The 461,373-nt window shown below is 74.2% G+C and carries 342 protein-coding genes and 5 pseudogenes (2 of these 347 cut by a window edge); 172 read left to right on the forward strand and 175 right to left on the reverse strand.

Going from position 1 to position 461,373, the window contains the following annotated elements:
* Positions 1–22, forward strand: the 3' end of a protein-coding gene (locus EKG83_RS15925; protein WP_084716409.1) for a cytochrome P450. 1,205 nt of this gene lie to the left of the window's left edge; the window shows 22 of its 1,227 coding nt (coding positions 1,206–1,227); its start codon lies off the left edge, out of view; it ends in the stop codon at positions 20–22.
* Positions 23–104: 82 nt separating this feature from the next.
* On the opposite strand, the gene EKG83_RS15930 is transcribed toward EKG83_RS15925, so the two are convergent.
* The 5 genes from EKG83_RS15930 to EKG83_RS15950 are packed head-to-tail and all read right to left on the reverse strand — an operon-like array spanning position 105 to position 19,342.
* Positions 105–983: a 3-hydroxybutyryl-CoA dehydrogenase gene (locus EKG83_RS15930; protein WP_051765874.1), complete on the reverse strand. Its 879-nt coding sequence runs from the start codon at positions 981–983 to the stop codon at positions 105–107.
* Positions 980–1,990: a 3-oxoacyl-ACP synthase III family protein gene (locus tag EKG83_RS15935; protein ID WP_033431235.1), complete on the reverse strand. Its 1,011-nt coding sequence runs from the start codon at positions 1,988–1,990 to the stop codon at positions 980–982. The genes EKG83_RS15930 and EKG83_RS15935 overlap by 4 nt, the downstream gene beginning before the upstream one ends.
* Positions 1,987–3,333, reverse strand: a complete 1,347-nt coding sequence (ccrA, locus tag EKG83_RS15940; RefSeq protein WP_033431234.1) for a crotonyl-CoA carboxylase/reductase — start codon at positions 3,331–3,333, stop codon at positions 1,987–1,989. The genes EKG83_RS15935 and ccrA overlap by 4 nt, the downstream gene beginning before the upstream one ends.
* Entirely contained in the window at positions 3,330–7,544 is a 4,215-nt protein-coding gene (locus EKG83_RS15945; protein WP_211269103.1) for a type I polyketide synthase, read from the reverse strand. The genes ccrA and EKG83_RS15945 overlap by 4 nt, the downstream gene beginning before the upstream one ends.
* On the reverse strand, positions 7,541–19,342 hold the full coding sequence (locus tag EKG83_RS15950; RefSeq protein WP_033431233.1) for a type I polyketide synthase: 11,802 nt from the start codon (positions 19,340–19,342) through the stop codon (positions 7,541–7,543). The genes EKG83_RS15945 and EKG83_RS15950 overlap by 4 nt, the downstream gene beginning before the upstream one ends.
* A 308-nt stretch (positions 19,343–19,650) precedes the next feature.
* On the opposite strand from EKG83_RS15950, the gene EKG83_RS15955 reads away from it, so the two are divergent.
* From EKG83_RS15955 to EKG83_RS15990, 8 genes are read left to right on the forward strand one after another with little or no spacing between them, the layout of a single operon-like run.
* Complete coding sequence (locus tag EKG83_RS15955; protein WP_033431232.1) at positions 19,651–20,178, forward strand: pyridoxamine 5'-phosphate oxidase family protein; 528 nt, start codon at positions 19,651–19,653, stop codon at positions 20,176–20,178.
* A gap of 53 nt (positions 20,179–20,231) precedes the next feature.
* Positions 20,232–33,110, forward strand: a complete 12,879-nt coding sequence (locus EKG83_RS15960) for a type I polyketide synthase (protein WP_033431231.1) — start codon at positions 20,232–20,234, stop codon at positions 33,108–33,110.
* 11 nt (positions 33,111–33,121) lie between these two features.
* Positions 33,122–51,400 (forward strand): type I polyketide synthase, encoded by an 18,279-nt coding sequence (locus tag EKG83_RS15965; protein ID WP_228122634.1) that lies wholly within the window; start codon positions 33,122–33,124, stop codon positions 51,398–51,400.
* A 58-nt stretch (positions 51,401–51,458) separates the two neighbouring features.
* Positions 51,459–52,712, forward strand: a complete 1,254-nt coding sequence (locus EKG83_RS15970; RefSeq protein WP_033431229.1) for a cytochrome P450 family protein — start codon at positions 51,459–51,461, stop codon at positions 52,710–52,712.
* A 31-nt stretch (positions 52,713–52,743) separates the two neighbouring features.
* Complete coding sequence (locus tag EKG83_RS15975) at positions 52,744–53,103, forward strand: nuclear transport factor 2 family protein (RefSeq protein WP_033431228.1); 360 nt, start codon at positions 52,744–52,746, stop codon at positions 53,101–53,103.
* Positions 53,104–53,131: 28 nt separating this feature from the next.
* Positions 53,132–53,554, forward strand: coding sequence for an allene oxide cyclase barrel-like domain-containing protein (locus EKG83_RS15980; RefSeq protein WP_033431227.1), 423 nt, complete (start codon positions 53,132–53,134; stop codon positions 53,552–53,554).
* A 56-nt stretch (positions 53,555–53,610) separates the two neighbouring features.
* A complete protein-coding gene (locus EKG83_RS15985) occupies positions 53,611–54,456 on the forward strand; it encodes a mycofactocin-coupled SDR family oxidoreductase (RefSeq protein ID WP_051765824.1) in 846 nt (281 codons plus the stop codon).
* A gap of 16 nt (positions 54,457–54,472) precedes the next feature.
* Complete coding sequence (locus EKG83_RS15990) at positions 54,473–54,958, forward strand: nuclear transport factor 2 family protein (protein WP_211269102.1); 486 nt, start codon at positions 54,473–54,475, stop codon at positions 54,956–54,958.
* Positions 54,959–55,152: 194 nt separating this feature from the next.
* Here the strand turns inward: EKG83_RS15990 and EKG83_RS15995 are convergent, their stop codons facing one another.
* Positions 55,153–56,001, reverse strand: coding sequence for a helix-turn-helix domain-containing GNAT family N-acetyltransferase (locus tag EKG83_RS15995; RefSeq protein WP_033431225.1), 849 nt, complete (start codon positions 55,999–56,001; stop codon positions 55,153–55,155).
* A 98-nt stretch (positions 56,002–56,099) separates the two neighbouring features.
* On the opposite strand from EKG83_RS15995, the gene EKG83_RS16000 reads away from it, so the two are divergent.
* The gene (locus EKG83_RS16000) at positions 56,100–57,440 is read left to right on the forward strand and encodes an FAD-dependent oxidoreductase (RefSeq protein WP_033431224.1); all 1,341 of its coding nucleotides are present in this window, start codon (positions 56,100–56,102) and stop codon (positions 57,438–57,440) included.
* Positions 57,441–57,542: 102 nt separating this feature from the next.
* On the opposite strand, the gene EKG83_RS16005 is transcribed toward EKG83_RS16000, so the two are convergent.
* The 5 genes from EKG83_RS16005 to EKG83_RS16025 form a co-directional block, all read right to left on the reverse strand.
* On the reverse strand, positions 57,543–58,016 hold the full coding sequence (locus EKG83_RS16005; protein ID WP_051765822.1) for an arsenate reductase ArsC: 474 nt from the start codon (positions 58,014–58,016) through the stop codon (positions 57,543–57,545).
* A 48-nt stretch (positions 58,017–58,064) separates the two neighbouring features.
* Complete coding sequence (locus EKG83_RS16010; protein WP_033431223.1) at positions 58,065–58,739, reverse strand: arsenate reductase/protein-tyrosine-phosphatase family protein; 675 nt, start codon at positions 58,737–58,739, stop codon at positions 58,065–58,067.
* A gap of 84 nt (positions 58,740–58,823) precedes the next feature.
* Positions 58,824–60,032, reverse strand: a complete 1,209-nt coding sequence (locus EKG83_RS16015) for a serine/threonine-protein kinase (protein WP_051765820.1) — start codon at positions 60,030–60,032, stop codon at positions 58,824–58,826.
* A gap of 240 nt (positions 60,033–60,272) precedes the next feature.
* On the reverse strand, positions 60,273–61,316 hold the full coding sequence (locus tag EKG83_RS16020; protein ID WP_228122635.1) for a hypothetical protein: 1,044 nt from the start codon (positions 61,314–61,316) through the stop codon (positions 60,273–60,275).
* Positions 61,317–61,327: 11 nt separating this feature from the next.
* Positions 61,328–61,882 carry an RNA polymerase sigma factor gene (locus EKG83_RS16025; RefSeq protein WP_033431221.1) on the reverse strand — a complete coding sequence of 185 codons (555 nt, stop codon included), beginning with the start codon at positions 61,880–61,882 and terminating at the stop codon, positions 61,328–61,330.
* Between the two features lie 237 nt (positions 61,883–62,119).
* Here EKG83_RS16025 and EKG83_RS16030 point away from each other — a divergent pair, with 237 nt between their 5' ends.
* Entirely contained in the window at positions 62,120–62,515 is a 396-nt protein-coding gene (locus EKG83_RS16030) for a hypothetical protein (protein WP_033431220.1), read from the forward strand.
* A gap of 397 nt (positions 62,516–62,912) precedes the next feature.
* Here the strand turns inward: EKG83_RS16030 and EKG83_RS16035 are convergent, their stop codons facing one another.
* Positions 62,913–63,647 carry a class I SAM-dependent methyltransferase gene (locus EKG83_RS16035; RefSeq protein ID WP_033431219.1) on the reverse strand — a complete coding sequence of 245 codons (735 nt, stop codon included), beginning with the start codon at positions 63,645–63,647 and terminating at the stop codon, positions 62,913–62,915.
* The gene (locus EKG83_RS16040) at positions 63,644–64,864 is read right to left on the reverse strand and encodes a riboflavin synthase (protein WP_033431218.1); all 1,221 of its coding nucleotides are present in this window, start codon (positions 64,862–64,864) and stop codon (positions 63,644–63,646) included. The genes EKG83_RS16035 and EKG83_RS16040 overlap by 4 nt, the downstream gene beginning before the upstream one ends.
* A 500-nt stretch (positions 64,865–65,364) precedes the next feature.
* Here EKG83_RS16040 and EKG83_RS16045 point away from each other — a divergent pair, with 500 nt between their 5' ends.
* Complete coding sequence (locus EKG83_RS16045) at positions 65,365–68,064, forward strand: hypothetical protein (protein ID WP_228122636.1); 2,700 nt, start codon at positions 65,365–65,367, stop codon at positions 68,062–68,064.
* Positions 68,065–68,106: 42 nt separating this feature from the next.
* Here EKG83_RS16045 and EKG83_RS16050 read toward each other — a convergent pair whose 3' ends face one another.
* The gene (locus EKG83_RS16050) at positions 68,107–68,985 is read right to left on the reverse strand and encodes a helix-turn-helix transcriptional regulator (RefSeq protein ID WP_033431031.1); all 879 of its coding nucleotides are present in this window, start codon (positions 68,983–68,985) and stop codon (positions 68,107–68,109) included.
* 125 nt (positions 68,986–69,110) lie between these two features.
* Between EKG83_RS16050 and EKG83_RS16055 the strand changes: the two genes are divergently transcribed.
* Positions 69,111–70,016: an oxidoreductase gene (locus EKG83_RS16055; protein ID WP_033431030.1), complete on the forward strand. Its 906-nt coding sequence runs from the start codon at positions 69,111–69,113 to the stop codon at positions 70,014–70,016.
* A gap of 189 nt (positions 70,017–70,205) precedes the next feature.
* Positions 70,206–70,787, forward strand: a complete 582-nt coding sequence (locus EKG83_RS16060; RefSeq protein WP_153278152.1) for a hypothetical protein — start codon at positions 70,206–70,208, stop codon at positions 70,785–70,787.
* 388 nt (positions 70,788–71,175) lie between these two features.
* Here EKG83_RS16060 and lanKC read toward each other — a convergent pair whose 3' ends face one another.
* Positions 71,176–73,821 (reverse strand): class III lanthionine synthetase LanKC, encoded by a 2,646-nt coding sequence (lanKC, locus tag EKG83_RS16065; protein ID WP_084716383.1) that lies wholly within the window; start codon positions 73,819–73,821, stop codon positions 71,176–71,178.
* 685 nt (positions 73,822–74,506) lie between these two features.
* Between lanKC and EKG83_RS16070 the strand changes: the two genes are divergently transcribed.
* From EKG83_RS16070 to EKG83_RS16080, 3 genes are all read left to right on the forward strand, one after another.
* The gene (locus EKG83_RS16070) at positions 74,507–75,022 is read left to right on the forward strand and encodes a hypothetical protein (protein WP_033431028.1); all 516 of its coding nucleotides are present in this window, start codon (positions 74,507–74,509) and stop codon (positions 75,020–75,022) included.
* Positions 75,023–75,109: 87 nt separating this feature from the next.
* A complete protein-coding gene (locus tag EKG83_RS16075; protein ID WP_194283025.1) occupies positions 75,110–75,580 on the forward strand; it encodes a helix-turn-helix domain-containing protein in 471 nt (156 codons plus the stop codon).
* 50 nt (positions 75,581–75,630) lie between these two features.
* The gene (locus tag EKG83_RS16080) at positions 75,631–75,873 is read left to right on the forward strand and encodes a hypothetical protein (RefSeq protein WP_051765732.1); all 243 of its coding nucleotides are present in this window, start codon (positions 75,631–75,633) and stop codon (positions 75,871–75,873) included.
* Positions 75,874–75,886: 13 nt separating this feature from the next.
* Here EKG83_RS16080 and EKG83_RS16085 read toward each other — a convergent pair whose 3' ends face one another.
* The gene (locus EKG83_RS16085; RefSeq protein ID WP_033431027.1) at positions 75,887–78,856 is read right to left on the reverse strand and encodes an ATP-binding protein; all 2,970 of its coding nucleotides are present in this window, start codon (positions 78,854–78,856) and stop codon (positions 75,887–75,889) included.
* A 404-nt stretch (positions 78,857–79,260) separates the two neighbouring features.
* On the opposite strand from EKG83_RS16085, the gene EKG83_RS16090 reads away from it, so the two are divergent.
* Positions 79,261–79,455, forward strand: a complete 195-nt coding sequence (locus EKG83_RS16090; protein WP_153278153.1) for a hypothetical protein — start codon at positions 79,261–79,263, stop codon at positions 79,453–79,455.
* Between the two features lie 349 nt (positions 79,456–79,804).
* Here EKG83_RS16090 and EKG83_RS16095 read toward each other — a convergent pair whose 3' ends face one another.
* Positions 79,805–80,485, reverse strand: coding sequence for a nitroreductase (locus tag EKG83_RS16095; RefSeq protein ID WP_033431025.1), 681 nt, complete (start codon positions 80,483–80,485; stop codon positions 79,805–79,807).
* Positions 80,486–80,573: 88 nt separating this feature from the next.
* Between EKG83_RS16095 and EKG83_RS16100 the strand changes: the two genes are divergently transcribed.
* The gene (locus EKG83_RS16100) at positions 80,574–81,173 is read left to right on the forward strand and encodes a TetR/AcrR family transcriptional regulator (RefSeq protein WP_033431024.1); all 600 of its coding nucleotides are present in this window, start codon (positions 80,574–80,576) and stop codon (positions 81,171–81,173) included.
* Between the two features lie 15 nt (positions 81,174–81,188).
* Here the strand turns inward: EKG83_RS16100 and EKG83_RS16105 are convergent, their stop codons facing one another.
* The 4 genes from EKG83_RS16105 to EKG83_RS16120 form a co-directional block, all read right to left on the reverse strand.
* Positions 81,189–81,818, reverse strand: coding sequence for a response regulator (locus EKG83_RS16105; RefSeq protein ID WP_033431023.1), 630 nt, complete (start codon positions 81,816–81,818; stop codon positions 81,189–81,191).
* Positions 81,815–83,095 (reverse strand): sensor histidine kinase, encoded by a 1,281-nt coding sequence (locus EKG83_RS16110; RefSeq protein WP_033431022.1) that lies wholly within the window; start codon positions 83,093–83,095, stop codon positions 81,815–81,817. Before EKG83_RS16110 ends, EKG83_RS16105 begins: the two co-directional genes overlap by 4 nt.
* A gap of 3 nt (positions 83,096–83,098) precedes the next feature.
* Positions 83,099–83,839 (reverse strand): ABC transporter permease, encoded by a 741-nt coding sequence (locus tag EKG83_RS16115; RefSeq protein WP_033431021.1) that lies wholly within the window; start codon positions 83,837–83,839, stop codon positions 83,099–83,101.
* Between the two features lie 70 nt (positions 83,840–83,909).
* The gene (locus EKG83_RS16120; RefSeq protein WP_033431020.1) at positions 83,910–84,818 is read right to left on the reverse strand and encodes an ABC transporter ATP-binding protein; all 909 of its coding nucleotides are present in this window, start codon (positions 84,816–84,818) and stop codon (positions 83,910–83,912) included.
* A gap of 291 nt (positions 84,819–85,109) precedes the next feature.
* On the opposite strand from EKG83_RS16120, the gene EKG83_RS47840 reads away from it, so the two are divergent.
* From EKG83_RS47840 to EKG83_RS16135, 3 genes are all read left to right on the forward strand, one after another.
* Positions 85,110–85,295, forward strand: coding sequence for a hypothetical protein (locus EKG83_RS47840; RefSeq protein ID WP_033431019.1), 186 nt, complete (start codon positions 85,110–85,112; stop codon positions 85,293–85,295).
* A gap of 120 nt (positions 85,296–85,415) precedes the next feature.
* Positions 85,416–86,837, forward strand: a complete 1,422-nt coding sequence (locus EKG83_RS16130) for an ABC transporter substrate-binding protein (protein ID WP_033431018.1) — start codon at positions 85,416–85,418, stop codon at positions 86,835–86,837.
* Positions 86,834–88,843 (forward strand): ABC transporter permease, encoded by a 2,010-nt coding sequence (locus tag EKG83_RS16135; protein WP_033431017.1) that lies wholly within the window; start codon positions 86,834–86,836, stop codon positions 88,841–88,843. Before EKG83_RS16130 ends, EKG83_RS16135 begins: the two co-directional genes overlap by 4 nt.
* A 270-nt stretch (positions 88,844–89,113) precedes the next feature.
* On the opposite strand, the gene EKG83_RS16140 is transcribed toward EKG83_RS16135, so the two are convergent.
* The 12 genes from EKG83_RS16140 to EKG83_RS16195 all read right to left on the reverse strand — a co-directional run bounded on the left by EKG83_RS16140 (position 89,114) and on the right by EKG83_RS16195 (position 101,350).
* Positions 89,114–90,433 carry a GAF domain-containing protein gene (locus EKG83_RS16140; protein ID WP_051765730.1) on the reverse strand — a complete coding sequence of 440 codons (1,320 nt, stop codon included), beginning with the start codon at positions 90,431–90,433 and terminating at the stop codon, positions 89,114–89,116.
* A gap of 109 nt (positions 90,434–90,542) precedes the next feature.
* Complete coding sequence (locus tag EKG83_RS16145) at positions 90,543–91,736, reverse strand: NAD(P)/FAD-dependent oxidoreductase (protein WP_084716382.1); 1,194 nt, start codon at positions 91,734–91,736, stop codon at positions 90,543–90,545.
* Positions 91,729–91,923 carry a ferredoxin gene (locus EKG83_RS16150; RefSeq protein ID WP_033431016.1) on the reverse strand — a complete coding sequence of 65 codons (195 nt, stop codon included), beginning with the start codon at positions 91,921–91,923 and terminating at the stop codon, positions 91,729–91,731. The genes EKG83_RS16145 and EKG83_RS16150 overlap by 8 nt, the downstream gene beginning before the upstream one ends.
* 25 nt (positions 91,924–91,948) lie before the next feature.
* Complete coding sequence (locus EKG83_RS16155; RefSeq protein ID WP_033431085.1) at positions 91,949–93,154, reverse strand: cytochrome P450; 1,206 nt, start codon at positions 93,152–93,154, stop codon at positions 91,949–91,951.
* A 43-nt stretch (positions 93,155–93,197) separates the two neighbouring features.
* Positions 93,198–93,737, reverse strand: coding sequence for a diaminobutyrate acetyltransferase (ectA, locus tag EKG83_RS16160; RefSeq protein WP_051765727.1), 540 nt, complete (start codon positions 93,735–93,737; stop codon positions 93,198–93,200).
* An 11-nt stretch (positions 93,738–93,748) separates the two neighbouring features.
* Positions 93,749–95,011: a diaminobutyrate--2-oxoglutarate transaminase gene (gene ectB / locus EKG83_RS16165; protein ID WP_033431015.1), complete on the reverse strand. Its 1,263-nt coding sequence runs from the start codon at positions 95,009–95,011 to the stop codon at positions 93,749–93,751.
* Positions 95,008–95,274 carry an acyl carrier protein gene (locus EKG83_RS16170; RefSeq protein ID WP_033431014.1) on the reverse strand — a complete coding sequence of 89 codons (267 nt, stop codon included), beginning with the start codon at positions 95,272–95,274 and terminating at the stop codon, positions 95,008–95,010. Before EKG83_RS16170 ends, ectB begins: the two co-directional genes overlap by 4 nt.
* Positions 95,275–95,308: 34 nt before the next feature.
* Positions 95,309–96,844, reverse strand: a complete 1,536-nt coding sequence (locus EKG83_RS16175; RefSeq protein ID WP_051765725.1) for a class I adenylate-forming enzyme family protein — start codon at positions 96,842–96,844, stop codon at positions 95,309–95,311.
* On the reverse strand, positions 96,844–97,743 hold the full coding sequence (locus EKG83_RS16180; protein WP_033431013.1) for a holo-ACP synthase: 900 nt from the start codon (positions 97,741–97,743) through the stop codon (positions 96,844–96,846). Before EKG83_RS16180 ends, EKG83_RS16175 begins: the two co-directional genes overlap by 1 nt.
* A complete protein-coding gene (locus EKG83_RS16185; RefSeq protein ID WP_033431012.1) occupies positions 97,740–99,026 on the reverse strand; it encodes a type III PLP-dependent enzyme domain-containing protein in 1,287 nt (428 codons plus the stop codon). Before EKG83_RS16185 ends, EKG83_RS16180 begins: the two co-directional genes overlap by 4 nt.
* Positions 99,027–99,116: 90 nt before the next feature.
* Positions 99,117–100,340 (reverse strand): aspartate kinase, encoded by a 1,224-nt coding sequence (locus tag EKG83_RS16190; protein WP_033431011.1) that lies wholly within the window; start codon positions 100,338–100,340, stop codon positions 99,117–99,119.
* Positions 100,341–100,519: 179 nt separating this feature from the next.
* Positions 100,520–101,350, reverse strand: coding sequence for a ParB/RepB/Spo0J family partition protein (locus EKG83_RS16195; RefSeq protein WP_051765723.1), 831 nt, complete (start codon positions 101,348–101,350; stop codon positions 100,520–100,522).
* 666 nt (positions 101,351–102,016) lie between these two features.
* On the opposite strand from EKG83_RS16195, the gene EKG83_RS16200 reads away from it, so the two are divergent.
* Positions 102,017–102,640 (forward strand): LysE family translocator, encoded by a 624-nt coding sequence (locus EKG83_RS16200; protein WP_033431010.1) that lies wholly within the window; start codon positions 102,017–102,019, stop codon positions 102,638–102,640.
* 114 nt (positions 102,641–102,754) lie between these two features.
* Positions 102,755–103,429, forward strand: a complete 675-nt coding sequence (locus tag EKG83_RS16205; RefSeq protein ID WP_033431009.1) for a flavodoxin family protein — start codon at positions 102,755–102,757, stop codon at positions 103,427–103,429.
* Here the strand turns inward: EKG83_RS16205 and EKG83_RS16210 are convergent.
* The 7 genes from EKG83_RS16210 to EKG83_RS16240 form a co-directional block, all read right to left on the reverse strand.
* A complete protein-coding gene (locus tag EKG83_RS16210) occupies positions 103,378–103,905 on the reverse strand; it encodes a hypothetical protein (protein WP_033431008.1) in 528 nt (175 codons plus the stop codon). The genes EKG83_RS16205 and EKG83_RS16210 overlap by 52 nt on opposite strands.
* Positions 103,895–104,287 (reverse strand): carboxymuconolactone decarboxylase family protein, encoded by a 393-nt coding sequence (locus EKG83_RS16215; protein WP_051765721.1) that lies wholly within the window; start codon positions 104,285–104,287, stop codon positions 103,895–103,897. The genes EKG83_RS16210 and EKG83_RS16215 overlap by 11 nt, the downstream gene beginning before the upstream one ends.
* An 82-nt stretch (positions 104,288–104,369) precedes the next feature.
* On the reverse strand, positions 104,370–104,882 hold the full coding sequence (locus EKG83_RS16220; protein WP_051765719.1) for an aromatic-ring-hydroxylating dioxygenase subunit beta: 513 nt from the start codon (positions 104,880–104,882) through the stop codon (positions 104,370–104,372).
* Positions 104,879–106,195, reverse strand: coding sequence for an aromatic ring-hydroxylating oxygenase subunit alpha (locus EKG83_RS16225; protein WP_033431007.1), 1,317 nt, complete (start codon positions 106,193–106,195; stop codon positions 104,879–104,881). Before EKG83_RS16225 ends, EKG83_RS16220 begins: the two co-directional genes overlap by 4 nt.
* Positions 106,195–107,361 (reverse strand): glycosyltransferase, encoded by a 1,167-nt coding sequence (locus EKG83_RS16230; RefSeq protein WP_033431006.1) that lies wholly within the window; start codon positions 107,359–107,361, stop codon positions 106,195–106,197. Before EKG83_RS16230 ends, EKG83_RS16225 begins: the two co-directional genes overlap by 1 nt.
* An 847-nt stretch (positions 107,362–108,208) precedes the next feature.
* Complete coding sequence (locus EKG83_RS16235) at positions 108,209–108,604, reverse strand: hypothetical protein (protein ID WP_153278155.1); 396 nt, start codon at positions 108,602–108,604, stop codon at positions 108,209–108,211.
* Positions 108,605–108,848: 244 nt separating this feature from the next.
* The gene (locus EKG83_RS16240; RefSeq protein ID WP_033431005.1) at positions 108,849–111,590 is read right to left on the reverse strand and encodes an AfsR/SARP family transcriptional regulator; all 2,742 of its coding nucleotides are present in this window, start codon (positions 111,588–111,590) and stop codon (positions 108,849–108,851) included.
* Between the two features lie 283 nt (positions 111,591–111,873).
* On the opposite strand from EKG83_RS16240, the gene EKG83_RS16245 reads away from it, so the two are divergent.
* Both EKG83_RS16245 and EKG83_RS16250 read left to right on the forward strand, forming a co-directional pair.
* A complete protein-coding gene (locus EKG83_RS16245; RefSeq protein WP_228122637.1) occupies positions 111,874–113,133 on the forward strand; it encodes a right-handed parallel beta-helix repeat-containing protein in 1,260 nt (419 codons plus the stop codon).
* 49 nt (positions 113,134–113,182) lie between these two features.
* Positions 113,183–114,109 carry a helix-turn-helix domain-containing protein gene (locus tag EKG83_RS16250; protein ID WP_033431003.1) on the forward strand — a complete coding sequence of 309 codons (927 nt, stop codon included), beginning with the start codon at positions 113,183–113,185 and terminating at the stop codon, positions 114,107–114,109.
* Between the two features lie 306 nt (positions 114,110–114,415).
* Here EKG83_RS16250 and EKG83_RS16255 read toward each other — a convergent pair whose 3' ends face one another.
* Positions 114,416–114,766, reverse strand: a complete 351-nt coding sequence (locus tag EKG83_RS16255) for a hypothetical protein (RefSeq protein WP_033431002.1) — start codon at positions 114,764–114,766, stop codon at positions 114,416–114,418.
* 216 nt (positions 114,767–114,982) lie between these two features.
* On the opposite strand from EKG83_RS16255, the gene EKG83_RS16260 reads away from it, so the two are divergent.
* The 12 genes from EKG83_RS16260 to EKG83_RS16315 all read left to right on the forward strand — a co-directional run bounded on the left by EKG83_RS16260 (position 114,983) and on the right by EKG83_RS16315 (position 129,134).
* On the forward strand, positions 114,983–116,116 hold the full coding sequence (locus EKG83_RS16260; RefSeq protein WP_153278156.1) for a hypothetical protein: 1,134 nt from the start codon (positions 114,983–114,985) through the stop codon (positions 116,114–116,116).
* A gap of 324 nt (positions 116,117–116,440) precedes the next feature.
* Positions 116,441–117,511 (forward strand): aspartate-semialdehyde dehydrogenase, encoded by a 1,071-nt coding sequence (locus tag EKG83_RS16265; protein ID WP_033431000.1) that lies wholly within the window; start codon positions 116,441–116,443, stop codon positions 117,509–117,511.
* A 582-nt stretch (positions 117,512–118,093) separates the two neighbouring features.
* Complete coding sequence (locus tag EKG83_RS16270; protein WP_051765714.1) at positions 118,094–119,083, forward strand: hypothetical protein; 990 nt, start codon at positions 118,094–118,096, stop codon at positions 119,081–119,083.
* 268 nt (positions 119,084–119,351) lie between these two features.
* Entirely contained in the window at positions 119,352–120,782 is a 1,431-nt protein-coding gene (locus tag EKG83_RS16275) for an aspartate aminotransferase family protein (protein ID WP_033430998.1), read from the forward strand.
* Positions 120,779–121,882: an NAD-dependent epimerase/dehydratase family protein gene (locus EKG83_RS16280; protein WP_211269086.1), complete on the forward strand. Its 1,104-nt coding sequence runs from the start codon at positions 120,779–120,781 to the stop codon at positions 121,880–121,882. Before EKG83_RS16275 ends, EKG83_RS16280 begins: the two co-directional genes overlap by 4 nt.
* Positions 121,883–121,972: 90 nt before the next feature.
* Positions 121,973–123,151, forward strand: coding sequence for an endonuclease/exonuclease/phosphatase family protein (locus tag EKG83_RS16285; protein ID WP_051765712.1), 1,179 nt, complete (start codon positions 121,973–121,975; stop codon positions 123,149–123,151).
* A 140-nt stretch (positions 123,152–123,291) separates the two neighbouring features.
* Positions 123,292–124,428, forward strand: a complete 1,137-nt coding sequence (locus EKG83_RS16290) for a glycosyltransferase family 4 protein (RefSeq protein ID WP_033430997.1) — start codon at positions 123,292–123,294, stop codon at positions 124,426–124,428.
* Complete coding sequence (locus EKG83_RS16295; protein WP_153278158.1) at positions 124,425–125,417, forward strand: UbiA prenyltransferase family protein; 993 nt, start codon at positions 124,425–124,427, stop codon at positions 125,415–125,417. Before EKG83_RS16290 ends, EKG83_RS16295 begins: the two co-directional genes overlap by 4 nt.
* 10 nt (positions 125,418–125,427) lie before the next feature.
* Complete coding sequence (locus EKG83_RS16300; RefSeq protein ID WP_153278159.1) at positions 125,428–126,450, forward strand: glycosyltransferase family 2 protein; 1,023 nt, start codon at positions 125,428–125,430, stop codon at positions 126,448–126,450.
* Positions 126,447–127,427 carry a lysylphosphatidylglycerol synthase domain-containing protein gene (locus EKG83_RS16305; RefSeq protein ID WP_051765709.1) on the forward strand — a complete coding sequence of 327 codons (981 nt, stop codon included), beginning with the start codon at positions 126,447–126,449 and terminating at the stop codon, positions 127,425–127,427. The genes EKG83_RS16300 and EKG83_RS16305 overlap by 4 nt, the downstream gene beginning before the upstream one ends.
* Before the next feature lie 26 nt (positions 127,428–127,453).
* Complete coding sequence (locus tag EKG83_RS16310) at positions 127,454–128,434, forward strand: aldo/keto reductase (RefSeq protein WP_051765707.1); 981 nt, start codon at positions 127,454–127,456, stop codon at positions 128,432–128,434.
* 133 nt (positions 128,435–128,567) lie between these two features.
* A complete protein-coding gene (locus EKG83_RS16315) occupies positions 128,568–129,134 on the forward strand; it encodes a dihydrofolate reductase family protein (protein WP_033430996.1) in 567 nt (188 codons plus the stop codon).
* 54 nt (positions 129,135–129,188) lie between these two features.
* Here the strand turns inward: EKG83_RS16315 and EKG83_RS16320 are convergent, their stop codons facing one another.
* Together EKG83_RS16320 and EKG83_RS16325 are read right to left on the reverse strand one after the other, a co-directional pair.
* Complete coding sequence (locus EKG83_RS16320; protein WP_033431071.1) at positions 129,189–130,301, reverse strand: BMP family lipoprotein; 1,113 nt, start codon at positions 130,299–130,301, stop codon at positions 129,189–129,191.
* A 202-nt stretch (positions 130,302–130,503) separates the two neighbouring features.
* Positions 130,504–131,751 carry an alpha/beta hydrolase gene (locus tag EKG83_RS16325; protein WP_194283026.1) on the reverse strand — a complete coding sequence of 416 codons (1,248 nt, stop codon included), beginning with the start codon at positions 131,749–131,751 and terminating at the stop codon, positions 130,504–130,506.
* Positions 131,752–132,174: 423 nt separating this feature from the next.
* Here EKG83_RS16325 and EKG83_RS16330 point away from each other — a divergent pair, with 423 nt between their 5' ends.
* Complete coding sequence (locus tag EKG83_RS16330; protein WP_051765705.1) at positions 132,175–133,482, forward strand: helix-turn-helix transcriptional regulator; 1,308 nt, start codon at positions 132,175–132,177, stop codon at positions 133,480–133,482.
* A gap of 48 nt (positions 133,483–133,530) precedes the next feature.
* Here EKG83_RS16330 and EKG83_RS16335 read toward each other — a convergent pair whose 3' ends face one another.
* The 8 genes from EKG83_RS16335 to EKG83_RS16370 all read right to left on the reverse strand — a co-directional run bounded on the left by EKG83_RS16335 (position 133,531) and on the right by EKG83_RS16370 (position 142,509).
* Positions 133,531–135,180 carry an FAD-binding oxidoreductase gene (locus EKG83_RS16335; protein WP_033430994.1) on the reverse strand — a complete coding sequence of 550 codons (1,650 nt, stop codon included), beginning with the start codon at positions 135,178–135,180 and terminating at the stop codon, positions 133,531–133,533.
* Positions 135,181–135,358: 178 nt separating this feature from the next.
* Positions 135,359–137,281 carry a flavin-containing monooxygenase gene (locus EKG83_RS16340; RefSeq protein ID WP_033430993.1) on the reverse strand — a complete coding sequence of 641 codons (1,923 nt, stop codon included), beginning with the start codon at positions 137,279–137,281 and terminating at the stop codon, positions 135,359–135,361.
* A 64-nt stretch (positions 137,282–137,345) separates the two neighbouring features.
* Positions 137,346–137,864 carry a flavin reductase family protein gene (locus EKG83_RS16345; protein WP_228122638.1) on the reverse strand — a complete coding sequence of 173 codons (519 nt, stop codon included), beginning with the start codon at positions 137,862–137,864 and terminating at the stop codon, positions 137,346–137,348.
* On the reverse strand, positions 137,852–138,772 hold the full coding sequence (locus EKG83_RS16350) for an MBL fold metallo-hydrolase (protein WP_153278160.1): 921 nt from the start codon (positions 138,770–138,772) through the stop codon (positions 137,852–137,854). The genes EKG83_RS16345 and EKG83_RS16350 overlap by 13 nt, the downstream gene beginning before the upstream one ends.
* Positions 138,769–139,716, reverse strand: a complete 948-nt coding sequence (locus tag EKG83_RS16355; protein WP_033430992.1) for an aromatase/cyclase — start codon at positions 139,714–139,716, stop codon at positions 138,769–138,771. Before EKG83_RS16355 ends, EKG83_RS16350 begins: the two co-directional genes overlap by 4 nt.
* Positions 139,713–139,970, reverse strand: coding sequence for an acyl carrier protein (locus EKG83_RS16360; protein WP_033430991.1), 258 nt, complete (start codon positions 139,968–139,970; stop codon positions 139,713–139,715). The genes EKG83_RS16355 and EKG83_RS16360 overlap by 4 nt, the downstream gene beginning before the upstream one ends.
* Entirely contained in the window at positions 139,967–141,244 is a 1,278-nt protein-coding gene (locus EKG83_RS16365; protein WP_051765703.1) for a ketosynthase chain-length factor, read from the reverse strand. Before EKG83_RS16365 ends, EKG83_RS16360 begins: the two co-directional genes overlap by 4 nt.
* Positions 141,241–142,509 (reverse strand): beta-ketoacyl-[acyl-carrier-protein] synthase family protein, encoded by a 1,269-nt coding sequence (locus tag EKG83_RS16370; RefSeq protein ID WP_033430990.1) that lies wholly within the window; start codon positions 142,507–142,509, stop codon positions 141,241–141,243. Before EKG83_RS16370 ends, EKG83_RS16365 begins: the two co-directional genes overlap by 4 nt.
* A gap of 273 nt (positions 142,510–142,782) precedes the next feature.
* On the opposite strand from EKG83_RS16370, the gene EKG83_RS16375 reads away from it, so the two are divergent.
* Genes EKG83_RS16375 through EKG83_RS16400 form a run of 6 tightly spaced genes read left to right on the forward strand, consistent with a single transcriptional unit; the run spans position 142,783 to position 149,515 of the window.
* Positions 142,783–143,934 carry an acyl-CoA dehydrogenase family protein gene (locus EKG83_RS16375; RefSeq protein WP_033430989.1) on the forward strand — a complete coding sequence of 384 codons (1,152 nt, stop codon included), beginning with the start codon at positions 142,783–142,785 and terminating at the stop codon, positions 143,932–143,934.
* A 28-nt stretch (positions 143,935–143,962) separates the two neighbouring features.
* Positions 143,963–145,663 carry an acetyl-CoA carboxylase carboxyl transferase subunit gene (locus tag EKG83_RS16380; RefSeq protein ID WP_051765701.1) on the forward strand — a complete coding sequence of 567 codons (1,701 nt, stop codon included), beginning with the start codon at positions 143,963–143,965 and terminating at the stop codon, positions 145,661–145,663.
* 10 nt (positions 145,664–145,673) lie between these two features.
* Positions 145,674–147,032: an acetyl-CoA carboxylase biotin carboxylase subunit gene (locus EKG83_RS16385; protein ID WP_033430988.1), complete on the forward strand. Its 1,359-nt coding sequence runs from the start codon at positions 145,674–145,676 to the stop codon at positions 147,030–147,032.
* A 22-nt stretch (positions 147,033–147,054) separates the two neighbouring features.
* Positions 147,055–148,140 (forward strand): DUF6081 family protein, encoded by a 1,086-nt coding sequence (locus tag EKG83_RS16390; RefSeq protein ID WP_153278161.1) that lies wholly within the window; start codon positions 147,055–147,057, stop codon positions 148,138–148,140.
* Positions 148,137–148,568, forward strand: a complete 432-nt coding sequence (locus EKG83_RS16395) for a lipocalin-like domain-containing protein (RefSeq protein WP_211269084.1) — start codon at positions 148,137–148,139, stop codon at positions 148,566–148,568. The genes EKG83_RS16390 and EKG83_RS16395 overlap by 4 nt, the downstream gene beginning before the upstream one ends.
* On the forward strand, positions 148,565–149,515 hold the full coding sequence (locus EKG83_RS16400; RefSeq protein ID WP_033430987.1) for an alpha/beta hydrolase: 951 nt from the start codon (positions 148,565–148,567) through the stop codon (positions 149,513–149,515). Before EKG83_RS16395 ends, EKG83_RS16400 begins: the two co-directional genes overlap by 4 nt.
* 338 nt (positions 149,516–149,853) lie before the next feature.
* Here EKG83_RS16400 and EKG83_RS16405 read toward each other — a convergent pair whose 3' ends face one another.
* Complete coding sequence (locus tag EKG83_RS16405) at positions 149,854–150,447, reverse strand: flavodoxin family protein (protein WP_033431063.1); 594 nt, start codon at positions 150,445–150,447, stop codon at positions 149,854–149,856.
* 475 nt (positions 150,448–150,922) lie between these two features.
* Here EKG83_RS16405 and EKG83_RS16410 point away from each other — a divergent pair.
* A pseudogene (locus EKG83_RS16410) lies at positions 150,923–151,594 on the forward strand (AfsR/SARP family transcriptional regulator); the annotation flags it as partial.
* 159 nt (positions 151,595–151,753) lie between these two features.
* Here EKG83_RS16410 and EKG83_RS16415 read toward each other — a convergent pair.
* Both EKG83_RS16415 and EKG83_RS16420 read right to left on the reverse strand, forming a co-directional pair.
* Complete coding sequence (locus EKG83_RS16415; protein ID WP_033430986.1) at positions 151,754–152,299, reverse strand: acetyl-CoA carboxylase biotin carboxyl carrier protein; 546 nt, start codon at positions 152,297–152,299, stop codon at positions 151,754–151,756.
* A 31-nt stretch (positions 152,300–152,330) separates the two neighbouring features.
* On the reverse strand, positions 152,331–153,116 hold the full coding sequence (locus tag EKG83_RS16420) for an SDR family NAD(P)-dependent oxidoreductase (protein WP_033430985.1): 786 nt from the start codon (positions 153,114–153,116) through the stop codon (positions 152,331–152,333).
* Between the two features lie 178 nt (positions 153,117–153,294).
* On the opposite strand from EKG83_RS16420, the gene EKG83_RS16425 reads away from it, so the two are divergent.
* Entirely contained in the window at positions 153,295–153,729 is a 435-nt protein-coding gene (locus tag EKG83_RS16425; RefSeq protein ID WP_170191832.1) for a nuclear transport factor 2 family protein, read from the forward strand.
* Positions 153,730–153,819: 90 nt separating this feature from the next.
* On the opposite strand, the gene EKG83_RS16430 is transcribed toward EKG83_RS16425, so the two are convergent.
* The 7 genes from EKG83_RS16430 to EKG83_RS16460 form a co-directional block, all read right to left on the reverse strand.
* Complete coding sequence (locus EKG83_RS16430) at positions 153,820–154,239, reverse strand: nuclear transport factor 2 family protein (protein WP_033430984.1); 420 nt, start codon at positions 154,237–154,239, stop codon at positions 153,820–153,822.
* Between the two features lie 143 nt (positions 154,240–154,382).
* Positions 154,383–154,814 carry a cellulose binding domain-containing protein gene (locus tag EKG83_RS16435; protein ID WP_037330469.1) on the reverse strand — a complete coding sequence of 144 codons (432 nt, stop codon included), beginning with the start codon at positions 154,812–154,814 and terminating at the stop codon, positions 154,383–154,385.
* Positions 154,815–155,104: 290 nt separating this feature from the next.
* Positions 155,105–157,246, reverse strand: a complete 2,142-nt coding sequence (locus tag EKG83_RS16440; protein WP_051765695.1) for an ATP-binding protein — start codon at positions 157,244–157,246, stop codon at positions 155,105–155,107.
* A gap of 351 nt (positions 157,247–157,597) precedes the next feature.
* The gene (locus EKG83_RS16445; protein WP_033430982.1) at positions 157,598–157,903 is read right to left on the reverse strand and encodes a hypothetical protein; all 306 of its coding nucleotides are present in this window, start codon (positions 157,901–157,903) and stop codon (positions 157,598–157,600) included.
* Between the two features lie 80 nt (positions 157,904–157,983).
* Positions 157,984–158,313, reverse strand: a complete 330-nt coding sequence (locus EKG83_RS16450) for a PadR family transcriptional regulator (RefSeq protein WP_228122639.1) — start codon at positions 158,311–158,313, stop codon at positions 157,984–157,986.
* Positions 158,314–158,545: 232 nt separating this feature from the next.
* A complete protein-coding gene (locus EKG83_RS16455; protein ID WP_033430980.1) occupies positions 158,546–159,295 on the reverse strand; it encodes an SDR family oxidoreductase in 750 nt (249 codons plus the stop codon).
* A gap of 79 nt (positions 159,296–159,374) precedes the next feature.
* Positions 159,375–161,024, reverse strand: coding sequence for an EAL domain-containing protein (locus EKG83_RS16460; RefSeq protein WP_033430979.1), 1,650 nt, complete (start codon positions 161,022–161,024; stop codon positions 159,375–159,377).
* A 262-nt stretch (positions 161,025–161,286) separates the two neighbouring features.
* On the opposite strand from EKG83_RS16460, the gene EKG83_RS16465 reads away from it, so the two are divergent.
* The 3 genes from EKG83_RS16465 to EKG83_RS16475 all read left to right on the forward strand — a co-directional run bounded on the left by EKG83_RS16465 (position 161,287) and on the right by EKG83_RS16475 (position 168,271).
* Complete coding sequence (locus EKG83_RS16465; protein ID WP_033431059.1) at positions 161,287–161,790, forward strand: SigE family RNA polymerase sigma factor; 504 nt, start codon at positions 161,287–161,289, stop codon at positions 161,788–161,790.
* Positions 161,787–162,854: a hypothetical protein gene (locus EKG83_RS16470; RefSeq protein WP_033430978.1), complete on the forward strand. Its 1,068-nt coding sequence runs from the start codon at positions 161,787–161,789 to the stop codon at positions 162,852–162,854. Before EKG83_RS16465 ends, EKG83_RS16470 begins: the two co-directional genes overlap by 4 nt.
* Positions 162,855–163,141: 287 nt before the next feature.
* Positions 163,142–168,271: an AAA domain-containing protein gene (locus EKG83_RS16475; RefSeq protein WP_051765693.1), complete on the forward strand. Its 5,130-nt coding sequence runs from the start codon at positions 163,142–163,144 to the stop codon at positions 168,269–168,271.
* A 77-nt stretch (positions 168,272–168,348) separates the two neighbouring features.
* Here EKG83_RS16475 and EKG83_RS16480 read toward each other — a convergent pair whose 3' ends face one another.
* Entirely contained in the window at positions 168,349–169,095 is a 747-nt protein-coding gene (locus EKG83_RS16480) for a DeoR/GlpR family DNA-binding transcription regulator (protein ID WP_033430977.1), read from the reverse strand.
* Between the two features lie 49 nt (positions 169,096–169,144).
* Between EKG83_RS16480 and EKG83_RS16485 the strand changes: the two genes are divergently transcribed.
* Positions 169,145–169,507 carry a DUF4406 domain-containing protein gene (locus tag EKG83_RS16485; protein WP_228122640.1) on the forward strand — a complete coding sequence of 121 codons (363 nt, stop codon included), beginning with the start codon at positions 169,145–169,147 and terminating at the stop codon, positions 169,505–169,507.
* On the opposite strand, the pseudogene EKG83_RS49985 reads toward EKG83_RS16485, so the two are convergent.
* From EKG83_RS49985 to EKG83_RS16520, 7 genes and pseudogenes are all read right to left on the reverse strand, one after another.
* A pseudogene (locus EKG83_RS49985) lies at positions 169,507–169,751 on the reverse strand (hypothetical protein); the annotation flags it as partial. The gene EKG83_RS16485 and the pseudogene EKG83_RS49985 overlap by 1 nt on opposite strands.
* 98 nt (positions 169,752–169,849) lie before the next feature.
* The gene (locus tag EKG83_RS16495; protein ID WP_033430976.1) at positions 169,850–170,635 is read right to left on the reverse strand and encodes a hypothetical protein; all 786 of its coding nucleotides are present in this window, start codon (positions 170,633–170,635) and stop codon (positions 169,850–169,852) included.
* Positions 170,632–171,123 (reverse strand): SigE family RNA polymerase sigma factor, encoded by a 492-nt coding sequence (locus EKG83_RS16500; RefSeq protein ID WP_033430975.1) that lies wholly within the window; start codon positions 171,121–171,123, stop codon positions 170,632–170,634. The genes EKG83_RS16495 and EKG83_RS16500 overlap by 4 nt, the downstream gene beginning before the upstream one ends.
* A 112-nt stretch (positions 171,124–171,235) precedes the next feature.
* Positions 171,236–172,315 carry a M20 family metallopeptidase gene (locus EKG83_RS16505; protein WP_051765691.1) on the reverse strand — a complete coding sequence of 360 codons (1,080 nt, stop codon included), beginning with the start codon at positions 172,313–172,315 and terminating at the stop codon, positions 171,236–171,238.
* An 84-nt stretch (positions 172,316–172,399) separates the two neighbouring features.
* A complete protein-coding gene (locus EKG83_RS16510) occupies positions 172,400–172,888 on the reverse strand; it encodes a cellulose binding domain-containing protein (protein WP_033430973.1) in 489 nt (162 codons plus the stop codon).
* Between the two features lie 77 nt (positions 172,889–172,965).
* On the reverse strand, positions 172,966–173,427 hold the full coding sequence (locus tag EKG83_RS16515; RefSeq protein WP_051765689.1) for a YybH family protein: 462 nt from the start codon (positions 173,425–173,427) through the stop codon (positions 172,966–172,968).
* Positions 173,428–173,470: 43 nt separating this feature from the next.
* Positions 173,471–174,328 carry a helix-turn-helix transcriptional regulator gene (locus EKG83_RS16520; protein ID WP_033430972.1) on the reverse strand — a complete coding sequence of 286 codons (858 nt, stop codon included), beginning with the start codon at positions 174,326–174,328 and terminating at the stop codon, positions 173,471–173,473.
* 101 nt (positions 174,329–174,429) lie between these two features.
* Between EKG83_RS16520 and EKG83_RS16525 the strand changes: the two genes are divergently transcribed.
* Positions 174,430–175,212: an SDR family oxidoreductase gene (locus EKG83_RS16525; protein ID WP_033430971.1), complete on the forward strand. Its 783-nt coding sequence runs from the start codon at positions 174,430–174,432 to the stop codon at positions 175,210–175,212.
* Between the two features lie 79 nt (positions 175,213–175,291).
* On the opposite strand, the gene EKG83_RS49025 is transcribed toward EKG83_RS16525, so the two are convergent.
* Positions 175,292–175,414 (reverse strand): hypothetical protein, encoded by a 123-nt coding sequence (locus EKG83_RS49025; protein ID WP_265590337.1) that lies wholly within the window; start codon positions 175,412–175,414, stop codon positions 175,292–175,294.
* Complete coding sequence (locus EKG83_RS16530) at positions 175,411–175,950, reverse strand: DUF488 domain-containing protein (RefSeq protein WP_033430970.1); 540 nt, start codon at positions 175,948–175,950, stop codon at positions 175,411–175,413. Before EKG83_RS16530 ends, EKG83_RS49025 begins: the two co-directional genes overlap by 4 nt.
* A 115-nt stretch (positions 175,951–176,065) precedes the next feature.
* Between EKG83_RS16530 and EKG83_RS16535 the strand changes: the two genes are divergently transcribed.
* A complete protein-coding gene (locus EKG83_RS16535; RefSeq protein ID WP_033430969.1) occupies positions 176,066–176,449 on the forward strand; it encodes a hypothetical protein in 384 nt (127 codons plus the stop codon).
* Positions 176,450–176,524: 75 nt separating this feature from the next.
* A complete protein-coding gene (locus EKG83_RS16540) occupies positions 176,525–176,689 on the forward strand; it encodes a hypothetical protein (protein WP_153278162.1) in 165 nt (54 codons plus the stop codon).
* A gap of 52 nt (positions 176,690–176,741) precedes the next feature.
* Here the strand turns inward: EKG83_RS16540 and EKG83_RS16545 are convergent, their stop codons facing one another.
* Both EKG83_RS16545 and EKG83_RS16550 read right to left on the reverse strand, forming a co-directional pair.
* Positions 176,742–177,398 carry a response regulator gene (locus EKG83_RS16545; RefSeq protein WP_033430968.1) on the reverse strand — a complete coding sequence of 219 codons (657 nt, stop codon included), beginning with the start codon at positions 177,396–177,398 and terminating at the stop codon, positions 176,742–176,744.
* Positions 177,399–177,400: 2 nt separating this feature from the next.
* On the reverse strand, positions 177,401–178,354 hold the full coding sequence (locus tag EKG83_RS16550; protein WP_033430967.1) for a HAMP domain-containing sensor histidine kinase: 954 nt from the start codon (positions 178,352–178,354) through the stop codon (positions 177,401–177,403).
* Between the two features lie 274 nt (positions 178,355–178,628).
* Here EKG83_RS16550 and EKG83_RS16555 point away from each other — a divergent pair, with 274 nt between their 5' ends.
* From EKG83_RS16555 to mnhG, 9 genes are all read left to right on the forward strand, one after another.
* On the forward strand, positions 178,629–179,087 hold the full coding sequence (locus EKG83_RS16555; RefSeq protein ID WP_033431055.1) for a CBS domain-containing protein: 459 nt from the start codon (positions 178,629–178,631) through the stop codon (positions 179,085–179,087).
* Positions 179,088–179,263: 176 nt separating this feature from the next.
* The gene (locus EKG83_RS16560) at positions 179,264–180,550 is read left to right on the forward strand and encodes an ArsB/NhaD family transporter (RefSeq protein WP_033430966.1); all 1,287 of its coding nucleotides are present in this window, start codon (positions 179,264–179,266) and stop codon (positions 180,548–180,550) included.
* Between the two features lie 194 nt (positions 180,551–180,744).
* A complete protein-coding gene (gene mbhE, locus EKG83_RS16565; RefSeq protein ID WP_084716376.1) occupies positions 180,745–183,024 on the forward strand; it encodes a hydrogen gas-evolving membrane-bound hydrogenase subunit E in 2,280 nt (759 codons plus the stop codon).
* Positions 183,021–183,488 (forward strand): MnhB domain-containing protein, encoded by a 468-nt coding sequence (locus EKG83_RS16570; protein ID WP_051765748.1) that lies wholly within the window; start codon positions 183,021–183,023, stop codon positions 183,486–183,488. Before mbhE ends, EKG83_RS16570 begins: the two co-directional genes overlap by 4 nt.
* Entirely contained in the window at positions 183,485–183,916 is a 432-nt protein-coding gene (locus EKG83_RS16575) for an NADH-quinone oxidoreductase subunit K (RefSeq protein ID WP_051765685.1), read from the forward strand. Before EKG83_RS16570 ends, EKG83_RS16575 begins: the two co-directional genes overlap by 4 nt.
* Positions 183,916–185,289 carry a complex I subunit 5 family protein gene (locus EKG83_RS16580; RefSeq protein WP_033430965.1) on the forward strand — a complete coding sequence of 458 codons (1,374 nt, stop codon included), beginning with the start codon at positions 183,916–183,918 and terminating at the stop codon, positions 185,287–185,289. The genes EKG83_RS16575 and EKG83_RS16580 overlap by 1 nt, the downstream gene beginning before the upstream one ends.
* A 13-nt stretch (positions 185,290–185,302) precedes the next feature.
* Positions 185,303–185,797 carry a Na+/H+ antiporter subunit E gene (locus EKG83_RS16585; RefSeq protein ID WP_033430964.1) on the forward strand — a complete coding sequence of 165 codons (495 nt, stop codon included), beginning with the start codon at positions 185,303–185,305 and terminating at the stop codon, positions 185,795–185,797.
* A gap of 6 nt (positions 185,798–185,803) precedes the next feature.
* Complete coding sequence (locus tag EKG83_RS16590) at positions 185,804–186,073, forward strand: monovalent cation/H+ antiporter complex subunit F (RefSeq protein WP_033430963.1); 270 nt, start codon at positions 185,804–185,806, stop codon at positions 186,071–186,073.
* Entirely contained in the window at positions 186,070–186,399 is a 330-nt protein-coding gene (gene mnhG / locus EKG83_RS16595) for a monovalent cation/H(+) antiporter subunit G (protein WP_051765683.1), read from the forward strand. Before EKG83_RS16590 ends, mnhG begins: the two co-directional genes overlap by 4 nt.
* Before the next feature lie 12 nt (positions 186,400–186,411).
* Here mnhG and EKG83_RS16600 read toward each other — a convergent pair whose 3' ends face one another.
* The 3 genes from EKG83_RS16600 to EKG83_RS16610 form a co-directional block, all read right to left on the reverse strand.
* The gene (locus EKG83_RS16600) at positions 186,412–186,684 is read right to left on the reverse strand and encodes a DUF3040 domain-containing protein (RefSeq protein WP_170191831.1); all 273 of its coding nucleotides are present in this window, start codon (positions 186,682–186,684) and stop codon (positions 186,412–186,414) included.
* A 256-nt stretch (positions 186,685–186,940) separates the two neighbouring features.
* Complete coding sequence (locus EKG83_RS16605; protein WP_033430961.1) at positions 186,941–188,200, reverse strand: hypothetical protein; 1,260 nt, start codon at positions 188,198–188,200, stop codon at positions 186,941–186,943.
* A gap of 177 nt (positions 188,201–188,377) precedes the next feature.
* Entirely contained in the window at positions 188,378–188,800 is a 423-nt protein-coding gene (locus EKG83_RS16610) for a hypothetical protein (protein ID WP_033430960.1), read from the reverse strand.
* Positions 188,801–189,053: 253 nt separating this feature from the next.
* Here EKG83_RS16610 and EKG83_RS16615 point away from each other — a divergent pair, with 253 nt between their 5' ends.
* On the forward strand, positions 189,054–192,887 hold the full coding sequence (locus EKG83_RS16615; protein ID WP_051765681.1) for an nSTAND1 domain-containing NTPase: 3,834 nt from the start codon (positions 189,054–189,056) through the stop codon (positions 192,885–192,887).
* 74 nt (positions 192,888–192,961) lie between these two features.
* Here the strand turns inward: EKG83_RS16615 and EKG83_RS16620 are convergent, their stop codons facing one another.
* A complete protein-coding gene (locus tag EKG83_RS16620) occupies positions 192,962–194,053 on the reverse strand; it encodes an aminotransferase class V-fold PLP-dependent enzyme (protein ID WP_194283027.1) in 1,092 nt (363 codons plus the stop codon).
* Positions 194,054–194,541: 488 nt separating this feature from the next.
* Here EKG83_RS16620 and EKG83_RS16625 point away from each other — a divergent pair, with 488 nt between their 5' ends.
* Together EKG83_RS16625 and EKG83_RS16630 are read left to right on the forward strand one after the other, a co-directional pair.
* Positions 194,542–195,765 carry an MFS transporter gene (locus EKG83_RS16625; protein WP_063741329.1) on the forward strand — a complete coding sequence of 408 codons (1,224 nt, stop codon included), beginning with the start codon at positions 194,542–194,544 and terminating at the stop codon, positions 195,763–195,765.
* Between the two features lie 59 nt (positions 195,766–195,824).
* Complete coding sequence (locus tag EKG83_RS16630) at positions 195,825–196,784, forward strand: LysR family transcriptional regulator (RefSeq protein WP_033430959.1); 960 nt, start codon at positions 195,825–195,827, stop codon at positions 196,782–196,784.
* A gap of 97 nt (positions 196,785–196,881) precedes the next feature.
* Here the strand turns inward: EKG83_RS16630 and EKG83_RS16635 are convergent, their stop codons facing one another.
* The gene (locus EKG83_RS16635) at positions 196,882–197,616 is read right to left on the reverse strand and encodes an oxidoreductase (RefSeq protein ID WP_228122641.1); all 735 of its coding nucleotides are present in this window, start codon (positions 197,614–197,616) and stop codon (positions 196,882–196,884) included.
* 493 nt (positions 197,617–198,109) lie between these two features.
* Between EKG83_RS16635 and EKG83_RS16640 the strand changes: the two genes are divergently transcribed.
* Positions 198,110–199,645 carry an alpha-L-arabinofuranosidase B gene (locus tag EKG83_RS16640; RefSeq protein WP_033430957.1) on the forward strand — a complete coding sequence of 512 codons (1,536 nt, stop codon included), beginning with the start codon at positions 198,110–198,112 and terminating at the stop codon, positions 199,643–199,645.
* Between the two features lie 66 nt (positions 199,646–199,711).
* On the opposite strand, the gene EKG83_RS16645 is transcribed toward EKG83_RS16640, so the two are convergent.
* The 3 genes from EKG83_RS16645 to EKG83_RS16655 form a co-directional block, all read right to left on the reverse strand.
* Positions 199,712–200,569 (reverse strand): GDSL-type esterase/lipase family protein, encoded by an 858-nt coding sequence (locus tag EKG83_RS16645; RefSeq protein ID WP_084716372.1) that lies wholly within the window; start codon positions 200,567–200,569, stop codon positions 199,712–199,714.
* A 240-nt stretch (positions 200,570–200,809) separates the two neighbouring features.
* Positions 200,810–201,982, reverse strand: coding sequence for an SGNH/GDSL hydrolase family protein (locus tag EKG83_RS16650; protein WP_228122642.1), 1,173 nt, complete (start codon positions 201,980–201,982; stop codon positions 200,810–200,812).
* Positions 201,983–202,192: 210 nt separating this feature from the next.
* Positions 202,193–202,960 (reverse strand): GAF and ANTAR domain-containing protein, encoded by a 768-nt coding sequence (locus tag EKG83_RS16655; protein ID WP_051765678.1) that lies wholly within the window; start codon positions 202,958–202,960, stop codon positions 202,193–202,195.
* 469 nt (positions 202,961–203,429) lie between these two features.
* On the opposite strand from EKG83_RS16655, the gene EKG83_RS16660 reads away from it, so the two are divergent.
* Positions 203,430–203,702, forward strand: coding sequence for a GlsB/YeaQ/YmgE family stress response membrane protein (locus tag EKG83_RS16660; protein WP_153278166.1), 273 nt, complete (start codon positions 203,430–203,432; stop codon positions 203,700–203,702).
* Positions 203,703–203,737: 35 nt separating this feature from the next.
* Here EKG83_RS16660 and EKG83_RS16665 read toward each other — a convergent pair whose 3' ends face one another.
* Positions 203,738–204,985: an RNA polymerase sigma factor gene (locus EKG83_RS16665; protein WP_033430956.1), complete on the reverse strand. Its 1,248-nt coding sequence runs from the start codon at positions 204,983–204,985 to the stop codon at positions 203,738–203,740.
* Positions 204,982–205,353 carry a YciI family protein gene (locus EKG83_RS16670; RefSeq protein ID WP_033430955.1) on the reverse strand — a complete coding sequence of 124 codons (372 nt, stop codon included), beginning with the start codon at positions 205,351–205,353 and terminating at the stop codon, positions 204,982–204,984. The genes EKG83_RS16665 and EKG83_RS16670 overlap by 4 nt, the downstream gene beginning before the upstream one ends.
* 181 nt (positions 205,354–205,534) lie before the next feature.
* Here EKG83_RS16670 and EKG83_RS49630 point away from each other — a divergent pair.
* From EKG83_RS49630 to EKG83_RS16685, 4 genes and pseudogenes are all read left to right on the forward strand, one after another.
* Positions 205,535–205,759 (forward strand): annotated as a pseudogene (locus EKG83_RS49630) (MFS transporter); the annotation flags it as partial.
* Between the two features lie 1,135 nt (positions 205,760–206,894).
* The gene (locus tag EKG83_RS16675) at positions 206,895–207,251 is read left to right on the forward strand and encodes a MerR family transcriptional regulator (RefSeq protein ID WP_033430953.1); all 357 of its coding nucleotides are present in this window, start codon (positions 206,895–206,897) and stop codon (positions 207,249–207,251) included.
* A 347-nt stretch (positions 207,252–207,598) separates the two neighbouring features.
* Positions 207,599–208,459 (forward strand): hypothetical protein, encoded by an 861-nt coding sequence (locus EKG83_RS16680; RefSeq protein ID WP_033430952.1) that lies wholly within the window; start codon positions 207,599–207,601, stop codon positions 208,457–208,459.
* 63 nt (positions 208,460–208,522) lie between these two features.
* Positions 208,523–209,659 carry an ROK family transcriptional regulator gene (locus EKG83_RS16685; RefSeq protein WP_228122643.1) on the forward strand — a complete coding sequence of 379 codons (1,137 nt, stop codon included), beginning with the start codon at positions 208,523–208,525 and terminating at the stop codon, positions 209,657–209,659.
* A gap of 17 nt (positions 209,660–209,676) precedes the next feature.
* Here EKG83_RS16685 and EKG83_RS16690 read toward each other — a convergent pair whose 3' ends face one another.
* Together EKG83_RS16690 and EKG83_RS16695 are read right to left on the reverse strand one after the other, a co-directional pair.
* Positions 209,677–211,794: an alpha-galactosidase gene (locus tag EKG83_RS16690; RefSeq protein WP_033430951.1), complete on the reverse strand. Its 2,118-nt coding sequence runs from the start codon at positions 211,792–211,794 to the stop codon at positions 209,677–209,679.
* Between the two features lie 77 nt (positions 211,795–211,871).
* The gene (locus tag EKG83_RS16695; RefSeq protein ID WP_033430950.1) at positions 211,872–212,894 is read right to left on the reverse strand and encodes an LLM class flavin-dependent oxidoreductase; all 1,023 of its coding nucleotides are present in this window, start codon (positions 212,892–212,894) and stop codon (positions 211,872–211,874) included.
* 215 nt (positions 212,895–213,109) lie between these two features.
* Here EKG83_RS16695 and EKG83_RS16700 point away from each other — a divergent pair, with 215 nt between their 5' ends.
* Both EKG83_RS16700 and katG read left to right on the forward strand, forming a co-directional pair.
* Positions 213,110–213,556: a Fur family transcriptional regulator gene (locus EKG83_RS16700; RefSeq protein WP_033431043.1), complete on the forward strand. Its 447-nt coding sequence runs from the start codon at positions 213,110–213,112 to the stop codon at positions 213,554–213,556.
* On the forward strand, positions 213,557–215,833 hold the full coding sequence (katG, locus tag EKG83_RS16705) for a catalase/peroxidase HPI (RefSeq protein ID WP_033430949.1): 2,277 nt from the start codon (positions 213,557–213,559) through the stop codon (positions 215,831–215,833).
* A 361-nt stretch (positions 215,834–216,194) separates the two neighbouring features.
* On the opposite strand, the gene EKG83_RS16710 is transcribed toward katG, so the two are convergent.
* The gene (locus EKG83_RS16710; RefSeq protein WP_033431042.1) at positions 216,195–216,890 is read right to left on the reverse strand and encodes a methyltransferase domain-containing protein; all 696 of its coding nucleotides are present in this window, start codon (positions 216,888–216,890) and stop codon (positions 216,195–216,197) included.
* A 28-nt stretch (positions 216,891–216,918) separates the two neighbouring features.
* Between EKG83_RS16710 and EKG83_RS16715 the strand changes: the two genes are divergently transcribed.
* From EKG83_RS16715 to EKG83_RS16755, 9 genes are all read left to right on the forward strand, one after another.
* On the forward strand, positions 216,919–217,320 hold the full coding sequence (locus tag EKG83_RS16715; protein ID WP_211269082.1) for a MerR family transcriptional regulator: 402 nt from the start codon (positions 216,919–216,921) through the stop codon (positions 217,318–217,320).
* 267 nt (positions 217,321–217,587) lie between these two features.
* Complete coding sequence (locus EKG83_RS49405; RefSeq protein WP_033430947.1) at positions 217,588–217,821, forward strand: hypothetical protein; 234 nt, start codon at positions 217,588–217,590, stop codon at positions 217,819–217,821.
* Positions 217,822–217,915: 94 nt separating this feature from the next.
* Positions 217,916–218,899 (forward strand): sensor histidine kinase, encoded by a 984-nt coding sequence (locus tag EKG83_RS49410; RefSeq protein ID WP_033431041.1) that lies wholly within the window; start codon positions 217,916–217,918, stop codon positions 218,897–218,899.
* Entirely contained in the window at positions 218,899–219,555 is a 657-nt protein-coding gene (locus tag EKG83_RS16730) for a response regulator (protein ID WP_153278167.1), read from the forward strand. Before EKG83_RS49410 ends, EKG83_RS16730 begins: the two co-directional genes overlap by 1 nt.
* 51 nt (positions 219,556–219,606) lie before the next feature.
* Positions 219,607–221,013 (forward strand): carboxylesterase/lipase family protein, encoded by a 1,407-nt coding sequence (locus tag EKG83_RS16735; protein ID WP_084716370.1) that lies wholly within the window; start codon positions 219,607–219,609, stop codon positions 221,011–221,013.
* A gap of 155 nt (positions 221,014–221,168) precedes the next feature.
* Entirely contained in the window at positions 221,169–222,650 is a 1,482-nt protein-coding gene (cysS, locus tag EKG83_RS16740; protein WP_033431038.1) for a cysteine--tRNA ligase, read from the forward strand.
* A 124-nt stretch (positions 222,651–222,774) separates the two neighbouring features.
* Positions 222,775–224,052 carry a sensor histidine kinase gene (locus tag EKG83_RS47855; RefSeq protein WP_228122644.1) on the forward strand — a complete coding sequence of 426 codons (1,278 nt, stop codon included), beginning with the start codon at positions 222,775–222,777 and terminating at the stop codon, positions 224,050–224,052.
* Positions 224,045–225,145, forward strand: coding sequence for a hypothetical protein (locus tag EKG83_RS16750; RefSeq protein ID WP_153278169.1), 1,101 nt, complete (start codon positions 224,045–224,047; stop codon positions 225,143–225,145). Before EKG83_RS47855 ends, EKG83_RS16750 begins: the two co-directional genes overlap by 8 nt.
* Entirely contained in the window at positions 225,127–225,783 is a 657-nt protein-coding gene (locus EKG83_RS16755) for a response regulator transcription factor (RefSeq protein WP_033430945.1), read from the forward strand. The genes EKG83_RS16750 and EKG83_RS16755 overlap by 19 nt, the downstream gene beginning before the upstream one ends.
* Before the next feature lie 49 nt (positions 225,784–225,832).
* On the opposite strand, the gene EKG83_RS16760 is transcribed toward EKG83_RS16755, so the two are convergent.
* Together EKG83_RS16760 and EKG83_RS16765 are read right to left on the reverse strand one after the other, a co-directional pair.
* Entirely contained in the window at positions 225,833–226,990 is a 1,158-nt protein-coding gene (locus EKG83_RS16760) for a hypothetical protein (protein ID WP_033430944.1), read from the reverse strand.
* A gap of 74 nt (positions 226,991–227,064) precedes the next feature.
* Positions 227,065–228,852: an amidase domain-containing protein gene (locus EKG83_RS16765; RefSeq protein ID WP_153278170.1), complete on the reverse strand. Its 1,788-nt coding sequence runs from the start codon at positions 228,850–228,852 to the stop codon at positions 227,065–227,067.
* A gap of 423 nt (positions 228,853–229,275) precedes the next feature.
* Here EKG83_RS16765 and EKG83_RS16770 point away from each other — a divergent pair, with 423 nt between their 5' ends.
* From EKG83_RS16770 to EKG83_RS16790, 5 genes are all read left to right on the forward strand, one after another.
* Positions 229,276–230,901 carry a peptide ABC transporter substrate-binding protein gene (locus EKG83_RS16770; protein ID WP_033430942.1) on the forward strand — a complete coding sequence of 542 codons (1,626 nt, stop codon included), beginning with the start codon at positions 229,276–229,278 and terminating at the stop codon, positions 230,899–230,901.
* A 67-nt stretch (positions 230,902–230,968) separates the two neighbouring features.
* Positions 230,969–231,892, forward strand: a complete 924-nt coding sequence (locus EKG83_RS16775; protein WP_033430941.1) for an ABC transporter permease — start codon at positions 230,969–230,971, stop codon at positions 231,890–231,892.
* Positions 231,885–232,784 carry an ABC transporter permease gene (locus tag EKG83_RS16780; protein WP_033430940.1) on the forward strand — a complete coding sequence of 300 codons (900 nt, stop codon included), beginning with the start codon at positions 231,885–231,887 and terminating at the stop codon, positions 232,782–232,784. Before EKG83_RS16775 ends, EKG83_RS16780 begins: the two co-directional genes overlap by 8 nt.
* An 8-nt stretch (positions 232,785–232,792) precedes the next feature.
* Entirely contained in the window at positions 232,793–233,767 is a 975-nt protein-coding gene (locus EKG83_RS16785) for an ABC transporter ATP-binding protein (RefSeq protein WP_228122645.1), read from the forward strand.
* Positions 233,760–234,752 carry an ABC transporter ATP-binding protein gene (locus EKG83_RS16790; RefSeq protein WP_033430938.1) on the forward strand — a complete coding sequence of 331 codons (993 nt, stop codon included), beginning with the start codon at positions 233,760–233,762 and terminating at the stop codon, positions 234,750–234,752. Before EKG83_RS16785 ends, EKG83_RS16790 begins: the two co-directional genes overlap by 8 nt.
* A gap of 127 nt (positions 234,753–234,879) precedes the next feature.
* Here EKG83_RS16790 and EKG83_RS16795 read toward each other — a convergent pair whose 3' ends face one another.
* The gene (locus EKG83_RS16795) at positions 234,880–236,085 is read right to left on the reverse strand and encodes a glycosyltransferase (protein ID WP_033430937.1); all 1,206 of its coding nucleotides are present in this window, start codon (positions 236,083–236,085) and stop codon (positions 234,880–234,882) included.
* 606 nt (positions 236,086–236,691) lie between these two features.
* Here EKG83_RS16795 and EKG83_RS16800 point away from each other — a divergent pair.
* From EKG83_RS16800 to EKG83_RS16810, 3 genes are read left to right on the forward strand one after another with little or no spacing between them, the layout of a single operon-like run.
* Entirely contained in the window at positions 236,692–237,600 is a 909-nt protein-coding gene (locus EKG83_RS16800) for a glycosyltransferase (protein WP_033430935.1), read from the forward strand.
* Positions 237,601–239,499: an ABC transporter ATP-binding protein gene (locus EKG83_RS16805; RefSeq protein WP_084716369.1), complete on the forward strand. Its 1,899-nt coding sequence runs from the start codon at positions 237,601–237,603 to the stop codon at positions 239,497–239,499.
* Entirely contained in the window at positions 239,496–241,280 is a 1,785-nt protein-coding gene (locus tag EKG83_RS16810; protein WP_033430934.1) for an ATP-binding cassette domain-containing protein, read from the forward strand. The genes EKG83_RS16805 and EKG83_RS16810 overlap by 4 nt, the downstream gene beginning before the upstream one ends.
* A gap of 12 nt (positions 241,281–241,292) precedes the next feature.
* On the opposite strand, the gene EKG83_RS16815 is transcribed toward EKG83_RS16810, so the two are convergent.
* Both EKG83_RS16815 and EKG83_RS16820 read right to left on the reverse strand, forming a co-directional pair.
* Positions 241,293–241,883 carry an NADPH-dependent F420 reductase gene (locus tag EKG83_RS16815; protein WP_153278171.1) on the reverse strand — a complete coding sequence of 197 codons (591 nt, stop codon included), beginning with the start codon at positions 241,881–241,883 and terminating at the stop codon, positions 241,293–241,295.
* Between the two features lie 32 nt (positions 241,884–241,915).
* Complete coding sequence (locus EKG83_RS16820; RefSeq protein WP_033430933.1) at positions 241,916–242,707, reverse strand: inositol monophosphatase family protein; 792 nt, start codon at positions 242,705–242,707, stop codon at positions 241,916–241,918.
* A 119-nt stretch (positions 242,708–242,826) separates the two neighbouring features.
* Between EKG83_RS16820 and EKG83_RS16825 the strand changes: the two genes are divergently transcribed.
* Positions 242,827–243,732 (forward strand): LysR family transcriptional regulator, encoded by a 906-nt coding sequence (locus tag EKG83_RS16825; RefSeq protein WP_033430932.1) that lies wholly within the window; start codon positions 242,827–242,829, stop codon positions 243,730–243,732.
* A gap of 57 nt (positions 243,733–243,789) precedes the next feature.
* Here the strand turns inward: EKG83_RS16825 and EKG83_RS16830 are convergent, their stop codons facing one another.
* Positions 243,790–244,848 carry a hypothetical protein gene (locus EKG83_RS16830; RefSeq protein ID WP_051765672.1) on the reverse strand — a complete coding sequence of 353 codons (1,059 nt, stop codon included), beginning with the start codon at positions 244,846–244,848 and terminating at the stop codon, positions 243,790–243,792.
* A gap of 292 nt (positions 244,849–245,140) precedes the next feature.
* On the opposite strand from EKG83_RS16830, the gene EKG83_RS16835 reads away from it, so the two are divergent.
* The 8 genes from EKG83_RS16835 to EKG83_RS16870 all read left to right on the forward strand — a co-directional run bounded on the left by EKG83_RS16835 (position 245,141) and on the right by EKG83_RS16870 (position 261,152).
* Positions 245,141–247,879, forward strand: a complete 2,739-nt coding sequence (locus EKG83_RS16835; RefSeq protein WP_228122646.1) for an ABC transporter substrate-binding protein — start codon at positions 245,141–245,143, stop codon at positions 247,877–247,879.
* Positions 247,880–247,943: 64 nt separating this feature from the next.
* Complete coding sequence (locus EKG83_RS16840) at positions 247,944–249,479, forward strand: PucR family transcriptional regulator (protein WP_033431033.1); 1,536 nt, start codon at positions 247,944–247,946, stop codon at positions 249,477–249,479.
* 126 nt (positions 249,480–249,605) lie between these two features.
* Positions 249,606–250,859, forward strand: coding sequence for an NAD(P)/FAD-dependent oxidoreductase (locus EKG83_RS16845; RefSeq protein ID WP_033431032.1), 1,254 nt, complete (start codon positions 249,606–249,608; stop codon positions 250,857–250,859).
* 183 nt (positions 250,860–251,042) lie between these two features.
* Positions 251,043–251,519 (forward strand): GreA/GreB family elongation factor, encoded by a 477-nt coding sequence (locus EKG83_RS16850; RefSeq protein ID WP_033430930.1) that lies wholly within the window; start codon positions 251,043–251,045, stop codon positions 251,517–251,519.
* 228 nt (positions 251,520–251,747) lie between these two features.
* Positions 251,748–254,153, forward strand: coding sequence for a DUF4082 domain-containing protein (locus EKG83_RS16855; protein ID WP_153278172.1), 2,406 nt, complete (start codon positions 251,748–251,750; stop codon positions 254,151–254,153).
* A gap of 146 nt (positions 254,154–254,299) precedes the next feature.
* Complete coding sequence (locus EKG83_RS16860; RefSeq protein WP_153278173.1) at positions 254,300–254,446, forward strand: hypothetical protein; 147 nt, start codon at positions 254,300–254,302, stop codon at positions 254,444–254,446.
* A 31-nt stretch (positions 254,447–254,477) separates the two neighbouring features.
* A complete protein-coding gene (locus tag EKG83_RS16865; RefSeq protein WP_033434082.1) occupies positions 254,478–258,104 on the forward strand; it encodes an nSTAND1 domain-containing NTPase in 3,627 nt (1,208 codons plus the stop codon).
* A gap of 153 nt (positions 258,105–258,257) precedes the next feature.
* A complete protein-coding gene (locus EKG83_RS16870; RefSeq protein ID WP_063741437.1) occupies positions 258,258–261,152 on the forward strand; it encodes a tetratricopeptide repeat protein in 2,895 nt (964 codons plus the stop codon).
* On the opposite strand, the gene EKG83_RS16875 is transcribed toward EKG83_RS16870, so the two are convergent.
* Entirely contained in the window at positions 261,112–261,753 is a 642-nt protein-coding gene (locus tag EKG83_RS16875) for a GntR family transcriptional regulator (protein ID WP_211269214.1), read from the reverse strand. The genes EKG83_RS16870 and EKG83_RS16875 overlap by 41 nt on opposite strands.
* Positions 261,754–261,872: 119 nt before the next feature.
* Here EKG83_RS16875 and EKG83_RS16880 point away from each other — a divergent pair, with 119 nt between their 5' ends.
* Positions 261,873–262,406, forward strand: coding sequence for a YbhB/YbcL family Raf kinase inhibitor-like protein (locus EKG83_RS16880; protein WP_033434044.1), 534 nt, complete (start codon positions 261,873–261,875; stop codon positions 262,404–262,406).
* Positions 262,407–262,464: 58 nt separating this feature from the next.
* Here the strand turns inward: EKG83_RS16880 and EKG83_RS16885 are convergent, their stop codons facing one another.
* Complete coding sequence (locus EKG83_RS16885) at positions 262,465–263,016, reverse strand: CbrC family protein (RefSeq protein ID WP_033434043.1); 552 nt, start codon at positions 263,014–263,016, stop codon at positions 262,465–262,467.
* A 327-nt stretch (positions 263,017–263,343) separates the two neighbouring features.
* Here EKG83_RS16885 and EKG83_RS16890 point away from each other — a divergent pair, with 327 nt between their 5' ends.
* Positions 263,344–263,598 carry a CGNR zinc finger domain-containing protein gene (locus tag EKG83_RS16890; RefSeq protein ID WP_084716939.1) on the forward strand — a complete coding sequence of 85 codons (255 nt, stop codon included), beginning with the start codon at positions 263,344–263,346 and terminating at the stop codon, positions 263,596–263,598.
* On the opposite strand, the gene EKG83_RS16895 is transcribed toward EKG83_RS16890, so the two are convergent.
* From EKG83_RS16895 to EKG83_RS16930, 8 genes are all read right to left on the reverse strand, one after another.
* Positions 263,550–263,987: a cupin domain-containing protein gene (locus EKG83_RS16895; RefSeq protein WP_033434042.1), complete on the reverse strand. Its 438-nt coding sequence runs from the start codon at positions 263,985–263,987 to the stop codon at positions 263,550–263,552. The genes EKG83_RS16890 and EKG83_RS16895 overlap by 49 nt on opposite strands.
* Positions 263,988–264,322: 335 nt before the next feature.
* A complete protein-coding gene (locus tag EKG83_RS16900; protein ID WP_033434041.1) occupies positions 264,323–265,603 on the reverse strand; it encodes a condensation domain-containing protein in 1,281 nt (426 codons plus the stop codon).
* A 29-nt stretch (positions 265,604–265,632) separates the two neighbouring features.
* A complete protein-coding gene (locus tag EKG83_RS46895) occupies positions 265,633–265,878 on the reverse strand; it encodes a phosphopantetheine-binding protein (RefSeq protein WP_033434040.1) in 246 nt (81 codons plus the stop codon).
* A gap of 56 nt (positions 265,879–265,934) precedes the next feature.
* Positions 265,935–266,810, reverse strand: coding sequence for an aminoglycoside phosphotransferase family protein (locus tag EKG83_RS16910; protein WP_033434080.1), 876 nt, complete (start codon positions 266,808–266,810; stop codon positions 265,935–265,937).
* Between the two features lie 31 nt (positions 266,811–266,841).
* The gene (locus tag EKG83_RS16915; RefSeq protein ID WP_228122647.1) at positions 266,842–268,686 is read right to left on the reverse strand and encodes an ATP-binding cassette domain-containing protein; all 1,845 of its coding nucleotides are present in this window, start codon (positions 268,684–268,686) and stop codon (positions 266,842–266,844) included.
* On the reverse strand, positions 268,683–270,557 hold the full coding sequence (locus tag EKG83_RS16920; RefSeq protein WP_033434039.1) for an ABC transporter ATP-binding protein: 1,875 nt from the start codon (positions 270,555–270,557) through the stop codon (positions 268,683–268,685). Before EKG83_RS16920 ends, EKG83_RS16915 begins: the two co-directional genes overlap by 4 nt.
* Positions 270,550–271,470, reverse strand: a complete 921-nt coding sequence (locus EKG83_RS16925) for a hypothetical protein (protein ID WP_033434038.1) — start codon at positions 271,468–271,470, stop codon at positions 270,550–270,552. The genes EKG83_RS16920 and EKG83_RS16925 overlap by 8 nt, the downstream gene beginning before the upstream one ends.
* Positions 271,471–271,480: 10 nt before the next feature.
* The gene (locus EKG83_RS16930) at positions 271,481–273,811 is read right to left on the reverse strand and encodes an AMP-binding protein (RefSeq protein ID WP_033434037.1); all 2,331 of its coding nucleotides are present in this window, start codon (positions 273,809–273,811) and stop codon (positions 271,481–271,483) included.
* Between the two features lie 779 nt (positions 273,812–274,590).
* Here EKG83_RS16930 and EKG83_RS16935 point away from each other — a divergent pair.
* The 6 genes from EKG83_RS16935 (at position 274,591) to EKG83_RS16960 (ending at position 284,688) form a co-directional block, all read left to right on the forward strand.
* On the forward strand, positions 274,591–277,032 hold the full coding sequence (locus tag EKG83_RS16935; protein WP_084716937.1) for a glycoside hydrolase family 3 N-terminal domain-containing protein: 2,442 nt from the start codon (positions 274,591–274,593) through the stop codon (positions 277,030–277,032).
* A 41-nt stretch (positions 277,033–277,073) separates the two neighbouring features.
* A complete protein-coding gene (locus tag EKG83_RS16940) occupies positions 277,074–279,011 on the forward strand; it encodes an aminotransferase class I/II-fold pyridoxal phosphate-dependent enzyme (RefSeq protein ID WP_153278174.1) in 1,938 nt (645 codons plus the stop codon).
* A 54-nt stretch (positions 279,012–279,065) separates the two neighbouring features.
* A complete protein-coding gene (locus EKG83_RS16945; RefSeq protein ID WP_228122648.1) occupies positions 279,066–281,045 on the forward strand; it encodes a carbamoyltransferase family protein in 1,980 nt (659 codons plus the stop codon).
* 75 nt (positions 281,046–281,120) lie between these two features.
* A complete protein-coding gene (locus EKG83_RS16950; protein ID WP_084716936.1) occupies positions 281,121–282,434 on the forward strand; it encodes a DegT/DnrJ/EryC1/StrS family aminotransferase in 1,314 nt (437 codons plus the stop codon).
* Positions 282,431–283,495, forward strand: a complete 1,065-nt coding sequence (locus EKG83_RS16955; protein ID WP_033434034.1) for an Ldh family oxidoreductase — start codon at positions 282,431–282,433, stop codon at positions 283,493–283,495. Before EKG83_RS16950 ends, EKG83_RS16955 begins: the two co-directional genes overlap by 4 nt.
* Positions 283,492–284,688 carry a Gfo/Idh/MocA family protein gene (locus EKG83_RS16960; RefSeq protein ID WP_051766623.1) on the forward strand — a complete coding sequence of 399 codons (1,197 nt, stop codon included), beginning with the start codon at positions 283,492–283,494 and terminating at the stop codon, positions 284,686–284,688. Before EKG83_RS16955 ends, EKG83_RS16960 begins: the two co-directional genes overlap by 4 nt.
* Before the next feature lie 55 nt (positions 284,689–284,743).
* Here the strand turns inward: EKG83_RS16960 and EKG83_RS16965 are convergent, their stop codons facing one another.
* The 9 genes from EKG83_RS16965 to EKG83_RS17005 all read right to left on the reverse strand — a co-directional run bounded on the left by EKG83_RS16965 (position 284,744) and on the right by EKG83_RS17005 (position 293,511).
* Positions 284,744–285,892 (reverse strand): magnesium and cobalt transport protein CorA, encoded by a 1,149-nt coding sequence (locus tag EKG83_RS16965; RefSeq protein ID WP_084716934.1) that lies wholly within the window; start codon positions 285,890–285,892, stop codon positions 284,744–284,746.
* 546 nt (positions 285,893–286,438) lie between these two features.
* Complete coding sequence (locus EKG83_RS16970) at positions 286,439–287,098, reverse strand: hypothetical protein (RefSeq protein ID WP_153278175.1); 660 nt, start codon at positions 287,096–287,098, stop codon at positions 286,439–286,441.
* A gap of 130 nt (positions 287,099–287,228) precedes the next feature.
* Positions 287,229–288,317, reverse strand: a complete 1,089-nt coding sequence (locus tag EKG83_RS16975) for a cytochrome P450 family protein (protein WP_407690762.1) — start codon at positions 288,315–288,317, stop codon at positions 287,229–287,231.
* Complete coding sequence (locus tag EKG83_RS16980; RefSeq protein ID WP_228122649.1) at positions 288,314–289,756, reverse strand: cytochrome P450; 1,443 nt, start codon at positions 289,754–289,756, stop codon at positions 288,314–288,316. The genes EKG83_RS16975 and EKG83_RS16980 overlap by 4 nt, the downstream gene beginning before the upstream one ends.
* Complete coding sequence (locus EKG83_RS16985) at positions 289,753–290,349, reverse strand: GTP-binding protein (RefSeq protein WP_033434032.1); 597 nt, start codon at positions 290,347–290,349, stop codon at positions 289,753–289,755. The genes EKG83_RS16980 and EKG83_RS16985 overlap by 4 nt, the downstream gene beginning before the upstream one ends.
* Positions 290,327–290,680 carry a DUF742 domain-containing protein gene (locus tag EKG83_RS16990; RefSeq protein ID WP_033434031.1) on the reverse strand — a complete coding sequence of 118 codons (354 nt, stop codon included), beginning with the start codon at positions 290,678–290,680 and terminating at the stop codon, positions 290,327–290,329. The genes EKG83_RS16985 and EKG83_RS16990 overlap by 23 nt, the downstream gene beginning before the upstream one ends.
* Positions 290,677–291,075 (reverse strand): roadblock/LC7 domain-containing protein, encoded by a 399-nt coding sequence (locus tag EKG83_RS16995; RefSeq protein ID WP_033434030.1) that lies wholly within the window; start codon positions 291,073–291,075, stop codon positions 290,677–290,679. Before EKG83_RS16995 ends, EKG83_RS16990 begins: the two co-directional genes overlap by 4 nt.
* On the reverse strand, positions 291,072–292,322 hold the full coding sequence (locus EKG83_RS17000) for an ATP-binding protein (protein WP_033434029.1): 1,251 nt from the start codon (positions 292,320–292,322) through the stop codon (positions 291,072–291,074). Before EKG83_RS17000 ends, EKG83_RS16995 begins: the two co-directional genes overlap by 4 nt.
* Positions 292,323–292,839: 517 nt before the next feature.
* Positions 292,840–293,511 carry an AIM24 family protein gene (locus tag EKG83_RS17005; RefSeq protein ID WP_033434028.1) on the reverse strand — a complete coding sequence of 224 codons (672 nt, stop codon included), beginning with the start codon at positions 293,509–293,511 and terminating at the stop codon, positions 292,840–292,842.
* Between the two features lie 287 nt (positions 293,512–293,798).
* Between EKG83_RS17005 and EKG83_RS17010 the strand changes: the two genes are divergently transcribed.
* Both EKG83_RS17010 and EKG83_RS17015 read left to right on the forward strand, forming a co-directional pair.
* Positions 293,799–296,399: a glycosyltransferase gene (locus EKG83_RS17010; RefSeq protein ID WP_228122650.1), complete on the forward strand. Its 2,601-nt coding sequence runs from the start codon at positions 293,799–293,801 to the stop codon at positions 296,397–296,399.
* The gene (locus EKG83_RS17015; protein WP_033434027.1) at positions 296,399–297,850 is read left to right on the forward strand and encodes a radical SAM protein; all 1,452 of its coding nucleotides are present in this window, start codon (positions 296,399–296,401) and stop codon (positions 297,848–297,850) included. Before EKG83_RS17010 ends, EKG83_RS17015 begins: the two co-directional genes overlap by 1 nt.
* 13 nt (positions 297,851–297,863) lie before the next feature.
* Here the strand turns inward: EKG83_RS17015 and EKG83_RS17020 are convergent, their stop codons facing one another.
* The 3 genes from EKG83_RS17020 to EKG83_RS17030 are packed head-to-tail and all read right to left on the reverse strand — an operon-like array spanning position 297,864 to position 300,264.
* On the reverse strand, positions 297,864–298,187 hold the full coding sequence (locus tag EKG83_RS17020; RefSeq protein ID WP_051766622.1) for an STAS domain-containing protein: 324 nt from the start codon (positions 298,185–298,187) through the stop codon (positions 297,864–297,866).
* Positions 298,175–299,449 (reverse strand): PP2C family protein-serine/threonine phosphatase, encoded by a 1,275-nt coding sequence (locus tag EKG83_RS17025; protein WP_153278176.1) that lies wholly within the window; start codon positions 299,447–299,449, stop codon positions 298,175–298,177. Before EKG83_RS17025 ends, EKG83_RS17020 begins: the two co-directional genes overlap by 13 nt.
* Positions 299,449–300,264: an alpha/beta fold hydrolase gene (locus EKG83_RS17030; protein ID WP_033434026.1), complete on the reverse strand. Its 816-nt coding sequence runs from the start codon at positions 300,262–300,264 to the stop codon at positions 299,449–299,451. The genes EKG83_RS17025 and EKG83_RS17030 overlap by 1 nt, the downstream gene beginning before the upstream one ends.
* A 208-nt stretch (positions 300,265–300,472) precedes the next feature.
* Between EKG83_RS17030 and EKG83_RS17035 the strand changes: the two genes are divergently transcribed.
* The 6 genes from EKG83_RS17035 (at position 300,473) to EKG83_RS17060 (ending at position 306,916) form a co-directional block, all read left to right on the forward strand.
* Positions 300,473–301,564, forward strand: a complete 1,092-nt coding sequence (locus EKG83_RS17035) for a GDSL-type esterase/lipase family protein (RefSeq protein WP_033434025.1) — start codon at positions 300,473–300,475, stop codon at positions 301,562–301,564.
* A 142-nt stretch (positions 301,565–301,706) separates the two neighbouring features.
* Positions 301,707–301,862, forward strand: coding sequence for a hypothetical protein (locus EKG83_RS17040; RefSeq protein WP_153278177.1), 156 nt, complete (start codon positions 301,707–301,709; stop codon positions 301,860–301,862).
* 68 nt (positions 301,863–301,930) lie between these two features.
* A complete protein-coding gene (locus tag EKG83_RS17045) occupies positions 301,931–303,169 on the forward strand; it encodes a WD40 repeat domain-containing protein (RefSeq protein WP_211269211.1) in 1,239 nt (412 codons plus the stop codon).
* Positions 303,170–303,359: 190 nt separating this feature from the next.
* Positions 303,360–304,784 (forward strand): rifampin monooxygenase, encoded by a 1,425-nt coding sequence (gene rox, locus EKG83_RS17050; protein ID WP_033434023.1) that lies wholly within the window; start codon positions 303,360–303,362, stop codon positions 304,782–304,784.
* Between the two features lie 93 nt (positions 304,785–304,877).
* The gene (locus tag EKG83_RS17055; RefSeq protein WP_033434022.1) at positions 304,878–306,308 is read left to right on the forward strand and encodes an FAD-dependent monooxygenase; all 1,431 of its coding nucleotides are present in this window, start codon (positions 304,878–304,880) and stop codon (positions 306,306–306,308) included.
* A complete protein-coding gene (locus EKG83_RS17060) occupies positions 306,305–306,916 on the forward strand; it encodes a TetR/AcrR family transcriptional regulator C-terminal domain-containing protein (protein WP_033434021.1) in 612 nt (203 codons plus the stop codon). Before EKG83_RS17055 ends, EKG83_RS17060 begins: the two co-directional genes overlap by 4 nt.
* A 116-nt stretch (positions 306,917–307,032) precedes the next feature.
* Here EKG83_RS17060 and EKG83_RS17065 read toward each other — a convergent pair whose 3' ends face one another.
* Complete coding sequence (locus EKG83_RS17065; RefSeq protein WP_033434020.1) at positions 307,033–307,254, reverse strand: hypothetical protein; 222 nt, start codon at positions 307,252–307,254, stop codon at positions 307,033–307,035.
* Between the two features lie 204 nt (positions 307,255–307,458).
* On the opposite strand from EKG83_RS17065, the gene EKG83_RS17070 reads away from it, so the two are divergent.
* Positions 307,459–308,688, forward strand: coding sequence for a glycosyltransferase 87 family protein (locus EKG83_RS17070; RefSeq protein ID WP_084716943.1), 1,230 nt, complete (start codon positions 307,459–307,461; stop codon positions 308,686–308,688).
* On the opposite strand, the gene EKG83_RS17075 is transcribed toward EKG83_RS17070, so the two are convergent.
* Positions 308,633–309,256 (reverse strand): superoxide dismutase, encoded by a 624-nt coding sequence (locus tag EKG83_RS17075; RefSeq protein WP_033434019.1) that lies wholly within the window; start codon positions 309,254–309,256, stop codon positions 308,633–308,635. The two genes, EKG83_RS17070 and EKG83_RS17075, sit on opposite strands and share 56 nt — an antisense overlap.
* 141 nt (positions 309,257–309,397) lie before the next feature.
* On the opposite strand from EKG83_RS17075, the gene EKG83_RS17080 reads away from it, so the two are divergent.
* Positions 309,398–310,114, forward strand: coding sequence for a zf-HC2 domain-containing protein (locus EKG83_RS17080; RefSeq protein ID WP_153278178.1), 717 nt, complete (start codon positions 309,398–309,400; stop codon positions 310,112–310,114).
* Between the two features lie 151 nt (positions 310,115–310,265).
* Here EKG83_RS17080 and EKG83_RS17085 read toward each other — a convergent pair whose 3' ends face one another.
* A complete protein-coding gene (locus tag EKG83_RS17085) occupies positions 310,266–311,369 on the reverse strand; it encodes a cysteine synthase family protein (RefSeq protein WP_051766620.1) in 1,104 nt (367 codons plus the stop codon).
* A 162-nt stretch (positions 311,370–311,531) separates the two neighbouring features.
* The gene (locus EKG83_RS17090) at positions 311,532–312,227 is read right to left on the reverse strand and encodes a DJ-1/PfpI family protein (protein ID WP_033434018.1); all 696 of its coding nucleotides are present in this window, start codon (positions 312,225–312,227) and stop codon (positions 311,532–311,534) included.
* Positions 312,228–312,365: 138 nt separating this feature from the next.
* On the opposite strand from EKG83_RS17090, the gene EKG83_RS17095 reads away from it, so the two are divergent.
* Positions 312,366–315,536, forward strand: a complete 3,171-nt coding sequence (locus EKG83_RS17095) for an ATP-binding protein (RefSeq protein ID WP_033434017.1) — start codon at positions 312,366–312,368, stop codon at positions 315,534–315,536.
* Here the strand turns inward: EKG83_RS17095 and EKG83_RS17100 are convergent.
* A complete protein-coding gene (locus tag EKG83_RS17100) occupies positions 315,512–316,261 on the reverse strand; it encodes an ABC transporter permease (RefSeq protein WP_051766628.1) in 750 nt (249 codons plus the stop codon). The genes EKG83_RS17095 and EKG83_RS17100 overlap by 25 nt on opposite strands.
* 38 nt (positions 316,262–316,299) lie before the next feature.
* Entirely contained in the window at positions 316,300–317,295 is a 996-nt protein-coding gene (locus EKG83_RS17105) for a daunorubicin resistance protein DrrA family ABC transporter ATP-binding protein (protein WP_033434066.1), read from the reverse strand.
* Positions 317,296–317,600: 305 nt separating this feature from the next.
* Between EKG83_RS17105 and EKG83_RS17110 the strand changes: the two genes are divergently transcribed.
* The gene (locus tag EKG83_RS17110; protein ID WP_033434065.1) at positions 317,601–318,449 is read left to right on the forward strand and encodes an NAD(P)H-binding protein; all 849 of its coding nucleotides are present in this window, start codon (positions 317,601–317,603) and stop codon (positions 318,447–318,449) included.
* Positions 318,450–318,616: 167 nt separating this feature from the next.
* Here EKG83_RS17110 and EKG83_RS17115 read toward each other — a convergent pair whose 3' ends face one another.
* The 3 genes from EKG83_RS17115 to EKG83_RS17125 all read right to left on the reverse strand — a co-directional run bounded on the left by EKG83_RS17115 (position 318,617) and on the right by EKG83_RS17125 (position 323,428).
* Complete coding sequence (locus tag EKG83_RS17115; protein WP_033434015.1) at positions 318,617–320,566, reverse strand: hypothetical protein; 1,950 nt, start codon at positions 320,564–320,566, stop codon at positions 318,617–318,619.
* A 1-nt stretch (position 320,567) separates the two neighbouring features.
* The gene (locus EKG83_RS17120) at positions 320,568–321,428 is read right to left on the reverse strand and encodes an SGNH/GDSL hydrolase family protein (RefSeq protein WP_033434014.1); all 861 of its coding nucleotides are present in this window, start codon (positions 321,426–321,428) and stop codon (positions 320,568–320,570) included.
* A gap of 149 nt (positions 321,429–321,577) precedes the next feature.
* Entirely contained in the window at positions 321,578–323,428 is a 1,851-nt protein-coding gene (locus EKG83_RS17125) for a PIG-L family deacetylase (protein WP_084716931.1), read from the reverse strand.
* A 383-nt stretch (positions 323,429–323,811) separates the two neighbouring features.
* Here EKG83_RS17125 and EKG83_RS17130 point away from each other — a divergent pair, with 383 nt between their 5' ends.
* A complete protein-coding gene (locus EKG83_RS17130) occupies positions 323,812–325,065 on the forward strand; it encodes an SGNH/GDSL hydrolase family protein (RefSeq protein WP_033434064.1) in 1,254 nt (417 codons plus the stop codon).
* A gap of 39 nt (positions 325,066–325,104) precedes the next feature.
* Here EKG83_RS17130 and EKG83_RS17135 read toward each other — a convergent pair whose 3' ends face one another.
* The 4 genes from EKG83_RS17135 to asnB form a co-directional block, all read right to left on the reverse strand.
* Positions 325,105–325,848: a thaumatin family protein gene (locus EKG83_RS17135; RefSeq protein WP_033434011.1), complete on the reverse strand. Its 744-nt coding sequence runs from the start codon at positions 325,846–325,848 to the stop codon at positions 325,105–325,107.
* A gap of 17 nt (positions 325,849–325,865) precedes the next feature.
* Positions 325,866–326,690, reverse strand: coding sequence for a glycoside hydrolase family protein (locus tag EKG83_RS17140; RefSeq protein WP_033434010.1), 825 nt, complete (start codon positions 326,688–326,690; stop codon positions 325,866–325,868).
* Positions 326,691–326,832: 142 nt separating this feature from the next.
* On the reverse strand, positions 326,833–327,075 hold the full coding sequence (locus EKG83_RS17145) for an SHOCT domain-containing protein (protein ID WP_084716930.1): 243 nt from the start codon (positions 327,073–327,075) through the stop codon (positions 326,833–326,835).
* Positions 327,076–327,159: 84 nt separating this feature from the next.
* On the reverse strand, positions 327,160–328,995 hold the full coding sequence (gene asnB, locus EKG83_RS17150) for an asparagine synthase (glutamine-hydrolyzing) (protein WP_033434008.1): 1,836 nt from the start codon (positions 328,993–328,995) through the stop codon (positions 327,160–327,162).
* 226 nt (positions 328,996–329,221) lie between these two features.
* Here asnB and EKG83_RS17155 point away from each other — a divergent pair, with 226 nt between their 5' ends.
* From EKG83_RS17155 to EKG83_RS17175, 5 genes and pseudogenes are all read left to right on the forward strand, one after another.
* The gene (locus EKG83_RS17155; RefSeq protein WP_170191926.1) at positions 329,222–330,157 is read left to right on the forward strand and encodes a diiron oxygenase; all 936 of its coding nucleotides are present in this window, start codon (positions 329,222–329,224) and stop codon (positions 330,155–330,157) included.
* On the forward strand, positions 330,154–330,585 hold the full coding sequence (locus EKG83_RS17160; protein ID WP_033434007.1) for a hypothetical protein: 432 nt from the start codon (positions 330,154–330,156) through the stop codon (positions 330,583–330,585). The genes EKG83_RS17155 and EKG83_RS17160 overlap by 4 nt, the downstream gene beginning before the upstream one ends.
* 75 nt (positions 330,586–330,660) lie before the next feature.
* Positions 330,661–347,076 (forward strand): type I polyketide synthase, encoded by a 16,416-nt coding sequence (locus tag EKG83_RS17165; protein WP_194283028.1) that lies wholly within the window; start codon positions 330,661–330,663, stop codon positions 347,074–347,076.
* A gap of 28 nt (positions 347,077–347,104) precedes the next feature.
* Positions 347,105–358,960: pseudogene (locus EKG83_RS47860) on the forward strand (SDR family NAD(P)-dependent oxidoreductase); the annotation flags it as partial.
* Positions 358,961–359,276: 316 nt separating this feature from the next.
* Positions 359,277–360,527 carry an activator-dependent family glycosyltransferase gene (locus tag EKG83_RS17175; protein WP_033434006.1) on the forward strand — a complete coding sequence of 417 codons (1,251 nt, stop codon included), beginning with the start codon at positions 359,277–359,279 and terminating at the stop codon, positions 360,525–360,527.
* Between the two features lie 719 nt (positions 360,528–361,246).
* Here EKG83_RS17175 and EKG83_RS17180 read toward each other — a convergent pair.
* From EKG83_RS17180 to EKG83_RS17190, 3 genes are all read right to left on the reverse strand, one after another.
* The gene (locus EKG83_RS17180; protein ID WP_033434005.1) at positions 361,247–361,864 is read right to left on the reverse strand and encodes a GAF domain-containing protein; all 618 of its coding nucleotides are present in this window, start codon (positions 361,862–361,864) and stop codon (positions 361,247–361,249) included.
* Between the two features lie 186 nt (positions 361,865–362,050).
* A complete protein-coding gene (locus EKG83_RS17185; RefSeq protein ID WP_033434004.1) occupies positions 362,051–363,130 on the reverse strand; it encodes a nucleotide disphospho-sugar-binding domain-containing protein in 1,080 nt (359 codons plus the stop codon).
* Between the two features lie 48 nt (positions 363,131–363,178).
* Positions 363,179–363,496, reverse strand: coding sequence for a DUF6223 family protein (locus EKG83_RS17190; RefSeq protein ID WP_033434003.1), 318 nt, complete (start codon positions 363,494–363,496; stop codon positions 363,179–363,181).
* A 187-nt stretch (positions 363,497–363,683) separates the two neighbouring features.
* On the opposite strand from EKG83_RS17190, the gene EKG83_RS17195 reads away from it, so the two are divergent.
* The 3 genes from EKG83_RS17195 (at position 363,684) to EKG83_RS17205 (ending at position 366,111) form a co-directional block, all read left to right on the forward strand.
* Positions 363,684–364,787 carry a sensor histidine kinase gene (locus tag EKG83_RS17195; RefSeq protein WP_033434002.1) on the forward strand — a complete coding sequence of 368 codons (1,104 nt, stop codon included), beginning with the start codon at positions 363,684–363,686 and terminating at the stop codon, positions 364,785–364,787.
* Positions 364,784–365,446, forward strand: a complete 663-nt coding sequence (locus EKG83_RS17200; RefSeq protein ID WP_033434001.1) for a response regulator — start codon at positions 364,784–364,786, stop codon at positions 365,444–365,446. Before EKG83_RS17195 ends, EKG83_RS17200 begins: the two co-directional genes overlap by 4 nt.
* A 227-nt stretch (positions 365,447–365,673) precedes the next feature.
* Positions 365,674–366,111 (forward strand): calcium-binding protein, encoded by a 438-nt coding sequence (locus tag EKG83_RS17205; protein WP_153278179.1) that lies wholly within the window; start codon positions 365,674–365,676, stop codon positions 366,109–366,111.
* On the opposite strand, the gene EKG83_RS17210 is transcribed toward EKG83_RS17205, so the two are convergent.
* Entirely contained in the window at positions 366,048–369,383 is a 3,336-nt protein-coding gene (locus tag EKG83_RS17210) for a BTAD domain-containing putative transcriptional regulator (protein ID WP_153278180.1), read from the reverse strand. The two genes, EKG83_RS17205 and EKG83_RS17210, sit on opposite strands and share 64 nt — an antisense overlap.
* 218 nt (positions 369,384–369,601) lie before the next feature.
* On the opposite strand from EKG83_RS17210, the gene helR reads away from it, so the two are divergent.
* On the forward strand, positions 369,602–371,785 hold the full coding sequence (helR, locus tag EKG83_RS17215) for an RNA polymerase recycling motor ATPase HelR (RefSeq protein ID WP_194283030.1): 2,184 nt from the start codon (positions 369,602–369,604) through the stop codon (positions 371,783–371,785).
* Between the two features lie 27 nt (positions 371,786–371,812).
* Here helR and EKG83_RS46920 read toward each other — a convergent pair whose 3' ends face one another.
* On the reverse strand, positions 371,813–372,010 hold the full coding sequence (locus tag EKG83_RS46920) for a hypothetical protein (RefSeq protein ID WP_170191922.1): 198 nt from the start codon (positions 372,008–372,010) through the stop codon (positions 371,813–371,815).
* Between the two features lie 446 nt (positions 372,011–372,456).
* On the opposite strand from EKG83_RS46920, the gene EKG83_RS47865 reads away from it, so the two are divergent.
* Complete coding sequence (locus EKG83_RS47865) at positions 372,457–372,795, forward strand: substrate-binding domain-containing protein (protein WP_248782439.1); 339 nt, start codon at positions 372,457–372,459, stop codon at positions 372,793–372,795.
* Between the two features lie 44 nt (positions 372,796–372,839).
* Here EKG83_RS47865 and EKG83_RS17225 read toward each other — a convergent pair whose 3' ends face one another.
* Positions 372,840–373,589: an AfsR/SARP family transcriptional regulator gene (locus EKG83_RS17225; RefSeq protein ID WP_084716927.1), complete on the reverse strand. Its 750-nt coding sequence runs from the start codon at positions 373,587–373,589 to the stop codon at positions 372,840–372,842.
* 172 nt (positions 373,590–373,761) lie between these two features.
* Here EKG83_RS17225 and EKG83_RS17230 point away from each other — a divergent pair, with 172 nt between their 5' ends.
* Positions 373,762–377,406, forward strand: coding sequence for an nSTAND1 domain-containing NTPase (locus tag EKG83_RS17230; protein WP_051766613.1), 3,645 nt, complete (start codon positions 373,762–373,764; stop codon positions 377,404–377,406).
* A gap of 28 nt (positions 377,407–377,434) precedes the next feature.
* Here EKG83_RS17230 and EKG83_RS17235 read toward each other — a convergent pair whose 3' ends face one another.
* A complete protein-coding gene (locus EKG83_RS17235) occupies positions 377,435–377,884 on the reverse strand; it encodes a VOC family protein (RefSeq protein WP_153278181.1) in 450 nt (149 codons plus the stop codon).
* Between the two features lie 50 nt (positions 377,885–377,934).
* Between EKG83_RS17235 and EKG83_RS17240 the strand changes: the two genes are divergently transcribed.
* Positions 377,935–378,861, forward strand: a complete 927-nt coding sequence (locus EKG83_RS17240) for a nitrilase-related carbon-nitrogen hydrolase (protein ID WP_033434060.1) — start codon at positions 377,935–377,937, stop codon at positions 378,859–378,861.
* Positions 378,862–378,887: 26 nt separating this feature from the next.
* On the forward strand, positions 378,888–379,370 hold the full coding sequence (rraA, locus tag EKG83_RS17245; protein WP_033433995.1) for a ribonuclease E activity regulator RraA: 483 nt from the start codon (positions 378,888–378,890) through the stop codon (positions 379,368–379,370).
* 46 nt (positions 379,371–379,416) lie between these two features.
* Here the strand turns inward: rraA and EKG83_RS17250 are convergent, their stop codons facing one another.
* The 5 genes from EKG83_RS17250 to EKG83_RS17270 form a co-directional block, all read right to left on the reverse strand.
* Positions 379,417–380,721 (reverse strand): pectate lyase, encoded by a 1,305-nt coding sequence (locus EKG83_RS17250; RefSeq protein ID WP_033433994.1) that lies wholly within the window; start codon positions 380,719–380,721, stop codon positions 379,417–379,419.
* 29 nt (positions 380,722–380,750) lie between these two features.
* Complete coding sequence (locus EKG83_RS17255; RefSeq protein WP_033433993.1) at positions 380,751–381,938, reverse strand: right-handed parallel beta-helix repeat-containing protein; 1,188 nt, start codon at positions 381,936–381,938, stop codon at positions 380,751–380,753.
* 241 nt (positions 381,939–382,179) lie between these two features.
* Positions 382,180–383,538 carry a permease prefix domain 1-containing protein gene (locus EKG83_RS17260; RefSeq protein ID WP_033433992.1) on the reverse strand — a complete coding sequence of 453 codons (1,359 nt, stop codon included), beginning with the start codon at positions 383,536–383,538 and terminating at the stop codon, positions 382,180–382,182.
* Positions 383,535–383,909, reverse strand: coding sequence for a PadR family transcriptional regulator (locus tag EKG83_RS17265; protein WP_033433991.1), 375 nt, complete (start codon positions 383,907–383,909; stop codon positions 383,535–383,537). Before EKG83_RS17265 ends, EKG83_RS17260 begins: the two co-directional genes overlap by 4 nt.
* 65 nt (positions 383,910–383,974) lie before the next feature.
* Positions 383,975–384,874: an SDR family oxidoreductase gene (locus EKG83_RS17270; RefSeq protein WP_033433990.1), complete on the reverse strand. Its 900-nt coding sequence runs from the start codon at positions 384,872–384,874 to the stop codon at positions 383,975–383,977.
* A gap of 81 nt (positions 384,875–384,955) precedes the next feature.
* On the opposite strand from EKG83_RS17270, the gene EKG83_RS17275 reads away from it, so the two are divergent.
* Complete coding sequence (locus tag EKG83_RS17275; protein ID WP_033433989.1) at positions 384,956–385,510, forward strand: TetR family transcriptional regulator; 555 nt, start codon at positions 384,956–384,958, stop codon at positions 385,508–385,510.
* A 6-nt stretch (positions 385,511–385,516) separates the two neighbouring features.
* Here EKG83_RS17275 and EKG83_RS17280 read toward each other — a convergent pair whose 3' ends face one another.
* A complete protein-coding gene (locus tag EKG83_RS17280; RefSeq protein WP_033434059.1) occupies positions 385,517–386,584 on the reverse strand; it encodes a winged helix DNA-binding domain-containing protein in 1,068 nt (355 codons plus the stop codon).
* On the reverse strand, positions 386,581–387,138 hold the full coding sequence (locus tag EKG83_RS17285) for a DinB family protein (RefSeq protein ID WP_033433988.1): 558 nt from the start codon (positions 387,136–387,138) through the stop codon (positions 386,581–386,583). The genes EKG83_RS17280 and EKG83_RS17285 overlap by 4 nt, the downstream gene beginning before the upstream one ends.
* A gap of 62 nt (positions 387,139–387,200) precedes the next feature.
* Here EKG83_RS17285 and EKG83_RS17290 point away from each other — a divergent pair, with 62 nt between their 5' ends.
* A complete protein-coding gene (locus EKG83_RS17290; RefSeq protein ID WP_033434058.1) occupies positions 387,201–388,151 on the forward strand; it encodes a helix-turn-helix transcriptional regulator in 951 nt (316 codons plus the stop codon).
* 7 nt (positions 388,152–388,158) lie between these two features.
* On the opposite strand, the gene EKG83_RS17295 is transcribed toward EKG83_RS17290, so the two are convergent.
* Entirely contained in the window at positions 388,159–388,422 is a 264-nt protein-coding gene (locus EKG83_RS17295) for a zinc-ribbon domain-containing protein (protein ID WP_033433987.1), read from the reverse strand.
* Between the two features lie 123 nt (positions 388,423–388,545).
* Between EKG83_RS17295 and EKG83_RS17300 the strand changes: the two genes are divergently transcribed.
* Positions 388,546–388,911, forward strand: a complete 366-nt coding sequence (locus tag EKG83_RS17300) for an STAS domain-containing protein (protein ID WP_051766612.1) — start codon at positions 388,546–388,548, stop codon at positions 388,909–388,911.
* A gap of 90 nt (positions 388,912–389,001) precedes the next feature.
* Here EKG83_RS17300 and EKG83_RS17305 read toward each other — a convergent pair whose 3' ends face one another.
* Positions 389,002–389,820 (reverse strand): NAD(P)H-binding protein, encoded by an 819-nt coding sequence (locus EKG83_RS17305; RefSeq protein WP_033433986.1) that lies wholly within the window; start codon positions 389,818–389,820, stop codon positions 389,002–389,004.
* Between the two features lie 90 nt (positions 389,821–389,910).
* Between EKG83_RS17305 and EKG83_RS17310 the strand changes: the two genes are divergently transcribed.
* Both EKG83_RS17310 and EKG83_RS17315 read left to right on the forward strand, forming a co-directional pair.
* Entirely contained in the window at positions 389,911–390,297 is a 387-nt protein-coding gene (locus EKG83_RS17310) for a winged helix-turn-helix transcriptional regulator (protein WP_033434056.1), read from the forward strand.
* 124 nt (positions 390,298–390,421) lie between these two features.
* Entirely contained in the window at positions 390,422–391,639 is a 1,218-nt protein-coding gene (locus EKG83_RS17315; protein ID WP_051766611.1) for an erythromycin esterase family protein, read from the forward strand.
* A gap of 4 nt (positions 391,640–391,643) precedes the next feature.
* Here EKG83_RS17315 and EKG83_RS17320 read toward each other — a convergent pair whose 3' ends face one another.
* Positions 391,644–392,513 carry a LysR family transcriptional regulator gene (locus tag EKG83_RS17320; RefSeq protein ID WP_033433985.1) on the reverse strand — a complete coding sequence of 290 codons (870 nt, stop codon included), beginning with the start codon at positions 392,511–392,513 and terminating at the stop codon, positions 391,644–391,646.
* Between the two features lie 94 nt (positions 392,514–392,607).
* On the opposite strand from EKG83_RS17320, the gene EKG83_RS17325 reads away from it, so the two are divergent.
* Positions 392,608–393,528, forward strand: a complete 921-nt coding sequence (locus EKG83_RS17325) for a DMT family transporter (RefSeq protein WP_063741436.1) — start codon at positions 392,608–392,610, stop codon at positions 393,526–393,528.
* Here the strand turns inward: EKG83_RS17325 and EKG83_RS17330 are convergent.
* Both EKG83_RS17330 and EKG83_RS17335 read right to left on the reverse strand, forming a co-directional pair.
* Positions 393,461–394,366: an RNA polymerase sigma-70 factor gene (locus EKG83_RS17330; RefSeq protein WP_033434053.1), complete on the reverse strand. Its 906-nt coding sequence runs from the start codon at positions 394,364–394,366 to the stop codon at positions 393,461–393,463. The two genes, EKG83_RS17325 and EKG83_RS17330, sit on opposite strands and share 68 nt — an antisense overlap.
* Before the next feature lie 256 nt (positions 394,367–394,622).
* Positions 394,623–395,540 carry a TauD/TfdA dioxygenase family protein gene (locus EKG83_RS17335; RefSeq protein ID WP_033433984.1) on the reverse strand — a complete coding sequence of 306 codons (918 nt, stop codon included), beginning with the start codon at positions 395,538–395,540 and terminating at the stop codon, positions 394,623–394,625.
* Between the two features lie 252 nt (positions 395,541–395,792).
* Here EKG83_RS17335 and EKG83_RS49635 point away from each other — a divergent pair, with 252 nt between their 5' ends.
* From EKG83_RS49635 to EKG83_RS17370, 8 genes are all read left to right on the forward strand, one after another.
* Positions 395,793–395,876 (forward strand): putative leader peptide, encoded by an 84-nt coding sequence (locus EKG83_RS49635; protein ID WP_407690781.1) that lies wholly within the window; start codon positions 395,793–395,795, stop codon positions 395,874–395,876.
* A 70-nt stretch (positions 395,877–395,946) separates the two neighbouring features.
* On the forward strand, positions 395,947–396,954 hold the full coding sequence (locus EKG83_RS17340; protein ID WP_033433983.1) for an ABC transporter substrate-binding protein: 1,008 nt from the start codon (positions 395,947–395,949) through the stop codon (positions 396,952–396,954).
* Positions 396,951–397,772 (forward strand): ABC transporter ATP-binding protein, encoded by an 822-nt coding sequence (locus tag EKG83_RS17345; protein ID WP_033433982.1) that lies wholly within the window; start codon positions 396,951–396,953, stop codon positions 397,770–397,772. The genes EKG83_RS17340 and EKG83_RS17345 overlap by 4 nt, the downstream gene beginning before the upstream one ends.
* Positions 397,769–398,623 (forward strand): ABC transporter permease, encoded by an 855-nt coding sequence (locus EKG83_RS17350; RefSeq protein ID WP_084716925.1) that lies wholly within the window; start codon positions 397,769–397,771, stop codon positions 398,621–398,623. Before EKG83_RS17345 ends, EKG83_RS17350 begins: the two co-directional genes overlap by 4 nt.
* A gap of 33 nt (positions 398,624–398,656) precedes the next feature.
* Positions 398,657–400,225, forward strand: coding sequence for an FAD-dependent oxidoreductase (locus EKG83_RS17355; RefSeq protein WP_033433981.1), 1,569 nt, complete (start codon positions 398,657–398,659; stop codon positions 400,223–400,225).
* Positions 400,222–400,575 carry a 4Fe-4S dicluster domain-containing protein gene (locus tag EKG83_RS17360; RefSeq protein WP_033433980.1) on the forward strand — a complete coding sequence of 118 codons (354 nt, stop codon included), beginning with the start codon at positions 400,222–400,224 and terminating at the stop codon, positions 400,573–400,575. Before EKG83_RS17355 ends, EKG83_RS17360 begins: the two co-directional genes overlap by 4 nt.
* Positions 400,572–401,762, forward strand: coding sequence for an ROK family protein (locus EKG83_RS17365; RefSeq protein ID WP_051766608.1), 1,191 nt, complete (start codon positions 400,572–400,574; stop codon positions 401,760–401,762). Before EKG83_RS17360 ends, EKG83_RS17365 begins: the two co-directional genes overlap by 4 nt.
* A 2-nt stretch (positions 401,763–401,764) precedes the next feature.
* Positions 401,765–403,096, forward strand: a complete 1,332-nt coding sequence (locus tag EKG83_RS17370) for an LLM class flavin-dependent oxidoreductase (RefSeq protein WP_265590338.1) — start codon at positions 401,765–401,767, stop codon at positions 403,094–403,096.
* A 42-nt stretch (positions 403,097–403,138) separates the two neighbouring features.
* Here the strand turns inward: EKG83_RS17370 and EKG83_RS17375 are convergent, their stop codons facing one another.
* The 3 genes from EKG83_RS17375 to EKG83_RS17385 form a co-directional block, all read right to left on the reverse strand.
* Positions 403,139–404,740: an alpha/beta hydrolase gene (locus tag EKG83_RS17375; RefSeq protein WP_153278182.1), complete on the reverse strand. Its 1,602-nt coding sequence runs from the start codon at positions 404,738–404,740 to the stop codon at positions 403,139–403,141.
* A gap of 353 nt (positions 404,741–405,093) precedes the next feature.
* Positions 405,094–405,840, reverse strand: a complete 747-nt coding sequence (locus EKG83_RS17380) for an endonuclease/exonuclease/phosphatase family protein (protein ID WP_033433979.1) — start codon at positions 405,838–405,840, stop codon at positions 405,094–405,096.
* 52 nt (positions 405,841–405,892) lie between these two features.
* Entirely contained in the window at positions 405,893–407,110 is a 1,218-nt protein-coding gene (locus EKG83_RS17385; protein ID WP_194283031.1) for an MFS transporter, read from the reverse strand.
* Between the two features lie 239 nt (positions 407,111–407,349).
* On the opposite strand from EKG83_RS17385, the gene EKG83_RS17390 reads away from it, so the two are divergent.
* A complete protein-coding gene (locus EKG83_RS17390) occupies positions 407,350–410,457 on the forward strand; it encodes an amidohydrolase family protein (protein ID WP_051766606.1) in 3,108 nt (1,035 codons plus the stop codon).
* A 96-nt stretch (positions 410,458–410,553) separates the two neighbouring features.
* Here EKG83_RS17390 and EKG83_RS17395 read toward each other — a convergent pair whose 3' ends face one another.
* Complete coding sequence (locus EKG83_RS17395; RefSeq protein WP_033433978.1) at positions 410,554–411,375, reverse strand: SDR family NAD(P)-dependent oxidoreductase; 822 nt, start codon at positions 411,373–411,375, stop codon at positions 410,554–410,556.
* 254 nt (positions 411,376–411,629) lie between these two features.
* Between EKG83_RS17395 and EKG83_RS17400 the strand changes: the two are divergent.
* A pseudogene (locus EKG83_RS17400) lies at positions 411,630–411,800 on the forward strand (Atu4866 domain-containing protein); the annotation flags it as partial.
* 74 nt (positions 411,801–411,874) lie between these two features.
* Here EKG83_RS17400 and EKG83_RS17405 read toward each other — a convergent pair.
* From EKG83_RS17405 to EKG83_RS17420, 4 genes are all read right to left on the reverse strand, one after another.
* On the reverse strand, positions 411,875–414,265 hold the full coding sequence (locus tag EKG83_RS17405) for an ATP-binding cassette domain-containing protein (protein WP_033433977.1): 2,391 nt from the start codon (positions 414,263–414,265) through the stop codon (positions 411,875–411,877).
* Between the two features lie 51 nt (positions 414,266–414,316).
* Positions 414,317–414,727: a VOC family protein gene (locus tag EKG83_RS17410; RefSeq protein ID WP_033434046.1), complete on the reverse strand. Its 411-nt coding sequence runs from the start codon at positions 414,725–414,727 to the stop codon at positions 414,317–414,319.
* Positions 414,728–414,732: 5 nt separating this feature from the next.
* Complete coding sequence (locus EKG83_RS17415) at positions 414,733–415,170, reverse strand: helix-turn-helix transcriptional regulator (protein ID WP_228122652.1); 438 nt, start codon at positions 415,168–415,170, stop codon at positions 414,733–414,735.
* 78 nt (positions 415,171–415,248) lie between these two features.
* A complete protein-coding gene (locus EKG83_RS17420) occupies positions 415,249–415,767 on the reverse strand; it encodes a hypothetical protein (protein WP_051767107.1) in 519 nt (172 codons plus the stop codon).
* Positions 415,768–416,401: 634 nt separating this feature from the next.
* Between EKG83_RS17420 and EKG83_RS17425 the strand changes: the two genes are divergently transcribed.
* Positions 416,402–416,833 (forward strand): tyrosinase family oxidase copper chaperone, encoded by a 432-nt coding sequence (locus tag EKG83_RS17425; RefSeq protein ID WP_033433705.1) that lies wholly within the window; start codon positions 416,402–416,404, stop codon positions 416,831–416,833.
* 10 nt (positions 416,834–416,843) lie between these two features.
* The gene (locus EKG83_RS17430) at positions 416,844–417,665 is read left to right on the forward strand and encodes a tyrosinase family protein (RefSeq protein WP_033433706.1); all 822 of its coding nucleotides are present in this window, start codon (positions 416,844–416,846) and stop codon (positions 417,663–417,665) included.
* Between the two features lie 5 nt (positions 417,666–417,670).
* Here EKG83_RS17430 and EKG83_RS17435 read toward each other — a convergent pair whose 3' ends face one another.
* Positions 417,671–418,738 carry an FAD-dependent oxidoreductase gene (locus EKG83_RS17435; RefSeq protein ID WP_033433707.1) on the reverse strand — a complete coding sequence of 356 codons (1,068 nt, stop codon included), beginning with the start codon at positions 418,736–418,738 and terminating at the stop codon, positions 417,671–417,673.
* 132 nt (positions 418,739–418,870) lie between these two features.
* Here EKG83_RS17435 and EKG83_RS17440 point away from each other — a divergent pair, with 132 nt between their 5' ends.
* The 7 genes from EKG83_RS17440 (at position 418,871) to EKG83_RS17470 (ending at position 424,209) form a co-directional block, all read left to right on the forward strand.
* Positions 418,871–419,011, forward strand: coding sequence for a hypothetical protein (locus tag EKG83_RS17440; protein WP_153278184.1), 141 nt, complete (start codon positions 418,871–418,873; stop codon positions 419,009–419,011).
* Between the two features lie 166 nt (positions 419,012–419,177).
* On the forward strand, positions 419,178–419,384 hold the full coding sequence (locus EKG83_RS17445) for a heavy-metal-associated domain-containing protein (RefSeq protein ID WP_033433708.1): 207 nt from the start codon (positions 419,178–419,180) through the stop codon (positions 419,382–419,384).
* A 48-nt stretch (positions 419,385–419,432) separates the two neighbouring features.
* Positions 419,433–420,389: a hypothetical protein gene (locus EKG83_RS17450; RefSeq protein WP_033433709.1), complete on the forward strand. Its 957-nt coding sequence runs from the start codon at positions 419,433–419,435 to the stop codon at positions 420,387–420,389.
* Entirely contained in the window at positions 420,382–422,664 is a 2,283-nt protein-coding gene (locus EKG83_RS17455; RefSeq protein WP_051766539.1) for a heavy metal translocating P-type ATPase, read from the forward strand. The genes EKG83_RS17450 and EKG83_RS17455 overlap by 8 nt, the downstream gene beginning before the upstream one ends.
* 353 nt (positions 422,665–423,017) lie before the next feature.
* Positions 423,018–423,725 (forward strand): hypothetical protein, encoded by a 708-nt coding sequence (locus tag EKG83_RS17460; protein ID WP_084716875.1) that lies wholly within the window; start codon positions 423,018–423,020, stop codon positions 423,723–423,725.
* On the forward strand, positions 423,698–423,988 hold the full coding sequence (locus tag EKG83_RS17465) for a hypothetical protein (RefSeq protein WP_033433711.1): 291 nt from the start codon (positions 423,698–423,700) through the stop codon (positions 423,986–423,988). Before EKG83_RS17460 ends, EKG83_RS17465 begins: the two co-directional genes overlap by 28 nt.
* The gene (locus tag EKG83_RS17470; protein WP_153278185.1) at positions 423,970–424,209 is read left to right on the forward strand and encodes a hypothetical protein; all 240 of its coding nucleotides are present in this window, start codon (positions 423,970–423,972) and stop codon (positions 424,207–424,209) included. The genes EKG83_RS17465 and EKG83_RS17470 overlap by 19 nt, the downstream gene beginning before the upstream one ends.
* Positions 424,210–424,284: 75 nt before the next feature.
* Here EKG83_RS17470 and rpsR read toward each other — a convergent pair whose 3' ends face one another.
* Genes rpsR through rpmB form a run of 4 tightly spaced genes read right to left on the reverse strand, consistent with a single transcriptional unit; the run spans position 424,285 to position 425,232 of the window.
* Positions 424,285–424,518 carry a 30S ribosomal protein S18 gene (gene rpsR / locus EKG83_RS17475; protein ID WP_033433713.1) on the reverse strand — a complete coding sequence of 78 codons (234 nt, stop codon included), beginning with the start codon at positions 424,516–424,518 and terminating at the stop codon, positions 424,285–424,287.
* Between the two features lie 9 nt (positions 424,519–424,527).
* Positions 424,528–424,824 (reverse strand): 30S ribosomal protein S14, encoded by a 297-nt coding sequence (gene rpsN / locus EKG83_RS17480; protein WP_033433714.1) that lies wholly within the window; start codon positions 424,822–424,824, stop codon positions 424,528–424,530.
* 1 nt (position 424,825) lies between these two features.
* Positions 424,826–424,993 carry a 50S ribosomal protein L33 gene (gene rpmG, locus EKG83_RS17485; RefSeq protein ID WP_033433715.1) on the reverse strand — a complete coding sequence of 56 codons (168 nt, stop codon included), beginning with the start codon at positions 424,991–424,993 and terminating at the stop codon, positions 424,826–424,828.
* Positions 424,993–425,232, reverse strand: coding sequence for a 50S ribosomal protein L28 (gene rpmB, locus EKG83_RS17490; protein WP_033433716.1), 240 nt, complete (start codon positions 425,230–425,232; stop codon positions 424,993–424,995). The genes rpmG and rpmB overlap by 1 nt, the downstream gene beginning before the upstream one ends.
* 51 nt (positions 425,233–425,283) lie before the next feature.
* On the opposite strand from rpmB, the gene mrf reads away from it, so the two are divergent.
* The 5 genes from mrf to EKG83_RS17515 all read left to right on the forward strand — a co-directional run bounded on the left by mrf (position 425,284) and on the right by EKG83_RS17515 (position 428,080).
* The gene (gene mrf, locus EKG83_RS17495; protein WP_033433717.1) at positions 425,284–426,378 is read left to right on the forward strand and encodes a ribosome hibernation factor-recruiting GTPase MRF; all 1,095 of its coding nucleotides are present in this window, start codon (positions 425,284–425,286) and stop codon (positions 426,376–426,378) included.
* Positions 426,375–426,626, forward strand: a complete 252-nt coding sequence (locus tag EKG83_RS17500; RefSeq protein WP_033433718.1) for a type B 50S ribosomal protein L31 — start codon at positions 426,375–426,377, stop codon at positions 426,624–426,626. The genes mrf and EKG83_RS17500 overlap by 4 nt, the downstream gene beginning before the upstream one ends.
* A gap of 1 nt (position 426,627) precedes the next feature.
* A complete protein-coding gene (gene rpmF / locus EKG83_RS17505) occupies positions 426,628–426,789 on the forward strand; it encodes a 50S ribosomal protein L32 (protein ID WP_033433719.1) in 162 nt (53 codons plus the stop codon).
* 173 nt (positions 426,790–426,962) lie between these two features.
* Complete coding sequence (locus EKG83_RS17510; RefSeq protein WP_051766540.1) at positions 426,963–427,511, forward strand: EF-hand domain-containing protein; 549 nt, start codon at positions 426,963–426,965, stop codon at positions 427,509–427,511.
* Positions 427,512–427,609: 98 nt separating this feature from the next.
* Positions 427,610–428,080, forward strand: a complete 471-nt coding sequence (locus tag EKG83_RS17515; protein WP_033433720.1) for a nitroreductase family deazaflavin-dependent oxidoreductase — start codon at positions 427,610–427,612, stop codon at positions 428,078–428,080.
* 127 nt (positions 428,081–428,207) lie between these two features.
* Here EKG83_RS17515 and EKG83_RS17520 read toward each other — a convergent pair whose 3' ends face one another.
* The 4 genes from EKG83_RS17520 to EKG83_RS17535 are packed head-to-tail and all read right to left on the reverse strand — an operon-like array spanning position 428,208 to position 431,521.
* Positions 428,208–428,882, reverse strand: a complete 675-nt coding sequence (locus EKG83_RS17520) for a hypothetical protein (protein ID WP_033433721.1) — start codon at positions 428,880–428,882, stop codon at positions 428,208–428,210.
* Between the two features lie 15 nt (positions 428,883–428,897).
* Positions 428,898–429,710, reverse strand: coding sequence for a MerR family transcriptional regulator (locus EKG83_RS17525; protein WP_033433722.1), 813 nt, complete (start codon positions 429,708–429,710; stop codon positions 428,898–428,900).
* A complete protein-coding gene (locus EKG83_RS17530) occupies positions 429,694–430,218 on the reverse strand; it encodes a VOC family protein (RefSeq protein ID WP_033433723.1) in 525 nt (174 codons plus the stop codon). Before EKG83_RS17530 ends, EKG83_RS17525 begins: the two co-directional genes overlap by 17 nt.
* A 34-nt stretch (positions 430,219–430,252) precedes the next feature.
* Positions 430,253–431,521, reverse strand: a complete 1,269-nt coding sequence (locus EKG83_RS17535; RefSeq protein WP_051766541.1) for a cytochrome P450 — start codon at positions 431,519–431,521, stop codon at positions 430,253–430,255.
* A gap of 388 nt (positions 431,522–431,909) precedes the next feature.
* On the opposite strand from EKG83_RS17535, the gene EKG83_RS17540 reads away from it, so the two are divergent.
* The 3 genes from EKG83_RS17540 (at position 431,910) to EKG83_RS17550 (ending at position 435,070) form a co-directional block, all read left to right on the forward strand.
* On the forward strand, positions 431,910–432,659 hold the full coding sequence (locus EKG83_RS17540; protein ID WP_084716876.1) for a GH12 family glycosyl hydrolase domain-containing protein: 750 nt from the start codon (positions 431,910–431,912) through the stop codon (positions 432,657–432,659).
* Between the two features lie 652 nt (positions 432,660–433,311).
* Positions 433,312–433,524 carry a hypothetical protein gene (locus EKG83_RS17545; RefSeq protein WP_033433724.1) on the forward strand — a complete coding sequence of 71 codons (213 nt, stop codon included), beginning with the start codon at positions 433,312–433,314 and terminating at the stop codon, positions 433,522–433,524.
* A gap of 88 nt (positions 433,525–433,612) precedes the next feature.
* Positions 433,613–435,070, forward strand: coding sequence for a protein adenylyltransferase SelO (locus tag EKG83_RS17550; RefSeq protein WP_033433725.1), 1,458 nt, complete (start codon positions 433,613–433,615; stop codon positions 435,068–435,070).
* A 46-nt stretch (positions 435,071–435,116) separates the two neighbouring features.
* On the opposite strand, the gene EKG83_RS17555 is transcribed toward EKG83_RS17550, so the two are convergent.
* From EKG83_RS17555 to EKG83_RS17580, 6 genes are all read right to left on the reverse strand, one after another.
* On the reverse strand, positions 435,117–437,216 hold the full coding sequence (locus EKG83_RS17555; protein WP_033433726.1) for a CotH kinase family protein: 2,100 nt from the start codon (positions 437,214–437,216) through the stop codon (positions 435,117–435,119).
* A complete protein-coding gene (locus EKG83_RS17560; protein ID WP_228122653.1) occupies positions 437,207–438,046 on the reverse strand; it encodes a polyphosphate polymerase domain-containing protein in 840 nt (279 codons plus the stop codon). The genes EKG83_RS17555 and EKG83_RS17560 overlap by 10 nt, the downstream gene beginning before the upstream one ends.
* Positions 438,043–438,645, reverse strand: a complete 603-nt coding sequence (locus EKG83_RS17565) for a DUF4956 domain-containing protein (protein ID WP_033433727.1) — start codon at positions 438,643–438,645, stop codon at positions 438,043–438,045. Before EKG83_RS17565 ends, EKG83_RS17560 begins: the two co-directional genes overlap by 4 nt.
* A 1,017-nt stretch (positions 438,646–439,662) precedes the next feature.
* The gene (locus EKG83_RS17570) at positions 439,663–442,536 is read right to left on the reverse strand and encodes a M36 family metallopeptidase (RefSeq protein ID WP_033433728.1); all 2,874 of its coding nucleotides are present in this window, start codon (positions 442,534–442,536) and stop codon (positions 439,663–439,665) included.
* Between the two features lie 149 nt (positions 442,537–442,685).
* Positions 442,686–443,165, reverse strand: a complete 480-nt coding sequence (locus tag EKG83_RS17575; protein WP_033433758.1) for a GNAT family N-acetyltransferase — start codon at positions 443,163–443,165, stop codon at positions 442,686–442,688.
* Between the two features lie 25 nt (positions 443,166–443,190).
* Complete coding sequence (locus EKG83_RS17580) at positions 443,191–444,126, reverse strand: helix-turn-helix transcriptional regulator (RefSeq protein WP_033433729.1); 936 nt, start codon at positions 444,124–444,126, stop codon at positions 443,191–443,193.
* Between the two features lie 63 nt (positions 444,127–444,189).
* On the opposite strand from EKG83_RS17580, the gene EKG83_RS17585 reads away from it, so the two are divergent.
* Positions 444,190–444,588 (forward strand): RidA family protein, encoded by a 399-nt coding sequence (locus tag EKG83_RS17585; protein ID WP_033433759.1) that lies wholly within the window; start codon positions 444,190–444,192, stop codon positions 444,586–444,588.
* Positions 444,585–445,004, forward strand: a complete 420-nt coding sequence (locus EKG83_RS17590; RefSeq protein ID WP_033433730.1) for an SRPBCC domain-containing protein — start codon at positions 444,585–444,587, stop codon at positions 445,002–445,004. The genes EKG83_RS17585 and EKG83_RS17590 overlap by 4 nt, the downstream gene beginning before the upstream one ends.
* 12 nt (positions 445,005–445,016) lie before the next feature.
* On the opposite strand, the gene EKG83_RS17595 is transcribed toward EKG83_RS17590, so the two are convergent.
* The gene (locus EKG83_RS17595) at positions 445,017–445,904 is read right to left on the reverse strand and encodes a GDSL-type esterase/lipase family protein (RefSeq protein WP_033433731.1); all 888 of its coding nucleotides are present in this window, start codon (positions 445,902–445,904) and stop codon (positions 445,017–445,019) included.
* A gap of 141 nt (positions 445,905–446,045) precedes the next feature.
* Here EKG83_RS17595 and EKG83_RS17600 point away from each other — a divergent pair, with 141 nt between their 5' ends.
* Positions 446,046–455,423 carry an RHS repeat-associated core domain-containing protein gene (locus EKG83_RS17600; protein WP_051766543.1) on the forward strand — a complete coding sequence of 3,126 codons (9,378 nt, stop codon included), beginning with the start codon at positions 446,046–446,048 and terminating at the stop codon, positions 455,421–455,423.
* Between the two features lie 39 nt (positions 455,424–455,462).
* Here EKG83_RS17600 and EKG83_RS17605 read toward each other — a convergent pair whose 3' ends face one another.
* The 3 genes from EKG83_RS17605 to EKG83_RS17615 form a co-directional block, all read right to left on the reverse strand.
* Entirely contained in the window at positions 455,463–455,882 is a 420-nt protein-coding gene (locus EKG83_RS17605) for a CBS domain-containing protein (RefSeq protein WP_033433732.1), read from the reverse strand.
* A 66-nt stretch (positions 455,883–455,948) separates the two neighbouring features.
* Positions 455,949–456,821, reverse strand: a complete 873-nt coding sequence (locus EKG83_RS17610; protein WP_033433733.1) for a Vgb family protein — start codon at positions 456,819–456,821, stop codon at positions 455,949–455,951.
* A 25-nt stretch (positions 456,822–456,846) separates the two neighbouring features.
* Positions 456,847–458,139, reverse strand: coding sequence for a serine/threonine-protein kinase (locus EKG83_RS17615; protein ID WP_051766544.1), 1,293 nt, complete (start codon positions 458,137–458,139; stop codon positions 456,847–456,849).
* A gap of 469 nt (positions 458,140–458,608) precedes the next feature.
* On the opposite strand from EKG83_RS17615, the gene EKG83_RS17620 reads away from it, so the two are divergent.
* Positions 458,609–459,691, forward strand: coding sequence for a GDSL-type esterase/lipase family protein (locus tag EKG83_RS17620; protein WP_228122654.1), 1,083 nt, complete (start codon positions 458,609–458,611; stop codon positions 459,689–459,691).
* Between the two features lie 6 nt (positions 459,692–459,697).
* Here EKG83_RS17620 and EKG83_RS17625 read toward each other — a convergent pair whose 3' ends face one another.
* Positions 459,698–460,081, reverse strand: coding sequence for an STAS domain-containing protein (locus tag EKG83_RS17625; protein ID WP_051766545.1), 384 nt, complete (start codon positions 460,079–460,081; stop codon positions 459,698–459,700).
* Positions 460,082–460,122: 41 nt separating this feature from the next.
* Positions 460,123–460,587: an ATP-binding protein gene (locus EKG83_RS17630; RefSeq protein WP_170191918.1), complete on the reverse strand. Its 465-nt coding sequence runs from the start codon at positions 460,585–460,587 to the stop codon at positions 460,123–460,125.
* A 275-nt stretch (positions 460,588–460,862) separates the two neighbouring features.
* Here EKG83_RS17630 and EKG83_RS17635 point away from each other — a divergent pair, with 275 nt between their 5' ends.
* Positions 460,863–461,373: the 5' portion of a GNAT family N-acetyltransferase gene (locus tag EKG83_RS17635; protein ID WP_033433734.1), read on the forward strand. It continues 23 nt past the right edge of the window; the window shows 511 of its 534 coding nt (coding positions 1–511); the start codon lies at positions 460,863–460,865; the stop codon falls past the right edge of the window.

Raw genomic sequence — 461,373 nt, forward strand, 5'->3', positions numbered from 1 at the left:
GGTCCCGATCACGGCGGCGTGACCGGTCTCCGGATCGGGTGCGGCGGCTGACGCGAAGGCCGACGGGCAACGACGCTCGTCGGCCTTCGCGGCGGTGGTGGGGATCAGCCGGCTCGCCGGGCGGCGGGGGAGTAGTCGTGGAAGCCCCGGCCGCTCTTGCGGCCCAGGAAACCGCCCTCGATCATGCGCAGCAGCAGGGTGGGTGGCGCGTACTGGGGGTCCTTGAGCTCGTCGTACATCGACTGGCCGACCGAGGCGATGATGTCCAGGCCGATCAGGTCGATGAGGCCCAGGGGCCCGAGCGGGTGGCCGCAGCCGAGGACCATGGCGCGGTCGATGTCGGCGGCGGAGGCGACGCCCGCCTCCAGCATGCGCACGGCGGAGACCAGGTAGGGGATGAGCAGGGAGTTGACCACGAACCCGGGGCGGTCGGTGGACAGCACGACCTGCTTGCCGAGCACGTCGGTGACGAAGGAGCTGGTGGTGGCCAGGGTCTGCCCGCTGGTGCGCAGCGACGGGGTGACCTCGACCAGGCCCATGACCGGCACCGGGTTGAACAGGTGCACGCCGACGACCCGGCCGGGGTCGCCGGTGACCATGGCCAGCTTCATGATCGGGATGGACGAGGTGTTGGAGGCGAGCACCGCCCCGGGCTCGGTCACGACGGCGTCCAGCTCCTCGAACAGGCGCTGCTTGACGGCCAGGTCCTCGGCGACGGACTCCAGGATGAACCGGCAGTCGCGCAGGTCCTCCAGCTCCTCGGAGAAGGTGATCCGGGCGATGGCCCCGTCGCGGTCCGCCGGGCTGATCTTCTCCTTGCGCACCAGGCGTTCCAGCGACCCGGTCAGCCGTTCCCGACCCCGGCGCGCGGCGTCGGCGTTGCGCACGACGACCCGCACGGGCAGCCCGGCCAGGGCGCACACCTCGGCGAAGCCGCCGCCCATGGCCCCGCAGCCGATGACGCCGACGCGCTCCACGCTCATCGCGCACCCCCGGCCCCGGACCACCGGATCACGCAGTGGCCCGTGGACATGCCGCCGCCGAAGGCCGACAGCACGAGCAGGTCGTCCGGCCGGACCCGGCCGGACTTGACGATGTGGTCCAGGGCCACCGGGACCGAGGCGCTGCCGACGTTGCCGTACTGCTCCACGGTCTTGGCGGTGTGCGCCCTGGTGAGTCCACAGCGGACCACCAGCTCGTCCAGCAGCACGCCGTTGGCCTGGTGCGGCACGAAGAAGTCGACCTGGTCGGCGCCCAGCGACACCGAGGTCAGCAGCTTGTCGATGGCCGGCGGCACGTTGTCGAAGACGAAGTCCCGCACGCCGCGGCCCTGCATGGTGAAGAAGTGGCCGCCGTCGGCGAGGGTCCGGGCCGAGGTGGGTACCCGGCTGCCGCCGGCGTTGACCTTGATCAGGTCCTGGTGCTCGCCGTTGGTGCCCAGGTCGATGTCGAGGATGCCGCGGCCCTCGGGCACCTCGCCGACCACGGCCGCCCCGGCCCCGTCGCCGAGCAGCACGCAGGTGCGCCGGTCGTCGAAGTCCAGGATCCGCGAGTACAGGTCGGCCGCCACGACCAGCACCCGGGCGCCGGGGTGGGTGGCGACCAGGCCGCGGGCCAGCTCCAGGCCGTAGACGAAGCCGGCGCAGACGGTGTTGATGTCCAGGCACGCCGCGTTCCGGGCGCCGATCAGCTGCTGCACGAGGCCGGCGGTGGGCGGCTGGGGGAAGTCGCCGGTGGACGTCGACACGATCAGGTAGTCGACGCGGTCGACCGGCAGGCCCGCGTGCTCCAGGGCGGCCCGGGCGGCGCCGGCGGCGAGGTCCGAGGTGGCCTCGTCCTCGGCGGCCCAGCGGCGGGTGCTGATGGCGGTCTTGCGCAGGATCCACTCGGCGGTGGCGTCCGGCGTCATGGCGGCGACCTCCTCGTTGGTCACCACCCGCTCCGGCAGGTACGACCCGGTGCCCAGCAGCCCGATGGCGCGCGTGCTCATCGGGTTCCCCCGGCGAGGTTCATCAGCGGGGCGAGCCGGTCGGCCCCGAGCCGCGCCCGCAGTTCCGGGTCGGTGACGCCGAGCCCGGCCCGCGGCGCCTGGCACAGCACGGCGACCTTGCCGAGGTGCCCGTTGGTCTGCACGAGCCGGGCGGCCTCGCCGATCTCGGCGAGCGGGTAGACCGCCGACATCGTGGACCTGATCCGGCCGGAGCTGATGAGGTCACCGCACTCGAACTGCTCCCGCATGTTGGCCGCGTGGCTGCCGATGACCCGCTTGAGCCGCATCCACAGGTACCGGTTGTCGTAGACGTGCTGGTAGCCGCTGCTCGACCCGCAGGTGACGACCACGCCGCCGCGGGCGGCCACGAACAGGGAGACGCCGAAGGTGGCGCGGCCGACGTGCTCGAACACGATGTCGGGGTCGCGGCCGGCCCGCTCGCGGATGAGCGAGCCCAGCCGCTTGCCGATGGCCACCACCTCGGCCGGGTCGTCGGAGGGGTCGCCGCGCATCCCGAACTCGTTGCGGTCGATGACGATGTCGCAGCCCAGGGCCCGGGCCGCGGCGGCCTTCTCGGGGGAGCTGACGATGCCGACCGGGGTCGCGCCGCCGTTCCTGGCGAACTGCACGGCGTAGCCGCCGAGGCCGCCGGCCGCGCCCCAGACCAGCACCACGTCGCCCTGCTTGAGCCGGGCGCCGTTGCGGCCGACCAGCATGCGGTAGGCGGTGCCCGCGCACAGCGGGTTGACCGCGGCCTCCTCCCAGCTCAGGTGGGCCGGCTTGGGGATCAGCTGGCTGGCCCGGGCCACCGCGTAGTCGGCCAGGGCGCCGAAGTTGGTCTCGTACCCCCAGGCGCGCTGGTCCTCGCCGAGCATGCCGTCGCCGTGGGTGGCGGGCTCCTGGTCGTCCACCTGGATCGGGCTGACCACCACGTGGTCGCCGACGCGCCAGCGGCGCACGCCCGACCCGGCCCGGACGACCACGCCGGCGCAGTCCGAGCCGACCACGTGGTGGGGCTGGTCGTGGCGCGCGGCCCAGCCGCCCTGGCGGGCGAACTGCTTGAGGAACCTGAAGGTCGGCAGCGGCTCGAACATGGCCGACCAGACGGTGTTGTAGTTGACGGCGCTGGCCATCACCGCGATCAGCACCTCGTCCGGCGCCAGCTCGGGCATGGGCACGTCGCCGACCCGCAGCGACTTCCGCACGTCCCTGTCCTGCACGCCGAGGAAGAGGTCGGTGTCCTCGACGCTGAGGTGCGCCGCCCGGTAGGACCCGGGTACCGGCGCCCGCAGCAACTCCTCGGGCGTCCCGCCGCCGAGCACGGTCTCCGCCAGTGTCGTCATCGTCGCTCCCCGGAACTCACGTCCGTCGAAGGGTGGTGGAAGTGCCCAGGCCGCCCAGCCAGCCAGCCGGTGATCGCCGAGGCGGTGCTCGCGGCGTGTTCGTCGATCATGCTCAGGTGCGTGCCGGGCACGTCGACGGCGTCGTGGTCGGGACCCCAGTGGGCCTGCCAGTGCCCGCCCGTGCCGGGCCGGCCGCCCATCCGCTCGGCGGCGCGCAGCAGCAGTGTCGGCGTGCCGCCGATCTCGATGGGTGCCCAGTCGTCGAACAGCCGCAGGTGGTGCGCCATCGCGGACAGCTCGGCGCCGCGCAGCGGCTGCGCCGCGGTCCACTCGGCGTAGGCGTCGCCGAGCAGGTCGAACTGGATCTCGGCCAGCCCCGTGCTGCCGGGCACGTGGCTGTCCAGCAGCACCAATGACTCCGGTGCGGTGCCCAGGTCCTTGAGCCGGGCGGCCGCCGCGTGCGCGATCCAGCCGCCGGAGGAGTAGCCGACGAGGACGTACGGTCCGGTCACGCTGCCGCGGACCGCCTCGGCGACCGCGGCCACCAGGTCGGTCCTGGTCGGGGGCAGGGGCTCGTGGTCGGCGTAGCCGGTCAACGGCAGCACGGCCATGTTGTGCGTCGTGCGCAGCGCGTCGGCGATCCGCGCGTACTGGTAGACGTTGCTGGGCGCGACCACGGACGGGATGCAGACCAGGGTCGGGCCCGCGAGCCCCCGGGAGAAGCTGACCGGCGCCCGCATCGGCAGTGCGCCGGTACCCACGCGCAGCCGGGCGGCGACGGCCAGCAGCTCCAACCCGTCCCGCACCCGGCCCTGCGCGCAGGCTTGGGCGAACAGCGCCGGCAGCGGTTCGGGCGCGGGTGGCGCCGCCGGAGACGGACCTGCCGGAGACGGACCTGCCGGAGACGGACCCGCCGGAGACGGACCCGCCGGAGACGGACCCGCCGGAGACGGACCCGCCGGTGTGGCGGCGGGGGCGGCCGGGGGTGGTTCGAGGTCGTCGAGCGCGGCGAAGCGGTCGGCCAGGTACGTGGCGACCGCGTACGGCGTCGGCCGGTCGACCACCAGGGTGCGGGGCAGTTCCAGACCGGTGACGGCCCCCAGCCGCTCGGTCATCCAGGCCGCGGTCAGCGAGTCGAAGCCCAGCTCGGCGAAGCCCCGCTGGGCGTCCACGTCGTCGAGCGCGTCGTAGCCCATCAGCTGCGCCACCTGGCCGCGCACCTCGGCGAGCAGGACCTCCGCCCACTCCCGGCGCGGGCGATCGGCCAACCTGCCGCGCACGGACGGCGCCTCCGGGGTCGCCTCGGCCGGCACGGCGTCCGGCGGCGGGGCGCCCGTCCCGCCGACGACGCCCTGGTGGGCCAGCAGGCTCGCGCCCGGCGGCAGGTGGTCGACCAGCCAGTAGCGGCGGCGCTGGAAGGCGTACGTGGGCAGGTCGAGCTGGGCCGCGCCGGTGCCCGCGTACACCGCGCGCCAGTCGACCGGCACACCGCGGGCGAACAGGGCGGCCACCGCGTCCATCAGCGCGGCCGGCTCGGCCCGGCCCCGGCGCAGCGCCGGCACGAAGGCCCGCTCCGGGACGTCCGGACCGGCCGGCGGCAGGCAGTCCCGGCCGAGGGCGGTGAGGACCCCGCCCGGCCCCAGCTCCAGGAAGGTGGTGACACCGGCCTCGCCCAGGCGCACGACACCGTCCCGGAACCGCACCGCCGCACGGGCCTGGGCGACCCAGTAGTCCGCCGAGCGCATCCGCTCGCCCCGGTCCGCGTCGCCCGGTGCGAGCGGCACGACCGGGATGCGCGGCGCGGCGAACGACAGGCCCTCGATCGCCGACCGGAAGTCGGCCAGGATCGGGTCGATCCGCGGTGAGTGGAAGGCGTGGCTCACCCGCAGCTCGCGCGAGCGGAAACCCTTGTCGGCCAACCTCTCCACCAGTGCGGTGAGCGTCTCCCGGTCACCGGAGAGCACCACCGAGGCGGGGCCGTTCACCGCGGCCACGGACACGAGGCCGTCCGACTCGTCCAGCACCGGCAGGACGTCTTCCTCGGCCGCGCGCACCGCGACCATGGCGCCGCCGGGTGCCATGCCCTGCATGAGCCGTGCCCGGGCGGCGACCAACGCGCAAGCGTCCTCAAGGGACAGCATCCCGGCCACGTGCGCGGCGGTGACCTCGCCGATGGAGTGCCCCGCGACGAAATCCGGGCGCACACCCCAGGACTCGACCAGCCGGAACAGGGCCGTCTCGACGGCGAAGAGGGCCGGCTGGGCGAACCCGGTGCGGTCGAGCAGGCCCGGCGCGTCGTCCTCGGCGAAGGTCAGCTCGCGCAGCGAACGGCCGATCGGGCCGTCCAGGTGCGCGCAGACGGCGTCGAACGCCTCGGCGAAGGCGGGGTGCTCCGCGTACAGCTCACGGCCCATGCCCGGCGTCTGCGCCCCCTGGCCGGTGAACAGGAAGGCCAGCCGCCCGCGCGCGGTGGCGCCGGTCGTGACGGCGGCGTCCGGGGTGCCCCGGGCGAGCGCGCCGAGCCCGGCGAGCAGGCCGTCCCGGTCGGCGGCCACGACCACGCCGCGGTGCTCCAGGGCGGCGCGCGTGGTGGCCAGCGAATATCCGACGTCGACGGGGTCGGCGGGCTCGGCCCGGCCCGCCAGGAAAGCGGCCAGCCGCGCGGCCTGGGCGCGCACGGCGGCCGCGGTGCGGCCGGAGACCGGCCAGGGGACGGCCGCGAGCGCGCGGTGCGCGACGCCGTCGCCCTCCCGCCCGGTGCCCTCCTCGGGCACCGCCTCCAGGATGGCGTGCGCGTTGGTGCCGCCGATGCCGAAGGCGGAGACGGCGGCCCGCCGGGGCCGGTCCTCCGTCTCCGGCCACGGTCGCGGCTCGTGCAGGAGTTCGACGTCGCCGGCCGTCCAGTCGACCTCGGTGGACGGCGGGTCGGCGTGCAGCGTCGGTGCCAGCACGCCGTGCCGCAGCGACATCACCGTCTTGATCAGGCCGCCCACCCCGGCGGCGGACTGGCTGTGGCCCAGGTTGGACTTCAGCGAGCCCAGGAACAGCGGACGACCGGGCCGCCTGTTCCGCCCGTACGTGGCCAGCAGCGCCTGGGCCTCGATCGGGTCGCCCAGCGTCGTGCCGGTGCCGTGCGCCTCGACGGCGTCGACGTCGGCCGACGTGAGCCCGGCCGCGGCCAGCGCGCGCCGGATCACCCGCTGCTGGGACGGGCCGCTCGGCGCGGTCAGCCCGTTCGACGCCCCGTCCTGGTTGATCGCCGAGCCGCGCACCACCGCCAGGACCGGGTGCCCGTGGCGGCGGGCGTCGGAAAGCCGCTCGACCACGACCATGCCGACGCCCTCGGCCCAGGACGTGCCGTCCGCGGCATCGCCGAAGGACTTGCACCGGCCGTCCGGGGCGAGCCCGCGCTGGATGCTGAACTCGACGAACGAGCCCGGCGTGACCAGCACGGAAACGCCGCCGACCAGGGCGAGCGAGCAGTCCCCGGCGCGCAGCGCCCCCGCCGCGAGGTGCAGGGCGGTCAGCGAGGAGGAACAACCGGTGTCGACGGTCACCGCCGGCCCCTCCAGCCCCAGGAGGTAGGAGATCCTGCCGGAGATGATGGCTCCGGCCAGGCCGCCGAGCAGGAGCCCCTCGAACCCGGTCGGGTAGCGCGCCAGCAGGGCGGCGTAGTCCGTCACGCTCGGGCCCACGAACACGCCGGTCGCGCTGCCGTGCAGCGAGTGCGGATCGATCCGGGCCCTTTCGAGGGCCTGCCACGACGTCTCCAGCAGCAGTCGCTGCTGCGGGTCCATGGCGATGGCCTCGCGGGGCGAGATGCCCCAGAACCCGGCGTCGAAGTCCGCGATGTCGGGCAGGAAGCCGCCCTGCCGGGTGGAGCTGGTGCCCGGGCGGTCCGGGTCGGGGTCGTAGAGCGCGTCCAGGTCCCAACCCCGGTCGTCCGGGAACGGGGTGATCGCGTCCCGCCCGGTGACCGCCAGCTCCCAGAGGTCCTCCGGTGAGCGCACGCCACCCGGGTAGCGGCAGGCCATGCCGATGATCGCGATCGGCTCGTTGACCCGCCGCTCCAGCTCCTCCGACCGCTCGCGGGCCTGCATGAGGTCCGCCGTGACCACCTTCAGGTAACGCCGTAGCTTGTCCTCGTTGTCCATCTGCTCCTCGACCTCCCACCGACGCGACAGCACGTTCACCGCGGGTGCGCGGGTCACTCGTCCTGGTGGCCGAGCTGCGTGTTGATGAAGCTGAACAGTTCGTCGTCGGAGGCCGCGGTCAGCATCGCCACGTCGCCCCCGGCGTCCGCGGCCCGCGCCGGGCCCGAGAGCCGGCTGAGCAGCTTCCGCGCCCGGCCGACGAGCACGTCGCGCACTTCCGCGTCCTCGGGCGGGATCGAGGACAGCGACGCCTCCAGCCGGTCGAACTCGGCCAGTGCCGCGTCCGCCGGTGACGGCACGGCGGCGGCCACCTCGGAGCGCAGGAACGCCGCGAGGCTCGTCGGGTTCGGGTAGTCGAACACGAGCGTGGCCGGCAGCCGCAACCCGGTTGCCGCGTTGAGCCGGTTGCGCAGCTGGACGGCGAGCAGCGAGTCGAAGCCGACGTCCTTGAAAGCCCGCTTGCGGTCGACCCGCTCCGCGGAGTCGTGGCCGAGCACGGCCGCGACGTGCGAGCAGATCAGGTCGAGCACCGCCGGGTCCCGGTCCTCCTCGGGCAGCGCCGCCAGCCTCTCGATCAGGGCCGCGCCGCGGGTGGCCGGGACCGCGGACTCCGCCGTCGACAGCGCGCGCACGTCCGGCAGGTCGGCCAGCAGCGGGCTGGGCCTCAGCGAGGTGAACCGGGGGTGGAACCGGGCCCAGTCGACCCTGACCACCACCGGGCACGGCTCGTCCTCGGCGAGCACCCGGTCCAGGGTCGCCAGGCCGGAGTCCACCGGCAGCAGCGGCAGACCGCCGCGGCGCAGCGAGTCGGCCATCTCCTCGTCGGAGGTCAGCATGCCGGCCTCCCACGGGCCCCACGCCACCGAGACGGTGTGGCCGCCGCGGTCGTGCCGCTGCCGGGCCAGGGCGTCGAGGTAGGCGTTGGCGGCCGAGTACGCGGACTGGTTGCCCACGCCCCAGGTCGCCGAGATGGAGCCGAACAGCAGCACCGCCTCGACGCCGTCGTGGTCGAGCAGGTCGTCGAGGTGCGCCGCGCCGAGCACCTTGGCCGCCAGGATGTCGCCGAACCCGGCCGGCGTCATGTCGGCGATCGGCCCGCCGTCGAGGCTGGCGGCGGCGTGCACGACCGCGGTCAGCGGGTGCTCGGCGGGAACGGAGGCCAGCAGCTCGACCACGGCGGCCCGGTCCGCGACGTCGCAGGCCACCACCGAGACCGAGGTGCCCCTGGCGGCCAGTTCCCCGACCAGGCGCCGCGCACCGGCCGCGTCGGCGCCGCTGCGGCTGGCGAGCACCAGGTGCTCGGCGCCGCGGTCGGCGAGCCAACGGGCCACCTCGGCGCCGAGGCCGCCCGTGCCGCCCGTCACGAGCACGGTGCCGCCCGGCTTCCAGGGGGTCGGCTCCCGCTCGGGCACCGCCGCCCTGACCAGGCGGCGGGCCAGGACGGCCCCTGGTCGCACGGCGACCTCGTTCTCGCCACCGCCCGCGAGCACACCGGCCAGTTCGGCGACCGCGTGGTCGTCCACCGCCTCCGGCAGGTCGACCAGACCACCCCACAGCCGGGGGTGTTCGAGGCCGGCGACCCGCCCGAAACCCCAGACCAGGGCCTGGGTGGGCGAGCCGATGCGGTCCTGGGGACCGGCCGCCACCGCGCCCCGGGTCGCCGCCCAGAGCGGGACGTCGAGTTCGGCGTCGAGCAGGGCCTGGGTGAGCACCACCGTGCCCGCGAGCCCCCGCGGCAGCGCCGCCGAGTCGTCGCACGGGGTCTCGTCCTCGGCCAGCAGCGACAGCACCCCGACCGGGTTCGTGCCGTCCGCGGCGAGTTCGCGCAGTCGCTCGGCCAGCGCCGCCCGGTCGAGGTGCCCGCACGGTACGGACCAGGTCACCAGGCCGGGTGCGTGGGCGGCGAGGCGGCGCACGGTGTCGGCGGCCCAGCCGTCGGCCGGTTGCCCCTCGGCCACCACCGCCAGCCAGGTGCCGTCGATCGGCGGGCGCGTGCCGCCGGGCAGCGCGCGCCACTCCACGCGGTAGTGCTCGTCATCGGTGTTCGTGCCGGCCGCGTTGTCCATGGCGACGCGCAGCTGCTCGCGACTGACCGGCCGCGCGACGATGGAGTCGAACGCGGCGACGGGCTCGCCGGCGTCGTCGGTGAGCAGCATGGTGGAGGAGTCGGGGCCCGTGCGCCGGAAGGCGACCCGCAGCGAGGTCGCCCCCCGGGTGTGCACCGTGATGCCGTTCCAGGAGAACGGCATCACCGCCCCGCTCTCGCTGTCGATCAGCCCGGCGACCGGCACCTGCAGGGCGGCGTCGAGCAGCGCCGGGTGCAGGCCGAACCGCCCCGCCTCGGCGCGGACGGCGCTCGGCAGCGCGACCTCGCCGTACATGTCGTCGCCGTCCCGCCACAGCGCGCGGATGCCGGCGAAGGCGGGCCCGTAGGCGTAGCCGCGCTCGGCGAGCCGGGGGTAGATGTCGGTCACGTCGACCGCCTGCGCACCGGTGGGCGGCCAGACCTTCAGCCTGCCCGGCACCGGGCCGGTGCCGACCGGGGCGAGCGTGCCCTCCGCGTGCAGGGTCCACTTGCCGCCGGCGCCGGACCCGGTGCGCCGCGAGTGCACGGTGACCGAACGCCGACCGGTGGGGTCGGCCGCGCCGACCGCGACCTGCACGGCCACCCCCGACTTCGCCGGGATCACCAGCGGGGCCTGGAAGGCCAGCTCTTCGAGGCGGGCGCAGTCGACGTGCCGCCCGGCGTGGGTGACCAGCTCGACGAAGGCGGCCCCGGGCAGCAGGAGGGTGCCGAGCACGACGTGGTCGGCCAGCCACGGCTGGGTCGCCAACGACCACCTGCCGGTGAACAGCACCCGGTCGTCGCCGGCGTGCTCCACGGCGGCGCCCAGCAGGGGGTGGTCGGCGGGGACCAGCCCGAGGTCGGCGGCGCTCGCGGTCGCCGCGCCGGCGGCCTCGACCCACAACCGGCGGTGTTGGAACGCGTAGGTGGGCAGGTCGATCCGCTCGCCGGCGGGGAACGCCGTCCCCCAGCGCACCGGTGCCCCGTGCACGAACGCCCGGGCCAGCGAGCGGGTGAACTCGACGTCACCGCCGTCCCGCCGCAACGACCACAACGCGGTGGCCTCGGCGCCTCGCTCCTGGGCGACCGCCTCGACCGCGTCGACGAGCGTCGGGTGCGCGCTCAGCTCCACGAAACAGCTGTGCCCGTCGTCGAGGAGGGCCTCGACGGCCGCGCTGAACCGCACCGTCTCCCGGAGGTTGCGGTACCAGTAGTCGGCGTCCAGCCCGGTGCCGTCGACCCGCCCGCCGGTGACCGTGGAGTAGAACGGCACCTCCGCCTCGGCGGGCGCGACGCCGGCCAGCGCGTCGACGAGTTCGGCGCGGACCCCCTCCACCCCGTGCGAGTGCGACGCGTAGTCGACCAGGAGCTTGCGCACCTGGACCCCCTCGGCCGCGAGCGCCGCGCACATGCCCTCCAGCTCGTCGGCGGGGCCGGAGACGACCACCGACCGCGGCCCGTTGACCGCGGCGACGCCGAGCCCCGGGTGGTCGGCGAGCCGTTCCCGGACCCGGGCGACCGGCAGGCCGATCCAGCCCATGCCGCCGCGCTCGGCCAGGCCGGCGATCAGGCGCGAGCGCACCCCGGCGACGCGGGCGCCGTCGGCCAGGGTGAGGGCACCGGCCACCACGGCCGCCGCGATCTCGCCCTGGGAGTGGCCGACCACCGCGGCCGGCTCGACCCCGAGCGACCGCCACAGCCGGGCCAGCGACACCATCACCGCGAACAGCGCGGGCTGCACCACGTCCACCCGGTCCAGGCCCGGCGCGTCCGGGGCGCCGGTGAGGACGTCCACCAGGGTGGCGCCGTTCCAGTCCACGTGCGGGGCCAGCGCGGCGTCGCACTCGGCCACGGCCGCGGCGAACAGCGGGCTGGTCCTCCACAGGTCGACCGCCATGCCGCGCCACTGGCCACCCTGACCCGCGAAGACGAAGACCGGCCGGTCCGCGCCACCGCCGTCGCCCGGCACGACGTCCGCGTTCGACTCCGCCGCGTCGGCGGCGATCGCCGCGAGCCCCGCGGTCAGCGCGCCCACGTCCTGGGCGAGCACCACGGCCCGGTGCTCCAACGCGGCCCGGCCGCCGAGCGAGCGGCCGAGCGCGTCGAGGTCCACCCGCGGGTGCTCGGCGAGGTGGGCGCCGAGCCTGGCCGCCTGATCGCGCAGCGCCGCCGCGCCGCGCGCCGAGATGACGAACGGCTTGACCGAGGGCGCGAGCACCCGGTCGGCTTCGGGCGGGGCGGGCGGCTGTTCCGGCTCCGGTGCCTGCTCCAGCACCACGTGCACGTTGGTGCCGCTGATCCCGAACGCGGACACGGCGCCGCGCCGGGGCCGGTCGCGCTCCGGCCACGGCCGTGCCGCGGTCAGCAGCTCCACCGCGCCGTCCGACCAGTCCACGTGCGGGGTGGGCTCGTCGGCGTTCAACGTCCGGGGCAGCAGGCCGTGCCGCAGCGCCTGGACCATCTTGATCACGCCGGCCACGCCGGCCGCCGCCTGCGCGTGGCCCAGGTTCGACTTCAGCGAGCCGAGCCACAGCGGGTCCTCCCCGGTGTGCTCCCGCCCGTAGGTCGCCAGCAGTGCCTGCACCTCGATCGGGTCGCCGAGCCTGGTGCCGGTGCCGTGCCCCTCCACGACGTCCACGTCGGCGGCCGAGACGCCGGCGTTGGCCAGCGCCTCCCGGATCACCCGCTGCTGCGAGCGGCCGTTGGGCGCGGTCAACCCGTTGGAGGCGCCGTCCTGGTTCACCGCGGAGCCCTTGACCACCGCGAGGACCCGGTGTCCGTTGCGGCGGGCGTCCGACAAGCGCTCCAGCACGAGCAGCCCGACGCCCTCGGCCCAGCCGGTGCCGTCCGCGCCCGCGCCGAACGCCCGGCAGCGGCCGTCCGGGGAGAGGCCGCCCTGCAGCGCGAACTCCTGGAACACCACCGGTGTGGACATCACGGCCACACCGCCGGCCAGCGCGAGGTCGCACTCGCCGGTCCGCAGCGCCTGGGCCGCCATGTGCACCGTGGTCAGCGAGGACGAGCAGGCGGTGTCGACCGTCAACGCGGGGCCTTCGAGGCCGAACTCGTAGGCGATGCGGCCCGAGGCCACGCTGGGCGCCGTGCCGGTCAGCAGGTGGCCCTCCAGGCCGCGCGGTTCGCGCGCGAGCAGGTTGCCGTAGTCACTGGCGCTCAGGCCGACGAACACGCCGGACTTCGTGCCGCGCAGCGCCGTCGGGTCGATGCCGGCGCGCTCGAACGCCTCCCACGCCGATTCGAGCAGCAGGCGCTGCTGCGGGTCCATCGCGGTGGCCTCGCGTGGCGAGATGCCGAAGAACTCGGGGTCGAACTCGGTCGCGCCGGGCAGGAAGCCCGCCGCCCTGGCGTTGGTCGCGCCCACCCGGCCGGGCTCGGGGTCGAACAGCTCGGCCAGGTCCCAGCCGCGGTCGGACGGGAACTCCGCGGCGGCGTCCCGGCCCTGTTCGACCATCGCCCACAGCGCCTCCGGCGAGTCGACCCCGCCGCCGTAGCGGCAGGCCATGCCGACGATGGCGATCGGGTCACCGCTGGTGCCGGCCGCGGCGGTCGCCGGTGCCGCGGGCGCGGGGGAGCCGGCGCCGACCACCTCGCCGAGCACGTACTCGGCCAGCGAGGCGGGGTTCGGGTGGTCGAAGACCACCGTCGCCGGCAGCCGCAGGCCGGTGAACGCGGTGATCCGGTTCCGCAGCTCCACCGAGGCCAGCGAGTCGAAGCCGATGTCCTTGAAGTTCCGGTCCGGCGCGAGGCTCGACGCCGACGCGTGCCCGAGCACGGCCGCGGTCTCGGCGGTGACGGCGTCCAGCACGGCCCGGTGCCGGGCGGCCGGCGCCATGGCGAGCAGCCGGCGGGTCCACGAGCCGGCGTCGCCGCCGCTCGCGACGGCGGTGCGCCGCACCCGCCCGGAGACCAGGTTGCGCAGCAGGGGCGGCACCTCGCCGCGGAACGCGGTCAGGTCGAGCCGGACCGGCAGCACCACCGGGGCGCCGACGGTGAGGGCCGCGTCGAAGAGGGCCAGGCCCTCCTCGTCGGACATCGCCCTGATCCCGGCGCGTGCCATCCGCTCCCAGTCGGCCTCCTGCAGGGACGCCGACATCCCGCTCACCGTGGCCCAGAGACCCCAGTCGAGCGAGACGGCGGGCAGCCCCGCGGCGCGGCGGTGCCGGGCCAGGGCGTCCAGGAACGCGTTGGCGGCGGCGTAGTTGGCCTGGCCCGGCGCGCCGAACGCCCCGACGGAGGAGGAGAACAGCACGAAGGCGGAGAGGTCGAGGTCCCGGGTCAGCTCGTGGAGGAGCCAGCCGGCGTCCACCTTGGGGCGCAGCACGGAGTCGACCTGCTCGGTCGTCAGCGAGCCGATGACGCCGTCGTCGCTGACGCCCGCGACGTGCACGACCGCGGTCAGCGGGTGCTCGGCGGGGATCGCGGCCAGCAGCCCGAGCAGCGATTCGCGGTCGGAGACGTCGCAGGCGACGGTCGTCACCGAGGCGCCGAGCCCGGTCAGCTCGGCGGCGAGCCCGGCGGCCCCGGGGGCGTCCGGGCCGCGCCGGCTCGCCAGCACCAGGTTGCGGACGCCGTGCTCGGCGACCAGGTGCCGGGCGAGAAGACCGCCCAGCGTGCCGGAGGCGCCGGTCAGCAGCACGGTCCCGGCCGGATCGGGGGGGACCGGGATGGTGAGGGCGAGCTTGCCGATCTGCCGGGCCTGGCTGAGGAAGCGGAACGCGCCCGGCGCCCGGCGGACGTCCCAGGTGGTGATCGGGGGCAGGGTCAGCACGCCGCGGTCGAACAGGTCCAGCACCTCGACCAGCATCTCGCGCACCCGTTCGGGCGCCACCGCGAGCAGGTCGTAAGCCTGGTACCGCACACCGGGGAACGCGTCGGCCGCCCAGTCGGCGTCGCGGATGTCGGTCTTGCCCATCTCGACGAACCGGCCGCCGCGCGGCAGCAGCCGCAGCGAGGCGTCCACGAGCTCGTTGGTGAGCGAGTTGAGGACCACGTCGACGCCGCGGCCGCCGGTGGCGGCGAGCAGGTCGGGTTCGAACTGCGCGGTGCGGGAGTTCGAGATGCGTTCGCGGGGGATGCCGAGGCCGTGGACGGCCGCCCACTTGGCGGGGCTGGCGGTGGCGAAGACCTCGGCGCCCAGGTGGGTGGCCAGCTGCACGGCCGCGATGCCGACGCCACCGGCGGCGGCGTGGACGAGCACGGACTCGCCGGGGCGCAGGTCGGCCACGTCGACGAGCCCGAAGTACGCGGTCAGGTAGGTGATCGGGACGGTGGAAGCCTCCAGGTAGGACCAGCCGTCCGGGATCGGCACCACCATCCGGTGGTCGGCCACGGCCAGCGGCCCGAACGGCCCGTAGAACAGGCCCATCACCCGGTCGCCGGGCTTGAGGCCGGTGACGCCGGGGCCGACCTCGGTCACCACGCCGGCCCCCTCGCCGCCGAGCACCTCCTGGCCGCGGACCAGCCCGAGGGTGGACATGACGTCCCGGAAGTTCATGCCGGCGGCTCGGACGGCCACCCGCACCCAGCCCTCGGCCAGCGGTGCGACCGCCTCCGGTGACTCGACCAGGGCGAGCCCGTCCAAGGTGCCGGGGCGGGGGGCGGACAGGCGCCACGCGGCCGACCCCTCCGGCACGGCGAGGGTCGTCGAGGGCGAAACCCTGACCAGGCGCGGCACCAGGACCGTGCCGGCGCGCACCGCGACCTCGTCCTCCCCGGCGCCGAGCGCCGCCACCACGGCCGCGTCGGGCTCGTCGGGCGCGAGGTCGACCTGGGCGAACCGGCCGGGGTCCTCGGCGCGCGCCGAGCGGAACAGGCCGTGCAGGGCCGCGCCGACCAGGTCGCCGACGTCCTCGCCGTCGTACGTGGCCAGCGCGCCGCGGGTGACCAGGACCAGCCGCGAGCCGGCCAGCCGTTCGTCGGCCAGCCAGTGGCGCACCAGTTCGAGCATCCGGTCGACCCCCGAGTGCACCTCCTCGGCCGTGTCGCCACCGCGGCCGTGAACGGGGGCGGCCAGCACCACGGAGGGCACCTCGCCCCCGGCGTCGAGGGCGGCCCGCAGCGCCGGGAAGCCGTCGTACGCCGTGCCCGTGGCGGGCGCTCCGCCGCCCAGGTTCGCCCAGCCGGTGGGCGACGGGACCTCGACCCCACCCGCGGGGACCCACTCGATCTCGTAGAGGGAGTCCTGGGCCCGGGGGGCGCTCGCGGCGATCTGCTCCGCGGTGGCGGACCGCAGGGTCAGCGAGTCGACGGACAGCACCGTGCGGCCGGTCCCGTCGGCGGCCAGCAGCGCCACCGCGTCCGTCCCCACCGGGGTCAGCCGTACGCGCAGCGCGGAAGCACCCACGGCGTGCAGCCGGACGCCCGCCCACGTGAACGGGACGACGCCCCGGCTGGTGCCGGTGACCGCGATCGCGTGCAGAGCGGCGTCCAGCAGGGCGGGGTGCACGCCGTACGCGCCGGCGTCGCCCACCTGCTCGGGCAGGGCCACCTCGGCGAAGACCTCCCCGTCCCGCAGCCAGGCGGCCTTCAGGCCGCGGAACACCGGCCCGTAGCCGTACCCGGCCGCGGCGAAGGTCTCGTAGAGGTCGCTCAGGTCGACCTCCTCGACACCGGCGGGCGGCCACTCGGCCATCTCGGGGTCGTCGCGGCCCGCACCGGCGGTCGCCGAGACGAAGCCGCCGGCGTGCCGCGTCCAGGCCGCGTCGACGTCGGGGGAGTCCGGGTCCTGCTGCTGCGACCAGATGGTGATCGACCGCCGGCCGGTGGGCTCCTCCGGCTCGCCGACCACGATCTGCAGCGCCACGCCGCCCCGTCCCAGCAGCAGCGGGGCCTCGACGGTCAGGTCCTCGACCAGCTCGCAGCCGACCTGGTCCGCCGCGCGCAGCGCGAACTCCACGAACGCGGTGCCGGGCAGCAGGACGCGGTCGAACAGGGCGTGGTCGGCGAGCCAGGGCTGGGCGGAGAGCGACAGCCGGCCGGTGCACAGGAAGCCGCCGTCGTTGGCGAGCGAGACGCCGGCACCCAGGAGCGGGGCGTCCACCGGGCGCAGGCCGATCGAGCCGAGGTCGTGCCCGCCGACGTGGCTGGTCTCCAGCCAGAAGCGTTCGTGCTCGAACGCGTAGGTGGGCAGGTCGACGCGTTGCGCGCCGGTGCCGGCGAAGAAGGCCGCCCAGTCCACCCCGACGCCGGCGTTGTGCAGGGTGGCCAGCGCCGTCGCGATGCTTTCCACCTCGTCGCGCCGACTGCGCAGGGCCGGCACGACCACCACCGGCTCGTCGCCGTAGCACTCGCGCACGTGGCCGGTCATCGACGCGGCGGGCGAGAGTTCGATGAACCGGGTGACGCCGCGCTCGCGCAACCGGGCCACGGCGCCGGCGAGGTCCACCGTGTCGCGCATCTGCCGGACCCAGAACTCGGGGGTGCGCAGCACCTCGGCGGGCACCGCCATCGGGATGGTCGGGGCCGAGTAGGTCAGGGTCTCCACCACGGCCCGGAACCGGTCCTGGATCGGCTCCATCGTGGCCGAGTGGCCCGCGCGCTCGACTCGCACCATGCGGCACGCGTGGCCGAGCTCGGACAGCCGCGCCACGGCCGCCTCGACCGGGCCCTCCAGCCCCGAGAGGGTGACCGCGCTCGGGCTGTTGACACCGGAGAGCGAAACGCCCTCGATGTCGGCGATGACCGGCTCCACCACGTCGGCGCCGGCCGCGACCGTGGCCATCACGCCGGCGGACGTGGTCTGGATCAGCCGTGCCCGGGCGGTGACCATGGTGGCCGCGTCTTCGAGCGAGAGCACACCCGCGACGTGCGCCGCCGCGATGTCCCCGCAGGACTGGCCGAGCAGGTAGTCGGGCCGCAGGCCCCACGACTCGACCAGGCGGTAGAGCGCCACCTCGATCGCGAACAGCGCGGGGTGCGCGTACTCGGGCCGGTCCAGCGTCGGGCCGCCCTCGGCGATGACCTCCGGCAGCTCGGGGTCGAGCAGGCCCAGCACCTCCGCGTGCGCCGCGGCGAAGACGGGGAACGCGGCCGCGAGCTGGGCGCCCATGCCGATGCGCTGCGGGCCGTGCCCGGGGAACATCACCGCGGTGAGACCGCGGCACTCGGTGCCGACGACCGCCGCGGCACCGCTGTCGCCACCGGCCAGCAGGTCGAGCCGGGCGAGCAGGTCCTCCCTGTCGCCCGCGACCACGGCGGCGCGGTGCTCGAACACCACGCGGTGCAGCGCGAGCGACTTCGCGACGTCGAGCAGGGCGACGTCCTCGTCGGCGAGCCGGTCCCGCAGCCGCCTGGCCTGACCGGCCAGGGCCCGCGGGGTGCGGGCGGAGAGCAGGAACGGCAAGGCGGTCGGCCGTGCGCTCACCGGCTCGGCCTCGACCGCCTCCGGCGCGGGCGCCTCCTCCAGGATGACGTGCGCGTTGGTACCGCTCATGCCGAACGACGACACACCCGCCCGGCGCGGCCACTCGTTCTCCGGCCACGGGCGGTTCTCGGTCAGCACCTCGACCCCGCCGGCCGACCAGTCCACCTCGCGCGTCGGCTCGGCCACGTGCAGCGTCTTGGGCAGGACGCCGTTGCGGATGGCCATCACCGCCTTGATCACGCCGGCGACGCCCGCGGCCGCCTGGGTGTGACCCACGTTCGACTTGAGCGAGCCCAGCCACAGCGGCTCGCCGTCCTTCTTCTGGCGACCGTAGGTGGCCAGCAGGGCCTGCGCCTCGATCGGGTCGCCCAGCCGGGTGCCGGTGCCGTGCCCCTCGACCAGGTCGACCTGCTCCATCGGGACCTGGCCGTCGGCCAGCGCCGCCTGGATGACCCGCTGCTGGGCGGGGCCGTTGGGCGCGGTCAGGCCGTTGGAGGCCCCGTCCTGGTTGATCGCCGAACCGCGGATGACGGCGAGCACCGGGTGGCCGTTGGCGCGCGCGTCGGAGAGCCGTTCGAGCAGGACCAGGCCGACCCCCTCCGACCAGCCGGTGCCGTCTGCGGTGTCCGCGTACGCCTTGCACCGGCCGTTGGGCGCGAGCCCGCGCTGCCGGGCGAAGTCGACCATGACCAGTGGCGAGCACATCGACGCGACGCCGCCGACCAGGGCCATCGTGGACTCGCCGCGGCGCAGGGCCCGAATGGCGTAGTGCATCGCGACCAGCGAGGAGGAGCAGGCGGTGTCGACGGTGACCGCGGGGCCCTCGAAGCCGAACAGGTACGCGACGCGGCCGGAGAGCACGCTGGGCGCGTTGCCCAGCAGCAGGTAGCCGTCGACCTCGCGGGGCGCGGTGACGGTCAACGGCACGTAGTCGTGGGTGTTCGAGCCGATGAACACGCCGGTCTTGGTGCCGCGGAGCGCTTCCGGGTCGATGCCGGCGCGTTCGAACGACTCCCAGGCGGCCTCCAGGACGATCCGCTGCTGCGGGTCCATGGCGAGGGCTTCGCGCGGGGAGATGCCGAAGAAACCCGCGTCGAAGTCGGCCAGGCCGGACATGAAGCCGCCCTCGCGGGAGTACGTCTTGCCGGGCTTGCCGGGCTCCGGGTCGTAGATGCTGTCCATGTCCCAGCCGCGGTCGGTCGGCGCGTCGCCGATCGCGTCGGTCCCGCCGGCGACCAGCTCCCAGAGGTCCTCCGGCGACCAGACGTCGCCGGGCAGGCGGCAGGCCATCGAGACGATCGCGATCGGCTCGGTGTTCCGGGCCTCCATCTCGGTGATCTTCTTGCGAGCCTGGTAGAGGTCGCTCGTGACCATCTTGAGGTACTGGCGAAGCTTGTCCTCGTTCTCCACAGAAGAAACCCCGTCTGTCTCGTGGCAGGCGTCTGATGAGGCCGGCAGCACGGCGAACTGCTCCGGAAGAAGGCTCGGGCGGGGCCGTGATCAAGACTGCCTCTGGGCGGCCGCAGGAACAACCATGGTCCGACGACGTCAGCGCGGGGACCCCCTAACTCCCCTAGTCGCCGTGCCGGTGGAACGACTTCGGCCGCGCAATCCTTGTGGGGTGTCGGTGTCGCGGGCGCGCTGCGAGCATCGACCGTGAAAGCCGGACGGGTGCTTCTCGCCGGTCGCCCACAGCGGACGAGCGAAGGGACGGCGACATGACCGCCGAGGTGTTGAAGGACGCGCAGGACCCGACGGGGACGTCGGCATTCATCTTCAACCAGACCGCGCCGGGACCGGCGAAACCGTGGAGCTGGGCGGAGAACCTGCTGGTGTCCGCGCACACGTACTGGCTGGTCACCACCAGCCCGGACGGCGTGCCGCACAGCAGGCCCCTGTGGGGTGTCTGGCAGCAGGACGAGTTCCTGTTCTCCAGCCAGAACCGCTGCGGCGGATTCCTGGAGGTCAACCCGCGCGCCTCGGTGAACCTGCAGGTCGGCGAGGACGTGGTGATGGTCGAGGGCAGTTGTTCCCGGGTGATCGGCGTCGACGACATCAGCGTGCTCGCCGACGCCGTGGAAGTGAAGTACGACTGGAAGCTCTCGGTGAGCGAGGACCGCGTCCACACGCAATTCGGCCAGAGCGCGCCGGTTTTCCGGCTGACCCCCGACCGGGTCTACGGGTGGGCGGGCATCGCCGAGTGGCAGTCCGCGACCAGGTGGGACTTCCCGCGCCGCGTCAAATGACGCCGCGGTGACCCGGGGGACGTGACGTGCGAACGCGGAAGGGGACGACCCAGGTGGATGCCCGCGCCCACAACGGCGAAGTCGCGGTGATTGGCATGTCGTGCCGCTTCCCCGGCGCCGACGGGCCTCGGCAGCTGTGGCGGCTCCTGGCCGCGGGACGCCATGCGATCACCGACGGCCGGCCCGGACGTGGTGCCTCGGACAGGGCGGTCGCGCCCCCGTGGGGTGGGTACCTCGACGCCGTCGACGAGTTCGACGCCGAGTTCTTCGGCATGTCCACCCGGGAAGCGGCGGCCGCCGATCCGCAGCAGCGACTGGTGCTGGAGCTGGGGTGGGAGGCGCTGGAGGATGCGGGCATCGTGCCGGGCGGCATCCGCGGCGGCCGACTCGGCGTCTTCGTGGGTGCCTTCGCCGACGACTACGCCCACCTCGTGCACCGGAACGGTTCCGCCGCGGCGTCGCAGCACACCTACCCCGGCATCGAAAGCGCGGTCATCGCCAACCGGCTCTCCCACTTCCTCGACGTCCACGGGCCCAGCGTGACCGTCGACAGCGGTCAATCGTCATCGCTGGTCGCCGTCCACCTGGCCTGCCAGAGCCTGCTCACCGGTGAGTCGGACCTCGTCGTCGCGGGCGGTGTGCAGCTCAACCTGCTGACCGAGTCCCTGGACATCGCAGACCGCTGGGGCCCCCTGTCACCCGACGGCCGCTGCTACACCTTCGACGCCCGCGCGAATGGTTACGTGCCGGGCGAAGGCGGCGGTCTGGTGGTGCTCAAGAGGCTCGACAGCGCCCTCGCCGACGGCGACACCGTGCACTGCGTGATCCTCGGGAGCGCGGTGAACCACGGCGGCAGCGGTCGCGCCCTGACCCAGCCCAACGAGGCCGCGCAGCGGGACGTCCTGCACCGCGCTCACGAGCGCGCCGGGATCACCGCCACGCAGCTCCAGTACGTGGAGCTGCACGGAACGGGGACGCCCGCCGGCGACCCCGTGGAGGCGTCCGCCCTCGGCGCCGCCGTGGGCTCCGCCCGCCCGCGCACGCGACCGCTGCCCGTCGGGTCGGTCAAGACGAACGTGGGGCACCCGGGGGCGGCCGCGGGGATCGCCGGCCTCATCAAAGTGGCGATGGCGATCCGCCACCGCGAACTCCCCGCCAGTCTGAACTTCGAGCGGGCGAACCCGGAGATCGCCCTGGACCGGCTCAACCTCCGGGTTCAGCAGAACCTCGGCCCGTGGGAAGCACCCGACCTCCCGCTGATCGCCGGCGTCAGTTCCTTCGGAATGGGCGGCACGAACTGCCACCTGGTCGTCGGTGAAGCCCCATCCGACCCGACCGCCTCGGGCGGGGAACCCGAGACCGGTGAGGCGGACTCCGGGCAGTCACCCGCGGTGTTGCCGTTCGTGTTGTCGGGTCGTGGGTCGGGTGCGTTGGGTGGTCAGGCTGCTCGGTTGCGGTCGCACGTGGTGGAGCGGCCGGACGTGGCGTTGGTGGATCTCGCGTATTCGTTGGTGACCGGTCGTGCCGCTCTGGAGCATCGGGCGGTGGTGGTTGCTTCGGGCCGGGAACAGTTGCTGGACCGTTTGGCGGTTCTTGCCGAGGGCGGGACCGGAGCGGGCTGTGTGTCCGGTGTGGAGGGTCCCGGTCGAGTGGCGGTGGTGTTCACCGGTCAGGGTTCGCAGCGGGTGGGGATGGGGCGGGAGTTGTACGGGCGGTTCCCGGTGTTCGCTGCGGCTTTTGATGAGGTGTGCGGGTTTTTGGACCCGTTGGTGCGGGCGGCTGTTTTTGGTGATGACGGTCGTTTGGATTGGACGGAGTTCGCGCAGCCGGGGTTGTTCGCGGTTGAGGTGGCGTTGTTCCGGTTGTTCGAATCGTGGGGTGTGGTTCCGGATTTCGTGACGGGTCATTCGGTGGGGGAGATCGCGGCGGCGCACGTGTCGGGCGTGCTGTCCCTGGAGGACGCCTGTCGGTTGGTGACCGCGCGGGGTCGGTTGATGCAGGGGCTTCCGCCGGGTGGGGTGATGGTGGCGGTCGCGGCCGGTGAGGACGTGGTGGCGCCGTTGGTGGCCGACCTGGGCGCTGAGGTGTCGATCGCGGCGGTGAACAGCCCGACCTCGGTAGTGGTGTCGGGGTCCGAGTCCGCGGTCGAGAAGGTAGTTCGACGACTGACTGAGCTGGGTTGTCGGACGAAGCGGCTGGTGGTGAGCCATGCGTTTCACTCGCCGTTGATGGAGCCGATGTTGGACGACTTCCGGGCGGTGGTCGCAGGCTTGACGTTCAGGTCTCCCCGTATCGCGACGGTGAACGAGGCGGTGGCCGATCCGGAGTACTGGGTGCGGCACGTGCGTGACACGGTTCGGTTCGCTGACACGGTTGCCGGGCTGCACGATCGCGGTGTGACCCGGTTTGTGGAGTTGGGTCCGGACGCGGTGCTGACCGGGTTGGTGCGGGAGTGCTTGGAAGGCCACGAGATCACGGCGGTGTCCAGCCTGCGGCGTGATCGTGACGAGGTCGAGTCGGTGCTGACCGGGCTGGGCGCGTTGTTCGCCGCCGGAGTGGCGGTCGACTGGTCGGCCCTGTTCACCGGGACCGAGGCCCGCCGCACCGAACTTCCCACCTACGCCTTCCAGCGCCGGCGCTACTGGCTCGACATGCCGATGGACGACGAGAAGACGTCGGTGGCGACCTCGGGTCTGGTGAGCGAGCTGCGCGGGCTCGACGACACCGAGCGCACGCATCGGTTGACGGAGCTGGCTCGCGCGCACATCACGGCCACGCTCGGCAGCGGCGTGCCCGGTGAGGTCGCACTGGGTCAGACGTTCCGGGACCTGGGCTTCGACTCTGTGATGTCCGCCGAACTGCGGGACAGGCTCTCGCACGCCCTGGGGGTTCCACTGCCCAGTTCGGTGATCTTCGACTACCCCACTCCCGCCGTTCTCGTCGAGCACCTGCGATCAGTCGTGCTGGGCAGGGACGTTGACGTGAGTGCTCAGGTCGCGTCGACTGCTGGTGCCGATGATCCCGTGGTGGTCGTGGGGATGGCGTGTCGTTATCCGGGTGGGGTGGGTTCTCCGGAGGACTTGTGGGAGTTGGTGGTCGGGGGTGGGGAGGGGATCACTGGTTTTCCGGAGTCGCGTGGTTGGGATGTGGGGGGTTTGTACCACCCGGATCCGGATCATGCGGGGACGACGTATGCGCGTGGTGGTGGGTTTTTGCACGACGCGGGTGGGTTTGATGCGGGGTTCTTCGGGATTTCGCCGCGTGAGGCGACGGCGATGGATCCGCAGCAGCGGTTGTTGTTGGAGGTTGCGTGGGAGGCGTTCGAGCGGGCGGGTATCGACGCGCACTCCCTGCGCGGCACCCGGACCGGCGTGCTGGTGGGAGCAACACCGCACGGGTACGGTGCGGCGCCGACCGACGCCGGCGGATACCTCCTGACCGGCACCACGCCCGGGGTCCTGTCCGGGCGGATCGCGTACCAGTTCGGGTTCGAGGGACCCGCGATCACGGTGGACACGGCCTGTTCGTCGTCGTTGGTGGCGCTGCACCTGGCCGCGCAGGCACTGCGGTCGGGCGAGTGCTCGCTCGCGCTGGCCGGCGGCGTCGCGGTCATGGGCACCCCCATGATCCTCACGGAGTTCGCGCGGCAGCGCGGGTTGTCCCCGGACGGCCGGTGCCGGTCGTTCGGCGCGGGCGCGGACGGCACGGGGTGGTCCGAGGGCGTGGGCCTGGTGGTGCTGGAACGGTTGTCCGACGCGCGGCGCAACGGGCACGACGTGCTCGCGGTGCTCGCGGGTTCGGCCGTCAACCAGGACGGCGCCTCGAACGGGCTGACGGCACCCAACGGCCCCTCGCAGCAGCGGGTGATCCGCCAGGCGCTGGCCGACGCGGGGTTGACGGCCGCCGACGTCGACGTGGTGGAAGGGCACGGCACGGGCACGCGACTCGGGGACCCGATCGAGGCGCAGGCACTGCTGGCGACCTACGGGCGAGAGCACACCGACGGCACACCCCTGTGGCTCGGATCGGTGAAGTCGAACATCGGACACGCGCAGGCGGCGGCGGGCGTTGCCGGGGTCATCAAGATGGTGATGGCCATGCGGCACCGGTTGCTGCCGAGGACCCTGTTCGCCGAGGAACCCTCGACCGAGGTGGACTGGTCCTCCGGCGGGGTGGCGTTGCTGAGCCGAGCGCGGGAGTGGCCGGACGCGGACCGGCCTCGGCGAGCGGGGGTGTCCTCGTTCGGGATCAGCGGGACCAACGCCCACGTCATCCTGCAGCAAGCACCGATGGTGACCGGGACCGCACCGACGCCGACAACCGCGCTCGCATCGCCGGCGCTGCCGTTCGTGTTGTCGGCTCGTGGGGCGGGTGCGTTGGGTGGTCAGGCTGCCCGGTTGCGGTCGCATGTGGTGGAGCGGCCGGACTTGTCCATGGTGGATCTCGCGTATTCGTTGGTGACCGGTCGTGCCGCTCTGGAGCATCGGGCGGTGGTGGTTGCTGCGGGGCGAGAGCAGTTGCTGGACCGCTTGGCGGTTCTTGCCGAGGGCGAGGCCGCGGACGGGTGTGTGGCCGGCCCGGGGCGGGTGGCGGTGGTGTTCACCGGTCAGGGTTCGCAGCGGGCGGGTATGGGTCGGGAGTTGTACGGGCGGTTCCCGGTGTTCGCGGCGGCTTTCGACCAGGTGTGCGAGCTGTTGGACCCGTTGGTGCGGGCGGCTGTGTTCGGTGATGACGGTCGTTTGGATTCGACGGAGTTCGCGCAGCCGGGGTTGTTCGCGGTTGAGGTGGCGTTGTTCCGGTTGTTCGAATCGTGGGGTGTGGTCCCGGATTTCGTGACGGGTCATTCGGTGGGGGAGATCGCGGCGGCGCACGTGTCGGGCGTGCTGTCCCTGGAGGACGCCTGTCGGTTGGTCACGGCGCGGGGTCGGTTGATGCAGGGGCTTCCGCCCGGTGGGGTGATGGTGGCAGTCGCCGCGGGTGAGGACGTGGTGGCGCCGTTGGTGGCCGACCTGGGCGCTGAGGTGTCGATCGCGGCGGTGAACAGCCCGACGTCGGTGGTCCTGTCGGGGGCTGAGTCCGCCGTGGAGCGGGTGGTGGGGCGGCTGTCCGAGTTGGGTTGTCGGACGAAGCGGCTGGTGGTGAGCCATGCGTTTCACTCGCCGTTGATGGAGCCGATGTTGGACGACTTCCGGGCGGTGGTGGCCGGGTTGAAGTTCCGGGCTCCGCGCATCGGGACGGTGAACGAGGCGGTGGCGGACCCGGAGTACTGGGTGCGGCACGTGCGTGACACGGTTCGGTTCGCCGACACGGTTGCCCGGCTGCATGAGCATGGTGTGACCCGGTTTGTGGAGCTGGGTCCGGATGCGGTGCTGACCGGGTTGGTGCGGGAGTGCTTGGACGGCAACGAGATCACGGCGGTGCCGAGCCTGCGGCGTGATCGTGACGAGGTCGAGTCGGTGCTGACCGGGCTGGGCGCGTTGTTCGCCGCCGGAGTGGCGGTCGACTGGCCGGCCCTGTTCACCGAGACCGAGGCCCGCCGCACCGAACTTCCCACCTACGCCTTCCAGCACCGGCACTACTGGCTGGATACCTCCTCCCTCCCGGAGACCGACCTCACCGCCGTCGGCCTGGAGCCGGTCGATCACCCCTTCCTGCGCGCTGAGATGCCGGTGGGCGATGCCGGCGCGCTCGTGCTGACGGGCAGGCTGTCCGTGGACCGGCAACCGTGGTTGGCGGACCACGTGGTGTCGGGCACCCCGATCCTGCCCGGAACCGGATTCCTGGCCCTGGCCTCGCACGCCGCGCGGCGAACCGGCGCCGACCTGGTGGAGGAACTCGTCGTGCACGCCCCCCTGGTGGTGCCGGAGCACGGTGACACCCAACTCCAGCTGGTGGTCGACGCACCGGACGACACCGGTCGCCGTGCGCTGCGCGTGCTGTCCCGGCGGGGAGGCGCCGCCGGGAACGGCACCTGGACCCGGCACGCCGACGGCAGCCTTGCCCCACCTGCGGGATCGGCGTCCGCGACCGGCTGGAACGGCGAGGCCGACCCCGACGCCCGGCCCCTCGACACCACCACCGCGTACGCGGAGCTGACCCGCCGGGGGTACGACTACGGACCGGCGTTCCGAGGACTGCGCACCATCCGCCGCGGTGACGACGTGGTCTTCGCCGACATCGCGCTGGATGAGGCGGCGGGACACGGCGACCCGGTGTTCGACCTGCACCCGGCCCTCCTGGACGCCGCCGTCCAGGCCGCGCTGGTCGGCCTGTTCGAGACCGCGGGCGAGACGTTGGTGCCGTTCGCGTGGAGCGGTGTCACCGTGCACACCGCGGCCCCGTCGGCCCTGCGGGCCCGCATCCGGAGAACCGGTGCCGACTCGGTGGCCGTGGTGCTCACCGACCGCGACGGCAACCCGGTCGCGTCGGTCGACTCGCTGGTGCTGCGGCCCGCTCCCGACGCGTCGCCGACCCCGTCGGCGGACCGGGGCGAGGCGGCGCTGTTCCGGTTGTCGTGGCTGCCGAAGGAGGTCGGCGCCCACCCCGGCACCGACAACTGGGTGGTGGTGGGGGAGGACCCGCACGACCTCGGTGCGCGGGTGGCCGGCGGAAGCCCACCGCTCGACCGGTACGCCGACCTCGCCGCGCTGCGGGGCGCGGTGGCGGCGGGGGCGCCGACGCCGGCCGCGGTGGTCACCGCGGTCCCCCCGACCGGCGTCGCGGACTTCGGCGGCGTGCACCGCGTGCTGCGACTGGTGCAGGACTGGCTGGCCGACGAGGCGGTGGCCGGCGTCCTGCTGGTCGTCGTCACCACCGGTGTCGTCGACACGGGGGACAACGGGGGCGTCGACCTCGACAACGCGCCGGTCTGGGGTCTGCTGCGCGCCGCGCAGTCCGAGCACCCCGACCGCATCGTGCTCGTCGACGTGGCGCCGGGCGGTGCGGGGACCCAACGGCTCGCCGCCGCGGTGGCCACGGGGGAGCCGCAGCTCGCCCTGTCCGCCGAGGGCGTTCGCGTCCCGCGCCTGACCCGCCTGCCCGCGGACCCCGGCTCGCACCACGCCGGGAAACCGCTGCCGGAGCGCGGGACCGTGCTGCTGACCGGGGCGTTCGGCCGGCTCGGCCGGTTGCTCGCGCGGCACCTGGCCACCGAGCACGGGGTGACCAGCGTGCTGCTGGTGAGCAGGAGCGGCCCCGTCACGCCCGAGGCGCGGGCCCTGGTGGCCGAGCTGACCGGGCTCGGCCTGGAGGTGCGGGCCGAAGCCTGCGATGTCGCCGACCGCGCCGCGCTCGCCGCGCTGCTCCGCGGGCTGCCCGCCGACCGCCCCCTCACGGCCGTGGTCCACGCGGCCGGGGTGCTCGACGACGGCGTGTTCACCGGGCTGACCCCGCAACGCCTGGACGCGGTCATGGGCCCCAAGGCGGTGGCTGCCAGGAACCTCCACGAGCTCACCGTCGACATGCCGCTGTCGGCGTTCGTGCTGTACTCCTCCATCTCCGGGCTGATCGGCGCGGCGGGCCAGGCCAACTACGCGGCCGCCAACACCTACCTCGACGCGCTCGCCCACCACCGCGCCCGGCGGGGGCTCCCGGCGACGTCGCTGGCGTGGGGGATGTGGGACCAGCGGGGCGGTATGGCGGCGGCGCTCGGCGCCGGCGACCTCAACCGGATGGCCCGCGCCGGCGTGGCGACGTTGTCCGAGGCCGACGGGCTCTCGCTCTTCGACGCCGCTGTCCGGCGCAGCGAGCCGCTGCTCGTGCCACTGCGGTTGGACACCGCTTCCGCCGCGGACGGCGGGGACGTGCACCCGCTGCTCCGCGAACTGGTCGCGCCGCGGCGAGCCCGCCCGGCGGTCGTGCCGGGCCGCTCGGACGGGCCGTTCCCCACCGGCGAGGACGTGACGTCCCGGCCCGCGCGACTGCTGGAGCTGGTGCGCGCGGAGGCGGGGCGGGTGCTCGGTTACGACGGGCGCGACCCGATCGGTGTCGACCGCACCTTCAAGGAGTCCGGGCTCGACTCGCTCACCGCCGTCGAGCTGCGCAACCGGCTCAACGCGATCACCGGGTTGCGCCTGGCGACCACGGCCGTGTTCGACCACCCGACCCCGCGGGCCCTCGCCGACCACGTGCTCGGCGAGCTCGCCCCGAGCGGTGAGACGCCGGGAACGACCGGTTCGCCGGTCGCCGATCCCGCTGATCCCGTGGTGATCGTGGGGATGGCGTGTCGTTATCCGGGTGGGGTGGGTTCTCCGGAGGACTTGTGGGAGCTGGTGGTCGGGGGTGGGGAGGGGATTACCGGTTTTCCGGAGTCGCGTGGTTGGGATGTGGGGGGTTTGTACCACCCGGATCCGGATCATGCGGGGACGACGTATGCGCGTGGTGGTGGGTTCCTGCACGACGCGGGTGGGTTTGATGCGGGGTTCTTCGGGATTTCGCCGCGTGAGGCGACGGCGATGGATCCGCAGCAGCGGTTGTTGTTGGAGGTTGCCTGGGAGGCGTTCGAGCGGGCGGGTATCGACGCGCACTCCCTGCGCGGCACCCGGACCGGGGTGTTCGCCGGTGTCATGTACCACGACTACGCGCCGCCGCTGGACCTGGTGCCGGACCAGCTCAGCGGAGCGGTGCTGACCGGTAGCGCGGGCAGCGTGCTCTCCGGGCGGGTGGCGTACCAGTTCGGCCTGGAGGGGCCCGCCGTCTCGGTCGACACCGCGTGCTCGTCGTCGCTGGTGGCGCTCCACCTGGCCGCGCAGGCACTGCGGTCGGGCGAGTGCTCGCTCGCCCTGGCCGGCGGGGTCACGGTGATGTCCACCCCGATGACGTTCGTCGACCTGGGCCACCAGCGAGCCCTGTCCCCGGACGGCCGGTGCCGCGCGTTCGGCGCCGGCGCGGACGGCACCGGCTGGGCCGAGGGCGTCGGCCTCGTGGTGCTCGAACGGCTGTCGGACGCGCGCCGGCAGGGCCACGAGGTGCTCGCGGTGCTCAAGGGCTCCTCGGTGAACTCCGACGGCGCGTCGAACGGCCTGACCGCGCCGAACGGGCTCGCCCAGCAGCGGGTGATCCGCCAGGCGCTGGCCAACGCCGCGCTGACGGCGGCCGACGTGGACGCGGTGGAGGGGCACGGCACCGGCACCCGGCTGGGGGACCCGATCGAGGCGCAGGCACTGCTGGCCACCTACGGGCGGGCGCACACGGCCGAATCGCCGCTGTGGCTGGGGTCGTTGAAGTCGAACATCGGCCACACCCAGGCCGCCGCCGGGGTCGGTGGCGTCATCAAGATGGTGATGGCGATGCGGCACGGCACCCTGCCCAGGACGTTGCACGCCGAGCAGCCCTCGCCGCTGATCGACTGGTCGCAGGGCGCCGTCGCCCTGCTCGACCGGAACCGGGACTGGCCGGGCACCGGTCGACCCCGCCGGGCCGGTGTCTCCTCCTTCGGCATCAGCGGCACGAACGCGCACGTCATCCTCGAACAGGCGCCGGAGCGGCCGGCGACCCGGCAGTCGGACGCCGTGGCGCGGCTCGGGGTCTCCGCCTTCCCGGTGTCGGGCCGGGGATCGGCGGCGTTGGCGGGCCAGGCGGCCCGGCTGCGGGCCGCGCTGGCCGACCTCCCGGACACCGACGTGGCCGGGTTCGGCGCGGCACTGGCCAACGGCGGGTCCCCGCACTCCCACCGGGCGGTGGTCGTCGCCGAGAACCGCGACGAGCTGCTGGCCGGCCTCGACGCCATCGCGGCCGGCCGGGCGGACGGCTCGGCCCTCGTGGTGGCGGGAACCGGTGAAGCCGACCACGACGGCCCGGTGTTCGTGTTCCCCGGGCAGGGTGGTCAGTGGCTCGGGATGGGCGTCGAGCTGTGGGAGAGCAGCCCGACGTTCGCGGAGCTGGTGCGGACCTGCGACGAGGCGTTGGCGCCCCACGTCGACTGGGACGGCTTCTCGCTGAGGGACGTGCTCGCCGGGGCGCCGGGTGCGCCGAGCCTCGACCGGGACGACGTCGTGCAGCCGGCGGTGTTCGCGGTCGGGGTCGCGCTGTCCCGGCTGTGGGAGTCCCTGGGCGTTCGGCCCTCGGCCGTCGTCGGGCATTCCCAGGGCGAGTTCGCCGCCGCCGTGGCGGCGGGGGCGTTGTCGCTGGCCGAGGGCGCGCGCGTGGTGGCCCTGCGGTCCCGGGTGCTGCGGCGCCTGGCCGGCCACGGCGGCATGGGCTGGGTGAACCGGTCGGCCGACGAGGTGCGCGAACGCCTGGCCGGTCACCCCCGGCTCGGCATCGCCGCGGTGAACGGACCGCTGTCCACGGTCGTCTCCGGGGACACCGCCGAACTGGACCGACTCCTCGCGGCCTGGGCGGCAGAGGGGGCGCGGGTCCGGCGCGTGCCGATCAACTACGCGTCGCATTCAGCGGTGGCGGAGGGCATCCGGGCCGAGCTGGCCGACACGCTGGGTGTGGTCGAGTGCTCCGACGCCGCCGTCCCGTTCTACTCGACGGTGACCGGCTCGGTGCTGCCCGGTCGGGAGCTGGACGCCGACTACTGGTACCGGAACCTGCGCGAGGTGGTGCGTTTCCAGGACGTCGTCGACCAACTGCTCGACAGCGGGCACCGGTCGTTCCACGAAGTGGGCCCGCACCCGGTACTCGTCAACTCGATCCAGGAGCTGGCCGAGGCCAAGGGGACGTCGGTCACGACGGTCGGCTCGCTGCGTCGGGGCCACGGTGGCGCGCGGGAATTCCTGCGCAACGCGGCCGAGGCGTTCACGGGTGGCGTCGACGTGCGGTGGTCCGCCCTGTTCCCCTCGGGGCAGCGGCCCGTGCGGCTGCCCACCTACGCCTTCCAGCACACCCACTACTGGATCGAGGCGCCGCCCCGCCGCCCGACCGGGGGCACCGACGTCGACACCCGGTTCTGGACCATGGTCGACGAGGGCGACCTCGACGGGCTGACCACGGCGCTGGCCCTCTCCGACGACGCCGGCCGTTCCTCGCTGGGCACCGTGCTCCCGGCCCTGTCCTCGTGGCGGGAGCGCAGCCGGCAGCAGGAGGCGCCGGCCAGCTGGCAGTACCGCGTCACCTGGCGCCGCACCGGGGGCGCGGACCGACCGCTCACCGGCCGGTGGGTGGTCGTGGTGCCGGCCGACATCGCCGAGCCGACGTGGCTGGAGCAGGCGATCGCGGCGCTGACGGCCCGCGGGGCGCGGGTCAGCCGGGTCGCGGTACCCCGGGAGGCGGGCGTCGAGGCGCTCTGCCACCGGCTGACCGCGGCGTTGGACGGCGAACGGGCCGGGACCGTGGTGTCGTTGCTGGCCCTGGACTCGGCGGGCGACACCGACGCCGCATCCGTGCCGGTCGGCCTGCGCGGCACGCTCGCGCTGGTGCGGGCGGTGAGCACGCTGGGCCTGTCGACCCCGATCTGGTGCGTGACCCAGGACGCGGTCGCCGCCCGGCCGGGAGACCCCGTCACCCAGCCGCGGCAGGCCGCGCTGTGGGGCTTCGCCCGGCACGCGGGGCTGGAGCAACCCGTGCCGTGGGGTGGCGTCGTCGACCTGCCGCGCGAGGTCGACCACGCGGACCTCGCGGCGCTGGCCGGGGCGCTCGGGGGTGACGAGGGCGAGCTGGCGGTGCGGGGCGGCGCGGTGCTCTGCCGCCGACTGACCCGGGTCACCGCACCCGCGCACCGGACGCCCCGGCCGCCGGGGCGCAGCGCCCTGGTCACCGGCGGCACCGGCGCGCTCGGGGCGGAGGTGGCGCGCTGGCTCGTGGCGCGCGGCACGCGGCACCTGGTGCTGGCCGGCCGTCGCGGCCCGGACGCGCCCGGCGCCGCCGAGCTGGCCGCCGAGCTGGCCGGGCAGGGCGCCTCGGTGTCGGTGGTCGCCTGCGACGTGGCCGACCGGGCGCAGCTCGCCGAGCTGCTGGCCACCTGGCCGGCGGAGCACCCGCTGACCACGGTCGTGCACACCGCCGGTGTGCTCGACGACGGCATCATCGACCGGCTCACCCCGGAGCGCTTCGAGCGGGTGTTCCGCCCGAAGGTGGCCGCCGCCTGGCACCTGCACGAGCTGACGAAGGACCACGACCTCACCGACTTCGTCCTGTTCTCGTCGTTCGTCGGCACGGTCGGCCCGGCCGGCCAGGCCAACTACGCGGCCGCGAACACCTCGCTGGACGCGCTGGCCGCGCACCGCAGGGCCCTCGGCCTGACCGGGACCTCCATCGCCTGGGGGCTCTGGCGGGGCCCGGGGCTCGCCGACCGCGACGGGGTGGAGCAGCGGCTGGCGGCCCGCGGCCTGCGCGCGATGGACCCCCGCGACGCCGTCCGGGCCATGGACCAGGTGATCGACCGCGACGAGACGGCCGTGGTCGTGGTGGACGTCGAGTGGTCCTCGTTCGCCACCGAACTCGTCGGCACCCGGTCGGTGTCGCTGCTCGCGGAGCTGCTCCCGACCGGGGATGCCGAGCCCGGTCGGTCGGGAGCAGCGGTCGACACCGACGTGCGCGCGCGGCTCGCCGGCCTGCCCGCCACCGAGCGGGTGTACTCGCTGACCGAACTCGTCCGGACCGCGGTGGCGGCCGTGCTCGGGTACCCCGACGTCGGCTCGGTCGAGTCGGGGCGCGGTTTCCAGGAGATCGGGTTCGACTCGCTCACCGCGCTGCGGCTGCGGAACCGGCTCGGCGCGGCGACCGGCCTGCAGCTGCCCGCCACGCTGGTCTTCGACCACCCGACGCCCGCCTCGGTCGCCGAGCTGGTGCACGCCGAGCTGTTCGGCGAGGACGCCGGCACCCACGCGGGCGGGACCGGTGGGGGCGTCGACGACGCCTTCGGGCCCGAGCCGGTCGACAGCACCGCGCCCACCAGCGCGATCGACTCGATGGACATGGCCGATCTCATTCGCGCCGCATACGGCCGAACCGGTGCGAGCGACCAGTCGGAGGGACCGACCTCATGACCACCCCGTCCATGAACGAGCTCGTTGACGCGCTGCGCAACTCGCTCAAGGAGAACGAGCGGATCCGCCGGCGGCTCGGCGAGGTCGAGGAGCGGGACCGGGAGCCGATCGCCATCGTCGGCATGGCCTGCCGCTACCCCGGCGACGCCGACAGCCCCGAAGCCCTGTGGCAGCTCGTGGCCGACGGCACCGACGCGGTGTCCGGCTTCCCGACCGACCGCGGCTGGAACCTCGACGAGCTCTACGACCCCGACCCCGAGAAGGTGGGCCGGACGTACTCCCGGGGCGGCGGTTTCCTGCGGTCGCCCTACCTGTTCGACCACGACTTCTTCGCGATCCCCCCGCGCGAGGCGACCGTGATGGACCCGCACCAGCGGCTGCTCCTGGAGACCTCGTGGGAGGCCCTGGAACGGGCGGGGATCGGCGCCGACTCGGTGCGGGGGAGCCAGACCGGCGTGTACGTCGGCGTCAGCTACCAGGACTACATCTCGCTGCGCACCGTGCCGTCGACCTACGAGGGCTACACGCTCACCGGCAACATCGCCAGCATCGTCTCCGGACGGCTGTCCTACGCGTTCGGCCTCCAGGGGCCCGCGGTCACCGTGGACACGGCGTGCTCCTCCTCGCTGGTCGCGCTGCACCTGGCCACCCAGGCGCTGCGCTCGCGGGAGTGCTCGCTCGCCCTGGTCGGCGGGGCGACGATCATGTCGGGCCCGGCTTCGCTGATCGAGTTCGCCCGGCAGCGCGGGATCGCCGCGGACGGCCGGTGCAAGGCGTTCGGCGACGAGGCCGACGGCATGGGCTGGGGCGAAGGCGTCGGCGTGCTCGTGGTCGAGCGGCTGTCCGACGCCCGGCGCAACGGCCACCGGGTGCTGGCCCTCGTGACCGGGTCGGCCCTCAACCAGGACGGCGCCTCCAACGGCCTCACCGCGCCGAGCGGCGCGGCCCAGCGCCGGGTGATCCGGGCCGCGCTGGCCAACGCCGGCGTGTCCTCGACCGACATCGACGCGGTCGAGGCGCACGGCACCGGCACCAGGTTGGGCGACCCGATCGAGGCCAGGGCCCTGCTGGCCACCTACGGCCGGGAGCGGACGGCGGACACGCCGCTGTGGATCGGATCGCTGAAGTCGAACATCGGGCACCCGCAGGCGGCGGCCGGCGTCGGCGGCGTGATCAAGATGGTCATGGCCATGCACCACGGGGAGCTGCCCAGGACGCTGCACGCCCAGCGGCCGACCTCCCACGTGGACTGGTCGGCGGGGACGGTCCGGCTGCTCACCGACCCGCGGCGGTGGCCCGACCGGGACCGCCCCCGGCGCGCCGCGGTGTCGTCGTTCGGGATCAGCGGCACCAACGCCCACGTCATCCTGGAGCAGGCCCCCGACGAACCGGCCGTGCCCGCCCCCGCGCCGGTGCGGCGGTCCGACCCCGGTCCGTGGCCGTTCGTGGTGACCGGTCGGGGCGCCGCCGGGCTGCGCGGCCAGGCCGAGCGGCTGCGCTCCTTCGTCGAGCGCCACCCGGAGCTGGAGCCGGCCGACATCGGGCGGAGCCTGGTCACCACCCGCGCCGCGCTGACCGACCGCGCGGTGGTGGTCGCCGGGGACCGGGCGGCCCTGCTGGCCGGCCTGACCGCGCTGGCCGCGGGCACGGACAGCGCCGCGGTGCACGCCGGTCGGGCGGCGGAAGGCCGCCTGGCGGTCGTCTTCACCGGCCAGGGTGCCCAGCGCGCCGGGATGGGGCGGGAGCTGGCGGCGCGGTACCCGGTGTTCGACTCGGCGCTGGACGAGGTCTGCGCGGTGCTCGACGGGCTGCTGGGCCGGTCGCTGCGCGAGCTGATGTGGGAGGGCGGCCCGTCGCTGGACCGCACCGAGTACGCCCAGCCGGCGCTGTTCGCCTTCGAGGTCGCCCTGTTCCGGCTCGTCCGGTGGATGGGCATCCGGCCCGAGTTCGTCGCCGGCCACTCGATCGGCGAGATCAGCGCCGCGCACGTGGCCGGCGTGCTTTCGCTCGAAGACGCCGGTCGCATGGTCGTGGCGCGCGGCCGGCTGATGCAGGCGCTGCCGGAGGGCGGCGCCATGGTCGCGGTGAACGCCGCCCCGGATGTGGTGGCCCCGCTGGTCGCCGCCGAGTCCGGGGTGTCCGTGGCCGCGGTGAACAGCCCCGGCTCGGTCGTGCTGTCCGGGGCGGAGGAACCGGTGGCCCGCGTCGCGGCCCGGCTGGCCGCCGCCGGCCACCGGACCCGCCGGCTCACGACCAGCCACGCGTTCCACTCGGAGCTGATGGACCCGGTGCTCGACGACTTCCGGGCCGTCGTCGCCGGGCTCGCCTTCGGCGCGCCCGAGATCCCGGTGGTGTCCACCCTGACCGGTGCCCTGGCCGACGCGGCCACGCTCGGCGACCCCGGGCACTGGGTCCGCCAGGCACGCGAGCAGGTGCGCTTCGCCGACGGCGTGGCCACCCTGCACGAGCGGGGGGTCACCCGGTTCCTGGAGCTGGGACCGGACGCGGTGCTCTCGGCCATGGTCCGGGAGTGCCTGCCCACCGAGCGGCGGCTGACGGCGGTGGCCGCCTCCCGCCGCGACCGACCCGAGGCCGCCGCGCTGCTCGCCGCGGCCGGTCGCGTCTTCGCCGGCGGCGGCGAGGTGGGCTGGGCGGCGCTGTTCCCCGACGAGGGCCCGCGGGTCGACCTGCCGACCTACGCCTTCCAGCGGCACCGGCACTGGCTGCCGCGCGACGGCTCCGCCGCCCCGGCCCCCGCGGACCCGCACCCGACCGCCGCGCCCGAGCCGAACGCCCCGGCCGTGGACGTGCTGGCCGTCGTGGACCGGCGCCGGGTCGTGAGCGACCTGGTGCGGACCGCGATCGCCCTGGTGCTGGGCCACGACTCGCCGGCCGCGGTCGACGTCGAGCGCACCTTCCAGGACCTGGGCTTCAGCTCGCTCGCGGCGGTGGAGCTGCGGGACCGGCTGAACGCGGCGCTCGACCTCCGGCTGCCCGCCGCCCTGGCCTTCGACTACCCCACGCCCGCCGCCCTGGCGTCGCACCTGGTCGGACTGCTGACCGACACGGCCGACGGGGAACCCGGCGCGACCGCCCCCCTCGCCGCGTCCGCCGCCGACCCGATCGTCGTGGTCGGCATGGCCTGCCGCTACCCGGGCGGCGTCGGCTCGCCGGAGCAGCTCTGGGAGCTGGTGGACGGCGGGCGCGACGCGGTGTCGGGCCTGCCGACCGACCGGGGCTGGGACCTCGACACCCTGCTGCACCCGGACTCGACGCGGCAGGGCGCCACCCACGTGCGCGGCGGCGGCTTCCTCGACGACGTGGCGGAGTTCGACGCGGCGTTCTTCGGCATCTCGCCGCGCGAGGCGGCCTCGATGGACCCGCAGCAGCGGCTGCTGCTGGAACTGACCTGGGAAGCGCTGGAACGGGCCGGGATCGACCCGAAGTCGTTGCGGGGCAGCCAGACCGGCGTGTTCGCCGGCACCAGCGACCAGGACTACGCGGACCTGCTCCTCGGCAGCGCCGAACTGGCCGACGGCTACCTGCTCACCGGGACCTCCGCCGCGGTGCTCGCCGGGCGGGTCTCCTACCAGTTCGGCCTGGAGGGGCCCGCGCTGACGGTCGACACGGCCTGCTCGTCGTCGCTGGTGGCGATGCACCTGGCCGCGCAGGCGCTGCGGTCCGGGGAGTGCGCGCTGGCGCTGGCCGGCGGGGCCACCGTCATGGCCACCCCGATCGACCTGCAGGAGTTCGACAAGCAGGGGCTGTCCGCCGACGGCCGCTGCAAGGCGTTCGGCGCGGGCGCCGACGGGACCGGTTTCGCCGAGGGCGCCGGCCTGCTGGTGCTGGAACGGCTCTCCGACGCCCGCCGGAACGGCCACCCCGTGCTCGCCGTGCTCCGCGGCTCGGCGATCAACCAGGACGGCGCCTCCAACGGCCTCACCGCGCCCAACGGCCCTGCCCAGCAGCGCGTCGTGCGGCAGGCGCTGGCCAACGCCGGCGTGCGCCCCGACGAGGTCGACGCCGTGGACGGGCACGGCACCGGCACGGTGCTCGGCGACCCGATCGAGATCAAGGCGCTCCAGGCCGTGTACGGCCGGGACCGGCGGGAGGGCGACCCCCTCTGGCTGGGCTCGCTCAAGTCCAACATCGGCCACACCCAGGCGGCGGCCGGGGTCGGCAGCGTCATCAAGATGATCATGGCGATGCGGCACGGCCTGCTGCCCAGGACCCTGCACGTGGACCGCCCCTCGGAGCACGTCGACTGGGAGGGCGCGAACGTCCGGCTGCTCGGCGACGCCCGGCCGTGGCCGGCGACCGGGCGCCCCCGGCGGGCGGCGGTGTCGTCGTTCGGGGCGAGCGGGACCAACGCGCACGTCATCGTGGAGCAGGCCCCGGACCCGGAACCCGCGGCCGGACCGGCCGACCGGTCCTCCGCGCCGCGGGTGCTGCCGCTGCCGCTCAGCGGGCGCGGCGAAGCCGCGCTGCGCGCCCAGGCGGAGCGGTTGCGCGACCACCTCCTGGCGCTCGGGGCCACCGGCCCGGCGGAACTGGCCGACGTGGCGTTCTCGCTGGCCGGCACCCGCTCCTCGCTGGACCACCGGGCCGTGGTGCTCGGCGCCGACCTCGCCGGGGTGCTGTCCGGGCTGGACGACCTGGCGGCCGGCACCACCCCGGTCACCGGACCCGTCGGCTCCGGCGGCACCGACCCGGTGTTCGTCTTCCCCGGGCAGGGCGGGCAGTACGCCGGGATGGCCCTGCGGCTGTGGGACTCCTCGCCGGTCTTCGCCGCGGCCATGGCGGAGTGCGAGGCGGCGCTCGCGCCGTACGCGGACTGGCACGGCCACACCCTGCGCGACCTGCTGGCCGGCGCGGACGGCGTGGCCCCGGACCGGGCCGAGCAGGTCCAGCCGGTGCTGTTCGCGGTCATGGTCTCGCTCGCCAGGTTGTGGATCTCCCACGGGGTGGTGCCCGCCGCGGTGATCGCGCACTCGGTGGGCGAGGTCGCGGCCGCGCACATCGCCGGCATCCTCAGCCTCGCCGACGCGGCCCGGGTCCTGACCGCGCGGGCGCGCGTGTCCGGCCGGCTGAGCGGGTACGCCACGCTCTGGGTCGGGCTGCCGGTCGAGCAGGTGCGCGACCGGGTCGAACGGCTGGCCGACGTGCACGTCAGCGCGGTCAACGGACCGCGGTCGGTCGTCCTGACCGGTCCGGCCGACCGGGTGGCCGCGCTGCGGGCCGAGTACGAGGCCGCCGGTGTCCGCGCGCGTCCCATCCCGATGGACTACCCGACGCACTCCCCGCACATGGCGGTGGTCGAGGACGAACTCCTCGCGCTGCTGGCCGACATCCGCCCGGCCACCGCCTCGGTGCCGTACTACTCCACGACGCTCGCCCGCCGGGTGGAGGGCCCCGAGCTCGACGGCCGGTACTGGTTGACCAACCTCGTGCGGCCCGTGCGGTTCCACGACACCCTCGCCGCGCTGCTGGCCGACGAGTACCGCGTGCTGCTGGAGGTGGCCCCGCACCCGCTGCTGGCCCCCGCGATCCAGGAGACCGCCGAGGAGCGCGGCGTCGAGGTGACCGCGTTGGCGACCCTCCGCCGCGGCGAGAGCGACCCGGACGAGTTCCTGCGGTCGGTGGCCGCCGCGTGGCGGGCCGGGCTCACCGTGGACTGGTCCGCGGCCTTCGCCGGCACCGGGGCGCGGCGGGTCGACCTGCCGACCTACGCCTTCCAGCGGCGGCGCTACTGGCCGACGGCGTCGGCGTTCGCGCCGGGCGCCCTGGCCGCCGGCGGCCTCGAACGCGTCGACCACCCCCTGCTCGGTGCCAAGGTGGCCCTGGCGGGGGACGCCGGCTTCCTGTTCACCAGCCGGCTCTCGCCGCGCGCCCACCCGTGGCTCGTCGACCACGCGCTCTTCGACCGGCCGCTGCTGCCCGGCACGGCGTTCCTCGAACTGGCGATCCGCGCGGCCGACGAGGCGGGCCTGGGCCGGCTGGAGGAGCTGGTCCTGGAGGCGCCGCTGATCCTGCCGAGCCGGCACGACGTGACGGTCCAGGTGCTCGTCGGCGCTCCCGACGGCGACGGCCGCCGCACCCTGGAGGTCCACTCCCGGTCGGCGGAACCCGGCGAGGCCGCGGGCGCCGCGTGGACGCGGCACGCGCGGGCGAGCGCGGTGCCCGGCGACGACCCGGAGCCGGCACCGTGGCCGGCCGACTCGACCTGGCCGCCGACCGGGGCGACCGAACTGGACGTCGCAGGGGCGTACCAGCGGCTCGGCGCGCTCGGCTACCACTACGGCCCCGCCTTCACCGGGCTGCGACGGGCCTGGCGGAGCGGGGACCGGATCTTCGCCGAGGCGGAGCTGCCCGAGGGACTCGCGGCCGACGCGGTGCGCTTCGGCCTGCACCCGGCCCTGATGGACACCGGCCAGCACAGCCTCGCCGTGGACCAGCTCGACTCGCCGCGCACCGACCCGGCCGCCCCCGGCGTGCGGGCGCCCTTCCTGTGGTCCGGGGTGCGGCTGCTCGCCTCGGGTGCCGCGGCACTGCGGCTCGTGTTCTCCCCGACGGGGCCGTCCTCGTGGTCGGTGGACGGGTTCGACCCCACCGGCCGCCCGGTGCTGAGGGTGGACTCCCTGGTCGCCCGCGAGGTTTCCGCCGAGCAGCTGCGCGACGCCGACGCGGCGCACGGCGACGCGCTGTTCGAGTTCGGCTGGGTGCCGTGCGGATCGGCCGATGCCGGTGCGGAGGGGGACGCCGGGGGACCGATCGGCCGGGTGGCGCCGTTCGACCTGGCCGCCCTCGGCTCGGCGGTGGACGGTGGCGCGCCGCTGCCCGACCTGGTGGTGCTGCGCGTGCCCGACCCCCCGGCGCCGGAGTCGGTGGTCGAATCCGTGCACACCGCGGTGAATGGCACGTTGCGGGTGCTGCAGGACTGGCTCACCGATGCCCGGTGGGAGCGGTCGCGGCTGGTCGTGGTGACCGGCGGCGGACTCGTGGGCGCGGCGGTGGGCGGCCTGGTGCGCTCCGCGCAGTCGGAGAACCCCGATCGGGTGATCCTCGTCGAGCAGGCGTCCGCCGGTCCGGAGTCGGTCGGGGCGCGGTCGACGGAGGCGCTCGTCCGGGCCGCGATCGCGTCGGGTGAGCCGGAGGTGTCGGTCCGGGGCGGACGGCTGTGGTCGCCCCGGCTGACCAGGGCCGCCGCCGAGGCGCCCCCGGGTCCCGCCGGGCCGGCGCGCGACGAGCGGTCGCCGGTGTGGGGCACGGGGACCGTGCTGCTGACGGGGGCGTCCGGGGTGCTGGCCGGGCTGGTGGCCGAGCACCTCGTGGCCGAGCGCGGGGTGCGGCGGCTGCTGCTGGTGTCGCGGCGGGGTCCCGACGCCCCCGGTGCCGGTGAGCTGGTCGAGCGGCTGACCGCGGCGGGTGCCTCGGTGCGGGTGGTCGCGTGCGACCTGGCCGTCCGCCAGGAGGTGGTGGACCTCGTCGGCTCGGTGCCGCCGGAGTTCCCGCTCAGCGCCGTGGTGCACTGCGCGGGCGTGCTCGACGACGCGACCGTGGGTTCGCTGACCCCCGACCGGGTGGACGCGGTGCTGCGGCCCAAGGTGGACGGTGCCTGGCACCTGCACGAGGCAACCCGGGACGTCGAGCTGTCGGCGTTCGTGCTGTTCTCCTCGGCCGCGTCGGCGTTCGGCGCCGCCGGCCAGGCGAACTACGCGGCGGCCAACGCGTTCCTCGACGAGCTGGCCGACCACCGGCGGGGGCTGGGCCTGCCGGCGGTGTCGATCGCCTGGGGGTGGTGGGCCGAGGCCAGCGGGATGGGCAGCCGGCTCGGGACCCAGGACCGGGCCAGGATGGCCCGCACCGGCATCCGCCCGGTGGACAACGACTTCGGCCTCACCCTGTTCGACGCGGCCGCCCGCCGGCAGGGCCGGGTCGTCGCCGCTCCGTTCGACCTCGCCGGCCTGGCCACCGCGGCCGCGGTCCCGGGGCTGCTGCGCGGGCTGGTGCGCCGCCCGGCGCGGCGGGTCGTCGACCCCCACGCGGCCGCCGGGTCCCGCGAGGGCCTGGCGGCGCTGGAACCGGCCGAGCGCGACCGGGCCGTCGCCGAGCTGGTGCGCACCCACGCCGCGGCCGTGCTCGGGCACTCCTCGGGCAACGCCATCGACGACCGGCAGCCCTTCACCGCCCTGGGGTTCGACTCGCTGACCGCGGTGGAGCTGCGCAACCGGCTCACCGCGGTGACCGGGCTGCGGCTGCCGGCCACGCTGATCTTCGACTACCCCTCCCCGGCCGCCCTGATCGAGTTCGTGCGGGGCGAGGTCGGCGGCGGGCCGGCCGCCCCGGCCCGGCCGGCCGCCACCGCGACCCCGGCCGCGACCGGGGACGACCCGATCGCGATCGTGGGCATGGCCTGCCGCTTCCCCGGCGGGGTGGGGTCACCCGACGAGCTGTGGGACCTCGTCGCGCAGGGCCGGGACGTGATCGGCCCCTTCCCCACCGGCCGCGGCTGGAACCTCGACGAGCTCTACCACCCCGACCCCGACCACTTCGGGACCACCTACACCCGCGAGGGCGGCTTCCTGCACGACGCCGACCGGTTCGACCCCGAGTTCTTCGGCATCTCGCCGCGCGAGGCGATCACCATCGACCCGCAGCAGCGGCTGCTGCTGGAAACGGCCTGGGAGTCCCTGGAGAACGCGGGCATCGACCCCACCTCGCTGCGCGGCGGCCCGACCGGCGTGTTCGTCGGGCTGATGTACCACGACTACAACTCGCGGCTGCACACCAAGCCCGAGGAGTTCGAGGGCTACCTGGGCAACGGCAGCGCGGGCAGCATCGCGTCGGGTCGGGTGGCCTACGAGTTCGGCTTCGAGGGCCCCGCCGTGACGGTGGACACGGCGTGCTCGTCATCGCTGGTCAGCCTGCACTTCGCGGCGCAGGCGCTGCGGTCGGGCGAGTGCTCGCTCGCGCTGGCCGGCGGCGTGACGGTGATGGCGTCGCCCGAGCTGTACGTCGAGTACAGCCGGCTGCGCGCGAACGCCCCGGACGGTCGGTGCCGGGCGTACGGCGCGGGCGCGGACGGCACCGGCTGGTCGGAGGGCGTGGGCCTGGTGGTGCTGGAGCGGCTGTCCGACGCGCGGCGCAACGGGCACCGGGTGCTGGCGCTGGTGCGCGGGTCGGCGCTGAACCAGGACGGCGCGTCGAACGGGCTGACCGCCCCCAACGGCCCGTCCCAGCAGCGCGTGATCCGCCAGGCCCTGGCCAACGCCGGGTTGTCCGCCTCCGACGTGGACGTGGTCGAGGGGCACGGCACGGGGACCCGGCTGGGCGACCCGATCGAGGCCCAGGCGCTGCTGGCCACCTACGGCCAGGACCGCGAGGAGCCGCTGTGGCTGGGGTCGATCAAGTCGAACATCGGCCACACCCAGGCGGCGGCGGGCATCGCCGGCACCATCAAGATGGTCCTGGCGATGCGGCACGGGATCCTGCCCAAGACCCTGCACGCGGAGACCCCGTCGCCGCGGGTGGACTGGTCCTCGGGCGCGGTCGCGCTGCTCGACCGGGCCCGGGAGTGGCCGGATCGCGGCCGGCCCCGCCGGGCGGGGGTGTCCTCCTTCGGCGTCAGCGGGACCAACGCGCACATCATCCTGGAACAGCCCCCGGCCGAGACCCCGGAACAGCCCCCGACCCCCGACACCGCCCCGCCCCCGCCGGCCTGGCCGCTCGTGCTGTCGGCCCGCGGGCCGGCGGCCCTGCGGGGTCAGGCCGATCGGCTGGCCTCCCACCTGCGCGACCGGCCCGAGGTGGCGCTGGCGGACGTGGCCCACTCCCTGGTGGCCGACCGGGCCGCCCACGACCACCGGGTGGTCCTGCTCGCCCGCGACCGCGAGCAGGCCCTGGAGCGGTTGGCGGAGTTCGCGCGCGGGGGAGAGGGGGCCGGCGCGGCCCGGCGGGGCTCGCTGGCGATGGTGTTCACCGGTCAGGGCGCGCAGCACCCCGGCATGGGCTCGCGGCTGCACCGGCGGTTCGCGGTCTTCGCGGCAGCGTTCGACCAGGTGTGCGAGCAGTTGGACCCCGAGGTCCGCGAGGCCGTCCTCGGCGACGCGGGGAACCGGCTCGACGCCACGGAGATCGCCCAGCCCGCGCTGTTCGCGGTCGAGGTCGCGCTGTTCCGGCTGTACGAGTCCTGGGGCGTCCGGCCGGACTTCCTCACCGGCCACTCGGTGGGCGAGATCGCGGCCGCGCACGTCGCCGGCGTGCTGTCGCTGCCGGACGCGTGCCGGCTGGTGTCCGAGCGGGGCCGGCTGATGGGGCGGCTCGACCCGGGCGGTGTGATGGTCTCGGTGACCGCCGGCGAGCAGGTGGTCGCCCCGCTGGTCGCCGAGCACGCCGACTCGGTGTCGATCGCGGCGGTCAACACCCCCGGCTCGGTGGTGCTCTCCGGGCGCGAACCGGCCGTCACCGAGATCGTGCGGCGCCTGACCGAGGACGGGCACCGCGCGAAGCGGCTCGCCGTCAGCCACGCCTTCCACTCGCCGCTGATGGACCCGGTGCTCGACGAGTTCCGCGCCGTGGTCCGCGGCCTGGCGTTCCAACCACCCCGCGTGCCGATGGTGGGCGGCGACGAGGTGGCGGACCCGGAGTACTGGGTGCGGCACGTGCGGGACGCGGTGCGGTTCGCCGACCGGGTGGCCGAACTGCGCGGCGCCGGCGTCACGCGGTTCCTCGAGATCGGTCCCGACGCGCCGCTGACCGGCGCGATCCGCCAGTGCCTCGACGAGCCGGACGTCGTCGCGGTCCCCAGCCTGCGCCGGGACCACGACGAAGCCGACACGGCGCTCACCGGACTCGGCGCGCTGTTCGCCGCCGGGGTGGGGGTCGACTGGCCTGCCCTGTTCGCCGGCACCGGGGCCCGGCGCACCCCGCTCCCCACGTACGCGTTCCAGCACCAGCGGTACTGGCTCGACGCCCCCGAACCGCCGGCCGACCTCGCCGCGGTCGGCCTCGACCCGCTCGACCACCCGCTGCTGCTGGCCGGTGTCGACGTGGCCGGCGGGGAAACCGTGCTGCTGACCGGGCGGCTGGCACCGCGGACCCAGCCGTGGCTGCGGGAGCACGTGCTGTTCGAGCAGGCCCTGCTGCCCGGCACCGCCTTCGTGGACCTGGCGCTGCGGGCCGCCGAGCAGGTCGGCTGCGACCTGCTGGACGAGCTGACGATCGAAGCCCCCCTGCTGATCCCCGCGGCGGGCGCGGTCGCGCTGCAAATCCTGGTGGAAGCCCCCGACGAGGGCGGCCGCCGGAAGATCACGATCTCCGCCCGCCCGGACCGCGACGCCGACGACACCCCCTGGACGCGGCACGCCACCGGAGCGGTGTCCGCCGCGCAGGGCGCACCGACCCCCGACCCGCTCACCGAGTGGCCGCCGCCGGGAGCCGAGGCCGTCGACGTCACCGGCGCGTACGACCTGTTCGCCGGGGCGGGCCACGACTACGGGCCGACGTTCCAGGGGCTGGTGGCCTGCTGGCGGCGCGGCGCGGAGCTCTACGCCGAGGTGGAGCTGCCGGGCGGCGGGACCGACGTCGAGCGCTTCGGCGTGCACCCGGCGTTGCTGGACGCCGGCCTGCACGGCGGCGTGCTGCGGGCCCTCACCTCCGACACCCCTCAGGGTTTGGTGCCGTTCTCCTGGGCGGGAGCGCGCCTGTTCGCCTCGGGGGCGACCGCGCTGCGCGTGCGGGTCCGACCGGTGTCCACCGACACGGTCGCCCTGGACGCCTTCGACGACACCGGCGCCCCGGTCCTCGGCGTGGCGGCGCTGTCCTCGCGCTCGGTGTCCGCCGACCGGCTCCGCGCCGCCGCCGCTTCCCGCGACGACTCGCTGTTCGAGATCGACTGGGTCGAGTGCGGCCGGGTCGACGACACCGCGCCCCGCCCCGGGGTCACCGTGCTGGCCGGCCCGCCGGAGCTGGCCGAACTGGTGTCCGGCTGGGACGGGGGAGCCGAGGTCCCGCCCCTCGTGGCCATGTCGGTACCGGAGGAGGGGCCCGCCGTCACCGCCGACGTCCACGCGGCGGTGAACGGCGCGCTGCGCTCGGTGCAGACGTGGCTGGCCGATCCCGCCTGGGAGTCCTCGCGGCTGGCGGTCGTGACGACCGACAGCCTGACCGGCGCGGCGGTGCGGGGCCTGCTGCGCTCCGCGCAGTCGGAGAACCCCGACCGCATCGTCCTCGTCGAGGCCGGCGCCGACCCGATCACCACCGCGGCGCTGCACGCGGCCGTCGAGTCGGGCGAGCCGGAGGTCTCGGTGCGCGACGGCGCGCTCCGGGCACCGCGGCTGGCCCGCCTGACCGCCACCGGCACCGACACCGCGCGCGCCACCCCGTGGTCGGCCGGAACCGTGCTGATCACCGGCGCCTCGGGCGCGCTCGCCGGGCACGTGGCCCGCTACCTCGTCACCGAGCACCACGCGCGACACCTGGTGCTGGCCTCCCGGCAGGGCCCCGACTCCCCCCGCACCGCCCGGCTCGCCGCCGAACTGGCCGAGCTCGGCGCCGCGGTGCGCGTCCTGGCCTGCGACGTCGCCGACCGCGAGCAGGTCGCGGCCGTGGTGCGCTCGGTGGAGCCCGAGGTCCCGCTCACCGCGGTGGTGCACTGCGCCGGCGTGCTCGACGACGGCGTGTTCGACGCCCTGACCGGCGACCGGGTCGACGCGGTACTGGCACCCAAGGTCGACGGTGCGTGGCACCTGCACGAGCTGACCCGGGAGCTGGACCTCTCCGCGTTCGTGCTGTTCTCCTCCTCCGCCGCGCCCTTCGGCGCGGCGGGGCAGGCCAACTACGCCGCCGCCAACGCCTTCCTCGACGCGCTGGCCGTCGAGCGGCACCGCCGGGGCCTCCCCGCGGTCTCGATCAGCTGGGGCTGGTGGGGCGAGGACAGCGGTATGGCCGAGAACCTCGGCCAGGCCGACGTGGCCCGCATGGGGCGGGGCGGGATGCTGCCGATGGCGACCGCCCGCGGCCTGGAACTGCTGGCCGCGGCGACCGACCTGGCCCGCCCGAACGTGATGGCCGCCCGCCTCGACCTGGCCGCGGTGCGGTCGGCCGGCACGGTGCCCGCCCTGCTGCGCGGCCTGGTGCGGCGCCCGGCCCGGCGCGCGGCGCGCTCGTCGGTCGCGGGACCGGTGGCGGCGCGACTGGCCGGTTCCCCGGTCGCCGACCAGGTCAAGGCCATCGGCGAACTGGTGCGCGAGCAGGTCGCCGCCGTGCTCGGCCACCCGAGCGGCGCCTCGGTCGACATGACCCGCGCCTTCCACGAGGTCGGGTTCGACTCGCTCACCGCGGTCGAACTGCGCAACCGGCTCACCGCGGCCACCGGGCTGCGGCTGCCCGCCACGCTGGTGTTCGACCACCCCACCCCCGGGGCGCTGACCGCGTTCCTCCGGTCCGCGCTGGTGGGCGACGAGGCCGACACCGCCGAGGCCACCCCGGCCGGCCGCGCCACCGCGACCGGCGACGACCCGGTCGTGATCGTCGGCATGGCCTGCCGGTACCCGGGCGGGGCGGACTCGCCGGACGAGCTGTGGCGGCTGGTGGCCGAGGGCCGCGACGCGATCACCGGCTTCCCGGTCGACCGCGGCTGGGACCTGGCCCGCCTCCACGACCCGGATCCCGACCACCCCGGCACGACCTACGCCCGGGGCGGCGGGTTCCTCGACCACCTGGCCGAGTTCGACTCCGACTTCTTCGGCATCTCGCCGCGCGAGGCCATCGCCATCGACCCGCAGCAGCGGTTGTTGCTGGAGACGGCCTGGGAGTCGTTCGAGAACGCCGGCATCGACCCCTCCGCCCTGCGCGGCGGCCCGATCGGGGTGTTCGTGGGCGCGAACGGGAGCGACTACCCGGCCCTGCTGGCCCAGGACCCCCGCGACTTCGGCGGCCGGGTGCTGACCGGCAACGCGGCCAGCATCATCTCCGGGCGGCTGTCCTACGAGTTCGGGTTCGAGGGGCCGTCCGTCTCCATCGACACGGCGTGCTCGTCCTCGCTCGTGGCCCTGCACCTGGCGGCCCAGGCGCTGCGCTCGGGCGAGTGCTCGCTGGCGCTGGCCGGCGGTGTCGCCACGATGGCCACCCCCGGCATGTTCGTGGAGATGGCGCGGCAGCGGGGCCTGTCCCCGGACGGCCGGTGCCGGGCCTTCGGCGCCGGGGCGGACGGCACCGGTTGGGCCGAGGGCGTGGGCCTGCTCGTGCTGGAACGGCTCTCCGACGCCCGCCGCCACCACCACCGCGTGCTGGCCGTCCTGGCCGGCTCGGCGGTCAACCAGGACGGCGCCTCGAACGGCCTCACCGCGCCCAGCGGCCCGTCGCAGCAACGGGTCATCCGCGCCGCGCTGGCCAACGCCGGGCTGTCGGCGCACGAGGTCGACGCGGTGGAGGGGCACGGCACCGGGACCCGGCTCGGCGACCCCATCGAGGCGCAGGCCCTCCTGGCCACCTACGGGCGCGACCGCGAGCCCGACAGCCCCCTGTGGCTGGGGTCGGTCAAGTCCAACATCGGGCACTCGCAGGCCGCCGCCGGCGCCGCCGGCGCCATCAAGATGATCATGGCGATGCGGCACGGCCTGCTGCCCCGGACCCTCCACGCCGAGACCCCGTCACCCGAGGTCGACTGGTCCTCCGGCGGGGTGGCGCTGCTGGACCGGGCCCGCGACTGGCCCGAGCGGGACCGCCCGCGCCGGGCGGGCGTCTCCGCGTTCAGCCTCAGCGGGACCAACGCGCACGTCATCCTGGAACAAGCGCCCGACGACCTCCCCGCGCCGCCGGCCCCGGACCGGGACGCCGTGACCAGGCCGGTGCAGCCGTTCGTGCTGTCGGCCCGGGGGCCGGCCGCACTGCGCGCCCAGGCGGCGCGCCTGCACGCCCACCTGGCCGACCGGCCCGAACCGGCGTTGGCCGACATCGCGCGATCGCTGGTGACCGACCGCGCGGTCCACGACCACAGGGCGGTGGTGCTCGCCGCCGACCGCGAGCAGCTGCGCGAGCGACTCGCGGCGTTCGCCGACGACACCCCCGCGCCCGGCGCGGACGCCACCGGCGTGGCCGGCGGCGGTGGCCTGGCCGTCGTGTTCACCGGCCAGGGGTCGCAGCGAGCCGGGATGGGCCGCGAACTCCACCGCCACTTCCCGGTCTTCGCCGCCGCGTTCGACGACGCGTGCGCGGCGCTGGACCCCGCGCTGAAGGACATCGTCCTCGCCGAGGACGACGCCCGGCTGAACACCACGGAGTTCGCCCAACCCGCGCTGTTCGCGTTCGAAGTGGCCCTCTTCCGGCTGTTCGAGTCCTGGGGCGTCCGGCCCGACTTCGTCACCGGCCACTCCGTCGGCGAGATCACCGCCGCCCACGTGTCGGGCGTGCTGTCGCTGGCCGACGCCTGCGCGCTGGTCACCACCCGGGCCCGGCTCATGCAGGGGCTCCCACCGGGCGGGGCCATGATGTCCGTGAACGCCGGCGAGGACGTCGTGGCCGCACTGCTCGCGGAAGGGGCGGGGTCCGCCTCGATCGCCGCGGTCAACTCCCCGGAGTCGGTGGTCGTCTCCGGCACCGAGGACGCCGTCGACGAGGTCGGACGACGCCTCGCCGACGCCGGGTACCGCACGAAGCGGCTGGCCGTCAGCCACGCGTTCCACTCGCCGCTGGTGGACCCCGTGCTCGACGAGTTCCGGGCCGCCCTCGGCGGTCTGGGGTTCCGGCCACCGCGGATACCGATGACCAGCGGCGACGTGGCCACCCCCGAGTACTGGGTCCAGCACGTCCGGAGCGCGGTGCGGTTCGCCGACATGGTCTCCGAACTCCGGGCCGGCGGGGTGACCCGCTTCCTGGAGCTGGGGCCGGACGCGACCCTGACCGGCCTGGTCCGCGAATGCGCCACCGGTGAGGGCGTCGTCGCCGTGCCCGGCCTCCGGCGAGGCCGTGCCGAGACCGAATCCGTGCTCGCCGCACTGGGCGCCCTGTTCACCGCCGGGGTCGGGGTCGACTGGCCGGCCCTGTTCCCCGCGACCGGCGCGGGGCGGACCCCGCTGCCGACCTACGCGTTCCAGCACCGGCGCTACTGGCCGGACACGACGGCCGCACCGGTGGTGGCGACAGCCGACCCGGACGCCGTGGACAGCCGGTTCTGGGGGCTGGTGGAACAGGGCGACCTCGACGCGCTGAGCGCCGAGCTGTCCACCGAGGAGCGGGACGGCCTCGGCGCCGTGCTGCCCGCACTGGCCCGGTGGCGCCTCGGCCGGCGTGAGAAGGCCGTGGTGGACGGCTGGCGGTACCGGTTGGGCTGGCGGCCCGTGCCGACCCGCACCGACGGCGCGCTCACCGGCACCTGGTTGCTGGTGCTGCCCGTCAACCACCGCGACGACCCCTGGGCCGCGCCGGTCGAAGCGGCGATGACCGCCGCCGGGGCCGAGGTCCGCCGCCTGGAGGTCGACGAGCGGCAGTGGGACCGGGCCGCGCTGGCCACCCGGCTCGGTGAGCCGCCGCTCGCCGGGGTGGTCTCGCTGCTGGCGGCGGAGCGGTCCCGCGTCCCGGGGCACCCCGGCGTGCCGGTCGGCCTGGCCGCCACGGTGGGCCTGGTCCAGGCGCTGGAGGACCGCGGGATCGACGCGCCCCTGTGGTGCCTCACCCGGGGCGCCGTGCACGCCGTCCCCGGCGACGGCCTCGACCACCCCGACCAAGCCCTGCTGTGGGGGCTGGGACGGACCCTCGCCCTGGAACGCCCCGACCGCTGGGGCGGTCTGGTCGACCTGCCGGTCACCCCCGACGACGCCTCGGCGGCCGCGCTGATCCGCCTGCTGGGCGACGGCGGCACCGGGGAGCAGGCAGCGCTGCGGGACGGCGCCGTCCTGGGCGGCCGGCTGGTCCGCGCCGACCCGGACGGGCCGCGGCGCCGGGACTGGCGACCGTCGGGCAGCGTGCTGGTCACCGGCGGCCTCACCGGCCTGGGCGCCCGCACCGCGCGCTGGCTGGCCGAGCAGGGCGCGCCCCACCTCGTGCTCACCTCCCGCCGGGGCCGTGGAGCGCCGGGCGCCGCCGAGCTCGAAGCCGAGCTCACCGCCCTGGGGTCCGCGGTGACCATCGCCGCCTGCGACGTCGCCGACCGGGACGAGGTGGAGGCCGTGCTCGCGGGCCTTCCCCACGACCTGCCGCTGACGGCCGTGTTCCACAGCGCGGGGGTGGCCAACGACGGCGTCATCACCGAGCTGACCCCCGACCGGCTGGACAACGTGCTGCGGCCCAAGGTGGACGGGGCGTGGAACCTCCACGAGCTGACCCGGGACCTGGACCTCTCGGCCTTCGTGCTGTTCTCCTCGGCCGCCGGCCTCGTCGGCTCGCCCGGCCAGTCGCACTACGCGGCGGGGAACGCCTTCCTCAACGCCCTGGCCCACCACCGGCGGGCGCGCGGCCTGCCGGCCACGACGATCGGCTGGGGCCTGCTGGCCGGCGGGGGCATGGCCGACGACACCGGCGCGACCGACCGGGCCGGCCGCCGGGGGCTGCACCCGATGGACCCCGGCCGGTCGCTGGCCGGACTGCGGCGGGCGCTGGACGACGACGAGACCTACATCGCCATCACGCACGTCGACTGGACCCGGTTCATCAAGGCGACCGCGGGCACCGCCAAGTGCGCGGTGATCAGCGACCTGCCCGAGTACCGGGCGGCGTTCCCGGTGACCGCCGCGGCCGATCGGCTCGCCGAGCCGAACGGCGAGGCCGGGTCCTGGGCGCGGCTGGGCGCCCTGGACGAGGACGAGCGCGACGCCGCGCTGCTGGAGCTGGTGCGGGCGCAGGTGGCCGAGGCGCTCGGTCACAGCTCGACCGAGGCCCTGTCGCCGACCAAGGCGTTCATCGAACTGGGTTTCGACTCCCTCTCCGCGGTCGAGCTGCGCAACCGGCTCGTCGCGGCGACCGGGCTGGCGCTGCCGGCGACGCTCACCTACGACCACCCGACCTCGCTGGCGCTGCGCGACCACCTGCGGGCGGCGCTGTTCGGCGCGGCCGCCGACCGGGCCGAGTCCGCGCTGGCCGAACTCGACCGGCTGGAGGAGGTGCTCTCGGCGGTGGCGGCGGACGACCGCGTCGACGAGGTGGCCAGGAACCAGGTGCTGCGGCGAGTCCAGAAGATGGCCGCCGCGCTCGCCGACCAGGGCGACCACGCCGAGCACAGCCGGCTCATCGCGAACGCCGACGACGACGAGCTGTTCGACTTCATCAACCGGGAACTGGGCGGTTCCAGCCAGTGAACCGGGACCGGTGTGCCGAGGCCCGGCACTTCGCAGGAGTACAGGAGATGACACCCCCATGACCGACTCCACCGGGGTCGACACGCCCGGCACCGGGACATCCGCCGAGGCCGACCTGTTGAGCTGGGACTTCATCCAGGACCCGTACCTGACCTACCGCGAGATGCGCGCCGGGACGGGCCCGCGGCGGCTCGTCATCAAGACGTTGAGCACCGGCCTGCGCGCCTGGCTGGTCACCGAGTACGGCGACGTGCGCCGGCTGCTGGCCGATCCCAGGCTCTCGAAGGCAGCCGCGGGCGCCGCACCGGTCATCGCCGAGCACAGCACGGAGGACGTCTCGGGCCGGTCGATCACATCGGAGAGCATGCTGTTCAGCGATCCGCCGCAGCACTCGCGGTTGCGCCGGATGTTCGGCAGGGCGTTCACGATGCGCCGGACGGAGAACCTGCGCCCGCGCATCGAGGAGATCACCGATCAGCTGCTCGGCTCGATCCCCCCCGGCGCCGAGATCGACCTGGTGGAGTCGGTGGCGATGGCCATCCCCATCGCGGTGATCGGCGAACTGCTCGGCGTGCCCCGCGCCGCCCACCACGACCTCCGCCGGTGGAACCGCACGCTGACCAGTGTCGATTCGGAGCCGTCGGAGAAGTACCAGGCGTACATGGCGTCGCTCGACTACTTCCGGGACCTGATCGCCGAGAAGGCGGGCGGTCACGACACCGCGGACGACCTGATCAACGCGATGACCAACCCGGACAACGAGGAGCGGTTCGACGAGTCCGAGCTGCTGTCCACCATCTTCCTGATGATGAACGCGGGCTACGAGACCACCGCGAACCTGATCAGCAGCTCGGTGTACGCCCTGCTGAAGCACCCCGAACAGCTGGAGCTGCTGCGCGGGGACGCCACCCTGGTGCCGAACGCGGTGGAGGAGTTCCTGCGTTACGAAAGCCCGTTGAACCTCTCCACGCTGCGCTACACCACCGAACCCGTGGAGATCGGCGACACCGTCGTCCCCGCCGGCGAGGTGGTCTTCCTGGCGCTGGCCTCGGCGAACCGGGACCCCGACCGGTTCGCGGAACCGGACCGGCTGGACGTGCGCCGCAACGCCGCCGCACACCTGGCCTTCGGCCACGGCATCCACCACTGCGTCGGCGCGCCGCTGGCACGGCTGGAGGGCGAGATCGTGCTGACCCGGCTGCTGGACACCTTCCCGCACTGGGAGGCGGCCGAGCCGCTGGATCGGCTCAGCTGGCGCTACACCCTGCAGTTCCGCGGCCTGGAGCGGCTGCCGGTGAGGCTGCACGCATGAACTCCCGCCACGACGAGAACGGAGCGGACACATGTCGGCAGAAGTGATCGACCGGTTCTTCGAGAGCTCGGGTGCCGGTGACATCGAAACGGCCGTCGAGTGCTTCGCCGACGACGGGCGGTGGATCACGCCCGACGGGGACGGGCTCGGGACGGTCCACACCAAGGACCGGATCGGCGAGCTGATCACCAGCCTGAACGCGATGCGCGAGAAGATGATCGCCTCCGGGGTCGACGGGAAGTTCGAACCGCCGATCATGTTCGGCGAGAACCTGGGGCTGGTCCGGTGGACCGTGGAGACCACCGACGGGAAGGTGGTCAACCGCGGTGTCGACCTCTTCGTCCTGAGCGACGGAAAAATCGTGCTCAAAGACGTCTACCGCAAGATCTGAGAAGCTCGATCGAGAAAGAGGAAGAGTTGTGATCAACAGCTACGAGGACCTGGTCGAGACGACGGTCAGCGCCACCACCGACATCGAGGACCTGCAGAACATCCACGTCGGCCAGAGCGGCACCTACGAGCACGCCCTGTTCACCAGGTCCGGTGACAAGGTGGCCACCACCTCGGGCGGGTTCAAGGTTCTCTACCGGCGTGAGTCCGACCAGCAGTTCATGGCCTACCTGACCAACGAGGTCGTTTTCGAGGACGGGTCCGGGACGATCCGGGTCGCCGGTTGGATCGACATGGGGTCCCTGCTGTCGGGGAACTGGGCCTACTACCCGAGCGTGGGGGTCAGCGGCCGTTACCTCGGCCAGACGGGTTTCATGGCCTGGCGCCCCAACAACCTCGGCCAGGAAGAGGGAGCCGAGGTCAAGCTGATCATGTTCGCGTCCGCCGAATGACCGGTCCCGCGATCGCCGTTCCCTTCCCCTGACGTGGAGGTCCACAATTGAGTCGGATGGCCGGAAAAGTAGCGCTGATCACCGGGGCCGCGCGGGGGATGGGACGTTCGCACGCGGTGCGCCTCGCCCAGGAAGGGGCCGACATCGTGGCCGTCGACCTGTGCGCGGACGTGGAAACCACGCCGTACCCGGGATCGGGCAGCCAAGACCTCGCCACGACGACCCACATGGTCGAACAGCTGGGCCGGCGGGTCATCGCGCGCCAGGCGGACACGCGCGACCTCAAGGAGTTGCAGGCCGTGGTCGACGAGGCGGTGGCCGAGTTCGGCCACGTCGACGTCGTGTGCGCGAACGCCGGGATATCCAGCTTCGGGTTCGCCTGGGAACTGTCCGAGGAGACCTGGCAGGAGATGATCGACGTCAACCTGACGGGGTCGTGGAAGACCGTCAAAGCGGTGATCCCCCACATGATCGAGCGGAACCGGGGCGGATCGATCGTCTTCATCAGCTCCGTGTCGGGATTGATCGGCGTGCCGACCATGGCGCACTACACCGCGTCCAAGCACGGCGTGGTCGGGCTGATGCGCGCCCTGGCGGCGGAGCTGGCGCCGTACAACATCCGGGTGAACACGGTGAATCCGGGGAACGTCGACACGCCGATGGTCAACAACGCCACGATGCGAAAGCTCTTCCTGCCCGAGATCCCCGACCCGACGCCCGAGGACGCGGACAACGCGATGAAGGGGATGAGCGCGCTGCCCGTCGGCTGGATGGACTCGCGGGGGATCAGCGACGCGGTGCTGTACCTGGCCTCGGACGAGGCGCGACACGTCACCGGGATCGCCCTTCCCGTGGACGCCGGGATGATGATCCCCAACAAACTGCCCGCGGACAAGACCTGACGGAGGCTGTTCCACCATGACGGACAACGCACTCTCGCTGCTGGCCAACCGACTCGAGATCATCGAGCTGACCGCCAAGTACGCCCACCGGCTCGACACCCGCCAGATCGACCTCCTGATGGAGCTGTGGAGCGACGAGAGCCCGGTCTTCGACGAAGAGGACTTCGGGCTGGGGAAAGCCACCGGCAAAGACGAGATCCGCCGCCACTTCGAGGTCGACATCTACGGGCAGATGGAGAACCTCTGCCACCTGACGACCAACCACGTCATCAACGAGATCTCCGGGTCCACGGCTTCCGGCACCTGCACCGTCTTCGCCCAGGGCGACGTGCGGGCCGGCGGGACCTCCCGGGCCACCGCGTACTACCGGGACCAGTACGTCCACGAGAACGGGGTGTGGAAGTTCTCCAGTCGCAAGGTGATCCCCTTGACCAGGCCGAAGGTCGGCAACTTCCAGTTCCCGGACGAGGCCGAAACGGCGGATCGGGTGGCCACGCCATGACGCCGACAGGCGGTGTGCCCTGTGGCTGAGCCCTGTCCGGCCCGGTGATGCGGGCCGCGATCGCGGGCGGAGGTGCGGCGGAGCTCCTGGTGGACGGCCTCCCGGTCGAGGGCGAGGCCGTCGCCGGGAGCTCCGCGCGCTTGTCCACCCGCCCGCGATCGGCCTGTCCGGTTCTGCCGGACCGGCCCGGGGCTTCAGCGGGGGCGGTCCGATGAGGACCGGGCGCGGCGTTCGAGCATGACGGTGTCGCGCCAGACGCCGTGGTGCCGGGCGATGCGTTCGCGGACGCCGACGGTGCGGAAGCCGGCGGAGTGGTGCAGGGCGATGCTGGCGCGGTTCTCCGGGAAGATCGCGGTCTGGAGCGTCCACAGGCCGCCCGCGTCGGCGGCGGTGACCTGCTTGTGCAGCAGCGTTTTGCCGACGCCGCGGCCGCGGGCGTCTTCGCCGACGTAGATGGAGGTCTCGGCGACGCCGGCGTAGCACTCGCGGGGCGAGACGGGGGTGGCGGCGGCCCAGCCGACGACGCGGCCGTCGATCTCGGCGATCCAGCGGTGGTCGGGCAGCCACTTGGCGTCGAGGGTGCGGCGGCTGGGGGTCTCGGTCTCGAAGGTGGCGTTGCGGGTGGCGATGCCCTCGCCGTAGATGCGGCGCACGTCCGCCCAGTCGTCGTCGGTCATGGCGCGCACGGTGACGTCGGCGGGCAGGTCGGTGGGGCAGCAGGGGCGGGTGACGATGGTGCCCATGACCGCGTCGGCGGCGTGGGGCAGGCCGGTGCAGCAGGCCGTGTTGACCGTGACCAGGGTGGTGGTGCCCTGCTTGCGCAGGTGGACGAAGCCGACGTCGGCGAGCTTGCGCAGGTGGTGGGTGCAGGTGGGCTGGCTGACGCCGAGCAGGTCGGCCAGGGCGCCGACGGTGGTGCCGCCGGGCTGGACGGCGACGGTGTGCAGCAGCTTCACGCGGGTGGGGTCGGACAGGCAGGCGAACCAGCGGGCGAAGGTCGCGGCGTCCTCGTCGTGCAGCCCGGTGGGCGTCGTCAGCGTCACGACACCGACTATAGACGTTCCCGTGGTTGCATCCATAGCTCCTCGTCTATAGAGTCCCGCCTCACTCGATAGATGGACTTCTATGGATGGGGTGGGTTGTGGACGAGTTCCCGGTGGTCGTGGTGGGTGCGGGTCCCGCTGGTCTGGCCGCGGCGGCGCACCTGCTGGAGCGCGGGCTGCGGCCGTTGGTGCTGGAAGCGGGGGCGCAGGCGGGCGCGGCGGTGGCGCAGTGGCACCACGTCCGGCTGTTCTCCCCCTGGTCGGAGCTGGTCGACCCGGCTGCCCGGCGGCTGCTGGAGGCCGCCGGCTGGAGCGCGCCGGAGGCCGACCGCCACCCGACCGGCGCGGAGTGGGCGGCGGGGTACCTGGTGCCGCTGGCCGGGGCGTTGGGCGGGCACGTCCGGCTCGGCACGCGGGTGGTCGGGGTGGCGCGGCGGGGTCGGGACCGGGTGGTGGACGCCGGGCGGGACGGCGAGCCGCTGACCGTGCACGTGGCGACCGCCGACGGGGAGGAGCGCATCACCGCCCGCGCGGTCGTCGACGCCTCGGGCACCTGGACCTCGCCCAACCCGCTGGGCGGCGACGGGCTGCCCGCGGTCGGCGAGCGCGCGGCGGCCGACCGGATCACCTACCGGGTGCCCGACCTGGCGGTGGAGGCCGAGCGGTACGCGGGCAGGCGGATCGCGATCGCCGGCAGCGGACACTCCGCGCTGACCGCCCTGGTCGCGCTGGCCGACCTCGCGGAGCGGCACCCCGGCACGCACGTCACCTGGCTGCTGCGCCGCGGCCGGGTGGGCAACGCCTTCGGCGGCGGCGAGGCCGACCAGCTCCCGGCGCGCGGCGCGCTCGGGCTCCGGGCTCGTGCGGCGGTGCGGGCCGGGCACGTGGAGGTGGTCACCGGGTTCCGCACCGCGACCGTCGAGCGCGAGGACGGGCGGGTGGTGCTGGTGTCGCAGGACGGGCACCGCCTGGACCCGGTGGACGAGGTCGTGGCGCTGACCGGGTTCCGCCCGGACCACTCGTGGCTGTCGGAGGTGCGCCTGGAGCTGGACCCGGTGCTCGGCGCCCCGGTCCGGCTGGCACCGCTGATCGACCCCAACGCGCACTCCTGCGGCAGCGTCCAGCCGCACGGGGCGAACGAGCTGCGGCAGCCCGAGCCGGGTGTCTACCTGGTCGGGATGAAGAGCTACGGCCGCGCGCCCACGTTCCTGGCGTTGACCGGCTACGAGCAGGTGCGCAGCGTGGTCGCCGAGATCGCCGGCGACCACGAGGGCGCGGCGCGGGTGGAGCTGGTGCTGCCCGAGACCGGGGTGTGCGGCGGGTCGGGGGTGTTCGACGCGCCTACCGGCGGGCAGAGCGGCGGCTGCTGCGCCCCGGCCCCGGCTTCGGCCCCGGCTTCGGTCGCGGTGCTGACGCTGTCCGCGCCGCCGGCCCGCTGAACCGGAGGCGACCTCCGCCGACGCGACCTGCCCACCCGGGATTCGCGGGACGGGAGTGGCAACGCACCCCCGCTCCGATCGGCCTCGCGACGGTGTCGGTGCTCACGCGCCCGTCCCGGCGGCCGTGCCCCGGGCGGGGACGACCTCGGCGATCAGGCCCTCGACCAGCGCCTTGATCTCGTCGCGGATCGGTCGGACGGCCTCGACGCCCTGCCCGGCCGGGTCGGTGAGCCGCCAGTCCAGGTAGCGCTTGCCGGGGAAGACCGGGCAGGCGTCGCCGCAGCCCATGGTCACGCACACGTCCGACTCCCGCACCGCCTCGGTGGTGAGCACCTTGGGGGTCTCGGCGGAGATGTCGATGCCGACCTCGCGCATCGCCTCGACCACCGCCGGGTTGACCCGGTCGGCCGGGGCCGAGCCCGCCGAGCGGACCTCCACCCCGCCACCGGCGAGGTGGGACAGCCAGGCGGCGGCCATCTGGGAGCGGCCGGCGTTGTGCACGCACACGAACAGCACCGACGGCTTGTCGGACGCGGCGGGGTCGGGTCGGGAGACGGGGTCGGTGGTGTCGGTCATCGTGTTCCTCCGCCGGTCGGCCGGGTCGGGGTGGGATCGCCGCGGTGGTCAGGCGGCGCGGACGGCGGGGACCAGGCGCTCGACCCGGTCGGCCAGGTCGCGGTAGGCGGCGTCGAAGGCGGCCCCGGTGCCGACCGCGGCCGGGTCGGGCACCGACCAGTGCAGCCGGTCGGCGGGGTCGAGTTCCTCGTGGGCGGTGTCGCACACCGCCACCACCAGGTCCTCCGGGCGCACCACCCGCCCGACGTGCCGGGGACGGGCCCGGCCCAGCGACAGGCCGTGGGCCTTGGCGGTGGCCACCGCCAGCGGGTGCACCCGCTCGGCGGGCCGCGTCCCGGCCGACGCCGCGGGCACCTCGCTGCGCACGGTCCACAGCGCCGCCGCCAGCTGCGAGCGCGCGGAGTTGCGGCTGCACACGAACACCACCCGCGACGCCCGCCGCACCCCCGAGGGCACCAGCCCGGACAGCGCCGCCGTGCGCAACCGCAGGTACGTGCGGCGGGCGTCGCCCTCCGACCGCGACCGCTCGACCAGTCCGGCCCGGTCGAGCAGCTTGACGTGGTGGGCCAGCAGGTTGCTGGGCAGCCCCAGCTCCCGCCCGACCTCGCCGGGCGAGGCGTCGCCCAGCAGCAGCCGGTCCACGATCGCCAGCCGGGCGGGCTCGCCCAGCGCGGCGTGCAGACGCGCCCGCGCCACCAGCCCGGAAGACCAGTCAGCGTTCATTGACTCAATGTTCATTGACCGTGCTGGCCGTCGTCAAGGCGAACGGCACGGGCGCCGGCGAAGGCCGTCCCTCGGCATCGCAGGTCAGGGCTTGGCCTTCTTGCCCTTGTCCGCGGGCTTGGGCTTGTCTTCCTTGACCTGGCCGGGCGCCTGCTCCCGGCCCTGGTGGCCGGGTGCGGGCGGTTGCTGCGCGACGGGGCCGCCGGGTTGTTGCACGACCGGGACCTCGACGGTCGCGGTGACGGTTTCGGTGGCCACCTCGGCGACCGGCGCGATGGTGGAGGTCGGCGGCGCGGTCGTGGCGGTGGCCGGCTGCGTGGTTTCCGCCGGCGCGGAGGTCGGTGCCACGATCCAGGCGAGGCAGGCCGCACCGACCAGGCCCGCGGCGGAGGCGACGAGCTTCCTCCTCGGCACCGTCGACCGCGACCGGGGCGCCGGGAGCGGTACGAGGTCGTCCTGGTGGAGGGTGTCGTCGGCCTCGACCTCGACGGTGGGGGAGGTGCCCGTGGCCAGCGCGTGGGCGCAGTCGTGCGCGGTCGGGCGGCGATGTGGTGACAGGGAGGTCATCAGCGTCAGCAGGCGCACCAGGTCCGCGGGCAGGTCGGCGGGGACGGCCGGTGGGCGGTGCAGCCGGGCGACGGCGGCCTCGACGTCACCGCCCTCGTACTCGCGGCGACCGGTCAGGCACTCCAGCAGCACCAGCCCGAGGGCGTAGACGTCGGCGGCGGCGCCGGTCTCGGTGCCGCGGACCTGCTCGGGCGCCAGGTAGGCGGCGGTGCCGACCATCTGCCCGGTGCGGGTGAACCGGGTGGAGCCGGTCAGGTGGGCCAGGCCGAAATCGGCGAGGTAGGGCGTGCCGGCGCGGTCGAGCAGGATGTTCGAGGGCTTGACGTCGCGGTGCACCACGCCCTGGTCGTGGACGTAGGCCAGCGCCTCCGCCAGCCGGGCGCCCAGCCGCCGCACCTCCTCCACCGGCAGCGGTCCGCGGGCGATGCGGGTGCGCAGCGTGTGCCCGTCGACCAGGCGCAGCACCAGGAATGCGCCGCGGTCGCTGCCGCCCGCGTCGTGGACCGACACCAGGCCGGGGTGCGACAGCGCGGCCAGGGTGCGCACCTCGTTGTCGAAGCGGCGCCGGTCGTCGAGGTCCGCGCTCGGCGCGAACAGCTTGACCGCCACGTCGCGGCACAGCACGGTGTCCCACGCCCGGTACACCTCGGCCATGCCGCCGAAGCCCAGCACCCCGGCCAGCTGGTAGCGGCCGGCCAGCAGATCGTCGTCGTGGGGTGGTGACACCGCCGCCCCTTCCCGGTCGCCCGACTGCGAACATTCCCAGGTGCCCCGGTGACGATGGGCGCAAACGGCCTTCCGGCGGAAGTGCCCACGACGTCGTTCACTCGTTCACAGCGTGGACCCGCGCCGCCGACCGGCGCACCCGCCACGGTGCCCGATCCGGTGGAGGTGGCGCAATGGCACGAACGGCCTCTGGGAGGGCCGACGTGGCGCCGGTCCTCCCAGAGGCGGTTCAGCGGGGGGTCAGATCGTGCCCGCCGCCACGTCGGCGAGGGTCACGCGGGACGAGTTGTAGTGCACCACCGCGTACTCCGACGGTTGTGGGGAGTTCGGGGCGGGGAAGACCTCGTCGCGGAGGGGCAGGCCGTTGTCGGCGTCGAGGGTGAGCACCGCCGAAGCGTTGCCGCCCAGGATGGCGGGGTCGGCGGTGATGGTCAGCGCGCGCCGGCCGTCGACGTCGGTCTCACCGACGGTCACCTGCTCGATGGTCGCGAGCAGCTCCAGCACACCCGCGCGGACCTCCGCGTTGGCGGCGCCGACGAACAGCGCGTACGTGGCGTTGCTCCACAGGTGGTTGTTGATGCGGTTCTCCAGCTCCTCTCCCGTCGGGCGCGGCCTGGGTGCGGGGACCTCCTTGCCGAGCCGGCGGAACGTCTCCGCGACCTCCGCCTGGGCGTCCGCCCAGGCCCTCTCCGCCTCGGCGGGGCTCAGGCCGACGCCCAGGGCGTTGTTGGCGGCGGTGATCATCGCGATCCTGGCCTGCTCCACGTCGCCGTTCGCGGCCTGGCGGGCCGCCGCCATCACCTTCGCGTCGTAGGGCTGGGCCTGGTCGTCGTTCCTGTTCACCGAGTCCGCCAGGGTCTGCGCCGAGTCGCCCTTGAAGACCTGGCCGCGGTCGGTGTAGAGGGTGTAGTAGACGTGCTGCGAGTTGTCCGGCGCGGTCTTCGTGCTGATCACCAGCGACGCGTCACCCGGCAGCGCGGCGGCGGCCTTGACCTCGGAGGCCAGCTTCACCAGCGGTGACCCGACCACCGGCGCGGCCGCCTCGGGGGAGGGACCGGCCGGAACGCCGCCGCCCGTCGTGCCCACCACCACGGCCGCGGCGACGGCCGCCGCACCCACCGCGGCGACACCGGCCCTGGGCCAGGAGAACCAGCGCCTGGGTCGCACGACCGCGGTCACGGGTTCCCCCATCGCCGTCCGCAGCGCCGCGCGAGCACGGTCGTAGGCCGCGGGACTCGGGGACGGCACATCACTCAGCTTCTTCATCAGGTCCATTTCATCCATGTGTCGCCTTCTCAGGTCGTCGGGACTTGCAGCAGCGCGGCCACTTCCGGGTCCTCTCGCAACGCCTTGCGCGCCTGGTGCAGCAGCCGGCGGGCCGTGCCCGCGGGGATGTCGAGCACCCGCCCGGCCTCCGCGACGGTCAGGTCCTCCCAGGCGACCAGGCCCAGCACCTCCCGTTCCTCCGGTTTGAGCCGGGCCAGGGCCCCGCGCAGCAGCGCCTGCGCGTCCACGCGGGCATCCACCGCCGGCCAGGGGTCCCAGTCGCCCGCCACCCGGGTCACGTCCGCCGCCCGCTCCTCGGCCGGCTCGGACCGCCAGTACCGCCGCACCCTGTTCAGCGCGACCCCGTACAGCCAGGGCCTGGCCTCGGGGTACGACAGGTCGTAGGTGGCCCGGGACTCGTAGGCGGCCACCCACACGTCACCGAGCACGTCCTCGGCGGCCTGGCGCCCCACCCTGCGCGCGAGGTAGTTCCCGATCGCCGTCTCGTGACGGCTGACCACTTCCACGAAGGCACCGGTGTCTCCGCGCAGCGATCTGCCGATCAGTTCCGCGTCTGACGCCATGAAGCTCCTCGGGTTTCGCTCCGCCCTTGCACCCCGTCTTTGCCAACGCGCGACGAAAGTGTTCAGGCCGGGCGCACCCGCTGCTCGGCGGGCCGGGTTCCGACCTCGGCAGGCCGCCGCTACACTCCGCCGGACGGGTACCGGCGAGCCGGTGCGGCTCCCGGCGGGGCTGTCGCCCGCCGCGCGCGGGTAGTTCGTCCGCGATCTCGCGTCCACGTGGAGCAGGAGTGATCGGCCGTGCCTGAATCGTGTGCCCGGGCACTGCGCGCGGCGCTCCCGCTCACGGTGGACGGGGCGTCCTGGGGCGACGACGAGGTGCTCACCCTGTCCGGCGCCGGGTGGAGCCTTGCGGCCTCCTGCGCGTGGCGGGTCGTCGGGGAGCGCCTGCGGTTCGGTTGGGAGTCCGAGGATGCCCGCGCGCTGGTGGATCGCATGGTGGGGTTGGACGTCGTGGGGTGTGAACCCCAGTCGGCGTTCTTCCCCGCGGATCCGCGGTTCCTGATGTCCGACGGGACGGCGTTGGAGTTGTTCTCGGCGCACCACCTCGAACCGTGGGTGATGACCGTCGGGGGGACGACGTTCGTGGCATCACCGTCCGCTGCGGAGTGGGTCGGGCACGCGTTCGACGTGTGACGGCCCCGTCGATCAGTGGTGAACTCGCGGAGGCAGGGGAACAACGGGGAACGGTGTCCCGGGTTCCGAGTGGGACTGCGGGTCGGGATCGGGGCGGCAGGAGACGTCGTCTTCGAACGGCCGCCGGGTCAGCCGGCCGCTGCCGCCGGGCGCGCGGGGCACCGCGGCGCCGCCCGCGCCGACGGGGACCACCGGCTTCGAGGCGTCCGACCCCCGGTCGAGGCGCCGGGGCGGGTCGGCGACGGGGAGGTGAGCACCACGCCGGACGCGTTGCCGGTGCTGCCGACCAGCGTGGTTCGCCGGCACCGCGTCGACGGCGGCTTGCGCGGACGTGCGGTTCCCACCGCCGTCCTCGGGCGGCGGCGGTGTCCCGACGAGGGCCGGGTACGTCCGGCGTTCACCCGGCACCATCGCCGCGGCGGGCGGCCAGCACCAGCACCGGCGGTCGCCGGAGGTGCTCGGCCAGCCCGGGGTGCGTCGCGACGTCCGGCACCGGCTCGTCGACGTCGGTCAGCTCCAGGCCGGCGGCGAGGAGCGCACCGATCAGCGTGCTCACCCGCCGGTGGTGCTTGCGCACGCCCTCGATGATCCAGTGCTGGGTCCGCGGGCCTTCCGCCGCGTAGTCGTCGACCGGCCACACCGTGCCGCGCTCCGTGCGCAACCACCCGGTCATGGGGTCGGCCGCCGTGCAGACGGGGTGCTCGACCGAGAAGGCGAACCACCCGCCCGGCCGCAGCCAGCGCGCGACGCGCTCCACCAACCCCCGGTAGTCGGCGACGTAGTGCAGGGCGAGGCTGCTGACGACCAGGTCCGCCGAGGACGCGGGCAGCGCGAGTTCGTCCAGGTCGGCGCGCAGCAGGCGGACCCGCGGGTGCGGGGTGGACAGCGCCAGCATCCGCCGGGACGAGTCCACCGCCAGGACGTCCGCCGCTCCCGCGTCGGCCAGCCGGCGCGCCAGGGCGCCGGTCCCGCAGCCCAGGTCGACGACCGCCGCTCCCGCCACGGGGGGCAGCACCCGTTCCAGGGCGGGGACCTCGACGGCGTCGTTGATCGCGGTGGCCGAACCCCGCAGCAGGCGGTACCCCTCGAAGAACCGGTCATCGTCGTAGAGGTCGCGTCCGGCCGTGGTCACAGGTACTTCCGGAGGTCGTCCACGTCGACCAGCGGCAGACCCCAGCGCAGCGCGACGACTTCCAGGTCGGCGGCCCTCGCCATGGTCCCGTCGGGGTTCATGACCTCGCAGCACACCCCCACCGGGGGCAGGCCGGCCGCCACGCACAGGGCTACGGTGGACTCGGTGTGGCCGCCGCGCTCGGCGAGCCCCCCGGGACGCGCGGCGAGCGGGAAGACGTGGCCCGGCCCGATGAAGTCGCCCGGTACGGCGCGCGGGTCGGCGAGGCGGCGGACGGTGGCCGCGCGCTCGGCCGCGGACACCCCGGTGCCGGTGCCGGCGGCCAGGTCCACCGGGACGTGCGCGCGGGTGCCGTGCCGGTCGCCCGGTCCGGGGATGGGACCGATCTCCAGCCGCTCCAGGACCTCGGGCGCGCACGGCACCGTCGGATGACCGCAGACCCGGGTGAGCAGGAAGGTGAACGCCTCCGGGCGCAGGTTCGCCCCCGCGAACACCACGTCGCCCTCGCCCTCCAGGTCGGGGTCCCACACCACCACCGCACCGCCGGCGGCGACCTGCGCGACGGCCTCCTGCACACCGCGCGCACCCGAGCGGCGTCCCGCCCACGGCAGCGCCGCGACCACCTCGGTCACCGCGCGTCCGGGGTCGGCGGGCCAGCGCTGCGCCAGGCGGGTGACGAGGTCGGGTTCCAGGTTCACGCGATCACCCGCCGCCAGGTCGCCGAGCGTGGTGTTCTCCACCGTGACGGGGACCAGTGCCACGGAGAAGCGGTCGCGGGACACGTCGGCGACGGTCAGGCTGACCCCGTCGACGGCGATCTGTCCTTTCGGGACGACCAGCGGGAGGAACCGCTCCGGCGGCTTGATCCACAACCGCCTGGCGGTCGTCTCGTCGTCGACCCGGACGACCTTGCCCACGGCGTCCACGTTGCCCTGCACCAGGTGACCGCCCACCCGGTCGCCCAGCGCCAGCGGCGCCTCCACGTTGACCCGCGCGCCGGGCGCGATCGAGTCCAACGTGGACCTCCGCCGGGTCTCCGGCGACAGCACCGCCGCCAGGACGCCCGAGCCCCGCTCGTCGTGGACGACGGTGAGCCCGACGCCGTTCAGGCAGATCGAACCGGGCGCGGCGGTGGCCGTCCCGGGCGCGCTGACCGCGATGCCCGCCCGGTCGACGGCCAGCACCGTGCCGACCTCGTGGATGTGTCCGGTGTACATGTGACTCCGCCTCTCGACCGCGGGAGGTCGGTCCTCCCCGCGTGCGGGAGCAGGGGCCGCGCCAACGGGCCCGAGCAGAGGCGGGGTCTCACCGCGTGGCCTCGGAATCGCACCGAGTCGTCCCGCCGTGACCGGCGGAACCGGTGGGCTCTCACCACCACACCTTGGAATCGCACCGAAACCCTTATACCACCGCCCGGCCGTCGGGATCAACGTCGCCGAAGGCCGGTGGAGGGGGCTGAAAAAGGGGGTGTCGGGCGTCCGATCGGCGGGTGGGCACTGCTCCGCGGGGGTGACTGCGATGGTCGCTCGCCGTTCCACGCCGACACCTGCGCCACCGGCCAGACCTCCGCCCCGGCCTCCGGGGCCGTACGGCGGCCAAGGGGGACTTTCGGGAAGTGTTGGGGCCAACGACCCGCAACAATTTCGGCAACGCTTGTGGCGTGGTGACCTGCACCACTAGAACTGGTCGGGCGGTGATCACGTCAGGGGGATTGCACATGCGCTCGCTCAAAATCCTGCTACCCGCGTTGACGGTGGCGGCTCTCGTCATGCCGGTCACCACGACGGCCCACGCCCAACCGGTGCCGGACTCGCCGCCGCCGTCGGGCTGGGCGATCGCCGGGGAGCGGCTGACGTGGACGGCGCCCGCCCCGATTCCGCCGGGTGGTGCGGCGGTCGAGTTCTGGGACGGTGATCGGTTGTTGGGTGTGCCGCGTCCGTCGGCCGATCTGCGCACCTATACGTTGGACGGGGTCGGGGTCGAGGACGCCGACGGGCTTCAGGTGCGGGCGTCGGACAGGCGGTTGGACGTCGAGGAGCCTGCGCCCCTGTCGACGGCGGCGATCGCGCCGTTGCCTGCGTTGCGGCCGGCCGGGGAGGTCGATCCGGGTCAGCCGGGGCCGTTCGCCACGCGTGCGGGGGAGTACGAGCTGGACCCGATCACGGTGCCGGGGTATGCGGTGCCGTTGGAGATGAAGGCGGTGGTGGTGGCGCCGGAGGGGGTGTCGGGTCGGCGTCCGTTGGCGTTGTTCCTGCACGGCAGGCACATCTCCTGCTACGACGGCACGACGCAGTTGCTGGAGTGGCCGTGTCCGGTGCCGGCGAAGCCGGTGCCCAGTCATCGTGGTTATCTCCAGGCGCAGCGGTTGTTGGCCTCGCAGGGTTATGTGACGGTGTCGATTTCGGCGAACTCGGTCAACGCGCAGGACGTGTTGGACGTGGAGGCCGGGGCGGGTGCGCGGTCGGCGTTGGTGCGGGCGCATCTGGCGAGGTGGGCGGAGTGGGCGGGTGCCGGTCGGGGTTCGGCGCCGGAGGTGGTGCGGGCCGCGCCGGTCGCGGATGTGGGCAGGGTGTTGCTGGTCGGGCACTCGCGTGGGGGCGAGGGCGTCAACCGGGCCGTGATTGACAGCCTCACGCCGCCGCCCGCGGGCAGTGGTTACGACGGTCCGGTGCGGTGGACGGTCGGGGGCACCGTGCTGATCGGTCCGACGATCTTCGGGCACAATCCGGCGCCGGATGTGCCGTCGGTGACGATCCTGCCCGGTTGCGACGGTGACGTCTCCGATCTCCAGGGTCAGTTGTTCGTGGACGCGACCCGTGGGGTGGGTCGGGGGAGTGCGTTGCACAGCGCGTTGTACGTCGTCGGCGCGAACCACAACTTCTTCAACAGCGAGTGGACGCCGGGGCAGGCGGAGGCTCCGGCGGCCGACGACTTCCGGTCGCCGCCCGAGGACGCGGTGTGTTCGCCGGGGACCGCCACCCGCCTCACCGCCGGGCAGCAGCAGACCGCGGGTGCGGTCTACATCGCGGCGGCGGCACGCCTGTTCGTGGCGGGGGATCGGCGGGTGTTGCCGCTGCTGGACGGGTCGGGTGTCCGTGCGCCCTCGGCCGACCCGGCGCGGGTGCTCGGCCACGCGGTCGGCGGCGCCCGCACCCCGTTCGTGGTGCCCGACGAGGCGACCTCGGCGGGCGGGTCGGCGGCGGTGTGCGCGCAGGTCACGGCCGATACGGCCGCGGCCTGTGTCGATCCGGCGGTGTCCCGCCCGTTGCCGCACTTCGTCCGGTTCAACCGCGTGGTGCCCGAGTCCGGCCGGTTCGCCGTGGCGTTGCGGTGGACCGCCGACGGGCAGGCCGCGACCGTCCGCCCCGGTGCGCCGGTGTCGCTGGCGGGGGCGCGGGAGTTGGCGTTGCGGTTGGCCGTGCCGCCGAACAGCACCGGCAACCGGTTCGACGTGGCCGTGACCGACGCGGCCGGGCGGCGCGCGCACCTCGGGTCGGTGACGGTGGACGGCCTGCCCGGTACCGGGCGGAACACCGCGAGCTGGGCGCAGGAGGTCCGGGTGCCTTTGCGCGGTATCGACCTGCGCCGCGTCGCCGCGCTGGAACTGACCCCGCACGGCGGTGCCGGTCAGGCGTGGCTCATCGACGCCCACGGCTGGGCACCCGGCCTGCCCGACCCGCGCCCGACCCCGCTGCCACGCGTCGACCTGGGCGCGCTGACCGTGGAGGAGGGCGACTCCGGCACGCGCACCGTCGGGTTCCCGGTCTCGGTGACCGGCGACGGCACCGCCTCGGTGCGCGTGTTCGTCCAGGACCAGGGCGCCACCACCTACACCGAGCGGCTGGTGGCGATCGAGCCGGGGCAGCACCGGGTCGAGATCCCGGTGCAGGTCACCGGCAACACCCGCTGGAGCTTCGACGCCAGGCGCACGGTGCTGGTGAAGCCCGTGCGGGGCGCGTTCGTCGGTCACTACGCGGACCGGCTTACCGTGCCCAACGACGACCCGGTGCCGAGCATCACCGCCACCCCGGTCACCGACGAGGTCTCCGAGGGCGGCACCCTGCTCTGGCAGTTGACGCTGTCCTCGCCGGCCGACTCGAACGTCACGGTCCGGGGTCTGCCGGTCGCTCCGGACGGGGTCGAGCTGTCCACCACGGACGTCGACGAGACGTGGTTCCGCCAGCGCGTCTCCCGGGAGGAACCGCTGCCCTCGCGGCCGTTGTCCACCACCGGGTTGCAGTTGGTCGCCGTCTTCCTGCCCGGTCAGGTGACCAGGGAGCTGTTCGTGCAGACGGTGGTCGACGCGGAGACCGAGCCGGTCGAGCGGGTCCGCTTCGACCTGGCGAACTCCGCGCCGGGTGCCCCCGGCATCTCGCTCGTCGGCACGGTCACCGACGGCGCGTCGGACGGGCGGTGACCGGTGGGGGTGCGGGCCTGTTCGTCCGCACCCCCGCCTTCCTCAGAAGTGCTCGTCGGTGAGTGCGGAGCGGGTCGCGTGCAACGACGCCAGGAGCTGAAGGCGGTCCGCGTCGGTGCTGTCCGGCTCGGCGGTGAAGACCAGCATGACCGGGCCGGGGTTGCCGGGTAGCGGGTAGGTGTCCCAGTCCAGGGTGATGTCGCCGACCTCGGGAACCCGGAAGGTCTTGGTGCCGCTGACCGACTCGCGCACGTCGTGCCGGGCCCACAGCCGCCGGAACTCGGCGCTGCGGATGCTCAGCTCGCCGACGATCGCGGTGGCGCGGGGGTGGGTGGGGTCGGTGGCGACGGCGGCGCGCATCATGCCGATGTAGTCCAGGGCCTGCCGCTCCCAGTCGGGGCAGCTCCGCTCGCCGGTCAGCGCGTCGTCGAACATCAGCAGGAGCATGTTGAGGCGGTCGGGCGGGTACGCGTGCGGGTCGCCCAGCAGGGCCTGCGCCATCGGGTTCCAGTCGAGCAGGTCCAGGTGCCGGCCCAGGACGACCGCCGGGGTGTCCACCACCCGCAGCAGGCGCCGGGTGCTGGTCGGCACCCGTTCCGGGGCGCGGTTCACCCGGTCGGGCATCGGTCGGCGGGCGGCGTGGGCCAGGGTGAACAGGTGTCGGCGTTCTTCGTCGTCGAGGTCGAGCGCGCCGGCGAGCGCGTCCAGGACGTCGTCGGACGGGCGCACCTCCCGGCCCTGCTCCATCCGCTGGTAGTAGTCGGTGCTCAGGCCGGCCAGCAGGGCCAGTTCCTCGCGTCGCAGGCCGGTGACCCTGCGCCGGCCGCCCGGCTCCAGGCCGACGTCGTGCGGGCGCAGCCGGCCGCGCCTGGCGCGCAGGAAGTCCCCGAGCTCGCGGGCGTACGGATGGGGGTTGCTCACGCCGTGAGTGTGCCGTGGCCCCGATCGTCGAGGGTAGGTCTCGCGGACCTAGGCAGCCGGGGACCAGCGGGCCGGCTCGGATCGCTCCTAGCGTCGTGGTCCCATCGACACCCCAGGAGCTGCAGATGACCGGATGGACCGCCGACCACATCCCCGACCAGCGCGGCCGGGTCGCCGTCGTGACCGGCGCGAACTCGGGCCTCGGCCTGGTCACCGCCACCGAGCTGGCCCGCCGCGGCGCCCACGTCGTGCTGGCCGTCCGCGACACCGCCGCCGGCGGGGAGGCCGCCCGCCGGATCGGGGGCGACGTCGAGGTGCGCGAGCTGGACCTCGCCTCCCTCGCCTCCGTGCGGGCCTTCGCGGCGGGGCTGGCCGCCGACCACCCGGTGATCGACCTGCTGGTCAACAACGCCGGCGTGGTGCTGCTCGGGCCGCGCCGCACCTCCGCCGACGGCTTCGAACTCCAGTTGGGCACCAACATGCTGGGCCACTTCGCGTTGACCGGCCTGCTGCTCGACAACCTGGCCGCGGCGCGGGAGGCCCGGGTGGTCAACCTCAGCTCGATCACGCACAAGACCGCGCACCTGGACTTCGACGACCTGATGTTCGAGCGGAACTACCGGGCAACCGCCGCCTACGGCCGGTCCAAGCTCGCCACCACCGTCTTCGGCGTCGAGCTGGACCGCCGCCTGCGCGCCGCCGGGTCGCCGGTCGTCAGCGCGCTGGCCCACCCCGGCATCACCCGCACCAACCTGACCCCGCGCGCCTGGGAGCACCGCGGCAGGCTCGGGCGGGTGGTCGCGTGGCTCGGCCTGCTGGCCACCCAGCCGGTGGAGCGGGGCGCGCTGCCGCAGTTGCGCGCCGCGACCGAACCCGGGGTGCCGGGCGGCCGGTTCTTCGGTCCGGCCGGGCTGTGGGAGACGCGGGGCCGGGTCGCCGAGGCCCGGCTCAGCCGGGAGGCCGCCGATCCGGCTGTCGGCAGGCGCCTCTGGGCGGCGGCCGAGGAGCTGACCGGCGTCAGCTACCCCTGAACCCGCGGGTACCGACCGGTCGGCCCACGCCGGCGGGTCGGATCGGTGATCGCGGTGTTGTCTCCGCGCAGCGGGGCGGGGGCGGGTTGAATTCCGTGTGGGCGCTGCTCGTCGCTGAAGTGCGCAGGTGCGTGGAGGTGGTTCTCCAATTCCTCGGAATGGGGTGGTCGGACTGGTACGGTGCCGGTCATGTCGACAACACGTGGTGACTCGAAGATCATTGATTTCGACGGGCCTCTCGCGGAGTTCTCGGCGCTCCGCGACGAAATCCAGGAAAGGGTCAAATCCCAGCAGCACCTGTTTTCGCTCCAGTTGACCCTGGCCAGTGCGGTGTTCGGTTTTTCGCTGTCCCGTCCTAATATGATCGCCCTGCTGCTGATCGTCCCGTTCAGTTCCTACCTGCTCTGCGGTCGCGTCGTGGCCCACCACTTCGGCACGTTACGGGTGGCGAAGTACATCAAGGAGGAGTTGAGCCCCAGGACGCCGGGTGGCCTGCACTGGGAGAGCTGGCTGGACCGGCAGCAGGGGAGACCTCACATGCTGGGATCGACCCTCCCGCTGCTCCTCACGTTCGTCGGGGCCGGGGCGCTCGCCCTGGCGTGGGTTTCGGGGTACGTCTTCGCCGGTGGCAACGTGGCAGTCCTCGCGCGGTGCGGCCTGGTGGCCATCTGGCTCTCCGGGCTCGTCACCACCGGGTTGTCGGCGGTGCTCGTCCTGCAGATGAGCGGTCGTCTCCCGGTGCGGGGGTGGAACCAGACCGGGCTGTCGTGAAGCCGGGGTGCCTCGTGGGGAAGTGCGGCCGGGCGTCGACGCGTGCGGGCCGAGGAGGCGCAGGCCGAGTTGACCCACCTCGGGCGCGGCACCGACGTGGTCGGTCCCCTGCTGCGCGCCTACCGCGCCTGCCCGACCCGGGGCGATCCGCCCGACTGGTCCGAGCCCGTCACCTTGCGGGACGTGCTGGTCGACCTCGGTGCCCGGAAGCCGGTCGTGCCGCGGCTGACCGCCGACCTGCGGGTCGACCCGGGCGGGAGCACGCGTCGCCGCTTGCCGGGTGCAGCACCCGGCGAGCGGCGACGCGTGGTGGGGTCACAGACAAACGCTGCCTCGGCTGCTCATGGTGAGCACGTTGCAGGCCATGAGGTCGTCCTCCGGCGCCACCTCAGCTTGCAGGAACAGGGCTTCCTCCATGCCGATCACTCCTTTCACCCGGTGTCGGTGCACCGGTGTCCCCTCGACGCGGTGCCGGGGGAGTCCGGAGGGCGTCGAGCAGGAGCCGCAGGGCGACCAGGACACCGGCTCCGCCCGACCACAGGTCGGTGGAGATCCGCTGGCCCGGCTCGCCGAGCCAGCCCGCTCCGCCCCCGTGCGGCACCGCGTACCTGAACAGGCCGCGGGCGCTGGTCAGCGCGGCGTCCACGAGCTCGGGCCGGTCGAGCCGCCTGCCCGCGTCGGCCAGCGTCGTCACCAGGCCCGCCAGCCCCGGGAACAGGCCGGGGAACACGGTGAAGCGGGCCGTGCACGCGTCCAGGCACCGCGACAGCACCTCGGTGGCGCTGAGGTCGACGTCGACGGGCACGTCGAACTCCGCGCCCGGCCGGTGCGCGAGGAAGCGGGAGAGGACCCAGGCGTACCCCGCGCTGCCCGCGAACAGGTAGGGGTAGACGCGCCGGTCGTTGCGGGCGGCGCGGAAGCCCACGCCGCCGCCCGGCAGGGGCACGGCGTAGGCGAGTTCCTCGCCCAGCAGCCGCATGCCGCGCGCGAACGGCCGGTCGTCCCCGGTGGCGCGGTGCAGGTGGTACAGGGCGAGCGCCACACCCGCCCGTCCGCCGACCAGCCCGGAGCGGGTGGACGGGCCCAGGCGGGCGGTGAGCCCGTCACCGTCCGGCACGCGTTCGAGCAGCCCCGAGGCGAGGTCCAGCCAACGCTGCTCGCCGGTGCGCCGGTGGTGGGCCAGCAACCCCAGCGCGGTGCCCGCCGCGCCGCCGCCCAACGTGCCGGAGGTGTGGTTGAGGCGATGCGCGGCTGCCCCGTCGAGCAGCTTCTCGGCCGCGTCGCCCTCGCCGAGTTCGGCCAGCACGCCCGCGATGCCCGCGCTGCCGTGGAGCAGGCCGGGCGCGGTGCTCCCGGCTGACGCCAGCGACTCGTCCCGCAGCCTCCGGACGATCGCCGGGTCGGCGGCGCGGCCCGCGCGGTGCAGCGCGTGCAGCACGCCCGCGGTGCCTGCGGCCAACGCGCGGGTGTTCGTCCGGTGCCCGAGGGGGATGGTCGGGTAGACCCGTGCCGGGTGGTCCGGTCGCGCCGCCTCCTCGATGGCGTCGGCGGTTCGCTCGGCCAGGTCGCGCAGCGCGGCGATCGGGTCCGCCCGTACGGCGGCCGGGGTGGGCAGCCGGGTGTCTCCGGCGCGTTCGTGGCAGCGCGTGGCCCAGCGCCACAGCCGCGGCTCGACGGGGGCCGTCTCGACCAGGTCCGCGTGCAGGTGGTCGAGCGCGGCCGGGTGGCGTTCGGCCACCTCGTGCAGCGGGAACACCAGGAGCAGCGCCAGCGCCGACAACCCGTACCGGTCGAGTTCCGCGGGGTCGTGCCCGGCCACCGCCGGCGGGTCCGGGTGCAGGTAGCCCGGTGTGCCCAGGTACCGCCGCACGCGGTCGGTGGGCTGCACCGCCTCGAAGTCGACCAGTCGGACGCGGTCCTCGTCGTCGACGAGGACGTTGGTGGGGCTGAGGTCGACGAACACGAAACCCAGGTCGTGCAGCGCGCGCAGGTGCGCGTCGAGCTGGTCGAGGAGTGCGAGGCAGCGCTCGTGGTACCCGGCGTACGCCGCCGCGTCCGCGTGGTCGAGCACCGCGGGGTTGTTCGTCACCATCCACCGGTACAGCGACACGCCCGGGATGAACTCGGAGACGAGGTAGCTGTGCTCCCAGTGGTGGAACAGCTCCACCGGTCGCGGGCACACGCCGGGCGCACGGGCGTGGACCTCCCGCAGCACCAGGTACTCCTCGGCCAGGCGGGTCTTCGCGTCGACGCCGTCCGCGGTGTAGCCGTTGTGCGCTCTCGCTTCCTTGACGAACACGGTGGCGCCGTCGCCGGTGCGGAACCGGTAGGCGCCACCGGCGTTGCTGTGCCGCAGCACGGAGTCGAACGTGTAGCCGTGCAGGGTGACCGGTCCGGCGGCACGCGCCGGGGTGTCCTCGCGAAACGGGTCGGACATGCCGTGCGGCAGGCGGAAGGAGGGCCCGCGCTCGTCGTCCGCGACCCGCCCGTCCGGACCGGTCATGGTCGGCACGTGGTTGCCGTCCGCGTCGACCCTGCTGCGGCCGCGGAACGCGCCGTACCGGTACGACACGCACGTGCTGTCGCCGAATCGCCGGTCGGTGAGCACGAACGGCCCGTCGATCCCGGCCAGGTCCGCCGACAGGCGCCCCATCAGCAGCCGCGCGCACTCCTCGGTGGGCGGGTAGAGGGTGCAGAACTTGCCGCTCTGCGGCCTGGCGGCGTGCTTGTCGTGCGCGACGAGGAAGGTGCGCTCGCCCGCGAGGTGCTTGAACGGCACCCCGAGTTCGGCGCACGCCAACGACACGACCGCCAGCACGGACCGCGCGTTGCGCAGGGAGCTGGACACGTGCACCTTCCAGCCCTGGTCGGGGAGGACGAGCCCGGGCGGCCCCCAGTGGGTCCACGCGCCGTCGTGCCGCCGGGTCCACCCGTCGGGCAACTGCGGGGGAAAATAGCGAACCCCGGGATCAATGGTGTCCCACTGCTCGTAATAATGTGGATCCGCGATCAGTGAAGACATGTCCACGACCATTTCATGCCCCTGTCTGTGGACGGTAGTACACCGGCGCGCGAATCAAGGATCGCAACCGGCACCGACAACGTCAAGGAACAGCTTTCGGGGAATGCGGGAACGTTCCGAGTGGTCCAACACGGTGGTAGCAACGGTGCAGCGCGGTTCCGGCGTCGAGCCCAACCGCGCGATGAAGCGCGCTCGACCGCGCCGGGGTGTTCCTAGTGCTGCATCTCGGAACGTTGACCCGTTAATCGGTCCGGTGGGCTGACGGTCCAGGCTTGTCCTCCCATGTCGAGCGGGAGGTGGTCGTGGGTCGTCGTCCGGAGGTGTTCGTCCGGCCGTTGCCCACGGAAGAAGGCCGGAAGTTGGCCAGGATCGGTCGGAGCGCGAAGGATCCGGTGCGGTTGCGTCGGGCGATCGTGGTGTTGATGTCCGCCCAAGGGCAGGCGGTGCCCGACATCACGTCGTTGATGCAAGTCAGCGGCGATTACGTGCGTGATGCACTGCTCCGTGCCCGGGAGCACGGGCGACCACCCAGGCGACGCACGGCTCGCACAGCAGGGAGTCGGCTGCGGCATAGTCGCCGGAGGAGCAGCGCGGCAAGGCGCAGAGGCTCGCCAGATCTCCAAGTGCAGCGATCGAGTGGCGGGTATCGCTCGTTCGGCGGCTCGGGGACGGCACCTGCGAACGGCACGCTGGGGGCATGACCTCGAACTCGGATGACGAGCGGCTGTTGATCCAGCGCATCCAGCGCGATCGGATCGCCTTCGGCTTGGCCATCGGCGTCATGGCACTCGGAGCGGCGATGAGCGTGGTGGGCCTCGTGGGTGTTTTCGTCGACGGCCTGGGCGAATCGGGGTTCGGGCGATGGCCTGCGCTGGCCGCTGTGGGATCGTTCATCACCCTTGGTGCCGGATACTTGCTGATCTTCTACATGAGGAAGACCCCGCCGCCGTTCGCGCGGCGTGATGACGCAGCCGACGTGGAGGATTCTCAGCAGTCGGGTCAGCGTGCCCGGTCGAAGAACCTGGTCCATCGAGTCGGGAAGGCGTTCATGACTGTCGCCAGCGTGATGGCAATCGCGGCTTGCACAGGCTTCTTCGCCCGCGTGGTCATCACTGGGGACAGCACAGACGTCTGGTCTTGGGTTCCGGCGCTCATGGTCGTAGCGGTCCCTGTCATGATCGCTGGTGGAGTGCTGAGAAACCTCGGCGACTAGTGGCGTGTCGCTGCTTAGTTGTGGTGCTTGTGGCTGAGAGGCTGTTGTCCGGCAGGTCCTTCTCCCTGCCGGACAAGGACTGTTGACATGGCGTCCCAGTTGAAGCGGCCGGTCAGGTTGTCGGCGCGGGATCGTGAGGCGTTGATCCGGCTGATCACCACGGGTGTGCATCCGGCGTCGTCGATCAGGCGGGCCCAGGTCCTGCTCGAGCTGGACGCCTCGGTGGGCGAGCCGGACCCGAAGGAGGTGATCGCGGCCCGCCTCGGGGTTTCGGGTGAGATGCTGCGGCTGGTCGCCAAGCGGTTCGCCGAGACCGGTGGCGATGCGTTGGCCACGGTGTCACGCAGGAAGCGGGACCTCCCACCGGTGCCGTCCCCGGTGACCGGCGAGGTGGAGGCCCGGCTGATCGCGCTGGCGTGCTCGGCGCCGCCGGCGGGGTATGCCCGGTGGTCGTTGCGGCTGCTGGAGAAGCACGTCGAGCTCACCGAGGGCATCCCGAACCTGGACCACTCGACCATCGGCCGGGTTGTGAAAAAACGGAACTGCGTCCTCATCTGAGGAAGTGCTGGAACATCCCGCCGCGGGCGAACGCGGAGTTCGCCGCCCGCATGGAGGACGTGCTCGCCGTCTACGCCCGGCCGCGCGACCCCGCCCGTCCGGTGGTGTGCATGGACGAGAAACCCGTCCAGTTCCTCGGCCAGGTCCGCGACCCGCTGCCGGCCCGGCCGGGCCGCGACGCCCGCCTCGCCGCCTGGCAACACGCCATCAACACCGAACAGCGTCAGGTCCGCTGGCAGTTCACCACCGACGACGCACGCGCCAAACTCCGCCACCTCTACCCCAAGAATTAGCCGCGACAATCTACTAGTAGATCCTGGCCGACGTGTAGGACAGCGTGAAGCCGGTGTTGACCAGGGTTCCCGCCGAGTCGAAGCAGGCCACCCACACCGAGGCGTTGTCGGGGCCCGAGTAGTCGTTGAACTGCATCACGCCGCAGTGGTTGCCGTACCCGCTCGCGGTGACGTGCATGGTGCTCGGGATGTAGCCGTTGGCGAAGTGCGCTTTGTACTTGCCGGTCGACGTCCGGTCCAGGGTGACGGGTGTGCCGCCGGAGGACCACCGCACGGTGGCGGTGGGCGCCGCGGCGGCGGGGGAATCGGTGGTCACGACGTAGTCGCCGACGGGCTTGCGCGGGTCGTCCAGGAAGTTCTGGCGCACGGCGAACGCCGCCGTGAACATCGTGTCCGCCGCCGTGCCGTCCGGTGCCGTGCACGCGAGGTCGACGGAGTCGCCCCGGCGGCCGGTGACGGCGCAGTGCCGGGGGAGGGCGCCGACGGCCGTCAGGTCCACCGCGCCCCCGGCGGACCCGGGCAGGTCCGCGGTGTACCGGCCGACCGCGGTCCGGGTGACGGCGCCGGCGTTCACGCCGTGCGCCCCGTCCGGGGTGAACGTCGCCGCCGCCGGTTGGTCGTCGAAGACGAAACCACGCGCCCCGGTGGCCCGGCCCGCCGTGTACCGGAGGAAGAACGGCTGGTCGACCGGCGTTCCGGCGAGGTCGGAGCACAGCACGTCGATCACCTCGTCGGCGCCGTCCTGGTACCACCCCCGGGGCTGGCAGGAGCCACCCGGGCGGTACGGGGTGACGCCTCCCCACGCGGCGTAGTCCTGGATCGTCACCTGCACGCTCCCGCCGGGCGCGCCGACGGCGGGCAGCCGGACCCGGTGCACCCCGACGGCGACGTGGGTGGCGGTCGGGTGGCCCGCCGGGGGTGAGGACATCCGCCACGGGCCGTAGGTCCAGTTCGCCTCGCCGTTGTCCGGGACACCCGGCCCCGACAGCGCGTGGGTGCTGCCCAGCGGTCGGTCGACGTACCACACGCGGGCGAAACCCCAGGTCGCCGGCACCGGCTCGGTGGTGGGCCCGGTGCCGGGATCGCCGCGGTGCCCCTGGTCCTGGTCGTGCTGCGGGTCGGCGCCGATCCCCGTGGCCCGGTTCGCGGACGTGCCCGCCGTCATCGTCGTCGTCACGGTGGTGGTGGTGGTCGACCCCGGTGGAAGCGCGACGCCGTCGGGCACCCGGGCGGTGGTGGTCGTGGTGGGACCGGCCTTGCCGTCCACGCCCGTCGCCTCCACGTGGCTGTCCGGTGACGGGGGGAGCGCGTCGGCCTGCTCGTGGTTGCCGGACGCCGTCATCGTCGCCAGGACGACGCCGACGACGGCCACCGCCGACGCCGCCACCCGGAGCACCCCGGGGTTGTCCTGGACGAACCGCACCAGGTGCAGCCCGCCCGGCGTGCTCGTCACCACGCTCACGCACACGTCGCGCACGGCCTTCACCGCGGTGGCGGCGGCCGACGCCACCGCCGTGCCGGTCGACTCGGCCAGGCCGAGCGGCGCTCCGCCCGCAGCGGGCAGGGGGGTCCGGTTCGCCACGCGGTGGACCTCGGCGTCGAGCTCGCGGACGCGGGTGGCCAACCGGTCGTCGTGGTCGTCGCGGTCCAGGCTCGCGATGGCGGCGGCGAGCAGCTCGGCGGCCTGCCGCGTGCTGCCGTCGTGCAGTCGGCGCACCGCCAGGGCGTAGCGGAACGACAGCTCGTCGCGCACCGATCCGGCACCGGCGGCGGCGCGCAGCCCGAGGTGGAGCACCACGGCCAGCGCGCCCCAGTGCCGTGACAGCGCCAGGGCGTTCACGGCGGCACGGGCCAGCGACAGCGCGTCCTCGTGCAGTTCCGCCGCGACGGACCGGCTCAACGCCCGCTCGACGACCCGGACCTCCGACGCCACCTCGGCCGGGGACGCCGTGGTGACCCAGTGCGTGATGCGTTCGACCAGCGGGGGCAGGTCGGCGTCCGCGACGGGTGGCGTGGTCGCCAGGACCTCGGTCGCGGCGACGTACCGGCCGTCGACCAGGACGGCGACGCGCGCGGGCAGGAGGTCCGCCGCCCCGGTGGAGCCGGAGACCGCGGCGAGCAGGTCCCCGCCCCACCCGACCTCGCCCAGCGCGCCGAGCGTCGCCAGGGCGGCCCGGCCGTCGTCGGTGAGCCGGTCCAGCACCCGGGGCACCAGTTCGCGCAGCACGTCGGTGTCGGTCACGTGCTCGGGCACCACGCCGTGCGTGCCGACGACGCGCCGCCACACCGCCCGCGCCACCAGCCGCGCGGGGTTGCCGCCGCAGTCCGCCCAGTCGCGCTCCACCACCGGGAGGTCGACCGGGTCGCCGACCTCGTCGCGCACCACGGCGACCGCGTCGTCCAGCGGCAGCCCCGGCAGCACCCGCTGCTTCGCCACCCGGAACAGGTCGTCGTGCCGTGAAGTGAGGACGAAGACGCTGCGCGGCATGGACGCCAGCACCTCGCGGGCCCCGTCGGCGGACACCTCCACGCCGTCGAGCACCACGACCGCGCGGACGTCGCGCAGCATCCGCAGGGCGTCGGCGCGCGGCACGACCCGGTCCGGCGGGACCTCGAAGCACTCGTGCACCAGCAGCTGGACGATGTCGTCGACGTCCGGCGGGAGGTCCGGCGGCCACAGCACCGGCGCGTCGGCCACCGCCAGCAGCCCCGCGTTGACCGCGTGCCGGACGAGCAGGGACTTCCCGATGCCGGCGGGCCCCACCAGCGCGACGTGCCGCCCGGCGGCCACGTTGTCGCGCAGGAAGGCCAGGTCCTCGTCACGGCCCCGCGGGGTCGCGCGCAGGCCGAAGTCCACCGGACGTGGTTCGGCTCGCGGGTACCCGGCGCCCGACGCGCGCCGGTGTTCCGCCACCCGCTGGTCGATGACCTCGTGGACGTGCAGGTCCCGCCCCGCCTGGTACGACCGCGAGCCCCCGGACACGACGGTGTGCTGGACGAGAGTCGATCTCCGCCCCCGGGACCACCACATGCCCATCCGGCAATGGTGCTACGGCGGGCGCGGGCGAAGTCCGCAATGGTGCGGAACCGCGGCCGGTCCTCATCGGAGTTCTCCCGGTGAGGTGACCGGAGGGCCGGTGGCGGTCCGGTGGCGGCCGGACCTGATCCGGGCGCCGGCTCCACCCGGCGGTCGCGGGTGGAGGCACCGCGGCGGCGGTCGACGCCGATGACCTCGTCGTCGCCGGTCAGCCGGGTTGCAGCCCGAGAATTCTAGCCCGAAGGGGCTAACGGCCTGCGGCCGTTCGCCGATGCCACTGATGACGGTGCGCACCGCCTCCACATCCGATGACCCCGCCCGCGTGGCGGAAGATCGTGAAGGAGCGTCCCATGACCACTCGTACCCGTCTCGCGGCGGTACTGGCCGCACTCGCCGCCGCCGCAACCGTTTCCCTGGCCACGGCCGGCACTGCCTCCGCGGCCACCGCCGACAACACCCTCCACAACGTCGACAAGGGCGTCGGGGAGATCACTGAGGGTGTCGGTGACATCCTCAAGGGTGCTCTCGCTTTCGGCCAGGGCTGAGGTGACCGCACGTGCCGGGTGCTCCTCGGGTGCGCGGCCGCGGACGGCAGGTTGATCACTCGTGATGTGCTGCCCCGGAGCGGTGACGCGAAGATCGTCGTCGTTCCGGGGACGGCTCGGCCGACCGGTCGTCGCCGAGCGGGATGTCCTCGGCGACGGGCCGGAACAGGCCGAAGTGGACGATGGTCGGGTAGTGCGGCGGTTCCCCGACCGGGGATGAGCCGGGAGGTCGGTCGTCGCCGGGGTTCCGCGCCTTCCCGACGACCGGGTCGCCCACCTGCCCCGCGCTCTCGACGTCGGCCGGCGGCGACCTCGACGGCCGACCGGGATCGTCCACGGTGGACGTCGGTCAGCGGTGGAAGCGCGTCGTCTCCGACAGGGGTTCGCGGCCGACGTCGACGGTGTTGATCGGGGCGTCGGGGTCGGCGTACCCGAACGAGATGCCCAGCAACAGCTTCCCGCCCGGGATGCCGAGCGTTTCGCGGATCGTCCCGCTGTAGAAGCTCAGCACCCCCTGGGGGCAACTGGCCACCCCGTGGGCGGCCATGGCCAGCAGCAGCGTCTGCGCGTACATGCCGACGTCCGCGGTCAGCCGCGGGTTGCCCGACTCCGGCGCGTACAGCAGGGCGACGTGGGGGGCGTCGTAGAACCTGAGGCTCTTGAGGTCGTAGGCGGTGCGCAGGTCCTCGTCGCCGCGGCCGATGCCGAGGGCGTGGTAGACCGCGGCGCCGAAGGCGGCCCGCCTGCGTTGGTGCACCGGTGAGTAGATGCTCTCGTCGTAGGCGAAGTCCGGCGTCCGCCTGCCGGCCCGGTGGGCGGCCACGAGGGCGTCGGCGAGCCTGTCCCGGGCGGGGCCGCTGACCACCTCGACCTGCCAGGGCTGCGCGTTGGAGTTCGACGGTGCCGAGCCGGCCAGGCCGAAGACGGCCTCGATCGTCTCGTCCGGGACGGGGTCGGGCAGGAACGCCCTGGTCGCGCGCCTGTTGCGGATGAGCTGCCCCACGGTGTCGGCGAGTGCGGTCGGTGTCACCCTGTCTCCTCAAGTACACGCTTGCGTTTACTTGGGCGACCGTAGCGCACCGCCGCCCGTCATGTAAACGCTGGCGTATAGTTGGGTCATGAGCGCAGAACCGGCGCGCCGGGCCGGGCGAGGCGGCCGGGAACGCGTGCTGACCGCCGCGAGCAGCCTGTTCGCCCGGCGCGGCATCACCGCGACCACGATGGAGGACGTCGCCGCCGAGGCCCCGGTCTCCAAGCGGACCCTCTACGCCCACTTCCCCACCAAGGAGGACCTGGTCCTCGCGCAGTTGGAGCACGTCCTGGGCTCCGGCTACACCCTGCTGGAGACCCTGACGCGCGCCGACGTGCCGCCCCGGGACCGGATCCTCGCGATGTTCACCGTGCGGCCGTGGCCGGACGGGACCGTCCGCGGCTGCCCGTTCATCCACGCCGCGACCGAGCACCCGGACCCCGCCAGCCCGGTGCACGCCTTCGCCCGCGAGCAGAAGATCCGCATGCTCGCCCTGGTGACCGGTCTCGTGGACGAACTCGGCATCGACGACCCGCACCTGCTCGCCGAACAGCTCGTCACCCTCGCCGACGGTGCCGTGAGCCGCGCCATGGTCCTCAACGACCCCGACTACGGCCGGCACGCCCGTGCGGCCGCCGAGACGCTGCTCGACCACGCGCCGCGCCGGTCGGCCGCTCCGGGGCCCTGACCCGCGGCCGGGTCCTCAGTCCCGCGGCACCAGGTAGCCGCGGGAGAACGCGGCGGCCACGGCGGCCGCCCGGTCGTTGACGCCCAGCTTCGCGTACACGTGCAGCAGGTGCGTCTTGACCGTCGTCTCGCTGATGAACAGCCGCTTGGCCGCCTCGCGGTTCGTCGACCCCCCGGCGATCAGCTCCAGCACCTCCAGCTCGCGCTGCGACAGCGGCGCCGGGGCCGGTTTGCGCACCTGCCCCACGAGCCGGGTCGCGACGGTGGGGGACAGCACCGCCTGCCCCCGCGCCGCGGCCTCCACCGCGCGGACCAGTTCCTCCCTCGGCGCGTCCTTGAGCAGGTAGCCGGTGGCGCCGGCCTCGATGGCCGGCAGCACGTGGCTGTCCGTGTCGTACGTGGTGAGCACCAGCACCCGTGACGGCACGCCGCGCTCCGCCAGCTCCCTGATGGCGGTGACCCCGTCGGTCCCGGGCATCCGCAGGTCCATGAGGATCACGTCGGGGCGGAGCCGGTCCCCGGCCGCGACCGCCTCCGCGCCGTCACCGGCCTCGCCGACCACCTCGAAGCGCGGGTCGGCGCCGAACATGCCCCGCAGCCCGTCCCGCACCACCGGGTGGTCGTCGACGATCAGCAGCGAGATCACCCCGCGCCCCCGGCGGGGATCGCCGGCACCGTCACCGTGATCGCGGTGCCCCCGCCCGGCTCGGACTCGACGTCCAGCCGCCCCGCGAGGCGCTGCACCCGCTGCCGCATGCCGGCGAGCCCGAAGCCGCCGTCCGGGGAACCGCCCGCGCGCCTGGCGTCGGGCCGGAAGCCCACCCCGTCGTCGAGCACGTCGAGCGTCACCAGCTCCTCCATGTACGACAGGGTCAGGGCGACCCGACCGGCTCGGGCGTGCTTGGCGACGTTGGCGAGCGCCTCCTGGGCGGTCCGCAGCAGCGCCACCTCGACGTCGGTGTGCATCGGCCGGGCGTCGCCGGTCGTGGTCACCACCGCCTCGACCCGGTTCACCTCCGACCAGCGCCTGGCCACGTCGCCGATCGCGTCCGGCAGGCGGGCCTCCGCCAGCGCGGACGGCCCCACCGCGTGCACCGTCCGGCGGGCCTCGGCGAGGCTCTCGCGGGCCAGCTCCACCGCGTTCGCCACGTGCCGGCGCGACGTCGCCGGTTCGTCGGCCGCCTGCTCGGCGGCCTGGAGCTGGGTGAGGATGCCGGCCAGGCCCTGGGCGAGGGTGTCGTGGATCTCCCGCGCCATCCGCTGCCGCTCGTCGAGCACGCCGGCCTCGCGGGCCTGCACCAGCAGCTGGGCGTGCAGGCCCGCGTTCTCCGCCAGCGCGGTCTCCAGCTCGGCGTTGGCCCGGTGCAGCTCGACCAGGGCCCGCTTCTGCCGGTGGTTGCGCCGGTCGGACATCACGTCGGCGTAGAAGGCCGCCGTGGCCAGCACCGTGGTGATCGCGGTGACGGCGGGCCACTTCCACCACTCCTCGGCGGTGATGGCGGCCGACCCGCCGATGTAGGAGACCGCCGCGACCGCGGACGTGACGGCCACGCCGACGTACCGCCACCGGCCCTTCAGGTACTGGAAGGCGTGCACGTAGCCGATGAAGGCGAAGAAGCCGAACCAGGGCGTGAGCAGCACCAGGCAGGCGGTCACCGCCACGAGCCCCGTGTAGTACAGGCCCATCAGCGGGCCGTTGCGGTGCAGCTCCGGGTGGAGCGTGTGGAACCACAGCACCCACGCGGTGAGCACGGCCGAGAGGCCGAGCACCGCGGGGAGGTGCACCGGCGCGTCCCAGAGCGGCTGCAGCAGCGTGAACAGGACGCTGACCGCCAGCAGCGGGTACGGGAGCACCCTCAGGACCGCGGTCTCCTTGCGCTCCCAGCGGTCGAACTCCTCGCGCAACTCGGCTTCGACGCCCACGACCTACTCCCAGCGGAAGAACCGCGCGGCCGGGATCCCGGCCAGGACCGCCCACCCCAGCACCACGGCCAGGTGCAGCGGCTGCGGCCAGTGGCCGACCGTGGCGTCCTGCAATGATTGCACGCCCGCGCCCAGCGGGGTGAAATCGCTGATCGAGCGCAGGACACCGGGCATGCTCTCGCGCGGCAACCAGAGGCCCGCGAAGAACACGAGCGGGAAGAACACCAGCGTCCCGATCGCGCCGGCGCTCCTGCCGGTCGACGCCAGGGACGCGACGAGCAGGCCGATCGTGAACACCGACAGCGCCGTCGGCAGGTAGCCCGCCAGGTAGGCGGGCAGGTGCCGGGGCAGGTCCACGCCGAACGCCAGTCGGCCGATGGCGAGCACGACCAGCGCGGTCGCCGCGGATAGGACCAGGGCCATCAGCAGTTGCGCGCCGAGCATGGCCCTCGGCTCGACCGGCGTGGTCCGCATGCGCCGCAGCACGCCCTTCTCCCGGTAGGTGGCGAACAGCTGGGGCAGGCAGTTGAACGCGAACATCGCCAGGCCCAGCGCGACGGTGATCGGCACGTACAGGTCGATCGCCCGCAGGCCGCCGGCGTCGTCGGAGGGTTCGCGCATCGCGGGGATGGCACCGAAGACGACCAGCAGGAGCGGGGGGAAGGCGAGCGTGAAGAACACCAGCACCGGCTCGCGGAAGAACAGCCTGGTCTCGGTGGCGGTGAGTCGGGACAGGGCGGGCACGGCGGTCTCCTCGGGGGTTGGCGGAGCGGCTCGGGGGTCGGCTGGGCGGCTCGGGGGTTGGCTGGGCGGCTCAGGGGTTGGCGGGGCGGCCGGTCAGCGCGACGAACGCGTCGTCCAGCGAGGTCTGCTCGACCCGCAGCTCGGCCGCGGTGATCCGGTGGCGGGCCAGCACGGCGGTCACCGCGAGCAGCAGGTCCCCGGTGCCGGTCACGACCAGCCGGTCACCGGCCTGCTCGACGGAGGCGACCTGGGGCAGCGCCGTCAGCACGGCGTGGTCCAGCGGCGCGGACGGCCGGAAGCGGATGCGCTGCCGGTCACCGATCCGCGAGACCAGCCCGGCCGGGGAGTCGAGCGCGACGACCCGGCCGGAGTCGATCACGGCCAGCCGGTCGCAGAGCCGTTCAGCCTCCTCCATGAAGTGCGTGACCAGCAGGATCGTCACACCGCGGTCCCGGACGCCCGCGATGAGGTCCCACGCGTCGCGGCGGGCCTGCGGGTCCAGGCCGGTGGTCAGCTCGTCGAGCACCGCCACCCGCGGCCCGCCGATCAGCGCGAGCGCGATCGACAGCCGCTGCTTCTGCCCGCCGGACAGCCGCCGGAACTGCGTGCCGAGCTTGTCGCTCAGGCGCAGCACCTCGACCAGCTCCCGCCAGTCGGCCGGTCGGCGGTAGAAGGAGCTGTAGAGCTCCAGCGCCTCGCGGACCTTGAGCTTGTCCGGCAGCTCGCTCTCCTGGAGCTGCGCGCCGAGCAACTGCCGCAGCTCGCCGGTGTCACGACGCGGGTCGAGGCCGCAGACGCGGATGGTGCCGCCGTCCGGGGTGCGCAACCCCTCGACGCACTCGACGGTCGTGGTCTTGCCGGCCCCGTTGGGCCCCAGGATGCCGAAGATCTCGCCCTGCTCGACGGCGAAGCCGACCCCGTCCACCGCGGTGTGGTCGCCGTAGCGCTTGACGAGGTCGTGTACCTCGATGATCGCCATGCGGGGAAGCCTGCCGCCCGCGCGGGCGCGCCGGATCGACCACGCGGGCGGGGATCACCGCGGACGCGGTAGACCCCTTCCATCCTCCGATCGGAGGATGGAAGGCGGGGCGGTGGCGTGCTCACCGCCCGCTTCGCCGGGCGGCACCCCGTGCCGTCCGGGAAGTCGACGCCGTCGGTGGAGGGCCGCGTTCCCGTGCCGCGGCAACGATCACCGGGCAGGACTCCGTGCGGCCGCCGCGCTGCTCCGACGGGCTGTCGCGATATCGGACTTGTCCGATAAGCTGATGACGTGCACCGGAGGCGACAGTCTCCGGATGCCGTCCAGGTCCGGCTGAGCCCGTTGCTGATCGAGTCGCTGCCCACGGAGATCGTCGCCGAGCAGTCGCGCGTGCTGCTCAAGCCCGAACACGCCGCGATGGCCGCGGCCCGCATCACCGACCGGGCTGTTCGACGTGCCTCCAGGACAACGCGTTAGCTGTTCGACGCCCTTCACCGCATGAACGACCCGCAGCGCGGCGCTCGCCCCGCTGTCCCGCCGGTCGCACTGTCGCCCCGTCGGTACGCGTCCGCCCGGTCGGACGCGGGAGGAGTGGTCATGGAAGAGAGAACGGACTGGTCGAGGCGCGCGTTCCTCGGGACGGGCGCGCTGGGCGTGCTCGGCCTCGCCGCGTGCGGGGGCGGTCCCGCCGCGCCGCAGGTCGACGTCCAGGTGCCCCAGGCGCTGCTCGACCAGGCGGCCGCGCTCCGCGGCGGGTCGGTGGGGATGCTCTCGCAGAAGCTGTACTCGGAGGCCGCCAACCAGGCGCTGGACCGGTCGCTGCAGGCGTTCGCGCAGGCGACCGGCACCACGGTCGGCAACGACCTGGTCTCCGGCGACGCCGGTGACATGGTCGCGAAGATGGACGCCGACGTGAAGGCGGGCACCAACCGCGACCTGGCCTTCATGAGCGACCGGCGGTTCGTCGGCCAGCTCCACAACCTCGGCCACCTCACCGACGTCACCGACGTGGTCGAGGAGATGCGCACCCTCTACGGGGAGCCCGCGACGGAGGCGACCAACTTCTGCGTGTTCGACGGGCGCTGGTACGCGATCCCGTACCACTTCATCGCGTTCGCGATGTACCTGCGCAAGGACTGGTACGAGGAGAAGGGGCTCCCGCTCAAGCCCCACTACACGTGGGAGGAGCTGCGCGACAACGCGCTGGAGGTCTCCGACCCGGCGAAGCGGCGCTTCGGCTGGGGCCTCACGGTGAACCGCTCGGGCGACGCCAACGGCTTCATCGCCAACGTCATCAACACCTATGGCGGGGCGATCGCGGACAACACCGGCACGAAGGTGGTGTTCAACTCGCCGGAGACCGTCGAGGCCGTCGCGTTCATCGGCGACCTCTACACGAACCCGAAGTACTCGCCGATGCTGCCGCCCGGGGTCGGGAGCTGGACCGACTCCAGCAACAACGAGAACTGGTTGGCCCGGATCCTGGGGCTCACGCTCAACCAGTTCAGCGTCTACGCCGACTCGAAGACCAAGAACAACCCGGTCTACGCCAACACGCACGTGTTCAACGGCGCCACCGGACCGGCGGTCGACCGGCCGCTGACCTACGGCGAGTCCAACTCGTTCGTCGTGTTCAAGGGGGCGAAGAACCCCGACCTCGCCAAGCTGGTGGCGAAGTTCATGGTCGGCGGGAGCGCGCTGCTCGGTGTCGCCAAGGAGGCACCGTGCCTGGTCAACCCCGCCTGGGACAAGGTGTGGGACTCCGACCCGTACTACACCGGCGGTGACCCGGCCTTCGCCGCGCTGCGGGAGCAGACCCGCGTGCGGCTCCCGATGACCACCAGGACCGGTTTCGCGTTCCCCCAGGCCCCGAGCCCCGGCGAGCAGGCCGCCACCGCCGCCTACCTGCTGACCGACATGATGCAGGCGGTCATCCAGGGCACCCGCCCGGCCGACGCCGTCGCCTCGACCCACGCCCGGATCGTCCAGGTCTTCGAGCAGCAGGGCTACCGGCAGTGACGGTCCTGCGCCCGCGGCCGGCGCCGACCCGTCCGGCGCCGGCCGCGTCGTCCCCGCTCACCAGGTCGCAGCGGTTGCTCGGGCGCGACTGGCGCCTCGCCGCGGTGTTCACCGGGCCGACGCTGCTGCTGGTCGCGGGCCTGATCCTGGTGCCGATCGCCGGCTCGGTGCTCACCAGCGCCACGGAGCGCCACGGTGCGGAGACGGTCTTCGTCGGGCTGGACAACTACACCGCCCTCGTCGACGACGCCGTGTTCCACAAGGGCGTGCTCAACTCGTTCGTCTTCACCGCGTACGCCGAGATCTTCAAGGTGACCCTCGGCCTCATCGCGGCGTTGATGCTGCACCACATGCGCCGCGGCCGGGCGGTCGTCGCCGGGGTGATCCTGCTGCCGTGGGTGGTGCCGACGGTCGTCACGGCCTTCACCTGGCGGTCCCTGTTCGACCCGATCTTCGGCAGCGTCAACGTCCTGCTCACCGACTCCGGCATCGGGCCCGCCCTCGCCGCCGTCGGGCTCGTCGACTCCTGGCCCGCCGAGTGGCTGTCCGACCCCGCGCTCGCGATGCCGGCGGTCATCCTGGTCAACGTCTGGAAGGGCATCCCCTTCTTCGCGGTGACGTTCCTCGCCGGGCTCAAGGCCATCGACAGCGGTCTCCACGAGGCGGCGATCGTGGACGGCGCCTCGCCGTGGCAGCGCTTCCGGCACATCACGCTGCCGGGCCTGCGCAACGTCATGATCGTGACGGTGCTGCTGTCGTCGATCTGGACGTTCAACAACTTCGACCTGATCTGGCTGATGACCCAGGGCGGACCGGGGGACGCCACCGCCCCGTACGTGATGGTGGCCTACTCGAAGGCCATCCAGCAGCTGCAGCTGGGCGCGGGCGCCGCGGTCACGCTGGTGATGCTCCCGATCATCGGCGTCCTCGTGGTGATCCTCGTGCGGATGATGCGACGCGGCGACCTGCCGGGCGCGGGCGACGCGGGGCGCAGGCGGCTGACCCCCGCCCAGCGCCGAGCGCTGCCGTGGGTGGTCGTGGCGGCCTCGGTGCTCGTGCTGGTCTGGGCGTCACCGCACATCGTGTGGAAGGCCGCGCTCGTGCTGGGCGTGTTCGTGGTGCTCGCGGCCGCCGTGGGACGGGTCGTCTCCGCGTTCGCCGCGCGGGGCAACCGGGTGGCCGCACGCCTGGTCGGCGGCGCGGGCTCGGGGGTCGCGCTCGTGGGCCTGCTGGGCTTCGTGCTCCTCCCGCTCTACTGGATGACGATCACGGCCTTCAAGTCCGACGACCAGATCGTCGCGCGCACCGACGACCTCTGGCCGACCCCGTGGACCACCGAGCAGTTCACGAACCTGTTCACGGGCCGGGCGTTCGGCACCTGGTACGCCAACACGGTCCTGGTGTCGGCGGCGTCCACCGCGATCGCCCTGGTCTGCGCGGCGCCGGCCGGCTACGCGCTGGCGCGGCTGAGGTTCCGGGGCTCGGCGAGCTTCACGGTGACGATCCTGCTCACCTACGTGATGCCGGGTGCGCTGCTGTTCATCCCGCTGTACCAGGTGGTGAGCGGGATCGGGCTCAACGACTCGCCGTGGTCGCTCGTGCTCGCCTACCCCACGTTCACCCTGCCGTTCGCGACGTGGCTGCTCGTGGGCTACTTCAAGTCGATCCCGGCCGACCTGGAGGAGGCCGCGCTGGTCGACGGCTGCACGCGGTTCGGGGCGTTCACCCGGATCGTGCTGCCGCTGGCCAAGCCGGGCCTGCTCGCGGTCGCGCTGTTCACGCTCACCAACGCGTGGAACGAGTTCCTGTTCGCCTTCGTGTTCATCACCAAGGAGGACTACAAGACGCTGCCCGTCGGCATGCAGTCGATGATCTTCGGTGACGTGGTGCCGCAGGGGCAGTTGGCCGCGGCCTCGCTGCTGATCAGCGTGCCGGTCGTGGTCATGTACGGGTTCGGGCAGCGGTTCCTGACCGACGGCTTGACCGCGGGGGCCGTGAAGGGGTGACCGCGCGGGGCGGCCGGTCCGGCCGCCGGCCGACCTGCGGATCGTCGTCCCGGTCTCCTCCGGGGGAGCGGCCTGACCGCTGGAGCGCGGCGAGCACCCCGGCCCGCGTCCCACCGGCGGTCGTCGACCGCGGGGTGGCGCCGGTGCGTCGCCGCGCGGGTTCGGGCTGCTCCAGGGTGTGCGGGTGTGCAGGCGGCGTGGTGTCCTCCCCGGTCCCGCGCCGGCGCGACAGCCCGACCGGTGGCTCCCCACCGGCCCGGTCGTGAGGGGTCAGCCGGTGTGGGGACCTCCGGTGTGCCGCGCTCGGGCGGGTCGGCGGTTGAGGTAGGCGGCCAGGCCGCCGAGTTCCTCGTTGGCGATGAACGCCGACCGCACGGTGAGGAGGGCTTCCTCGGCGTGGGCGTGGCAGCCCCAGGCCGCGTCGCCCCAGGCGTCGGCGACCTTGAGCTCGGCCGGTTCGGTGCACCCGTCGGCGCCGCCGAGCCGGCACTGCTCGGGGTGCGGCACGGCGGCCTGGGCGGCCGCGGCGGCGCGCATGCGGTCGGCCAGTTCCGCCGCGGCGGCGGCGCGCTGCTCCGCTTCGGCGCGCAGCTTCTGCTCCGCGCGCATCGCCCTGGTCAGCTCGGCGTGGGCCTGCTCGGCGCGGACCTCGGCGTCGCGGCGCGCCTGCTCGGTGTGGTGGCGTTCGATGGCCAGGGCCGCGGTGCCGGCGAAGACGCGGGCCAGGGCGAGGTCGAGCTCCTGCGGTGCGCGCGGGGTCCGGTGGTACATGGCGAAGGTGCCCAGCAGGCTCCCGTCGCGGGCCAGGATCGGGGTGGACCAGCAGGCGGCCACGCCGGCCTGCTCGGCCAGGTCGCGGAAGTCGTCCCAGAACGGGTCGGTGGCGATGTCGGTGACCACGACCGGCTCCCGCCGGTGGGCGGCCGTGCCGCAGGAGCCGACGCCCTCGCCGGTGGCGATCCCGTCGATGGCCTGGTTGTAGAAGTCGGGCAGGCTGGGCGCGGCGCCGTGGCGCAGGTGCCGGCCGTCGGGGTCGGCGAGCAGGACGGAGACGAGCACCTCCCGCGGGGCCAGGTCCTCGATGCAGCGGGCCATCCCGTCGAGGACCTCGGCCAGGGGCGCCTGCCGGGCGATCTGCTCCAGCAGGGCGCGGTGCTCGGCCATCAGGTGCTGGGCGTGCTTGACCTGGGTGGTCTCCACGCCGATCACCCGGATGCCGACGACGTCGCCCCGGCCGTCGCGGCGCGGCTCGTAGGTGAAGTCGAAGAACGCCTCCCGGGCGTGCGGGCCGGTGTCGAGCACCACCCGCACGTCGCGGCCGGTGTAGGGCTCACCGGTGCGGTAGACCTCGTCGAGCAGGGCGATGAAGCCCTGACCGGCCAGTTCGGGCATCAACTCGGCCAGCGGGACACCGGTGCGCGCCCGGTGCTCGCCGATGGTGGCGAGGAACGCCGGGTTCGCCGTCTCCACCACGTGCGCCGGCCCCGCCAGCGAGGCGAACACCGCGATGGACTGCCCGAACAAGGCCCGCAGGTCCTCGTCGGCCGCGGATTCCGCGGTGAAGGGGTGCTGGTCTGACGCCGCTGTCATCGTGTGGCCCGCTCCTCGTCCGTGGCGCCCATGGTAACGCCCGGGACGCGCCGAGGTGCGCCGGCGGCCTCGCCGGGTGGCACGCGGCCGCGTGCCGGTCCGCCGGGGCTCAGCCCGCGGCCACGGCGCCGGCCGGGTCCGCCTTCAACGACCTCAGGAGCTCGATGTACGTGCTGTTGAACCGGGCGCCCTCGTCCAGGTAGGCCACCCCGACCGCGACACCCCCGCGGAGGAACCTCACGAGCACCCCGCGGTCCGGGTGGTCCGGATCCCCGCGGACGACCTCCGCGGCGTCCGACGCCTTCGGGTTGCCGGCGACCTGGATGCGCAGGCCGAACACCTCACTGGTCGTGTTCGGGAAGTACCCGAGCCGGGGTTTCCCCGCACCGCGACCCAGGGACGCCGCCAAGGACCTGCCCGCGAGGTCGCCGGTGTCGATCGCGTTCTTCCACAACTCGATGCGCGTGAGGCGTCCCGCCGCCCACGGGTCGGGGTAGCGGGCGACGTCCCCGGCCGCGAACACGTCCTCGTGCCCCGGGACGCGCATGCGTGCGTCGACGCGCACCCCGTCGGACAGGTCCAGGCCGTTCCCGCGCAGCCATTCCGTGTTGGGCACGCTGCCGATCGCTTCGACGAACAGGGACCGGTCCGGCGAGGGCTCCGGGTCGCCCGGCAGGAACGTCACGCCGTGCCGGGCGAACCAGCGCCGGAGGGCGATCGAGATGCGCTTCCCCAGCAGGCCCCGGAACGGCCCGCGGCGCGGCGATTCCAGCATGACGACTTCACAACCGTACTTCCCGGCCAGCGACGCGAGTTCGCAGGCGACGAACCCGGCGCCCGCTATCGTGACCTTCCCGCTCGCCCGGAGTTCGTCGTGGATGTGCTGCGCGTCGTCCAGCCCGCGCAAGGTCCTGCGCGGGTGGGACCCGCCGCTGCCCCCGGTCGAGGTGCGCGCGCGTACGCCCGAGGCGATCACCAGGCCGTCGTAGTCGAACGTTTCGCCCGTGCTCAGGTGCAGCACCTTGTCGCGCAAGTCCGCGGTGTCGACCCCGGTGCCGAGGCGCCAGGTCAGGGCGTCGTCGTCGAGCCCGGCGACCTCCAGGTCCTCGGCCATCGCCGTGCCGGGGGCGCCCGGCGGCGGGTACGGCCTCTTGGTCAGGCCCGGCCGGTTGTAGGTGCGGTGGGCCTCGTCGCCGAAGATGACGACCTCGGCGTCGACCCCGCACGTGAGCAGCGCCTTGGCCGCCCGCAGCCCGGCTATGCCGGAACCGACCACGCCGATGGTCCTCCCCCCGTCAGCCATCGCTGTCCAGGGTGATGGCCTGCACGGGGCAGGAGTCCACGGCGTCCTCGATGTCGGACGCGTCCTCGTCGTCGAACGACTCGCGGTACCGGAGCTCCCCGTCGGCGTCGAGCTCGAAGTTGGTCGGGGCCGAGATCGCGCACTGCCCGTGGTTCTGGCACCGGACCCGGTCAACAAGGATCCTCACGACTTCCTCCAGGTGTGGACGTGGTTCAGGGACGTCGAGTGAACGTGATCGGCAACGTGTTCGCGCCGGTGTTCCCGGAGTCGGGCAGCCACTCGGCGTCCTCGCCCACGCGCAGGTCGGTCAGCCGGGTCGACAGCGCCGAGACCGCCACGTCGATGTCCGCCCTGGCGACGAAGTGACCCAGGCAGTGGTGCATGCCGCCGCCGAACGCGAGGTGGGGCGAGCGGTCGGCGTCGAGGTCGATCCGGTCCGGGTCGTCGTACTCGGCGGGATCGGTGCCCGACGAGAGGGTGAGCAGGTGGATCGTCGTGCCCTTCTCGATGGTGCGCTCCCGGTACCGGAACGTCTCCCCCGCCTCGCGCGAGACCCACCGGGCGATCGGGTTGACGCGAAGGGCTTCTTCGGCCGCCTTCGCGGCGTAGCGGTCCGGGTCCGCCGCCAGCTTCTCCCACTGGTCCGGCTGCTCCGAGAACGAGGCGACGGTCAGCACCAGCTGGTTCCGCGTCGTGTCGATCCCGGCGAAGACGAGCAGGATGATGAGGTTGATCAGCTCCTGGTCCGAGAGCCTGCCGTCGTCCTCGTCCCGCGCACCCACCAGGGCGCTCAGGATGTCGTCCCGGGGCGACCGCCTCCTGGCGGCCACCAGGGACTCGGCGTACCGGGTCAGCTCGGCGACGGCGTCGTCGATCCGCGCGATGTTCTCCTTGATGGTGATGCCGATCCCGAGCCCGATGGTGGAGGAGAGCTGGTAGACCTCCTCCCAGTCGTGCTCGTCGATGCCCAGCATCATGCACAGGACCCTGGTCGAGTACGGTGCCGCGAAGCGACCGGCGAACTCGGTCCGCCCGTCGTCGACCCACTCGTCGACCAGGCTGTCCGCCAGGGCCCGGAAGCGGGGGCGCAGCGGTTCGATGCGGCGCGGCGAGAACGCCGGGTTGACCAGGCGCCGGATCCGGTTGTGCTCGTCACCCTCCAGCACGAGCAGGGTCTTCCTCCACCAGCGGTCGTAGAGCCCGTCGACCACGCCGTGGTGCGCGGGCCACTTGGCCGACCCCTGCGTCAGGTGGGGGTTCTTCAGGAGGAGTTTGCAGTCCTCGTAGGTGAGGACGGCGATGCCCCAGTCGGTTCGCGCGTACCAGTGGTCGGCCCGCGCCCTCCGCATCTCCCGCGAGTTCATGCGGAAGCGTTCGGAACTGATGTCGAGGTGCGGCACTGCGAGCTGCTGCGTCATGGTGACCACTTCCGATCGTCGAGTGGTGTCCGGCGGGTCGGCCTCAACCGGCGGTCAACGGGCCGATGCGGTAGAGGACTTCGTCGTGGTGGCCGTCCGGGAAGAGGCTGCCGGGGAAGAGCACGCCGGTCTCGACGCGGGCCGAGTGCTTCTTGGCGAACTGCTTGAGCACCATGAGGATCGCCTTGTTCTCGGCGGAGACCGTGGCCTCGACGTACCGGGCGCCCCCGGCCACCTGCCGGTCGGCCGCGGCCTGGAAGAGCTTCACCCCGAGGAACGGGATGCCGTGGCGCGGGTTGACGGCGGTCTGCCAGACGAAGTAGGTCTCGGGCTCGTCGGGGCGGCGGTAGCCGGTGAGGAAGCCGACGAGCTCGTCGTCCGCGGTCGCGACCAGCGAACCGCCGGCGAAGTCCCGGAACCACAGCGCGTAGCAGTAGGCGCTGTTGGTGTCCAGGCCGGGGGTGTTCTCGACCAGCTTCCACACGGCCGGGCCGTCCTCGGGCACCGGTGTCCGGAAGACCGCGCGCCCCTTCGCGGCGGTGCCCCGGTCCGCGCCGGCACCGGGTGCGGTGGTGGTCGTCATCGTCGGCCTCCTCATGCCGTTTCGTGGACGGCGCGTTGTGCGATGCGCAGCCCGTGGTCGAGTTCGTCGGTGGTGACGGTCAGCGGGGGCATCAGCTTGACCACCTGGCAGTGCGCCCCGGAGGTCTCGAAGAGGAGCCCGAGCTCGAAGGCCCGCCGCGCGGCGCGGCCGGCGTGCCGGGGGTCGGCGAGCTCCAGGCCCCACACCATCCCGCGGCCGCGGTAGGCGGACCCGCTGTGGTGCGCGGCGGTGTCGCGCAGCGCGGCTTCGATGGTCTGGGCGTGCGCCCGGGTCTGCCGCGCGAGCGCGTCGTCCGACCAGTAGGTGTCGAGGGCGGCGGCCGCGGTGACGAACGCGGGGTTGTTGCCGCGGAACGTGCCGTTGTGCTCGCCCGGCTCCCAGACGTCCAGTTCCGGTCGGAACAGGCACAGCGACAGGGGCAGCCCGTAGCCGCTGATGGACTTCGAGACGGTGACGATGTCCGGGGTTATGCCGGCCTCCTCGAAGGAGAAGAACGCCCCGGTCCGGCCGCAGCCCATCTGGATGTCGTCGACGATCAGCAGCATGTCGTGCCGCCGGCAGAGCCGGGCGAGGGCGCGCAGCCACTCCGGGCGGGCCACGTTGACGCCGCCCTCGCCCTGGACCGTCTCCACGATCACCGCGGCCGGCTGGTCCAACCCGGACCCGCGGTCCCCGAGCAGCCGCTCGAACCACAGGAAGTCGGGTGTCTTCCCGTCCATGTAGTGGTCGTAGGGCATCGTCGTGGTGTGCCCGAGCGGGACACCGGCACCGGCCCGCTTGAAGGCGTTGCCGGTGACCGCCAGGGAGCCCAGCGACATGCCGTGGAAGGCATTGGTGAACGAGACGATCGTCCCGCGCCCCTTGACCTTGCGCGCCAGCTTGAGGGCGGCTTCGACGGCGTTGGTGCCCGTCGGGCCGGGGAACATGACCTTGTAGGGCAGCTCCCGCGGGCGCAGCACGAGGTCCCGGAAGGTCTCCAGGAAGCCGCGCTTGGCGCGGGTGGACATGTCCAGGCCGTGGGTGACGCCGTCGCGCTCCAGGTAGTCGAGCAGGGCGCGCTTGAGCGGTGGCGGGTTGTGGCCGTAGTTGAGCGAGCCCGCACCGGCGAAGAAGTCCAGGTAGCTGGTGCCGTGCTCGTCGACCATCCAGCTGCCCCGGGCCCGCTCGAAGACGGTCGGCCAGCCGCGGCAGTAGCTGCGCACCTCCGACTCCAGCGCCTCGAAGACGCCGAGCCCGGGCGGGGTGATCGTCACGACGCGGCCCGCGCCGTGCTCAGCGAGGAGAGGACGAACGTGGTGAAGGTGTCCACCGAGACGAAGTCGTCGGCGTCGAGGTCCTCCGGGTCGACGACCAGGCCGAGGGAGTCCTCCAGGGCCATCAGCATCTCCAGCATCGTGGTGGAGTCCAGGTGCAGGTCGTCGAAGAGCCTGACGTGGCCGTCGAGCCCGGTGACGGGCCGCTCCAGCACCTCGGTCAGGGCCTGCTCCAGCGCGGAGACGACGGTGTTGCGGTCCATGGCGTGTCCAATCGGGTGGTGGGTGGGAGAGCGGTCACCGGGGGGAGGCGGTCGGGTGCGCGCCGTCGGCGCCGCTGCCCACGAGGGCTTCCAGGCGCTTGCGGTCGACCTTCCCGTTCCCGTTGGTGGGCAGCTGCTCCAGCCGGACGCAGCGGCGCGGGATCTTGAAGGGCTCGATGTGGTCGCGCATCCGGTCCCGGACCTCCTCCGCGGGGATGTCGGCCACCACCGCGAGGAGCGAGGACCGGCCGCCGCTCGGGGGGAGCACGGCCGCCGAGGTCACGCCGGGTACGCGGTGGGCGGCGGCTTCGACCTCGGTGGCGCTGAGGCGGAACCCCCGCTCCTTGTAGATGTCGTCCCGGCGACCGGAGAAGTAGAGGTACCCCTCCTCGTCCTGCCGGCCGTAGTCGCCGGTGCGCAGCTCGGGGAACAGCCCCTCCGCGCGGGGGAAGCGGTCGGCGGTCAGCTCGGGGCGCTTCCAGTAGCCGGCCATGACGTTCGGGCCCCGCACGACGAACTGGCCGATCTCCCCGGGGGGCAGCCGGTCCCCGTCGTCGTCGATGACGAAGACCTCGGTGCCCGGCAGCGGCAGCCCGCAGGACCCCGGGTGGTCGAGGTCCCCGTCGGGGGGCATGATCGCCGTGCGCTTGCACTCCGTGAGCCCGTACATGACCTGGATCCGCAGCCGGGGGAGCGCGGCGCGCAGCGCGGACATGGTGGTCTCGGCCAGGGCCGCACCGGTGTTGGTCAGCAGCCGCAGCCGGTCGAGCCCCCCGCTGCTGCGGCGCAGCAGCCAGGCGAGCCGGTCCGCGATGGAGGGCACGGCGGGCAGCACGGTCGCCCCGGCGGCCTCCAGGCTGCGCAGCAGCGGCGGGCCGGTCTCGGCGACGGTGCCCAGGTGCAGCCGGGCGCCGCTCAGGGCCGCGAGGTAGACCTGGTAGAGACCGTAGTCGAAGGAGAGCGGCAGCGGGCAGTACACGACGTCGTCGCCGCGGTACCCCAGGCACTCCTGGATCGCGGACACCGCGAAGAGCACCTGCTGGTGGGTGCTGACCACGGCCTTGGGCAGCGAGGTGGTGCCCGAGGTGTAGATCAGGCTGACGGGGTCGACGGCCAGGGCGCCCCCGCCGGGGGGAGCGGGGCACCCGTCGGCGTCCGCGTCGAGCGCGGTCCGGACCAGCTCGTCGAACCCGAGGAACCGCACACCGCACCCGGCGGCGGTCCGCCCCGCGGCCGGGTCGTCGGAGACCAGCAGCTTCGGTTCGCAGTCCCGCAGCACGTGTTCCAGCGGCCCGCCGCGCACCTGCTCGTGCAGGACGCTGAACACGGCGCCCAGGCGGGAGGCCGCGTAGACCAGCACGGCGATGCCGATCCCGTCGGCCGCGGTGACCACGACCCGGTCGCCGCGCCGCAGTCCTCCGCGCCACAGGGACGCGGCCATCCTGGTGCTGGCGGAAGCGAGTTCCCGGTAGGTCAGGCCGCGGTCCCGCGAACTCAGCGCGACGGATCGGGGGCTGCGGTCGGCGGCCGCCTCCAGGAGTTCGTGCAGCAGCTGTGCGGTGCGGGCCATCAGGTCTCCTCGACGGAGGTGCCCAGGGCGGACGCCGCGCGGTGGGGGACGACGGTGGTGGCGGTGGCGGCGCACACGAGCTGGGGCTCGTCGAGGACCGCGGCGGCGCTCGGCCCCGCTCCGGGGCGGGCGCCGAGGACCTTGTGCGCCTGGAGCTCCACCACCCGGCGCAGCCTGGTCCGCCGCACCAGCCGCGCACGTGCCTCGATGTAGTCGCCCGGTTTCACGGGCGCGGTGAAGCGGAGGTCGCTGTACTGGGACAGCAGCCCCTCGTCGCCGTCCGTGCGGATGGTGATCTCGGTGACCAGGTCGCCGAACAGCCGCAGGATGCGCGCGCCGTCCACCAGGTCACCCCCGTAGTGGGCGTCCTCCTGGCCGATCCGCACGCGGAGGAAGGCCGTCGTCTCCTGGGTGGGTCCACCGCGGGCGCCGCGCTGGGCGGTGGCGGTCGTGGTGGCGGTCGGTGGTGACATGGCACCGGGCTCCTTCGGTTCTGTTCGTCCGTCTTCGGCGGCCGGGGAGAGGCCGAGGGCGACCGCGGCCACGACGTCCTGCTTGTGGGTGATGGACACCGAGACCGGGGACGCGGTCAACCGGGCGGCCCGCCCCCGGAGGCGCACGACGGGGGCACCGCGCGGTGCGTGCTCCACGCAGATCTCCCGCGGCGCCACCCCCTGGAGGAAGCCGACCCCCAGGACCTTGAGGACGGCCTCCTTGGCGGCGAACCGGCCCGCCAGGAACTCCAGGCGCCGGCGGGCGCCGAGGGTGTCGGCGTGGGCCAGTTCCTCCGGGGCGAAGCCGAAGCGCAGGAACCAGGGTCGCTCGACCAGGCGGCGCAGTTCCGAGCAGTCGAGGACGTCCACCCCGACCCGGACGGCCCGGCTCGACCCGGTGCTCATCCGGACACCGCGCGGAAGTCGACGAGGCGCTGCTTGGCCAGCAGGTCCTCCGTGCTGTCGCGCTCCCGGACCAGGTGGGCCCGCCCGCGGTGCACCATCACCTCGGCCGGGAAGCCGTGGCTGAGGAAGAGCCCCGGTGAGGCGGTGGGCCCGTAGGCGCCGGACCGCCCCACCGCCAGCAGGTCACCCGGCCGCACCTCCGGCAGCCGGACCTTCCTGGCGACCACGTCGTTGGGCGTGCACAGCGGCCCGGTGACGGTGTAGGGCCGCAGCGCCCCACCGGTCCGACCCCCGAGGTGGCGGATCGGGAAGTTGCGCTTGACGAAGCTCCCGATGCCGACGGCGGCCATGTGGTGGTTGGTGCCGCCGTCGGCGACCACGAAGCTCTCGCCCATGGACTCCTTCACGTAGCGGGCCCGGACGACGTACGTGCCGGCCGCGGCCGTCAGGAACCGGCCCAGCTCCATGATCATCCGGCAGTGCGGGTGGCGCGCGGAGAAGGAGGAGAGGACTTCCGCCAGCCCGGTCCCCAGCGCGGCGAGGTCCGGGTCCTCCTCGTTGTCGAAGTAGGCGACGCCGAGCCCGCCGCCGAAGTCCACCGTTTCCAGGGGGAAGCCGAGGTGCCCGGCCAGGTCCTCCGCGGTCGCGAGGATGCGCCGGGTGTTGTGGACGACGTCCTCGTGGTCGAGGAACCGCGTCCCCATGTAGGCGTGCACCCCGGTCAACCGGATGTTGCGCAGGGCCGCGAGCCGGTGCCCGGACTCGCGCAGCCGGGCTTCGTCGATGCCGAACTGCCGGGGCTTGCCCCCCATGGCCAGCCCGGACCCCTTGCTGCCGAAGGCGGGGTTCACCCGCAGGAGCACCGGGAACCCGTCGCGACCGGCCGCAGCCAGCAGCGAGTCGAGCAGGTCGAGTTCGTCCAGCGATTCGCAGACGACCGCGCGGATGCCGGCTTCGACGCACGCGGCGAGCTCCCGCTCGTCCTTGCCGGGGCCGAGGAAGATGACGTCGCGCGGCGCGACCCCGGCTCGCAGGGCGGTGGCCAGTTCGGCGGAGGAGGAGACCTCGGCGCCGGTGCCCAACCGGTTCAGCAGCGCGCAGACGCTCACGTTCGGGTTGGCCTTGAGCGAGTAGAAGATGTCGACCCCGGCGGGGAGCGCGTCGCGCAGCTCGCGGTACGTGTCTTCCAGGACGTCCGCGTCGTAGACGAACAAGGGGGTGCCGAATTCGTCGGCGAGCGCCGAGATCGCATTGCCCTGCATGTCCGCCATCGGGGTGGTCATGGGATCACTGCCGTTCGCGAAGTTCTCATCACTCGCCTCTCCGGGCGTGTTGTGCGGAACACCGGGAAAACGGATCCGGTGCGCCGGCGGCTAGTTCGGAACCGCCGGCAGGGAGTCGAGCCCGAACGCCGTGTGGAGCACGGCGACGGAGTCCAGGAGCCGGTCGAGCGGCACGAGCACCGAGGTGCGCATCTGCGCCGTGTGCACCGACATCCCGGTGATACCGGCCTCGCCCAGGGCCCGGAGCGCCCCGGCCGGCCGCGTCGGGCTGGCCACCAGGCCGCAGTCGATCAGCGAGACCTTGCCCAGGTCCTGGTTGACCTCGGGGACCAGGCCGATCTGCCGGAGAGCCGCCGCGGCGTCGTCGACGTGCACCCGCGGTATCGTGAACCGCACGCGGGTCCGGCCGGCGGAGTCCACCCTGCTCAGCAGATCGACGTCGACGCCGATCTCCGCCATCTTGTCGAGCGCGTCCGGCAGCGAGTGCCGGTCGGCCGCCTCGACGGTCAGGCATATCTCGGCGATGTCGGGGTCATGGGTTACCGCGATGACCTTACCCGAGGGTTCCACCGCACTCACCCCTTCTTTAGTCAGTACGCTGCCACGCCCTGGCCGGGCGCCGTGCCTCACGTGCACTTCGACGCCGTAGGTGAACGCCAGGGCGACGGATCGGGGGTGCAGGACCCGCGCACCCGACCGCGCCATTTCGGACATGGCGAGGTAGTCGACCGAATTCAGCACCTTCGCCGGACCGACGACTCGCGGGTCCGCGCTGAACACGCCGTCCACGTCGGTGTAGATCTCGCACCGCCGGGCGTCCAGGGCCGCCGCCAGCGCGACCGCCGTCGTGTCGGAGCCCCCGCGGCCGAGCGTGGTGACGTCCCCGTCGTCGTTCGTGCCCTGGAACCCCGCCACCACGGGGATCACGTTCCTGCCCAGGACCTCCAGCAGCCGACCGGGCGCGATGTCGGAGATGCGGCCCTCGCCGTGCGGACCGCGGACGTGGATCCCCGCCTGCGCCCCGGTCAGGGACATCGCGCGCCGGCCGAGCGCTTCCAGGGCCATCGTCAGTTGAGCGGCCGACGCCGCCTCCGCCGTGGCCACGAGCTGGTCGGTCTCCCGGTCCTGCGGACCGCGCCCGAACGCGCTCGCGAGTTCGAGCAGCGAGTTGGTCGCGCGGCCGCGTGCGGAGACGACGACCACCACGGGGCGCCCGGTGGCGGCACAGGCCACCACGACCCGCTCGGCCACGGCCCGCACCTGGTCCACTGTGGTGAGAGAAGTGCCGCCGTACTTGTGCACCACGGTGTCCATGGTCAACCGGACCTCGGGTGTCGGCGGGGCGCGTCTTCGCGCATGGCGGATCTCCCATCGGTTCTCGTTCGGCTGCGGGACGGATCTCTGCCCGGGAGCGCGTTCGCGGGCTCCGGGGCACAACGGGGCCGCCGGAGAATCCCGCACCACGCGGGAAATCCCGGCGAGGATGACGTTCGTCAGTTCACGACGACCCGGGCGACCTTCAGCTCTTCGGTCAGCTCCTGCCAAACGGCGGCGTAGTGCGCGGTCAGGCCGGCGACGGCCTCGACGCAGTGCGGCGGCAGTTCCCTGAGCAGGTTCTTCCAGTCGCCTGGGCTCACCGCCCGCGTGGACAGCAACCGTAGCAACGCCCGGCCGTTCTCCGACAGCCTGAGCGAGGGGTCCTGCATCAGCGCGCGCAGCTGGGTGTGCTGGTGGTGCCGGGCGGACTCGGGGGAACTCGGGAGCCGCACGGGCGCCGGCGGGGTGACGGGCGCCATCGGGGTCACGGGCGCCGTCGGGGTCACGGGCGCCGGCGGGGCGGGTGCGGGAACCGGCCGCGGCACCACGGAGCGGAGGCGACCGTCACGCCCCAGGCGCTCTGTCGACTGGGGAAATTCCCCAGTCGACCGGCGGCGGATCGCGCCGACGGTCTTGTGCGACAGACCGGTCAACGCGGCGACGGAGCGGTCCGACCAGCGCGGCTCCGCCAGCAGGACCCGGTGGGCCGCGGCCTTGCGGTCGGCCAGCGTCAGCGGGAGCCCGTGCCCGATGTTGCTCCGCACGGCGAGCATGAAGGCTTGCCCGTCGGAGCAGTTGACCATCCTCGCGCGCACGGTGTCGGCGTTGGCCCGCATCGCGGCGCGCAGTCGGTGCATGCCGTCGATGACCCGCATGGTCGACTTCTGGACCAGGATCGGGGGCAGGTCGGCCGCCACCTCGGCGAGGGTGCGGACGTGGTGCATGTCCTCGCCGGACCGGCGCGGGGAATCGGCGGGGAGGAGGTCCCCGACCGGTATCCGCACCACCGGTAAATCGTCGAGGCGCCGGGTCGTGCCGGGTGGCGGCGCACTATTGTCGGGAACGACAAGACGTTCAATCGGATATGCGCAACCGCTGTCCCCTGTCGCCGCACTCATGTCTGACGCCTCCTGCTTGATCCCCACAGATGTCTGGCCTACATCTTTGGTACTCCACGGTCGGAGGGCTTGCAACTTGCCCGGACGGCTATTCGCGGCTGCATGTGGCAACTATTCGTAGCTCCGGGTAACCGGGTTGCCGGACAACATCGGGACCGGTGCTGACCGGCGGCGGGAGCGGTAGATCTTGATACGATGTGCGTGGCGATCGAAAATCACTGCTCCTCGGTTTCAAACCTTTTTCACCCTGATGTTGCAAGCCGTCCCAGGGGCTGGTCGGCGCAGGCGTGCCGAGGGTGGGGCGGCTGGTGGCCGCGGGGGCTGCATCGCCTGGTGGGCGGTCGGCGGGGTGCGAGACCTTGTGCTCGCGGGCGAGGGGGAGTAGTTTTTGCGCCACGATTTCCGTGCATATCCATTAATTCGCTCCGCGGTGTTGAAGAGATAAAGTTCCCGACCGACGCGGAACCGCCGTGGCTGGTAGCCTCGGGAGGTGCGACGATTGCGCCGGCCTGGTGAAGAGGCTGCCTGTCGCACCGGGGTCGGAGGTGCCCGATAATGGTGGATCTGAGCGTACTGCCGGGTTACATCGCGGTGATCCTGCTCTTCCTCGGTCCACCCGGGCCCGACATGGCCTACATGATCGCGGTGGGTCTCGAAGGTGGTCGCCGGGCCGCGCTGAAGGCCATCCTCGGCATCGGGACGGGCATGAGCGTCTACGCCGCCGCCGTCGTCGTCGGGATGGGGAAGATCGTCCAGTCGTACCCGGTGGTGCTCAACGCGGTGCGGATCTTCGGTGCGGCGTACCTGCTGTGGTTGGCGTACCACACCCTGCGCAACGCGCGTCGCGCGCTCAGCGGGCACACCGATCTCCGGGCGGGGAGGTGGTACCTCCGGGGCGTGTTCGTCAGCCTGACGAACCCGAAGATCATCCTGTTCTTCCTCGCGGTGCTGCCGCAGTTCATCGGGAGCGCGGGCAACCCCGTTGTGCAGATGGGCGTTCTCGGTGCCGTCAACGTCCTGACGGAGGTCGTCCTCTACGGGACCATCGGGGTCCTGGCGGGTTCCTTCCACGCTCGCTTCACCGGCGAGTCGAAGGCGACCGCCGTGCTGAACTACGTCGCGTGCGCGGTTTACGTCGTGCTGGCGGGGACGATCGTCGCCGGCGTGTCCTCCGGTTGACTTCCCGGGAGTCGGTGGTTGCAGGTAGGTTGAGGTCGCCTCGGCGTGCGGCCACGGGGGCTTCGTCGGGTGGCCGTCCCGGGTGGCGCCGAGCGGACAGGGGAGGCCCTCCGGGTGAAGATCATCGCGTTGTCCTGCACGCAGAAGCGCCTTCCGTCGCTGACCGACGCGCTGCTCGACGCGGCGATCACCGGCGTCCTCCAAGAGGTCGGTGACGCGGAGGTCCAGCGGATCCGGCTGATCGACCACCGCATCGCCATGTGCGAGGGCGAGGACACCTGCCTCGATCCCGAGGTGGGCCGGTGCACGCTCGACGACGACTTCGAGCACGTCGTCGGTCTGGCCGGGGGTGCGCGGGGGATGCTGCTCGCCATGCCGGTGTACGCGGGGAACGTGCCCGCGGTGCTGAAGATCTTCCAGGAGCGCTTGAAGAGCTTCATGAACGCCGAGCGGCGCCCGTTCGGCGGTCTGCTGGTGGGGACGATCGTGCATTCGCGCACGATGCTGACCGAACCCGCGCTGGCATCGCTGTTCCCGTGGTACCTGCGCCTGCGCAACAAGAACGTGGCGTCGGCGTGCTTCAGCCAGCACGACCACCAGGACCTGACCCGCACCGCGGCGCTCGACATGTGCGTGGCCGTGGGGCGGCAGCTCGGGATGACGCTCGACGGCAGCCGCTCGCCGGTCGGCGAGCGGACGGCCGAGCGGACGGCCGAGCGGACGGCACTGCCGTTGGTTCAGTCGCCGGATCGTCCGCGGTGCGGTGACCCGGCCGTGCCCTCTCCCTGAGATTCGGCGCGCCAGGTGCAGCCGTCGCCCGCCTGTTCGCACCACACCTTGACGTCCGGTTCCACGTAGCGGGTGGCGATGGCGGTGTTGAGCTCCTGGCAGTACGAGCACGGTGACGAGAAGGTCAGCACGACGCCGGCGCGGGCGGCCCGTTCGCGGTACCGGAGGATTCCGCAGTCGGTGTTGCGCAGGACGGTGCCCGACGGCTCGGGCTCGCTGGTCACCGCCGAGTCGTAGAGCAGCAGTTGGCGTTGCAGGCGCGTCATGAAGTGGTCGGTGGCGGACACGCCGGCCGGCCGCTGCGCTCGCAGCAGTTCGGCGGTGATGCGGGAGTTCGCCTGGATCCACGCGGCCACGCCGTCCTCGCCGTGCTCGCCCATGATGAACTCCTCGGCGGCCGCCTGCGCCTCGAAGAACCGCTGGCGCCACAGGTCGACCTTCTCGGCCGGGTCGAGGGGAGCCGGTTCACCGGTCATGGTCGACGTCCTCCCCGGTGGCGGCGTCCAGTTCGGCGAAGACCTCCTGGGCCACGCGCAACCCGTTGTTGGCGACCGGCCAGCCGCCGTAGTAGGCGAGCTGGATGATGACCTCGACGATCTTCTCCCGCGACATCCCGAGGTGCAGGGCGGCGCCGATGTGGCCGCGCAGCTCCCAGTCGGTCCGGGCCAGCGCGACCGCGGTCAGCGCGACCAGCTCGCGCTCCTCGACGCTCAGGTGCGGGCGGGTCCAGATCTCGCCGAACAGGTGGTCGACGGTGATCCGCAGGAACTCCGGGTAGGAGCCCGGCCGCGGTTCGCGGCCGAAGACCTGGTGGAACATGGCCTCGCCACGCTCGTGTCGGGTGGACGGCTCGGTCATCGGTCAACTCCTCGACCTCGTGGGGGAGGGCTCGGCCGGTGGCGACGCGGGGCGCCGCCACCGGGCCGCCGTCACGGTCCGATCACAGGATGATGCTGAGCTTCCCGTGCTCGTAGAGCGTTTCGTGGTCGAGCACCACGACCCGCCTGCGGATTCGGAACGACTCGCCCTCGACGACGAGCTCGCACCGGTACTTCCCGACGTAGGCGTCGGAGCGCCCGTGCCCGAAGCGGTGCACGACGAGGTTCGCCGCCACGTCCAGGTGCGTGCCCCGGTCGGCCAGGACCTCCACGTTGCCGATCACCCGGTTCGTCCGCGACCGGGGGTTCTCGCACCACACCTCGCCGTTGAGGAGCTGTTCGACGCGCTGGCGCAGCCGGGCGGCGTCGTCGTCGACGAGGCCGAGCGCGTCGACCGCCTCGCCGCGGACGTCGGTGGCCGGCACCGAGTAGTGGACGTCGTGGGTCAGCATCCCGTCGTACCACTCGCGCAGGCGCCACTCGTCGAGCAGCCGCGCCTCGCGGAAGAGGAACTGGTTCACCCGGTGCCACAACCGCACCCGGGCCGACTCGTCGATCGTCAGCTCGGTGGTCATCGCGCCTCCACCCCCTGCACCTCGGCCCGGCGGGCGACCTCGACGTGACCGTCGTCGCCGTGCATCAGCCGGTCCCACTGCCGCCAGAACTCGCGGGCGGGCAGCTCGTCGGTGGTCTCCGGGACCTCCTTGTCCATCCCGCGCGACAGGTCCGAGTAGCGGACCGTGCGGTTGAGGTAACCCCGCTGGCACGACTCGATGATCTCGATGTCGTCGGGGGTGGCGAAGCCGGCGGGGCCGAGGAACGTCAGGTAGTGGCTCTTGCGGAGCTGCCGGATGTCCGGGTCCTCGTCCTTGGGTGCCAGGGCGACCGAGGTGATGGCCATCCGGTCGGCGCCGACCGGGTCGATCTTGCGGATCGTGATCGCGATCGCGTCGATGATCATCAGGTTGGGGAAGATCAGCAACGCGCGGTTGGTGCCGGTGATCCGCTCGGCGCGTTCGGCGCCGAACCGGTCGACGAACCGCGCGGCCGTCGCCTCGATCCGCGGCCGGACCTCGGGACCGAACATCGGCGTCCAGTAGGCGAGCGGGCGGGCCGCCGCCGGTGGCAGCTCGTTGGCGCCGTGCCCCAGCCCGAGGGCGCGGCCGAAGCCGCCCCGGCGTCGCGGTGGCACCGTCCCCAGCGACTCCATGTAGCCGACGTAACGCTTGTGCAGGGCCCGGAAGTGGTAGATGTCGACGCTGTTCTCCATCATGAGCTTCCAGTTGGCCCGCGCCCCGTGCAGCTGCGCGCCCTGGATCACCTCCATGCCGACCTCGGACTGGTCGTCGATCAGGTCCAGGTACTCCGTCGCACCCGCCAGGTACTCGGTCAGGGTGCGCGGCTGCTCCGGGTCGAAGGTGGCGAACACGAAACCGCGGTAGCTGTCGCTGCGGTGCCGCGCCAGGCCGAAGTCCGCCTTGCGGAAGCCCGGCCCGTAGCCGTCCGGGAGCGGGACGCCGACCAGGTCGCCGCGGTTGGAGAACGTCCAGTCGTGGTACGGGCACCGGAACGACCTGGCCCGCCCGGACGGCTCCGAGCAGATCAGCGCCCCGCGGTGGGTGCAGCTGTTCGCGAACACCCGGATCACCCCGTCGGACCCGCGCGCCATGACCACCGGGCGCCCGCCGACGTCGCGCGCCACGTACGAGCCCGGTTCGGGCACCTCCGACTCGTGCCCGACGTAGAGCCAGCAGCGGTCGAAGATCCTGGTCACCTCCAACGCGGCCAGGTCGTCGTCGGTGTAGGCGCGGCGGTCCACCCGGAACGAGAGGCGTTCGAGGTCGTCGAACACGATCGGGTCGCCCACCGGCCCGTGCGGGTCGATCATCACTGCTCCCCCTGTCGCTGTAGCGTCTCGACCGCGCTGACGACCAGCTCGGCCGTGCGCGCGGCGGAATCGCCGCACTCGGGCTGCGCGGCGCGCAGCCGGGCCCGGTAGTCCCGGGCGGGATCGAGCAGGTCGGCGACGGCGTCGGTGACCGCCCGCCCGGTGGCGGCGGCCGGCTCCAGCGCCGTCCCGAAGCCCGCCCGGCCCACGAAGTACGCCTGGATGGGCTGGTCCACGGCCAGCGGGACCACCAGCATCGGCGTCTCCGCCCGGATCGACTCCGCCACGGAGTTGTAACCGCCGTGGGTGATGAACACGTCGGCGCGCTCCAGCACCTCGCGTTGCGGCAGGTACGGGGCGGTGAGCACGTCGTCGGGCAGCGCCAGCTCCCCGGCGAGGTCACCCACCGCGGCGACCACCTGCGCACCGGTCGCCGCGGCACCGGTGATCACCGTGCGCAGCAGGTCCGGCCGCCGGTAGAAGATCGTGCCGAAGGAGACGCACACCACCGGGCGGTCGGGGGCGAGCCGGTCCAGTTCCGGGAAGGCGACCTCGTCGCCGCGGGTCCCCGCCGCACCGGGCAGGCCGACCAGCCGCACGCCGTCGTCGGTGACCGCGTCGTCCCCGACGAGCGCGGGGATCGTCGGCATCAGGTTGAGGATCGGCGAACGCGCCGAGTGGGTCCTGGTCGACCACGACACGCCGTGCCCGGTCAGGTAGTCGCCGACCTGCTCGTCGTACGCCCAGCGACCTCGCCGGTGCTCCCGCGGGCACACCCCGCCCAGGTTGGCCCAGATCATCCCGTACGGCACCCCGGACGCGTGCGCGCCGACCACGGCCGACGCCGTGACCGGGAGCGAGTCGACCAGCACGAAGTCCGGTGCCGTCGCGCGGAGCACGTCGGCGGTCCGGTCCGCCACCGGCGACGACCGGAGCATCGGGCCGATCTTCGCCGGGTCGCCGCTCCACGGCGCCATCTCGACCTGCCCGACCGAGTGGACCTGCGCCTCGCCCAGGGCCTGGCGGCGCTGCTCGTCGAGCGCGCCACCGTCCGCGGACAACAGCAGCAGGGAGACCTCGGCGCCGGCTTTGCGGAGCGCGTTGACGACCGGGACGTACGGGTTCAGGTGACCGTGCTGGGTCGTGGTGAGCAGGGCGACGCGCATCAGATCTCCGGTCCGCTATGCCTTCGGGGAACGAGTCGGGACGGCGACGCGCGAGCGGCAGGGCTCAGCCTCCCGGAAAGGTGGGAATCCGCGGCAGGCGAGACGGACCGTCGACGTCCTGGTGTTGCGGTGAGGTTCTGCGCATTCCTCGCCCTCGCCGAGGGGACAGATCGGTCGACGCTGCTCGGAACAACCGGGTTCACCGCCTGCCCCCAGCGATGTCGAAGCCTGCCGGGGCACGCCATCGATGTCAACGGCCCGCAACCGTTGGCCGCCACCGCCTGGACGCCACTTCGGCGGGGCTCCGCTGGGGTTCCGGTCGGTGCCGTGCCGGCCCGGTGTGGGCGGGTCGCGGGGCCTGGTCGGTCGGCGGTGCATTCGTCCGCGCGGCACGGGGGTGAGGCGCTGGGGCGGCGCTTCCGGGGTGGAGCGGGCGGGATCTTGGGCCGGTCGGAGGTGCGGGGTGGCGCCGGATGCGCTGCGGCGTGGCGCCGTCCAGCCCGCATTGGCCGGTGCACCGAGCCACGGCCGGGAACATCGTCCTCGCGGGGCAGGTGGCTTGGTGGCGCTCGCCGGGGGAGCCGCCCGGTCGCCGCCGTCGGCGGATGTCGAACCGGGTGGCGGCTGCTTGGTCGATGGCTGGTTGGGGCAGAGGGGGTAGTGGTCGGGTGGTGGCGATGCCCCGGTGCGGACGACGGGTGTTGGAGGACTGTTCGTGTTCCCGCAGGCCCTGGAGTGGAGATCCTCGTCCGATGTGGACGAAGCGCGATGCGATCGGGTGGTCACCGACCGGTTCCCGCCGGTCGGTGACCACCCGGTCGGGGACGGTCCGCGGGGTGCTCCGGCGTCAGGTGCGGGCCGACTCGATCGCCGAGCAGAGCCGGTACTCGCTGTCGTCGTCGCACGACCGGAACTTCACCAGGCTGTTCTCGTGCATGTCCTTGTTGCAGTAGCCCCAGGTGTTGTAGGCCAGGTAGCTGATGCACCGGCCCTGGCGGTAGAAGTCGCCGTCGGTCGGGTAGTAGTTCCACCAGTAGCCGTAAGCGCCCCAGTGGCTGCTGTAGTTGATCACCCAGATGATGTCGCCGGAGTGCTGCCAGCACATCTTCGTCTTGTTGTAGGGATCCTTGGTGCACGGCAGCCCTGCCGGAGGACTCCCCGGCACCGCCTGGTTGATCTCCGGCTCGGGGTCCGCGGCAGCGGCCGGCGGTGCGGGGGTCGCCGTGGCGGTTCCGGCTGCCACGCCCTGCGCACCTGCCAGGGCCAGGACGAGCAGCAGTCCGGTGAAGAGCCGTTTGGCTGTCGAGGTCGCGATCACGTGCCTTGCCTCCTGCACAACAGTGGTGACCCGCGGAGATCGAGCCACCGGTGCGGTCGACCCTGCCGCCGGCACCTGGGAGGAAACTGCAGGGCGTCTTCCCCGGCAGGGCCGACAAGCGGCTCCGGGAGCCCGCGACGGCGATCCGGTACCTCGACGCCGACCGCGGCTACGACCCCCGCCGCGGGTTTCCGCGCTTACGGGCATCGGCTTCGACGGTCAGCGCCACGCGGTCGGCGTCGGCCGTGCGGTGTTGCTGCAGGAACAGGGCGAGCGCTCTGAGCCGGTGCTCCCGTGCCCGGTCCGGGCGACCGGCGGCGGCGTGCGCGTCGGCCAGGCGTTCCACGGTGTCGGCGTAGTCATAGGTGGCGCCCACGTCCTCGAAGTGCGTGAGCGCCAGTTCGTAGTGCGCCACGGCCTTGTCGTGGTGGCCGGCGCGGTGGGCGATGTAGCCCAGGCTGTCCAGGGTCCTGGCCTCCGCGTCGCGATCGGCGTGCGCGCGGGCCAGGGAGAGGGCGGCTTCGCAGTAGTGCCGCGCCTGGTCCAGGTCGTTCAGCCGGGCCGCGTACCAGCCGGCCTGGTTGAGGGCGTGGGCGTGGCGGATCGGGCGGTCCAGGGTGCCCAGGACGTCGAGGGCGCTCACCGCGTGGTGCAGGGCCTGTCGGTCGTCGCCCTGCGTCTCCCGGACCCACGCCAGGGACTGGTGCACGGCGGCCTCGCCGGAGGGGTCGCCCGCCTCGCGGCTGAGGGTCAGCGCGCGGTGGAGGTGCCGGGATGCCTCGTCCACGTCGCCGGCGCGGGCGAGCGCGGCCCCGAGCCGCCACGACGCCAGTGCGCGAGCGTCGAGATCACCGGCGCGGTCCGCGGCGGCCAACCCCGCGCGCCACACGGTGATCTGGTCGCGGTGTAGGTGGCCCTGGCGGCGTTGGAACGTGTCCAGGGCCCACGCCAGCCGCCACACCGCCGGGTGGTCACCCGCCCGCACCGCGGCCTCCTGCGCGGCGATCAGGCAGGTGTACTCGGTGACCAGCCAGGCCAGGGCGGTGCCGTCGTCGGCCGGTCCGGGCTGGTCGGAGAACACGGCGGCGGGCGTTTCGTGCGGGTAGAGGGCCCGTTCGGCGGCCAGCCCCGACCGGACGTAGAAGTCGATCACCCGGCCGAGGGCGGTCTCCTCGTCGCGTGCCCGTTCGGCGGCGCACAGCCGCACCAGGTCGTGCATCCGGTAACGACCGGGCACGTGCTGCCGCACCAGGTGACCGGTTTCGAGTTCCTCCAGCAAGGACCGCGCGCGCGGCACCGGCACGTCCGCCAGCGCGGCCACCGCCGGCAAGCCGATGTCCGGGCCGGGTGCGATGCCGAGCAGCGCGAACAGCCTCGCCGCGTCCGCCGACAGCGCCCGCAACGACGCGGCGAACACCGCCCGCAGGCTGGTGCTCAACTCCGCGGTGTCCAGCCCGTCGAGCCCGTCGGCTTCGCCCAGTTCGTCGGCGAACGCGGCGAGCGGGAAGCCCGGGTGCGCGGCGGCACGTGCGGCCACGATGCCGATGGCCAGCGGCAGGCCCGCGCAGTGCCCCAGCAGGGTCGCGACGGCCTCGGGTTCGGCTGACACGCGTTGTGGCGACAGGTGGCCCGACAACAGCGCCCGCGCATCGTCATCGGGCAGGACGTCGAGCGCGAGCGTCGGCACGCCCCGCGAAGCGGTGAGAGCTGTCAGGCGGTGCCTGCTGGTGATCAGCGTCGTGCACGTGGTACCGCCGGGCAGCAGGGCGAGCACCTGGTCGGTGTCACGGGCGTTGTCCAGCACCACCAGCAGACGCCGGCCCGCCACCAGGCTCCGGTACAGGGCGGCCTGGCCGTCCACGTCGGCCGGGAGGGAGGTCGCGCCGAGTGCTCCCAGGAAGCCGAGCAGCACCGCCGAGGTCGACGTCGGTGGCCCGGTCGGGTCGAACCCGCGCAGGTCGGCGTACAGCTGCCCGTCGGGGAACCGGTCCAGCGCCCGGTGCGCCCAGTGCAACGCCAGCGCCGTCTTCCCGGAGCCGCCCGCGCCGACGACCGCCAGCGACCCACCCTGCCGCGCCAGGGCTCCGTCCAGCACCACCAGTTCGTCGTCACGGCCCACGAACAGCCGGGGCGGGGCGGGCAGCTGCCGCGGCGTGGGCGGTCGCCCGACCGCCGGGGGCGCCACCTCGCCGACCAGCATCTGCTGGTACAGCTCGCGCAGCCGGGGACCGGGATCGGTGCCGAGCTCGTCGGCCAACGCCCGTCGGATGACCTGGTAGTGCGCCATCGCCTCGGCCGGTCGGCCGGACCGGTGCAGGGCCAGCATGAACTGCGCGGCCAGCCGCTCGTCGAGCGGGTCGCGCTTCACCAGCGTGGACAACTCGGCCAGCAGCGATTCGTGCCGCCCCAACCGCAGCGCGATGTCGTTGCGGTGGGCCACCGCCGACCACCGCTCCCGGTCGAGACCCTGCCGCACCGCGTCGGCCCAGCCACCGCTGATCCCGCCCAACGCCTCGCCGCGCCACAGCCCGAGCGCCCGCTCGACCAGCGCCAGCGCCTCGTCGTCGTCACCGGAGCGCGATCGCTCGACCAACGCCCGGAACCGTTCGAGGTCGACGGTGCCGGCGTCCACGGGGAGCACGTACCCGGCGGCCGTCCGGCCGATCACCGCGCCCGGGACACCGCCCAACACCTGCCGCAACCGGAACAGGTAGCCGTAGAGCGTGCTGCGCGCCTGCCGAGGAGCGCGGTCCCCCCACACCTTCTCGGTGAGCGAGTCGAGGGACTGGGGCTGGTTGTGGTCCACGAGCAGGGCGGCCAACACGCACCGCTGCCGGGCGTGCCCGAGGTCCACCGCCACTCCGTCGACCAGCACCCGGACTTCGCCGAGCAACTCGAACGACACCTCCACCCGGATTCCTCCCCTCGTCGTACCGGGGTACCGACTTCGACGGCCGTCGACAAGGCGGATACCAGAAATTCCCCAGTTCGCCGTGCCACACTCCGCCGCTCGCGCCACGTCCCCGCTGATTTGCGGTCTTGTCGAACAGTTCCGAACGCGCCCGGACCGGTGTTCGCGTTGTTCGGAAGAGAGCCGAACAGGGCGAACACGCCGAAGGCCCGGATCGCGGTCCTAGCGTTGAGGTCCGGCACACGAACAAGGGGGACCCGTGCGCAATCGGAGGAATTGGGGAGTGACGGCGGTCGTTGTCGCGCTGTTGCTCAGCGGGGTGACACCGAAGGGGCAGGCGGCGACCAGGGTGTACTACGTGGACCGGGTGGCGGGCAGCGACAGCGCGGCCGGGACGTCGCCGCAGACCGCGTGGCGGACGGTGGGACGGGTGTCGGCCGCGGCGCTGGCGCCCGGTGACTCGGTGCTGCTGCGCCGGGGGCAGACCTGGTCGGGGCGGTTGACCGTGCGGAGTTCGGGGACGGCGACCGCCCCGATCTCCATCGGCGCGTACGGGACGGGGGAGCGGCCCGTGCTCGGCGGTGACCCGGACCGGTGCGTCGAACTCGCCGGCAGCCACGTGCGACTGTCCGACGTCCAGGTCGGGACGAAGACCACGACCGGCCGCTGCGGGTGGGCCGGCGTGCTGATCGCGGGCGACCACGACCGCGTGGAGGGGGTCCTCGTCACGGGTGCGGCCGCCGGGGTGTACGTCGCGCCGGAGTCCGAGGGGGCGGTCATCACGGACAACGACCTGGTGGACAACAACCGGATGAGCGTGAACACGCCCGGCGGGTACGACGACTCGGGGGCGTTCGCCATCCTCGTGCAGGGGGATCGCGCCGACATCGGGTGGAATCGGATCAGCGGGTCCATCGCCGCCAGCTACGACTACGGCGAGGACGGCGCGGCCGTGGAGGTGTACTACGGATCGGGCAACCACGTGCACCACAACGTCTCGGTGGACAACGAGACCTTCACCGAACTCGGCACCGCGCCGGACGACCCGGACGGCGTGAGCGCGGACAACGTGTTCGAGTACAACGCGATCCTCGGCTCGCGAACCCACGCCGCGCTGGTGACCAGAGGTGGTGAGACCGACGAGGGACCGGTGCTGCGGACGGTGTTCCGCAACAACTCCGTGTCGTTGCCGAACGCCGCCGCGGAGGGCGTCGTCTGCTACGGCGGCTGCACCGACGAGCACCTGGAGCTGGCGCAGAACGTGATCTCGGCGGCGGCCAAGGCCGCCTACGCCGATCCCGGGTTCACCGCCACGCATCACAACGTGTTCCACGGCCTGCTGCAACTCGACCCCGGCACGACCGACGTCGTGGTCGACGACCCGGGCTTCACCGGCCCGTCGAACCTGAGGCCGCGACCGGACAGCCCGGCGGTCGACCTCGGTACGACCGCCTACGCGGATGTCGACCTCGACGGCAACCCCGTCGGCCTCGACGGTCGCGTGGAGGCCGGGGCGTACGAACTGCCGGTCGCGCGCCGCTGACCCGTTTCGCCGATCGACCGCCGCCCCTGGGAAGCACCATCCTTGACCGATGGTCGAACCAGGGGCGAGCAGCGGCCCGCCGCGTCCCGAGGAGGCAACCACCGCCGCCGACTACACCGCCGCCCTCCGGCGCCTGCGGGAGTGGTCGGGACTGACCTACCGGCAGTTGGAGGGGAAGGCCGGCGCGGATGGCTCAGTCCTGCCGTCCAGCACCATCGCCACCGCGCTCAGCCGGTCCACCCTGCCGCGTGAGCGTTTCGTCGAAGCGTTCGTGCGGGCGTGCGGGCTCACCGAGGACGACGTCCGGCTGTGGATCGCGACTCGCAAGCGGCTCGCCGGTGAACCGGCCTCCGGGCAACCCAGCGCGAAGCGCATCCCCGCGGTGGTCCTGGCGCTCGCGGTCCTCGGGGCCGTGACCCTGCTGGGCGGCGCGGGCGCCGGCCTCTACTACGCCTTCCGCACCGCGCCCACACCCGAACTCGCGGTGCCGGGCCTGGCCTTGCTGCCGGTCGGCAGCTGGGCGCAGATCCACCCGTCGCGCACGCTCGCGCAATGCGTCACGGAAGGCCACGACCGGTCCGGGCGCTACCAAGCGGAGATCGCCGTCCAACTGCCCTGCGCCGGTCGAACCCTGCCGCGCACCTACCTCGAACCGGTCGGCGACGGCATGGTGCAGATCCAGTGGCACCACCCGGAACACGGCATCGGCTGCCTGACCGCGATCTCCGACGGCGACGGCCGCGACCTCGTGGAACCACGCGACGACTGCGACGACGAGCGGCCCACGCAGAAGTTCCTGGTGGAACCGGTCGGGCCGCCCGAAGCCCCCGACCTCCGCCTGCACGTCGGCGACACGGACCGCTGCCTCGGTCTGCGCGGCGAGGAACTGGCGGAGGGCGCGGAAATCGTGCAGGGCCCGTGCTCGCAGGCGAACGCACAACGGTTTCGAATAAATTTGATCCTTCCGCCGTCCTGATCCCCGATGCCGCGGGTTGTGATTTTTCGAAATTCCTTTCGTGCGGGTCGGGCGGCGTGTTCGCACTCGTTGGGGATGCCGTTCGGTGGCTGCCGTCGGCGGATGTCCAGGCGCCGGTGGACTCGTGGCGGAACCGCGACTCGCCGCCGGTCGTGCCGGCCACGGGGTCGCTGCTGGTGGCTTCGTGCCCGACGTCGAGGTAGGCGGTTCCGGACGGCGCGTTGCCGTAACCGGTCACGTACGAGCCATTGCGGTAGGGGTTCCAGGTGCCGTTGAACGGTTCCTCCGCCCGCGGCACGTGCACCACTACATCCGGCTGTGGCACCGGATGCCGTGAATGATGCCGTACTCGGGCCAGAGGCTCGTCGCGCCGTCGAACCACGGCCTCCCGGTGCGAGCAGGGGACCTTGTCCGAACTTGTGCGCGCGTGTCGCTGCTGTAGTAGCCGTCCAGCGGCCCGTCGTAGTGCCCCCAGTGGTTGGCGGTCGTCCTCCGCCACACCGGGCACCGCGACTGGACGCGCTGCTCGGCGCCCGCACCGGCCACCCGCTCCTGCGGTGCGGTGGCGCCCACCGGCGCCGCGAGGGCCGAGGTGGGGATGAGCGTCGACGTGGTGGCGAGCAGTGCGGCCAGCGCGCAACCGATGACAGGTTTCACCTTGCCCCCGGTGGTTCTCGATCCATCCGATCGACGTCGGGCACTGCATGCGCGATTTTCGGCGGAAATTCGGAATCGATCTCGTGTGACTTCCGGTCGACGACTTGGAATTCCGTGTCGGCGATCGGGCGCGGGGTGGTCTGACGCGAAGAACTGCCCCAGATTTCCTCCAGTTCCTCGTGGGACGGTGCGGGGGACCGAGGGGGAGGAAAAGCAATGCTGAAACGTTGGAAAGCGTGCGGTGCGGTGGGCGTCGTGCTGATGGCGGCGTTCGGCACGCCTGCCCGGGCTCAGCCGGTGGACCAGGGCAAGGCCGCCTTCACGCTCCGGTACGTGGCGAGCCCGAAGATGACCAGGACCAAGATCAAACTGGCACAGGTCTTCGCCGGCCCCGGGCGCTTCACGCTCGAACGCGGCGCCGCCAGGTGCAAGGGGCCGATCGGGAACGCTGTCGTCAATTCCCACTACTGCTTCGACGCCGGTGACGCGAACAGCAGGGAGCCGTGGGTTCCGCAGGGCGTCTCGCACGTGTCCGACGCGAACGACGCCGGGGTGTGGCACGGCCGGAAACCCGTGGTCCTCAGCTGGTACCACCGCAAGGGCGAGGAGGACGCCGACGCGGTGCAGCTCACCTTCGTCGACCAGAACCTCGAGTACCGGCACGTCCGGTTGGTCGTCCCGAAGCGGAACGGCAAGGACTACGGGCAGGTCGCCGGCGTCCACACGGGTGGCGTGCTCTGGTACGGACGCTACCTCTACGTCCCGGAGACCAATCGCGGGCTCCGGGTGTTCGACACCACCGAGATCTACCGCGGCAAGGGTGCGGACGGGTACGTGATGCCCGAGGTCGGGCGGTGGCAGACCAGGCGCGTGAGCGACTCGGACGACTACTGCCGGGGCGAGAACCCGGACCCGCGGTTCTCCTACGTCGGGGTCGACCGCGCCTCCCGGCCGCACCGCATCCTCGTCGGGGAGTACTGCGGGAACCGCGACGACGACACCAGGAACGGTCGTGTGGTCGCCTATCCGGCCAGGGGCGGAAAGCCGGTGACGCGTCGCGGACAGGCCGTGCCCGGCACCGTCCTGACCCTGCCCGGTCAGAACGTCCAGGGCGTCGCGTACGACGGCGACTCCTGGTACCTCAACCAGACTGGGCGGGGCAGGACCGGTCCCAGCTTCCTGCACCGGGCGAAGGAGGACCGGGGAACCGGTGCCCTTCGGGACGACAAGGTGGTGGAAGCCCCGACGGGGGCGGAGGACCTGTCGTTGGAGCGGGACCGGGGCGTCCTCTGGTCGGTCACGGAGTTCGACGACGTCGGCCGCACGCTCTACACGATGCCCAAGCCCTGAAGCGCTCCGCACCCCGGCGCCGTCGGACGCACCGCGCGCGGCGTCGGGACCCACCAGTCGGATCATCCTCCGGCTACCCGCGGTGCGTGGTCGTCGCAGTTCAGCGCCCCGGTGCGGGGGCGCGGCACCCCGCAAGCCCGTGACCCGCGGGTTCGGGATGGCGAAGGTCGCGTGCGGTGTCAGGTGTTGGTCGGGGCCGGTTGAGGACAACGGGTTCGGCTTCTCCGTTCGGTCGATTGGCGGTTGTATGGCGAGAGTTGATGGGAGTGGTCCCCAGTCGGGTCGTGGTCGCGTCGGGAGTCACTCGGATCGAGAAGAGAAGTCATGGTGATGTCCGCTGCCGCCGCGCCACCTCGCCTGGTCGTGGTCGGAGCCACCGGTGCGGTCGGCTCCGCCCTGCTGGAGCTGGTCGGCGAGAAGTCCTTCGCCCACCGCGAGTTGGTGCTGTGCGCCTCGCACCGCTCGACCGGTCGACAGGTCGTCGTGGGCGGCGCGGTGCACCGGGTGCGCCACGCGTCGGCGGACGAGGTCGAGTTCACCCGGGGTGACCTGGTCTTCCTCTGCGCCGGTGAGGAGGTCAGCCGTGGCTGGGCGAAGGCGGCCTGCGCGGCCGGGGCGCTGGTGATCGACCTCAGCGGCGCCTTCCACCGCGACCGGGACGTCCCGCTGATCGTGCCCGAGGTCAACGGCCACCTGCTGGACCGCCACCCCCACGACGGCCCGATCGCCTGTCCCAGCCCGATGGCGGCGGCGCTGGCCCGGCTGCTGCACCGCTGGCAGGAGGCTTACGGCGTCCGCCAGGTGGTGCTGAGCACCTACCAGGCCGCCACCCGCCTCGGCCGCCAGGGGGTCGAGGAGTTGTTGGAGGGCGCCGAGTTGGCGTTGCAGGACCCGGACGCCGAGCTGCCCGCCCACAGCACGCCCTTCCCGCTGGCGTTCAACGCGGTGCCGGTGGTCGGCCGGGTGCTCCACAACCGCTTCACCGCCGAGGAGCAGCGGCTGGCCGGTGAGACCCGTCGGCTGCTGGGGCGGCCGTGGCTGAACGTCACGGCCACCTGCGTCCAGGTGCCGGTGGTCAGCGGCGACTCCGCCGCGGTGCTCGTGGAGGCGGAGTCGCCGGTGCCGCGCGGGGACCTCGTGTCGCTGCTGGCGTCGCTGCCCCGCGTGCGCGTGTACGACGCCGCGCCGCCGGAGAGCGCGGGGCCGACGCCGTTGACCGCGGTCGACCCGGACGTGGTGCACGTGGGCCGGGTGCGGGTCACCCCGCACGACCCGCGCGCCGTGTGGTTGTGGATCACCTTCGACAGCCTCCGCGCGGCCGGGGCGCTCAACGCGCTGCACACCGCCCGCCTGGCGCTCGCCCTCGCCGCGGAGCGGTCCGGCCGGACCGGTTGAGGGGGCCGGTCGGTTCTCGGCGAATCCCGTCCAGCTCCGAATAACCCCTGGCCGCTCCTGGCGAACCCCGTCCGGCTTCCGGCGAACCCCCACCGCCTCCCGACATACCGCACCCGCCACCCCCTGGCCAGCGGCCGGGGATGACGGGTGCGGGAAGGCGAAGGTACGGGAAGGGCGCCGCTCGTCAGCAGGAGACCGCCGGGCCGCGCAGGAGGGCGCCGCCCAGCAGGGCGCTGTCCCACCTGTCGTCACCCCGAGCGGTCGACGAGCCCCGGCCACCCGACCCTGTGGCGAGCGCCGAGACGCGTGCCGCGCCGAGGACTACCGCAGTGAGAACGAGACCGGCCAGCTCGCGGAGGGACCGGTGCCGAAGGTGATCCATCTCATCTCCAGTGATACCCGGGTGGTGTGATGCCGAAGTGCGTGGCACACCTGCGAGGTTGTCAGCACTCGCACGCGACTTCGAGTGCTCACCGGTGTCCTATGGTGGAGTGGCCACAAGTGGAAACCGGACGATGTGGATGCCACGCCCAGGGGGAGACAGGACCGTTGGACGAGCAGCCTTTATTGGACGATGTCGTCATGGACGCCTACCAGGCCGGGGTGCGGGCCGGGGTCTTCGTCGACGAGGAGATCGCCGCGCAGCTCGACCTGGAGCTGCCGAGGGTAGTCGAAGCCCGTAAACGGTTACAGGAGCTGCGGCTCCTCAGCGACGCGCCCGAGGGGGGCCCGGCGGTTCCGCTGGACCCGGAGATCGTGGAGGCCGAACTGGTCTCCAACCTGGAGATATCGATCTCCCGCCAGCGCCGCCAGATCTCCCAGATCCACCGCCAGTTGCGCTCGCTGGCCACCGTCTACCGCTCGACCGAGCACCACCCGCGGGAGAACGCCCTGATCCGGGTGCTGGACAGCGCGGCGGACGTGCAGCGCGAGCTCGACCTCGCCCGGCACCGCTGCACGCAGGAGCGGATGGCGCTGCAGCCGGGCGGCGGCCGCGCGGCCCACCTCCTCCAGGAGGACCTGGTCCACACCCAGGAGCTGCTGCGCCGCGGCGTGCGGATCCGGACGCTCTACCAGCACACCGCCCGGTCGAGCATGGCGACCCGGGCCTACGCCAAGCGGGTCGGCGACGCGGGCGGCGAGGTCCGCACCGCGGAGGAGCTGTCCGAGCGGCTGATCATCTACGACCGCCGCATCGCGTTCGTGCCCAAGGAGCGCCGCGGGCAGGAGGCGCCGGGGGCGGCGGTGGTCACCGACCCGACGCTCGTGGCCTACCTGTGCCGCTCCTTCGAGGCCGCCTGGCAGGTCGGCCAGCCCTTCCCCGAACCGGACCCGGTCGAGGACGCCCAGCACGTCGGCTCCGAGCTGCGGGCCTCGATCCTGCGGCTGATGGGCATGGGCCTCAAGGACGAGGTCATCGCGCGCCGCCTGGGCATGGCCACGCGCACCTGCCGCCGGTACATCTCGACCTTGATGGAGGAACTGGGGGCCAGCAGCCGCTTCCAGGCCGGCCTGCTGCTGGGCCGCCGCGAGGCGTCCGCCGACGGGGAGGGCGCCGCGCACCGGTCGTGACCACCGGTCACCGGACCACCAGGTATAAGGCCAGGTCAGGCCCGTCCTGCGGGCGGGCTGCGGCCGAAAGTGGCTCGCTGTCCACTTCCGGCCGATCCACCTGAGGCCATTTGTCACCCCTCGAACAGGGGCCGTCATCCGTGCGAGCTTGGCGACGCGAGATCGCCGAGCCGGTGGGATGCCGGCTCCTGGGAGCGGTCCCACGCGCCGCCCGGTGCCCCGCACCGGGACACCGGGCGGCGTGCCCATCCCGCGCAGAGGAGAACCGATGGCAGACCTGATCGGTCTGGATGAGGCCGAGCGCCTGGACGTCGACGCGGTCCACGACCTCCACCGCCGGTACATCAACAAGAGCCAGGTCCGGCTGATGACCTCGTTCGGCTTCGGCCGGGAACTGGTCGAACGCGCCGAGGGCGCCTACCTGTGGACCAGCGACGGGCGCCGCATCCTCGACTTCACCGGCGGCGTCGGCGTGCTCAACCACGGCCACAACCACCCCCGCATCCTCGCCGCCCGCCGTCGGTTCCAGGAGCAGAAGCGGATGGAGGTGCACAAGACCTACTTCTCGCCCTACCTCGCCGCCCTGGGCCACAACCTGGCGCAGCTGCTGCCGGGCGACCTCAACCGCTCCTTCCTGCCCAACTCCGGCGCCGAGGCGGTGGAGGGCGCGGTCAAGCTCGCCTACAAGTACCACCAGGGGCGGCGCAACACGATCCTGCGCTCCGACATCAGCTTCCACGGCAAGCTGCTCGGCTCCGGCGGCCTGACCGGCAGCACGCAGAACCACTTCGCGTTCCCGACCATCCCGGGCATCCGCACCTTCACCTACGGCGACCTGGACTCGGTGCGCCGGGCGCTGGCCGAGGCGCGGGACGCCAACGGGCGCAGCGACGTGTACGCGCTGCTGATCGAGCCGTTCAGCGCCTCCACGATCCGCTGGTGCTCGGAGGAGTTCCTGCGCGGGCTGCGGGAGCTGTGCACGGCCGAGGACATCGTGCTGATCTTCGACGAGATCTACACCGGGTGGGGCAAGACCGGCAGCCTGTTCTACTTCACCCGCTACGAGGGCCTGGTCCCCGACGTGGTGACCACGTCCAAGTCGTTCGGCGGCGGCAAGTCGTCCATCTCGGCGTACGTGGCGCGCGAGCCGATCTTCCGCCGGGCCTACGACAACATGACCGACGCGATGATGCAGTCCACGTCGACCACGTACTACGGCTTCGGCGAGGAGGCGGCGACCGCGATCGAGGCGATCGCGATCGCCGTGGAGGAGGACTTCCCGGCGCGGGCGCGGGCGATCGAGGAGGTGCTGCGGCCGGGTCTGGAGCGCATCCAGAAGACCTACCCCGACCTCATCGCGGAGGTGGCGGGCGCCGGGGCGCTGCACGGCGTCTTCCTGGCGGGCGGGCCGAAGATCCTCGACATGGTGGGCAAGCTGCCGGTCGGCGGACCGGCCAAGGACCCGCTGATCCGCACCAAGATCATCACCGCGGCGGTGATCGACGCCCTCTACCGCGAGCACGACATCTACACCTACAACACCCTCAACGGCCGCAGCCCGCTGATCGTCGCGCCGCCGCTGGTGGCGGGACCGGACGAGTGCGAGCGCTTCCTCGACGCCTTCGAGGCCGTGCTGGAGCAGGGAATGGGACGACTGGTGCGCCGCTTCGTGCGGGAGAGGGTGAGCTCGCTGTGGTGAACGGGAACCGACCGGACGACGTGCGCGACACCACCTCGTCGACGGGGCTGCCGTCCCGGATCGCGGTCACCGGCGCGGCCGGCGTGCTCGGCTCCCAGCTGGTGAGCAGGCTGCGCGCGGAGGGCGTGGAGGTGCACGCCTTCGACATCAGGCCGATCGAGCCCGCACCCGGCCTGGTGCCGTTCACCGGCGACATCCGCGACCGCAGGGCCGTGACCGAGGCGGTGACCGGCGTCGACGCCCTGGTGCACTGCGCCTCCGCGCTGCCCAGCTACCCGGCGGCCGACATCCGCTCGATCGTCGTGGAGGGCACCGGCACGGTGCTGGACGCCGCCCGCGCCGCGCGCGTCCCGCGGGTGCTGCACGTGTCGTCCACCGCCGTCTACGGCCTGCCCAAGCTGGTGCCCACCCCCGAGGACCACCCGCGCGAGCCGGTGGACACCTACAGCGGCGCCAAGGCGGAGGCCGAGGTCATCGCGGAGCGGCACCGGGCGGCGGGGATGCTGCTGCCGGTGCTGCGGCCCAAGACCTTCCTCGGCCCCGGCCGGATGGGCCTGTTCGACATGCTCTACCAGTGGGCCGAGGAGGGCCGCCACTTCCCGGTCCTGGGCCGCGGGGACGTGCGCATCCAGATGCTGGCGCTCTCCGACCTGGTGGACGCGGTGCACACCGTGCTCACCGCGCCCGCCGACCGCGTCAACGACACGTTCAACGTGGGCGCGGCCGAGTTCGGCACGCTGCGCGAGGACTTCCAGGTCGTGCTGGACGCGGCCGGGCACGGCAAGCGGGTCAAGTCCATCCCGGGCCGCCCGGCGGTGGCGGTGCTGCGCGCCCTGGAGCGCACCGGCATGTCCCCGGTCTACGGGCGGCTGCTGTTCAAGCTGCTCGCCGACTCCTACGTCAGCGTGGACAAGATCCGCGAGCGGCTGGGCTTCGTGCCGAAGTACTCCAACCAGGAGGCGATCCTCCAGACCTACGCGTGGTGGCGCGAGGCGCGGGCCGCGGCGGGTGACGCCGGGACCGCCGGTCGCGCGACCGGCCGGACGAGCCAGGAGCCCTGGAAGCAGGGCGCCCTGAAGCTGGCCAAGGTCTTCTTCTGACCGGTCGACCCCGAGGTGGCCGGCACCGGCGCCGGCCACCCCACCCCGTCGTGCCCGAAACCCGTTCCCGCCCGAGGAGGCGACACAGGCATGCCCACGACCAACCCGGCCGTCTCCCCGCGGCCGTCACCCGCCGTCGAGCAGGGGGGAGGACCGGGCGACGGCCGCACCGCGCGCACCCCCGCGGACGACGGGGGAGGGCGGCGCTGGTGCCTGGGCACCAGGGTGGTCGTGGCCGCCACCGCCGCCTGGTCCGCGTTCCTCGTCCTCCACGTGGTGCTGACCGGCCGCTGGTGGGTGTGGTTCCTGGTCGAGGCCACGCCCCCGGTGGTGTTCGTCGCGGTGCCGGCCCTGCTCCTGGCCGTCGTGTGGTGGGCCCGCCCGGTCCGCCGCCGGCTCACCCCCGTGCTGGTCGTGCTGCTGCTGGCCGGCGGGTACCTGGCCGGCGTCGGCCCCGGTTGGCGCGGCGACACCCGGCCCGCCGGACCGGGCGACGCGGAGGTGTCGATCGTCTCCTGGAACACCGACTACTGGGAGATGGACGACGACCCGGACGCCTTCTACGCGTTCCTGCGGGAGAAGGACGCCGACGTCTACCTCCTCCAGGAGTACCTGCACTGGGAGGGCGAGGGGCCGGTCCTCATCGACCGCCTGGCCCGGCTGCGCGCCGAGTTCCCCGGCTACGAGGTCGTGGTGGAGGGCGAGCTGATCACCCTCTCCCGGCTGCCGGTGGCCGCCGTCCACGCCCGCGACGTGCCGTCGACCGACAACGCCTGGTACTGGCAGGGCGGCAAGGCGCAGCGCACCGACCTGCTGGTCGGCGCCGGCCGGGTGCTGTCGGTCTACAACGTCCACTTCCCGGTGCCGTTCCGGGTCGGCGACAACCCGCTGACGAGCCGGTTCTGGAACTTCCTGGCCAAGCAGCACGACTGGCGGACGCGCGAGTTCGACGCGCTGCGGGCGGACCTGGCGGGCAACCCGAACACCTCCGTGGTGGCCGGGGACTTCAACTCGCCCTGGCCGGGGAGCCTGCTCCGGCTCGACGGCACCACCGCGCACTCGCCCGGGAACGGCCCGCTGCCCGCCTCCTCCTGGCCGCTGGCCGACTACCCGGTGCCCCGGGTGTGGCGGCTGGACTGGCTGTTCACCACCGGCGAGGTGTCCGTGCCGGAGTACCGGTTCACCGACAGCCGGGGCTTCTCCGACCACGCCGCCCAGGAGTTCACCCTCGTCGTCCGCGGCGCCGACCGGCCGTCCGGCAACGGCTGACGCCCGCGCCGCCGGCAACGGCTGACCGCCCGCGCACCCCGCCCGCGTCACCCCCGCACGCCCACCGTCCTGCCCTGATCCGACCACCCGCACCGCCGGGCGCCACCCGCGCCCGGTGCACCACCGAGAGGGATCTCACCATGCGGCTACCCGACAGGTTCGACGTCACGGTGATGTTGGACTACTACGCGCCCTACGTCTCCGGCCTCACCGAGGCCGCCCGGATCACCGCCGAGGGCCTCGTCGCCCGCGGCTGGAAGATCGCCGTGGTCTGCGCCCGGCACGACCGCTCCCTGCCGACCCACGAGGTGATCAACGGCGTGCACGTCTTCCGCGCGCCGGTCCTCGCCCACGTCAGCCGCGGCTTCATCGCGCCCCACCTGCCGCTGCTCGCCTCGCGCCTGGCCGCCCGCTCCGACCTGCTCCACATGCACCTGCCCAACCCCGAGGCCGCGTTCGTCGCCGCGCTGCGGCGCAAGACGCCGCTGGTGGTGACCTACCACATCGACACCTTCCTGCCGGACAGCCCGATCAACCGGTTCGGGATGCGCGTGGTGGACGCCTCCTGCGCCGCCGCGATCCGCCGCGCCGACCTCGTGATCACCAACAGCGAGGACCAGGCGCGCGGTTCCCGGATCTGGCCGGTGATCCGGCGCCGGGCGCTGCGCCCCATCGCCTCCCCGTGCGTGGACCGCAACGGCGGCAGCCCGACGATGCGCGAGGGCGACGGCCTGCACATCGGCTTCATGGGCCGCATCACCGTCGACAAGGGCATCGAGTACCTGATCCGCGCGTTCCGCGGCATCGACGACCCAGCCGCGCGGCTGCTGATCGCGGGCGACTACACCACCGTCGCCGGCGGCAGCAACATCGCGCAGCTGCGCGAGGAGGCCGGCAACGACCCGCGCATCCGCTTCACCGGGCTGCTGCGCGGCGAGCGGGTGCGCGACTTCTACGCCTCGATCGACGTGTTCGCGCTGCCCTCGATCTCCGAGTCCTTCGGCATCGTGCAGGTCGAGGCGATGATGGCGGGCAAGCCGTCGGTCACCACCAACCTGCCCGGCTCCCGCTACCCGGTGGAGGCGACGGGCTTCGGCCGCCTGGTGGAGCCCCGCGACCCGGTGGCGCTGCGGGAGGCGCTGCTGGAGATGGCGGCGCTGCCGCCCGAGGACCGGCAGGTCGGCCAGGAGGCCGCGACCAAGCTGTTCGGCGGGGAGACCTTCCTCGACGCGCACGAGGAGGCGTACCGCGCCATCCTGAACGGGGCGCGGTCGTGACCACGACACCGCCGCCGGTGTTCAAGCCCTACCGCGTCGGGGGGCGGTCGCTGACCCGGCTGGACGAGGCGGTCCACGTCGTCACCCGGGTCGACCCGCCCGCCGAGCCCCGCGGGTCGCGGCTGCCCGCCTGGCTGGCGCTGCTGCGGCCCCGCCAGTGGGTGAAGAACGCCTTCGTGCCGATCGCGCCACTGGCCGTGGACCCGGCCGCCGTGGTCCGCCACCCCGGGCTGCTGGCCGCCGCGGTGCTCGCGTTCGTCGCCGCCTCCAGCGCGGTCTACGTGCTCAACGACTGGCTGGACCGGGAACGCGACCGGCTCCACGCCACCAAGCGGCACCGGCCGATCGCCAGCGGCCGCGTCGGCCCGGTCCGGGCGCTGCTGCTGGGCGTCGGCTGCCTGGCCGCGCTCGGCGCGGCGGCCGTGGCACTGCCGCCGACCGCCCGCCTGGCGGTGGCCGCCTACCTGGTGCTGAACCTGCTGTACTGCCTGGTGCTCAAGCACCACGCGCTGGTGGACATCAGCGTGGTGGCCTTCGGGTTCGTGCTGCGCGCGGCGGCCGGCTGCCTGGCCGTGGCCGCGCCGTTCAGCCCCACCATGATCGTGTGCGTCTACTGCGTCTGCCTGCTGCTGTCGCTGGGCAAGCGCCGGCACGAGCTGGCCGCGGTGACGCGGGCGGGCGAGGCCGCGGCCACCCGCCCCGCGCTGGCGGGCTACTCGGTGCCACTGCTGGACCAGCTGATGGCGGTGCTGGTCGGCTCCACGCTGATCAGCTACCTGCTGCACCTGCTCGAACCCGGTCGCCCCCAGGGCGCCCTGCTCGCCGTGGTCACCCTGCCCTTCGCGGTGTTCGCGCTGGCCCGCTACCTGCAACTGGTGACGGTGGACCGGCGCGGCGGCGAGCCGGGGCGCGACGTGCTGCGCGACCTGCCACTGCTGATCAACGCCGCGCTGTGGCTGCTGTGCCTGGCCGCGGGCCGGCTGTTCTGAGGTGATCCCGATGTCGTCCGCACCGGTGACCCCGACCGTCTCGGTCATCATCCCCAACTACAACTACGCGCGCACGCTGCGCCAGTGCCTGCAGGCCGTGTTCGACCAGACCTACCCGAACATCACCGAGGTCGTGGTCGTGGACGACGGCAGCACCGACGCCTCGCCGCACATCGCCGCCGAGTTCCCCTGCACGCTCGTGCGCACCGCCAACGCCGGGGTCTCCGCGGCCCGCAACACCGGCGTGCGGCACAGCACCGGCGAGGTCCTGTTCTTCCTCGACTCCGACATCGCCCTCGCGCCGGAGGCGGTGGAGCGGGCCGTCCGGCTGCTGACCTCCGACCCCCGGCTCGGTTTCGTCAGCGGCATCTACGACAAACAACCCCTGATCGACGACGGCCCGGTGGAGCGGTACAAGGTGCTCCACGGCCACTTCTGGCGGGTGCGCAACTCCGGCGAGACCCGGATGTGCAACTTCTCGATCGGCGCGATGCGCCGCGAGACCTACGAGCTGGCCGGGCCGCTGGACACCAGCCTGCGGGCCACCGAGGACGTCGAGTACGGCGCGCGGCTGTCGGCGATGTCCACCGTGTGGATCGACGCGACGATCCTGGGCCGCCACGACGACGACGACCGGCTCGGCGTGCTGCTGGGCAAGCAGTACCACCGCTCGGTGCCGCTGGTGGCGCTGTTCGCCGACCGGGGGCGGTCCCGGCCGCGGCTGTCGGACACCGCCTACCGGCCGCTGGCCGTCGCGGGCACCGCGCTGGTCCTGGCGAGCCTCGCCGGCGCCGCGCTGTGGCCCGCGGCGGGCGCGGCGACGGCGCTGGCCGGGATGGCGCTGTTCGTGGTGGAGGAGCGGCGGTTGCTCAAGTTCCTGCGCGCCTCGACGGGACCGCGGCAGTTCCCGCTGATGGCCGGGCTCCACCTGCTGATGAACGCCACCACCGCCGCCGCCGCGCTGGTCGGCGCGGCCCGCTGGGCGTGCTCACCGTCGTTCCGGCGGCTCTACGCGAACGGGGGCCGCGCGTGAACGGCACCACCGCCCCGCCGGCGCGGTGGGCACGCGCCCTGGCCGTCGGGTCGGCGCTCGGCGCGTTCCTGCGCCGGCCCGGGGTGCGCCGCACCACCACCGCCCTGGTCGTGCTGCTGTGCGCGGCGTTCCTGGTGCGGTCGCTGGCCGCCGACCGCGAGGCCGCGGGCGCCGCGCTGGGCCGCCTCGGCCCGTGGCTGCTGCCCGCCCTCGTCGCCGCGGTGGTCGGGCTGTGGCTGACCGCGCTGTCCTGGCGGGAGCCGCTGCAGGCCCTGTCCCGGCCGCTGGGGCGGGTGGCGGCGGTGCGCCTGTTCGCCGCCGGCAGCCTGGGCAAGTACGTGCCGGGCGTGATGTGGTCGATCGTCCTGCAGACCCGGCTGGCGGCGTCCTCGGGGATCACGGTCTTCCACTTCACCGCGACCTTCGGGCTCTACGCCGCCGTCTCGCTGGCCACCGGCGCGGCGCTGGGCCTGCCCACGCTGCTGCGCTACGCCCACGGCGGCTGGACGGCGCTGGCCGCGGCCGCCCTGGCCCTCGTGGCGCTGCTGGTGATGCCGTGGCTGCTGGCGGCGGCGGTGCGGCTGCTGCGCCAGGTGCCCGCGCTGGCGCGGCGCCTGGTCGAGGTGCCGGCGGACGTGCTGCGCCGCGCGGTGTGGCTGTGCGCGGTGTCCTGGGTGGTGACCGGGCTGCACCTGTGGCTGCTGGTCGTCGCGCTGGGCGCCGACCCGGTGGCCGCGCTGCTGCCGTGCCTGGGCGGTTTCGCGCTGGCGACGTCGGTGGCGAGCCTGGTCGTGGTGGTGCCCGACGGCATCGGGGTGCGGGAGGCGCTGCTGGCCGTCTCGCTCGCCTCGCTGCTGCCCGCGCCCGAAGCCGTCGCGGCGGCGGCGGCCAGCCGGCTCGTGCTCGCCGCCGCCGACGTGCTCGCCTTCACTTACGGTAGCCTCACCGCCCGCCTCCGTAACCTCGAACCCGCCTGACCGGATTTCTGAAGAGAGGACGCCCCATGCTCACCACCGCCTACGGCGACGAGGTCTTGGCGCGGCTGCGCGAGACCCGGGTGGCGCTCGGCACCATGTACTTCGGCACCACCGTCGACGAGGCCACGTCCCGGGCGATCCTGGACCGGTTCGCCGAGCGCGGTGGCCGGCTGGTCGACACCGCCAACTGCTACTCGTTCTGGGTGCCGGGCGGCACCGGCGAGGAGTCCGAGCTGGTGATCGGCCGCTGGCTCGCGGACACCGGGTCGCGTGCCGAGGTGCTGCTGACCACCAAGGTCGGCTGCCTGCCCGACCCGCTCGACGGGCCGTTCCCGGAGTCCGCCGAGGGGCTCGACCCCGCCGTCATCCACAAGCAGTTCGAGCTGAGCGCCCAGCGGCTGGGCACCGACCGCGTCGACGTCTACCTCACCCACGCCGACGACCCGAAGACCCCGTTGGCCGAGACCGCCCGGGCGCTGTCCGACCTGGTCCGTGACGGCCGCGTCGGCGTGGTCGGCGCCAGCAACTCGGCACCCGAGCGGCTGCGCGAGGCCACCGACCTGGCCGCGGACGACTCGATCGCCGCACCGCGGGTGATCCAGGTGCGGCACTCCTACCTGTGGCCCGACCCGGCCGCCGACATCCGCCCGCAGCGCCCGCTCGACCGGGAGATGGTGGCGCACGCGCGGGAGCACGGCATCGTCGTGCAGGGCTACTCGCCGCTGCTCCAGGGCGCGCTGACCCGGCCCGACAAGCAGTTGGCGCCCGAGTACCGCAGCGAGGACAACGAGCGCAGGCTCGCGCACCTCCGCGCCCAGGCCGAACGGCTCGGCATCACCGCCAACCAGCTCGCCCTGGCCTGGATGGTCGGCGGTGAGACGCCGGTGGTGCCGGTGCTGGGCGTGAGCAGCGTGGCGCAGCTCGACGAGGCCCTGGACGGCATCGAGTTCGAACTCCCGGCCGAGGTCCGCGCGGACCTCGACGCCCAGGCGCCGCTGGGCGGCTGAGCCGTCGCCCGCGGGTGCGGACGCGGTGCCCGGCCGGGGTTTCGGGCCGGGCACCGTCGCGTCGCCGGTGCCCGATCGCCTCGCCGGCGTGGCGGCGCGATGAGTTCCCCGCGCTCCGGCAGTCTGTACCGCCATGGGATTGTTGACCTATGGCATGAACGTCTCGGTGGACGGCTACATCGCCGACGCGAACGGCGACCTCGGCTGGAGCGTGCCGGACGAGGAGCTGCACCGGTACTGGAACGACCGGACCGGGCAGGTCGCCCTGTCGCTGTACGGGCGCAAGCTGTACGAGCTGATGTCGGCCCACTGGCCGACCGCCGGCCAGGCGCCCGACGTGCCCCCGGTGGAGGCCGAGTACGCCCGGCTGTGGCTCGCGATGCCCAAAGTGGTCTTCTCCAGGACCCTGGAGTCGGTCGACTGGAACTCCAGGCTGGAGCGCGGTGACGTGGTCGAGACCACCAGGAGGCTCAAGGCCGAGACCGACGGCCTGATGGAGGTGGGCGGCGCCACGCTCGCCGCACCCCTGGTCCAGGCCGGCCTCGTGGACGAGTTCCACGTGCTGGTCACCCCGGCCGCGATCGGCGGCGGCACGCCGTTCTTCCCGGCGCTGAACAGGTGGTTGAAGCTGGAACTGGTGGAGAACCGCGCCTTCGGGTCGGGCGCGGTCCTGCTGCGCTACCGGACCGTCCGCGACTAGCGGACGCCGACGGCCGGGCCTCGCGGGGGCCGGGTCCCCGCGAGGCCCGGTGGCCTACGGCTTGTCCGCGACCTTGATCCCGCCCTCGATGATCTGGGCCTTGAACCCTTCGAGGATGCCCTGGAGCCGGGCGTCGATCCGGCCACCGGACGTGGCGTAGCCGATGCCGTCCACCTTGAGGTCGAAGACCTTCGGCAGCGAGGCGAGGTCGTTGCTCGCGGCGGCCCTGAAGTAGTCGTACACCGCGACGTCGACGCGCTTGAGGCTCGACGCGACGATGACGTCCCTGCTGTCCGCGAGCGCCGGCTGGTTGTACTGGTCGGCGTCGCACCCGACCGCCAGCACACCGGCCTGCTTCACCGCGGAGAAGACGCCGATGCCGGACGCGCCGGCGGCGGGGTAGAGGACGTCCGCGCCCTTCTCGATGAGGCCCTTCGCGGTCTCCATGCCCTTCGCCGGGTCCTGGAAGCCGCTGAAGTCGGTGGCGGGCGTGATGTACTTCCTGTCGACCACGATCTTCGGCGCGGCGGCCCTGGCGCCCTGCGCGTAACCGGCCTCGAACTTGTGGATCAGCGGGATGTCGACGCCGCCGACGAAGCCGACGTGGCACTTCTTGCTCTGGTACGCGGCCACGACGCCGGCCAGGAACGCGCCCTCCTGCTCGGCGAAGACCAGCGGTGTGACGTTGGTCGCGCCCTCCACGGCGGAGTCGACCAGGCCGAACCGGACGTCCGGGAACTCCGGCGCGACGACCTTGAGCGCCTCGGTGTACGCGAAGCCGACGGCGACGATCGGGTTGAAGCCCTCGCGCGCGAGCTGGCGCAGCCGGGACTGCTTCGCCGCCTCGTCCTCGTTCGGGGCGGCCGAGACCTCGCGGGTGTTCTCCCGCGCGACCCCCATGTCCGTGATGGCCCGGTCGAACCCGGCGGCGGCGAGGTCGTTGAACGACGCGTCACCACGACCGCCGATGTCGTAGGCCAGGCCGATCTTCAGCGCGCTGCCGTCGACCTTCTCGCTGTCGGCCGGGTTGGTGGTGCTGGTGTTCGAGCCGGCGGGCGGGGCGGGTGGTGTCGCGAACTCGCACGCGGCGCCGGTGGCGCCGGTCGACCCGGCGGCACCACCGCCGGAGTCCTTCGCGCAGGCGCTCAACACCATCAGGCCGGACATCGCGATCGCGGCAACGGCGGTGCCGAACCCAGGACGGCGCACGGCTCGTCTCCCTCCCTGCTCACCGAGCAGACGACCTCCCCCGGTGGGCGCACCGGGGCTTGCGCGACGGACCGTACCTCCTCCGCCGCGCAAGCCCCGGTGCGCGCTCACCTGCTGAGAACGGCGTTCGGCCCGGCCGTCCCGCCGCGGGGCCCGCGGTTCACCGGATGTCGGCGTAGTCCTTGAACTCCACCGTCACGCTGTGCTGGTCCGACCGCCACGCCGGCACGGTGACCGTCCTGGACTGGGTCGTCCCGCGGATGCCCTCCCGCACCGCGACCGAACCGGTGGGCGGCAGGTAGACGTCGACGCCGGTGAGGAACGGCAGCGAGGCGAAGTCCGCGGCGGGCGCGCCCAGCGCAGAACGGCGGTCGCAGCCGTCGTCGAAGAGGAACGCCGCCAGCACCTGTCGCGACCTCGGCGCGACGTTCGCCGTCAGCACCTCGACGCCGTTGAGGGCGAGGCCGTCGCTGCCGGCTCCCTGGTCCGACCACCACTCGCGGTTGCGGACGACCGTGATCGCGGTGTGCGTGGGGCAGCGGTCGACGTCGTCGGCCGGGCCTCCCGGCGCCGAGATCTGCAGCCGGACGAACTGGTTGGTGCGCTCGAACGACTCGAAGTAGAAGTGCGAGGTGGGCTCGCCGGTCCGCTGGTACTCCAGCTCGTAGCGCTTGCGCGGGTCGACCGCCAGGGGACCGAACGCACCGTCGTAGGTGGTCGTGGTGTGCACCGGCGCGGAACCGACGCGGGTGCCCGAGGACTCCTCCACCTCCCACACGGCCAGCCGGCCGGGGACGCCGGAGTTCGCGCCGAAGTACGTCGCCCGCCCGGAGACGGTCACCCCGGACGGCTGCGGGACGACCTGCGTGGTCTGCGGCGCCGTCCCGGTCAGGAACCGGTAGACGTGGGCGAAGCTCTCGGCCGACGTCGTGGTCTCGGTGTGCCCCAGGTCGGGCAGGTGCACGTTGGTCGCCCCGCCGATGGCGCCGTCGGGCTGCAGGCCGCTCCACAGCGCCAGCGTGGGCACGCCGCCGGGCGGCAGGAGGCTGGACCGGCCGTCCACGTTGACGTAGCGCCGCACCTCGGCGGCGTGCCGCCGGTCCGACAGGTACGAGTGCGCCACGATGGTCCCGCGCGAGTGCGCGATGATGTCCACGGTGGGCGAACCGGTCGCCGCGCGCACCCGGTCGACGAACACCGCGAGGCCGAGGACGGCCCGCTCGTTGAGCAGCGTGCCGGTGTCGTACTCGTAGGCGTGCAGCAGCCGGTCGGGGTAGCCGTTGCCGGACAGGCGCTGCGCGGTCGACTGGAACTGCTGCGCCGAACCTTCCTGGCCGTGCACGAAGATCACCGGAACGGTGGGGGCGGCGTGCGCTTCGGGCGCCGTCGCGACGAGTGGGGTGCTCACCGCGACGAGGGCGGCGGCTAGCAGGGCGAGTCGGGTCACCGGGGGGCCTTCCGTTCGAGTGCGGGGACCAAGGCGCCTGCGAGGTCTGCGCACTCCCGCGGCACCGGGGAAGACCGCTCGAACGTAACGGCGGCCGTTCGCCGGGCACCAGCGCTCGGGGAGAACGTGAGATGGCGGTCTCACCGGTCGGTTCGCGCGGACCGCACCTCCTCCGTCGCGGTCGTCCCGGTGCGCGCCCACCTGCCGGGAACGGTGTTCGGCCCGACGTCGCTCCCGACCTGCCCCGTAGGCGGCTGGGACCGCAATTGTGCGGTCAAGGGGCTTGTGTCAAGGCCCGGAGGAACGGGCGACCGGTCGTTCGGCTAGGTCCGGCCACCCACAAGAGTGGCCCGGGCCCACTGCGTTCGGTAATAGCATCGACACATGGCGCTGAGCAGCTGGGGGGATCCGGAGTTCGCGCTCCGGATGGCGAGCAGGCTGGTGCAGGCGCCGCTGCGGGAGACGTTGGAGTGCTTCTCGGCGGTGCTGGCCGACCTGGTGCCGCACCGCGCGCTGGTGATGCTGACCGGGGACTGCTCGCGGTTCCCGCTCATGTGGCACGGCGAGGCCGAGGTGACCGAGGGGCTCGACAACGGCGACCTCACGGCCCTGTCCCGCCTGGTGGAGGTGGGGCGGCCGTGGACGGGGCAGGCGTCGCTGGGCGGGGTCAGCCGCCCGGTCCTCGCCGTCGCCGCCGCGCCCAACGGGTCGGCGGGGGCGCTGCTGGCCGTGGTGCTGCCGGACGGCGGGTTCCCGGAGGGGGTGCGGCAACGGGTCGTCCAGCAGCTGTGGGACATCTCCACCGCGCACGTGGTCGACCAGCTGGTCGAGGCGGTGCCGGTGCACATCGCGGGCACCTGGGCGGCGGCCAGTGAGCGGGCGCGGCTGGTGGCCGAGCTCAACGCGGAGTACACCAGCGTGCTGACCGCCCAGCTGGGCGCCCTGCGCTCGAAGGGCCTGGACGACGCCACCGCCCGGCGGACGGCGATCGACCTGGCCGTGTCCGCCCTGATCGAGCTGCGCGCGGCGGCCGACCAGGACCGGGCCGCGGGGGAGGAGACCGCGGCGGACGCCTTCGCCCGCCTGGCCGGGACGCTGAGCCTGCTCACCCGGTACGGCGACGTGCAGCTGGAGCTGGCCGGGCCCGAGCGCGGCGACCGCGTCCTGCCCGCCGACGTGGCCCTGGCGGCCCGGGCCACGGTGCGCGACGCCGTGCTGGTCGTGCTCGACCACGGCGGGGTCTCGCGGGTGCGGGTGGCCTGGCAGGTCGAGGACGGCGGGCTGCAGGTCAGCGTCCGCGACAACGGGCCGGGCAGGCTGTCCAAGGACTCGGCGGCCGTGCACCGGATCAGCGACCGGCTGCTGGGGCTCAACGGGTCGCTGCACGTGGACTCGGTGCCGGACTGGGGCACGGCGCTCACCGCGGTCCTGCCGCTGACGCCGCCCGAGGTGCCCGACGCGCACCCGCTGGGCGTGCTCAACCCGCGCGAGCTGGACGTGCTGGCGCTGCTGACGCTCGGGCGCCGCAACCGCCAGATCGCCGAGCAGCTGCACATCAGCGAGCACACGGTGAAGTTCCACGTGGCGAACATCCTCAACAAGCTGGAGGTGGGATCGCGCGGCGAGGCCGCGGCGGTGGCGAGGGACGCGGGGCTGCCGTCCCGGCCCCCGGTGGCGACGCTGGCCACGTGACCGGGGACCGGGACGGCGAGGCGGGCCCGCTCGACCCGCGGTGCCCGCTTACGGCAGGCGGACCGACAGGGCGTGGCGGAAGAAGTCGGTCGGGTCGTAGGCGGCCTTCGCCCGCTGGAGGCGGGGGTAGTTCTCGCCGTAGTAGAGCGTCGACCAGGGCACCCCGGAGGTGTTGACCGCCGGGTCGGTGATCTCCAGGTCCGGGGCGTTGATCGAGCAGCCGCCGTACCGGTCGCCCGGCACCGGGTAGCCGCCGGTGTCGGCGAAGACGTCGCGGTAGACGTCGCGCAGCCAGGCCAGGTTCGCCGCGTCGTCGGCCTGGTCGCGCCAGTACGCCTGGAAGAACGTGAACAGCGCCGAGGTGCGGGCGACCACCGCCGTGTCGGTCGGCAGCAGCGCGTTGATCCGGCCGCCGGCCATCGCGCCGAGCTGCACGATGGCGTTGGGGTTGGCGTAGTCGGTCCGGGTCAGGTGGTGGTGCAGCCTCCTGATCTGCTCCTCGGTGAAGCCCCTGCGCAGGTACGCGCTCTTGACCGAGTTGCGGTTGGTGGCGTCGGTCATCACCACGGCGTTGCTGGTGTTGATCGTCTCCGTCGCCGCCATCCACGGCAGCCGCCGGCGCGGGACCGCGGCGCCGACGCCGGTGCCCGCGGTCACGGTGCTCCAGTAGTCGGAGACCACGCCGTCCGCGTCGGGCAGGTCGGCGTCGATGGTGGTCAGCATGGCGATGCCGCCGCCGGAGACGTGCGGCGCGAACATCAGCCCGCACAGCGCCGCGCCCGGCGAGGTGGGGGAGCTGTTCCGCTCGTGCCAGGTGCCGTGGTTGCGCACGAGGGCGACGAACTGGTCCCGGTTCAGGTTCTGCCACGGGATGAACAGCTGGCTGACCAGGAAGTCCTTCGGCGGGCGGGGCAGCTGCCCGCGCGGGTCGGTCCCGCTCGCGCCCCTGGTCCGGAACCAGTAGCGGGTGACGACGCCGAAGTTGCCGCCGCCACCGCCGGTGCAGGCCCACCACAGGTCGTGGTTGGGGTCGGCGGGGTTGCGCGAGGCCGTGACCACGCGGACCAGGCCGCCGCGGTCCACGACGACGACCTCCACGGCCTCGACCAGGTCGCAGATGTTGCCGAGCTGGCGGGACAGCAGGCCGTGGCCGCCGCCCGCCGCGTGGCCGCCGACGGCCACGGTCGGGCACACGCCGCCGGGCAGGGTGACGCCCCAGCCGCGGAACAGCGTCTCGTAGACCCGGCCGAGCTGCGCGCCGCTCTCCACGGCGAAGGCGCAGCGCAGCGGGTCGTAGTAGATCTGGTTCATCAGCGACAGGTCGACGATGAGCTTCGCCTCGTCGTTGTAGACGAAGTTGGCGTAGCAGTGCCCGCCGCTGCGCACCGACACCTTCTTGCGCGCGAGCACCGCCTCCTGCACCGCCAGGGCGACCTGGGCCGTCGTGGTCACCAGCCGGACCGCGTCGGGCGCCGCGACCCAGCGCCGGTTGAAGCCGGTGACCAGCTCCGGGAAGCGCGGGTCGGACGGCGGGACGCTCACCGGCCCGAACGCGCCGCCGGTCGGGCCGGGCTGCGCGGAGGGGTCGGCCACCGGGTCCGCGAGCGCGTCGGGTACCGCGCCCACCGCCGCGCCGGCCACTGCCGCGCCACCCAGGGCGACGGCTCGGGAGAGCACTTTTCTCCGGGACATGGTCATCGAGGGTTCCCCCCAGTTGCATCGGTTCTCGTGGTTGTTCCCCGCGCGCCGCCGTGACCGGGCCGTGGCGGCGACCCGGTCGCGGGGGGTGTGCGCGGGTTGTCCCGACCACTTCGTCCACACAGGACGGACGCGGTCGGGGGATCGTGGTCCGGGCAGCCCCGGACGGGTGGTCCGATCAGGACAGCTCGTAGTCGGCGGGATCCACGCGGCGCGTGCGCCGCCAGTACTCGTGGGCCGAGTAGGGCCAGTTCGGGGCCGAGCGGCCGCCCTCGTTGTACCAACCGCCGACCTTCGACCAGCCCCAGGCGCGATTGGCGTTGCCCTCGTCGACCCAGGCGTTGTAGTCGTCGTGCACGTCCTTGCGGACCTCCAGCGCCTTCCTGCCCCGCGTCAGCAGCAGGCGCACCGCGTCGAGCACGTACCGGGCCGCGCACTCGGAGAAGTAGACGATGCTGCCGCCCTGCCCGACCAGGTTGGTGTTCGGGCCGTACAGGCAGAACAGGTTCGGGAACCCCGGCACGGTCAGGCCCAGGTACGCCCTGGGCACGCCGTTCCACGCGCCGTGCAGGTCGACCCCGCCGCGGCCGGTCACCCGCATCGGCGCCAGGAACTCCGAGGCCCGGAACCCGGTGGCGTAGACGATGACGTCGACCTCGTGCTCGACCCCGCCGGCCACCACGCCGCCCGGCGTGACCCGCCGGACGGGCTCGGTGACCAGCCGGACGTCGTCCCGCTTGAGGGTCGCGATCCAGCGGCCGTCGTCGCGCAGCACCCGCTTGGCGCCCACCGGGTACCGCGGCAGCACCGCCTCGGCCAGCTCCGGCGGCGCGTCGGCGAGCTGGGCCCGCATGGCCGCCTCCAGGGCCGCGCGCATCGCCTCGTTGGGCGCCGACACCGCCCGCTCGGTGGGCGGGTGGCCGTGGTCGACGACCCAGTTCTCCAGGATGCCGCGCAGCCCCGGGGCGAACAGCCAGAAGCGCTCCCAGCGGGCGTAGAACGGCACGTGCTCGCGCAGCCACCGGGCGCTGTCGGACATCGGCGCGCGGTAGTGCGGGGTCGGCCGCAGCCACGGCGGGTTGCGCTGGAACACCACCAGCCCGGCCACCTCCGGGGCGATCTCGGGCACCACCTGGAAGGCGCTGGCCCCGGTGCCGACCACGGCGACCCGCTTGCCCCGCAGGTCCACCGAGTGGTCCCACCGGGCGGTGTGGAACGCGGGACCGGCGAACTCGTCCCGGCCGGGCACGTCGGGCAGCCGCGGCCGGTTGAGCTGGCCCACGGCGCTGACCAGCACGTCGCACTCCTCCTCGGTGACGCCCCGCGGCGTGCGCACGGTCAGCCGCCAGCGCGAGGCGCGGTCGTCCCACGCGGCGGCGACGACCTCCGACCGGAAGCGGACGTGCCCGGCGACGCCGGTGTCGCGGGCGAAGCGGCGGAAGTAGCGCAGCACCTCGTCGCGGGTGCAGAAGTGGTCCGGCCAGTCCGACCGCGGCGCGAACGAGTAGTCGTAGAGCCTGCTGGCCACGTCGATCCGGCAGCCGGGGTAGGTGTTGTCGAACCACGTGCCGCCGACGTCCGGGTTCTTCTCGTGGATCACGAACGGCACCCCGGCCTGCGCCAGCCGGTGGCCGACCAGCAGGCCGCTCGGACCGGCGCCGATGACGACCACCCTCGGCACCGCCGCGCCGGGGGCCAGCTCCGCCGCGGTCCAGCCGGGTGCCCTCGGGTCCGCGCCCGGCGCGGTGACCTCCTCGGCCAGCAGCGGCACCAGCTCCGTGGTGTCGCCGCCCATCGCCCAGGTGGTGAGCGCGCGCAGCAGCCCCGGGTCCGGTGCCGGCGGTGCGGCACGGCCGCCGTCGCGGTGGGCGGCCAGCACGCGCAGCGCCACCTCCCGCGCCCGCTCCTGCTGCGCGGGCGTGAGCCCGCCCTGCGGCGCGAACAGCCAGCCGGGCTCGCGCCGGTCGTCGGGCAGCACCGAGGTGTCCCCGGTCAGGTGGGCCACGGTCAGCAGCAGCGCGGGCACCTCGGCGTGGGCCAGGTGGCGGCGCAGCTCGTCGTCGTCGGCGGTGATGGGCAGCGGCGTCGGGTCCAGGGTCATCGGTGCCTCCAGCGTCACGGGAGTGGTCTCGGTGCGCCCGCGCCGCGGCGCGGACCCGGTCGCGTCACGGCGCGGACCCGGTCGACCGAGCCACGGTGCCGAACGCGCGGTCGAAGTACACGGCCGGCGGACCCGGCTGCGCGGCCAGCGCCAGCCGCTCGACCCGGCCGACCAGGATCAGGTGGTCGCCGCCGTCGTGGGTGCCGTCCGCGGCGCACTCCAGCACCGCCAGCGCGTCCTCGACCACGACCGCGCCGCTCGGCGTGACCCGCAGCCCGCCGCCGGTGAACTTGTCCGCGCCCCGGCGGGCGAACCGCACCGCCAGGGCGGCGTGGTGGTCGCGCAGCACGCTGACCGCGAACCGCGGGCGGCGGGCGAACACCGGGAAGCTGCGGGCCGTCCTGGCCAGGCACACCAGCACCAGGGGCGGTTCCAGCGACACCGAGCAGAACGAGCTGACCGTCATGCCGTGCGGCTCGCCCGCCTCGTCGCGGGCGGTCACCACGGCCACCCCGGTCGGGAACCGGGCCATGGCGTCGCGGAAGTCGGCCGGGTCGACGCGCTCCCGGTTCAGGCCAGGCACGTCGGCAACCGCCCGTCGTTGTGGGCCACCATCTCCCCGAACACCGACACCACGTCGAGCGGCCGGCCGAGCGGGCCGCCCTCGACCTCGGCGTAGGCGCGGTGCAGGTTCCCCACGACCCGCTCGGGGTCGAGCAGGTGGCCGAACTCGCCGGGCCCCGCCTCGGCCGCGACCTCCAGCGGTCGCAGCCCCGCGGCGACGCCGTCGGCCGCCAGGCGCTGCACCCACCGCAGGTAGGCGGCGTTCTCGTCGAACACCTCCGGGCCCGCCACCGGGCCGTGGCCGCACACCACGGTGCGCGCGCCGAGGTCGCGCAGCCGCTCGATCGCGGCCAGCGTGCCCGCCACCGAGCCCATCAGGCTGAACGGCGTCGCGCCCGAGAGCACCACGTCGCCCGCGAACAGCACGCGGTCCTCGGGGAGCCAGGCCACCACGTCGTTGGTGGTGTGCGCGGGCCCCACGTGCAGCAGCCGGACCGCCCGCCCGCCCACGTGCACGGTGAGCCGGTCGGCGAAGGTGGTGGTCGGCAGGGTCACCGCCACCTCGCCCCACGCCACGTCCGGCCACAGCCCGGTGAGCGCCAGGCCGGTCGCGGCCATCTCGGTGCGCGCCGCCTCGTGGGCCACGATCGCGGCGCCCGGGCCGAACACGCGGTTGCCGAAGTTGTGGTCGCCGTGGTGGTGGGTGTTGACCACGGTGCGCCGCGGACCCGCCCGCAGCCCGTCCACGGCCGCCCGCAGCCGCCGCGCCCGGTGCTCGGTGGCCAGGGTGTCGACGACCAGCACGCCGTCCGACCCGGCCACCACGCCCGCGTTGCTCACGCACCAGCCGCCCGGCAGCTGCGTGTAGGCGTAGACGTCCTCGGCGACCTCGACCAGGGCCGCGTCGGTGGTCGTCGCCGGGCTCACGACCCGGACCCGGTCGACGCCGCGGCCCGCGCGGCGTACCCGAGCGTGGCCCGGCTGTTCGCGCCGAGCGCCGCGCGCAGGTAACCGCGCGCGTCGGAGAGGGTCTTGCCCGCGCCCAGCACCCCCGGCACGGCGGCGACGTCGACCGCCACGGTGTGGGTGGCCACCGCGGTGGGCCCGCCGGGGCCGTCGCGGAAGGTCCACGACCCGCTGTGGCCCAGCAGCAGCGCGGGCGGCACCAGCTGCTTGTAGACGATCCGGTCCGGCGGCAGGCACAGCCGCACGGACCGGGTCCGGTGCACCCCGCCGTCGACGGTGACGGTGTCCATCTCCATGTCCTGCACCCCGTCCGGGTGCTCGGCCAGCGCGACCCGCCGCACGTGCGGCAGCACGTGCGGCCAGCGGTCGGACCTGGCGACGAACTGGTAGGCGGCCCACGGCTCGCCGTCGAGGGCCACCTCGTCGGTGAAGGAGAACACCACCTGCTCGACCGGGTGGCCCTGGCCCGCGACGCGGTCGAGCGCGGCCAGCTCCGCGGTGCTGTTGTGGTCCACCGCCGCGGTCACCAGCTCCAGCCGCTCCTCGTCCTCGGCGGAGAAGGTGTGGCCCAGCTCGACCTCGGTGCGCCCGCCGTCGAGCGGGCGGAACCGCCAGTGGCCGCTCATGGCCAGCACCGGCGCCCGGCCGTGCTCCTGCCGGAACCCGATGCGCAGCCGGTCGCGGTCCAGGGTGCGCCGCGAGGTCCAGTTCCTGACCTCGCCGTTGAGCGTGGCCCAGAGCCGGAACCGCTCGCTGGTGCCGTCGTGCTCCAGCAGGTCGACGTGCACGGTCGGCCCGAACACCGCGGGCCACCGCGACACGGTGGCCACCAGGTCGTAGACCGCCGCGGCCGGCGCGTCGACCACGCGGGTGTGCGCGGTGCTGCGCTGCGGCGCCCCGCTCATCCCCGCTCCAGCTCGTCGCCGTTGACCACGGCCAGCACCTCGCGCGGGGTGCGCAGCTCGGCGACCCGCTCGTCGGAGATCTCCACGCCGTACTCCTTGGCGATCTGGGCGGCGGTCTCCATCAGCGCCAGCGAGTCGTAGCCGAGGTCGTCGAAGTCCCGGTCCAGCGCGTCGGCGCCCAGCACGCCCTGCTCGGCCTCGCCGGCGCACTGGACGAGGATGCGGTGCAGGTCGTGGACGGTCATCTTGCTCATGTCAGCTCCTCCTGATCGGGACGGGTGCGGTCGCGGGTGGGCGCGGTCGTAGCGGGTGCGGTCGGGACGGCGCGCACGACGACGGCCGAGTTGAACCCCCACTTGCCGCGGGCGAGCACCAGCGCGGTCGTGACGCGGGCGGGGCGCGGGGCCGGGCCGACGAGGTCGACGCCGTACCGCTCGGCGGCCCGCGCCGCCGCCGCGGTCGGCGGGATCACGCCGTCGCGGATGGACAGCAGCGCGGTGGCGACGTCCACCGGACCGCCGCCGGAGTACAGCCGCCCGAACAGCGCCTTGGGCGCGGCGACCGGCACCCCGTGCGGGCCGAACAGCCCGGTGACGGCGGCGGCCTCGGCCAGGTCCAGCTCCGGCACGCCGGCGGCGTCGGCGAAGACCACGTCGACCTCGCCCGGTTGGACGCCCGCGTCGGCCAGCGCCAGCCGCGCGGCCCGGGCGAGGCCCGGCGGGCGCGGCGAACCGGGCGGCGGGTCGAAGGTCGAGGCGTAGCCGGCGATCTCGCCGTACACCCGGTGCGCGCCCCGCGCGCGGGCCGCGGCCGGGTCCTCCACCACCAGGATCGCGCCGCCCTCGCCGGGCACGTACCCGCGGGCCGAGTCGTCGAACGGCAGGTAGGCCCGCGCCGGGTCGGTGGCCCGGCTGACCCGGCCGCTCGCCAGCTGCGCCACCCAGCCCCACGGGTCCAGCGCCGAGTCCACCCCGCCGGTGACCACCACCGGGGTGCCCGCGCGCACGGTGCGGCGGGCGTGGCCCAGGGCGTCGAGGCCGCCCGCCTGCTCGGCGACCAGGGCGCTGCTGGGCCCGCGCAGCTCGTTGCGGATGGAGATCTGGCCGGTGTTCACCGCGTAGAACCAGGCGAACGACTCGTACACGCTGACCGACCTCGGTCCCCGCGACCACAGCTTGTGGAACTCCCGGTGGGTGAACTCGAACCCGCCGGAGGCGTTGGAGGTCACCACGCCCATCTCGTAGTCGGTGAACGCGCCCGCCTCGATCTTGGCGTCGGCCAGCGCCCAGTCGGCGGCCACCAGGGCGAACCGGGTGGAGACGTCGGTCTGCGGCAGCAGCCTGCCCGGCAGGTGCGCGGCCGGGTCGAAGCCCTCGACCTGCCCGGCGAGCCGGGAGGGGTAGCGGGAGGCGTCGAACCGGGTCAGCTCCCGGATGCCGGCGCGCCCGTCCAGGGTGGCCTGCCAGAACTGCTCCAGGCCGGCGCCGTTGGGCGCCAGCACGCCCATGCCGGTCACGTACGCGCTCATCGCGCCACCACCCCGGGCCGGTGCAGCACCATCGCGCTCTGGAAGCCGCCGAAGCCGCTGCCCACGCTCAGCACGGTGTCCACCCGCCGCTCGCGGGCCTCCAGCGGCACGTAGTCCAGGTCGCACTCGGGGTCGCGCTCGCGCAGGTTGGCCGTCGGCGGCACCACGCCGTGCTCGATGGCCAGCACGGACGCGGCGATCTCGATCGAGCCGATCGCGCCCAGCGAGTGGCCGACCATCGACTTGATGGAGCTGACCGGCGTCCGGTAGGCGTGGTCGCCCAGGCTGCGCTTGTACGCGGCGGTCTCGTGGCGGTCGTTCTGCTTGGTGCCCGAGCCGTGCGCGTTGACGTAGTCGACCGCGGTCGGGTCCAACCGGGCCTGCGCCAGCGCGTTGCGGATGGCCTCGGCCATCTCCCGGCCGTCCGCCTTCAGGCCGGTCATGTGGTAGGCGTTGCAGCGCGTGGCGTAGCCGCCGACCTCGGCGTAGACGTGCGCGCCGCGCCGCCGGGCCGACTCCAGCTCCTCCAGCACGAACACCGCGGCGCCCTCGGCGAGCACGAAGCCGTCGCGCGAGCCGTCGAAGGGCCGGGACGCGTGCCCGGGGTCGTCGTTGCGGGTCGTGGTGGCCTTGATCGCGTCGAAGCAGGCGACCACGATCGGGGTGATCGGGGTGTCCGACGCCCCGGCCAGCGCCACGTCGGCGCTGCCCTCGCGGATCAGCTGCACCGCGTGGCCGACCGAGTCCAGGCCGGACGTGCAGCCGTTGGACACCATGGTCACCGGCCCCTCCGCGCCGACGGTCCACGCCACCTCGGCGGGCATCACGCTGGGGACCAGGTAGTCGAACATGTGCGGCGACAGGTAGGCGTCGTCCACCAGCCAGTTCCGCCCGCTGTCGGACAGCACCAGGTACTCCTGCTCCAGGCTGGTGGCCGCGGCCACCGCGCTGCCCAGGCTGACCCCGACGCGCGTCGGGTCCAGCGCGCCGAAGTCCAGGCCGCTGTCGACCACCGCCTCCCGCGCGCACACCACGGCGAACTGCGAGGCCCGGTCCATGCGGCGGACCTCGGTGGGCGTCAGGCCCTCCGCGGCCGCGTCGAAGTCGGCCTCCGCCGCGACCCGCGAGCGGTAGGGCGACGGGTCGAAGAAGGTGATCCGCCGGGTGGCGGACCGACCCGAGGTCATCAGGTCCCAGAACGCGGCGACGCCGTTGCCGCCCGCGGTGCGCACGCCGATCCCGGTGATCACGACGCGGCGGGTCACCGGGCACCGCCGGGGAGCGGCGAAGCCGCCAGGCTCACCATTGCAGCAAGTCCCTTCCGTCGAGTGGCGTCACCGGTCGGGGCACGAGGTCCCGCGGTGACGGCGACGAGCGTCGCCCGGCGGCCTCGAACTCGGGTCGAAGGCCGCTCCTGAACCGGTCCCGAACGGCTTTCAGCCGATGTCGAGCCGAGTTCGACCGGCGGCGACCACGGTGGCCGAGGCACCGCACCGCCGTGCCGACCCACGCACCCCGATGCCGAGGAGATGGCCAGGATGGACAAGTCCCTGACGGCCACCGCGCTGCCCGACGCGGCCGCCGACGCCGCGTCCGTGGCCGCCCGGTCCGCCGCGGACGCCGAGGCGAACCGCAAGCTCGCCCCCGAGGTGGTGCGGGCGGTGCGCGACGCCGGCTTCGCCCGCCACTTCGTGCCGCTCGGCCACGGCGGCAGGCAGGGCACCTTCCGCGAGCTGACCACCGCCGTCGCCGTGCTCGGCGAGGCGTGCGCCGCCACCGCGTGGTGCGCCTCGCTGTCCGCGCACATGTCCCGGATGGCCGCGCACCTGCCCGCCGCCGGCCTCGACGAGCTCTGGGCCGACGGCCCCGACCCGCTGCTGGTGGGCTCGCTGACCCCGCTGGGCTCGGCCGAACCCGTCGACGGCGGCTACCGGCTGTCCGGGCGCTGGCCGTTCATCAGCGCCGTCGACCACTCGGACTGGGCGCTGCTGGCCGCGGTGACCCGGACCGACGAGGGCCCGCAGCCGCGGGTCTTCGCCGTGCCGCGCGCCCAGTACCGCACCATGGACACCTGGTTCAACGTGGGCATGGCCGGCACCGGCAGCAACACGCTGATCGTGGACGGCGTCGTGGTGCCCGAAGCGCGGAGCATGAGCCGCGAGGACCTGTTCACCGGCCGGCCCGCGGCCGTCGACGCGCCCTGCTACGCCGTGCCCATGCAGGCCACCACCACGATGTTCGCCGCGCCCGCGCTCGGCGCCGCCCGCGGTGCGCTCAAGGCGTGGCTGGGCCACGTCACGCCCAAGATCGCGGCCGCCGCCCGCAACCCGGTCCAGGCGCTGCCCGGGATGCCGACGTTCAACCGCGCCGCCCACGACGTGGTGCTGGCCCGCTCCGCCGCCGAGATCGACGCCGCGCAGATGCTGCTCGACCGCGCCTCGGCCACCGCCGACCTCGGGCCGGCGATCACCCGGCTGGACACCATGCGCGCCTGGCGCGACTGCGCCGTCGCCACCGACGCGCTGGTCACCGTGGTCAACCGCCTCTTCCGCGGCGTGGGCACCACCGGCCAGGCCCGGGGCAACGCCGTCCAGCGGTTCTGGCGCGACGTCAACTCCCTGGCCGGGCACCAGGGGCTCCAGGTGGAGTCCGCGGCCGTCGCGTACTCCCACGAGGTCATCGAGGTCTGACGGCCACTCGCGGAAGGAGGAGAGCACGATGACGGCCACCACCGACCGGCCCACCGCCACCGGCCCCGACTGGGTGCTGTGCGCGGACTGCCGGTTGCCGATCTACGCCAAGCGCCTGGCGCGCAACCTGCGCGTGTGCCCGGAGTGCCACCGGCACCAGCCGCTGACCGCCCACGAGCGGATCCGGCAGCTCGCCGACGACGGCCGGTTCGCGCCGCTCGAACTCGCCGTGGGCGGCAACGACCCGCTCGGGTTCGTCGACACCACCCCCTACACCGAGCGGCTGGCCAGGGCCCGCGCCCGCACCGGCCTGGACGAGGCCGTGCTGTGCGCCCGGGCGGCGATCGAGGGCAACCCGGTCGTCATCGCGGCGATGGACTTCGGCTTCCTCGGCGGCAGCCTCGGCACCGCCACCGGCGAGCTGATCACCCTGGCCGCGGAGACCGCGCTGGCCGAGCGCACCCCGCTGCTGGTGGTGTCCGCCTCCGGCGGCGCCCGGATGCAGGAGGGCGCCCTGTCGCTGATGCAGATGGCCAAGACCAGCGCGGCGCTGGGCCGGCTCGACCGCGCGGGCGTGCTGACGATCTCGCTGGTCACCGACCCCACCTTCGGCGGGGTCGCGGCCTCCTTCGCCACGCTCGCCGACGTCATCGTCGCCGAGCCCGGCGCGCGGCTCGGTTTCGCCGGCCGCCGGGTGATCGAGCAGACCATCCGCCAGGTGCTGCCCGACGACTTCCAGACCGCCGAGTTCCTGCTGGAGCACGGGATCGTCGACATGATCGTGCCCCGCCCCCGGCTGCGCGCCGAGCTGGGCAGGCTGCTGCGGGCCGCCGCGGGGGGCGGGCCCGCGACCGCCGGCGCGACCGCCGACGCCGTGGTGACCGATCCCGACCTGCTGGCCGAGCGCGACCCGTGGGAGCAGGTGCGCGGGGCGCGCGACCTGAGCCGGCCGACCACCCTGGACCACCTGGCCGCGACCTTCGAGGACTTCCAGGAGCTGCACGGCGACCGCATGTCCGCCGACTGCCCGGCCGTGGTCGGCGGCACCGCCCGGCTGTCCGGGCGGCCGGTGGTGGTGATCGGCACCCAGAAGGGCCGCACGCCCGCCGACCTGGCCCGCCGCAACTACGGCATGGCCACCCCGGCGGGCTACCGCAAGGCGGCCCGGCTGATGCGGCTGGCCGACAAGCTCGGCCTGCCCGTGGTCACGCTGGTCGACACCCCCGGCGCCCACCCCGGCGCCGACGCCGAGGAGCGGGGGCAGGCCGTGGCCATCGCCGAGAACCTGCGGCTGATGGCCTCCCTGCGGGTGCCCGTGGTCAGCGTCGTCACCGGTGAGGGCGGCAGCGGTGGCGCGCTCGGCCTGGCCGTGGCCAACCGGGTCCTGGTGTTCTCCGGCGGCGTGTACTCGGTGATCAGCCCCGAGGGCTGCGCCGCGATCGTGTGGAAGGACCCGGCGGCGGCACCCCGCGCGGCCCGCGCCCTGCGGCTGGACTCCCGCGAGCTGCTGCGGCTGGGCGTCGTCGACGGCGTGGTCCCCGAGCCGCCGGGCGGCGTCGGCGCCGACCCGCCGGCCACCGCGGACCTGCTGCGCGGCGCGCTCGACCGGGTGCTCGCCGAGCTGGACCCGCTCGACGAGCGGGAGCTGGTGGCCGACCGGCACGCCCGGTTCCGGCGCTTCGGCGCCGCCGGGCCGGGGTCCGCCGACGACCACCGCTCCGCCGGGTAGGGGGACAGCCGTGTTCGACAAGGTGCTGATCGCCAACCGCGGCGAGGTCGCCGTCCGGGTCGCCCGCGCGTGCCGCGAGCTGGGCGTGCGGTCCGTGGCGGTGTACTCGACCAGGGACCGCGACTCCGCGGTCGTGCGCATGGCCGACGAGGCCGTCCACATCGGACCGGGGCAGCCCGCGCGCAGCTACCTCAACGCCGCCGCGGTGCTCCAGGCCGCCGACCAGACCGGGGCGGAGGCCATCCACCCCGGCTACGGCTTCCTGTCCGAGTCACCGGACTTCGCCGAGGCGTGCGAGGCCGCGGGCATCACCCTGATCGGCCCGCCCGCGCGCGTGATGTCCGTCCTCGGCGACAAGACCTCCGCGCGGGCCCTGATGCGCCGGGCCGGGCTGGAGCTGCTGCCCGGCAGCACCGACGCGCTCGACGTGGAGGAGGCGCTGGAGCTCGCGGACCGCATCGGGTACCCGGTGATCATCAAGGCGTCGGCGGGCGGCGGTGGCCGCGGCATGGCCGTGGTCCGCGAGCGGGACCGCTTCGTCGACGACTTCCGGCGCACCCGCGCCACCGCGCAGGCCGTCTTCGGCGACGGCCGCCTCTACGTCGAGAAGTACCTCGAACACGCCCGGCACGTCGAGGTCCAGGTGCTCTGCGACACCCGCGGCCGGGCCATCCACCTCGGCGAGCGCGACTGCTCGGTGCAGCGCAGGCACCAGAAGCTCATCGAGGAGAGCCCCGCGCCCGACCTGCGGCCCGGCCTGGCCGAGCGGATGGGCCGCTCCGCGGTGGCCGGCGCGGTCGCCGCCGGCTACGTCGGCGCGGGCACCTTCGAGTTCCTGGTGTCCCCCGAGGGGGAGCACTACTTCATGGAGGTCAACTGCCGCATCCAGGTCGAGCACCCGGTCACCGAGATGGTCACCGGCGTGGACCTGGTGCAGCAGCAGATCAGGATCGCCGCGGGCCTGCCGCTGGAGCTGGCCCAGGACGACGTGCGCCCGCGCGGGGTGTCCATCGAGTGCCGCATCAACGCCGAGGACCCCGCCGCCGGGTTCGCCCCGACACCGGGGCTGATCGAGCGGTTCGTCCCCGCGGGCGGCCCGTTCGTCCGGGTCGACACCCACGTGCACGCCGGCTACACCGTGCCGCCCGACTACGACTCCCTGCTCGCCAAGCTCGTCGTGTGGGCGCCCGACCGCGACGCGGCCATCGCCCGGATGCGCCGGGCCCTGGCGGAGTTCCGGGTCGACGGCGCCCGCGTCCGCACCACCGGCCAGTTCCTCGACGCGGTGCTCGCACACCCGAAGTTCGCGGCCGCGGCCCACTCGACCGCGCTGGTCGACGAGCTGCTGGCCGCGCGGCCCCACCGTTGACCAGCCCGATGGAGGCAACCCGATGAGACGTCCGCGCCGCCGCGCCGCGTCGCTGCTCGCCGTGACCGCGGTCATGGCCACCCTCACCGCCGCGCCCGCCCACGCGACCGGGCCCGCGCCGTACCGGCTCGTCTGGGACGACTTCGCGCACGGCTTCGACGCCGAGGGCCCCGGCGCCCGGTGGTCCTACCTGGCGCTCGGCTCCTTCGTGGGCGACGACGGCGTGGTGTCCACCTCGCCGCGCGGCGGCCTGCGGGTGGTCGCGGGCGGGGTCAACCCGACCACCGGCGAGCCCGCGTTCACCGGCACCGTCCCCCAGGACGACCCCGCGGGCGCGCTGGACCACGTCAAGTGGCTGGCCTACGCCAACCACACGGCCTCCACCGGCTACCAGGGCTTCGACGCCGTACCCGGCCAGGAGCTGGCGTGCGAGACCTGGATGTCCGGGCGCACCCACGGCACCGCGGCCCACCCGTTCGGCGACGCGGTGACCAACCCGCGGGACGACCTGCGGCTCGCCTCGGTCGGGATGCCCGTGCAGGACGTGGAGACCGACGTCGTGTTCGACTTCTTCCTCAGCGACGAGCGGGTCTACGCGTTCTACGAGCGGCTGCCGCACCTGCGCGGGTCGCTGGGTGATTACGCCGCCTTCCTCCACGTCGTGCCGGTGGCCCGGCGCTCGCCGACCGACCGGCACCACTTCAAGATCGCCTACGACCGCGCCGCCGGCGTGGCGCGCTGGGTGCTCGACGGCCGCGAGGTCTTCCGCGTCGACCGCATCGGCCACCGCCTCCCCGACCGCGCGCACCTCGTGCTCGACCACGGCGGCGTGGAGGAAACGGTCCGGCCGCGGCAGCTCAGCTGCGGCATGGGCATGTTCACCATCCTCGACGCCGCGGCGCCCGGCAGCGGCTCCGGCGACGGGCTGGTGCGCCTCACCACGGCGCCCGACCACTACTTCGACCCGGTGCTGGGCGCGCCCACGCCCCAGGTCTTCCGCGACGAGGCGAGCCTGCCGGGCAGCCGGCTGTTCGGGCAGGGCGCGGAGATGGGCGTGCGCCGGTACGTCGTGTCGAGCCTGCCGGTCCGCGACCGGGACGCGTCGTGACCGCCGGTGGCGCGGGCGCCGGGCCGCGCACCGCGGTCCGCGCCGACGACCTGGTCGGGACCTGGCGGCTGGAGCGCTACGCGGACGTCGCCCCGCCGGGCGAGGGCCCGCTGGGCCCGACCCCCGAGGGCGTGCTGATCTACACCCGCGACGGCCACGTGTCGGTGAGCATGATGCGCGCACCGGCGCCCCCGGGTGCCGAGGTGGCCTTCATGGGCTACGCCGGGACCTGGCGGCTCGTCGGGACCGACCGGGTGGTGCACGACGTGCTGGTCGCCTCGCACGCCCACCTGCCGGGCACCGCGCAGGTCCGCGACGTCGAGCTGGACGGCGACCGGCTCACCCTGGCGGGCGTGTCCCGGCTCGGCGGCGCGCCGCGCGGGCGGGTGCTCACCTGGCGCCGGGTCGGCGGGGGAGGACGGCCGTGACGTACCGGTTCGACCCCGAGCTGGCGCCGTTCGCGCCGCGGATGGCGCCGCTGGACTACGGCGCCCCGGTGGACGCCCGCAACGCGTTGCGCGCGGTGATGGCCGCGCAGCCGCGCTACGAACCCGCCGAGCCGGTCCTGGTGGAGGACCGCACCATCCCCGGCCACGATGGCTCGCCGGCCGTGCCGGTGCGGCTCTACCGGCCCGCGGACCGGCCGGGGCGGCTCCCGGCGCTGGTCTTCCCGCACTGGGGCGGGTTCGTCACCGGCGACCTGGACACCGCCACCACCCAGGCCACCCGCATCGCCGAGCTGGTGGGCGCGCTCGTGGTGTCGCCGGACTACCGGCTGGCCCCGGAGCACCCGTTCCCGGCCGCCCTGGACGACTGCTACGCCACCCTGGTGTGGGTGGCGCGGCAGGCGCACGACCTCGGGGTGGACCCGGCCCGCGTGGGCGTCGGCGGCCTGAGCGCGGGCGGCGGGCTGGCCGCGGCGCTGGCCCTGCTGGCCCGCGACCAGGGCGGTCCGCCGGTGCGCCACCAGTTCCTGCTCTTCCCCGAGCTGGACGACCGGGTGGGGACGGCGTCGGCGCGGGCCTTCACCGACACGCCGATGCTGGACCGGGCCAACCTGCTGCTGAGCTGGAAGCACTACCTGTCCGGCTGGTCCGGTGCGGGCGTCGGCGCGGTGTCCCGCTACGCCGCGCCCGCCAGGGCGGAGGACCTGCGCGGCCTGCCGCCCGCGTTCGTCGGCGTCTGCGAGTTCGACCCGCTGCGGGACGAGGGGATCGACTACGCGCTCAGGCTCATCGCGGCCGGGGTGCCCACGGACCTGGTGCACTACCCGGGAACCTTCCACGCCTCCATCGGGATCGCCCACGCGGCCGTGTCCCGGCGCATGGTGGCCGACCAGATCGCAGTTCTGCGCAGGGAGCTGGCGGTCGGTTGAGGGAGGCCCGGGGCACCGGGGTGGAGGGCAGGGGAAGGCACGTCCGGCGGGCCCCCTCGGACACGCCTTCCCCTGCCCGACCCGGAACTGGAACTGCCTGCCGGCACCGCTCGCCGGTGTGGCTTCGTCGGGGACCACCTGCCGTTGCGGCTTCGTCCGACACCGACACCGACACCGGGCGGAGCGGTGCGCGACCGCGCCTCACCACGGGCACGGCCGTCGACCGAGCCGGGATCGACCGAGCCGGGATCGACCGAACCGGCGAGGTCCGGCGGGGTTACTGCCCGCTCCCCGGGGACAGTGGGCCCCACCGGACCTCGCCGTCGTACCGGCACCCGTCAGGCCGCCTGGCGGGCCCGGCGCAGCAGCTGCACGTGCTCGGCCACCCGCTTGCCCAGGTGGGAGGCGGTGAGCAGGTCGGACTTGCTCATCTCCGCGGGTGCCTCGTCACCGTTGGACTGGGCGGCGGCGCCCAGCCAGACGCCGAGGCGGTTGAGGTCGTTCTCGGACGCGGTGCTCTCGTTCCAGCCCGGCATGAGCCCCAGGTTCACCCAGTGCATACCGTGCTGCGCGGCCAGCAGGGTGAAGTAGTGCAGGGTGTGCAGCTTGTCCCCGCTCTTGGAGCTGGAGTTGGTGAAGCCGGCCGCGACCTTGCCCGCCCAGCGCTGCTCGACCCAGCGCTTGCCGGAGGCGTAGGCGAAGGTGTGGAACGCCGGGCTCGCCGAGCCCATGTAGGTGGGCGAGCCGAAGATGATCGCGTCGGACGCGTCGAGCAGTTCCCACTGCTCCTCGGTCATCCCGTCGACGTTGACGGTGGTGGCACCGGTGCCCGGCACCGAGGCGGCCCCGTCGCGGACCGCCTCCGCGAGCCGAACCGTGTGGCCGAAGCCACTGTGGTAGGCGATGGCCACCATCGCCTGGGACTCGGACATGGTGTCTCCGTTCAGCTCGTTCGGGTTGGCGCGACGCTGCCGGGTGGGCGCGGCGCTGCGCGCGCGACAGCGGTCGCTCAATCGCCGGTAGATACGCTATTCAACCGATCGGGTGGACTCAACAATTCTTTCGGGTAGTTCGACCTGCCCGATCGGCGGGCAGGTGTGGAATAATGTGATCTGCCCCACCATTGATAATGGAAATCCTCCCGCGTTTGCCCTCTTTTCCATCGCCGACCTGACGGGCGGAAGTGGTTGAGGTGCAGATGTTCCGCAGGTAGCCTCGCTAACGGGGGAGAACGCGAAGAAGATCGACGAACGCTTGGGGAAATCGCGTTCAAAGTAGAACGGGGAATCCGGCGGCTCCTGCGCGTGCAGTCGATGTGCCACGGAGATCCATATGGGGGTAATCGTCATGGAGTTCCATGTGTTAGGTCAGTTGGCCGTGGTCACCACGGACGGCCGGTGGTTCGGCATGAACACCTCGAAGACCGGGCAGCTCCTGGCGCTGCTGCTGGCGCACAGCCCGGACACGGTGAGCGTGGACCACCTGATCGCCGAGCTGTGGGGGGAGCACCCACCGCGCAGCGCCCTGGGCACCCTGCAGACCTACATCTACCACCTGCGGCAGATGTTCGTGGGCAAGCTCCTGCTGCCCGGCGAGGAGTGCCCGCTGGTGACCAGGCCGGCGGGGTACGCGATCGAGGCCGACCGCGCGGACATCGACGCCCGCGTGTTCGAGCGGCTGGTCACCAGCGGGCGCCTGGCCCTGGCCGAGGACCGGCCGGAGGCCGCGGCGGCGGAGTTGCGCGAGGCCCTGGCCCTGTGGCGGGGGCCGGCCTTCGCCGGGATCGACACCAGGGCCGCGCTCGACGGGCACGTCGCCTACCTCGACGAGCTGCGGCTGAGCGCCATCCACCTGCGCGTCGAGGCGGATCGCAGGCTCGGCTGGTACCAGGAGCTGATCCCGGAGCTGCGGCTGCTCGTGGCCACCTACCCGCTCAACGAGCGCTTCCACGGCCACCTGATCGACGCGCTGCACCAGTGCGGGCGGCGGGCGGAGGCGTTGCAGGCGTACCGGGACCTGTGGCGGGTGCTGGACTCCGAACTCGGTGTCAAACCCGCGCCGGAGATCCAGCGGCTCCAGGTCGAACTGCTCGCGCTGGGCGCGGACGGCGACGAGGCACCCGGGCGGGCGGGCGTCGCCGCCCGGGCCGCGTCACCGGGGTCGCGCGCCGAGGCCGGTGAACCCCGCCCCCGCCGGGCAACGGGCGGGAACGGGGTCCTCCGGCGCCTCCACCGGCCGCTACAGCGGGTCGAGGACGAAGAGGGGGTCGTCGTACTCGACCGGCTCGCCGTCGCCGCGGCAGACCTCGGCGACGCGGCCCCCGTGGGCCGCCTCGACCGGGATCATCAGCTTCATCACCTCGATGATGGCCACCTGCGTCCCCGGCGCCACCGCGTCACCGACCGAGACGAACGGCTCGGCGCCGGGTTCGGGGGCCAGGTAGAGGACGCCGACGGCCGGTGAGGTGAGCCGCGGCCGCGCGTCGGCCGCCGGCACCGCGGGGGCGTGGCCGTTCGCGGTCACGCCCCCGTTCGCGGCCGGGGCCGGGGCGGTGGCCGCGACCGGCGGCGCGTCGGCGTGCGGCGCGGCGCGGGTCCCCTCCCACTCGGCCTCGATCGTCACCCCGTGCGCGGCGACGCGCAGTGCGCTCGGCGGCTGGGCGAAGCCCTCCAGCAGCCGCAGCGCGCTGTCTCGCACCAGGTCGAGGGTGTGCTGGGTGTCCCCGGCCGGGGACGGGTCGCGGTGCACGGCGAGCTGGGCCGTCCGCCGGGTGTCGTGGTCCATGCGTGGTGCCTCCCTGACGGTGGGATCGGGCTCAGTAGTTGCCCAGGCCGCCGCACACGTTGAGGGCCTGGGCGGTCACGGCGGCGGCGCCGGGGCCGACCAGGTACCGGACCATCGCCGCCACCTCGTGCGGCTCGACGTAGCGGCCGATCGGCACGCGGGTGGTGATGCGGGAGTGGGCCTCGGCCTCGTCGACGCCCCAGATGCCCGCGTAGTGCTCGCGCACCCGCTCGGCCATCGGCGTCTCGACGAACCCGGGGCACACGGCGTTGACGGTGATGCCGGTCCTGGCCAGCTCCAGGCCGAGGGCCTTGGAGAAGCCGACCACGCCGTGCTTGGACGCCGAGTACGGCGCGGCGTGCACCACGCCCTGCTTCCCGCCGGTGGAGGCGATGTTGATGATCCGGCCGCTGCCGGCGGCGCCCATGCCGCCGATGTCGAGCACGCGCTTGGTCACCAGGAAGACGCTGTTGAGGTTGGTGTCGATCACGTCGTACCACAGGTCGTCGTCGATCGCGGCGGTCTCGCCGCCGCCGGGCCGCCCCGCGTTGTTGACCAGGACGTCGATGGGGCCGTACCGCTCCACCGCCGCCCGCACCAGCCGGTCCACCTGCGCGGGCGAGCGCACGTCGCAGGCGGTGCCGTCGACCTCCAGGCCCCGGTGCCGCAGGTCCTTCACCGTCTGCGCCACCGCGTCCTCCCGGCGGGAGCAGAGGAAGACGCGGAGGCCGTCCTCGGCCAGGCTCTTCGCGATCTCCAGGCCCATGCCGCTCGTCGCGCCGGTCACGAGCGCGACCCGCTCGGTGCCGTTCACCATGGTTCCCCCGTTCAGGGTCGTCTCCGTCAGCGTCGGTCCCCACCAGGCTGGGGACCCGACCTCGAAGCCGGGTCGAAGGGTCCTCGGAGTCGTCCGCCGGGTTGGACCCGGCTTCGAGCCCGCCGTGCCACCATCGCCGTGGCCGCCGACGGTGCGGCACGACTCGGGAGGCGAAGTGGTGACCAACGGTGGCGACGGCGTCGGCGACGGCGTCGGCCAGGCGAGGGCGGACGCGGACCGGCTCGCGGCGAACAAGGAGCTGGTGGCCGACTTCTGCGAGACCTTCTACAACGCCAAGGACTTCGCGCGGGCGGCGACGCTGCTGGCCGACGACTTCCACAACCACCACCACGGCGCGGGCATCGGTCCCGCCCGCACGGTGGACAGCTTCCGGGAGCAGGTCAGCGACCGGTTCCCCGGGTTCTCCCTGGAGATCCGGCGCGCGGTCGCCGAGGGCGACCTCGTGTGGACCTACGGCCTGGTCCGCTTCGACGAGGGCGCGCCCGTGGCCGCGACGGTCGACATCTGGCGCGTCGCGGACGGCAAGCTGGCCGAGAAGTGGGACGTCGGGCAGGCGGTCACCGAGGAGACCGATCCCGGGACGCTGATGTAGGGAACGCCGGCGCGGGCACGCCGGTGCGCGGCGGACTGGTGCGCGGCGACCGGCGTGCCGCCGACCGGCGTGCCCGGCGGGCTCCCGCGGTCAGTCGATTTCCACGACCCGGGACCGGTTGCGCAGCTCGCCGTCCTCCCGCACCAGCACGTCCCGCACGACGCAGCTGGCCCGCAGTTCCGGCCCCTGCCCGGGGCGGGTGATCACGACCAGCGCGTAGAAGGTGGACCGGATGCTGCCGTCCGCCAGGGGCACCAGGTCGATCATGCTGAAGTGGTGCCTGCGCTTCATCGGGTCCTCCTCGAACCGCCGGTGGAAGTCCACCAGGTCGGCGAGGATGCCCGCCCTGGTGCGCGCCGGGGGCCGGCCCGCGCTGTGGACGAACTCGGCGTCCTCGGTGAAGGTGTTCGAGTAGCCCTCCAGGTCGGGCGCGTCGAGCATGTGCGTCTGGCGCGCGTAGTACTGCTGGACCTCCAGGTAGAGGTCGTTGCGGGACTGGGTGGTCGTCATGTCGGCCCTTCCGTGCGACGGGGTTCGCCCGTGACGGTGGCGCGCCCGGCTCGAAGCTCGATCGAAGCCGTCCCGCCGGCGACGCGGTGGAGCGCGTGGTCCTGTTCCCCGGTCCGCAGCACCCCGGCCGGGCTCCGCCGCGGTCAGGCGGTGCAGGGGACGCCGTTGAGGGTGACGCCGGAGACGGTGACGCCGGTGGAAGCGGTGTTGGGCCCGCTGAACGTGAAGTTGGCGGACCCGCCCGGAGCCAGGGGTGAGAGCCACTCGGGGCCCAGGACGCGGATGTGGCCCCGGAAGCCGACGAACGTGCCGCCGGAGAGGGTGCCGATGGTGGCGCCGGGGGACAGGTCGAACTCGACCTGCCAGTGGTGGAACGAGGTCGAGCCGGTGTTGGTCACCTTCAGCGCGGCGGAGTAGCTCCCCAGGGAGTTGCCGGCCCGGTAGTCGAAGTCGCAGCTCGTCCGCGCCGCGGCGAACCCGGTGTCCGGGGCCGGCGCGGCGGTGGCGGTGGTGGTCAGGGCGAGCACGCCGGCCACGGTGGGCAGGACGGCGGACAGGGCGCGCTTGAGCTGCATGGTTCTCCTCCGGGTGAAGGGTGGGAGGGCATCCGGCGTGGCGGGGGCGGAACCCAGGGCGCCCCGGCTCCCGCCCTGATCCTCGTGCGGGACGGCGGCGGACCCCAGTACCACTACGCCTTCTCTCCCGGTGCACCACTTCGCCGGGGACCTCCGGCGCCGGTGCGGCAGCACGTCGTCGCCGGGGGCGAAGCCTTTGTGCTCCCAGCCGAACACCCACCGGGTGTGGCGGGTCCGCGATCAGTCGTTCCTCCTCGGTGCCGGTGCCGGTGCCCTCGACGGTGGGCCGGTCACCCGGTGGCCGGCCGGGCCGGGTCGGGCGGGAGGGCGGCCAGTTGGTCCCGCACCGCCGCGACGTCCTGGGAATCCAGGTGCCGCAGCATGGTGAGCGCGCGGTGCAGGGTGGCACGCGCCTCGGTGCCCCGGCCGAGTGCCTGGTAGGCGGCGGCCATGTGGCGGAGCGTGGTGACCTGGGTGAAGTGGTTGCCCCGCTGCTCGCACAGCGCCAGCGCCCGCCGGTAGTGCTCCAGCGCCAGCTCGGGCCGCCCGGTGCCCGCGTGGGCGCGGCCCAGGCACTCCAGGACGTGGGCGTGGCCGTCGGGGTCGGTGCCCAGCGCCTCGAACAGGCGCAGCGCCTCCAGGCAGTGGGGCAGGGCCTCGTGGTGCTCGTCGAACTCCAGGTGGCACCAGCCGATGTTGTTCAGCGCCTTGGCCTGCCAATTGCGGTAGCCGCCCCGGGCGGCCAGGGCCAGCGCCGCGTGCGTGTCGTCCAGCGCCTGCGCGCGGTCGCGGACGAGGACGCCGAGGTAGCCCAGCGCGTAGCGGGTGTGGGCACGCCCGTGGTCGTCGTCGAGCTGGTCGAACAGGCGCAGGGCGTGCGCCAGGTGCTCGCGCGCCGGGGCGAGCCGCTTCCGCCGGATCAGCGCCCGCGCCAGGAGCCGGTGGGCCATCGCGAGCGAGGGCGGGTCGCCCCACCGCAGCGCCGCGTCGAGCGCCCGGTGGGCGGTGTCGGCGAAGTCCTGCCAGTGCCCGCGCCGGTCGAGGTAGGTGGCCATGGCGCGGGCCAGTCGGCAGGTGTGCCGGTCGGCGCCCGCGGCGGCGCTCTGCGCGACCACGGCGACCAGCACGGCGTGCTCGTCGGTGAACCACGCCAGCGCCTGCTGCCGGGTGCCGATGTCCGGCACGGTCACCCCGGCTCGCGGCGGCGTGGCGGGGAGCGGCTCCCACGGCGGGCCGATGTGGCCGTCCGCGGTGGTGGCGGTGTGCAGGTAGTGGTCGAACAGCCGGTGCGCGGCGGCCTCGCGGACCTCGGCGGGCTCCTGGGCGTCACACCGCTCGCGGGCGTAGATGCGCAGCAGGTCGTGCACGCGGTACCGGCCGAGCCGGTTCGGCTCCACCAGGTGCGCGCGCGTCAGCTCGCGGGTCAGGTCTCGCGCCCGGTCGACGTCGACGCCGAGCAGGGAGGCCAGCGCGACCGGGGACAGGTCGGGACCCGGGTGCAGGCCGATCAACCGGAACAGGGCCGCCGCCGGTGCGCTGAGCGCGTCGTAGGACCACGAGAACACCGCTTTCACCGCCAGCCCGGGTTCGCCGCTGTCCAGCGCGTCGAGGCGGTCGCGCCGGTCGCGCAGCTCCGCGGCGAGCGCGCTCGGCGACAGGTGCGGTTCACCGACCAGGCGGGCCGCGACCAGGGACAGCGCCAACGGCAGGTGGTCGCACAGGCGCACCAGTTCGTCGACGGCTCCCCGGTCCGCGGCGATGCGCCCGGCACCCACCGTCGCGGTCAGCAGCTCGCGCGACTCGTCCTCGGTGAGCACGGTCAACGTCACCGTGTGGGCCCCGTACCGGGCGACCAGGTTGTCCAACCGGTAACGGCTGGTGACCACCACCCGGCAGCTCGGGCTGCCCGGCAGCAGGGGCTCCACCTGCCTGCTGTCGCGCGCGTTGTCCAGCACGATCAGCACCCGGCGCCCGGCCATCAGGCTGCGGTACAGGGCGACCTGCCGGTCGAGGTCGACGGGCCAGACCGCGCCGGGCACGCCCAGCGCGTCGAGGAACCCCCGGATCGCCTCACCGGGTTGCACCGGGACGCCCACCGCGTCGAACCCGCGCAGGTCCACGTAGAGCTGCCCGTCGGGGAACCGCTCGGCGCTGCGGTGCGCCCACTGCACCACCAGCGACGACTTGCCGACCCCGGCCATGCCGTCGATGACCGAGATCCCGACGGCGTGGCCCTGCGCGGGCACCGAGTCGAGCGCGGCCAGGTGCGTCACCCGCCCCGCGAAACCGGTCCTCGCGGGTGGCAGCTGGTGCGGGGCGATGACCGGGGGAGGGGGCTGGTGCACCCGCACGTCGCCGGCGATCGAATGGGCCTGGACCACCGCGCCGAAGACCCCGCCGACCACACCGTTGCCGGGTAAGGCGTCACCCACGACCGACCACCTCTCCCGGCCGCGCGGCCGGGACGGGGCGAATGCCCGGCCCGCGCAGCGGCACGGGCCGACGTGATCCGCGGCGGACGGCGTCCCGCCCGCGTCCGGCTCGCGGTGGACGACCCGCGGGCCCCGTCACCCGCGCGGACGGGGTTCGCGGCGCCCGCGACGCGCGCTTGGCCGCGGGAATCAGCCCGCGGTCGGCGGCTCGCCGGTCGTGCGGCGGGGCGGGGTCGTGCCGTGGCGCCGCGTGGTGGGCAGCGGGGCGAGGCGTTGTGGGCGGTCGGGCCGCGATCGCCACGACGCCGGTGCCACCGGCCGCTCCCGGGCGCCCGGCCGGTCCGGGTGGCCTCACCGGTCCACCGCCCGGCGCGCGGCCAGTCGCAGGGTGATCGCGAGCCTGGGTGCGGCGATCAGGACGATGCTGAGCAGTTCGACCCACCGGTGGACCGGGGGCGTTCCGTCGGCGCGCAGGTCCAGCATCCAGGCCGCCCACTCCTCCCGGTACTCCTCCTCGGCGTCGGCGGGCAGCAGGCGGCTCGCGCCCGTGACGATGCGGGCCGCGACACCCTCCGCGCCGCGCGAGCGCGACTGGACCACGACCGAGGCGGCGACCGCGGCAACACCGCCGGCGGCGACCACGGTGCCCTTGCCCACGAAGGCGGCGTTGACGGCAGCGGCGGCGGGCCTTTCGCGGCTGTCTCGTCGCGCGTTGCATGACATGGTCGCGACTCCGGCTAGTGTCCTGGTTGGGAACGCAACGTCGGAAGGCCGTCGGTGGTCGTGGCCTCGGCCCGCATGACGGCCCGGTAGGCGTGGGCGGCTCCGCTGTCGGTGAACCGGTAGTAACGGCGCCGGGGTCTGCCCTGGTCCTCGTGGTCCGCGGGGTCTTCCCAGGAGCTCGTGATCAGCCCGGCCCGCTGGAGGCGGTTCAGGATCGGGTGCAGGGTGCCGGTCTTCAGCCCGCTCCGGCGGGCGATGTCGAGCCCGTAGCGCGGTGTCGCCGGGTCCTCCAGCAGCACGCGCAGCACCGCGATCGTCTGTGGTGTCATCCGTGGGCCGGCCATGACGCTCACTCTACCTAGCTAGACTTGTGATCGCTATCTAGGTAGAGGAGCTTCCGGTCGGCGGTTGTGGCACGACCGGGTCCGGTCGCCGCACTCGTCCCGGTGGTGGTTCCGCGGGGAGCGGGCCCGCCTTCGGCGTGCCGGCAGCGGTGGAACGGGCACGCGCCCACCGCGGACCCGGGCCGCGGCGCCCGTCGGTCGGGCGCCGTCGCACCGGTTCGGCGGGGGCCGGTCAGCCCGGCTGCCGGGTCGACATGACGACCAGCTGCTTGAGGTTGACGTGCTCGGGGCGGCTGGCCGCGTAGGCGACCAGGTCGGCCACGTCGGCCGGCACCAGGCACGGCACGTGGGCGGCCAGCGCCTCGGCGGGCACGTCCGGGTTGCCGGTGTACTCGCTGAGCATTTCCGTGGCGACCAGGCCGGGCTCGACCGTCGTCACCCGCACGCCCAGCGGCCCCAGCTCGGCGCGCAACCCGGCGGACAGGTGCGACACGGCGGCCTTGGTGGCGGTGTAGACGCCGAAGCCGGGGTACACCGAGTGCGCGCCCGCGGAGGAGATGTTCACCAGGTCGGCGACGCCGTCGGCGCCCGCGGCGACCAGGTCGGCGGTGAACGCGCGGGTCGCGTTCAGCACGCCCTTGAGGTTGGTGTCGACCATGCGGTCCCAGTCGCGCGGGTCGCCCTCGGCGAAGGCGCCCTGCACCAGCACGCCCGCGTTGTTCACCACCAGGTCCACCCGGCCCAGTCCGGCGTGCACCGCGTCGACCGCCCCGGACAGGTCGGCGGTCACGTCGGCCGGCACGGCCAGCGCCCGGCCGCCCTCGGCGGTGATCCTCCCGGCCAGGTCGGAGATCCGCTCCTCCCGCCGCGCCAGCAGGGCGACCCGGGCGCCCGAGCGGGCCAGGACGAGGGCGGTCTCGGCGCCGATCCCGCTGGCGGCACCCGTCACCACGGCGGTGCGGCCGGTCAAGTCGTGAGTCATGGGGTGAATTCGAGCACGGCCGGGTGAACGGCGGTCCCCCGGTGGGGCGAACGCGTGGATCGGGGCGCAGCGGTTCCGGTCAGGTCGTGCGGTGCAGCAGGGCGCGCACGCCCTCGGCGTCGAGCGGGTCGCCGAAGTAGGGCCCCTGGGCCGCGGTGATGCCCAGGCGGGTCAGCTCCAGGGCCTCGGCCTCGGTGCGGACGTCCTGCGCGAACAGGCCGCCGTCGAGGTTGCGCACCGCCCAGGACAGCATGCCGGTGACCGCCGAGCGGACGAGCGGGTCGGCGGTGTCGTCGAGCCCGTGGACGACGGAGCCGTCCACCTTGAGGCCGCTGACCGGCACGCCGAGGGCGTCGAAGCGACCGCCCCCGTGCTGCTCGCGCAGGACCGACACCCCGTCGGCGGCCAGCACGTCCAGTTCGTCGGCCTGGTCGGCGTCCAGCGACAGCAGCACGTCGTCCTCGACGATCAGCCACAGCCGGTCGGCGGGCAGGTCCGCGTCGGCCAGGTGGCGGCGGACGGTGGCGACCAGCTCGGGCTCGCGGCACTGGTGCGCGGTGAGCCGCACGGCCACCGGCGGCGTGCGGTCGCCGAACTCCGCCCGCCACCGGCCCGCGTGCGCGCAGGCGTCGGCCAGCACCTTGCGCCCGAGGCGGACCGCGTTCCCGGTCGCCACCGCCGACTCCAGGACGTTCTGCTGCGGCAGCGGCCCGCGCTCGGGGTGGTCCCAGCGCAGCACCGCCTCCAGCCCGACCACGTCCCGGTCCGGCAGGGAGAACAGGGGCGTGTAGCGGGTGTCGACCTCGCCGTTCTCCAGGGCGCCCGCGACCGAGGCGGCCAGGGTGAAGCGCCGCCGCTCCCCGGCGTCGCGCCGGTGGTCGTAGAGCGTCCAGCGGGCGCGGCCGTCCTGCCTGCTCCAGCGCGCCGCCACCTCGGCGGTGCGCATCAGGTCCGCGGCGGTGCGGCCCCGGGTCCGCTGCACGCTGATGCCGGCGCTGATCGCCACGCCGACGCCCACGCCGTCCAGGTAGACGGGCTCGGCCAGCGAGGCGTCCACCTCCTCCACGATCCCCACCAGGACGAGGGTGTCGGCCGGGTCGTCCACGAGCACGGTGAACTCGTCGTGGCCGGTGCGGGCGACCCGGCCGCGGGGCGCGCAGATCTCCAGCAGCCGCGCGGCCAGCGACCTCAGCAGCCGGTCGCCCGCGTCGTGCCCGAGCGCCTCGTTGACCACGTGGAAGCCGTCGACGTCGAGGTGCACCAGGCCGGCCACGTCGGGGCAGCGCTCCAACCAGCGCAGGAACTGGACCCGGTTGGGCAGCCCGGTGACGAGGTCGTTGAGGCTCTGCCGGATCAGCGCGCCGCGCAGCGCCGTGGTCTCCCCGGCGTCCACCACCACGACGGCCCGCCGACCGCCGCCCAACGGCGCCACGTCGAGCACCACGGCCGCGCCGTCGCCGTCCGGCGACGCCACCCGCGCCTCCACCCGCAGGCGCCCGGCGCCCAGGTCGCCGTCGGCGGCGAACACCTCGGTCACGTGCACCCCGGTCAGGGCCTCCACCGGCCGACCGGTCAGGTCGCCCAGGGCGGCGTTCGCGTCGAGCACGGCACCGCCCGGGTCGAGGACGGCGAAGCCCAGCGACGTGCGGTCGAAGAAGGCCCGGACGGCACCCGTCCCGTCGTTCGCGCCGGGGTCGGGTGCCTCGTGCAGGCGGGTGTTGTCGCGCATGGGTCTCGCTCCGGTCCGGCCGACGATCAGCGCAGCCGAACCTAGGTGCGTACCACCGACCCCGCACAACAGGATGGGCGGCGACCCGGACGAAGGAGGAGGATTCACTCGACCGGCTCAACCACGCGGTCCCGTGGCACGCCACCGGCCACCGGGACGCGACCGCTTTCGCGGCGCCGGCCGCCTCCCGCGCGCGTTCCCGATCCGGCGGATCCCCACCGCGGGGTAAACAGATCGTCCCCGGGCGGAGTCCTCAGTGGTGATGGCTGACTACGAGAACTTCGTCCGGGCGCTGCTGCCGAGACTGCTGCGCTACGCGACGATGCTCACCGGCGAGCGCGAGCTGGCCGGTGATCTGGTGCAGGACGTGCTGGTCAAGCTCCACCGCAGGTGGTCCCGGATCAGCAGCGCGGACAACCCGGAGCGCTACGTGGTCCGGATGGTCACCAACGGCTACCTGTCCTGGCGGCGCAGCAGGGCGGCGCGCCTGATCGCCGTCGGTGACGTCCCGGACGGGGCACGGCCGGACGACTTCGCCACCGACCACGCGTTGCGCGAGGACATGTGGCAGCGGCTGGCGCGGTTGCCGCGGCGCCAGCGGGCCGTGCTGGTCCTGCGGTACTACGAGCAGTGGGACGACTCCGAGATCGCCGACCTGCTCGGCTGTGCCCGCGCCACCGTGCGCGCCCACGCCCACCGGGCGCTGACGACATTGCGAAAGGACATTGCCGTGGATCACCTGGCCGAGACCGGGGGGAGCCGATGAACGGGGAGCCGACGAACGTCGAGAAGCTGGTCAGGGACGCGCTCACCGCGCACGAGCACGTGGCGCCCGACGGTGACGAGGTGTTCGCCGCCGCGCGGGCCCGCATCGACCGGAGGCGCACCGCGCTGAACCGACCGCTCGCGGTCGCCGCCGGGGTGGCCGCGCTGACCCTCGCCGCGGGCACCGTCGCGGTGCTGAACCGGCCCGGTCCCGCGGACGGGGTCGCCGCGCCCGCCGACCAGGTCCGGACCACCGCCCCGGCGAGCAGCGCACCGGCCGGGCCGGTCGTCCCCGACCTGGCGATGCCCTTCTCCCTCGGCTGGCTGCCGCCGGGTTCGGTCGACTACCTGGCGAGGCGCATCAACATCGGGAGCGCCGCGGAAGCACCGGACACACCGCTGTACGGCGGTGAGTACATGCTCACCGTCACGGCCGGCGGGCAGGTCCTCCTCATCGACGTCCAGCAGTTCCGGATGGTCTCGGTGGACGAGGCGGCGTTCAAGTCCGGGCCGGGCCGTCCCGTCACCGTCAACGGGCAGCGCGCCGTCGAGAGCGCGAACCCCGGCGGTCCGGGCGGCTACGAGCTGTACGTGGCGCACCCCGACGGCGGGTCGGTGTACGTGAACGTGGCCAACGAGCCCGGCGGCACGGTGCCCGCGGAGCAGTTGGTCGAGGTCGGCCGGCGGGTCGCGCGGGAGATCGGCTTCCCGGGCACGACGACCGTCACCCCGGCGTTCGGGTTGCGCGACCTGCCGGGCGACCTGCGGGTGTGCGCCTTCAACGTCGGGCGGTCGCCCTCGTCGCGGCCGGGCCAGAGCACCAGCTACTCGCTGGGCACCTGCGCCACCATGCCGCCGATCACCGTCGGCACCGCCGACCCGGAGACGGTGACCGGCACCCCGGGCGAGCCCGTGCAGGGCCGTGAGACGCGCTACGCCGACGAGGGCGGCTACCACCGGCTGTGGGTCCTCGACGCGGTCGACGGCGCCCCGGTCCACCTCGCCGGCCGCGTGCCGCCGGCCGAGCTGCGCGACCTCGCCGACCGGCTCGTCCTGCCCGGCTGAGCGGGGACGGGACCGGCCGGAGTCCTCGCCGGCCGGTCCCGTCCTCTGTGGACCGGCCCGCCGGGTGGTGACCCGCCGGCGGAGAACGCCCCGTCGCCCTGAGGCGGCGGGGCGTTCGGCGTCCTCGGCCGCGGCTCGGCACGGGGGACCGCCGCGCCCGCCGACGGAGATGATCTCCGCACTTTTGCGGTCCGGGTTCGTAACGGTGTGGTGTCGGCCGTATCGCCCTGCGCCTCCCGGGCGATGAGCACGGTGGTCTGTTCGGTGGTGAGGAAGGGGGGGCGGTTGTGGCGGACAACGACGCTGCGCCGGATCCGCGGGACAAGAGGGTCGATCGGGCGGTACGGCTCTTCCGGTTCCTGGCGCGGGGTCAACAGCTCAAGTCGAACCCGCCCCGCACCACCGACAGCTACGACTCGGTGCTGTGGTTCGCGCAGCTGCCCGAGCACCCCGCCATCCGGGCCGCGCACCGCGAGGACGCCCCCGAGCCCGGCGCCGCCCTGCTCGCGGTCGAGCGGGTCGCGCACCAGGAGCCGCCCGAGCCCGGAGCCGAGCTGAAGCCCTGGCTGGACGGCGGGTGGGACGACCCGGGCACGCCGCCGCGCCTGCGGGAGTCGATCGGCGAGGGGGAGCGGCGCACCGCGCTCGACGACGTGCCGGAGGTCCGCGACGCCCACGTCGAGTGGGAGGCCCGCTGGTCGGCGTGGGCCGAGCGCGAGCGGACCGACCAGCCGGCGCGGGACGTCTACAACGAGCTGTTCTCGGCCTACGTGACCGCGGCCGGGCACGCCGAGGAACTGGAGCTCGTGGTCGGCGTCGGCTGCCTGTCGTGGGCGCCGCCCGGCCACCACGTCGTCCGGCGGCACCTCGTCACCGTGCCCGCCGTGGTCCACTTCGACGACGGCACCGGGCGGCTGGCGCTCCGGCAGACCGAGGCCGCGGACGGCTTGACCGTCGAGCTGGACATGCTCGACCCCGGCCGCGTGGCCAACCCGCAGCACGTCGCGCAGATCAGGGACGAGGCCCGCGAGGCCACCGCCGCCGTCCTGGACCGCGAGGTGGTGGGCGGCGTCCTGCGCCGGCTGGTGCACGCCCTCGACGGCGACGCCGCCTACCTCGACGAGGACGACCCGCAGAAGCCCGGCGCGCACGCCGTGGCCGCGTTCGCCCCCGCCCTCGTCCTGCGCAGGCGTTCCCGGCAGGGGATCGTCGACATCCTCGACTCGGTCGCCGGGCAGATCGAGGAGTCCGGGGGCGTCCCGGACGGGCTGCTCCCGCTCGTCGACCCGGACCACCGGCCGGTCGCGGAGCGCTCGCCCGAGCCCGGCGCCCTGGTCGAGCTCGACGCGGACCCCTTCCTGCCGCTGCCGGTCAACGACCGCCAGCTGCGCGTGCTCACCCAGGTCGACGCCAAGGCCCAGACCCTCGTCCAGGGTCCGCCCGGGACGGGCAAGACCCACACCGTCGCCGCGCTGCTGTCCCACCTGCTCGCGCAGGGCAAGCGGGTGCTCGTCACCGCGCAGACCGACCGCGCCCTGAAGGAGGTGCGGGCGAAGCTGCCCGAGGCCATCGCGCCGCTGGCCGTCTCGGTCGTCGGCTCCTCGCGCTCGGACCTCGCGGACCTCAAGGTCGCCGTGGAGCGGATCAGCCACGTGGCCGGCGAGTACGACGCGGAGGCCGCGCGCCGGGCCGTCGAAGACCACCTCGTCGCGATCGAAGACCTCCGCCGGCGTCGGGCCGGCCTGTACCGGCGCCTGCTCGACGCGCGGGGCGAGGAGGTGGCCGGGCACGAGGTCGGCGACTACCGCGGCACCCTCGCCGCCATCGCGCGGCGCGTGGAGGCGGAGCGGGAGCGGTTCGGCTGGGTGGCCGACCTGGTCGCCGTGAACGGTGTCGGCCCGTCGCCGGTCCCGGCGCGCGACATCGTCGAGTGGCACCGGGCCGTCCTGGACGACGCCCTGAACGCCGACGAGCCCGAGTCGCGGCTCAAGCTGCTCCCGCCCGCCGACGTGCCGACCCCCGAGGAGTTCTTCGCGCTGGTGACCGCGGAGCGGCAGGCCATCGCGGCCGAGGAGGGGCACGGCAGCCTCACGCGGCACACCGCGTTCGACGCCGTCCGCCGCCTCGACCAGCGCACCCGGACCGTGCTGCGGCAGCGGCTCAACGGGTTCGCGCGGGAGGCCGAGGACCTGTCGCGGCGGCGCGAGGAGTGGATGGACGACGCGCTGTCCGACGTGCTCGCCGGTCGCGCGAACCACTGGCGGTCGCGCGGCAACCAGGTCGCCCAGCTCGTCGGGCGCGTCAGCCCCCTCGTCGACCGGCTCGGCCCGCTCACCGAGGTGCGCGTCGGCACCGCCGACACGGGCGCGCTCGTGGCCCTGGCCGGGGTGCTCCGCGCGCACGTCGGCGACGGCGGCAAGCTCAAGACCAACCCGGACGGCTCGCCCAGGACCGGTGCGTTCGCCCCCAGGGCCGTCAAGCAGGCCCAGCCCCTGTTCCAGGCGGTGCGGGTCAACGGCCTCCCGCCCACCACCGCCGACCAGCTCGACGCGTTCCTGGTGTGGGCCGAGGCCACCAGGGCGCTGGACGCGCTGGACCGGGCGTGGCCCGACTCCGTGCGCATCCCCGCCGAGGACACGCTGAGCGAACGGCTCCAGTGGCACGTGACCGAACTGGCGCAGCTGCGCCGCGTGCTGGCGCTCGGCGAAGCCCTCGAAACGGAGGAGCGCGGCCTGGCCGGGCTCGGCCTGCCGCGCCCGAACTGGACCGACCTCGACGCCGTCCAGACCTACGCCCGGCTCGTCGACGCCGCCGCCGCCTCGGACGCGCGCACCGCCGCCACCGTGCCGCTGCTGGAGGTCGTGCGGACCGCCGCCGAGGTGGCGCGGTGGGCGGACGCCGCGCCGTGCGTGAAGCACCTGGAGCGGGCCGCCGAGGAGCGCGACCACGAGACCTACGCGGTCGCGCACCACCGGCTGGTGCGGCTGGCCGAGGTCGTCGGGCTGGTGCGCCGCCGGGACGGGATCGCGGCGGCCCTCGCCCGGCTGCTGCCGGGTGTGCACGAGGCGGTGTCGGCGGACCCGCGCGACCCCGCCTGGGCGGAGCGGCTGGCCGACTGGGACGCGGCGTGGGCGTGGGCGGTGGCCCGGGCGTGGGTGCTCGGGCGCGGCACCGAGGACGTCAACGCCCTCCAGGCCGAGGTGCTGCACGTCGAGGAGCAGGTGCGCGGCCGGGTCGAGCGGCTGGCCGCCGAGCGGGCGTGGGGGCACGCGGTGTCGCCGGAGCGGCTGTCCGGCAAGGCCCGCGCCGACCTGCTCCAGTACGCCCAGCTGGTCAAGCTGCTCGGCAAGGGCACCGGCGCCTACGCCCACCAGCGCCGGGCCGACATCAAGGCGGCCATGGACCGCTGCCGCCCGGCCGTGCCGGTGTGGATCATGCCCGTCTACCGGATCGCCGAGCAGTTCCGCGTCCGGCCGGACATGTTCGACGTCGTGGTCGTCGACGAGGCGTCCCAGGCGGGCCTGGAGGCGACGTTCCTGCAGTACCTCGCGCCCAAGATCGTGGTCATCGGCGACGACAAGCAGGTCTCGCCCACGGCCGTGGGCACCGACCAGCAGCAGTTGCGCGACCTCGCCGAGCAGTACCTGTGGGACGACCCGTACCGGGCGTCGTGGCAGGACCCCAAGCGGAGCCTGTTCGACGAGGCGAAGATGCGCTTCGAGGGCATGACCACGCTCGTCGAGCACCGGCGCTGCGTGCCCGAGATCATCGGCTTCTCCAACCGGATCGCCTACGAGCCCGACGGCATCCGGCTGGTGCCCGTGCGCCAGTACGGCGCGGACCGCCTGGAACCGGTCAAGCCGGTGTTCCTCGCCGACGGCTACGAGCGCGGCGTGACCGACAAGGTCAACCCGGTCGAGGCGGACGCCGTCGTCGACCAGGTCGAGAAGTGCATCGCCGACCCGCGGTACGACGGGATGACGTTCGGCGTCGTCTCGCTGCTCGGCCGCGCCCAGGCGAAGCGGATCGAGAAGCGGCTGCTGGAGCGCATCCCGCCGGAGGAGTGGAAGGCGCGCGACCTGCGGTGCGGCGACTCGGCGGACTTCCAGGGCTCCGAGCGCGACGTGGTGTTCCTGTCGATGGTCAAGGCCGCGGAGCCCGGCAAGCGGATCGGCTCGCTGACCCAGGACCTGTACGTCCAGCGCTTCAACGTCGCCGCGTCGCGGGCCAAGGACCAGATGTGGGTGTTCCACTCGCTGCGCCTGTCCGACCTCGGCAACCCCGAGGACATGCGGTTCCAGCTGCTGGACTACTGCTACGCGGTGGCCGGGCGCGCGGACGGCGTGGACGGGGCGGGGCGTTCGGTCGTGCCCGAGGACCGGCGGGTGGAGCCGTTCGACTCGCTGTTCGAGCAGCGGGTGTTCAACCGGCTCGTCGACCGCGGCTACAGCGTCGTCCCCCAGTTCCCGGCCGAGGGCTACCGGATCGACCTGGTGGTCGTGGGCGCCCGGGCCAGGCTGGCGGTCGAGTGCGACGGTGACGCCTGGCACGGGCCCGAGGCGTACGAGCGCGACCTGGCCCGGCAGCGCGACCTGGAGCGGTGCGGGTGGCGGTTCTTCCGCATCCGCGAGTCGGAGTTCTACGCCGACCGGCCGGCGGTGCTGGCCCGGTTGTGGGAGGCGTTGCACGAGCTGGACGTCCACCCGTCGGGGTGGACGTCCGAGGGGGACGAACCGGTGGCCGCGGCACCTCTCCCGCGGGTGGCGGTCGAACCCGGGCCGGTTGTCGTCGAGCCGGTTGTCGTTGAGCCGGTCATCGCCGAGCCGGTCGTTCCGGAGCGGTTCGTGCGCGCACCGGTCGCGGTCGAGCCGGTCGCGGTGCCGGCACCCGCCGCGGCCGGGGGACCGGCGGAGTCCGTGCTCGCCGCGTACGCGCAGTTCACCGGAACCGTGGTCCAGGTCGCCGAGGCATCGCGGCGGGACCTGCTCGACGGCCTGGTGCGCATCGTCGAGGCGGAGGGACCGGTGCTGGGCGGGCGGCTGCACACCGCCTACGTCCGGGCTTCGGGTGCCATCAGGGTCACCAAGCTGGTCGCGGGCGAGCTGAACAAGGCGATCGCCCAGGCGGTGCGCGAGGGACGGCTCGTCGAGGACGACCCGCTCGGCGAGGGCGGCGTCAAACCGCGCACGTACCGGCTGCCCGGCCAACCGGAGGTCCGGATGCGCCACCTGGGACCGCGCTCCCTGGACGAGGTGCCCCCGGCGGAGCTGGCCGCGCTGCTCGACCACGTCGCCGAGCGGGACGGGAACCCCGGCGGGGAGGCGTTGCAGCGCGCCGTGCTGGAACTGCTCGGCCTGAAGCGGCTCACCGACAACGTCAAGAACCGCTTCGCCGCCGTCCGCGCCCTCATGTCCTGACGGCACGGCTCACCACCCCCGGGCGTGACCGCCCGGGGGTGGTGACCGATCCCGGGGACCGGGCGTGAGGGCTGTCGTCAGGCGTGGATGACCGGCACCTCCAGCGCCCGCACCGTCGGGTCGTCCTCGCCCGCGTCGGTGATCACCCCGGCGACCTCGGCCGGCGGCAGCACGGCGAACCGGGAGGCCGCGCCGATCTTCTCCGAACTCGCCAGCACGTAGGTGTCGGCGGCCTGGTGGGCCAGGGCGCGCTTCATCGCGGCCTCGTCGGCGTCGCCGGTGGTCAGCCCCGCCTCGGGGTGGACGCCGGTCACGCCGAGGAGGAAGAGGTCGGCGTGCACGGCGCGCGCGGCTTCCGCGGCGGCGGCGCCGCAGGCGACCATCGAGTGCTTGAACAGGCGTCCGCCGATCAGGTAGACCTCCACGTCCCGGTGGTCGGCCAGCGCGCTCGCCACGGTCGGGCTGTGCGTCACGACGGTGGCCCGCAGGTCGACGGGCAGCGCGCGGACGACGGCCAGCGCGGTGGTGCCGCCGTCGAGGATCGTGGTGCTGCCCGGTTCGACCAGCCTGGCCGCGGCGGCCGCCACCCGCTGCTTGCCGGTCACCGAGACGTCCTGCCGCGCGGCGTAGTCGACGATCGCGGGCGACGCCGGCAGCGCACCGCCGTACACGCGCTGGCACAGGCCCGCCGCCGCCAGTTCGCGCAGGTCGCGGCGGATGCTGTCCTCGGACATGCCCAGCTCGGCGGCCAGGTCCTTGGCGATGATCCGGCCGTCCGTGCGCAGGCGTTCGAGCAGCAGGTCACGGCGTTGAGCGGCCAGCATGCACGTTCCTCCTTGTTTCTTCCGACTCTTGCACAGTATGGTCGACGCCATGATGATCCTGATCGCCGGCCCCTACCGCTCGGGCACCGGGGACGACCCGGAACTGATGGCCCGCAACCTGGCCCGGCTGGAGGAGGCGGCGTGGCCGGTCTTCCGCAGCGGGCACGTGCCCGTGATCGGGGAGTGGATCGCGCTGCCCGTGCTGCGCGGCGCGGGCGGCACGGGACCGACCGACCCGGTCGCCGAGGGGATCATGTACCCCACCGCGCAACGCCTGCTGGAGCACTGCGACGCGGTGCTCCGCCTGCCGGGTCGGTCCACCGGGGCCGACCAGGACGTGCGGATCGCGGAGGAACGCGGCCTGCCGGTGTACCACCGGGTCGAGGACATCCCCGGTTACCGACCGGCCTAGAAGGCGACCGGCAGCCCACCGGGGGTGCGGACCAGGTGCAGCCGCAGACCCCGGAACCATCGGGAGTGGGAGGCGCGGTAGCCGCACTCGGCCCCCACCCGGCCAGGGTGACCAGCTCCGCGTCGGTCAACAGGGGCTGGAGACCGACCTCCGGGCGCCACGGCGCCAGGTGCGGCGCGTCCTTCAGCAGGTCGCCGGTCCTGACGCAGAGTGCGGTCGCGAGGGTGTCCACGTCGGTCGTCACAACCCGTACATCGACACCCTCGCCCCACGTCTCCAGGCGCCTACCCCTCGGACTCGCTCATCCGGGGCACGACCGGTGGCCGGCCACCGCGAACCTCGTCACCACTCGTCGGAGGTGACGATCGCCTTCATCTGGTCGAGGGTCAGCGGCGGTTGCGGCGCGTAGATCTCACCGCCGGGCGAGTTGACCACAGCGCCCATGGGGTCCTCCTGGTTGCCGACGTGCAGGAGGACCGTCGTCCCGTCGGGCCGCTCGAGGCACGCCAGGTACGACACCGCGCCGGCATCCGGCCGCGCGGTCCCGGTCGCCAGCCGGGAGCCGTCGGGCAGCGTGCTGACATCGCAGTCCTGCGTGCGGGAAAGGCGGCACCACTCGGTGGGCTCGGCACCGCCGGGGTGGATCGTCAGGGAGAAGCTCCCGGTCACGCCCGCGGAGGTCAGGGTCCCGCCGATCAGCGCACTGCTGTCCGGGTCCCCCGGCTGCGGTGTCAAGACCGTGACCGTCTCCGGTTGCGGGTTGTTCGACGGGGAAGCCCCCGGCACGGTGATCTTCGTGGTCGCCTCGAACGTCGCGGTGCTGCCGAGCACCGCCCTGAACCGGGCGATCAGGTCGTCCGGCGAGGCGGGGACCGGGCTGCGCGTCGCGGTCGTGGGCGGTGCGGTCGACGAGGTGGCCTGCGGGTCGGCGGCGTGCGTGCCGGGGTCGCCCGGCACCAGCCACACCGCACCCGCGACCAGGCCCGCCACCGCGACGACGGTGGCCGCGACGGGTACCAGCCGCCCGGTCCGGCGCGGCCGCGCGACCGGGGCCGTGCTCACGGCCGCGGCGTCGGCGCGCCGCTCCAGCTCGGCGAAGGCATCGTGGAGGGTTCGCAGGTCACTCATGAGGTCTCCTGGAAGTCGGGGACGCCGGCGGTGAGGTCGATGCGCAGGGCGTTGAGCGCCCGGTGGACCTGGCTGCGCACGGTCGGTTCCCGGCACCCCAGCTGCGCGGCGATCTCCTTGTCGGACAGCCCCGCGTAGTAGCGCAGGACCACGGCCGCGCGCTGCTTCCGGGGCAGGCCGGCGAGGCGGCGGATCATCGCGTCCCGCTCGGCCCGCTCGTCCGCGCCGTCGGAGACCACCACCGGCCCGACCTCGGCGCGCGGGGACGTGCGGGTCAGCCTCCTGCGCCAGGACAGGTACTCGTTGACGACCATCCGCCGCACGTAGGCGTTCGGCTCGGCCATCCCCGAGATCCGCTCCCAGTGCTCGAACGCCCGGCCCAGCACGTCGCTCACCAGGTCCTCGGCCAGCCACGTCCGGCAGGTCAGGACCGTGGCGAACCGCATCAGCGCGGGACGCTGCCTTGCCACGTACTCGGCAAACTCCATCGGCCACTCCCGATCGTCGACCTCGATTCCGCACCCCTAATGCGGGAGTGACCCCTTTCGTTGCATCCGGGTCCCGCCACGGCTGCCGAGAACGTCGCCAACGGCCGGTCGATCAGGCCGGGCGCACCGCTCGGGCACCCCGGATCGCGGTCACCAGGCCGGTCACCAGGTCCGCCCGTTCGACCATGCTGCCCACCAGCAGGTACTCGTGGTCGGCGTGCGCGCCGCCGCCGACGGCGCCGAGGCCGTCCAGGGTCGGCACGCCCAGCGCGGCCGTGAAGTTGCCGTCGCTGCCGCCCCCGACCGCCACGCCCGCCACGCCGGGCAGCAGCCGGCTCGCGATCGCGAACAGCCCCGCCGTGGCGGACTCGGGCATCGGTGGCCGGCCCACGCCGCCCCGCACCTCGATCCCGGCGCCCTCGACGTGCGGGGTCAGGGCCGCGAACGCGGCTTCGACCCGGTCCTGCTCCGCGATCGTCTCGACCCGGACGTCGACCACGACCGAGGCCCGCGCGGGCACGACGTTGCCCTGCGTGCCGGCCGCCGCGACGGTCGGGGTGACCGTGGTGCCCGCCCCGGGACGGCTCAGCGCCTCGATCCGGAGCACCTGGTGGGCGGCTTCGACCAGGGCGTTGACCCCGGCTTCGGGTTCCAGACCGGCGTGCGAGGCCCGGCCGGTGATCAGCACCTCGAACGTGCCGCACCCCTTGCGGCCGGTCTTCAGCCCACCGCCGTCGGCCGCGCCCTCGCACACCAGCACCGCCCCGCACGCCAGCGCGCGCTCCTCGACGAGGGCCCGCGAGGTGGGGGAGCCGTTCTCCTCGTCGCAGGTCACCAGGACCTCGACCCCGGTCAGGTCGTCCAGCGCGGCCAGGCCGTGGACCGCCTGCACCAGGCCGCCGAGCATGTCGAAGACGCCGGGGCCGGTCACCCGCCCGTCCTCGACCGCGAACGGGCGGCGCGCCAGGGTGCCGAGCGGGAACACCGTGTCGTGGTGCCCGAGGACCAGCACCCGCGGCTCGCCGCCACCCGACCAGTGGACGTGCGGGCCCGCCGGCCCCTCGACGAGCGCGGCCCGGCCGCCGAGGCGCCTTTCGAGGACACCGACGACCGCGGCGGCCGACGCCGCCAACGCGACCGGGTCACCCGAGGGGGACTCGACCTCGACGAGGGTCCTGAGGTCGTCGAGCATCGCGTCGACGGAAACCGGAACGGCCTGGTGCGTGACCACGGTGCGACGATAGCCCGCGGTGCGGCGCCCCCGGCCCGTCCGGGGTCAGGCCGTGCAGGGGACGTCCTTGAGGGTGACGCCGGAGACGGTGACGCCGGTCGGGGTGGCGTTGCTCCCGTTGAACACGATGTTGGCGCGTCGGCCGACGGCCAGGTTCGGGAGCCAGTCGGGGGCGGTGACGTGGATGTGGCCGCTGCGGGTGAGGAACCGGCCGCCCGAGGTGGTCTGGATGAGGACGCCGGTGGGCAGGTCGAACTCGACCCACCAGCCGTTCGCCGGGTCCGGGCCGGTGTTCGTCACGGTCAGCGTGGCCGAGAAGCCGCCGGCGAAGTTGGCGGCGGTGTAGTCGAAGTGGCAGTCGGCCTGCGCGGGGGCCGGGGCGGCGTCGGCGCCGGTGGTCAGGGCGAGCACGCCGGCCACGGCGGGCAGGAGGGCGGACAGGGCGCGCTTGAGCTGCATGTTCTCCTCCAGGGCGGGTTCTTCGGCGTGGTGGGGCCGGAACCCGGGCCGTGCCGGGGTGTCCCGCTCCCGCACCGATCGTCGTGCGGGAGGGCGGCGCACCCCAGGGCCACTACCCGCTCTCTCGTGGTGCACCACTTCGCCGGGGGCCCTCAGCGCCGATCCGGCAGCACGTCGTCGAGGGCTCCCGCGGGGAGGACCCGGGACGAGTTGTGCTCGCGGACGATCCGCCAGCCGCCCGGGGTGCGGCGCCAGACCAGCGAGGTCGTGGTGCGGATGTCCGTGGCGCCGTCCGGCGTGGTGACCCGCGCCACGAACACCAGGGTGGAGGCGGCCAGGTCGTGGCAGGCGATGACGTGCGGACCGTCGTCCACGGCGTGGTGCGCGGAGACCATCCCGCGGAACGCGGGCTCCCAGATCGCGCCGTACCCGGCGGCGGTCGTCGCCACCCGCTGCTCGGGGTCGAAGTCGTCGTAGAGGCGGACGTCGGGGGAGTCGGAGTCGTAGAACCCGCCGAAGGTGCGCTGGAAGTCGAACGGTGCGTCGCCCTCGTCGCGCTCCCAGCCGAACACCCACCGGTGGTGCAGGTCCGCGATCAGTTGTTCGTCGTTCACGGCTTCGACGCTAGGGCCGCGCGCGGCGCCCCGGGAGGGTGCGTCACACCCTCCCGGCGGGCACGACCGGCGAGGCGGGCAGGTCGGCGGCCACCGTGCCCAGCAGCGCGAGGGCCTGCTCGGAGGTGCTGCCCGGCTCCGCCTGGTACACGACGAGCTGCTGGTCCGTCGCGCTGTCGACGGTGAACGAGTCGTAGGTCAGGGTCAGCGCGCCGACCTGGTGGTGGGTGAAGGACTTGGCCTCGTGGGCCTTGCCCCGCACGTCGTGCCGCGCCCACAGCTCGCGGAACTCCCGGCTCTTCGGGGACAGCTCGCCGACCAGGTCGGTGAGCCGGGGGTCGTCGACCAGGTCACCGCTGTTGGCGCGCAGGGCCGCGAGCCCGGACCGGGCCACCCGCTCCCAGTCGGGGTAGAGGTCCCGGGCGGTCGGGTGCAGGAAGGTGAACCGGACCAGGTTGGTCTCGCCCCGGTCCAGCATCGCGGCGAACAGGGCGCGCCCGAGGCGGTTGCCGGCCAGCACGTCCAGCCGGCGGTCGAGGACCAGCGCGGGCGTGTGCAGCCAGCCGTCCACCAGGCGCAGCAGGCCCGGGTCGACCCGCGTGCCGCCCCGCCGCACGGGGCCGTGGGCCGTGCGGGCCAACCGGTGCAGGTGCGCCGCCTCCTCGGGGTCCAGCCCGAGGGCGCGGGCCAGGGCGTGCACCACCTGCGCGGAGGGGCGCTGCTCCCGCCCCTGTTCCAGCCGGGCGTAGTAGTCCGTGCTGACCCCGGACAGCTGGGCGACCTCCTCCCGCCGCAGGCCCGGCGTCCGGCGCCGGCCCGACCGGGGCAGCCCGGCGCGGGCCGGGTCCGTCGTCTCTCGTCGGGCGCGGAGGAATTCGCCCAGCGGGTTGCCACCGTCCACACCACGACGGTAAGCGCGCGCGTGGTCGGTTGCCTGGACGTGCCACACCCCGGATAACGCCGCCCTGGTCGGTCCCCGGCGGGCCGGACACGATCGGTCCCATGAGCGATCCGAACAACTCCTCACCCGCTCTCCTCGCCGGCCGGGTCGCCGTGGTCACCGGGGCGAGCGCCGGGATCGGCGCCGCGACCGCGCGCCGCTTCGCCGCCGCCGGGGCGGCCGTCGCCCTGCTCGGCCGGCGGGCCGAACTGCTCGACGACCTCGCCGCGAGCCTGCGGGCGCAGGGCGCCGCGGGCGTCCTGCCGGTCGCGGTCGACGTGACGGACCCGGTCGCGCTGACCGCCGCCGCGGAGGCGGTCCGGGGCGAGCTGGGCCGGCCCGACCTGGTCGTCGCCAACGCGGGGGTCATGCTCGGTGCGCCGTTCGACGAGGCGGACGCGGCCGAGTGGGACCGGATGATCGACGTGAACGTGCGGGGCCTGCTGGCGACCGGTCGGGCCTTCATCGGCGACCTGCTCGACGCGGCCGGGGCCGGGCGGCCCGCGGACCTGGTGCACCTCGGCTCGATCGCGGCGGAGGTCGTCTTCGCCGACTACCCGGTCTACGGCGCGACCAAGGCGGCGGTCACCCAGCTGACCCGCAACCTGCGCGCCTCGCTCGGGCCCCGCGGCGTGCGGGTGCGGTCCGTCGACCCGGCGTTCGCGGTCACGGAACTCGGCACCGACATGGCCCACGAGGCCACCCGGGCCGGGCTGGCGGAGATGCGGTCGGCCATCACGACCATCACCGCGGAGGACGTGGCCGAGGCAATCGCGTTCTCGGTGGCGGTGCCGGCCCGGGTCAACATCGCCGCGCTGACCGTCGTGCCCACCCAGCTCGGCTGACCGACGCGGTCCCCGTCGTTCGGGTGCGATCGGTATGACGAGTTGGCTCGTGAGCACGCCGAACCCTCGACTGGCTCGCCTACGCCTCCCACCACGGGACGATCGCGTTCGGCGGCCTGCTCGCCGAGTCGCTGTTGACGAAGTGGCCGGACCTCGACGAGTGGCGCTGGACCGGCGAGTAGCGCGCCGGCGGCGGGGTCACGCGTCGTACACCAGGAGGCCGTCGTCGCGCAGGCGCACGCCCTGGGTCGGGGTGTGCGGTGTGAGGCGCCCGTCGTGCATCAGGTGGTGGACGGACAAGCCGCGGGACAGGACGGCGAAGTCGGCGATCAGGCGTCGGTGGCAGCGCCACCACACCGCTTCGGCGCACATCACCGCGGCGCGCTCCCGGCCCACCTGGTCCACGAGGGCGTCCATCGCGGCGACGAACTCCTGGCCGCGGGTGTGGGCGGCGTAGCCGCGGAACGAGGTGTTGCGCCAGACCGCGTCCGGTGAGTCGGGCGGTGGTGCGCGGAAGCCGCCCAGGCGCTGCTCCCACCGGTAGGCGATGCCCTCCTCGGGCAGCCACTCGGCCAACCGCTGCCGGAGCAGGTCGGGGTCGCGGCGGCTGCCCGGGGCGGTCCTGACGTCCACGACGGCGGTGACGTCGGCTCCCCGGAGGAGGCCGGCCAGCGCGGCCCGGTCCGCGGTGCCGTGGCCGAAGGTGATCAGGTCGGGCTGTTCGTCCGCGTGGGCCATGGCACTGATTCCAGCAGTTCCCGGCGCGCACGGCAGCGCTCGTCCCGGGGGAGCGGTACTGCGAATCGGCGGGCCGCACGTAGGCTGTGCGGACCTGGTGTGAGGAGTCGAGCGGGTGCGGACGGCGGTGCGGGCGGGCCGGTTCGGGCTCCTGCCTGCCCTGCTGCTGGTGCTGCTCGGGGTGAGCGCCGTCGTGGCGCCGGACGGCGGCGGGTACGCGCTGCGCTACCAGGCGTCGCAGCAGCGGCTGCCGCTGCTGGGCGAATCGGCGTCGGCCGCGCCGTCGGTGAACGACGACCTCCACGACTGGCTCCGGTTGTCGTTGGCGGCGCGGCAGGCGCCGACCGCGGACGTGCCGCAGACCTGGTGGGCCGTGCTCGGGCAGGTCGTCGACGAGCACGGCGGACCGGGGCGCCCGCCGGTCGGCGTGGTCGGTGGCCGGGGGATCGCGGCCGCCGGGTGGACGGCGTGGTCGAGCCGGGGGCCACCGCTCGGGTGAACCCGACCCGCCTGACCCCGTTCCGGGGTGAGGCGGCTCGTCGACGCCCTGACCCCCCTTCCACGAGGAATTCCCATGTACCAGGTTGTGCTTGTGCTGCTCGTCGCCATGGTGGTGGCGGCGATCGGTTTGATGGCGAGGATGTTCGCCAAGGACGAGCCGTTCTACGGCGTGGTGGCGCTCGGTGTCCTGGCCGGGCCCGGCAGCCTGCTGGCGCTCGCCCACCTCGCGGTGGCCTGAGCCGGTCCCGCGGGTGGTCCGGCCGGTCCGGGAGGGCCGGCCGGACCACCCGTCACGGTTCGATGAGGCCGGCGCGGATCGCGTAGCGGGTGAGTTCCAGCCGGTCCTTCAGGCCGAGCTTCTGCAGCAGGTTGGCGCGGTGCCGCTCGACGGTCTTGACGCTGATGACCAGCAGGCCGGCGATGTCCTTGGAGGAGTGGCCCTCGGCGACGAGCTTGAGGATCTGCTCCTCGCGGTCGGTGATGGCCCTGGCGGGCAGGTCGGCGCCGTCGCGGACGCGGTCGAGGTAGTTGCGGATGAGCGCGGTGACCGCGCCGGGGTAGAGGAACGGTTCGCCGCGCATGCAGGCCCGGCAGGCCGCGACCAGGTCGCGGTCGGCCACGGACTTGAGGACGTAGCCCGAGGCGCCCGCCTTGAGCGCTTCGAAGAAGTACTGCTCGTTGTCGTACATGGTCAGGATGAGGATGCGCAGGTCCGGTTGCAGGCGCGACAGCTCCCGCGCGGCCTGCAGGCCGGTCAGCCGCGGCATGGCGATGTCGAGGATGGCCAGGTCGGGGCGCTCGGACCGGGCCTTCTCGACGGCCTCGGCGCCGTCACCGGCCTCGGCGACCACGGTCAGGTCCGGCTCGCCGTCCAGGATCAGCCGGACTCCCCGGCGGACCAGCGCGTGGTCGTCGGCGAGCAGGACTCGGGTCTTCGCTTGCGCCATGGTCAGCTGCTCCGGGTCGGGGCGGGCACGCGCAGTCGCACCTCGGTGCCGCCGCTCGGTGGTGGGGTGACGGTCAGCTCCGCGCCGATGAGCAGCGCGCGTTCGCGCATGCCGCGGATGCCGGCGCCCTCGGGTGCGTCGCCGGGCCCGCGGCCGTCGTCGCGGATGCGCAGGTCCACGCCGGCGGGGTCGTGGGCGAGGGTCAGCTCCAGGTGGGTCGCGCGCGCGTGGCGGGCGACGTTGGTGATCGCCTCCTGCGCGACCCGGTAGACGACCAGCTCGGCCTCGTTGCCCAGGGCGGGGAGGTCGTGGTCGAACCGGTGCCGCACCGACAGGCCGCTGTGGTTGGCGATCTCGGTGGTCAGCGCCTTGAGCGCGCTGATCAGCCCCAGCTCTTCGAGCACGCCGGGGCGCAGCCGGCGGGCGATCCGGCGGATCTCGTCGAGGCCGCCGCGGGTGGTCTCCTGCACCTGGCGCAGTTCGGCGCGCACGGTGGGCGGCGCGTGGTCGGCCACCCGCTTGAGCTCCAGCAGGACCGCGGTGAGGGTCTGGCCGACCTCGTCGTGCAGTTCCCGCGCGATGCGGCTGCGCTCGGCCTCCTGCGCGGACAGGGCGCGGGCGGTGCTGTCGCCGCGCTCGGCCTCCAACCTGTCGAGCATGGCGTTGAAGGTCCTGATGAGACCGGAGATCTCGCCGCGCCCGGTGGGCGCGGGGCGCGGGCCGGGGCGCAGCAGGTCGGTCGTGGTCATCGCGCGGGTGAGCCGTTCCAGCGGCGCCAGGTTCAGCCGCAGCAGCACGGCGTTGGCCACCAGCATCACCGCCAGCCCGCCCGTCAGGATCACCGCCTCGGTGAACAGGACCGGGGTGGACACCGTCACCGGTCCGAGCAGCAGCGCCGCCGCGGCCACCACCAGCACCACGGCGTTGAGCAGGAAGATCCGCCAGAACAGCGACACGGGTACGGCCTCCTTCGGTCCCAGGCTGCCGGGGGTCCCGCGACCTGTCCATCCGTGGTGGCACCCATTCGCCGCGTGCGGGTCGCCACCGCCCGCGGATGGGTGTCGGCACCGATTGTCCCGCCTCCGGCCGCCTCGCAGACTGGTGGCCGACGGTTCGCCACGCCGGGAGGAAGAGGTGACAGCGGTGCTCGGGTCGGAACAGCGGGTGCTCGCGCCCCCGGTCGCGACGTTGCAGGCACTCCTCCTCCGCCACGCCGAACAGGTTGATTTCATGCACGCAAGCGATATCGCGGTGAACGTGCCGACGGTCACCGTCCACGACCCGGTGGCGCTGGCCGTGCGGGTGATGGCGGTGAGCCGCCTGCCGGGCCTCGTCGTCGTCGACGAGCGGTCGCGGCCCCACCTGGTGCTGCCCGGGACCCAGGTGCTGCGCCTGGCCGTGCCCGGCGCCTACCAGGAGGACCCGGCGCTCGCCCGCGCGGTCGACGAGGAGCACGCGGACCACTTCTGGCAGGAGCTGGGCGACCTGACGGTCGGCGACTGCGCGCCGCGCCGACCGGTCAAGCCCGTGACCGTGCGCGCCGACGCGACCCTGCTGGAGGTCGCCGCGCTCATGGCGCGCCTGCACAGCCCCCTCGTGGCGGTGGTCGACGAGGACGGCGTGCTCCTCGGCGCCGTCACGCTGGAGCGCCTGATCACCAGCCTGGCGGTGTTCGGCCACGTCGACTGACGGCTGACGCCGCACCGTTCCCGTTCCCCGCACCCGCTCCCGGGTGCGCTGCGCCATGCCTTGAGGAGTGTGCCTTCGGTGTGCCCGAGTACCGCGACCACCCGATCACCCGGCCGCGAACCCGTGACGTGCCCGGGCCACGCCGACGGCCGGACCGGGCCCCCGGGTCGTGACCGGTGAGCGCGGTCCTCGCCCTGGCGATCTTCCTGGTGGCGTTCTTCTTCATCGCCACCGAGAAGGCGGACAAGCTCAAGGTGGTGCTGATCGCGTCGGGCGCGATGGCCGTCACCGGCCTGGTCCCCGGCGCCGAGGTGTTCTTCTCCGAGCACGCGGGCATCGACTGGAACGTCATCTTCCTGCTGTTCGGCATGATGGTCATCGTCGGGATCGTCAAGCAGACCGGCGTCTTCGAGTACCTGGCCATCTGGGCGGCCAAGAAGGCGCGGGGCAAGCCGTACCGCCTCATGGTGATGCTGATGGGGATCACCGCCGTGGCGTCGCCGTTCCTGGACAACGTCACCACGATCATGCTCGTCGCCCCGGTGACGGTCGTGGTGTGCAACCGGCTGCGCATCGCGCCCCAGCCGTACCTGATCGCCGAGGTGTTGGCGTCCAACATCGGCGGCGCGGCGACGCTCATCGGCGACCCGCCCAACATCATCATCGGCAGCCGCGCCGGGCTGACGTTCACCGACTTCCTGGTCCACATGGCGCCCGTCGTGGTGGTCGTCTTCGCGGTGTTCGTGCTGTTGACCAGGGTGCTGTTCCGCAGGTCGTTCCAGTACAACCCGGAGCACGTCGCCGCGGTGATGGCGTTGAACGAGCGGCGGGCCATCACCGACGCCGGGATGCTGCGCCGGTGCGCGGTGGTGTTCGGCCTGGTGGTCGTCGGGTTCGGGCTGCACTCGGTGCTCCACCTCGACCCGGCCGTCGTCGCCCTGGTGGGCGCCGGGCTGATGACGCTGGTCACCCGCGCCGACGTCGGTGACGTGCTGCGCGAGGTCGAGTGGCACACCCTGGCGTTCTTCATGGGCCTGTTCGTCATGGTCGCCGGACTCGTGCACACCGGTGTCATCGAGACGATCGGCGGCTGGGCCGTGCGAGGGGTCGGGGACGACTACTTCCTCGCGGCCACCGCGCTGCTGTTCGGCTCCAGCGTGCTCGGCGCCTTCTTCGACAACATCCCCTACGCCGCCACCATGAGCCCCGTGGTGGAGGGCATCGTCGCCGAGGTGCCGGACCCGGCGACCGGGCAGGCGCTGTGGTGGTCCTTCGCGCTGGGCGCGGACTTCAGCGGCAACGGCACCGCGGTGGCGGCCAGCGCCAACGTCGTCGCCATCGGCATCGCCGCGCGCACCGGGAACCCCATCAGCTTCTGGCAGTTCACCAAGTACGGCATCGCGGTGACCCTGTTGAGCACCGTGATGGCCTGGGTCTACGTCTGGCTTCGCTACTTCGCGTGACACCCGGAAGAGTGACATGTGGAGGTTGCGGTCACGTCCTGTGTGGACTCACGGAAACAGCGTCACCTGTTCGAGGGAAGGGAAGAGGCTTGACGACCGGTGGGCCCACCGGAGCCGGGTTTCCCGCCGCCTGCGGACCCGGCCGGCATCCCGTAGGTTGCGGATCAGCCAACTTCCGGCCGGAGGAGTTGCCCGTGGTCGTCACTCGCGGTGGTGCGGCAACCCGCGACGGGGGTGAGCCGCACCCCCGGTCAGGGGTGGACTGGCCGGGGTGGGTGGCGTGCGCGGCCGCGGTCGCGGGGTTCGCGCTGTGCCTGCTGGGCTGGGCCAGGGGCGGTGGCGGGTTCTCGGTGCCGTGGGCGTCCACACTGGACCTGCGGCTGAGCTTCGCGCTCGACGGCCTGGCCGTGCTCTACGGGTTGCTCGCCACCGGTGTCGGCGCCCTCGTCTTCGCCTACGGCACCCGCTACCTGACCCTGCACCTGGAGCACCAGCGCCGGTCGGCGGTGGAGCGGTGGCGGTTCTGGCCGTGGATGGCGTTGTTCGCGGTGGCCATGGTGGGGCTGGCCACCGCGCAGGACCTGGTGCTGGTGTTCGTCTTCTTCGACCTGACCGCGGTGTGCTCGTACTTCCTCATCGGCTTCGACCGGGCCGAGCGCGGCGCGCGGACCGCGGCGCTGATGGCGTTGCTGGTCACGGTGGTCGCCGCGGTCGCGATGCTGGTCGCCGCGGTGCTGCTCTACGCGGCGCACGGCACGTTCTCGATCCCCGAGCTGCTGGAGCGGGCCGGGCCGTCGACGACCACCACGGTCGCGGGCGCGTTGCTGGCGGTGGCCGCGCTGGCCAAGAGCGCGCAGGTCCCGCTGCACTTCTGGTTGCCGCGCGCGATGGCCGCGCCGACCCCGGTGTCGGCCTACCTGCACTCGGCCGCCATGGTCGCGGCGGGCGTGCTGGTGATCGGGCGCGTGCACCCGCTGCTGGCCCGCGGCGAGGGGGTGCTGACCGGGCTGGTCGTCGTGGGCGCGGCGTCGGTCGTGGTGGGCGGGGTGCTGGCGCTGCGGCAGGACGTGCTCAAGCAGGTCCTCGCCTACTCCACGATCTCGCAGTACGGCTACGTGGTCATGCTCTACGGGATCGGCGGGGCCGAGGGCACCGGCGCGGCGGCGTTCTACGTGCTGGCGCACGGCGTGGCCAAGAGCGCGCTGTTCATGACCGCCGGGGCGGTGACGACGGCGACCGGCGAGGACCGGCTGTCCCGGCTGGGCGGGCTCGGCCGGCGCGCGCCGGTGCTCGCGGCGGCGGCCGGCGTGGCGGCGGCGACGCTGGCCGCGCTGCCGCCCACGGTCGGGTTCTTCAAGGACGAGCTGCTGTTCACCGCGGCGCTGCGGCACGGTCCGGTGACCGCGGTCCTGGCCGTCCTCGCGGCCACCCTGACGTTCGCCTACCTCGGGCGCTTCTGGGCGGCGCTGTTCCTCGGACCACCGCGCGGGCGGCTCGGCGCGACCCCCGGCCTGCTCGTCGCCCCGGTCGTCGTCCTGGCCGCGGTCGCGCTGCTCGGCGGCCTGGTCGTGGCGCCGTTCGCGCGGCTGGCCGGCGACGCGGCCGCCGTCTCGACCGGCGCACCGGTCGCGCTCTCCCCGGCCTACCACCTCGACGCCCGGCCGGAGAACCTGATGGCGGTCGCCGCCTGGGTGCTGGGCGGCCTGCTGCTGGTGCTGCCGCGGGTGGCGGACCGGGTGGCGCTGGTCGCGGTCGCGGCGGGGGAGCGGTGGGGACCGCGGCGGGCCTACGAGGCGGCGCTGCACGCGCTGGACCGCCTGTCGGCCGCGCTGCACGACCGCGAGGTGCGCGACCTGCGCACCAGCATCGCCGCGGTGCTGGTGCCCGCCGGGCTGCTGGTCGGCCTCGCGTTCGTCGCCACCCCGACCGCGGGCGCGTACGCCGTCGGACCGGTCGCCGGGGCCGACTGGCTCGTCCTGCCGCTGCTGGCGCTGGTCGTCGTCGCCACCGCGGTGATCGCCCGGTCCCGGTCGCGGCTGGCCGTGGTGCTCGCCCTCTCGGTGGTCGGCTTCGCGCTGGCCGCGGTGTACGCGCTGGTCGGGGCCCCCGACGTGGCGCTGGTGGCGGTCGTGGTCGAGACCATGCTCACCCTGGTGTTCGTCGCGGCGCTGGCCCGGATGCCCGGTGCGGCCCCGACCGCCCCGGCCCGGCCCCGCAGGCGGTGGCGGGACCCGCTGGCCGGCGGTGTCGCCGGGCTCGCCGTGTTCGCCTCGGTGTGGGGCTTCCTGTCCCAGCCCGCGGCGGACAGCGTCTCGGCCGAGCACGTCCGGCTCACCCCGGCCGCGCACGGCGGCGACGTCGTCACCGTGATCGTCGCCGACTTCCGCGGCCTGGACACGCTGGTCGAGATCACGGTGCTGCTGGTCGCGGTGATCGGCGTGGCCACCCTGATGCGGCGCGGGAGGCTGTGGTGAGCGCGGGGGAGCGCCGCAACGCGCCGCCCGACCCCGTGGTCCGGGGCGTCGCCCGGCTGCTGCCCGGCCCGAGCGTGGTGGTCGCGGCGGCGCTGATCGTCAAGGGCTACGCCGAGGTGGGCGACGGGTTCGCCGCCGGGGTGGTCGTCGCGCTGGCGATCGCGCTGGTCTACGTGGCGCTCGGCGCCGAGGACGCCGAGGTGGCGCTGCCCGCGCTGCGCCACGCGCCGAAGCTCGCGGTCGGCGGCCTGCTCCTCGCGCTCGCGAGCGGGTTCTTCCCGCTCCTGCTCGGCGAGGCGCCGGTGACCCACCACCCCGGTCCGGGCGGGCACGTCACCAAGGTCGGCGCGCTGGAGCTGTTCACCCCGCTGCTGCTGGACCTCGGGGTGTTCCTGCTGGTCGTCGGCGTGCTGACGACGCTGCTGCACCAGCTCGGGCGAGCACCGGGGGTGGGCAAGCGGTGATCCTCGCCTCCGCCCTCGCCGCGGCCGTCCTGTTCGGCTCCGGCGCCTACCTGCTGCTCAAGCGGGACCTGATCCGGATGGTCGCGGGCATCATGCTGATCTCGCAGAGCGCCGTCGTCACCATCATGGCCGCGGGCCTGAGCCGCGGTCCGGCGGCGATCGCGGTGGCGCCGGGCGACGCGGTCAGCGACCCGCTGCCGCAGGCGCTGGCGCTGACCGCGCTGGTCATCGGGCTGGCCACGGTGGCGCTGCTGCTCGCGCTGGTGCACCGGGCCGTGGTGGTCTTCCGGACCGCCGAGCAGGACGAGCTGGCCGCGACCGAGGCCGTGCACGAGGCCGGGCTGGAGCGGCAGCGGCAGGCCGACCGCGAGGAGACCGAGGCCCGCCTGGAGGACGAGCGGCGGGCCGAGCGGGAGCGGGCCCGCTGATGCTGCTGTCGACGGCCCTCCTCGTGCCCTGGGTGGCGGGCGCCGTGCTCGTCGCGCTGGACGGGCGCCTGCGCGTGGTCGCCTGGCTCGCCGTCGCCTCGCTCGCCGCCGCCCTCGCCCTGCTGGGCGTGCTCGCCGCCGACGTGTTCGGCGGTGGCGCCCGCCAGGTCGTCACCGGCGGCTGGCCCGCCGGCGTGGGCATCGTGCTGCGCGCGGACGCGCTGGGCGTCGTCTTCGCGCTGCTCTCGGTGCTCGTGCTGCTGGCCGCGGCCGCGCACGAGGCTGTGGGCGGGGTGCGGTCGCGCACCTTCCCCGGCCTGGTCGTGCTGCTCGGCGCCGGGCTGACCGGCCTGTTCGTCACGGCCGACGTGTTCTCGTTCTACGTCTTCTTCGAGCTGGCGATGACCGCCTCGTACGCGCTCAGCGCCTACGGGGGCAAGCGGCGGCAGCTGCGGGCGGCGCTGGTGTTCACCGCGGTCAACCTGCTGGGCTCGTTCATCTTCCTGCTGTCCGTGGCCGGCGCCTACCGCGTCACCGGGGCGCTGGCGATGGAGCAGGTGGCCGAGCGCGTGCTCGCGGTCAACCCCAACGCGGCCATCCTCATCGCGGCCGGGTTCTTCATCGCCTTCTGCGTCAAGCTCGGCCTGTTCCCGTTCCACTTCTGGCTGCCCACCGTCTACGCCGGCGCCCGGCCCGCGGTCGCGGCGATCCTCAGCGGCGCCGTGGCCAACATCGGCGCCTACGGCCTGCTGCGCTTCGGCGTCGACCTGTTCCCCGAGCAGTTGCGGCTCTCCGGCGTGGTGCTCGTGGTGCTGGGCGCCGCGTCGATCGTCTACGGCGGGGTGCTGGCGGTCTCCCGCGGCGACGCGGCCGAGATGCTGGCCTACTCCGCTATCGGCCAGGTCGGGTACGTGCTGGTCGCGCTGGGCGTCGGCGGGCCGGTCGGCCTGGTGGCCGCGGTGCTCTACAGCGTGATCAACTCGCTGAACAAGGCGTTGCTGTTCCTGGCCTCGGGGGTGCGGGGCGCGCTGGTCGCGGCGGCGTTCGCGGTCGGGGCGCTCAGCGTGGCGGGCGTGCCGCCCGCGGCGGGGTTCGTCGGCAAGCTGGAGCTGTTCCGCACCGGCGTCGTGGCCGGCAGCGCCGCCCTCGTCGTGCTGCTCGTGGTCGGCAGCGCGCTCTCGCTCGTCTACCTGTTCCAGGTCTACCAGCGCGGCTTCTGGCGCCCGGACCCGGCCGCGACCGGCACGCCGAGCCCGCTGCCGCAGCGGCTGCCCACGGCGGTGCTGGCGCTGCTGGTGCTCGCCGCCGGCCTGTGGCCCGAGCCGCTGCTGCTGCTCAGCAGCCACGCGGTCGACGCCCTGCTGGCCCCATGACAACGGAGGTCGAATGCCCGCCCTGCTGCTCCGCGTCGTCGTGCTCACCGCGGTCTACCTGCTGGCGTTGACCAGCCTGCACCCCGGTGACGTCCTCGTCGGGCTCGTCCTGTCGGCCCTGCTGGTCCTGCTGGCCCGGCGGGTCGGCCCGCGCCGACCACCGCCGCCGTCGCCCGTGCCGCTGGGCAGCAGGCTCGCGGGGGTGCCGGCGCTGATCGGCGGGACGCTGGTCGACCTGGTGGTCGGCACCTGGCAGACCGCCGCCCGCCTCGTCGGCAGGGGGCCGACCAGGGCCGGCCTCGTCGAGGTCCCGATCCCCAGGGGCGGGGCGGTCTCGACCGCGGCCTGGGGCGTCCGGGTCGGGTTCGTGCCGGACACCGTCGTCGTCGAGCTCGACGAGGAGCGGGGCCGGATGCTGCTGCACGTGCTCGACGCGAGCGACCCGGAGGCCGTGGTCGCCGCGCAGCACGACTCCTACGAGCGGCGCCAGCGCCGGGTCTTCCCCTGAACCGCCGTGCCCGCCTTCATCGTCGTCCCCGCCCTGTTCTGGGTGACCCTGCTGCTGGTCGCCGGCGGCCTGGTGCTGGTCCGCGCCCGCGACGCCCTCCAGCGCGTCGTCGCGCTCGACCTCCTGGCGGTGATCGTCATCGCGCTGCTGGCCCTGCTGTCCTACCTGCGCGGCCAGGCGTACTACTTCGACGCCGCGGTGGCGCTCGCCCTGCTGTCCTTCGTCGCCACCGTGGCGGCGGCCCGCTACCTCGACTCGGGAGGTCCGTTCGGGTGATCTCGATCCTGCTCGACGTGGTCGGCGGCGCGCTGCTGCTGCTCGGCCTGGTGCTGCTCACGATCAGTCTCATCGGCGTCCTGCGGCTGCCCGACACCTACGGCCAGCTGCACGCCCAGGGCCTGGCCGCCGGGCCCGGGGTGATCGCGGTCCTGGCGTCCTCGATCGCGACCGAGGACGCCACGATCATCACGTTCGCGGTGCTCGCGATCGCGTTCGTCGCGCTCACCTCGCCGGTGTCCGGCCACGCGATCGCCCGCGCCGCCCACCGCCGTGGTGACCGGGAGGCGCGGAAGGCCGGCGGCCGGTCCGAGGGGCAGGCGTGAGGAGGCGGTGGGTCACCCGTCCTGCGCGGGGGTGTCGGGCAGGTCGCGGACCAGCCACACCAACCCCGCGATGACGGCGTAGGCGAGCGCGCCGGTCGGTGATCCGGCGGCCAGGACCACGACGGCCAGGACCGCCGCCGCGGCGGCGACCACCGAAGCGGGCCGGGGACGCCGGGCCGGCGCGACCTCGTCGAGGGCCCGGAAGGAGCGCTCGAAGTCCGGGTCGTCGGCGGTCAACCGGCGCTCGATGTCGAGCAGGGCTTCCCGGTCGCGTTCACTGAGCACGATCCACCTCCTGGGGGCCGTCGGGGTTTCGGCGTCCGGTCGCGGCGCCACGGGCGCCTCTCGGGGGATCGCACCGGGCTCGACGGGGAGCCGCCCGTCGACGCGTCCGACCCCGGCCATGACCCACCTCCGCACCGCGACCTCCGGTCGTCCCGGGTCCAGGGTGGCGGGGCTGGGCGTTCCTCCGCTTGTAGAGGGCCGACAAACAGGGGCGGGTGTTTTGTCGTTCGCCGTCAGTCCCGGGTGGTCGTGCGTGTTACATCATGCCGAGTGAGGAGAGCTTCGCCGCCCGGTTCCTGCCCATGACCTTGCCGGCTATCACCAGGTCCTCCGGGGTCAGGGGCTTCATGGCCGCGCTCGTCATGAACTGCGGCGGGCGGGCCGGCGGTGGCGTGAACTCCTTCAGCGGGCGGGTCACGTGGGCGAATACCCTGCTCTCCTTCTGGAGGATCTCCTCCAGCGCCTGCTTCCAGTTCGGGGACTCGACCTGGAACTTCACCTGCTGCATGCCGACCATCGGGACCCAGCTGACCTCCACCGCGTGCGTGCCGTCGACGTAGTGGAGGGTGAGGTCGGTCTTGATGTGCGCGCGGAGCAGGCTGTTGAAGGCGTACAGGCAGCGGGGCAGCAGGATGAACTCCAGGGCGTTGGCGGGCATGGAGCGGCTGACCCGGAGTTCGTGCGAACCCTCCCTGGGGCGGTCGAGCCCCATCGCCTCGAACGTCTTCCGCACGTCCGGGGCCGGCGCGCCGGTCGACCCCCCGAAGATGGCCGAGTTGGCCGCCCGCTCGGCCAGCATCCTGGTCAGGGCCGGGTTCCTGCCGCGCACTTTCATGACCGCCTGGTACAGCACCTTCCCGAGCGCGGGCGAGGAGCCGGCCTCCCGCCGGTAGTCCGCCATGGACATGCCCAACTCGGTCTTGACGGCCTCCTCGATCTCCTCCCTCCGGAACGAGTCGGAGCCCAGCCACTTCTCCGGGACCTGCTTGCCCCCCTCCTCGACGTACTTCTCCATCCGGACGCTCATGGCCTGGTGTTCGAGCAGGCCGGCCACCTGGGCGGCGTCGTCCCGCGGGCCCGTCTCGGACTGGCTGAGGCTGATCTTGTCCGCGCTGGCCTCGGTCTCCACGTCGATGGACGGCTGCGCCCGGATGTTCTTCCGCTCCCGGTCCTGCCGGGTGAGGATGCCGTTGTTCGCGATGGAGACGATCGCCTGCGCCAGCTTCACCCGCTCGTCCAGGCTCGACCGGAGCCCTTTCAACGCCGCCGGCGCCTTGTCGGCCAGGTTGCGGACGACGTGGTCGTCGACGAGCGACCGGGCCGCGGCGATCTCCCACTCGCCGTTCGGTGCGGTGCCCAGGAGTTCGAAGACCCCGGCGGGGTCGCCCAGCGGTCCCGCCGGGCCGACGACCGTTCGCTGCACCGCCGTCGGGGGCCGGAGTCGGGAGATCGAGCTCGCCACCGCGGAATTGCCGGCGGTTCGCTGGAGGTGCAGCCAGGCACCGTCGGCAACCATGCGGTCACGGTACCCCGCACTCGTGCGGGTTTGACCAGGTCCGGACCACTGCACTTGGGGGCGCGGTCGGCTGCCCGGAAGTGCAGGGCCCCTGGTCCGGGGGTTGGTGCCCCGCGGCGGTGGGGCGGGGCACCAACCCGGTGGAGCGGCGTCGGCCGCGGCCGACGCCGGCGGTCGTCACCAGTCGCACCTGTGGGTGGCCACGCCGTTGACGACCTCGTACCACGAGATGTCCGACCGGGCGGACTCCAGGTCCCAGCCCGCGCCGCCGATCTCGGAGTCCCGCGCGTACGAGGCGTGGCGGCAGAGCTGCTTCTTGAGCGACGACACCCGGTTGTCGCTCAACCCCGGCGGCAGCGGGGTCCCGAGCCGCCACTCGACGCCCGTGCCCCGGTCGTAGCCGCAGAAGGTGTCCTTGACGGTGACCGAGTCGAACCCGTGCTCCGGGTGGCCGGTGTGCTCGGGGTGGTTGCCGGAGTTGAACCACACGTGGACCGCGAGGCCGCCCACCGCGTGGTGGACGCCCGCGTGGCTCGTCGCCGCCCCGGCGGGCGGCGCGACCGTCAGCGCCAGCCGGGTGAAAAAGCGTTTCCTGAACACATGTTCTCCCTCGTCCTGTGTGAAAAATCGCGGTCCCGTGGACTGCGCCCACCCCCGGTCGGCGCCTGCGGACAACCGCCCTGGTGCTGCCCGCAATCGCCCGCGCACCTCGTCCGAAACCCAGCCCAGCAGCCGCGAAAGCCGGTCGGAAGGTCGATTGACAGGTCCGCACAAGTCCGTACAGTCGTCTTTCACGGATAAGACCCCTGATTCGCCGCCCCCAGGTCGACACCGTGACACCGAGGGGACCCGAGTGCGCGTTGCGGACCACGGCGACCCGGTCGCCGCCGTCTACACCAAGAAGGACTTCGGGCGCGTCCTGACCGCCCTGCGCGAGGCGACCGGCCTGACCGTGCGCGACCTCGCCCGCCGCGTGGGCGTGCCGTTCGGGACGCTCAGCGGCTGGTGCACCGGCAGGCACGTGCCGACGCTGTCCCAGAGGGAGCTGTTCCTGCGGCTGCTCGCCGAGTGCGGGGTGACCGACGAGCGCCGCGTCGCCGACTGGGTGGAGTGCTGGTTGCGGCTGCGCAGGCCCCTGGGGCAGCGGCGGACCGACGCCCGGGTGCCCTACCGGGGGCTCGAACCCTTCGGGACCGACGACGCCGCCTGGTTCTTCGGCCGGTCGCGGCTGACCGGGGTGCTGGCGCGCCGGGTCACCGCGGACCGGCCGGGGCTGGTGGTCGCGGTCGGCGCGTCGGGGTCGGGGAAGTCCTCGCTGCTGCGGGCCGGCCTGCTGCCCGCGCTGCGCGGCGACGGCCCCGGCCGGGTGCTCACCCCCGGTCCGCGCCCCCTGGCGGCGCTGGCCTCCCAGCTCGCCCTGCTCGGCGACGCGGCGGCCGACGAGGTCGAGGCCGAGCTGCGCGACGACCCCGGCCGCGCGGCCCGCCGGCTGCGCGGCGGCCTGCCCGGTTCGGCGCTGCTGGTCGTGGACCAGGTGGAGGAGGTGTTCACCGCGGCCGGGGACGACCCGGGCGAGCAGGCCGCGTTCGTCGCCGCCCTGCACGGGCTCGCCGAACCGGGTCCCGGCGCGCTGCGGGTGGTCGCGGCGATGCGCGCGGACTTCTACCCGGACGCGTTGCGCCTGCCGCTGCTCGCCGAGGCGTTGCAGGACGGCCAGGTCGCGGTGGGGCCGATGACCGAGGAGGAGATGCGGGAGGCCATCACCGGGCCGGCGCGCCTGGCGGGCGCGGAGGTGGAGAACGGGCTGGTGGACGTGCTGCTGCGCGACCTCGCCCCGGGAGGTGCGCGCCGGGACGGCGGGCCGCTGCCGCTGCTGTCCCACGTCCTGCTCGCCACGTGGGAGCACGCGGGCGGCACCACCCTGCGCATCGCGGACTACGAGGCGACCGGTGGCGTCCACGGCGCGGTGGCCAAGACCGCCGACGACATCTTCGCCGACCTGTCCGAGGCCGACCGGGAGCTGGTCCGGACCCTGTTCCCGAGGCTGGTGCACGTCGGGGACGGCACCCCCGACACGCGCCGGCGGGTGCCCCTGGACGAACTGCCGGGCGAGGGCCGCGACGAGCGGGTGCGGGAGGTGCTCGGCCGCTTCGTCGACCGCCGCCTGATCACCGCCGACGTCGACGGCGTCGAGATCAGCCACGAGGCGCTGATCGACTCCTGGCCCCGGCTGCGGGAGTGGATCGACCTCGACCGGGCGGGCCACCGGCTGCGCCGCGGGCTCACCGAGGCCGCCAGGGCCTGGCAGGAGAGCGGTCGCCACCCGGACACCCTGTACCGGGGCGTGCGGCTGGACGCGGTCGTGGAGTGGGGTGCCCGGCCGGGCAACCGCGCCCTGCTCAACCGGGAGGAGCGGGAGTTCGTCGACGCGGGCGTGCGCGCCGAGCGGGCGGAGCGGGTGCGCGAGCGGCGCCGGACCCGCACCCTGCGCAGGCTCGCCGCCGCGCTCGCCGTCCTGCTCCTGCTGGCGGGCGTCACCGCCGTCCACTCGGTCGGGCAGAGCCGTCGAGCCGACCGGCAGCGCGACGTGGCGGTGTCCCGGCAGATCGCGGGCACCGCGACCAGGCTCGCCGAGAGCGACCCCGCGCTGGCCGCGCAGCTCGCGGTCGCGGCGCACCGCGTCGCCCCGACCCTGGAGGCCACCTCCGGCCTGCTCGCCGCCGCGTCCCGCCCGGCCGTCGGCCGGCTGGTGCGGCCGAACCGGGCCAGGCAGGCCGTCGTCGTCGACCCGGCGGGCACCCTGCTCGCCGCGGCGGGGGCCACCGACTTCGACACCGAGGTGCAGCTGTGGGACGTGCGAGCGCGCCCGGTGCTGCTGCCCACCCGGCTCGCCGGGCACACCGACGCGGTCTACGCGGCCGCGTTCTCCCCGGACGGCCGCGTGCTGGCCACCGGTTCGGCCGACCGGACCGTGCGGCTGTGGGACGTCGCCGACCCCGCGCGGCCCGGACCGCTCGGCGCGCCGCTGACCGGGCCGGGGGAGCGGGTCCTCGCGGTCGCCTTCAGCCCCGACGGCACCCGGCTCGCGGTGGGCGGCGGTGACCGGGCGCTGCGGCTGTGGGACGTGCGCGACCCGGCGGCGCCCGTGCCGGGCCCGGTGCTGACCGGCGCCTCGGGTGCCCTGCAGGGCATCGCCTTCACCCCGGACGGCGCCACCGTCGCGGCCGCCGACGCCGGTGGCGCGGTCCGGCTGTGGGACGTCGGGACCGGGGCGGCGCTCGGCGCGCCGCTGGCCGTGCCCAGCCGCGTCAACGCGGTCGCCGTCAGCCCGGACGGCCGCACGCTCGCCGCGGGCGCCAACGACGCCACCGTGCGGCTGTGGCGGCTGGACGACCGCGCCGCGCCGACCCCGCTCGACCCGCTGACCGGCGCGGCGGGCTGGGTCAACGCGGTCGCCTTCAGCCCCGACGGCGGGTCGCTGGCGGGCGCCGACGCGGGCGGCGAGGTCACCGTGTGGGACCTGGCCGACCGCGACACCCGGCGCGCCCTGCCCCACCCCGGACCGGCGACGGCGGTGGCGTTCCGCGCCGGCGTCCTCTACACCAACGCCACCGACGGCGTCGCCCGCCGCTGGCTCGTGCCCGGCCCCGTCCTGCCCGCCGCGGACCGGCAGGTCACCGGCCTCGCCTTCACCCCGGACCGGGCGCTGCTGTTCGACGGCGGCACCGACGTGCGGCTGTGGGACCTCGCCGACCGCGACCACCCGGTCCGCCGGGGCCCGGTGCTGACCGCGCCCGCGGACTCCGACCGGATGGCGGGCACCCTCTCGCTCAGCCCGGACGGCCGCACGCTCGCCGCCGCCGCCCGGGCGGGCAACGCGATCCTGCTCTGGGACGTCGCCGACCCGCTCCGGCCGCGCCCGCGCCCCACCCGGCTCACCGGGCACACCGCGCTCGTCGAGGACGTCCGGTTCGGCCACCGGGGCGGGTTGCTGGCGAGCGCGGGCGACGACGGCACGGTCCGGCTGTGGGACGCCTCCGAGGGTGCCTCCCCCGCCGCGCTGGCCGTGCTCGAACCGCGCACCGGGTTCGTCTACGCCGTCGCGTTCACCCCGGACGACCGGGTGCTGGCCGCGGTCACCCAGGGCGGCCGGGTCGCGCTGTGGGACGTTGCCGACCCCCGCGCGCCCCGTGCGCTGGGCGAGCCGCTGGCGGTGGCGCGGGAGGACGCGCGCAGCGTCGCGATCAGCCCGGACGGGCGCACGCTCGCGGTCGGCACCGCGGGCGGCGCCGTGCAGCTGTGGGACGTCTCCGACCCCGCCGCCCCCACCAGGTCGGGCGAGCCGATCACCGGGCCGGAGGGCACCGTGCTCTCCCTGGCCTTCGACCCCGGCGGCGCGCTGCTGGCGGGTGGCGCGAGCGCCGGGCGGACCTGGCTGTGGCGGCTGGCCGACCGGTCGCCGGTGGCGATCCTCCAGGGCGCCGCGTCCGCGACCTGGGCGACCCGGTTCACCCCGGACGGCACGCTGCTCGCGTCGACCAGCGGTGACGTGCACCTGTGGGAGGTCGACGCGGGGCGGGCGGTGCGCCGGATCTGCGCCGGCGCCGGGGACGGGATCACCGCGGCCGAGTGGGCCAAGCACGTCCCCGACGTGCCGTACGAGCCGGTCTGCCCGCAGGCCGGGTGAGGCGGTGCCGGGGCTGTCCGGGCGCGGTCACCGGACAGCCCCGGCCGGTGCGGGTGGGACCCGGGCGGGTCCGCTCAGCGCAGCGACGCCACGGCCCGCACGAGGCGGTCCACCTCGTCGGGGGTCGTCACGATGCTCGGCCCGAGGCGGACGCAGGTGTCGCGGTGCGGGGAGACGCCCGCCGAGATGCGGTGCTCGGTGAGCAGCCGGTTGGTGACCTCGTCCTCGCGCATGCCGTCGACCCGGCAGCACACCAGGCCGGAGGACAGGTCTTCCGCGCGCGGGGTCAGCAGCCGGACGTGCGGCAGCCCGGCCAGCCCCTCCTTGAGCTGGGCGGCCTGGACCTTGACCCGCTCGGCGATCCGCGCGCGGCCGATCGCCTCGTGGAACTCGAACGCGACGGGCAGCGCCCACCGGTTCTCGAAGGAGTGGTAGCCGCCCGGCGTGTGCAGCACGCCCGGTTCGCCCCGCGGGGCCTCGGCGGTGTGCCAGCCGGTGAAGGCGGGGAAGGAGAAGCTGGGGATGGTGGCGTCCAGCCTGGCCCAGGCGTGGTCCGCGCCCCAGACGAAACCGGTTCCCCGCGGCCCGAACAGCCACTTGTGGGTGCCGGTGATGAAGAAGTCGACGCCCAGGGCCGCCACGTCGACGTCCTCCACGCCGAACCCCTGCACGCCGTCGACGCAGAGCAGGACGCGGGCGTCCTCGTCGCGGTCGGCGTTGACCTCGGCGACGAGGTCGGCGACGGCGCGGATCGGCAGCATGACCCCGCTGTTGGAGTGCACCCAGGTCAGCGCGAGCGCCCTGGTGCGGTCGCCGATCGCCTGCCGGAGCCGGTCGACGAGCTGGTCCGCGGACACCGCCGCCGGGTCCTCGTAGAGGGTGATGCGGCGGACCTCCGCGCCGTCGGCGGCCGCGCGCAGGCGCAGGGCCTCGAAGGTGGAGAAGAAGTCGTGCGTGGTGGTCAGGACCTCGTCCCCCGGTCGCAGGCGCAGCCCCCGGTAGACCAGGCCGAGGCCCATGGTGGTGCTGTCGGTCAGCGCCACCTGCCCCGGGGCGGTGCCCGTGTAGCGCGCGATGGCCTCGCGGGCCCGCGTGGCGTGCTCCAGGTCGGCGACGCCCATCTGGAAGCGCTCGGGGAAGTTGTCCAGGCCGTGCCGAAATGACACTATGGCGTTTTGAACTGGAATAGGGTGCGAGGCGAGCATGAAGGCGGCGAAGTAGGCGTACTCGCCGGCCAGGGAGAACTGACCGCGAACGGAGTCCCAGTCGTGCGGGTCGAAGGTCGACAACGACTCGGCGACCCGTGCCTCGTCCCTTTCGCTGGCCGCCTCATCTGGGAGGAAGACGTGACCGGTGCTCAACAGCGTCCGTTTTCCCATGATCGGGTGCTTCTCCGAGGACGATCGGGTCGGGTCCCGGTCCGCTGACATGCCCCACCTCCTGGATGGTTGTTGCGGGAATTGCCACCGTATCAGAATGATATAAAGTCATATAGTAAGTTGACCCGTGCGGGCGATTTGTCGGGCGGTTCACCCGCACGGGCGCTGACACGGGCGGGAGAGGTTGTGGGGATGGCGGCGGTCGCGCTACGGTCCCGTTTGTCAGGCAGCGCCTGACAGGCGTGGTCCGGTGTCCTTCGAGGGGAGGTGGGGCGGTGACGACCACCGCGGCGGTCCCGCTGTGGCGCAACGGGGACTTCCGGCTGGTGTGGGCCGGGCAGGCGCTGTCCGGGTTCGGCAACGGCGTCTCGCAGCTGGCCTACCCCCTGCTGGTGCTGGCGATCACCGGTTCACCCGCGGCGGCGGGCGCGCTGGCGGCGGTCCGCGCGCTGCCCCACCTGTTGTTCGGCCTGGTCGCCGGCGCGCTGGTCGACCGGTGGAACCGCAAGCGCACCATGATCGCGTGCGACCTGCTCCGCGCGCTGACCATGGCGACCGTCCCGGCGGCCCTGCTGGCCGGCGCGCTCACCGCCGCGCACGTGTTCGCGGTGGGTTTCGCCGGCGGCGTGCTCTACGTCTTCTTCAGCGCGGCCGAGGGTGCGTGCCTGCCCAACGTGGTGCGCGGGGACCAGTTGACCGCCGCGGTGTCCGCGCAGGAGACGGCGCAGTCGGCGTGCGGCGTGGTCGCCGGGTCGGTCGGCGGCGCCCTGCTCCAGGTCTCCCGAGGTCTGCCGTTCCTGGTCGACGCGCTGACCTTCCTCGCGTCGGCGCTGTGCCTGTCGTTCGTGCGCGGCGACTTCCGCGCCGAGGGGGCACCGCCGCGGCGGACCGGTCCACTGCGCGCCGAGGTCGCCGAGGGCGTGCGCCGGCTGTGGGGCCACCCCGGGCTGAGGCTGGTCGCGCTCACCGCCGCGGGCCTCCAGATCGCCGTGTCCGGGGTCGCGCTGGTGGCGATCGTCGTCGCCCGCGACTCGGGCGCCTCGGCCGCGGTGATCGGCGTCCTGTTCTCCGCGCTCGGCGTCGGCGGTGTCGTCGGCGCCGTGCTGGCGCCCCGGCTGCGGAACCGGCTCGGCCTCGGCGGCCTGCTGTTGTCCGTGCTGTGGTGCCAGGCCGCCCTGTGGCTGCTGCTGGCGTTCTCGACCTCGCCGGTCGCGATCGGTGTGGTGCTGGCGCTGTTCACGGTGTCCATGCCTTGCTTCGGCATCGCCGCCCTCAGCTTCCAGCTGGAGGTCACGCCCGACGAACTGCGCGGCCGGGTCGGCACGGCCTTCAGTGTGCTGATCTGGGCCGCCACGCCGGTCGGCGGCGCCGCGGCCGGCGTGCTGCTGGACCTCGTCACGCCCCGCGCCACGGCCCTGGTCTTCGCCGCGTGGGTGGTGGTGCTGGCCGCGGGCACGACGTGGACGGGCGTGCTGCGCGGACTCGACGCACCGGCTTGAAAAAGCCCGCTTACACCATTACAACGATTACAGGGAGTGGATCGCAGGAGCGGGAGCCGATGACCCTTCGCCAGTACGAGTACGCCCTGGCCGTTGCCGAGCAGGGCTCGGTGACGGCGGCGGCGGAGCTGCTGCACGTCGCCCAACCGTCGGTGTCCCAGCAGATCCGCGGCCTGGAGCGGGAGCTGGGCGTGCAGCTGTTCGCCCGCACGCCGACCGGGCTGGTGCCCACCGTGGTGGGCCGCGCGTTCCTGCGGGAGGCGGAGGTCGCGGTGAACGCGGCGCGGCGGGCGCGGGCGACCGCGCGGGCCGGTGCCGACGAGCTGGTGGGCGAGCTGCTGGTCGCGGCGCAGCTGGGCCTGGGCACGCGGCAGTTGCCGAGCGCGCTGGCCGCGCTGCGCCGCCGCTTCCCGCGGCTGGAGGTGACCGTCTTCGAGGAGCCGAACCCGGCCGAGCTGGAGCGGCTGGGGCGTCGGGGCGTGCTGGACCTGGTGCTGGTGGCCGCGCCCTGCGACGAGGGCGCGGCCGAGGCCCACCACCTCGGTGACGAGGAGTTCGTGGTGGTGCTGGGCGAGGGGCACCGGCTGCTCGCCGCGGACCTGGTCGGCCTGCGCGAGCTGGAGGGGGAGCCGTGGGTGCGGTTCGACCGCGACAGCGCGCTCGACGGCGTGCTGCGCGACGTGCTGCGGGACCACGGGCTGGCCCCCACCACGGCCGCCCGCGTGTCCCAGGCGGCGACGGCCGTGCGCTGGGCCGCCCACGGGCTGGGGGTGACGCTCGTCCCGGCCTCCGCGGTGCCCGACGGCTACGAGCACCTGGCGCGGCCGGTGTTCCCGGTGGTGTCCCAGCCCGTCGTCGCCGCGGTCCGGCGCGGCGCGGGCCCGGCGGAGACGGCGCTGCTCGAACTCCTGCGCCGGGAGACCTGGCACAGCGCGGCGGCCTTCGCGCCGGCGCCCGGCGGACCGGCCCGGAGCCGGGTGGCGCCCCCGTCCACGACGAACCCGGCGCCGGTGGTGTAGTCCCGAAGGCGGGGACGCGGCCGCGATCGGTCGGGGATGCCGCCCGGGGTCGTCCCCGGCACGCGCCCACGCCGGGATTCCCCGATCCCGTTCCTCGTCACCTGGGGAATTCGCCACCGTCGACGACGAGGTTGCTCCCGGTCAACCAGGCCGCCCGGTCGGACACCAGGAACAGCACCGCGTGGGCGATGTCGTCGGGACGGCCCTCGCGCCCCAGCGGCACGGCGGCGGTGGCGCCCTCGCCCGCTGCCGCGCCCAGGCGCGCCCACTGCTCCCGCGTCGCCTCGCCGCCGGGGGTGGCGACCCGGCCGGGGGTCACGGTGTTGACCCGCACCCCGAACGGCGCCAGTTCGAGGGCCAGCCCGCGGCTGTAGTTCTCCAGCGCCGCCTTCGCCGCCGTGTAGTGCAGGAACGGTCCCAGCGGCGTGCGGACCGCGGCCGAGGAGACGTGCACGACCACCCCCGAACGCCGCTCCTTCATGCCCGGCACCAGCAGCGAGTCCAGCCGCACCGACGCCAGGTAGTTCAGGTCCAGCGCCTCCTGCCACTCCTCGTCGGGGATGGCCGAGCTGTTCGCGAACGGCCGCGCCCCGCCCGCGTTGTGCACCAGCACGTCCACCCCGCCCAGCACCTCCCGCGCGGCCGCGGCCAGCGCCTCCGCCCCGGCCCGCGTCCGCACGTCGGCCTCCGCGAAGGCGGCCCCCTCCGGCACCGCGCCCGCCGACCTGGCGGTCGTGAGCACGTCGGCGCCCGCGTCCAGGAGCCGTCGCACGACGGCCGCCCCGATTCCGCGCGAACCGCCCGTGACCACGGCCCGCTTCCCCTTCAGCACCGGCGTTCCCGATTCATTCCCGATCATGGTCGTGCCACTGTTCCCCTCGGGTTTTCCGCATATCGCGGCAGGCTTTCTTCGAGCTCTGCCACGCTATGTCCGGAAAAGAACGCAAGGCAAAGACGAAATGTCAGCAGGCGCCATAGGAGGTTCCTATGGCCCCCGGTCCCGCCCGGGGAGTCCGACGGCTGACCGGGGTGCCCTTTTCCTGTGAGCGCTAACAGGTCGACGTGACCGCCACCGGGTGGAACGCGAATCGTTGGATGCCGTGGCGAGGGTAGCGGCCCCTTGGCGGTGCAGTGGCCTGTCCCGCGCGACGGTGCCGAGGTCCGGCAGTGGGCGTGCCGAGGGCTGGCGGCCCGGCAGTGGGTCGTCGGATCGCCCTGCCCGCTGTTGTGCCCTCGGCGCCAGCGCGATATGTTAGCGCTCACATCGCCGCTCATCGACAGCTCTTCGCACTAGGCACATGCCGATGCAACGAAAGAGGTCGACGATGGCACAACAGCCGAGTCCCGTCCGGGTGCTCATCGCGGTGGGCGCGGTCGTGACGGGCGTGCTCGCCGGTGGCGGGACGTCGCAGGCCGCCCCGCAGGGGCCGTGCGACATCTACGCGGCCGGCGGCACCCCGTGCGTGGCCGCGCACAGCACCACCAGGGCCCTCTACGGCTCCTACAACGGCCCGCTCTACCAGGTCAGGCGCTCGTCGGACGGCGCGACGCGCGACATCGGGCCGTTGAGCGCGGGCGGGGTCGCCGACGCCGCGGCGCAGGACTCGTTCTGCGCCGGGACCACCTGCCTCATCACGACCATCCACGACCAGTCCGGGCGGAACAACCGCCTCACCCAGGCCCCGCCCGGCGCGTTCCGGGGCCCGGCCGCGGGCGGCTACGACAACCTCGCCGTCGCCACCGCCGCGCCGATCACCGTGGGCGGGCACAAGGCGTACGGCGTCTACGTCGCGCCCGGCACCGGTTACCGCAACAACAACACCAACGGCGTCGCCGGTGGCGACCAGCCCGAGGGCATGTACGCGATCTTCGACGGCACGCACTACAACGGCGGTTGCTGCTTCGACTACGGCAACGCCGAGCGCAACAGCCGCGACAACGGCAACGGCACCATGGAGGCCCTCTACTTCGGCAACAACACCGTCTGGGGCCGCGGCACGGGCAACGGCCCGTGGATCATGGCGGACCTGGAGAACGGCCTGTTCTCCGGCGTGAACCGCGGCTACAACGCCAACGACCCGACCATCGGCCACCGCTTCCTGACCGCCGTGCTCAAGGGCGAGTCGAACCACTGGTCGCTGCGCGGCGGCGACGCCCGGTCCGGTGGCCTGTCGACGTTCTACAACGGCCCGCGCCCCAACGCGCCGGGCTACCACCCGATGAGGAAGGAGGGCGCCATCATCCTGGGCACCGGCGGTGACAACAGCATCGGCGCCCGCGGCACGTTCTACGAGGGCGTCATGACCTCCGGCTACCCGTCGGACGCCACCGAGAACGCCGTCCAGGCCAACATCACCGCCGCCGGCTACGGGCTCGCCGCGGTCGGCGGGCCGGCGCCCGGCTCGACCGTCTCGCTGCGCGCCACCACGGCGTGCTGCACCGACCGCTACGTCCACCACACCGGCACCACCGTGGACACCGCGGTCGTCACCGGCTCCAGCGCCGCCGCGGAGAAGGGCAACGCCTCCTGGACCGCGCGGACCGGCCTGGCCGACGCCTCGTGCCTGTCGTTCGAGTCCGTGAACACCCCGGGGCAGTACCTGCGGCACCAGGCGTACCAGCTCCGCCTCGGCGGCAACGACGGCAGCGCGCTGTTCGCCCAGGACGCCACCTTCTGCCCGGAGCCCGGCCGCAACGGGCAGGGCATCTCGCTGAGGTCGGGCAACTACCCCGACCGCTACGTCCGCCACTTCGACAACCTCGTCTACATCGCCAACAGCAGCGGCTCGAACGCCTTCGACAACCCCAACGCCTACGCCGACGACGTGAGCTGGGTCGTCAGCGCGCCCTGGGCTTCCTGACGGCGCCCGTGCGCCACGTCCTGCGCAGGACGTGGCGCACGGACACCTCGACGAGGTCCGTCAGCGCTACCTGAGGTAGGCCGCGAGGCCGATGTTCTGCTCCCGCAGCGCCCTGGCGACGGTCTCGGCGATGCGGGCCGCGCCGGCGGCCTCGAAGTGGGTGTGGTCGTCGCAGAAGAAGGCGCCGACCGCGCCGCGGGTGTAGTCGCCGTCGTTGGGGCACAGGCCCAGGGAGTTGTAGAGGGCGACGCTGCGCTGGTGCAGGTCGATCACGGGCACCTGGTCGGCCTGCGCCTGGGCGGTGGTCTCGCCGACGAACCCGCGGTTGCCCACGGCGGTCGAGCCGGAGCAGCGGATCGAGGCCACGGGCGTGACGTAGACGGGCTTCACGCCGCGGGCCTTGGCCTCGCGGCCCATGGTGGCGAGCAGTTCGCGGTAGCGGGTGGTGCCGACGTGGCGGGGGCAGTTGCGGTCGCCGTCGTTGATGCCGAACTGGATGATCAGCCAGTCGCCCGCCTGCATGCCGCCGGTGGCCAGCATGCCCGCCCAGCGCGAGGCGTAGGTGCGGGGGCTGACCACGCACTCGCCCGCCGCGTCCGTGGTGGTCTTGACGTTGGACTCGTAGAGCCAGGTCTGGATGCTGCGCCCGCCCACGGCGTTGTTGACCACGGTGACGTCGTCGGTGAACAGCCGGTCGAACTCGCGGCCCCAGCCGACCGGGCACGTGCTGCCGCCGTTGGCCATGGTGGAGTCACCCGCCAGCCAGACCTTGAACGGCGCGGCCGCGGTCCCCGGGCCCGCCCCGGTCCGCGGTGCGGCGCACGGCGCGGGCGCGGGTGCCGCGCTCGCCGGCACCACCACTGCCGCCAGCGCGGCGAACGCGGCCGCCACGACCGCCAACCTGCTCGGTGCGGAAATCCTCATCGATCCTCCCTGCGTTTGGGCGGGATTCGGGCGTCAGCGGACCCGGGCCGGTCGGATGACGCGCAACCGGACGGCCTCGTCCGGCACCGCATCCGATGTCGCGGTCGCGCCGTATTCGGGGAAGTGGGGTTGTCGCCCGCCTCGCGCGTCAGGTGGAGCCGCTCGGACCCCGTGGTGCCGAGGGCCGTGAGGGTGCCCGCGGCGAGCGCCGGGGCGGCCTTGGGCGTGGTGGGGGGCGGCTCAGCCGGTGGTGTTGAGGGCCGAGGACAGGAGCGGGGCCAGGCGGTCGGCGATCTTGCGGTGGCCCTGGTCGTTGGGGTGGACGTTGTCGGTCGTGTCCGTGGCCTCGACGATCCACCCGGTGGTGTCGACGAATGACACCTTCGGGTCGTTGACGGCCCGCACGGCGGCCTGCGTCTCGGCGATGAAGCGCTTGCGGAAGGTCTGCAACGCCAGGATCGTGGCGTTCGGGTACTTCTCCCGCGCGCGGCGGATCAGGGTGACGTAGGCGCTCTGGAACTGCGCCCCGGTGACGCCGTGCCCGACGTCGTTGGTGCCCAGGTTGATCACCACGGCGTCGGCGCGGTAGCGGGAGAAGTCCCAGTTCGCCGCGTTGTCCTGCAACCCCGTGCGCAGGAACCGGTCGCTCATGCCGATGCACCCGTCGGCCGCCGGGACCAGGCACGCGCCGCCCACCGCGATCTGGGTGTGCGCCGCGCCCAGGCGCTCGCCCGCCAGCCAGCCGTAGGCGGTCAGCGCCTGCTTGGACGACTGCTGGCCCACCGTGATGGAGTCGCCGACGAACTCGACCAGCTTCGCCGGCACGGGCGGGGCGAACGTGCCCGCGCCGGCGTCGAGCTGGATGCCCCGGTAGACCGCGTCACCCCGGTACGAGCCCGCGATCGGCCGGTAGGACACGCGCAGCGTGTGGTTGCCCGCCGCCAGCGGGGTCGGCGTGAGGTCCACCGTGCCGCTGCGGTTGACGTAGGACACGTCCGGGCCGCCGTCGATGCTCGCGTAGAAGTCGATCGCGTTGCGCTGCTTGAGCTTCACCGTGCGGCCGGTGAAGCCGACCACCAGGTAGGCGCCCGCCCACTCCGAGACGTGCGCGGCGGGGTCGGCGGTGTTCCACCGGCCGAAGAACTTCACGTTCGGGTCGGTGGGCGAGCCGTTGCCGGCCGGTGCGCTGGTGCCCGGCCGCACGATCTGCCACTGCCGGTCGGTGCCGGGATTGGCGTCGTACCGGGAGATCCGCGCGCCGTCGGCGGCGGACCGGACCCGCACGGCCTTGCCGCTGTGCCGGGCCACCGGCACGTAGGTGGCCGCGGTGTCCGCGGTCGCGGCGCGGGCCGGTGTGGCGGTCGGCGTGAGCGCGCCGACCACGACCATCACGAGCACCAGTGCCGACCGCACGACCGCAGCGCATGACGACGATGTCACGTGCGTGCCTTTCGCCTGAGGGGGTGCGGCGGCAGCACCACCGGGTGGGAATCTCCTCGGCGAAATGGTTGCGATGCGCCTGTGCGCCGTCAATGGCCGTATCTCGTATGGGCGAATCCCCTCTCGCACGGGCAAATGCCGCGGAGCGCCATTCGGGTGAGCCCGGTTTACCGGGGGGCCCGCTCACGTGGTGATGCCGTCGGGCTCCGGGTTCACCGCGATGCGGTACCGGGCCAGCGCCTCGTCGAACTCCCCGCGTTCGTGCGCGGCCACCAGGTCGGCGGCGACGTCGCGGAGCTTGCGGTTGGCCCGCTGCGACGCGGTGCGCAACAGGGCGAAGCCGCCGTCGGTGTCGGTGTCGGCGTGCCGCATCAGCAGACCCTGGGCCAGGCCGATGGTGTGGCGGGTGCCCAGGGCCGTGGTCAGGTGCCGCACCATCCGCCTGCTGCGGTGCAGCACCTCGATGTTGTCCAGCGCGACGCCGGCGTGCAGGGCGATCAGCAGGATGACGTCGTAGGAGTGGTCGTTGAACCGGTGCGGCTCGGCGGACAGCAGCACCACGGCCGCGGCGGGGGAGTGCTCGGTGGGCAGGGGGAGCACCAGGCAGCTGCGGTGGCCGCGCACGGCCAGGCGGGCGGCGAACAGCGGCCAGCGGCGGTCGTCCGCGGTGTCGCCCAGGCGGCGCGGCTCGCGGTGGCGCAACGCCTCGCGCACCGGGTCGCCGTCGGTGGAGGCGGGGTCGAGCGGCGGTGCCCCGGTGGCCGCCGCGACCTCGAAGCCGTCGTCCCGCGCGACCACGAGGAGGGCGAGGTCGCAGCCCGCGACGGCGCGGACCAGGTGGTCGGCGAAGCGGCGGGCGATCGCCTCGTGCTCCTCCTGCTCGACCAGCCGCGTCATCTCGGCCAGCTCGGAGGCCAGGCCCAGCGCGGTGACGTCCGGCTCGCGCGACATCGGTGCACCCCTCGACAAGTGGTACCCCGTGCGACGGCGGTGCGACGGGGTTCGGTCCTGGGCGCTGCCTGCTGAACACCCGTCAGCGGAGAAAGGTAACGCATGCCCCGGGTGGGTGACACCCGGGTGGCACCCGCCGAGCGGTACCGCGAGGAGCGGGGCCCGCTGCCCGTCCGGCGGGGGAGGGCGCGGTGTCGCGGTGCGGTTCGTCGCCCGGCGGCACCGCGCGGGCACCTCGCCGGCCACGGCCGACCCCTTCGGCCCGCCACTTCGCAAGAGGCGGTCGAACCGGCCGTGAACCGCGGGCAACCGGGCCGGGTACCGCGTTCCGGTGTGGAGGTACGCGTGAGGACGAACACCCGCAATTCGCGGTCAGTGGGTGTGAAATCCGTGCGAGGCGGGCATCCCGGTGTCGGCAGCGACCACGCCGCGTTGCAGAGACGGTGTGGCACGAGGACAAGGAAGCACTGTGGGCATCCTGGGTTGGATCGTTCTGGGTCTCATCGCCGGCGCCATCGCCAAGGCCGTCATGCCCGGCAAGGACCCCGGCGGCTTCGTCATCACGATGCTGCTGGGCATCGTGGGCGCCATCCTCGGCGGTTTCATCGGCCGCGCGCTCTTCGGCTCGGACATCGGCAGCTTCTTCGACCTGAGCACCTGGCTGCTGGCCATCCTCGGCTCGATCGTGGTGCTGGCCGTCTACCACCTGGTCACCAGCCGGGGCCACCGCGCCCACGGCTGACGCGACACCCGCTGAGCACTTTCGGGCCCGCCGGTTCACACCGGCGGGCCCGACGCGTGTCCGGGGTCCCGCGCCCCGACCCGGTTGGCGCGCGACTCCAGGTAGCGCTGCTCGGCGATGCTGGCGGTGGCTCTCGCGGCACGCCGGTAGTCCGCGCGGGCCCCGGCCAGGTCACCGGCCTTCTCCAGCAGGTGCGCCCGCACGGACAGCAGCCGGTGGTGGCCCGCCATCCTCGCATCGGCTTCCAAAGTGGACAAAAGCGTCAGTCCGGCTTCGGGGCCCCGCACCTCGGCGAGCGCGACCGCGCGGTTGAGGGTGACCACCGGGTTGGGCGCGATCCGCTCCAGGATCAGGTACAGGGCGTGCACCTGCGGCCAGTTGGTCCGCTCGGCCGTGGGCGCGTCGGTGTGCGTGGCGGCGATGGCGGCCTGCAACTGGTACGGACCCAGCGCGGGACCGGCCAGGGACGCCCTGGCCAGCTCGGTGCCCTCCTCGACCAGCGCGCGGTCCCACCTGGTGCGGTCCTGCTCGGCCAGGGGCACCAGCCCGCCGGTGGCGGTCGTGCGCGCCGCGCGCCGGGCGTGGGTCAGCAGCATCAGCGCGAGCAGCCCGGTGACCTCGCTGTCGTCGGGCAGCTGCGCGTGCACCGCCCTGGTCAGCCGGATCGCCTCGCGCGCGAGGTCGGTGCGGTGCAGCTCGGTGCCCGACGAGGCGGTGTAGCCCTCGTTGAAGATCAGGTAGAGCACGTGCAGCACGACCCGCAGGCGTTCCCCGCGCTCCGCGCCCCCCGGCACGCCGAACGTGCTGCCGGCGGCCCTGATGCGCTGCTTGGCCCGGCTGATCCGGGCCGCCATGGTGGCCTCGGGCACCAGGAAGGCGCGGGCGACCTCGGCGGTGGTCAGGCCGCCGACCGCGCGCAGCGTCAGGGCGGTCTGGGAGGCCGCGGTCAGCGTCGGGTGGCAGCACAGGAACAGCAGCAGGAGCGTGTCGTCGGTGTCCGGCACGTCCTCGGGCGCCACCTCGGCCGCCGCCGTCGCCGCCTCGCGCTCGCGGCGCGCGTGGTCGCTGCGCAGCTGGTCGACGAACCGCCGGGACGCGACGGTCAGCAGCCAGCCGCGCGGGTTGTCCGGCACCCCCTCGGCCGGCCACTGCGCGGTGGCCGCGAGGACGGCCTCCTGCACCGCGTCCTCGCAGCCCTCGAACCGGCCGTGCCGGCGCACCAGCGCGCCGAGGACCTGCGGCGCCAGCTCGCGCAGCAGGTCCCCGGTGGTCGGTGCGCTCACGCGTCCCATTGCCCGTCGGCGAACATGACCTGCCGCACCTCGACGCCCAGGCCCTCGAACCGGGTGTCCGGGATCCGCGCCGCCAGCTCGACCGCCCGCGCCCGGTCCTCGCAGTCGACCAGGTAGAAGCCGCCCAGGTACTCCTTGGCCTCCAGGAACGGCCCGTCGGTCACCACCGGCCGGCCGTTGCGCACCGACACCACGACGGCCTGCGACGGGTCGACCAGCGCCTGGGTGGTGATCAGCTCGCCGGACGCCTTCAGCTCCTCGATGAACCTCGTGTGGCCCTCGCCGATCGCGGCCTTCTCCTCGTCGGTCAGCGCGTCCAGCACGGCCGGGTTGATGTGCAGGCTGATCAGGAACCGCATCCCGTACTCCTCGTGTAGGCGGCCCCTCGGCGGGGCCTTCGACCGGTGGTCGGAGCCGCCGTCGCCGTCTTGACATCCCCGGCGCGGATTTTTCCACCGATCGCGGGCGCGGCCGGGCCACGAAGCCCGCGACCGCTCCGACCACCCCGGTGGGACGTCGAGAGAACGGGAGTTTTCGGACATGCGGGTCAATCGGGTGGGGCTGGGGCTCCTGGTGCTGCCGAGCCCGAGCGCCGACCTGGGCGCCACCGACGTCCAGCAGCTGCGGATCAGCGACGGCTACGGGTTCGCCGTCGCCGGACCGGTCATCACGGTGGGCACGCTCGGGGACCGGATCGGCCGCCGGCGGCTGCTGCTGATCGGCGCGGCGGCGTTCGCGGTGCTGTCCGTCGTGGCCGCGTTCGCGACCGGTCCGCTGGAGCAGGCCGTCACGCGCTCGGGCCCGTGCTCGCCGGGTTCGTCCTCGCCGGCGTCGGCATGGCCGGCACGGGCCTGCTGGTCACCCAGTACCTCCAGGGGGCGCTCGGCTTCTCCCCGGTCGCCTCGGCGGTGCTGTTCGCGCCGATGGGCCTGGGGGTGGCGGTCGGCACGGCGGTCGCGCCGGCGCCGGCCGGCCGGGTGGGGCGGACAGCGGCCATCGCCGGGGCTCGTGGACGGCCCCGGCGCCCTGCCGCCGGTGGTATCCGGCATCGCCGTCCTGGCCCTGGGCACCGGTCCGCTGTCCGCGCTGAGCACCGGACCGGTCGTCGACGCCGTGCCCCCGCGACGCGCCGGTTCGGCGGCGGCGATGTCGGAGACCGGCAACCACCTCGACGGCACGTCCGACTCGCCGGCCGGGGTGCGGAGCTGGTCCGCATCGCGCGGGAGGCGTTCACCGCCGGCCTGCACGTCACCGGCGTCCTCGCCGCGGTCGTCTTCGCCGGGGTGGCCGTTCTGGTCCTGCTCACGCGTGCACGGGTGCCCTCGGGGAGCACAGCTGGGTCACTCGATCGAGCAAATCTGTGATGGCCGGAGTAGACATTCGCCGTCGGATGTGCGTATAGTTCTCCTTGTAAGGGAGAAGAGAACGTCCTATCGGCGCGGGAGATGACGAACTACCCGCGAGTTGGGAGCAGTACGGCCTCCGCGACCGGGACCGCTGGTTCCAGGTGTCCCGGCGGAGGACCGAAGGCTGTTGGCACACGCAGTACCGGGAGCACAACCGCAATAACGCACGACAGCAGTTCGCAAGGCCCGGTGTCCGGCAGTCGCACGTGGTAGTGGCAAGTTGGTGAGCAAGGTTCGGAATTGAGGAGAAGGGACGGGTTGCACGCCATCGGATCGCCTGCCTCGGGGTGAAGTCGCCCGGGCGGGTACCGCACTCCAACTCGGATTGGGTGGTGGTTTCCGGTTACGTACAAGCGATCCCCGCGTCGTTCGGAGCTCGTGCGGGCGGCGCGGACATGACAAGCCGACCTCACGGTCGGCTGGTGGAAGTGAACCCATGACCCTCGGGGCCCGGTGCCGTTTCGGCACCGGGCCCCTCGTGCCGCGGAGGTGCAGTGCCCGAAGGAAGAGAAGAGCCGCGAACCGCGGCTGACAAGTTCGACGACGACCACTACCCCGCCTACACGATGGGCCGGGCCGCGGAGATGCTGGGCACGACGCCCGGGTTCCTGCGCAGCCTGGACGAGGTGAAGCTGATCGAGCCGCAGCGGTCGAGGGGCGGGCACCGCCGCTACTCCCGCCACCAGCTGCGCATCGCCGCCCGCGTCCGGGAACTGGTCGACCGGGGCACCGGGCTGGACGCCGCGTGCCGGATCGTCACGCTGGAGGACCAGCTCCGGGAAGCGCGTGAGCTCAACGAGAAGCTGTCGCCACCGCCCGAGCAGGAGTACCCGCCGCTGCGCGGTGTCTGACCGCGGTGTCGGATCACCGCGTCGGATCACGGTGTGACCGCGGTGTGTGGCCGCGGCCTGTGACGCGGACAGGGCCGGGACGTCGACGCCCGATCGAGCGCACTCGGACCGAGCGCACTCCGACCGAGCGACCTCTGATCGGGTGACCTCCGGCGAGGAGCGGGCGCCCCGCGCCCGCCACCCCCTCGACGTCCCGAATCCCCGCGGTCGGCCTCCCGCGCCGGACCCGACCGGCGCGGCCCGGCGAACCGCCTGGTGCGGGGCTCCGGTCGCCGGGCTGGAACACTGCGGTGACCAGCTCGCGCGGCACCCCCGCCCACGCGCTCGCACGACGAAGGACTGACACTGTGGCACTGCCCTACGAGCCCGACGACGACCACGCCGCGGACCGGTTCGTCAACCTCGCGCTGCGCAACCGCGACGCCGAGGAGTGGCGGCACCTGGCCTCCGACGCCTACGTCGAGCAGACCGAGCGGGTGCTCCTGGGGATGCTGGACCGGATCGCGGCCGACCGCGCGCACCGCAAGGCCGAGCGCGACACCGCCCGGGCGCGGCTGGCGGCGGGGGAGGTCACCCGGGCCGACCACGACCGCGACCTCGCCGAGGAGGGCGAGCGGGCCAGGAAGACCGCGCACTTCGAGTCGCTGGTGCGGGAGCAGCACCGGCTGATCGCCGCCAAGGTGCGCAGGCTGCGCGGCGACGACGTCCGCGACGAGCTGATGAGCCTGGTGGTCGCCCTGGGCACCGCGATCGACGCGCACCGGGCCGCCGTGCTCGGCGCGAGGAGCGAGCCGAGCGCGGCCGACCGGGCGCTGTGGGAGCGGCTGTCGGCGCTCGACGTGCCGGGGCCGGAGGGGCGCACGTCGTTGGAGGCGCTGGTCGAGCGCCACGCGGCGCAGCAGGACGACCACGGGCGCGTGCTGGCCGGGATCGTCCTGGACCTGGCCGGTGACGCGACGTCGGTGCCGCGCGCCGCCCTGCTGGAGGTGTGGAAGAGGAAGGTCGCGCCGACCCTGACGCCCGAGCAGAAGGCCGAGTTCGCGGCCAGGGGCAAGGGTTCGCTGGTGACCGAGCGGCTCCGGAAGGCGATGGGGCACCTGGAGCGGCTGGGCCTGGTCGCGCGCTCCGGTCGGCAGGGTGACCAGCGGCTCGACGTGCTCGACCGCGCGGGGTTGGCGGAGCTGGCGGCCGGGACCGAGCAGGGCTGAGCCCGCGACGGGCACCCCGCGCGGCCAGGCCGACCGCCCCTCGACGCGGGGTACGTTCGACCGGTGCCGACCAGAACCACCTCCCGCGCGACCACCCCACCGTGGCCGGCCCTCACCGAGGCCGCCCGCGACGTGCTGATGGAGCTGCTGGTCCACGGCCCGATGCCGCGCGCCGAGATCGCGCCCCGCCTCCACCTCTCCCGCCCCACCCTCAGCCGCGTCACCAGGACCCTGGTCACCGCGGGCCTGCTGGCCGAGGGCCCCACCGAGCTGCGCTCGCCCACCGGGCGCCCCTCGGAGCTGCTGCACGTGCGCGGCGAGTCCCACCACTTCCTGGGCGTGAAGCTGACCGCCGACCGGCTCTACGCGGCCGTCACCGACCTGACCGCCGCGGTCGTGGCCTCGGCGGAGGAGCCGTTGCGCTCGAACCGGCCGGACGACGTCGTGCGGCACGTCGCCGGGGTCGCGGCCCGGTTCGACCGGCTCACCGGCCTGGGCGTGACGCTGGGCGGCGTGGTGCGCGGGGGAGTCGTCGCGGACGCCGCTTTCCTCGGCTGGACCGACGTCCCGCTGGCCGCCGCGCTGACCGCGGCCACCGGCCTGCCGACCGCGGTGGACAACGACGTGCAGGCGCTCACCGCGGCCGAGCACTGGTTCGGCGCGGGCGCCGGCGCGGACTCCATGGTCGTGATCACCGTCGGCGCGGGCGTGGGCACCGGCCTGGTCGTCGACGGCAAGCCGGTGCGGGGCGCGCACGGCCTGCCACCCCGCTTCGCCCACGTCCTGGTCGACCCGGGCGGGCCGGAGTGCGGTCGCGGGCACCGCGGCTGCGCGGCGAGCTTCCTGACGACCGACTCGATCCTGCGGCAGCTCGACGGCCCGCCCGCCTACGAGGAGGCGGTGGAGCGGGCCCGGTCGGGCGAGCCGCGGGCCCGGCGGGTGTTCGACGCGGCCGGCTACGCCCTGGGCGTGCTGATCGGGCACGCCGCCAACTTCCTCGACCCGCGCAAGGTCCTGCTCACCGGCGAGGGCCTGCCGCTCTACGAGGTCGCCCGCGACGCCGTCCACGACGGCATCGGGGACGTCTACGAGGACGACCCCGCGCTGATCGACCTCGACGTCCGGCCGTTCGACTTCGGCGAGTGGGCCCGGTCGGCGGCGGCGCGGGCGATCAGGGCGACGGTGACCGGCGCGTTCTGACGGGCGGGGTCAGCCCTTCACCCGGCGGTGGCCCGCAGCAGGACCAGGCGCTCCGGGTAGAGCACGGGCGCCTGGACGCCGGCCGTGCCCAGCACGCGGCCCGGCAGGGTGACGCCTCGCGACCACCACGGCAGGGGGACGCCCCAGTTGTGCGCGTTGCCGTCGGGGTGGTCGCCCGGCGGCAGCGGGCGGACGTGGTAGCGGCGGTCGGGGTCGAGGCCGGGCAGCCGCACGGCGCCGGTCGGGTAGGACGCCGACGTGGTCGGGGCGACGATGGCGAACACCGCGTCCGAGCCGTCCTCGGCCACCACGCCGTGGACGTCGACGGCGGGGTCGGGGTGGTCGCCGTGCACGGACACGCCGCTGTGCAGCAGGGGGCGCAGTTCCTTGTACAGCGCGACCCACGCGCGCAGGCGCTCCAGCTCCTCCGGGGACGCCTGGACCAGGTCCCACTCGATGCCGAAGTGGCCGAACAGGGCGGTGCCGGCGCGGAAGTCGAGGGGGTGCCGGCGGTGGGTGGTGTGGGAGGTGCCGGAGCCGACGTGGGTGCCCATCAGCTCCAGCGGGATCAGCGCGTTGGTCCAGCGCTGCACCGACTGCCGCTCCAGCGCGTCGATGCAGTCCGAGACCCACACCCGGTCGGTGCGCTCCAGGACCTCCAGGTCGACCCGGGCGCCGCCGGAGGAGCAGGACTCGATCTCCACGCCGGGGTGGCGCCGCCGCAGTTCGTCCAGCAGCCGGTAGACCGCCAGGGTCTGGCCGTGCACGCCGGCGCGCCCGGTGGGGCGGTGCCCGGCCTCGACCAGGTCCCGGTTGTGGTCCCACTTCAGGTAGGACACCGGGTAGGTGGTCAGCAGGTCGTCCAGGCGCTCCAGGACGTGGGCGAACGCCTCGGGCCGCGCCAGGTCCAGCACCTGCTGGTGGCGGGCGGTGCGGGGCAGCCGGTCGCCGGCGGCCATGATCCAGTCGGGGTGGGCTCGGGCCAGGTCGGAGTCGGGGTTGACCATCTCCGGTTCCACCCAGATCCCGAACTCCAGGCCCAGGCCGGTGACGTGGTCGGTCAGCGGGCCCAGGCCGTCGGGCCAGACCTCGGCGGAGACGTACCAGTCGCCCAGGCCGCGCCGGTCGTCGCGCCGCGACCCGAACCAGCCGTCGTCGAGCACGAAGCGCTCGGCGCCGACCGCCGCGGCGGCGTCGGCCAGCGCCTTGAGGCGGGTCAGGTCGTGGTCGAAGTACACCGCCTCCCAGGTGTTGACCACGACCGGGCGCGGGGTGGTCGGGTGGTGGGGGCGGGCGCGCAGGTGGCGGTGGAACCGGGCGGACACCTCGTCCAGGCCCACGCCCCACGACCCGTACTGCCACGGTGAGGTGTACGACTCGCCGGGTGCCAGCACGACCTCGCCGGACAGCAGCAGCTCGCCCGAGCCGAGCAGCGACACCGCGTGGTAGGTCCGCTCGGCGAAGGTGCGGTGGTTGCCCGACCAGGCGGTGTGCACCGCCCACACCTCGCCCGACCGGTTGCCGAACCCCTCGGTGCCCGCCGCCAGCAGGTACGCCGAGTCGTAGCCGGTGCGGCCGGTCCGGTTCTCCCGCACCCGCAGGCCGTGGGTGAACGCGGTGCGCTGCGGGCTGCGCTCGCGCGCCCACCGACCGGTGAAGTCCAGCAGCTCCACCGCCTCCGCCGGCACCGGCAGGGTCAGGTTCACCGCGTCCACCGCGAACGGCCCGGAGCCGGTGTTGGTCAGCGTCGCCCGCTGCCGCACCAGCCCGGCCGGGGTCAGCTCGACCACCAGGTCCAGGGCCAGCCCGGCCGCCTCGTCGACGGCCCGGAACACCGGGCCGTCCACCGACACCACCCGGAACGCGGTGGAGAAGTCCTTCCCGGCCCGGTTGCCGACCACCCCCGGCGTCCCCAGCCAGCCCGCCGACTGCTCGGGCAGCACGGCCACGTCCACCGGGCCGTCCACGGAGAAGCCGATGGGCTGCGGTGCCCCGGCCGACAGCAGCGCGTCCAGCTCCGCCGGGGACAGCTCGCCCAGGTCGGCGCCCCAGTGCCGCACGCGCGGCAGGGTGCCGCCGGAGAGGTCCAGCACCAGGCTCACACCCGCCGCGCGCAGGTGGGTCACGTCCGCCACTTGTGGTCTTCCTCTCGGGCGACAGCTCGGCCGAGATTACTTTAGTTCGTTAGGTAACAAACTCCAAGAGGTGTTGGTCAGCGCCAGCCGAGGGCGGGTGCGACGTGGGTCAGGATGCTGTCGAGCACGTGCGCGTTGTAGTCGACCCCGAGCTGGTTGGGCACGGTCAGCAGCAGCGTGTCGGCCTCGGCGATCGCCTCGTCCTCGGCCAGCTGCCCGATCAGGACGTCCGGTTCGGCGGCGTAGGTGCGGCCGAAGATGGCCCTGGTCTCGGCGTCGATGTAGCCCACCTGGTCCGCGCTGTCGCCGTCGTCGCCGAAGTAGGCGTGGTCGAGGTCGGAGGTGAGGGCGAAGATGCTGCGCGAGACCGACACGCGGGGCTCGTGCTGCCACCCGGCCCGCGACCACGCCTTGCGGAACGCCCGGATCTGCTCGGCCTGCTGCACGTGGAACGGCGCCCCGCCCTCGTCGTTCTTCAGCGTCGAGCTCATCAGGTGCATGCCCTGCTCGGCCGCCCAGACGGCGGTGGCGTTGGAACCGGCACCCCACCAGATGCGGTCGCGCAGTCCGGGGGAGTGGGGTTCGACGCGCAGCAGCCCCGGCGGGTTGGCGAACATCGGGCGCGGGTTGGGCTGGGCGAAGCCCTTGCCTTCCAGCACCTTCAGCAGCACCTCGGTGTGCTTGCGGGCCATGTCGGCGTCGGTGTCGCCCTCGCTCGGCTGGTAGCCGAAGTAGCGCCAGCCGTCGATGACCTGCTCCGGTGATCCCCGGGAGACGCCGAGCTGGAGCCTGCCGCCGGCGATCAGGTCGGCGGCGCCGGCGTCCTCGGCCATGTACATCGGGTTCTCGTAGCGCATGTCGATCACGCCGGTGCCGATCTCGATGCGCTCGGTCCTGGCGCCGATGGCGGCCAGCAGCGGGAACGGCGAGGCCAGCTGCCGGGCGAAGTGGTGCACCCGGAAGTAGGCGCCGTCCAGGCCGATCTCCTCGGCGGCCACGGCGAGGTCGACGGCCTGGAGCACCGCGTCCGCCGCCGTCCTGGTCTGCGAGTGCGGGCTGTCGGACCAGTGGCCGAAGGAGAGGAATCCGATTTTCTTCACGTCCGTGGAACGCCCCGGCGCGCTGGTTGATTCCTCAACTACCCCGGGGTGCGGCCGGGGCCGTCCGCGCACGGCGCTGGTCCGATCGGGGTGCGGTGACCGCCCGGTCGGACGCCGGCGGAGCCGTCGGGTGACCGGACGTCGGCGTCCGGTACGACGATGTGATGAAGGTAATTTGGATTTGATCCAGTCAAGCGCTTTAAGGTCTTCGCGTGATGTCCGACTTCGAGGCGCAGCTGCGGTCGGTCTCGTTGCGCGTGACCCGCCCCCGGTTGGCGGTGCTCAAGGCGCTGCGGGACCACCCGCACGTCGACACCGAGACGGTGATCTCCCTGGTGCGGGTCGAGCACCCCACCGTGTCCCACCAGGCGGTCTACGACGTGCTGCGGGTGCTGACCGACGTCGGCCTGGTGCGGCGCATCCAGCCCGCCGGGGCGACCGCCCGCTACGAGTCGCGGGTGGGGGACAACCACCACCACGTGGTGTGCCGCTCCTGCGGCGCGATCGCGGACGTCGACTGCACCGTCGGCCACAGCCCCTGCCTCACCGCCTCGGACGACCGCGGCTACGCGGTCGACGAGGCGGAGGTCGTCTTCTGGGGCACCTGCCCCGACTGCTCGACCGAACACACCGCCAGTGAACCGCCTGTTGGAAGGAAGTAGATGAGCGACCTCGGGGCAACGCCCCCCTCCAGTGCCCAGGGCGTGGACCAGAAGGCCGCGGCCGGCTGCCCGGTCGCGCACGACTCCGTGACCGCGCACGGCAGCGAGAGCGAGAACCCGGCGATCGACTCGCCGACCCCGAAGACGGGGGGCCGTCCGCGCACGAACCGGGACTGGTGGCCCAACCAGCTGGACCTGTCCGTGCTGCACGCCCACTCGTCGAAGGGCAACCCGCTGGGCGAGGGCTTCTCCTACGCCGAGGAGTTCGCCAAGCTCGACGTCGAAGCCCTCAAGCGCGACATCGTCGAGGTCCTGACCACCTCGCAGGACTGGTGGCCGGCCGACTTCGGCCACTACGGCGGTCTCATGATCCGCATGAGCTGGCACGCCGCGGGCACCTACCGCACCCACGACGGCCGCGGCGGCGCCGGTGACGGCGGCCAGCGCTTCGCCCCGCTCAACAGCTGGCCCGACAACGCCAACCTGGACAAGGCGCGCCGGCTGCTGTGGCCGGTCAAGCAGAAGTACGGCCAGAAGATCTCGTGGGCCGACCTGCTGGTGCTCGCCGGCAACGTCGCCCTGGAGTCGATGGGCTTCAAGACCTTCGGCTTCGGCTTCGGCCGCGAGGACGTCTGGGAGCCCGAGGAGATCATCTGGGGCCCGGAGGACGCCTGGCTGGGCGACGAGCGCTACGTCAGCGAGACCGAGATGGCGCCCGAGGTCGGCGCCACCGAGATGGGCCTGATCTACGTCAACCCCGAGGGCCCGCGCGGCAACGCGGACCCGCTGGCGGCGGCCCACTTCATCCGGGAGACCTTCGGCCGGATGGCGATGAACGACGAGGAGACCGTCGCCCTCATCGCCGGCGGCCACACCTTCGGCAAGACCCACGGCGCCGGCGTGGCCGACGCCCACGTGGGCCCGGAGCCCGAGGGCGCCCCGCTGGAGGCGCAGGGCCTGGGCTGGCTGAGCACCCACGGCAGCGGCAAGGGCGCGGACACGATCACCAGCGGCCTCGAGGTGACGTGGACCGACAAGCCGACGCAGTGGAGCAACCGCTTCTTCGAGATCCTGTTCGGCTACGAGTGGGAGCTCACCACGAGCCCCGGCGGCGCCAAGCAGTGGGTCGCCAAGGACGCCGAGGAGATCATCCCGGACGCCCACGACCCGTCGAAGAAGCACAAGCCGACGATGCTCACGACCGACCTGTCGCTGCGCGTCGACCCGGCGTACGAGAAGATCTCCCGCCGCTTCCTGGAGAACCCGGACGAGTTCGCGCTGGCGTTCGCCAAGGCGTGGTACAAGCTGCTGCACCGCGACATGGGCCCGGTCAGCCGCTTCCTGGGCCCGTGGGTGCCCGAGGCGCAGCTGTGGCAGGACCCGGTGCCGGCCGTCGACCACGAGCTGGTCGGTGACGCCGACGTCGCCGCCCTCAAGGCGAAGGTCCTGGAGTCCGGCCTCACCACCGCCGAGCTGGTCACCACCGCCTGGGCCTCGGCCGCGAGCTTCCGGTCCACCGACAAGCGCGGTGGCGCCAACGGCGCCCGGATCCGCCTGGAGCCGCAGCGCAACTGGGAGGTCAACCAGCCCGAGCAGCTCGGGAAGGTGCTGGAGGTCCTGGAGGGCGTCCGGCGCGAGTTCAACGAGGCGGGCGGCGCGAAGATCTCGCTGGCCGACCTGATCGTGCTGGCCGGCTCGGCCGCCGTCGAGGCGGCGGCGCGCGACGCCGGGTTCCAGGTCACCGTGCCGTTCCGGCCGGGGCGCACCGACGCCGCGCAGGAGCAGACCGACGTCGAGTCGTTCCAGGTCCTCGAACCGCGCGCCGACGGGTTCCGCAACTACGTGCGCGCCGGCGTGAAGCTCCAGCCGGAGGTGCTGCTGGTCGACCGCGCCTACATGCTCGACCTGACCGCGCCCGAGATGACCGTCCTGGTCGGCGGCCTGCGCGCGCTGGGCACCAACCACAACGGCACCCGCCACGGCGTGTTCACCGACCGGCCGGGCGTGCTCACCAACGACTTCTTCGCCAACCTGCTCTCGCCGGGTACCCGGTGGGTGGCGTCGGAGTCCGAGGAGGGCGTCTACGAGATCCGCGACCTGGGCACCGACGAGGTGAAGTGGACCGCCACCGCGGTCGACCTCGTCTTCGGCTCGAACTCCCAGCTGCGGGCCCTCGCGGAGGTCTACGCCAGCGAGGACGCCCGCGAGAAGTTCGTGCTGGACTTCGTCGCGGCGTGGACCAAGGTCATGGAGCTGGACCGGTTCGACCTGGTCTGATCCGGTCGACCCCGGTGGGTGGGCCCGGCCGATCGGCCGGGCCCACCCCTCACCGGGCGGGTGGTCGGCGGTGGTCCCGGCCCGGCCGCCAGGGCACGTCGGCGCCGCTCTCCGCCGGGGCCGTGGGCGGGGTCGCCCGAATTCGGTGAAGCCCGGGCGGCGGGGTACCGCGGTTCGCCAGGTCGTGCACGGTCTCCGGGTGCTCCACGCTCGGCAGGCCGACCGCCTCGGCCACCTGGCGGCCGAGGCGCGGTGCCGCCAGCGGCCCGTGGACGGATCGCGGGGATCGGCCGCCCGGTACACCGGGCAACTGCCGCCGCCCGCGAGTGGATCTTTCCGCGCTGTTCCGCTTGGGGGGCACCTACCCCTGCGCGGCGACGAGGAACATCGGCACCGCGACGAGGATGCGGTTCGCGCGGGCGCGTTCGGCCTGCTCGGCGAGCCAGCCCTCCTCGTCGGTGATCCGGCGCAGCAGGGCCAGCGCGAGGTCGTCGGTGAACACGCTGGTGCGCACCTCGACGACCGGGTCGGTGAACCCGGCGTCGAGCAGCAGGTTGCGGTAGCCCCGGGCGGCGCGCGGCGACGGGAACGCGTCCGCCTTCGCGTGCACCAGCCGGCGGGTGGTCGCCGGGTCGTCCGAGTCGATGGCGATCGCGTCCCAGTCCGGGCCGAGCAGCACGACCCGCCCGCCCGGCGCGAGCACCCGGCGTGCCTCGGCCACGGCCCGCGCCGGGTCGTCGAGCAGGTGCAGCACCTTGTCCGCGCGGTAACCGGCCACCGAGCCGGTTCCCAGGGGGAGCGCGCGGGCGTCGCCGACGTGGAACTCCCCGGCCGGCAGGCGTTCCCGAGCCGCGGCGACCATGTCGGGGTCGAGGTCGACGCCGATCGCGCGGGCACCGCGCCCGGCCAGCTCGGCGACCGCGCGGCCACCGCCGCAGCCGACGTCGACCACGGTTCGGCCGGTGAGGTCGCCGAGCAGGTCGTAGGAACGCGCGCGCAGTTCGCCGGCCGCGGGCTGCGCGTCGCCGGCGTCGAGGAGGGCGAGGAGGCTGGACATGCCCGCCATGCTCTGACTTGATGTCGACATGAAGTCAAGCCCGATGACGATCGGCGAGGTGGCCGACCACTTCGGCCTGCCGGCGCACGTGCTGCGGCACTGGGAGTCGGTCGGCCTGCTCGCCCCCGCCCGCGTCGAGGGCGGCCGCCGCCGCTACACCCGCGACGACCTGGTCCGGGTGGCCTCGATCGTGGTCGCGAAGCAGGCCGGCCTGTCGCTGCCGGACATCCGGGACTTCCTCGCCTCCCTCCGCACCCCGGCGCGCAAGGACGTGCTGCGCCGCAACCAGCGGGCGTTGCGGGCCAGGATGGCGGCGCTGCGGTCGGCGCTCGACCTCGTCGAGGCCGGGCTGAACTGCTCGCACGAGGACATCACGACCTGCCCGAACTACCGGGCCCACGTGGCGGAGCTGATGCCCGCCGGCTCCTGACCGGTCGGGGGCACGCGGTGGGTTTCCCGGCGCGCCCGGTATCCGTGCGCCCCGCTCGCGCTCGTCACCGGTGGACGGGCACCGGTCAACCCCGCCACGGTCGACCGCGGCGGTGCGCTGCACGTCACCGCGCGCAGCGCGGTCCTCCCCGCGGGGGCAACCCCTGGCCGGGGACACCGGGTGGTCCGGTGGTGTGCGGGGGCGCGGTGACCGTGCCCGACCCGGGCGGCATCGTCGAGGTCGTGCGAACCGCGCCCCGACCAGGAGGTGGTCCTCGCGGCCGTGCTCGGCGAGACCACCACCGACGACGACGCGCTGCGGCGGCTGTACCCGGGAGCCCGCTCCCGGCTGCCCGTGGCGGGGCTCCGGCGCGCGGCGGACCGGGCCGAGGAGATCGCCGAGTCCCTCGGGCGGATCGCCCACGCCTCCGGGACCAGGCCGACCAGGTGGACGCGAGCCGGCGCCGGCAGATCGCCGACCGAATGGAGCGGGGGGCGGTGAACCACCGGGGGGGCGGGCACGGCTCCGCGGGACCAGCCGCGGTTCATCCTCAAGAGCGAGGTGCGGGCCGGTGGGCGTCGACATACTGGCGGGCGTGCGCACACGTGACCTGGCCCTGACCGCGGTGGTGGTGGCGGCGACCGCGGTGCCGGTCGCGTGGACGGCGGGCCCGCCGGCGGTCGCCCTGGCGGTCCTGGCCTCGGCGCCGGTGCTGTGGGTGCACCGCCGGCCGCTGCTCGTCGGGCTCGTGGTGGGGCTCGCGACCACCGCGCTCGCGACGCTCTACGTGGCCCCGGTGATCCCGGCCGGGCCGCTGGTCGCGTTCTCCGTGATCGCGGCGTCGAGCACGCCCGCCTGGCGGTTGGTCGCGGTGCTGGTCGCGGCGGCGGGGGTGACGGTCTCGCTGGTCGTCCCCGGGGACGACGACCTGGCCACCTACCGGTACCTGGCGGTGGCGTACGCGGCGGCCTACGCGCTGGGCGCGAACACCAGGGCCCGGCGGGCGCAGGCCGCGGCTGCCGCCGCGCGGGAGCGGACCCGGATCGCCCGCGAGATGCACGACGTGCTCACCCACTCCGTGGGCATGATGGTCGTGCAGGCCGAGGCCGGTCCGCTGGTCGTGCGGTCGGACCCGGACCGGGCGGTCGAGGTGTTCGACGCGATCGCGGCCACCGGGCGCGGTGCCGTCGCGCGGCTCCGGGAGGTCATCCACGCGCTGCGCTCGCCCGGCATCGACTCGCTGGACGAGCTGGTCACCGGGGTCGCGTCGCTGGAGGTGGTGGGCGAGCCCCGGCCGGTGCCGCCCGAGGTGGACGCGGCCGTGTACCGGATCGTCCAGGAGGCGCTGACCAACGCGGCGCGGCACGCGTCGGCCCGGTCGGTCCGGGTGCGGCTGCGCTGGCGGGAACGCGCGCTGGGGGTGGACGTGGTCGACGACGGCCGCGGTCCCGCGGGCGGGGACGGGTTCGGGCTGCTCGGCATGCGCGAGCGCGTGGCCGCGTGCGGCGGGACGCTGCGGACCGGGCCGGGACCGGGCGGCGCGGGGTTCGCCGTGCGCGCGACCCTGCCGACGACCTGATGCTGCGCGTGCTCGTGGTCGACGACCAGGACCTGTTCCGCGGCGGCTTCGCGATGATCCTCGACGCGCAGCCGGACATGACCGTCGTGGGCGAGGCCGCGGACGGTGCCGAGGCGGTCCGGTTGGCGACCGGGCTGGAGCCGGACGTGGTGCTGATGGACGTCCGCATGCCCGGCGTGGACGGCGTCACCGCGACCCGGGAGATCTGCGCGCGGACCGCGGCCAAGGTCGTCGTGCTGACCATGTTCGACCTGGACGAGCACGTCTACGCTGCGCTCGCCGCGGGCGCGAGCGGCTTCCTGCTCAAGGACATCCGCCGCGACCAGCTCGTCGACGCGGTCCGGCTCGTCGCCGCCGGTGACGCGCTGCTCGCGCCCAGCGTGACCCGCCGGCTCGTCGCGGACCTCGCCCGGCGCGGCCACGCCGTCCCGGCGCTGGCGGCCCGGTTGGCGGAGCTGACCGAACGGGAGCGGGACACGCTGCGGCACCTCGCCCGCGGCCGGTCCAACGCGGAGATCGCGGGTGCGCTGTTCGTCAGCGAGCACACGGTCAAGACGCACGTGAGCAACCTGCTGGGCAAGCTGGGGCTGCGCGACCGGGCCCAGGCGGTGGTGTTCGCCTACGAGTCCGGTCTGGTCATCGCGGGCCGGTCCTGATTCCCCCTCGCCGGCGATCCGCGGTCGTCGGGACGGGGCGAGGCTGGGCGCATGAAGCTGATCGTGCTCCTGGCCGCGCTGCTGGTCGCGCCCACCCCGGTGGCGGGCGCACCCGGCTGCACGGCGCAGACCTCACTGGGCACCGTCGCGGGCCGGGCCGCCGGACACCTGTGCGTCTACCGCGGCATCCGGTACGCGGACGCGCCGAGGTCCCGGCCGCCCGTCCCGGTCGGACCGTGGTCGGGCACCTTCGAGGCGACCGACGCGAGCGCGGTGTGCCCGCAGTTCCGCGACGACGTCTCCGAGGAGTACCCCGACGACAGGCCCGTCTACCTGGACGAGGACTGCCTGCGCCTGAACGTGTGGGCACCGCGCGGGCCCGGCGGGCACCCCGTGGTCGTCTTCGTCCACGGCGGCGCCGCGCGGTTCGGCACGGCGAACGAACCGCGTTACGACGGCACCCGGCCGGCCCGCGACGCGGTCGTGGTGACGCTGAACTACCGCCTCGGCCTGCTGGGCGCGGACAACCTCTTCCTGCGCGACCAGATCACCGCGCTGGAGTGGGTGCGCGCGCACATCGCCTCGTTCGGCGGCGACCCCGGGAACGTCACGGCGGTCGGCGAGTCCGAGGGGGCGTTCTCGCTGAGCGCCATGCTCGCCACCGACCACCCGCAACGCCTGTTCCGCCGCGTGGTCCTGCAGAGCGGGTCCGGCTACCTGGTGCACTCCGGGCCCGAGCCCGCGGTGGACCTGACCGGGATGAGCACCCTGGAGGTGTTGCGCCGGCAGGAGGAGCTGGTCGGCGCCGACCCGCTGGCCGGAGCCGTCCACTTCGGACCGCACGTCGACGGCGAGCTGGTCCGGCGGCCCGTGATCGACGCCGTCGAGGCCGGGAACGCGCGCGGGATCGACGTGCTGATCGGCTCCAACCGGGACGAGATGGGCTACTTCGCCCAGTTCGACCTGGGGATCGCGCGGATGACGCTGGACCGGTACCGGGCGTTCTTCCCGCCGGGGCTGGACCTCGACGAGGTGGCCGCGGCCTACCGCGACGAACCGGACGAGGTGCTGGCCATGCTCACCGACCAGACCATGCGCGTCCCGGCGACCCGGCTCGCCGAGGCGCAGGGCCGGTGGGCGCGCAGCTTCATGTACCGGTTCGACTGGGGGCCCGCCGTGCACACCGCGGAGCTGCCGTTCGTGTTCGGGACGTTGAGCTTCACCGGGGTCCCGGGCGGGGCGGAGGCGTTCCGGGCCGATCCCGCCGCGGCACGGGCCCTGTCGGCCGGGATGCGGCACGCGTGGGCGTCGTTCGCCCGGAGCGGGGACCCGGGGTGGCCGGAGTACCGGTACGGGCGCGCCACCAGGACCTGGGACACGCCGTCGGGCCTGGTGTTCGCCCCCGGGGAGGCCCAACGCGCCGCGTGGGACGGGTACGACTTCCGGTACTTCCGGTGAACCGGGTCACCGCCATCCGGGGCCGTGCCGAAGCGCGGTTGCGCGCGATCGGTGATCGGCCCGGTGCGATGCGGTACGTTGGCGCCTCGCCCGGGCGTGACCGGACCACGTGGCACGCCCGGTGGGGTGCGGGGTCGGAATTCGGGGGGCGCGCGGTGGCGGCAGGTGTCACGCCTCGGCTGTACAACTCGCTGGGCCGGAAGCAGGTCGGGTTCCGGCCGCTGGTCCCCGGTCGGGTGAGCATCTACTCCTGCGGGCCCACCGTGTACTCGGACCCCCACCTGGGCAACATGCGCCCCTACGTCTTCAGCGACACGCTGCGCCGGATGTTCGAGTGGAAGGGCCTGGAGGTCGTCCAGACCGTCAACATCACCGACGTCGGGCACACCGTGGGCGACACCGACCTGGGCGAGGACAAGGTCGAGCTGGCGGCGCGGCGGCAGGAGACCTCGGTCTGGGAGGTCACCCGGCGCCACACCGAGGCGTACTTCCGCGACCTGGCCGACCTGAACGTGCTGCCCCACACGCACAACCCGCGGGCGAGCGACCACGTGCCGCAGATGATCGAGTTCGTGCGCGTGCTGGAGGAGCGGGGCTTCACCTACCGGCTGGACTCGGGGCTGTACTTCGACACCGGCCGGTCGCCCGACTACGGGCTGCTGGCGCTCATGCCCGCGGGCGCGGAGTCGGACGTGGTGCGGCTGGAGGTCGTGCCGGGCAAGCGCTCGCGCGCGGACTTCGCGGTGTGGCGCTCCGAGCGGGACCGGCGGCGGCTGGTGCACTGGGAGTCGCCGTGGGGGCCCGGCGTGCCCGGCTGGCACCTGGAGTGCTCGGTGATGAGCCGCGACCTGCTCGGCGACCGGTTCGACATCCACACCGGGGGCGTGGACCACCGGGAGATCCACCACGTCAACGAGATCGCCCAGAGCACGGCGTTCCTCGGCGTGGCGGACGCGGCGCGGTGGGTGCCGCTGTGGATGCACAACGAGTTCGTGCTGTTCGGGCGGCAGAAGATGGCCAAGTCCCGGGGCCGGATGCCGGTGCTGCGCGACGTGGTCTCGGCGGGGTACCACCCGTTGGTGTTCCGGTACCACCTGCTCGGGGCGCACTACCGCAGCCAGATGGACATCGGCGACGAGGGCCTGCGCGCCGCCGCGGCGGCCCTGCGGCGGCTGCTGGGCCGGGTGGCCCCGCTGCGGCCGCTGCCGGAGGTGCCCACCTTCGCCGCGGCGCACGCGGCGCTGACCGGTGAGGCGGGTCGCGCCGCGCTGGCGCGGGTGGACGAGGCGGTGTCGGACGACCTGAACACCGCCCGGGTGCTGGCCGAGCTCAACGGCGTGCTGCGCGACGAGGCGCTGGGCGAGGCGGACAAGGCGGTGCTGGTCGCCGCGGTGGACGTCCTGCTGGGTCTGCGGCTGCGGTCGCTGTCGCCGGAGGAGGTCACCGCGGGCGGCGAGCTCGCGGTGGCGGCGGACTTCGTCGAGGAGCTGGTGGCCGCGCGGGCGCAGGCCCGCCGCGACCGGGACTGGGCGCGGGCGGACGAGATCCGCGCGCAGCTCGCGGAGCTGGGGGTGCGGGTGGTGGACACCCCGACCGGGTCGCACTGGGAACCCGTGGCGACCGGCTCGCCGGACTGACCGGCTCCGGCGGTGCCCGCGGCGTGCCACCGGTGTCGTCCGTCCGGGTGGATCACCGGCGTGGAGCCGAGGGGGATTCGCGGAACCCGGGTCACGCGGGGCGGGTGCGTGGGATTCTGCCGGGGTGGGGGCGGCTGAGGTGCGGGTCCTGCGGACCGGGCGCCGGTTGGCCGTGGTGTTCCGGACCGCGGTGCTGGTGGGGCTCGCGATCGCCGTCGCGGTCGGGTCGCCCTCGCCGCCCGCCGTCGTGCTCGGGTTGCTGGTGTGGGGCGCGGTGTTCGCCGTCCGCGCGCCGCGCGGGTGGGTGCTGGTCGTCGACGTCGGGGTGGTGTGCGGCCTCTGCCTGGCCCAGCGGTGGCTGGTGGGCGCCGACTCGCTGGCCGACAGCGCGAACTGGGTGCTGACGCTCGCCTCGATCACCGCCGTGGCGCACCAGTGGCACGTCACGGCCCGGGGTGGCGCGGTGCTGACGGGCGCGATCGTGGCGAGCCGGGTCGTGGGCGCGGTGGTGGCCGGTGCCGGCGGGTGGCTCGCCGTGCTGCCGGTGGCGCTGTGGACGTTCGCCGAGGCCGGGATGTCGCGCGGGATGCTCCTGCTGGTGCGGGCGGCGGGCCGGGCGGCGGACGCCGCCATCGCCGAGGCCGAGCGGGCCCGGCGGGAGGCCGAGGTCGCCCGGGTCCGGCGCGCCGACGAGCTGGCGCACCTGGCGGTGCTGCACGACACCGCCGCGGCCACGCTGTTCGCCGCCGGGAACGGGGTGGTCGACGGGCTGGCGCGGAGTGCGGCACGGGACATCGCCGCGTTGGTCGGGCCGGTGGGCGCCGGTGACCTCGCGCCGGCCGGCTGGGCGGGTGCGGGTGACCCTGGCGTCGCCGGGGTGGTCGGGCAGGTGCGGGGTGGTGGTCCCGACCTCGCGCCGGTCGGGTGGGTGGGTGCGGGTGACCCCGGCGTCGCCGCGCCGGCCGGGCAGGTGCGCACCGGTGGTCTTGGCGTTGCCGGGGTGGTCGGGCGGGCGGGTGCCGGTGACCTCGACCTCGTCCCCCTGCTGCGCGACGAGGCGCGGAACTCGCCGCTGGACGTGCGCGTGACCGGGCCGGTGACCCTGCCGGTGCCGGCGGCCGTCGCGGACGCGGTCCGCCGGGCCGTGCGGGAAGCGCTGGTCAACGTCGTGCGGCACGCCGGGGTGGGCGAGGCCCGGCTGTGCGTGCGGGACGGCGGCGGCGTGGTGGCGGTCGAGGTGGAGGACCGGGGGAGCGGGTTCGACCCCGACCGCGTCTCGCCGCACCGCCGGGGGATCGCGCTGTCCGTCGTCGACCGCATGGCGCAGGCGGGTGGCCGGGCCGAGGTCGTGAGCAGGCCCGGTGGCGGCACGTCGGTCAGGTTGGCGTGGTCCCGTGGATGAGGCGGTGCGGTCGGTCGCCGCCGGGCGGTTGCTGCGCGGGATTCGGCTGGCGACGCTGCTGGTCACCGCGGTGTCGTTGGTCGGCTTCGCGCTGCCGCTGCTGGTCTCCGGTGGCGCGGCCCACCGGTCGACGGCCCAGCAGGTGGTCGCGTTCGGGCTGCTCGCCGCGGTCACCCTGGTGGCGGGCCGGTACGTGGTGCTCGACCGGCCGCCGGGGCGGCTGCGGTGGGTGCTGCTCGGGCTCGTGGTCGCGGGGTCGGTGCTGGCGGTCACCGGGGTGCGCGCCGAGTACCTGCTGTCGGAGTTCGAGTGGTCCTACGGCTTGATCGGCTGGTTCGGCCTGCTGGTGCTGCTCGACCTGGGTGCGCCCGCCGCGTGCGCCTTCCTGGCCGGGCACGTGGTGGCGAGCTTCGGCTACACCGCCGCGGTCGGGCAGGACGCCGGCGGGCTGGTGGTCGTGACGGTCCTGGTGCTCGGCTACCAGCTGCCGGTGGTCGCGGCGACGGCGGTGGTGCGGCGGCTGGTGGACGACGCGGCCCTGGCCGCTCGCCGCGAGGAGGAGGCCCGCCTCGGCGACGCCGTCGCCCGCCGGCGCCACGAGGACCACAAGGCCCGCTGCGCCGCGCTCCTGCCGACCGTGCTGCCCCTGCTGGCCGACCTGGCCGCCGGGGACGCCGACCTGGCCGACGACCGCGTGCGCGCCCGGTACGCGGTGGAGGCGGCCCGGGTGCGGCGGCTGTTCGCCGAGCACGACCGGGCGCCCGACCCGTTGGCGCACGAGCTGCTCGCCTGCGTCGAGCTGGCCGAGCGGCGCGGCGTGGTGGTGCAGGTCGAGCTGGGCGACGGGCGACCGCAGCCGCCGGCGCCCGCGCGCCGGTCCCTGGTCGACGCCGTGTCCGGGGTGCTGGCCACCGCGCGGACCAGCGCCAGGGTGGTCGTGCTGGGCACGCCGTCGGCCGTGACGGTGAGCGTGGTGGCCGACGGCACCAACCACGGCCCGGTGCCGGTGGAGGACCCGGCGTCGATCGCGGTGACGAGCCTGGTGGAAGGGGAACGCGTGTGGGTGGAGGCGACGTGGGGCGCGACGCGGTGACCACGGTCGTGGTGGTGGACGACCACCCGGTCGTGGTGGCGGGCATCCGGGCCTGGTGCGCCGCCGCCGAACCGCCCGTGGAGGTGGTCGAGGTCGGCGCGACGCCCGGCGTGGCGTGGACCGGCGAGGGCGGCCGGGCCGACGTCGTCGTGTTCGACCTGCACCTCGACGGCCGGGTGCCCGCCTTCGCCGACCTGCGCCACCTCGTCGAGGTCGGTCGCCGGGTCGTCGTCTACACCATGCGCGACGACCGCGAGACCGTGCTCACGTGCCTCGACATCGGGGTGTCGGCCTACCTGACCAAGGCGGAGGGGCCCGCCCACCTGATCGCCGCGATCCGCGCCGCCCGCCACAACGCGCCGTTCACCACGCCGACGATGGCCCGCGCCATCAGCACCGACCGCCGGTCCGACCGGCCCCGGTTGACCGCGCGGGAGGTGGACGTGCTGGTGAGCTGGTTCGCCTGCGAGTCCAAGGACCTGGTGGCGCGCAAGCTCGGCCTGTCCGTGAAGACGGTCAACACCTACATCGACCGCGCCCGCGTCCGGTACGCCAACGCGGGTCGGCCCGCGCCGACCAAGGCCGCCCTGGTCGCGCGGGCCGTCCAGGACGGCCTGATCCGGCTCGACGACCTGTGACCCGACGCCCGGTGACCCGGAACCCGGCGACCCGGCTGGAGCGGTGTGCTCAGCCCTTCCCGCCCGGCACCTCACCCGGCCTCCCCGCGAACCCCGCGAACCGCGCGGCCCGGCGTTCGCGCAGCTCCGGGGAGCGGTTCGCCAGCGCGGCCCCCGTCACCCCCGACGCGCGCACGGCGCCGAACTCCACCTGCAACGGGTGGTCGACCGCGTACCGGTCGGTGCGCACGCCGGTCAGCGACCAGCAGACCTCCTGCCCGGCGCCGCCGCCCGCGACCTCGAAGGAGTTGCCCGCCACCTCGCGACTGACGTGCAGCGACGGCGCGGGCGCGCCGATCGGGGTCAGCTGGTAGCGGAACGACCCGTTGACCGCCGAGACGTAGGCGGGCAGGGGTACCGTCGCCCGGCCGGCGGCGTCCAGCGTCACCGTCCCGTCGTAGATGTTCTTGCGCTCGGCCGAGTGCACGGCGGCGTGCTGCAGGTAGCGGTCACCGCCGCCGGGGTGGGGCACCAGGAACGCGCTGTCCATGTACGTCTGCGGCCCCAGCGTGTCGATGCCCCCGTCGACGGCGGTGAAGCCCTCCAGGATGGACGGCCCCCTGGCGTACAGCGCGGCGCCGTCCGTGCTGCCCGGCGCGACCTTGCCGACCAGGCCGAACCCCAGCTCGGAGCTGGCCTCGCCGATCACGCCGTCGGTGCCCCGGCCGTGCACGCCGACGCCGTGCGGGCCGCCGGTGGCGAGCAGACCGCCCGCCGGTGCTCCCGCGGGCGGTGTGACGGCCAGGTTCTCCGCGATCGCCGCCCAGCGCTCGGCGTTCGAGGTGTCGGCCCGGAGGCCGTGCTGGAGGGTGCCGACGGCGCGCACCGCGCAGCCGCCGGCGGCGGTGGTGGCGCCGTTGACGCCGCGCACGCCGGTCAGGTCGGGGTTCTCGGTGCGCCCGACGACCCCGGGGCCGCCGACCGAGACGCCCCAGATGCCGTACGCCGTGCCGTTCTGGTGCACGTGCAGGCCGTGGCCCCGGTCGCTGTCGGTGACCAGGAACGTCGAGCCCGCGTCCTGGCCCGCGTCGTTGGTGCGGCCGATCAGCACGGAGCCGCCGGGTGCGGCGGTCGCCGTGCCGGGAGCGGCGACGGCGGCGGCGCCCGCCGCCAGGCCGGCCGCGGCCGTGGTGAGCAACCGGCGCCGGGTGGGTTCGTTCGTGGACATGCGGTTCGGGTCCTCTCCTGGGCACGGGCCGGGCGCGACCCCCCTGGTACCGCGCCCGGTCCGCGCCGGTCCGGTCAGCCGGTGACGTGGGCGATGTAGACCTTCATGTTCCGGTTCTTCTTCAGCCTCAACGTGTCCCAGAGGGGGACGTTGCTGCGGGGGTCCGAGTGCTGGGTGTAGAAGATGTGGCTCTTCCACACGCCGTTGACGACCGCGACGTGGTCGATCGTGCCGTTGCCGGTGTTGTCGAAGTAGAGGATGTCGCCGCGGACCGCCTGGTTGAAGTAACCGCGGAAGACCGCACGGCGCTTCTTGTACATGTGCTTGAACTGGTTGTGGGCCGCGTACCAGGTGTAGGACCCGTAGATCGGCCACACGCCGTGGTACCACCAGGCGCTGTCGGACTTGTAGTAGCCGCTCTTCTTCTTCAGGCCGGCGTAGCGCAGGGCCTGTGACGCGAAATTCGTGCAGTCGCGGTTCTTGTCCTTGATCTTGAAGCTCTTGTTCGGGGACCTCCAGTACCTGTTCGCGTAGTCCGCGATCTTGTTCGTGTTGACGCCCTCGGCCTGCATCAGCGGTGGTCCTTCGACGAACGAGTCCCCGTCCGTGAGGACCGGCTCCGGCACGGGGCCGTCGTCCGGCTCGGTGGCTTCGGCGGCGGCCGGTGGGACCGGTTCCTCGACGCTCGTCGGCGGAGGCGTGGCGGAGGCCAGCTCCCACGCGGCACCGGCGCTGCGCGCACCCACCGCGCCCGCGGTGGGGACGAACGAGAACTCGTACCGGCCGCTGCGCTCCTCGGGCACCTGCTGGACCCCGCCGTCGGTCGACGTGGCGCGCTGGCCGAACGTCTGCTCCGCGGTGGCGAGCACCGTCACGGTGGCGCCGTCCGGGCTGGGCAGCACGACCACGTCGCTCAGGCTCGCGACGTGCGAGGTGATGTCCAGGCGTCGCTTCGCCAGGAACTCCCGCTGCTCCACGTCCTCGGGGCCGTCGGTCAGCACCGCGTCGCGGATGGCGTCGCGGCTCGGGCTCGCCTCCGCCGCTTCGGCCGGCGTGGCCGCCTCGCCCGCCGACAGCTTCCCGCGGGCCAGCAGGTACTCGGTCGACATGGTGGTGAACTCGGCCGCGGGCAGCGGCGCGACCGCGGGCCGCGCGGGCCCGGTGCGCGCGGCGGGACCGGCGTGCCAGTCGTTGAGCGCGGTGACGCCGTACTCGTACTCGACCTGCGCGGACAGCCCGCCGACCACCGCGTGGTCCTCGGTGCCGTCGACCACGACCTGCGCCGCCGGCGTGGTGCCGCCTGCCGGGTACGCCTCCACCACGTAGTGCGTCACGAACGCACCGGGACCGGGGTCGGCACCCTGCCACGTCACGTACCCGCCGCCGTCCGCGGGTGTCACGGCGAGCCCTTCCACCGCGCGCGGGGTCGGGGGGCTGGAGGGCAGGTCCACGCCTTCGGCGGTGTCGGCGACGAGCACCTGGAACTCCGACCAGGCGCCCGGCCTGCCGCTGACGACGACCCGGCTGCGCCAGGCGTACTCGTTCACGTCGGCGAGCACGCCGGCCGGTACGACCCAGTTCACCCGCCCGTCCTGGCCGCGGGTCCCGGTCGCGCCGGCGAGCCGCGCGGTCCGGTCGGCGCCGAACAGCTCGAACTCGACGGACGGCGCCGGCCTGCCGGGGCGGGCGGGCGCGTACACCGAGAGGTTCGGCGTCAGCGACCTGCTGATCGTGTCGTCGACCGGGTACGGCGCGTTGGTGATCAGCTCGGGGACCTCGGCCGTGGCGGGTCCCGCGAACTGCGCCAGCGCGACGACGGTCGCGCCGATCACGAACCTGGTGGCCAATCGGTTTCTGGGCACGGCTCGACGCTAGGAGCCGCGGGCGCGGGCGCTGTCGGTCGTTCGCCCGACAGAACACGGTTGCACCCGAACGCACGCCGACCGGCCGACCGCGGCGCGCCCGCCGTGCGCCGGGCGGTTGTGTGGTCGCCGTTGTCCGGGCGGTCCGCGGCGATGCCCGACGTTGTCCGGAATCGGCCACCGGGATCATCGGGCGGGCTGTTCGCGCTGGTCGAGCGGTCGTGGACCGGTCCGGACAACTGCCTTCGGGGTGCCGGTTGATCGACTTCGGTGCTTCGATCCGCAACTGTCAACTGGGATCAGCCGTGACGAGTTTGTGATCACTGCACCCATGTGGCCCCCGCCACTGCCCCAATAGCGTCCACCCAACGTTGTGGAGGCGGTCAGCTCTGCTCGGTCGAACCCGAACAGGTGGGAGGACCCATGTCACGTGCACGCTTAGTTCCCGCAGCACTCGCGGTCGCCGTGGTGGCGGCCGGCTGCGGAGCCGCCCAGGAGACCCCGTCGGGCTCGAACACCGACGCCGGGATCACGATCTTCAACACCGAGCCGGAGAACCCGCTGGTGCCCGGCAACACCACCGAGGTGGGCGGCAGCCGGGTGCTCGACGCGATGTTCACCGGGCTCGTCGAGTACCGGGCGGAGGACGCGCAGCCGGTCAACGCGATGGCCGAGTCGATCGAGACGACCGACTCCAAGGTCTTCACCGTGAAGATCAAGCCGGGCTGGACGTTCCACGACGGCACGCCGGTCACCGCGAAGAGCTTCGTGGACGCCTGGAACTGGACCGCCTACGGCCCCAACGCCACCCAGGGCGCCAGCTTCTTCTCCCAGATCGAGGGCTTCGACGAGGTCCACCCGGACGACCCCGACGGCGCGGACGGGCCGCAGCAGGCGCCGACGCCCGCGGTCAAGGAGATGTCCGGGCTCAAGGTCGACAACGACAACCAGTTCACCATCACCCTGTCCGAGCCGTTCTCGGTCTTCCCGGTCACCATCGGCTACGAGGTGTTCGCGCCGCTGCCGGAGGCGTTCTTCAAGGACCAGAAGGCGTTCGAGGCCGCCCCGATCGGCAACGGCCCGTTCAAGTTCGCCTCGCGCGCGGTCGGCACCGACATCAAGCTGACCCGCTACGACGACTACAAGGGCGACGACAAGCCGAAGTTCAAGGACCTGACGCTGAAGGTCTACCAGAGCCGCGAGTCGGCCTACGCGGACCTCGTCGCGAACAACCTGGACTTCATGGAGGAGCTGCCCCCCAACGCCCTGGCGGGCAAGAAGTACGAGACGGACCTGGGCGACCGGGTCGTGCAGCGCGAGACGCTGAACATGCAGACCATCGCGTTCCCGTTCTACCTGCCGCCCTACGACAACGTGGAGCTGCGGCGCGCGATCTCCATGGCCATCAACCGCGAGGAGATCACCCAGCGCATCTTCGAGGGCACCCGCAAGCCCGCCGACGGCTGGGTGCACCCGCTGATGAAGGGGTACAAGCCGGGCCAGTGCGGTGACTACTGCACGTTCAACGAGGCGAAGGCCAAGGAGGCGTTCGCGAAGTCCGGCTACACCGGCGAGATCATCCTGCTGTCCAACACCGACGGCGGTCACCAGGAGTGGGCCGAGGCGGTGGCGAACAGCATCAAGAACACGCTCGGCGTGGAGGCCCGGTTCGTGCCGTCGACGAGCTTCGGCGAGTTCCGCCAGAAGGTCAACGCGCACGAGATGACCGGCATGTACCGGGCGGGCTGGATCGCCGACTACCCGTCGATCGAGAACTGGCTGACGCCGCTGTACCGCACCGGCGCGTCCTCCAACGACGGCCTCTACTCCAACCCGGCGTTCGACGCGAAGCTCGCCGAGGCCAACCGGGCGCCGAGCGAGGAGAAGGCCATCGAGCTGTACCTGGAGGCCGAGCGGATCATGGCGCCGGACGTGCCGACCATCCCGCTGTGGACGCAGTACACCATCGCCGGCAAGTCCGACCGGTTGAAGGTCGCGAACCTCGACCCGTTCCGCACCCTCGACCTCGAATCCGTGGAAGTGGCGTAGCGCTCGGTGGATCTCGGGCCGGCCCGGAGCGGTCCTCCGGGCCGGCCCCCGGCGGTGGGAGGCTCCGTTGGGGCGCTACGTGCTGCGCAGGCTGCTCCAGATGGTCCCGGTGTTCCTCGGGACGACGTTCCTGATCTACGTGATGGTGTGGGCGGTGCCCGGCGACCCGTTCGAGGGCAAGTGCGGCGAGCGGGACTGCCCCGAGTCGTACGTGTCCGCGATGCGGGAGAGGTTCAACCTCGACGACCCGCTGCTCGTGCAGTACGCCAAGTACCTGGGCAACCTGCTGCGGGGCGACTTCGGGCTGACCTCGTCGGGGCTCCAGGTCTCCGACCGGATCGCCGCGACGTTCCCCGTCACGCTCAAGCTCGCCCTGGTGGCCCTGGTCGTCGAGGCGGTCATCGGCATCACCGCGGGCGTGGTGTCCGGGCTGCGCAACCGCGGGTTCCTGGACAGCCTGGTGCTGGTGTCGACGCTGTTCCTCATCTCGATCCCGGTGTTCGTCACTGGTTACGTCGTGCAGCTGGTGTTCGGCCTCCAACTGGGCCTGATCTCGCCGACGGTGACGAGCCCGACGATCGGCAACCTGGTCGTGCCCGGGTTCGTGCTGGCGTCGCTGTCCATGGCGTACGTGGCGCGGCTGTCGCGGGCGAGCATCTCCGAGAACAGGCGGGCCGACTACGTGCGCACGGCGCTGGCCAAGGGCCTGCCGCCACGCCGCGTGGTGGGCGTGCACCTGCTGCGGAACTCGCTGATCCCGGTGATCACCTTCCTCGGCACCGACCTGGGCGCGTTCCTCGGCGGCGCGATCGTCACCGAGGGCATCTTCAACGTGCCCGGCGTCGGCGGCCTGGTGTTCCGCTCGATCCTGACCAAGGACGGCGCGATGGTCACCGGCGTGGTCACCGTCCTGGTGCTCGTGTACCTGCTGATGACGCTGCTGGTGGACCTCCTCTACGCCGTCCTGGACCCGAGGATTCGCTATGACTGAGCAGATCGCCACGCTCGTGGAGGAACGCCCCCGCGGCCTGTTCGGCGACGCCTGGCACGCCCTGCGCCGCCGCGCGCTGTTCTGGGTGGCGGTGTCGATCATCACGCTGGTCGTGCTGATGGCGCTGTTCCCGGGGCTGTTCGCGTCCGGCGACCCGAACCTGGCGCAGCTGTCCCGCTCGCGCGGCGCGCCGTCGTCGCAGGCGTGGTTCGGCTACGACAACCAGGGCTACGACATCTACACGCGGGTCGTGTACGGCGCGCGGGCGTCGATCGTGGTGGGGCTGCTGTCCGCGGTCGGCGTGGCGCTGGTGGGCGCGACGCTCGGCATGCTCGCCGGGTTCTACGGCGGGTGGCTCGACGCGGTGGTCTCGCGCGTCGCGGACATCTTCGTGGGCGTGCCGTTCGTGCTCGGCGCGATCGTCATCCTGACCACGCTGAACGCGGCGGGCGACGCGGGCACGGTGCGGATCGTCGCGCAGGTCGTGCTGTCGATCTCGGTGCTGTCGTGGCCGGTGTCGATGCGGATCATGCGGTCCACCGCCATCGCCGCCAAGCAGCAGGACTACGTGAAGGCGGCGCGGGCGCTGGGCGCGCCGCCGTCGCGGATCATCGCCAAGCACCTGCTGCCCAACTGCGTGGCACCCGTGCTGGTGTACGCGACGATCGCGCTCGGCGCGTTCATCGGTGCCGAGGCGACCCTGTCCTACCTGGGCATCGGGCTGCGCCCGCCGGTCGTGTCGTGGGGCGTGATGATCAACAGCGCCAAGGACTACCTGCGGGTCGCGCCGCACGCGCTGCTGTTCCCGGCCGGGTTCCTGACCGCCACCGTGCTGGCGTTCGTGATGCTGGGCGACGCCGTGCGCGAAGCCCTCGACCCCAAGTTGCGGTGAGGTGGGCTGTGCTGGAAGTGGAGGACCTGCACGTCGAGTTCCGCACGCGCGACGGCGTGGCGCGGGTGCTCAACGGCGTGAGCTACGCGGTGGCGGCGGGCGAGACGCTGGCCGTGCTCGGCGAGTCCGGGTCGGGCAAGAGCGTCACCGCCCAGGCCGTCATGGGCATCCTGGACACGCCGCCCGCGTTCGTCACCCGGGGTTCGGTGCGGTTCAACGGCGAGGAGCTGCTGACCGCCTCGCCCGAGCGGCGGCGCGCGGTGCGCGGCTCCGGCGTCGCGATGATCTTCCAGGACGCGTTGTCCGCGCTGAACCCGGTGTTCACCGTCGGGTTCCAGATCGAGGAGCAGTTGCGCCTGCGGCGCGGCATGAGCCGCAAGGACGCGCGGGCGCGGGCGGTCGAGCTGCTGGACCTGGTGCGCATCCCGTCGGCGGCGCAGCGGGTCCGCGAGTACCCGCACCAGTTCTCCGGCGGCATGCGGCAGCGGGCCATGATCGCGATGGCGCTGGCGCTCGACCCCGAGGTGCTGATCGCCGACGAGCCGACGACCGCGCTCGACGTGACCGTGCAGGCGCAGATCATGGACCTGCTGCGGGAGGTCCAGCGCGAGCGGTCCATGGGGCTGGTGCTGATCACGCACGACCTGGGCGTGGTCGCGGAGGTCGCCGACCGGATCGCGGTCATGTACGCGGGGCGCATCGTGGAGCAGGCCGACGCGGTGTCGCTGTTCCGCTCGCCCGGCCACCCGTACACCGCGGCGCTGATGCGGTCGCTGCCCCGGCTGGACTCGTCGAAGCACTCGGCGCTGGAGACCATCAGGGGGCTGCCGCCGAGCCTGCTGCGCATCCCGCCGGGGTGCCCGTTCCACCCGCGGTGCCCGCGCGCCGAGGACGTGTGCGCGGTGGACGTGCCCGCGTTCGCGCCGCTGGGGCCGGGGCGGGGCAGTGCCTGCCACTTCGCGGAGGAGGTCGTCCGTGGCTGAGCTGCTGGAGGTCCGGGACCTGGTCAAGCACTTCCCGGTGACGCGCGGGGTGCTGTTCCGGCGGACGATCGGCCGGGTGCGCGCCGTGGACGGCGTGTCGTTCTCGCTCAAGGCGGGTGAGACGCTGGGCGTCGTGGGCGAGTCGGGCTGCGGGAAGTCCACGCTCGCCCAGGTGCTGATGCGCCTGGAACCGCCCACGTCCGGCACGGCCCTGTTCGAGGGGCAGCCGATGTTCTCGCTGAGCGGCGCGGCGCTCAAGGCGTGGCGGCGGGACATGCAGATCGTCCTGCAGGACCCGTACACCTCGCTCAACCCGCGGATGACCGTCGGCGACATCGTCGGCGAGCCGTTCGACATCCACCCGGAGGTCGCGCCCCGCGGTTCCCGGGCGGGGCGGGTGCGCGAGCTGCTCGACGTGGTGGGGTTGAACCCCGAGCACATCAACCGCTACCCGCACCAGTTCTCCGGCGGGCAGCGCCAGCGCGTCGGCATCGCGCGGGCGCTGGCGCTGCGGCCGAAGGTGATCGTGTGCGACGAGCCGGTGTCCGCGCTCGACGTGTCCATCCAGGCGCAGGTGATGAACCTGCTGGCGGGGTTGCAGCGGGAGTTCGGGCTGTCGTACGTGTTCATCGCGCACGACCTGTCCGTGGTGCGGCACCTGTCCGACCGGGTGGCCGTGATGTACCTGGGCAAGGTCGTGGAGATCGGGACCGAGCGGGAGATCTACGAGCACCCCACGCACCCGTACACGCAGGCCCTGCTGTCGGCCGTGCCGGTGCCCGACCCGGAGCTGCGCGGGCAGCGGGACGTGATCCGGCTGACCGGGGACGTGCCGTCCCCGGTCGACCCGCCGTCGGGCTGCCGGTTCCGCACCCGGTGCTGGAAGGCGCGGGACGTGTGCGCGGTGGAGGAACCGGCCCTGGTCGACCGGGGCGGGCACCCCAGCGCCTGCCACTTCGCCGAGGAGCGGCACGTCGTCCCGTGACGGTGGTGGGGCCCGGGGTCGCCGGGCCCCGCCGTCGGTCGTTCGTGGTGCCCGGGGTGGACCGGACCGGCTCGTCCCGGGTGGGGCGCGCGGCGTCGGCCGGACCGGCGCCGCGGGATCGGGCGGCTCAGCCCGCCGGTTCGAGGAGCAGCTTCGCGGCCACCACCGCCCCGTCGGCGCGGATCGTGCCCGCCACGGCCCCGGCGCGCTCGCGGGTGCCCGGTGCCAGGGCCGCGGTGAGCGCGGCGGACAGCGAGTCGACGGTGGGCGTCGAGGTGTCGTGCGCCGCGCCGATGCCCAGCTCGGCCACCCGGGCGGCCCAGTGCGGCTGGTCGGCGATCCGGGGCACCACCACCTGGGGCGCGCCCGCGCGGGCGGCCGCCGTGGTGGTGCCCGCGCCACCGTGGTGCACGACGGCGGCCACGCGCGGGAACAGCGCCTGCTGGTTGACCTCGCCGACGACGAAGCAGTCCGCGGCGTCGTCGACCGGGACCAGCCCGGCCCAGCCGCGGGCGAGCAGGACGCGGCGGCCCTGCGCGCGGACCGCCTCGGTGGCCACCCGCGCGATGCCCTCGGGCGCGTAGGCGGCCATGCTGCCGAAGCCCACATACACCGGTGGCTCGCCGGCGTCCAGGAACGCCTCCAGGTCCGCGGGGAGCGGCCGGTCGTCGGGCAGGACCCACGCGCCGGTCTGCACCAGGTCGAGGTCGGTCATGCCCTCCGACGGGCACAGCACCGGGTCCGCCGCCAGCCACGGACGGTCGGTGAAGACGTGGTCGCGGACGTTGTCCACCGGCGGCAGGCCGATCGCCGCGCGGTGGCTGTTGAGCGCGGGCCCGTACAGGTCGTTGACCCGCTGGGCGTCCTGCTCCCACTGGGCCCGGTTGTCGGTCCCCTCCAGCGTGGTGCCGGGCCGCGCGCCGGGGAGGAAGTGCCGCGAGGGCAGGCCGAGGAGGTGGAAGCAGGCGTAGACGTAGCGGATGCCGAGCTTCTCGGCCACGTCCCGAGCACCGGCCGGCAGCAGACCGGTGGCCAGCAGCGCGTCGCAGCCCTCGGCGGCGGTGCCGAGGGTGTCGAACCGGGCGGCGACCAGCTCGGGCGCGAGCCGGAACGCGTCCCGCGCGGTCGGCGGCTTCGGGTTGGCGACCACCGAGCGCACGGTCGGGCCCAGCGGGATCAGCGGGACGTCGACGCGGGCCAGCAGTTCGGCGAAGTCCTCGTCCGGCGGTGCGCAGACCCGCGGTTCCGCGCCGAGGTCCCGCAGTGCGGCCGCCAGGGCGGCCAGCGGTTCGACGTCCCCGCGTGATCCCCAGGTCGTCAGCAGTACGCGCATTGGTGAATCCCCCTTTTTTTGCTTTCGGCGGGGAATTGTGCGGTATTTGCGGGGGCTTGCCGCAAGACCCCCTGTGTGTTATAAGTTGAAGGTGGCGGGAGTTGGGTTTTCCGCTTTGCGGGTGCTTCAGCGTTTCCCGGAGCCTTGACGCAGGACCTGTCGTTGTGGCCATTCACCGATCCCCGGTCGATCGACCACACCGGGATCAGGGATTCCGGTGGGAGCCGGGTCGTGCCCGGCGAAGTGGGGATGGGCTCCGAGGGCGTGGTCCGCGCGCTCCTCCAGCAGCAGCGGACGTTCAACCACCGCGCCGAGCTCCCGCTCACCGCACGAACGTGACCGCGCCCCGCAGGCCGCACCGGCCTTCACGCGAACCGGTTCGAGCGACCTCGACATCCCGCGCATGGCCCTGACCGAGCGGCTGGACCACCTCGTCGACCGAGGCGTGCCGGAGCGCCGCCCCCCTGGGTGCCGAAGGGCGACCGCGGCCGGGCCCGCGAAGGTGTTGACCAACGCTCGCGACCCTCGGCAGACTTCGCGCGGTGACCGGTGGTGATCGCCCGGGCACGCGACCACCCGGCGGGACCCCGGTGAGGAGAGCCTTTCGTGGGTAGCTCAACGCGTTGCACGGTCATCGTCCCGACCTACAACAGGGAGGGGCTGCTCCGCCTCACGCTCGCCTCGCTGGCCGCGCAGGACCTGCACCGCGACCGGTTCGAGGTGCTGGTGGTCGACGACGGCTCCACCGACGGCACGGCGAACGCGGTGCGGGAGTTCGACGACCGGGTCGACCTGCGCTACTTCCACCAGCCCGACGAGGGCTTCCGGGTCGCCCGGGCGCGCAACGTCGGCATCCGGCACGCCCGCAACGAGATCTGCGTCTTCGTCGACTCCGGCGTGCTGCTGCACTCGACGAGCCTGAGCGCGCACGTGACCGCCCACGAGGCCACGCCGGAACCGTTGGCGCTCAACGGTTACGTGTACTGCTTCAACCTGGGCAACGAGGACGCCCGGCTCATCCGCAAGGCCGTCGACACCGACGACGTCGACTCGACCATCGAGTCCATGGCGCGCACGGGGGCGTGGCCGGACGTGCGCGAACCGTTCTACACCCGGTACTCCGACGACTTCGGCCACTTGCCCGCCCCGTGGCTGATGTACTGGACCTGCCACGCGTCGGCGCGCACGGAGCAGGTGCGCGCGGTCGGCATGTTCGACGAGGCGTTCCGGCAGTGGGGCGGCGAGGACCTGGACCTAGCCTACCGGCTGCACCGCGACGGCGCCCGGTTCGGCGTGGACCGGGCGGCGAGGTCCCTCCACTACCCGCACGACAAGGACCACGGCGACAACAGCAGGTCCGCCCGCGAGAACTACCGCTACATCGCGGAGAAGTACCGGACGCCGATCACCCGGTTGCTCACCGAGGAACCGGCGATCCGCTTCTCGCTGTTCAACGAGGTCATCGCGGAACGCGGGCTGCCCACCTGCGCCGACTACCTGGCGCGGGCCCGGTAGATGGGCCGCCGGCCCCGCACCGCGCGGGAACGGTTCGCCGCATGGGGAAACACCGCGCGGGAGCAGTTCGCCGCACGCTGGGACATCGCCCGGCTGCTCCCGCACGCCGGTCACGGGCTGGTCGCCGCCCTGGTCGGGACCGACCTGCTGCTCGGCTGCCTCCCGGTCGTGTTCACCGTGGCGACGGCCGCGGTGCTCGGGCGGGTTCCGGCGGCGGTGGAGGCGGGGGTGGGCTCCGGGGCGTGGCACTCGCTGGTGGCGGTGTTCGCCGTCGCGGCCGGCGCGTTCGTCGCCGGGCAGTTGCTCTCCCCGGTGGAACGGGCCCTGGGCGAGCTGGTGGCGCGCCGCGTCGACGGCCGGGTGTTCGACGAGCTGATGGCCGCGTCGCTGCGCAGCACCGGCCTGGGGCCGCTGGAGGACCAGCGGGCCCTCGACGCGCTGCGGAGCGCCGCGCGGGAGCTGGAGTTCGGCGTGCAGAGCCCCGGCCGGGCGGCCACCGGCCTGCTCGCGCTGATCGCGCGCTACACCGAGCTGACCGGCTGCGCGGTCGCGATCGGCGTGGTGTTCTCGTGGCCGGCCGCGACGGCACTGGTGGTCACCGTGCTGCTGTTCCGCCACGGCCAGCGCGGCGGGCTGCGCCGCTACGCCATGACCCGGTCCCGGCTCGCGGCCGGCCGGCGCGAGGTCGACTACCTGCGCGACCTGGCCGGCGGAGCGGCCGCCGCCAAGGAGATCCGGGTCTTCGGCCTGCTCGGCTGGCTGCGGCAACGCCTGCGGGACACCCACCTCCGCCACCTCGAACCCCTGTGGGCCGAGCGCCGCGCGATCTACCTGTGGCCGTTCGTCCGGTTCTCGGTGGTGGGCCTCGTGGTCACCGGCGCGGTCTTCGCGGTGGTCGGCGCGACGGCGCACGAGCTGACGCTCACCGGGTTCGTCCTGGTCGCGACGTCGGCCCTGGGCCTGCTGCGGCTGGCCGAGCACTACCCGGAGGCCGACCTGCCGACCGCGATCGGCATGCGGGCCCACGACGCGGTGCGGCGGTTCGCCGAGCACGTCGACGCACACGAGCAGGAGCACGGGCAGCGGCACCCCGGCACCGCGCTCCGGTCGCCGGTGCCCGAGCCGGTCGGCGCCATCCGGTTCGAGCGGGTCGCTTTCCGCTACCCCGGCCAGGACCGACCGGTCTTCGACGGCCTGGACCTGACCATCCCCGTCGGCCGCCGCACCGCCGTCGTCGGCGTGAACGGCGCGGGCAAGACCACCCTGGTCAAGCTGCTCGCCAGGCTCTACGAGCCGACCGCGGGCCGGATCACGCTGGACGGCGTCGACATCCGCCGGTTCCCGGTCGACGAGTGGCGCGCCCGGCTCGGCGTGATCTTCCAGGACTTCGTGCGGTACGAGGCGTCCGTCGCGGACAACGTCGGCCTCGGCGCCGTCGGCTCCCCGGACGACCGGGCGACGATCCGCGAGGTGGTCGACTCGGTCGGCCTCACCGAGGCCGTGGCCCGCCTCCCGCGCGGGCTGGACACGCCGCTGGCGCGGCACCTCACCGGCGGGGCGGAGCTGTCCGGCGGCCAGTGGCAGCGCGTCGCGCTGGCGAGGGCGTTGTTCGCGCTGCGCCGCGGTTGCCGGGTCGTGGTGCTCGACGAGCCGACCGCGAGCCTGGACGTGCGCGCGGAGGCCGGCTTCTTCGAGGAGTTCGCCGGTCTCGCCGGGAGCGCGACCACCCTGCTGATCTCCCACCGCTTCTCCACCGTGCGGCACGCCGACCTCATCGTCGTCCTGGAGCACGGCCGGGTCACCGAGCAGGGCGGCCACGCGGACCTGCTGGCCCGCGACGGGCGCTACGCCGAGCTGTTCCGGTTGCAGGCGGACCGGTTCGCGGACGCGGCCGGATGAGGGTCCTGCTGACCGGCGCGTGGACCATGATCGCCACGGCGTGGCGGTTGAACCCGCGCAAGACCGCGCTGGCGGTGGCCCTGATGACGGCGGGCGCCGTCGCCGCACCGCTGCTGGCGGCCGCGCTCGGGTGGATGACCCGCGAGGTCGTCGCGGGCGCCACGGGGCGCGCGGTGCTCGCCGGCGTGACCGTCGCCGTGCTGGCGGTCACCGCGCTGACCCTCTCGCACTTCGCCCACCTGGCCTACTACGAGCTGTCCGAACTGGCCGAGCTGGACTTCGACGAGCGCGTGGTCGAGGTGTCGAACGGCTCGCCCGGCATCGAGCACCACGAGCGGGCCGAGCACGCCGACACCTGGACCGTGCTGCGGCAGGAGGGCGGGCGGTTCCGGACCGGCCTGGAGGCGCTGCTCAACGGTGTCGGCCTCTTGCTGGCCGTGGTGCTCACCGCGGTCCTGCTGGCCGGGCGGAACCCGTTGCTGCTGCTGCTCCCCGTCGCCGCGGTGCCGCCCCTGCTCGCCGGCCGCGCGGCCGAACGGGTGCTCGACCGCGCCCGGACCGCGACTGCCGAGCCGACCAGGACCGCGCTCAACCTGTTCCACCTGACCACCTCCGCCCGCCTGGCCGGCGAGCTGCGGGTGTCCCGGGTGGGGGACGAGCTGCGCGCCCGGCACGGCCGGCTGTGGGCGCGGGCGACCCGGGGCCTGTGGCGCGCGCACCTGACCGCGACGTGGCTGCGCGCGGCCGGGCAGGTCGTGTTCGCGCTCGCGTACGTCGCGGGCGTGCTGCTCGTGGTGCGCGACGCGATCGCCGGGCGGCGCGGTGTCGGCGACGTCGTGCTGGTGGTCGTCCTCGCCGCCCAGGTCAACCAGCAGGTCGCCACGGCCGTCACCCTCCTCCAGGACCTGCAGCGGATGGCGGGCGCCTACCGGCGCCTCACCGAGGCCGCCGCGTCGGTGACCGGGCCCGACCCGGTGGCCGCCCGCGACTCGCCGCCGCCGCGGCTGCGGCACGGCATCGACTTCGCCGGGGTGGCCTTCGCCTACCCGGGCACCGACGCCCCCGTGCTGCGCGAGGTCGACCTCCACCTCCCGGCCGGCGCCACCGTCGCGGTCGTCGGCGAGAACGGCGCCGGCAAGTCGACCCTGGTCAAGCTGCTCTGCGGGTTCTACCGGCCGTCGGCGGGGCGCGTCCTGGTCGACGGCGCGGACCTGCGCGGCCTGGCGCTGCCCGAGTGGCGCGCGCGGATCGCCGCCGGGTTCCAGGACTTCGTCCGGTACGAGTTCCGGGTCGGGCAGGTGGTCGGCCTCGGCGACCTGCCCAGGATGTCGTCGGAACCGGCCGTCCGCGAGGCGCTGGACCGCGCCGACGCCGCCGACCTGCCGGACCGCCTGCCCGACGGCCTGCGCACCCGGCTCGGCAAGAGCTACGCCGACGGCGTGGAGCTGTCCGGTGGCCAGTGGCAGAAGCTGGCGCTGGGCCGGGCCGTGATGCGGGAGGCCCCGCTGCTCCTCGTCCTGGACGAGCCGACCTCGGCGCTGGACCCGGAGGCGGAGCACGCGTTGTTCCGGCGGTACGCCGAGCACGCGAAGCGGGTGGCCCGCCGGACCGGGGGGATCACCGTGTTCGTGTCCCACCGGTTCTCCGCGGTGCGCACGGCCGACCTGATCGTCGTGGTCCGGGGCGGTCGGGTGGTGGAGGTCGGCGACCACGCCGCGCTCGTCGCCGGCGGGGGCCTGTACGCGGAGCTGTTCGCGCTCCAGGCGAAGTCCTACCGCTGAGCGTGTTCCCGGTCAGCGGGCGATCGAGACGGCGAACGGCGCGAACCCGCCGGCCCGGATCACGTGCGGCACGAACAGGACCGCGGCCTCGGTGGCCCGCGCCGTCTCGATGCCGCCGAGGTCGGTGATCCACTCCGCGCGCCAGCCGAGATCGGTGAGGAGTTCGCGGACCACCTGCTTGGCCCGGTCGTCGCGGCCGGAGAGGAACGCGGTGGGCGGCTGGGCGAGCGAGGCGGGCGCGGTCATCACCGGGTAGAGCATGGTGTTGAGGGACTTGACGACGTGCGTGTCGGGCAGCGCGTCCTGAAGTCGCTCCGCGAGGCTCGACCCGGGGTGGAGCAGGTCGGCGGGCAGCCCGTCCGGTCCGTCGGTGGTGGCGTTGGAGACGTCGAGGAGGACCTTGCCGCGCAGTTGTTCGCGCAGCGCGGTGAGCCGTTCGAGCGAGCCCTCGCCCGGGGTGGCGTTGATGACGACCCGAGCCTTGCCCGCGGCTGCTGCGGCGGCGCCCGGCGAGCGGTCCGCCACGGTCACCTCGTGCCCGGCCGCGGTGAGCGCGCGGGCGAGGTTGCCGCCTACGCGGCCGTTCCCGAGTACGGCGATCACGGTGTTGTGCTCCTCGTTCGGTTCGTCGGTGGTCAGCGGGAGAGGGTGGTGACGGCCTCGGCGTGCACGCCGGGCGCGGCGGCGAGGAAGCTGTCGCTCGCCGGGGTCCAGGGGCGGCCCTCGGCGTCGGACACCCGCCCGCCGGCCTCGGTGACGAGCAGCGCCCCGGGCAGCAGGTCGGCGCGGGCACCGGCGAACTGCCAGAAGGCGTCGACCCGGCCGGCGGCCACGTCGAGCAGGTGCAGGGTCGCGGGCACGGAGGTGCGCACCACGAGCGCGTCGCGGAGCATCGCGGTGATCGAGGAGCCGACGCGCCGCACGACCGCCTCGTCCTCGTCCGGCCTGGCCTGGCTCGTGGCCACGAGGCCCAGCCCCAGGCTCGCGGTGCCGGACACGCGCAGCGGCCGGCCGTCGACGTGCGCGCCGCCGCCCGCGAGCGCGGTGTGGGTCTCGCCGGTCAGCGGCAGGTGGACCGCGGTGAACACCGGCCGGTTGTCGCGCACGAGGGTGGCGGTGACCGCCCAGTCGGGCAGGCCGTGCAGGTGGTTGACGTTGCCCTCGGCCGGGTCCACGACCCACCACTCCCCGTCGGGCAGGGCACCGCCCGCGAGTTCGTCCTCCACCCAGCGGGCGCCCGGGCGCAGGTCGGTGAGGTGGGGGCGCAGGACCGCGAGGGCCGCCTCGTCGTTGGCGGCGAGCGCGGCCATCAGCTCGTCGCGGGTCCGGTGGCGGACCACCCCGCCGAAGCGCTCGCGCAGCGCCGAACCGGCCTCGCGCACGGCGACAACGGTCTGGGCGAGCAGGTCGGCAGTCGTCCCGGGCATGGTGGTGCTCCTGTCTGAGGGGGATCGTCGGGCGCTTTTCCCGCGCACCGACACCACAGAAGTTATGCGGGCCAACCATTAACTTCAAGTGCATGTAAAGCACGGCTAGGATTACTCAAATGCAATTGGACTTGAACCTGCTCGCCGCGCTCGACGCCCTGCTGGAGGAGGGCAGCGTGACCGCGGCGGCCGAGCGCCTGCACGTCACCGCCCCCGCGATGAGCCGGAGCCTCGGCCGGATCCGGCGCACCACCGGTGACCAGATCCTGGTGCGCACCGGGCGCACGATGACGCCGACGCCGTACGCGATCGCCGTCCGGGAACAGGTGCACGAACTGCTCCAGCAGGTCCGGGCCGTGCTGGCGCCGAGCCGTGAGCTGGACCTGGCCACGCTCGACCGCACGTTCACGCTCCGCTGGCACGACTCGCTCGTGGCCCTGGCGGGCCCCGCGCTGCTGGCGGCCGTGCGCGAGCGGGCACCGGGCGTGCGGTTGCGGTTCCTGGCGGAGTCGCACACCGACACCCCCGAGCTGCGCCGCGGCGAGGTGGACCTGGAGGCGAACGCGGGCCGGCCGGGCGCGCCCGACGTCCGCGCCGAGGAGGTGGCCCGGACCCGCCACGTCGTCGTCGTGCGGCGGGGCCACCCGCTCACCCGGGGCCGGACCCTCACCGCCGCGCGGTACGCGGCGGCCGAGCACATCACCGTCTCGCGGCGCGGAAAGCTGGACAACGCCGTCGACGAAGCCCTTGCACGGCTCGGCCTCACCCGGCACGTGGTGGCGGCCGCGCCCACCGAGGCGGCCGCGTTCGCGTTCGTGCGCGCCTCGGACCTGCTCGTCACGGCGCCGGAGGCGATCACGCGGGCGGCTGACCTCGCCTCGCTCCCGCTGCCGTTGGAGCTGCCGCCGGCGAGGGTGTACCTGTCCTGGCACCAGCGCTATGACACCGACCTGGCGCACGCCTGGTTGCGGGACCTCGCGCGGGATGCGCTGGCGGCGGCGGGCAACGGCGGGGCGGAGCGCTGAAGCCGACGGCGGGAGGGGCGGCCGGCGCACCGGCCGCCCCACCGCGGCTGCCCGCGATCAGGGCGTGCACATGGCGTAAGCCTGGGCGTTGTCCCGATAAGCCTTGGCCATCCAGGTGTTGGGCTCGTCCGGGCTGGGCGCGCTGGTCTCGACCGCGTCGGTCACCACGTCGAAACCGTTCTTGTGCAGGAGCGTGTCGAAGCCGCCGCCGATCAGGGCGGTGCCCGCCGGGCACGTGGCCTTCACGAGCTGGCGCGCCGCACCCATCGGGGACACGGCCACGGTGGGCACGGGGGCACCCGCGACGCACAGGGCGAACGCCCGCGCCTGCCCCTTGGCCAGGTTCACCTTCCAGGTGTTGGGGATGTACTGGTCCGGCGCGTTCTCCTCGACCGCGTCGGTCATGTTCCCCGCGAGGGACGTGACGAGCCGGGCGTCCTGACCGCCACCGACGAGGCCGGTGCCGTCCGGGCAGCGGGCGTAGGCGGTCTCCGCCTGGTTCGACCACGCGGAGGCCACGATGGTCGGCACGGGGGCGTCGGCGAGGCACAGGGCGAACGCGCGGGCCTGCCCCTTCTTCAGCTGCACGGTCCACTGCTGGGCGTTGTCCACGTTGGGCGCGTTGGCCTCGACGTCGTCGTTGACGGTGCCGACGAGGGTCGAGACCAGGCGGGCGTCCTGGCCGCCGCCGACGAGCGCGGTGCCCGGCGGGCAGTTCGCCCTGGCGACCTCGGCCGGTGCCGACCAGTCGGAGGCGACGACCAGCGGGACGGGGGCGTCGGGCGCGCACAGCGCGACGGCTCTGCTCCTGCCCTTCTTCTCCTGCGTCTTCCAGGTGTTCGGGATCGTCTCGTCCGGTGCGTTGGCCTCCAGGCCGTCGGTGACCTGGTCCACGGTGTTGGCCACCAACTCGCCCTGCACGCCGCCGCCGACGAGGCCGGTGCCGGACGGGCAGGTGGCCCTGGCTACCCCGCCCATGCCGGACCAGTCCGAGATGACGACCCGGGGCACGGGTGTCGCCTGCGCCGCGGCGGGCTGGACCGCGGCGAATGCACTTGTGCTGACCAGGGCCGTCGTCGTGGCGATCGCACCCAGCAGTTTCGCGTTGAAACGCATGATTGTCTCCCGTTAATAGGTGCCCTGTGTTCGTACGGGCACCCATCAGTGATAGCGCTATCCGAACATCATTTATCTATTGCCCAAGAATGTTCACCCAATCGAGTGGAAAAGAATTCCATGATCGTGCCGAAACACGTTTATTGCGGATTCTCGAAGTCGGCGCCGGGTCATCCGACCCCGTCGACGGCACTCCCATGACTTGGGCAAATGCCCCGCATCCGGGCGGGCCGCGTGATACAACGGTCGAACCCCGCATTGTGCGGGGTCACCGCCAATGAGAGGGGAACTCGTGTCCAATCCCGTGTTCCCCGGCATCGACGACCTGCTGACGCTGGTGCGCAACCTGGTGCGCCGCCCGCGGTTGTTCGAGCGCGACCCCGACCTCGACGTGCGCGGCGACCTGCCGCTCCCGCTCGTCTGCCTGGTCCGCGAGCCCGGCGCCGACGGCTTCCTGGCCCGGCTCGACCGGGCGCTGGACGCCAAGCTGCCCAAAGTGCCGCACGTGCTGGTCGACGTGGACCGGGTCGGCGAGCACCCCGACGCCGTGCTGCCGCTGCTGCACGAACTCCACGTCGCGTTGCGCCACCAGCAGCTGGGCCGCAACCCGCTCCGGCGGTTCGACCACTACGAGCTGGCCCACCACCTGACCGGCGTGCGGCTGCCGCCCCGGCAGGTCAAGCGGGAGGAACCCGTCGAGACCGTGCTGCGCGCGTGGAGCGGCGGCTCCCCGCTGTCCGGCCCGGCGGCCGAGGTCGTGGACAAGGCCGGTGAACGCGCGCAGCTGCTGATCGCCCTGGCCAAGTTCGCCGGGCGCCTGGTCGGCCTGTACTGGGGGCGCGACCGCATCCCCGGCCTCGGGCGCGAGCGGCGGTGGTTCATGGGGCAGCCGTACATGGTGCCCAGGCACTCCCAGGACTTCCTCGGCTTCGCCGCGCGCCTGACCCGGGACCGCCGGGACTTCGAGAACCCCGAGCAGGTCCGCAAGCTGCTGGTGCACGCCTTCCTGGAGGACCTGCGCATCGCCTACCGGCGCACCAGGCTGCGGTTCCTGCCGCGCCGCCGGGGGCTGCGGCGCACCGCGCACGTCACCGCGCTGCTGGACAACGTGGACGGACCGGGCGGCTGGGAGCTGCTGCGGCTGGTCAACGAGGTCCGCAACGAGACCGGGCAGCTCGACCCGCTGCTGATCATCACCACGAGCCGCGGGCAGCCGGCCCTGCTGGGCGAACCGCCCGGGCCGAACAAGCCGAACGTGGCCAAGCTGGCGCTCACCGCCTGGAAGGGGCGGCTGCCCCGGCGGCGCCAACTGCTCGCCGAGGACGCGCGCTACCTGTTCGTCACCCTGCCGGCGACCGTGCCGCCCGACGACGCCGGCCCGGACGAGCAGGACCGGCGCGCCTGGGAGACCGAGGCGCGCGAGCAGCCCCGGCCGGAACCGCGGCTGGCCCGCCGGGGCGTCGCCGAGGTGGTCGCGGTCTGCGCGCTGCTGGCCGCGCTGGTGGTGCCCACCCTGGCGGTGCGGGACCACTGGCGCGCCGGGTGCGCCTTCTTCGGCGCGGTCTCCGGCGGCGTCGCCACCGGGCTCGCCCGCATCGACGGCCACGACCAGTGCGTCGGCTACAGCGACAGCGACCGCCAGGTGTTCGGCGACAACCCGCGGCTGCGCCTGGCGCAGGAGCACGTCTTCGCGCAGAACGAGGTCGCCGAGCGGCTGCACCGGGAGGTCCGCGACCGGCCCTACGTCAGCCTGGTCTACTTCGCCGGCCTGACCGCGAACGACAGCGCCCCGGCCACCGAGCACTCCGTGGCCGAGGAGCTGGAGGGCCTGGTGATCCGGCAGCGGGAGCAGAACACCACCACGTCGACGGCGGAACCGCTGCTGCGCGTCGTCGTGGCCAACGGCGGCGCCGGGATGGACGCGGCCGCCGTCGTGGCCCGCGACATGATCGTCCCGCTGACCCGGTCCGACCCGAGCATCCTCGGGGTGGTCGGCCTGGACCGCAGCGTGGCCCAGACCGAGGAGGCGATCAGGGAGCTGGGCAGGCACGGCGTCCCCACCCTGGGCACCACGCTGACCAAGGTGGGGCTGGACCGGCTGTCACCGCTGTACTTCCAGCTCGTGCCCGACAACGGCAGGCAGGCGGCGCTGCTCGGCGAGTACGCGCGCCGGGTCCGGGCGACCGCGGTGACGATCTACCACCCGCCCGTCGACGGGCCCAACACCTACGTCACCTCGCTCGTGGAGGCCGTCCGCGACCGGCTCGGCGGCGGCGGCGTCGCGGTGTCGACCACCGGGTGGGTCGGCTCGCCCACCGAGCTGCCCGCGCTGTGCGCCGACCAGCGCGACCGGAGCGGCGAGGTGGTGTTCTACGCGGGCCGGGAGAACGACTTCGGCGACTTCCTGCGCACCGTGCGGCGCAACTGCCCCGACCTGGCCAGGCTGCCGCGCATCGTCGCCGACGACGCGACGTCCCGGTTCGTCGCCCACGCACCCGGCCGGGACCAGAACGAGTTCAACGGCGTGTCCGTCTCCTACGTCGGCATGGGCGGGCTCGTGGTGCTCGCGGGCCGGCGCTGCGTCGAGGGCGGCTCCGGGGCGCTGGCCGGCGGCGCCTCGGCCCTCGACGCGTTCTGCGCGGGCTACCGGGACCTCCGCGAGGACCTGGGGTCGCTGCCCGCCGAGGACCGGCCGGTGATGCCCTGGCCCGGCGAGCGGGTCGGCGGCCTCTACGACACGGCCGGCCTGTTCGTGGACGCCGTGCGCCGGCTGCGGTCGGCCGACCCGGCGCCACCGCACCCGGCGGCCATCGCCCAGGAGTTCCGCGAGATGACCTTCCTCGGCGCCACCGGCGTGATCGACTTCCGCGCGTCGCGGATCGCCAACGGCCGCAACCTCGCCGTGCTGACCATCGACAACGTCCGGGACCTCGAAGGCGACGACGGGGTGCCGCGGTGCGTGCTGATGGTGGGCGCGCTCTACCGGGAGGACCAGCCCCGGCAGGACAACGGCTGCCCCGGGGCGCCCTGAAGCCCCGCCGCTCCACGGCTCCCGCCCCCGGTCGTTACGGTGAGTGGTCGGCGAGGGGATGCTCATGATCAGGTTGGACCGCCTGGTGAACGTGCTGGGTGGCTACGGCGTGCGGCTGGCGTGCTGCCCGGTGCCGCGGTCGACCGAGCTGCGCAGCGTGGTGATGCGCGAGTCCACGCGGGCCCGGGCCGTCGACGGGGACGTGTTCCTGGCCGTGGGCGCCGGTTCGGTGGCGCGGGCGGTGGAGTGGGCCGCGCGGGCCCGGGCGAGCGCGGTGCTGGTGCACGGCGGTGCCGAGGTGGCCGAGGAGGCCGCCGCGCTGGGCGAGGCCGGTGGCGTGGCGGTGCTGGTGGTCGAGCCCGAGGTGTCGTGGAGCCAGTTGGCCGGCGTGGTCTACGGGCTGGTGCTGGAGGGCCGGGAGACCGAGTCCGGTCGCGGGCCGACCGACCTGTTCGCGCTGGCCGACAGCCTGGCCGGCGCGGTCGGCGGCGCGGTGACCATCGAGGACCGCTCGTCCGGCGTGCTCGCGTACTCCGACTCGCGGCAGGGCGCCGACCAGGCCCGGTTGGAGACGATCCTGGCGCGGCGGGTGCCGGACCGGCTGCGGGGGCTGTTCGAGGCGCGCGGGGTGTTCGCCCACCTGGCGACCCGCGACGAGCCGCTGTTCGTCGAGGGTGACCCGGAGCACGGGCTGACCGGGCGCGTGGTGGTGGCGGTGCGCGCGGGCCGGGAGCTGCTGGGGTCGGTGTGGGTGACCAGCGGGACCCCGCTGACCGGCGCGCGGTGCGCCGCGCTGGCCGACGGCGCGCGCACGGTGGCGCTGCACCTGCTGCGCCACCGGGCCAGCGCGGACCTGGAGCGCCAGGTCGAGTCCGACCTGGCCGCGCGGCTGATCGAGGGGACCGCGGACGCCGCCACGGTGGTCAGCAGGCTCGGACTGCCACCGGTCGACCTGCGGGTCGTCGCGGTCCGGGCGCGCATCGCCGCCGAGCGCCACGAGGCCCTGCTCCTCGCCTTCGAGCGCGCCACCACCGGGTTCGGCTGGTCGCGGCCCGGGCGCAGCGCGCTGGCGGGCAACACCCTCTACACGGTGCTGCCGGGCGAGCGGGTGGGCGCGGCCCGGGAGTGGGTGGCCCAGCTGCGCGCCGCGCTGCCGGACCGGGTGGTGGTGACCGCGGGCATCGGCGGCCCGGCCCCGGCCGCCGACCTGCCCGCGAGCAGGCAGGAGGCCGACGAGTGCCTGGCGCTGCACGAGGCGCGCCCGCCGGACGCGCCGCCGCCCGCCTACGACGAGTCGTGGGACGACATCCTGCTCCAGCGGTTGCGGGCCGCCGCGCGGGCGGGCCGCACCCCGGCGCGGGGACCGGTGGCCGAGCTGCGCCGGCACGACCAGGAGCACGCCACGCACTACGTGGCGACGCTGCGGGCGTGGCTGGAGGCCCAGGGCGACCTCGCGCGGGCGGGTGACCGGCTCGGCGTGCACCCGAACACCATCCGCTACCGGCTGCGCAAGATGACCGAGGTGACCGCGCTCGACCTGGACGACGCCCGCAAGCGCCTCGCCATGATCATCCACCTCGCCGCGGCCGACGACGACTGACCGGGCGGTTTGTCGGACAGCGTCAAAAAGGCACCTCCGAATTGTCGGCCGCGGACAGCGGGGTCGAGGGCGTCCCGGGTGATGCTGGCGTCGTCAGCAAGCACTCGTCCCGGTGTGGAGGTGGTCATGGTCGAGCGCATCGACGGCGGGCCGCGGTCGGCGGTCGTGGTCGGCGCGGGCGTCGTGGGCCTGTCGACCGCCTGGTTCCTCCAGGAGCGCGGCGTCGAGGTGACCGTGGTCGACCGCGCGTCGGTGGCCGCCGGTGCCTCGTGGGGCAACGCCGGCTGGATCGCGCCCGGCCTGGCCATCCCGCTCAACGAGCCCTCCTCGCTGCGCCACGTGCCGCGGTCGCTGCTCAGCCGCACCGCGCCGCTGCACGTCCCGCCGACCGCGGACCCGCAGCTGTGGGCGTTCCTCGCGCGGTTCGCGGCGAACTGCCGCCGGTCGTCGTGGACGCGGGCGGTGGAGGCGAACCTGCCGCTCAACGAGGAGTGCGTCGAGACCTTCGACGTGCTCACCGCCAACGGCGTGGACGCCGTCACCGCCGACGCGCCGATCACCGCCGCCTTCCGCACGCCGCGGCGGGCGCAGGGGCTGCTGCGGGAGCTGCGCGCCCTGGCCGACGCCGGCCAGCCGGTCGACCACGTCGAGCTCGACGGCGACCGGCTGCGCGAGCACGTGCCCCTGGCCTCGCCCGCGCTCACCGCGGGCGTCCGCGTCGACCGGCAGCGCCACGTCGACCCCGGCGCCTTCGTCGAAGCCCTCGCCCGGTCGGTGGTCGCGCGCGGCGCCACCATCCGCCTGCTGGAGGTCGTCGACGTCCGGGCCGGGGCCAGGGGCGTCACCGTCCACCCGCGCACCGGCAGGGCCGTCACCGCCGACGTCGCGGTCGTGGCCACCGGCGCGTGGCTGACGCCGTTGGCGCGGCGGTGGGGCGTGCGCGTGCCGGTGCGCGCGGGGCGCGGGTACTCCTTCACCGTGCCCGTCGACCGACCGGTACCCGGGCCGATCTACCTGCCCGACGTGCGGGTGGCGTGCACGCCCTACCGCGACGGGCTGCGCGTGGCGGGCACCATGGAGTTCCGCGACCCCGACGCGCCCGGTTCCCACGCCCGGCTGGAGGCCGTCGTCGCCTCCGCCCGCCCCCTGCTCGACGGCGTGCGCTGGGACGAGCGCCGCGACGTGTGGGTGGGTCCGCGCCCGGTCACCCCGGACGGGCGGGCGCTGATCGGCGCGGTGCGCCTGCCGGGCGTCTACGTCGCGGGCGGGCACGGCATGTGGGGCCTCGCGCACGGCCCGGTCACCGGGCGGCTGCTGGCGGAGCAGATCACCACCGGCAAGCAGCCCGGGGCATTGCGGCCCTTCGACCCGCTGCGCTGACCGGGCACGCGGGCAGCGCGCCCACCGACGTGGGTGCCGCGGCCCACCCCTGGACCACCATCCGGTCCGCGACGCCGGCGCCGAGTCAACCCCGGCACCGCGGACACCTCCGCCGTCAGGGCGGCCCTTCCTCCCCGGCCGCCCTGACGGCCTCCCCGTTCCGGACACGACCGCGAGGCCACCATGACCAGCACCCGACGCTTCTGGCTGACCCCCGACGCCCACCGACGGCTCCAGGCCGAGCTGGCCGGTCTGTGCGCGACCGACCCCGCCCGGGCCGTCGACGAGACCGGTGACGCCGACGGGCGCGGCGCGGTGCTGCGCAGGCAGCGCGAGGAGCGCATCCGCGAGATCCGGGAACTGCTCGGCAACTCCGTCGTCGGCCAGGACCCGCCCGACGACGGGGTCGTCGAGCCCGGCATGGTGCTCACCGTCCGCTACGACGACGTCGAGGGCACCGAGACCTTCCTGCTGGGCATGCGCGCGGTCGAGCACGGTGACGTCGAGGTCTACTCCCCGGACTCGCCGCTGGGCGCCGCCCTGTCCGGCGCCCGCCCGGGCGACCGGCGCACCTACCGCGCGCCCGGCGGCAACACCATCGGGGTCACCCTGCTCAAGGCCGTGCCCTACGGCCACCACCGGGCGAGCAGTACGTCCTGAAACCGCACAATGCGCCTTTCCTCACTGTCAATGCGCTGTTCGGCACAGTGAATGCGCCCGGTCGATATCCGGTGATTGCAACACGGGCACCTGTTCGTCGGGGTGCGTGCGGCAAACGGGTGTTGTCGTCGAGGGCCCTGTAACCCCAGTCGCCCCGACGTCGACTTCCGTAATGGCGAATGCCCGCCAATGCGCGCACCGTCGGTGGTATCGGAGAGGTGGCCCGTGATGACGAGGTTACGCGCGCGGTCCCGTACAGGGCCCCTCGCGAAGGTCCTGCACCTGTCGGCCGCGTTGCTGACGGCTTCGGGGCTGGTCGTGGCGGTCAACGCCGTCCTGCCGGCGACGGCGGTGGCCGCGCCCTGCGACACGCCCGTGGTGAACAAGGTGGCGTGCGAGAACACGAAGCCCGGGACGGACGACTGGCAGGTGCCCTACCGGGACGACTCGATCGTGGGCTACACGACCGACATCAGCGCGTCACCGGGTGATCGGGTCGATTTCAAGGTGCGCACCACCGCTTCCGCCTACCGCCTGGACATCTACCGGTTGGGTTACTACGCGGGCAAGGGCGCGCGGTTGGTGGGGACGGCGTCGCGGAATTCGGTGCAGACCCAGCCGTCCTGCCTGCGCGACGCGCCGACGGCCCTGATCGACTGCGGGAACTGGGCCGTTTCGGCCAGCTGGGACGTGCCGGTGGACGCCGTGTCGGGGATCTACTACGCGCGGCTGCACCGCAACGACACCGGCGCCGAGAACGAGATCGTGTTCATCGTCCGCGACGACACCGGCACCTCCAAGATCCTGTTCCAGACCTCCGATGCGACGTGGGCGGCGTACAACCGGTACGGCGGCAACAGCCTGTACTTCGGTGACGGCCCGGGGCAGGGCGGTCAGGCGTACAAGGTGAGCTACAACCGGCCGTACACCGGCGGTGACGGTGACGACAACTTCATCTTCAACGCCGAGTACCCGATGTTGAGGTTCCTGGAGCGCAACGGTTACGACCTGAGCTACACCACCGACGTGGACTCGGCCCGCCGCGGCCAGTTGATCAAGAACCACAAGGTGTTCATGGCCGTCGGTCACGACGAGTACTGGTCGAACGAGCAGCGGGCCAACGTGGAGGCCGCCCGGGACGCGGGTGTGCACCTGGCGTTCCTGACCGGCAACGAGATCTTCTGGAAGACCCGGTGGGAGAAGTCCATCGACTCCTCCCACACCGACTGGCGCACGGTGGCCTGCTTCAAGGAGACCAAGCCGAACCAGGACGACGGCCTGCCCGACTGGACCGGCACCTGGCGCGACCCGCGCTACAGCCCGCCGCAGGACGGCGGCCGTCCGGAGAACTCCTTGCTGGGCAACCTCTTCCTGATCAACGGCCGGCGCGAGGACAGCCTCCAGGTGCCCGCCGCCTACGGGAAGATGCGGCTGTGGCGGCACACCGACCTGCAGAACATGGCCGCCAACACCACCTACACCTTCCGGCCGGGCACCCTGGGCTACGAGTGGAACACGGTGCCGGACAACGGGTCCCAGCCCGCGGGCGTGGCGCGGATGTCGCGGACCACGGTCCAGCTCAACGGCTCCTACGTGCTGAAGAACTGGGGCAGCGTGTACGGCCCCGGCACCGAGACCCACTCGGTCACCTACTACCGCCACCCCAGCGGGTCGCTGGTGTTCGGCGCGGGCACCGTCCAGTGGTCCTGGGGCCTGGACGACGAGCACGCGTACCGGACCACCACGCCCACCTCCGACCCGCGGATGCAGCAGGCCACCGTCAACTTCCTGGCCGACATGGGCGTGCAGGCCGCCACGCTCCAGGCCAACCTGGTGCAGGCCGCCCCGAGCGCCGACGTCCTCGCGCCGGTGGTGGTGCTGACCACCGCGCCGACCACCGCCGTGGTGGGCGCGCCGTACACCCTGTCCGGCACGGTCCTCGACGTGGCCGGCCAGGTCGGCGGCGTCGAGGTGTCCACCGACGACGGCGCGCGCTGGCACCCGGCCAACTGGCAGGCCGGCCAGGGCACGTGGAGCTACACCTACACGCCGACCCGGTCGGGCCAGGCGCAGCTGCGGGTGCGCGCGGTCGACGACTCGCTGAACCTGTCCGACCCGGTGGGCACCCCGGTCGTGGTGACGCCGCGGACGTGCCCGTGCGGCATGTGGACGACGGCCGACACCCCGGTGGCCCCCGACAGCGCGGACGGCACCCCGCTGGAACTGGGCGTGAAGTGGCGCGCCGACGGCGACGGCCGGGTGCGCGGCGTGCGGTTCTACAAGGGCGCGGCCAACACCGGCACGCACACCGGCACGCTGTGGTCGGCGAGCGGGCAGCGGTTGGCCACCGGCACGTTCCAGAACGAGACGGCGAGCGGCTGGCAGACGCTGACCTTCGCGACGCCGGTGGCGGTCACCGCGAACACCACCTACGTCGTGTCGTACTACTCGCCCCTCGGCCGCTACTCCGGGGACGCGGAGTACTTCAGCCGCGGCCCCCGGTACCTGGAACCGGTCACCGGCATCCAGAGCGGGACGGACGGGCCCAACGGGGTGTACCGCCTGGGCGCCGGGTTCCCCGACCGGAGCTACCAGGACACCAACTACTGGGTCGACGTGGTGTGGGCGCCCTGACCGGGACGGCCTGACGGGCGGGTGGTCGCGCTGAGGGGTGGGCGGTCGCGTCGGCGAGGTGGTCGCGCTGATCCGCCGGCACCGCGACCACCCCCGTTCACCCACGGCTCGTCCGCCGGCCACGGGGGCGGGTCGGACAGTGCGCCGTGACGACCTCCCCCGGCAGGCGGCGGTTCCCCGCCGCGCTCTCCACCGTGGCCGGCCCGGCCGCACTGGCCCAGGTGCCCGCCGACCGCGCCGCGCCCCGGTCGTTGTTCGGGGCCGGGGAGTGGACGCTGAACAACCCCGGCTGAACAATCGCCCCTGCCGGCAGAGGGGGTGGCGATGCCTCGGCGCGAGGTTCCACTGGACGAGGACGCGGGGGAGTTCGTCGGGTTCGCGGCGGGCCTGCGCGGGTTGCGGGTGGCGGCGGGGAGCCCGACCTACCGGGAGCTGGCCAAGCGGGCGCACTACTCGGCGGCGGCGCTGTCCGAGGCGGCCAACGGGCGCAGGCTGCCCAGCCTGGGCGTGACGCTGGCCTACGTGCGGGCGTGCGGCGGGGACGTGGCCGAGTGGGAGGCGCGCTGGCGGGCGCTGGCCGTGGCGCCGCCGACGACACCCGAAGGCGACCTCCCGGCGCCCTACGTGGGGTTGCGGGCGTTCCAGCCGGAGGACGCGGACCGGTTCTTCGGGCGGGAGCGGCTGGTCGGGACCGTCGTCGAACTGGTGGGGGAGCGCCGGTTCACCGGGGTGTTCGGCCCCTCGGGGTCGGGCAAGTCCTCGGTGCTGCGGGCCGGGCTGGTGGCCGGGTGGCGGGGACCGGCGGTGGTGTTCGCGCCGGGGGGCTCCCCGGTGCGGGAGCTGGCGATCCACGTGGGGGCGTGGTGCGGCAGGCCCGCGTCGTCGTTGGCGGCGGAGTTCGCGGCCTGGCGGGAGAACCTGCACCTGCGGGTGCGGCAGGCGCTGGTGGGCCGCGCCGGGGACCTGCTGCTGGTGGTGGACCAGTTCGAGGAGCTGTTCGCGCTGTGCCGCGACCCGGACGAGCGGGTGGCGTTCGTGGCCGCGTTGACCACCGCCGCGGCGGCACCGGACAGCCGGACCCGGGTGGTGCTGGGGGTGCGGGCGGACTTCCTCGGCGACTGCGCGCGGTACCCCGACCTGGTGGAGGCGTTGCACGGCGGCCAGGTGCTGGTGGGGCCGATGAGCCCCGACGAGCTGCACCGGGCGGTCGTGCACCCCGCGGTGGCGGTGGGCGCCAAGGTGCAGACCGCCCTGGTGACGCGGCTGGTGGCCGAGGCGGCGGGGCAGCCTGCCGCCCTGCCGCTGCTCTCGCACGCCCTGCTGGAGACCTGGAAGCGGCGGCGCGGTGTCGCGCTGACCGTGGACGGCTACGAGGAGACCGGCGGGATGGCGCACGCGATCGCCCGCAGCGCCGAGCACGCCTACCAGGAGCTGCCCGAGGCCGACCGGGAGGTGGCGCGCTGGCTGTTCCTGCGGCTGGTCGCGGTGGGCGAGGGCGACGAGGACACCAAGCGCCGGGTCGCCCGCGCCGAGCTGGACGCCCTGGGCGACGGGGTCGGGCCGGTGCTCGGGGCACTGGCCTCGGCCAGGCTGGTCGTGGTCGGCGACGACACCGTCGACCTGGCCCACGAGGCGCTGCTGCGCGCCTGGCCCCGGTTGCGCGGCTGGCTGGCCGAGGACCGCGACGGCCTGCGGCTCCAGCGCCGGCTGACCGAGGCCGCCGACATCTGGGCGGAACTCGACCACGACCCGGCCGTCCTCTACCGGACCACGCGCCTGGCGCGGACCGCGGCCTGGGTGCGGCGCACCGGCCCGGCGCTCACCGACCGCGAACGGGACTTCCTGGAGCGCAGCCGGGCGGCCGAGGCGCGGACCCGGAGGGCTTCCCTGCGGCGGCGCTACGGGGTGACCGCCGCGGTGGTCACCGCGCTGGTCGCGGCCACCGCGGTGACCGTGCCGATGGTGCTGGAGCGCCGGGAGGCCGAGCGCGCCGCGCTGTCCCGGCAGCTCGCCGCGCAGGTCGGCCCGAACGCGGTCGAAGCGGGTCGACACGCCCTGGAGGCGTGGCGCACCTACCCGACCGCGGAAGCGCGCAGCAGCCTGTTCAACGCCGCCGCCACGCGGCAGGGCGAGCAGCACCGGATACGAATGGGCACGTTGTCGAGTTTCAGCCCCATGGCCCTGCGGCCCGACGGCGAGCTGGTCGCCCGGGTCGACCACGACCGCATCGCGCTGGTGAGCACCTCGACGCTCGACCTCGTCGCGGAACTGCCCCTGCACGACCCGAGCCGCACGCAGTACGAACTCGCCTTCAGCCCGGACGGGCGGTTGCTGGCCGCGGGCGACTCGGAGGGGCGCGTCACCCTCTGGGCGGTGCCCGGCGGCGAGCAGGTGGGTGTCATCGAGACCGGTGCCCCGGTGGAGGGCCTCGTCTTCAGCGCGGACGGGTCGACCCTGGTCGCCCGGGACGCGCTGTGGGACGTGCGGACCCGGGCGGCGGCGGGCAGGTTGATCCGGCCCGAGGGGGCGCACCACGTCGTGGCCGCCCACGACCGGACCGTCGCCACCGTGGCACTGGACGGCGTGGTGGAGCTGTGGGACCTGCCGAGCCGCTCGCGCGTCGCCGTGCTCCGAACCGGTTCGAAGGGGACCAGCGGCGTGGCCTTCGCCCCCGACGGCCGCTCGCTCGCCGTGGCGGACAAGAACGGGAGCATCACGCTGTGGGACCCGGCGACGGCGACCCGCATCACGACGACCGCGCCCTACGGCGGCGGTGCGAACGGCGTCGCCTTCAGCGCCGACGGCACGGTACTGGCCTCGCCCGGGTACGACGGCAAGGTGGTGCTCCGGGACGCCGCCAACCCCTCCGCGACCACCGTCGTGACCGTGGAGGAGAGCAGGACGCCCGGTGTCCCGACCTACCTGGTGCAGCTCGCCTTCGGGAGCAACGGCACGGCGGTGGTGGCGGGTGGCCGGGACATCCACGTGTGGAACGCCGACCTGCCCCTGGTCCGCGCCCCCGTCCAGGCGATGCAGTTCGCGCCCGACGGTGCCGGTCTGTCCACCTTGGACGAGAAGGGCGTGCTCACGATCTGGGGCACCGAGCCGGCGCTCCGGCCCGGAACACGGCTCGACCTCGCCGACGCGGCCTGGGCGACCGGGGCGTTCAGCGCCGACCGCACGAAACTGGCCGTCCTGCGACCGGGCGCGCCGATCGACTGGTGGAGCCTCGGCGGGCACCCGACCCGGACCACCGCGCAGGGCTGGCGGGCACCCGCGGAGCAGCCCCGCGTCACGGCCTTCGGCCCGGACCTGCGGTCGCTGGTGGAGGTGGGCCCGGTCGCGTCGGACGTGGTGCGGCACTCCGGGGCGGACGGCCTGCGGACGTCGGGCGAGGTCCTGGCCTCCGGTGACAACATCACCGGCGCGGTCGTCCTGCCGGGCGGTCGGCACATGGCGCTGGGGCAGACGCGGGGCCAGGTGATGGTCAGGGACGTGGCCACGACCCGCGCGGTTGCCACGTTCCGGGGTCATGACGGCGCGGTGACCGCGATGGCGGTCACCGCGGACGGGCACCTGCTGGCCACCGCCGGCGCCGACGGCGCGGTGGTGCTGTGGGACACCGCGACGTGGCGGCAGGTCGCCCGGATGACCGGGCACTCCGCCGGGGTGTCGTTCGCCGCGTTCAGCCCGGACGGGCACCTGCTCGCCACCTCCGCCGCCGACGGGACCACGCTGCTGTGGGACGTGGCCGCGCACGGCGAGTGGGCGAGGCTGACCGACCCGGGTGGGCAGGCGGTCAGGCCCGCCTGGCACCCCGACGGCACGGCCCTGGCCACCGCCGACGCCCGCGGCGCGATCACGCTGTGGCAGCTCGACGAGCGGCGCGCCGTGGCCGAGGTGTGCGCGGACCTGGCGCGGTCCGGCGCGCCCGGGGTCGAACCGTGCTGACGGCAGTTCGGCCGCGATCGGCCCGGGTTCGCGGACAGGCGGTCGTGGGCACCGCATTTTTGCGTAGGGGACGCGGCGGGTCGGAGATCGAATAGGCGCTCGGCCGTCCCCGGCCTTCCCGGCACCGAGCGAACGAGGGTCCTGGTGGATGGCATGAGCGAGGCCGGTGTGCGGCAGGTCGGCGTGGCGACGGACTTCAGCACGGTGCTCCAGTCCGCCGGGGACATGACGGTCCAGTTCGTCGAGGCCGCTCGGGTGCCGACCATGGAGGAGGTGCCGGCGAGGGCCGACCTGGGGCGCCTGCCCGTCGTGACGCGCGCCTTCGTCGGCAGGTCCGCCGAGCTGGAACTCCTGCGCGCGGCGGTGTCCGGGCCCGACCGGCCGGTGGTCGGCGTGCGCGGGCTGGGCGGGGTGGGCAAGAGCACCCTGGTCGCCCGGTTCGCCGCGGCGGACGCCGACCGGTTCTCGCTGGTGTGGTGGGTCACCGCGGACTCGCCGGCCGCGATCGAGGCCGGGATGGCGGAACTGGCTCGCGCGTTGGCGCCCGAAGCGCACCGGCTGCCGCTGGAGGAGCAGGTGCGGTTGGGGGTGCGGTGGCTGGCGACGCACTCCGGCTGGCTCCTCGTGCTCGACGACCTCCCGGGGCCCGACGACCTGGTGAGCCTGCTGGAGCGGGTGCGGACCGGGACGGTGGTCGTCACCACCAGGCGGGGTGACGCGTGGCCCGCGCTGACGGCGGCGGTCGACGTGGACGTGCTGGGCCCGGAGGCCGCCTCCGACCTGCTGACCGGGGTCGTCCGGGCCGGTGCGCCGGGCGCCGACCTCACCGGTGCCGAGCGGGTGTGCGAGGAGGTGGGGTGGTTGCCGCTGGCGATCGAGCAGGCCGGCGCCTACATCGCCCGGACCCGCGGCACGCCCGCCGACTACCTGGACCTGCTCGCCCGGTTCCCGGCGCGCATGTTCACCAGGACCGGCGAGGGCGGCGATTCGCAGCGCACGGTGGCGCGGGTCTGGCGCATCACGCTCGACCTGCTGGCCGACACGCCACTGGCCGGCGCGCTGCTGCGGCAGCTGGCCTGGTACGCGCCGGACGCCATCCCGCGCGACCTGTGCGCCGTCGCGGGCGACGAGCTGGACGTACCGGAGGCGCTGGCCAGGTTGGCCGACCACAACATGATCACCCTCGACGGGCGCGCCATCGGGGTCCACCGCCTGGTCCAGGCCGTCACCCGCACCCCCGACCCGACCGATCCGCACCGCAGGCCCGACGACATCGCCGCCGCCCGCGACACGGCCGCCGCCGGGCTCGCCAGGGCCGTCCTCGGGCACCCGCCCGAGGCGCCGGCGAGCCGTGCCGCGTTCGAGTCGGTGCGAGCCCACGCCCGGACCCTGCTCGACCTCACCGCGCCCGACACCGACACCGAGGACACCGTCCTGCTGCTCAACCAGCTGGGGCTGTACCTCCGCGACCAGGGCGGCACCGCCACCGCCGTCGCCTACCTCGCGCGTGCCGCCCACAGCGGTGAACGCCTCTACGGCGCCGACGCGCGGACCACCCTGATCGCCCGCAACAACCTCGCCACCGCCCACGCCGCCGCGGGGGACTTCGGCCGCGCGGCCTCCCTGCACGAGCGGAACGCCGAGGAGCGGGCGCGGGCGCTGGGGCCCGACCACCCCGACACGCTGGCCTCGCGCGGCAACTCCGCCCTCGCCCACCAGCTCGCCGGCCACGCCGCGAGCGCGATCCCGCTGCACGAGCAGGTGCTCGCCGACCACGAGCGCGTGCTGGGTCCCGACCACCCCGAGACGCTGCTGGTGCGCGGCAACCTGGCCGGTGCCCACCGGGAGGTCGGCGACCTCCGCCGGGCGGTCGAGCTGTTGGAGGCGGTCCTGGCCGACCGCGAACGCGTGTCGGGACCGGAGCACCGGGACACCCTGAACGCCCGCAACAACCTGGCCATCACCTACGACGACATGGGCGACCTCGGGCGGGCGATCCCGCTCTACGAGGCGACCCTCGCCGACCTGGAGCGGCTGCTGGGCGCCGATCACCCGAACTCGTTGCTGCTGCGCAACAACCTCGCGTCCGCGTACGAGAGCGCGGGGGACCTCGGCCGGGCGATCCCGCTGTTCGAGAGCACCCTGGAGGATCGGGAGCGCGTGTTGGGCGCCGATCACCCGGACACGTTGATGTCGCGCAACAACCTGGCCAAGGCGCACCGGAACGCGGGCGACCTCGACCGTGCGATCCGGCTCTACGAAGCCGCTCTCCGCGACTTCGAGCGGGTGCTCGGGCCGGACGACCAGGACACGTTGATAGTGCGCAACAACCTCGCCAACGCCTACCGGTGCGTGGGGGACCTCGACCGCGCGATCCCGCTCTTCGAGAGCACCCTGGAGGACCGGGAGCGCGTGCTGGGCGCCGATCACCCGGACACGCTGTTGTCGCGCAACGACCTCGCCAACGCCTACCAGAACGCGGGCGACCTCGACCGTGCGATCCGGCTCTACGAGAGCGCGCTGGAGGACTTCGTGCGCGTGCTGAGCCCCGACCACCCCTACACGCTCACCCTGCGGAACAACCTCGCCGCCGCCTACTGGTTCACCGGCGGGCTGGACCAGGCGCGTCGCGAGTTCGACGCCGTCCTCACCACCCGGGAGCGCCTGCTGGGACCCGACCACCCGGACTCGCTCCTGTCCAAGCACAACCTCGCCAGGGCCCACGAGTCCCTGGGCGACCTCGACCGGGCCGTCGCGCTCTTCGCGGCGACGGTCGCCGCGCAGGAGCGGGTCCTCGGGGCGGACCACCACGACACGCTGAGGTCGCGGTACCGCCTCGCCGGGGCGCTCCGGGCCGCCGGGGACGTCGAGCGGGCGACGCCGCTGCACGAGGCCGTGCTGGGCGGCTGCCTGCGGGTGCTCGGGCCGGCCCACGCGCTCACCGCGATGGTCCGGGCGGACCTGGAGGAGGCGCGCGGGCTCGACCCGGTCCGGGCCGGCGGCGGGATCAGCCCTCTTCCGAGGTCAGCCCGGCCGCCGTCAGGGTGAGGTGCCGGGTCAGGGCCTCGGCCGCCGCGTCGGGGTCGCGGGCCAGGGCCGCCTCCTCCAGGCGGCGGTGCTCGCCGGCGTGGTCGCGGTCGGGGGTGCGGCGCGCCGACCAGCGGCGGGCCAGTTCGCTCGCCGACCACAGCCGGTCGAAGGTCTCCAGCAGGACGGGGTTGCCGCAGCCCTCCAGCAGGGTGCGGTGGAAGACCCGGTGCGCCTCGGACCACGCGCTGCTGTAGTGCTCGCCCTCCTCCGGCGCGAACGGCGGGGTGCGGGCCAGGCGGTGGTGGGCGGCTCGCACGCGGGCCTCCCAGTCGACGTCGCCGCGTTCGACGGACATGCGCAGCACGGCCGGTTCGATGGTCCGGCGGGCCTCCGCGACCTCCTGCCAGCGGCGGTCGGAGAAGGCGGGGACGGCGAAGCCGCGGTTGGGCAGCCGGTCGGCCAGGCCCTCGCCGACCACCCGCACGAGCGCTTCGCGCACGACGGCCAGGCTCACGCCCTGCTCCCTGGCGATGTCCTGCGGTTTGAGGGCGTCGCCGGGGGCGTGGTCGCCGCGCATGATCGCGTCCCGCAGGTGGGCGTAGACCTGCTCGGAGAGCATCTGCTTCCCCGAGGAGGGGGCGGTCCGGGTCATGGGGTCAGCATAGACGATGTGGTGGATAATCGATTATTGGTGCTATAGTCGATCCTGTCGGTCACAACCCGAGAGGAAGGACGCCGATGAGCGCCAACGACCCCTTCGCCCGCCTCCCCGAGGCGGCCACCTTCACCGTCACGAGCACCACCGTCGCCGACGGCGCCCCCTGGTCGCCCGAGCAGTTCTCCGCCGGCGTCCCCGGTGGGCGGGACGTCTCGCCGCAGCTGTCCTGGAGCGGCGCCCCGGAAGGCACCAAGAGCTACGCCGTCACCGTCTACGACCCCGACGCCCCCACCGGGTCCGGGTTCTGGCACTGGGCGGTGGCCGACATCCCGGCCACCGTCACCGAGCTGCCCGAGGGCGCCGGTGACGAGGAGGGCTCGGGGCTGCCCGAGGGCGCCTTCCAACTGCCCAACGACATCCGGTCGGCCCGCTTCACCGGCGCCGCCCCGCCGGCCGGGCACGGCCCGCACCGCTACTTCGTCGTGGTGCACGCGCTCGACGTGGAGACCACCGGCGTGCCGGCCGACGCCACCCCGGCCCTCCTCGGGTTCACCATGGCCGGCCACACCCTCGGCCGGGCGGTCCTGACCGCCACCGCCGAGATCCCCGGCTGACGGTGGCGGCGTCGGGGGTGCTGACCGGCGCAGGTGGTGACCAGGTGCCCGGCCGGGATCAGGACGCGTCGACGTGGAGCCGGTGCGCGCCGCAGGTCAGGCAGCGGAACAGGTAGCCGGACAGGTCGCCCTCCCGGCTGAGGTGCGCGCGCAGCACCTCGCCGGGGAAGCCGGTGCCGCCGTCGACGTCATCGGCCAGTACGGGGTCGGGCAGCAGGAGGGGGAGGTCGTCCGCGCCGGCGAAACCGATGAACGCGCAGGGCAGGCCGCAGTGCACGCGCCACTGCTCCTGCTGCCACGACGGGTAGGACGGGGTGCGGGTCGCCACCTCCTCGGCGGCGTCGGGGTCCACCGCCGGGGTGCCGCCCGGCTCGACCCGGAAGCCGTCGATGCCCGACCGGTCGGAGAACTCGCCGTCGAACCGGGTGGCCGCGCTGCCGTCCGCGATGCACCACGGGCAGAGCCGCACGTCCGGTGTGGCCGTGTAGAAGCTGCCCCGGTATCGCCAGTCGCGGTCGCGGTCGCAGCACGAGCAGTGCACCGGTTCGGCGACGATGAAGCCGAGCGCGTAGGCGTTCGGGCTGAACCGGAAGGTGGGTGGCGAGTCCATTCGGCCAGCCTAGGGTTGGCCGGGAACGCGGAGTGGCCGCGGACACCCCTCGACGACGTCTGCCGGCGCAGGGTTGTTCCACTGCTTCCCGGTTGGCAGCAGCGATGGGTCCGGGTGGGGATCCTGGGGATGCGGGACAAGGGGCAGATCGTCGTCGATGTCGACCCGGTGCGCACGGCCGGTGCGCTGGTCGCCGCGGTCCGGGGCGGGGTCGCGATCCCGGGGCCACGGGGTCGGCGGAGCACCTGGAGGTGGTGCTGGGCCTCTGCCCGGACCGCCTGCGCGCCGTGGGGTCGGAGTGGCGGTGCTCACCGGTGAGGAAGCCGCTTGCCGGCGGGCTCCACGCCTCGGTCCTGCTGTCCGGCGGGGTGGTGCGGCCGACCGGAGTGCACCCGGGTCCACCTCGACACCTCGCGCGCCGCCCGCCGGGAGTGGTGCGCGATGGCCACCCGCGGCAACGAGACGAAGGCCCTCGCGCACCGGGCACGGCAACCGGCCGGTGGGCCCGTCGCGCCTCGGCGGCCGAGGTGCCGTCACTCGAAGGGGCAGCCGGGGTTGGGTGCGTCGACGGCCAGCGGCTGACCGACCGGGTTCTGGTAGAACGCCTCGATCACGAGCGGCTTGTCGCTCAGGTTCCGTCCGATGTGGACGTAGCCGGGCCCGCTCGCCTCGGAGATCACCTGCCCGGCGCGGTAGACCCCGTCGCTGGCGCAACTGGAGTCGTAGTGGTTGAGCAGACCTTCCTTGACGTAGCCGTACACCGGGCCCGGGTGGTAGTGCCAGCCCGTGGTGCCACCGGGCGCGATCGTCACCTCCCTGAGCACGTAGTCGGTGTCACCCACCACGTGCTCGAAGATCGTGACACCCGTGACGCCCCTGCTGGGCGTGGCGCTCGCGGCGTTCGGCAGGACCGCGAGGAGCAGGCCCACCACAGCGGCCGAGGACAGCGTGGAGCGGAGTTTCCTGCGCATGGACGGATGCTAGGACCCCGGGCCGACGGGCGCCATGCGTGCGGTCGGGTGGTTTCGGGAGGCTCGACGACGCGGGGGGCGAGCCGAGGGAGCCGGCCGCGCGGGTGGCCGACCTGCCGGGACACGAGGCAGCTCACCACCGCCCCGCCGATCACCGCGCCCGCAGTCACGAGCGGCAGCGACTTCGACGGCGCGGCGGCGGGCGGTGCCACCTGCCGCGCCAGGTGCACCGGCAAGTACGCGCCCCGGGTGTTCGCGGAGGTCGGGCACGACGTCCCGCAGGAGGCGCCGCCGCGACGCGCGTGGGGCACCGGCGCCGGTGCCCCACGCCCGCGTCACGCCAGGGCGGCCCGCACCAGCTTCTCCTCCACCGCGCCCAGCAACGCCTCGGCGTCGGCGAGCGGTATCCGGGTCGTGTCGAACATGGTCCACAGGCCGGTGCCCGCCGGGTCGTCGTACGCGTACACGAACACCGTCGAGTCCCCGTGCGGGGTCCGCCGCACCCAGGCCGCCTCGCCGGCCGGCAGCGGGGCGGCGGGGTCGAGCACCGGGGCGGCCTCCCGGGCGCCGCGGGTGTCGTTGAACCACAGCGTGAGGTCGAGTGGCGTACCCCGGGCCAGCTCGACCTCGCGGGTGACGGCGAAGCGGGTGCGCGGGTCGTAGGCGCCGTGGCGCATGGACTGGAGGTTGGCCTTCGCCGCGGCCTGGAACAGCTCGTCCCACGAGCCCGCCGCCACGTCCAGGGTGATCGGCACGAGCTGCGCGAACGACCCCAGCGCCCCGCGGGTGCCCGGCCGGTTGCGGTTGCGCGCGACGACGCCCAGCGGGCACCGGTCGGTGCCCGCCCGCTCCGCCAGCACCGCGCCGAACGCCGCGTAGAGGACCACCGCGGACGTGGTGCGGTGGCGGCTCGCCAGGACCGGGAGGGCCGCCGTCACGCGCTGGGAGGTGAAGGCCGCGTACCAGAACCGGTCGCCGTCCTGCGCCGGGTGCGGCGGGCCCGGGAACAGGGTCGGCGGCATCGCGGTCAGCTGGCGGTGCCAGTACTCGCGGGCCCGCGCGTCGACGGCCAGGCCGCGCGGTGAGGACTCGTACGCGGCCTGGTCGAGCGGTTGGACGCCGGGGTCGAGGTCGGCGCCCGGGTCGCCCAGCACGGCGGCGAAGGTCTCCAGGCCGTACGCGTCGGAGACGATGTGCGAGCACGCGAACGCGATCGCGGTCACCTCGTCGTCCGCCACGACCAGGGCGAAGCGGACGGGCCACTCGTCGGCCAGGGCGAAGTCCGTGGCCCCCATGGCCTGCAACGCCTCGTCCGCGTCCGCCTGGTCGACCACCCGCACCTCGACCGAACCCGACGGGTCGACGACCTGGTACCACTCGCCGCCGCGTTCCTCGTACCGGGTCCGCAGCACGTCGTAGGTGCCGAGGAGCCGGCCGATGAAGGCCCGCGCGGACGGGACGTCCAGGCGCGCCTTCAGGTCGCACCGGACGGACAGGTTCTCGGCGCTGGCGCCGGGACCGAGCATGGTGAGGATGCGAAGTATGCTGGCCTGACCCCAGGTCAGCCGGGCGGTGCCGGCCCGGCAACCGCTCACCGAGACCGCGACAGCGGACATCCGGACTCCTCGTCGACGGGTGGCGGGTTTCACCGGGCCACGAGCGGGGACACCGTGGCGACGATGCGCTCCAGGCTGGCGAAGTTCTGCGGGTCCAGCAGGTCGTCGGGGATGGCGATGCCCAGCTCGTCCTCCAACGCCATGAGCAGGCTCACCATCTCGACCGAGGTCATGCCCTGCTCGCGCAGGTCCGCCGCGTCGTCGTCGACCGGCTCCTCCGCCAGCACGTCGGTGACGGCCGCGACCACGACCGACCGCAGGTCTTGGCGCTCCACGGTTTCCTCCCTCTCCACGAACTCGAAGAACTCGAAGAACTCGAAGCTGTCGGCGGTCAGGGGCCGGTCATCATCGACCTGGCGATGTCCCAGGCGATCTCGGCGCGGTCCGGGTAGCCGTGCTCCTGGAACCACATGGCGTCGTCCACGGTGCGCACGAGGCACCACTTGTAGGTGGTGTCCGGGTCGAGCGAGGCCAGTTCGGCGAACCGCAGCACGCGCCGCCGGACGGCCGCCCCGGTCGGGTCGTCGCCGCGGATCTCCGCCCAGCGGTTGCGCAGCAGCGGCACCACCTCGTAGGCGGGGTCGCCGGCCAGCGGCTTCGGGTCGATGGCTGCCCACGCCCGCTCGCCGCGGCCCAGGATGTTGGCGTAGTGGAAGTCGCCGTGCAGGGTCGACGGCTCGACCGCGCAGGTGGCCAGCTCCTCGCACAGCTCCACGGCGCGGGACAGCATCTCCTCGCTGCACGGCCGGTCCAGCCGCTTCCAGTCGTCGAGGAACTCCTTGCCCCAGCGGGCCGCGGTGTCGCCGGCGTTGTTCAGGCCCTCGACCGCGGGCACCCGCAGCTCCGCGAGGATGACGGCCGCGATGTCCAGTGCCTCGTCGATCGGCACGTCGAGGAGGGTCCGCCGCTCGTCCAGGCGCTCCAGCAGCATCGCGCCGACCCGCTCCTCGGACCGCAGCAGGGCGACCGCGCCGCGGCCCGCCCAGGCGCGCAGGCCCAGCGGTTCCGCGCGGGTCTCGTCGTCGACCCAGCCCACCTTCAGCGCGCCGCGCCCCTCCTCGGTGCGCACCCGGAGCACGACGGCGCACATGCCGTAGAGCGGTGCCCCGTCCAACCGGAGCCGCCACGCTTCCAGCAGCTCGGCGACGGTCGACGGGAGCTGTGCCACCCAGCGGCGGGCCGGTTCCCCCTCTCGCGCGATCATCATGGCGGCGAATTCCTCGGAGACCTCGAACAACTCACTTCTCCAGACTGGGCAAGGCTTTTTCCGGCAACGGTCGGGGGATGCTAGCGGCTCGGGCGTACGTCGCGGCCTGCATCGCGTAGAGCTGCGCGTACAGGCCGCCCGAGCGGATCAGGTCGTCGTGGCCGCCCGCCTCGGTGATCCGCCCGTCGGCCACGACCAGGATCAGGTCGGCCATCCGCACGGTGGAGAACCGGTGGGACACCAGCAGGGTGATGCCACCGGTCGCCGCGGCCACCCGCCTGGCGTTCGCGGCGTACCGCTCGAACAGCCGCTGCTCCGCCTGGGCGTCCAGGGCCGAGGTGGGCTCGTCCAGGACGAGCAGCAGGGGCTGTTCGCGCATCATCGCCCGGCCGAGGGCGACCTTCTGCCACTGGCCACCCGACAGCTCGGTGCCCTCGGTCCAGGTCTTGCCCAGCTGGGTGGCCAGGCCGTCGTCGAGCCGGTCCAGCAGGTCGTCCGCGCGGGCCCGGCCGAGCGCGGCCAGCACCGCGGGATCGTCGTCGACCCTCGGCAGGTCGCCGACGCCGACCGCGTGCCGCGCGGTCAGCTCGAACCGGACGAAGTCCTGGAAGGCCGCGGTGACGCGCCGCCGCCAGGCCCGCGGCGCGATCCGGGCCAGGTCGACGCCGTCCACCGCGATGGTGCCCTCGGTCGCGTCGTAGAACCGGCAGAGCAGCTTGGCCAGCGTGGTCTTGCCCGCGCCGTTCTCGCCGACGACCGCGACGACCGACCCGGCGGGCAGTTCGAGGTCGACGCCGGTCAGGACCGGCTCGCGGGTACCGGGGTAGGTGAAGGAGACCCCGCTCAGCGTGATGCCGCGGCGGATGCGCTCGGGCGGGGCGGCGTCCGCGCCGACCGGCTCCTGCGCGCGGATCAGCTCGCGCAGCCACCGCAGCCCGGTCATGGTGGCGGACGTGCGCCCGAAGCGCTGCAGCAGCTCCACCCCGGCGCTGACCTGCTGGTGGACCTGGGCGGCCAGGGTGAGGACGAGGACCACGTCACCGACGCCGCTGTCCCCGGCCACCGCCTGCCGCAGCACGAGCAGCACCGCCACCACGTACGCCGCGGCGAAGGCGACCTGGCTCGCGGCGATCAGCGCCGCCGCGGACGCCTCGCCCTTGAGCAGCACCCGCCCGGCCCCGGCCCAGTGCCGCACGTGCCGGCGGCGGATCTCCCCCTGCAGGTTGTGGAGCTGGAGTTCCTTGACCGGGCCGGCCTGCGTGGAGAGCCGGAACAGGTGCTCGCACAGCCGGGTGTCCTCGGCCGCGGCCCGCTTGGCCCGGTCGACCCGGCGCTGGGCGAACTGGCCGGCCACCACCGGCGGCACCGCGGCGACCGGGAGCAGCAGCAGCCACGGGCTCAGCGCGGCCAGCAGCACGCTGGTGATCGCCATCGTGACGACCAGCGACAGCGCGGTCATCAGGCCGATCACGCCCTCGCCGAACTGCGGCAGCTCCCGCCGCAGCAGGGCGATCCGGTCGGCGTGCTCCGCGCGTTCGTGGTGGGCCAGCCCGGCCGACCCGTTGGTCAGCTCCACCAGCTCGGCTTCGAGCGAGAGGGTCGCCAGCTCGGCCACCTCGGCGTAGGGCACGTAGGCGAAGTGCTGCAGCACCAGCGCGCCGATGACGCTGACGGCGACCAGCACCCCGGCCGTGAGGGCCGCCGACCCGTCCCGGGCGACGAACGCGTCGACCGCGCCCCGCAGGGCCAGCGCGACCAGCGGCCACGAGACGCCGGCCAGGACGGTCAGGCCGAGCGCCAGCGCGATCCTGCCCCGGCTGGTGCGCCAGGCCAGCGCGACCATGGCCACGGCGTTGGTGAACAGCCCGCCCGTCACCGGGTCCTCCCCGCGTCCTGGGCGAACTGCTCCGCCTGGAGGTGGTACAGCTCGGCGTACCGGCCACCGCGGGCCAGCAGCGCCTCGTGGGTGCCGTCCTCGACGACCCGCCCGCCGGCCAGCACGACGATGCGGTCGGCGTGGCGGACGCTGGAGAACCGGTGGGAGATCAGCAGGGTGGTGACCCCGCGGGTGCGCTCGGCGAACTCGTCGAAGAACGCCGCCTCGGCGCGCACGTCGAGCGCCGACGTCGGCTCGTCGAGCAGCAGGACCCTGGCGCCCGCGGCGACCGCGTACAGGGCCCGCGCGATCGCCACCCGCTGCCACTGGCCGCCCGACAGGTCCGCGCCGCCCCGGTACTGCCGCGACAGCACCGTGCCGTAACCGCCGGGCAGGCCCGCCACGACCCCGTCGACGTCCGCCCGGCGGGCCGCGGCGACCACGCGGCGGTCCGCGTCGTCCGCGTCGAGCGCGCCGAAGGCGATGTTGTCGCGGACCGGCAGCTCGTACCGGTTGAAGTCCTGGAAGACCACGGCGAGCTGCCGGCGCCAGGACGCCACGTCGAGCTCCCGCACGTCCACCCCGTCCACGAGCACCGCGCCGGACGTGGGTTCGTAGAGCCGGCCCAGCAGCTTGACCAGCGTGGTCTTCCCGGCGCCGTTGAGGCCCACGAGCGCGGTGCACTCGCCGGCCCGCAGCGTCAGGTCCAGGCCGTCGAGCACGAGCCGGTCGCTCCCGGCGTACCCGAACGACACGTCCCGGAACCGGATCTCGCGGCGGGGCAGCCCCCGCGCGTCCGCGCCGCCGGGGCTCTCGGTCGCCACCTGCTCGTCGACGTGCCGCTCGAAGTCGGCCAGGGCCCGCGCGGCCAGCATGCCGAACTGGGTCGCCACGTCCGCCTCCTGGTAGAACTCCCCGAGCAGGGCGGCGCCGACGGTCGCCTGCAACCCCAGCAGCAGCGCGGTCAGCGACAGGGAGTCGGTCACCGCCGAGCGCAGCATGAGCGCCACGGTCGCGCTCAGCAGCACCAGGCCGATCGCGGTGAACCACACGAACCGGTGGACGTTGTAGACGCGCCGCGCCCGCCACAGCGGCAGCAGCGCCGCCACCGAGCTGGACCGGTAGCGCTCGACCACCCACCCGGTCAGGCCGAAGACGCGCAGCTCCTTGGCCGTGGACAGCTCCATGCCCACGTCCCGGAAGTAGTCGCTCTCCCGGCGCAGCGGGCCGATCTCCGGCCACAGCCGGGTCCACATCCGCAGGCCGCCGCGGTGGCCGTAGCGGAAGACCATGGTGCCCGCGCACACCGCGACCGCCGACCACCACGACACGGCCACGCCGATCACCACGCCGAAGCCGACCAGCCGCACGTACCGGGCCACCAGCGCGAGCGTCCCGGCCACCGCGTCACCGGGCGTGTGCTCGCCGCGGAGCAGGGTCTCCGTGGCCAGGTGGAGGTGCTCCCGGCTGCGCTCGTCCTCCACCGGGCGCAGGGACGCGCTCCGCGACACCACGGCGATGACCTCGGCGTAGAAGTGCCCGTCCACCCGGTGCTTGACGACCTGCGCCAGCGCCGTCTGCACCGGGGCCAGCACCTGCTGGGCGACGAAGCAGCCGGAGGCCACCAGGAAGGCGGTGACCAGGGCGTCCCACGCGGCGCCGCCCGTGCCGGCGGCGACCGCCTCGGGCACGTGGCCGACCAGCCGGGCGGCGGCCACCACGAAGGCGACCGGCAGCACGCCGAGGGCGGTGTTGGTGAGCAGGCCCAGGGCGAGCACGCCGGCGCCGGCCACGCCCAGCCTGCGCACCAGGAAGAACCGGGGCTCGACCGCTTCCGCCCAGTACCGCCGGGCACGGGAGTTCTCAGGCATCGACCTCGACCTCGCCGGGGGTGAGCGCTTCGAGCAGCATGAGCGAGCAGGAGTGCGGGCTGGTGGCGACGACGAGCACGACGTCACCGGCGGCCCGGCCCGGTTCCCCGAGCCACAGGCCCAGGGTGTGCAGGCCGTCGGCGGCGAAGCAGTGCCCGACGTCGGTGGCGCGCGGTCGGTACAGCGCGGTGTCCCGGCCGCCCACCGCGGACCGGAACATCTGGGCCACGTTCAGGCCCACGTTGCTCGTGATCACCGAGGTGCAGCCCTCGCGCGCCAGGCCGGCTTCGGCGAAGAGCCGGTCGCTGAGCGCCCGCAGCGCGGTGACGTGGTGGCGGGCCCGCAGCAGCGGTGGCGCGCCGGGCGGTGGCGAGACGGGCAGCGCCGCACCGGCGCGCAGCCGCACCGCGGGGCCGCGGCTGTCCAGGGACACCAGGCAGGACGCGGCGCCGTCGCTCATCACGGTCCGGGCGTCCTGGTTGAGCCGGGTGCCGCGGTCGACCCGGTCGGCGGTCACCACCAGCACGCCGGCCCGCCCGGTCAGCCGGGACCGCGCCGCGTCCAGCGCCGGCCAGAGGTTGTCGCACCCCCGCCCGCCGACCACCGTGCCGTCGGCGTCGCCCAGGCCGGTGCCGTCGAGCACCTGCCGGAGCGCCTTCGTCGGGGTCCCGGCGAACGTGTCCGAGGTGTAGACGGCGGCGGCCGGCGGGGTCGCCGCCGCGGCCAGGGTGCGGGTCGCGCTGCGCGTGGCCAGCTCGACGACGTCCCGGTCGGTGCGCCGGTAGTGGCGCAGGTCGGCCGCGTGCAGGGCGGTGGCCTCGGCGAGGAGGTCGGGGTCCGCGGCGTCGCGGATCGCCTCCCGGGCGCCGAGGCAGGCGGCGAACCCGGACAGGTGCGGCAGTGGCTCGGTCATGAGACCCCGTTCAAGGTCGGGCGAAGGCGTCGTGCTGCCGTTCGCGCGTGACGGCGATGAGGTCCGCGAAACTGGGGGCGGACAGGACGTCGAAGACGTCCAGCAGCACGCCGAAGCTCCACTCCAGGTCGACGCACAGCAGGACCAGGCCCAGCGACGACGCGCCCGAGTCGACCACCGAGTCGGTCACCGAGAGCCCGTCGCCCAGCGCGGCGCGGACGACGGCCATGAAGGCGTCCTCGGTCACCGGGGCGACCTGCTGCGGTGCTTCCGCGACCAGCCGGGCGACCTCGGCGCGCGAGACCTTGCCGTTGTCGTTGAGCGGTATCCGGTCGACGAAGCCGATCCGGCCGGGGCGGTCGGCGCCGCGGAACCGGCGGGCGACCGCCCCGCGCACCAGGGCGGTGTCGGCGCCGTCCGCCGGGACGACCAGGGCGGCGACCGCGGAACCGAGCACCGGGTGCGCCACCGCGGCGGTCGCCACCTCGGCGATCCCGGGCACGAGCAGCAGCGCGGCCTCGACGTCGGGCAGGGAGACCTTCTCGCCGCCGACGTTGACGACCTCCGAGGTGCGGCAGCGGAACCACAGCCGGCCGCGGTCGTCGTACTCGCCGACGTCGCCCATCGGCACCCAGCCGTCCGCCGCGCGGCGGGGCGCCTGGCCGGGCAGGGTGATCACCCGGCGCGGGACGCCGTCGGGCGGCCGCAGCTGGATCTCGCCGGGCACGCCGGGTGCCCCGATCACGGCACCGTCCTCGTCGACGAGCCGCACGCCGCCACCGAAGCGGGGCGCGCCCAGCTCACCCGCCCAGCCGGTGGTCTCGTAGTCGTCCACCCGGCACACCAGCGAGGCGCGCCCGGACTCGGTGCTGGAGTAGTCCGCCTCGATCCGGGCGCGCGGGAACAGCGCGCGCAGCGCGGCCACGTCCGGCACGCCGATGGCCGCCGACCCGAGCGCGATCCTGGTGACCGACGTCGTCGGCGGGGTGCCGGACGCCGCGAGCAGCCTGATCATGGAGGGCACGAGCTTGAGGTAGGTGGGCCGGTGCTCCTCGACGGCCTGCCGGAAGCCCTCGCCGGTGACGCCGTTCAGGGTCACCACCAGCCGCCCGTCCAGCAGCGGCGCGGTCAGGTTCCCCAGCGCGTCCACCGTGGACAGCGGGGAGAGGTTGACCATGACCTCCGGGCTCCACGGCTCGGGCACGTCCCGGACCAGGTCGCACCGGGGGACCGCGACCGCCTTCGGCATCCCCTCGGTGCCCGAGGTCAGCACCACCGCGGCGTCACGCCGCTCCTCCGGACCGGTGTAGGGGTCGGGCACGTCGTCCACCGGGCGCCGCCACGCCCAGCCGGAGCCGTCCAGGACGCCGACCAGGCCCAGCCCGTCGGTCACCGCCGAGCGGACCGCGCGGTCGGCGGGCAGCAGCACCGGCACGGCCTCGACCAGCCAGGCGGCGAGCAGCGCCACCGCCGCCTCGGCCGCCTCGGTCCGGGCGAAGGCCAGGCCGACCCGCGAACCCGGCGCGCACGAGGCGGAGATCCGCGCCGCCAGGGCCTCGGCGCGGCGCCGCCACTCGCCGAAGGTCAGCGCGTCCCCGCCGACCACGCGGTGGGCGACGCGGGAGGGTTGCTCCCGGGCACGCCACCGCAGGGCGTCGGTCAGGTGCGCCTGCCCGCCTCTCAACGGCTCCGGGTCCGCCGGGGCGCCGCCCGCCCGGGCGAGGACCGCGGCCCAGGGGTCCGGCTCGGCGAGCACGTCGACGGTGGCCCAGCCGAGGTCGGCGGCGGTCGCCAGGTCGACCTCGGGGCTGTCCCCGACCATGACGACCCGGTCCCACGAGCCGTGCGCGGCCCGCTGGAAGAAGGCCCGGCCCGGCTTCTTGCCCACGCCCTCGCTGGACAGGTGCAGCTCGTCGAACGGCGCCAGCAGGTCCAAGTCGCGCAGGAGCCGGGTCATGTGGTCGCGGGTGAGCACGCAGTTGGACAGCAGGCGCAGGGTGTGCCCCTCCGCGCGCAGCCGGGCCAGCAGCGCGTGCACGCCGGGCGCGGCGGCGTACCGGCCGTCCGCGTTGCCGGCCGCCACCCACAGCGCGTCGAGCGCGTCGGCCAGGGGCGGCGCGCCTGGGCCGCGGCACAGGGTCCGGCGCAGGACGTCCTCGGTGGCCAGGTTCATCGGGCCGTCGCCGAGGCAGCTCGTGATCATCGGGTAGACCGCCCGCCGGGCCCGCGCCTGCGGAATGCGCAGGTGCGCGGCGAACAGGTCGGCCCACTGCTCCAGTCGCGGGGCGTTCGGCGTCGGCACGACAATGGTGTCGAAACAGTCGAATACCACCAGCGCCATCAGGTTCCCCCGAGCGTTGTCGATAAAAGGCGTCGAGCGCGGACGGTGTGCGCGGCGAATTGCCCGCGCTTTCGGGCGGGCACCTGGGAATGCCCGGGAAGCGGGCACCCCAAAGGCCGACCGCCCGTCGGTGGTCACAGATCGTTATTTGCGCACGTCAAGGTCGGTGCGGCGCACCCGGCACCCTCACGTCGAAGCTTCCCCCGGCACAGTTCCCCCAGTGCGGATTCGGTTTTCCGGAGTGGCGGACGGCCGCTCCACCCGTCTGCGGACGGGATTTTCCCCGGCCGGACGCTACCGCCCGCCCCGACCTCCGTCAACGACTAAAAAGTTTCGAAACTTTTTATGCCGCAGGTCCCGGGCCCGCAGTCAGGCCATCAGAGGACGAATATTGCCTCGGCGTGCGGTCGTGGGTAACGTGCTGGACATGTCACGGCATGGGGGGCCGAACTCGACCGCCGGGATGGCGGTCCGGGGATTGGCAGCATCGGTTCCAAGGTTTTCGGCGAATATCCCGCCCGTTTTTTCCCGATGAGGGACCGGATCGGCTGACGCCGCTGTCCCGCCCCGCGGTACGCCTTGTCGCACCGGGGCGGAGCGGTCGTCGTCCGGTCTTCCGGACCTCCGATTTCCCGCGACGACGGGCATTTCCACGCCGTCCGGGTTCCTTCGCGGGACCGATCTTGGTCCCGACCCTTCCACCGCAGGTGCGGTAATGGCGCGCGGGTCGTCCCGCCGCGCCCACCGCGCCGCGCCCACGACCCGAGGAGGCCCAAGCCATGTCAGTGGTCGGGAATTCGCCCGGCGCCGCGCCGCCGTCACCCGGCGACGGCGCGGCCACCGGGACCGCGGCCACCGGGATCGCGGACCGGCCCTGGCGGGACCCCGCGCTGGCCGCCGAGGACCGGGTCCGCGCGCTCGTCGCCGCGATGACCCTGGACGAGAAGCTGGCCCAGCTCGGCAGCGCCTGGCTGAGCCTCCAGCCGACCGACGGCGGCCTGGCCATGGCACCGCACCACCAGGAGCTCAGCGGCGCCGAGCTGAACTACCTGGACGAGCCGGCCACCACGGTGGAGGAGGCGACCGGGCACGGCATCGGGCAGCTCACCAGGGTCTACGGCACGCTGCCGCTCGACCCGCTGGTCAGCGCCGCCGGCCTGGCCGACGTGCAGCGCCGGCTGCGGGACCGGACGCGGCTGGGCATCCCGGCCGTGGTGCACGAGGAGTGCCTGTCCGGGCTGACCGCGTTCCGGGCCGCCGCCTTCCCCACGCCGCTCGCCTGGGCCGCCGCGTTCGACGTCGACTCGGTGCGGCGGATGGCCGGGCTGATCGGCGCGGACATGCGCGCCCTCGGTGTCCACCAGGGGCTCTCGCCGGTGCTCGACGTGGTGCGGGACTACCGGTGGGGCCGGGTCGAGGAGACGCTGGGCGAGGACCCGCACCTGGTCGGCGTGCTCGGCGCGGCCTTCGTCGCCGGCCTCCAGGGCGCGGGCGTGGTGGCCACGCCGAAGCACTTCGCCGGGTACTCGGCGTCGACCGGCGGCCGCAACCTGGCACCGGTGAGCATGGGGCCGCGCGAGTTCCGGGACGTCGTGCTGCCCCCGTTCGAGACGGCTTTCCGGCACGGCGGCGCCCGCGCGGTGATGCTGGCCTACACCAGCGTCGACGGCGTGCCGCCCGCGGCCGACCGCCCCCTGGTGGAGGGGCTGCTCAGGCGGGAGTGGGGCTTCGACGGCCTCGTGGTCTCGGACTACTACGGCGTCTCCTTCCTCCAGACCCAGCAGATGCTCGCCGACTCCCCGGCGGCCGCCGCCGAGATCGCGCTGACCGCGGGCGTGGACGTCGAGCTGCCCGTGCTGCGCTGCTACGGGGTGCCGCTGGCCGAGCTGGTCCGCTCCGGCCGGGTGCCCGAGGACCTCGTCGACCGGTCGCTGACCAGGGTGCTGCGGCAGAAGGTCGACCTGGGCCTGCTCGACCCGGACTGGGACCCGGAGCCGGACGCGCTGGCCGACGGGCGGGCACCGGACCTCGACTCGGCGGCGCACCGCGACGTGGCCAGGGTGCTCGCGGAGCGGTCCGTCGTGCTGCTGCGCAACGACGGCCTGCTGCCGCTGCGGGACCCCGCCCGGATCGCGCTCGTCGGGCCGGTCGCGGACGACCCGTACGCCTTCCTCGGCTGCTACGCCTTCCCCAACCACGTCCGCGCCCTGCACCCGGACGTCGGGACGGGCGTGGACATCCCGACCCTGCTGACCGCGGTGCGGGCCGAGTTCCCCGGTGCCGAGGTGCGGTACGCCCCCGGCTGCGACTTCGCCGGCCCCGACCGCGACGGGTTCGCGGCCGCGGTCGAGGCGGCGCGCGGCGCGGACGTGTGCGTCGCGGTCCTCGGTGACCGGTCGGGCCTGTTCGGCGACGGCACCTCGGGCGAGGGCTGCGACGTCACCACCCTGGCCCTGCCCGGCAGGCAGGGCGAGCTGCTGGCGGAACTGCTCGCCACCGGGACCCGCACCGTGCTGGTGACCGTGTCCGGCCGGCCGTACGCGATCGCGGAGCAGGACGACCTGCTCGGCGCGCGCGTCCAGGCGTTCTTCCCGGGCGAGGAGGCCGCGTCCGCGCTGGCCGGCGTGCTGTCCGGGCGGGTCGGCCCGACCGGCAGGCTGCCCGTGCAGGTGCCGCGGCACCCGGACGCGCCGCCCGGCACCTACCTGCACGCGGCGCTCGCCGGGCGCAGCGACACCAGCGTGGTCGACCCGACGCCCGCCTACCCCTTCGGCCACGGCCTCGGCTACACCGAGGTCGACTACGCGGACCTGGAGCTGTCCGGCCCGACCTGCCCCACCGACGGCAGCTTCACGGTCGGCTGCACCGTGGCGAACCGGGGGGACCGCGCCACCGCCGAGGTCGTCCAGCTCTACCTCGCCGACCCCGTCGCGCCCGTGGTCCGCCCGGTGCGCGAGCTGATCGGCTTCGCCCGGGTGGAGCTGGCGGCCGGGGCGCGCGCCCGGGTCACCTTCACCGTCCACGCCGACCGCACCTCGTTCACCGGCCTCGACCTGCACCGGGTCGTGGAACCGGGCCGCCTCGTCCTGTCCGTCGGCCGCTCCGCGGGCGACCTGCCGCTGCGCGCGGAGGTCGAGCTGGTGGGCCCGGCGCGCCGGACCGGGGCGGACCGCGTCCTGCTGACCCCGGTCGAGGTGACCCACCTGCCGGCCGCGGGATGAGCGAGCCCCGCACCACCGACCGCCGGCGTTCCGCTACCAGGATGGGGCAACGAGCCTTGCACACCTCCTCCGACCAACTCGACCGGGCCGCCCGGCCCGTCTTCCGCGGCACCGTCTCGCGGGCCCTCGAACCCGCCACGATCGGGCGGCTCCGGGAACTCCTCCGGGACTTCCACGACCGCTACGCCCGGCTGGAGGGCGACGAGACCGCGCGGTTCCCGTTCCTGTGCCGCTGGGCCTTCCAGGTCCTCACCAGCCGCAACCAGGAGGTCGACCCGCGCACCGGCGCGCTGGTGGACTGCGTGCCGGGCCAGGGCAACCTCGACACCGGCGACGCGTCCGCACCGCCGTACCCGCCGTTCGTCGACCGGCTCCGCGAGCAGGTCGACGGCGCCACCGACTTCGCCCGGTACTTCGGCCCGGAGTGCGTCGACGGGCTCGACGAGGCGGTCCGCGGCTACGTCACCGCGATGGGCTTCCCGCTCGCCGACCACCTGGACGGCCTGAGCACCGTCGTGGGCAGCGGGACCATCAGCCTCTACAACGCGCTCTGCCAGCACCTGGTCGCCGTCGCCGGGGACGTCGTCCTGCACCCGGAGGTCTCCTACGGCTTCTTCCTGACCCAGCCGTACCGGGCGGGCGGGGCGGTCGCCGCGGTGCCCATGGCGGCGGACGGCACGGTCGACGTGGCCGCCCTGGACCGCGTCGTCCGGGAGCGGAACGCGGCGCTGCACCGGGCGTGGCTGCCCGCGCGGGTGGTCCTGGTGCGCCGCACCCTCGACGAGCTGCACGCCCGCGGCGTCATCGGCACGGCGGCGACCCCCGCCGACGTCGAAGCCCTCACCGAGGGGCTCGACGGGCTGGACAACCTCGCGGCGGGCGACGAGCTGTTCGCGCGCGCCGTCGCCCGCTGGCCGGAGATCCTGGGCGCCGAGCAGCTGCACCGGCGGGCCGCCCAGGTGCTGCGGCCACCGCGCGTGGTCGGCCACCTGCACATCACCCCGGCCGTCACCGGCGCGCTGCCCTCGGACGCGCACCTGGCGGAGCTGGGCCGGGTGCTGGGCGAGCACCGGATCACCGCCATCGAGGACATGTCCTACCACTCGATCCGCAGCTCGCCCCGGGCCCAGGGCACCCTGCTCGAACACCACCGCGACACCTGCGTCCTGTTCGGCGTCTCCAAGCCGTTCGCCCTGGCCAACCCGCGCATCGGCGTGCTGCTGGTGGCCACCGCGGACGCGGAGGCCGTCACCCGGGCCGTCGAGAGCACCATCGGCTTCGTCTACACGGGTTTCCAGCACGCCCTGGCCGGCGCGCTGGCCGACGACGCCGACCGCGCCCGGGCCTACCTCGCGGACGAGTCCTGGGACCCGGCGACGGGCTACGACTTCCGGCGGGCGCTGCTGATCGCGATGGTCGAGGGCGTCGGGTCCGCGCGGCTCTCGCCCGCCGAGCGCGACGCCGCCCGGACCGCGCTGCGGTCCGAGGTGGACCGGTTCTTCCGGTGGAAGTTCGACCAGGGCGTCGTGGTGTGCCCGCCGGACCACGACGGGGTCGACGCGCCGGGGGAGGCCGTCGGGGACTACGACGACCTGCCGCCGGCCGTCCTGGACTACCACCGGCGGGTCGCCCACGCGTTCACCACCACCGGCCTGCGGCACTGGTTCGCGGTCGAGTTCGAGCCCGAGGCCGGGTTCTTCCTCGTGGTCCACTGCGACGCCGTGCTGGCCCGCGGCCGGATCGGCCCCATCCCGGTGAGCCGCACCTTCGACGTGTTCGGCGTGCTGGCCCACCTGTTCGGCGTCCGGGTGGTCCCCGAGGAGATGATGACCGCACCGCGGCCGGTCAACCGCCGCCTCCGGCTGTCCTTCTCACCGCCGGTCGAGAACCTGGTCCGCTGCCTGCTGACCACCTACCTGGGGCTGACCTGGCTGGAAGCCGGCGCGTCGCCCGGTCCCGAGGACCCCGCCGACCGCTGAAGCCCGCGCCGCTGCCCACCCGAGCACACCGCGAAGCAGAACGGAGCGCACGACTTGTACACCCTGGGGTTGAACTGCTGCTTTTCGCCGCCCACCGAGGACATCGTGCCGGGGCTGCCCCAATGGTTCTTCCACGACGCCTCCGCCGTCCTGGTGCACGACGGGCACGTCGTCGCGGCCGTCGAGCAGGAACGGCTCAACCGGATCAAGCACACCAACAGGTTCGCCGGCGACGCCGCCCGGGCCTGCCTCGCGCAGGCCGGCATCAAGCTCGGGGACGTCGACTCGGTCGCGTTCTTCTTCGACGAGGCGTGGACGGACAAGGAGCTGTTCCACCAGTACACCGAGCACCCCGGCGTCGGCATCCGGTGGGCCCGCGACCTCATCACCGCCCGGTTCGCCGAGGCCCTGGAGGAGGACCTGCCCGAGGAGCGGCTGACCTTCGTCGCCCACCACGACTCGCACGCCTACTCGGCGTACCCGCAGTCCGGCTACGACGACGCCCTGGTCGTCGTCATGGACGGCCGGGGCGAGGAGGAGTCCAGCTCGGTCTACACCGCGAACGGCGACAAGGTCGAGCTGCTCGCCACCAACACCCCCGAGAACTCCATCGGCCACTGGTACACCGCCGGCACCGAGCTGATCGGCTACGGGCTGTTCGACGAGTACAAGGTGATGGGCCTCGCCCCCTACGGCGACCCGGACACCTACGCCGCCGCCCTCGCGCCCCTGTACGACCTGCTCCCGGACGGGGACTTCCGCCTGGACTTCACCAAGCTGCGCACCACGATGTTCCGCACCGGGTTCACGCCCCGGCGCAAGGGCGAGCCCTTCGAGCAGCAGCACAAGGACTTCGCCGCCGCCCTCCAGCAGGTCACCGAGCGGGTCGCCACGCACCTGATCAGCCACTGGCAGCGGGTCACCGGGCACCGGCGCCTGGCCATCGCCGGCGGCGTCGGCCAGAACTGCACCCTCAACGGCAAGCTCCTGGCGGGCGGCACCTTCGACGACGTGTTCGTGCACCCCGCCGCGCACGACGCGGGCGCGGCCCTCGGCGCGGCGCTGAAGGTCCAGGCCGACACCTCCGGCAGGCTCACCCGGCGCCGGGTCCGCGACGTCTACTGGGGCAAGCCGCTGCCCGCGCCGGACCGGACCGCGGAAACCCTGGCGCGGTGGCGCGGCTTCGTCGAGGTCGAGCGCCTGACCCGGACCGAGCAGCGGGTCGCGGAGCTGCTGGCCGACGGCAAGGTCGTCGCCTGGGTCCAGGGGCGCTCCGAGTTCGGCCCGCGCGCGCTGGGCAACCGCAGCATCCTGGCCGACCCGCGCCCGGAGGAGAACCGGCAGCGGGTCAACCTGCTGGTCAAGAAGCGGGAGACCTACCGCCCGTTCGCCCCGTCCGTGCAGGCGGAGAACGTCCGGGAGTACTTCGACATCCCCGAGGGCGCGACCGTCTCCGACTTCATGGTCTTCACCGTGCCGGTCCGCGAGCACCACCGGGCCGGGCTGGGCGCGGTGACCCACGTCGACGGCACCGCCCGCGTCCACGCGGTGGACCGCGCGGTCAACGAGCGGTTCTGGCTGCTGCTGGAGGAGTTCGAGGCGCGCACCGGCGTGCCCGTCCTGCTCAACACCTCGTTCAACAACCACGCCGAACCCATCGTCGACTCCGTCGAGGACGCGGTGCGCACCTTCCTCACCACGGGCCTGGACCACCTCGTGGTCGACGACTTCCTCGTCTCCAAGCCCACCACCGGCCGGCCGCTGACCGACCTGGTCCCCGTGCTGGAGCCCTACGCGCGGATCGAGCGGCGCGTGGACGCGGCGAAGAACGAGTCGGCGTGGGTGACCGGCAACTACACCAAGGCCAAGCGCATCCCCGTGGGCGCGCGGACCGCCCTGCTGCTGGAGCGGTTCGACGGCGTGCGGACGCTCGGCGAGCTGGGCCTGGACGCGGCGGACCCGGCCGACGCGGACGTGCTCGACGAGGTCGAGGCGCTCTGGGGCGACCGGTTCCTGGACCTCCGACCGCGGTGACCCGCCGGGGCACCGCACCAACGACCGCCGTTCCGTTCGGCGACGCAAGTCCGGCGACGCGAGTGAGGACACGACATGAGTGAACTGGCAGTGCTGGGCGGCGACCCCTCGATCCGGGTGCCGCGCGACGACCTCTTCGAGTGGCCGATCCTGGGCCGGGAAGAGGAGGAGGCCGTGCTGCGCACGATGCGCAAGCCGAGCTACCTCGACTTCGAGACGGTACCGGCGTTCGAGAAGGAGCTGACCGACTGGCTCGGCGTCGAGCACGTCATCACCGAGAGCTCCGGGACGCACGCCGTGCTCGGCGCCATGTTCGCCTGCGGCGTCGGCGCCGGCGACGAGGTCATCGTGCCCACGTCGACGTACTGGGCCACCTGCGTGCAGGCGTTCACCCTGCGCGCGAGCGTGGTCTTCGCCGACATCGACCCGCTGACCATGAACATCGACCCGGCCGACGTCAAGCGCAAGATCACCGACCGCACCAAGGCCATCGTGGTGGTGCACCTGCTCGGCTACCCGGTCGACATGGACGCCATCTGCGCGATCGCCCGCCGCCACGGCGTCAAGGTCATCGAGGACGCGTCGCACGCCCACGGCAGCCTCTACAAGGGGCGCAAGGTCGGCACCCTGGGCGACATCGCCGCGTTCTCGATGTGCGGCAAGCCGCTGTCGATCGGCGAGGGCGGCATGATCGCCACCAACGACACCGCGCTGCACGACCGGGCCCTGGCCTGGGGGCACAACTTCCGGTTCCACCCGGGCGAGGTGCGCGACCCGGACCTGCTGCGCTTCGCCGGCCTGCCGCTGGGCGGCGTCACCTCCCGGATGCACAACCTCAGCGCGGCGATCGGGCGCGAGCAGCTGCGCCGGTTCGACGAGCGCGTCGAGGAGATCGACGCCGCCATGAACCTGTTCTGGGACCTGCTGGAGGACGTGCCCGGCCTGGTGGCGCACCGCCCGCCGCGCGGCAGCGGCTCGACCATGGGCGGCTGGTACAACCCGCACGGGGTCTACCAGCCCGAGAAGTTCAACGGCCTGTCGGTCTCCCGGTTCGTCGAGGCGGTGCGCGCCGAGGGCTTCTACGCGGCCACCCGCATCTGCATCCGCGAGCCGCTGCACACCCACGAGCTGTTCCACAGCGCGGACGTGTACCGCGAGGGCAGGCCGACGAACCGGCACGCCTCGGGCAACCCGCCGCAGCGGCGGGGCGACCTGCCGGTGGCCGAGTCGGTGAAGGCGTTCACCGTGCCGCCGTTCCGCCGCTACGACAAGGCCGTGATCGAGGAGTACGCGGCGATGTTCCGCAAGGTCGCCGAGCACCACAAGGAGCTGATCGAGGGCGACCGCGGCGACGGCAGCGTGGTGCTCGACGAGCGGGGCAACGGGTGACGCAGGCGTTCGGGGGTCCGGTGGTCGAGCGGGTGCGGTGGCCCGCCACCACCGCCCTCGACTGGGCCGCCGGGGTCTTCCGCGCGCTGGGCGCGGACGAGGAGACCGCGTCGGCCGTCGCGCTGGCCCTGGTGGCCGCCGACCTGGCCGGCCACGCCAGCCACGGCGTGCGCCTGGTCGCCACCTACGCCCACCAGGTCTCGGTGGGGGAGCTGGTCGCGTCCGCCCGCCCCCGGGTGATCGGCCGGGACGGTGGCCACACCTCGCTGAGCGGGGGCTTCGGCCTGGGCGCCGGGACCATGCGGCACGCCGTGGCGTGCGCCGCCGAGGACGCGCGGCGGCACGGGTTCGCGACCGTGGGCCTCAGCGACCTCGGGCACGTCGGCCGCCTGGGCCTCTACGTCTCCCAGCTGTCGGCGCAGGGCCTGATCGGCATCCTGACCTGCGGGTCCGCCTTCGTGCCGAGCGAACGGGTGGTGGCGCCCCTGGGCGGTGTCGAGCGCGTGTTCGACACCAACCCGTGGGCGTTCGGCTTCCCGGCCGAGGGCGGAGACGTGGTGATCGACATGTCCACGTCGGCCAGGTCGTACAACGCGGTGGCGGCGCTGGCCGCCTCGGGCGGGAGGCTCCCCGAGGGCGTGGGCCAGGACCGGCACGGCCGGCCGTGCCCGGACCCGGCGGAGGTCCTGCGCTCCGGCAGCCTGCTGCCGGCGGGCGGCGCGGTCGGCTACGGGCTCGCGCTGGCCACCGCCTGCCTCGCCGCCCTGGGCGACGGCCCGCGGGCCGGGGGCGTCGCCGGCGGGTTCCTGGTGGCGATCGACGTGGCGCGCCGCCGGCCCGTCGAGCCCTACCGGCGCCACGTGGGCGAGGTCGCGGACGCGCTCCGGGCCTCGGCACCCCGCTCACCCGACCTGCCGGTCCGGGTCCCCGGCGGGCGCGGGGCGCTGGTCCGGTCCCCGGCCGAGGTCTCCGGCCTGATCCCCGTGGACGAGTACGTCGTCGAACAACTGGAGGAAACATGTCAGCGGTTGGGCCTGCCACCGGTGCCGGAGCCCTGTTGAGCGGAGTCGACCGGGTCGGCATCGCCTTCCTGGGGTGCGGGTACGCGTCGGACTTCTACGGGGCCACCCTGCCGAACTACCCGCACCTGCTGGTCAAGGGCGCCTTCGACCCGCGGCGCGAACGCGCCGAGACCTTCGTCGACGAGTACGGGGGCCGGGTGTACGAGGACTTCGCCGCGGTCCTGGCCGACCCGGGCGTCTCGGTCGTGGTGAACCTGACCCCCGTGACCGACCACTACCGCACGACCAAGGCGGCGCTCCTCGCGGGCAAGCACGTCTACTCGGAGAAGCCGCTGGCCTCCGACCTGGACGAGGCCCGCGAGCTGGTGGAGCTGGCCGAGGAGCGCGGCCTGCTGCTGTCCAGCGCGCCGTCGACGGTGTTCAGCCAGTCCGCGCAGACGCTGCTCAAGGCGGTGGAGGACGGCCTGGTGGGCCGCCCCCTGCTGGTGCACGCGGCGCTCGACATGGGCGCGCTGGCGTTCATGTCCTACGACCACTGGCGGAGCAAGCGCGGTGTGCCGTGGCCGTACGAGGACGAGGTGCGCAACGGCTGCGTGATGGAGCACGCCGGCTACCAGCTGAGCTGGCTCGTGGCGATGTTCGGGCCGGTCAAGCGCATGACCGGGCACACCGCGACGCTGCTGTCGCAGGAGTGGGCCGGGCTGGACCGGGGCGAGGTCGCCCCGGACGTGTCGCTGGGGTTCCTGGAGTTCGCGAGCGGGGCGGTGTGCCGCATCAGCATCGGCTGGGTGGCGCCCCGGGACCAGTCGCTGGTGGTCATCGGGGACCGGGGCACCCTCTCGGTGGCGGACGTGTGGCAGGCGTCCTGCCCCGTCGTCCTGCGGCGCCGGGTGCCCACCTCGGGCAAGGACCACGAGTACCTGGGTGAGCCGGTGGAGCTGCCCTTCGTGGTCCCGCCCACGCCGCACCACTACGACGACACGCACGACCTGACCGTGGGCGCGGGCGTGTCCGACCTGGCGCTGGCCCTGCTGGAGGGGCGGGAGCCGTTCCTGAGCGCCGCGTACTCCCTGCACGTCCTGGACGTCAGCCTGCGGCTCGCGTCCGGGCGGGGGGTGTCCGAGGAGGTGCCGATCCGGCACGGGGGCGACGTGAAGCTGTCCCGGGGCCTGCTGGAGCCGGCGGGTGCGCCGCGGGGGCTGGTGCCCGTGGCCCGGGAGGGCGGGCGTTGACCGGTGGCCCGCGGAAGGGTGTTCAGGTCGGTGGACACCCTTCGGGCCCGGTCCCTCAGGTGCCGCGCGGAATCCGCGTGGCGATCAGGACCAGCCAGGCCAGGAGGAGCAGCAGCACCCAGAACATGGGGCGGGCGGGCATGCCGGAGCGGCCCGGCCTGCTCAGCCACCGGTTGCGCTTGAACAGCTGGTAGAGCACCAGGCAGACGCCCAGGGTGCCGGCCAGGACCAGCGGGTAGCCGTACCGCCAGTGCAGCTCGGGCACGGTGTCGAAGTTCATGCCGTAGGTGCCGAAGACCATGGTGGGCACGGCGATGACGGCGGCCCACGCGGAGATCTTGCGCATGTCGTTGTTCTGCTGCAACGACACCTTGGCCGTCGTGGCGTCGATCAGGGTGGAGAGCAGTTCGTCGGCGCCGGCCACGCGCTCGGTGACCCTGGTGAGGTGGTCGTCGACGTCGCGGAAGTAGGAGCGCACCGCGTCGGGCACCAGCGGCCCGCAGTGGCCGTCGCCGAGCCTGCGCAGCGGGCCGGCCAGCGGCACCGCCGCCCGGCGCAGCTCCATCAGCTCCCGCTTGAGCAGGTACACCTGCTCGATGCCGACCCGGCTGCGCGGCGCGAACACGGCGGTCTCGACCAGGTCGATGTCGCCCTGGAACGCCTCGGTGACCTCCAGGTAGCCGTCGACCACGCGGTCGGCGATGGCGTGCAGCACCACGGCGGGGCCGCCGGCCAGCCGCTCGGGCTGCCGCTCCAGGTCGGCGCGCAGGGTGGCCAGCCCGGAGTGGTCGCCGTGGCGGACGGTGATGACGTGGTCGTGGCCGAGGAAGACCATGATCTCGCCGGACTCGACGATCTCGTTGGTGGTGGTGGGTGACTCGTGCTCGACGTAGCGCACGGTCTTGAACACCGCGAACAGGTTGCTGTCGTAGCGCTCCAGCTTGGGCCGCTGGTGGGCGTGCACCGCGTCCTCGACGGCCAGTTCGTGCAGGCCGAACACCTCGGCCACGTCGCGGATGCGGTCGTCGTCGGGCTCGAACAGGCCGATCCAGACGAACCCGGCCCCGCGCGCCCGCACCTCGGCGGCCGCCTCCGCCGGTGACCAGGAGCCGGGGAGGCGGGCGCCGTCGACGTAGACGCCGCACGCCAGCACGGCGTCCCGGGTGGCCGGGGCGCCCGGGGGGTTGTCCGGGGGAACCGCCATGGCACTCGATCATGCCCCAAGGCGGGGAGGCGCGGTGGTCGGGTCGCCCTGACCGGGTCCGGCGCGACCACCGCGCGCTCGCGCCGCGGAAGTCGCGCGGCGACGTCGCCGGGCGCCCGGCCACCGCCCCGATGGTGCCGAACACGTCTGCCGGCTCGACCGGCGAACCGTCCCGCGTGCGCTCGGAGACGTTGCGCACGCACGACATGGAGACGGGTCGGCACCGGCGGCGACCGCGGTGTCGTGGAACCGCCGCGGGTCGGCGTGCTCGTGGTGCCACGGCGTGCCGGTCGCCTCGGAGGGCAGCCCCGCGATCTCCTCGACGCCGCGCTCCCGCCACCGCGTCGCGACCGGGTGGAGCAGGGCCTGCCGGTGCCGGGGCGCAACGCCAACGGCTACCGCGAGTACGCCGGGGGCGCCGCGGACGTCGTCGAGTGCACCCAACTGCCGTACGCGGGCGGGCCTGCCCACCGGGAGGGTCGCCGAAGTGCTGCCCGCCGCGTGCCGCGACACCGCCGGCCGGCTCCGGCGGCCGGTGCCGTGCCGTCAGCCGGCGAGCAGCGGCGCGGTCGCGCGGGCGGCCTTCTCCAGGGTGCCGACGGCGTCGGCCTCCTGCGGGCCGTAGAAGGAGAACTTGGTGAGCAGGTCATTCTTGCTCATCACGAGTTCGCAGACCCGCATGACGTCCGAGGTGTGGCAGGCGGCGAACTGCGCGTCCACGCCCAGCGGCGCCAGGGTCACCTCGCGCTCGGGCGTGAAGGGACCCTCACCGCCGAACTTGAACGGTTGGCACTCCAGCGCCTCGCGGGCGTGCCGCACGGTCTCGGCCGCGGCGCTGACGCGGCGGTAGGAGACGCTGAACTGGTCGACGTAGGAGAAGGCCGGCTTGTTGAGCCAGCTCTTGGACAGGCGGGTCATCGACATCGCGCCGTCGGTGGGGAACTCGGCCAGGCACTCCATGATCCGGGAGTTCTTCTGCTCGGCGGATTCCAGGCGGGTGAAGCCGAAGGGGGTCAGGACGTCGTCGGGCAGCTGGGCCTTGACCAACCGCGACTCGATCAACGCGGGATCGGGTGCGGCGGGCGTGCTGCTGGTGGTCGTGGTGGTGGTGCTGTTCGGTGTGGTGCCGGCCCGAGGTGCGGCGGCGGGTGCGGTCGAGCACCCGGCCAGCACGAGGGCCGCGAGGATGATCCCCCCAATTCGCATGGGCCGGACCGTAACAAGCGGGTGGTTGCCAGACAAATTCCACAGTGGTCCGGTGGCCCGCGACAACGTGGTGGCGACAGGCCGTGCGATCCGGGGCGCGCCAACGCCGTCGACGCGCCCCGGGCCGTGGTCACTTCAGCCGCACCGGCAGCGACTCGTGGCCGTTGGAGATGAAGGACTGGCTCGGCCGCAGCTCGTGCGGCGCCACGGCCAGCTCCATCCCCGGGAACCGGGCGAACAGGGCCGGCAGGGCGACCTCGGCCTCCAGCCGGGCCAGGGGCGAGCCCAGGCAGTAGTGGACGCCGTGGCCGAAGGCCAGGTGGGTCTTGTCGGCCCTGGTGGCGTCGAACTCGTCGGCGGACTCACCGTGCACCGACCGGTCCCGGCCCGCCGCCGCGTAGGCCGCCAGGATCGCCTCGCCCTTGCGGATGACCACGCCGCCGACCTCGACGTCCTCCACCGCGTACCGCAGGGGCAGGTTCGCCACGGGCGCCTGCCAGCGCAGGGTCTCCTCGATCACGTCCGCCCAGCCGACGGTCCCCGCGCGGACCGCGGCCAGCTGCTCCGGGTGGGTCAGCAGGGCGGTGATCGCCTGGTCGAGCAGGTTCACCGTGGTCTCGTAGCCCGCCGAGATCACCAGGATGAGCGTGTCGACCAGCTCGGCTTCCTCCAGCCTGGACCCGTCGTCCTCGCGCACCGCGATCAGGCCGCTGGTCAGGTCGTCACCGGGGTTCTCCCGCTTCGCCGCGACCAGCTCGTGCATGATCCCGTAGAGCCGCACGGCGTTCGCCTGGGCCGCTTCTGCGGTGATCGTGGTGTCGAAGACGCCGTCGACGACCTCACGCAGGTCCTCGCGCGCCCCGTCCGCCACGCCGAACAGCTGGCAGATGACCTCGATCGGGATCGGGTAGGCGAACCGCTCCCGCAGGTCCACCGGCTGCTCCGCCGCGTCCAGCTCGTCCAGCAGCCGCTCGGTGATCCGCTCGATCCACGGCCGCATCGCCGCCACGCGCCGCGCCGTGAACGCCTTGGCCACCAGCGAGCGCAGGCGCCGGTGGTCGCCGCCGTACGCGGTGAACATGTTCTGCACCGACACCCACAGGTGCAGCGGCCAGTCCTCGGAGATCGCGCCGCTGGTGTAGGCGGGCCAGTGCTGCCGCGGGTCCTTGGAGACCCGCGGGTCGCCGAGCAGCGCGCGCAGGTCGTCCTGGCGGGTCACCGACCACGCAAGAACCCGGCCAGGGAGTTCCACCAGCGTCGCCGGTCCCCGCGCGGCGATGGCCGCGGACTCGGCGTGGATGTCCCGACCGGTCGGGTCGAGGACGACGGGGTCGAGGGCGACGGGGTCGAGGGCGACGGGGTCGACGGGTGTGGGTCGGTCGAGGGAGCCGGGGTGGTCGGCTGTGCGTTCCATCGGTCTTCTCCAGGGAACTCGTCGGGCTGGACGGGCACGGATACCGGGGTGAAACGCACGGGGAGCGCGGTGAGCGCGCGGTGGAACGGGCCGGGTCGCCAGACCAGCTCGTCGACGGGCACGGCCAGCCGCATGTCGGGCAGGGCGTCGAGGATCTTCTCCATCGCCACCGACGCGATCAGCCGGGCGGGCTGCTGGGCCGGGCAGGAGTGCACGCCCGCGCTCCAGGCCAGGTGGGCCCGGTTGCCCGAGCGCTGCTGGCCGGCCAGCACGGGGTCGTTGTTCGCGGCGGCGAAGCTGATCACCACCGGTTCGGCGGCGGGCAGCCGGACACCGGCGAAGTCGGTGTCCTCGACCGGGTAGCTCGCCGAGTAGTTCGCCATCGGCGGGTCGGTCCACAGCACCTCGTCCAGCGCCTCCTCGACCGGCAGGCTGCCGCCGGAGAGGTCGCCCGCGAACCGGTCGTCGGCCAGCAGCAGCCGGATGGCGTTGGCGATCAGGTTCTGCTCGGGTTCGGTGCCCGCGCCCATGAGCAGCACGAGCTGGTGGATCAGCTCCTCGTCGGTCAGCCGCGCCGGGTGGGCCATCATCCACGAGGGCATGTCCTGGCCGGGCCGCTGCCGCTTGAGCGCGACCAGCTCCAGCATGCACTGCGTCAGCTCGGCGTTGGCCTGCTCCGGCTCGACCATGTCGAAGATGTTGCGCATGGCCACCACCAGCCGGTCGCCCAGCTCCCGCGGGCAGCCGTAGAGGTGGTTGAACATCATCAGCGGCAGCAGCTTCGCGTACTCGCCGAGCAGGTCGGCCTCGCCGTTGCCGGCGAACCGCGCGATCAGCAGGTCCGCGGTCGCCTCGACCTGGCCGCGCAGCGCGTTCGGGTCGACCCGCGCGAGGCTGTCGGTGACCACGGCGCGCAGCCGCGCGTGGGCCGCGCCGTCGGCGAACAGGCAGTTGGGCCGGTACATCATCATCGGCAGCACCGGGCAGTCCGGCGGCATCTTCGCCTGCCACCGCCGCGGGTCGCGCGGGAACGCGTTGGGGTTGCGCAGCACGTCCAGCGCGGCGGAGTAGCCCACCACGAGGGTGGCGGGCACGCCGGGCGCCAGCTCGACCGGCGCGACCGGCCCGTGCTCGCGCAGGGCCCGGTAGGTCGCGGCCGGGTCGGCGGCGAACCCGGGGCCGTGCAGGGGCATCCGGTCGCGGTGCGCGGGACAGGACTGCCCCGGGGCGGCTTGCGAGGTCACGCGTTCTCCTGGTTGCGGGTCAGCAGGTACTCGACGAGGGTGACGAGCGCCCGCGTGGACGAGGTCGCGTCGCGGGCGTCGCAGGACACCAGCGGGGTCTCGGGCAGCAGGTCCAGCGCGTCCCGCAGCTCCTCGCCGGGGAAGGCGGGCGCTCCGTCGAAGGTGTTGACCGCCACCGAGTAGGGGATGCCCAGCTCCTCCAGCAGGCCCATCACCTCGAAGGACTGCTCCAGGCGGCGGGTGTCGGTGAGCACCAGCGCGCCGAGCGCGCCGTGGGCGATGTCCTTCCAGATCGGGATGAACCGCTGCTGGCCGGGCGCGCCGAACAGGTAGAGCACCAGCTCGTCGCTCAGCGTCAGCCGGCCGAAGTCCAGCGCCACCGTGGTGGTGGACTTGCCGTCGACCCCGGCGAGGTCGTCGACGAGGGCGCCGGCCTGCGTCATCGTCTCCTCGGTGCGCAGCGGGCGGATCTCCGACAGGGTGCCGACGAAGGTGGTCTTGCCGACCGCGAAGGGACCCACGACCAGCAGTTTCACCGCCGTCCGCACGGTGTCGCGCAGGTAGACGCCGTCAGAGGCGGGCGCGGAGGCCATCGAGCACGTCCTTCAGCAGCTTCACGTCGGGGCGGGCGGTGTGCGAGACCGCGGCGTGCGTGGCGATGTGACCGCTGTCGACCAGGTCGGACAGCAGCACCTTGGTCACGCTGATCGGCAGCGAGAGGTGCGCGGCGATCTCGGCCACCGACAGCGCGCCGCCGCGGCACAGCTCCATCAGCCGCTTCTTCTCCGGCGACAGCCCGGAGACCTGCTCGCGGGTGGCGATCACGACCGTGACCGCGTCGAGGGTGTTGCGGCTGGCGTGGGCCCGGCCGCCGGTCACCACGTACGGCCGGACCAGGCCGCGTAACCGCCTCTCGCCGCTCACGCCGGGCTGCCGGCGTCCTGTCGGGGCGGGCTGGTCAGCTCCTTGCCCAGCCGCTGCACCAGCTCCTGGATACGGAAGGAGACCGCCTCCATGTCCACCCGGTCGGTCGCCGACACGGCCAGGTACGCGCCCGGCCCGGCGGCGGCGAGGAAGACGAAGCCGCCGGCGAACTCGCTGACCGTCTGCCGCCAGTCCGCGCCCGCCTGGCCGCAGAACTCGGCCGTGGCGCGGGCCAGCGACTGCAGCGCCGACATCGCGGCGGCGTGGCGTTCCGCGTCGTCCCGGTCGATGCCCGCCGAGTGCGCCATCAGCAGGCCGTCGGCCGACAGCAGGACCGCGTGGCGCGTCTCCGGCATCTTCAGGGCGTCGTCGAGCATCCAGCCCAAGGTGTTCATGCCTGGGGATTCCCTTCAGCGACGGTCGGCGGGACAACGGCGCGGCCGGAGTCGGTCCCGCGCTTCCAGGCGGCCAGCCCGGTCGCGACCCGCTGGTCCGGCGCCGCCTGGGCGACCGGGGCGGCTTGGTCGGCGGTGCGCACCCGCCGGCGCCGGGGCAGGCCGTTGGGGGTGCGCGCCGGCTCCGCGTCGTCCTCGGTCGTGCGCCCGGTCGGCTGCCCGGGCGGCAGCGCGACGGCGTTGTCGGGCATGGTGGGCCTGCTGACGCGGGTGAGCAGTTCGTTCGGCAGGAACACCACCGCGCGCACACCGCCGTACGGCGAGCGCGTGTCCACCGAGACGCGGAAGCCGTAGCGCTTGGCCAGCACGCCGATGACCGCGAACCCGACCTGCGGCGGGTCGCCGAGCCGGTTGATGTCGCTGGAGCCGTCCCCGGCCAGCAGCCGGGCCGCGCGCTGCAGCTCCTCGACGGTCATGCCGACGCCGCCGTCGTCGACCATCACGACCATGCCGTTGTGCGCCTGCTGGAAGTTGACCTCGACGCTGGTGTTGGGCGGCGAGTGCCGGGCGCCGTTGTCGAGCAGCTCGGCCACGGCCAGCACGACCGGCTCGACCGCCCGGCTGACCACCGCCACGTCCGACTCGGCCGGGACGTTGATCCGCAGGTAGTCCCGGATCCGCGAGGTGGCGCCGCGCACCACGTCGGTCAGCGACGACGCCGACCGCTGCTGCCCCGGCCACGACCCGCAGAGCACCGCGGTGGCCTGGGCCCGGCGGTTGAGCTGGGAGTTCATGTGGTCGATCCGCATCAGGCCCGCGAGCACGTCCGGGTCGTCGTGCCGCTCCTGCATGGCCGAGATCGCGACCTGCTGCTCGTTGGCCAGGCTCTGCACCGCGCGCATCATCGACTTGAGCGTGGCGCGGGCCGACTGCTCGCCCCGCTCGGTGGCCTGCCGGACCGAGTCGGTGAACAGCGCGAGCACCGGCTCGTGGCCCCCGCCCACCTCCGGGTGCCGCGGTCCGGGCACCTCGACGGGCCGGTGGTTCAGCGACTCCGCCAGGGCGGGCAGCCGGGCGTCGACGAGGTGCTGCTCCTCCTCGGCGCGGAGCCGCACCAGGGCCTCGGCCCGTTCGGCCCGGACCAGCAGCGCGCGGGTCGTGCGGTGCCGGCGTACCAGCAGGAACAGTGAGATCAGCGCGACGGCGAGCGCGAACCAGAACGCCACCGCGAGTGTTTGTTGGTCCATCAATTCCTCTGGTGCGGAGCTGCCGGATACAGGGCGTCAGCAGGTTCAGATCTTTATCACGGGACTTCGCCGGACGCCAAGTGGTGGTGGCAGTCTCCCCCTGATGGAGCAATGGGTGTGAAATGCAATACCATATGTCTACTTGGGACGGTCGGTACGGGGGGTCGCTATCGGGGGCCTTGATCGATCAACTGACCTTGTCGAGACCTGGGGGCGGGTGGTTGCGGGGTGGTTGGCGTGGTGAATTCCGATTAAGCGCAAGAACGGTTTTGACGTGGTAGTCGGGTCCTCTGTTGGCAGGGGTGGTAGTTCGGTGTGCGCTTTCGCGTGCGGGGGTGCTGTCGTGCGGTGATTCGGTCGGACGTGTATTGACGTCCGGGGTGGAAGTTTGCGCGGTTGGGCGTTTCGGCGGGTGGTGGTCGGGTCGAGTGGGGGAGGGGGCGCCCGATTCCAACCCGGTCCCGCCCCCCACGCCGGCCCGGCGCTCCCCCGAGCGGTTGGGCACGAGACGCCCCTCCTACTGCGCCGCCGGCTTCGGGTGCCCCTCCGATGCCTGCACGACGACGATCCCCCGCCCGGTCAGCGCGAGCTGGTACGCCTCGCCCGACCCGCGCCCGATGGCCGCCGCGAGCTTCGCGGTCCGGCGGATCGAGGACTGCAACGACGTGGACCACAGGACGGCGGACTGCATGTCGACGTACGTCGGCACGTCCACGTTCAACACCACCGGCGTGCCGTACGCCGTGATGGCCAGGGCCCCGGTGCCGGTGAACGTGGTGTTGAACAGGCCGCCGCTGAGCACGGAGGCGCCCTCGACGCGGTTGATGTCCCACTTGAGCGTGTTCTCGAACGCCAGCACGTTGCCGCCGTTGACGGTCACCCCCTCGTCCTCCAGGTGGACGATGAACACCTCGTCGGCGTCCTGGGCGAGGAAGACGTCACCGCTGCCCGACACCTTCATCAGTGACATGCCCTCGCCGGTGAAAGCCTTCTTGAACAGCTTCCCGATGCCGCCGCTGCCCTCGTAGGCGAAGTCGACGTCGCCCTGGTAGGCCACCATGGAACCCTGCTTGGCGAAGAAGAACCCGCCGGTGCCGGTGAGGTCCACCTTGAGCATGCGGTCGTTCTGGAGCTGGAAGCTGCCGGGTTCGACGGACCGCTCCGCGTGGTCGAGCAGTGAGCTGCGCATGGCCCGATGGTGTCAGGTGATCACCGAAGCGCGCATCCCGGACCGACCGCCCCCGCCCCCTGCCCGAAAGGGCCGCGGTTGCGCGGTGCCGAAGTGCCGTCGCCGACACCGCCGAACCGATCGAAACCCCCCTCGGCAACGCGCTGACCTGGCCGATCACCGTCCCGCACCGCCACGGGGCCGAAGTGACCGATACTCGCTTCCGGGCCGTCACGCAACGTACGCGATCGACTTCGTTCCGGGTAGCGTCGCAAGGGCTCGCGCAGCCGACGCTGGGGTCATTGCCGATGACGGTGCTCTGGGGTGTCTCCTTCGACGCGACCCCGCTGTCCGGTGTGGTCGTCGAGTTCCTGAAGACCGCCCGCCGCCTGGCGGCGGGCACCGCCTACTCCGTGCACCTCGACCTCGGCTACGACATCAAGGCCGACAAGGACGCCTTCTTCCGCCCCTACCGCGACGAGGCCGCGCTCTTCCCCGACTGGGTGCGGCTGGACCGCGTCGACGGCCTGGCGGACGTGCCCGGCTACGACCGGTCGTTCGTCGAGCGGGTGCTCGCCGAGGTGGTGCAGGGCGGGGACCCGGCGCTGCTGGGCGAGGTCGACCGGGTCGCCGCCGGGGTCGCCGACCGGATCGAGCGGACCTGGGAACGGCTCGGCGTGACCCTGGTCGTGGTCGAGAACGGCACCCTGCCGGAGAACATCACCTACACCAGGGCGCTCTACCGGGCGATCGAGCGCTACGGGGCCCGCCACCGGCTCGGCCGGTTCGTGCTGTGGCGCGACCACGACCTGATGTGGCAGAGCGAGCCCGGCGCGGCGAAGTACGGCCGGTTCCCGTACCCGGCCACGCCCGCGCCCCGGAACTCGCCGCACGTCCACTACTTCGCGCTGCACGAGCACGCCAGGAGGCGGACCCTCGACTGGGTGCCCGACCTGACCACCATCGACGTGCTGCCCAACGCGTTCACCTGCCGCACCGCCGAGGTGGACGAGCGCAACGCCGGGTTCCGCCGCGACCACGGCATCCCCGAGGGCGCCGCGCTGCTCGCCCGGATCACCCGGGTCATCCCGCAGAAGCGCGTCGACCGCGACATCCACCTGCTGGCGCTGCTGGCCGACCGGCTCGACGCCCACCTGTTCGTCGCGGGCGACGTGGACGAGGCGCCGGGTGAGCACGCCCGGCTGACCGCGCTGGCCACCCGGCTCGGCGTGCGCGACCGGGTCGTGTTCGGCGGCTGGCTGACCCCGTACGACACGCGGGTGGCGGGGCGGTACTCGGTGCGCGACCTGCTCGCGCACGCCGACCTGGTCACGTTCCTGACCTCCTACGACTACGAGAGCTACGGCAACCCGGTCAGCGAGGCCGTCGCGTCCGGCACGCCGTACGCCACCAGCCGGTACGAGCTGTACGACGAGGTCTACGGCGACCGGGGCTTCCGGGCGCCGGTGCTGGACGTGCGGGTCCACGACCTGCCGACGCCGGGGTTCGCCGACGAGGTGGCGGAGCTGATCACCGACGAGGGGAAGCGAGCCGAAGTGGTCGAGCACAACCGGGAGCTGGGGGAGGCGCTGTTCGGCGAGTCGGTCGCGGGCGGCCTGCTCGACCGCCTCTACCCGCCGCCGATGGGGCCGCGCACGCGGATGAGCGTCGTGCTGCCGGTCTACAACGAGGCCGCCACCCTGCGCGAGGTGCTGCGCACGCTGCACGACCAGCGCGACGGCGACGGCCCGCTGGACCGGGACCTGTACGAGGTGGTGCTGGTGGACAACAACTCCACCGACGACACCGCCGCCATCGCCCGCGAGTTCGCCGCCGCGCACCCCGACCTGGCCGTGCACGTCATCCACGAACCGGAGCAGGGCGTGTCGTGCGCCCGCCGGGCGGGCATGGAGTTCGCCGCGGCGCGCAGCCGCAACCGGTCCGGCACCGACGTCGACGAGCGCTTCTACCTGGTCTCCGCGGACGCCGACTGCCGCGTGGACCCGCACTGGCTGGCCGAGCTGCTGGCCGCGATGGAGACCTCCAAGGCCGCCATCGCCGTCTGCGACTACTACTACAACCCCGACCACTTCACCGGCCGCCCCCGGCTGTGGGACGCGATCCAGCGCACGCTGCGGTGCCGCGCGGTGACCTTCTCCCTGTTCGGCGGCTTCCCCGACGGCAAGGGCTTCGCGGTCGAGCGCGAGGCGTACGAGCGGGTCGGCGGCATCGAGGTGTTCTACCAGCTCCAGGGCGGCCGGTTCGTCAACCACCTGTCCGACGACTGGGACTTCGGCATCAAGGTCGCCAACGCGGGCGGGGGGATCACCTACGCGCCGCGGTCGCGGGTGGAGATCAACCCCCGGCGCATCGACCACGCCCTGGACGAGGTCATCACCGGCCGGGCCTACGGCTCGGACGGCATCATCGTCATGCGCGACATCCGCCCCGAACCACCGGCCGGCGCCGGCGGCGACCTGACCGCGGAGCAGGCCCGGCTGGCGTGGGACTTCTCCATCAAGGACTTCACGCCGAAGAACGTCGTCCTGCCGGTGCTGCTCACCCCGTCGCTGCTGGAGGACGAGGCGGTCGTGGCGTTCTTCGGCCCGGACCTGGCGGCCCGCCTGGGCCGGCGCATCGCCGAGATCCGGGACGAGATGCGGGTGCTGGACTTCGCGCCGATCCACTCCTACAAGACGCCCTCGTACCGGCTGTACTTCGAGTTCGCCGACGAGATCTTCGCCCGGCTGCGCCTGCACGTCGGCGAGGACATCGGCTACCCGCCGCCGCTGCCGCCGTGCCTGCGAGACGTGCCGCCCGAGCGGTTCACCGAGTTCGTCCGCTACTACTGCGAGGACCGGGAGTCGGGCGAGGCGCACAACCACTTCGGCAACGGGGGCGTGTTCTGATGGCGCTGACCTACGAGCAGGCCGTGGACTCCCTGCACGTGCTGGACCCCGCGTGGCCGCGCCCGGCGGTGCTCGACGCCCTGGGCGCGCCGGAGAACCGGCACCTGCTCGACTACGTCAAGGAGGACCCGTTCGGGGCGCACGTCTTCCCCGGCAACGTGCCCGGCTACGCGCCCGAGGCGTTCCTGGCCGACCTCGACGCGCAGCTACCCGCCGGCGGCCCCATCCACCTGTGGTCCTACATCCCCACCTGCGCCTACCGGTGCCGGTTCTGCCAGTACCCGGTGGTGGTGGTCAAGGGTCCGCCGGAGGTCACCCGGGAGCGGGCCGCGCACTGGGTGGACCTCAACATCGCGGAGGCCCGGCTGTGGCTGGCCGCCGTGCCGAACCTGGCCCGCGCCGAGGTCGGCGAGTTCAACGTCTTCGGCGGCACGCCGTCGCTGCTGCCCGAGCCGGAGATCCGCCGCCTGCTGGACTTCTACCGGGAGAACTTCCGCTTCACCGCGGCCTCGACGATCCGCTTCGAGGGCGACCCGAGCACGTTCACCCCGGCCAAGCTGGAGCTGCTGCGCGGGCTGGGCTGCACCAAGCTGTCCAGCGGCGTGCAGTCCTTCGACGACCACGTGCTGCGGGAGAGCGGCCGGGAGCACACGTCGGCCATGTGCGTCGACTTCGTGCGCAACGCCAAGGCCGCCGGGTTCGAGTGGGTGAGCATCGACCTGATGTACGGCCTGCTGGACCAGACCGCGGACAGCGTCCGCCGCGACCTCGACGTGGTGCTGGAGCACGAGGTGCCCGCGGTGGTGTGCACCAAGCTCCACCTGGCGTCCTACGCGGACTCGCGCACCGGCGTGACGGGGGAGAAGCCCGCCGCCTGGCAGCTGCCCGACTACCGGGACCGGCTGGTCCGCCGGGGGCACCGCTGGCCGACGCTGGGCGAGCAGTACCAGATGCGGGAGCTGCTGACCGAGGGCCTGCGCGCCGACGGCTACGCCGAGCACCCCACCATGTACTTCGCCCGCGCCGGTTTGGGGCCGGAGAAGTGGAAGTCCATCATGGTCGACCAGGACCGGCAGGAGCCGGAGGTGGCGATCGGGCTGGGCGGCAGTTCGAGCTGCCGGGCCTCGGAGGCGATCACCGACGTGAACTCCCGGCGGTACGCCGAGACCGTGCGCGCGGGCCGGGTGCCGCTGGGGTCGGCCACCCGCTTCACGCCCGAGGCCCAGGAGTCGCGCGCGGTGAAGATGGCGCTGTCCACCCTCCGGCCGCTCGACGACGCCCTGCACCGGCGGCGCTTCCCGGGGCGGTCGCTGTTCGCCGAGCCGTGGCTGGGCCGGTTCCTGGCCCTGGAGGCGCGCGGCCTGGTCCGGCTGGACCGGACCGCGGGGACCGTCGCGCTCACCCGGGACGGCGAGGTGCTGGTCGAGGCGGTCATCAACACCGAGCTGTGAACCGCCGCGCCCCTCACCGGGTGAGCCGGCCCCGGTCGGCGTCGTGCACGGTGAAGATCTCCGTCAACCCGGTGACGTGCAGCATCCGGACCACCATCGCGGGCGGGGCGACCAGCTCGACCGCGCCGCTGGACAGCTCGTGCGCGGCGATGAAGGCGCTGAGCCCGCTGGAGTCGCAGAAGGTCAGCCCGGTCAGGTCCAGGACGAGCCGGTCGCCCGCCGCCAGGCGCAGCCCGTCCAGGGCCGCGTGCAGCCGCGGGGCGGTCCGGTGGTCCAGCTCCCCGGTGAGCGCGACGGTGTGGGCGGTGCCGTCGACGGCCGTGGTCAGTTCGAGCACCGCGCCTCCTGCGCGACCCGGGCGGGGACACCGATCGCGAGCACCGCGGTGTCGTCGGAGGGCGACCGCGACCAGTCGGTCAGCAACCGCACCAGCAGGTCCACCACGGTGCGCGCGTCCCGGCCGGTCATCCCGGCGGCGGCCTCGACCAGCCCTTCCTCCTCCAGCATGGTGCCGTCGGCGCGGCGGGCCTCGGTGAGGCCGTCGGAGTGCAGGACCAGCACGTCACCCGGCTCCAGCCGGGTCGTGGCGGCGGTGAACCTGGCCCGGGGCAGGACGCCGACGAGCTGCCCGCCCGGCGTGGGCAGCGGCTCGACCCCGCCCGCGGCGCGCAGGACCAGCGGCGAGGGGTGCCCGCCGCCCGCCACGGTGACCGCGAGCCCGTCGCCGTCCGGTTCGAGCACGCCGAAGACCACCGTGCAGAACCGCGGCGCCCCGGTCCGGCGCTGCTGCAGCAGGACCGCGTTGAGGGTGGTCAGCACGGCCACGGGGTCGGTGTCGTGCACGGCGGCGGCGCGCAGGGCGTACCGGGTCAGCGACGTCAGCACGGCGGCCTCGGGCCCCTTGCCGCACACGTCGCCCAGGAAGAACCCCCACCGGTCGCCGCCCAGGGGGAACACGTCGTAGAAGTCGCCGCCCACCTGGTCGCTGGACGCGACCTGGTAGTGGGCGGCGAGGTCGACGCCGTCGACCTCGGGCAGCGCGTCGGGCAGCAGGGTGCGCTGGAGGGTGCCGGTCAGCCGCTCCAGGCGTTCCCGCTCCTGCTCGGCGCGGCGCTTGGCGGCCAGCAGCTCCCGCTCGTACGCGCGCCGCTCGCGGGCGTCGAACACGGTCAGGCGCACCAGCAGCGGCCGGCCCTCCGCGCCGCTCTTGACCCGCGCGCTGACCAGGGTGGGCAGCCGGCGGCCGTCGGCGGCCACCAGCTCCAGGGCCAGCTCGCGGACCTCGCCGTGCATGCGCAGCATCGGCGCGTAGTGCGTCTCGTGGTAGAGCCTGCCGCCGCCGGTCAGCAGGTCGGTGAAGCGCCTGACGCCGACCAGCTCCTCGCGCCGGTACCCGAGCCAGCCCAGCAGCGTCTCGTTGACCTTGGCGATCTCGCCGTCCATGAGGGTCGACAGGTAGCCGCAGGGCGCCTTGTCGTACAGCTCCTCGGCGTCGTCCTCCAGCAGGGACGAGAACACCGCCCGCGGGTCGCGGATCGCCGGGTCGCCGTCCTCGCCGGGCTCGTCGGACCCGCCCAGGCCGGTCCCGGCGGCGCACATCACGACCCCGCACCCCCGGACCCGGCCAGGAAGCCGCGGATGGCGGCGGCGGTCTCCTCCGGCGCGCTCAGGTTCGGGCAGTGCCCCGTCGCGTTGAGCACCACCAGCTCGCTGCCGGGGATGGCGCGGTGCACGAACTCGCCCACCGCCCGGTCGGCGATGACGTCGTCGCGGCACTGGAGCACCAGGGTCGGCAGGCCCACCGCGGCCAGGTCGTCGCGGTTGTCCGACAGGAACGTCACGCGCGCGAAGTGCCGGGCGATCTCCGGGTCGGTGCGGCAGAAGCTCTCGGTCAGCTCCTGGCCCAGCTCGGGGCGGTCCGCATTGCCCATGATGGCCGGCGCCATCGCCGCCGACCAGCCCAGGTAGTTGCTGTCCAGCGAGTCCAGCAGCTCCTCGATGTCCGCGGTGCTGAACCCGCCCCGGTAGCCGTCGTCGTCCACGTAGCGCGGCGAGGGGCCGACCAGGACCAGCGCGCCGAACCGCGACGGGTCCCGGTTGGCGGCCAGCACGCCGATCATGGCGCTCACCGAGTGCCCGACGAACACCACGTCGCGCAGGTCCAGCTCGTCGAGCAGTTCGAGCACGTCGCCGGCGTAGCCGTCCAGGGAGGCGTAGCGCTCCGGCTGCCAGGCCGACAGGTCCGAGTGGCCGGCGCCCACGTGGTCGAACAGCACCACCCGGTGGTCGTCGGTGAACGCGGGGGTGACCAGCCGCCACATGTTCTGGTCGCAGCCGAAACCGTGCGAGAACACCACCGGTCGGCCGTCCGCCGGCCCCGACGCGGTGACGTTGTTCCTGGTCCGCACGTCCATGGCGGCAGTATCGCACCACGGCTGATCATCGCCGCCCGCGGTGTCGGTGTCGGCGTCGAACGGATTCGACGTCTTGAATGGGCGTTGATGTCGAAACACCCGTTGATCTAACCGAAACTTTCGGTAGCCTCCTGGGGAGAAGTTCTTCGACGCATCGCCACCCCGGGTGCGGCCGCCGGCATCCCCGATCCGACCGAGAGGAAGACCCATGGCCGGAAAACCGCGCCTGCTCGCCGCCGTCGCGGCCGTCGCCGCGCTCGGCGCGTTCGCCGCGACCGCGGTCACCGCGGCCCAGGCCGTCCCGGGCGTCGCGCCCGCGGCGGCGGTGAAGGTGATGCCGCTGGGCGACTCCATCACCGACGGCTTCAACGTGCCCGGCGGGTACCGCATCGACCTGTGGCAGAAGTTCGTGGCCGGCGGTTACGCCATCGACTTCGTCGGCTCGATGACCAACGGCCCGAGCAGCCTCGGGGACCGCAACCACGAGGGCCACTCCGGCTGGACCATCGCCCAGGTCGACGCCAACATCACCAACTGGCTGCGCACCTACGCCCCGCGCACCATCCTGCTGCACATCGGCACCAACGACATGTACGGCGGCGACCCGGGCGGCGCGCCGCAACGCCTGTCGGCGCTCATCGACAGGATCACCGCCCAGGCGCCCGACGCGCACCTGTTCGTCGCCACCATCACGCCGCTGTCCTCGTACGACGCGGCGGTGCGCACGTTCAACGCCACCATCCCCGGCATCGTGCAGAGCAGGGCCAACGCGGGCAAGAAGGTCCACCTGGTCGACATGTACCGGGCGCTGACCACCGCCGACCTCGCCGACGGCGTGCACCCCAACGCGGGCGGCTACAGCAAGATGGCCACCACCTGGTACAACGCCCTGCTCTCGGTGCCGGGCAGCATCAGCGACGGCACCACCACCACGACCACGACCACCACCACGACAACGACGACGACCACCACGACGACGACCACCACCACGGGTACTCCGCCGGTCGGCGCGTGCTCGGCCACCCACCGCACCGTGAACTCGTGGCAGGGCGGCTACCAGGGCGAGGTCAGGGTCACCGCGGGCGCGGCCGCGATCAGCGGGTGGACGGTCCGCTGGACCCTGCCCTCCGGCCAGGCGGTCAACCAGGTCTGGGGCGGGGTGTCCACGGGCAGCGGGACGTCGGCGGCGGTGCGCAACGCCGACTGGAACGGCTCGCTGGCGCCGTCCGCCTCGACGACGTTCGGCTACATCGCCACCGGCACCCCGGCGACCCCGACCCTCGCCTGCACCAGCCCCTGACCGGCGCACGGGCACCCGCGTCGGCCCCGGTCCGGGGCCGACGCGGTGTGAGGTACGCGTCGTCGTGACATACCTCATCGTTTGGCGAAAACCCCCGACCGGTAAACAGGAGGTGCACACGCTTTTCGCTTGGAGGGAAAACATGCACCAGACGGACACCGGACGGGCGGTCGCCAACCCGCGGCGGACCAGGCTGGGCCTGGACTGGACCGCGCGGCCCGTCGGCGGCGCCGACCGCCCGCAGCCGGCGCCCAACCCCGCTCCCGACGCGTGCGCCGAGGAGCGCCCGGTCGGTTGAGCCGCCGGTGAGGCCATCGGGGCCGCACGGCCCCGATGGGTGTCGGTCCGGGCCAGTACGGTGCCCGGATGACTGTTGTCGAGATCGCCTTACGCGCGCGAGCCGGCGGCGGCGCCCCGGTCGAGCGGGTGGTGTGCCACCCGACCCTCCCGCTGGTCGCCTGCCTCGACTCGGCGCGCCCGGCCGTGCACGTCTGGGACTGGGGAACGGGGTCGCTGCGGGAAGTCGGGACCGTCGGCGCCGAAGCGGCCCCCTACGGCGACGCCCTGGACTGGGACCGCACGAGCCGCACGCCCGCCGTGGCCTGGCACCCGGACCAACCGCTGCTCCTGGTCGCCGGCGAGGGCGGCGTGGTGCGGTGGACGCCGGCCGGTACCTCCACCCCGGCAGGCGTCCCGCCCGGGACCTCCTACCGCGACCTGGCGTTCAGCCCGGACGGCCGGGTGCTGCTGGCGTCGCCGTCGTCGGACGGCGCGTGGGACCACTCCGACGTCGTCGACCTCGCGACCGGGGCGGTCGAGGTCGGCCCGCGCTGGGACACCGGGATCACCGCGCACCCGGCCGGCGGGCTGGTGGTCACGCTGTGCAGCGACCAGGGCGCGACGCTCGGCCTGTTCGCGCGGGTCGACCCCGGCCTCCGGGTGCTCGACCGGGCGCTGGTCCTGGACGTCGACGGCTACGAGGCACCGGTGTTCAGCGCCGACGGGCGCCGGCTGGCGATCCGGGGCAACGCCTACGAGAACACCCTGGAGGTGTTCGACTTCCCCTCGCTCGAACTCGTGCTGTCGACCACGCTCGGCAGCCCCAGTCCGGGCTACCCGTACCCGCCGGAGTGGCTGGACGAGATGCACTCCTGGTCCCGGCACAACATCGCGTTCGGCGCCCCGCCGGGCTCGCTCTGGGTCGGCACGCCGGCCGGGGAACTGGTCGAGCTGGACCTGGACGGTGAGCGGGCGGTCGAGCACGAGGTGCTGGACTCCCCGGTGACCGCGCTGGCCGCCGCGGCGGCCGGTGGGCTCGTCGTGGCGGGCGGGAACGGCGAACTCGTGCTCCTGTCGGTGACCGCCGACCCCGCGACGGCCCGGGTCGTGGACCACGAGGCGTCACGGGCCGCGGTCGCGACCTTCCTGGCGACCGCCTCCGAGGTGCCCGGCCACGACGACCTGGAGGAGCGCCTCGTGCTGACCGACGGGACGCGGGCCTGGGACGCGGAGGAGCTGGCCGGGGTGACCGAGGCGGAGGCGACGGACCCGACCTGGCTGCGCCTGCGGGCCGCCGTCAACACCGCGCGCGACCGGAACGCCTGACAGGACCGCTTCGAGGCCGCGCCGGGAGGGGACGGGTACTCCCCGCCACTTTCAACATATAGCGCACAGGGGGTCTTGCGGCAAGACCCCGGTCTTGCCGCACAATTCGCGGCCTGGTCGGGACCTGCGGATAACGGGAATTCGCGAAATACGCCCCGGCCGGAATCCCACTTCGGCGAATGGGCGGTCCATGTTCGACGTGATCATTGTTGGCGGCGGCCCCACCGGCCTGATGCTGGCGGCGGAGCTGCGGCTGCACGACGTGCGCGTGCTCGTGCTGGAGAAGGAGGCGGAGCCGACCAGGCACGTCCGCTCGCTCGGCCTGCACGTGCGCAGCATCGAGGTGATGGCCCAGCGCGGCCTGCTGGACCGGTTCCTCGCGCACGGCACGCGGTACCCGCTGGCCGCCTCCTTCGCCGGCATCAGGAAGCCCGCGCCCGACCGGCTGGACACCGCGCACGGCTACCTCCTGGGCATCCCGCAGCCGGTCACCGACCGCCTGCTGGCCGAGCGCGCCGCGGAATTGGGCACCGAGGTCCGGCGCGGCCACGAGGTGGTCGGGCTTGAGCAGGACGAGCACGGGGTGACCGCGGAGCTGGCCGACGGCACCCGGGTGCGCTCGCGCTACCTGGTCGGCTGCGACGGTGGCCGCAGCGCGGTGCGCAAGCTGCTCGGCATCGGCTTCCCCGGCGAGCCCGCCAGGTCCGAGGTGCTGCTGGGCGAGATGGAGGTGGGCGTGCCGCCGGAGACCGTGACGGCGGTGGTGGAGGAGGTCCGCAAGACCGAGAAGCGGTTCGGCCTCATGCCCCTGGAGGACGGGGCGTACCGCGTCGGCGTGCCCGCCGAGGGGGTGGACGAGGACCGCGGGGTGCCGACCCTGGAGGAGGTCAAGCGGCGGCTGGAGGCGGTGGCGGGCACCGACTTCGGCGTGCACTCGCCGCGCTGGCTGTCCAGCTTCGGCGACGCCACCCGGCAGGCCGAGCGCTACCGGTCCGGCCGCGTGCTGCTGGCCGGCGACGCGGCGCACGTCCACCCGCCGACCGGCGGGCAGGGGCTCAACCTGGGCGTCCAGGACGCGTTCAACCTGGGCTGGAAGCTGGCCGCCGAGGTCGACGGCTGGGCGCCGGCCGGGCTCCTGGACACCTACGAGGCCGAGCGGTACCCGGTGGGCGCGGACGTGCTGGTCAACACCCGCGCGCAGATGCACCTGCTGTCCCACGAGCCGGGCGTGGACGCCGTGCTCAAGGTGCTGTCGGAGCTGATGGACTTCGAGGAGGTGAACCGGTACCTGATCGAGAAGATCACCGCGATGGGCGTCCGCTACGACTTCGGCGAGGGGCACGACCTGCTCGGCAGGCGGCTGCGGGACGTGGAGCTGAAGGGCGGTCGCCTGTACGACCTGACGCACGCGGGCCGCGGGCTGCTGCTCGACCAGACCGGTCGGCTCTCGGTCGGGGGGTGGGCGGACCGGGTCGACCACGTCGTGGACGTCAGCGGGGAGCTGGACGTGCCCGCCGTGCTGCTGCGGCCGGACGGCCACGTGGCCTGGGTCGGTGACGACCAGGGGGACCTGGTCGACCACCTGCCCCGGTGGTTCGGGGAGCCCGTGCGCTGACGGGTCCCGGGTGAGGGCCGGATCACCCCCCACCTCCTTGGTCGGTGACCTAGTCTGACGTCAGGTTATTGGTCACCGACCAAGGAGGAGTTCGTGGACGTTCAGGTGGCGGTGGTCGGGGGAGGCCCGGTCGGCCTGTGGCTGGCGGCCGAGCTGCGGCTCGGCGGCGCGTCGGTGGTGGTGCTGGAGTCGCGGTCCGAGCCGGACCCGCGCTCCAAGGCCCTCACCCTCCACCCCCGCACCCTGGAACTGCTGGCCTCGCGCGGCCTCGGGAACCGGTTCCTCGCCGAGGGCGCCCGCGTACCCGCCGGCCACTTCGCCGTGCTGGAGCAGCGGTTGGACTTCTCGGTGCTGGACACCCCGTTCCCGTTCACGCTGGTGGTGCCGCAGGCCCGCACCGAGCGGCTGTTCGAGGAGCACGCCCGCGACCTCGGCGTCGACGTGCGGCGCGGCCAGCGCGTCACCGGGGTCGTCCCGGGCGAGGACTCGGTGACCGTGCACGTCGACGGGCACGACCTCGTCGCGGACTACGTCGTGGGCTGCGACGGCACCCGCAGCACGGTGCGCGCAGCGGCCGGCATCCCGTTCTCCGGCACCCCGTCGACGGTCTGGGGGTGGCTGGCCGACGTCGTGCTGGACGAGCCGCCGACCGGCACCACCAGTTGGGTCACCGAGGACGGCCTGGTCATGGTCGTGCGGCTGGCCGCGGACCTGCACCGCGTCGTGGGCATCACCCCCGCCGACGTCCGCGCCGACCGGCCCGGCGAGCCGACCCTGGCCGAGCTGCGCGCCAAGACCGCGGCGGTGGCCGGCACCGACTTCGGCATGCGGGACCCGGTGTGGCTGTCGCGCTTCGGCGACGCCTCCCGCCTGGCCGACCGGTACCGCGCCGGGCGGCTGCTGCTGGCCGGTGACGCGGCGCACCAGCACTTCCCCGCCGGCGGGGTGGGGCTCAACGTCGGCGTGCAGGACGCGGCCAACCTGGGCTGGAAGCTCGCCGCGGTCGTCCGCGGCCGGGCCCCGGAGGCGCTGCTGGACACCTACGAGGCCGAACGCCGCCGGGTCGGCGCGGACCTGCTCGACCACACCCGGGCCCAGACCGCTCTGATGACCGCGTTCACCCCGCGGGGGCTGGCGCTGCGCGGCCTGGTGAACCGGTTGGTCGCCACGCACCCCGGCGTCTCGGCGGACCTGGCCGGCCGGCTCTCCGGGCTCGCCGTCACCTACCCCGCGGCCGAGGGCGACCACCCCCTGGTCGGGCGGCGCGCACCCCACGGGGACGGCCTGCTCGCCGCGCTGCGGCCGGACCGGTACGTGCTGCTGGACCTGACCGGCACCCTGGGCGACGTCGACGGGGTCGTGGTGCTGCGCGGGGAGGTGGGCGACCGCCCGGGGTGGAGGGGTGTGCGCGCCGCCCTCGTCCGGCCCGACGGCCACGTGGCGTGGGCGGACCGCCCCGACGACGACCTCCCCGCGGCGACGCGCGCGGCCGTGGCCGCGCTGCCCCTTATCCTGGGCCGGTGACCAGGGCGGGCAGGCCGAGCCCGGCGCGGTTGGACCGGGCCGCCGTGGTCCGCGCCGCGCTGGACGTGCTCGACGAGGGCGGGCTGGAGGCGGTGTCGACGCGCGCGGTCGCCGCCCGGCTGGGCGTGCGGATGAACACCGTGCTGTGGCACGTGAAGTCCAAGGCGCGGCTGCGCGAGCTGCTGGCCGACGCCATCCTCGCCGACGTCGACCTGCGGGACCTCCCGGACGGGTGGCGGGACCGGGCGGCCGAGCTGGTGCGGCGCCTGCGCGGCGCGCTGCTGGCCCACCGCGACGGCGCGGCCGCGGTCACCGGCACCTACGCCGCCGAACCCGCCACCCTGCGCTACGCCGAGGCGCTGGTGGACGCCCTGCTCGCGGGCGGCGTCGACGACCGGCGCGCCGCGTGGGCGGCGTGGTCGCTCACCTACCTGGTGCTGGGGCTGGTGCAGGAGGAGCAGGCCGCGGGCGGTGCGGGCGAGCTGGGGCCGGCGGTCGTGCCCGACGTGCACCCGGCGCTGCACCAGGCCCTGCCGCACCTGGGGCCGGGGGCGTTCGCCGAGCGGTTGGACTTCGCGGTGGAGCTGGTGCTGGGCTCCCTGGCCTGACGCGCGTCCCGGCGGCGGTGCTCGTGGCGGGTCCCGCGGCCGGGGGAGCGGGGAATCCGGTGGACCCGGCCGGCTCCGCCGTTGTGTTTCCGAACGCCCCGACGAGCCCCGCTGAGCTACCGGGAGGTCCTGCGACTGCCGCTGTGGTCGGGCAGCACGCCGGAAGCCCTGGAGTCGTACGCGCTCGCCCGCGACGCGATCCACGACGCCCCTTTCGGCAAGGTCCGGATGCCGCGCCGGCCGCTCGCCGACCGCCCGGCGCCGGAGCGCTCCTGCACCTGGACCGGCGCGGACGACGCGCACGTGCAGCGGGTCAACGCGCCACCGGGGTCCTCCACCGAGCGGTCCGCGATCGCGGTGAACCAGGACGTCCGGACCGCCGGCGGTGACCCGTACCGGGGTACCGCACCGTCCCGCCGCGGTACGCCGGTAGCGCGTGAACCCGCTCCTCCGGCGGGACGACCCCGCGCTGCTCCGTCCGTAGCTTCGTGATCAGCGGTCACCTCCGGCCGTCCTGGCTCACGAGGAACGCGATGGTGCCGTTGACACCCCTGGGAACCCGGACCCTGCTGCCCGTCGTGCCGGTGGTGATCGGCCTGGTCGGCTGGGTGGTGGACGCCCCGCTGGGCATCGACAGCGCGGTCTACCGGTCCGGTGGGCTCGCCGTCCTGCGCGGCGAGCCCCTGTACGACGGGCTGACCACCCTGCCCCCGTGGACCCCGGAGCTGCCGTTCACGTACCCGCCCGTCGCGGCGCTGCTGTTCACGCCGCTGGGGGTGCTGCCCGTCCAGCTGTGCTGGGTCGTGTTCGCCGTGCTGTCCGCGGTCGCGCTCGGCGCGGTGGTGGAGCTGTCGTTCCCCGCGCGGTGGCTGCTGCCGGCGGTGCCGGTCCTGGAACCGGTCTGGCGGACCGTCGCCCTCGGCCAGGTCAACCTCGTGCTGATGGGCGTGGTCCTGGTGGACCTGCTGCTCCTGCGCGGTTCCCGGTGGTCGGGCGTGCTCGTCGGCGTCGCCGCCGCGGTCAAGCTGACACCGCTGATCTTCATCGGCCACCTGGTGCTCACCGGGCGGTGGCGCGACGCCGGCCGCGCGGCGGGCACCTTCGCCGCGTTGCAGGCGGTCGCCTTCGCCGCCCTGCCCGCCGACTCGGTGCGCTACTGGACCTCGGCCCTGGTGGACGGCAACGACGCCACCGGGAACTCCTGGGTGGGCAACCAGTCGCTGTTCGGCGCGGTCCACCGGCTCCTGCCGCCCGGGCCCGCCGCCCCGGTGGTGTCGGTCGCGGCCGGTGCGGTGGTCCTCGCCTGCGGTGCGGTGCTGGTGGCGCGCCGGGACGACCTGCACGCGGCGGTCCTGACCGGTCTCTGCGGCGCCCTGGTCTGCCCCGTGTCGTGGTCGCACCACTGGGTGTGGGTCGTACCGCTGCTCGGCGTCCTGCTCACCAGGGCGTCCGGTGCCGCCGGGTGGGCCGCGGTCCTGGTGCTGTGCCTGGTCTTCGCGGGCTGGGTGGTCGTGGTGCCGACCGAGGGGCGCGTCGCGCCGTGGGCCCTGTGGGGCAACGCCTACGTGTGGGCAGGGCTCGGCGTGCTGGTGGCGCACCTGCTCCGTCGCGGGGGCGTGGGAGTGCGCCGGGGTGCCCCGGACCTCGTTCGGTCCGGGGCACCGGTCGCGGCAGGGGGCTTGTCGGAGCGTCCACTGCCGGGTTGGTGGCCTGCGGTCAGGCGGCGGGCAGGGTGGGGAGTCCGTTGCGGGCGAGGTCGAAGCGGCGGGTGACGTCGGTCCAGTCGACCAGTGACCAGAGCTTCTGGACGTAGTCGGGGCGCACGTTGCGGTACTGGAGGTAGTAGGCGTGCTCCCAGGCGTCGAAGACCAGCAGGGGGCTGGTGTTCATGCCGATGTTGCTGTGGTGGTCGTAGACCTGTTCGACGACCAGGCGCCGGGACAGGGGTTCCCAGGCCAGCACGCCCCAGCCGGAGCCCTGGACGGTGGAGGTGGCGGCGGAGAGCTGCTTGGCGAAGGCGTCGAAGGAGCCGAAGTGCTCGTCGATCGCGGCGGCCAGCTCGCCCTCGGGGCGGTCGCCGCCGTCGGGGGAGAGGTTCTCCCAGAAGATCGTGTGCAGCACGTGGCCGGAGAGGTTGAACGCGAAGGTCTTCTCCAGGCCGACGATGCCGGAGAAGTCCTCCTTGTCGCGGACCTCGGCGATGCGCTCCAGGGTGTCGTTGGCGCCCTTGACGTAGGCGGCGTGGTGCTTGGAGTGGTGCAGCTCCAGGATCTCGCCGGTGATCGCCGGTTCCAGCGCGGCGTAGTCGTAGGGCAGGTCGGGCAGCTGGTACTGGCCCACGTGTGTTCCCCCATCGGTCGGTGTGCTGTTGCCATCAGATACTAACTGCCAGATCTTTGCAACAAGGGCGTCGCGGTGTGCGGCCGGGGCCACCACGAGGCGCCGGGAACTCGGGCCCGGCACGGACCGACTACTCAGGACGTGGACTGCGAAACCTGCCGTGAAGCGCTCTCGGCCCGCCTCGACGGCGAGGACGGACCCGGGCCCGCCGCCGAGGTCGACGCGCACCTGGGGGAGTGCGCGGCCTGCGCCCGGTGGCAGGTCCGGGCACAGGCGCTGACCAGGGCGATCCGGGTGCGCCCCGCCGCGCCCGTGCCCGACCTGGTGGACGCGGTCCTGACCACCGCGCCACCGCGCCACGTCGCCCTGGTCCCGCGCCTGGGGCTGGCCGCGGTGGCGCTCGCGCAGCTGTGGCTGGGGCTGGCCCAGCTGCTCGGCGGGGTCACCGGCCCGCACGCCGGCCACGACATGTCGAGCCACCTGTTCAACGAGGGCGCGGCCTGGAACCTGGCGCTGGGCCTCGGCCTGCTGGTCGCCTCGGTCAGCGCGCACCGCGCCGCCGGGCTGCTGCCCACGCTCGGCGGGTTCGTCGCCGTGCTGCTCGCCTTCTCCGTGCACGACCTGCTCAACGGCGCCGCGACCGCCACCCGCGTGCTGTCCCACCTGCCCCTGCTGATCGGCCTGGCGCTGCTCTTCCTGGTCACCCGCGCCCACCGCGACCAGCCCACCCCCGGCACACCCGCCAAGAACGAGCACGGCGGCGTCGACGACACCTCCGACCACGCCACCCCGGGCCCCTCGCGCCGGCGGGGCAAGGAGCGCAACCTCAGGCCGACCGCCCACCGCCGGGCCGCCTGACCGGGCGGCCTGACCGGGCGGCCTGACCGGGCGGCCTGACCGGGCGGCCTGACCGGGCGGCCTGACCGGGCGGCCTGACCGGGCGGCCTGACCGGGCGGCCTGACCGGGCGGCCTGACCGGGCCGCCTGACCGGGCGGCCCGGCGACGGGGTCACCGCACGGGGTCCTTCCGGCGCTGCTGGGCGGGCACGACCGGTCCGTGCGGGCGCCGGGCCCACGCCATCGCGGCCCACGGCGGGCGCAGCTCGTCCAGCGAGGTGATCTCCACCGGGGCCAGTGCCGCCGGGTCGAGGGCTTCGCGCCAGCGCGTGAAGACGCGTTCGGTGTAGCGGTGGCCGGTGTCGGCGCCGATGACCACGTGCGTGCGGTCGGGGTCGCGGGCGGCCTCCCAGCGGGCGGCCAGGTGGGCGGCCCCGGTGGACAGGCCGGCGAACACGGCGTGCTCCCGCATCAGGCCGACGGTGGCGGCCATGGCGTGCTGGAAGTCCAGCCAGTGGACGCGGTCGTAGAGCTCGTGGTGGACGTTGTCGAAGTGGATGGCGCTGCCGATGCCGGCGATGATCGCGTCCGGGTCGGTGAACCGCTCGCTGCCGAAGGTGACGCTGCCGAACGGCTGCACGCCCACCAGCCTGGTCAGCGGGTCGTGCTCGCGCAGCGACCGGGTCAGCCCGCCGGTGGAGGCGCCGGTGCCCACGCTGCCCACCACGGTCAGCGGCTCGCCGGGCAGGGCGCGGCGCAGCAGGTCGGCCGGTTCGGCGTAGCCGAGGTGGTGCACGGGGTCGTGGTACTGGCGCATCCAGTGCATGTCGGGGTGCCGGGCCAGCAGCTCGCGCACGCGGGCGACGCGGCGGTTCTGGTCCAGGCGCAGGTCGTCCGACGGCGGCATCCGGTCCACGGTGGCGCCCAGGATCTCCAACTGGGCGCGCATGGTGTCGTTGACGGTGGTGGAGGCCACGACGTGGCAGCGCAGCCCGTACCGGTGGCAGGCCATCGCCAGCGCCAGCGCGTAGATGCCGCTGGAGCTGTCCACCAGCGTCTGCCCGGGGCGCACCACCCCGGTCTCCAGCAGGTGGCGGACCGCGCCGAGGGCGGCGTAGACCTTCAGGGTCTCGAACCGCATCAGCACCACGTTGGGCGCGAGGCGGACGAGGGCGGGCGCCTTGACCGCGTCGGCGATGTGGTCGTGGACCGGCGGCGCCACCTCCCGGCCGGGCGCGAGCGGGCCGCTGTCGCCGCCGGTGGGGGTCAGGGTCATGGTCGGGCCCTTCCGGGTGTGGGGGCGGGTCGTCGGGCGGCGGCGACGCGGTCCGTGGCTGAACCGCTCCAGTCCTACTGGTCGTCCGCGGCACCCCGTTGGTTCCCGGCGTCCTCCACCGGGCAGGCCGGGGAACGGCTCCGGAGCCGTTCCCCGGCCGGATCAGGCCCGCCACACGGTGCCGCGCCGCTCGTACTCCAGGATCGTCTCCACCCGCTGGGTCACCCGCGCGCCGAGGAAGCGCTCCGCCAGCCACAGCGCCACGTCCAGGCCGGAGGTGATGCCGCCGCCGGTGACCAGGTCGCCGTCGTCGACCACGCGGGCGTTGACCACCGTCGCGCCCTGCGCGGCCAGGTCGGCCCTGGCGGCCGTGTGGGTGGTGGCGTTGCGGCCCCTGGTCAGCCCGGCGGCCGACAGGACCATGACGCCGGTGCAGATGCCGACGTGCAGCACGTCGGCGGCGGCCAGGCGGCGCAGGAACTGCTGGTCGGCGATGAGCCTGCGGACACCGGGCCCCGCCTGGTCGGCGTAGCCGCCACCGGGCACCACGAGCACGTCCGCCTCGTGCGGCGACCAGCCCCTGGCCACCTCGACCCGGGTGCCGTAGGAGCAGGTGACGGTGGCCGGGCGACCGGTGGTCACCATCGTGGTGGTGAGCGCGCCGCCGCTCGCCCGCCCGGCCAGCGACAGCACTTCGACCGGGGCCACCCAGTCCTGCTCCTCCACCCCGTCGAACATCACCACCTGCACCCGCAGCGGGGCCGCCGCCGAGGCCGTCGGTGCCGCGCCGACCGCGCCCGCCGCGCCGACCCCGCCGACGGACAGCGCCGAGGCGCGCAGGAAAGTGCGTCGTTCCACGATTACCTCCCGGAGATCCACGTGTTCCAGGAGTCGGGCGGCGGGCGGTCCGAGTTCCCGGCACGGTCCACTCAGGAGCGTTCGCGGACCGCCGCGGTGGTGGCCACGACCGCGACACCGGGCCGATACCCTGGTGCCGTGGGCCCCGACCTCGTCCTGCTGCCAGGGGTGTCCTTCCGCGGCCGGGAGATCGCGGGTCCGCGGCTCCAGGGGCTCGTCGCCCTGCTCGCGGGGGACCTGCGCACCGGCTGCGGCACCGGGCGGCTGGTCGACGGGCTCTGGCCGGACGGGCTGCCGGACAACCCGCCCAAGGCCCTCCAGGTCCTGGTCTCCCGGGCGCGGTCCCGGCTCGGCGCCGACGTCGTCACCCGAACCCCCACCGGCTACCGGCTGACCCTGGCCGAGGACCAGGTCGACAGCTCGGCGGTGCTGCTGAGGGCCGAGGCGAGCGCCCGGTGCGCGCGGGCGGGCGACCACGCCGCCGCGCTCTCGCACGCCGACGCGGGCCTGGCCCTGTGGGGCGGTGCCGAGCCCGTGCCGGGCGACGCGGACGGCCCGGTCGCCGCGTTGCGGGCGCGGCGGTGGACCACCCACCGCGCGCTGGTGCGGGCCCGCGCGCTCGCCCTCGCCCGGCTCGACCGGCCCGCCGAGGCGGTGGACCCGCTGGTCGAGCTGGCCGCCGAGCGACCGCGCGACGAGGAGGTGCTGGTCGAGCTGCTGCGGTGCGAGGCGGCCACGGTCGGCCCGGCCGCGGCGCTGGCCCGCTACGACGAGTACCGGCGGGCGCTGCGCGACGAGCTGGGCACCGATCCCGGCCCGCCGGTGCGGGCCGAGCACCGGCGGCTGCTCCGGGGCGCGCCGCCCGCGGTCCGCCGCGGCGTCGCGCACGAGCCCAACCCGCTGCTCGGCCGGGACGACGACATCGCCGCGGTGGAGGCGCTGCTGCGCACCTCCCGGGTGACCTCGGTCGTCGGGCCGGGCGGTTTGGGCAAGACCCGGCTGGCCAACGCCGTTGCCCGGCGTGCCGAGGGACGGGCGGTCACCGTGGTGCCGCTCGCCGGTCTCGGGGCCGACGAGGACGTGGTCCGCGAGGTGGCGGCCGCGCTCGGTGTGGGCGGGAACCGGGCGCCCGGCGACGTCGCCGCCATCGCGGCCGCGCTCGCCGGGCCGTCCCTGCTGGTGCTGGACAACTGCGAGCACGTCGTGGCCGGCGTCGCCGACCTGGTCGGCGCCCTGGTGTCGCGGACCGCCGAGCTGCGGGTCCTCACCACCGGCCGGACCCCGCTGGGGCTGTCGTCGGAGTCGGTCCACCGGCTGCCGGGGCTGAGCGCGCGGGTGAGCGCCGAGCTGTTCGGCCAGCGGGCGCGGGCGGCCCGGCCGGGCGTCGACCTGCCCGCGGCGGCCGTGGCGGAGGTGTGCCGGCACCTGGACGGGCTGCCGCTCGCGATCGAGCTGGCCGCCGCGCGGGTGCGGGCGTTGTCCGTGCCGGAGATCGCCCGGCGGCTCGACGACCGGTTCGCCCTGCTGCGCGGCGGTGCCCGGGACGCGCCCCCGCGCCACCGCGCGCTGCACGCGGTCGTCGACTGGAGCTGGAACCTGCTGGACCCGACCGGTCGGGCGGCGATGCGCGCGCTGTCGGTGTTCCCCGACGGGTTCACCGCCGACGCCGCGCGCCCGCTGCTCGGGGCGCTGCCCGGCGTGGACGTGCTCGCGGTGCTCGAACACCTGGCCGACCACTCGCTGGTCGAGGTGGTCGACACCCCGTCGGGCACCCGGCTGCGGATGCTCGACACGATCCGGGAGTTCAGCGCCGCGCGCCTGGCCGAGGAGGGCGGGGCCGACCACGTGACGACCGCGTTCCTGGGGTGGGCGCGGGCGTTCGGCGCGGCCAACCACGCGGCCCTGCTCGGCCCCGGACCCGACGACGCGGCCGCCGCGGTCCGGGCGGAGCAGGAGAACCTGCGCCAGGCGCTGGGGCAGGCCCTCGACCGCGACGACCGGCCCACCGTCGCGGCGGTCGCCGCGGTCCTCGGCGTCGCGTGGACCGTCCGGTCCAACGCACCGCGGTTGGCGGAGCTGGTCCGGCAGACCTCCCGGACGCTGGTCCGCCACCGGCCGGGGCCCGACCTGGTCGAGCCGACCCGGACCGCCCTGACCATCGCCGTGGCGCACGCGTTCGCCTCCGGCGGGCCGCGGCCGGTGCGGGAGGTCGCCGCGCTGCGCCGGCTCGGCCCGGCGAAGCCGGACACGGTGGTCCGGGCCGTCGGCCGGGTGGTCGGCGCGCTGGGCGACCCGGCGGAGCTGCGGCGGCTGTGCGACCACGCCGAACCGCTGCTCGCCGGCGTGGCGGGCGCCTTCGCCGGCTACCTCCGGGAGGGCGCCGGCGACCTCGACGGGGCGCTGGTGGTGACCAGGCGGGCGCTCGACCTGTTCACCGGCCTGGGTTCGCCGTGGCCGCGCGCCTTCGGCCACGGCCGGGTGGCCGAGCTGTGCCTGCGCCTGGGACGGGGGGCGGAGGCCCGCGACCACCTGCTCGCGGCGCTGCCGCTGCTCGGGCGGTTCGGTGCCCGGGTCGACGAGGTCGGCGTCCGGGCGTGGCTGGTGCTGGCCGACCTCCAGGTCGGTGACGCGGCCGGGGCGCAGCGGTGGCTGGACGGGCTGGCGGGGGTCGTGCTCGACGACGACGAGGCCGAGGCGATGGGCTACGACCTCGCCATCCGCGGCGAGGTGCGGTTGGCGCGCGGGGAGGTGGAGGCCGGACTGGGGTTGTGGCGCCGGGCGGTCGACCAGGTCCGGGGCGCCGGGGACGCGTGGGCGGTGGAGGCGCGGGCGGTGGCCGTCGTCGCGCACGCCAGGCACGGTCGGCTCGACCTGGTCGCCGACGTGGCCGACGCGTTGCCGGGGGTCTCGGCGCACCTGGTGGCCCACCTGCCGGCCGAGCCGGTGCCGCACGTGGCGGGGTGGGCGACCTGCGGTGCGCTGCTGCTGGCCGTGGCGACGGCGGATTTGGCGCGGGGTGGTGCCGGGGGTGGCGGGGGTGGCGGGGGTTTGGTCGGGGGTGGCGCGGACCCTGCCCGGGACGGCGCCGACCGGACCCGTGCGGCCCGGATGATCGCGCTGGCCGAGCGGTTCCCGTTTCCGCGCACCTTCCACCCCACGATGGCCTCGGCGCCGGCCAGGGCGGACGCCGAACGTGCCGACCGGGCGGCGTACGACGAGGCGGTGTCGTCGTACGCCGCCCTGGACCGGGCCGGGCTCCGCGCGGTGGCGCTGGAACTGCTGGGTCAGCGCGCCCGGTCCCGCTCGTAGAGCCGCTTCGCGCACAGGTAGCCGGCCAGCGCGATCGCCGCGCACCAGCCGAGCGCGAGCGCGGCGCCGTTCCCGATCGGCGTGCCCAGGAGCAGGCCGCGCAGCGTCTCCATGATCGGCGTGAACGGCTGGTGCTCGGCGAACCACCGCAGCCCGGCCGGCAGCGAGTCGGTGGGCACGAACCCGCTGCCGAAGAAGGGGAGCAGCGTCAGGAGCAGGGTCAGGTTGCCCGCCCCCGCGACCGTCCTGCTCGCCAGCCCCATCGCGACGGCCGACCACACGGAGGCGAACGCCGTCGCGACGAGGACCCCGGTGGTGGCCAGCCACTCGACCGCGGTCGCGTCGGGCCGGAAACCGACCAGCACGGCCACCCCCAGGACGGCGGCGAGTTGCAGCAGGACCTGCACCAGGCTGCCCAGCACGTGCCCGGTCAGGACCGACGCGCGGGCGATCGCCATGGTGCGGAACCGCGCGATGATGCCCTCCCGCATGTCCACCGCCACCGCGAACGCGGTGCCCTGGACCGCGTTGGCGATGGTGATCAGCAGGATGCCGGGCGTGACGTAGTCGACGTAGGCGGCGCGACCGCCCGACCCGCCGAGGCCGTCGCCGAGCGTGCCGCCGAGCACGTAGACGAACAGCAGCAGCAGGACGACCGGCACGGCGAGCAGCATCAGCAGCGTCGGCAGGTTGCGCGACATGTGCCGCAACTGGCGGCGCAGCATCGTGGCCGAGTCGCGGGCGGCCAGGCTGATCGGGGTCGTCACGCGGTCACCTCCTCGGCCGGGTGGCCGGTCAGGGCGAAGAACACGTCGTCGAGGTCGGGGGTGCGGACAGCCAGGCCCACCACCTCGATCGCGGCGGCGTCGAGGCGGTCCAGCAGGGCCTTGAGCGAGCGGACGCCGTTGGCGCCGGGGACCCGCAGGACCAATTCGTCGGTGGGGTGCGGGACGGGGCCGCCGGTCGGGTGCGGTGGGGTGCCCGGTTCGCCACCCGGGTGCGGCGCGATCCGCAGGACCGCGGCGGCCGCGGCCAGGGCGCGGTCGTCGGCGAAGCGCAGCTCGACGTGCCCGCCCGGCACCCGCCGCTTCAGCTCGGCCGGGCTGCCCTCGGCGACGAGCACGCCGCGGTCGAGCAGGGCGATGCGGTCGGCGAGCTGGTCGGCCTCTTCGAGGTACTGCGTGGTGAGGAAGACCGTCACACCCCGGCCGGCCAGGTCCCGGACGACCTGCCACACCTCGCGCCGGCTGCGCGGGTCCAGCCCGGTGGTCGGCTCGTCGAGGAAGATCACCCGCGGGTCGCCGACCAGGCCCATGGCCACGTCGAGCCGGCGCCGCATGCCGCCCGAGTACGCCACGGCGGGCTTGCGCGCCGCGTCCCCGAGGCCGAAGCGCTCGACCAGCTCCGCCGCGCGCCGCCGCCCCTCGGCCCGGCCCAGGTGGTGCAGGTCGGCCATGAGGAGCAGGTTCTCCTCGCCGGTGAGGAGGCCGTCCACGGCGGCGAACTGGCCGGTGACGCCGATCGCCGCCCGGACCCGGTCGGGTTCGCGGGCCACGTCGTGGCCGCAGACGCGGGCCTCGCCCGCGTCCGCGCGGATCAGGGTCGACAGGATGCGGACCACGGTGGTCTTGCCCGCGCCGTTGGGGCCGAGCAGGGAGAAGACGGTGCCTTCGGGTACGCGCAGGTCGATGCCGTCGAGCACCACCTGGTTGCCGTACGACCGGCGCAGGCCGGTCACTGCGATCGCGGGGTCGGTCATGGGGGTGACGGTGCCGCCGGGGCGGAACACGGCGGTTTCACCGCGGTTTCACCCGCTTGTCGCGGGCGCCGGCTGTGCCCTACATTCGTGATCGGCACTTGTTCCTGCGTGAGACGCCGACCGGGGTCGACCGGTCGAGCGGGACGATTCGAGGTGGTTCCCGAGCGCGAAGAGGACCGCGTCCCCGGTGTGGACGGCGGTTGGAGCCTTTTCCCGTCTCGATGAGGCGTGCCCTCGGCGTGCCCGGTTCGTCCTGTCCGCCAGGAATTTCCCCCGGCGCCACCGCGCGCCTGTTTGGAGTGCTCGTGATCCTCGTCCTCGGTGCCACCGGCAAGGTCGGTCGCGCCCTCGTCCCCGCCCTGCTCGACGCCGGTGCCCGCGTCCGGGCGCTGACCCGCGACCCCGCCCGCGCCCGCGTCGACCCGCGTGCCGAGGTCGTCGCCGGCGACCTCGACGTGCCCGCCGACCTGCCGCGCCTGGTCGACGGCGTCGACAAGGTCTTCGTCCTCACCTCCGGCCACGGGCGCGACGGCGTCACCCGGGAAGCGGCGATCGCCCGCGAAGCCGCGCGCGCCGGGGTCGCGCACCTGGTGAAGCTGTCCACCACGGGTGTCCACTTCGGACAAACCGATCCGATCAGCCTGGCCCACGCCGAGTCCGAGGAAGCCGTCCGGCAGGCCGGTCCCGCCTGGACGGTCCTGCGGCCCGGCACGTTCATGGACAACCGGCTCGCGTGGCGCCGGTCGGTCGTCGAGTTCGGCACCGTGCACGCGCCGGAGGACGACCCGGTGTCGGCGCTCGTGCACGCGCGCGACATCGCCGCCGTGGCCGCGCTGGTGCTGACCACGCCCGGTCACGAGGGCGCGACCTACCCCCTGACCGGCGACGAGGCGCTCACCACCGGGCAGCAGGTCGAGGTCCTGGCGGCGGCGCTCGGCAGGCCGCTGGAGTTCGTCCAGGAACCCGAGGCCGCGGCCCGGGAGCGGATGCTGTCGTTCGGCTGGCCGCGATCGGCGGTCGACGGCGTGTTCGACCTCAAGCGGCAGTCGGCGGGCAACGAGGGCGTCGTGTTCGACACCGTGCGGACGCTGCTCGGCCGGCCCGCGCTCACCTTCGCCGACTGGGCGCGGGAGAACGCGCACCTGTTCCGCTGATCGGGCCGGGGCCCCGACCGGCGAGCCGGGGCCCCGCTGGATCACTCCCGTCGGCGGAGCCGCCGGATCACCTCGTCGGCGGGGCCGTTGGATCACTCCGTCGGCGGCCCCGCTGGATCACCCCGTCGGCCGGGCCGCTGGATAACCCCGTCGGCGGAGCCGCCGGATCACCCCGTCGGCGGGGCCGTGCAGGGTGCGCCGCCGCACACGTCGACCACCAGCCCGGTCGTCAGGAAGGCGGCCTTCTGCCGGCGCGCGTCGACCGACGAGCGCGGGTCGGAGTGCGGGTCGCGGCCGTACTCGGGCTCGGTCGGCGGCGTGTTCGTGGTCGGCGGCGCCGGCGTGCCGCTGTCCCACACCACCATCGCCGAACCGGCGTGGGGCAGCCGCGCCGGCTCGATCCCCCAGTGCGGGACGCGGTCCGGGCTGCGGCCGGGTGCCAGGGCGGGCGTGACGAGGCGGGCGCCGATGGTGCGCGCCTCCACGTCCGCCGCGACGTTCGCCACCTGGTGGTCGCCGAACGCGATGTGCATCAGCACGCGGCGGTCGCCGAGGTGGTTGGCGTAGCCGTTGGTCTCGCCCCGGTCCCACAGCAGTTGCAGCAGCTGCAGGACCACCTGCTGGCGCAGCCGGTCCGGGTACGACAGGTCCAGCACCTGGTGGAACGGCGCGAAGTCGCTGCTGCGGTTGAGCAGTACGCCGTAGTTCATGCCGGTGACGCCGAGGACCGCGGTGCGGACGTCCGGCGACGCCGCGACCAGCGCGCCGCCCAGGATGCCGCCCTGGCTGTTGCCGTCGAAGACCAGCGGGCGGGTGGTGTCGACCAGCGGGCGGCCGTCGTCGGTGCGGAACGCCTGGTGCGCCACCAAACCCTGCGGGTGCGCGAGCGCCCGGCCGACGAAGATCGCGTTCAGGATGCCCTGCTGCGAGCGCTCGGGGATCGCGGCGAACAGGGTGATGTCGGCGAGCGCGGCCAGCACCACCGGGATGTCGTCCTGGGCCATGCCGATCCAGTCGGTGGCGCAGAAGGTGAACCCGTGCTCGGCGGCCATCGCCTTCACGTTGCCCGCGCCCACCTCCGAGCGCGACCCCAGCAGCCCGTGGCCGTACAGGGCGGGCCACGAGGGCTGGGCGAACGCGGAGCGCGGCACCTCGCAGCGGAACTGGGCGTCGACCGGGCCGAACAGCGAGCGGCGCGGTGTGCCGTCCGAGGCGCGCCGGAGCACCGAACCAGGCAGGCCGCCGGGCAGGGTCAGGTAGCTGGGCACGGTGACCCGGCCGGTGATCTCGCGGGCGATGCGGGCGTCCTGCTCGGGCGTGAAGTCGGTGACGCCGGTGACGGTCGACGCCGGCGCCCGCGACCCCAGCTCGCGCAGGGCGTCGTCGCGGATGGTGAACAGGTCGCCGGTGAGGCTGCGCGTGCTCGCCACGGTGAAGTCCCACGCCACGTGCGCCGCGCGCGGGTCGACGCCGTGCGCGGCGAGCGCCGCCAGCGCGGGCCGGAGCTGCTGCTGCCGCGCGCGCAGCGGGTCGTCCTCGGCCAGGTCGGGGCCGGCGACCCGGGCGAACGCGGGGTTCGGCACGATCGCGCCGCCGGCGGCGTCCCGCAGGCCGCGCAGCGCCACGACGTACCGGTGCCCGTCGCGGAGGTTGCGGGCCGGGTGGACCAGCAGCGCCCGGCGCTGCGGGTCGTTGGCGTCCAGCTCGGCCCAGTGCGGCCACCGCTCGCCGGTCGCCGCGTCCAGCAGCACGACGGGTGCGTCGGCGTCGAGCGAGCGGCCGATGTCGGTGACCGGGGCCAGGCCGCTGGTCGCCGGGTCCAGGCCGGGCACGTGGGCGATCAGGGTGGAGCCGGGGGAGAAGCCGTCCGCCCGGTTCCACGGGGTCGGGTTCGGCGCGCTGCCCAGGGCGTTGCGCGGCAGCACGTCCGGGGTGAGCGCGAGCCGCCGCCCGGTGGGCGTGGCCGGGTCGGGCCGGGTGTGCCAGTCGTTGGGGAAGGGCAGCAGGCACTCGCCGGTGCCGCTGCCGAGGGGGTCGCAGCCGGCGGGCTGGGCGGCGGCGGCCGGTGCGGGGACGACGACCAGGGCGATCAGGGCGACGACCGGGAGCAGCCTCACGTCACGCCCCCAGGTGGTCGGCGATGATCCGGGCGTGGTTCGCCTCGCCGAGCCCGTTGGGGTGCAGGGGTGCGGCGAGGTCGGTCGGCACGTACCCCTCGACCCACTTGACGCCGGGGAGTTGGCACGCGTCGTGCCCGGCGCTCGGCGTCCTCAGGTCGACGTACTCGGCGCCGTGCGCCGCGCTCTGCTCGGCGATGACCCGGTTGAGCCGGTCGACACCGCCCTGGAGGAAGTCGGCGTCCGAGGGCAGGACCGGCTGGACCGGCCAGCAGCCGCCGGGCTTGATGTAGAGGCCGTAGCCGGTGGTGACCACGCGTGCCTGAGGCGACCGCGCGTGGATGCCGTCGAGGGCGGCGGCCAGCTCGGGTGCGAACTCGGCCAGGCGCTGGGCCAGGCGTGCCTCGTGCTCGCCCTGGCAGGGGGTCGCGGTGGGGTCGAGCCGCATGCAGTCCTGGGCGATGCCGACCAGGCCCACGTCGTTGCCGCCGATGGTCAGGGTGACCAGGTCGGTGTCCGGGCGCAGCGCGTCGAACTGCGGTGGCGCGGTGCCGGCGGGCAGGTCGAGCAGCGAGAGCTGCTGGGGTTCGGTCAGGTGCCTGCTCGACGCGCCGCTGCAGGTCACGTCGGTCAGCGACGCGCCGAGGCGGGCGGCCAGCCCGTGCGCGTAGTTGTGCGTGGACCGGCCGCAGGCCAGGGGGCCGGTCGGGGTGGGGATCAGCGGCCCGGACGCCGCGGAGTCGCCGAGCGCGACGTACGACGGGGCGTCCGCCGCCGCGACCGGCGACCCGGGTAACGCGACCAGGCAGGTCAGGGCGATCGCCGTGGTGGTGGCGAGGGCGCGGCGAAGGCGTGCGTTCACGGGTGACCTCCGGTGCAGGGTGTGATCGGCGTCACTGGGCACCTCGCAGCCTGCCGGACGACCGGTGGTCTTGACCAGGGGCGAAGGGTTGGCGTTGTCGGCTGGGGGTGCCGCCGGCCAGGAGCGCCGGCCCGGTGCCCCCGAGCCCCTCAGAGCCGCTGCCAAGCCCCGAACGGGCTGCTCGCCCCGGCGGCCGCCTGCGTGCGGATGTACACCGCCCCGTCCGTCCCCACGGTCGCCACCACCACCGCGCCCCGGGCGTCCAGCACCGCCGCCGGGTAGTCGACGATCACCCCGCCCAGGTCCGTCCACGCCCCGTACCCGGCGTTCGGCCCCCGCTGCATCGTCATGCTCACGCCCGTACCGCCGTTGCGCTGGAACACCACGATGCGCGCGTCCGCCCCCGGCGGCGCCGTGACCACCGCCTGCTGACCCACCCCGCCGTGACCGCCGAGCAGCACCGGGGCGGCCTGCCAGCCGCCCGCCGTCTGCACGGTGACCACGACCTCCTCCGTGTCCGCCCGCCGGTACAGCACCTCGACCCGCCCGTCCTGCGACAGCGCCGCCGACGGCGGACTGGCCGGCACGGCCGACGGCAGGGTCTCGTCGCGCGTGAAACCGCCGTTGGGCTGCTGCTGGTACCACCGCAGGAGCCGGGACCGGGTCGACGCGAACAGCTCGATGCGCCCCTGCGGCGTCCGCACCGCGCTCAGCCCGTCCTGCACGTCCGTGCCGAACAGGTCCACCCAGTCGCTCCACCCGGTCGCCGTGCGGTACTTCGTGCTGACCCCGCCGCCGCCGTTCTTGACGAACACCTGCAACCGCCCGTCGGCGTTGGCCGCCACCGCGGGCAGGCCCACCTGGTCGGCGTTGCCGAGGGCGCTGTTGGGGTTGCCCAGGTCCGTCCACGGCCCGCTCCAGCCGCCGTTGGGCGCGTTCTGCCGCAGGGACAGCAGGTGGTGGTCGGACTGCCGCCGCGCGAAGACCTCCATCGTCCCGTCCGGGTTCGAGGCCACCGCCAGGGCCTGCGCGAGCGGCCCGCCGGCGTCCGCGAGCCCGCCCGGCCCCGCCCACGGACCGGACGGCGTCTGCCAGTACGCGTACGGCACCCCGCCGCGCACGACGAACACCTGCGGCCGCCCGTCGGCGTTGCGCCCGGCCCACGCGGTGCCGCGCGGCCAGCGGTAGTTCATGCCCACCAGGTACCGGCGCAGCCCGGTGTTGCCGTCGTAGCGCAGGTACTGGTCGAAGATCGAGCTTTTGCGCGCCACGGTCGACGACGACAGGTTGTTCGGCACGCTGGTGTTGTTGTAGTCGCGGTAGTTCACCTGCGCCGGCTGCCCGCCGTAGGAGCGGACGGCGTCGTCGGTGAACCGGGCGGCGGCGACGTGGTCGGAGTGGTCGACGTCGTACCGGGCGTCGGGCAGCGGGTCCTGGGCACGCACGAGCGTCGGCCGGTAGGCGCGCATCAGGTCCGCCAACGCGGTGACGACGGCGGCCCGGTCGTAGGAGTACGACTGCGTCACCAGCCCGCCGGCGGGGATCACGGTCCGGTCGGTGACCCCACCGTCCCGCACCGCGCCCAACTGGCCGTCCCGCAGGTTCAGGAACACCAGCTGCACGTCGGTCCGCCCGACCAGGACGTACCGCTCGGCCTGCCGACCGGCCACGGTCACCAGCCCGCCGGCCCACTCCTCCTGGCCACCGGGGTTCACGTCGGGCACGCCCGCCATCCGCGCGTAGGCGTCCTGGATGCCGCGCTGCCGGTTGCGGGCGCGTTCCTCGTCGGTGCTGCCCGCGCCGGTGATCTGCCCGGCGGTGACGAACACGGTCACCGTGGGGGTCCGGGTGCTGATCGTGAGGTCGATGTCGGGGTTCATGAACAGCAGGTCGTCGTCCTCGTGCGCCACGACCTGCATGTAGAGGTCCGCGGCCTCCGGCGTCGTCCACCCGATCGACACCAACGCGGCCACCAGCACGGCCGTCAACGCACGCCTCATGCCGCCCCCTCATGCGCGTCCTGATCGGCAGCTTGCCACCGCGACGAGCGGCGACCGGTCACGTCACCCGGTCGGACTCGCGCCGGACGGGGGCCACTGGTCCTCCGTGGAGAACCCCTGGCAGCAAGACCGGAGGGCGAGACTCCGAATGGCGGCGTCCTCTGCCAGAAGACGCGCGATGGCCTGGCGGTCGTCGTGACCTCGGAGGAAGTGAGCACCGGTCGCGCGACCGGTGCTCGTCGTCTCCGCGGCCACCGGGTTCCGGTCTCCTCCGCGTCCTCACCGCCCGTCAACGCCCTCCCGGCGAACGCCTTCGGTCTTGACCACCGCCACCCCGCGTGACCAGATTCCACGTCAGTTCGACCGTCAACGAGGAGGTCGTGATGCCCCTGCTTCGACACCCGGTGCTACCGGCGGTGCTCGCCGTCGTGCTCACCTGGGCCGGTGCCGCCGCCAGCGCGCAACCCGCCACCGCCGCGCTGCCCACCGCCGCCGTCGCGCTCGGCGACAGCTTCGTCAGCGGCGAGGGCGCGGGCGCCTACCAGCCGGTGACCGACGTCAACGGGGTGCCCCAGGGCTTCCCGGGCTGGTCCGCGCCCAACGACAACGCCTTCTTCTGCCACCGGTCCGCCAACGCCTCCCTGCACCGGGCCGACCTGCCCGGCATCCAGGCCCGGTTCAACCTCGCCTGCTCGGGCGGCCAGCCGCACGACATCGCGAACCCCTCGGGCAACCGGCCCAAGGGCCGGACCGTCGCCTCCCAGCTCGACCAGCTCCGCGCGGTGGCGGGCACCCACGACATCGACCTGGTCCTGGTCGGCCTCGGCTCGAACAACGGCTCGTTCACCTTCGGCGACGTGGCCACGCTGTGCGCCAACCGCTTCATCGCCGACGCCTGGACCGGCTGGTGGGAGTTCTGGGCCTACCTGGGCGGCCCGGTGCCGCAGGAGCCGTGCGCGGTGTCCGACCTCGCCACCGAGGACGAGATCGCGGCGGTCACCGCCGAGACCACCGCGGCCCTGCGCCAACTGCTCACCACCCTGGACCGGGTCGACGCCGACGGCCGGCACCGGGTGGTCCTCCAGGACTACACCAACCCGCTGCCCCTGGACCTCGCCGCCGAGTACCACGAGGAGGACGGGCGCACCGACACCCGCGACAAGTTCCGCGACCTCGGCGCCGAGCGCTACGCCGCGGGCTGCCCGGTGCACCGCGCCAGCCTCGCTCCGGGCCACGTGTTCTCGTCCCGGCTGGGCACCGTGGTGCAGGGCGCGCACGCCGCGCTGTCCGCCGAGTTCCCCAACGCCGACCTGGTCCTGCTCAACGTGCAGCGCGCCTTCGACGGCGCGCGGCTGTGCGAGCAGGGCGGCAGCCCGGCGAACGCCCTGGCCACCCCCATCCGGCTCCAGGACGGCCCGAGCGGCACCTTCGTCACCAGCCTGGCGGGCAAGGACAAGATCGACGTGCAGCGCATCGCCAACACCTGCGTGACGTACTTCCAGACGTGCCAGGAGTCGTGGCACCCCAGCGCCGCCGGTCACGCGGTGCTGGGCCGCTGCCTCACCGGTGCCGCCGCCACGACGGCCCGGGGCGTGGCCTGCGTCCGGTCGGCGGACGGCACGATCACCGTCGGCTGAAGCGGGTGCGGCCCGGGAACCCCCGGGCCGCACCGGTTCTCAGGCCACCGGGTGGAACGTGACGGTGAAGCCGGTGCACTGGCGGCACTGCCGGACGACCTGGTTGCCCGGTTCGGTGTCGTGCCGGGACCACGCGTACGCCTTCGGGCAGCGGGACGACAGGGCGTTGCTGTAGGCGGTCCTGGCGTCCCGGTCGGGGTTGGTGCACAGCATCGGCCTGCCGTCGGGCCAGCGGGTCAGGTTCTCCGGCGGGCAGTAGGGCAGGAGGTTCTCCGGGCAGCCCACGGCGGTGCACTCGGTGGAGCCCGGTGGCGTCACCCCGTCGCGCGCCTCGATGGTGATGGGCAGGGAGAACGCGTTGACGTAGCTGACGTTGTACCAGGGCGCCAGCCAGTCGCCGCGGTCGAAGTTGAACTCCGCCAGGCTCGCCGGCTGCTCGCCGGTGGTGCAGCGGTCCGCCTGGGGGCCGCAGTCGGCGACGCGGCAGCGGAACGTGCTGCCGGGCGTGCCGGTGCAGTCCTGCCGGGCGAAGAACTTGCCGCGCCAGTGGTTCGGGCCGGCCGACTCCGGGATGGTGATGGTGGCGGACTGGCCGTTCTGCAGGGTGGGCAGGCCGGTCAGGGCGCGCGAGCCGTCGGCGTTGACCGTGCTGCCGATCCACACCGTCCGGCCGGACCGGTTGACGAAGGTGACCGTGTGGTCGGCCGCGGCGGCGGTGGTGACGGGGGTGGTGACGGCGAGCGCGGCGATGGCGGTGACCACCGCGCACAGGAACTTGCGCATCGCTCCTCCGGGGAAGGTCAGGTGACGGACCGGTAGGCCACGCCCGTGGCGTTGGGCGTGGTCCCGTCGTAGAGGCCGGTCGGGCTGGTCCGCGTTGACAGGGAGAACCACGCGAACCGCTCCACGTAGGGCAGGCCGTTGAGCATGGCGGTGGAGCGGCGCACGAAGTCGGCCTGCCTGGTCTGGTCCGGGTACGCCGGCTGCGGGCCGGTGAAGTCGATCAGCCCGTACTCGGTGAGCCAGATCGGCTTGCGGTAGCGGTTGTAGACCGCTTGGACGTAGCTCTGCAGGTGACCGGTGGCGGCGGTGGAGAAGTCGCTGCCGTACCAGTGCAGGGGGATGAAGTCGACCCGGTACCCGCGCGCGGCGGCGCCGCTCATGAACCGGTCGAGCCAGCCGCCCGCGCGGTCGCCGCCGAACGCGACTGCGGGTGCGCCGAGCCGCATGCCGGTGGCCTGGAGCCGCGGCCACAGGGCGAGCGCCTGCTCCACCGACATGTTCGCCTGGCCGGCCATGTCGGGTTCGTTGAAGCCGAGCAGGGTGGTGCCCAGCGACCGGGCCCGGTTCAGCTCGGTGTCGTTGACCGCGCCCGCGCCCCAGATCATCGGCACGAACTCGACGCCGGGTGGCGTGGTGACGCCCTGCGTGTCCGACGCCCAGGTGTAGTACCAGCCGGCCCGCACGTCGGCGAGCGCGGCGGCGACACCGGGGTGGTTGTTGACGCTCACGCCCTTCTTCGTCGCGGCGGCCGCGGCCGGGACGGTCGTGGCCGGGGCGGTGAGCACGCCGACGGCGGCGAGCACCGCCAGGGCCGCGGCGAGCAGTCGTCTTGGGCCTCGCATGCGCCTCGATCCTCCGTGAGTCTGTGGGAACCGTGTGCGGCGGCGGACGTGAGAGCGCTCCCATCCAGGGTGGAGGTGGTCTGGACCGCTGTCAACCCGCTGATGGCGGTGTACTTCACCGCCGACCTGCCCGCCGGAACCGTCAGCCCATGACCAGGAGAACGGTGATCAGGAAGTACAGGAAGTACAGGATGACGACCACCCCGATCGTGGTGGCGACGATCCGGAAGGCGGAGTGGCGGTTCGCGGCCCGCCCGGGCGAGTCGTGCGGCACCGGCGACCGCGGGTTCAGGACGCGTTGCTTCGCCGCCTCGAACTCGGCTTCCGACAAGGCGCCCGACCTGCGCAAGCGTTCGAGCCTTTCCAGTTCATCCGCCACGCCCATGCTCCTGCCCCCTCCAGTCGCACCGGGGTCCGGAGCCTAGCCGTCCGAACGACCCGCCGGGGGCCGGTCGACGGAAGTGCCTGCTCAGGTGAGCTTGAGCGTCGGCTTCGCGATGTCCAACCACGCGTCCACGTCGAGGATGCGCTCGAAGGTGAACCGCGCCGCCGGGTCCACCTCGGCCGGGTCCGCGGCCACCGCCCGGGCCACCTTCGCCGGGTCGCACATGAACAGCGCGTCGCCGTTCGGCGCGGCCAGCACGTCGCGCACCTGCTCCTGGAGCGCGGCCACGTACCGGAGGTCCTGCGTCGACGGGTAGCCGCTCTTCCGCCTGGCCGCCACCGACTCGGGGACGACGTCCCGGGCCGCCGCGCGCAGGAGGCTTTTCTCGTGCCCGTCGGAGGTGTGCATGGACCAGGGCACGTTGTACAGGTACTCCACCAGGCGGTAGTCGCAGAACGGAACCCTGGTCTCCACGCCCGCGCGCATCGCGATGCGGTCCAGCCGGTCCTCCAGGGTGCGCATGAACCGGGTCAGGCCGAGGTAGGCGATCTCGCGCTGCCTGCGCCTGCGGTCGTCCTCACCATCGAGGTGGGGCACCTCGGTCAGCGCCAGGTGGTAGCTGTCCCGGCTGAACGCGGGCAGGTCGATCAGGTCGATGAACTCCCGGCTCATGTACGCGGCCGTGTTCAGCTGGGGCCAGGCCACGAACCACGGGAAGTCGTCGCCCGTGCGCACGGCCTCGGCGTGGTGCCAGAGGTGGCCCATGAAGATCTCGTCACCGGCCTCGCCGCTCAACGCCACCGTCACGTGCTCCTTGAGGGCCTTGAACAACAGGAACAGCGAGCTGTTCATGTCGCCCATGCCGTACGGGGCGTCCCACGCGGCGACGACCTCGCGGCGGACCTCCGGGTCGGACAGGGCGCGGTGGTCGAGCACCAGGTGGCGGTGGTCCGTGCCGACGTGCGCCACCACGTCGGCGATGTAGGGGCCGTCGGCGCTGAGCCGGATCGAGTCGGCGGTGAAGTTCTCCGCCTGGTTCGGGAAGTCCACCGAGAACGTGCGCACGACCTCGCCGCGCGGGCGCAGGGTGCGGTCGGCCAGGCCGGTGAGGACGCTGGAGTCCAGGCCGCCGGACAGCAGGACGCCCCGGGGCACGTCGGCGACCAGCTCGTGCGCGACGTTGTCCTCCAGCATCTCCCGGACCTTGTGGACCGTGGTCTCCTCGTCGTCCTCGTGCGGCGCGGCGGTCAGCCGCCAGTAGGTGTGCTGCCGCAGGCCCGAGCGGTCGACCGTGATCACGGTGCCGGGCTGGACGATCTTCACGCCCGACCAGACGCCCTCGTCGTAGGTCGGGAAGCCCAGCAGCAGCCTGCGGATGCCGTCGGTGTCGACCACCGGCTCCACCAGCGGGTGCGCCAGGATCGCCTTCGGCTCGGAGCCGAACACGATGCCGTCCTCGGTGGGGAAGTAGTGCAGCGGCTTGGTGCCCAGGCGGTCGCGGATGAGGACCATGCGCTCGTCTCGGCCGTCCCACAGGCCGATCGCGCACATGCCGACCATCCGCTCGGCGACGGCCACGCCCCACTCCAGGTAGCCGCGCAGCACGACTTCGGTGTCGCTGGAGGTGCGGAACCGGTGCCCGCGCCGGCGCAGCTCGTCGCGCAGCTCGACGAAGTTGTAGGTCTCGCCGCTGTAGGACAGCACGACCTGGCCGTCCGGGGTGTCGACCGCCATCGGCTGGGTGCCGCCGGGCAGGTCGATGATGGAGAGCCTGCGGTGCCCGAGGGCGGCGTGGGTGCCGGTCCAGATGCCCCACTCGTCCGGGCCGCGCTGCCGCATGACGTGCGTCATGGCCTCGATCGTGGGGCGCTCATCGGTCAGATCGCGGTCGAACGATACCCAGCCGGCAACTCCGCACACGGTGTGCTCCCTCCGCTCAAGGCGACCGTAGCGAGGGCCCCCGGCTTTGGAAATCGGGCACGGGTCGCGGTAGGGGTGGCCGCGGCAAAGTAGGGGTATGTGCCGGCGGGCCGGGCGTGGTGCGGTGTCGTCGGAGGTGCCCCCGCGGGTCCGTCGGGTGGCCGGGTCGTCGGTCGCGGCGACCGCGAACCCTTGTCGGTACTACGACGAAGGCAACGGGATTCCCTTGACACCCCATGACTACCGTTCGAGGTTCACCGAGTGGGACCGGCGGTCCTGGGTGCGGGCCAAGCCCCACCGGGACTCCCCGTTCACCGCGGGGGCGCACTACTTCTCCCCGGAGCTGTGCCCGCTGTCCGCGTGCCCGCCGGTGCGGGCCGCGCCCCGGCACGTCCGCGAGGCCGTCCTCGTGCACAGCCTCTACCTCCACCTGGAGTTCACCGTCCAGCTGGAGATGGGGCCGGTCAACGAGATCTGCGCGCTGCTGCGGTCGCCGCGCTTCCTGCCGTGGCTGCCCGCGGGCATGAAGGACGACGTGCTGCGCATCTACACCGACGAGGCCGGCCACGCGGAGATGTCGAACACGCTGAAGAACGCGGTGGCGGCCGAGACCGGCGTGGTCCCGGTCGAGCACCGGCCGCGCTTCCTCGGCGCGCTCGCCGCGCTGTACTCCGCCGAGCTGCCCGCCTACCGGCCGCTGGTCAAGCTGTTCTTCGCGATCGTCTCGGAAACCCTGATCACCGGCACGCTGACCAGGCTGCCCAAGGACCCGTCCGTGCAGGCGGCCGTGCGCGAGCTGGCCCAGGACCACGCCGCCGACGAGGGCAGGCACCACGCGTTCTTCCGCGCCCTGTTCGAACTGCTGTGGCCGCGGATGCCGGTGCCGTTGCGCCGCAAGGTGGGCGTGCTGCTGCCCCGGGTGATCCACGCGTTCCTCTGGCCGGACGAACCCGCGCTCGTCCGGGTGCTGGCCACGATGCCCGAGCACTTCGCCGACCCCGCGGCGGTGGTGGCCGGGCTGGCCGCGTCCCCCGCGTGCCGGGACGCCGTGCTGCGCAACGCCGCGCCGACGCTGCGCATGTTCCGCGACAACGGCGTGTTCGACGACCCGGTGCTCGCGGCGGCCTTCGCCGACGCCGGCCTGCCGGGGAGGACCGGGTGATCCGGGACCTCGTGCTGGCACTGCTGTCCGCGCCGCTGGCGGACACCTCCGCGCCGGCCCGGTTCGCGGGCGGCTCACCACCGCGGTGGCGCGCCGACCTGACCCGGTGGCTGACCGCGGCGGGCGAACTGGACCCGGACCTGGACTTCGACCTCGCCCCGCACCCGGCCGGCCTGGTGCTGACGACGCGGCGCCCCGTAGCGGCGACCGTGGTTTTGGCCCTGGTGACCGAACCCGCCGCCGTGCCGGAGGTTGAAGCCGATCTGCTCGTCGTGCTGGCCTGTTGTCCAGAGTGGACCGGCCGGTGCGCCGACGACGTCCTGCTGCTGGAACCGCGGTGGGCGGCGGCGGTGCTGCTCGACCACGCGGCCCCGCTGTTCTGGGGCGTGTCCGCCGCCGAGCGGTCGCCGTCCGTGCTGGACGGCTGAGAACCCCGCCCGGCGGTGCGGGGAACCGAACGAAGTGCAGTGCGCACGTCCATGATCACACCTGGGGGCAGGGACATGGGATTCGCCGGAGGTATCGCGGTCGTCGGGATGTCCTGCCGCCTGCCGGGGGCACCGGACCCGGACTCGTTCTGGCGGCTGCTGCGCGCCGGCGGTGACGCGGTGACGCCGGTGCCCGCCGACCGGGTCGACGCGGGCACCGGCCGGGGCGGGTTCCTGGAGCGCGTCGGCGACTTCGACCCGGCGTTCTTCGGGATCTCCCCGCGCGAGGCGGCGTCGGTGGACCCGCAGCAGCGGCTGGTGCTGGAGCTGGCCTGGGAGGCGTTCGAGGACGCGGGCGTGCGGCCCGGCGGTGACGCGGGCGTGTTCGTCGGCGCGATCCGCGAGGACTACGCGGACCTGCGGGGTCCCGACGACATCGGCGCGCACGCCATGACCGGGTTCCAGCGCGGCATGATCGCCAACCGGGTCTCCTACGCCCTGGGGTTGCGCGGCCCCAGCTTCGTGGTCGACGCGGCGCAGTCGTCCTCGCTGGTCGCCGTGCACACCGCGTGCGCGAGCCTGCTGCGCGAGGAGTGCTCGGTCGCCCTGGCGGGCGGGGTCAACCTCAACCTGAGCGAGACCAGCGCGCGCACCGCGGTGGAGTTCGGCGGGCTCTCCCCGGACGGCCGCTGCCACACCTTCGACGCCCGCGCCAACGGCTACGTCCGCGGCGAGGGCGGCGCGCTGCTCGTGCTCAAGCGGCTGGCCGACGCGGAGGCCGACGGCGACCTGGTGCACTGCGTGATCAGGGGCAGCGCGGTGACCAACGACGGCGGCGGCGCGGGCCTGACCGTGCCCGAGCGGGCCGCGCAGGCGCGGGTGCTGCGGCTGGCCTACCGGCGGGCCGGGGTCGACCCGGCCGACGTGGGCTACGTCGAGCTGCACGGCACCGGCACCAGGGTCGGCGACCCGGTCGAGGCCGCCGCCCTCGGCGAGGTGCTGGGCGCGGGCCGCCCCGCCGACCGGCCGCTGCTGGTCGGCTCGGTCAAGACCAACATCGGCCACCTGGAGGGCGCCGCGGGCGTCGCCGGCCTGCTCAAGGCGGTGCTCAGCCTCGCCCACGGCGAACTGCCCGCGAGCCTGCACTTCCGCACCCCCAACCCGGAGATCCCCCTGGACGCGCTGCGCCTGCGCGTCCAGGACCGCCTCGGGCCGTGGCCGGGCCCCGGACCGCGGCTGGCCGGCGTCAGCTCCTTCGGCATGGGCGGCACCAACTGCCACGTCGTGCTGGCCGAGTGGACCGGGCCGCGGCGGGCGGGCGGGTCGGCCGTGGCGCCGTGGGTGCTCTCCGCCAAGACCGGGCAGGCCCTGCGCGACCAGGCCACCCGGCTGCGCGAGCACGTCGAGGCCAACCCCGGGCTCGACCTGGCCGACGCGGCCTGGACCGCGGCCACCACCCGCCCCGCCTTCGCGCACCGCGCGGTGCTGGTCGCGCCCGACCGGGACCGGCTGCGCGCCGGCCTGACCGCGCTGGCCGCCGACCTGCCGTTCCCCGGCCTGGTCAAGGGCATCGCCCGGCAACCGGGCAAGGTCGCCTTCGTCTTCCCCGGCCAGGGCTCGCAGTGGCCCGCCATGGGCGCGGCGCTGCTCGACACCTCACCGGTGTTCGCGGCGCGGATGCGCGACTGCGCCGACGCGCTGGCACCGCACATCGACTTCCCGCTGCTCGACGTGGTCCGCGGCGAGGCGCACGACGTGGACGTGGTCCAACCCGCCCTGTGGGCGATGATGGTGTCGCTGGCCGCCCTCTGGCGGTCCCTGGGCGTCGAACCCGACGCGGTGGTGGGCCACTCGCAGGGCGAGGTCGCCGCAGCGTGCGTGGCGGGCGCCCTGTCCCTCGACGACGCGGCGAAGGTGACGGCCGTGCGCAGCCGCGCCTTCCGCGACCTCGGCGAGGGCGCGATGGTCGCGGTGGCCCTGCCGGAGCGGGAGGTGGCGCGCCGGCTGGCCGGCGGCGCGTGGATCGCCGCGGTGAACGGGCCGGACGCGACGGTGGTGTCCGGCGAGCCGGCGGCCGTGCGGGAGTTCGGGGACGCCTGCGAGCGCGAGGGCGTCCGGGTGCGGCGGGTGCAGGTCACCACCGCGTCGCACTCGCCGCTGGTGCGGCCGCTGCGCGACGGGCTCCTCGCGGCCCTGCGCGACATCACGCCGAGGGCCACCGAGGTCACCTTCGTCTCCACGGTCACCGGCGGACCCCTGGCGGGCACCGAGCTGGACGCCTCGTACTGGTACCGCAACCTGCGGCAGCGGGTCGAGTTCGAGCGCGGCACCCGGTCGCTGGTCGACCTGGGCTGCGACGTGTTCGTCGAACCCAGCCCGCACCCCGTGCTCACCGCGCCGGTGCAGCGGATCGCCGGGGACGCGCTGGTGGTCGGCTCGCTGCGCCGCGACGAGGGCGGGCTCGACCAGGTGCTGACCTCGGCCGCCCAGCTCCACGTGCACGGGCTGCGGCCGGCGTGGGAGCGGGTGTTCGAGGGCGCGCGGGTCCGGCTGCCCACCTACCCGTTCCAGCGGCAGCGGTACTGGCTCAACGAGGCGCCCGAAACCCGGGAGCGTGCCGAGGTGCATTCCCGGCCCGAGGCGCGTCCGGTGCCCCGCGACCCCCTGGGGCTCGTGCGGGCGCACATCGCGGCGGTCCTGGGCTACCCGACGCCGGACGCCGTCCCGGTGGACCTGAGCTTCCGCGAACTCGGCGTCGACTCGCACCTGGCGGTCGAGCTGCGCAACCGACTTGCTGGCGACACCGGCACGCCACTGCCCGCCACGCTGCTGTTCGACTACCCCAGTTGCACCGAGCTGGCCGATTACCTCGGCGGTCAGCGGGTCGAGAACGCGCCCGTCGCCGTGTCGGCTGTTGACGGTGATCCGGTCGTGGTGGTGGGGATGGCGTGTCGTTTTCCGGGTGGTGTGGTGTCTCCGGAGGACTTGTGGGAGGTGGTTGTCGGGGGTCGGGATGTGGTGTCGGAGTTCCCGGTGGATCGGGGTTGGGGTTCGGGCTTTGGTGGGTTCGTTGACGATGTGGCGGGGTTTGATGCCGAGTTCTTCGGGATTTCGCCGCGTGAGGCGTTGTCGATGGATCCGCAGCAGCGGTTGGTGTTGGAGTGTTCGTGGGAGGCGTTGGAACGGGCTGGGGTCGACCCGTCGTCGGTGCGGGGGAGTGCGCTCGGTGTGTTCGTCGGCGTGATGCGCGGCGACTACGCGGGCGGCGGTGATTTCGGTGTGACCGGCGGCGCGGGCAGCGTGGTGTCGGGTCGGGTGTCGTACTTCCTGGGGGCGCGGGGACCTGCCATCTCGGTGGACACGGCGTGTTCGTCGTCGTTGGTGGCGTTGCACTTGGCGGCTGAGTCGGTGCGGCGTGGTGAGAGTTCGATGGCGTTGGTCGGCGGGGTGACGGTGATGTCGTCGCCAACGTTGTTCGAGGAGTTCGCGCGGCAGGGTGGGTTGGCGGCGGACGGCCGGTGCAAGTCGTTCGCCGGGGCGGCGGACGGCACCGGGTGGGCCGAGGGCGTCGGGATGTTGGTGGTGGAGCGGCTGTCCGAGGCGCGGCGGCACGGGCGTCGGGTGCTGGCGGTGCTGCGGGGTTCGGCGGTGAACCAGGATGGTGCGTCCAACGGGTTGACGGCGCCGAACGGGCCGAGTCAGGAAGAGGTCATCCGGCAGGCGTTGGCCAACGCCGGTCTCGGTTCCGCTGATGTCGACGTGGTCGAGGGGCACGGTACGGGCACGCGGTTGGGTGACCCGATCGAGGCGCAGGCGCTTCTGGCGACCTACGGGCAGGACCGGGATGTGCCGCTGCTGCTGGGGTCGGTGAAGTCGAACATCGGTCACGCGCAGGCGGCTGCCGGGGTGGCCGGTGTGATCAAGGTGGTGCTGGCGATGCGGCACGGGGTCGTGCCGGCGAGCCTGCACGTGGACGAGCCGTCGCCGGTGGTGGACTGGGGTACGGGCGCGGTTGAGGTGGCTCGGGAGTCGGTGGCGTGGCCCGCTCGGGAGCGGCCCCGGCGGGCGGGGGTGTCGTCGTTCGGGATCAGCGGGACCAATGCGCACGTGATCCTGGAGCAGGCGCCGGCGGTCGAGGAAGCCGACGCACCTGGTGATGGTGGTCCGGTGCCGTGGGTGTTGTCGGCCGCGTCGGCCGAGGCGTTGCGGGAGCAGGTCCGGCGGGTGTCGGGCTGGCCGGGTTCGGCGGTGGACATCGGTTATTCGCTGGTCAAGAGCCGGGCCCGGTTGGCGCACCGGGCGGTGTTGCTGGGTGATCGGCTGGTCGAAGGTGTGGCGCGTTCGGCCAAGACGGTGTTCGTCTTTCCCGGCCAAGGGGCGCAGTGGGCCGGGATGGCGTTGGAGCTGTGGGATTCGTCCCCGGTGTTCGCCGACTGGATGGATCGCTGTGCGGAAGCCTTGAGCCCTTGGGTGGACTGGGAACTGCGGGACGGCCTGCGCGGTGAGGGGGTCGACGTGGTCCAGCCCGCCTTGTGGGCGGTGATGGTGTCGTTGGCGGGGTTGTGGCGGTCGTTCGGTGTGGAACCGGATGCGGTGGTTGGCCATTCCCAGGGTGAGATTGCCGCCGCGTGCGTGGCGGGCGCGCTCTCGCTCGATGACGGCGCGCGGATCGTGGCGAGGCGCAGTCAGGTCATCGCGCGGCGGTTGTCCGGCTTGGGTGCGATGGCGTCGGTGTCGCTTCCGGAAGACCAGATCCGGTTGGACGACCGGTTGTCGGTGGCGGCGGTCAACAGCCCTGCGACGACAGTGGTGTCCGGGGACCCGGCAGCCATCGACGAGCTGTTGGCGAGGGTGCCGGGGAAGCGGATCGCGGTTGACTACGCATCGCACTCGCAGCAAGTGGAGGCGGTGCGCGACGAAATCTTGGAGGCGTTGCAGGGGATCACGCCACGTGCAGCAGAGATCCCGTTCCACTCCACGGTGTCCGGAACGGCGGAGTTCGACGCCGACTACTGGTACCGCAACCTTCGTCAGACGGTGCGGTTCGAGCCGGTGGTGCGTGAGTTGGGTGCGGCGGTGTACGTGGAGATGAGTCCGCACCCGGTGTTGACCGGTCACATCCAGGACACCGTGGAGGAAGCGGTCACGATTGGTTCGCTGCGCCGCGACGACGGTGGACCAGAGCGGTTCCGGACTTCGTTGGCCGAGGCGCACGTGAACGGTGTCGAGGTCGACTGGGCACCGCTGCTGATCGGTGGCCGTTTGGTCGACCTGCCCACCTACCCCTTCCAGCACAAGGACTACTGGCTCGACGTCAAGCCGTCCGCCCAGGCGCACCCGATCCTCGAAACCGCGGTCGAGTTCGCCGACGGCGCCGGTTCGCTGTCGACCGGCCGGTTCTCGCTGCGCGCGCAGCCCTGGCTGGCCGACCACGTCGTGGCGGGCGCGGTGCTGTTCCCCGGCACCGCCTTCCTGGAGCTGGCGGCCCACGCGGGCGGTCGGCTGGGCTGGGCGACCGTCCACGACCTCGTCGTGGAGGCGCCCCTCGAACTGTCCGCGCACGACGTGGTGGACGTGCAGGTGCTGGTGGGCGCGGTCGACGCCGACGGCCACCGGCCGGTGAGCGTGCACGCCCGGTCGGCGGCCCACGAGCGGTGGCGCAGGCACGCGGCCGGCACGCTGGCCGAGACCGGTGCGCCGACGGTCGACCACGTGGCGTGGCCGCCGGAGGGCGCGGTGCCGCTGGAGGTCCGGTACGACGTGCTGGCCGGGTCCGGCTTCGAGTACGGGCCCGCGTTCCGGGGGTTGCGCGCGGCCTGGCGGCGCGGCGACGAGCTGTTCGCCGAGGTCGACCGGCGGCCGGACCTGGTGGGCTTCGGGCTGCACCCGGCGCTGCTCGACGCGGCGCTCCACCCGCTGCTGCTCGACGCCGACGGCCTGCGGCTGCCCTTCGCGTGGACCGGGGTTCGTTGTGCGGCAACGGAAGTGAGCACCCTGCGCGTCTGGTTGACGCCCGCTGGTCCCGACGCCTTCGCGGTGGCCATGACGGACACCGAAGGCACCCCGGTGGCCTCGGTCGCGTCGCTGGCGCTGCGGCCGGTGGACACGGCCCGCCGCACCCTCTACGAGGTGGACTGGCAGCCCGCGCCCGCGGTCGGGCAGCCGGCGAAGGCGACCGTCTTCGAGTGCCCCCGGCCGGCCGGTGCGCCGGGACAGGCGGTGCGCGACCTGCTCGGGCAGGTGCTCCGGGCGACCCGGGACTGGCTCGCCACCGAGCGCCTGCCCGAGGAGCGGCTGGTCGTGGTGACCAGGAACGCCACGGGCGCCGACCCGGACCTGGTGCACGCCCCGGTGTGGGGGCTGGTCCGCTCGGCGCAGGCCGAGCACCCCGACCGGTTCGTCCTCGTCGACCTCGACGCCGGCGGCGAGCTGCCCGACGGGGTGGGCCTGGACGAACCGCAGCTCGCCGTCCGGGCGGGCGCGGTCCTGGTGCCGAGGCTGCGCAGGACGTCCGCGGAGCCCGGTCCGGCCCTGGCGGGCACGGTGCTGGTCACCGGGGCGACCGGGACGCTGGGAGGTCTGGTGGCCCGGCACCTCGTGACCGCGCACGGCGTCCGGCGGTTGGTCCTGACCGGCCGCACGGCGACGGCCGGGCGGTTCGCCGACCTGGTCGGGCTGGGCGCGGCGGTCGACGTGGTCGCGTGCGACCTGGCCGACCGCGACCAGGTGGCCCGGCTGCTCGCGGTGCACCCCGTCGACGCCGTCGTGCACACCGCGGGCGTCCTCGACGACGGCCTGGTCGAGTCGTTGACGCCGGAGCAGGTGGACGCCGTGCTGGCGCCGAAGGCGGACGCCGCCCGGCACCTGCACGAACTGGCCGGGGACCTGTCCGCGTTCGTGCTGTTCTCGTCGATGGCGGGCGTGGTCGGCACCCCGGGGCAGGGCAACTACGCCGCGGCGAACGCGTTCCTGGACGCGCTGGCGGCCCACCGGCACGCCCGCGGCCTGCCCGCGGTGTCGGTGGCCTGGGGCCTGTGGGAGCAGCGGAGCGGGATGACCGGCGGCGTCGGCGAGGTCGAGCGCCGCAGGCTGGCGCGCACCGGCATGACCCCGCTGCCCACCGCGCGGGCGCTGGACCTGTTCGACGCCGCCCTGGGCGCCGGCCGACCCGCGGTGGCCGCCACCAGGATCGACCCGCGCCTGCTGGGCACCGGGCCCGCGGTGCTGCGCGGCCTGGCCGGGGGCACGCCCGCCAGGCCCGGCCGGGCGCTCGCGGACGTGCCCGAGGCCGAGCGGCGCCAGGCCGCCATCGACCTGGTGCGCGCCCACGCGGCCGCGGTCCTCGGCCACCCGTCACCGGAGGCCGTGGCGCGCGGGCGCGCGTTCCGGGAGCTGGGGTTCGACTCGCTGACCGGGGTGGAGCTGCGCAACCGGTTGGCCGCCGCCTGCGGCACGAGCCTGCCGAGCACGCTGATCTTCGACCACCCGACGCCGGAGGCGGTCGCCGACCGGCTGCTGGAGAGGACGACCGGGCGGGCGGCACGGGCGCGTCCCGCCGCCGTCGACGGTGATCCGGTCGTGGTGGTGGGGATGGCGTGTCGTTTTCCGGGTGGTGTGGTGTCTCCGGAGGACTTGTGGGAGGTGGTTGCCGAAGGCCGGGATGTGGTGTCGGAGTTCCCGGCGGATCGGGGGTGGGGTTCGGGCTTTGGTGGGTTCGTCGACGATGTGGCGGGGTTTGACGCGGAGTTCTTCGGGATTTCGCCGCGTGAGGCGTTGTCGATGGACCCGCAGCAGCGGTTGGTGCTGGAGTGCTCGTGGGAGGCGTTGGAACGAGCCGGGGTCGACCCGTCGTCGGTGCGGGGGACCGGTCTCGGTGTCTTCATCGGCGTGATGCGCGGCGACTACACGGGAGGGGACGCCAACCTGATCGGCGGCGCCGGGAGCGTCGTGTCAGGTCGGGTGTCGTACTTCCTGGGGGCGCGGGGACCCGCCATCTCGGTCGACACGGCGTGTTCGTCGTCGCTGGTGGCGTTGCACCTGGCGGCTGAGTCGGTGCGGCGTGGTGAGAGTTCGATGGCGTTGGTCGGCGGGGTGACGGTGATGTCCTCGCCGGTGCTGTTCGACGAGTTCGCGCGGCAGGGTGGGTTGGCGGCGGACGGGCGGTGCAAGTCGTTCGCCGGGGCGGCGGACGGCACCGGGTGGGCCGAGGGCGTCGGGATGTTGGTGGTGGAGCGGTTGTCGACCGCCCGCCGCGCCGGGCGTCGGGTGCTGGCGGTGCTGCGGGGTTCGGCGGTGAACCAGGACGGGGCGTCCAACGGGTTGACGGCGCCGAACGGGCCGAGTCAGGAAGAGGTCATCCGGCAGGCGTTGGCCAACGCCGGTCTGGCGCCCGCCGACGTGGACGTGGTCGAGGGGCACGGCACGGGTACGCGGTTGGGTGATCCGATCGAGGCGCAGGCGGTGCTGGCGACCTACGGCCAGGACCGGGTCGAACCGCTGCTGCTGGGGTCGGTGAAGTCCAACATCGGGCACACCCAGGCCGCCGCGGGCATGGCCGGTGTGATCAAGGTGGTGCTGGCGATGAGCCACGGCGTGGTGCCCGCCAGCCTGCACGTCGACGAGCCGTCGCCGGAGGTCGACTGGTCGGCCGGGTTGGTGGAACTGGCTCGGGAGTCGGTGGCGTGGCCCGCTCGGGAGCGGCCCCGGCGGGCGGGTGTGTCCTCGTTCGGGATCAGCGGGACGAACGCGCACGTGATCATCGAGCAGGGCCCGGCCGTCGAGGAATCCCGGGCGGCCGACCGTGGTCCGGTGCCGTGGGTGCTGTCGGCCGCGTCGGCCGAGGCGTTGCGGGAGCAGGTCCGGCGGGTGTCCGGCTGGCCGGGTTCGGCGGTGGACATCGGCTACTCGCTGGTCAAGAGCCGGGCCCGGTTGGCGCACCGGGCGGTGCTGGTGGGGAACCGGCTGGTCGAAGGTGTGGCCCGGTCGCGCAGGACGGTGTTCGTCTTCCCCGGGCAGGGGTCGCAGTGGGCGGGGATGGCCGAGGAGCTGTGGGAGTCCTCGCCGGTGTTCGCCGGGTGGATGGACCGGTGCGCAAGCGCTTTGCGCCCCTGGGTGGACTGGGAACTGCGGGACGGCCTGCGCGGTGAGCGGGTCGACGTGGTCCAGCCCGCCCTGTGGGCGGTGATGGTGTCGTTGGCCGGCCTGTGGCGGTCGTTCGGCGTGGAACCCGACGCGGTGATCGGCCACTCCCAGGGTGAGATCGCCGCCGCCTGCGTGGCGGGCGCGCTCTCGCTCGACGACGGCGCGCGGATCGTCGCGATCCGCAGCCGGGTGATCGCGGACCGGCTGTCCGGCAAGGGCGCGATGGCATCCGTGGCGCTCCCGGAGGACCGGGTCCCGTTGGACGACCGGTTGTCGGTGGCGGCGGTCAACAGCCCGGCGAACGTGGTGGTGTCCGGGGACCCGGAGGCGATCGACGAGCTGCTGGCGAAGGTGCCGGGGAAGCGGATCGCGGTTGACTACGCATCGCACTCGCAGCAGGTGGAGGCGGTGCGGGACGAGATTTTGGAGGCACTGGAGGGGATCACGCCGCGCACGGCCGAGATCCCGTTCCACTCGACCGTGTCGGAGACGGCGGAGTTCGACGCCGACTACTGGTACCGCAACCTCCGCCGGACCGTGCGGTTCGAGCAGGCCGTCCGGACCCTGGGTGACGCCGTGTTCGTGGAGGTCAGCCCCCACCCGGTCCTGGTGCCCGGCATCCAGGACACCACCGCGGACGCGGTCGCCATCGGCTCGCTGCGACGCGGTGACGGCGGGCCGCAACGCTTCTGGACCTCGTTGGCCGAGGCGCACGTGAACGGCGTCGAGGTCGACTGGACACCGCTGCTGACCGGTGGCCGCCTGGTCGACCTCCCCACCTACCCCTTCCGGCACAGGCGCTACTGGCCCGAGGTCGGAGCGCTCACCGCGGACGACTGGCGCTACCGCATCGCCTGGCGGCGGCTGGCCGAGGCGCGCCGACCGCTGACCGGCCGCTGGCTCGCGGTGGTGCCCGCCCGCGGCACGGTCGTCCCGGACCTCGGCCCGACCGTGGAGACCGTGGCGGTGGACCGGCTCGCCGAGCACCTGGCCGGCGTGGACGGGGTGCTGTCGTTCCTCGGGCCGCACGACACCCTGACCGCCGTCCGGGTGCTGGAGCGGGCGGACGTGACGGCCCCGCTGTGGCTGGTGACCTCGGGCGCGGTCGCCGCGGCACCCGGTGACGTGGTGCGCGACCCGGCGCAGGCCCAGCTGTGGGGCCTCGGGCTCACCATCGGGCTGGAGCAGCCCGGTCGCTGGGGCGGCCTGGTCGACCTGCCCGAGGTCGTGGACGACGGGGTGCGCGACCGGCTGACCGCCGTGCTCTCCGGCGACGAGGACCAGGTGGCGGTCCGGTCCGACGGCACCTACGCCCGGCGGCTCGTGCGGGCACCGCGCGAGCGGCGGCGCGCCTGGCGGCCCAGGGGGACCGTGCTGGTCACCGGGGGCACCGGCGGGCTCGGCGCGCACGTGGCCCGCTGGCTCGTCGGGCACGGCGCCGAGCGCGTGGTCCTGGCCGGCCGCCGGGGTGCCGACGCGCCCGGTGTGGCGGACCTGGTGGCCGAGCTGGGCGACGGGGTCACCGCCGTGGCCTGCGACGTGGCCGACCGCGACGCGGTGCGGGACCTGCTGGCGTCGCTGCCCGGCCTGACCGCCGTGGTGCACGCCGCCGGGGTCGGGCAGCACGGCACGCCGGTGACCGCGATCGACGACCTCGACGACGTGCTGCGGGCGAAGGTCGTCGGCGCCGAGAACCTGGACGCGCTGCTCGACCACGACGCGCTCGACGCCTTCGTGCTCTTCTCGTCCGGGGCGGGCGTGTGGGGCGGTGGCGGGCAGGGCGCCTACGCGGCCGCCAACGCCCACCTGGACGCGCTCGCGCGACGCCGCCGGGCCTCCGGGGGCAACGCCACCTCGATCGCCTGGGGCAGCTGGGCCGGTGACGGCATGGCGCGCGGCGGCGCGGGCGAGCGGTTCCGCCGCCTCGGCGTGGTCGCGATGGACCCGCGGGTGGCGGTGCGGGCGCTCCGGGAGCTGGACGAGCCCAACCTGGTCGTGGCCCACGTCGACTGGCCGACGTTCGGCCCCAGCTACGCCGTCGCGCGCCGGCGCCCGCTGCTGGCCGAGGTCTTCGCGCAGGACGTCGAACCCGACACCCCGCGCCCCGCCGTGGCGGACGCCCTCCCGCTGGTCCGCGCGCAGGTGGCGGCCGTGCTGGGGATGGACTCCGGCGACGCGGTCGACGTCCGGCGCGCGTTCAGGGACCTGGGCTTCGACTCGGTCACGGCCGTCGAGCTGCGCAACCGGCTGGTCGGCGCGACCGGGCTGAGCCTGCCGACGACGGTCGTGTTCGACCACCCGAACTGCGCCGCCCTCGCCGACCACCTGACCGGGGCCGCCACCCCGGCACCGGCCGGGACCGCCGCCCCCGTGGACGAGCCGATCGCGATCGTGGCGATGAGCTGCCGGTTCCCCGGCGGGGTCGGCTCGCCCGAGGACCTGTGGCGGCTGGTGGCCGACGGGGTCGACGCGATCTCCGACTTCCCGGCCGACCGGGGCTGGGCGATGACCGGCACCGGCGGGTTCCTCCACGACGCCGCCGAGTTCGACGCGGGCCTGTTCGGCATCTCGCCGCGCGAGGCCACCGCCATGGACCCGCAGCAGCGGCTGGTGCTGGAGTGCGCGTGGGAGGTCTTCGAGCGGGCGGGCATCGACCCGACGTCCGTGCGCGGCAGCCGGACCGGCGTGTTCGTCGGCGCCCTGGCCCAGGACTACGGGCCCCGCATGCACCAGGCACCCGCGGACTTCGAGGGCTACCTGGCCACCGGCAGCACCGGCAGCGTGCTCTCCGGCCGGATCGCCTACACCTTCGGGCTGGAGGGCCAGGCGGTCACCCTGGACACCGGGTGCTCCTCGGCGCTGGTGGCCCTGCACACCGCGTGCCAGGCGGTGCGCAGCGGCGAGTGCGCGATGGCGCTGGCCGCCGGGGTGACGGTGATGGCGAACCCCGGCGCGTTCGCCGAGTTCGGCCGCCTGGGCGGGATCGCGGCCGACGGGCGGTGCAAGCCGTTCGCGGACGCGGCCGACGGCACCGGGTGGGGCGAGGGCGTCGGCGTGCTGCTGGTCGAACCGCTGTCCGAGGCGCGGCGGCACGGGCGCCGGGTGCTCGCCGTGGTCCGGGGTTCGGCGGTCAACCAGGACGGCGCGTCCAACGGGCTGACCGCGCCGAGCGGTCGTGCCCAGCAGCGGGTGATCCGGGCGGCGCTGGCGAGCGCCGGCTTCGCGCCCGCCGACGTGGACGTGGTCGAGGGGCACGGCACGGGCACGCGGTTGGGTGATCCGATCGAGGCGCAGGCGGTGCTGGCGACCTACGGGCAGGACCGGGACGTGCCGCTGCTGCTGGGGTCGGTGAAGTCGAACATCGGTCACGCGCAGGCGGCTGCGGGTGTCGCCGGTGTGATCAAGGTGGTGCTGGCGATGAGCCACGGCGTGGTGCCCGCCAGCCTGCACGTGGACGAGCCGTCGACCCTCGTGGACTGGTCCGCCGGGCTGGTGGAGGTGGCGCGGGAGGCGGTGCCGTGGCCCGAGCGGGACCGGCCCCGGCGGGCGGGGGTGTCGTCGTTCGGGATCGGCGGCACGAACGCGCACGTGATCCTGGAGCAGGGCCCGCCGGTCGAGGAGGTCCGCGCGCCCGACGGCGATCCGGTGCCGTGGGTGCTGTCGGCCGCGTCCGCCGAGGCGTTGCGGGAGCAGGTGTGGCGGGTGTCCCGGTGGCCCGGGTCGGCGGTGGACATCGGCTACTCGCTGGTCAAGAGCCGGGCTCGGTTGGCGCACCGGGCCGTGCTGCTGGGCGATCGGCTGGTCGAGGGCGTGGCCCGGCCGGTGGGGAGGACCGTGTTCGTCTTCCCGGGGCAGGGCTCGCAGTGGGCCGGGATGGCGTTGGAGCTGTGGGAGTCCTCGCCGGTGTTCGCCGGGTGGATGGACCGGTGCGCGGAGGCCCTGAGCCCCTGGGTGGACTGGGACCTGCGCTACGCGCTGGACAGCGACCGCGTTGACGAGGTCCAGCCCGCCCTGTGGGCGGTGATGGTGTCGTTGGCGGGGCTGTGGCGGTCGTTCGGCGTGGAACCCGATGCGGTGGTTGGCCATTCCCAGGGTGAGATCGCCGCCGCGTGCGTGGCGGGCGCGCTGTCGTTGGAGGACGGCGCGCGGGTCGTGGCTCGGCGCAGTCAGGTCATCGCGCAGCGGTTGTCCGGTCTGGGTGCGATGGCGTCGGTGTCGCTTGCGGCGGATCGGGTTCCGTTGGACGACCGGTTGTCGGTGGCGGCGGTCAACGGGCCGGCTTCGGTGGTGGTGTCCGGGGACCCGGAGGCGGTCGACGAGCTGTTGGAGAGGGTGCCGGGGAAGCGGATCGCGGTCGATTACGCATCGCACTCACAGCAGGTCGAGTCGGTGCGCGACGAGATCTTGGCGGTACTGCACGGGATCACGCCGCACACGCCCGCAATACCGTTCTACTCCACTGTGGACGATGAGGCGGTACTGGACGCCGACTACTGGTACCGGAACCTCCGTCGGACGGTGCGGTTCGAGCCGGTGGTGCGTGAGTTGGGTGCGGCGGTGTACGTGGAGATGAGTCCGCACCCGGTGTTGACCGGTCACATCCAGGACACCGTGGAGGAAGCGGTCACTATCGGTTCGCTGCGCCGCGACGACGGTGGGTTGGACCGTTTCTGGACTTCGTTGGCGGAGGCGCACGTGAACGGTGTCGAGGTTGACTGGGCACCGCTGCTGACCGGTGGCCGCCTGGTCGACCTGCCCACCTACCCCTTCCAACGGCAGCGCTACTGGCTCAACGCCGACGACACCGAGGCGACCCTGAACGACCACCCGTTCATCAGCACGGTCGTCACGCTGGCGGACTCGGGCACGACGGTGTTCACCGGCCGGATCTCCCCGGACCGCGCGCCGTGGCTGGCCGACCACGCGGTCCGGGACGCGGTGCTGCTGCCCGGCACGGCGTTCCTGGACCTCGTGCTGTGGGCGGGGGAGCACGTGGGCTGCCCGGCGGTGGCGGAGCTGACCCTGGAGACCCCGCTGACCCTGCGCGGCACCACCACCGTGCAGCTCGCGGTCGACGCGCCCGACCCCTCCGGGCAGCGGTCGGTCCGCGTCCACTCCCGGACGGACGACGGGCCGTGGACCAGGCACGCGTCCGGTGCCCTCACCGCCGAGACCCACCCGGTGGACGACCCGGCGCCGTGGCCGCCCGCCGATGCCGAGCCCATCGACGTGCCGGACCTCTACCGGCGGCTCGACGAGCTGGGCTACCGCTACGGGCCCGCGTTCCGGGGCGTGCGGTCGGCGTTCCGGGTCGGCGCGGACCTCTGCGCCGAGGTCTCGCTGCCCGAACGGCTCCGCCCGCAGGCGCGCCGGTTCCGCCTGCACCCGGCCCTGCTCGACGCGGCCCTGCACGTGGCGGGCGCCGACCGGGCGCAGGCCGCCCTGCCGTTCTCGTGGAGCGGGGTGTCGCTGGTCGCACCGGGCCGGACCGCGCTGCGCGTCCGGATCTCACCGCGCGGCGACGACACCGTCTCGCTGGTGCTGACCGACCTGGACGGGACGGCGGTCGCCCGGGTGGACGCCCTGGCGCTGCGCGCGCCGCAGGACTCCCTGTTCCGCGTCGACTGGGTCGAGGCGCCGTCGCAGGCCCCCACCGGCACGCACGTGGTCGTCACGGACCTCCGCGACGTGGGCGACACCGTCCCGGACACCGTGTTCCTGACGACCGACCACACCACCGGGACCACGCGGGACGCCGTGGTCGGGGTGCTGGCGGTGCTGCGGGAGTGGTTGGACGACGACCGGTTCGCCCGCTCGCGGCTGGTGGTCGTCCCCGGCGGCGCCGATCCCGCCCGCGCGGCGGTGCGCGGCCTGGTGCGGTCGGCCCGCGCGGAGAACCCGGACCGGTTCGCCCTGGTCGACCTGCACGACCCGGACCTCCCGGTGGACGCGGTCCTGGGTGTGCTGGACGAGGAGCCCGAATGCGAGGTGCGCGGCGGAACCGTCCGCGTGCCCAGGCTGGCGCGCCTGACCGGCCCGCGCGAGACCCCCGCGTGGGACCCCGGCGGCACGGTCCTGATCACCGGCGGCACGGGTGTCCTCGGCGCGGCGGTGGCCAGGCACCTGGTCACCGCGCACGGCGTCCGCAGCCTGCTGCTGGTCGGTCGCCGGGGGAGCGATCCCGGGCTGGTGGCGGAGCTGGAGGCCGCCGGCGCGCTGGTCACCACCGCCGCGTGCGACGTGTCCGACCGGGACGCGCTGGCCCGCGTGCTCACCCTGGTGCCCGCCGGGTTCCCGCTGCGCGGCGTGGTGCACGCGGCGGGGGTCGTGGCCGACGGGATCGTCGAGTCCCTGACGCCGGAGCAGGTCGACGCGGTGCTGGGTCCGAAGGCGGACGCGGCGTGGCACCTGCACGAGCTGACCCGGGACCTGACGCGGTTCGTGCTGTTCTCGTCCGCGGCCGGGGTGTTCGGCACGCCGGGGCAGGCCAACTACGCGGCGGCCAACGGCGTGCTGGACGCGTTGGCCCGGCACCGCGGGGCGGCCGGGCTGCCGGCGGTGTCGCTGGCGTGGGGCATGTGGGAGCGGCGCAGCGGGCTGACCGGCCGGCTCGGCGACCCCGACGTGGCGCGGATGGCCAGGTGGGGCGTGCGGCCGCTGACGGTGGCCGAAGGGCTGGCGCTGTTCGACGCCGCCTGCGGTGCCGACGAGCCGGTGGTGGTGCCGGTGGGGCTGGACCTCGCCGCCGTCGAGGAGGTGCCCGCGCTGCTGCGGGGGCTGGTGGCCGCCGAGGCCCCGGGTGCTGCCGAAGCGGGATGGGGCGGGGCGAGGTCGGGCGCGGCGGGTGCGGGCGCGGGTGCGGCGGGGCTGGTGGAGCGGCTGGCCGCGCTGCCGGTGGCCGACCAGCGCCGCGTGGTGCTGGGCCTGGTGCGGGAGCACGCCGCCGCCGTGCTCGGCCACCCCGGGCCGGACACCGTCGAGACCACCCGCGGATTCCTGGACGCGGGCTTCGACTCGCTGACCGCGGTCGAGCTGCGCAACCGGCTGGCCGCCGCGACCGGGGTCCGGCTGCCCTCCACGCTGCTGTTCGACCACCCGACGCCGGTCGCGCTGGCCGAGCGCCTGCACGGCGAGCTGCTGGACGGGCAGGAGTCGCCGGCCGGTGAGCTGGACCGGCTGGAGGCGCGGTTGCGGGCGCTGGCCGAGGACGGGGGCACGCGCCCGGAGGTGCTGGGCCGCCTGCGGTCGCTGCTGGTCGACCTCGGCACCGACCCGGGCGCGGCGGGGCTCGACTCCGCGACGGACGACGAGCTGTTCGAACTGGTGGACAACGACCTTGGCGTTCTCTGAGGAGCCGGGCATGGACAACGAGCAGAAGCTGCGCGACTACCTCAAACGCGTCGTCGTCGACCTCCGGCAGACGCGCCACCGGCTGCGCGAGGTCCAGGAGGCGGCGGGCGAGCCGATCGCCATCGTGGGCACCGGCTGCCGGCTGCCCGGCGGGGTGACCGGCCCGGCCGACCTGTGGCGGCTGGTGTCCGAGGGGGTGGACGCGGTCTCGCTGTTCCCCACCGACCGCGGGTGGGACGTGGACGCCCTGTACGCGCCGGGTTCCGACCGCCCCGGCACCAGCCACACCCGCCACGGCGGGTTCCTGCACGACGCCGCGGAGTTCGACCCCGGCCTGTTCGGCGTGTCGCCGCGCGAGGCGCTGGCGATGGACCCGCAGCAGCGGCTGGTGCTGGAGACCACCTGGGAGGCCCTGGAGCACGCCGCGATCGACCCGCTGTCCCTGCGCGGCAGCCGGACCGGCGTGTTCACCGGGGTGATGTACGCCGACTACGCCGGCCGGCTGCACCGCGCGCCGGCCGGGTTCGAGGGGCAGCTGAGCCTGGGCAGCGCGCCCAGCGTGGTGTCCGGCCGGGTGTCCTACACCTTCGGCCTGGAGGGCCCGGCGGTCACCGTGGACACCGCGTGCTCGTCGTCGCTGGTGGCGCTGCACCTGGCGGTCCAGGCGCTGCGGCGCGGCGAGTGCTCGCTGGCCCTGGCCGGCGGCGTGACCGTGATGTCCACGCCGGTGACCTACCTCGACTTCAGCCGGCAGGGCGGACTGGCCCCGGACGGCCGGTGCAAGGCGTTCGCCGCGGCCGCCGACGGCACCGGGTTCTCCGAGGGCGTCGGCGTGCTGGTGCTCGAACGGCTCTCGGACGCCCGGCGCCACGGCCACCCGGTGCTCGCCCTGGTCCGCGGCACCGCGGTCAACCAGGACGGCGCGAGCAGCAGGCTGACCGCGCCGAGCGGGCCCGCCCAGCAGCGCGTGATCCGGCAGGCCCTGGCCGACGCGCGGCTCGCGCCCGCCGACGTGGACGTCGTCGAGGCGCACGGCACCGGCACCACCCTGGGCGACCCGGTGGAGGCGCACGCGCTGCTGGCCACCTACGGCCAGGACCGCGCCGAACCGCTGTGGCTGGGCACGGTCAAGTCCAACATCGGGCACACCCAGGCGGCCGCCGGCGTCGCCGGGGTGGTCAAGATGGTGCTGGCCCTGCGCCACGGCGTGCTGCCCCGCAGCCTGCACGTGGACCGCCCCTCGCCCCGGATCGACTGGTCGCGGGGCGCGGTCGAGCTGCTGACCGAGCAGCGCCCGTGGCCCGGCCCGGTGCGGCGGGCGGGCGTGTCGTCCTTCGGCGCCTCCGGCACCAACGCGCACGTGGTGCTGGAACAGGCCCCGCCCGAGGAGGTCCCGGACCGCACGCCCACCGGGCCGGTGCCCTGCCTGCTGTCCGCGCACACCGCCGAGGCGTTGCGCGCCCAGGTCGACCGGCTCGCCACCCACCTGGCCGACACCGACGCGGACCTGCTGGACGTGGGCCGCACGCTGGCCGGCCGGGCCGCGTTGGGCGAGCGGGCGTTCGTGGTCGCCGACGACCGGGACGGGCTGGTCGAGGCCCTGGGCCGGGTCGAGCGCGGCACCGCGGCCGAGCCCGGACCGGTCGCGTTCCTGTTCTCCGGCCAGGGTTCCCAGCGGGTGGGGATGGGGCGGGAGCTGCACGCCACCTACCCGGCGTTCGCCCGCGCCTGGGACGAGGTCGACGCGCACCTCAAGGTCAGGACCGACGCCGGGGCGCTGGCGCGCACGGAGTTCGCCCAGCCCGCCCTGTTCGCGCTCCAGGTCGCCCTGTGCCGGCTGGTCGGGTCCTGGGGGCTGCGCCCGGACGCGGTGCTGGGGCACTCCGTCGGCGAGGTCGCGGCGGCCCACGTCGCGGGCGTGCTGTCGCTGGCCGACGCCTGCGCCCTGGTGTCCGCGCGGGGCCGCCTGATGCAGGAGCTGCCGGCGGGCGGTGCGATGGTGGCGGTCCGGGCCGGCGAGGACGAGGTCCGGCCGCTGCTGGGACCGGGCGTCGACCTCGCGGCCGTCAACGGGCCGGACTCGGTGGTGCTGTCCGGTGACGAGGACGCGGTGCTGGCGCTGGCCGCCCGCTTCGAGGGCGCCAAGCGGCTGCGGGTGGGCCACGCGTTCCACTCGGCCCGGATGGAGCCGATGCTCGACGCGTTCCGCCGCGTCGTCGAACGCCTGACCTTCCGGGCGCCCGAGGTCCGGGTGGTGTCCGGGGACTTCACCGACCCGGGGTTCTGGGTGCGGCAGGTCCGCGAACCGGTGCGGTTCGCCGACGGCGTGCGGGCCCTGCTCGACCTCGGCGCCCGGTCGTTCCTGGAGATCGGCCCCGACGGGGTGCTCTCGGCCCTGGGCCGGGAGTGGGCCGGCGACGCCGCGTTCGAGCCCGCCCTGCGCCGGGACCGCCCCGAACCGCGCTCGCTGGTCACCGCGCTGGCCCGGCTGCACGTCCGGGGCGTCCCGGTCGACTGGCCGCGGTACTTCGCGGGCACCGGCGCCCGCCCGGTGGAGCTGCCCACCTACGCGTTCCAGCGCAAGCGGTACTGGCTCGACGCGCCGCGCGACGCCGACGACGTCACCGCGGTCGAGGTCGCCGGGGACGGCCTGCTGCTGACCAGGGAGCTGTCGCTGTCGTCCCACCCGTGGCTGGCCGACCACGTCGTGCTCGGGTCGGTGCTCGTGCCCGGCACGGCACTGCTGGAGCTGGCGGTCCTGGCCTGCGACCGCGCCGGCCGCGACCGGGTGGCCGAGCTGACCCTGCACGCGCCGGTGGTCGTGCCCGCCACCGGCGCGGTGGAGGTGCAGGTGCGGCTGGACGGGCGGGGCGCGCTGACCGTCCACTCCCGCGCCGGCGGCGAGTGGGTGCACCACGCCGGCGGGTCGCTCTCCGACGGCGCGGCGGCACCCGCCCGGCTCGTCGACTGGCCGCCGACCGGCGCGGTCGCCCTGGACGTGGCCGGCCACTACGAGCGGCTGGCGGGCGCCGGCCTCCGCTACGGGCCCGCGTTCCGCGGCCTGCGCGCGGCCTGGCGGCGCGACGACGAGGTGTTCGCCGAGGTCGCGCTGCCCGACGCACCCCTGCCGGCGCTGCTCGACGCCGCGCTGCACGCCATCGGGCTCGGCCCGTGGGGCGAGGCGGGCCTGGCGCAGCTCCCGTTCGCCTGGGGCGACGTGACCCTGCACGCCACCGGCGCCACCGCGATCCGGGTCCGGATCGCGCCCGCGGGACCCGGCGCCGTCGCGATCGACGTCGCCGACGCCACCGGGATGCCGGTCGCCACGATCGGGTCGCTGGCGCTGCGGCCCGCCGCCGTGGACCCCCGCCACGACAGCGTGTTCCGGGTCGAGTGGGTGCCCGTGACGCCGGGGCCGCCCGCCGCGGACGTCGTCGTGGTCCCCTGCGACACCGGCCGGGAGCTGCCCGGGGACGGTCGGCGGGCGGCCCACCGGGCGCTGGAGCACGTGCGGCGGTGGCTGGCGGAGGAGCGGCCGGAGCGGCTGGCGCTGGTCACCAGGGGCGCGCTGGCGATCGGTGACGAGGACGTGCCCGACCTGGCCAACGCGCCGGTGTGGGGCCTGCTGCGGTCCGCGCAGAACGAGCACCCGGACCGGTTCCTGCTGGTGGACGTGGACGACGACCCGGAGTCGACGCGGGTCCTGCCGGAACTGCTCGGCTCCGGCGAACCGCAGCTGGCCGTGCGCGCGGGGGTCGGGCACGCGCCCAGGCTCACCCGGTTCGCGGCCGGCGCGTGGCGGCTCGACGTGGCCGCGAAGGGCACCGTGGAGGGGCTGGCCCGGGTCCCGGCGCCGGAGGCCGAACGGCCGCTCGGCCCCGGCGAGGTGCGGGTCCGGGTGCTCGCGGCGGGCGTGAACTTCCGCGACGTGCTGATGGCGCTGGGCATGTACCCGGGCGAGGTCGCGCTGGGCTGCGAGGGCGCCGGCGTGGTGCGCGAGGTCGGTCCGGGCGTGACCCGCCTGCGGCCGGGCGACCGGGTGTTCGGGCTGTTCGGGGGCGCGTTCGGGCCGCTGGCCGTGACCGACCACCGGCTGCTGGCGCCGATCCCGGCCGGGTGGGGCGCGGAGCAGGCCGCCGCGGTGCCGATCGTGTTCCTGACCGCCTACTACGGGCTGCGCGACCTGGCCGGCGTGCGGCCGGGGGAGCGGGTCCTGGTGCACGCGGCGGCCGGCGGTGTCGGCATGGCGGCGGTGCAACTGGTCCGGCACCTCGGCGGCGAGGTGTTCGGCACGGCCGGCGAGGGCAAGCAGGAGGCGTCCGGTTTGGCCGACGACCACTTCGCGTCTTCGCGGGACCTGGGCTTCGCCGCGAAGTTCCCCCGGGTCGACGTGGTGCTGAACTCGCTGGCCCGCGAGTTCGTGGACGCGTCGCTGGGGCTGCTGCGGCCCGGTGGCCGGTTCCTGGAGATGGGCAAGACCGACGTCCGGGACCCCGCCGACCACCCCGGCCTGACCTACCGCGCGTTCGACCTGTTCGAGGCGGGCACCGACCGGCTGGGCGAGATGCTGACCGAGCTGGCCGGGCTGTTCGAACGGGGCGTGCTCAAGCCGCTGCCGGTGACCGCGTGGCCGATCGGCCGGGCGCGGGAGGCGTTCCGGTTCCTCGCGCAGGCCAGGCACGTCGGCAAGGTCGTGCTGGTCCCGCCGCGACCGCTCGACCCCGACGGCGCGGTGCTGGTCACCGGCGGCACCGGGGCGCTGGGCGGCCTGCTCGCCCGGCACCTGGTGGTCGCGCACGGCGTGCGGCACCTCGTCCTGGTCGGCCGGCGGGGTGAGGCGCCCGGGCTGTGCGCGGAGCTGGCCGACCTCGGCGCGGAGGTCACCGCGGTGGCCTGCGACCTCGCCGACCGCGCGGCCGTCGAGAGAATGCTGGCCGCCATCCCGCGCCCGCTGACCGCGGTGGTGCACGCGGCCGGGGTGCTCGCCGACGCCACCGTGGCCGCGCTGACCCCCGACCGGCTCGACGAGGTGCTGCGGCCCAAGCTGGACGGCGCCTGGCACCTGCACGAGCTGACCGGCGACCTCGCGGCGTTCGTGCTGTTCTCCTCGGCGGCCGGGGTGCTGGGCGGACCGGGCCAGGCCAACTACGCGGCGGGCAACGCGTTCCTCGACGCCCTGGCCCAGCACCGCCGGGCCCGCGGCCTGCCCGCCGTCTCGCTGGCGTGGGGCTACTGGGGCGAGTCCGCAGGCATGGCGGGCCGGCTCGACGAGCGCGACCGCGCCCGGGTCGTCGGCTCGGGCATCGCGGCCCTGTCCGAGCGGGAGGGGCTGGCCCTGTTCGACGCCGCGCTCGGCGCGGACGAGGCGGTGCTCGCGCCGGTCCGGTTCGACCCGGCCGCGCTGCGCTCGGGCTCGCCGCTGCTGCGGCGCCTGACCGGTGGCCGGACCCGGCGGCGCGCGGCCGAGGCCGTCACCGGGGTGGAGCTGTCCGAGGACGCGCTGCTGGACCTGGTGCGCGAGCACGCGGCGACCGTGCTCGGCTTCGGCTCGGCCGCCGAGGTCGAACCCGGGCGGGCGTTCCGGGACCTGGGGTTCGACTCGCTCACCTCGGTCGAGCTGCGCAACCGGCTCGACGCCGCCACCGGCCTGCGGCTGCCGCCCACCCTGGTGTTCGACCACCCGACCCCCACCGCGCTGGCCGCCCTGCTGCACCGGGAGCTGCGCGGCGCGACCGCCGAGCCGGAGCCCGAGGCCCAGCCGGCGCGCACCGACGAGCCGATCGCCGTCGTGGCCATGAGCTGCCGGCTGCCCGGCGGGGTCGACTCGCCCGAGGACCTGTGGGACCTGGTCGCGGCGGGCGGGGACGCCATCGCGGACTTCCCGGCCGACCGCGGCTGGGCCACCGGGGACCTCGGTCCGCGCGGCGGCGGGTTCCGCTACGACGCGGCCGAGTTCGACGCCGGCTTCTTCGGCATCTCGCCCCGGGAGGCGCTGGCGATGGACCCGCAGCAGCGGATGCTGCTGGAGGGCGCGTGGGAGGTCTTCGAGCGGGCCGGGATCGTGCCCGCGTCGCTGCGCGGCGAGCCCGTCGGGGTCTACGTCGGCGCCATCCACAACGGCTACGCCGAGACCCTGGGCGACGCCCGCGAGGAGGTCGAGGGCCACCTGGTCACCGGCACCATGAACAGCGTCGCCTCGGGCCGGCTGGCCTACACCTTCGGGCTGGAGGGCCCGGCCATCACCGTGGACACCGCGTGCTCGTCGTCGCTGGTGGCCATCCACCTGGCCAGTCAGGCGCTGCGCCAGGGCGAGTGCTCGCTGGCCGTGGCCGGCGGCGTCACCGTCTCGGCCACGCCCGACATCTTCACCGAGTTCGGCAGGCAGGGCGCGCTGTCGGCGGACGGCCGCTGCAAGGCGTTCTCGGCCGACGCGGACGGCTTCGGCGTGGCCGACGGGCTCGGCCTGGTGCTGCTCGAACGCCTCTCCGACGCCCGGCGCAACGGCCACCCCGTGCTGGCGGTGGTGCGCGGCTCGGCGGTCAACCAGGACGGGGCGTCCAACGGGCTGACCGCGCCCAGCGGCCCGGCGCAGCAGCGGGTCATCCGGCGGGCACTGGCGAACGCGGGCCTGCGACCGTCCGAAGTGGACGTCGTCGAGGCGCACGGCACGGGCACCAGGCTCGGCGACCAGATCGAGGCGCAGGCCCTGGCGGCGGTCTACGGACCGGTCCGCGTCGGCACGGTCAAGTCCAACATCGGCCACGCCCAGGCGGCCGCGGGCGTGGCCGGGGTGCTCAAGGTCGTCCAGGCGCTGCGCCACGGCGTGCTGCCCAGGACCCTGCACGTCGGCACGCCGCTGCCGGAGGCGGGGGACCTGCGGCTGCTCGACCGGGCCGAGCGGTGGCGGACCGACGGCAGGCCCAGGAGGGCCGGGGTGTCGTCGTTCGGGATCAGCGGCACCAACGCCCACCTGGTGCTCGAACAGGCACCCGAGGAGGTCCCCGAGGAGCCGGCGGAACCCGCGCTCGTGCCGTGGGTGGTCTCCGCCCACAGCGCGCCCGCGCTGGCGGCCCAGGTGGAGCGGCTGCGGTCGCACGTGCTGGCGCGGCCCGACCTGGCGCCCGCCGACATCGGGTTCAGCCTGGCCACCGGCCGCACGGCGATGGAGCACCGGACCGCGGCCGTCGGCACGACCCGGGAGGAGCTGCTGGCGCACCTCGGCGCGGTCGGCGGCACGGCCCTGCCCTCGCCCGGCGTGGTCTTCGTCTTCCCCGGCCAGGGGTCGCAGTGGCCCGGCATGGCCGCCGAGCTGCTGGCGTCGTCGCCGGTGTTCGCCGAGCGCCTGGCCGAGTGCTCGGCCGCCGTCCGGGCCGTCTCCGACGTCGACGTGCCGGCCGTGCTGCGCGAGGGGCGGCCGCTGGACCGGGTCGACGTCGTGCAGCCCGCCCTGTTCGCGGTCATGGTGTCCCTGGCCCACCTCTGGCAGGCGCACGGCGTGCGGCCGGCCGCGGTCATCGGCCACTCGCAGGGCGAGGTCGCGGCCGCCTGCGTCGCGGGCGCGCTGTCCCTGGCCGACGCGGCGAAGGTCGTGGTGACGCGCAGCAGGCTGTTCGCCGAGACCATGGCGGGCAAGGGCGCCGTGCTCGCGGTGGCGCTCGCGGCCGACCGCGTCGCGCCCCTGCTGGACCGGTGGGCCGGCCGGCTGTCCGTGGCCGGGCGGAACGGACCCGCGTCCGCCACCGTGGCGGGCGACCTGGAGGCGTTGGCGGAGTTCGCCGGGCAGTGCGCGGCGGCGGGCGTGCGGACCCGGACCGTGCCGGGCACGATCGCCTCCCACTCGGCGCAGGTCGACCGGATCCGGGACCGGTTGCTGGCCGAGCTGGCCGACGTGTCCCCGCGCCCCGGGTCGGTGCCGTTCTACTCCACCGTCACCGGCACCCCGTTCGACCCGGCGGCCCTGGGCGCGGAGTACTGGTTCCGCAACGTCCGCGAGCCGGTCGACTTCGAGGGCGCCGTCCGGGCCGCGCTCGACGCGGGCCACCGGGTGTTCGTCGAGACCAGCCCCCACCCGGTGCTCACGATGGGCATCACCGACCTCGGCGCGGTCGCGGTCGGGACGCTGCGCCGCGACGAGGGGCACGCGCGGCGGTTCCTGACCTCGCTGGCCGAGGCGCACGTGCACGGCGTGGACGTCGAGTGGGCGTTCCCGGCCGGGGCGCGGTCGGTCGACCTGCCGACCTACGCCTTCCAGCGCGAGCGGTACTGGCCGGACGGCACCCGGTCGGCCGACGTGCGGTCGGCGGGCCTGAGCGGCGCCGACCACCCCCTGCTCGGCGCGGCCGTGCCGCTGGCCGGGTCGGCCGGCCTGGTGTGCACGGGCCTGCTGTCGCCGGGCACCCAGCCGTGGCTGGCCGACCACGTGGTGTCCGGCGCGGTCCTGTTCCCCGGCACCGGGTTCGTCGAGCTGGTCGGGCACGTGGGCGGCCAGGTGGGCTGCGGTTCGGTGGCCGACCTGACCCTGACCGCCCCGCTGGTCCTGCCCGCCCGGGACGGGGTGCGGGTGCAGGTCGCGGTGGGCGAGCCGGACGGGTCCGGGACGCGGCCGGTGACCGTGCACGCCAGGCGGTCCGACGACGACCCGTGGACGCGGCACGCCACCGGCCGGGTGCGGCCCGGCCGGCCGCCCGCCTTCGACCTGGTGCAGTGGCCGCCGGCGGGCGCGGAAGCGCTGGACCCGGCCGGCCATTACGAGCTGCTCGCCGGGGCCGGCCTGGCGTACGGGCCGGTGTTCCGGGGCCTGACCGCGGCCTGGCGGCGCGGCGACGAGCTGTTCGCCGAGGTGCGGCTGCCCGCGTCGGTGCGCGACGCCGACCGCTACGGCCTGCACCCGGCGGCCCTGGACGCCGCGCTGCACGTGCTGGGGCACGCGGGCGGCGGCCCGGCGTGGCCGTTCGAGTGGTCCGGGGTCTCGCTGCACGCGACCGGGGCGTCGGTGCTGCGGGTGCGGCTGGTGCCGGCGGGTGCCGACGCCTTCGCGGTGGAGGTGGCCGACGGCACCGGCTCGCCGGTCATGTCGGTGGAGTCCCTGGCGTTCCGGCCCGTCGCGGGCGCGGGACCGGACTGGCTGCACCGGCTCGACTGGGCACCGGTGCGGTCCGGCACCGCCCCGGCGGCCGAGGTGGTGTTCACCGAGGACTTCACCGGCACCGCGGACGCCCTCGGCCTGGTGCGGGACTGGCTGGCCCGCGACACCCGCGCGCGGCTGGTGCTCGTCACCAGGGGCGCGGTGTCGACCCGGCCCGGCGAGGACGTGACCGACCTGGACCGGGCACCGGTGTGGGGGCTGGTCAGGTCCGCGCAGGCCGAGCACCCGGACCGGTTCGGCCTGGTGGACCTGGACGGGGACCTGCCCGAGCGCGAGGTCGCCGAGGCCCTCGGGCAGGGCGAGGCGCAGCTCGCGGTGCGCGGCGGCGAGCTGCTGGCGCCCCGACTGGCCCGGCTGGTCGCGCCGCGGCCCCCGGCGGGCCCCTGGCGGCTGCACAGCGGGAACGGCTCCCTGGACGACCTGTCGTTCGGCCCGGCGCCCGACGCGCCGCCGGCCGAGGGGCAGGTGCGGGTCGCGGTCCGGGCGGCCGGGGTGAACTTCCGGGACGTGGTGGTCGCGCTGGGCCTGGTGCCCGAGGGCGACCGGCCGATCGGCGCCGAGGCCGCGGGCGTGGTCGTCGAGGTCGGCCCGGGGGTGACCCGCTTCGCGCCGGGCGACCGCGTGACGGGCCTGTTCTCCGGCGCGTTCGGGCCGGTGGCGGTCACCGACCACCGCCTGCTGGCGCCGATCCCGCCCGGCTGGACCTACGTCGACGCGGCCGCCACGCCGGTCGCGTTCCTCACCGCCCACTACGCGCTCACCGACCTGGCGCGCCTGCGGCCGGGGCAGTCGGTGCTGGTGCACGCCGCGGCCGGCGGGGTGGGCATGGCCGCGGTGCGGCTGGCGCGCCGGCTCGGCGCCGAGGTGTACGCCACGGCGAGCGAGGGCAAGTGGGACGCCCTGCGCGGGCTGGGGCTGGACGACGAGCACATCGCCTCCTCCCGGGACCTGCTGTTCGAGGCGAAGTTCGGCCGGGTCGACGTGGTGCTGAACTCGCTGGCCCACGAGTTCGTGGACGCCTCGCTGCGGCTGCTGCGCCCCGGCGGCCTGTTCCTGGAGATGGGCAAGACCGACCTCCGCGACCCCGCCGACCACCCGGGCGTCACCTACCGGCCGTTCGACCTCGACGAGGCCGGGCCCGAGCGGATCGCGGAAGTGCTGCCGGAGGTGCTGGCGCTGCTCGACGGCGGGCACCTGCGGCGGCTGCCCACCACGCGGTGGGACCTCCGCCAGGCGCGGGAGGCGTTCCGGTTCGTGGCGCGGGCCCGGCACGTGGGCAAGGTCGTGCTGACCGTGCCGAAACCGCTCGACCCCGACGGCACCGTGCTGGTCACCGGCGGCACCGGCACCCTCGGCCGCCTGCTCGCCGCGCACCTGGTCGAGGCGCACGGCGTGCGGCACCTGCTGCTGACCACCCGGCGGGCCGACCACCCGCCGCTCGACGTGGACGCCGAGGTGGTCGTCTGCGACGTCGGCGACCGGGACGAGGTGGCCCGCCTGCTCGCCGGCATCCCCGCCGACCGCCCGCTGACCGCGGTCGTGCACGCGGCCGGGGTGCTCGACGACGGCGTGGTCGAGTCGCTGACCCCCGACCGGCTGGCCGCGGTGTGGCGGCCGAAGGCCGAGGCGGCGCGGCACCTGCACGAGCTGACCCGGCACCTGGACCTGGCCGCGTTCGTGCTGTTCTCCTCCAGCGCGGGCGTCCTCGGCTCCGCGGGCCAGGCCGGCTACGCGGCGGCGAACACCTTCCTCGACGCCCTCGCCGCGCACCGGCAGGCGCAGGGCCTGCCCGCGGTGTCGCTGGCCTGGGGCCTGTGGGCGGACGAGAGCGGCATGACCGCCACCGCCGACACCGCGCGCCTGGCCCGCGCCGGGCTCACCGGCCTGTCCGCCGAGGAGGGCCTGGCCCTGTTCGACGCGGCCCTGACCACCGGCCTGCCGCTGGTGGTCCCGGCGAAGCTGGCGCCGCGGGCACGCGCCCCGCGCAAGGCCCGCGCGACGGCGACGGACGCGGACGGGCTGCGCCGCCGGCTGGCCGCCCTGCCGGCCCCCGACCGGGAGCGGGCGCTCGTGGACCTGGTGCGCGGCCACGCGGCCGCGGTGCTCGGGCACGCCGACCCCGCGGCGGTGGCACCGGAACGCGCCTTCGTCCAGGTCGGCTTCGACTCGCTGACCGCGATGGAGCTGCGCAACGGCCTCAACGCGGCCACCGGCCTGCGCCTGCCGACCAGCGCCGTGTTCGACCACCACACCCCGACCGGCCTGGCCCGGCGCCTGCTCGACGAACTCGACCTCGGCGGCACCGCGCCGACCGACGCGCTGGCCGAGCTGTTCCGCCGGGCCGTGGCCGACGACCGGGTGCCCGAGGGCCTGGACCTGCTCAAGGCGGCCGGTGCCCTGCGCCCCGCGTTCGGCTCCGCGGCGGAGCTGCCCCGGCCACCGGAGGCGGTGCGGCTCGCCTCCGGACCGGGCACCGGCCTGCTGTGCTTCCCGTCGCCGATGGTGATGGGCGGTGCGCAGCAGTACGCCCGCCTGGCCCGGCACTGGCGCGGGGTGCGCGACGTGCACGCGGTCCCGGTGCCGGGCTTCACCGAGCGCGAGCCGCTGCCGGCGACGCTGGACGCCCTGGTGGAGGTGTACGCGGACCTCGCCCGGGACGGGCAGGTGCTGGTGGGCTACTCCTGGGGCGGCCTGCTCGCCCTGGCCACCGCGGCGGTCCTGGAGCGGCCCACCGCGGTCGTGCTGCTCGACACCCACCCCGCCGGGGTCGACGGCCTGTTCGACCGGCTCCTGCCCGGCCTGCTGGAGCGCGAACCCCTGTTCGGCCCGTTCACCGGCACCCGGCTGTCGGCGATGGGCAAGTACCTCCGGCTGCTCGACGGGTACGAGCCGCCGGCGATCCCCGCGCCGGTGCTCTTCGTGCGACCGGAGGGCTCGTCCGCGCTGCGGCCGGCCTGGCCCGACGTGCGCGACGTGCCCGGCGACCACTTCACGGTGGTGCGGGAGCACGCAGGCGAGACCGCGCTTGCGGTCGAGGGATGGTTGGGAGAGTTCGATGCGAGTGCTGTTCACCACCTTGGCGGCCAACGCGCACCTGTACAACCTGGTGCCGCTGGCGTGGGCGCTGCGGGCGGCGGGCCATGACGTCCGGGTCGCCGCCCAACCGGACCTCACCGACGCGGTAGTCGAAGCGGGACTGACCGCCGTCCCGGTCGGTCCCGCGCTGGACCTGGCCGAGCTGAGCCGCCAGGCCCGGCAGCGGCCGAAGGAGCAGACCGTCTTCGGTTCGCGGTACGACATCACCGAGACGCGGGAGGAGGTGCTGACCCAGGACTACGTCCGGGGCGTGTTCACCACGTGGTGCTCCCTGGGCCTGGAACGACTGGCCCACGACGCGGTGCTCGACGACGTGGTCGGGTTCGCCCGGAGCTGGCGGCCGGACCTGGTGATCTGGGACGCGCTGACCTACATGGGCCCGATCGCCGCCCGCGCGAGCGGGGCCGCGCAGGTCCGGGTGCTGTTCGGCCTGGACCACGTGGCCCGGATGCGCGCCCGCTTCACCGGGCTGGGCGGGGGAGCCGACCCGGTGCGGGAGTGGCTGTCGGCCAAGCTGGAGCGGTTCGGCTGCGCTTTCGACGAGGAGCTGGTCCTGGGGCGGCGCACGATCGACCCGCTGCCGCCGTGGACGCGGTTCCCGACGGCCGCGGACTACCTGCCGGTGCGGCACGTGCCCTACAACGGGCGGTCGGTCGTGCCGTCGTGGCTCGCGGAGCCGCCGGCGCGGCGCCGGGTCTGCGTCACCCTCGGCATGTCGCGGCGCGACCTCTGGGGCGTGGACCGGTTCTCGGTCGACGACCTGTTCGAGGCGGTGGGGGAGCTGGACGTCGAGGTGGTCGCGACGTTGACCGCGCGGCAGGTGGAGTCGGCCTCGGCGGTGCCGGGGAACGTTCGGCTGTTCGACTTCGTGCCCTTGGACGTGCTGCTGCCGACTTGTGCGGCGGTTGTCCACCACGGTGGCGCGGGGACGACCGGCAACGCGGTGGCGCACGGGGTGCCGCAGTTGGTGGTGCCGGGGAACCTGTGGGACAAGGCAGGGTTGGCGGAGATGCTGGTGGAGCAGGGTGCCGCGCTGGTGGTGGACCACGAGCAGGTCACCGCCGAGGCGTTGCGGGGGCAGTTGGCGCGGTTGTTGGACGAGCCGCTGTTCGGCGAGTGCGCGGCGAAGGCGCGGGCCCGGGCGGAGGAGGCGCCGACGCCGCACGAGATCGTGCCGGAGCTGGAGCGCCTGGCGGTCGAGGGCCGTTGACCCGGGCGCCGGCGGTGGTGCGGGCTCGCCGCACCACCGCCGGCCGCCTGCACGAGGTCGAGGCGGTCCCACCCCCGGTCGGGACCGGCTCGACGACAGGGCGGTTGCCGACAACCCCTCGCGTTCGCGCCACTCGAATTCCCTCCCCGAATCCGGCGCACGACTGGTCCGGCATTTCGTTCCGCAGCCCTGCCATCGGCTTTTTCCGCCATGCCGGAACCGGCACACCGGCACTCGTTCCGGCGGGCTTCCCACTCGGTGAACGCACGACCGCGGCGCCGACACCGGGCTTGAGGATTGTCCGGCCGACGTGCGCGCGGACGGTCCGCTCGCGAATACCGGGATGCCGGGCGATCTCCCGGTCGGTCCTGTCGCTCGCGATCACCCGGAGCACCTGGAACGCACCTCCTCGCGACCAGGAAGAGCCGCACCGCGCCCGGCACGCCGTCGACGGAGAGCACCAGGCCCGACGACCTCCCGCGCGTCGACCGGCACGACGCGCGGCGGCTGCTCCGGCGCTTCGGCGACGTGCCGCGATATCGGCACGACGTTCGTCGACCTCGGGTCGGATGTCGGGGGAACACCGACCGGACCCGGACGCCCGCCGTGCGGCCGAGCGCCCGGGTCCGACGTCCTCCTGCTGGCCCAGGAGGTCGTCGGCCGCGCCGGACCCCGGAACAGTCCGAAGAGGACGGACTCCCGTCACCGCCCGGACCGCGTCACCGCCCGAGCCGCGCCATGGTCCGCGCCACGGCCTCGACCAGCACCTCGTGCCCGTCGCGCAATCCGGGCGTGCGGTAGTGCAGCGACAACATGCCGAGGATCTCGCCGTGCTCGTCCAGCAGCGGGTAGGACTGCACCGCGTGGAAACCGGCGGAGAGCACCACCTGGCGGGTCGGCTGGTGGGAGAAGACCGGGCTGGTGCCGACGTCGTCGACCAGGACCGGGGCGCCGGTGGCCAGCGCCAGGCCGCACGCCGAGGGCACGCTCGCGTCGACGACGGCGAAGTAGTCGAGGAAGTCCGGGCGGAAGCCGTGGTGGGCGACCAGGAGCAGGTTCCCGGTCGCGGGGTCGCGGACCTGGAGGTCGCAGGCGTCGGCCCGGCTCCGGGCGGCGATGATGATGGCCGAGCGCAGGACCTCGGGGTCGGCGACCGCCAGGAAGGCGTCGGTGGTCAGCGTGCCGGGGTCGGTGGACAGGCGGTGGTGGAAGCTGCGGAGGATGGCCAGGCGGCTGGCGCGGACCTCGGCGTCGATGATGCTCTGCTGCGCCTGCCGGATGACGTGGTACGCGCCGCGCGCGAGGGACCGTCTCGCGATCGGGATCGGATCGCTCATGTGGCCACCGCCGGGATTCAGGTTTCGTCGGGGCGTGCGACCGGCCAGTGGCCGACTCCCGAGTGTATCCAGGGCGGGTGTCGCGGTGCTGGCTCGGCGAGTGCGGTTCGCCGGCCGGACTTCGGGGTGCGGTCACCGGCTGGGCGCGGCCGCCTGCCGGTCGTCGGGTCGGCTCGGCCGGCGCGGTCAGCCGACCAGGGCCGCCAGCCTCGGCACCAGTTCGGCGGGCGCGGGCATGGCCGCCACCTCGTCGCGCAGCTCGCGGGCCGCGGCCGACAGCGCCGGGTCGGTCACCAGCCTGGTCAGCACCCCGGCGGTGACGTCACCGGTGGCCAGGCCGGCACCGCGTCCCGCGACCAGCCGGGCGTGCCGCGCCCGGTCGCCCGCACCGGGTTCCACCAGCTGCGGGATGCCCGCCGCCAGCGCGCCGAACAGCGTCCCCGCCCCACCGTGGTGGACCACGGCCGAGCACGTGGGCAGCACCCGGTGGAACGGCACCCAGTCCACCGCGCGGACGTTGGCCGGCAGCGGCCCGCGGGCCAGGCGGCCGGGGCGGGCCAGCACGACCTCGGCGTCGACCCGGTCGGCGACCGCCACCACGGCCTTCATCAACCGGTTCCCGCCGGGACCGCCGACGGTGCTGCGGCTGACCAGGACCCGCGGCCGGTCCGGCCGCTCCAGCAGCCACCCCGGCACGGGGCCGTCGCCGCTGTGGGGCACGGCCCGCAGCGGCCACGCGTCACCGGTGCCCACGAGGCCGGGCGGGGCGATCCGGAGCACGGCCGCCGGGGGTGGCGCCGACCACGGCGTCCGCGCGAGCGTGGCCGCGGCGAGTTCGGCGCCGTCGAACAGCGACATCTCGTGCACCACCGCGGGCACCGACAGCTCCGCCGCCGCGAACGCGCCCGCCACGGCGAACGGCTCGTGCACCACCAGGTCCGGCGCCCACCTCCGGGCCGCGGCGAGCAGGGGACCGGCCATCCGGGCGTTGACCGCGGCGAACAGCCGGGACGCGAAGCGGAGGTCCGCCTCGCCCGCCAGCTCCGTGCGCAGCATCAACGGGTGCCTCAGGGCGGTGGCCGCCGCGACCCGGCCGAACCGGACGTCCGCCGCCACGTCCGCGACCTCGACGTCCTCGCGCACGGCCAGGGCGTCGCCGCCGGTGGCGACCAGCACCTCGTGACCCGCGGCGCGCAGGGCCGAGGCCAGTGGCACCAGGGGGAACACGTGCCCGAGCAGCGGCGCCGAGACGAACAGGACCCTCATGCCGCATCCCCCCACCGGCGCCCACCCCCGGGCGACCCGATCGGCACCTTACAAGCGACCGCGGGCGGGACGGGCCAGCGCCACCCCGCCGAGGACCGCGGCGACCACCCCCACCACGAGGGACGCGTACCCGCCGACGATCCCGTAACCCGTGCCGGGCCCGCCCTCGGCCGCGGCGACGACCAGGCCGCCGACGACCGCGCCGGCCAGTCCCGCCAGCAGCGCCGCGACGGCCCCCCTCCGCCCGGTGCGGCGGGCGCCGAGGACCGCGCCGACCAGCCCCAGCAACACCCCCACCAGCGACCAGGCACGTCCTGCGGTCAACGCGGTCGTCTGGGCCATGACATCAGCGGCGAGCGGCAACACGGGAACCCCTCCTCGAATCGGATACCGCCGATCATGGCCACCGGCCCACCCGCGGTCGTCCCGCCGGCGCGGACAGTTCGCCCTGCCGCCGACGCGGTAGGAACCGCCGGACTACCGCGCCCGCAGCAGGCCGTTGATCCTCCGCGTGCGGGAGTCGCCCGCCCGGACGCCCGGTTAGGGTGCACGCATGAGCAGGCGGGACTGGGCGATCGCCGTCGGCGTGGCGGCCGCCCTGCTGGTCGCCGGGCTGTCCGGGCGGCACCCGGCGACGGACCTCGACCCGCTCGGCCACGTGCTGCTGGCGGCCGGCGGGCTGGCGCTGGCCGCCCGCCGACGGGCGCCGGTCGCCGTGCTGGTCGTGACGGGGCTGTGCGCGTTGGGCTACCAGGCCGTCGGGTTCGACGTGCCCGTCGTCGCGTACCTGTTCGCGGTGTACGGCACCATGCGGGCGGGCCACCGCGCCGTCACGGTGGTGGGCTCGGTGGTCATGCTGGCGGCCCTCCCACTGGCGATCCTGGTCTCGCCCCACCGGTGGCCCGTCGGCGAGGCGTTCACGCAGTCCCGCGACGTCCTGGAGCTGGCCTGGCTGGTCGCCGCCGGCGCGGCGGGCGAGGCGCTGCGCCAGGCCGAGCGCCGGGCGGACGAGGCCGAGCGCACCCGAGAGGAGACCGCGCTGCGCCGCGCCACCGAGGAGCGCCTGCACATCGCGCGGGAGCTGCACGACTCGCTCACCCACCAGATCTCGGTGATCAAGGTGCAGGCCGAGGTCGCCGTCCACCTGGCCCGCAAGCGGGGCGAACCGGTGCCGGAGGCCCTGCTGGCGATCCGGGAGGCCGGTCGCGAGGCCACCCGGGAGCTGCGGGCGACCCTGGAGGCGCTGCGCGACGACGACGGGCACCCGCCGCACGGCCTCGACCACGTGCCGGACCTGGTGCGCTCGGCCCGGGCGACCGGCCTGGACGCGCGGCTGACCGTCGAGGGGCACCCGGACGACGTGCCGGCCGCGGTGGGGCGGACCGCGTACCGGATCGTCCAGGAGTCGCTGACCAACGTCGCCCGCCACGCCCGCGCCGCCACCGCGTCCGTGCGCATCGACCACCGCCCCGACGCCCTGGTCATCCGGGTCGACGACGACGGCCGGGCCACGCCGGGCAGCGCGCCGGTGCCCGGCGTCGGGCTGCTCGGGATGCGCGAGCGGGTCACCGCCCTCGGCGGCCGGCTGCACGCGGCGCCGCGCGGCGGGGGCGGCTTCACCGTCCACGCCGAACTGCCCGTGGACCGGACCCCGTGATCCGCGTCCTGCTGGTCGACGACCAGCCGCTGATCCGCAGCGGGTTCCGCGCGCTGCTCGACGTCGAGGACGACATCGAGGTGGTGGCCGAGGCGGGCGACGGCGCCGAGGGCGTGGCGCTGGCCGGGCGGCACCTGCCCGACATCGCGCTGCTCGACGTCCGGATGCCCGGCGTGGACGGGATCGAGGCCACCCGGCGCATCGCGGCCGACCCGGCCCTGGCCGCGGTGCGCGTGGTCATCCTGACCAACTACGGCTTCGACGAGCACGTGTTCCACGCGCTGCGCGCCGGTGCGGCCGGCTTCCTGGTCAAGGACGTCCAGCCGGAGGACTTCCTGCACGCCATCCGCGTGGTCGCGCGCGGCGAGGCGATGCTGGCGCCGTCGATCACCCGCAGGCTGATCGACCGGTTCGTCAGCAGGCCGCTCACCACCGGCGCCGACGACCGGCTGCGGGAGCTGACCAACCGGGAGCGCGAGGCCGTCGCGCTGGTGGCGCAGGGCCTGTCCAACGACGAGGTCGCCGAGCGCATGGTGATCACCCCGCTGACGGCGAAGACCCACGTCAACCGCGCCATGACCAAGCTGCACGCCCGCGACCGCGCCCAGCTGGTGGTCCTCGCCTACGAGTCCGGCCTGGTCACGCCGGGCGATCGGTGACGCGCCCGCCGGGAGCTGTCCCGGAGTTGCCGCGCCGGTCGGTCCGCTTCGCGTGGGTGCGGTCGGTGACGCACCCGCCGGAAGACGCCGCCCGGCCGCAGGGCCCGCGCGGCGTGGGTGCGGTGCAGCCGCCCGGAACCCGGTTAACGCCTGGCTAGCGCCCGGTGCGGAACCTGGTGCCCGAGGTGGCCGCAGGCGCCACCACTTCGGGTATCGGAGGCTCGGACATGATCATGCGCACTCGGATGGCCGCACTCCTGCTGGTGCTGGGCGGCGCGGTGGCGGCGACCACCGGTACCGCGGCCGCGGCCGACGACCCCCCGCCCTGGGCACAGCCGTGCGCGGGGCTCGTGCCCACCATCTACGCCGTGCCCGGGGTGCCGACCTCCGGGACCGTCGGCCCCGACGTGATCGAGGGGACGCCGGGCCCGGACCTGGTCTACGCGCTCCAGGGCAACGACGTCGTGTGCGGGCTGGCCGGCGAGGACGAGATCCACGGCGGCGCCGGCAACGACCGGCTCTACGGCCAGGGCGACGACGACCGCCTGCTGGGCGGCGACGGGAACGACCTGCTCGACGGCGGCACCCACGACCAGGGCGACTACGCCAACGGCGGTGCGCTCGCCGACGTCTGCGTCAACGACGAGGTGGTCGTCAACTGCTGACCGCTCCCACCGCGCTGCCCCCGGCGACGGGTCGGGGGCAGCGCCTGGTCGAGCAGCAGCTTCGTCGCCGCGTCGGGCGGTGCGCCGAGCTGGTCGAGCGCGGCCAGGACCGTGTCCCGGGCGGCCGCGACGCGGGCCGGGTCGTGGCCCTTCAGGGCGGCGGCCAGGGCCAGGCGGTGGGCGCGCGGCGCGAACGGGTCGACGGCGAGGGCGCGGTCGGCCAGGGACGCGGCCTCGGTCGTCGCGCCCGAGACGAGGTGCAGCTCGCCCAGGCCGAGCACGGCCCGCACGTGGTGCGCGCGGATGCGGTCCACCTCGACGCCCAGCTCCGGGTCGGCGGTGGCGACGAGGTCGGGCAGCGGGTCGCCCCGCCACCGCGCCACCCGCGCCCGCAGGAGGTCCTTGGCCCGTTCGAGGTCACCGGCGGCCCTGGCCTCGCGCACCTCGTCGTCGAGCGCGTCGCAGGTCCACAGGTCGACCTCCAGCCAGGCCGAGCGGACCAGCCGGATCGCGTTGCCCCCGGTGCGCAGGTGGAAGCTCGCCTCGCCACCGGGGCGGTCGGGTTCCAGCAGGTGGCGCAGGTGCGTCAGGGTCACCCGCAGGTTCCGCGCCGCGCCGGCCTGGTCCAGGTCCGGCCACAGCAGCCCGACCGCCTGCTCACGGGTGAGCACCGGGCGCAGCACCAGCGCGCCGAGCAGTTGGCGGACCCGGGCGCGCCGCAGCTCCGGCGCGTCCGCGGCGATCCCGTCGCGGGTCACCCGCATCGCGCCCAGCACCTCCACTGCCGTGCGCGTCACCGGCGGGGCGGGCAGGGCGGCGAGGAGTCGTGCCGCTCCCTCGCGCGGTTCCCCGGTTCTCGGCGGCTGTGCCGCGCTCTCGTGCGGTTCCCCGCTCCCGGGTCGCGCTGTGCGCGGTTCTCCGGTCCCCAGGAGCCGGAAGTGCCGGTGGACCACCGGCCCGAGGGCGTCCGCCAGCCACCGGCCCAGGCGGAGGTCGCCCGCCGCCGCGCGCCGGGCCGCCAGCTCCACCGACCACGGCAGCGGCAGGAAGCACAGCGCGTGCTCGAACGGCAGCCGCGCCGCCGGAGCCGGGTTCCCGGCCCGCGCCAGCACCAGCGCGCGCGCCGCGCCCCGGGCCCTCTCGTGCGAGGGCCCCAGCTCCACCCGGTCCCACACCGCCCGCAGCCGCGGGCTGAGCACGTAGCCCAGCGCCAGGAACCGCCGCAGGTGCCGCTCGTGGAACCGCTCCGCCACCGGCCACCGCGCCAGGTGCTCGGCGAACGCCCGGCGCGCCGCGTCCTCCTCGCCCGCCCCGACCGCCACCGCGGCCCGCGCGGCGCAGGCCAGCACGGCGTCCCGGGGGTTGTCGTGGTCGGCCGGGTCGCCGCACGGCAGCGCGTCCGGCGCGTCACCGCAGCAGGACGCGATGACCGCCAGGAACGCCGCCGCGACGAACGAGTCCCGCGCGGTGCCGCCCGCCCGCGCGCCGCGCAGCCGGTCCAGGTCGGCCGGGTCGCCGTCGAACCAGCGCGCGATCGGCCCGGCGAGCCGCAGGTGCCGCTCGTCGGCGTCGCGCAGCGCCCGGTCGGCCAGCTCCGCCGCCTGCCCGGCGAGCCCGCACATGTTGAGGCAGTGGTAGTGCCACCGCACCGTGGCCAGCGCCATCTGCGGCGGCACGCCGACCACCGGTGCCCGGACGATCTCGGCCAGCGCGGCCTCCGGGTCGCCGCCGACCTCGGCGAGCGTCGCCGCGACGCCGTGCCGCACCAGCAGCGCGATCGAGGTGGGCTCGCCGCGCAGGTCCCCGGTCCGGCCCGCCAGCTCGACCAGCCGCGCCAGGTCCGCCCGCGAGTGCGCGGTGACGACGGCCTGCCCGAGCACCGCGGCGTGCCTGAGCCCGTCCCACGCCCGGTCCAGCAGCGGGTCGATCCGCGCGTCGGCGAAGTCCACCGCGTGCAGCACCGCGGCCCGCAGCAGCAGGAACGCCGGCCGCTCCCGCACCGGCGGCGGCACGCGGTCGAGCCAGCGCTGGGCCACCAGCCGGGGCAGCGCCGACAGCGTGGTGGCCACCAGCTCCACGGCCAGGTCGGCGAGCAGGTCCCAGTCCCCACCGCGACAGGCCAGCGCCCCGGCGCGCACCACGTCACCGCGCGCGGTGAGCACGGCCGCCGCCCGGCGGTGCAGCTGCGGCAGGTCCAGTGGCTGTAGCTGTGGCAGGTCTGGCGGCTGTAGCTGTGGCAGGTCCAGCGGCTGCGGTAGGTCCAGCGGCGCCCTGGTCCGGTGCAGCGCCTCGGTCCACAGCTCGTGCGCGCGGTAGCGGCCGTCGTCCAGCTCGCTGACCAGCGGTATCCGCCGGGCCAGCTCGTCGAGCGCGGCCGGGGCGCCGGTGACCGCGGCGACCTCCGCGCCGGTCGCGGTGTCCAGCGCGGCGAGCGCGGCCAGCGCGCGGCGCTGCGGGCTCGACAGCCGGCTCAGGATCTCCTCGCGCGCGTACCGCCAGGGTGCCGAGGGCCCGGCCGCGAACGCCAGCCGCACCAGCGCCGGCCAGCCGTGCAGGGCCGCCGCCGGTGACGGGTCCCGCCCGAGGCGGTGGCCGAGCGCGCGCAGTTCCACGTCGGTGAAGCACAGCTCGTCGGCGCCGACGCGGACCACCTCGCCCGCCGCCTCGCGCCGGGCCAGGGGCAGGTCGGGCAGGCCGCGCCCGCACAGCACCAGGTGCGCGGTGGCGGGCAGCTCCCGGACCAGGTGCGCGAGCAGGGCCGCGCCCGGCGACCCGGTGGGAACCTCGTGCACGTCGTCGAGCAGCAGGCACACCTCGACCGGCGCCGCACGGACCAGGGCGTCGACGACGGCCCGGCCGGTCCGCCGCGGGCTGTCGGAGGGCAGGGGAGCGACGGCGGCCTTGCCGGTCGGCTGGGAGCGTTCGGCGGCAAGGGAGTCGGCGACGCCCCCACCCGTCCGCCGCGCACCCTCAGCGGCCAAGGCGTCGGCGACAGCCCCGCCCGTCCGCCGCGCACCCCCGGCGGCCAGGGCGTCGAGCAGGGCACCGGCCAGGGCGTCGGCGCTCTCGTGGGCGGGGGAGCAGGTCACCCACGCGTCCGCGCCGCGGGGTTCGAGCAGGTGCGCGCGCACCGCCTGGGCGAGCGCGGTCGTCTTGCCGAACCCCGGCCCGGCGACCACCAGCGTCACCGGGTGCTCCCAGCGGCGCGCGAGCCGGTCGACCAGGCGCAGGCGCGTCAGCTCCACGTCGAGGGGGCGCGGCGGGCTCGTCACCTGTGGTGGATCCGCTCAGGGCCGCGCGGATACAGGGGACCTGCGGGGCCGGTGGCCGGAAAACCGGGGAAGTGATCTCGAAAAAGGAGAGCCGACACTCTCCGCCACTATCAACTTATAACGCATCGGGGGGCTTGCGGCAAGGCCCCGGTCGTGCCGCAGAATCGCCCGCCGAAGTCGGAACCGCGGAAGGCCCGTCAGCCGCAGTGAGGAAAAACGTGTCGAACGAGCAGTACGAAGAACAATTGCGGTCCGAGCGCGAGTACGTGGCCGGGCTCTACGAACGGCTCGACGCCGAACGCGCGCGGGTGAAGGGCGAGTACGACGCGGCACTGCGCGGGAACGGCGGCACGCCCATGGAGCGGGACGACGAGGTGCGCGCGCTGACCAGGGAGGTCCGGCGGCTGGACGCGGTGGACAACGGCCTGTGCTTCGGCCGCCTGGACAGCACCGGCGGGGAGCGCTCGTACATCGGCCGGGTCGGGCTGTTCGACCAGGACAACGACTACGAACCCGTCCTGCTCGACTGGCGGGCACCCGCCTCGCGCCCCTTCTACACCGCCACCGCCGCGAACCCGGAGGGAATGCGCCGGCGTCGCCAGTTCCACACCCGCGGGCGCCGGGTGGTGGAGTTCACCGACGAGGTGCTGGGCCGCCCCGGCGGCGCCGAGCGGGGCGACGCGGCCCTGCTGGCGGCGGTCAACGCGCCGCGCGGCGAGGGGATGCGCGACATCGTCGCGACGATCCAGGCCGAGCAGGACGAGATCATCCGGCTCGACCACCCCGGCGTGCTGGTCATCGAGGGCGGACCGGGCACCGGGAAGACCGTGGTGGCGCTGCACCGCGTCGCCTACCTGCTCTACACCCAGCGCGAGCGCATGGAGCGCCACGGGGTGCTCGTGGTCGGGCCCAACCCGGCGTTCCTCAACCACATCGGCCGCGTCCTGCCGTCGCTGGGCGAGTCCGACGTGGTGTTCACCACCACCGGCGGCCTCGTGCCCGGCCTGCTGGTCACCGCCGAGGACGCCCCCGACGCCGCGCGGCTCAAGGGGTCGCTGAAGGTCCTGGACGTGCTCGCCGCCGCGGTCGCCGACCGGCAGCGGCTGCCGGAGGAGCCGCTGCCGGTCGAGCTGGGCGGCGTCACCCTGCGGATCGACGCCGAGACCGCGGCGTGGGCCAGGGACGAGGCGCGCGCGAGCGGGCAGCCGCACAACGAGGCCCGCGCGGTGTTCGCCGACATCGTCACGTACGTGCTCACCGAGCGCGCCATGTCCCGGATCACCCGGGGCTGGCTGTCCCGGGACGACCGCGACGAGTGGGAGCGCCTGCGGGCGGGCCTGCTCAAGGAGCTGGCGCAGGACGAGAAGTTCACCGCCGCGCTCGACGAGCTGTGGCCCGTGCTGACGCCGCAGGGCCTGCTGGCCGAGCTGTACTCGTCCCCGGAGCGCCTGCGGGCCGCGGGTGCCGACCACGTGCTGTTCCGCGCCGAGGGCGACGCCTGGACCGTGTCGGACGTGCCGCTGCTCGACGAGCTGGTCGACCTGCTGGGCCGCGACAAGTCGGACGACGCGGCCGCCGAGCGGGAGCGGAAGGCGCAGACCGAGTACGCCGCCGACGTGCTCGGCATGCTGGTGGGGCGCCAGGACTCGATGGACGACGAGGACCACCTGTTCGCCGAGGACCTGCTCTACGCCGAGGACCTGGCCGAGCGGGTCCTGGAGCGCGACACCCGCGAACTGGTCGAACGCGCCGCCGCGGACCGGGACTGGACCTACCGGCACGTCGTGGTCGACGAGGCGCAGGAACTGTCCGAGATGGACTGGCGGGTGCTGATGCGCCGCTGCCCGGGTCGTTCCTTCACGGTGGTGGGCGACCTCGTGCAGCGCCGCTCGCCGGCCGGGGCGACGTCGTGGGCGGCGGTGCTGGAGCCGTACGTGCCGGGTCGTTGGGTCTACCGGTCGCTGACGGTGAACTACCGCACGCCGGCCGAGATCATGGCCGTCGCGGGCGCGCTGCTGGCCGACTTCGCGCCCGGTGTCCAGCCGCCGGACTCGGTGCGCGCGTGCGGCGTGCGGCCGTGGTCCCGGCAGGTGACCGACGAGGGGTTGGCGGCTGCCGTGGCGGAGTTCGTGCGGGAGGAGGCCGGGCGCGAGGGCACGAGCGTGGTGATCGGGCCGCCGGACGTGCCGGGCGCGGTGCCCGCGTCGGAGACCAAGGGCCTGGAGTTCGACGCCGTGCTGGTCGTGGAGCCGGAGCGCATCCTCGCCGACGGGCCGCGCGGCGCGGCGGAGCTGTACGTCGCCCTCACCCGCGCGACCCAGCGCCTCGGCGTGCTGCACCGGGGGCCGTTGCCGCGGGCTCTCACCGGGCTGGTGGAGGTGGGGGCGCAAAGGCCGTTGTAGCCGGGACGGCAACGAACGACCTCGTGATCAGGGACCGGCCCCGGACCGGCGCCCGACGACGCCGCCGCGCGAGGTCGACGGGCGGGTGGTGGTGCGCTGCGCCCGGGTGGCCGTACCGGGGCACGGGTGGCCGTACCGGCCGGAGCCGGCCGCGGCGGAGCCCGGGTCCGAGGACGTGCCGCCGGCGGCCCACCACGAGTGGGCGAACCGGGGGCCGTCGACCATGCGGGTCTGGCTGCCCGCGGGGTGACCCGGACGTATGCTGCCCCGAAAAGGCTTTCGGTGGCCCGACGGCGCGCGGGTGCCACGCTCGCCGACGTGGCGCGGTTGGCGGAGGTGTCCCAAGGCGCTCAACGCGCGGACCGAGGTGGCCGCGCTGACCCGCGGTTCGCCGTCCCGGTCCTGCTCGGCGCGGAGAACGCGCGCGGCGACGCGATCCGGCGCGGGCACTACATCCGGACGCTGCTCGCCCGGCAGGTGGAGGGCTTCGCCGTGCCGGGCGACGGCAACGAGGTCCGGCTGTCACCGGCCGAGGAGGTCCCGGTGCCGGTGGTCTACGCGTACTGCGAGTCCGACAACCCCGACGACGTGTCGATCCTGGCCGACGACCCGGGCGGCGCGCGGTTGGCCGCCGGGCCCTGCTGTCCCCGGGCAGGCGGCGGATCGCGCACATCAGCGGCGACCCGGGGTACCGGACGGCGCGGGACCGGGCGGCCGCGTTCCGGCAGGCCCTGGACGAGGCGGGCGTGCCGCTGGTCGGCGGTCCGCGCTTCGGGCAGTGGTCGCAGCGGTGGGGCAGGCAGGCGGCGGCCGGGCTGCCGGCGGCCCACCCGGACGTGGACGCGATCTTCTGCGGGAGCGGCCAGGTCGCCTACGGGGTCACCGAGGTGCTGCGCGAGCTGGGGCGCGACATCCCCGACGACGTCACCGTGGTGGCGTCGCACGGCGCGATCGGCCGGCCGCGCCGGCTGGTGCTGCGCGGGTCGACCGGGGTCGCCCGGTCGCGGTGACCACCCGGGTGACGGCCGGGCGGTGTCGCGTGAGCGCGCCGGGGTCATCGGCGCGCCTCGGCGGCACGGGGCGGTGCCCCGGTGAGGATCCGGTGGTGCACCTCCCGCAACTGCGGACCGGGCACCACCCCCAGCTCGTCCGCGAGGGCGCGGCACACCCGCCGGTAGTGCTCCAGCGCGTCGGCCTGTCGGCCGCAGTGGTACAGGACCAGCATCAGCTGGCCGGCCAGCCGCTCGTCGAGGGGGCGGGCCTCCGCCTGGGCCCAGATCGGCGCCAGGAGCGCGTGGTGCCGCCCCGACCGCAGGCCCACGTCGTTGCGGTGCAGCTCGGCTTCCGCCCGCTCCAGGTGGAGGGTGCGCCGAACCCGGTCGAGCCACGGTGAGTCGACGCCGGACAACGCCTCGCCCCGCCACAGGCCGAGCGCCTCGTCCAGGAGGGCGAACGCCCGCTCGTCGTCGGCCGCCCGCGCCCGGCGCACCAGGTCCCGGAAGCGGTGCAGGTCCACTGCCGCCTCGTCGACGTCCAACTGGTAACCGCCGCCGGCGCGAACGATGCGCGTCCCACCGCCGCCCGCCAGCGCCCGGCGCAACCGGTGCACGTAGCCGTACAGGGCGGTGTGCGCCCGGTGCGGTGCCCGGTCGCCCCACACCCGCTCGACCAGCCGGTCGACGGGCTGCGGTTCGTTCGGCTCCACCAGCAGCACCGCCAGCACGGTTCTCCTGCGGGCGTGCCCCAGGTCCACCGATCCGGCCGCCGACCGGACCTGGACCCCACCCAGTACTCCCAGCTCCACCGCTGCCCCCGTTCCGCTCCGTGTTCGGCATGTCTAGGCCGAAGGGGTTGTTCGTCGTCGAACGCGTGGACGGTGGACAACGACGACTCGACAATCGGCGATCAGCGAACGGGTGAGGGGGACCTGCGCAGTGCCACGTGCCGAACGACCGCTGGAATCCGACGGCGGTCCGTTGACCGCGTTCGCCGCCGAGTTGCGGGCACTGCGCGTGACCGCGGGCAGGCCGACCTATCGCGAGCTGGCCGGTCGCGCGCACTACTCGCCGTCCGCGTTGTCCGACGCCGCCGGTGGGCGCAAGCTGCCCAGCCTGGACCTCACGCTGGCCTACGTGCGGGCGTGCGGCGGCGACGAGGAGACCTGGCGGCGGCGCTGGCACGAGGTGGCCGATCTGCTGGTCCGCGAGGAGGCCCCGGCGCCCCCGGCACCCGAGGGGCCCGCGCCGTACGTGGGCCTGGCGGCCTTCGACACCGGCGACGCCGACCGGTTCGCCGGTCGCGAGGCGGTGGTGGACAAGCTGCTCGACCGGTTGACCCGGCAGCGGTTCCTGGCGCTGTTCGGTGCCTCCGGCGAGGGCAAGTCCTCGGTGCTGCGGGCGGGCCTGCTGCCCGCCTTCCCCGCCGGGCGCCACGTCGTGCTCACCCCCGGTCCGGACCCGTTCGAGGAGTTGGCCGTGCGCCTGGCCGGGCTGACCGGCCGCCCGGCCGCTCAGCTGGCCGCCGACTTCACCGCCTACCCGCGCGCCCTGCACCTGGTGGCCCGCGAGCTGCTGGCCGACGAGCCCGCCGGGGCCGACCTGCTCGTCGTGGTCGACCAGTTCGAGGAGGTCTTCACCCTCTGCCGCGACCACGGCACCCGGTCGGCCTTCATCGCGCTCCTGCTGACCGCCGCGCGGGCCGCCACCAGCCGGGTGCGCGTCGTGCTGGGGGTCCGGTCGGACTTCTACCCGCACTGCGCCCGGCACCCGGAGCTGGCCGAGGCGCTGGAGGACGCCCAGGTGCTGCTCGGCGTGATGACCGTCGAGGAGTTCCGCCGAGCGGTCACCCGCCCGGCGACCGCGACGGGCTGCGCCGTCGAGTCGGCACTGGTGACCCAGCTGGTCGCCGATGCCGCCACCCGCACCGGCGCGCTGCCCCTGGTCTCCCACGCGCTGCTGGAGACGTGGCGGCGTCGCCGCGGCAACACGCTCACCCTGGCCGGCTACCAGGCGGCGGGTGGCATCCGCAGCGCCCTGGCCCGCACCGCGGAGCACGTCTACACCGAGCTGCCGCCGGCCCGGCGGGAGCTGGCCCGGCAGGTCCTGCTGCGGCTCACCGCCCCGGGCGAGGGCACCGACGACACCAAGCGCCGGGTGGCCCGGGAGGAGCTGGACGCCCTCGGCGGAGAGGTGCGGCCGGTCCTCGACGCCCTGGCCGGTGCCCGGCTGGTCACCCTGACCGGCGACGAGGTCGACATCACCCACGAGGCGTTGTTCCAGGCGTGGCCGAGGCTGCGCGGCTGGCTCGACGAGGACCGCGCCGGCCTGCGCACCCAGCGCCACCTCACCGAAGCCGCCGCCGTCTGGGAGGACCTGGACCGCGACCCCGGCGCCCTGTTCCGCACCACCCGCCTCGCCGCCACCCTGGACTGGGTCGACCGCGCCCGCCCTGCCCTCACCGACCGCGAACGGGCCTTCCTCGACCACAGCGCCGCCGCCGAGGCGAGCGCCCACCGCTCGGTGCGCCTGAGGCGGCGGCTGCTGGTCGCCGCCGTGGTCGCGCTGCTGCTGGCCGCCACGGCGATAGCGGTTCCCGTGCTGCGCCAGCGCCACCTCGCCGACCAGGCCGAGCTGTCCCGGAACCTGGCCACGCGCGGCACCACCCACTGGACCGAGGCCGCGCGCAACGCCCTCGCCGCCCACGCCGCCTCCCCGACCGTCGAGGCCCGCAGCAGCCTCCTGACCGCAGCCGCGACCAGGCAGGGCGACCACCGCCGGGTCCCGCTCGTCGCCCAGTGGGGAGCCGGGACCGCCATCAGCCCCGACGGGAGCCGCATCGCGATCCTGGGCGAGGAAGAGGTCGTGCTCCTGGCAACCGACACCCTGGAGCGCGTCAAGGGGTTCCCGGTGAGCGGATCACCGGACGCGGTCGACGACGTCCGGTTCACCTCCGACGGGCAGTCCCTCGTGGTGTCCGAGGCACCCGATCGCGTCACACTGCTGCGCCTGCCCGACGGCGAGCGCGTGCACCGCGTGGAGGTCGACTCCGACGGAGGGGCGGCTTTCGCGACCAGCCCCGACGGCCGCACCCTGGCCGTGGCGAGGGCCGGCCGCACCACGACGCTGTGGGACACCGCGGCCGGTGAGCGCACCGGTGAGCTCGAAGTCGTGAGCGACGGCTACACACCGCCCGCCTTCACCGACGACAACCGCACCCTCGCCGTGGTCACCCCCACCGGTGAGGTAGAGCTGTGGGACCTGACGAGCCGTGCCCGCACGGCGAGCCTGCCCGCGGGGCGGGGGGTCACCGCATTGGACTTCACGCCCGCCGGCGACTTCCTCGCCATCGGGGGCGAGCACGGGGAAGTGGTCCTGTGGGACGTGGCCGGGCGAACCAGGATCGCGGTCGCGGCCCGCCACGCGGGCGGTACGTACGGCGTCGCCTTCAGCCCGGACGGCAGGCTCCTGGCCTCCGGCGGCGCGGACGGCCGCCTCGCCCTGTGGGACGTGGCCAACCGCGCACCACTGCCCGACGTGCCGGTCGACGACCCGCCGCGCGACGACCTGCCCGACCTGTCGGGCGTGTGGGAACCGGAGTTCGCCCAGGACGGCACGCTCATCGCGTCGAGCACCAGCGCCCTGTTCGCCTGGACGGCCGACCAGCTCCCCACCTCGGCCGGGAGCGACATCACCGACCTGCGGTTCGACGGCCTCGGCACGCTGCGCGCGTTCCAGGACACCGGCACGCTCACCACCTGGCACACCGGCTCGGGACTGCGGCGAGCCGACTCGCTGGACCTCGTCGAGGACAACGCCGGTGGCTGGTTCAGCCCCGACGGCAAGCGCCTGGTCCTGAGTTCACCGGGCAGGCCCGTCACCGTCCAGGCCACCGGCGGTGGCGCACCGGTGCGGCTCTCCGTCCCCGGCTGGCCCCCCTCCGCCGTGCGCACGCGCATCGCGGCCTTCGCGGACGACGGCCGCCACGTCCTGGGGGTCAACGACGCGAACCTGCCCACCGTGATCTGGGACGTCGACCGCCCGGACGCGGTCACCGACGTGATGCCGCAGCAGGGCGGCAACCAGTTCACCGGTGCCGCGTTCCTGCCGGGCGCCACACGGGCCGCGCTGGCCGAGATCACCAGCCAGGTCACGATCGTGGACGTGGGGACCGGGGAACCGGTCGCGCGGCTGCGGGGCCACCGCAGACCCGTCATGGCGATCGCGCCCACCCCCGACGGCAAGCTCCTCGCCACCACCGGCATCGACTCCGAGGTCATCCTCTGGGACACCACCACGTGGCAGGAGGTCGGTCGCCTCACCGGGCACACCTCCGAGGTGTGGCGAGCCGCGATCAGCCCGGACGGCACGCTGCTCGCCACCGGCGCCGTCGACGGCACGATCACCCTGTGGGAGCTGAACAGCCGCTCCCGCTGGGCCACCCTCTCGGGGCGGCCGGGCCCGGTGACCGCCCTGGCCTGGAGCCCCGACGGCAGGACCCTCGCCACCGCCGGGGCCGACAGCACCATCACCCTGTGGCACACCGACCCCGACACCGCGGTCAGGCAGCTGTGCCACGAGATCACCGACCTCGGGAACGACGCGCCGCCGAACTGCCCGCGCTGATCGCGCCGCCCGGATCGCGACGGACCGGTCAGGCCACGAACACGCAGAACGGGTGCCCGGCCGGGTCGGCGTACACGTACAGCGGTTCCTCCGGGTCGTCGCTGCGGTCGCGCAGCAGCCGCCCGCCCAGCTCCAGCACGCGCCGGTGCTGCACCTCCAGCTCCTCGACCGACGCCACGGTCAGGTCCAGGTGCGACTGCTGCGGCACCGGACCTTCCGGCCAGGTCGCCGCGGGCAGCTCGGCCACCTGCTGGAACGCCAGTTGGGGCACGCCCTCGGCGGTCCTGAGCACCAGCCAGTCGTCCGCACCCCCACCCGGCTCGTCACCCGGCCGGTAGACCAGGCCCAGCAGTTGCCGGTAGAACTCGGCCACCGCCCTGGTGTCGGTGCAGTCGAGCACCACCTGCCGCAACCTCGGCACGCCCTCGGCACCCGTCACGTCGAACCACCCCCGGGAAAAATCGCTCTTCGAGATCATTCTGGGGTCGGAGGCGGCCGCGCACATCTCGGGGACCTACCGTGCACACCATGGACGTCGACGAGAGCCGCGTGGCGGTGGCCGTGGTGCAGGCCGGGGCCCGCCTGTTCGACACGCCCGCGAACCTGGACAAGGCCGTGCACCTGGTCCGGGAGGCGGCCGGGCGGGGCGCGGAGGTGGTCGTGCTGCCCGAGGCGTTCCTCGGCGGCTACCCCAAGGGCCTGGACTTCGGGGTGACCGTCGGCAGCCGCAGCCCGGAGGGGCGCGAGCTGTTCCGCCGCTACCACGACTCGGCCATCGCCGTGCCGGGGCCGGAGACGCGGGTGCTGGCCGAACTGACCCGCGAGCTGGGCTGCCACCTGGTGACCGGCGCGGTCGAGCGGTGCGGTGGCACGCTGTACTGCGTCGCGCTGTTCTTCGGCCCCGACGGCTACCTGGGCCTGCACCGCAAGGTGATGCCGACCGCGGCCGAGCGGTTCATCTGGGGCCAGGGCGACGGCTCGACCATGCCCGTCGTCGAAGCCGGCGCGGCCCGGCTCGGCGCGGCGATCTGCTGGGAGAACTACATGCCGCTGTTCCGCACCGCGATGTACGCCAAGGGCGTCGACCTGTGGTGCGCGCCCACGGTGGACGACCGCGACAACTGGCAGGCCACCATGCGGCACGTCGCCCTGGAGGGGCGCTGCTTCGTGCTCGCCGCGAGCCAGTACCTGCTGCGCGCCGACCTGCCCGCCGACGTGCACCCGGTGCAGGGCGAGGACCCCGGTACCGTCCTGATCGGCGGCGGCAGCGTGATCGTCTCCCCGCTCGGCGAGGTCCTGGCCGGGCCGCTGCGGGGTGCCGAGGGCGTGCTGACCGCGGAACTGGACCTGCTCGACCTGGCCCGCGCCCGCTTCGACTTCGACCCCGTCGGCCACTACTCGCGGCCCGACCTGTTCACCTTGCAGGTGGACGAGACGCCCCGGACCCGGTGCTGAGCGCACCCGAGCCACCAAGGAGGACGATGTCCACGCCCGCCCCGACCCCCACCGCCGACCTCTACGACGAGCACGGCGAGTCGATCCAGTCCTGCGACACGCAGTTCCGGCAGTTCGGCGGCCGCGCGGCGTTCCGCGGCACGATCGCCACCGTGCGCTGCTTCGAGGACAACGCCCTGCTCAAGTCGGTGCTCTCCGAACCGGGCCGCGGCCGGGTGCTCGTCGTCGACGGTGGGGGATCGGTCCACAAGGCCCTGCTCGGGGACGTCATCGGCGGCATCGCCGCGGCCAACGGCTGGGCCGGCGTGGTGATCAACGGCGCGGTCCGGGACGTCGCGGCCCTGCGGGAGCTCGACCTCGGCGTGAAGGCGCTGGGCTCCAACCCGCGCAAGAGCACCAAGGCAGGCTCCGGCGAGCGGGACGTGCCGGTCGAGTTCGGCAACGCCGTCTTCACGCCGGGTGACGAGCTGCACAGCGACGAGGACGGCATCGTCGTCGTCCCGCGCTGAACCGCGGCGGGGGCCGTCGGACCGCGGTCCGACGGCCCCCGGCCGGTCACTTGTAGGTGATGTCGGACGACGAGTAGAAGCAGTTCACGCCGTCGGCACCGGAACCGATCTTGGTCGGCTCGCTGCCCTTGGGCACGCCCTTGTACTTGTCGCAGATCGAGGCGCTGCCGTAGACGGTGATGCGGGAGAAGCGGGCGGTGTCGCCCCAGTTGGTGTTGATGCCCGCCAGCACCTTGGTGCTGCGGACCGTGACGCCGTCCATGACCACGTGGCGCTGGTAGGAGGTGGCGCAGTTGCCGCAGGCGCGGTAGAGCTTGCCGACGCCGTTGGTCTGGAAGTTGCGGATGGTGACGGTGCCCGCGCCGTTGTGCTGGAACACCTTGTCCGAGGCCGACTTCGCGCCGCCGCCGTCGACCAGGTAGCGGGCCGAGGAGCTGGGGGACTTGAACGTGGCCGCGTCCTCGCCCACGTCGTTCCACCACACGTTGCGGATGGTGCAGGAGCCCTCGCAGTGGATGCCGTCGCCCGCCGGCGCGTCGATGATCACGTTCTCGATCGTGCCGCCGTCGGCCACCACGAACATCGGGTCCTGGCTCTCGCCCTGGCCGCCGTCACCGATGCCGTAGTAGCTCTTCAACCCGCCGTTGAAGTAGGAGCCCACGTTCATGGTGTCGGTCAGCTTCACGCTGCCGGTCGCGGTGGGCCACGGGCCGCTGCCGTCGCCGCCGCCCGGCTGCTGCGACGTCGTGGTGGTGGTCGTCGTGGTCCGGGTCGTGCTGGTGGTGCTGGTGGTGGTCGATCCGCCGTCGGCCGGGGTCAGGGTCCACTGCTTGGTGGCGGCGCTGTCGCAGGAGTTGATCTGGACGCCCGCGCCGGCCGAGGTGGAGTTGTCCTTGGTGTTCATGCACTTGTCGGCGTTGACGTTGACCACGCGGTAGTTGCTCCCGCTCGCGGTCAGCGCCCAGGTCTGGCCGGCGGCACCCGTGCAGGACTGCTGCTGGATCGCCTTGCCCGCGCTGGTCGAGCCGTCCTGGACGCCGACGCACAGGCCGCTGCCCGCGGGGGTGATCCGGAAGCCGCCGCCGACCTCGGACAGCACCCACCGCTGGCTGCCGCACGCCGCCTGCTGGAGCTGCACGCCCGAGGCGGTGCTCGCGTTCGGCACGGTCAGGCACAGCCCGCTGCCCGCGTTCTTCAGCGTGTACGTCCCCGCGCCGACCGCCGCGCTCGCGGTGGGCGCGTTCACCCAGGCCGTGAGGGTGGCCGCACCCACCGCGGCGACGGCCGCGGCCACCAGGCCCAGGCGCCACCGCGCGGTGCGCGTGGGTGAAGAACGGTCCATTGTGCTCATGAGAACTCCACTTCGCTGTGCAGTGTCCATCAGATCCGGGCGCCGAGGCCGGGACGGTCGCGTGGTTCGAGGAACCGGGAGGTGCGGATGGTGCCGGCCGCGTCGCGCGGGCCGGTGATCGTGGCGGCGTCGGTGCTGACCAGGTCCGCGTCGCCCCAGGAGGACTTGATGTCCCACGAGTTGCCCGAGCCGGTGGAGGTGCCCGACGAGACCGGGGTGGCGTTGCCGACCGCGAGGTTGCCGGTCGGGGTGGACGCGGAGCGGTTGACCGTGAAGCCGGTCTTGGCGTTCTTCCAGGCGGTGTTGCGGGTCAGCACCAGGCGGCCCGGGTTGCCGTTGTCGGTGTAGCCGTGCGCGGCGTTGCGGAAGGCCATGGTGTTGACCAGCACGTGGTCGGCCGCCGGGGCGGGTGAGCCGCCGCCGAGCTTGAAGCCGTTGCCGTCGCCGGAGAAGTCGGGCAGGTTCCAGCGGTTGTAGCCGTTGCCGTAGGCGATGGTGTTCTCGACGCGGATCGGCGAGGTGAACAGCCAGGCGTCGAAGCCGTCGTCGACGTTGTTCCACAGGCGGGCGCCCCGCACGACGTTGCCGGTGCCCGACCCCTCCTTGACGGCCAGGCCGTCGGCGCTCTCGCCGTTCTTGCGCGGGTCGCGGTTGTGGTGGCTGTCCAGGTTCAGGATCAGGTTGCCCGCCGAGGGGCCCTGGAGCTGGAAACCGCTTTCATAGTTGTCCCGCGTGACCAGCCGCTCGTAGACGTTGTTGTTGCAGCCGTCGCAGTACCAGCCGTACGGGCCGCGGGTGATCTCCAGGCCCGAGACGTGCCACCACGACGAGCCCTCCTGGTGGAACGCGCCCCGCTCGGCGCGCGGGATGCCGCCACCCACCGGCGTGTGGCTCGCCGGCAGCGCTTCGCCGTCCACGACGACGCGCTCACCGGCGTAGTTGGCCAGCCGGATCGGTCGGCCCGGCTCGCCGCTCTTGCGGATCTGCACGTTGGCGGTCAACGCGTGGGTGCCGCCGCGCAGCAGGATCGACGTGCCCGGCCGCGCCAGGTCCACCGCCTGCTGGATGGACTTGAGGGGGCGGTCGACCGTGCCGGGGTTGCCGTCGTCTCCGTTGGGTGCCACCACCAGGACGGGGTCGGCCGCGGAATGGGCGGCCGGCGTGAACGCCAGTGCGGCCAAAAGCGCGGCGGAGAACACTCCCAGGCGCAAACGCATGCGTCGCCTCCTTGCGAGCAGGGTTGTGCGGCGGAGGCCCCAGGGGAGGCTGACCAGGGGAAGTGCCAGGTCAGGACCTATCCGGGAACGCTCCCAGCCAGAGTTGCGCAACCAGGCCCGGGAGGCAAGAAATTTCACATTCATGAATGGCCGCGCAATTCACCGCGAACGGCCCGTCAATTCACGTACATGAATTCCCGCCGGTGCCGCCGATCAGGGCCGCACCGGCGGGACCGGCGGTTCAGAGGTAGCCGAACAGCGGGGGGAAGACCAGCGCCACCACCCACGCCCACCCGGCGTACACCGGCAGGTAGGAGGTCTGCCAGCGCTCCAGCGCCGCGAACGGCGCGCGGCGGCGGACCAGGCCCAGCACCAGCCAGGCCGACCAGGCCAGGTTGGCCAGCAGGATGACGTTCTCGCCGAGCGCCGCGGCCTTGTTGGGCGTGGTGCCGTACTCGGTGATGCGCCCGGTGACCTCCAGCAGCACCAGCACGTCGATCGCCAGCGCGCTCACCACCAGGGCGAGCTGGAGCTTGTCGAACAGGCCGGGCGGCGCCAGCGGGTCGCGGGCCGAGGTCGAGTACAGCAGCAGGCCGAGCACCACGACCAGCAGCAGGTCGAACAGGATCAGCGCCTCCCGCTCGACGTCGATGCCGTCGCCGGTCAGCCCGAAGGTGACCAGGAAACCCAGCATCACCGCGGTGAACAGCGGGGTGAACAGTCGCGTGAGGACCGGCGCGATGTTCTCCACCACGCTCTGCTTGGCCTCCACCAGCCACCCGGCCACCACCACCGCGGCCACCGCCCCGCACGGCACGAGCCACCGGCTGACGAAGCCCTCCGGGGAGATCCCGATGGCCGTGAAGGTGCCGACCGTGAACGCGGTCAGCACCCCGCCGCCCAAAGCGATGAGGACGTAGTAGACGAACCACTCGCCGGTGAAGCGGACGAAGTCCATGCGCCGGCGCGGCGAGCGCAGGTCGTCGGACACGTAGGCCAGGCCGACCGCGAACCACAGCGCGATGACGAGGTGGATCGCGGTCAGCACCACCGACTGGGAGTCCTCGGCCAGCGGGTAGGCGTTGGCCGCCACGGCGCCGAGCGCGAACAACCCCACCAGCACGCCGACCACCGCGCGTGCCGCGCCGCGGCGCCAGGCCAGGAAACCCGCCAGCCACGGCAGCGCGAACAGGGCGGCGTTGGGCGCGTAGAACGCGCCGTCCCGGTCGAGGGTCAGGCCGAACAGCTCGGGCACCTTGACCGACACCGCCGCGCCCAGCGCGCACAGCACCATCACCGGCAGGTCGCGCCGCGAGCGGGTGCCCGCCCCGGCGCCGTCGGCGGTGCCGGTCAGCACCAACTGCTTCCACAGCCGCTCCGAGTGCTCCCGGGCGAACTCGCGGGACAGGTCGTCCAGGCTGCCCATGCGCTTGACCGCGACCAGGAACGCCTCGTCGGCGTGGAGGCCGACCTCGACGAGCGCGTCGACCGAGCCCCGGAGGTGGTCCTCCAACTCCTCCACGTCGGCCGGCCGCAGCTCCCGCCGCCCCTCCAGGTACCGGCGCCACTGGGCGAACTGCGCCTCCAGGTCGTCGGTCATGCTCGGCCGCCCAGCGGGAGCGCGATCAGCGGCCTGGAACCGTCGGAACCGGGCCAGATCCCCTTGAGCGCGCCCACGACCGTCTCCCACTGGCGGCGCTGCTCGGCCAGCTCGGCCCGGCCGCCGTCGGTGATGCGGTAGTACTTGCGCCGCCGCTCCCCGGCGACCGACTGCCAGCTCGACTCCACGTGGCCGAGGCGTTCGAGCCGGTGCAGCAGCGGGTAGAGCAGCCCCTCGGTCCAGTCCAGCTCACCGCCGGAGAGTTCGTTGATCCGCTTGAGGATGGCGTAGCCGTAGCTGTCCTCCTCGGCCAGGATGCCCAGCACCATCGGGGTCGCCGAGGCGGCCACGAGGTCCTTGGTGACTTTCACGCGACACTCCTACCTAGAAGTTCTAGGCATAGTAGTGCTAGGTGTCGCGCCGCGGCAAGGAGCCGTCACCCCGGCAGCGGGTAGGCCCCGGCGGCGATGTCCTCGAACAGCGTCGGCCCCGTCGGCACCCAGTCGAGCAGCCGCCGGGTGTGGGTGCTCGACGCGGCGACGTCCGCGCCGAAGAAGTGCCCGATCCAGCCGAAGTGGGCCTCGGCGTCCTCCGGTGCGACCGACACCGTCGACAGGCCCAGGTGCTCGCCGAGGGCGGCGGCGATGTCGCGGGAGGCCAGGCCCTCCTCGGCCACCGCGTGCAGCCGCGCGCCCGCCGGGGCCTGCTCCAGCGCGAGCCGGACCAGTCGCGCGGCGTCGGAGCGGTGCACGGCGGCCCAGCGGGTCGAGCCGTCGCCGACGTAGCCGACCGCGCCGCGCTCCTTGGCGATCCTGGTCAGGACCGAGACGAAGCCGGGGTCGCCCATGCCGTGCACGGTGGGGGAGAAGCGCAGCGCCACCGGGCGCACGCCCCGGTCGGCGTAGGCCAGGGCGAGGTTCTCGCTGCCGCCGCGCGGCGAGTCGGGGCCGTGGTGCGGTGAGGCGTCATCCTCGCCCGCCGGCCGCCCGCCGGCCAACCCGGCCAGCCCGGAGGCGAGCAGGAACGGCCGGCCGCTGTCCTGGAGCACGTCGAGCACCCGCCTGACGACGGCGTGCTCGGTGCGGCCGGCGCCGGCGTAGTCGGTGAAGTCGTGCTTGAAGGCGAGGTGGACGACGCCGTCCGCGGCGTCGGCCGCCGAGGCGAGGTCGTCGGGGTCGTCGAGGCTGCCGCGGTGGGGGGTGGCGCCCTTGGCGGCGAGGGCGTCGGCCGCCTCCGCGGAGCGGACGAGGCCGACGACCTCGTGGCCGTGGGCGAGCAGTTCGTCGGTGACGGCCGAGCCGATCCAGCCGGAGGCGCCGGTGACGAAGACGCGCATGGTGGGGGTTCCTCTCATGACAGTGACTGACATCGACCGTAGCACGGCATGTCAGTAGCTGTCATCACTACACTTCCCGGCATGGGACGCTGGGAGCCGGACGCGCGCGGGCGGATGACCCGCGCCGCGCTGGAGCTGTTCGCCGAGCGCGGCTTCGAGCAGACCACCGCCTGCGACATCGCCGAGCGCGCCGGCGTCACCGAGCGCACCTTCTTCCGGCACTTCGCCGACAAGCGCGAGGTCCTGTTCGACGGCTCGGAGTCCCTGGTGCGGACGGCGCGCGAGGCGATCCTCGCCGCACCCGACCTCCCGCCGTTCGACGCGGCGCTGGTCGGCGTCGTCGCCGCGACCGACCTGCTGGAGGGGCACCGGGAGCACGCCGCGCATCGCGCCCGGATCATCGAGGCCAACCCGGGCCTGCGCGAGCGCGAACTGCTCAAGATCGCGGCCCTGGCCGACCTGACGACCGAGGCGCTGCGCACGCGCGGCGTCGCCGAGCCCGCCGCCGCCCTCGCCGCCCACAGCGCGGTGGCGGTCTTCCAGGTCGCGTTCGCGCGGTGGGTCGCGGAGGAGCAGCGGGCCGACCTCGCCACCTGCGTCGCGGAGACCGCGGCGGCGCTGCGCGCTCTGGTGTGACGGCGCTCAGACCTCCTTCCCCAGGAACGCCGCCAGCTCCTCCCGCTCCTCCGCGACGGCCACCCGCTCGGCCCGCGTGAAGGGGCGCAGCGGGGTCACGACCACGTCGTCGCCTTGAGTGGTCCAGGTCGCGGCCACCCGCCCGTCCACCAGCACGACCCGCTCACCGGCGACCGACAGGCCGCGGTGCGCGTCGTCGATGACGCGCGTGCGGTCGTGGTAGCCGAGGATCGCGTTGTCGAAGGCGGGCAGGAAGCGCACCGGGGCCGGCGTGCCGGGGTCGGGCCGCGGCGCGTCGGGCAGGTCGAGCAGTTCCCGCCCGCGCCCGTCGCGGAACGCCACCAGCTCGTCGCGCAGCGCCGCCACCGCGGCCGGCAGCCCGGCCAGCCCGCACCAGGCGCGCAGGTCGGCCGTTGACGCGGGGCCGAAGGCGGCCAGGTAGCGCCGCACCAGCGCCCGGCCGACCGGGTCGGTGCCCTCCGGGGCGGGCGGGTCGATGTCACGACCCAGCCAGGAGGACAGCAGGGCGTTGCGCACCCCCGCCTTCACGCGCCACAGCCCGCGCGGCGGCACCTGGGCCATGGGCAGGAGGGCGGCGATCACCATCTCGCCCAGCGCCCGCCGCCCCGGCGCCGGCCACCGCTCGACGAGCGCCGGCGTCAGCTCCGCCGCGGAGCGGGGCCGGCCGTCGGCCATCACCGCCAGGCCCGCCGCCGCCAGCTCGCCGAGGTCCACCCCGGCCAGCTCGCGGCGGTAGGTGCCCAGCACCCGCTGCCGCAGCATGGCGTCGTGACGCGCCCGCCAGGCGAGCGCGTCACGCGCGGTGACGAGGTGGACGGTGCGGCGCATCAGGTGGGTCCGCACCACCTGCCGCCCGACCAGCAGGTCCGACAGCACCGCCGGGTCGAACGCCCGCAGCCGCGACCAGAGGCCGGTGAACGGCTCCTGCGGTTCCTGCGCCTGGAGCCCGCACAGGTGCGCGACGGCGTCGGAGACCGGCACGTCGGCGCGGTCGAGCAGCAGTTGCCGGGCCAGGGTCGCGCGGTTGAGCGCCCGGTCGTCCAGGGTGGTCAGCTCGACCTCCGCCCGTCCAGGCTCTCGCGCAGCACGTCCGCGTGACCGGCGTGCTGGGAGGTCTCGGCGATCAGGTGCAGCAGCACCCCGCGCACGCTGCGCACCGCGCCCGGCTCGTGCCAGGGCGCCTCCGGCAGCGGGTGCGCCGCCGACAGGTCGGGCAGGGCGGCGACGACCTCCGCGGTCCGGGCGGCGACGCGCTCGTAGCGGTCCAGGACCCCGGCCAGGGTCTCGCCGGGCAGCATCCGGAAGTCGTTCCGGTGGTCGACGGCCCACTGCGGGAACTCCCGCGCGGTACCGGCCGCGAAATCGGCCCAGGTGACCCCTTCGGGCAGGTCGTAGCGCATGGCCGAGGGGCCCTCGGCCGCGAAGCGGATCCACTGCTCCTCCATGGACGCCACGTGTTTGACCAGACCGCCCAGGCACAGCTCGCTGACGGTGGGGCGCTCGCCCGCCTGCTCGTCGTCGAGCCCGTGCGTGGTCCTGGTCAGGGCGGTGCGGGCGGCGGTGAGCGCGGTGAGCAGGTCGTCCCGCTCGGTGTTGGTGTTCGGCACGTGACCACCGTCGCAGGGGTAGCGGCCAGGGAGCGTCCGCTTCTCCGGGCAGCATGTCGGACGTGCCGAAGACCTCAGCGCGACTGCTGGCCCTCCTCTCGCTGCTCCAGGCGCGCCGGGACTGGCCGGGTGCGCTGCTGGCCGAGCGCCTGGCGGTCAGCCCCCGCACCGTGCGCCGCGACGTCGACCGCCTGCGCGATCTGGGCTACCCCGTGGTGGCCACCAAGGGTCCCGACGGCGGTTACCGGCTCGGCGCGGGCACGCACCTGCCGCCGCTGCTGTTCGACGACGACCAGGCCGTCGCGCTCGCCGTGGCCCTCCAGGTCGCCACCGGCACCGACACCGGGGAGGCCGCGGCCCGCGCGCTGAACACCGTCCGGCAGGTCATGCCCGCCCGGCTGCGCCACCGCGTCGACACCTTCCGGGTCACCGCCGTGGAACAGGCGCCGCGCGTCGACGGCGGTGTGCTCGCCGCGCTGGGCGCCGCCGTCCACGCCCGCGAGGTGCTGCGCTTCGACTACGACGGGCGGTTCCCGCCCCGCCGGGCCGAACCCCACCACCTGGTCATCCGCAACGGGCGCTGGTACCTGGTCGCCTGGGACCTCGACCGCGGCGACTGGCGCACCTTCCGCGCCGACCGCATCGCCCCGCGCGTCCCCACCGGTCCCCGCTTCACCCCGCGCGACCTGCCCGGCGGTGACGTGGCCGCGTTCGTCACGGCCAGGTTCCGCGGCGCCGAGGGCGACTGGCCGTGCCGCGGCGAGGTGGTCCTCCACCTGCCGGCCGCCGTCGCGTCCCGCTACGCCGGTGAGGGGGTCGTCGAGGAGGTCGGCCCGGACCGCTGCCGGTTGGCGCTGGGCTCGTGGTCGTGGACCGCGCTGGCGGCCGCCTTCGCCCGGTTCGACGCCGACTTCGAGGCCGTGGAACCGGTCGAGCTGAGGGAGGCGTTCACGCGCCTGGCCCGCCGGTGCGCCGGGGCCGTGGCGCCCGGGGGTCCGGGCACGACTGCCTGAATTCACCTCACGCCGTGCCATATCCCTGGACCTGACCGCCCGCCTGCGCGAGCAGCCCCTTCGCCTGGTCCTTGGGCAGCCGGTTGGCCAGGCCGCAGAAGGTGCACTGGGTGCCGTACCGGGTCCGGACCGGGAACAGCGGGACGAAGAACAGCGTGAACCTGGTGACCGACCGGTGCAGCGGGTGCGCCACCCGGTTGCCGCACCTCGGGCACACCAGCGCCAGCACCGCCAGGACGAACACCTTGGTCCGGAAGCCGAAGATCACCACGTCCGCATGCACTCCCGTCGACTGGTCCTGGTCCCAGGGTCGCACAGGGGCGGGCCGACGTGCATGGGATGCGCCCGCGCGGGGAAGACCAGGGTGGCGAGGGCGGTTCGTGCGGGAGGCGATGTGGCAACCGGCGGGGAGTACGTCGAGCAGCTGCGGGTGGAGCGCGAGCACCGGGACGACGTGGTCGTCGTGCTGGTGTCGGGCGAGCTGGACAGCACCACCGAGCCGCGGCTCCGCGAGGAGCTGACCGCCGCGTTCGCCGGTGCCGCGGTGAGCGGGGTGCCCGTGGTGGTCGACCTGACCGGGGTGGGCTTCTTCGCCTCGGTCGGCATGGCGCTGCTGGTGGAGCACCACCGGCTGGGCGTGCGCCGGGGCACCCCGTTGCGCGTGGTCGCCCCGGCGCGCAGCCCCCTGCGCGCGTTGCGCGCCGCCCAGTTGGACCAGGTGCTCGACCTCTACCCGGACCTGCCGTCGGCCCTGGCCTGAGCACCACGGCGGTCGGTCGAGCGGCGGCCGGGAGCGCGTACCGCCGTTGCCCGGGCGGTGGTGCGCGAGCGGGCGACGGCGGTGCCCCGGTCAGCCGAAAGCCGCCCGGTTGCGGGCCACCCACTCGGCGAACGCGCGGGCCGGGCGGCCCAGCACGCGGGCCACGTCCGGGCTGACGCGCCGCTCGTCGGCGGACGGCTCGCCGAGGATGCCGAGGGTGGCCTCCACGACCGGTTCCGGCATGTGCGCCAGCATCCGCTCCCGCGCCTCCGCGCGGCTCAGCTCGACGAACCGCACCGGCTCGCCCAGGACCTCCCCGATCACCGCGGCCTGCTGCCGGGGCGAGACGGCCACCGGCCCGGTCAGCGTGTAGGTGCGGCCGCCGTGGCCGGGTTCGCGCAGCGCGGCGGCGGCGACCTCGGCGATGTCGGCCGGGTCGACGGCCGGCAGGGCCACGTCGCCGAACGGCGCGGCGACCGTCCGGTGCGCGCGGACCGACCCGGCCCACTGCAACGCGTTGGAGTCGAAGTTGCCGGGCCGCAGCACCGTCCACTCCGGACCGGCGCCCTTGACCGCGTCCTCCAGGCCCGCGGGGTGCCGCCCCGTGCCGACGCCCTGCGACGACAGCAGCACGACGCGCCCGACACCGGCCGCCCGCACGACCTCGACGACCTCCCGGATGTCGCCGCCGGCCAGGAACTCGGCGGAGGTCAGCAGGAACAGCGCCGACGCACCGTCCAGCGCCGGCTTGAGGCTCCCCGGCTCGATCAGGTCGGCTTGGGCGAACCGGACCCCCGCCGGCACGTCGGCCTGCTTGCGGGCCACGGCGGTCACCTGCTCGCCGGCCTCGGCGAGGGCCCGCACGAGCGGCCGCCCGACGTTCCCGGTCGCTCCCGTCACCACGATCATCTTCGTTCCCCTGTCACTGGTTCCTGCCGCGGACCGGGCCAAGCTACGGTCGGGGAACCCGTAGGCACCTAGAGGAAAGTGGCGGTTCAGGTGATCGAGACCACAGCCGAGACGCCCCCGGAGCTGGCGTGCCCGATCGCCCCGGTGGTCGACGTCGTGTTCAGCCGGTGGACCACCCCGATCCTGTGGGTGCTGCACGAGCACGGGCGGCAGCGGTTCGTGGAGCTGGCGCGGCGCATCACCACGATCTCGCCGAAGGTGCTGACCCAGGGGCTGCGGCGGCTGGAGCGCGACGGCCTCGTCGTGCGCACCCACCACGGCGGGGTGCCGCCGCGGGTGGAGTACGAGATCAGCGAGCTGGGGCGCAGCCTCGGCCCGCTGTTCGCGTCGCTCGCCGAGTGGTCGGCCAACCTGGCCGAGGTCGAGCGGGCCCGCGTGGACTACGACGCGAGGCAGCGGGGCGGCCGCCGGGACTGAGCGGGTTACCCGTCGAGTTGAAGGTTTCGCGGCGCCTTCTTGGGGAAACGGCGCGAAACCTTCCACGAAGTACTTCAACGATACGGTTGAGCTGGTCATAGTGCCTCCGAGCGAAGGACCACGCATGACCGTCCCCCTGATCAGCGTCGCCGGCGACGACCACCGGACCCTCGTCGAGGCCGTCGCCGCGCAGTTCCCCACACCGCCGCGCGTGCTCGGGTTCGGTGAACCCGTGCACGGCGAGGACGAGTTCGCCCACCTCCGCAACGCCCTCTTCGAAGTCCTGGTCGAGCGACTGGGCTTCACCTCGATCGCCCTGGAGACCAGCGCCTGGGAGGGTCGCGTGGTCGACGCCTACGTCCGGGGCGGCGACGGCGACGAGGACGAGGTCATGGCCACCGGCTTCACCCACGGGTTCGGCGGGTCCCCGGCCAACCGCGCGCTGGTCCGCTGGCTGCGCGAGCAGAACCGCCACCGGCCGCGGGAGCGGCACCTGCGGTTCGCGGCGTTCGACGCCCCCGTCGAGATGGCCGCGGCACCCAGCCCGCGCGCGGCGCTCCGGTCGCTGCACGACTTCCTGGGCGCCCACGCGGACGTGCCGCCGTGGGAGGACCTCGACCGCCTGCTGGGCCCCGACGAACCCTGGTCGGACCCGGCCGCGGCGATGGACCCCGCCCGCTCGGTCGGCGCCGAACCGGGGGTCCGCGAGCTGGGCGCGATCACCGACGACCTCCGCTGGACGCTGGCCGCCGAGGTGCCCCGGCTGCGCCGGGAGGTCGACCCCGACGAGCTGGACGACGCCCTGCTCGCCGCCCGCACCGCCACCGGCCTGCTGGCCTACCACCGCACCATGGCCCGCGACACCGGGCACCGCTGGCACCGGCTGGCCGCCGTCCGCGACACGATGATGGCCGACAACCTCCAGGCCATCGCCGAGCGCGGCCCGACCCTCGTGTTCGCCCACAACCAGCACCTGCGCGCCGGGACCACCTCGCTGTCGTTCCCGCCCCAGTTCGGCTCGACCACGCTGCGCTGGCAACCCGCCGGGGCCCACCTCGCCGACCGCCTCGGCGAGGACTACCGCGTCATCGCCTGCGCCCTCGGCGAAGCGGCCCACCAGGAGATCCCCGAGCCGGAGCCGGACACCGTCGAAGGCGTCCTGCACCGCGACCTGCCGCCCGGCAACCACCTGCTGGCCGCACCCGCGGTGCACGCGCTGCAACGGGGGCTCGCGGCCAGGAAGAGCCCGACCTACCGGTACATCCCGCTCGACGAGACCATCCTGGGCCAGGTCGACCAGTTGCTGTTCCTGCGCGCCATCGAGGCCGACCGGAGGAGCTGACCCGTCAGGCGGCCCGCTGCCGTGCCGAGGTCAGCAGCGCGGCCGCCGCCGGGTGCCACGGCCGGTGGCGGGGACCGGTGAGGACCAGGGTCCGGCCGACGCGCTGGACCAGCGGGACGAGCACGAGGTCGGGGCCCTCCATCCCGGCGGCCAGGCCCGGCACGAGCGACACCCCGGTGCCGGCCCGGACCATCGCGAACAGCGTGCCGAGCTGGCGCACCCGGTGGACCGGGGCGAACCGCGTGCCCGCCAGCCGGTGCAGCTCCCGGACCTGCTGCTCGCAGCCGCCCAGCGACAGCAGGAACGGGTCGTCCTCCAGGTCGGCCACGTCGACCGCCCCGCCGCCGGCCAGCGGGTGGTCGCGCCTGAGCACCGCGTGGAACAGGTCGTCCGCCAACCGCACCGCCCCCGGTGGCGCCTCGACCGGGTCCACCAGGACCGCGAGGTCGGCGCTGGCCCCGTCGAGCCACCCGGTGACCTCGTCGTCGTCGCCCTCGAACAGCGACACCGACACGCCGGGGAACTCCGCGCGCCAGTGGTCGAGCAGGTCCGGCAGGAGGCGGTGGCACGCGGTGGGCGGCGCGGCCAGCACGAGGTCCCCGCGCGGCCCGCCGTCGTGCCGGCGCGCGACCTCCTCCAGCGACGCCACCGCGGTCAGCACCGCCCGCGCGTGGGTGAGCAGCCGCTCGCCGAGCGGCGTGGGGCGGACGGGGTTGCCCCGCACCAGCACCGGGTGGCCCGTGGTGCGCTCCAGGGCGGCGATCGCGTGGGAGACCGCGGACTGGCTGATCCCCAGCCGCTCGGCGGCCGCGGAGAAGCTCGCCGCGTCCGCGACGGCGACGAACGCGCGGACCTGGGGGATGCCGATGGTCATGAGATCTCCTCATGGGTGCTCAAGCCGATCTCATTGGACTCATGATCCCCGCCCGGTGAGCATGACGTCCAGGAAGTCTTCGGAGGGGGATCGCATGGTGCGCGGGTGGGTGCCCGGCTTCGTGGTGCTCTCGGCCCTGTGGGGTTCGAGCTTCGCCCTGATCAAGGTCGCGGTGGACGCGGGCGTCGCACCGCTGTGGGTGGCCCTGTGGCGCTGCCTGTTCGGCACCCTGGCCCTGCTGGCGGTGTGCGCGGTGCGGCGCTCGCCCCTCCCGCGCGACCCGGGCACCTGGGGGCACGCCCTGGTCGTCGCGGCCCTGGTGAACGCGGCGCCGTTCGCCCTGTTCGCGCACGGGGAGCGGTACGTCGACTCGGTGTCGGCGGGGGTCTTCAACGCCACCACCCCGCTGCCGACCCTGCTGTTCGCCGCCGTGCTCGTGGCCGACGAGCGCCTCACCGCGACGCGCGTGGCGGGCCTGGTGCTGGGTTTCTGCGGGGTGCTCGTCGTCCTCGGCGCGTGGGACGGCATCGCCGGCGGGACCCTCGTCGGCGCGCTGTCCTGCCTCGCCGCGACCACCTGCTACGGCGCCGGGTTCGCCTACACCCGGCGCTTCTTCTCGGGGCGGCCGGGTTCGGCGGCGGCGCTGTCGGCGGTCCAGGTCGGCTGCGCGACCGCCGAGCTGGCCGCGGTGGCGGCGGTCGTCGGACCGGCGCCCACCCGGCCCGGCTGGGCCGCGGCCGGCGCGCTGCTCGTCCTGGGCGCGTTCGGCACCGGCTTCGCCTACGTGCTGAACCTGGAGGTCGTCCGGCGGGCCGGCGCGACCGTCGCGTCGACGGTCACCTACATCACCCCGCTGTGGTCGACCGCCATCGGCGCGGTGCTGCTGGGCGAACCTGTCGGGTGGCACACGGCCGCCGGCGCGGCCCTGGTGGTCGCGGGTGTCCTGGTCACCCGGCGCCGCGCGTCACCGCGGTCTCGCGCGCCACGTGCGACAGCTTCTCGGGGTTGCGCATGAAGTACAGCCCGGTGACCAGGCCGCCGTCGACGCGGACCGTCATGATGCCGTCGACCTCGCCGTCGAGCCGCATGACCAGGGCGGGCCTGCCGTTGACCTCCACCGGTTCGAACGACATCCGGGGGCCGACCCGGTGCCAGCCGCCGGTGAGCAGGCGGGCGACCTTGTCGGCGCCCGCGACCGGTCGCGGCACGGCCTTCTTGACCCCGCCGCCGTCGCTGAGGGCGACCACGTCCGGCGCGAGGACGTCCAGCAGGCCCTGGAGGTCACCGGTCCGGATCGCCCGCTGGAAGGCGTCGAGCGCGGCGCGGGTGTCGGCGGGGGAGGCGACGTCGCGCGGGCGGCGCGCGGCGACGTGGGCGCGGGCCCGGTGGGCGATCTGGCGCACGGCCGCGGGGCTCTTGTCGACGGCGTCGGCGATCTCGTCGTAGTCCAGCGCGAACACCTCGCGCAGCACGAACACCGCCCGCTCGGTCGGCGCCAGCGTCTCCAGCACCAGCAGCATGGCCGTGGAGAGGCTGTCGGCCAGCTCCACGTCCTCGGCCACGTCGGGCGAGGTCAGCAGCGGCTCGGGCAGCCACGGGCCGACGTAGGACTCCTTGCGCCTGCTGAGGGTGCGCAGCCGGTCCAGCGCCTGGCGGGTGGTGATCCGCACCAGGTAGGCGCGCTGGTCCCGCACCGCGTCCAGGTCGACGCCGGTCCAGCGCAGCCAGGTCTCCTGGAGCACGTCCTCCGCGTCGGCGGCCGAGCCCAGCATTTCGTAGGCGACGGTGAAGAGCAGGTTGCGGTGGGCCACGAACGCCTCGGTGGCCCGCCCCGGACGGCCGTCCTCGCTCACGTGCTGCTCCTGTCCCCGGTCCGCCTGGTCGCACCACGAGACGCCGGGCACCACCGCCGCGTGACAGTACCGGCCGGTGACGCGCGTCACGCGGCCGAGCGGTGCCGGGTCCGGCTGCGGCGCCGTCTGTCGTGGGCGAGCGCCGAGGAGGGGGAACGCCGTGAACCCGTCGCGGGACCGTTCCGGGCACCGCGCCCGGTGGGCCGCTCGCCGCGGTCCGGCGCGGAAAGCCCGGACCGCGGCCCCGGACCCGGGCTCAGAGCGCGGAGAAGTGGCCCGCGTCGCCGGTGATCGCGGTGCTCGCGACGCCCTCGACGCTGACCGGCACGTCACCGGCGAGGGTGATCCGGTGCAGGCGGCGGTGCGCGTCGTCGTAGTCGGCGACGCCGTAGTGCTGGGTGGCGCGGTTGTCCCAGACCGCCACGTCACCGTCGGCCCACTGCCAGCGCACCGTGTTCTCCAACCGGGTGATCCGGTTCTGCAGCAGCTGGAAGACCGCGTTGGACTCCTCGCCCGACAGGCCCACGATCCGCTTGACGAAGTGGCCGAGCAGCAGCGCCCGCTCACCGGTCTCCGGGTGCACCCGGACCAGCGGGTGCTCGGTCTCGTAGCGCGACGACCGGAACTCCTCGCGGTAGGTCTCCTCCTTGACGTCCACGCCGCCGATGCGGGTCGAGTCGACGTGCCCGGCGTAGTCGTAGAGGTTGGTGTGCACCGCCCACAGCCGGTCCGCCAGCGCCTGCAAGGCCGGCGGCAGGTCCTGGTACGCCCGCGCCGTGTTCGCCCACACCGTGCTGCCGCCGTAGGGCGGCAGCTCGACCGCGCGCAGCACGCTGATCGCGGGCACCCGGTCCACGAAGGTGACGTCGGTGTGCCAGCTGTTGGCCTTGCCGTGGTCGGAGTCGATCGGCAGCACGTTGGCGTGCTCGCGGCCCTTGACCGTGGGGTGCGCGAGCGTCGGCTCGCCGAGCAGCCGGGCGAACGCGAGCTGGCCGTCGTCGTCCAGGTGCCCCTGGTCCCGGAAGAACACCACCTTGTGGGTGAGCAGGGCCTCCCGGATCCTCGCCACGTCGGCCGCGGGCAGGTCGCCGCCCAGCCGGACGCCGTCGACCCGCGCGCCCACGGCCGCGCCCAGCTTGTGGACGGTGATCGTTTCGGAAAGCTGTGCGGTCATCGCACGTCCTCTCGTGGAAAGCGGTTCTCGCCTTCACCCTGGGCGGCCGCGCGCGACCCGCACAACATTGCGCCGCGGTGAAATAAGTCGTCCCAGGAGCTGGACCCGGTTGACACGCGAACCGGCCCGACGACTTTCTTCCCGTGCGAAAAGAAGTGCCGCCTGTCCAGTGCCGGACGCCCTCCACCCCATGATGTGGGACGCCCTGCCCAGCCGTTGACCCGGTCCGACCGGGGTGTGACGCTCTGCGGCGTGAGTCAGGCCCGTTACCTAACCTCGCGTCGGCACGTCGATCTCCGACGCCACGCCGGCGCGATCTGTCGCACCGGCCGCTGAACCCCAACCGCGCGATCCCGTCCGGGAGCGACATTCCGGCCTGCCCATTTTTCCCAGCAAAGGATTTGCCGTGACCAGCACGCGACGGAATTTCCTCGGCCTCTCCCTCCTCGGCCTGGCCTCGGCCGCGGTCGGCTGCTCGACCGCGGGCGGCGCGAGCGGCGCCGAGACCAGGACGCTGCGCTACCAGGGCTGGGCGGGCGACGTGTCGCTGCCCGAACTGGCCGCCGACCTCGGCTACCTCGGCGACGTGAAGCTGGAGTGGGTCGGCAACACCACCAGCGGCCCGCAGGACATCCAGTCCGCCGCCACCGGCCAGGTCGACTTCGGCGGCGCGTTCAACGGCGCCGTGGTCAAGCTCAAGGCCGCGGGCGCGCCGATCAGGTCGGTGATCGGCTACTACGGCGCGGACGAGTTCGCCTACAACGGCTTCTACGTGCCCGAGGACAGTCCGATCAGGACGGCCCGCGACCTGATCGGCAAGAAGGTCGGCATGAACACCCTCGGCGCGCACCACGAGGCCATGCTCGGCATCTACCTCAAGCGCAACGGCCTGTCCCCGGAGGAGGTCAAGAAGGTCGAGCCGATCGCGCTGCCCCCGGTGAACATCGAGCAGTCGGTGCGGCAGGGGCAGATCGAGGTGGGCGTGCTCGGCGGCATCCTGCGCGACAAGGCGCTGGAGAAGGGCGGCCTGCGCAAGCTGTTCTCCGACTTCGACCTGCTCGGCGCGTTCACCGCGGGCACCTACGTGTTCACCGAGAAGTTCCTGCGGGACAACCCGAACACCGTGCGCACCTTCGTCAGCGGCGTGGCCAGGGCGATCGAGTGGAGCCGCACCACGCCGCGCGAGCAGGTCGTCGAGCGCAAGGTCGCGATCCTGACCGGCCGCGGCCGCAACGAGGACCCGGCCGCGCTGCGGTACTGGAAGTCCACCGGTGTCGCGCAGAAGGGCGGCCGGATCACCGACGAGGAGCTGAACGTGTGGATCGACTGGCTCGCCGAACGCGGTGAGATCGCCAAGGCGCAGGTGAAGGTCACCGACCTCTACACCAACGACTTCAACGAGCTGGCCCGATGAGCACCCACATCAGCTTCCGCGGCGTCACCAAGCGGTTCCAGGTCAAGGACCGGAAGTCCCGGCGCCGCAGCGAGTTCACCGCCGTCCAGGGGGTCGACCTGGACGTGGAGCGCGGCGAGTTCCTGGTCCTGGTCGGGCCGAGCGGGTGCGGCAAGTCCACCCTGCTCGACCTGCTCGGCGGGCTGACCGCGCCCACCGAGGGCGAGGTCCTGCTGGACGGCAGGCCGATCACCGGGCCCGGCCTGGACCGCGGCGTGGTGTTCCAGCAGTACGCGCTGCTGCCGTGGCGCACCGCCCAGGGCAACGTCGAGTTCGGCCTGGAGGCGGGCGGCGTGCCGCGCCGCGAGCGCGCCGACCGGGCCCGCGCGTTCCTGGACCTGGTGGGGCTCTCCGGCTTCGAGGACCGGCACCCGCACCAGCTCTCCGGCGGCATGCGGCAGCGGGTCGCGATCGCCCGCAGCCTCGCCTACGACCCGGACGTGCTGCTGATGGACGAGCCGTTCGCCGCGCTCGACGCCCAGACCCGCGAGTCGCTGCAGGACGAGCTGCTGCGCATCTGGCAGCGCACCGGCAAGACGGTCGTGTTCATCACGCACGGCATCGACGAGGCCGTCCACCTGGGGCAGCGGGTGGCCGTGCTGACCTCGCGGCCCGGCCGCGTCAAGGAGGTGGTCCCGATCGAGCTGGGCGACCGCACCGGCCAGGACGACCCGCGCTCCAGCGCGGAGTTCGCCCGCTACCGGCACCGGATCTGGGAACTGCTGCACGACGAGGTCTCGCGCGCCCGGCAACAGGAGAAGGAGGTGGCGGTGGCATGACCGCCCTGCTGGAAGCCCCACCGGAGGTCGGGGAGGGCGCGGCACCCGCGGACCGGCCGCGACGGACCCCCGTCGCCCGCCGGGTCGCCGAGGCCCTGCTGGCCGCGGTCAACCGGGTGGTGGCGATCGCGGCGCTGCTGGCGCTGTGGGAGGCCGCGCCCCGGCTCGAACTGGTCGACCCCACGTTCCTGCCGCCGCTGTCCACCGTGCTCGACGCGTGGTGGGGCCTGGCCACGAGCGGCCAGCTGCTGGAGCACACGGGGGCCAGCCTCGCCCGCTCGCTGTCCGGGTTCGGCCTCGCGGTGGCCGTCGCCGTGCCGCTCGGCCTGCTGATCGGCTGGTACAAGCCGGTGGCGGCGCTGCTGGGACCGCTGCTGGAGGTGTTCCGCAACACCGCCGCGCTGGCCCTGCTGCCGGTGTTCGTGCTGCTGCTCGGCATCGGCGAGACCTCGAAGATCACCATCGTGTTCTACGCGTGCACCTGGCCGGTGCTGCTGAACACGATCAGCGCGGTGCGCGGCGTGGACCCGACCCTGCTGCGGCTGGGCCGGTCGGTGGACCTGTCCGGGTTCCGGCTGTTCCAGAAGGTGATCCTGCCCGCCGCGGTGCCCACGGTGTTCACCGGCGTCCGGCTGGCGGGCGCGGTGTCGATCCTGGTGCTGGTGGCCGCCGAGATGGTCGGCGCCAAGGCCGGGCTCGGCTACCTGATCAACGCCTCGCAGTTCAACTTCGCCATCCCGCAGATGTACGCGGGCATCATCACCATCTCCGCCATCGGTGTCGCGTTCAACCAGGTCCTGGTGGCCCTGGAGGGCCGGTTCACGTCCTGGCGCGTCCCCGTCGGCGCCTGAGGGCGCCCCCGAAGTCGGAAGGAGATCCCCCGGATGTCGCTCGAACTCACCGCGGACGTGCTCGTCGTCGGAGGCGGACCGGCCGCCACGTGGGCGGCGCTCAAGGCCGCCGAGGAGGGTGCCTCGGTGGTGCTGGCCGACAAGGGCTACTGCGGCACCAGCGGCGCGACCGCGTCCGGCGGCACCGGCGTGTGGTACGTGCCGCCGGAGCCGGAGGCCCGCGAGAAGGCCATGGCGAGCAGGGAGGGGCTGGGCGGCTACCTGGCCGACCGGCGCTGGATGGCCAGGGTGCTCGACGAGACCTACGAGCGGATCAACGAGCTGGCCGAGGTCGGCCGCTACCCGTTCCCGGTCGGCCCGGACGGCCGTCAGCTCCGCAACGGCCTCCAGGGGCCGGAGTACATGCGGCGCCAGCGGGTCCGGGTGCGCCGCGCCGGGGTCACCGTGCTGGACCACAGCCCGGTCACCGAGCTGCTGACCGCGGCGGACGGCGCGGTGGCGGGCGCGGCGGGCCACCAGCGGCAGGCCGACCGGCCGTTCCGGGTCCGCGCGGGCGCGGTGGTGCTCGCGACCGGCGGCTGCGCGTTCCTGAGCAGGGCCCTGGGGTGCAACGTCAACACCGGCGACGGCGCGCTGTTCGCCGCCGAGGTGGGCGCGGAGCTGTCGGGCATGGAGTTCTCCAACGCCTACGGCATCGCCCCCGAGCACACCTCGGTCACCAAGACCGCGTTCTACAACTACGCCACGTTCTACCGCGCGGACGGCTCGGTGCTCGACGGCGCCGGCAGCCAGGGCGGCCGGTCGGTGATCGCCCGGACGCTGTTGTCGGAGAAGGTGTTCTGCAAGCTCGACCGCGCCGACGAGGCCGCCCGCGTGGCCATGCGGCTGGCGCAGCCGAACTTCTTCCTCACCTTCGACCGGCTGGGCGTCGACCCGTTCACCGAGCCGTTCGCGGTCACCCTGCTCGCCGAGGGCACGGTGCGCGGCACCGGTGGCATCCGCATCGTCGACGACGGCTGCGCGACCACCGTGCCCGGCCTCTACGCGGCGGGCGACGCGGCGACCAGGGAGCTGATCTGCGGCGGCTTCACCGGCGGCGGCAGCCACAACGCGGCGTGGGCGATCTCGTCCGGGTCGTGGGCGGGCCGCGCCGCCGCCCGGTTCGCCCGCGCCCTCGGCCCGGCCGCGACCGGCCGCGAGGTGACCGCCGCGGGCGGCGCCGGCCTGCGCCCCACCGGCACCCCGGGCCGGGTGTCCGCCGCCGAGGTGGTCGGCACCGTGCAGGCCGAGGTGCTGCCCTACGACAAGAACTACCTGCGGCACGGCGACGTGCTGCGGCCCGCCCTGCGGGTGCTGGACGGCGCGTGGGAGTCGGTCCGGGCCGGCCTGCGCGCCGAGGGTGCCGACGCGGTGCGCGCCCGCCAGGCCGCCGCGATGCTCGCGCACGCGCGGTGGATGTACACCTCGGCGCTCGTGCGCAGCGAGAGCCGGGGCATGGCCAAGCGGCTCGACTTCCCCGACCTCGACCCCGCCCAGCACTTCCGGATCACCTCGGGTGGCCTGGACGAGGTGTGGGCCCGACCGGAGGAGGTCGCGGCGTGATCGAGCTGGTGTCCGCCGACCGGTGCGTGGCCTGCGACAAGTGCGTCGTCGTCTGCCCCACGAACGTGTTCGACCGCGGTGAGGACGGGGTGCCGGTCGTCAGCAGGCAGCAGGACTGCCAGACCTGCTTCCAGTGCGAGGCCAACTGCCCCACCGACGCGCTGTTCGTCGCGCCGCACACGCACCCGCTGCCCGAGGGGTCGTTCGCGCACGACGAGGAGCACCTGCGGCGCACCGGGCTGCTCGGCAGCTACCGCAGGCACATCGGCTGGGGGCACGGCCGCACGCCCGGCGCGGCGCGGGCGGTCGGCCCCGCGCTCTCGCCGTCCGGCCCCCCGCTCATCTCGTGAGCACCGCCGCGGAGCACCGCCGGGGCACGGCCGCCGCGGCGGTGCTGGGCGCGGTGCTGCGGCACGGTCCCGTCGCCCGCAGCACCATCGCCCGGCTGGCGGGCCTCAGCCCGGCCGCGGTGACCCGCAACTGCGCCGCGCTGGTCGACCTGGGCCTGCTCACCGAGCGCGCCGGACCCGTGCCGTACCAGGGGATCGGCCGGCCGCACGTGCCGCTCGACATCGAGACCGAGCGGCACATCGTGGCCGGGGTGCACGTCGCGCACGAGTACTGCACGCTGGCGCTGATGGACCTGCGCGGGCACGTGCGGGCCCGGCTGCGCGTGCCGCACCGCAGGCCGGACGACCCGGTGGAGGTGCTGACCACCGCCGCCGACCACCTGGTGCGCCTGCACGCCGAGCGGCTGCCCGGGCACGTGCCGCTCGGCCTGGGCGTCGCGGCGGGCGGCTGGATCGACACCGAGGAGGGCGTGCTGGTCGAGCACGCCTCGCTCGGCTGGCGCGACGTCCCCGTGCGCGAGCTGCTCGCCTCCCGCACCGGCCTGCCGGTGCTGGTGGACAGCCACGCGCGGGCGCTGGCGCAGGCCGAGCAGCTGTTCGGCGCGGCCGGGCACCGCGAGTCCCTGGTCCACCTGTTCGTCGGCAACGTCGTGGACGCGGCGATCGTCACCGGCGGCACCACCCACCGCGGCGCGCGGTCGGCGGCGGGCGGGATCGCGCACCTGGCGCTGGGCGACCCGGCGATCCGGTGCGGGTGCGGCCGCAACGGCTGCCTGGAGGCCACCCTGTCGGACCGGGCCTGGGCGCGGCGGGCCCACCGGGCGGGCGTGATCGACCGGCCGTCCATCGCCGACCTGGGCGAGGCCGCCGTCCGCGGGTGCGGCCGGGCCACCGCGCTGCTGGTCGAGCGCGCCCGGATGGCCGCCCGCGCCGCGGCCCTGCTGTTCGACATCGTCAACCCCGACGTGCTGGTGGTCACCGAGCTGGGCGTGATCCGGCTGCCCGAGTGCGTGGCCGCGCTGCGCGCCGAGGTGACCGCCACGTCCCGGGTGTGCCCGTCGGCCTCGGCCGTCATGGCCAGCAGCTTCGGCGAGGACGTGCTGGGCGTGGCGGCCGGTGCCGTGCAGCTCAACGCCCTCTACGCCGACCCCTTGAGCATCCGCAGTCCGATCCGGTTGGGAGTCTGAAGTTGTCCGCACGCGAGCTCCACCTCAACGCGTTCCTGATGGGTGTCGGCCACCACGAGGCCGCCTGGCGGCACCCGCGGACCGACCCGCACGCGCACGACGACGTGGCGCACTTCCAGGAGCTGGCGCGGATCGCCGAGCGCGGGAAGTTCGACTCGGTGTTCCTGGCCGACGGCGTGCAGGTCATGGGCGACGTGCGGCACAGCATCGCCCACCGGTTCGAGCCGGTCACGCTGCTGACCGCGCTCGCCCAGGCCACCGAGCGCATCGGGCTGATCGCGACCGCGTCCACCGGCTTCAGCGAGCCCTACAACCTGGCCCGGCTGTTCTCCTCGCTCGACCACATCAGCGGCGGCCGGGCGGGCTGGAACATCGTGACCACGGCGGGGGACCGGTCGGCGCAGAACTTCAACCGCGAGGTCAACGCCGAGCACGCCGAGCGCTACCAGCGGGCCGCCGAGTTCCTGGACGTGGTCACCGCGCTGTGGGACTCGTGGGAGGACGACGCGCTGGTGGTGGACCGGGAGTCCGGCGTGTTCGCCGACGACGCCAAGGTGCACGAGATCAACCACAAGGGACGGTTCTTCTCCGTGCGCGGCCCGCTGAACGCGGTGCGCAGCCCCCAGGGCCACCCGCTGCTGGTGCAGGCGGGCTCCAGCGAGGACGGCAAGGCGTTCGCGGCGACGTGGGCGGAGGCCGTGTTCACCGCCCACCAGACCTACGGCGACGCGGCCGCGTTCTACGCGGACCTCAAGCGCCGCGTCACGGCGCAGGGGCGGTCCGCCGACGACGTCAAGGTGCTGCCCGGGATCGTCCCGGTGCTCGGCGGCACCGAGGCGGAGGCGCGGGCGCTGGCCGACTCGCTCGACGACCTGATCATCCCGACCCGCGCGGTGCGGCAGCTGACCGAGCTGATCGGCGTGGACCTGACCGACCACCCGCTGGACGAGCGGTTGCCGCCGCTGCCGCCGGTGAGCCACGTCAACGGCGCGAAGAGCCGCTTCGAGCTGGTCCGCGACCTGGCGGAGCGGGAGGGGCTGACGCTGCGGCAGGTGCTGCGCCGGCTCGGCGGCGGGCGCGGGCACCAGGTGGTCGTCGGCACGCCCGAGCAGGTCGCCGACCACGTCGAGCTGTGGTTCACCACCGGCGCGGCGGACGGGTTCAACGTGATGGCGCCCCTGCTGCCGTCCGGCCTGGAGGACTTCGTCGACCACGTGGTCCCGCTGCTGCGGGCGCGCGGCCTGTTCCGCGCGGAGTACTCCGGCCGCACCCTGCGCGAGCACTACGGCCTGCCGCGGCCGGTCAGCCGTTACGCCGAGGTGGTGCCGGTGTGATCGCGGGGGCGCCCGGACCGGTGCGGTCCGGGCGCCCCGGCTTCAGCCGGGCAGCGGACCGATCACCTTGGTCAGCCGTTCGACCTCCCGCAGCGGGTTCGGCACCGCCGCGGTCCTCGCCGCGGGTTCGGGCAACGGCATCCCGGCGCAGCTCAGGTCACCGGGCGGCACGACGCCGTCGACCAGGTAGGACTCCACCACGTCGTTGACGCACGCGTTGTCACCCCCGTAGATGCCGTGGTCGCCCTCGTCGGTCACGGTCAGCAGCCGCGAGCCGGCGAACCGCTCGTGCGCCCGCCGCGCACCCTCCAGCGGGGTCGCCGGGTCGCGCACCGACTGCACCATCAGCACCGGCGGCACGCCCCGGCCCGTCGGCGTCGGCAGCCGGACGTCATCCGGCCGGTCCCAGAACGCGCACGGCCCGGCCAACCGGTACCAGCCGAACAGCGGGTACCGGGTGCCGTCGCGCTCGGCCTCGCGGGCCAGGCTGCGCGCGTCGCCGCGGAACGGGGTGTCGTTGCACAGGATGTTCATCAGCGTGCCCTCGGTCGCGTCGGCGACCGGGTCGACGGCCGCGGCGGTCGTCGCGGCAGCCGTCGGCGGCTGGTCGACCAGCGCGACGAGCCGGGCGAACTGCCGGCCGGTCTCGGGCCAGGACGCCTTCGCGTAGAGCGAGTTGAACAGGCCCAGGTCGAACTGCGTGGCGGTGACCACCGTGCCGTCGGGCAGCACCACCGGCCGCTCGACCAGCTTGGACCGCACCCGCTCGTAGGTGCGCCGCACCTGCTCGCCGTCCGAGCCCAGGTGGTAGAGCGAGTCGTGGCGCCCCAGCCACGGCGCCAGGTCGACCCGGAACCGCCGCTCGCCCGCCGCGCCGAACACCGAGAACACCTGCTGCCACGGCGCGGTGAACTCGGCGTTGGAGTCCAGCACGAACCGCTCGACCCGGTGCGGGAACGCGGTGGCGTAGTGGGCGCCCAGCCACGTGCCGCCGGAGTAGCCGACCCAGCTCACCTTCCTCCTGCCGAGCAGGTGGCGCAGCAGGTCCAGGTCGCGCACGGTCTGCTCGGTGGTGATGGCGCGCCCGAGCGCGCCGGACTTCTCCTGGCAGGTCCGGGCGTACTCGGCCATGGCGTCGTGGACGGCGTCGACGTTGGCCCGGCCGCGGTCCCGGGGGTCGAGGTGGAAGGGGTAGGTGAGGCCGCCGCAACTCGCCTTGGTGCTGTCACCGGTGCCGCGCACGTCGATGCCGATGATCTCGGCGTTGTCGGTCAACCGGGTGCGGTTGCCCGCCAGGAACATCAGCGGCAGCATCCGCCCGCTCGCGCCGGGGCCGCCGGGGTTGGTGAGCACGGTCGTCCTGCTGTCGGCGGGTTTGAGCCGGCTCACCGCGATGGTGATGTCGGTGGGGTCGTGGGGGCGGTGCCAGTCGAGCGGGGCTTTGTAGGAGCCGCACTCCAGGCGTTCCGCACCCGGTGGGGCCTCGGCCGGCACCTCGGTGAAGCAGGGTTTCCAGTCGATGGCCTGGGTGAGGTAGTGCCGCGGTGTGCCGGGCGGTGATTCGGCGGTCGCTTCGGTGGTCAGGAGGCCGCACGCCAGAAGTGGGGTGGTGAGGGCGGCGGTCATGCGCGTCGTTCGTCTCACGCGGCCATTCCAGCGTTGGTGTTCGTGCTTCGACGTCCGCCTGGGGTCTCTGCGATGATCACCGCCCAGGCGGGTTGACCGCGCGCGTGCCGATCGGTTATGCCGCTCGGGTCTGGTTGGTGGGTGCGCATGTGGGTGGGGTTCGCGTCCGGGCTGTTCCCCGAGGCGGGGCTCGGCCCGCCGGTGAGCGGGGAACGGCTCGGCGCCGCGGGATGTGGGGGACCGACTGCGTGTGGTCCCCGGAGCGGATCGTCGAGCTGGACCTCCACTTCCGATCCGACCCTCCGGGAGTTGTCCGCGCCGTTCGACGAACTGCTGTTCATCCCCGCGGGGGTTCCCGGACCACCGCGCGGTCAACGCCGCAGCACCGCCCGCACCACGAGCGCGTCGTGGTCCGTGTACGTCGTCGGCTCGATCTCCGGCACGGGCGACGCGAGGTCGCCGTAAGCGTGCTGGATTCCGGGCGCCTGCACCGCCGCCGCGTCGGTCAGGGTCCAGTGACCCGCCGGCGCGCAGGAGGTGCGCCGGTTGACGTCACCGGCGAAGGCGGTCGGTCGCCCGCGGGAGGCCAGGACCGCCGCCAGTTCGGCGCACTGGGCCGAGTTGGTGGTGCCCGGGGCCTCGCCGTCGGTGGACAGGTGCGTGGTGCACACGTCCACCCGCCGCGCGGTGGTCACGCACAGCCAACGTCGTTGCTCCACCCCGCTGAACACGGAGAACGGCGCGTCCTCCGACGCGCGGATCGCCTCCTTGGTGAGCACGGCGTTGCCGAACACCCCGCGCCCCTCCGGCGACTTGCACGCCAGCGGCGCACCCCGGTAGACCACCGTGGCGAAGCGGTGGTGGTAGCCGGTGCGCGCGGCGATCTCGGCCACGTCGCCGCTGCACGCCTCGTTGAGCGTGACGGCGTTGACGTCGTTGGCCCGGATGCGCTCGACGACCTCGTCGACGATCTTGGGGTACTCGGTCTTGCCGTAGCACCCGGCGTAACCGCTGGAGCAGACGTTCATGTGCAGCAGGGAGTAGGGCGGCTTCGCCGCGGCGGTGGCGGGGAACAGCAGGCCGATGGCCAGCACGCAGCCCAGCAGGCGTCGGATCACGCTGCGATTGTGCTGACCCGGACGAGGAATCCGAAGGTCGCGGGACAAGAGTTCACCCCGCGGACCGCTCCCGGTCGTCCCGGCGCGGCACCGACCACCACGACAGCGCCGCCGCCACCGCGCCCAGCACCGCCAGCAGCACGAACACCGGCGAGTAGCCGCCCAGCACCGCCGCCAGCGCGGTGCCCGCCCACGGCGCGAGGGCCGCGGTGATCGCCATCGGCGCCTGGAGCAGGCCGCTGAGGCGCCCGTAGTGGGCGGTGCCCCAGCGGTCGGACACCGCGGTCGCCTGGACCAGGGTGAAGACGCCGCGGGCGGTGCCGGCGAGCACGGCCGCGGCGACGAGCAGGGCCGCCGGGCCGGGCAGCAGGCCCAGCAGCAACGTGGTGGTCGAGGCCACCAGCAGGACCGCGGCGGTCCTGGCGCGGACGCCGGTGGCGGCGACGAAGCGCGGGTAGCCGAGGCGGCCGAGCACCTGGCCGAGCCCGCCCAGGCCCAGGGTCCAGGCGGCCGCGGCGGTGGACAGGCCGCGCTCGGTCAGCAGCGGCACCAGGGCGACCACGACGGCGTAGACGGACAGGGCGCCCAGGGCCAGGGCGGCGACCAGCACGAGGAAGGGCCCGCTGCGGGCGACCGCGCTCGGGTCGTGCCCGGTCCGGTGCTCGTGCCGGGGCCACGGCGGGCGCAGCCCGAGCGCGTGGGCGGGCACGGTGACCAGGGCCAGCAGGCCGGCGAGCACCAGGTACGCGCCGCGCCAGCCCAGGTGCGCGGCGAGCCCGGCGGTCAGCGGCGCGAACACGGTGCTGGCCAGGCCGCCCGCCAGCGTCACCGCGGTGAGCGCCTGGACGCGGCGTTCGCCGTACCAGCGGGTCAGGGCGGCGAACGCGGGCTGGTAGAGCACGGCGGCCATGGCGGCGCCGATCAGCGCCCAGGCGCCGGTGAACCACGGCAGCGAGCGCGCCGAGGCCATGGCGACCACCGCGAGCGCCGCCACCACCGAACCCGCGGTCATGACGACCCGCGGCCCGTGCCGGTCCAGCACCCTGCCCAGCGGGACGCCCACGGCCGCCGAGACCAGTTGGCCCAGGGAGAAGGCCGCCGTCACGGAGGAGGGCGACCACCCCGTGTCGCCGCTGATCGCGGGCGCGAGCACGGGGAAGGCGTAGAAGAGGACGCCCCAGCCGGTGACCTGGGTCAGGCACAGCACCGCCAGGACGCGCCGGCCGACCACGTCCGCCGGGCGGACCGGCCGGACCTCAGGACCGCGCACCCGGCGCCGTCACGTTCGCCGGGAACTCGTCCAAGATCCCTCCCGCATCGTCTTCCCCGATCATAGGGAGGCCGGGAACATCGATAAACATCGATCGAGCCGGCCGGTGGCCCGGCACCGGTGCGCATCGGCTGTCGGGCGGAGCGCAACCTCACCCGAACGGACCGCGCGCGTCGCCGCCGGCGTGGCAGGCTGATCGTCGAGCAGGCCGGAATGCCCACCGAGGGGGGAGACCTCGCATGGCGTCGGAGGACTTGTCACGCAGGGACCTGCTGGTCCGCGGCAGCCAGGTGGCCGCCGCGCTGGGGGTGGCGGGCGCGGGCACCGCGCACGCCGAGCCGCAGGCGGACCAGCACACCGAGCAGCACGACGGCGCCCGGGTCGCGCGGCTGCGCGAGGGCACCAACACCTCGGTCGCGCGGTCCCCGGACGGCAGGTGGCTGGCCATCGACGTCGCCGCCTCGATCTGGGTGCTGCCCGCCGACGGCGGCCAGGCCCGCAGGCTGACCGGCCAGCTCCAGGACGCCACTCTGCCCACGTGGTCGCCCGACGGCCGGACCATCGCCTTCCAGTCCTACCGCGACGGGAACTTCCACGTCTACCTCGTCGACGCCGCCGGCGGCGAGCCGCGCAGGGTGACCAGCGGCTCGTACGACCACCGGGAGCCCGCGTTCTCCCCGGACGGCCGGCGGATCGCGCTCACCAGCGACCGCGGCGGCAGCTACGGGGTGTGGCTGCTCGACCTGGCCTCCGGCGCCCTCACCGCCCTGACCGGCCCGCCGGACGAGGTGGGCGCCCCGCGCTGGTCCGCGGACGGCAGGCGGCTGGTGTTCGCGGTCAACGAGAACGCCGTGGACGTCGTCACCGTCGACACCGGCGAGCGCGTCCGGGTGGCCACCGCGCCGACCGGCGCCCGCGTCCTGGGCGCCGGGTTCGGGCCGGACGACCGCACGCCCTGCTACACGCTGCTGCGCCTGGACCGGGCAGACCTGGTGCTGGGCGACCGGCAGCTGACCGACGGTGAGGACGTCTTCGGGTTCGCCGCCACCTGGGTCGGCCGGACGGTGCTCTACACCGCCGACGGCCGCATCCGCCGCCGCGACCTCGACGGCCCGGTGCGCGACATCCCGTTCGAGGCGACCGTGCCGGTCACGCCGCGGGCCCCGCGCCGCCGCGCGCCCGGCCTGGACGCCGTCGCGCCGACCCCCGTGCGCGGCATCGCGAGCCCGGTGGTGTCCCCGGACGGCAGGCAGGTCGCGTTCCGCGCGCTCAACGCCGTCCACCTGGTCCCGATCACCGGCGGCACGCCGCGCCGGCTCACCGACGGCCGCTACTTCGACTCCGACCCGGACTTCGCGCCGGACGGCCGGTCGCTCGTGTACTCCAGCGACCGGAGGGGCGTGCCCGCGCTGTGGTCGCGCGACCTGGCCACGGGGGAGGAGGAGTTCCTGGGCGGCGCGCCCGGCGCGCAGACCACCCCCCGGTACGCGCCCGACGGCACGCGGATCGCCTACGTCGACCAGGACGGCGCGGTGTGGGTCCTGGACGTGCCGACGGGCGGGCGGCGGCAGGTGACCCCGGCGCTGTTCATGCCGGGCAGGCCCACGTGGTCGGCGGACGGCACCGTGCTCGCGCTGGCCGCGGTCAAGCCGTTCTCCCGCCGCTTCCGCGAGGGCACCAGCCAGGTGCTGACCGTCGACCTGGGCAGCGGCGAGCTGCGCTACACCGAGCCGATGCCGTTCCGCTCCATCGCCACCCGGGGCGACGACGGCCCGGTGTGGTCGCCCGACGGGCGGCACCTGGCGTTCGTGGTGGAGAGCACGGCCCACGTGGTCCGGGTCGACGCGGCCGGCCGGTTCCTGGGCGACCCGCGCCAGGTGACCCGCGAGGTGACGGACTCCCTGGCGTGGTGCGGGTCGGACACCCTGGTGTACCTGTGCAACGGCAGGCTGCGGCGCGTCGGGCTGGACGGCGGCCCGGCGCGCACCATCCGCCTCGACTTCACCTGGCGCAGGCCCAGGCCGCCGGAGCGGACCGTCATCCACGCGGGCGCGGTGTGGACCGGCGAGCAGGACCGGCTGCGCCGCGACGTGGACATCGTGGTGGAACGCGGCCGGGTGAGCGAGATCCGGCCGCACCGGGCGTCGGCGGGCGACCGCGTGGTCGACGCGCGCGACCTGGTCGCCATGCCCGGCCTGGTCGACGCGCACAACCACTGGCACCTGCGCGGCAGGCAGTGGGGCGCGCGGCAGGGCAGGCTGTGGCTGTCCTACGGCATCACGACCACCCGCTCACCCGGCGACCCGGCCTACCAGATGGTCGAGACCCGGGAGGCGCTGGCGGCCGGGACCCTGGTGGGCCCGCGGTTCTTCGGCACCGGCGAGGCGGTCGACGGCTCGCGCGTCTACTACAACTTCATGCGCCCCACGCTGTCCCGGGCCCAGCTCGACCTGGAGCTGAAGCGGGCGCTGGAGCTGGACTACGACATGGTCAAGACCTACGTGCGGCTGCCGGTGGAGCTGCAGCGCGAGACCGTCGAGGCCGCCCACCGCGCCGGCGTGCCGCTGTCGTCGCACTACCTCTACCCGGCGGCGGCCTTCGGCATGGACGGCATGGAGCACGTCGGCGCGACCAACCGCCTGGGCTACTCGCACACGATCAGCCGCACCGGGCGCGCCTACCAGGACGTGGTCGAGCTGTTCGTGACCTCCGGCATGTCGGTGACCCCGACCCTGTTCCACTCCCGCGCGCTGTACGCGGAGGACAAGTCGCTGGTGACCGACGAGCGCACCCGGGTGCTGTACCCGCCGTGGGAGTACCAGCGGTACGTCGCCGACGCGGACCTGGCGGGCACGCCCGCGTCCACGTTCTCGCGCGAGGTCCTGGCCGGCTGGGTGGACGCGGTGCTGCGCGTCCACCGCCGAGGGGGGCTGGTGATCTGCGGGACGGACGCGCCGCTGGACTCGGTGGCCACCTCGACGCACCAGAACCTCAGGGCCATGGTGGAGTTCGGCTTCACCCCGTTCGAAGCGCTGACCACGGCGACCCGCAACCCGGCGACGTGGCTGGGGCTGTCCGGGCAGATCGGCGTCCTGCGGCCCGGCGCGCACGCCGACATCTCGCTGGTGTCGGGCGACCCGCTGGCCGACATCAGGGCGGCGGCCGCGGTGCGCCGGGTGTTCGTCGGCGGGGTGGGCCACCGGGTGGAGGACCTGCTCGCGCCGTTCCGGCAGGCCCCGGCGGTCGAGCTCCGCGCGGCCCTGCCGCCCGCCCCGTCGGCCGCGCACGTGCACGAGCACTGGTGGCACGAGCCGGAGTGGTCGTCGCACGTGTGCTGCGAGGGGTGAGCCGAGGGCCGGGGTCGGCGCGCTCGAACGGCGCGCCGACCCCGGGCGGTCGCGGATCGCGGCCCCTGGCCCTCCCCGCGACCGCCTCCGGTCACCTCAGCCCCGGGCGTGAGCGGCCGCGACCAGTCGGTCCGACAGCTCCCGGAGCCGGCGCCGGGCGTCCGGGTCGTACGCCTGGTCGTGGGCCCGCTCCTCGCGCACGCCGTTGTAGTAGCGCCCGGTCAGCTCCGACGCCGGGCCGGTGATCAGCCGCAGGGTCGCGTCGCCGCCCTCGGCCACGGTGCTGCACGGTTCCGTGCCGGACTCGCGCACCATGGTCGTGGCCATGTAGGTGGCCGGGTGCAGGGTGTTGACCACGGGGCTGCCACCCAGCTCCTCGGCCAGGTCGAAGGTGAACATGACCTGCGCCAGCTTCGCCCGCCGGTACGCCGTCACCCCGTCGTAGGCGCGTTCGAGCATCGGGTCGGCGAAGTCGACGGGGTACTGGCCCGCCGAGGCCACGTTGACGATCCGCGACCCCGGCGCGGCGCGCAGCAGCGGCAGCAGCAGCCGGGTGAGCCGGTACCCCGCCAGGTAGTTGACCGCGAACCGCAGCTCGACCCCGTCGGCGCTCAGCTCACGCCCCGAGCCCGGCCGGCCGAACCCGATGCCCGCGTTGTTCACCAGCACGTCCAGCCGGTCGAGGTGCCGCGCGACCTCGTCGGCCAGGCGGTCGACCTCGCGTAACGAGGCCAGGTCGGCGACCAGGACGACGGGGTCGGGACCACCGGCCGCCCGGATCTCCGACCGCACCCGCTCGGCGCGGTCGGCGTCGCGCCCGTGCACGAGGACGCGCGCGCCGGCCGCGCCGAGGCGCACGGCGAGGTGGCGGCCGAGGCCGTCGGTCGAGCCGGTGATCAGGACTGTCTGGCCGTTCATCAGGTGCTCTACCTCCAGGTGGTGACGGGGCGTTCGCCCCCTGTCCGAAGGCTAGTCCGGTGATCCACTCGGTGTGGATCGGTTCAGGGGTCACCGCGTTCCGGCACGGCCAATGGACCGCGTGGCGCGGTTCTGCGGTAGAGCCATCCGGCGAGTTCGGCTGGACGTGCCGCACCCCGGAACCGCGGGGCCTCCCGCCTCCGCCCGCCGCGCCCGAGACTCGGAGCGGAACAACCGGCGAAGCGGAGTGAGCGATGACGAACGACAACACCGCGCCCGACGCCGACGTGGTCGGCATGTGGGTCACCGCGGACGGCCACATCCGGCAGGAGCTGCGCGCCGACGGGCGCTACGACTTCACCGCGACCGGGGCCATCCGGGACGGCGTGCTCCACCACGAGCACCTCATGCTCTACCGCGAGTCCGCCCACGGCTGCGGACCGGTCGGCGCTGACCGACCGGGGACGGGCCCGCGCGGGGCCCGTCCCCGGTCGGCGCTTCAGGCGCCGACGTAGTCCGCCAGGTGCTGCCCGGTGAGGGTGGAGCGGTCGGCGACCAGGTCCGCCGGCGTCCCCTCGAACACGACCCGACCGCCGTCGTGGCCGGCGCCGGGGCCCAGGTCGATGATCCAGTCCGCGTGCGCCATCACCGCCTGGTGGTGCTCGACGACGATGACCGACTTGCCGGAGTCCACCAGCCGGTCGAGCAGGCCGAGCAGCTGCTCGACGTCGGCCAGGTGGAGCCCCGCGGTCGGCTCGTCCAGGACGTAGACGCCGCCCTCCTCGGCCATGTGGGTGGCCAGCTTGAGCCGCTGCCGCTCGCCGCCGGACAGGGTGGTGAGCGGCTGGCCGAGGGTGAGGTAGCCGAGGCCGACCTCGGCCAGCCGGTCGAGGACGGCGCGGGCCGCGGGCGTGCGGGCCTCGCCGGCGCCGAAGAACTCCCGCGCCTCGGCCACCGACATGGCCAGCACCTCGCTGATGTCGCGGCCGCCCAGGTGGTGCTCCAGCACCGAGGCGTGGAACCGCCTGCCCTCGCACTCCTCGCAGGTCACGGCGGTGCCGGCCATCACACCCAGGTCGGTGTAGACGACGCCGGCGCCGTTGCAGTCGGGGCAGGCGCCCTCGGAGTTGGCGCTGAACAGCGCGGGCTTCACGCCGTTGGCCTTGGCGAACGCCTTGCGGATCGGGTCGAGCAGGCCGGTGTAGGTCGCCGGGTTGCTGCGGCGCGAACCCCGGATGGGGCTCTGGTCGACCGACACCACGCCCGCGCTCGCCGGGATCGACCCGTGCACGAGCGAGCTCTTGCCGGAGCCGGCGACGCCGGTCACCACGACGAGCACCCCGAGCGGGATGTCCACGTCGACGTCGCGCAGGTTGTGCTTCGACGCGCCGCGGACCGCCAGCCTGCCGGTGGGCTCGCGCACGGCCGGCTTGAGGGCGGCCCGGTCGTCGAAGTGGCGGCCCGTGGTGGTGCCGCTCGCCCGCAGGCCCTCCACGGTGCCCTCGAAGCAGACGGCGCCGCCGCCCGCGCCGGCACCGGGGCCGAGGTCGACGACGTGGTCGGCGATCACGATCGTCTCGGGCTTGTGCTCCACCACGAGCACCGTGTTGCCCTTGTCCCGCAGGCGCAGCAGCAGGTCGTTCATCCGCTGGACGTCGTGCGGGTGCAGGCCCGTGGTGGGCTCGTCGAAGACGTAGGTGACGTCGGTCAGCGACGAGCCGAGGTGGCGGATCATCTTGACCCGCTGCGCCTCGCCGCCCGACAGCGTGCCCGACGGCCGGTCCAGCGAGAGGTAGCCCAGGCCGATCTCCACGAACGAGTCCAGGGTGTGCCGCAGCGAGGCCAGCAGCGGCGCCACCGACGGCTCGTCGAGGTCGCCGACCCACCGGGCCAGGTCGGTGATCTGCATCGCGCAGGCGTCGGCGATGCTGGTGCCCCGGATCTTCGACGACCGGGCCGCCTCGCTGAGCCGGGTGCCGCCGCAGTCGGGGCAGGCGGTGAAGGTGGCCGCCCGGTCCACGAACGCCCGCACGTGCGGCTGCAGCGACTCCCGGTCCTTGCTGAAGAACGACTTGCGCACCTTGGGGATCAGCCCCTCGTAGGTGAGGTTGACGCCCTCGACCTTCACCTTGGTCGGCTCGCGGTGCAGGAAGTCGTGCATTTCCCGCTCGGTGAACTCGCGGATCGGCTTGTCCGGGTCGACGAAGCCCGACTCGGCGTAGACCCGCACCGTCCAGAAGCTGTCCGACTTCCAGCCGGGGATGGTGATCGCGCCCTCGGACAGCGACTTCGAGTCGTCGTAGAGCTGGGTGAGGTCGATGTCGGAGACCGTGCCCCGGCCCTCGCAGCCGGTGCACATGCCGCCGATGCGGGTGAAGGTCTCCTTGACGGTCCTGGTCTTGCCGGCGCCGCGCTCGACCGTGATCGCGCCGCTGGCCCGCACCGAGGGGACGTTGAAGGAGAACGCGTTGGGCGAGCCGACGTGCGGCTGCCCGAGCCGGCTGAACAGGATGCGCAGCATGGCGTTGGCGTCGGTGGCGGTGCCGACCGTGGAGCGGACGTCCGCGCCCATCCGCTGCTGGTCGACGATGATCGCGGTGGTCAGGCCCTCCAGGACGTCGACCTCCGGGCGCGCCAGCGTCGGCATGAAGCCCTGCACGAAGGTGCTGTAGGTCTCGTTGATCAGCCGCTGGGACTCCGCCGCGATGGTGCCGAACACCAGCGAGCTCTTGCCCGAGCCGGACACGCCGGTGAACACCGTCAGCCGGCGTTTCGGGATCTCGACGCTGACGTCCTTGAGGTTGTTGACGCGCGCGCCGTGCACGCGGATCACGTCGTGGCTGTCGGCAACGCCCGGCTCGACCGCCCGCGTACCCGTCCTCGTGGCCATGCTCGTCCTGTCTCCGTGTTGTGTTCGAGGGGCTCTTGCCGGTGGGAGGGTTCAGCGCGCCTGCTGGATGCGGACCATGTTGCCCGCGGGGTCGCGGAAGGCGCAGTCGCGCACGCCGTACGGCTGCTCGGTGGGCTCCTGGACGACGTCGGCGTCACGCGACCGCAGCCGCTCGAAGGTGGCGTCGAGGTCCTTGGTGGCCAGGTTGATGCCGCCGTAGGTGCCCTTGGCCATCATCTCGGCGATGGTGCGGCGCTCGTCCTCGGTGATGCCGGGGTCGGCGGCCGGCGGGTGCAGCACGATGGAGGTGCCCGGCTGGTCGGGGGAGCCGACGGTGATCCAGTGCAGCCCGCCGTGCTCGACGTGGTTGCGGACCTCGAAGCCGAGGGCGTCGCGGTAGAAGGCCAGGGCGGCGTCCGCGTTGTCGTGCGGGAGGAAGCTGCTGTGCACCGTGATGTCCATGGCGGTCACGGTAGGTGCGGGTCGGAATGCTTCGCTTCTCGATTCCTGACCGGTCTGGTGACCTGCTTGGCGATGCACGAGGGCATGCCGGCGGTGGCGAGCGCGGCCTGCTTGCGGTAGGCGCTGGGGGACATGCCGACCAGTTCGGTGAAGCGGGTGCTGAAGGTGCCCAGCGAGGAGCAGCCGACCGCGAAGCAGACCTCGGTGACGCTGAGGTCGCCGCGCCGGAGCAGGGCGGTGGCGCGCTCGATGCGCCGGGTCATCAGGTAGCTGTAGGGCGACTCGCCGTAGGCCAGCCGGAACTGGCGGCTGAGGTGCCCGGCCGACATGTTCACGCCGCGGGCCAGCGCCTCCACGTCGAGCGGCTGGGCGTGGTCGCGGTCGATCCGGTCGCGCACGCGGCGCAACCGCGCCAGGTCGCTCAGGCGCTGCCCTGTGGTCACCTGCGGGATCGTGCCACACCGGTGGGCTGTCCGGACCCGTCCCGGGGCCGCCGGTCGGGCGGCCCCGGGTGCGGTGCGTCACGGCGACGGCGTCGACGTGGTCGTCGTCGGGGAGGACAAGGTGCAGGAGGACGAGTTGGTGGACGAGTTGGTGGGCGAGGTCGGGACGGTGGTCACCGGCGGGCCGCCGGCGGCCAGGCGGGTGCCGCTGCAGTAGTTGGTCTCGACCCGGGCGTCCGACGAGTCGCCGGTGGCGAAGATCAGGTAGTCGGAGCCGGTGCTCATGGTGATGCCGCAGGTGCCGGAGTGGATCGAGGTCAGCACGTCCACCGCAGGCGGCACGTCGCCCTTGTACTCGGTCTGCACCTCGACCCGGAAGCGGTACCGGTCGTCACCCACCGTGGACGGGTCGTTCTGCTCGGTCTCCACGGCGGTGACCCTGCCGCTGAACACGTGCTGAGCCCGCTGGTAGCGCTCGCCCTCGGTGCTGGGCACGCAGCTGCACGCGCTCGCCGGGCTGGTGAACACGGCGGTGAGCAGCGCGGTGGTGATGGTCAGGACGCCGGCGGTGTGGGCGAGCGGTCGTAAGCGCGCCAAGGCAACCCCCTCGTGGGTTCGGGACGGTTGTGGCGGTGTGGGGCAAGGGTAGTGTTCGGTGATCGGGGCGGGCCAGGGTTCCGCGCGCGTGGCTGCGGGGGTCCGGCGGCGGTTCGGCCCTTCGGTCGGGCGCCCTGCACCGCCCATCCCTTGTTCTGGCCATCCTTTGCCCGCCGCCCCGCCGCCCCGCCGCCCTGCCGCGCCGCCGCGCCGCGCCGCCCCGCCGCGCCGCCGCGCCGCCCCGCCGCCGCGCCGCCCCGCGCCGCCCTGCGGCCCCGCCGCCTCGCCCTGCCGCACGCCGCCGCCCTGCCCTGCGGCCCCGCCGCCGCCCCGCCCGCCGTACCCGCCCCGCCCGCCGTGCCGCCGTGCCGCATCACCCCACCCCACCCCGCCCCGCCTACCGCCCCATCCGTCCCGCGCCACCCCTTCAGCCCGCTTCCCTGACCCGACCCCCCACCGAGCCTCCCGAACGGGTGACACCCCCACCCAGAGCCCGCACCACCACCAACCCCCGTCACCTACCCAGGTGAGAACCCAACACGTACGGCTGACCCTCGTTGTCGTCCACGTATCAAATGGCGAGGCTGCCAAGCAGGTGCTCCCACCCCCGCGACGACCCACCCCAGAGGCCCCCATGACCAACATGACCCGCCGCGACGTGCTCCGCTACACCGCGACAGCAGCCCTGGTCACCGCCACCGCGGCGGGCTACGCCAACCTCACCGCCTCCGGCGCCGCCGCCGACCAGGGCGCACCCACCGACCCCCGCGACTTCGAAGAGGACTACAGGGGCAAGAAGATCAAGGGCGAGCACGACAAGGCCAACGGCAAGCACAAGGTCCACATCAACGGCCGCAAGCTGGGCGTGGCGCAAGTCGAGCTGCCCGTGGCCCCCGAGTCGACCGCGACCTACACCGCCGTGATCAGCACGGTCAACCACTTCGAGCCCATCCCCCTGGACGAGGGCCCCCACAAGGACGGCCTCAAGAGGCTGGCCAAGCTCGCCGTGGACCAGCTCGGCGACCAGGAGCTGACCCAGCACGCCGACCACGAGCACCACAGCTGAGAGGCCCGCCATGGGAACCCGCAAGAGCGTGGCCGCCCTGACGGCCGCGGAGAAGGCCGACTTCGTCGCCGCCGTCAAGGCGCTCAAGGCGCAGACCACCGGTCACAACTACGACTGGTTCGTCAGCACCCACATGACCTACTTCAGCACCATCGACGACCACAACTACGCGCACCGGTCGCCGTCGTTCCTGCCGTGGCACCGGCAGTACCTGGTGGAGTTCGAGAACGCCCTGAAGGCGATCAACCCGGCGGTCGACCTGCCCTACTGGAACTGGACGGCCAACCGCTCGGCCACCGGCGCCCCCTTCACCTCCGACTTCATGGGCGGCAACGGCTCCGGCGGCAACGGGCCCGTCACCACCGGCCCGTTCGCCGGCGAGGCCAGGTGGCGGATCAACATCAGCGCCACCTCCTCGACGTCCCTGCGCCGGGCCATCGCGGTGCGCGGCTCGCTGCCCACGTCGTCCAACGTCGACACCGTCATGAACGTCTCCACCTACGACGCGTCGCCCTGGAGCTCCGCCTCCAGCAGCGGCATGCGCAACCGCGTGGAGGGCGGCCTGTCGCCCGACCTGCACGGGCGGGTCCACAACTGGGTCGGCGGGCACATGGCGCAGACCGACTCGCCGAACGACCCGGTGTTCTTCCTGCACCACTGCAACATCGACCGGCTGTGGTCCCGGTGGCAGCGCAGCTGGGGCTACGGCGCCGGCCGCTACCAGCCCGGCGGGAGCGTCAGCAACGTCGTGGACGTCGACGAGGCGCTGCAGCCCTTCGGGGTGACCGTCTCCTCGGTCCTGGACCACCGGGCGACCTACACCTACGCCTGACGGCGTCAGGCGCGGTCGGGGAACGAGCCGTCGCCGAACAGGACGCGGGACGCGGCGGCCCGCCCGAGGGGTGTGCGCAGCAGCGCGAACGCCGCCTCGGTCGCGGCCGGCCCGCGCGTGCGGGACAGGGCCCCGCGCAGCAGCAGCCGGAGGCGGAACCGGGCGCGCAGGGCCCCGCCGTCGTAGCGGCGCAGCACCGACGGGTCGCCGGTGCGCAGGTAGTCGCCGGTGACGGCGGCGGCCAGCCCGGCCATGCGCAGGCACGGGTCGAGGCCGCCCGCGGTCAGCGGGGACACCGCGCCGGCCGCGTCGCCGACGAGCAGGCCCTCCGGGCAGGCGATCCGCCGCAGCACGCCCCCGACGGGGATCAGGCCGCCGCGGCGGCGCACCGGGCCGGTCGGGGTCGGGACGCCGGGGAACCGCTGGTGGAACGAGCGCAGCAGCCGCGGCAGCGGCGCGGCCAGCCGGTCGGGGTGCCCGGCCAGGCCCACGTGCGCCTCGTGCCCGTCGTCGACGAGCCAGGCGAGGTAGCCGGGGGCGAGCCGGGGGTCCAGCACGCAGTGGAACGTCGGCGCGGACGCGCTCGGGCCGACCGGGAAGACGTCCTCGACGCCGACCAGGAACCGCCGGTTGGCGTCCAGGCCGAGCCGGCGCGCGACCGCGGACCGGGCGCCGTCGGCGCCGACGGTGAAGCGGGCCGTGACGCCCGCCGACGGGTAGGGGACGCCCAGGCGGACCCGCGCGCCGGCCGCCTCGGCCCCGGAGAGCGCGTGCGCGTAGACCGCGGCCATGTCGGCGACGCGGTACTCGTCGCGCGGGCTGACCAGCTCGACCGGCGCCCGCAGCGACGGCGGGTGGAGCACGACGCGGCGCACCGCCGGCCCCAGGTGGCGGTGCGGCAGCGCGAAGTCCTCCAGCGTGCGCCGCACGAAGATCCCGGTGGTCCGGATGCCGGTGTCGAGGCGGGTGCGCCGCTCGCACACGAGGACGTCGAAGCCCCGTGACGCCAGTAGCCGCGCCGTGTGCAGGCCGGCGAGCCCGGCGCCGACGACGAGCACGTCCACGCTTTCCACGCCGCCGACCGTAGGGCCGGTGCCGCGGTCCGCGCCCGGACCGCCACAGCACCTCCACCAAGGATTCACATCCCCTCCGCAGTCGGCTTCACGGCGGTCGGGGGACGTGCGCGCGAGCGCCCCGGGGGCGATGTGAAGAACCTGTGGTGGTGGCTGCGCGGCCACCGGGTGGGAGTCGGACGGGGTGACACCGCCGGGGACCGGGTGCGCGCGCAGCCGGTGCTGTGCGGGTTGCCGGTCGTGGAGGCGGTGGCGGTCGGCCCGTCCACCTGAGTGCGGCCCTACCCCCGCCCGGTATCCTCACGATCTCGACGCGATCCGTGGGCCGGGTCACCCCGCGGTTGCCCGCGGTACCCCCGGGGGGTATAAATGGCGTGCCCCGGAGGGGCGCCCGGTGCCTTTCGGACACCGTGCACACCACGATCGCGAGGAGCAGTCGATGACCGAGTCCACCTACACCGTCAGCGGGATGACCTGCGGCCACTGCGTGGCGTCCGTCACCGAGGAGGTCTCGCAGATCCCGGGTGTGACCGGTGTGGACGTCGACCTGGCGACCGGCGCGGTCACGGTGACCAGCGCCGAACCGGTGGCCGAGGCGGACGTCCGCGCGGCCGTCGAGGAAGCGGGCTACGCGCTCGCCGGCTGAGGGAACCGCGGTGGGGCGCAAGGCCCCGTCATCTCACAAGGACTTGACATGAGCACAGCAGCGAAGCTCTCCGCCTACGGCGTGGTGCTCGCCCTGGTCGCCGGTGGCGCCTGGGCGGTCGGGAGCGCTGTCGGTCCCCTGTCCGTCGAGGCCGCGGGCCGCGACGGGGCCGGCGCGGAGGGCGCCGGCCACGGGGACGACCACGGCGCCGCCGTCGCGGGAGCGGAGCGGGAGCAGGACCACGGGCAGGACCAGCCGGCCGGGCTGGCGTCGTCCCGGGGCGGTTACACCCTCACGCCCCTCGGCACGGCGCTGACCGCCGGGACCACCGACACCTTCTCGTTCCGGGTCACCGGCCCGGACGGCGCCGCGGTGACCGCCTTCGACGTCGAGCACGACCAGCGGATGCACCTGGTCGTGGTGCGCCGCGACACCACCGGCTACCGGCACGTCCACCCGGAGATGGCCGCCGACGGCACCTGGACCACGTCCCTGGACGTGGCCGGCGCGGGCTCCTACCGGGTGTTCGCCGACTTCAAGCCCACCGGCGGCCCGGCGACCACGCTGGGTGTCGACGTGACCGCGGCCGGTCGGTTCGACCCCCGGGAGCACGCGCCGTCGCGGGTGGCCGAGGTCGACGGCTACCGGGTGCGGCTGGACGGCGACCTGGTCGCCGGGCGGGCCTCGGCCGTGACGGTCACCGTCAGCAAGGACGGCGCGCCCGTCACCGACCTCCAGCCGTACCTCGGCGCCTACGGCCACCTGGTGGCACTGCGCCAGGGCGACCTGGCCTACCTGCACGTCCACCCCGAGGGCGCACCCGGTGACGGCCGGACGGCCGCCGGGCCCGGGGTCTCGTTCGTCGCCGAAGTACCCTCGGTGGGTGACTACCGGCTGTTCCTGGACTTCCGGCACGGCGGCGTCGTGCGGACCGCGGAGTTCACGGTGACCACCGCGGGTACCCCGGTCGGGCACGGGGAAGAGGAGGGGCACGGTCATGGCTGAGGCTCGGGTCGAGCTGGCGATCACCGGGATGACCTGCGCTTCGTGCGCCAACCGGATCGAGCGCAAGCTCAACAAGCTCGACGGCGTGACCGCGAGCGTCAACTACGCCACGGAGAAGGCGCACGTCACCTTCCCCGCCGACCTGGACCCGCTGGACCTGGTCGCCCAGGTCGAGGCGGCCGGCTACCGGGCGGCGCTGCCCGCCCCGGAGCCGGAGCGCGCCGAGCCGGCCGAGGAGGACCCGACCAGGTCCCTGCGGCAGCGGCTGCTGGTGTCCGCGGCCCTGGCCGTCCCGGTGGTCCTGCTGGCCATGGTCCCGGCGCTGCAGTTCACCCACTGGCAGTGGATCTCGCTGGCGCTGGCCTCGCCGGTGCTGGTGTGGGGCGCGTGGCCGTTCCACCGGGCGGCGTGGGCCAACCTGCGGCACGGCGCGGCCACCATGGACACCCTGATCTCGATGGGCACGCTCGCGGCGTACGGCTGGTCGCTGTACGCGCTGCTGTTCGGCACCGCGGGCACGCCCGGCATGACCCACCCGTTCGAGCTGACCGTGCGGCGCACCGACGGCGCCGGGGCGATCTACCTCGAAGTCGCCGCGGGCGTGACGGTGTTCATCCTGGCCGGCCGCTACTTCGAGGCCCGCGCCAAGCGGCGGGCGGGCGCGGCGCTGCGGGCGCTGCTGGAGCTGGGCGCCAAGGACGTGGCCGTGCTGCGCGAGGGCCGCGAGACCCGCGTCCCGATCGCCGAGCTGCGGGTGGGCGACCGGTTCGTGGTGCGGCCGGGCGAGAAGATCGCCACCGACGGCGTGGTGGACGAGGGCAGCTCCGCGGTCGACGCGAGCATGCTGACCGGCGAGTCCGTGCCGGTCGAGGTCGGCCCCGGCGACGCCGTGGTCGGCGCCACGGTCAACGCCGGCGGACGCCTCGTCGTGCGCGCCACCCGCGTCGGCTCCGACACCCAGCTGGCGCAGATGGCCAAGCTCGTGGAGGACGCCCAGAGCGGCAAGGCGCAGACCCAGCGGCTGGCCGACCGGATCTCCGGGGTGTTCGTGCCCGTGGTCATCGCCCTCGCGGTGGGCACCCTGGCGTTCTGGCTCGGCGCCGGCGGAGGGGTGTCGGCGGCGTTCACCGCGGCGGTGGCCGTGCTGATCATCGCCTGCCCGTGCGCCCTGGGCCTGGCCACGCCGACCGCGCTGCTGGTGGGCACCGGCCGGGGCGCCCAGCTCGGCATCCTGATCAAGGGCCCGGAGGTGCTGGAGTCCACCCGGCGCGTCGACACGGTGGTGCTGGACAAGACCGGCACCGTCACCACCGGCCGGATGGGCCTGGTCGCCGTGCGCGCGGCGGACGGGGTCGACGAGGACGAGGTGCTGCGCCTGGCCGGCGCCCTGGAGCACGCCTCCGAGCACCCCGTCGCCAAGGCCGTCGCCGCCGGCGCGGCCGAACGGGTCGGCGAGCTGCCGGACGTCGAGGACTTCCGCAACCACGAGGGTGTCGGCGTGCAGGGCGTGGTCGACGGCCACGCGGTCGTCGTCGGCCGCGAGCGGCTGCTGGCCGAGTGGGCCGTCCACCTCGACGAGGACCTGGCCGACGCCAAGCGGGCCGCCGAGCAGCGCGGCCACACCGCGGTCCTGGTCGCCTGGGACGGGGAGGCCAAGGCCGTCCTCGCGGTCGCCGATGCGGTCAAGCCCACCTCCGCCGAGGCCGTCCGGCGCCTGCGCGGCCTCGGGCTGACCCCGGTCCTGCTGACCGGGGACAACGAGGCCGCCGCCCGCGCGGTCGCGGCCGAGGTCGGCATCGACGAGGTCATCGCCGAGGTCCTGCCGAAGGACAAGGTCGACGTCATCGCCCGCCTGCAGGGCGAGGGCAGGGTCGTGGCGATGGTCGGTGACGGCGTCAACGACGCCGCGGCGCTGGCCAAGGCCGACCTCGGGCTGGCCATGGGCACCGGCACGGACGCCGCGATCGAGGCGAGCGACCTGACCCTGGTGCGCGGCGACCTGCTGGCCGCGGTGGACGCCATCCGGCTGGCGCGGCGCACCCTGGGCACGATCAAGGGCAACCTGTTCTGGGCCTTCGCCTACAACGTGGCCGCCCTGCCGCTGGCCGCCGCCGGCCTGCTCAACCCGATGATCGCCGGTGCCGCCATGGCGTTCTCCAGCGTGTTCGTGGTGAGCAACAGCCTGCGCCTGCGCGCGTTCCGCGGCGCCGTCCCGGCCGAGCGGTCGGCCGGGGTCCGGGCCGCCTCGGCGAAGGTGCCCGCCGGCGTGTCCTGACACTCCACCGCGCGGACGACGCCCCCGGAGCCCCGGCTCCGGGGGCGTCGCGCTGCGTTTGCGCCAACGCCGGAATGCGCTCCACCGGGAGCGCTCCGGGCACCGGGGGTGCCCGGTCTGGTGAGGGGGCACTGTTCCGGTGGGACGCAGGCTTCTGCGTGGGTTCGTGCTGCGCGTTTTCGGCAGTGCGATGGCCGCCGTGCCGGCGGCGGGTGTGGTGACCGGTGCGGCCGCGGCCGAGGAACCGGTGGACGGCGGGGCGGTGCCCGCACCGGGCACGTGGAGCCCGTCGCCGGGGGTGAACCGGACGCCCGTGGGCGGTCCGGCGCCCGACCGGCCCTGGCGGGCCGCGGGTGAGGTGCAGGCGCAGCGGCCGACGTGCTCGGGTCCGGGACTACGGCGTCCTGCCGTCGTACCCGGTGGAGCGGCACCAGGTCGGCGACCGGTTCGAGGTCCTGGTCAACCTCGCCAACCGCAACGTGGTGCCCGCCTACCGGGAGCTGACGGTCAAGGGCACCGGGCTGAACCCGGTGGTCGACCGGTTCTTCAACACCTACGGGGGCATCAGCCCGGGTGGCGAGTGGCTGCTCGGCCACGACGCCACCGGCCTGGAGGTCTGGGAGGGCAGCGGCGTCATCCTCCACGGCCCCAACGGCAACACCGTGACCAACCGGTACCGCACCAACGGCAAGCTGGCCTCGGTCGTGGACGGCCAGACCCGGGTCACCCGGTTCGACTACGACGACGCCGACCGCCGCACCACCACCACCACCTTCCCGAGCGGGGCGGTGCAGACCAACGGTCTGGACACCGCCGGGCGGCACACCTCGATCACGGTGAGCAAGCCCGGTGCCGAGCTGTTCAAGGCCACCTACCGCTACGCCAGGCCCGACGGCACCGACACCGACAAGATCCAGGCCAAGACGATCCGGGGCGTGACCACCGACTACGCCTACGACGCGCTGGGTCGGCTGACCAAGGCCGGTAGCGGCGGCTACGGCCTGGACAACGCGGGCAACCTGCGGTCACCCACGTGTTCACCCGCACCGCGCTGGGGGTAACAGAGACCGTGGACAACGGGCAGCGCTCCGGCTACAGCCTCGCCGCCGAGTACACCTACGGCGCCGGCACCGGTTCCGACTGGGGCGGCTGGATCGGTGGCATCGTCGGCACCGCGGTCGGTGTGGGCCTGACCGCCGCCTGCCCGGCCACGGCGGGGCTGGGGTGCGTGGGCGCGGGCGGGTTGACGACGTCGGCGGGCGCCGCCACCGGGGCCCTCAAGGGCCTCCCGAAGGCGCCCGGCTCGTGGACGAAGTTCATCTGATGGTGCTGGACAACGGTTGGCCTCGCCGCGGCAGGCGTTACTACGCCGTGCTCCTCCCGCTGGTGCTGGCGGTGTCCGTCGGCACGCTCGTCCTCGACGGGCCGAGGTGGTTGGCGATCGGCACCGGTTCCCTGTTCGGGGGACTGGTCGTGGACGCCGTCGTGGACTGGCTGGAGTTCCGCCGAGGACGGGGTGAGGGCGGCCGCGACCGCCCGAGCTGAACCCCGGGTGGTGCTGTCGGGTCCCATCCCGGCCCGGCAGCACCACTGGGGCGGCGAACAGCCGCCGTGACGGGGTCAGCGGCCCTTGGCGGGGTAGGGGAGCAGGGCCATCTCGCGGGCGTTCTTGACGGCGGTGGCGACCTGGCGCTGCTGCCGCGGCGTCAGGCCGGTCACCCGGCGGGAGCGGATCTTGCCGCGGTCGGAGACGAACTTGCGCAGCAGGTCCGCGTCCTTCCAGTCCACCGCGGTCAGGCCGTGCTTGTGCAGCAGGTTGCCGCGGCGCCTGCCGGGGCGGTCGGGTCCGGGCACGTCGTCCTCCTACCAGCTCGACTTGGTCACGCCGGGCAGCTCGCCCCGGTGGGCCATCTCGCGCAGCCGGATGCGGGACAGGCCGAAGGCGCGGAACACGGCGCGGGGGCGGCCGTCGACGGTGTCGCGGTTGCGCAGCCGGGTGGGGCTGGCGTCGCGGGGCAGCCGTTGCAGCGCCCGCTGGGCCTCGGCGCGCCGCTCGGGGTCGGTGCGGACGACCTCCTTCAGCTCGGCGCGCCGCTCGGCGTGGCGGGCGACGGTCTCCCGGCGCCGCCGGTCGCGGGCGATCTTGGACTTCTTGGCCACTTCAGCGCTCCTCGCGGAAGTCGACGTGGCGGCGCGCGACGGGGTCGAACTTGCGCAGCACCAGCCGGTCGGGGTCGTTGCGGCGGTTCTTGCGGGTGACGTAGGTGTAGCCGGTGCCCGCGGTGGAGCGGAGCTTGATGATCGGCCGCACGTCGTTGCCCCTGGCCATCAGGGCTTCACCCCCCGGCGGCGCAGCTCGGCCACGACGGACTCGATGCCGCGCTTGTCGACGGTCTTGATGCCCTTGGCCGACAACGTCAGCACGACGTACCGGTTCTCCGAGGGCAGCCAGTACCGGCGGCGCTGGGTGTTGGGCAGCCAGCGCCGGGACGTGCGCCGGTGCGAGTGCGAGACCTGCTTGCCGTAACCGGGTGCGCGCCCGGTCACCTGGCAGTGCCGTGAGGACACCGCGTACCTCCACTTTGTAAAACGACAATCGTTTCCATTACAGTAGCGCACATGGGAACCGAGGTCGTACTGGTGGCCGGGCTCGCCGACCACGACGTGGCGGAGGAGGTCTGGCGCGCCTCGCCGGGATCGGTGCTGGTCCGCCACGACCTGCGCGACCTGGCGCGGGGCGTGGTGCGCCGCTGGGTCGACGGCGAGCTGACCGTGCTGGAACTCGCCCACGGCTGCGTCTCGTGCACCCTGCGCCTGGACCTGCTGCCGCTGCTGGAGCGGCTGGGCGGCCGGGTGGTCGTGCACCTGGACCCCGCGCTGGAGCCGGAGCCGGTCTGCCTCGCCCTGCGCGGGGTCGACGTGGAGGTCCGGGCCGTGGTCACCGTCGTGGACCGCCTCACCTGGTTGGCCGACGCGACCGGCGAGGACGCCATGGCCGAGCGCGGCCTGGGCGCGGCCGAGGGCGACGAGCGCACCGTGGCGCAGGTGGTCGTGGGGCAGGCGGAGTTCGCCGACGCGATCGTGCTGACCGGGGTCGGCGCCGACCCCGCCCTGGACGCGGTGCTGGACCGGCTGAACCCGCTCGCACCGCGCCGCGACCGGCGTGCGCTCGACGTGCCGGAACTGCTCGCCGCCATCCCGGCGGGCGCCCGCCGCGGCCGGTTCGACGACGGCTTCGGCACCCTCCTGCGCGGGCAGCCGCCCCTGGAACCGGCGCACGGCGTGGAAGTCGTCCACTTCGTGGCCCGCCGCCCGTTCCACCCGATGCGGCTGCACCGCGCGCTGGACGTGCTGCTGGACGGCGTGGTGCGCACCCGCGGCCGGGTGTGGGTGGCCAGTCAGCCGGACGTGGCGCTGTGGCTGGAATCGGCAGGCGGCGGGCTGAACGTGGGCAACCTGGGGCCGTGGCTGGCCGCCGTCGACGACTGGTCCGGTGTGGACCCCGGACGCCGGGCGGCGGCGTCGGCGACCTGGGACCCGCGCTACGGCGACCGGTCGCAGGAGCTGGTGGTCGTCACCGCGACCGCCGCGCCGGGGCGGATCACCGCCGCGCTGCGCGGGGCCCTGGTGACCGACGAGGAGTTGGCGCTGGTCGACGAGCTGGAGTTCGTCGACCCGTTCGCCGAGTGGCACGACGAGATGGAGGAGTTGTGAAGCAGGGCATCCACCCCGACTACCACCCGGTGGTCTTCCAGGACCAGGCGACCGGCAAGGCGTTCCTGACCCGGTCCACCGCCACGTCCACCCGCACCGTCGAGTGGGCGGACGGCAACACCTACCCGCTGATCACCGTGGACGTCACCGCGGACTCGCACCCGTTCTGGACCGGCGACCAGCGCGTGGTCGACACCGCCGGCCGCGTGGAGAAGTTCAACCGCCGCTACGGCAGGAGGGGTCGCTGACGTGGCCGTGCCCAAGCGGAAGACCTCGCGCGCCAACACCCGGCACCGCCGGGCGCGGTGGAAGGCCGAGGTGCCCGACCTGGTGCCGGTCACCACCCCCGACGGCCGCGAGTTGGCCGTGCCCCGGCGGCTGGTCGCCGCGTACCGGAGGGGACTGCTGTGAGCGGGGCCGCACTCGGGCGGTTCCGACGACACCGACAGTGGCTGTCGGGCTTCGACCGTCACCTTGTCGGGTAAGGGGATTGGCCCCGTTCCGCCCTCTTCGGCCGGCCCGCGGCGTCGCTACGATCCGCGGTGAAGCCCGATCAGGACCACTTCCGATGAAGCGGGTGCCACATGGCGAACCAACTGCAGAAGGGCAATGTCGACCGCGTTTTCGCGGCCCTGGACCTCGACGGCGACGGCAGGCTCACCTGGGCCGACTTCGAGGTGACCGCGCGCGACATCGGCCGGGAGGTCGACCTCGGCGAGGACGCGCCCGGGGTGCGCGAGCTGACGGCGGCCTACCGGCGGGTGTGGGAGTACGTCTGCGGTGCGGCCGACACCGACCTCGACGACGCGGTGAGCAAGGACGAGTTCGAGCAGGCCCACCTGGACGGGGAGCTGTCGACCGAGGAGCTGGTGTCCCGGTGGGTGGCCGCGGCCGCCCGGGGTTTCGAGCTGGTCGACGCCGACCGGGACGGGCGCATCGACCTGGACGAGCTGACCAGGATGTACCGGGGTGCCGGCGTGGCCGACGCGCAGGCGGTCGCCGGGACGGCCTTCGCCGCGATGGACACCGACGGCGACGGGTGGGTCGACAAGGACGAGTGGATCGCCAGCGTGCGGGGCCTGTTCACCGCGACCGAGGGGACGGTGAAGGGCGCCCGCCTGCTGGGTGCCTGACCCCTCCGTTCGCGGGGTGCCCCGGGACGGGGTGCCCCGCGAACCGGGTGGGGCGGTCGTGGTCGGCTGCTCCCGGCCGGGCGCGGTAACGTCCTGACATGAACTTGTTTCACAAACTCGTGCGGGTCGCGGGGCGGCAGGAGTGGTTCGCCCGGCTCGGCCCGAAGGTCGCCCCCTGGGACCTGAGGCTGCAGGACCTCACCCGCGGCCGGGTCAACCTCGGTGAGCTGCTGGGCGTGCCCGCGCTGCTGCTCACCACCACCGGCCGCCGCAGCGGGGTGCCGCGCTCCGTGCCCCTGCTCTACGTGCCGCACGAGGACGGGTTCATCGTCACCGCGTCGAACTGGGGTCGCGCGCACCACCCCGCCTGGTCGGCCAACCTGCTCGCCGAGCCGCTGGCCGACGTGCTGGTGCGGGGGCGGCACGTCCGGGTGCGGGCCCGCCTGGTCACCGGCGACGAGCGGGCGCGGCTGTGGCGGCGGATCACGCCCGTGTGGCCTGCCTTCGACACCTACGTGACCCGGTCGGGTGGTCGGGAGTTTCGCCTGTTCGTGTTGTCCCGCGTCTGACGGCGAGGCCGGAGAACGAGTGGTCGTCCACCCGGTCGGCACCTCGACTCGCGCGGTCCGGCACGGACGTGCCCGCGCACCCTCCTCGACGAGGAGCGGGAGCACCGGCTCCACGCCGGGCGCGACCTCACCGGACCGGCGCGATCGGGTACCCGGTCCGGCTGACCTCGTCGGCGACGGCGGCCGGCGTGGTGGCGGGGTTGAGCGCGGCCACCACGTCGGCGGTCAGCGGCCTGCCGGCGTAGACGTGGCGCACGGCGGCCAGGTCGACCGGCCTCTCGTAGTAGTCCCGCGCCCAGTCCTGGAACGCCTCGGGCGTGCCGTCGGTGAGCAGGGAGAACAACCAGTCCGCGCCGTCCTGGTCACCGCCGGGGAAGTCGATCTCCCCGTGCCGCCAGGCGTCGTCGGTGTGCTCGCGCCACAGGCAGACGGTGAGGCACGGCGTGCCGAACTCGTCGGTGAACACCGGTTCCGCCAGGTACGCCCGGAACACCTCGGGCACGGAGTCCACCACGCCGGGCCACGGCTCGCCGTCGTCGGTGGCGTAAGGGCTCATCGGCGACTCGTGGTCGAACCCGTGCACGTACGCCCCCGCGTCCGTGAACACGATGGAGTACTCGTTGCCCGCACCGTCCCGCTTGGACGCCACCTCCACGGCACCGGGCACCCCGCCGGGGCCGTGGAGGTGGTGGCGGTCCTCGCTGCCGGGGTCCAGCACCACGTCCAGCACGGCCATGGCGCGGCACAGGTCGCGCAGTTCCGGGATGGCGGGCAGGCGGCGGGCGACGTCGTACGCGGTCACGCGGACATCCAAGCACTACTGCCAGGTCGCGGTGTCGGGGTCGATGCCGTGGGCGCGCGCACTGGCGTCGACGGCCCGGCGGAACCACGAGGCGAGGCCGGCGCGGATGCCGTCGTAGTGGGCGGCGAACCCCGGGTCGGCCTCGAACGTGCGGGCCAGGCAGACCTGCATCCGCCTGGTGAGGGGGAAGTACGAGGCGAAGACCTTCCGGTGCCGCTCGATGAGCAGGTCCGCCTCCGGGCTGCCGGGCGCGACACCGGCGTCCACCGCCTCCCCGAGGGCGCGCTCGAACCCGGCGACGGCGGCGGTGACGGCCCGCCACTCCTCCGGGCCGCGCGAGGCCGAGCGCTCGGCGTACTGCGACCACTGCGCCGTGCCCCCGTAGCGCTCCCCGGCCCGGGCGGGCCAGTCCGGGTCCCACCCGGGGCCGAAGATCGCGGCCTGCTGCTCGGCGGTGAGCAGCAGGCCGCGTTCCTGGGCCTCGATCATCCGGTCCAGCCCGGCGCCGAGCCGCCGGAGCCGGTCGATCCGCTCGGTGACCAGGGCGCGCTGCGCGCGCAGCGCGCCGGGCACGTCCGCGGCCGAGTCGTCCAGGACGGCCCTGATCCGGTCCAGGCCCAGGCCCAGTTCCCGGTAGACGACGACGCGGTGCAGGCGTTCCAGGTCACCGGCGGTGTAGAGCCGGTACCCGGCGGCCGTGCGCAGCGACGGCCGCGCCAGGCCGATCTCGTCCCAGTGGTGCAGCGCGCGGACCGTCACGCCCAGGCGCGCCGAGACCTGGCCGACGGTCAGGCCCTCGGCGTCAGCAGCATCAAGCACGTGCCCCATCATCGCCCGGCGGGGTGATCCCGACGACCGCGAGGTCGCGCGCCTCCTGGCTGTCCGGGTCGAAGGGCTTCGCCGCGGTGAAGACGATCCGCGCGTTCTCCGGCGTGATCACGGTGATGTCGCGGGTGTTCCACGGCGTGTCCCGCGGACCGTCGACCGAGTCCGGGCGCAACGCGCGGCAGGCCGCGACGAGGCCGTCGACCTCGCTGAGGACGCACGCGAAGCTGAGGCTGATCGCCGGTGCCCGGTCCGGCACCTCCGCGGCCGGCACGAGGAGCACGTCCTGGAACGCCCACCGGCGCAGGTGCACGACCCCGTCGGGGATGCGGAACAGCTCGAAGAACCCGAGCCCGCGGGTCCAGAAGTCCACCGACGCCGCCAGGTCGGTGGTGGGGATCGTCGCGAACGCGGGCATCCCGTAGATGCCGCGGAACGGCTCCGGCGGGACCGCGTCCGGGCCGGGTGCGGGGACGGGGCTGATCTCGAACGCGTCGTAGTAGTCGCTCATGGGCCCCACCTTCGGGCCTCACGTTGCGTCAGGGTCAAGCCGGCGGTTCGTCCCAGGCCACCGGGAGCGACCGGACGCCGTGGATGGCCACCCGCTCGCGCAGCGGGACCTCGGCGGCGGGCACGGCCAGGCGCAGGTTGGGCAGGCGGCCCAGCAGCCGGGTGAACGCGATGGTCAGCTCGGTCCGGGCGAGCTGCTGGCCGATGCACTGGTGCACGCCGTGCCCGAACGCCAGGTGCGGCCCGTCCCTCCGGTCCAGGTCCAGGGTGGCCGGGTCCGGCCAGTGGCCGGCGTCGCGGTTGGCCGCCAGCGGCGAGATGATCACCAGGCCGCGCGCGGGGATGGTGGTGCCGGCCAGCTCGACCTCCTCGGTGGTCACCCGGAACATGCCCAGCTGGATGACCGTGAGGTAGCGCAGCAGCTCCTCGACGGCGTCGGGGATCCGGCCCGGGTCCGCGCGCAGCGCGGCGAGCTGGTCGGGGTGCTCCAGCAGGGCGAACACGCCCAGGCCCAGCATGTTCGCGGTCGTGGCGTGGCCGCCGATGAGGAGCTGGTTGGCCATGTTGACCAGCTCGTCGTCGGTGAGCGGCGGGTCGGCCACCCGGTTGTGGACCAGGCCGGAGAGCAGGTCGTCGGTCGGCTCGGCCCGCTTGCGCCGCACCAGGTCGCCCATGTACTCGCGCAGCCGCTCGCGCGAGTCGTGCATCTCGTCGATCGTCTTGTCCAGCCGCAGCGCCGTCTGGGTCCACTCCAGGAACACCGCGCGGTCGTCGCGGGGGACCCCGAGCAGTTCGCAGGTGACCAGCGATGGCACCGGCAGGGCGAACCCCTCGACCAGGTCGCCGGGGCTGCCGGCGGCCACCATCGCGTCCAGCCGCTCGGCCACGATGTCCTCGACGAGCCCGCTCAGCCGCCGCATCCGCCGCATCGTGAACTGCCCGGCGAGCAGCCGCCGGTACCGGGTGTGCAGCGGCGGGTCCAGGTTGATGAACGCACCCGCGCGCAAACGTTGATCGCTCACGATCCGGCGCTGCTCCTCGGTCAGGCGATCAAGGTCGACGGCGCGGAAGCGATCGGAGCTGAACCGCAGGTCCTCCAGCACGGCGCGCGCCTCGGCATAACGGCACACGAGCCATATCGACTCGCCGTCCTGGTTGAGCACCCGGTGCACCGGGCCGCGCTCGCTCAAGGCCATCAGGCCCGGTGGCGGGTCGAACCGGTCCGTGCGGGCCAGGACCTCGCCCAACTGCGGTAACGGACCCTCCGCGGTACTGGTCTTCCCCTGCGCCCCAGCAGCGTCCATCGCGCCACTGTAGCCACGTGAACGCGGCGGGCAACAGATCCGAATTTTTTGCTGCGCACCCGAAAAGAGCAGTTGCCCGATTATCGTCGAAGCTATTTCCGGGTCATCTGGAATTAAGCCCGGAAGGCTGGTCGAGTGCCTTATTCCAGGTGTGGTGTGCAAAGGCGCGCGGGGCATTGTGACGGCGCTTTTGCGGCGGATCGGCGGACGGTGCCCTCGCCCTCCCGGCCCCCGGCGCGGTCCGGCGTCTGCCGCCGCGCCGGGTCGCCGACCGCCGGTACGGGTTTCGGCCGAGGACTTGTGTGACGCGGACCTCACCGGGTACTCCCTACTCTGGGAGCGCTCCCAAGGCCCTGCAACGCCGCCGTGGCTGTTTGAGAGGAGTTCCATGCGACGCATCGCCCGCGCCCTCGCGCTGGCCGCCCTGCTGACCGGTAGCGCGGTGGTGGCCACCGCCGGACCGGCCCAGGCCGACGTGACGATCTGCGACCAGTACGGCTCGACCACCATCCAGGGCCGCTACGTGGTCCAGAACAACCGGTGGGGGTCGTCCGCGACCCAGTGCCTCAACGTCACCTCGTCCGGCTTCCAGATCACCCAGCAGCAGGGGTCGGCGCCGACCAACGGCGCGCCCCTGTCGTACCCGTCCGTGTACCTGGGCTGCCACTACGGCAACTGCTCGCCGGGGTCGAACCTGCCGATGCAGGTCAGCCGCATCCGCAGCGCGACCTCGTCGATCAACTACCGCTACGTCGGCGGCACCTACAACGCCTCCTACGACATCTGGCTCGACCCCACGGCCAAGACCACCGGGGTCAACCAGATGGAGATCATGATCTGGTTCAACCGCCAGGGCTCGATCCAGCCCATCGGCAGCCGCGTGGGCACCGGCACGGTCGGCGGCCGCAGCTGGGAGGTCTGGCGCGGCAACAACGGCGGCAACAACGTGATTTCCTACGTCGCCCCGTCGCCGATCACGTCGTGGTCGTTCAGCGTGCTGGACTTCATCAACGACGTGCGCAACCGCGGCGCGATCACCACGTCCTGGTACCTGACCAGCATCCAGGCCGGGTTCGAGCCGTGGAACGGCGGCACGGGCCTGGGGGTCAACAGCTTCTCGGCCTCGGTCAGCGGGTAGCCCGCGGGTCGGGTGCGCCCCGCGCGGCGCACCCGACCCCGGTCCGGCGGCGGTCGAGGGCTCTGGCGGGCGCCGCCGGCCTCGTGGGTGCCGCACCCGGGCTCGCCGGCACCACGCCCGGCGCGGACCGGCTGGACGACACGCCGTTCGACTGCGCGGACCCCGCGAACCCAGCCGGCTGGGCGCCCAGCCGGTACGGGCCCGACGACCAGTGCGCGCGTTCAACGAGGTGACCCCGGCCAAGACCGCCGCCACCGGGTTTCACCGAGGAGGGCGGCATCCTGGTCTCACTGGAACCGCTGGGCACCAACCGGGCCGGCGTCCACGAGGAGCGGTTCGAGGCCGAGCCCTCACCGAAGCACCCGAAGCCGCTCGCCACCACCTACCTGGCCGAACCCGCCGCGTGCGCGAGTTCGTGTTCACCGTGACCCCGCAGTGCGCGCAGGGCACCACAGCCGGCCGTCCACGGGGGCGCTGGCGGCGGTCATCCGCGCTCCAACAACGCGATCGCGCCACCGGTCCGCCACCGGGTGGTACCAGAACGTGTAGACCGCCGCCCAGCTGAACAGGTAGCCGTGGTAGCGGCGCACGAACGCATCAAACGTCCGCCGGGATCGGCGCGCCTGCCGAGGTCAGGGGAGACGAGCGGGAGGTGGCGGACCGGCCGGACCGGGTGCGCGCCGATGTCGACTCCTGGCCGACCGGCCGCCTGCTGTCGGTGGCCGCGCGCGTGGTGCAGGGCCGGTTCGACGAGGTCCTGGCGGAGCTGGGGCTCACCCACGCGGGCCTGGACCGGACCGGCCACGTGACCCGCGCCCCCGACGCGCGCGACCGCCGGGAGGCGGCGCGCACCGCGCACCTCTGACCGCGCGCCACGCGCCCCTGACCACGCACCACGTGCCCCCGACCGCGCGTCACCCCCCTCCTCCCACCCACCACGTACCTTTGACGGCGTGAGCACCGCGACCACCCCCCTGGACGCCCGGTTCGCCCGGGAACTCCCGGAACTGGCCCTGCCGTGGCAGGCCGACCCGGCCCCCGAACCGCGCCTGCTGGTGCTCAACGACCGGCTGGCCGCCGACCTCGGCCTGGACGCCGCGTGGCTGCGCGGCCCGGACGGGCTGGGCCTGCTGCTGGGCACCGGCCTCCCCGAGGGCACCACCCCGGTGGCGCAGGTCTACGCCGGGCACCAGTTCGGGCACTACTCCCCGCGCCTGGGCGACGGCCGCGCGCTGCTGCTCGGTGAGCTGACCCACGCCGACGGCGGCCTGCGCGACCTGCACCTGAAGGGCTCCGGCCGCACGCCGTTCTCCCGCGGCGGCGACGGGCTGGCGGTGGTCGGCCCGATGCTGCGCGAGTACCTGGTCAGCGAGGCGATGCACGCCCTGGGCATCCCCACGACCCGCTCGCTGGCCGTGGTGGCGACCGGCCGCCGGGTGTACCGCGAGACCGCGCTGCCGGGCGCCGTGCTGGCGCGGGTCGCGAGCAGCCACCTGCGGGTTGGCAGCTTCCAGTACGCCCGGGCCACCGACGACGTCGACCTGCTGCGCCGGCTCGCCGACCACGCGATCGCCCGGCACCACCCCGCGGCCGCGGCGGCGGGGAACCGGTACCTCGCGCTGTTCGAGGCGGTGGTGGCCGCCCAGGCGGAGCTGGTGGCGCGGTGGATGCTCGTGGGCTTCGTCCACGGCGTGATGAACACCGACAACATGACGATCTCGGGCGAGACCATCGACTACGGCCCGTGCGCGTTCATGGAGGCGTTCGACCCGGCCACCGTCTACAGCTCCATCGACGAGGGCGGCCGCTACGCCTACGGCAACCAGCCGCACGTGGCGCAGTGGAACCTCGCCCGGTTCGCCGAGTCCCTGCTGCCCCTGATCGCCGACGACCAGGACCGGGCGATCGCCCTGGCGGTCGAGGCGCTGGGCGCGTTCCGGGAGCGGTACGAGACCGCCTGGTCGGCCGGGATGCGGGCCAAGCTCGGCCTGGGCGCCGACCTCGGCGACGCGGTGACCGGCCCGCTGGTCGACGACCTGCTGGTGCTGCTCCGCGACAACCACGTCGACCACACGTCGTTCTACCGGGGCCTCGGCGCGGCCGCCCGCGGCGACGCCGAACCCGCGCGCGGGCTGTTCCTCGACCTCGCCGGGATCGACGCCTGGCTGGATCGCTGGCGGGCCCTGGGGCCGGACGCCGGCGCGATGGCGCGGGTCAACCCCGTCTACGTCCCCCGCAACCACCTGGTCGAGGAGGCCCTGGCCGCCGCGACCGAGGGGGAGACGGGTCCGTTCGAACGGCTCCTGGACGCCGTGACGGCCCCCTACGACGAGCGCCCCGGCCTGGAGCGCTACGCGGCTCCGGGGCCGGAGGACTTCGGCGCGACCTACCGGACGTTCTGCGGCACCTGACGCGCGTGCCCGGCACCGCGCGGGTGCCGGGCACGCGTGCCGCCGGTCAGCTCGCCGTGCAGGTGAGCACCGGTGCGCCGGGGGTGCCGGTGGACGTGCCGACGAACCCGAACGAGGTGCTGGCGCCGGGCGCGAGCGCGCCGTTGTGCGCGGCGTTGCGGGCGGTGAACGCCGTGCCCTGGCTGGTGACCGTCGCGTTCCAGGACTGGCTGATCTTCTCACCGCCGGTGAAGTTCCACGTCACGGTCCAGCCGCTGATCGCCGCGGTGCCCGCGGTGACCCGCACCTCGCCCTGGAACCCGCCGGGCCACTGGTTGGTCAGCGCGTACGCCGCGGTGCACCTGGGCCCGCCCGGCTGCGTGCCGGTCGTCGTGGTGGTCGTGGTGGTCGTCGTGCTGGTGGTAGTGCTGGTGGTGGTGGTGCTGGTCGGGGTCGTGCCGCCGCCCCAGGCCGTCGTCGAGTCGAGCCAGGCCGAGCGGCGCTGGATCCAGCTCTGCATGGTCTGCACCTGGCCCTGCCACGTGGGGTCGGTCGGCGTGATGAAGAAGCCGATCGTCCTGGTGGTCAGGTTCGGCCAGCGCTGGAAGTTGCGCTGCGCCGCGTTGGTCAGCGGCCGGGTCAGGGCCGCGACCCGGCTCTGCACGGAGGCGTCGGAGAGCACGCCGCGGCGCAGTTCCTGCCAGCGCGCCTTGACCTGGTTGACGAACGCCGGGTCCCGCAGGAGCTGGGTGTACCAGTCGAAGGCGATCGGCTGCCGCGTCTGCTGGTACTGCCAGCCGGCGACCTGGTCGTTCTGGAAGAAGCCGCCGACGCCGAAGGTGAGGTCGAAGTCCCACAGCGGACCGGCGGTGATCCTGCCGTCGCGGTCCTTGTGGAAGTAGGAGCTGCGGACGTAGGCGTCCATGTTGCGGCTCAGCTCGTTGATGATCAGGTTGTTGATGAAGGAGTCGACGTCGATGTACTTGCGGTAGCCGGTGTTCGGGTCGGCGAAGTTCGGCGCCCGCAGCACGTCGTGGAACTCCTGGACGTACCCGCGCAACCAGTCGCGCTGCGCGGGCTGCAGCGGGTCGGGGTCGGCGACCTCCAGGTAGTTCCAGCAGGTGGCGGCGGCCCCCGTGCACGGCAGCGTCGGTTCCTCGGCGGCCATCCACTCGAACTTGAAGATGTACCCGCCCTGGATGGCGGGCAGGGTGGTGTCGGTCTCCTTCAGCTTCTTCAGGTCGAGCCGGTTCTTGGAGTTCTTGATGGTCTCGACGACCATGTAGACGCCCATGTAGTCGTTGGTGCCCACCGGGGTGGCGTCGGTGTTGAGGTAGAACTCCGCGAAGGCGTACCGCGGCGTCTTCAGCCCCATCTCCCGGCCCAGCTCGTAGACGAGGGCCTCGCGGGCCAGCGCCTTGTCCGGGAACGGCCCGCGCAGCACCCAGTCGGAGTCGGCGGGCATGCCGAGCACCGGGAAGTCGGCGTCGTCGTCGGCGTTGTCCCGGAACTCGACGCGGTAAGGCGTCTTCTCGTACGAGGCCGACGACTGGCCGCGCAGCCGGAACCCGGCGCGGGTGGCCACCGCCGGCGTCGCGGCCAGCGTGGTGGTGCCGCCCGCGGCCGGCTGGAAGATCATGGCGGCCGCGTCGAAGTACTCCCGGGCGGGCTTGCCCGCGCCGTAGGAGTCGAGCACCACCACCGGCAGGTCGTGCGCCGTGGTGGTGTTCTGGGCGACGTACATGGCCGTGCCGGGCGCACCGGTCGCGGTGCCGTTGACGAACGCCTGCGCCCGCAGCTGGGTGCTGCGGGTGAACTGCAGCGGCGTGCCCTGGTAGAGCGTCGACTGGGCGGTGGGCAGTTGGCCGTTGGTGGTGTAGCGGACCTGGGCCCCGCTGATCGCGGTGCCCAGCGACACCGCGACCTGGCCCTGGAAGGTGCCGCTCGGCACGGAGAAGGTGATGTCGCCGACCAGGTCGGCCGCCGAGGCCGCCGCGGTGGCGGCGTCGGCGGCCGACGTGTCGGTGGCCGCGGCGGGTGCCGGGTCCGCCGCGGCGCCGGTCGACAGGGGTACCAGGAGTCCGGTGAGGAGCACGGCGGCGATCGCGGCGGCCGCCGCGGTGCGGCGGGTCGCGGGGGCGCCCGTGCCGCGGTGGTTCAGGCGCACGATGCCTCCTTCTCGGGTCGGTGGGTGAGGGTCGGTGCGGTGCCCACCGACGGCGTCGTGCCGCGGAAGTGGCGGCGCAGCGTCCGCCGCCACGGCACGTCGGGCAGGTCCAGGCGCAGCGCGGCCAGCCCGGTGGCGTACTTGGAGATGCGGACGGGCCTCAGCCCCGCCTGCCACAGCATCCGGTCGACCGGGGTGGCCGCCGAGGCGGACTTGGTCTCCACCACGGCCACGCCGGGCAGCCGCAGCGTCGAGTCGACGTCCCGCCAGGTCAGCCCCGTGTCGATGGTGACCCGGCTGGCCGTGGCGGGCAGCAGGAGGGTGGCCCGGTGGTAGTCGGTGACCAGGACCGGGTCGAGCGCGCCGCCGGCGGGGGCGAACGACTCGCGGGCCAGCGCCTCGTCGACGAAGTCGCGGCCGGGGTGCACGGTGCCGCTGTCCCGGGCGGCGTAGGGCAGCCGGTGCTTGGTGATGCTGCCCCGGGCGCCGCTGATCTTGACCTCCAGCCAGCACTCGGCCGAGTCGACGTAGGTGCGGGTGCGCACCTTGAACCGGCGGCGCCTGCGGTAGGCCGCGCAGTGGTAGCTGGCCAGCCGGGGCGTGTCGAAGTACACCGACTCGTACCGGAAGGTGCGCCTGCCGTCGACGTCCAGCGCCCGCGCGTGCGGCGCTACCCGCTCCAGCAGGCCGGGCAGCGCCTCGGTCGGGACGAGGTACTTGCGGTCCACCCTGGTCTGGAGCGCGGCGCGGTCGACCAGCTCGGCCAGGCCGACGGGCGAGAGCCGCGCCAGGGCCCGGGTGAGGGGCATCGCGGTCATCGGTGTGGTCATCGGTGCACCCCCGTTCGCGCGGACGGGACGGACTCGGCGGTCAGGCCGCGCTCGACCACCGCGTACCGGACGTCGACCACGGTGGTCTCGTTGACCATGTCGAGCCGCTGGACGGTGACGGCGTGCACCCTGGCGTGCAGCAACTGCTCCAGGTGCGCGACGAGCCTGACGTGGTCGGTGATGGCGGAGTCGAGCACCAGGACCTGGTGCCGGTAGCGCCGGAAGAGCCGCCGGTGGTCGCCGAGGAACATCACCAGGACGATCAGCCCCATGAGACCGCCGTTGAGCCACACCGAGGTGGTGCCCAGCGCGCCGAGGATGCCCAGGGCGAGGGCGGAGAAGTAGTACGCCACCTCGTGCTGGTCCAGCTCGGTCGACCGCAGGCGGATGATCGACAGCACGCCGAACAGGGCCATGCCCAGCCCGAGCCCGGCGCCGACGTTGCTGGAGCTCAGCGCGCTGGCCACGGCGAGGACGCCGATGTTGACCCCGAGGTAGGCGACGACCAGGTCGCGGCGGCGGTGTCGCGGGAAGTAGAGCCCGAAGACGAGCAGCACCACCGCGCAGATGTCGATCGCGAACAAGACGAGTTGTGACATCTCGTACGTGCCTCCTGAGCCACTGCCGGGTCGGCCGGGCACCGCTGCTTCTTGGCGGAGGTCTGCAGGACGGTCGCCGAAACTTTTCGAGCTGTTGGGTAAACTTTCGGGAACTAGTGCGAAACGATAGGTGCATGGCAGGTGTCACGTCAATGAACGTCCACAGTTACGCTGCGTGCCGACAAGGCGTTCTGCCCCAGGTCGGAGGTGATCACACGCCCGAATGGACCAGGGCGCGTGCGGTGGCCCGAGGGTGCCCCGACGGGGTGCCGATCACCACTTCTGACCGAAAGTTTCGGCGCTACCTGGCAAAAAGCGGGAAGGTGTGATCATCAAGCGCCGCTCCGGGGGCGGATCGCGGTCCACTCGGGAGCGGGTGCTGTTGAGACGGGGCGCCGGCGCGCCGCGCGGGTCGGCCCGGTCGGACCCCGGCCGCGCGAGGGGCCGGGTCCGACCGCGAGGGGTCGGGCGGGCCGCGAAGGCGCGCCCACGATGCGCTCGGGGGCCGTGTTCCCCGGTTCGCCGCCGCGTCCGCCGAAGCCGGGACGTGTTCACCAGGGTGAAAATGTGAACGCCGGCAGATTTGCGCTTCTTCGTCGCCGGGGACCCCTGTATCGGCGGTCTCGGATAAAGAGTCACGGCCCCGGGAAATCGCTGGGGGGTGCGATTCCCGGGGCCGCTCGGCGGAAAGCGATGTCACCGACTGCAATGCGCTGACCAGCGCGCACGGTAGCGTTGGAGCTGCTCGCGCGCACTGCTTCCCGTCGAGGGGGGAGCTGGTCGGCGTTCAACTCCTGAATCCGACCGGTCGAAGTCCGCAACGCCAGTGTGGCGCTTGGCCGGCGCTCTGGCAACCCCCGCCCGGTGATGTGGTGTCCACTTGTCCGCAGACCGGTTGAATTCCACGTGATCCGCGGTCTGGTGGGCCGACATTGCTTCAATGGTGTGGAAGTCGCGGCTTGAACAATGTCGCTCGACGGGGTGCCCGCCCCGGCGCGGGACGGGCACCGGTCGACCTCAGCGCGAGAACGCCTGGAACTCGGCGATCCGCACGGCCTGCGCCGCCGCCGGGTTGCCGGTGGCGCAGTCGCTGGTCGAGCGCGGGTCGTCGTGCTGCGAGCCCGCGTACGCCGGCGCGCCGGTGCACTGGTTGGCCAGCACCCGGATGCGCAGGTGCGTGGCCAGGGTCGGCGGCACCCGGAACGAGCGGGTCGCCAGGTCCGCCACCGTCGGCCGGGGCGCGTCGGCGGGGAAGGCGTCCGCCGGGCTGGTGTACCGGACCCGGAAGTCGGCCGGGTCGGTGCACGCGGAACCGGTGGCGGTGTTGCAGGTCAGCACCTCGAACCGCCGCAGCGCGGTGAACCGGTTCTGGGTGCCCGGGTCGGCGTCCCCCTCGACCGCGGGCCGCAGCTGGGCGCTCACCTGCACCCGCCCGACGAGCCGCGGGCGGTCGCCGGCGAGGTCCACCGTGACGCCCCGGCCCGCCACCGGCGCGCCCACCGACGCCCAGTTGGTGGCCTCGGTGTCGTCGATGAGCCGGTCCGGGTTCACCCCGTCGCCGGTCGCGGTCGCGCCCAGGGCCCGGGAGGCGAGGTTGTGGACCTCCGGGACCCGGACCACCTCGTGCCCGTGCACCGCGCGCCGCAGCCGCGTGGTGCCGCGGCCGTCCGCGACCACCACGAGGTCGTAGGTCCCGGGGACCAGCTCCGCGGTGTCGGGCAGCGGGGTCGCCGGGTCGGTGTCCGCGACCGCGCTGCTGCGCGCCTCGTGCACGCCGACGTACAGCCGCGCGCCCTCGGCGCCGGTCAGCCGCACGGTGGCGTTGCGCCCGTGCGGCGAGGCGAAGCTCGGCGTCGGGTCCGCGTCGTTGGGCCCGTTGCTCGCCGCGTCGCGCCCGAGGCCGCGCCGGGCGAACGCCTCCCACAGCTCGGCCACGTCCGCGCCGCCGAAGCGGATCTCGTTCGCGGCCAGGGTGGCGTCGCGCATGTCCACGTAGCTGACCGCGCCGGAGGCGTTGAGCAGCAGCGCGTCGAACGCCTGCTGCACCCACCGCCGGTTGCCCGGGCACCGCTCGACCGGCCGCCGCCCCTCCGCGCACGCCCGCTGCGCTTCCCGGGTGCCCAGGCCGTACTTGTCGATCATGGCCTGCCGCAGGTCGAAGCTCGTCGCGCTCCAGATCTCCCCGTCGGCGTGCACCTGGGCGCCGACCAGGTCGTAGGCGACGTTGCTGTAGTTGAGCGGGCTGCGGCTCATGTCGTAGTTGCGGATGCCGGACTTGGCGTCGCCGGTGACGTACCCGCCGATGACGTGCGGCGTCTCGCCGCGCGGCCGGAAGCCGTGCTCGAACAGGTACTCCATGGCGAACAGGTCGGAGTGCGACTCGTTCATCGCGCCCGCCTGCGCGCCCGACCACCCGCTGTCCGGACCGGCGATCAGCCGGCCGCTGATGGCGTGGCCGTACTCGTGCCCGATCACGGACATGTCGTAGTCGCCGTCCACGCACGGCCCGTAGAACCCGCCGGGCGTCGGTTGCCACAGGTACATGTTCGTGGTCGGCGGCACGCCGTCGGGCGGCGTGATCTGGTTGGCGTTGTTGCGGGACGGGAAACCCGGCGGCGCACCACCCACCCGGCCGCCGGCCTGGGCGTTGCCCCGCTCGGCGTCACCGCCGAGGCCGCCGCGGTCGCCGTTGTCGGCCTGCATGTTCCAGGTCTCCTCGGTGAACCCGAGGTGGTAGGACCAGTCGTGCATGCGGTTGTGCATGGCGAACAGGTTGGCCATGGCCGCGTCGACGTCGTTCTGCCGCGGCGACGAGAACACCGCGGGGTTGCAGCGCTGCTCGTGCCACTGGTTGGTCCACGGGTAGGTGTAGCGGCGCTCCGGGCTGGTCGCCGAGGTCCGGGTGCCGACCGTGCCGCTGCCCAGGTCGTCCCACTTCTCGGTGGCCCGGGCGGAGTTCCCGGCCGAGGTCAGGCTGGGCGTCCCGGTCGTCGGGTCGAGGTCCCAGGCCAGCCCCCGGTCGGCCGTGCGCACGGTCCGCTCGCAGCCGGCCACCCGCTCCGCGCACCACCGCACGCGCGTGTCGCGCGAGGAGTAGTCGGCGGGCGGGTTGGCCGGGAACACGTCCCACCCGGCGTCGTCGGACTGGTGGTCCACCAGGTCCTCCCGGACCAGCAGCGCACCGGTCCGGGCGTCGACGTAGCTGGTGGTCCCGGTCTCCTGGCCGACCAGCACGACCTGGTACGCGGCCCGCGCGGGCCCGTCGGGCACGGGCACCGCGCCCGCGGTGACCCGGGTGGCCGCGCCGAGCCCGGCCGCGGCGAGGGCCTGCTCGGGCGAGAGGGTCGCGGGCTCGGGCGCGGTCGTGGTGGGGCTGAGCGTCGAGCTGAGGTAGACCACCGCGCCGTCGCGGATGCCGAACGCGGCCAGCCCGTCCAGGATCGACGGCGTCGACCCGAACCGCTGGCGCAGCATCACGTAGGAGCCCTGCCCCATGGGCCGGCTGACCAGGACGTCCATCGAGTCGACGTCCCGCTGCGCCAGGCCGAACACGTCCGGGTTGGCCGCCAGGTAGCCGCGCGCCACCGCCACCGGGTCCCCGGCCGAGCGGGCCTGGAGGCCGGGGCGCGGCACCAGGGTCGCGGGCGTGCCGTACCTGTTCCACCGCACGGTGGCGGCGCGTTCGCCCGCGAGCGCCAGCCGCCGGTCCGACGGCCGCGCCGCCGGCGGCCGGTTGTCGACGTCGTCGGGGTCGTGGCCGTCGCCGGGCGCCTCGACCGTTGCGCCACCGGTCGGCGCGGCGGACGCCGTACCCGTGGCCACGAGGGGGCCGATCGCCAGCGCACCTGTCGCGGCGAGCACCGCGGCCTGCCGTAATACCCGTCTCCCCATGGGAAAGCCTCTCTGCGAGCCGGACGGGACCGTCCCGAGCCTTCCGGGCGGCGGCGGTGGCGGACACCCCCGTTGGTAGGGCGCGGCGGCACTCCGGCAAGAGGGGGCGGCACGCCCCCTGCCGGCGCGGTACCGCTGCTCCTGAGGTCTCAGAGGGGAATCCGGTAGCGCAGCACGGCGGCGGACCCGCTGTCCTCGGGGACGCCGCCGTGGCGCTCGACCGTCCTGGCCGACGCGGTGTTGTCGGCCTCGCAGACGACCAGCACCCGGTCCAGGCCGAGCGCCCGCGCCTCGTCGAGCACGCGGCCCAGCGCCCAGCCGGCCAGGCCGCGCCGGCGCGCGGAGGGCCGGATGCCGTAGCCGACGTGGCCGAGCCGGTGCACGAGGTCGTCGTCACCGTGCCGCAGCGCGATGCCGCCGAGCACCCGGCCGTCCTCGACGATCCACCAGTGGGCGCACCCCGCCTCGGCGGTCAGGCGCGCCACCCAGGCCGCGAACCCGGCGGGCGTGTCGACCCGGTCGGTGGGGCGCAGGCCGAAACCGTCCTCGTGGGCGCCGGGGCCCCACTCGTCGTGCGCGTCGAGCCACGCGGTGCGCAGCTCGGTGGTGGGTGCGACCAGCTCGGGCATGATCACGACCGTACCGGTGCGCGGGTCAGTACCGGTCGAGCAGCCACCGGCCCAGCGCGCGCAGCCGGTCGTTGAGCGCGTCCGGTTCGAGCACGTCGACGTCCAGGTCGAGGTGGACGAGCCAGCGGGCCGCCCAGTCCAGGTCGTCGGTGCCCAGGTGCAGCTCGCACCCGTCGCCGTCGTCGACCACGGTGGCGACGGCCGGGTCGACCATCTCGCGGACCAGGTCGCCCGAGGTGTGCACCCGCACGCGCACCCGGTGCCGGCGCGGCCCGTGCGCGAGCCGCTCGGTGGCGAACGCGGCGGCGTCGGCCGGCGGTTCGGGCGCCGGGAGGCGCGTGCCGAGCGGTTGGACGCCCTCGACGCGGTCGAGCGCGTAGACCGCCCACCGGTCGGCCCCGCGCGGGCACGCGACCAGGTACCAGCGGCGGCGCAGGGTGACCAGCCGGTGCGGCTGCACGTCGACCGGTTCGGCCAGCGCCGCGTGCGGGCGCCGGTGCCGGATGCGGACGGCCTCGCCCGCGCGGCAGGCGAGCGCGACCGGGATGAGCACGTCGCGGTCCGGGCGGCGGTGCGCGCGCGCCGGTGCCCGGACGTCGGCGAGCGCGGCCAGCCGGGCGCGCCACCGGGCGGGCACGACCTGGGTCAGCTTGGCCAGGGCGGTGGTCGCGGCGGTGTCCAGGCCGTCGACGGCGACCGCGGTGCGCAGCCCGAGGGCGACCGCGGCCACCTCGTCGGCGTCGAGCAGCAGCGGGGGCATCGCGTGGCCCGCCGCGAGCCGGTAGCCGCCCGCCCGGCCGGCCTCGCCCTCGATGCGGTAGCCCAGCTCGCGCAGCTGGGCCACGTCGCGGCGGGCGGTGCGCTCGGTGACGCCGAGCCGGGCCGCGAGCCGCGCGGCGGAGATGCCGGGGTGCGCCTGGAGCAGCGCGAGCGTTTCGAGGCGCCGGTTGGTCGTGCTCACCGGGCGATCATCCCGCAGAAACCCTGACAGTACCTGTCCGGGTTGGTCGCCATACTGGTCCGCGTGAACACGAAGTCGCTGCTCCGCCCCGCCGGTCTGGTCAACTCGCCCGCCTTCAGCCACGTCGCCGTGGTGCCGCCCGGCGCCACCACCGTCTACGTCGGCGGTCAGAACGCGGTCACCGCCGACGGCGCGCTCGTCGGCGAGGGCGACGTGGTCGCCCAGACCCGGCAGGTGATGGCCAACCTGCGCGTCGCCCTGGCCGCGGCGGGCGCGACCGTGCACGACCTGGTGCTGGTGTCGGTCCTGTTCGCCGACGGCGTCGACCTGCGCGAGGCTTACGGCGTCGCCGCCGCCGGCCTGGAGGGCGCCGCACCCCCGGTGGTGGCGGCGCGGGTGGCCGGTCTGGCCGTGCCCGGCGCGCTGATCGAGGTCAGCGCGGTCGCGGCGGTGGCGGCGTGACGCGGCCGGCCGTCGGCCGCACCCGGGACGCCGGCTGGCAGATCGGGGTGTCCAAGACGGTGGACCACCCCGCCGGTGCCGTGTGGGACTTCATCACCTCGCCCGAGGGGACGGCGATCTGGCTCGGCGAGGGCGTCACCGTGTCGCCGGAGCGGGGCGCGCCCTACGAGACCGCGGCGGGCGTGCGGGGCGAGACCCGGGGCTTCCGCCACCTCGACCGCGTCCGGCTCACCTGGCAGCCGCCGGGCTGGGCGCACGACACGACGCTGCAGCTGACCGTGTCGGCCTCGGGCGAGGGGAGGTCGCGGCTGGTGATCCACCAGGAGCGGCTGGCCGACGCCGGGGAGCGCGAGCAGCAGCGCCGGCACTGGCAGGGCGTGATCAACGCGATCGCGGCGGCGCTGGCGGAGGGCTGAAGGCGCCCCGGCTCAGCGGGTCGCCTCCAGCACCGCGGCGGCGATGGCCTCGTGGCCGGCGGGCGTGGGGTGGACGTCGGTCAGCGCGCAGAAGTGGGTCAGGGCGCACACCCGTGCCACCGGCGTCGGCACCCGGCCGTAGGTCGGGTCCTCGGTCGTCTCCGTCAGCGGGCCGTACCCGCCGGTCGCGGCGGTGACGTCGACGAACGTCGCCCCCACCTCGTCGTACTCGGCCTTGAGGGCGGTGTTGAAGAAGTCGCGGAACAGCGTGACCGACAGCCGCGCGAGGTCCTGGCCGTCGGGGAACTCGGGGGAGACCCACGCCCCGAGGAACACGTCCGGGTAGGTCAGGCCCACGATCGGGGCGTCGCCGGCGGCCTCGCGCAGGGCGGGCAGCACGGCGGCCAGGTTGGCCCGCACGTCGGCCACCGCCCGGGAGGCGCAGCCCAGCGCGTCGGCCGCCCGCGCGCACGGCGCCAGGTCGTTGCCGCCGATCACCACCGTCACCAACCCCACCCGGCCCCGGTGCTCGCGCAGCGCCGCCACGGCCGCGTCGAGCTGGGTGCGGTCCGCCGGGTCGGGCGCGTCGACGGCGCGGTTGGCGGGTGCGCAGCCGGGCTGGGCGCGCAGCTGTGCGGACGTGGCGCCGCTGCACGCGAGGTTGACCAGCCGCAGGCCGGACCGCTCGGCGACCAGGTGGGGGAAACCGTCCCGGGACGACCCCGCGGAGGGCTGGTAACCGGTCGCGTAGGAGTCGCCCAGCGACACGTACACGCGTTCGGGTGACGCGGACGAGGTCGACGACGCCGACGACGCCGGGGGTGCGGAGGGGGACGACGTGCACGCCCCGAGGGCCACCAGCAGGACACCGACCAGCGCGGACCGCCGAACTCCCGGCACGTGAACCCCTTCCACCCGACGACAGGACCACCACAAAACGTACGGGAAGTGAAAGGGGAGCGGGGGAGAAGCGGCCGTCTCTAGCGTCCTGCGCGGCCCGCGTCCGAGCGAGGGGACGCGGCCGGGACGACTGGGGGACACGTGCGCCGTCACAGGGGCCGCAAGGCCGGGCTCGTCGGGTTGCTGTGGTTGCCGGGTGGCGCGGGCGCGGTGAAGCTCGTCGCCTCCGGCCTCGTGGTCGCGCTGGTCGCCGGCGCGGTGGTCGGGGACAGCACGACCACGAGACCGCCCGGCGGCGGGTCCGCGACCGCCCACGGCCCGGAACAGCGCTGGGGGACGGCGGCCGACAGCGCGACGGCGGGCCACACCGAGGGCAAGCCGGCCAACCGCACCCTGCCCGACACCCTGCGCGGCCGCTACCCCAGGCAGGTCTGGGAGCAGAAGGTCGAGAACACCGCCGCCGAGGTGGAGGCGCCCGCGCCCGAGCACCGCGGGTTCGACGCCGCCACCAGCACGGAGATCCCCGAGGCGCGCACCGAGTACGAGCGCACCTACGCCAACACCGACGGCACCGAGACCACCGAGTTCTCCGGCGCCAGGCTGAACTACCGGGACCGCGACGGCAAGTGGGTGCCCATCGACACCCGCCTGGTCGGGGACCCGGGCAAGGGCTGGCACAACGCCGCCGACGAGGTCGACGTCCGCGTCGCCCCGAAGTCCGGCGCCGACGAACTCGTCACGCTCACCGTGGACGACGACCACTCGGTGTCCTACACCCTCGCCGGTGCCACCGCCTCCGCCGGCGCGGTCGACGGCAGCACCGTCACCTACGCCGGCGTCCGGCCGAAGGTCGACCTGAAGCTGGAGTCGCTGCCCGGCGGGGTCAAGGAGACGCTCGTCCTGGCCGCGGCCGACGCGCCGACCTCCTTCACCTTCCCGCTGCGCCTCCAGAACCTCACCCCGCGCGTCGACGGCGGCCAGGTGGTCTTCACCGACGCCGCGGGCGCGCAGCGGGCCGTGATCCCGCCCGGTTCCATGGTCGACGCCAACGGCGCCACCTCCACCGCCGTCTCCTACCGGCTCTCCGGCACCGACCTCGAACTGACCGTCGACCCCGCCTGGCTGCGCGACCCGGCCCGCGCCTTCCCGGTCGCCGTCGACCCCACGGTCAAGCTGCCGGTGACCGGCGAGGCCGCCGACATGAGCATGTACGTGCGGGGCGGCACCTCCTCGCCGGGCGGCGACGAGTTCGCCACCGGCCCGGACGCGGCGGCCTACGTCCGGTTCGGCAACCTGGTCGAGCGCCTGAGGAACCACACCATCTTCGGCGCCCAGCTGTGGGTGGTGAACTTCGAGGCCGAGTCGTGCACCCCGCGCCCGGTCACCGTGCACCCGGTCACCGGGTCGTGGGACTCCCAGTGGCAGGGCGGCTACCCCGGTCCCGCCGTCGGCGGCGCGCTGGCGAGCAGGTCCTTCGCCCACGGGTACATCGCGTTCGGCGAGTCCTCCTCGGCGTGCCCCACGGCCGGTGAGCTGTTCAACCTCGGCGCGGGCGGCCGGGACCTGGTCCAGCGCTGGGTGAACGGCGAGCAGGCCAACAACGGCCTGTCCCTGCGCGGCCCCGGGCGCAAGAAGTTCGTCGGCCCGGCGCGGGCGAACCCGCCCAAGCTGTACGTGACGCACAGCCCGTACAACGCGACCTACAAGCTGACCGACCCGCGCCCCAACCCGCCGGTGCTGCAGAACCAGGACGGCAAGGTCAAGGTCACGGTCACCAACAAGAGCGCCGAGGCGTGGTCGCAGAGCGGCTACTACCTGGCCTACCGCGCCTACAAGGCCGACAGCGGCGCGTCGGTGGTCCAGCAGCGCGCCGCCAACCTGCCCGCGTCCGTGCCCCGCAACGGCAAGGTGACGCTGGAGGCCACCATCAAGGCGCTGCCGCCGGGCAAGTACTTCCTCGACTTCACCATGGTCAAGGCCGGCGGGCCGGTGTTCACCGACCACCAGGTGCCGCCCGCCCGGGTCGTGCTCCAGGTCTTCGACATCCCGCCGGTGGTGCAGGAGCTGTTCCCGGTCAACGGCTACCAGGCACCCACGCTGACCCCGCAGCTGTGGGCGCGGGCGCTCGACGTCGACGCGCCGCCCAGCTCGTCGCTCCAGTTCAAGTTCGAGATCTGCGAGCGCGACCCGCAGGACAAGCCCGTCAACTGCGTGAACTCCGGCTACCAGGCCAAGACCGCGTGGACCCCCGCCGCGGGCGCGCTGAGCTGGTCCAAGGCGTACAAGTGGCGCGCGTTCGTCAAGGACGCCACCACCGAGGTCGCCTCGCCGTACTCCACGCTGCTCACCCACGTGCCGCAGCCCGAGGTCACCTCGCGCGTCTCGTCCTCGCCGCTGGGCCTGTCCGAGGAGGACTTCGACCCGCAGACGGGCAACTACACCACCGCCGCGGTCGACGCCACCGTCACCACGGTCGGACCGCAGCTGACCGTGACCCGGACCTACAACAGCCTGGACCCGCGCCGCGACGGCATGTTCGGCGCCGGCTGGACCTCCGGGTACGACGTGGAGCTGGTCCCCGACGACGACGGCTCCGGCAACGTCGTGGTGACCTACCCGGACGGCCAGGCGGTCCGGTTCGGCCGCAACGCCGACGGCACCTACGCCGCGCCGTCCGGGCGGGTCGCCTCGCTCACCGCCGACAGCACGTCCTGGAAGCTGCTGGACAAGTCCGGCACCACCTACCAGTTCGCGCCCACCGGCCGGCTCACCAGGATCACCGACGTCTCCGCCCGCTCGGTCGTGCTGAGCTACGGCACCGACGGCAGGCTCACCAAGGCCCAGGTGTCCAACAGCCAGACCAACACCGCCGGACGCGCGCTGTCGTTCACCTGGACCGGCAACCACGTCACGGCCGTGCGCACCGACCCGCTCAACGGGACCCCGCTGACCTGGACCTACAAGTACACCGGCGACGTCCTGAACGAGGTGTGCGCGCCCGGTGCCACGGCGTGCACGACCTACGGGTACACCGCCGGGTCGCACTACCGCAGCACCGTGCTCGACGGCCGGCCGGAGTCGTACTGGCGGCTGGGCGAGTCCGAGGGCACCCAGGCGGGCAGCGAGGTCGCGGTCAACCTGGGCAAGGACACCGCGACGTACAAGAACGCCGCGCTGGGCACCACCGGCCCCCTCGCGGGCACCTCGGACACCGCGGCGACGTTCAACGGCACGTCCTCGACCGTGGAGCTGCCCAAGGGCGCGCTGAAGAAGAGCCGGGACGGCGCGGTCGAGCTGTGGTTCCGCAACAACCCCACCGGTTCGGGCGGCCCGCTGCTCGGCTACCAGGACAAGGCGCTCGGCACGACCCCGACCACCGGCGTGCCGGTGCTCTACGTCGGCACGGACGGCAAGCTGCGCGGCCAGTTCGCGGGCGGCTCGGTCGCGCCGATCACCTCCGCGACCGCGGTCAACGACGGCAAGTGGCACCACGCGGTGCTGTCGTCGATGGGCTCCACGCAGACCCTGTACCTGGACGGCGCCGAGGTCGGCGAGGCCACCGGCCGGACCGTCGACCACACCCTGCTGACGTTCAACCAGCTCGGCGCGGCGCACGCGACCGGCACCTGGCCCGCGTGGGGCAGCACGCCGCAGCGGTTCTACAACGGCTCGATCGACGAGGTCGCGCTCTACGCGGGCCCGCTGGGCCCGGCCCAGGTCGCCGCCCACCACAGGGCCGGCACCGCGCAGGCCGACCAGCTCGCCGAGGTGGTCCTGCCCAGCAAGCGGGTCGGCGCGGCGGTGAAGTACGACGTGGGCCTGGACCGGGTCAAGGAGTACACCGACGACGACGGCGGCACCTGGCGGGTCGGCGCGCCGACGGTGTTCGGCGGCGACGACGACCTGCGCCGCAGCGTCGAGGTGCTGGACCCGGCCAACCGCACCAGCCTCTACGAGTTCGACGCCCTCGGCGGCCGGCTGCTGCGCTTCGGGCTGCCGCTGGGCCTGGAGGCCCGGTCGGAGGACGCGCCGGGCGAGCCCGTGCCCACGCCGGGCGAGCCGGTGCGGCAGTGCTCCAAGCCGGACCCCGACGACCCCGCGTTCTGCACGGTCATCCCGGACGACTCCGGCGGCCCGGTGTTCGTGCGCTACGGCGTGGACGGCGTGAGCATCCGCTCCTTCGGCTACGACGAGGACGGCACCCTGAAGACGGTCACCGACGAGAACGGTGACACCACCACGATGACCCACGACGCGCGCGGCAACGTCACCTCGCGCAAGACCTGCCGCACCGACGCGGAGTGCCACACCTCCTACACCACCTACCCGGCGACGGTCACCAACCGGTTCGACCCGCGCAACGACCAGCCGGTCGAGACCAGGGACGGCCGGTCCGCCGGCGCGACCGACAACACCTACCTGACCAGGTACACCTACCACCCCAGCGGCCAGCTCGCCTCGCAGACCGGGCCGGACGGCAGCTCGACGTCCAGCAGGTACACCACCGGCGCCGAGCCCGCGGTCAACGGCGGCAACCCGCCCGCCGGGCTGCTGGAGAGCACCACCAACGCCCGCGGCAAGACCACCCGGTACGCGTACTTCGCCAACGGCGACCTGGCCCGGGTCACCACCCCGGCGGGCCTGGTGACCGAGTTCGGCTACGACGCCCTGGGCCGGCTGACCTCGCAGAAGGAGATCTCGGACAGCTTCCCGGCCGGCGTGTCGTCCACCTTCACCTACGACGCCGCGTCACGCCCGCTGGTCAGCACCGGACCGGTGACGACCAACGCGGTCACCGGGGTGAAGCACCAGCAGCGGGTCACCAACACCTACGACGAGGACGGCAACCTCACCCGGGTGGAGACGGCCGACGCCCTGGGCAACGACCCGGCGCGCGTCACGACCACCACCTACGACGAGCACGGCCGGCCGCGGACGGTGACCGACGCCGAGGGCAACGAGACCCACTACGAGCACGACGACTTCGGCAACGTCACCTCCAGGACCGACCCCAACGGCAACCGCTACGACTACGCCTACACCGCGCGCAACAGCCTGGCCGAGGTGCGGTTGCGGAACTGGCGCAGCGACCCGCCGGGCGCACCGGCCCTCTCGCGCGACCACCTGGTGCTGAACTCGTACAGCTACGACTTCGCCGGGCGCCTGGCGAGCACCACCGACGCGATGGGCAGGCGGACCGAGTACCAGTACTACGACGACGGCCTGCTCAAGCGGACCGTGCTGAAGAACTTCCACGACCCCGACGGCACCACGCGCGACTTCGTGCTGGAGGAGAACACCTACGACGGTGCCGGCAACCCGGTCAGGCAGGTCGTGGACAACGGCCGGACCGTCGTGCAGAACACCGTCGACCGGCTCGGCCGGGTGGAGGCCGCGGTGCTCGACCCCGGCGGCCTGGCGCGCACCAACGCGTTCACCTACGACGGCAACGGCAACATCAAGAGCGTCACGATGACCGGCAAGCCCTCCAACGTGCCGTGGGCGGTGGCCAACGACCAGCAGAAGGTCACCTACGACTACGACGACGACGACAACGTCGTGCAGGAGACCGTCTTCGACGGCGCCGGCACCCGGGTCACCAGGACCGCCTACGACCGGCGCGGCCTGCCGGTGAGCGAGACCGACGCCCGCGGCCTGGTCGCCGGCGCCGACCCCGCCGCGTTCACCACCAGGGCGGGCTACGACGAGCTGGGGCAGCTCGTGACCGCCACCGGCGCGCCGGTCGCGGCGGAGAGCGGCGGCAACCCCGCCACCACGGTCACCCCGACCGTCACCACCGGCTACGACACCTTCGGCGGCGCGGTCGACGTCAAGGACGAGCTGGGCCAGGTCTCCCGCACCACCTACGACCGGCTCGGCCGCGTGGTGAGCGCGGCGGCGCCGTCCTACCAGGCGCCCGGCGCCACGCAGGCGGTCACGCCGACGACGGTGTCCAAGTACGACGGCAACAGCAACGTGGTCGAGGTCGTCGACCCGCGCGGCAACGTCTCCCGCAGCACCTACGACCAGCTCAACCGGCTGGTCGAGGTCGACGTGCCCGGGTCGACCAACGACGAGCGCGCGGTGACCTCGTACACCTACACCAGGTCGGGCCGGGTGCTGTCCACCACGGACCCGCTGGGCGCCCGGACCGAGGCCACCTACGACGACCTGGACCGCCAGGTCACCGCGACGCGGGTCGAGCGCCGACCCGCGGCCGCCGCGTTCACCACCAGGCACACCTACGACGACGCGGGCAACGCGGTCACCACCGCCGCGCCGACCGGTGCCACCACCACCAACACCTACGACGCGCTCAACCAGCTCGTCAAGGTCGTCGACCCGAACTCCGTCCAGCTCCACCTCGGCTACGACTTCGCCGGCCAGCGGGTCCGGGTCACCGACGGGCTGGGCCGGACCGACCGGACCACCTACAACCAGTACGGCGAGGAGGTGGCGGAGACGTCGCTCAAGGCCGACGGCACGGCCCTGCGCGGCTGGACCTACGGCCGCGACCAGGTCGGCAACGTCATCTCGGTGACCGACCCGAACCAGGTCGTGGAGACCTACGCCTTCGACGCGGCCAACCGGCTGGTCCGGCAGACCGAGCCGGTGGCCGACGGCAGGAGCGTCACCACGTCGTTCGGCTTCGACGCGGCGGGCAACCGCACCCGCTACACCGACGGGCGCGGCAACAGCACCATCACCACCTACAACACCCTCGGCCTGCCGGAGTCCACGGTGGACCCGGCGACCGCGGCGCACCCGAACGCGGCCGACCGGACCTGGACGGTCGGGTACGACGCGGCCGGCAACCCGGTGTCGCTGACCGCGCCGGGCGGGGTGGGCCGGAAGCGGGTCTACGACGCCGCCAACCGGGCGTCCTCGGAGACCGGCACGGGCGCGGAGTCCGCCACGGTCGACCGGACCTACGGCTACGACCTGGCCGACCACGTCACCCGGGTGAGCGCGCCGGGCGGCACCGACACCTACGACTACGACGACCGCGGCAACCTGCTGGCCACGTCCGGCCCCAGCGGCACCTCGCAGTTCCGCTACGACGGCGACGGCAACCCCAGCAGCCGCCAGGACGCCGCCGGCACCACCGCGTTCACCTTCACCAAGGGGCGCCTGGTCGCCACCGTCGACGGCATCACCGGCGCCACCCAGCGGGTCGGCTACGACGCCGCCGGGATGGTCAAGACGCTCGACTACGGCGCCGGCCGGGTCCGCACCCTGGGCTACGACGACCTCGGGCGCCTGACCTCGGACGTGCTGACCAACGCCGCCAAGCAGGCCGTCGCCTCCACCGGCTACACCTTCAACCCCGACGACACCGTGGCCACCAAGACCACGGCGGGCGTCGCGGGCGCCGGGCAGTGGAGCTACGGCTACGACAAGGCGGGCCGGCTCACCGGCACCACCTTCGGCGGCACCACCACCGCCTACGACTGGGACGACGCGGGCAACCGGGTCAAGGCGGGTGGCAAGGTCGCGACCTACGACGAGCGCAACCGCCTGCTCTCCGACGGGGACAACACCTACACCTACTCGGCCAGGGGCACCCTGCGGTCCCGCACGGGCGCCTCCGGCACCACCCGGTACTCCTTCGACGCGTTCGACCGGATGACCGGCGCCGGCGCGCTGACCTACACCTACGACGGGTTCGACCGGGTGGCCACGCGCAACAGCACCCGGTTCAGCTACGCGGGCCTGGCCGACGAGGTCGTCTCCGACGGCGCGGAGACCTACGCCCGGGGCGCGGGCGACGAGCTGCTGGCCACCGCCCGCGGCACCACCGAGCGCCTGGCCCTCCAGGACGCCCACGGTGACGTGGTGGCCGCGTTCGACCCGGCCGACAGCACCCTGGCCGCGCTGCCCGACTCCACCGGCTACGACCCGTTCGGCAAGGTGACGGGCCGGACCGGCAACACCGGCTCGCTCGGCTTCCAGGGCGACTGGACCGACCAGTCGAGCGGCCAGGTCGACATGGGCGTGCGCTGGTACGACCCGGCCACCGGCGGGTTCGCCTCCCGCGACAGCGCCGACACCAGCGGCGGCTCCGCGACCGGCGCCAACCGCTACGCCTACGGCTCCGGCGACCCGGTCGCCAACGCCGACCCCACCGGCCACTTCGGCGGCCCGATCGCGCCCCCGAGGCCCAAGCCGGGCACCAAGAGCGGCGGCGGTGGTGGCGGCGGGTGGTCCTGGGGCAAGCTCTGGGGCGGCGTCAAGAAGGGCGCGGGCTGGGGCTGGCGCGCCAAGAAGTTCGTCTCGCCGTGGAACGCCTTCTGGAGCGTGATGGCGCCCACCCCGCTGGGCGACAGCTCCTGCACGGGCCGGTACGGCGTGACGTGCGACGTGTACTTCAGCCCCGGCTTCCAGGCCAACCCGCCCTCGGTGCACCAGCAGTTCTGCGACACCCACTCGTGGACCAAGCAGTGCGGCGGCAGCGGCCGGTTCCCGTACCCGATCGGCGGCACCCGGGTCGACCCCGGCACCGGCGCCGGTGGCGGCGGCGGTCCGGGTGGCGGTCCCGGCGGGAGCGGCGTGGACGCGGCGGCGGCCGCGGCAGCGGCGGCACTGGCGGCGTACCTGCGCGCCAAGGCGATCTCCGACCAGGCGCGCGCCGACAACGCCCGGGTGGCCAAGAACAACCCGATCGCGGTGAACCCGGCCGCGACCCAGCCGGTCCTGACCATGCCCAAGCCGGTGTCGTCGACGCCGAAGTCGCCCGCGACGAAGGTCGGCACCATCCGCGACGTCGTCGACGACGTCAAGGCCGACACGGACGCCATCTACCAGGCGGCCGTGCGCCGGGCGGGTCAGGTGCAGCGCAACGTGTCCACCGCCGCGCAGGTGTCGCCCTCGGGCAGCCCGGCACCCCAGCCGGGCACCGGGGATGACGATGACGACGGCGACTGCCGCAGCACCCTGCCGACGCCGGACTACAAGCCGCTGGACAAGAAGAACGGCAACCGCGCCACCGGCGTGGAGGCGTGCCTGGTGCTGGAGAACCTGACCAAGGGCAGCGCGCCGAGCGTCTACCCGCCGGGGTTCCGCTGGGCGCAGGCGACCGCGGGCCACCACGGCGCCAACCCCGAGGTGAAGTTCTGGATCAACCGGTGCCACCTGCTGGGCAGCCAGTTCGGCGGCACGGGTGCCGACACGCGGAACCTGTCCACGTGCAGCCGGACCGCCAACGCCAACGCCAACGCGCCGTCGGGCCGGGACCGGAACATGGCGCGCAACATGCTGTCGTTCGAGAACGACGTCATGGCCGCGGTGCGGCGCAAGCAGATCATCGAGTACGAGGTGACGCCCGTGTACCTGGGCAAGCGGACCGTGCCGGTGGCGTACAAGATGTCCGCGGAGGGCGTCTACCGCAACGGCAACCCCGGCATCAACCTGCACGAGACGATCCCGAACTCGATGTACAGCCCGAAGTACGACAAGCGCGTCAACCTCGGCACGATCGTCCACGAGAAGCAGCAGGCCCCGATGCCCGGGGTGAACTGAGCGGGGTCCGGGGGCCGGCTCGCGCCGGCCCCCCGGGCGTCAGTTGTTGTCGCGGGCGGCGCTGATGTCGGCCAGCCCGGACAGCGAGTCCTTCTCGACGGCGGCGTCGCCGAGCGAGAGCACGCCGACGGGTCGACCGCCCTCCACCACGGCGATGCGGCGCACCGCGTGCTCGCGCATCCGCGTCACCGCGACGTCGACGTCCTCGTCCGGCGTGGCGGTGACGAGCCGGTCGCTGCACACGTCGGCCAGGCGGCAGCCGGAGAGGTCGTCGCGGTCGGCCAGGCCCCGGACGACGATGTCCCGGTCGGTGACGATGCCGCGGACCCGGTCGCCCTCGACGACCAGGACGTCACCGATGCCCTGGTCGCGCATGGCCCGCGCCGCCTCCCGGACCGGGGTGTCGGGGGTCAGGGCCACCGGGTTGCGGGTCATCAGGTCGCGCACGTGCTGAGCCATCCGTGTTCCTTCCTGATCGGGTCTCCGCTCCCGGTTACCCAGGACGACGCGGGAACACGCGGGTGATCAGGCGGTCGTCGGGACGCGGGCCAGGGTGCCGTTCTCCAGGGCCACCCACAGGGCGCCGTCGGGGCCGGTGGTGATGCCGTGCGGTTCGCTGCCGGGGGTGGGCAGGTCGTGCAGCTCGACGGCGCCGTCGGTGGTGATGCGGCCCACCCGGTTCCCGGCCCACTCGGTGAACCACAGCGCGTCGTCGGGGCCCGGGGTGATGGCGTGCGGCCGGCCGGCGCGGTCGGGCAGCGGGAACTCCGTGGTCCGGCCGTCGGTGGTGATGCGCCCGACCTGGCCGGCGGCGATCGCGACGTACCAGAGGGCGCCGTCGGGTCCGGCGGTGATGCCGACCGGCGCGGCGGCCTTGGTGGGCAGGTCGTGCAGCTCGACGGTGCCCCCGGTGGTGATGCGCCCGATCGCGTTGGCCTGGTTCAGGGTGAACCACAGGGCGCCGTCGGGCCCGGCCGTGATCGCGGACGGGAACGCGCCGGTGCGCGGGAGCGGGAACTCCGTCACGGCACCGTCGGTGGTGATGCGGCCGATCCGGTCGGCGGTGGTCTCGGTGAACCACAGGGCCCCGTCCGGTCCGGCGGCGATGCCGAACGGCCCGCGGTCCGCGGTGGGCAGCGGGAACCCGGTGACGGCGCCGTCGGTGGTGATGCGGCCGATCCGGTGCGCCCGGTACTCGGTGAACCACAGCGCGCCGTCCGGGCCGGTGGTGATGACGGTCGGCCCGGACCCCGGGTCGAGCCGGTGGAACGCGACCCCGCCGCCGGGCACCAGTCGCCCGATCCGACCACTGTGGACCGAGGTGAACCACAGCGCGCCGTCCGGGCCGGTGGTGATGGCGTACGGTTCGCCGCCCGTTGAGTGTTCTTCGATCGACACCCCGCCATGATCCCCGGAGCGGGGGCTACTCGGCGGGCGAGGTGGGCTCGACCGGCTCGGGGGTGCCCTCGGAGCTCTCGGAGGGCGGCACCACCGGTGTCGAGGTCTCCTGCTCCGGCTCGGTCGTGGTGGGCGCCGCCGTGGTGGTGACCTCGGTCTCCACCGGGGCGGTCGTGGGTTCCACCGCGGTGGTCCCCGTGGGGTCCTCGGTCGGGGGCGCGGGCTGCGCCGTGGTGGTCTGCCGCGGCGTGCCCGAGACCTGCACCGTCACGACGATCTGCGGTCGCACCAGCTCGCGCCGCGCGTTGTCCTCGACCTGCGGCGTGGCGCTGTGCTGCGCGGTGGGCGCGGGCGGGGTGCTGGTGCTCGGGGCGGAGGTCGCCGGGTCCTGGCCCGTGGTCGCGGCCGTGGTGATGGCGAACGCGCCCAGCAGCACGCCGGCGGACGCGACGAGCGTCCGCCACGGCGGCCGCCGGCGCGGGGCCGCCTCGCTGGGCCGCGCGAGCGCCACGGGCAGCTCGCCCGCCACCGGCAGGTCGAGCGCCGTGGGCACGTCGAGCGCCGCGGGTCGGCCGGGCGCGGGCGGCTCGGGCACCGCGGGGACGGCGCCCAGCACCCGCGCGCACTCGTGCGCGGTCGGCCGCCCGCCCGGTTCGGCGGAGGTCATCCGCGCCAGCAGCCCCGCCAGGTCCGGCGGCAGGTCCTCCGGCACGACCGGCGGCCGGTGCAGGCGGGCGACGGCGGCCTCGACCTCGCCGCCGTCGTACTCGCGCCGCCCGGTCAGGCACTCCAGCAGCACCAGCCCCAGGGCGTAGACGTCGGCCCGGTGGTCGACCTCGCCGCCCTGCACCTGCTCGGGGGCCAGGTAGCCGGTGTCGGCCGCCTGGACGAGGCCGAAGTCGGCGAGGTGCGCGTTGCCCTCGTCGTCGACCAGGACGTTGGCCGGCTCGACCTCGCGGTGCACCAGGCCGTGGTCGTGCACGTGCGCCAGCGCGTCGGCCAGCGCGGCACCGAGCCGGCGCACCCGGTCCGGCGGCAGCGGGCCGCCGTCGACCAGCTCCCGCAGGGTCCGGCCCTCGACCAGTTGCAGCACGACGAACGGGGTGCCCGCGTCGGTGTCGGCGTCGTAGACGGCGACCAGGCCGGGGTGGGACAGGCCGGCCAGGAGGCGGACCTCGGGGTCGACGCCGGGGCGGCACAGCTTGACCGCCACGTACCGGCGCAGCACGGTGTCCCAGGCGCGGCGGACCGCGCCCACGCCCCCGGTGCCGAGGGGTTCGGCGAGCTCGTAGCGGCCGGCCAGCAGGTTTTCGCTCACCGAGGGTGACACCGTCATACCTCCGGTCGCGGCAGTGGGTCACTTCCGAGTGCCCTCCCGCTCCGGCGCGCAAACAACGCGAGTGGTCCTCGTTCCAATTGGTGGAACCACCGGGCGGACGGGGTGCGCGTCGACGATCCGAGCCGCGGCCGTCTCGGATGTGGGGTCGCGGTCGGTGACGAGGGTGCCCGACGCAGGAGCCGCATCCATTGTGGAACGGCTCGACCGTCCACGTTGTCCACGAACGGGTGAGAGACGCCCTGCGTCGGTTGGGGTTCCGCGCTCGCGGGCATGCCGAGTGCGGAGCAGGTGACCGGAGTACGGCCGGGCGCCGGGCGGTGTGGCCGTGGAGGTGGGCCGTGCAGGTGTCGAGCGACGACGCGGTGGTCGGTGCGGGCCGGGCCCCGGTCCACCGCGCCCCGCGCCCGGTGGCGGCGTCCCCCGGTGCGGCGGACCGGGGGTGCCGGACGTGATCCGCAGGAAGTACTGGCTGGTCGGCGCGTTCGGCGCGGTCGTGGTGGGGCTGGCCGCGCTGGTGTTCCCGGACGCCGGCGGGCAGCCCGGTGTGCCCGGACCACCCGGTTCCGGGCCGCTGACCGTGGTGACCATGGGCGACAGCACCCTGTCCGGCGAGGGCGCGGGCGACTACTCCGCCGAGACCGACGGCGCGGGCGGGAACTGGTGCCACCGCTCGTCGCACGCCGCGGTCGGCCTGATCGACGTGCCCGGCGTGGACGCGCGGGTCAACCTGGCCTGCTCCGGCGCCTCCACCGACGACGTGCTGCTGGACGGCACGGCGCAGTGGACCGAGCCCAGCCAGGCGCGGCAGCTCGGCGAGCTGGCGCGGACGAACCGCGTGGCGGCCGTCGTGGTGGCGATCGGCGCCAACGACGACCCCCGCTTCTCCCGCCTGATGTCCGAGTGCGTGAACGCCCGCATCTCGCTCGGGCCGCCGTGCCGGGACGCGGTCCGGCAGGACTGGGCGCAGCGCCTGGACGCCGTGGTGCCGAAGGTCGTCCACGCGCTCGACGACATCCGCACCGCGCTCGGGCAGGTGGGGTACGACGAGGGCGACTACCAGCTGGTGCTGCTCTCCTACGCCTCACCGGTCGCGCCCGACATCCCCGAGGAGCTGCGCAACCTCAGCGCCTGCCCCTTCCGCAACGAGGACCTGGCCTGGATCCGCGACCACGCCGTCGGCACCATGGCGGAGGCCCTGCGCGAGGCGGCCGGGCGCGCCGACGCCCGCTTCCTCGACTTCTCCCAGGCTGGCCGGGGTCGCGAGGCGTGCGCGGGCGGGAACGACCCGGGCCGCGAGTGGTTCACCCGGCTCACCCTGGACTGGGACTCCTTCGGCGACCCCGAGCGCGCCGCGCACGCCAGCGTCGAGTCCTTCCACCCCAACGCCGAGGGGCACCGGCAGTTCGCCCGCTGCATCGGCGAGTTCCTGGGCACCCCCGACCGCGAGGCGTCGTGCGTGGCGGACGAGGACGGCGACCTGCGCGTCGGCGGTGGCGGCATCGGCGCGGAGGTCGGTGACCGGGTGCGGTGACCGGCGTCAGGGGCGCGCGTGGGAGTGCAGCGCCTCGTCGACGGAGTGGTAGAGCCGCAGCACGTCGTCCAGGCCGGTGATCTCGATGGGGCGGATGACCGGCCGGTTGGCGTCGACCACGATGCGCAGCGACCGGTGGCGCTCGTGCGCGTGCCGGGCGGCCTGGAGCAGCGCGGTCAGGCCCGCCGAGCCGAGGAAGGTGACGGCGACCAGGTCGACGACGCAGGCGTCCCCGGTGCTCTCGTCGATCGCGTCGGTCAGGGCGGTGCGCACGGTCGGCTCCCCGTCGAGGTCGATCTCGCCCGCGATCGCGACGACCGTCGTGCCGTCGACGACCCGGCGGTCGACGCGCAGCGCGGCGGGCTCGCCGCCGTCGGATCGGTCCTCCACGCCACCGCACGCTACCGGATGCGCCCGCCGCCGGCAGCGGCTCAAGGGCGTTCCGCCCAGGTCGCGGCCGAGGACAGGTGCGGTGCGCGACCGCCGCCGGGCCGGTCCAGGACCACCTCGGCCCACACCGTCTTGCCGCCGGGGTGGTGCCGCACGCCCCACGCCTCGGCGAGGGTGTCGACGATCACCAGGCCGCGCCCGCCGGACTCGTCCGGGGTGCGGATCCGCGGCTCCTCGGCGGAGGTGTCGTCCACCTCGACCCGCAGGCGCCGCGCCTCGTCGACCAGGGCCAGCCGGCAGGTGCGCGGGGGTTCCCCGTGCCGGCGGGCGTTGCTGACCAGCTCGTCGGTCACCAGGACGGCGTCGTCGACCGCGACGCCGGCACGGCCGTCGAGGAGGACGCGCACGAGGTGGCGGACCTCGCGGAGGGAGGTCTCGTCCAGGGCGCGGACCAGGACGGCCTCGTCCACGCCCTGGGCTCTGTCGTTCTGCGGTTGGGGGGACACGGCCACATCACCTCGTGGAGCACGAACCACTGCCGGAGCAGGCTGACACGCGAGGACTTACCCGCTGCCGCCGGTGGTGAACCCCGTCTCGGGCGACTCGCCCCCGTCCGACGCACCCCGCCGGGTTGCCACCCGGCCCGACTCACCTCCCGGGGGCACCCGGGACGTGCCGCCCTCCACCCGGACGAGCCGCACGAGCCGCCGAACCCCCGCCGCCGGCCGAGGAGCACGCCAGGGGCAAGGGCCGCCCCCGGGCGGTGTGCGTCAATGAGGGCATGACCTCGAACGAACCCTGGGCCCGCACCGAGCGGCTGGAACTTCGCCGCTGGGCACCCGAGCACCTCGCGGAGCTGCGCGCCCTGGCCGTGCTGCCCGAGATCGTCCGCTACGTCGGCGACGGGAGGCCGTGGAGCGAGTCGACCGTGACGACCAGGCACCGGGAGGTGCTGGAGCACTGGCGGCGGCAGGGGTTCGGGTGGCTCGCGGCGCACGACGGGACGGGCGCGTTCGTCGGGCTCGTCGCGGTGACCCGGCGGTCCGGCGAGGACTCGGGGATCGGCGTGCCGGCGGTGGAGGTCGGGTACTGGGTGGTGCCCGGGGCCTGGGGGCGCGGGTACGGCACCGAGGCCACCGGCGCGGTCGTCGCCGAGGTGTTCGCCCGCGGGCACGCCGACCTCCTGGTGGCCCGGTACGACCCGGCCAACACCGCCTCCGGGCGGCTGCTGGCGAAGCTGTCGTTCACCCCGCACCACGTGGTCGACGGCGAGCGGCCGCTGGCCTACACCG

It is taken from the genome of Saccharothrix syringae, from assembly GCF_009498035.1.
GTDB lineage: Bacteria > Actinomycetota > Actinomycetes > Mycobacteriales > Pseudonocardiaceae > Actinosynnema > Actinosynnema syringae.

Bases quoted from the DNA above. Each gene is read 5' to 3' on its own strand.
- EKG83_RS16735 (WP_084716370.1), top strand. From the start codon at position 219,607: ATGAAGCTGATCGTGCTCCTGGCCGCGCTGCTGGTCGCGCCCACCCCG.
- EKG83_RS16935 (WP_084716937.1), top strand. From the start codon at position 274,591: ATGTCAGTGGTCGGGAATTCGCCCGGCGCCGCGCCGCCGTCACCCGGC.
- EKG83_RS15970 (WP_033431229.1), top strand. From the start codon at position 51,459: ATGACCGACTCCACCGGGGTCGACACGCCCGGCACCGGGACATCCGCC.
- EKG83_RS17395 (WP_033433978.1), bottom strand. From the start codon at position 411,375: ATGAACGGCCAGACAGTCCTGATCACCGGCTCGACCGACGGCCTCGGC.
- EKG83_RS16995 (WP_033434030.1), bottom strand. From the start codon at position 291,075: ATGAACACCTTGGGCTGGATGCTCGACGACGCCCTGAAGATGCCGGAG.
- EKG83_RS16130 (WP_033431018.1), top strand. From the start codon at position 85,416: ATGGAAGAGAGAACGGACTGGTCGAGGCGCGCGTTCCTCGGGACGGGC.
- EKG83_RS16145 (WP_084716382.1), bottom strand. From the start codon at position 91,736: ATGGCTGACGGGGGGAGGACCATCGGCGTGGTCGGTTCCGGCATAGCC.
- EKG83_RS16850 (WP_033430930.1), top strand. From the start codon at position 251,043: ATGACCAGCACCCGACGCTTCTGGCTGACCCCCGACGCCCACCGACGG.
- EKG83_RS16340 (WP_033430993.1), bottom strand. From the start codon at position 137,281: ATGACCCTGGACCCGACGCCGCTGCCCATCACCGCCGACGACGACGAG.
- EKG83_RS16505 (WP_051765691.1), bottom strand. From the start codon at position 172,315: ATGCTCGACGACCTCAGGACCCTCGTCGAGGTCGAGTCCCCCTCGGGT.
- EKG83_RS16310 (WP_051765707.1), top strand. From the start codon at position 127,454: ATGCTCACCACCGCCTACGGCGACGAGGTCTTGGCGCGGCTGCGCGAG.
- EKG83_RS17560 (WP_228122653.1), bottom strand. From the start codon at position 438,046: ATGACCACACCGATGACCGCGATGCCCCTCACCCGGGCCCTGGCGCGG.
- rox (WP_033434023.1), top strand. From the start codon at position 303,360: ATGTTCGACGTGATCATTGTTGGCGGCGGCCCCACCGGCCTGATGCTG.
- rraA (WP_033433995.1), top strand. From the start codon at position 378,888: ATGTCCACGCCCGCCCCGACCCCCACCGCCGACCTCTACGACGAGCAC.
- EKG83_RS16045 (WP_228122636.1), top strand. From the start codon at position 65,365: ATGCGCTCGCTCAAAATCCTGCTACCCGCGTTGACGGTGGCGGCTCTC.
- EKG83_RS17105 (WP_033434066.1), bottom strand. From the start codon at position 317,295: ATGACCGACCCCGCGATCGCAGTGACCGGCCTGCGCCGGTCGTACGGC.
- EKG83_RS16380 (WP_051765701.1), top strand. From the start codon at position 143,963: ATGACGGCCACCACCGACCGGCCCACCGCCACCGGCCCCGACTGGGTG.
- EKG83_RS15990 (WP_211269102.1), top strand. From the start codon at position 54,473: ATGACGGACAACGCACTCTCGCTGCTGGCCAACCGACTCGAGATCATC.
- EKG83_RS17125 (WP_084716931.1), bottom strand. From the start codon at position 323,428: ATGAGGCGTGCGTTGACGGCCGTGCTGGTGGCCGCGTTGGTGTCGATC.
- EKG83_RS16415 (WP_033430986.1), bottom strand. From the start codon at position 152,299: ATGGACCACGACACCCGGCGGACGGCCCAGCTCGCCGTGCACCGCGAC.
- lanKC (WP_084716383.1), bottom strand. From the start codon at position 73,821: ATGGTCGTGGACATGTCTTCACTGATCGCGGATCCACATTATTACGAG.
- EKG83_RS17455 (WP_051766539.1), top strand. From the start codon at position 420,382: ATGGCTGAGGCTCGGGTCGAGCTGGCGATCACCGGGATGACCTGCGCT.
- EKG83_RS16355 (WP_033430992.1), bottom strand. From the start codon at position 139,716: ATGAGCGGGGCGCCGCAGCGCAGCACCGCGCACACCCGCGTGGTCGAC.
- EKG83_RS16270 (WP_051765714.1), top strand. From the start codon at position 118,094: ATGGACGCCTACCAGGCCGGGGTGCGGGCCGGGGTCTTCGTCGACGAG.
- EKG83_RS16845 (WP_033431032.1), top strand. From the start codon at position 249,606: ATGGTCGAGCGCATCGACGGCGGGCCGCGGTCGGCGGTCGTGGTCGGC.
- EKG83_RS17255 (WP_033433993.1), bottom strand. From the start codon at position 381,938: ATGCGTTTGCGCCTGGGAGTGTTCTCCGCCGCGCTTTTGGCCGCACTG.
- EKG83_RS16060 (WP_153278152.1), top strand. From the start codon at position 70,206: ATGTCGACAACACGTGGTGACTCGAAGATCATTGATTTCGACGGGCCT.
- EKG83_RS16855 (WP_153278172.1), top strand. From the start codon at position 251,748: ATGACGAGGTTACGCGCGCGGTCCCGTACAGGGCCCCTCGCGAAGGTC.
- EKG83_RS16805 (WP_084716369.1), top strand. From the start codon at position 237,601: ATGGGCCGCCGGCCCCGCACCGCGCGGGAACGGTTCGCCGCATGGGGA.
- EKG83_RS16925 (WP_033434038.1), bottom strand. From the start codon at position 271,470: ATGACCGAGCCACTGCCGCACCTGTCCGGGTTCGCCGCCTGCCTCGGC.
- EKG83_RS17525 (WP_033433722.1), bottom strand. From the start codon at position 429,710: ATGGGGCACGTGCTTGATGCTGCTGACGCCGAGGGCCTGACCGTCGGC.
- EKG83_RS17205 (WP_153278179.1), top strand. From the start codon at position 365,674: ATGATCATGCGCACTCGGATGGCCGCACTCCTGCTGGTGCTGGGCGGC.
- EKG83_RS16390 (WP_153278161.1), top strand. From the start codon at position 147,055: ATGAGACGTCCGCGCCGCCGCGCCGCGTCGCTGCTCGCCGTGACCGCG.
- EKG83_RS16605 (WP_033430961.1), bottom strand. From the start codon at position 188,200: ATGGTTGCCGACGGTGCCTGGCTGCACCTCCAGCGAACCGCCGGCAAT.
- EKG83_RS16640 (WP_033430957.1), top strand. From the start codon at position 198,110: ATGGCACAACAGCCGAGTCCCGTCCGGGTGCTCATCGCGGTGGGCGCG.
- EKG83_RS16420 (WP_033430985.1), bottom strand. From the start codon at position 153,116: ATGGTGAACGGCACCGAGCGGGTCGCGCTCGTGACCGGCGCGACGAGC.
- EKG83_RS16930 (WP_033434037.1), bottom strand. From the start codon at position 273,811: ATGGCGCTGGTGGTATTCGACTGTTTCGACACCATTGTCGTGCCGACG.
- EKG83_RS16460 (WP_033430979.1), bottom strand. From the start codon at position 161,024: ATGCGCGACAACACCCGCCTGCACGAGGCACCCGACCCCGGCGCGAAC.
- EKG83_RS16530 (WP_033430970.1), bottom strand. From the start codon at position 175,950: ATGGCCCACGCGGACGAACAGCCCGACCTGATCACCTTCGGCCACGGC.
- EKG83_RS16075 (WP_194283025.1), top strand. From the start codon at position 75,110: ATGGCGTCCCAGTTGAAGCGGCCGGTCAGGTTGTCGGCGCGGGATCGT.
- EKG83_RS16335 (WP_033430994.1), bottom strand. From the start codon at position 135,180: ATGACCATGTCCCGGAGAAAAGTGCTCTCCCGAGCCGTCGCCCTGGGT.
- EKG83_RS16470 (WP_033430978.1), top strand. From the start codon at position 161,787: ATGAACGGGGAGCCGACGAACGTCGAGAAGCTGGTCAGGGACGCGCTC.
- EKG83_RS17005 (WP_033434028.1), bottom strand. From the start codon at position 293,511: ATGCGCAGCTCACTGCTCGACCACGCGGAGCGGTCCGTCGAACCCGGC.
- EKG83_RS17015 (WP_033434027.1), top strand. From the start codon at position 296,399: ATGGCGCTGACCTACGAGCAGGCCGTGGACTCCCTGCACGTGCTGGAC.
- EKG83_RS17180 (WP_033434005.1), bottom strand. From the start codon at position 361,864: ATGAGCGATCCGATCCCGATCGCGAGACGGTCCCTCGCGCGCGGCGCG.
- EKG83_RS16895 (WP_033434042.1), bottom strand. From the start codon at position 263,987: ATGCGCAGGAAACTCCGCTCCACGCTGTCCTCGGCCGCTGTGGTGGGC.
- EKG83_RS17445 (WP_033433708.1), top strand. From the start codon at position 419,178: ATGACCGAGTCCACCTACACCGTCAGCGGGATGACCTGCGGCCACTGC.
- EKG83_RS15975 (WP_033431228.1), top strand. From the start codon at position 52,744: ATGTCGGCAGAAGTGATCGACCGGTTCTTCGAGAGCTCGGGTGCCGGT.
- EKG83_RS17350 (WP_084716925.1), top strand. From the start codon at position 397,769: ATGACCGCCCTGCTGGAAGCCCCACCGGAGGTCGGGGAGGGCGCGGCA.
- EKG83_RS16405 (WP_033431063.1), bottom strand. From the start codon at position 150,447: ATGTCCGAGTCCCAGGCGATGGTGGCCATCGCCTACCACAGTGGCTTC.
- EKG83_RS16055 (WP_033431030.1), top strand. From the start codon at position 69,111: ATGACCGGATGGACCGCCGACCACATCCCCGACCAGCGCGGCCGGGTC.
- EKG83_RS17410 (WP_033434046.1), bottom strand. From the start codon at position 414,727: ATGGACATCACGGTGCACAGCAGCTTCCTCCCGCACGACAACGCGGAC.
- EKG83_RS16585 (WP_033430964.1), top strand. From the start codon at position 185,303: ATGCCCGCCCTGCTGCTCCGCGTCGTCGTGCTCACCGCGGTCTACCTG.
- EKG83_RS16480 (WP_033430977.1), bottom strand. From the start codon at position 169,095: ATGCTGGCCGCTCAACGCCGTGACCTGCTGCTCGAACGCCTGCGCACG.
- EKG83_RS16700 (WP_033431043.1), top strand. From the start codon at position 213,110: ATGTCCGACTTCGAGGCGCAGCTGCGGTCGGTCTCGTTGCGCGTGACC.
- EKG83_RS16435 (WP_037330469.1), bottom strand. From the start codon at position 154,814: ATGCAGCTCAAGCGCGCCCTGTCCGCCGTCCTGCCCACCGTGGCCGGC.
- EKG83_RS16865 (WP_033434082.1), top strand. From the start codon at position 254,478: ATGCCTCGGCGCGAGGTTCCACTGGACGAGGACGCGGGGGAGTTCGTC.
- EKG83_RS16450 (WP_228122639.1), bottom strand. From the start codon at position 158,313: ATGGCCGGCCCACGGATGACACCACAGACGATCGCGGTGCTGCGCGTG.
- EKG83_RS16900 (WP_033434041.1), bottom strand. From the start codon at position 265,603: ATGTCCGCTGTCGCGGTCTCGGTGAGCGGTTGCCGGGCCGGCACCGCC.
- katG (WP_033430949.1), top strand. From the start codon at position 213,557: ATGAGCGACCTCGGGGCAACGCCCCCCTCCAGTGCCCAGGGCGTGGAC.
- EKG83_RS16655 (WP_051765678.1), bottom strand. From the start codon at position 202,960: ATGTCGCGCGAGCCGGACGTCACCGCGCTGGGCCTGGCCTCCGAGCTG.
- EKG83_RS17260 (WP_033433992.1), bottom strand. From the start codon at position 383,538: ATGACCGACGACCTGGAGGCGCAGTTCGCCCAGTGGCGCCGGTACCTG.
- EKG83_RS16365 (WP_051765703.1), bottom strand. From the start codon at position 141,244: ATGAGCGCGTACGTGACCGGCATGGGCGTGCTGGCGCCCAACGGCGCC.
- EKG83_RS16495 (WP_033430976.1), bottom strand. From the start codon at position 170,635: ATGAGTGACCTGCGAACCCTCCACGATGCCTTCGCCGAGCTGGAGCGG.
- EKG83_RS16220 (WP_051765719.1), bottom strand. From the start codon at position 104,882: ATGACCACCGAGCTGACGATCGACGAGTCGGCCCGGGTGCGGTTGTGG.
- EKG83_RS15955 (WP_033431232.1), top strand. From the start codon at position 19,651: ATGACCGCCGAGGTGTTGAAGGACGCGCAGGACCCGACGGGGACGTCG.
- EKG83_RS15985 (WP_051765824.1), top strand. From the start codon at position 53,611: ATGGCCGGAAAAGTAGCGCTGATCACCGGGGCCGCGCGGGGGATGGGA.
- EKG83_RS16375 (WP_033430989.1), top strand. From the start codon at position 142,783: ATGGACAAGTCCCTGACGGCCACCGCGCTGCCCGACGCGGCCGCCGAC.
- EKG83_RS16715 (WP_211269082.1), top strand. From the start codon at position 216,919: ATGAAGTCAAGCCCGATGACGATCGGCGAGGTGGCCGACCACTTCGGC.
- EKG83_RS16910 (WP_033434080.1), bottom strand. From the start codon at position 266,810: ATGATGATCGCGCGAGAGGGGGAACCGGCCCGCCGCTGGGTGGCACAG.
- EKG83_RS15965 (WP_228122634.1), top strand. From the start codon at position 33,122: ATGAACGAGCTCGTTGACGCGCTGCGCAACTCGCTCAAGGAGAACGAG.
- EKG83_RS16875 (WP_211269214.1), bottom strand. From the start codon at position 261,753: ATGCTCTCCGAGCAGGTCTACGCCCACCTGCGGGACGCGATCATGCGC.
- EKG83_RS16645 (WP_084716372.1), bottom strand. From the start codon at position 200,569: ATGAGGATTTCCGCACCGAGCAGGTTGGCGGTCGTGGCGGCCGCGTTC.
- EKG83_RS16025 (WP_033431221.1), bottom strand. From the start codon at position 61,882: ATGGCGTCAGACGCGGAACTGATCGGCAGATCGCTGCGCGGAGACACC.
- EKG83_RS17535 (WP_051766541.1), bottom strand. From the start codon at position 431,521: ATGGACGCTGCTGGGGCGCAGGGGAAGACCAGTACCGCGGAGGGTCCG.
- EKG83_RS16230 (WP_033431006.1), bottom strand. From the start codon at position 107,361: ATGCGCGTCGCCCTGCTCACCACGACCCAGCACGGTCACCTGAACCCG.
- EKG83_RS16455 (WP_033430980.1), bottom strand. From the start codon at position 159,295: ATGACTCACGACTTGACCGGCCGCACCGCCGTGGTGACGGGTGCCGCC.
- EKG83_RS17130 (WP_033434064.1), top strand. From the start codon at position 323,812: ATGCCCCTGCTTCGACACCCGGTGCTACCGGCGGTGCTCGCCGTCGTG.
- EKG83_RS16555 (WP_033431055.1), top strand. From the start codon at position 178,629: ATGCACGCAAGCGATATCGCGGTGAACGTGCCGACGGTCACCGTCCAC.
- EKG83_RS16010 (WP_033431223.1), bottom strand. From the start codon at position 58,739: ATGAACGCTGACTGGTCTTCCGGGCTGGTGGCGCGGGCGCGTCTGCAC.
- EKG83_RS16710 (WP_033431042.1), bottom strand. From the start codon at position 216,890: ATGTCCAGCCTCCTCGCCCTCCTCGACGCCGGCGACGCGCAGCCCGCG.
- EKG83_RS17510 (WP_051766540.1), top strand. From the start codon at position 426,963: ATGGCGAACCAACTGCAGAAGGGCAATGTCGACCGCGTTTTCGCGGCC.
- EKG83_RS16780 (WP_033430940.1), top strand. From the start codon at position 231,885: ATGACTGAGCAGATCGCCACGCTCGTGGAGGAACGCCCCCGCGGCCTG.
- EKG83_RS16315 (WP_033430996.1), top strand. From the start codon at position 128,568: ATGGGATTGTTGACCTATGGCATGAACGTCTCGGTGGACGGCTACATC.
- EKG83_RS16070 (WP_033431028.1), top strand. From the start codon at position 74,507: ATGACCTCGAACTCGGATGACGAGCGGCTGTTGATCCAGCGCATCCAG.
- EKG83_RS16840 (WP_033431033.1), top strand. From the start codon at position 247,944: ATGATCAGGTTGGACCGCCTGGTGAACGTGCTGGGTGGCTACGGCGTG.
- EKG83_RS17240 (WP_033434060.1), top strand. From the start codon at position 377,935: ATGGACGTCGACGAGAGCCGCGTGGCGGTGGCCGTGGTGCAGGCCGGG.
- EKG83_RS16525 (WP_033430971.1), top strand. From the start codon at position 174,430: ATGAGCGATCCGAACAACTCCTCACCCGCTCTCCTCGCCGGCCGGGTC.
- ccrA (WP_033431234.1), bottom strand. From the start codon at position 3,333: ATGACGACACTGGCGGAGACCGTGCTCGGCGGCGGGACGCCCGAGGAG.
- EKG83_RS16940 (WP_153278174.1), top strand. From the start codon at position 277,074: ATGGGGCAACGAGCCTTGCACACCTCCTCCGACCAACTCGACCGGGCC.
- EKG83_RS16580 (WP_033430965.1), top strand. From the start codon at position 183,916: ATGCTGCTGTCGACGGCCCTCCTCGTGCCCTGGGTGGCGGGCGCCGTG.
- EKG83_RS46920 (WP_170191922.1), bottom strand. From the start codon at position 372,010: ATGGTCGACGGCCCCCGGTTCGCCCACTCGTGGTGGGCCGCCGGCGGC.
- EKG83_RS16820 (WP_033430933.1), bottom strand. From the start codon at position 242,707: ATGCCCGGGACGACTGCCGACCTGCTCGCCCAGACCGTTGTCGCCGTG.
- EKG83_RS16180 (WP_033431013.1), bottom strand. From the start codon at position 97,743: ATGAGCACCGGGTCGAGCCGGGCCGTCCGGGTCGGGGTGGACGTCCTC.
- EKG83_RS16500 (WP_033430975.1), bottom strand. From the start codon at position 171,123: ATGGAGTTTGCCGAGTACGTGGCAAGGCAGCGTCCCGCGCTGATGCGG.
- EKG83_RS17175 (WP_033434006.1), top strand. From the start codon at position 359,277: ATGCGAGTGCTGTTCACCACCTTGGCGGCCAACGCGCACCTGTACAAC.
- EKG83_RS17275 (WP_033433989.1), top strand. From the start codon at position 384,956: ATGGGACGCTGGGAGCCGGACGCGCGCGGGCGGATGACCCGCGCCGCG.
- EKG83_RS17165 (WP_194283028.1), top strand. From the start codon at position 330,661: ATGGGATTCGCCGGAGGTATCGCGGTCGTCGGGATGTCCTGCCGCCTG.
- EKG83_RS16730 (WP_153278167.1), top strand. From the start codon at position 218,899: ATGCTGCGCGTGCTCGTGGTCGACGACCAGGACCTGTTCCGCGGCGGC.
- EKG83_RS17390 (WP_051766606.1), top strand. From the start codon at position 407,350: ATGGCGTCGGAGGACTTGTCACGCAGGGACCTGCTGGTCCGCGGCAGC.
- EKG83_RS16260 (WP_153278156.1), top strand. From the start codon at position 114,983: ATGCTGAAACGTTGGAAAGCGTGCGGTGCGGTGGGCGTCGTGCTGATG.
- EKG83_RS17425 (WP_033433705.1), top strand. From the start codon at position 416,402: ATGACCAACATGACCCGCCGCGACGTGCTCCGCTACACCGCGACAGCA.
- EKG83_RS16005 (WP_051765822.1), bottom strand. From the start codon at position 58,016: ATGACCGACACCACCGACCCCGTCTCCCGACCCGACCCCGCCGCGTCC.
- EKG83_RS17575 (WP_033433758.1), bottom strand. From the start codon at position 443,165: ATGCCCGAGCTGGTCGCACCCACCACCGAGCTGCGCACCGCGTGGCTC.
- EKG83_RS17335 (WP_033433984.1), bottom strand. From the start codon at position 395,540: ATGACCGCACAGCTTTCCGAAACGATCACCGTCCACAAGCTGGGCGCG.
- EKG83_RS16040 (WP_033431218.1), bottom strand. From the start codon at position 64,864: ATGTACACCGGACACATCCACGAGGTCGGCACGGTGCTGGCCGTCGAC.
- EKG83_RS17325 (WP_063741436.1), top strand. From the start codon at position 392,608: ATGGTGCGCGGGTGGGTGCCCGGCTTCGTGGTGCTCTCGGCCCTGTGG.
- EKG83_RS17045 (WP_211269211.1), top strand. From the start codon at position 301,931: ATGACTGTTGTCGAGATCGCCTTACGCGCGCGAGCCGGCGGCGGCGCC.
- EKG83_RS16210 (WP_033431008.1), bottom strand. From the start codon at position 103,905: ATGACCGGTGAACCGGCTCCCCTCGACCCGGCCGAGAAGGTCGACCTG.
- EKG83_RS16770 (WP_033430942.1), top strand. From the start codon at position 229,276: ATGTCACGTGCACGCTTAGTTCCCGCAGCACTCGCGGTCGCCGTGGTG.
- EKG83_RS16920 (WP_033434039.1), bottom strand. From the start codon at position 270,557: ATGCCTGAGAACTCCCGTGCCCGGCGGTACTGGGCGGAAGCGGTCGAG.
- EKG83_RS16190 (WP_033431011.1), bottom strand. From the start codon at position 100,340: ATGGACACCGTGGTGCACAAGTACGGCGGCACTTCTCTCACCACAGTG.
- EKG83_RS16265 (WP_033431000.1), top strand. From the start codon at position 116,441: ATGGTGATGTCCGCTGCCGCCGCGCCACCTCGCCTGGTCGTGGTCGGA.
- EKG83_RS17345 (WP_033433982.1), top strand. From the start codon at position 396,951: ATGAGCACCCACATCAGCTTCCGCGGCGTCACCAAGCGGTTCCAGGTC.
- EKG83_RS16140 (WP_051765730.1), bottom strand. From the start codon at position 90,433: ATGACAGCGGCGTCAGACCAGCACCCCTTCACCGCGGAATCCGCGGCC.
- EKG83_RS17010 (WP_228122650.1), top strand. From the start codon at position 293,799: ATGACGGTGCTCTGGGGTGTCTCCTTCGACGCGACCCCGCTGTCCGGT.
- EKG83_RS16540 (WP_153278162.1), top strand. From the start codon at position 176,525: ATGTACCAGGTTGTGCTTGTGCTGCTCGTCGCCATGGTGGTGGCGGCG.
- EKG83_RS16465 (WP_033431059.1), top strand. From the start codon at position 161,287: ATGGCTGACTACGAGAACTTCGTCCGGGCGCTGCTGCCGAGACTGCTG.
- EKG83_RS17035 (WP_033434025.1), top strand. From the start codon at position 300,473: ATGGCCGGAAAACCGCGCCTGCTCGCCGCCGTCGCGGCCGTCGCCGCG.
- EKG83_RS16090 (WP_153278153.1), top strand. From the start codon at position 79,261: ATGACCACTCGTACCCGTCTCGCGGCGGTACTGGCCGCACTCGCCGCC.
- EKG83_RS16760 (WP_033430944.1), bottom strand. From the start codon at position 226,990: ATGTCCACGAACGAACCCACCCGGCGCCGGTTGCTCACCACGGCCGCG.
- EKG83_RS16950 (WP_084716936.1), top strand. From the start codon at position 281,121: ATGAGTGAACTGGCAGTGCTGGGCGGCGACCCCTCGATCCGGGTGCCG.
- EKG83_RS16630 (WP_033430959.1), top strand. From the start codon at position 195,825: ATGACCCTTCGCCAGTACGAGTACGCCCTGGCCGTTGCCGAGCAGGGC.
- EKG83_RS17040 (WP_153278177.1), top strand. From the start codon at position 301,707: ATGCACCAGACGGACACCGGACGGGCGGTCGCCAACCCGCGGCGGACC.
- EKG83_RS16200 (WP_033431010.1), top strand. From the start codon at position 102,017: ATGGTGGATCTGAGCGTACTGCCGGGTTACATCGCGGTGATCCTGCTC.
- EKG83_RS17305 (WP_033433986.1), bottom strand. From the start codon at position 389,820: ATGATCGTGGTGACGGGAGCGACCGGGAACGTCGGGCGGCCGCTCGTG.
- EKG83_RS16880 (WP_033434044.1), top strand. From the start codon at position 261,873: ATGAGCGCCAACGACCCCTTCGCCCGCCTCCCCGAGGCGGCCACCTTC.
- EKG83_RS17570 (WP_033433728.1), bottom strand. From the start codon at position 442,536: ATGGGGAGACGGGTATTACGGCAGGCCGCGGTGCTCGCCGCGACAGGT.
- EKG83_RS16885 (WP_033434043.1), bottom strand. From the start codon at position 263,016: ATGGACTCGCCACCCACCTTCCGGTTCAGCCCGAACGCCTACGCGCTC.
- EKG83_RS15935 (WP_033431235.1), bottom strand. From the start codon at position 1,990: ATGAGCACGCGCGCCATCGGGCTGCTGGGCACCGGGTCGTACCTGCCG.
- EKG83_RS16970 (WP_153278175.1), bottom strand. From the start codon at position 287,098: ATGCGAATTGGGGGGATCATCCTCGCGGCCCTCGTGCTGGCCGGGTGC.
- EKG83_RS16185 (WP_033431012.1), bottom strand. From the start codon at position 99,026: ATGACCACCCCGATGGCGGACATGCAGGGCAATGCGATCTCGGCGCTC.
- EKG83_RS16430 (WP_033430984.1), bottom strand. From the start codon at position 154,239: ATGACGACCACCCAGTCCCGCAACGACCTCTACCTGGAGGTCCAGCAG.
- rpmG (WP_033433715.1), bottom strand. From the start codon at position 424,993: ATGGCCAGGGGCAACGACGTGCGGCCGATCATCAAGCTCCGCTCCACC.
- EKG83_RS16360 (WP_033430991.1), bottom strand. From the start codon at position 139,970: ATGAGCAAGATGACCGTCCACGACCTGCACCGCATCCTCGTCCAGTGC.
- EKG83_RS17515 (WP_033433720.1), top strand. From the start codon at position 427,610: ATGAACTTGTTTCACAAACTCGTGCGGGTCGCGGGGCGGCAGGAGTGG.
- EKG83_RS17315 (WP_051766611.1), top strand. From the start codon at position 390,422: ATGACCGTCCCCCTGATCAGCGTCGCCGGCGACGACCACCGGACCCTC.
- EKG83_RS16965 (WP_084716934.1), bottom strand. From the start codon at position 285,892: ATGGCGGTTCCCCCGGACAACCCCCCGGGCGCCCCGGCCACCCGGGAC.
- EKG83_RS16330 (WP_051765705.1), top strand. From the start codon at position 132,175: ATGGCGCTGAGCAGCTGGGGGGATCCGGAGTTCGCGCTCCGGATGGCG.
- EKG83_RS16795 (WP_033430937.1), bottom strand. From the start codon at position 236,085: ATGCGCGTACTGCTGACGACCTGGGGATCACGCGGGGACGTCGAACCG.
- EKG83_RS16870 (WP_063741437.1), top strand. From the start codon at position 258,258: ATGAGCGAGGCCGGTGTGCGGCAGGTCGGCGTGGCGACGGACTTCAGC.
- EKG83_RS16320 (WP_033431071.1), bottom strand. From the start codon at position 130,301: ATGTCCGGCCTGATGGTGTTGAGCGCCTGCGCGAAGGACTCCGGCGGT.
- EKG83_RS17025 (WP_153278176.1), bottom strand. From the start codon at position 299,449: ATGTGCGCCGCCGGGACCGGCCTGGGCGGGTCCGACGAGCCCGGCGAG.
- EKG83_RS17430 (WP_033433706.1), top strand. From the start codon at position 416,844: ATGGGAACCCGCAAGAGCGTGGCCGCCCTGACGGCCGCGGAGAAGGCC.
- EKG83_RS16485 (WP_228122640.1), top strand. From the start codon at position 169,145: ATGATGATCCTGATCGCCGGCCCCTACCGCTCGGGCACCGGGGACGAC.
- EKG83_RS16215 (WP_051765721.1), bottom strand. From the start codon at position 104,287: ATGACCGAGCCGTCCACCCGACACGAGCGTGGCGAGGCCATGTTCCAC.
- EKG83_RS16985 (WP_033434032.1), bottom strand. From the start codon at position 290,349: ATGGCCTCCGCGCCCGCCTCTGACGGCGTCTACCTGCGCGACACCGTG.
- EKG83_RS17145 (WP_084716930.1), bottom strand. From the start codon at position 327,075: ATGGGCGTGGCGGATGAACTGGAAAGGCTCGAACGCTTGCGCAGGTCG.
- EKG83_RS16170 (WP_033431014.1), bottom strand. From the start codon at position 95,274: ATGGACCGCAACACCGTCGTCTCCGCGCTGGAGCAGGCCCTGACCGAG.
- EKG83_RS16175 (WP_051765725.1), bottom strand. From the start codon at position 96,844: ATGGCCCGCACCGCACAGCTGCTGCACGAACTCCTGGAGGCGGCCGCC.
- EKG83_RS16120 (WP_033431020.1), bottom strand. From the start codon at position 84,818: ATGGCGATCATCGAGGTACACGACCTCGTCAAGCGCTACGGCGACCAC.
- EKG83_RS17530 (WP_033433723.1), bottom strand. From the start codon at position 430,218: ATGAGCGACTACTACGACGCGTTCGAGATCAGCCCCGTCCCCGCACCC.
- mrf (WP_033433717.1), top strand. From the start codon at position 425,284: ATGGGAACCGAGGTCGTACTGGTGGCCGGGCTCGCCGACCACGACGTG.
- EKG83_RS16545 (WP_033430968.1), bottom strand. From the start codon at position 177,398: ATGGCGCAAGCGAAGACCCGAGTCCTGCTCGCCGACGACCACGCGCTG.
- EKG83_RS16830 (WP_051765672.1), bottom strand. From the start codon at position 244,848: ATGCGTTTCAACGCGAAACTGCTGGGTGCGATCGCCACGACGACGGCC.
- EKG83_RS17355 (WP_033433981.1), top strand. From the start codon at position 398,657: ATGTCGCTCGAACTCACCGCGGACGTGCTCGTCGTCGGAGGCGGACCG.
- EKG83_RS17540 (WP_084716876.1), top strand. From the start codon at position 431,910: ATGCGACGCATCGCCCGCGCCCTCGCGCTGGCCGCCCTGCTGACCGGT.
- EKG83_RS17450 (WP_033433709.1), top strand. From the start codon at position 419,433: ATGAGCACAGCAGCGAAGCTCTCCGCCTACGGCGTGGTGCTCGCCCTG.
- EKG83_RS16080 (WP_051765732.1), top strand. From the start codon at position 75,631: ATGGAGGACGTGCTCGCCGTCTACGCCCGGCCGCGCGACCCCGCCCGT.
- EKG83_RS17235 (WP_153278181.1), bottom strand. From the start codon at position 377,884: ATGATCTCGAAGAGCGATTTTTCCCGGGGGTGGTTCGACGTGACGGGT.
- EKG83_RS17135 (WP_033434011.1), bottom strand. From the start codon at position 325,848: ATGCGCAAGTTCCTGTGCGCGGTGGTCACCGCCATCGCCGCGCTCGCC.
- EKG83_RS17405 (WP_033433977.1), bottom strand. From the start codon at position 414,265: ATGGCCACGAGGACGGGTACGCGGGCGGTCGAGCCGGGCGTTGCCGAC.
- EKG83_RS17185 (WP_033434004.1), bottom strand. From the start codon at position 363,130: ATGAGGGTCCTGTTCGTCTCGGCGCCGCTGCTCGGGCACGTGTTCCCC.
- EKG83_RS17270 (WP_033433990.1), bottom strand. From the start codon at position 384,874: ATGCGCGTCTTCGTCACCGGCGCCTCCGGCTGGATCGGCTCGGCCGTC.
- EKG83_RS16285 (WP_051765712.1), top strand. From the start codon at position 121,973: ATGCCCACGACCAACCCGGCCGTCTCCCCGCGGCCGTCACCCGCCGTC.
- EKG83_RS16670 (WP_033430955.1), bottom strand. From the start codon at position 205,353: ATGCGGTTCCTGATCAGCCTGCACATCAACCCGGCCGTGCTGGACGCG.
- EKG83_RS16225 (WP_033431007.1), bottom strand. From the start codon at position 106,195: ATGATCGACCCGCACGGGCCGGTGGGCGACCCGATCGTGTTCGACGAC.
- EKG83_RS16020 (WP_228122635.1), bottom strand. From the start codon at position 61,316: ATGGATGAAATGGACCTGATGAAGAAGCTGAGTGATGTGCCGTCCCCG.
- EKG83_RS17195 (WP_033434002.1), top strand. From the start codon at position 363,684: ATGAGCAGGCGGGACTGGGCGATCGCCGTCGGCGTGGCGGCCGCCCTG.
- EKG83_RS16155 (WP_033431085.1), bottom strand. From the start codon at position 93,154: ATGACGCAGCAGCTCGCAGTGCCGCACCTCGACATCAGTTCCGAACGC.
- EKG83_RS17565 (WP_033433727.1), bottom strand. From the start codon at position 438,645: ATGTCACAACTCGTCTTGTTCGCGATCGACATCTGCGCGGTGGTGCTG.
- EKG83_RS17320 (WP_033433985.1), bottom strand. From the start codon at position 392,513: ATGACCATCGGCATCCCCCAGGTCCGCGCGTTCGTCGCCGTCGCGGAC.
- EKG83_RS17250 (WP_033433994.1), bottom strand. From the start codon at position 380,721: ATGAGCACAATGGACCGTTCTTCACCCACGCGCACCGCGCGGTGGCGC.
- EKG83_RS15930 (WP_051765874.1), bottom strand. From the start codon at position 983: ATGAGCGTGGAGCGCGTCGGCGTCATCGGCTGCGGGGCCATGGGCGGC.
- EKG83_RS16300 (WP_153278159.1), top strand. From the start codon at position 125,428: ATGTCGTCCGCACCGGTGACCCCGACCGTCTCGGTCATCATCCCCAAC.
- EKG83_RS16275 (WP_033430998.1), top strand. From the start codon at position 119,352: ATGGCAGACCTGATCGGTCTGGATGAGGCCGAGCGCCTGGACGTCGAC.
- EKG83_RS16810 (WP_033430934.1), top strand. From the start codon at position 239,496: ATGAGGGTCCTGCTGACCGGCGCGTGGACCATGATCGCCACGGCGTGG.
- EKG83_RS17000 (WP_033434029.1), bottom strand. From the start codon at position 292,322: ATGGACCAACAAACACTCGCGGTGGCGTTCTGGTTCGCGCTCGCCGTC.
- ectA (WP_051765727.1), bottom strand. From the start codon at position 93,737: ATGACGACCACCACCGCACCCGGTGCCGGCGCGGACCGGGGCACCGCC.
- EKG83_RS16825 (WP_033430932.1), top strand. From the start codon at position 242,827: ATGCAATTGGACTTGAACCTGCTCGCCGCGCTCGACGCCCTGCTGGAG.
- EKG83_RS17140 (WP_033434010.1), bottom strand. From the start codon at position 326,690: ATGCGAGGCCCAAGACGACTGCTCGCCGCGGCCCTGGCGGTGCTCGCC.
- EKG83_RS17605 (WP_033433732.1), bottom strand. From the start codon at position 455,882: ATGGCTCAGCACGTGCGCGACCTGATGACCCGCAACCCGGTGGCCCTG.
- EKG83_RS17030 (WP_033434026.1), bottom strand. From the start codon at position 300,264: ATGGACGTGCGGACCAGGAACAACGTCACCGCGTCGGGGCCGGCGGAC.
- EKG83_RS16250 (WP_033431003.1), top strand. From the start codon at position 113,183: ATGGTCGAACCAGGGGCGAGCAGCGGCCCGCCGCGTCCCGAGGAGGCA.
- EKG83_RS16100 (WP_033431024.1), top strand. From the start codon at position 80,574: ATGAGCGCAGAACCGGCGCGCCGGGCCGGGCGAGGCGGCCGGGAACGC.
- EKG83_RS16290 (WP_033430997.1), top strand. From the start codon at position 123,292: ATGCGGCTACCCGACAGGTTCGACGTCACGGTGATGTTGGACTACTAC.
- EKG83_RS17085 (WP_051766620.1), bottom strand. From the start codon at position 311,369: ATGACCCTGACCCCCACCGGCGGCGACAGCGGCCCGCTCGCGCCCGGC.
- EKG83_RS17100 (WP_051766628.1), bottom strand. From the start codon at position 316,261: ATGCTGCGCCGCCAGTTGCGGCACATGTCGCGCAACCTGCCGACGCTG.